The organism is Paraburkholderia sp. BR10936, assembly GCF_040965735.1.
Lineage (GTDB): Bacteria > Pseudomonadota > Gammaproteobacteria > Burkholderiales > Burkholderiaceae > Paraburkholderia > Paraburkholderia nodosa_A.
The window spans coordinates 171142-622342 of record NZ_JBFRCM010000001.1; the positions used below are offsets into that span (position 1 = coordinate 171142).

Genomic DNA, 451201 nt, shown 5'->3' on the forward strand with positions numbered 1-451201 from the left:
GCCGGCAGATTCGCGGCCTGGATCTTCACCACGGCGACGTCCGTGCGGTCGTCCACGCCGATCAGCTTCGCCTTGAATTCGCGCTTGTCGGTGAGCGTCACGTAGATGCTGTCCGCGTCGTCGACCACGTGCGCGTTGGTCATCACGTAGCCGTCGCCCGAGAGGATGAAACCCGAGCCGACGCCGCTGTTCTGTTCGGTGTCGTTGCCGCTGTCCGGGCCGGAGTCCGAACCGCCGCCCGGGCTTCCGCCCTGACTGCCCCCCTGGCCGCCGCCCTGCCCACCCTGCGGCCCTTGCGGGAGCGGGATGCCAAAAAAGCGGCGGAAGAATTCCGACATGTCGCCCTGATCCATGCCCGGCGGCAGGCCGCGCTGAGCTGAGGAGACGCGTGTGGTGGTGCGGATATTGACGACCGACGGCCCCACTTTGTCCACGAGGTCGGCGAAGTCGGGCAGGTTGGCAGCCGGCGCCGCCGATGCCACGTGCGGCGCGAACGGCAGGCACGCCGCCACGACCGCGGCCGCGAAGAATTTGCGCAGCGGGAGAATCGTCATATCGAAGTCAGCCGAAGGAAGGAGTTACCTGGGAGCCTTGTATTCTATGGCAGACGCGAACTGCTGCAACGTGGTCTGGGGCACTTCGCCAAGCAACGTGATGAAGTAATCGCCGTTGCGCTTCACGAGCACGTGGGTCGCGCCACTGCTGCCCGAGCCTTCCTTGCGACTGTTGTTCTTCACCGGCTCGATAAAGACGGAAAGCGTGGACAGTCCGTCAGAGAATACAGCCTGATCGACCGGGATGGGCGGATCGCTCGCATCGCGCGCCGCCATCGGCCGGCGCACTTCGCGAATCTTCTGGAATCCCGGCGCAGCCTGGCCGAACGACCAGCCCTGCGCTTCGATGTCGACCGGCTGGAGCGGCGGGCGCACCACGTTCCAACCCTCGATATTGCGCATGCCATTGACGATAGGCGTCTTGTCGACGGGTCCGCCGATGCGCACCTGCGTGAACGCGAGCTGCTGGAGCACCTGGCCGTTCGACGGGTCGAGCATCTGCGAGCGCAGCAGCAGACCGGTTTTCGCGTCCGCCCACAGCTTGTAGGCGAAGCGGAAATTGTCCTTCGGGTCGAGCTGGATCACCTGGCTGTCGAGGCCGGCCACGCGGTCGTTGGCGAGCATCTTCGGCTCGTAGACGCCCAGCACCTGGTCCCCGCTCGTGGAAAGCAGCGCCGGGAAAGCGTCCTTGTTCTGGCGCTTTTCGACGACGAGCAGCTTGCGCTCGGGCACGAAGGTATAGAGATCGTCGTTGTGGCGCAGCATTGTGCGCGGCTTGCCGTCGAGGCTTTCGAGCTTTTCGAACTCGCCGTCCTGCTTCGAGGCGTAGTGCGTGATGCGCGAAGATTGCACGAACTCGCCGCGCTGATAGACGAAGGTGCCTTCGTAACTTTGCTGCTGGGCGGCCTGCTGGATGCGGTCGAGCAGCTGTGCCGCGCTCTGGCGCGTGGCGGCATCGGCCGCGGACGCGCCTTGCGCGTGGGCACGCGGGGCGACAGACAGAGCGGTGAACATCACGGCTGCGCAGCAAAGGAATGCCGGCAACCGCCCCCAGATTGTCTTTTTATTCAACCGCAATGTCTGCATCAAACTTATTGGCCTTGCGTGGTAAGAGCGGCTGAACGGATGTACGGCATGGAATCCGAAATGACCGGCTGCTGCGCGAACTGCTGGTGCGCCTGGAGATATTCGTCGAGGCGAGCGTCGCGGATGATATTGCCGTCCTGACCGCCTGCAACCGGCGCCGGCGTGGTGTTCATCGCCACGCGCTGCACGCCGTCGCCCTGCGACTGCACAGCAGCGATTTGCGGCGCGCCAGCCATGCCCACGCCGCGCATCTGCGGCATGACGATCCACGTGAGCGTGGCGGCCGCAGCCGCCACGGCCAGCGACGGCATCACGCGGCGGCGCAGCGCCAGAATGCGGCCAACGCGCTCATTGCGGCCGGCCTGCACCTGCGGCAGCGCAGCCGGTGCGAGCAGATGCGGCTGTGCTTCGAAGCGCGCCGCGAAACCCGTCATGAAGGCGCGGCTTGCCGCCTGGCTGAGGGCCAGATCGTCGGAACGCAGCACGTCGCCGATCAGGTGGTACTCCGACCAGGCTGCGCGCCCCTCGCCGTCGAGTTCCAGAAAATTTCCGTTCAGATGCTCCTGCGCCGACGCTTCACCGTCGACGAAGGCGGACAGACGCTCGCTGCGCGAGCTTGATACCGATTGCATCGAGACCGAACCCATGATGCTCCCCATTCCCTAACAGACGTCCCTGTGACACCAACTCATTCTGGTGAATCGCGTCGCCGCCCGGGGCGAAGCTGGTTCTTCTTACCAGCGCTTACCTTCCGGAGTGTCCAGCAGCGGACGCAATTTTGCCGCAATGGCTTCCCGAGCGCGGAAAATTCTCGATCTGACGGTGCCGATCGGGCACCCCATCATCTCGGCGATTTCTTCGTAGCTTAGGCCTTCTATTTCCCGAAGCGTAATGGCGGTGCGCAGCTCTTCCGGTAAAACCGCCATCGCAGCATTGACCGTCTGTGCGATCTGCTTGCTCATCAACATCGACTCGGGCGTATTGATATCCCTTAGTTGATCGGCGTCCGAGAAAGTTTCCGCTTCTTCAGCATCTGCCTCGGTAGAAGTCGGCGCGCGTCTTCCCTGGGTCGCAAGGTAGTTCTTTGCCGTATTGACAGCAATTCGGTACAACCACGTATAGAAAGCCGATTCGCCACGAAATTGCGGTAGTGCACGGTAAGCCTTGATAAAGGCGTCCTGGGCCACGTCCTCGACCTCGGCGGGGTCCCGCACGAGGCGCGAGATCAGCCGGATGATCTTGCGGTGGTATTTCGAGACCAGGAGCTCGAACGCGGCCTTGTCGCCTTTTTGCACGCGCTCGACCAGAACCTGATCAATTTCTTTTTCGCTCACCTGAAAAATCCGTTAGCACATGAAGTAGACGTGGGGGCACCATTGTAGCGTCCTCGCCACGGTCTCACGTTACGCGAGTAACAGCGGTTACAAGCTTTACAGCGAAAGGAGGCTCAGCGACCGGCCGCGCTGCGCGCGCGCACGGCGAGTGTGCGGAAGGTTTCTGCGGGAACGGCGTCGGCGGCGACGAGAATCGTCGTGCGGCGTGCGCCCTGCTCCACGACGAGCGCGAGCAGCCACGCGCCCCATTGCGACGCGCCGGCAAGCCGCCCGGCCGCGAGGCAGGCGCCATCGCACGACCAGGCCGCGAGAAAATCCGACCCGATTTCGAGGAAGGCCGGTTGCTTGCGGCGCCACGCCGCAGCCGCGAGGCCACCGGTCGCGAGGAACGCCAGCGCGAGCGGCAAGGCTTGCCAGACGCCGAGCCAGGGTACGAGCGCCGTGTAGACGGCGGCCGCGGCGACGCCCAGACCCGCGGCAACGAGCAATTGCAGCGCAAGCGATGGACGCAGGGAAAGAAGCGGCGCGCCCGCGCGCCGCGAGGGGAAAGCAGGAGGGACGCGGCCGGCCGAAGCATTCGGCACGGCCGCTGTCTCGTCGTGCGGGATCAAGCGTGGCGCTTGAAGACGAGCGTGCCGTTCGTGCCGCCGAACCCGAACGAGTTCTTCAGCGCGACGTCGATCTTCATGTCCCGCGCGGTGTTCGCGCAGTAGTCCAGGTCGCATGCCGGATCCTGGTTGAAGATGTTGATCGTCGGCGGCGACACCTGGTTATGCACCGCGAGCACCGTAAACACCGATTCCAGGCCGCCCGAGCCACCCAGCAGGTGGCCCGTCATCGACTTGGTAGAGTTCACGACGATGTCCTTCGCGTGGTCACCGAACGCGCGCTTGATCGCGAGGGTTTCCGCGAGGTCGCCGAGCGGCGTCGACGTGCCGTGTGCGCTGAGCCAGTTCACTTCGTTGGCGTTGACGCCCGCGTTCTTCAGCGCGGCGATCATGCAGCGGCGTGCGCCGTCGCCATCTTCCGGCGGAGCGGTCATGTGATACGCATCACCGCTCATGCCGTAGCCGCCGATTTCCGCGTAGATCTTCGCGCCGCGCGCCTTCGCGTGTTCGTACTCTTCGAGTACCATCACGCCCGCGCCTTCGCCGAGCACGAAGCCGTCACGGTCCTTGTCCCACGGACGGCTGGCCGTCGCCGGATCGTCGTTGCGCTGCGAGAGCGCGCGCGCCGCCGCGAAGCCGCCGATGCCGAGCGGCGACACGGTCGCTTCCGCACCGCCCGCGATCATCACGTCGCAGTCGCCGTATTCGATCAGACGCGACGCTTCGCCGATGCAGTGCAGGCCGGTCGTACAGGCCGTGACCATCGCCAGATTCGGACCCTTGAGGCCGTACTTGATCGACAGATGGCCCGAGATCATGTTGATGATCGAGGCGGGCACGAAGAACGGCGAGATGCGGCGCGGGCCGCGGTTGAGCAGTTCGGTTTGCGTGACTTCGATCATCGGCAGACCGCCGATGCCCGAGCCGACGTTCACGCCGATCCGCTCCGCGTTCGCTTCGGTGACTTCGAGACCGCTGTCCTGGATCGCCTGCATGCCCGCCGCGATGCCGTAATGGATGAACGTGTCCATATGGCGCGCTTCTTTCGCCGGCATGTAGTCTTCGACGTTGAAGCCCTTCACTTCGCCGGCAAAGCGGGTCGAGAAGTTCGTAGCGTCGAACTTCGTGATGTTGGCGATGCCGGACTTCCCGGCGACCAGATTGGCCCAGCCGTCGGCAACATTATTGCCAACAGGCGAAATCAGCCCCAGGCCTGTAACAACAACTCGACGACGGCTCACGGTAACCCCTTATCCATAGATGACAAAAACAAAAGCCACAGAGGCCACAGGAAATGCTCCTGTGAGCCCTGTGGCTAGTTGACCGGCAGATGCCCCGCAGCGAGTGCGGCAGGCGTATGCGGTTTCACGGGCGAGCGTCCTCGCGGGCCGCCAGCGCACTGCGTTGCGCGGCCCAGGCGGGAATCTGGCGCTTAAGCCTTGACGTTCGCGCGAGCGTAGTCGATCGCTTGCTGAACCGTCGTGATCTTCTCGGCTTCCTCGTCCGGGATTTCCATGCCGAACTCGTCTTCGAGAGCCATGACCAGTTCGACGGTGTCGAGCGAGTCGGCGCCCAGATCGTTCACGAACGAAGCTTCGTTCTTGATTTCAGCTTCGGCGACGCCCAGTTGCTCGGCGACGATCTTCTTGACGCGCTGTTCGATGTTGTCCATTACCCCTCCAAGGGAAAAAAGTTAGCTCATGAATGCGAGTGCGCGCATTTTATCAGGTTTGACCTGGCTGAAAAGCGGCGCTCAAGGTTCCGGAAGGCTATCCGCGACGGCGCTTGCGCAATGTTTTGCATCAAGCGCATCAAGGCGCGGATAGTACCTGAATCCGGTTAAGACATATACATGCCGCCGTTCACGTGCAACGTCGTGCCCGTGATGTAGGCTGCCTGCGGCGACGCGAGGAACGCGACCGCATGCGCGATGTCGTCCGGGCTGCCGAGACGGCCCAACGGAATCTGCTGCTTGAGCGCGGCTTGCTGCTCCGCCGGCAAGTCCTTCGTCATGTCGGTGTCGATGAAACCGGGCGCGACGCAGTTCACGGTGATGCCGCGGCTGCCGATCTCGCGTGCGAGCGCGCGCGTCATGCCCGCCACGCCGGCCTTGGCGGCGGCGTAGTTAGCCTGGCCAGGGTTGCCCGACGAGCCCACCACCGAGGTGATATTGATGATGCGGCCGCCCTTCGCCTTCATCATCGGGCGCAGCACAGCGCGCGAGAGGCGGAACACCGACTTCAGGTTGGTGTCGATGACCGAGTCCCACTCGTCGTCCTTCATGCGCATCGCCAGGTTGTCCTGCGTGATGCCCGCATTATTGACGAGGATCGCAAGACCGCCGAATTCCTTGACCGTTGCGTCGATCAGCGCCTCCGCCGCAGCGGCGTCGTTCACGTCGAGCACCGCGCCGCGGCCCTTCAGGCCCGCTGCTTCGAAAGCGGCCGAGATGGCCTGCGCGCCGGCTTCGCTCGTTGCCGTACCGATCACCGTCGCGCCCTGGCGCGCCAGTTCCAGCGCGATCGCGCGGCCGATGCCGCGGGTGGCGCCGGTCACGATCGCGGCTTGATTGTCGAGAGTCTTTTCCATCGTTTGAATCCGTTAGCGGTGGTGGCGTAGGCGCTCAGGCCTTCAGAAGCGCAAGCGCTTCGTCGAGCGACTTCGGATCGAGCACCGAGGCGCCGACCAGGTTGCCGTCGATACGCCTGGTGAGGCCCGCAAGCACCTTGCCCGGACCGCATTCGACCACGTGCGTCGCGCCTTGCGCCGCAATGGCCTGCACACATTCGACCCAGCGCACGGCGCCCGCGGCCTGGCGCACGAGCGCGTCGCGAATTTTCGCGGGGTCGGTTTCGAATGCCACGTCGACGTTGTTCACCACGGGGATCTGCGGCGCGTTCAGCGTCACGTTCGCGAGATAGTCGCGCAGCTGATCCGAGGCAGGCTTGAGCAGCGACGAGTGGAACGGCGCCGAAACCGGCAGCGGCAGCGCGCGCTTGGCGCCCTTCGCCTTGGCGATCTCGCAGGCCTTCTCGACCGCGCCCTTGTGGCCCGCGATCACGACTTGCGCCGGCGCGTTGAAGTTCACGGCTTCGACCACGCCGCCGCTCGCAGCAGCGGCTTCCGTGCAGACTGCGCGCACGGTGTCGTCGTCGAGACCGAGCACGGCGGCCATGCCGCCCTCGCCCACCGGCACCGCGCTTTGCATCGCCTGCGCGCGAAAGCGCACGAGCGGCACGGCGTCGCGGAACGCGAGGACGCCGGCGGCGACGAGCGCCGTGTATTCGCCGAGGCTGTGGCCCGCGACGATGGCAGGCAGAGGGCCGCCCGCCTGCTGCCACGCGCGATAGACGGCGTAGGCGGCGGTGAGCATGACCGGCTGCGTGTTGGTGGTGAGATTGAGTTCTTCGGCGGGGCCTTCGGCGATCAGCTTGCCGAGGTCCTGGCCCAGCGCGTCGGACGCTTCTTGCAGCGTCTCGCGCACGATGGCGTTATCGGCGAAGGCGTCGAGCATGCCGACGGCCTGCGAGCCTTGTCCGGGAAAAACGAACGCGAATTTCATAACGTCCCCAAATTCGATCAATACGGGTGGGCAATGTGCTCGGATGAACCGCCGCCGGCTGCGCGCGACATGCACGTCGTGCGCCAGGACCGCTGCGGGAGCGCGAAAGCCCGCTCAGGATGCTTAGAAGCGGATGACGGAGGCGCCCCAGGTGAAGCCGCCGCCGACGCCTTCGATCAGCACGTTGTGGCCGCGCTTGATGCGGCCGTCGCGCACCGCGACGTCGAAAGCGAGCGGAATCGAGGCCGCCGAGGTGTTGCCATGTTCGCCCACCGTCACCACCATGCGCTCCGCGGGCAGGCCGAGCTTGCGGCAAGTGCCCTGCATGATGCGGATGTTGGCCTGGTGCGGAATCAGCCAGTCGACCTGGTCGGCGGTGAGCTGCGCCTTGTCGAGCGCCTCGATCGCGACCTTTTCGAGCACGTTCACGGCCAGCTTGAACACGGCCTGGCCGTCCATGTGCAGGAACGCGTTGCCCGCGATCACGCCGCCGTGCACGTTGCCCGGCGTACACAGGATGTGCGCGTAGCTGCCGTCGGCGTGCAGCGCGCTCGAAAGGACGCCCGGTTCGCTCGACGCCTGCAGGATGATCGCGCCTGCGCCGTCGCCGAACAGCACACAGGTGGTGCGATCGTTGAAATCGAGAATTCGCGAGAAGGTCTCCGCGCCGACCACGAGCGCCGTGCGATGCTGGCCGCTGCGGATCAGGCTGTCGGCTACCGAAACGGCGTACGCGAAGCCCGAGCACACGGCCTGCACGTCGAACGCCGCGCCGTGATTGCGGATGCCGAGCTTGTTCTGCAAGAGGCAGGCCGTGCTCGGAAAGACGAAATCGGGCGTGGAAGTGGCGACGATGATGAGGTCGATCGACTGCGGATCGACGTCGGCTGCCGCGATCGCGCGCTGCGATGCCGCAAGCGCGAGATCGCTCGTCGTGACGTCGGGCGCGGCGAAGTGGCGCGCGTGAATGCCCGTGCGGGCCACGATCCACTCGTCGCTCGTTTCGACGCCTTTTGCGGCGAGCCGTTCGGCCAGTTCCTGGTTGGTGACGCGATCAGGCGGAAGGTAGCTGCCCGTGCCGATCACGCGGGAATAGAGAGTCGATTGAGCCATTATGCCTTCGAGGATGATGCGGCGCCGGGCGGTACCTCGCCCGCTGCCTGGCTGGGCGCACTGGTAGCCTGCCCCGCCTGCGCGGCTTGCACGTTCTGGGCGCCGCCGGGCTCGTCTGCCGCCTGTTCGAGCGAACCGGCGTTTTCTTCCATGGCGTGCGCGAGGCGCTCCAGCACGCCATTTTTGACGGCATCATACCCGCGATTGATCGCACACTCAAACGCGTAGGCATCGGCCGAGCCGTGGCTCTTGATGACGAGGCTCTTCAGGCCGAGCAGCGCAGCGCCGTTGTACTGGCGATGGTCGACACGCTTCTTGAAGCGCATGAGCACGGGCAGTGCGGCAATCGCCATGAGCTTCGTGAGCCACGAGCGGCCGAACTCTTCCTTGATCATGTCGTTGAGCATCTGCGCGAGGCCCTCCGACGTCTTGAGCGCGACATTCCCAACGAAACCGTCACAGACGATGACGTCGACGGTGCCCTTGTAAATGTCGTTGCCTTCGACGTTGCCGCGGAAGTTCAGCGTGCTCGCGCGCAGGAGCTCGCCCGCGCGCTTGATGGTGTCGTTGCCCTTGATGACTTCTTCGCCGATATTCAGGAGCCCGATGGTTGGGCGATCCTTGCCCTCGAGCGCCGCGACGAGCGCGTGGCCCATCTCCGCGAACTGCAGCAGGTGCTGCGGTTCGCAGTCGACGTTCGCGCCGAGGTCTAGCATCGTCGTATAGCCGCGCGGGTTCGGCAGCGCGAAGGCGATGGCCGGGCGTTCGATGCCGGGCAACGTCTTGAGCACGTAGCGCGAGACGGCCATTAGCGCACCGGTATTGCCGGCCGAGATGCAGGCTTGCGCCTCGCCCTCTTTCACGCGATTGAGCGCGACGCGCATCGACGAATCTTTTTTCTTGCGCAGGGCGACTTCAACCGGATCGTCCATTTCGACGACCTCGGTGGCGGGCACGACGGTAAGCGCGGGATGGTCCGACGCCTTCAGCTTCTTCAACTGGGCGCGAACCGCCGACTCGACGCCCACGAGCATGAGATGCGCGTCGGGGTGCGAGCGGACGAAATGGACTGCGGCAGGCACCGTCACAGACGGGCCGTGGTCGCCTCCCATGCAATCTATCGTGAGCGTAACAGTCATGGAATGCGACGGATTTCAGGCATAAAAAAGCGGCAGTTGAATGCCGCCTTTTTGCCGAGCCGAAATATGGTCAAGCGAACGGAATCGTCAGATGCGGCGCCAGGTGTCAAACACCGCGCCGCACGCTGAAACGATTAGTCGTTCTTGGTCTTGACGACTTTCTTGCCGCGGTAGTAGCCGTTCGGGCTGATGTGGTGACGCAGATGCACTTCACCCGTGCTCGGCTCGACGGCCAGCGGCGCGCCCGTGAGGAAATCGTGCGAGCGGTGCATACCGCGCTTCGACGGCGACTTCTTGTTTTGTTGAACTGCCATGATAACTCCTGAAAATTTTCCGAATTCTAACACAGCCCGATCCGGCCGCCGCCACCCTTGGGGGATGGCCGGACTCCGGGCTCAGGCCCACGCGTCTGGTACTGCCTGCCCCGCACAGCCGCCCAAGGCTTCCCTTAGTGCTTGCTGCCAGGACCGTCCTTCTTGAGCGATTCGAGCGCCGCAAACGGGTTGACGCGCTCTTCCGGCTCGATTTCCTGCTCCGGCACGTCGTCTACGGAATCCACGCCTTCCGCGCCGTCGGGACCCGAGGCGAGGCTTTCGTGAATTTCCGGACAGACTTCGTGCTTCGGCACCAGCGGCAGCGCGAGCAACAGCTCCTCTTCGATCAAGTCGACGAGATCGAAATGGCGCGAGCCCACGATCACTTCGACTTCATCGTCGTCGAGCGGAAACTCGTCCGCCTCTTCTTCCGTCTGGACGATACGGAAGGTCGCATCCGCATTGAATGCCTGCTCGTAGGGAGCGAGGCACCGCTGGCACGTGAGCCACGCGCCACCGTGAACAGCCAGCCGCAGGTATGGCTGCGGCCCTTCGGTGCCGTCGTCCTGCAATTCCTGCTGGGTAAAGCCCGCAGCCTGCCAGGTGAACGCGGTGTCGCGATCTGGCGCCTCGGCCGGGACTTCGTTTAACATGCGCGGCAGTTGCGAGACGCGCACGACGCCTGCCGCTTCGCGCTCGCTGCGCGCGAATTCGAAGATATCGAAGTCGCGCGGATTCAATTCGGCGCCAGCAGGCTTGCCAGTGTGTTCGGTCATGTGCGCTCTCCTGCTTCAAGGCTTAGGGCGCGGCGAGCGATGCGCGAAAGCCGCCAGCGGCCCGCAGCAATCCAGCCTGGCCGGCCCGCACGGGTCGCTATCGACCTGCGCTTGCCAACATTCGCCATCGACACGCTACTGCCGGCAAGGTCATTCGAGCCGTGACGCCGCGAAATTCAGGCGCCCGCACAAGACGTGCGACGAGAGCGTACCGATGAAAAGCCCAAAATCATATCGCCTTTATCTTTGTGAGTCAAACACTTAAGCTCGCGTACGCAAGTGTCTGTGCAAGCGCGGTTTTCGGGAGCCTCTGACGACGTTTTGGGGGATATCCGCCCCCGTTTTCACGGCGAAATCCGCCCGAAAATCGCCAAACCACAGCCGCCTTTTTTCCAGTCGCAAACGCAGCCACATTCGCAGCCGCTCTTCCATACTCCGATACTCAGATCGAACATGCAGGATTCTCCCTCGCAGGCCCCGCGCACGGGCCGCCCCGCCCTCATCCTCGCCTCCAGCTCGCGCTACCGGCGCGAGTTGCTCGAGCGCCTGCGCATTCCCTTCGACACGGCCGTGCCCGCCGTCGACGAAACGCCGCAGCCCGGCGAAACGCCCGAAGCGACGGCGCTGCGCCTGGCTACCGCGAAGGCCCGCGCCGTGGCCGCCGCGCTGCCCGCCGGCGCGGCGCGAACGCTGGTGATCGGCTCCGACCAGGTCGCCACCTTCGATGGCCGCCAGATCGGCAAGCCCGGCACGCACGAGCGCGCGCTCGAGCAGTTGGCGGCCATGCGCGGCCGCGAAGTGTTGTTCCATAGTGCCCTGAGCGTGCTCGACACCGCGACTGGCCAAACGGATACCGTCGATGTCGTCACGAAGGTGCGCTTTCGCGACCTGCCCGACGCCGCGCTCGACGCCTACCTGCGCGCCGAAACGCCTTACGACTGCGCGGGCAGCGCGAAAGCGGAGGGACTCGGCATCGCACTGCTCGAAGCGATCGAATCGGAGGACCCCACCGCCCTGATCGGCCTGCCGCTCATCGCGCTCACGCGCATGCTGCTTGCCGCGGGATACCCGTTGCTGGAGACGCAAGCATGAGCCTCGGCACCCTCTATCTGATCCCCAACACGCTCGGCGAAGGCGACGACGACGCGCTCAATGCCGTCCTGCCGACGCCCGTGCGCGAACGCGCGGGTGCACTCGCCAGCTACATCGGCGAAAACGCGAAGACCACGCGCGCCTTCCTCAAGCGCGTGGGCACGACGCGGCCGATCCAGGAAATCGAGATCCGCGAACTCAATGTCAACACGCCCGCCGGCGAGGTCGAGAAGCTGCTCGCCCCGCTGCTCGCGGGCGTCGACACGGGGCTCGTTTCCGAGGCCGGCGTGCCCGCAGTCGCCGATCCGGGCGCGCTGCTCGTGCGGCGCGCGCACGAGCGCGGCATCAAGGTCGTGCCGCTCGTGGGTCCGAGTTCGATTCTGCTCGCGTTGATGGCGTCGGGCCTGAACGGCCAGAGCTTCGCGTTTCACGGATACCTCCCCGTCGACGCGAACGAGCGCGTGAAAAAGCTGCGCGATCTCGAGCAGATCTCGCGCAAGGGCAAGCAGACGCAGATCTTCATCGAGACGCCCTACCGCAACCGCACGCTGCTCGACGCGCTGCTCGCGACCTGTGCGCCCTCCACGCTTGTCTGCGTCGCCGCCGATCTCACGCTGCCCACGGAGACGATCGTGAGCCGCGCCGTGTCCGACTGGAAAAAGAAGCCCGCGCCCGAATTGCACAAGCGGCCGGCGATCTTCCTGCTGCTCGCGCACTGAACCCTTCGGCGCGCAAAAACGAATCGGCCGCTGCGCAACCCTCGCGCAGCGGCCGATTTTTCTCGAGGACGACCGGTGGCTAACGCGCCGCCAGTGCTCAGTGCACCGACAGCTTGCCGCCCATCAGCAGCGAATGCACAGCCGCCGAGCCGATGTTCGCACCCACGCGCTTCGCCACCCGATCGGTGAGGCTCTGCTTGACCGTGTAATCGACGACGTCCGGCGCCTTGATGACCTCGCGCGCCACGTAATCGGTGTCGCCGTAGCCGTCAGCCAGACCGAGATCCACGCTCTTCTGCCCGGTCCAGAACAAGCCCGAGAAGACATCCGGCGAGTCCTTCAGGCGCTTGCCGCGGCCGGCCTTCACGGCGTCGATGAATTGCTGGTGGATCTGGTCGAGCATCTCCTGGGCGTGCGCGTCCATTTTCGGCGTGTCGGGCGAGAACGGATCGAAGAAGCCCTTGTTTTCTCCCGAGGTACGCAGGCGCCGCTGGACGCCGAGCTTGTCCATGAGGCCGGTAAAGCCGAATCCGTCCATCAGCACGCCGATCGAGCCCACGATGCTCGCCTTGTTGACGTAAATCTTGTCGGCGGCGGCCGCGACGTAATATCCGCCCGAAGCGCACATGTCGCCCACCACCACATACAGCGGGATGGCCGGATATTTGATCCGCAGACGGTGGATCTCGTCGTTGATGATGCCGGCCTGCACCGGGCTGCCGCCGGGGCTGTCGATATGCAGGATGACGCCTGCGGTGCCGTCGTCGTCGAAGGCGCTGTCGAGCGCGCTGATGATGTCCTCCGCATTCGCCGGGGTGTCGGAGCCGATTTCGCCGTCGAGCGAAACGAGCGCCGTGTGGCGCCCTTCACTCTCCACGCGCGCGCCCGACAGATCGAGGATCGCCCACGCGATCACCACGAACACGGCGAGAAACGCGAAGCGAAAGAAAATACGCCAGCGCCGCGCCGCACGCTGCTCGGTGATGGCCGCGAGCGCGATACGTTCGAGCGCCTCGCGCTCCCAGCCAGGCGCGGGCGCGCCGCGGTCTGACGAAGCCGCGCGTGGCGCTTCGTTCGAATCAGGGGTCGGATTGTCGGACATGCGAGCGGGTTACGGTCGAAAGGGTCGAAAGTCGGGAATCAGGTTGGGGTCGGACGCAAAGCGTCGTCCGGCAGCCAGAATACCGCACGCCCCTCCGGCGTGTCGCGTTCCTCGACTTGCACGGGGCGCAAACGCCCGCCGCGGCATGGGCCGCCCACGCACTTGCCCGTGTCGGGCTGGTAGATCGCGCCGTGCGTGGCGCACATCAGATAGAGCCCCGAGGACTCGAAGAACTGGCCCTCGACCCAGTCGAGTTCCATCGGCACGTGCGCGCAGCGGTTCAGGTAGCCGTACGCCTCTCCGCCATAGCGCACGAAGAACACCACCGCGTCGCCGCCCGCGTAGGTTGCATTCATGCGCCGACCCTCGCCGCCCTCGGTGAGTTCGTCGGACGCGCAGACGCGCACCGGCTCGAGCGCCGCTGTCTCGGGCGCCGCGCTCATGCGTTCTCCCGCAGCCAGCCCGCGAGCGCAGCTACGTCGGGCGCGACAAAGCGCGGCTCGAGCTTTTCGAGTGCGCCGGATGCGTGCGCGCCATACGCCACGCCAATGGCAGCCGCGCCCGCGTTGATCGCCATCTGCAGATCGTGGGTCGTGTCGCCGATCATCACCGTACGGCCCAGATCCTGCCCCAGTTCGCGCGTGAGCTCCTGAAGCATGGCCGGATGCGGCTTCGAGAAGGTTTCGTCGGCGCAGCGGGTGCCGTCGAAGAGGCTCGTGAGCCGCGAATCCGCCAGCGCGCGGTTCAGCCCCACGCGGCTCTTGCCCGTCGCCACGGCGAGCAGGTAGCCGGTGTCGCGCAGTTCCGCGAGCATCTCGCGCACGCCTGCGAACAGCTCGGTCTGCTGATCCTTCAGCAAATAATGGATGCGATAGCGCTCGACGAGCCGCGGGTAGTCGGCCGGATCGAGCGTGGGCGCGGCGATCTGCAGCGCCTCTCGCAGGCCGAGGCCGATCACGTAGCTCGCCGCCTCGTCGCCGGGCACGGGCAAGCCGAGGTCGCGGCACGCCGCCTGGATGCTGCGCGTGATATGGGCGGTCGAGTCCATCAGGGTGCCGTCCCAGTCGAACACAATCAGGTCAAATAACTCTCGAGCCATGCAGGACTTCTCCAAACGCTGTCAGATTCGGTGTCATTCGGGACGCGCCGCGTCAGGTTGGGCCGCGTCAGGTCGGGCCGCGTCGGTTGCCGCGCCTTGCTCGCGCTGCGCGCGCAGCGCGTCGACGAAGCCGCGGCAATCCGCCGGCAGCGGCGCCTCGAACTGCAACGGGACGCCCGTGATCGGGTGAGCGAGCTTCAACCGGTGCGCATGCAGGAACATCCGCTTGATGCCCGGCCGCGCGCCCGTGCGCGCGAGATCCTTGTTGAGCGCGAAGTCGCCGTACTTGGCGTCGCCGACGATCGGCAGGCCGAGGTGAGCGAGGTGCACGCGGATCTGGTGCGTGCGGCCCGTCTTCAGTTCGGCTTCGAGCAGCGCGTAGCCCGGCCAGCGCTCGACGAGATTGAACACCGTATGCGAGGGCAAGCCGTCCGGCTGCACGCGCACACGACGCTCGCCTTCCGGGGTCAGATACTTGTGAAGCGGCTCCTTCACAGCGCGCCGACGACCCCAGTCGCTCGCCCATTCGCCGTGAACGCAGGCGTAATAGCGCTTGTCGGTCTGGTTATCGCGCATCTGCGCATGCAGGCCCACGAGTGCGGCGCGCTTCTTGGCGAGCATCAGCACGCCCGACGTTTCGCGGTCGAGGCGGTGGACCAGTTCGAGGAACTTGCCCTGCGCTCGCGCCTCGCGCAGCTGCTCGATCACGCCGAACGCCACCCCGCTGCCGCCGTGCACGGCCACGCCGGCAGGCTTGTCGATGACGAGCAGCGCGTCGTCCTCGTAGATGATGGGAAACTGGGCCGCCGGCACGGGCGTGGCGCCGGCCGGCGCATTCGACTGCGACGTGCGGATGGGCGGCACGCGCACGATGTCGCCTTCTGCGAGCCGATATTGCGCGTCGACCCGGCCCTTATTTACGCGCACTTCCCCGCTGCGCAAAATGCGATAGATGTGGCTTTTCGGCACGCCTTTGCAGACGCGCACGAGAAAATTGTCGATGCGCTGACCGGCCGCGCCCTCGTCGATTTCGACGAACGAAACCTGGTCGCTTGCGACCTGATTCTGGGATGTTTTGCCTAACCCTTTCATTCTGAATATAATTTGCCCAGCGCCGACGCAACGGTAGGCCAAATGGCCCAGGCCAAATGGCCAAATGTTCTGCGAACCACCCAATGGACACCCCAAGGGGGTTATCCTGGACTTGGACCACGCGGCGAGCGCAGGCTGCAAGCGATAAACGGTTATTTTACTTGCGCCCGGGGCTGGTTGCTCACCCCGTTTGATGAGAAGCAACGAGTTGCACGCACGGATCACCACTCCGGCAGGGACGGCGCCCACAGGCACGTTCGGTCAGGAGCGGCTCCGACGGTAACGGAACATTGGTATAAAGAATTTATCCGGCGCGTCCCGCCGCGCGGTCGAAGTGACCGCTGCAGGAGGCGCTGGTGGCGAAAATACGGCGAGCGCCCGAAGCGTCCCGGCAATGTGCGGGACACGGCGACGTCAAAAGTGGCGAGACACCCCGAGGGGGAAGACGGGCGTTCCTGAATAGCTTCCCGTGCGCGGCCCTGATTGAATCTTGAGGCCGCGAACCTGATCCAGTCGCAAGCGCGCGCGGTTCGCCGCTGCGGCCGGCGTCTGTCACGGCCAGTGCGATGGGCACACCCATCGGCACGTTCATGGTCACGGCAGCCAGGTGGATTGGAAGCGCAGGAAAACGTTGCCGTCGCGAACCCGCGGCATGTCTCTTCTCTTCTTGAAGACGTATTTCGCATGTGCCCACGCGGCCCCGTCCACGGCAACGCAACGCCGGACCGGCGCCCAGGAAAGGCAATTCTCCCCGCCATCGTTCCCGCTCCAGCGTGCTTGTGACAACACAATAAGGCGCGGCTCGCCGCTGCCCGCACCGTGCTGCCTGGCGTCACCGCCGCGCACCGTGCGGCTCGCGCGCGAACGCACTGGAGTCGTTCAATGAAACGAATGCTGTTCAACGCGACACAGCAGGAAGAACTGCGTGTCGCCATCGTCGATGGACAGAAGCTCATCGACATCGACATCGAAACCGCCGGGCGCGAACAGCGCAAAGGCAACATCTACAAGGGGATCGTCACCCGGATCGAGCCTTCGCTCGAGGCGTGTTTCGTCAACTACGGCGAAGACCGCCACGGCTTCCTGCCGTTCAAGGAAGTCGCCCGCCAGTACTTCCGCGAAGGCATCGACATGCGCGGCGCGCGCATTCAGGACGCCCTCAAGGAAGGCCAGGAGCTGATCGTCCAGGTCGAGAAGGAAGAGCGCGGCAACAAGGGCGCCGCCCTCACCACGTTCATCTCGCTCGCCGGCCGCTACCTCGTGCTCATGCCGAACAACCCGCGCGGCGGCGGCGTCTCGCGCCGCATCGAGGGCGACGACCGTCAGGAACTGCGCGAAACCATGGCGCAGCTGCAACTGCCGGACGGCATGAGCATCATCGCGCGTACGGCCGGCATCGGCCGCTCCGCCGAAGAGCTCCAGTGGGACCTGAACTACCTGCTGCAACTGTGGCGCGCCATCGAAGCCGCGTCGCAGGCCGGCCAGTCCGGTCAGCCCATGTTGATCTACCTGGAATCGAGTCTCGTCATTCGCGCGATCCGCGACTACTTCCAGCCCGACATCGGCGAAATCCTCATCGACACCACCGAGATCCATGACCAGGCGCGCGCCTTCATGGATATCGTGATGCCGGACAATGTCAATAAGGTGAAGCGGTATCACGACGACGTGCCGCTTTTCTCGCGTTTCCAGATCGAGCACCAGATCGAGACGGCGTATTCGCGCACGGTGCCGCTGCCCTCGGGCGGCGCGATCGTGATCGACCACACCGAAGCCCTGGTCGCCATCGACGTGAACTCGGCGCGCGCCACCAAGGGCGCCGACATCGAGGAAACCGCCGCGCGCACCAACCTCGAAGCCGCCGACGAAGTGGCGCGCCAGCTGCGTCTGCGCGACCTGGGCGGCCTGATCGTGATCGACTTCATCGACATGGAGTCGGCCAAGAGCCAGCGCGAAGTCGAGCAGCGCCTGAAAGACGCGCTGCGCCACGACCGCGCCCGCGTGCAGATGGGCAAGATCTCACGCTTCGGCCTGATGGAGCTGTCGCGCCAGCGCCTGCGCCCCGCCCTCTCGGAAGGCAGCCACGTGACCTGCCCGCGCTGTAACGGCACGGGTCATATCCGCGATACGGAATCGTCGGCGCTCCAGGTGCTGCGCATCATCCAGGAAGAGGCGATGAAGGAAAACACCGCGGCAATTCATTGCCAGGTGCCGGTCGAAGTGACCGCCTTCCTGCTCAACGAAAAGCGCTCGGAGATCAACAAGATCGAGTCGCGCTTCAAGGTTGCGGTCGTTCTGATCCCGAACAAGCACCTCGAAACGCCGCACTACAAGCTCGAGCGCCTGCGTCACGACGATGCGCGCCTCGACGACCCGCGCGCCTCGTGGAAGATGGCCGAGGAAGCGGCTCGCGAACTCGAGTCGGAAACCGGCTACAGCAAGCGTACCGCCGAAGCCAAGCCGAAACAGGAAGCGGCGGTGAAGGGCATCACGCCGGAGCGCCCGGCGCCGAGCGCGCCGGTCAAGCCGGCCGAAACCGCGCCCGTCGCGGCACAACTGGCTGTCACGCCCGCGGGCGGCGGCTTCTTTGGCTGGGTCAAGCGTCTCTTTGGCGGTGCACCGGCTGCGGCGCCCGCGCCGGCACCGGTCGCTCAACCCGAAAAGACTGCCCGTCCGACCCGCGAAGCGCGTACCGAGCGCGGTGAGAAGACCGGCGGCGATCGCAACCGCAATCGCCGCTCCGGCGGCCGCGACGCGGCAGCCCGCGGCGAAAGCGCAGGCGGCGCACGTGCCGGCCAGCCGGCTGGCCGCCGTGAGGAACGCGAGCCGCGCGAACAGCGTGAGCCGCGTGAAGCACGCGAAGGCCGTGGTGTCCGTGAGCCGCGCGAGCCGCGTGAACAACGCGAACCGCGCGAGCAACGTGAACCGCGTGAAACCCGCGAAGCGCGCACCGAGCGCGAACAGCGCATCGAACGCGTCGAGCGCGGTCAGGAACGTAGCGATGTAACGGCGGAAGCCGGCGCCGCACGTGGCGAGCGCCGCGAGCGTGGTGAACGTGGCGAGCGCGGTGAGTCGCGTCGCCGTCAGCAAGCCGAGGCCGCTGAAGCCCAGGAAGCGCGTCTTGACGCCGCATCGGCAGGCGCCGAAGGCGTCGAAGCGCCGCAGACGGAAGACCTGCTCGAAGGCGTGAGCGCCGGTGCCGACGAAGATGGCGCACCGCGTGAAGGCGAAGAACGCCGCCGCCGCCGCCGCGGCCGCCGTGGTGGTCGCCGCGAGCGCGAGACGGATGCAGCCGGCCTGACGCCGGGCGCAGATGCACCGGAAGGCGAAGAGCAAGCCGCCCCCGCCCAACCGGCGCTCGAGCAGCCTGCCATCGCCGCACAAGTGCATGAAGCACCGGCCGTAGAGGCGCGCACCGAGGCGGCTGCCGAGCCTGTCGTGACCGCACTGCCGGCCGCAGCCGCTGTCGCTGAAGCCGGGCACGTGCCTGCCGCTGCAGTGACGACGGCGCCCGTCGAAACCGTCGCGCCCGCTGCAGAGCAAGCTCCGGCTCCTGCCGAGCCGGCTCCGGCACCCGCCGAAGCCGCACCGGTGAGCGTCGAAACCGCACAGGCGGTCGAGCCGAAGGCCGAAGAAGCTGTGGCACCTGTCGCTCCTGTGGCCCCTGCCGCAGCGGACGAACCGGTCGCGCCGGCAGCCCCGGTGGAGCCGGTTCAGGCCGAAACGCCGCCTGTCGTGCGCGAAGATCGCGTCGAAGCACCGCGGACCGAAGAGCCCGTGGCAGCGTCAGCAGCGCCCGTCGCTCAACCGGAGCCGGCACAAGAAGCGGTAGCCGCCGCTCCGGCGGTCGTCGCGATCACCGAGCCGGTTGCCTCGCATCCGGCCCCGGTGGCAACGGCGGCGCCCGCGGCTGCCCCCACCGCAGACACGCTGCGCCCGATGCTGGAATCGGCGGGTCTCGTCTGGGTCAATACTGACGCCGACAAGCTGCGCGCTGCGCAGCAAGCCGCCGCGCAGCTGGTCAAGCCCGCACGCACGCCGCGCGAGCGCAAGCCGCTGCCGCCGGTCGACAGCACGCCGATGCAGCAGGTCGAGACCACCCGCCTGCCGTAAGCGCTGCAAGGCAACTGGCCGCCGGGCCCCAATTCCGGCGCACCCCGAAAAGCCCGCCCCTCCCGGCGGGCTTTTTTTGATATATCAGCGTTCTCCCTTGTCTGAAGGCAGGTCCTGGTTCGGCTAAAATCGAACTAACGCGAGAACGAAGAGACCATGACACGACGCATCATCCCTGTTGCCGACGTTCGATCGCTGCCGCCCGAATTGCCCCGGACGGCCGCAGAAGCCGTGCGCGCGCCTTCTGGCGCGGTCTTCGACGCGCTCGCCAGACCCCTGCGCGACCTTCGCATCTCGGTCACGGACCGCTGTAATTTCCGCTGCGTGTACTGCATGCCGCGAGCCGTGTTCGACAAGGATTACCCGTTTTTGCCCCATTCCGCGCTGCTTTCGCTCGAAGAAATCGAGCGGCTCGCGCGGCTTTTCGTCGCGCATGGCGTCACCAAGATCCGCCTCACGGGTGGTGAGCCGCTGCTGCGCAAGAACATCGAATTCCTGATCGAGCGGCTCGCCGCGCTGCGTACGCCCGCAGGCGAACCGCTCGATATCACGCTCACCACCAATGGCTCGCTGCTTGCCCGCAAGGCGCGCGCGCTGCGCGACGCGGGCCTCACACGCGTGACGGTGAGCCTGGACGCCCTCGACGACGCCCTCTTTCGCCGCATGAACGACGCCGACTTCGCGGTGGCCGACGTGCTCGACGGCATTGCGGCGGCACAAGCCGTGGGTCTCGCGCCGATCAAGGTCAACATGGTCGTCAAGCGCGGCACGAACGACGGCGAGATCGTGCCGCTTGCACGGCATTTCCGCGGCACGGATGTGACGCTGCGCTTCATCGAGTACATGGACGTGGGCACCTCGAACGGCTGGAACATGGCCGAAGTGCTGCCGTCGGCGGAAGTCGTCGCGCGCATTTCCGAGCACTGGCCGCTCGTGCCGCTGGAGCCCCACAACGCCGCCGAAACGGCGCAGCGCTGGGGCTACGCAGATGGCGCGGGCGAAATCGGCGCGATCTCCAGCGTGACGCGCGCGTTCTGCGGCGACTGCACGCGCGCGCGCCTTTCGACCGAGGGCAAGCTGTACCTGTGCCTCTTCGCCTCGATGGGTTACGACCTGCGCGCGCTGTTGCGCAACGGCGCCACCGACACGGCAATCTCCGGCGCCATCGCGCAGGTATGGGAAGGCCGCGCCGACCGCTATTCGCAGCTGCGGGGCAGCGCGCAGGCGCCGGCGGCCTCCGACGAGCGCCGCATCGAAATGTCCTATATCGGCGGCTGAGCAGCCCATGACGCCGACGAGCGCCAACCCCATTTCCACTGCATCGGTCACGGGCCTCGTGCTCGCGGGCGGCCGCGGCCAGCGTATGGGCGGCGCGGACAAGGGCTTGCAGATGCTGCACGGCAAACCGCTTGCCGCGCACGTGCTCACGCGCCTCGCGCCGCAGGTCGGCGCCCTCTCGATCAGCGCGAACCGCAACGGCGATGCTTATGCGGCGCTCGGCGCACCATGGCGAGCGAGCGTGCTCGCCGATACGCTGCCCGACTTCCCCGGCCCGCTCGCGGGGCTCCTCGCGGGACTGCGCGCCGCGCAAACCGAATGGCTCCTCACGGCGCCCTGCGACTCGCCCTGGCTGCCGGCCGATCTCGCCGAGCGCCTGGGCCACGCCGCGCTCTCGGCGCGCGCCGACATCGTGACCGCGACCACGACGAATGCCGAAGGCGTGGTCTCGCTGCACCCGGTATTCGCGCTCGTACGCACCTCGCTCGCCGACGACCTCGCCGCCTTCCTCGCCGCCGGCGAGCGCAAGGTGCGTGCGTGGTACGCGCGCCACACGGCCACCGAAGTCGCCTTTGCCGACGAACGTGCGTTTTACAATATCAATTCCTTACAGGAACTGGCCGAACTCGAACGCGCCTGAATTGCAATCGGGCGCCGCCCGGTCGGCCGCCGTCCCCGGCACACGGCCGGCACGCCCGCCTGGACGATCGCCGCACACGCCGTGCGGATGCGACGCTTCCTCACTCGATGACCACGCTTAACCATCCCTCCGGCAGCGCCGGCTGCATCAGCCAGTACGATCCGCAAGCTTTGCCCGTCAGCGCCGCGCAGGCCATCGTGCTGCAGTGGGCGACGCCGCTTGCGGCGAGCGAACGCGTGCCGCTGCGTGAAGCGCTCGCGCGTGTGCTGGCCGAAGACGTGATTTCGCCCATCGACGTTCCCGCGCACGACAACGCCGCGATGGACGGCTACGCGTTCGATGGCGCGGCCCTGGCCGACATCTCCGGCGCCCTCTCGCTCGCCGTATGCGGCAAGGCCTTCGCCGGTCACGCTTACCCGGGCGACGTTGCCGCGGGTGCGTGCGTGCGCATCATGACCGGCGCGCCGATGCCCGCGAACTGCGACACCGTCGTGCCGCAAGAGCATGTGTTTGTGCAGGGCGACGTCGTCACTTTCGAAGCAAACGCCGTCAAACGCGGCGCGAACGCGCGCCGTAAGGGCGAGGACCTCGCGCGCGGCGGCGCGGCGCTCGCGGCCGGCCGCGTGCTGCGCGCGTCCGACATTGGCTTGCTGGCGTCGCTTGGCCTCATCGAGGCGCACGTGAAGCAGCGCCTGCGCGTGGCCTACTTCTCGACCGGCGACGAACTGCGCTCGCCAGGCGAGCCGCTCGAAGCGGGCTGCATCTACGACAGCAACCGCTACGCGCTCGGCGCGATGCTGCAGCGCCTGAACGTCGAGGCGATCGATCTGGGCGTCGTGCGCGACGACCCCGCGGCGCTGGCCGCCACGCTGAAACTCGCTGCCGAATCCGCCGATGTCGTGCTAACCTCCGGCGGCGTCTCGGTCGGCGAAGCCGATTTCACGCGCACCCAGTTGCAAACGCTCGGCGACGTCTCGTTCTGGGGCCTCGCCATGCGTCCCGGCCGCCCGCTTGCGTTCGGCCGCATCTGGTCGGGCGGACGCCCGGGCGCGGGCCGCGCGGCGCTCCTGTTCGGGCTGCCCGGCAACCCGGTCGCGACGATGGTCTCGTTCTACCAGATCGTGCGCCCCGCTCTCTTGGCGATGGCGGGCGCGCAAGCGCAGCCCGTCCCGCTCGTGCCGGCATTGAGCGATCAGCCGATCAAAAAGCGCGCGGGCCGCACCGAATTCCAGCGCGGCCTCGCGCGCCGCGACGCCAGCGGCCAGTGGCACGTTGCGCCTACCGGCTCGCAAAGCTCGGGCGCGCTCAGCACGATGAGCGAGGCGAACTGCTTCATCGTGCTCGCCCATGAAGCCGGCGATCTCGATGCCGGCGACGCGGTCGACATCATGCTGTTCGATGGACTCGTCTAGCGCGGCGGCGCCCGAGAGGTCATCAAAACCAACCACACGTCCACACCTGCATAACGGACCGACTACTATGAAAAAACAGATCTCGTTCATCGCTGCGGGCCAGACCGCCAAGGCGCTCATCCTCGTGTACCTGACCTTCAGCGTGCCGATCGTGCTGCTCGGCGTGCTCGTGGCGTTCGTGCGCTATGGCGCGGTCGAACTCTCGACCATCTTCAGCGCGCTGCTGCTCAACGCGATCGTCGGCTTCATCCTGCTGTGGATCGCCTGCCACGCCTACAACTGGGTGGCCTCGCGCTTCGGCGGCATCGAGATCCATCTTTCCGACGTGCCCGAGGAAGCGTGATGACCGCGACGATCCGCGCCGCCACGCCCGCAGACGTCGGCGCGATGCACGCGCTGATGTACGAGCTCGCGGAGTTCGAAAAGCTCACGCATCTGTTCACGGGCACGGCCGATGGCCTCGCCGACGCCCTGTTCGGCACGCGCCCGGCCGCTGAAGCGCTGGTGGCGGAAGACGCCGGCCGCATCGTCGGCTACGCGCTCTTCTTCCACAACTACTCGACGTTCCTGAGCCGCCGCGGCCTTTATCTCGAAGACCTCTACGTGCAGCCGTCGCAGCGCGGCACCGGCCTCGGCACCGCGATGTTGCGCGCGCTCGCGGCGATCGCCGTCGAACGCGGCTGCGCCCGCTTCGAGTGGACCGTGCTCGACTGGAACACGCCGGCCATCGGCTTCTATGAAAAGCTCGGCGCGACCGTGCTGCCCGACTGGCGCGTCGTGCGCATGACCGGCGATGCGCTCGAAAAGCTCGCCGCAGCTGGTGAAACGATGATCGGTTAAGCCAACGCACCGCACACGCTCGAATGCAAACGGGCCGCCTGAATCGGGCGGCCCGTTGTCTTTTGGCGCGCAGATTGCGGTCACTCGTCGCCGAAGCCCGTTTCGCTTTCTGCGTCGCCGTTGCCGTTGCCATTACGGAGCGCGTCGCCGAGAAGATTCGCGGCGGCCTCGCCCGGCAGCGCCTCGACGTCGCGCAGCTTGCGGTTCATCGCCCGCGTGCGCACCTCCGCCGCCTCGATGGAACGCGTGACCGTTTCGAGCTGCGTCTTGGTGCGTGCGAGCACGTCGCCGAACTTGCCGAACTCCGTCTTCACCGCGCCCAGCACCTGCCACACCTCGCTCGAGCGGCGCTCGATCGCGAGCGTGCGAAAGCCCATCTGCAGGCTGTTGAGAAGTGCCGTGAGCGTGGTCGGACCCGCCACGCTCACGCGGTAGTCGCGCTGCAGGACATCGGTCAAGCCCGGGCGGCGCAGGATTTCGGCGTAAAGGCCTTCGGTCGGCAGGAACAGCAGCGCGAAATCGGTCGTGTGCGGGGGCGCGACGTACTTCTCGGCGATGGTGCGCGCCTCCGCGCGGATGCGCAGTTCGAGCGCGCGCCCGGCCTCCTCGATCGCGAGCACGTCCGCGCGCTCCTGCGCATCGATGAGACGCTCGTAGTCTTCGCGCGGGAACTTGGCGTCGATCGGCAGCCAGACCGGCTCGCCTTGTTCCGCGCCGCCCGCGCCGCGTCCGGGCAGCCGAATCGCGAATTCCACGCGCTCCGTGCTCTTCGGCACCGTCGCGACGTTCTTCGCGTACTGGTCGGGCGTGAGCATCTGTTCGAGCAGCGCTTCGAGCTGCACTTCGCCCCAGGTGCCGCGCGTCTTCACATTGGTGAGCACCTTCTTCAGGTCGCCCACGCCCGCGGCCAGCGTCTGCATCTCGCCAAGCCCGCGATGCACCTGCTCCAGCCGATCGGAAACGAGCTTGAACGATTCGCCAAGGCGCTGTTCGAGCGTGGCGTGCAGCTTCTCGTCGACCGTGCGGCGCATTTCCTCGAGCTTCGCCGCGTTGTTCGCTTCGATGTCCTTGAGGCGCTGTTCGAGCGTCGCGCGCACTTCGGCGAAGCGGCGGTCGTTGACTTCGGTGAGTTGCCCGAGCTGCTGCGTGAGCAGCGCGCCGAAGTGGCGCAGCGCGGCGCCCTGCTCGTCTCGCGCCTGCTGGGCTTGCTGATGCAGACTCTGGCGCACGGCATCGAGCTGCTGCGTATTGGCGGCGGTGAGTTTGGCGAGCTGCTGGGCGAAACCGTCGATCTGGCTGTTCTGCACGGTCGCGATGCTGCCGAGCTGCGCCGCCAGCGCCTGCTGCACCTGCGCGAAGCCGCCGCCGAACTCGCTGCGCGAGCTCTGCGCCGTGCGCGCGATCTCATTGCGCAGCTCGCGCTCGATGCGCTCGGCCGCGCGCGCCTGCGTGTCGGTCGACGCGGCGAGGCGGTCGCTCAGTTGATCGAGTGCGTCGAGCGTGACCTCGGCGTCGCCATCGCCATGGCCTTGACGCGCGCGCAGCAACGCCACGAGCGTCACGACGAATGCGATCGCCAGCGCGACGATCGCCAGCGACATGACTGCGAACGGACTCATTTACGGGCTTGCCCCAGCACAGCGGGGTTGACCGGATTGGGCGGCTGGCCGGCGCGCGGTCCCTCGCCGAGCGCCGCGATAAGGTTGTCGGCGGCGAGGTTCGCCATCGCGCGGCGCGTGGCTTCGCTCGCACTCGCGATGTGCGGCGTGAGCACGACGTTCTCCACTTCGAGCAACGCCGGATGCACGCGCGGCTCGCCCTCGAACACGTCGAGGCCCGCCGCCGCGATCTGGCGCGTGCGCAGCGCGTGTGCGAGCGCCGCGTCGTCGACGATGCCGCCGCGCGCGATGTTGGTGAGCGTCGCCGTGGGTTTCATCAGCGCGAGTTCGGCTGCGCCGATCGTGTGATGGTTTTGCGCCGTATAGGGCAGCACGAGCACGACGTGGTCGGCCTGCCTGAGCAGGTCTTCCTTCGACAGATATTCGGCATTCAGCTCGCGCTCGATCTCAGCCGCGACGCGCGAACGGTTGTGATACACCACGCGCATGTCGAAGCCGCGCGCACGACGCGCGAGCGCCTGGCCGATACGGCCCATGCCGATCACGCCGAGCGTGGCGCCGAAAATGTCCGAACCGAGGAACGCGTCGAACGACCACTTGTCCCACTTGCCCGCGCGCAGGAAGTGCTCCGATTCCGTCACGCGGCGCGCGGCCGCCATCATCAGCGCCCAGCCGAAGTCGGCCGTGGTTTCGTTGAGCACGTCCGGCGTGTTGGTGCCGAGCACGTTGGCCGCGTTGAAGGCGGCCATGTCGAAGTTGTTGTAGCCCACGGCCATGTTCGACACCACGCGCAGGCGCGGCGCCGCGGCGAGCGTTGCGGCGCCGATCGGGTCGCCCGCGGTGAGCGCGCCGTCCTTGTCGGCGAGACGCTGGTGCAACGCCTCGGGCGAAAGCGCTTCGCCGTTGTTCCAGTCCACGTCGAAATACTGCTTGAGCCGATCGATCACGTCGGGAAAGATCGGGCGCGCCACGAGAATCTTTTGCATCGTTGCTCTCCACACTTCAGTCGATGTCCGTCATTGTTGCGCGTGACGGGGCGCTCAGGGAAGTCTCGCGCGCTTTTCGCAGTCCGGCTCGCTAGCGCCTTGCCGCTAGACGAAAAAGAGCCAGGTGGCCGCGAGAAACACCGGCGCGAGCAGCACGCCCGACCAGCCAAGATAGCCGAAGAAGCCCGGCATGCGCACGCCGCGCGACTGCGCGATCGCCTTCACCATGAAGTTCGGCGCGTTGCCGATATAGGTGAGTGCGCCCATCCACACTGCGCCTGCCGAGATCGCGGCGAGCGTTTTCGCGCCGCCGGACATGAGCGCGTTGGCGTCGCCGCCCGCGAGATTGAAGAACACGAGGTAGGTGGGCGCGTTGTCGAGAAACGACGAGAGGAGCCCCGTCGCCCAGAAGTACATCGCTTCGTTGGGGCGGCCCGGCGCGTCGTTCACGAACCGGATCAGCGCCGCGAACGCGCCCGCCTCGCCCGCGCGCAGCATCGCGATGACCGGCGTGATCGTCACGAAAATGCCCGCGAAGAGTTTGGCCACCTCGACGATCGGCGCCCATTCGAAACCGTTGTCGGCGCGCGCTGCTTTCGACGTGAACACGAGCGAAATGAGTGCGAGCGCAACGAGTCCCGCATCGCGCACGAGATTCTGCAACTGCAGGTGCGCGCCCGCGACCTCGAAAACGATACCGGGACGCCACACGCCGCTCATCAGCACGAGCACGACGAGTAGCGCGAGCAACACGAAATTCGCCTTGCCGCCGATGGAGAGCGCGTCTGTGTCCGGCGTCGGGTCGAGCGCAGCGGCGTGCACTTCCCCGGCGCGGCGAAAGTACCAGCTATCGAGCGCGTAGAACACCACAAGCAGCACGCCGCACACGAACAGCATCGGCAGCGCGAGATGCTGCGCAGTCCAGAAGAATCCCACGCCGTTGAGAAAACCGAGGAACAGCGGCGGATCGCCGAGCGGCGTGAGCAGGCCGCCCGCATTCGCGACGAGAAAGATGAAGAACACGACCACGTGCACGTTGTGCCGGCGGTTGTCGTTCGCGCGCAGGAGCGGGCGGATCAGCAGCATCGCGGCGCCGGTCGTGCCCATCACGCTCGCGAGCACGGTGCCGAGCGCGAGGATCGCCGTGTTCATGCGCGGCGATCCGCGCAGATTCCCGTACACGCAGATGCCGCCCGCGATCGTATAGAGCGCGCCGAGCAGCACGATGAAGGGCAGATATTCGTCGACGACGGCGTGCACGAACAGCGGATACGTCACGCCGACACCATGCGTGGCCGCGAACGGCAGCAGGAACGCGAGCGCCCAGGCCGCCGAAACCTTGCCGAAGTGGTGATGCCAGAACGTGGCCGCGAACATCGGGAAGAACGCGATCGACAGCAGCATGCCGGCGAACGGCAGCGCCCACGCGGCGCCGAGCGATGCGCCGTCGAAGGCCGCCGCGTGTGCGCTCGTGCTGTAGAGCGTCAGCGCCGCGCAGAGCGTCCCCGCGCAAGCGCTTGCCGTGTTGCGCTTACGCGCCATGCACGACGATCACATGCACGCGATACGGCCCGTGTGCCCCAAGAATGATGGTCTGCTCGATGTCGCCGGTGCGCGAAGGCCCCGAAACGAAGTTGACCGCGCGCGGCAGCTCACCGCGTTCGGCGCGCATGAGCGCGAAGGCGTCCTCGTGGCCCGCGACGATGCGCGAAGCGGGCACGACGGCGATGTGCGTTTCGGGCAGCAGCGCGCCCGAGGCCCACGTCTGGGGGCTGGAGAGCAGGACCAGCGTGCCGGTTTCTGCGGTGGCGCAAAAGCAGCCCGTGAGGCCGACGAGATCGCGATCTTCGGGCTTGCGGAATTGCACGACGAGACCCGCGCCGGCCCAGTCGAACGTGTCGAGCGTCTGCCACGCGACGGCCTGCATCGGCAGGCTGCGTTCAGCGAGATAGCGTTGCGCGGCGGCGGGCACGTCGGCGAGTTGCTGGATTTCGTCGACGGTGCTCGACATCTTGCGCGCCTCGCCGACGAAGCGCGCAACGAGATCGCCTTCCAGCGGCGGGCGCGGACCCTCGGGATGTAGCGCGAGGTAGTCGGCCACGGCTTCCCGCTCATCCGCCGCGGGCGTGGCCTCGCGTCCCTGCGCCGCGCGAATGCGCGCGAGTATGCTGCGGCGGGCGGCCGTCGTGTCCATGAACGTCCTCGTCAGATGAAGAAAGGCGACGCGCCGATTATACCGGGGCGTCGCCTGCGATCTGCGGGTCAAGCGTGCGGCGTTTTTCACACGCCTGGTTGCCCCCCGCACTCTTCCTCTACGGGCTGCTCGATGCCGAACACCTGGCGCAGATAGGCGAGATATGCCTTGTCGTCGCACATGTTCTTGCCCGGCGAATCGGAAAGCTTGGCGACGGGCTGGCCGTTGCAGCGGACCATCTTGATGACGATCTGCAGCGGCTGGTAACCCAGGTCGTTGGTGAGGTTCGTGCCCACGCCGAACGCGAGGCGGCAGCGGTCGCCGAAACGCTCGTACAGGCGCAGCACCTTCGGAATGTCGAGCGCGTCCGAGAAGATCATCGTCTTCGTGCGCGGATCGCAGCGATTGTCCTCGTAGTGCTTGAGCAGGCGCTCGCCCCACTCGAACGGATCCCCCGAGTCGTGCCGCGCGCCGTCGAAGAGCTTGCAGAAGTACATGTCGAAGTCGCGCAGAAACGCCTGCATGCCGTAGACGTCCGAGAGCGCAATGCCCAGGTCGCCGCGGTATTCCTTCGCCCACATCTCGAAGCCGAAGATCTGCGAGTCGCGCAGACGCGGCCCGAGCGCCTGGCACGCCTGCAGGTACTCATGCGCCATCGTGCCGAGCGGCGTGAGGTTGTGCTTCATCGCGTAGTAGACGTTGCTCGTGCCCGTGAACTGCTCGCCGAGATCGGCCTTGAGCGTGAGGATCACCTCCTCGTGCCAGCGCTTCGAGAAGCGGCGGCGCGTACCGTAGTCGGCGATCTTGCAGTCGGCGAATTCGGGCTTCGCGCCAAGTAGCTCGATCTTGTGGCGCAGGCGCTCGCGCCCCTCCTCGTACTGCGGATGATGCTGCGTGTTGCGGAAGTACACCTCGTTGACGATGGCGAGCACCGGGATCTCGAAGAGGATCGTGTGCAGCCACGGCCCCTGGATCGCGATGTCGATCTCGCCATTGGCCTTGGGCGACGGCGTGACCGAGATGTACTTTTCGTTGAGGTGAAAGAGCGCGAGAAAGTCGATGAAGTCGCTCTTGATGAAGCGCATCTTGCGCAGGTAGTCGAGCTCGGTCTCGGCGAAGCGCAGCCTGCACAGCTTCTGAATTTCGCTGCGGATCTCGTCGACGTAGGGCACGAGATCGACGTTCGGCGTGCGGCAGCGGAAGCGGTATTCCACATTGGCCGCGGGGAAATGATGCAGCACCACCTGCATCATGGTGAATTTGTAAAGATCGGTATCGAGCAGCGAAGTAATGATCATGATGGGCCGGCCGGACTGCAATCGGATAGCGCCCGCGAAGCGGGAACCGGACATGCTGCCGGGCAGATGTCCCGCAGCGGTTCCGGGCGGCAGACGCCAGCGGTGCGTCCATGTTACCCGAATGCCCGCGCGCGCCGCGTGCCCGCCGGCACGGCCCCTCGCGCGCAAGGGATAAAACGCTGCGGATCGCCCGGCCTTATAAACTAATCACGAAACGATCTAAGGACGGTCGCGGGCCTGTGGTTGGGGTAATTCCTCATCAGTTACAATAGCGCTTTTGGCGAACCGCCATCCCCCGATACAAAAAGCTTGCAGGAGCTGCCTGAATGACTCACGTTGTGACCGAGAGCTGCATCAAGTGCCGCTATACCGACTGCGTCGATGTGTGCCCGGTGGACTGCTTTCGCGAAGGTCCCAACTTCCTCGCGATCGACCCGGACGAGTGCATCGACTGCGCCGTGTGCGTTGCCGAGTGCCCGGTGAACGCCATCTACGCCGAGGAAGACGTGCCTGGCGACCAGCAATCGTTCATCGAGCTGAACGCCGACCTCGCGAAGGGCTGGCCGAGCATCACGAAGACCAAGGCCCCGCTGCCGGAAGCCGACGAATTCAAGGACGTGAAGGACAAGCTCGCGCTGCTCGCACGCTGATCGCTTGTTCGGGGTGTCCTCCCGCCGCCGTCGCTTACACGGACAGTCCCTCGCGCAGCGGATTGCCCTAAACAGATCGCGACAGGGTATTGACAGGCCCAGCCAGACCCCATAGAATCTCGTTCTCTGCTTTTGTTGATCCCCGATAGCTCAGTCGGTAGAGCGCCGGACTGTTAATCCGTAGGTCCCTGGTTCGAGCCCAGGTCGGGGAGCCAAGATTCGCAAAAGCCCGTTGGCGTTCACAACGCAAAACGGGCTTTTTTATGACGTAAAGTGTTGTCGCTGTACTGCTGGTCCCCGATAGCTCAGTCGGTAGAGCGCCGGACTGTTAATCCGTAGGTCCCTGGTTCGAGCCCAGGTCGGGGAGCCAAAATATCGAGGGGTTGCGTGGTTGCACGCAACCCCTTTTTCTTTTGCTGCGCGCGTGGCGCACGCTACCCTCCCCGATAATGTCGCTTCGTCATCTTCGGGAATCCGCATGAAATCCACCCGCCTTGCCGCTCGCCTCGCGCGCCCGCTGCTCGCCTGCGCGAGCCTCGTCGCCTGCGCCACCGCCCACGCCGAGCAGATCGGCAGCGTGAACACCAACTTCCGCGTGACCGGCTCGGACAAAGTCGTCGTCGAGGCCTACGACGATCCGCAGGTGCCAGGCGTGACCTGCTACGTCTCCCGCGCACGCACGGGCGGCGTGAAGGGCACGCTCGGCATTGCGGAAGATCCGACCGAGGCATCGATCGCGTGCCGGCAGGTCGGGCCGATCTCCTTCGCAGGTCCGCTCAAACAGCAAGACGACGTCTTCAACGAGCGCATGTCGTTCCTCTTCAAGACGCTGCACGTCGTGCGCGTGGTCGACGCGAAGCGCAACGCGCTCGTGTATCTGACCTACAGCGACCGCGTGGTGAGCGGCAGCGCCAAGAACAGCGTCACGGCCGTGCCGGTGCCCGCGGGCACGACGATTCCGCTGCGCTAAACTGGCGATCCGTGCAGGATCCTTCACCATGACCGGTTCCCGTTTTCGAGACTCCGCCCGCTACTGGCGCACGCCGCTTCTGCCCGGCGCGGATCTCGTCACGGCCGAATACAACCAACATACGTTCGCGCCGCACTGGCACGAGGCCTACACGATCCCCGTGATCGAGGGCGGCGCGGAATGCTTTCGCTATCGCGGCACGCAGCATGTCGCCGCAACGGGCAGCGTGCCGGTGATCAATCCGGGGGAGCTGCATACGGGTTCACGCGCCGTCGAAGAAGGCTGGAGCTATCGGGTGATGTATGTGCCGATCGACTTCCTGCACGAGCTCGCCGGCGAAATCGCCGGGCGCACGCAGCCGCTGCCGTGGTTCGACGCCGAGGTGATCCACGATCTCGATCTCGCGCACCGGCTCTCGCGCGCCCACCGGCTGCTGGAAGCCGACGCGGACTGGCGGCGCGGCGCAGCCGTGCCCGAACCCGGCGCGAGCGCCAGTCCGGCATCGCCTTCGGCGCCTTGTGCCGATCTGCTCGCCGTGGAAGGCTCGCTGCTCGACGCACTCTCGACGCTGCTCACGCGCTACGGCCGCACGCGCGAGGCGGCGCTCAAACACGGCCCGAACGATCCCCGCGTGGAAACGATGAAGGCGCTCCTTGCCGCCGATCTCGCCACGCCGCTGCGCGTGGCCGATCTCGCCCAGGCGGTCGGCCTCTCGCCGTTTCACGCCACGCGGCTCTTCACGCAGGCAACCGGGCTGCCGCCGCACGCCTGGCGCACCCAGTTGCGCCTGCAGCGCGCCCTCGCCCCGCTGCGCGAAGGCGCTACGGTTGCCGAGGTCGCCGCCGCGAGCGGTTTCACCGACCAGAGCCATTTCACGCGACACTTTCGGCGCATGTTCGGCGTGCCGCCGGGGCGCTGGCAGTCGTCCTGAACGCGCCAACCCGCATCCGGCCGCAAGAACGTACAAGCCACGCGTAAGGCGGCCCGCTATGCTGTCCCCTTGTATCAGGAGGACAGTTTGACCACGCATCCCAACCGCCTTGCCGAATTCATCGCTGGCGCGCGCGACACGATCCCCATGATGATCGGCGCCGCACCCTTCGGCGTGATCTTCGGCACGCTCGTCACCTCGGGCCCGCTTTCGCTCTGGCACGGCCAGTTCATGTCGCTCGCCGTGTTCGCCGGCTCCGCGCAGTTCATCGCGCTCGGGCTGATCGCTTCGCACGCGAGCTTCGCGGTGATTTGGGCCACCACGTTCATCGTGAACCTGCGCCACGTGCTCTATAGCGCGACGCTCGCGCCCTATATCTCGCACCTGCCGCTACGCTGGCGGCTCGTGCTCGGCAGCCTGCTCACCGATGAGGTCTTCGCCGTCGCGTGGGCGCATTTGCGCCGCCATCCGCCCGGCGACGACGTCTCGCCGTGGCATTTCCTCGGCTCGGGCCTCTCGATGTACCTGAACTGGCAACTCTGGACCGCGGCCGGCCTGCTGTTTGGCGCGGCGTTCCCGGGTCTGCAGTCGCTCGGCCTCGATTTCGCGATGGTCGCGACCTTCATCGCCATCGTCGTGCCACAGCTGGTTGCCTTGCGCTACCTCGCCGCCGCCGCGACTGCGGGCGCGCTCGCCTTTTTCTGGCAGGGCTGGCCGTACAAGCTCGGGCTGCTCGGCGCCGTGCTCGCGGGCGTGGTCGTGGGTGTCGTGCTCTCACGGCCAGGTTCGTCGCGCAGCGCCCGCGCCGGCAGCGAGTCCTCCCGCAAGTCCCCCAACGTCCAACGCACCGCAGGAGCCGGGCAATGAACTACGTCGTCCTGATTCTCGGCATGGCCCTGATCACCCTGGTCATTCGCACTGCGGTGTTCGTGCTCGGCGACCGGCTGGTATTCCCGCCGCTCGTGCGCACCGCGCTCGGCTTCGTGCCCGTCACCGTGCTCACGGCCATCATCGTGCCGATGGCGGTCTCGCCCCACGGTCAGGGCGCCGAGCTGACCTGGCGCAACCCGCAGCTCGTCGGCGCGCTCGCGGCGATCGTCGTCAGCGCGCTCACGAAGCGCCCGCTCCTCACCATCGCGATCGGGCTCGGCGTGTTCTTCCTCTGGCAAGGCGTTGTCCTGCGCTAGAGGCAAGCGTCGCCCCTTACGCTCAAGTTTCACCCCGGAGCGCCGTTAAACCCGTCAGGGCCTGCTCTGGCAGGCCACTGCTCGAACGGCGAGAGCACGCGAGAAGCGACAAGGATTACACCGGGGCAACCACAATGGGGCATATCACCCTTAACCTGAAGGACGAAACGCTTGCGTCGCTGCGCAAGGATTTCGACGCGTTCCTGCGCGTCTCGCTCAAACTCGACCCGCAATTCGCCACGCCGGAATTCGAGGACTACCTGCGCGCGAAGCTGCTCGACAACATGACGCCGCTCACGGAGCACGCCGTCCAGCGGCTCCTGCAAGGCGGCCAGTACGCGTGGGCCAAGCGCACGCTCGACAAGGAATTCCCCGAGGTCGTCTCGATCCTGATGCGTCAGGCAGGCGAATTCGGATTCGGCTTCGCGTCGCGGCCCGAGTGGACGCCCGACGAACTCTCGAAGCAGTGCCGCGACTGGGCGGCGGCCATCGTGAGCGAAGCCCAGGGCGACGACACGCTGGTCGACCCGCTGGCGGCACAGATCAAGTCGGGCGTGCAGGACATCCAGGCCCTCGAAGAGTCGATGCAGACGCCCGCGTGGCGCCTCACCGAGTCGTTGCGTCAGCGTGTGTACGAAGCGAAGATCGGCTGTGAACAGGCGAGCGGCAGCGCGGCGCGCGAGCGTCTGGGCGAGCTGCGCGGGCTGCTGAGGCTCGGCGTGACGCATGGCGTGTTCCAGAAGCAGGAAGCGCAACAAATCATGGAATATCTGCGCCTGCTCAAGCCCGAGATTTTCGTCGAGGAGCCCGACGATGTGTTCACGCGCCTCGCCGCGTGGATGCGCAACTTCTTCATGCCGCCGCAGCGCAGTACGGCACGCGAGCAGCGGCGCTAAGCGCTGGCGCGCCGCCTGAAAACGGCGCGCGCCCCGCTTTCCCCCTCAATCCCACATCTTCCTGAGCTTCGCGGCGATCTCGACCTTCGCCTGCGCCGCGGCGGCGAGTCCGGCCGCGCTCGGCGCGCTCGCCACGGGCGCGGGCGGCCATGCGCGGGATTCGAACAGCGGCAGCATGGGCGTCGCGATGAAGCGCGTGCGCGAGGCCCACACGTGCCGGTCGCCCGACGCCACCTGGTTGTGCACATAAAAGCGCTGCGGCACGACGATGTGCAGATCCTCCTTCGCGCGCGTCATCGCCACATAGAGCAGCCGCCGCTCCTCTTCCAGCTCCTCGTCGCTGCCCGCGCCGAGATCGGACGGAATGCAGCCGTCCACGCCGTTGAGCACGAACACGTTGCGCCACTCCTGACCTTTCGCCGAATGGATCGTCGAAAGGATCAGGTAGTCTTCGTCGAGCAGCGGATCGGCGGATTCGGCGCTCGTCGCGTCGGGCGGATCGAGCGTGAGTTCGGTGAGAAAGCGCTCGCGCGAGGCGTAGGTGCTCGCAATGCTCTCCATCTGCAGCAAGTCGGCGAGACGCACCTGGGCGTCTTCGTGATTGCGCTCGAGATGCGGCTCGTACCAGCGCCGCACGCGCTCGAACTCGGCCGGCCACGGCGTCGAGCGCATCGAGAGGCTGTCGATGAGCGACGCAAACGCCGGCCAGTCCTCGGCCGCGCGCGGCGGCGGCGCGAAAGCCGCGAGCGCCTCGGCGGCGCGATACGCGCCCGTGCACGCTGACACCTGGTCGAGCAGGCGCGCGGCGTTGGCGGGCCCGACGCCCGGCAGCAACTGCGTCACGCGAAACCCCGCCACACGGTCGAGCGGATTCTCGGCCCAGCGCAGCACCGCCAGCACGTCTTTCACGTGCGCGGCGTCGAGAAAACGCAGTCCGCCGAACTTCACGAACGGGATATTGCGTCGCGCCAGTTCGATTTCGAGCGTCGCGCTGTGGTGCGCCGCGCGAAACAGCACGGCCTGTTGCTTGAGCTTCATGCCCGCTTCACGCGCCTCGAGAATCTGCTCGACGACATAGCGCGCCTGGGTGGCCTCGTCGGCCACCGTGACGAGGCGCGGGCGCTGCTGCGAGGGGCGTTCGGTCCACAGGTTCTTGGTGAAGCGCTCGGCGGCGGCGTCGATCACGGCGTTCGAGGCGGCGAGGATCGGCGCCGTCGAACGGTAATTGCGTTCGAGCGTCACCTGACGCGCGGGCGGGTCGAACTGCGCCGGGAAGTCGAGAATGTTGCGCACGGTCGCGCCGCGAAACGAATAGATCGCCTGGGCGTCGTCGCCGACCACGGTGAGGCCGCGGCCATCGGGCTTGAGCGCGAGCAGGATCGAGGCCTGCAGGCGGTTGGTGTCCTGGTATTCGTCGACGAGGATGTGATCGAAGCGGCCCGCGAGATCGGCGGCGATGGCCGGCTCCGCGGCCATGTGGGCCCAGTAGAGCAGCAGGTCGTCGTAGTCGAGCACGTTCTGCTTCTGCTTGGCGTCCACGTACGAGGCGAACAGCGCACGTAGCTGCGGCTCCCACTCGAGGCACCACGAGAACGAACGGTTGAGTACATTGGCGAGCGAGTCGCCCGTATTGACCGCGCGCGAATAGATCGCGAGGCAAGTCGATTTCGAGGGGAAGCGCTTTTCTTTGGCCGAGAAACCCAGCTCGTGGCGCACCAGATTCATAAGATCCGCGGAATCCTCGCGGTCGTTGATCGTGAACGCCGGCGACAGGCCGATGTGATCCGCGTACTCGCGCAACAACCGCGCGCCCACGCCGTGAAAGGTGCCCGCCCAACTGAGCCCTTGCGCGAGCACGGCGGCCGCGCCTGGGGCGCTGGCAGCGATACGCGCCACGCGCCGCGTCATTTCCTGCGCGGCGCGCCGCGAGAACGTGAGCAGCAGGATGCGGTGCGGGTCGGCGCCACCCGCGACCAGATGCGCGACGCGGTGCGCGAGCGTATTCGTCTTGCCCGACCCGGCGCCCGCGATCACGAGCAGCGGGCCCGGCAGCGCGGAACCGGGCGCGTAGCCCGCTTCGCCGCCGTGTTCGACGGCCTCGCGCTGCGCATCGTTGAGTTTCGCGAGCCACGCGCCAACGGCATTGGCTGCTTCGGCGCGCGCCTGGCTGGCATCGGAGACGGAGGAATCGGCAACGGAAACGGTGGACACGGCGGGCGCTGGGACGATGAACGTGGCGAATCGGGAAGGAGCGATGCATACTGTATATCCATACACCATGCGTCCGCAAGCGCCTGATTCCACGGCGATCTGGCGGGATTTAACGACAACGCCACGGCGCGTTTCGCTGCCGCCGACACCCGGGAGCCGCCAGACAAAACGGCGGCGCCCGTTGCCGGACGCCGCCGCTCACAAGACCAGGCACAAGGTCGGCGCCCCAAAGGCGCGGGCGCCTTCGGCATCAGCCGATCGTTACTGCGACTGGCCGCCCTGCTGCTGGGCCGACATGCCGTTCATCTGGTCCTTCATTTCCGAGTCGTTGGCCTGACGGTCGGCCTTGTGGTTGATCTTCGCGTCCTTCACCTGCGCCTTGTACTGCGACTTCGCCTGCTTCTTCGCGTCGCCGTACTCGGCGTTCGCCGACTTCTTCGCGCTGCGGTATTCAGCGTTCGCCGCCGCGTTCGCGTTGCGCTTTTGCACCAGCGGGTCGGCGGACTGCGGTGCGGTCAGGGCCTGCGGCGCGGGCGCGGGCTGCGCGATCCCTGCGGCCGCCGGCGCCTGGCTCGGCGCCTGCCCGGTCATCTGGCCAGGGGCAGCGCCCGGCGCCATGGCCGGCGCGCCGGAAGGCGCCATCGTTGGGGCTTCGCCGGCCTGTGTCGCGCCCTGGGTCGCGTTTTGGGCATACGCGCCCTGCGCAAATACGGCGGCAGTGGTCACGGTGGCAAAAGCGGCGGTAGCAGTGAGCAGCTTGGCGATCTGGGTCATGGCGTATCCTCTTTGCAGTGGTTCCGAAGGCGCTTATGCGGTGGGCAAGCCCGCCACAATCGCGCCCCGGCTCGACGGAACCGCACCAGAAAAACTCGAGCGGCGCTGTCGATCCGGGTGAAACCATTTTGGTATGAAGATCGCCGCGGGGTCCCGCGACGTTACTCAACGTTTCATTTACTGACGAATTCATAACATCTGGCCCCTGGATGTAACGATGCGCTGGCAGGCGCTGCCGCGAGCCCGCCATCGCTTATGATGCTCACCCGTCGCGCGCTAGCCGCACGCCTTTCGAATTTGAATCCGCCATGCCCAACCTCGATTTCACGCTGACCGGCGACTACGTCGAACTGCACAACCTCCTGAAGATCACCGGACTCGCCGACAGCGGCGGCTCGGCCAAGCAGATGGTCGCCTCGGGCGCGGTGAAGGTGGACGGCGAAGTCGAGCTGCGCAAGACGTGCAAGATCCGCGCGGGCCAGGCCGTGCTGCTCGGCGACACCCGCATTGCCATCAAGGCGAGCGAGTGAACCCCGCCGGAACTTGCCCGCAGGCGCCGGCTATGCACCAGATTTGAGCATCTGGATCGACAAGGTCGCTGTCTCGCAATAAGCTTTCAGTTTTGACAGACGAACCCTGCCGCGCGGCGCGCTTATCTCGCGCCGCTTGTTTTTCATGACTCGAACTACGCTTTCCCGCCGCGCCGTTGCCGCGCCGCCCACGCTGCGCCGCCATGCCGCCGACACCGCCCGCCTCGCCGGGCCGCTCGCGATCGCCCAACTCTCGCAGATGGCGATGAGCGTGACCGACACGGTGCTGCTCGGCTCGCTCGGCGCCGACGCGCTCGCCGCGGGCGGCCTCGGCGCCAACCTGTTCTTCGTGGTGGTCACCGTGCTGCAGGGCGTGCTGACCTCGGTGAGCGTGAGCGTCGCGCAGGCGCGCGGCGCCGACAACGAAAGCCACGTACCGCACATCTACTGGACCGGTTTCGCGCTGTCCCTGCTGCTTTCCGTGCCGGCGTTCGCGTTGCTCTCGTTCGCCGAGCCGATCCTGCGCGCCCTCGGAGAGCCGACGCTGCTCGCGCATCACATCGGCGAATACACGGCCGTGCTGCGCTGGGGCGCGCCCGCCAGCCTCATCGGCGTGGGGCTCATGCGCTCGTTCCTGCCCGCCATCGGCGCGGCGCGGCGCCTCCTGTGGGTGTCGGTGGCGTGCGTCTTCATCAACGGCTTTCTCAACTTCGGCCTGATCCACGGTGCCTGGGGCCTGCCGCGCCTCGGCTTTCTCGGCTCGGCGGTAGCGACGACCATCACCGTGTGGCTCACCGCGTTCGTGCTGATGGCGCTGCTGCACCTGCGGCCTTCGCACCAGCGTTTCGTCGTCGCGCGCCGACCGACGGCGCCGCTGATGGGCGAACTCTTCACGATCGGCTGGCCGGTTGCGATCACCTATGCGGTCGAAGCGACGCTCTTTCTCGCCACCGGCCTGCTCGCCGGCCTGCTCGGCGAGACGCCGCTCGCGGCGCACCAGATCGCCCTGAACGTGGCCTCTGTCACGTTCATGGTGCCGCTCGCGATCGGCCAGGCGGCCAACGTGCGCGTGGGTTACTGGTCCGGCGCGGGTGTGCCGAGCGCGGCACGCCATGCGGGCTTCGTCGCGCTCGGGCTCGGCGTCGGCTTCATGTCGCTCTCGGCGCTCGTGATGGTGCTGGCGCCGCACTGGATCGTCGGGCTCTACCTGCATCTCGACGACCCGGCCAACGCGCACACGGTCTCGCTCGCCGCCACGCTTCTCGGCGTCGCGGCCATCTTCCAGATCGTCGACGGCGCGCAGACCGTGGGTTCGGGCTGCCTGCGCGGCCTGAAGGACACGCGCGTGCCGATGCTCGCGGCCACGCTCGGCTACTGGGGCATCGGCTTTCCGCTGGGCTACGTGCTGGCGTTTTACTTCGGCCTCGGCGCGCTCGGGCTCTGGTGGGGGCTCGCAGCCGGGCTCACCACCGTCGCCGTGCTCATGACATGGCGCTTTCACCGGATGAGCCTGCGCTCGCAGGCTCACGCCGCCGCGGCGGGCCGCGCGGGTTGAAGCGCGGGTTGAAGCGTTCACTTAACCGACCGGGCCGCACCGGCTCGACCGGTTAAAATACGCGCCAGGCGCCGCAAGCGGCGTCCGTCCCACGAGGGCAAGAACAGTACGCTGCATGGGACTGGACCGGGCGCTAAAGCGCCAACGCCAGTCGACACAGGAGACAGCCGCGCCCCGCGAGCGCCGCCGGCCACCCCGGCACCGCTTGCCGTGCGCCAACGCACAACGAACCCATTCACGGACCGCCCCTTCATGCTCGCCCCGATTACCCGACTCTTCCCGCTCTGGGCCGTCCTCGTTTCCCTGCTGGCCTACTTCGATCCGGGCCTCGTCGCGCCGATCGCGCCGCACGTCACGACGCTCCTGATGATCATCATGCTGGCGATGGGCGTCACGCTCTCGTTCGCCGACTTCCAGCGCGTCTTCACGCGGCCCGCGCCGGTCGCCGCGGGCATCTTCCTGCACTACCTCGTCATGCCGCTCGCCGCATGGGCGATCGCCAAAGTGCTGCACATGCCGCCCGACCTCACGGCGGGCATGGTGCTCGTGGGCAGCGTGGCGAGCGGCACGGCGTCGAACGTGATGATCTATCTCGCGCGCGGCGACGTCGCGCTTTCGGTGACGATCAGCGCGCTCTCCACCCTGGTCGGCGTATTCGCGACGCCGCTGCTGACCCGTCTTTACGTCGATGCCTCGATCGTCGTCGACGTGCACGGCATGCTCATGAGCATCCTGCAGATCGTCGGCCTGCCGATCGCCATCGGCCTCATAGTGAACCGCCTCGCGGGCGCGCTCGTGCGCCGCGTCGAGCCGGTGCTGCCGCTCGTCTCCATGGTGTCGATCCTCGCGATCATCGCCGCCGTGGTAAGCGGCACGCATGCGAGCATCGCCACGGTCGGTCCGCTCGTCGCGCTCGGTGTGGTGCTGCATAACGGCATCGGCCTGCTCGGCGGCTACTGGGGCGGCCGCCTGCTCGGCTTCGACGAATCGGTGTGCCGCACGCTGGCCATCGAAGTGGGCATGCAGAACTCGGGTCTCGCCGCGACGCTCGGCAAGCTCTACTTCTCGCCGCTCGCCGCCCTGCCCGGCGCGCTTTTCTCGGTATGGCACAACCTCTCGGGCTCGGTGCTCGCTGGCTACTGGGCCGGGAAGCCGGCGCGCGGCAGCACGCGCGATGCGCAAGGCGCTGAGAACGCGTCGACCGCGCGCGTCTGATCAACCGCAGACCTTTCCGGCCGCGCGCAATCGTCAGTTGCTTGCGGCCCGGAAATTGCATACGCAGCGTGTCCGCCGCCGCAAGACAGGCAGGCCGCTTCCCGTAGAATCTTCGCGAAGCCGTGCAATGAAAACGAACCATCATGCGGCGCGCCGCCATGGAGAATCCGTTTGCCCGTGCATCCCGCCCGATCCGAAACCGTTTCGCAACGCATGACCTTGCGGCGCGTCCCGCCGCAAGCCCTGCCTGGAGCCCCACGGCGAGCCTGCTTCGCGCTCGTTTGCCTCGCGCTGATCGCCGGTTGCGCGACGCGCCCGCCCGCCACCGACTACCCGCGCGAGACGAGCGCGGCGCTGCCGGCACAGCAAGCCAGCGCCACGCCGCTCGGCGCCGCGCTCGCCGCCCCCCTTGCCGCTCACCCCGACGAATCGGGATTCCGCCTGCTCGCCACCGGCACCGACTCGCTGCAGATGCGCGTCGCGCTTGCGCGCGCGGCGACGAAAACGCTCGACATGCAGTACTACATCGCCAACGAGGACACCACCGGCAAGCTGCTGCTCGGCTCGGCGCTCTATGCGGCCGATCGCGGCGTACGCGTGCGCATGCTGGTCGACGACCTGAATTTTCACGACATCGACCGCCTGATGGCCGCGCTCAACAGCCATCCGAACATCCAGATCCGCGTGTTCAATCCGTACGGCAGCACGAGCGAATCGATGTACCTGCGCACGCGCAACTTCTTCACGAACGTCGACCAGTTCACGCGCCGCATGCACAACAAGGCGACGATCGTCGACAACGAAATGGCGATCGTCGGCGGCCGCAATCTCGGTGACGAGTACTTCAACGCGAGCCCGACGATCGACTTCCGCGACCTCGACGTGCTCACGGCGGGCCCGGTCGCGCAAAGCGTCTCGGCAAGCTTCGACGAGTACTGGAACAGCTCGATCTCCTACCCCCTGCGCGTGCTCAATCATCAGAAGTTCGACGCACACGATCTCGACGCTGCACGCGACGACCTGCGCCGCCACTGGCACGAGAGCGCCGAACCCTACAACGCCAAGCCGCTCAACGCCACGCCGCTCGCGCAGCAGATCGCGGGCAACACGCTCGGGCTCGTCTGGGCGAAATGGGCGTTCGTGGCCGACTCGCCCGGCAAGATCGCGGGTGCCGACAAAGGCGAGCTGGGCGACGCCATGCGCGCGCTGCTCGATCGTATCCATCAGGCGCACAGCAGCGTGCTGGTGTTCTCGCCGTACTTCGTGCCGCACGACACGGGCGTGCAAACTATCCGCGCGCTCACCTCGCATGGTGTGCGTGTGGCGATCCTCACCAATTCGCTCGCCGCCACCGACGCCGTGGCGGTGCAGGCCGGCTACAGCCCCTACCGCGTGCCGCTGCTCGAGGCCGGCGTCGAGCTCTACGAGTTCAAGCCGCAGCAGGAGGAGCACGACGACGAGCAGCGCTTCGGCGTGGTCGGTTCGCGCTCGCGAGCGAGCCTGCACGCCAAGGCTTACGTGATTGACGACAGCACGCTCGTGATCGGCTCGCTCAATCTCGATCCGCGCTCGGCACGCCTGAACACCGAGCTTGCGCTCACCATCGAGAGTCCGCCGATCGCGCATGAAGTCGCCGACCTGTTCAAGCGTGCGACCTCGCCGCAGGTGAGCTACCGCGTGACGCTCGCGACGCCCGAACAACTGGCGCTGCTCAAAGGCACGACGGTCAACTCGGCGCTCGTCTGGACCGACGAGGAGAACGGCATGATCCGCACCTACAACCTCGACCCTGGTGCGGGTTTCTACAGAAATGTCCTAACCGGGCTATTCTTGCTGTTGCCGGTCGATAGCCAGCTTTGAAGCGGCTTTGAGCGCACGTCGCTATCGGGCGAGCAAAACGTAGAACGCTTGACTCGCAAGCCGCGCGAGCCGAAGGCGCCGCCTCAATCACCGGAGGAACAAATGACCGCAAGCAACGAAAGCGTCCGCATGGAGCGCGACACGTTCGGCGAGATCGCCGTGCCCGCCCAGCAGCTTTGGGGCGCGCAGACGCAGCGATCGCTGCAGAACTTCCGCATCTCCACCGAAAAGCAGTCGCCGGAACTCATCACCGCGCTAGCGACGATCAAGCGCGCTGCAGCCGAAGTGAATCTCTCGCTAGGCGTGCTCGACGAGACCAGGGCGCACGCGATCGTGCAGGCCGCCGACGAGATCATCGCGGGAAAGCATCCGGGCGAATTCCCGCTTGCGGTCTGGCAAACGGGCTCCGGCACGCAAACCAACATGAATCTCAACGAGGTGATCGCGAACCGCGCGAGCGAGATTCTGGGCGGGGAGCGCGGCGAGGCGCGCAAGGTGCATCCGAACGACGACGTCAACCGCGGCCAGTCGTCCAACGACGTGTTCCCGACCGCGATGCACGTGGCCGCCGCCTACGGCATCGTCAAGCATCTGCTGCCGGCGCTCAAGACGCTGCGCAATACGCTCGATGCGAAGGCGAAGGCCTTTGCCGACATCGTGAAGATCGGCCGCACGCACCTGCAGGACGCCACGCCGCTCACGCTCGGCCAGGAGTTCTCGGGCTATGTTGCGCAGCTCGATCACGGCATCAAGCACGTGGAATCTTCGTTGCCCCATCTGTATGAACTCGCGCAGGGCGGCACGGCCGTGGGCACGGGCCTGAACGCGCATCCGCAGTTCGCGCACAAGGTGGCGGAAAGCATTGCGAAGCTGACGGGCGTGCCCTTCGTCACCGCGCCCAACAAGTTCGAGGTGATGGCCGCCGCAGACGCGCTCGTGTTCGCGCACGGCGCGCTCAAGACCGTAGCGGCGAGCCTCATGAAGATCGCCAACGACATTCGCTGGCTCGCGAGCGGTCCGCGCTGCGGCCTGGGCGAGCTGTCGATTCCCGAGAACGAGCCGGGCAGCTCGATCATGCCGGGCAAGGTGAACCCTACGCAGTCGGAAGCCGTGACAATGCTCTGCTGCCAGGTGTTCGGCAACGACGTTGCCGTGAACATGGGAGGCGCGAGCGGCAACTTCGAGCTGAACGTGTTCCGCCCGATGATCGCGCACAACGTGCTGCAGTCCATCCGCATGCTCGCCGACGGTGCGCTCAGCTTCAACGATCACTGCGCGGTGGGGATCGAGCCGAACCGCTCGCGCATCGACACGCTGCTCAACGAATCGCTCATGCTCGTGACGGCGCTCAATCCGCACATCGGCTACGACAAGGCCGCGCAGATCGCCAAGAAGGCGCACAAGGAAGGCACCACGCTCAAGGCCGCCGCGCTCGCGCTGGGACACGTGACCGAGCAGCAGTTCGACGAATGGGTGAAGCCCGGCGAGATGGTCGGCAACGCGAAGAAATAAGGTCTATTTGCAGGGCTGAAATGCAAAACGGGCGGCGTGGTTCAAACCCTCGCCGCCCGTTTTTTCATGCTGGCGCAACAGCGTGCCTGCGTGTCGACCCTGCTTAAACCTGCCCTTTCGCCACTTCCTCGGGCTTGAGTTCGACGATCGCGTCGAGCGCTTCCTTCACGTCGAGCGCGTACTTCGCGAGGCGCTTCTGCTCGTCCGTTTCTGGCACGTAAGTCGGCACGGGAATCGGATTGCCGTTTTCGTCGACGGCCACGAACACGATCAGGCAGTCCGTGGTGAGCCGTAGCTGGCCGCTCTTCGGATCGCCGGCATGCACGGTGATGTGAATATGCATCGACGTGCGGCCCGTGGCGACCACGCGCGCGCGCAGCTCGACCATGTTGCCGACGAGAATCGGCCGTCGAAAGCGGATATTGCCCACGCTCACCGTGACGCAATAGCGGCCGGACCAGACCGCGGCGCACGCATAAGCCGTCTCGTCGATCCACTTCATCAGCGCACCGCCGTGCACTTTGCCGCCGAAGTTCACCGAAGTCGGCTCGGCGAGGAACCGGAACGTCGTTTCCGAACGGTCCAGCGGCTGGGTAGGCGTCTTCATCTCGGCTTGGCTCATGGCGAAAAGCCGCGTACGGCGGCTCGTATGGTGGGGTAAGGAGGCGTTGATTATACGAGCGCAATAAGACAGAGAGTCGCAGCCGCCTGCCAAACGCCATCGGCGGTGTTTCTAGCTCGCCGCGAATCGCGCCCGATAGTCGAGGGGCAGCACGCCGTAGGACCTTTCGAACGCGCGCCGCAGATTCTGCTCGGTGCCGAAACCGCAGTCGGCCGCAATGCGCTTGAGCGGGCGGCGCGACTGCACGAGCGCGTGGGCGGCGGCCTCCACGCGCATCGCCGCGACCGTGCGCGCAGGCGTGCGCCCCACTGCGTCGACATATCGGCGCGCGAACGTACGCGGGCTCATGCGCGCTTCTTCGGCCAGACGCTCGACGCTCAGCTCGCCGTGCAGGTTGGCGGCCATCCAGCCGTGCAGCGCGTCGAACTCCGCGCCCGCGCTGGCCTGGGCCGCGAGTGCCTCGCTGAACTGCGACTGGCCGCCGGGCCGCTTCATGAACACGACGAGGCGGCGCGCCGCCTGCATCGCGACCGCATGGCCGCAGTCCTCCTCGATCAGCGCGAGCGCGAGATCGATGCCCGCCGTCACACCCGCCGACGTCCACACCACGCAGCCGTCGCGCTCGTCGCGGATAAAGATCGGCTCGGGATCGACTTCGATACGGGGAAAACGGCGCGCGAGCTGCGCCGCGTTGCGCCAGTGCGTGGCCGCGCGGCGACCGTCGAGCAGCCCCGCTGCCGCGAGATAGAACGCCCCCGTGCAGACCGACGCGACGCGGCGCGCGTGCGGCGCGGCCGCTGCGATCCAGGCGACGAGTTCGGGTTGCAGCGCGGTGGTGTCGTCGATGGGGACGCCGGGGACGATCAGCGTGTCGATCGTGGCAGGGTCGAGCGTGTCGAGCCGTTCGGTGACGATGGGCATGCCCGCGAAGGTGGGCAGCACGCCGCCGGCGACCGAGGCAAGCGTCGTGCGGTAGGCGCAGGGATCGCCGCCGCGGATACCGCTCGCGACACGCATCGTCAGCTCGGCGCGCCAGAACGCCTCGACGGGACCGCAGGCGTCGAGCAGCACGAGCTCCGGCGCGACGGCGAACACGACATGGCGTGCGGGCGTTTGGGACGGCGGTTGAGACGGCATGGCGGCGGACTCGATGCTGACGATCTGTCTGCATCATCGCACGCGCGCCTTTGGCAGTCAGGCCAAAGCAACATCAAAAACTGCCAGATGATGCCAGGCCGCTCACTTGTGGAACGTGATGCCCTCGTCGATCGTGCCGTACATCGTGATGCCGCTGGCACCGCTCGACGACGGCGCGGAACCGCCTGCGCAGGCGGTGCACAAGGCGGCGAGCGCGGCGACGGCAAAAAGAGCGAGGAAGCGTTTCATGAAAGGCCGGGCCGATTGCGTGAATGAACGATTTTAGCGCGGGGCTCTGGCGCACCGCAGTATGTACCGCCGCAGGCAATGCCTCGACCTCACCGCGGGGATCTCGAGTGGTTGCAATCGACACTTCACCATAGACTGAAACGTCGAATGCGACAATTCGCTAAAGTCACGGTGTGGGCGGCGTCAGCCGCCATCGCAACCATGAAGGAGCCGCCATGAGCCTTCCCGCCACCGACGAGTCGAGCCACTTCCCGGGCCTCGCACGCGTTGCCGCACTCCTCGCCGATCCGGGCCGCGCCGCCATGCTGTGGGCGTTGATGGACGGCAGCGCGCGGCCCGCGGGCGAACTCACGATGATCGCGGGGCTGTCGCCTTCGGCGGCGAGCGGCCACCTCGCGCGCCTGACCGACGGCGGGCTCCTCGCGCTCGACGTGCGCGGCCGCCACCGCTACTACCGCATCGCCAACCCCGAGATCGCTGCGGCGATCGAGGCGCTCATGAACGTCGCGCAGGTGTCCAACACCGTCGCCTCGCAACGCCCGGCGCCGCGCCCCGCGCGTACGGTGCCCCTCGAGATGCGCCATGCGCGCACCTGCTATGACCACATGGCCGGCGAAGTGGCCGTGCGGGTGTTCGAACGTCTCGTGGACGGCGGCCTGCTGGTGCGCGACGGCGACACCCTCGAAGCCACCCCCGAGGGCGCAACGCGTCTCGCGGCCTGGGGCGTGGACGTGGCGGCGCTGCGCGCGCGGCGGCGGCGCTTCGCCTGCACCTGCCTCGACTGGAGCGAGCGCAGGCCGCACCTGGGCGGCGCACTCGGCGCGGCGCTGCTCGATTCGTGGACGCAGGGCGGCTGGATCGAGCGCACGAGCCGCCCGCGCGTGTTGCGCATCACACCCAAGGGACAGCGCGAGTTCGACGCAATCGCCGGTGCCTGAGACACCAGCTGCACGCGCGGAATTAGCTGACAATTACCGTACAACATCGCCGATTTCGCGCGCAAAAATGCGCGTTTCGCGCGCAAAAATGCGCGTTTCGCGCGCGGTCACACGTTCTGTTACATCTGGTGCATAAGCCTTAACAAATCCGTGAGCATGGAAACAAGCCCGCCGGATACAGTGCCCTGCATGGGATAGCGCTAAACGCTGCGGCAGCAAAGCGCCAAATCCCATCGACAGGAGAACAATGATGACGCGCACACCTACGATCACCCAGTTTCGGCGCACTTCGCGCCGCACGCTGTTTGCGCTCGCCGCGCTCGCGGCGCTGAACCTCGCAGCCGCGCCCGCGGTCTTCGCGCAGGCAGCGCCGCCCGATGCCGCGACCGCCCCCGCTGCCACGGGCGGCGATCCGCCGAGCCGCGTCGCGCGTCTGGACTACATGGCCGGCGCCGTGACCACCGAGCCGGCCGGCGCGAGCGACTGGTCGTACGCGCAGCTCAACCGCCCGCTCACGACCGGCGACCAGCTCTGGAACGACGCCAATGGGCGCTCGGAAATGCACATCGGCTCGACGGCGGTGCGCCTCGGCGCGCAAACGAGCCTCGACGTCCTCAATCTCGACGATCAAACCGCGCAGCTCAAGATCGCGCAGGGCACGCTCTCGACGCGTGTGCGCGAAGTGCCGCCCGGCAGCTCGTATGAAATCGACACGCCGAACCTCGCACTCGGCGTGACGAGCCCCGGCGACTATCGCGTGGATGTGGCACCCGACGGCAGCAGCACGACCGTCACCGTGCGCAGCGGGAGCGTGACCGTGTACGGCGAAAACGGTCAGACGCCGATGACGGCCGGCCAGCAGATCCGCTTCGCCGGCACCGACCTGCAGCAGGTGGCGAGCGACCAGACGCCGCCGCCGGACGCCTTCGACCAGTGGGGGCTCGCGCGCGACGCCGCCGAGGACCGCTCGGTCTCGGCGCGCTATGTCTCGCGCGACGTCCCGGGCTACCAGGACCTCGACAACAACGGCACGTGGCGCAACGATCCGCAATACGGCGAAGTCTGGACGCCGAACTCGGTGCCCACCGGCTGGGCGCCGTATCACGACGGCCACTGGGTGTGGCAGGCGCCGTGGGGCTGGACGTGGGTCGATGACGCGCCCTGGGGCTTCGCGCCATATCACTACGGACGCTGGGCTTACGTCGACGATTCGTGGGCGTGGGTGCCCGGGCCGGTCGTCGAAAGCGCGCCGCCCGTCTATGCGCCGGCGCTGGTCGCGTTCGTGGGCGGCGGCGACGGCGGCACGGACTGGGGCGTCAACCTCGCGGTAGGCGGCGTCGCGGCCGCGGGCGTCGCGTGGTTCGCGCTCGGGCCGGGTGAGCCATGGCATCCGCACTGGGGCGGCTGGAGCCCGCACTACTACGAGCGCGTGAACCAGACCGTCGTCGTCAACAACTACCGGCGCGACGTCAACATCACGAATATCAACGTTCACAACACCTACGTGAACTATCGCGCGCCGGGTGCGGTGACGGCGGTACCGGCCACGGCGTTCGTCCACGGTCAGCCGGTCTCGCGGTTCGCGCAGCGTGTCGATCCGCAGCAATGGCGCAATGCGCGCATCGACCCGGGCACGCCTGGCATCGCGCCTGTGAAGGGCAGCTTCGGGCCCAACATGCGCCGCGCCGACTACCGGCCGCCCGCGGCGCTCAATCAGCGTCAGGTCGTCGCCACGCGCGCGCCCGTCGCACCGCCCGCATTCCACGACAACCTCGCGCAGCGCTTCGCCCACGCCGGCGGCACGGTGCCGGGGGCAGGCGCGCCCGTGGTGCGCGTCTCGGCGCCGGCGCATGCGCCGTCCTCGCCGTTCTCTGCCGCAGCTCACGGCGCGTGGCCCGCACAGAACGTGCGTGTCGTGCCGCCGCACTCACCGGTGCTTGGTGCGACGGGCAGGCCGGCGGCCCCGCAGGCGCAAGCCGGCCGTCCGGACATGCCTGGCGGCGCCCCCCAACCGGGCGCCGCAGCCGCCAACGCCATGCCGCGTGGCCCCGAACATGGCCAGGCGGGCATGCCGCCTGCTGCCGCGCAGGAACATGGCGTGCCGCGTCCGCCGCAGTTTGCGGGCCGGCCCGGAGGCGGCGCGCCTGCAGCCGGTCAGCCCGGCCCGGGCGCGATGAACGCGGCCAACGCGGCGCGCGGCGAAGTGCATCAACCGGCCTGGACACAGCCGCACGCGCCGATGGCCACACGAGGCCAGCCGGGCAGCAACGAGGCAGGCCGCCCGCCCGCCGTCGCGATGCAGGAGCAGCGTGACGCGGCGCGTGGCCAGCCGCAGCCGCAAGCGCAGCAACGGATGCCCGAGCCAGCCGCGGCGCAGCACGGCCAGCAGATGCCGCAGCAAGCCGAGGCGCGGCCGGCGCAGCAGCCCGCGGCGCGCCCCGAGTTTCATCCGCAAGCGCAAGCGCAGCCGCAACCGCAGCCGCAACAGCGTGCCGAGGTCCGTCCGCAAGCCCAGCCGCAACCGCAGCAGCGCGCCGAGGTCCGTCCGCAGCCCCAGCCCCAGCCGCGTCAGGAATTCCATCCGCAGCCTCAACCGCAGCAGCGCGCCGAAGCCCGTCCGCAGCCGCAACCGCAGCCGCGCCCGGAATTCCATCCGCAGCCCCAGCCCCAGCCGCAGCAGCACGCGGAGGCCCGCCCGCAGCCGCAGCCCCAACCGCGTCCGCAGCCGCAGCCCGCGCCTCATCCGCAAGAGCGTGCAAGCGGTGGCAATCACGACGATCGCCACCACGGCTGATCGACGCGCCGCCAACGAAAAAGCCCGCGAACGTCGCCGTTCGCGGGCTTTATTCATGGCGCGGTCATACCGGCCACTCACGCAAATGCAAGCGCCTCACACTGCCATCGGCGCGGTCAGCGGCTCGTGATGCCGGTAGTCGACGAGCGAGAAGTCCGACGGCTCGACCTTTTCGAGCCACTGAGGCTCGTAGACGCCCGTCTTCGCGTACTCGGGCACGCGCTCGGAGATGGCCAGACGCGGGCTCGCGTACGGCTCCCGGCGCAGCTGCTCGTTGAGCATATCGAGCTGGTTCTCGTAGATATGCGCGTCGCCGATGAAGTACGTGAACCAGCGCGGCGTATAGCCCGTGAGCCGGCCCACCAGGTGCAGCAGCACCGCGCCTTCGGTGAGGTTGAACGGCGTGCCGAGGCCCACATCGTTGCTGCGGATGTAGAGGCACAGCGAGATTTCGCGCTTTGTCGGGTTCGGCAGGAACTGGTACAGCAGATGGCAAGCCGGCAGCGCGATCTCTTCGAGCACGGCCGGATTCCAGCCATGAAACAAAATTCGCCGGTCGGTGGGGTTGCTCATGATCGTATCGAGGCACTGACGCAGCTGGTCCACCGCCTTGTAGAGCAGCACCTTGGAGCGGCCATCCTCGGTAAATTCTGCCACGCGCGCATAGCCGCGCGACTGCGCGTCGACGAGCTGTGCGGCGGCGTCGCCGTCGAGCACCTTGTAAGCAGGCCAGCGCCGCCATTGCACGCCGTACACGTCGCCCAGGTCGTCCGTGCCCTGGCGGTACGGGTTGGCGAGCCACTGGGCGTTCTCGTTCGCGTTGGCGTCCCAGACCTTGCAGCCCAGCGCCCGGAAGTCGGCTGCGCTGCGCGAGGCGCGCAAAAATCCGATCAGCTCACCCACGGCCGACTTGAATGCCAGCTTCTTCGTCGTCACCGCGGGGAAGCCTTCCTGCAGGTCGAAGCGCAGCATGGCGCCCGGCTGGCTGATCGTGCGGATGCCGGTGCGGTTTTCCTGCCAGGTGCCGGTGTCGAGAATCGAGCGGACGAGCTCGAGATACTGTTTCATGCGCGGTTCCCTCGTCGGGCACGTGGCGCCCGGTTCGGATTCAGGATGGAAAAGGAGGATTTTACCCGGCGCGCGCGTCCCGGGTCGGCCGCGCCGAAAGCGCAAGTGCATCACGCAACGGTGACAAGGGCGGAACGCCCACAGGACGGACTACGACGAGCCCGGAGAAAGTCTCGCGACGCTATAAGACGCAGCGAAACGAAACGCATGGCAAAGGCTGCGCAAAGCGACGGCGCGCGATCCACGCGTAGAGCACGAAAGTGCCGGTCGCCTCAATCGACGTCAAGCGCCCTCAGGCAACCCCACTCCGCCTCAACCGCCCGAAGCCAGGCCGCCCGGATGCGGCGCGAGCGGCTCGCTTTCCATATGGCGCATGCCATGCGCGCACAAGAGCCGGTACAGCGTCACGCGGGAGATGCCGAGTTCCTGGGCGGCGTCACCGAGGCGGCCGCGGTGGCGTAGCAGCGCAAGTTCGATGGCCTGGCGCTCGGCGGCTTCACGCGCCTGGGCGAGCGAGACCGGCACCACCTCGACGTAGTCGCCGAGTTCGAGATCGCGCGCCGTGATCGCACGGCCCTCCGACATCACGATGGCGCGCCGCACGCGGTTGATCAACTCGCGCACGTTGCCGGGCCAGCTGTAGTTGTGCAGGGCGGCGATGGCGTCGGGCGAAAAGCCGCGCAGGCGCCGGCTGCCGTCCTTCTTGAAGCGCTCGAGCATGTGTCGCGCGAGCAGCTCGATGTCCTTGCCGCGCGCGCGCAGCGGCGGCTCGTCGATCTGCAGCACGCACAGACGGTGATACAAATCCTGGCGGAAGCGCCCTTCCACCATCGCCGCGCGCATATCGACGTGCGTGGCCGAGATGATGCGCACGTCCACGGGAATCGACTGATGACCGCCCAGGCGCTCGATCTTGCCTTCCTGCAGGAAACGCAGCAGGCTCGCCTGGCTTTCCATCGGCAGGTCGCCGATTTCGTCGAGAAAAAGCGTGCCGCCGTTGGCCGATTCGACCCGGCCGATCTTGCGCTGGCTCGCGCCCGTGAACGCGCCGCGCTCGTAGCCGAACAGCTCGGACTGCAGCAGGTGCGGGGGAATGGCGCCGCAGTTGATCGGCACGAACGGCGCGCTGCGGCGCGCCGAGCGCTCGTGGATCGCCACCGCCGTGAGTTCCTTGCCCGTGCCCGACTCGCCGGAGATGAACACCGGCGCATCGGTCAGCGCGACCTTGCGGATCGAGCGGAACAGCGCCAGCATCGCCTCGCACGAGCCGACCATTTCGCCTTCGGTGCCGCCCGTGGTGTCGTTCGAGGCGACTTCGCAGAGCGAGACCATGCCATACGCGTGGCCGACGGAATCGACGATCCGATCGCCGTTCCAGGGGACCGTTACGTAATCGAAACAGTAATCGCGCACCAGACGGCGCAGCGTTGCGTCCTGCAGCTGGCCCGTCGTGGTCGCAGCCACCCAGCCGACATTGGGCAGCGTGAGGCACGGCTCGAACGAGCCGATTTCATGTAGATGGAATTCGCTGGAAAGATCGAGCAGCCCGCCCGCAGGCATCCCTGCGCGCAGAGCGCGCCGCGCGTCCCGTGCGTTGCCGACGATCTCCACCTGCCAGCCACGCTCGTGGAACCGCTCGTTCAACGCTTCGACCGGTTTTCGCGTCACGTACACCAATTGCCGCGTTGCAGGTTCCATTATTCAGATCCTCTTGCCAACACCATCGTTTGGGAATGACGGCACGCACCTGAATGTACAGACACGCAGCAAAAAGCGGCTTTCGCGTACCTGAAAAACAGTGAACGCGCATGCTTTTGCTGACAGTGAATCCCCGAGTTGTGGCGTGTGTGTCAACTTGCCCAGTTGCGGGCGTTTTCTTTTAGGCATTACGGCTTTTTCTGAAGCTTACTATAGCCTCGTGGCACTTGGATAGAATTTATGCAATGGGAATGGATAAGGGACCGATGGAAATGTTTCCACTAGTTTTCCGGCATTTTGTCAGTGCAGAAAGAATTACGGATGTTTCCTTTCTCTCAATAGTTAAGTGTCTGGCGCGCAAACGTTCTCCTTTGAAACCCGTATCGCATTCCAAACGGGTTTAAACAGCCCCACGTTTCAGCGCTGAAACATTTTGGCGAATATCCGCCATTCAAAATTTGCAGAGAATAGTGCGGTTCGAAGCGTATCAATGGATTGCGGGCGATGGCACACGTTTCGCTAAATGTCTCGCATCAGGAGATACGCCATGCGACTCAACATCCAGCAGGTCCGGCGCAGTGTCATTGGCTACGGCAGTGCATGTGCCGCCATGCTCGTTCCCGCCGCCCTCCTCCTCCTCTCGCCCGGTGCTCGCGCACAGGCAGTGGACGATGCACCTACCGCGCCAACTGCGGTTGCCAGCGTCGCCAGCGCCACCCCGGATGTCGTTCCTGCAACACCTGCGGCACTCGTTCCCGCCACGCTAGCAGTGGGCACGCCGGCCAGCGACGCGACTTCGACCGCCGCGGCCCCGGCCAGCAACACGGCCGCCAGCGCCCCCGCCCCGGCCGACCCCGTCGCCTTTGGCAATGACAGCGTCTTCGCGGGCATCGGCTCTCTCGACGACCAGACGCTTTCGCGCCAGCGCGGCGGCGCCGTCGGCATGGTGATGATGGCTGCCACCCCGCAACTGATGCGCGGCAACAACAACGTGACGCTCTGGGACGAAATCGCGCCGCCCGCACCGCTGCCGATCCCTGTCGACGCGACCCAGAACACGCAGGGCAACCTCGCGAGCTACACGAGAAAGTAACGATGAGATAGCACCCGCGCCGCTTGCGGCGCGGTGTCCTGGTTCGCTGCGAACACGCGCGACCAGGACGAAATGACCGGACGAGGCGCCGATGTGCCGACTCCGGCCAGGAGGAGACCAGCATGAGAGCACGCAATTCGACGCGCGGCGCCCGCCGCCGGTCGGTCCAGTTCGCCGCCGCCCTGTGCGGCTTACTGGCCGCGAGCGTCACGGCGGGCGTGGCCGCCCAGCAGGTCACGAACCCTGGCGACGTCATCGTCGAACGAGACATCACGCCGCGCAGCGCTTTCGACAACGTGCCGAAGAATCAGGACCCGGTGCTCGTGCGCGCCACGACCTTCCCCAAGAACAGCTTCGACCCGGCGATGGCGACGCTCGTCACCGACACCGATCTCACCAACGCGCACGGCTCGAGCGGCGTCAACGCGAACGGCGCATTGAGCGCGCAGACCGCCGGCGTCCAGGCGCTCACGCGCATTCTCACGGGCAGCGCAACCGGCTCGAATGTGGCGGCCGGTGCCGGCGCGACCGGCGGCGTCGGCGCCGGTCTCGGGGGCACGATTTCCTCGACGATCACAGGCGCGCTCGCCCCACTTTCGGGCGCCATGGGAGGCATGAAATGAGCCGTTCTGTCCAGACGTCACGCGCGTGGCGCACGGCGCTTTCCGGCGCGCTTGCCGGCGTCGCCGCGCTCGCCTTCGCGAGCGCCGCGCAGGCCCAGGTGAGCGTCGGCGCGACGGCGAGCATCGCCCCGGGCGCCGCCACCTCGACGACCGGCGCGCTCACGGTGAACGAGACCGCGGGTGTCGACAACGCGCAGGCCAACCAGCTGACGATCACGACCGGCAACGTGTCGATCAACGTCAACGGCGACGAGCAGCTCGCCAGCGTCACGGCGCGACTCAAGGGCGCGAGCGCGACGATAGGTGCAGGAGCTTTTGCAAACGCGAACGGCGCAATGATGGTGAATCAGTCGGCGGGCGTGGGCAATGTCCAGCGCAACACTGCTCTCATCAGCAGTGGTGCGATTGGTGTAGTGGCGGTCTCGGACGGCGAACTGTCCGCGGCGGCTGCTCAAAACGGCGGTCAGGGGCAAATGGCCCAGGCAGGGGGTATTCGTGAGGTACGCATCGACAATGCGGCATTCAGGAATGCGACGGGCCTCGTGCAGGTGAACCAGACGGCCGGCGCCGGTAACGCTACGGCAAACAGTTTTGTGCTCCGTCCCCCGGCGGGCACTCTTTTTTAACTGACCACTCAGTATCGGAGCGAAATCATGAAGCGCACCCTCATAGCAGCGGCAGTTCTTGCGTCGGCGGTAGGCTCCGCTCACGCGGCAAATTCGGCGTATCTCTTCAACGCCACAGGCGTCACGCAATACGTGGGCATCGAAGGCTTTGTCGCGCTGTTCGGCTGCGTCTCGGTTTCGAGCACCGCCGGCGCCGTCATCAACAACAACCAGACCACCGGTGGCGGCACGCTGCTTCCGCAAGCGCAAAGCTACAACAGCGGCAAGATCACCACGGCAGTGAACAACACCACGTGGAGCGTGACGGGCACGGGCAGCAATTCCTTCTCGAAGTCCTCGAGCTCGAGCGAGTCGAGCAGCTCGTCGTCGTCGAGCAGTTCGTCGCATTCGCATCAAGTGAATGCGTCGAACTCGAAGAGCTCGTCGAGCAACTCGAGCTTCAGCAAGACCTTCAACGCAAGCGCGAGCGCCGACTATCACGTCGCGACCGACAATGGCAGCACACATGACCACACGACTGCCAGCACCTATAGCGACACAGGCAGCGCGGCCCTTGGCACGAGCTACAGCAGCGTAGGCAACAACACGTCGACGAAGTCGCAGAGCGGCAATGGCAGCCTCCAGGCCAACGCATCGTGGTCGCACACCGGCAACCACCGGAACGGCTCGGCGGGCATCGACCTCACTGGCTCGGAAAGCACGTCGCACACCACGACCAACTCGCACAACAACAGCGACACGACGAACGTCGGCGCGGCCTGGTCCGTGAACAACAACAAGAATACGAGCAACAGCTCGACGACCGCCAATACGGCTCATGCTGACGGCACGGCCAGCGCCGCGCTTTCGACGAGCGTGAACGGCACGAGCGAAAAGTCGAAGAACTCGTCGAGCACGTACGCATCCATGTACAGCTCGTCGAGCTCCAGCTCGGATTCGCATAGCCACTCGTCGTCGCGCAGCTCGAGCTCGAGCAAGAGCTGGGGCTACAACGTGAGCGACTCGCTCAACACCGTCGACGAGCACACCACCGGCTCCGTTACGCAGCATATCAACACACAACAGGCGGGCACGCTCGACGCCAATACCGGCAACGGCGCAGCAACCGGCGTGACGGGCAACCTCGGCGTGAACATCGCTGAAGGCATCAACAACGCGCAAAGCAACGACGTCGCGCTCGCTTCCGTCGACATGGGCAACGTGTTCGGCAACGCGCAGATCTTCAACACGCAGGCGTCCAGCGGTAGCGCCCACGTGAAGAACTTCAACCTGAACGCGTCTGTCGGCGACGGCTCTCTCGCCAACGTATCGGGCAACGTCGGCGTGAACGTCGCATCCGGCATCGGCAACGCGCAGAACAACAGTCTTGCGGGCTCGGTGACGACGGCAACCCCGGGTGCCTACTCGACGGTTGCGATGGTCGCGACGGATAACAGCTCGCAGAACGCCAACATGTCGGCAGTCGGCCAGTTCCAGGGTACGGCCAGCCTCGGCGCCAATACGCTCACCGGCGCGCAAGGCAACATCGGCGTGAACATTGCCGGCGGCATCGGCAACCTGCAGCACAACGGCATGGCAATCGCCGCGATGAACAACGGCCACTAAGCACGATTGGCAGCACTGCAGGAACTGGGCTCGCCCCAGGCAGAAAACGCAGCAAGCAACGCGCGCCGGCTGTCCCACCGCAGCCGGCGCGCATACCAGAAGGCAGGAGACCACCATGTCCGGGCCCGTATCGACCCCGGCATCAAGGATGTTTGTCGTCGCGCTGACGCTCTCGGCCAGCGCAGCCCTTGTGCCTGTGCATGCGCAGCAGTCGACGCTCGACGCGACCCACCTCGTCGGCGTGCCGGTGAAGCTGCCGCTCCACTCGATGCGGGACCTGCGCTATCGCAGCATCGTCAGCCAGCAGTACGACTACAGCTGCGGCGCCGCCGCACTCGCCACACTGCTCAAGTATGGCTACGGCATCGACATCCCCGAACCTGAGCTGATCCGCCAGATGATGGTGTTCTCCACGCCCGAGGTGGTCGTCAAGAACGGCTTCTCCATGCTCGACATGAAGAAGTTCGTCGAGACGATCGGCTTGCGCGGCCGCGGTTTTCGCGTCAATACCGACGCGCTCTACCACCTGCAGATTCCCGTGCTGGTGCTCATGAACATCGATGGCTATGAGCACTTCGTGATCGTCAAGCACGCCGAGAACGGCCGCATCTTCATTGCGGACCCCGCGCTCGGCAACCGGATCGTCGCCGAAGACGACTTCGCCAAAACATGGAACGGCCTCGTCTTCGCGGTGCTCGGCAAACCGTTCCTGGAGGACTCTCCGCTGTTGCAGAACAACGAGTCGCTCGCGCTCAAGCTGCGTGAACAAGCCTTGCTCAATGGCACCGCGGCGACTCCCTTCTTCGAGTACGGCCTCGATAAGGCCGTCATGTTCTGAAGTCCGAAGAATCATGAAACGCAACCTCTCACAGTGTGGCATCGCGGCAGCCGTCTGCGCGCTCGCCTGCGCTTTTTCGAGCGGTGCGCTAGCGGCTGAAGGCATCGGCTTGCCGCAACCGGTGCCGGCGTTTCTCGCGAACGCCGACGGACAGGCGCAAGGCATCCGCTGCGAAGCCGTCGGCGACGACGTGCTCGCGCATCAGACCGGCAAATATGCCGGCAGCGACATGATTTCCGGGTTCGTTCTGAACCTGCTTTCTCAATGGCAATTGCCAAACGGCGCGACCGCAGTCGCGCAAGGCGCGCTCACGGTCGCCCAGAACGCGGCCAACCAGGTGAGCGCGCAGGTGAAGACCTACGCAACCGTGATCGACCCGACGCAGAGCGGGGCCACGGGCGCAAACAGCGGCGCCAACCCGAACGCGACGGCCACCGGCGGCCAGAACGTCTCGATCAACGGCGTCTCGCAGATCACCCAGGTGGCCGGCAACGGCAATACGGGCGCCAATGCCGCCACCATCTCCTATGACAACAACGCGCCGCACCTCGCGAATCTGCCAGGCGCCGCCAACCAGTCGAGCGCGTCGGCATCGAACGCGACCGGCAGCATAAGAGCGGGCATCTCGTTCGGCAGTAACGGCGTCAACGTGACGCTGCAGACGCCGGCGGGCATCGCCACGCAGAACATCGTGCCGGGCAACATGCAGCAAGCCGGCGCGATCGCCCAGTTACTCCAGGTCGCAGGCAACAACCAGCAGGTCGCCAACCAGTTGCAACTGAGTCTGCAGACGCAGCAGATGACGTCGCAAATGATCCGGCAGACCGGCGTATTACAGGCTCTGCGAAATCTCCACTAACCGAGGGCCTACACGAGACGTGCCAGTCAAGGAGACCACCACGCGGGCAAGGACCCGCGCGAGAAGCAGCACTTTGAATGAGGAGCATCGACGTGCGCGGGCTTGGAACCAGGGGGTTCCGCCGGGCGCCCGCATTCGATCCCGGGGGAAGAACAATGAAGATGATGTCCAGGGCGGCCGCGCCACACGTGTCGCTGGCCGCCATTCCAGCAGCCGTCTTACTATTCGCGCTCTCGCAATCCGCCCACGCGCAGGCGCTACAAAGCCAGTCGATCGAAGACCGCCTGAATACACTCATGCGCGTCGTCGACGAGCAGCAGAGGCAAATCCAGTCGCTGGAGCGCCAGGTGACGAACCTCGAAATGGCGCAACGCGGCCGCGGCATGCCGGGCGCGGGCGCGCCTGACGCCGCGTCCTACTCGACGGTCGCGGAACAGCCGGGCGCAGACGGTCTGCCTGTGCCCCTGCCGCCGCTCGCCCAGGCGCTGCCGGGCGCGACGGCGCCGGGTTCGCTCACCGGCACGGCCACGGGCGTGCCGGTGAACCCGCCCTCGCCCGACGCGGGCGCGACCAATGGTGCGACCGGCACTTCGGCCGCGAGCGGGCCGCAGCAGGGCGCGCCCGTTGGTATCAACCCGGGCGTCATCCCCAACACCGGCAGCCCGACCGTGGGTGAGACGCAAAAGAGCGCCGAGCCGTCGCGCACGCAAGCCGAAGAGGCGGTCGTGCAGCGCGAGCACGCGCCGCTCTTCGACCACAAGCTGACGTTGGACTGGGGCATCAGCGACAGTTACTACGATCGGCGCCAGCTCCAGCTTTCAGGCTTTCTTGCACTCGACGCGATCTTCCTCGGCAACATCAATCTGGGGCAGACCAAGTCGCACACGATCACGGCCGACCTCGACACGCGCTACGGCCTCACGGACCGCATGAGCATCGATGTGGACGTGCCTTACGTCTACCGGCACAGCACCTTCATCGTGGGTGGCGCGGGCGGCTCGGCCAGCACGCTCACGGATGCATCGGTCAATTCGAACGCCATCGGCGACGTGAACTTCGGGATCTACTACCAGTTCCTGAAGGAAACCAACAGCATTCCCGACGTGGTCGGCAGCCTGCGCGTGAAAACGGCGACCGGCACCTCGCCGTTCGGCATCAAGGTTCAGCAGATCACGCCCGACAACACCAATCTCGTCGCTCCCAGCAAGCTGCCTACAGGCACGGGCTTCTGGAACGTCACGGCCGGCATCTCGGTGCTGAAGACCTACGACCCCGTGGTGCTGTTCGGCAGCTTCTCATACACGTACAACATCTCACGCTCGTTCGCCGACATCTCCTCGGTGATCGGGCAGACCGAGCCTGCCGAAGTGAAGCTCGGCGACATCATCCAGTTCGGCGGCGGCGTAGCGCTCGCCTTCTCGGACAAGGACTCGGCAAGCATTTCGTACACCATGGCCATCGAGCCGCAGTCGAAGACCAAGTCGCCGGGCGGCACCTGGACCGGCGTGCCGGGCAGCCAGACGACCGCCTCGGTGCTCAACTTCGGCCTGAATCACGTGGTGAACAAGCACCTGACGATCAACGGCGCGGTGTCCGTCGGGCTCACGCCCGATGCACCGAACTTCGTCGTCGGCGTGCGATTCCCTTACACCTTCTGATCACATGAGGCCGATCGTGCGCGAATCCTCACATCTGGGCGCCACTGTGACACCACTCGCCGGAGCCGGGCAGCGTCTCGCCGTGGGCGGGCCGCCGCTTGCCGAAGATGTCCCCGACGTGGGCCGCGCGCGCGATGCGAAGCCCGAGGCGGGCATCGAGCGCACCCTGCTGTATGTCGCGCGTACGCCCGACCCGCTGCTGTGTGCCTACCTCAAGAGCCGTGGCTGGGAAATCTCGACCGCGCGCACGGTGCACGAGGCCTCGCGCCTCGTGAAGCCGGAGGCGGCCTACGCCGGCATCATCGATCTCACGGGTTTCGCGCCGCGCGAGTTCGCGGGCCTCGAGACGATTCTGCGGCTGCAGCAGGTGGGATGGATCGCGCTCACCGACGATACGCGCCTCACCGACGCCGAAGTGCGGCGCTTGATCCGCCACTATTGCTTCGACTACGTGCACGTGCCGGTCGCGCATGCGACGCTCGACTACCTCGTGGGCCACGCGTTCGGCATGGTGTCGCTGTGCGATCTCGACACGCCGGCCGCCGCCGCGAGCCAGGACGATGACGAGATGGTCGGCACCTGCGAAGCGATGCAGCAGCTCTTTCGCACGATCCGCAAGGTGGCCAACACCGATGCCACCGTATTCATCTCGGGCGAATCGGGCACCGGCAAGGAACTCACGGCGCTCGCGATCCACGAGCGCTCCGCGCGGCGCAAGGCGACCTTCGTGCCGATCAACTGCGGCGCGATTCCGCACCATCTTCTGCAATCCGAATTGTTCGGCTACGAGCGCGGTGCGTTCACGGGCGCGAACCAACGCAAGATCGGGCGCGTCGAATCGGCCAACGGCGGGACGCTCTTTCTCGACGAAATCGGCGACCTGCCGCTGGAAAGCCAGGCAAGCCTGCTGCGCTTTTTGCAGGAAGGCAAGATCGAGCGGCTGGGCGGCCGCGAGCAGATTCCCGTGGACGTGCGCATCATTTCGGCCACGCACGTCGATCTCGAGGCGGCGATGCGCGACGGACGCTTTCGCGCCGACCTCTTTCACCGCCTGTGCGTGCTGCGCGTGGACGAGCCGCCGCTGCGCGCGCGCGGCAAGGACATCGAAATTCTCGCGCATCACGTGCTGCACAAGTTCAAGCAGGACAGCGCGCGCCGCATCCGCGGCTTCACGCCAGACGCCATCGAGGCCCTGTACAACTACAACTGGCCTGGCAATGTGCGCGAGCTCATCAACCGCGTGCGCCGCGCGATCGTGATGGCCGAAAGCAAGCTGATCTCGGCGGAGGATCTCGATCTCGCGCACTTCACCGCGCAGCAGACGGTCACGCTCGCGCAGGCGCGCGAGGCCGCGGAGCGGCGCGCGATCGAGGCGGCGCTGCTGCGGCACCGGCACCGGCTCACGGAAGCCGCTGCCGATCTCGGCATCTCGCGCGTGACGCTTTACCGGCTGATGGGCACGCACGGCCTGCGCGACGAAAAAACGTTCTTTGGCGGCGAAGCGGAGAACCAGGCGGAATTGCCGACCGACGGGCAGGACTGAAACAGCCGATGCCGCGAGGAAGCGCGTCGGGGCGCCCGGCGCGCTCGGGTAGAATGACTGCGAACAGCTTACAACCTCGCACCTCTACCCTTTCGATGACGACGCTCACTCTCATTGTCGCGCGCGCCCGCAACGGCGTGATCGGCCGCGACAACGCGCTGCCCTGGCGGCTCCCCGAAGACCTCGCGTTCTTCAAGCGCACCACGATGGGCGCGCCCATCATCATGGGCCGTAAAACGCACGAATCGATCGGCCGCGCCTTGCCGGGCCGCCGCAACATCGTCGTGACGCGCGACGCGGGCAAGCGCTTTCCCGGCTGCGACACCGCCACGAGCCTCGACGAGGCGCTCGCGCTCGCGGCCCAGGACCAGGCGCCCACGGCGTTCCTGATCGGCGGCGCGCAGCTCTACGGCGAAGGACTCGGGCTTGCGCGCGAACTCGTCGTGACGGAAATCTCCGCGGACTTCGAGGGCGACGCCACCTTCCCCGCGCCCGACCCCGACGTGTGGCAGGAAACGTCGCGCGAGTCGCTGCATGCGAATGCACCGAACGACTTCGATTTCGCTTTCGTGCGGTACGTGCGGCGGGATTGATCGACGGGGGCGCGCAGCGCGGCACCCAAAAGCAAAACGGCACGCCAGGGCGTGCCGTTTTTCATCGAGCCTGTGCAGAAGGCGCTAAAGGGCGCTTACTGCCCCGCCACCGTCATCCGCTCGATCAGCACCGAGCCGGTCTGACGCGTGCCGCGCGCGAGCGTATCCGCGCCCACGGCGACGATGTGGTGGAACATCTCCTGCAGCGTGGAAGCCACCGTGATTTCTTCCACAGGGTACTGGATCTTGCCGTTCTCCACCCAGAAGCCCGACGCGCCGCGCGAATAGTCGCCCGTCACGAAGTTCACGCCCTGACCCATCAGTTCGGTCAGCAACAGGCCCGTGCCGAGCTTTTTCAGCATCTCCTCGAAGTCGTCCTCGGGCTTCGTGAGCGAGCTCTGGAACTGCAGGTTGTGCGACCCGCCGGCGTTGCCCGTGGTCTGCATGCCGAGCTTGCGCGCCGAATACGACGACAGGAAATAGCCCTGCACGATGCCGTCCTTCACGACTTCGCGGCGCTGCGTGCGCACGCCCTCTTCGTCGAACGGCGCGCTGCCGGCCGCGCGCGGCACATGCGGGTCCTCGACGATCTGGATGTGCGGCGCGAACACCGGCTTGCCGAGGCTGTCGACGAGGAACGACGTCTTGCGATACAGCGCGCCGCCGCTCACAGCCTGCACGAACGCGCCGAGCAGGCCCGCCGCGAGCGGCGCCTCGAACAGCACCGGCACCTTGCGCGTGTCGAGGCTGCGCGCGTTCAGGCGTGAAAGCGCACGCTCGGCCGCATAGCGCCCGACGGCTTCGGGGGAGGCCAGTTCGGCCGCGCTGCGCCGCGAGCTGTACCAGTCGTCGCGCTGCATGTTGCGGCCGACGCCTGCGATAGGCGCACACGAAACGTAGTGGCGCGAGTACGGATAGCCGTGCATGAAGCCGCCCGAGGTGGCGAGCACGAACTGCGAATGCTGCGCCGACACGCTCGCGCCTTCGGAATTCTTCACGCGCGGGTCGACGGCGAACGCGGCGTCTTCGGCGCGGCGCGCGATTTCCACGGCCTCGTCGGCGGAGAGATTCCACGGGTGATAGAGGTCGAGGTCGCGCGGCGCTGTTTCGAGCAGATCGCGCTCGGCGAGGCCCGCGCAGTCGTCGTCGGCGGTGAAGCGCGCGATGTTGTACGCGGCAGCCACCGTGTCCTTGAGCGCCTGCGGCGAAAAGTCCGAGGTGCTCGCGTTGCCGCGCTTGTTGCCGATATAGACGGTCACGCCGACCATCTTGTCGCGGTTGTGCTCGATCGTCTCGACCTCGCCGCGCCGCACCGAGACGGACAAACCGTCGCCTTCGGAAATCTCGGTCGCGGCGTCGCTCGCGCCGAGCGCGCTGGCATGCCGCAGGATGTCTGACGCGATCTCCTTCAGCTCGTCCTGGGTGTGGGGGAAAAAGCGTTGCCGGGCTTCGATGTCTGCTGCCATTGTCGTTACGGTCCGGTATTGGGCCGGTGCGGCCCGCTGATGTCGTGTTTCGCTGGTGTCGATTCAGGTGCCTCGGAACGCGCAGCGTTCGCAAAGCGCATCCCGCGATCATAGCAAGGTATGTGAACACGCATCACAGGCGCTTTCGCCGCCTGGCCCCCGCACCAACCGCCGTACCAATGCCCGCACCCGCATCGGGCCGCCGGCGCCGCTTTCCGCCGACTTCCAGCCCGAGCCGCACGCGCGCGCACGCTACAATACGCCCCATGAAACGCAAAACCCGCATTCAACCGATGAACGACGCTGTCGCCGAACAAGACGACAACGGCTACGATCGCCCGAGCAAATCGCAGCTGAAGCGCGACATGGAAGCGCTCCAGGAACTCGGCCAGGCCCTCGTGGAACTGCCCAAGGACGCGCTCAAGCGCATGCCGATGACCGAAGACCTCGCGGACGCCGTCCACGAGTGCCGCCGCATCACCGACCACGAAGGCCGTCGCCGCCAGCTCCAGTACGTGGGCCGCATGATGCGCGGGCTCACGGAGGCCGAAGTCGCCGCGCTGCGCACGAAGCTCGACGAGCACCGCGGCGTGAACAGGGCCGCCACGGCCCGCCTGCACTGGATCGAGCGCACGCGCGACAAGCTGCTCGCGGACGACGCCGCGCTCACCGAATTCATCCGCCAGCACCCCGCCGCCGACCCGCAGGAAGGCCGCACGCTGATCCGCAACGCGCGCCGCGAGCAGGAGCAAGGCAAGCCGCCCAGGTCCTTCCGCGAGCTGTTCCAGTGGATCAAGGACGCGAGCGCCCAGGGCGCCGGCGAGAGCGAAGACCAGGACGACGAGCGTGCCGACGAGGACCGCGAAGATGACGAAGCCTGAGCGCAGCCATCCTGACGAACTCGTGATCGGCCTCGTGTCGGTCAGCGACCGCGCGACGAGCGGCGTCTACGAGGACAAGGGCATTCCCTCGCTGATGGAGTGGCTCGGCAACGCGCTGAAAACGCCGTGGCGCGCCGAAACGCGCCTGATCCACGACGACGCGGGAACGATCTCCGCGACGCTCACGGCGCTCGTGGACGGCCTCGGCTGCGACCTCGTGTTGACGACGGGCGGCACCGGCCCCGCGCGCCGCGACGTGACGCCCGAGGCGACGCTCGCGGTCGCGACAAAGGAAATGCCGGGCTTTGGCGAGCAGATGCGCCAGATCAGCCTGAATTTCGTGCCGACGGCCATTCTGTCGCGCCAGGTTGCCGTGATCCGCGAGAACGACGACCACGCGGCGCTCATCATCAATCTGCCGGGGCAGCCGAAGTCGATCAAGGAAACGCTGGAAGGCTTGCGCGACGATCAGGGCGCGGTGAAGGTGCCCGGTATTTTTGCTGCGGTGCCGTACTGCATCGACCTGATCGGCGGACCGTATATCGAAACCGATCCGAACGTCGTGGCGGCGTTCCGGCCCAGGAACGCGCAGCGGGCGCCGCGCGCTTGACACTCGAACTTCAACGATCGCGCAGCAGCGGCAGCGCCGCTGCTGCTGCGTGTCTCAACGGCGCTCAGAGTGCCGGGCCGGCCTCGCCTGCCGCCACGTCGGGCACGATGCCCGGCGCCGGAACGAGGAAGTGCTCGCGGTAGTACTTGAGTTCGTCGATCGACTCGTGGATGTCGGCGAGCGCCGTGTGCATCGCGCGCTTCTGGAAACCCTTGTAGAGGGTGGGCTGCCAACGGCGGCACAGCTCCTTGAGCGTGCTCACGTCGAGGTTGCGGTAGTGAAAGAAGCGCTCGAGCGTGGGCATCCAGCGCGCCATGAAGCGGCGGTCCTGGCAGATCGAGTTGCCGCACATCGGCGACTTGCCCGGCGGCACGTATTGCGAAAGGAACGCCATGATCTGCTCGGTCGCGGTTTCTTCCGTGACGGTCGAAGCGCGCACGCGCTCGGTGAGACCCGAGCGGCCGTGTGTGTTGCGGTTCCATTCGTCCATGCGGTCGAGCACCGTCTCCGGCTGATGGATGGCCAGCACGGGGCCTTCCACGAGTTTCTCGAGCGTCGAGTTCGTCACCACCACGGCGATCTCGATGATGCGGTCGTTGTCGGGATCGAGGCCCGTCATCTCCATATCGAGCCAGATCAGGTTCATGTCGGTGCGCTCGATGAGCGGCGCGCCGGCAGCGGTAATGTCAGTCATGAAAGGCAACCCGAAGAGCGTTGGTGGCGCGGCGCGTGCGCGGCATCGACAGGATGCGATGCCCGGCCGGCGAGAACATATAATTGTCGCATAGATACCACGGACTTCCTGGATGCCTAATCTGTCCCCCTCCCCTGCGCTGTACTTCAGCGTGCTATTCGTCGTCGGCGTGCTCGCCATGGTCGCGACCAAGCTCTGGCTCGCGTCGCGCCAGATCCGCTTCGTGGCCGCCCACCGCGGCGCGGTGCCGGCGCAGTTCACCGCCACCATCCCGCTCGCCGCGCACCAGCGCGCCGCCGACTACACGGTCGCGCGCACGCGCCTCGGCATGATCGAAATCGTGCTCGGCGCCGTGGTGCTGATCGCGCTCACGCTGCTCGGCGGCGTGCAGGCGCTCGATCTCGGCATCTCGGATGCGATGGGGCGCGAATATGTGGGCCAGATCGCGCTGGTCGGGGCCGTGCTCGCCATCTCCGGCCTGGTCGAGCTGCCGCTCGACTACTACCGCCAGTTCGTGGTCGAGGAGCGCTTCGGCTTCAATCGCATGACGAAGCGCATCTTCATCATGGACCGCATCAAGGGGCTCCTGATCGGCGCCGCGTTCGGCATTCCACTGCTCTTCGTCGTGCTCTGGCTCATGAAGCAGGCGGGCAGCTTCTGGTGGCTCTGGACGTGGGCCGTATGGGTCGCCTTCCAGATGCTCGTGCTGGTGCTCTACCCCACCTTCATCGCGCCGCTCTTCAACAAGTTCGAACCGCTGCGCGACGAAGCGCTGCGCTCACGCATCGAAGCGCTCATGCAGCGCTGCGGCTTTGCGGCCAAGGGCCTGTTCGTGATGGACGGCAGCCGCCGTTCCGCGCACGGCAACGCCTATTTCACGGGCTTTGGCGCATCCAAGCGCATCGTGTTCTTCGACACGCTGCTCGCGCGCCTGTCCGGCAGCGAGATCGAGGCCGTGCTTGCGCACGAACTCGGTCACTTCAAGCGTCGTCACGTGATCAAGCGCATGGTCGTCACGTTTGCGATCAGCCTCGCGCTGCTCGCCCTGCTCGGCTGGCTCTCGCAGCGCGTCTGGTTCTACGAGGGGCTCGGCGTGCGGCCGTCGCTGCTCGGCGGCAATGAAGGGCTCGCGCTCGTGCTGTTCTTCCTCGCCGTGCCCGTGTTCCTGTTCTTCGTTACGCCGCTTGGCAGCCTCTCCTCGCGCAAGCACGAGTTCGAGGCCGACGCCTTCGCCGCCACGCAAACGGACGCGCAGCATCTCGTCAACGCGCTCGTGAAACTCTACGAGGACAACGCGTCGACGCTCACGCCCGACCCGCTCTATACCGCGTTCTACTACTCGCATCCGCCGGCTTCGCAGCGGATCGACCGACTGCTCGCGCACGCATGAACCGGCGCGCATCCAAAGCCGCCGGCAACGCAAAAGCTGCAGGCGCCACGCTGCACGGCGTGGTGATCGCCGCCCATGGGCGCCATTATCTCGTCGCGCCCGACGGCGGCGGCGCGCACCTGCAATGCTTCCCGCGCGGCAAGAAGAGCGAGGTTGCGGTGGGCGACCGCGTCGAGTATCAGTCGACTTCCGCCGACCAGGGCGTGATCGTCGCGATCGGCGAGCGGCGCAACCTGCTCTATCGCTCCGACCAGTTCAAGTCGAAGCTCTTCGCGGCGAACCTCGACCAGTTGCTGATCGTGCTCGCCACCGAGCCGCACTTCAGCGAGGACCTGCTCGGGCGCGCGCTCGTGGCCGCCGAGGCCAACGACCTCAAGCCGCTCATCGTGCTCAACAAGATCGACGTAGAGGCCGCGCTGCCGCTCGCGCGCCAGCGCCTCGAACGCTATCGCGCGCTGGGCTATACGGTGCTGGAGGTTTCGGTGAAGGGCCGCCCCGAGCAAGCACACGCGGTGCTGGCCGAGCATCTCCACGGCCATCAGACGATCCTGCTCGGCCAGTCGGGCATGGGCAAGTCGACGCTCGTGAACCTGCTGATCCCCGACGCCGAAGCGGCCACGCGCGAGATCTCGACGGCGCTCAACAGCGGTCGCCACACCACGACGTTCACACGGCTCTACACGCTGCCCGAGGGCGGCGCGTTGATCGACTCGCCGGGCTTCCAGGAGTTCGGCCTCTATCACCTCACCGAAGGCAAGCTGGAGCGTGCGTTCCCCGAGTTCCGGCCGCTGCTCGCGCATTGCCGCTTCTATAACTGCCATCACCTGCACGAACCGGGCTGCGCGATTCTGGAAGCCGTGGACGACGGCCGCATCGCGCCCGAGCGCCAGGCGCTCTACGCGCAACTCATCCACGAGATCAGCCAGGTCGTGCGCTGACGCGCGCCTGCCCCCAAGGCCCTATGCTCAAGCTCGTGCGCGCGCCGAATCTGCTGATCGCCCAGCACTGGATGAACATCCTGGCGACGGCGGGCGTGCCCTGCGAGCTGCACAACCGCTACCTGAGCGGCGCGATGGGCGAGATTCCGGCCGAGCAGTGCGCGCCCGAACTGTGGCTCGTCGACGAGCGCGACGAGAAGCTCGCCCGGCGTCTGATTGACGAAGCCGTGAACGGGCCGCCGCCGGGCTCGCCCACGTGGCGCTGTGCGCGCTGCGGCGAGGTGCTCGAGGCGCAGTTCACCGTGTGCTGGAATTGCGGACGCGATCGCGACGTGCGCGACGAGTGACGGCGTGAGTTGCTGATCCAGACGAAAATGGGCCGCTGGAAGCGGCCCATTTGCATTTCTGCGATTCAGCGTCGGGCGCTCAGAGCCAGACGGCAATCGTCAGCATGAGCAGCAGGATCATCCACAGGATCACGGCGCGCCACACGAGGCCCACGGCCGATTGCAGCGTACGCGGCGTGCAGTCGTCGCCCACCGTGTACGGACCGCCCTCGCCCGGCTGCGCGAGCACATCGACGCTGGACTGCTCGGCGAGCGGGCCCGACAGGCGCGCGCCCAGCGCGCCGCTGCCGGTGGCGAGCAGCACGCCTTCGTTGGTGTCGGGCCACTGGTTCGTGTGGTTGCGCCAGGCGTAGATCGCGTCCTCGAAGTTGCCGACGATCGCGAAGCCCAGCGACGTGAGCCGCGCAGGCACCCAGTCGATCACGAAGAACACATGCTGCGCGAAGTTCGAGAACGCCTCGGTGCGGTCCTCGGCCGGACGTGCCCACTCGCGCGCGAGGTATTCGGCGATGCGGTACAGCACGGCGCCCGCGGGCCCGATCGGCACGAGAAACCAGAAGAACACGCCGAACACGTGCCGATGCGAGGCGATCACCGCATGAATCAGCGTGTGGCGCACGATCTCGCTCACGGGCATGTCCACGGCGTCGATGCCGGTCCATTCGCGGAGGATTTCGCGCGCGCGCGGCACGTCGTCGTTGTTCAGCGCGAGATGGATGTCGGTGAAGTAGTGGCTGAACTGGCGAAAACCGAGCGTGAAGTACACAACCGCCACGTTCCACAGGAACGCCAGCACGAAGCTGATGTGGTACAGCACGTAGTAGACGAGCGCCGTGGCGAGCGTCCACGGCAGCACGACCACGAGCCACGCGAGGAGGCCATGCTTCTGCTTGCCGGCGTCGAAGCCGTGAGCGGCCCACTCCGCATTGAGGCGCACGAGCGCCATGACCGGATTATTGGGCGACAGCGCCCGCACCTGTTCGATGACGAGAGCCAGCAATACGGAAAAGAAGGTCATGCGACGCGCCGTGCAGATCGGGTTGCGAAAGGGGTTTTATGAAAGTGTTGCAACGATATCACAGGGCCAGATGTGCCTGACCATCGCCGGCAATTCGGGCGGCAAACTCGCAACAGTGCGCAGCGACGCTTGCACGCGCCGCCAGACGTGTTACGCGAGCAGGAAACGGTAGAAGTTGCGCAGCATACCGGCCGTCGCCCCCCAGATGAAGTGCGAGGAGCCGACACCGGAAGCGACGACGGGTTCGGGCACGTCGAGGTCCGGCGAATTGCGGTCCGGATACGGCATCGCATAAAAGCGCCGCTCGCCGCCTTCCCAGCGGAGCACGCGCACCTGGTGATGCACCGGGTTCATGAGAAAGCTGAGCGGCACTTCGAAGATGCTTGCCACTTCGAGCGAGTCCGCCGCGAGACTGAACGGCTCGTGCACGAGACCGACCACGGGCGTGACCCTGAAGCCGGTGCCGGTGAGGTAGTCGGGCAATGCGCCGAGCACCTCGACGCGCGCGGGGTCGAGGTTCACCTCCTCGTGCGCCTCGCGCAGCGCGGCGGCGATGGGGGTGGGGTCGGAAGGTTCGCGGCTGCCGCCGGGAAAGCTCACCTGGCCCGCGTGATTGCTGAGGTTGTCGGCGCGCTGGGTGAGCAGCACGGTCAGGCCGCCCGGGCGCATGGCAATGGGCATGAGCACGGCGGCCTCGCGCGGATCGCGCATCTCGAACAGACGGGCTTCCTGGGGTTCGGGGTCCCACGGCAGGCGCTGCTCGAAGCGCGTGCGCAAGCCGGCGGCGGTCAGGCGTTCCGCGGCGACCTGCGGAAGGCTCGCGCCCGTCGATTCGATCGGCAGGCTTTCGGGTTCAAATACTGGGCGGATCAACGGGCGTCCCGGATTACACGTACACGAGATTATTTTGCGGCCAAAAAGAAAAAAGCACCCCGGAGGGTGCTTCTTTCTTACAGCTTTTACGCCTGTTCGGCCGGAGCAGCTGCGCGGTCTTTCGACACCAGCTTTTCCTTGATACGTGCCTTCTTGCCCGACAGGTTGCGCAGGTAGTACAGCTTCGCGCGACGCACGTCGCCGCGACGCTTCACCACGATGCTGGCCAGCAGCGGCGAGTACGTCTGGAACGTACGCTCGACGCCTTCGCCCGACGAGATCTTGCGCACGATGAACGACGAGTTCAGGCCGCGGTTACGCTTCGCGATCACGACGCCTTCGTATGCCTGAACGCGCTTGCGGTTACCTTCAACCACGTTCACGTTGACGATCACCGTATCGCCGGGGGCGAATTCGGGGATGGTCTTCTCGCCCAGCACGCGCTGGATTTCTTCCTGCTCGAGTTTTTCAATCAGATTCATGGATTGACTCCGTATGCCATCTTGTCGGCGTTCGTACCTGTGCAGGGTTGCTGCACTACGGCCCCGATAGAGGATGGATTCACAACTGGCGCCGTTCACGCATGAAGCGGCACCGCCTTTTGCGCCCCTTGTCGCGCACGCCCGAAGCCTTACGCTTCGTTCGAGCCCTTCGCGAGACTAGCGAGCCACGCCTCGTCGGCCCGGCTCAACATCTTGTTCTTTCTGGCCCGCGCGATCAGATCGGGCCGCTTGTTCCACGTGTTGCGCAACGCCTCGCGGCGACGCCATTGCTCGATTTCCGCATGATGGCCGCCAAGCAGCACATCGGGCACGCGCACACCGTCGTATTCCTCGGGGCGCGTGTAATGCGGACAGTCGAGCAAACCGTCGACGAAGCTGTCCTGCACCGCCGAAAGCGCATCGCCCAGCACGCCCGGCAGGTTGCGCACCACGGCGTCCATCAAGGCCATCGCGGGCAATTCACCCCCCGAGAGCACGAAGTCGCCGAGGCTCACTTCTTCGTCCACGCAGCGGTCGACGAGACGCTGGTCGATCGCTTCATAGCGGCCGCACAACATCACGAGACCCGGCTCCTGCGCGAACTGCATGACGCGTTCGTGCGTGAGCGGTTTGCCTTGCGGCGACATCAGCAGCACACGCGGGGCGCTCACGCCGGCTTGCGCCTGCGCGGCCTTTGCCGCGTCGATCGCCGCTTCGAGCGGCCTGGCCAGCATGACCATGCCGGGCCCGCCGCCGTAGGGGCGATCGTCGATCGTACGGTAGTTGTCGGTCGTGAAATCACGCGGATTCCACGTGCGCAACGTGTAACGCTGCTGCTTCGCCGCCCGGCTGGTAATGCCCCAGTCGGTCAGCGCGCGGAACATCTCGGGAAAGAGCGTGACGACATCGAACTGCATCGCTCTCTCCGTTCAGCGAAATTGAATCAAGGCGCGCGGCGGGGTTGCCACAGCGTTGCCGCTGCTTAGTAGTCGGCTTCCCAGTCGACGACGATACGCTTCGCCGCCAGGTCCACCGTCTTCACGAACACGCCTACAAACGGGATCAGGCGCTCGCCGGTGGCCGGCTTGCCATCCTTGTCCGTGGACGCATACGTGACACGCAACACCGATTGCGCGCCATTGTCGATCAGGTCGGCAACCTTGCCGAGCTCGACGCCCGCCTCATTGGCGACATCGAGGCCGATCAGGTCGACCCAGTAATATTCATCGGCTGCGGGCGCCGGGAATTCGGCCCGGCTCACGTACACGCGCGCGCCGCGCAACAGCAGCGCGGCATCGCGGTCGGCCACGCCCGAAAGCTGGCCAACGACGCTGTCACCATGAACCTTGGCGCTCACGCGCACCGCGCAATGACGCTCGCGATGCGCCTGACCCTCGCGGCCCTTGAGGAGCCACCAGCGTTTAGCGGAAAGCAGCGCCTGGCTATCCTGCGCGTGCGGCGCGATCTTCAGCCAGCCCTTGAGGCCATAGGCGTCGATCACGGCGCCGACTTCAACGGCGTCGGCAGGCCAGCTCGCCTCGGTTTCGGCGCGCAGGCCCCCGGCTGTCCCGGTTGCGGGCGCAGCTTTCGCGGCGCTCTCGCGCGCAGGCTTGCGCACGAACGCACCAAAGGACGGCGCGCCGCGGGCGGCAGCCTTGCCGGCGCCGCTGGCTGCAACTTCGGGCGCCCCGCTTTCCGACGCGTCGTTCGCCTCTACGGCAGATTTGGCGTCATGCGCGGACATCGGCACCCCTTGCGACCAGCTTGATATTGCATACGCGGATCATGCACCGCGTACACGGGTGAAACACGGACAACAGACTGAAAAGACGCTTAAAGACTTAAGCAGCCGGCGCAGCGGCGGCGGTCTTTTGCGCTTCCTTCACGAGGCGCTCGACGGCCGGCGACATTTGCGCGCCGTTTTCCTTCCAGTACGTCACGCGATCTTGAGCGATACGCAGCGTTTCACCCTTGGTAGCGACCGGGTTGTAGAAGCCCACGCGCTCGATGAAACGGCCGTCGCGACGGTTGCGCGAGTCGGTTGCGACGATGTTGTAGAACGGGCGCTTCTTCGAGCCGCCGCGTGCCAGACGGATGATGACCATACGAAAATCCTTGAAAACCGGGGGTTCGGGACTACTGAAACATGCGATTATAGCCCGAAACCGGAGGCATAACAAACACTTAACGGGAAATTGCACGCCGGCGCGCGGAAAGCGGCGAGACAAAGCGATCAACAAAGCGGTCAAACTGCGGCTCATGCCCACGATGGGCGGGCCCTGGAGCGAATTGTGGCGACTTTCAGACGACTCGTGCAATGGCCGCGTCGCGTTTGTGGCGGCGGCGTGGGTGGCAGCTCCTTTTTTCCGGTGTCTCGCGAGTCGGCCCGACGCTTTGCAGCGGCGTGTCTCGCCTTTGCCGCCGCCCTGCTCGCGGCGCCGTTCGCTCAAGCGGCGCTTCCCATCGAGCGCATCAAGCTGCCGCCGGGCTTCCACATCGAGGTGCTGTCCGCCGACTTGCCCGGTGCGCGCGAAATGACGCTGTCAGGCAACGGCACCCTCCTGTATGTGGGGAGTACGGACGGCGACGTCTACGCGCTCGAACTCAAGGACGGCAAAGCCATCAAGCGCCATATCGTGGCCTCGGGACTGACGATGCCGGTGGGCGTGGCCTGGCGCAACGGCGCATTGTACGTTTCAGCGGTTTCGTCGATCGTGCGGCTCGACGACATCGACCGTCATCTCGACGATCCGCCCAGAGCCGTCGTCGTCACGGATTCGCTGCCCGCCGAGCGCCACCACGGCTGGAAGTTCATCGCCTTCGGCTCCGACGGCAAGCTCTACGTGCCGCAAGGCGCGCCGTGCAACGTCTGTCTGCCGGCCAGCGACCCGCAGCGCATGCATTTCGCGATGATCGGGCGCATGGAGCCCGACGGCTCGCACTACGAGACCATCGCCCGCGGTGTGCGCAACACGGTCGGCTTCGCGTGGCATCCGCAGACGCATGAGCTCTGGTTCACCGACAACGGCCGGGACATGCTCGGCGACGACATCCCCGACGACAAGCTCAACCGCCTCGCGCACGTGGGCGAGGACTTCGGCTTTCCCTATTGCCACGGCGGCAATGTCGCCGACCCCGAGTTCGGCGCAGGCCATCCGTGCAGCGGCTTCACGCCCCCCGTCCTCAAGCTCGGCGCGCACGTGGCGTCGCTTGGCATGCGCTTCTACACCGGTTCGATGTTCCCGGCTGACTATAAGAACAGCATTTTCATCGCCGAGCACGGCTCGTGGAACCGCAGCAAGAAGGTCGGCTATCGCGTGGTGCGCGTGATCGCCAACCCGGACGGCACGAACGCACGCCAAGAAGTGTTCGCGCAGGGCTGGCTCAATTCAGACGAGACCCAATGGGGCCGCCCCGCCGACGTGCTGCCGCTGCCCGACGGATCGCTCCTCGTCAGCGACGACTATGCGGGCGCGATTTATCGCGTGACCTACACGAAACCGTGACGCGGGCAGACCATGGTGCCGGGCATAAGCGTGCGCTTGTGCTGCAAGCGCGTCGTGCGGCATACAATGCCCGGCGGCCCGTGCGCGTTCGACGTAATGCGCTCATGGCGGCCGACGCCCACGTTTCGCCCGAGCCCATGCCCAACGACAAGAACCTCGCACGCTTTCGCTCCAAGACGCTCACCGCCGCCCTCGCCTTCCTGTTTGGCAGTCTCGGCGCCCACCGCTTCTACCTGTATGGCCCGCGCGACGTGTGGGGCTGGGCGCATTTGTTCGGCACGCTCCTCGGCATTCCGGGCGTGATGCTGCTCGTCGCCACCGAGCGCGCCTCGATTCCCGGCTGGGTGCTCGCCGTGATCGGCGCGGTGTCGGTCCTCTCGGCGTTTCTGGCGGCAATCGTCTACGGACTTCGCCCCGACGCCAAATGGGACGCGCAGTTCAACGCCGCGTTCGTGGAGAAAGGCCGCACGAGCCGCTCGGGCTGGACGGTGATTTTCGTCGTGATCTTCTCGCTGCTGATTGGCGCGTTCCTGCTGATGACGGGACTCGCACTCTCGTTTCAAACGTACTTCGAGTCGCAGGTCGAGGCCGCGAAGGCGCTCTCGCAGTAAATCGCGCAGTAACGGCTCAGAACAGGTCGAGCTGAGGCTTCTCGCGCACGGTCTTCGACTGCACGAACGCCGACATGTCCAGAATGCCGTGGCGCCGCTCGTTGAGCCCGAGGCGCCGCACGGCATGGTGAAAGCGCTGCTTGAGCAGGTCGGCCCACAGCCCCGTTCCCTTCATGCGCTGCGAAAACGCCGATTCGTAGTCTTTGCCGCCGCGCATGTCGCGCACGCGGCTCATCACGCGCTCGGCGCGCTGCGGGAAGTGCGCCGCCAGCCAGTCCTGGAACAGCGGCGCGACCTCCCACGGCAAACGCAGCACGATGTAACTCGCGCTTGTCGCACCGGCCTCGGCGCAGGCTTCGAGCACGCGCTCCATGTCGGGCTCGGTCACGAACGGAATCACGGGTGCGATGCTCACGCCGACCGGCACACCGGCCTCGGCGAGCGTGCGGATGGTACGCAGCCGCCGCGCGGGTGTCGCCGCACGCGGTTCGAGCGAGCGGGCGATATCGGCGTCGAGTGTGGTGATCGTGATTGCCGCCATGAACTGCTGGCGCGCGGCCATCGGCGCGAGCAGGTCGAGATCGCGCTCGATCAGCGAGGATTTCGTGATGGCCGCGAACGGATGCTGCCGTTCCGCCAGCACTTCGACCACGCGGCGTGTGATGCGCAGGTCGCGCTCCACCGGTTGCCAGGCGTCGGTATTCACGCCCAGCGCAATCGGCTCGGGCTCGTACGACGGCTTGGCGATTTCCCGCGCGAGCAACTCCGCCGCATTGACCTTGGCGTAGATTCGGCTCTCGAAATCGAGCCCCGGCGAAAGGCCGAGATAACTGTGCGTAGGCCGCGCAAAGCAATAGATACAGCCGTGCTCGCAGCCGCGATACGGATTGAGCGAGACGTTGAATGGAATGTCCGGCGACTGGTTGCGTGTGAGGATGCTCTTCGCGCGCTCTTCGAAGACTTCGGTGCGCAGCCTGGGCTCGCCGGTTTCATCGCCATCACCATCGCGCTCCCCGCCGACACCCGTGGGCTGCCAGCCGTCGTCGAACGCTTCGCGCTGGTCGACTTCGTAGCGCCCTTGCAGGTTCGTGACCGCCCCGCGCCCCTTGCGCGCCGTGGGCGGCGCAACGGGATACCAGGCGTCGGGATCGGGGTGATGGGAATCAGTCACGGGTAGAGAAAATGGACATGAAAGCGCGGATCGATACTGTATAAATATACAGTATCGATCCGCGTTGTCGAGTCCTAAAAAAGGGGCCGCCTTCAGCCCGCTGTTACCCGTTCATTCCCCCACGGCGATGGTCAGCGTCTCCTTGATCTCTTCCATCACCACGTAGCTCTTCGACTGCACGGCGCCCGGCAGTTGCAGCAGGATGTCGCCGAGCAGCTTGCGGTAGTCGGCCATCTCGCCGATGCGCGCCTTGATGAGATAGTCGAAGTCGCCCGAGACGAGATGGCATTCGAGCACTTCGGGAATCTTCTGCACCTCGCGGCGGAACTGGTCGAACATGTTGCCGCTCTTGTGATCGAGCGTGATCTCCACGAACACGAGCAGCGCCGCACCCAGCACCGAGGGATTCACACGCGCGAAGTAACCCGTGATCACGCCGTCGCGCTCCATGCGCTTGACGCGCTCGATGCACGGTGTGACCGAGAGCCCGACCTGCTCCGCGAGGTCCTTCATCGCCATGCGGCCGTCCTCCTGGAGCAGCTTCAGGATGCGGTGATCGAGCCGGTCGAGCGCGCGGACCGGTTGGCGCTGCGTTCTCATGATTTCTTCCCGAAAATCTAAAAAATACGATAACAAAACCTGGACATACAACAATAGCATAGCTACAAATACTGGCTACACCCGGATTTTCATGCCTTCTTCCCTATCGGTGCCAAAAGACGGCTTCCAAGGGCCCGGCAACGCGGCGTAGCTCAACGAAACTATATGGAGCAGCTATGCGAGTCGTCGTGTTGGGCAGTGGTGTGGTCGGTGTGGCCAGCGCCTGGTATCTCGCCCGCGCGGGCCACGAAGTCACGGTGATCGACCGCGAGGCCGGTCCCGCGCTCGAAACCAGTTTTGCCAATGCCGGACAGATCTCGCCGGGCTACGCCGCACCGTGGGCCGCGCCGGGCGTGCCGCTCAAGGCGATCAAGTGGATGTTCGAGAAGCACGCGCCGCTCGCCATTCGTCTGGACGGCACGAAGTTCCAGCTGCAGTGGATGTGGCAGATGCTGCAGAACTGCACGGCCGAACGCTACGCGCTCAACAAAGGCCGCATGGTGCGTCTCGCGGAATACAGCCGCGACTGCCTGCAGGCGTTGCGCGCCGACACGGGCATTGAGTATGAAGGCCGCACGGGCGGCACGCTTCAGGTGTTCCGCACGCAGCAGCAGTTCGAAGGCGCAGCGAAGGACATCGCCGTGCTCAAGGACGCGAACGTTCCGTACGAACTGCTCACCGCAGCCGAACTCGGCCGCGCAGAACCGGCGCTCGCCGCGGTGTCGGGCAAGCTCACCGGCGGCCTGCGTCTGCCCGGCGACGAAACCGGCGACTGCCAGATGTTCACCACGCGCCTCGCCGCCATGGCCGAACAACTGGGTGTGAAATTCCGCTACAACACGCCGATCGACGGCCTCGCCATGCAGGGCGACCGTATCGCGGGCGTGCAATGCGGCAGCGAGCTGGTGCGCGCCGATTCGTTCGTGGTCGCGCTCGGCTCCTTCTCGACGAAGATGCTCGCGGGCCTCGTGAAGATTCCGGTTTATCCGCTCAAGGGCTATTCGATCACGGCGCCGATCGTGAATGCGAGTGCCGCGCCGGTTTCGACCGTGCTCGACGAAACCTACAAGATCGCGATCACGCGTTTTGACGACCGCATCCGTGTGGGCGGCATGGCCGAGATCGTCGGCTTCGACAAGACGCTCAAGCAAGCGCGCCGTGAGACGCTCGAAATGTGCGTCAACGACTTGTTCCCGGGCGGCGGCGACACGACGAAGGCCACCTTCTGGACCGGCCTGCGCCCGATGACGCCGGACGGCACGCCGGTCGTCGGCCGCACGCCGATCTCGAACCTGTTCCTGAACACGGGTCACGGCACCCTCGGCTGGACGATGTCGTGCGGTTCGGGCCAATTGCTCGCCGACTTGATCTCGGGCAAACAGCCCGCCATCCGCGCGGACGATCTTTCGGTGCACCGCTATCTCGGCGACACGCAAGGCTCGCATCGTCCGGCGTATGCCTGAAGCCAGCCACGCTGCGTGAACGAACACGGCGCCGCCAGGGCGCCGTGTTTCATTTCTCGCTGTGAGTAGCGCGCGGCTGCGTCAGAACTGATCCTCCGCTAGCGCCAGCACGCCCTCGCTGCCGTTGGCGCTGACGATCGCCGCTTCGAGCGCCACCGCCTGCGGCAAGACGTGTTGCGCGTAGAACTGCGCCGTGGCGATCTTCGCGCCATGAAACTTCGGGTCCTCCCGCATGAGACGCTGCGAGGCGAGCATGGCGCGCGCCATCTGCCAGCCGCCCAGCACGATGCCCGCCAGCTTCAGATACGGCACGCTGCCCGCGAATACCGCGTTCGGATCGCTTTTCGACTTCGCGAGCACGAAGTCCACGGCCGATGCCAGCGCATCCTTACCCGCCGCGAGATGCTTGCGCATCGACTCGAACGCCGCGCCTCGTTGTGCGGCCAGCGCGTCGACGGTCTGCGCGATATCGGCAAGCAGCGCCTTTGCCGCCGCGCCGCCGTCGCGCAGCGTCTTGCGTCCGATGAGATCGTTCGCCTGGATCGCCGTCGTGCCCTCGTAGATCGGCAGAATGCGTGCGTCACGGTAGAACTGCGCCGCGCCCGTTTCCTCGATGAAGCCCATGCCGCCATGCACCTGCACGCCGAGGCTCGTCACTTCGAGCGCGAGTTCGGTGCTCCAGCCCTTCACGATCGGCACGAGGTACTCGTAGCGCGCCTGATGCCGCGCACGGGCCGCCTCGTCGGGGTCGCCATGCGCGCGGTCGCTCTCGCCGGCCGCCACGTAAGCGAGCGCACGCGCGGCTTCGGTGAGCGCACGCATCGTGGCGAGCATGCGGCGCACGTCGGGGTGATGGATGATGCTCACCGCGGCTTTCGCGGAACCGTCCACCGGGCGGCTCTGCACGCGCTCCTTCGCATAGGCGAGCGCCTTCTGGTACGCGCGATCGGAGACGGCCACGCCCTGTATGCCCACCGCAAAACGCGCGGCGTTCATCATGATGAACATGTATTCTAGGCCGCGATTCTCTTCGCCGATCAACTGGCCGATCGCGCCGCCATGGTCGCCGAACTGCAGCACGGCGGTCGGGCTCGCCTTGATGCCGAGCTTGTGTTCGATCGATACGCAGTGCACATCGTTGCGCGCGCCGAGCGTGCCATCTTCGTTGACGAGGAACTTCGGCACGATGAAGAGCGAAATGCCCTTCACGCCTTCGGGCGCCGTGGGCGTGCGCGCGAGCACGAGATGGACGATGTTCTCCGCCATGTCGTGCTCGCCCCACGTGATGAAGATCTTCGTGCCGAACACCTTGTACGTGCCGTCGCCTTGCGGCTCGGCGCGCGTGCGCACGGCGGCGAGATCGGAGCCCGCCTGCGGCTCAGTGAGGTTCATCGTGCCGGTCCAGTCGCCGGAGATGAGCTTCGGCACGAAGCGCTGCTTTTGCGCTTCGCTGCCGGCGGTGAGGAGCGCTTCGATGGCGCCGTCGGTGAGCAGCGGACACAACGCGAACGAAAGGTTCGCCGCGTTGAGCATTTCCACACACGGCGTGCCGACGAGCTTCGGTAAACCTTGTCCTTCGTATTCCTGAGGATGCTGCACGCCTTGCCAGCCGCCTTCCACGTATTGGCGGAATGCCGCCTTGAAACCGGGCGTGGCGTGCACGTTGCCGTTTTCCCAGCGGCTCGGATTGCGGTCGCCTTCGGCGTTCAGCGGCTCGAGCACTTCGCCGCACAGCTTCGCGGCTTCGTGCAGCACCGCTTCGACCGTTTCGGGCGTGGCGTCTTCGCCGCCCGGTAAGTTGGCGATTTCTTCGAGGCCGGCCAGTTCCTTCATGACGAACAGCATGTCGCTCGTGGGCGCCTGGTACATTTCAGTCTCCTCCTGTCGGTATGCGGTTCCTCAAATGACAAAGGGGCGCCGCAGCGCCCCTTTGTTGCTTCGTCTCACGCCACGCGTTCAATCATGATACGCGGCGCTCGTCGTTCGATACACCGGCCGGATTCAGCCGAGTTCCTTCACGAGTTCCGGCACGACCGTGAACAGGTCGCCCACGAGGCCGTAATCGGCCACGCTGAAGATCGGTGCTTCTTCGTCCTTGTTGATCGCGACGATGACCTTCGAGTCCTTCATGCCGGCCAGATGCTGGATCGCACCCGAGATGCCGACCGCCACATACAGTTGCGGCGCGACGATCTTGCCGGTTTGGCCGACCTGATAGTCGTTCGGCACGTAGCCAGCATCCACCGCTGCGCGCGATGCGCCAAGTGCGGCGTTCAGCTTGTCCGCGAGCGGCTCCAGCACCTTCGTGTAGTTCTCGCCGCTGCCCAGACCCCGCCCGCCCGAGACGATGATCTTTGCGCTCGTGAGTTCCGGACGGTCGAGCTTCGTCACTTCACGGCCGACGAACTGGGTGAGGCCGCTGTCCGCTGCCGCGTCGAGCTTCTCGACTGCTGCGCTGCCGCCAACGGCTGCAACTGCATCGAATGCCGTCGTACGCACGGTGATGACCTTGATCGGGTCGACCGATTGCACCGTCGCGATGGCATTGCCCGCGTAGATCGGGCGCTCGAACGTGTCCGGCGCATCCACGGCGGTGATGTCGCTGATCTGCGCGACGTCGAGCTTCGCGGCGATGCGCGGCGTGACGTTCTTGCCCGCTGCCGTTGCCGGAGCCAGGATGTGCGTGTAGTTCTTCGCCGCATTTTGCACAAGCGCGAGGACCGTCGCTTCGACGTTCTCGGCGAGACCCTGCTCGAGTTGCGGCGCGTCGGCAAGCAGCACCTTTGCGACGCCTGCGATCTTCGCGGCGGCATCCGCTGCGGCTTGCGCATTGTGGCCCGCGACCAGCACGTGCACGTCGCCGCCAATTTTCTGTGCTGCGGCGACCGTGTTCAGCGTCGCGGCCTTGATCGAGTGATTGTCGTGTTCAGCAATAACCAGATTCGTCATTTTCGTCTCGCTCCTTACAGCACCTTGGCTTCCGTCTTCAGCTTCTCGACCAGCGTCTTCACGTCCGGCACCTTCACGCCTGCGCTGCGCTTGGGCGGCTCGGCAACCTTCAGCGTCTTCAGACGCGGCGCGACGTCGACGCCGAGGTCTTCGGGCTTGACGGTTTCCAGCGGCTTCTTCTTCGCCTTCATGATGTTCGGCAGCGTGACGTAGCGCGGCTCGTTCAGGCGCAGATCCGTCGTAACGACTGCGGGCAGCTTGAGCGACAGCGTTTCCGCGCCACCGTCCACTTCGCGCGACACCGTCGCCTTGCCGTCGGCCACGATCACCTTCGAGGCGAAGGTGGCTTGCGGCAGGTTCGCCAGCGCGGCGAGCATCTGGCCGGTCTGGTTCGAATCGTCGTCGATGGCCTGCTTGCCGAGGATGACGAGTTGCGGCTGTTCCTTGTCGACCAGCGCCTTCAGCAGCTTGGCCACAGCCAGCGGCTGGAGGTCTTGGTTCGACTCGATGAGGATCGCGCGATCCGCGCCGATGGCCAGCGCCGTACGCAACGTTTCCTGCGCTTGCGTCACGCCCGCCGAAACGGCGATGACTTCGGTCGCCACGCCCGCTTCCTTCAGACGCACCGCTTCTTCCACGGCGATTTCGTCGAACGGGTTCATCGACATCTTCACGTTCGCGATGTCGACGCCCGTGCCATCCGACTTCACACGAACCTTCACGTTGTAATCGACTACGCGTTTGACTGGCACAAGGACTTTCATTCACATGCTCCGAAGTTACGAATACGTCAACCTGGCGGACATTATAGCGATAGCCCTGTCGGGCCGATCTGCCACCAGCAATTTTCCCGAACCACCGCTGCCGCACCCCGGTCATCAGTAGCGAACGATCGTGCGATTTTACGGTGGAAAAAACCCGGGCATCAAGCCCGGGCGCCGAAAAATATCTCTAATTTCACGGCCCAGGGGGTCCTACCAGGAGGTGATGACCGCCCCGCCGAACGTCGTTTCGACGTAGCGCTTCACTTCCGGCGAGTGGTACGCGGCGACCAGCTTCGCCACCCAGGGCTTGTTGCGGTCGGCCTCGCGGATCGCGAGGATATTCACGTACGGCCCCTTCGGGTCTTCGATTGCGATCGCGTCCTGTTTCGGCTTCAGGCCCGCTTGCATGGCGAAGTTCGTGTTGATCGCGGCGGCGTCCACGTCGTCGAGCGAACGCGGAATCTGTGCGGCGTCGAGCTCGACGATTTTCAGCTTCCTGGGGTTTTCCACGATGTCGAGCGGCGTCGCCTTCAAACCTGCGTCGGCGCGCAACTTGACGAGACCCTGGCTCTGCAGCAGCAGCAACGCACGGCCGCCATTCGTCGGATCATTCGGCACCGCGATGCGCGCGCCCGGCTTCAGTTCGGAGAGCGATTTGATCTTCTTCGAGTAGATGCCCATCGGGAACGTAACGGTGTCGGCGATCTTGATCAGCTTGTAGCCGCGATCCTTCACCTGCGCGTCGAGATACGGCGCGTGCTGGTAGCTGTTGGCGTCGAGATCGCCGCCCGCGAGCGCCGCGTTCGGCTGCACGTAGTCGGAGAACTCGATGATCTTGATGTTCAGGCCGCTCTTCGCGGCCACGCTCTTCACGACTTCCATCACCTGCTCGTGCGGGCCGCCCGTCACGCCCACCTTGATGGTTTCGTCCGCGTGCGCAGCAAGCGGTGCGATGAGCGAAGCCGCGCCAAGCGCCGCCGCGAGCCGGATCATGAAACGACGTTGCATACCCAACCTTTGTCTTGTGTAGTTATGTTGATCGAAAAACCGCTTGTTTTAAGGCCTATTTGTGGCTCAGGCGCCGCACGAGCCAGTCGCCGAACGACTGCACGAGCTGCACGAACACGATCAGGATCACGACCACGATCAACATGACTTCGGGTTCGAAGCGCTGATAGCCGTAGCGGATGCCGAGGTCGCCAAGACCACCGCCGCCGATCGCGCCGGCCATCGCCGAATAGCCGACGAGCGAGATGAACGTGATGGTGAGCCCCGCGACGACGCCTGGCAGCGACTCGGGCAGCAGCACCTTGAAGACGATCTGGCTCGTGCTCGCGCCCATGGCCTGGGCCGCTTCGATCAGGCCGCGATCGACTTCGCGCAGCGCCGTTTCGACGAGTCGCGCGATGAACGGCGCAGCGGCGATGGTGAGCGGCACGACGGCGGCCGCCGTGCCGATCGACGAGCCGACCACGAGGCGCGTGAACGGAATCACGGCAACGAGCAGAATGATGAACGGCGTGGAGCGCACGGCATTGACGATCACCCCCATCACGCGATTCGCGGCGATATTCTGCAGCACGCCGTTGCGGTCGGTGAGATAGAGCAGCACGCCGAGCGGCAGGCCGATGGCCGCGCCCACGAGTCCCGAGATGCCCACCATGACGAGCGTCTCCCAGAACGACTGGACGAACATGTCGAACATTTCACTCCACATGGGACAGTTCCTCCACCACGACGCCTTGTTCGCGCAGCCACGCCATGGCCTGCGCCACCTTCACCGGATCGCCGCCCGCGAGCACCGCGAGCGAGCCGAACGCCTGCCCCTGTATCTCGTCGATCTGGCCGTGCAGGATGTTGAAATCGAGTTCGAAGCGCCGAATCGTCTCCGAGAGAACCGGCTGATCGACGCCCGTGCCCTTGAACGCGAGGCGCAGCAAGTGGCCGCTGCCCTTGGCGAGATGCTCGGCCACGCGCGCCTTGAGCGCGGGCGGCAATTCCTGGGCGATCACGTCGCCGAGCAGCGCGCGCGTGACTTCGTGGCGCGGCTGCAGGAACACGTCGATCACGGGACCGCTTTCCACCACGCGGCCCGCGTCGAGCACGGCCACGCGGTCGCAGACCTGTTTGATCACTTCCATCTGGTGCGTGATCATCACGATGGTCAGGTTCAGTTCGCGATTGATCTTGCGCAGCAGGTCGAGAATCGCGCGCGTGGTTTCGGGGTCGAGCGCCGAGGTCGCCTCGTCCGAAAGCAGCACCTTCGGCTTGCTCGCGAGCGCGCGCGCAATGCCCACACGCTGCTTCTGGCCGCCGCTGATCTGCGAGGGATAGCGGTCTTTCTGCGCGGTCAGGCCGACGAGTTCGAGCAGCGGCAGCACCGTCGCTTCGATCTCGGCGCGCTTCACGCCGGCCAGTTCGAGCGGCAGCGCGACGTTGTCGAACACGGTGCGCGACGACAGCAGGTTGAAGTGCTGGAAAATCATGCCGATCTCGCGGCGCGCTTCGCGCAGCTGGGCCGAAGAGAGCGACGTGAGCGTGCGAGCGTTGACGACGATGTCGCCTTCGGTGGGCCGCGTGAGCAGGTTGATGGTGCGCACCAGCGTGCTCTTGCCTGCGCCGCTGCGCCCGATGATGCCGAACACTTCGCCCGGCGGAATCGTCAGATTGACGTTGTGCAGCGCCTCGATCCAGCCTTGTGGGCCGGCGAAGCGCTGGGACACGTTTCGAATTTCGATCATGGAAAAAAAGCAAAACGGCGGGTGTGCCGCGCGCCGCTCGCGCAGGCCGCTCCTTTTCAGTAGCGGAAAACGCGTCGCGCCGGCAGACAGCCGCCGTTTGATGGACTGGATTTAGCCCCGCATTTTACCCTGGCACGCAAAATTCCTTTTAATAATCAATTTCGATAATTTCATAACTCATTTGCATTAGAGGCTTCTGGCAGCGCGTGGCCGCCCGCGCGGCCGCTACACTGCTGCCGACAGATTGATGCCGAAAACGAACTACCGTGAACCGCCACGCATTGCCCAAACAGGGAGCGAGATGGAGACCAGTCAGAACATCGCCATGGCGCAAGCCGCCGAACCCGCCGCGCAAGCGACGCTGCGTACGCGTGACCGCGTCGAGTTGCCGCTCTACGTCTGGCGCGCGAGCGCGCCGCCGCGCGCGGCCATCGCGCTGATTCATGGTCTCGCGGAACACGCGGGCCGCTATGCGGCGCTCGCCACGCGGCTGACCGCCGCGGGCATCGATGTCTACGCAATCGATCTGCGCGGCCACGGGCATGCCCCTGGCCGCCGCACCTGGATCTCGCACTTCGACGACTATCTCAACGACGCCGAGGCGCTCCTCGCCCACGCGAGCGCGCAATGCGCTGCACAGGGCACACCGCTCTTCCTGATGGGACACAGCATGGGCGGCGCGATTGCCGCGCTCTACGCCATCGAGCGCCTGCCGCAAACTCGCGTGCCGCTCGCGGGCCTGCTGCTCTCGAGCGCGGCGCTCGCGCCGGGCCGCGACGTGCCCGCATGGAAAATCGCCGCGAGCCGTGTGATCAGCGCAGTCTGGCCGACCTTTCCGGCCATGAAAATCGACGCGGCGCTGCTCGCGCGCGTGCGCGACGTGGTCGAAGCCAATCGCGCCGATCCGCTCGTGCATCACGGCGCGATTCCCGCCCGCACGGGGGCGCAATTGCTGGAAGCGATGAAGCGCATCGAGACGGGACGCGCGCAACTGCGGCTACCCGTGCTGATCTGGCATGGCACCGAGGACAAGCTCACCGAGCCCGAGGGCAGCCGCGCGTTCGGCGCGAACGTGGGATCGCCCGATCGCACGCTCACGCTATATGAAGGCAGCTACCATGAAACGCTCAACGACCTCGATCGAGAGCGCGTGATCGGCGCGCTGATCGACTGGATCGACCAGCACTCCTGAGCGGTCAGGCGCGTTACTTCGCGCTGCGTTTCTCGATGAACGCCTGCACGCCGTCGAGCGCTGGGTCGGTCATCATGTTGCAGGCCATGGTCTGCCCGGCCAGCTGATACGCGGCGTCGATGCCCATTTCGAGCTGCCGGTAGAAGAGCCCCTTGCCTGCCGCGACGGCCTCGCGCGGCTTCGCGCAGATGCTCGCGGCCAGTGCGGTCACGGCGGCGTCGAGTTGGTCGGCGGGCACCACGCGATTCACGAGGCCTTCGCGCAACGCCTTCTCCGCATCGATGAATTCGCCCGTCATCAGCATCTCGAAGGCCGCCTTGCGCGAGACATTGCGCGAGAGCGGCACAGCGGGCGTCGAGCAAAAGAGCCCGAGATTGATGCCCGACACCGCAAAGCGCGCCGAGTCCGCCGCCACCGCCAGATCGCACATCGCGACGAGCTGGCAGCCCGCCGCCGTCGCCACGCCCTGGACGCGCGCGATGACGGGCTGCGGCATCTTTTGAATGGCGAGCATCATCTTCGAGCAGCGCTCGAACAGCTTCGTGTAGTACTCGTGCGAGGGCGCCGCGCGCATTTCCCTGAGATCGTGGCCCGCGCAGAACGCGCGCCCTGCCGCTGCGATCACGACCACGCGCGCGTCGGATTGCGCCAGCGCGGCGAGTTCGCCCTGCAACGCATCGATGAGCGCCTCGGAAAGCGCGTTGAACGCATCCGGACGGTTCAGCGTGAGGCGCACGACGCCCGACACGCCATACGCATCGCGTGTAATTTCGACTAGCGCTTGCGATGAAGAGGGAATGGCACTCACGATGCGTGTCTCCTTCGTTCGAATGTGTGCGATGCGGGTCCGCGCTCGGGGCCGCGCCGGCCGCCTAGATATCCGCCAGCGCGCGCAGATGCGCCACCACGCTGCGGCCGAGCGCCGAGAGGTTATAGCCGCCTTCGAGGCTGCTCACGATGCGCCCCTTCGCATAGCGGCCCGCGATGTCGCGAATCTGGTCCGTGATCCAGGCGAAGTCGTCCTCCACGAGGCCCATGTTGCCGAGATCGTCTTCGCGATGCGCGTCGAAGCCCGCCGAGACGAACACCATCTCCGGTTTGAACTCGTGCAGCCGCGGCAGCCACATGATGTCGATGGCCTCGCGCACTTCCATGCCTTTCGTGCGCGCCGCGATCGGCAGGTTGACCATGTTCGGCGCCGGATTCTGGGCCCCCGAGTACGGATAGAACGGATGCTGAAAGAAGCTGCACATCAGCACGCGCGAGTCGCCCGCGAACGCGGCCTCGGTGCCGTTGCCGTGATGCACGTCGAAATCGACGATCGCCACGCGCTGGAGGCCGTGGACTTCGAGTGCATGGCGCGCCGCGATCGCGATGTTGTTGAAGAAGCAAAAGCCCATCGCGCGCGCGGGCTCCGCGTGATGGCCGGGCGGGCGCACGCTGCAGAATGCGTTCTCGTAGCGCCCGGCGAGGACCGCGTCGGTGGCCGCGATCGCCGCGCCCGCCGCACGCAGCGCCGCCTGCCACGTGTGCGGATTCATCAGCGTGTCCGGGTCGATGCTCGCGTAGCCTTCGCTGGGCGCCGTGTTGCGGATGAAGTCGATATGCGCGTGGGTATGCACGCGCAGGAGGTCCGCCTCGGTCGCGAGCGGCGCCGATTCGTCGCGCTCGATCAGCGCGTCGATGCGGCTCGCGATCAGCTGGTCTTCGATGGCCTGCAGACGCGCGGGGCATTCAGGATGCCATTCGCCCATCTCGTGCAGCAGAAAATCGGGGTGAGAGAAGAAACCGGTCGTCATGAGTCGCACTCGCCGCGGGCTTCGCGCATGCGCGCGGCCGCGGGTCTCCTTCTGTCTTTAGTCTGGCGGCACGCCGGCTGGCGCGCGAACAGACACCACGTTACCACAGCGACCTGGTGCTCACGCGCCACGCCGGCGCGCAACGGCCCGATTCCCCGAAGGCGCTCGGTTATACTGCCCGGGTTCTTCCTGGACCGCTCTCCCTCCGCTCTCTCATGACCCTCAAGACCGCTCTGTCCGCCTCCAGCCGCCCACGTCGCACGACCTTCGCACTCGCGCTTTGCGTCGCGGCGTCGTTGTGCACCGGCGCGGCGCGCGCGCAAACTGCCGCGCCGAAATCGCGACAGACGCCGCTCACGCTCGCGCAGGCGCAACCGCAAACGCCGACGCAGGGCCAGACGTTCGAAGAGGAAATCGTCCCGCAGCGCTACGCGAACAATCCGGACGTCGACGGCTTCATCAACGACATGGTGGCGCGCTACGACTTCGATCCCACCGCACTGCATGCGCTGTTCGCGAGCGCGAACTATTCGGCGACGGCGGTGAAGCTCGTGACGCCCTCGCCCGTTCCGGGCGTGAAGAACTGGCGCGCATATCAGGCGCGCTTCCTCGACCCGGTACGCATCAATGCGGGGGTGCGCTTCTGGCGCGCGAACCAGGCCACGCTGCAGCGCGCGTCGGAGGAGTTTGGCGTGCCGCCCGAGGTGATCGTCGGCATCATCGGCGTGGAGACGATCTACGGCCGCTACATGGGCAACTTCCGCGTGCTCGATGCGCTCACCACGCTCGCCTTCGATTATCCGGACACGCCGAACCGCGCCGAGCGCATGGCGACGTTCCGCAAGAATCTCGAGGACTACCTCGTGTGGACGCGCGACGCGCAGATCGATCCGTCGTCGGTACTCGGCTCGTACACGGGCGCGATCGGCATTCCGCAGTTCCTGCCGAGCAGCATCGTGCAGTACGCGGTGGACTACGAGGGCAACAATCACATCGACCTGCGCGGGAGCACGGCCGACGCGATCGGCAGCGTGGCGAACTATCTACGGCAGAACGGCTGGGAATCGGGGCGGCCCGTGGTATGGAATATCGCCACCGATGCGGGCAGCCTCGGCATCGCACAGGCCGCCGCCGACGGCAAGCCCGAACCGCGCTGGCCGCTGAGCCAGTTGCTGCGCTCGGGCCTCGTGCTCGACCAGCCGGACGTGGATATCGCCGCCGAGGCGGGCACGCCTGTCACGGTGATCGACCTGCCGTCGCCTGGCCGCGGCACCGAGTACAAGCTCGGGCTCAAGAACTTTTATGTGCTGACGCGCTATAACCGCAGCTTCTTCTATGCGCTCGCGGTGTATCAACTGGGCATGCGCGTGAAAGCGCAGATGCTGGCGACGCAGCCAGGCGTGGGGGTGGGCCCGGCGAACGGAAACGGTGGAAATGGCGGCAACGGCGGCAACAACGGTGGCAATGGCAACGGGATGAACAGCGCCCCGAACGGCACGGGCGCGACGCCACCCGAACAGCAAGAGTAACTTCAGCGATACAAAGCAAAACGGCCTTCGGAAACATCGAAGGCCGTTTTTTTTGCGTCCACGCTTCAATCAGGCGGGAAACACACCCGTCGAGAGATAGCGGTCGCCACGATCGCAGACGATGAACACGATCGTCGCGTTCTCGAGCTGGCGCGCAAGACGCATCGCCACCTCACATGCGCCGCCCGACGAGATCCCCGCGAAGATACCTTCGACCGAGGCCAGACGGCGCGCCATGTTCTCGGCGGCGGCCTGGCTCACGCTCTCCACGCGATCCACGCGGCTGCGGTCGAAAATCTTCGGCATATACGCTTCGGGCCACTTGCGAATGCCCGGAATGCGCGAGCCCTCTTCCGGCTGCGCGCCGACGATCTCGATCGCCTGATTCTTTTCTTTCAGGAACTGGGACGTGCCCATGATCGTGCCGGTCGTGCCCATCGACGAAACGAAGTGCGTAATGCGCCCTTCGGTATCGCGCCAGATTTCCGGGCCAGTGGCCTCGTAGTGCGCAAGCGGATTGTCGGGATTGCCGAACTGGTCGAGGATAATCCCCTTGCCGTCGCGCTGCATTTGCTCGGCGAGATCGCGCGCATATTCCATGCCGCCCTTGACCGGCGTAAGCATGATTTCGGCGCCGTAAGCCGCCATGCTCTGACGGCGCTCGACCGAGAGGTCCTCCGGCATGATGAGCACCATCTTGTAGCCGCGGATCGCCGCCGCCATGGCGAGCGCGATGCCCGTGTTGCCGCTCGTCGCTTCGATGAGTGTGTCGCCGGGCTTGATGCGGCCGCGCTCTTCGGCTTTACGGATCATCGAGAGCGCCGGGCGGTCCTTCACGGACCCAGCCGGGTTGTTGCCTTCGAGCTTGGCCAGCAAGACGTTGTTGCGGGCGCGGATTTCGTCGTCCGGCAGGCGGACGAGTTGCACGAGCGGGGTATTGCCGATCGTGTCTTCAATGGTCTTGTAGGGCATGGGGATGGCAGTGAGGCGCGATGACGTGACCCGTCGATTCTAAACCACGCGGGCAGCGACCGCAGGGGACCCATGACGCCGGTATGGACGCCGGCTGGCGACTCGACCATCATGGGCTGCAAAAAGCCCGCGGCCCGGGCCGCGGGTCAACGTCGCGGGTCGACTTCACCTGAGCGACACCTGAAGGAAACTGCGCCCCGCGACGGCGCAGCACGACGCGCGGGGTAACACACGAGCGCGAGCGGCCTGCTACTTCTTGACCGCCACGGCAGCCTGAGGTGCGCCCGCCTTCGCGGGCGTTGCCTGCGCAACCTTCGCCTGTGCTGCATGGGCATTCGCGGGACCGATCGCCAATCCTTCGGCCTGCAAACGTTCGACGGTATGGCCGCCCATGCCCTTCACGCGCTTGCCGAGGTCACTGGCATCCTTGTACGGGCCGTGCGCGCTGCGCTCGTCGAGAATGGCCTTGGCGCGCGCGGGCCCCACCCCCTTGATGCCGCGAAGCACGTCTTCGTTGGCGGTGTTGACGTCCACGGCCGCAAAGGCGTGGCTGAATACGGCCAGAAGCGCGGCCGCCGCAAGGACTTTTCGGAACATGCTGGATCTCCCTCAAAACGCCGGCGACCATCGCCGGCGAGGAGAGTCCAGTTTATGAAGTCAGGGCTTTGCGTTACACCTGGCCAGAAAGCCAACGTACGTAACGATCCACGCCTTCCTGCACCGTCAGGAACGGCGCGTCGTAGCCCGCCGCGCGCAGCTTCGACTGGTCCGCCTGCGTGAAGCACTGATACTTGCCGCGCAACGCGTCCGGGAACGGGATGTACTCGATCAGCCCTTCCTGGACCTGCTCCGCGAGCGAGAGCGCGGGCTTGCCTTCCATCGTACGCAGCGTGTTCACCACGGTCGTGGCGATGTCGTTGAACGGCTGGGCACGGCCGCTGCCCAGATTGAAGATGCCCGTCTTCTCCGGATGATCGAAGAAGAACAGGTTCACCTTCACCACGTCCTCGACCGAGACGAAGTCGCGCGTCTGCTCGCCCGGCGCATAGCCGTTGTATTCGCCGAACAGCTTCACGCGGCCTTCGGCGCGGAACTGGTTGAAGTTGTGGAACGCCACCGACGCCATGCGCGCCTTGTGCGTTTCGCGCGCACCGTACACGTTGAAGTAGCGAAAGCCCGCAATCTGGCTTTGCGCCGTGGGCAGCACGCGGCGGATCACCTGGTCGAACAGGAACTTCGAATAGCCGTACACGTTCAGCGGCGCTTCCACTTCGCGCTCTTCGACGAAGCGCGTCGAGCCGCCGTAAATCGCCGCCGACGACGCATACAGAAACTGCACGCGCTGCGCGAGGCACGTGTCGAGCACGGCGCGGCTATAGCGGAAGTTGTTGTCCATCATGTAGCGGCCGTCGGTTTCCATCGTGTCCGAACAGGCGCCTTCGTGGAACACCGCGCGCACGCCGCCGAAATCGCCGCGCGCAAAGCGCTCGACGAACTCGGTCTTGTCGATGTAGTCGTCGATCTCGCAATCGACGAGATTCCTGAACTTGTCCGCGCGGGTGAGATTGTCGACGGCGATGATGCGGTCTTCGCCGCGTTCGTTCAGCGCCTTGACGATGTTGCTGCCGATGAAGCCGGCCGCGCCGGTGACGATGAGGGTCATGATAGGTCTGCGGTGACGAGGTTCACGCGAGGTTGATGCCCCGCCGGAAAAACGCTGCGGAAATTCCGGCCGGGGTGCGAGCGCTGCACGCTCGCATGCGCAACATTATTTAAAGAGTTCGTCGTAGTCGACGGTGGCCGTGCCGAGCTTGCCGACCACGATGCCGGCCGCGCGATTCGCGAGCGCGACGCCTTCGACGAGCGGCAATCCCGCGCCCAGCATGACCGCGACGGTCGCGATCACCGTGTCGCCGGCGCCCGAGACATCATACACTTCGCGCGCATCGGCCGCCGCGTGCAGCGCGCCGTCATCGGAAAAGAGCGTCATACCCTCTTCTGAGCGCGTGAGCAGGAGCGCATCGAACTGCAGTTCGTGGCGCAGCTTCGTCACGCGCGCGTGCAGGTCCTCCTCGGACTTCCACGTGCCCACCACTTCGCGCAGCTCCGCGCGGTTCGGCGTGATGAGGCTCGCGCCGCGATAGCGCTCCCAGTCGTCGCCCTTCGGATCGACGAGCACCGCCTTGCCCGCGGCGCGCGCCTTCGCGATCATCTGCGTGACATGCGTGAGCCCACCCTTCGCGTAGTCGGAGAGCAGAATCACGTCGTGCGTGGGCAGCAGCGCGTCGAAACGCGCGAGGCCGGCGAGCAGGATCTCGTGCGCGGGCGTGTTTTCGAAGTCCACGCGCAACAACTGTTGCTGGCGCGACAGCACGCGCAGCTTGATGGTGGTCGGCAACGCGGGATCGCGCTCGAGATACGCGTTCACGTTGCTTTCGTCGAGCAGCTCGACGATACGCTCGCCGGGTTCGTCATGGCCCACCACGCACAGGAGGCCCGCGTGAGCGCCGAGCGCCGCCGCGTTGCGCGCGACGTTCGCGGCGCCACCCAAACGGTCTTCCTTGCGCTGCACATGCACGACCGGCACCGGCGCTTCCGGCGAGATGCGGTTGACGTCGCCGAACCAGTAGCGGTCGAGCATGACGTCGCCCACCACCAGCACGCGCGAGGTCGCGAGCTTCTCGCGCGGCACGACGCGCACTTCCGGCGCGATGGCAGCAGCAAGCGCGGCGACGGGCGCGGCTTCAGGCTGCGGAGTTTGCGAGATTGACATGGGGCCGCCCAATCGAATGATAGTCAATGCCGAGCTCGGCCATGGCGTCGGGCTCGTAGAGGTTGCGTCCGTCGAAGATACGCGGTGCCTTGAGCACCTTCTTCAAATGCGCGAAATCGGGCGCCTTGAAGGCGGTCCATTCGGTGACGATCACGAGCGCGTCGGCACCCGTGAGCGCGTCGTCCTGGCTCGATGCGAACGTCAGGCGCGCGTGCTGCTCAGGCGCGTGTGCGAGATCGAGCGCGAACACGCGCTGCGCCTCTTCGGCTGCGACCGGGTCCCACGCCGCCACCGTGGCCCCGCGCGAGAGCAGGTCGGCGATCAGACGGCGGCTCGGCGCTTCGCGCATGTCGTCGGTGTTCGGCTTGAACGCGAGGCCCCACACGGCGAAGTGCTTGCCGGTGAGGTCGTCGCCGCACACGCTGGCGATCTTCTTCACGAGCACTTCCTTCTGGCCGTGATTGACCTCCTCGACGGCTTCGAGCACGCGCAGGTTCTGGCCCGACTCGGCGGCCGTGCGGATCAGCGCCTGCACGTCCTTCGGGAAGCACGAGCCGCCATAGCCGCAGCCGGCATAGAGGAAGTGATAGCCGATGCGCGGATCGGAGCCGATGCCGCGGCGCACCGACTCGATGTCGGCGCCCACGCGGTCGGCGAGATTCGCCATCTCGTTCATGAACGAGATGCGCGTCGCGAGCATGGCGTTGGCCGCGTACTTCGTGAATTCGGCGGAGCGCACGTCCATGTAGATCGTGCGTTCGTGATTGCGGTTGAACGGCGCGTAGAGGCGCTTCATCTTCTCGCGCGCCACGGTGCCGTTCTCGTCCTCGTCGAGACCGATGATGATGCGGTCCGGACGCATGAAGTCGTCCACCGCCGCGCCCTCTTTCAGAAACTCGGGGTTCGAGACGACCGAGAAGCGGTGATCCACGCTATGCGAGAGGCCGCGCTTCGCCAGTTCTTCGGCCAGCACGCCGTGCACGCGCTGCGCCGTGCCGACCGGCACCGTCGACTTGTCGACGACCACCTTGAAGCCGTTCATGTGGCGGCCGATGCTGCGCGCCGCTTCGAGCACGTACTGGAGATCGGCCGAGCCGTCTTCGTCGGGCGGCGTGCCGACGGCGATGAACTGCACCTCGCCGTGCTCGACGCTCGCCGCGATGTCGGTGGAAAAGGTAATGCGCCCGGCCGCGCGGTTGCGCGCGATGAGTTCGAGCAGGCCCGGCTCGTGAATCGGGACGCCGCCGCCATTCAGGATATCGATCTTGCGCGGATCGACATCGAGGCAAAACACGTCGTGGCCGATTTCGGCAAGACACGCACCGGTGACGAGGCCGACGTAGCCGGTACCGACAATGGTGATCTTCATAGGCGCTCCGGTGACAGATGCGGATGTTGGAATGATTGTGGGCGCGGCCGGCTGGTGCCGGGCTGGGCACGCGCGCCCCTAAGGCTCAGCTCGACGCGGGAACCGGCTCGACACGGCGCGGCGCATAGGTTTCCCAGCCGCTGCAGCCCGGACACTGCCAGTAGAACAGGCGCGCCCGGAATCCGCAGTTCTGGCAGGTGTAGCGAGGCAGGTTCTTGGTGCGCTGCTGGAGCAGCTTGCGCATCAGCTCGAGTTCGCTGCGGCGCGGCTCTTCGGCCGTGGCCTGCTGCGCTTCGAGCAGGCGCGCCATGCCGGCGAGGTTCGGTGACTTCTGCATCTGCGTGCGGGCCAGCGCATGCGCCGCATCGGGGCCGCGCAGCGCGGCGACATACTTGTAGGCGACGTCGAGCAGATCGTTCGACGGATACGCGTCGACCCACGTCGTGAGCAATTGTGCGCCCTCTTCGGCGCGGCCGAGCGTCTCGTAGGCCTTCATGACCTTTTCGGCGACGAGCGGCAGATAAGCGGGGTTTTGCGCTTCGACATCGCGCCAGTGGCCAAGCGCAGTCTCGCAATCGCCGCTTGCCGCATCGACGTCGCCTGCGAGGATCGTCGCGCGCACGTTCTGCGAATTGGCCTTGAGCGCGAGCGCCAGTTGACGACGCGCTTCGTCGGGCTTTTTCTGCTGGAGCGCTTCCTGCGCGAGTTCGCAGTGGAACTGGGCGATCTCGAGGTCGAGCGACGCCGCGCCCATCGTTTCGAGGTGACGTGCCGTGTCGATGCAGCGGTTCCAGTCCTTCTCGATCTCGTAGATCGCGAGCAGTGCACGCTGAGCGCCGAGCGCGAAGTCGCCCGACTTGAGCTTGCCGAAGGTCTCTTCTGCGCGGTCGAGCATGCCGGCCTTCAGAAAATCCTGGCCGAGTTCATAGAGCGCGTGGTCGCGCTCGTTCACGGGCAGGTCGGAACGCGAAAGCAGATTCTGATGCACGCGGATCGCGCGGTCGGTCTCGCCGCGGCGGCGAAACAGATTGCCGAGCGCGAAGTGCAGCTCGACGGTTTCGGGGTCGAGCTTGGCGACCTCGATGAACGCGTCGATGGCCTTGTCCGGCTGCTCGTTGAGCAGAAAATTCAGGCCGCGAAAATACGAGCGCGGCAGGTTGGCGCTTTCGGAAAGCAGTGCCTTCAGGTCGTAGCGCGACGCCATCCAGCCGAGCGCGAAAGCCACGGGAATGACGAGGAGCCACCAAAAATCGAGATCCATGCGAGCGATGGTATGAGCGGAAAATCAGCCGCACGCGTTCAGGCGCGCGGCACGGCAATACAAATCAGATGAGCGGCGGCAGCGGCGGCTCGACGCTCGGCGTGGGCGTTTCACGCGCCACCCGCAAGTCGCGCTTGAGGCGGCCGTTTTCCATGCGCAGCCGGAACACGCCGGGCAGCGCAGAAAGCAGCCCCGCCAGCAGCCCCACGACAAAAAACGCGAGGCCGATCAGGATTAGCGGGGCCTGCCACGAATATCCGGCCAGAAAGTTCAGCGTCGCGGTTTGCGTGTTGGCGAGCGCAAGTACGAGCAGCAGTACGAACACCAGCACACGGAGCACCCAGGCGATCAATCTCATTGAAGGATTCTCTTGGCAGTTGAGAAAGGCGCCGGCACGGCGGACATGCTGCGTCGCAGCACAAGCCGCGCCGAAGTGTCCCGTATTGTAATTGAACGGCTCGCGGGCCGACACGTGTGAGCGAGCACTGAGCCAGGCAACCTGGCTTGCCGGAACTAACCGCGTCGAAAAGGCGCAGACGAAAAAAAAGCGCCGGGGTTGTTCACCCCAGCGCTTTTTACCGGTCCATGCATTCTGGCCATCTGGCATTGACCGCCGACGACCGCAATCGCCCGATCGAAAACGATCCAACGCTTACAGGTCGTCGTCCGGCTCGTCCGCCTTCAGCGGCTCGCCCGAATTACGGTCGACGCGCTCGCGCAGTTCCTTGCCCGGCTTGAAGTGCGGCACGAACTTCTCAGGCACCAGCACCTTTTCACCCGACTTCGGATTGCGACCGACGCGCGACGGCCGACGATTCAGGCCGAAGCTGCCAAAGCCACGAATTTCGATGCGATGGCCCTTGGCAAGCGCCTCGGACATCGCATCGAGCATCGTCTTGACCGCGAAATCCGCGTCCTTGAGAACAAGTTGCGGAAATCGCGTAGCCAGCTGCGCGACCAATTCAGATTTGGTCATACTTCAGCTTGCCCCCGTTTGAGGCTTACTGGTTCTGGCCGTCGAGCTTGGCCTTCAGCAGCGCGCCGAGGTTGGTCGTGCCGGTGGCAGCCTGACCCGAATCAGCCGACATGGTGCGCAGGGCTTCCTGCGTTTCAGCCGAGTCCTTCGCCTTGATAGACAGGTTGATGCCACGCGACTTGCGATCGATGTTGATGATCATCGCGTTGACCTTGTCGCCTTCCTTCAGCACGTTGCGAGCATCTTCCACGCGGTCTTGCGCGATTTCCGAAGCACGCAGGTAGCCTTCGACGTCAGCGTTCAGCGTCACGACTGCGCCCTTGGCGTCAACCGACTTGACCACGCCGTCGACGATCGAACCCTTGTCGTTGACAGCAACGAAGTTGCTGAACGGGTCGCCTTCGAGCTGCTTGATGCCGAGCGAAATGCGTTCCTTCTCGACGTCGATGCCCAGAACCACGGCTTCGACTTCGTCGCCCTTCTTGTACTTGCGAACGGCTTCTTCGCCAGCTTCCGACCACGACAGGTCCGAAAGGTGAACCAGACCGTCGATGCCGCCAGGCAGACCGATGAACACGCCGAAGTCGGTGATCGACTTGATCGCGCCCTGGAGCTTGTCGCCCTTCTTGAAGTTGCGGCTGAAGTCATCCCACGGATTCGGCTTGCACTGCTTCATGCCGAGCGAGATGCGGCGGCGGTCTTCGTCGATCTCGAGGACCATGACTTCGACTTCGTCGCCCAGCTGGACAACCTTCGACGGAGCAACGTTCTTGTTGGTCCAGTCCATTTCCGACACGTGAACCAGGCCTTCGATGCCCGATTCGACTTCGACGAACGCGCCGTAGTCGGTGATGTTCGTGACCTTGCCGAACAGACGCGTGCCCGACGGGTAACGGCGCGAGATGCCTTCCCACGGATCGTCGCCCAGTTGCTTGATACCGAGCGAAACGCGGTTCTTTTCCTGGTCGAACTTGAGGATCTTCGCGGTGACTTCCTGGCCAACCGAGAGAACTTCGCTCGGGTGACGCACGCGACGCCATGCGATGTCGGTGATGTGCAGCAGGCCGTCGATGCCGCCGAGGTCCACGAACGCGCCGTAGTCGGTGATGTTCTTGACCACGCCGTTGACGATCGCGCCTTCCTTGAGCGTTTCGAGCAGCTTTGCGCGCTCTTCGCCTTGCGTGGCTTCGATCACTGCGCGGCGCGACAGCACGACGTTGTTACGCTTGCGGTCGAGCTTGATGACGCGGAATTCGAGGGTCTTGCCTTCGTACGGCGTCGTGTCCTTGACCGGACGCGTGTCGACGAGCGAACCCGGCAGGAACGCGCGGATGCCGTTGACCATGACGGTCATGCCGCCCTTGACCTTGCCCGTGATCGTGCCGGTCACGAGTTCGTTGTTGTCGAGAGCCTTTTCCAGCGACAGCCACGAAGCGAGACGCTTCGCCTTGTCGCGCGACAGGATAGTGTCGCCGTAGCCGTTTTCCAGCGCGTCGATCGCGACGGAAACGAAATCACCCGCCTGCACTTCCACTTCACCCGCGTCGTTCAGGAATTCTTCGAGCGGAATATAGGCTTCGGACTTGAGACCAGCATTGACGACCACGAAGTTGTGGTCGACGCGCACGACTTCGGCGGAAATCACTTCGCCGGCGCGCATGTCCTGGCGGGTCAGCGACTCTTCGAACAGAGCCGCGAAAGATTCGGTATTCGGGGTGGAGGTTTGCAGGTCGGACATAAAAATCTGGATTTGCATGGTTTTCGCTACCTCGCCAGTCGGTCTTGACTGCCGGGCGTTGAGGCCGGAACACGATGCTCGCGGCGCAGATGCAAAAGCCATACGGGGTTAAAGGATTTAACACACGCCCTGTTGCTTTCCAGGGCACCTACTCGTACTGCTTACTGCTTTCTTTACTGCGCTTTGCCCCGTTCGCGGATTACCGTACGGGCCGCAGTTGGCTAGACTCCTGATACCACTGCACCACCTGTTCGACCGCCTGGTCGACGGAGAGCGCCGAAGTATCGAGAAGCTGCGCATCTGCTGCAGGCTTGAGCGGTGCGGCCGCGCGGTTACTGTCGCGCGCGTCGCGTCCACGCAAATCCCGAAGCAAGTCATCCATATTAGCAGAAAAACCTTTTTGGATCAATTGCTTATGCCGGCGGGCCGCACGGGCCTCCACGCTGGCCGTTAAAAACACCTTCAGAACGGCGTCCGGGAAGATCACGGTGCCCATGTCGCGGCCATCCGCAACGAGCCCGGGAAGCTTGCGAAACGCCCGCTGGCGCGCCACGAGCGCGGTGCGCACGGCCGGATGCGCAGCGATCATCGAGGCGCGGTTGCCCACTTCCTCGGCACGGATTTCGTTCGAAACGTCAACGCCATCGAGCTGCGCAAGCCCCTCGCGGAACGTGATATGGAGATCGTCGATCAGCTTCGCAAGGTTCTCGGCGTCGTCGGCCGCAATCGCGTAGCGCATGCTCGCGAGCGCCGCCAGGCGGTACAGCGCGCCACTGTCGAGCAGGTGAAAGCCGAGCTGCGCGGCGACCAGCGCGGCCACCGTGCCCTTGCCGGAAGCAGTCGGGCCGTCGATCGTGATGACGGGCGTCGGATAAAAGGGACGGGTCGATTTCATGCGGCAAAGGTACTCGGCTTCATTTGAATCAAGGTTGCGCGAGCGCCAGGAAGCGCTCGAAGTAATCGGGGAACGTCTTGCCGACGCACTTCGGGTCGTTGATGCGCACCCGCACGCCGCCGAGGCTCACGAGCGAGAAGCACATCGCCATGCGGTGATCGTCGTAGGTGTCGATCGCTGCGTTCGGCGTGAGTTGCTCGGGCGGACGCACGATCAGGTAATCAGGGCCCTCTTCCACGTTCGCGCCCACCTTGCGCAGTTCCGTGGCCATCGCGGCGATGCGGTCGGTTTCCTTCACGCGCCAGCTCGCGATGTTGCGTAGCGTAGTTGCGCCGTCGGCGAAGAGCGCCGCCACGGCGATAGTCATCGCTGCGTCGGGAATCAGGTTGAAGTCCATGTCGATGGGGTCGAGCTTGCCGTGATCGTTGCCGATCCCGCGCACCTCGATCCAGTCATCGGCGACCGTGACGTTCGCGCCCATGCGCATGAGCGCCGCGGCGAACGCAACGTCGCCCTGGATACTCGATCGTCCCACGCCTTCCACACGCAGCGGGCCGCCGCCGATCGCGCCCGCGGCGAGAAAGTACGACGCGCTCGATGCATCGCCCTCGACCATGATCTTGCCCGGCGACTGGTAGCGCACGCCCGCCGGGATCTCGAAGCGGTGCCAGCCGTGGCGCTCGACCTTCACGCCGAAGCGCTCCATCAGCTTGATCGTGATTTCGATGTAGGGCTTGGAGATCAGCTCGCCGTCCACTTCGACGATCGTCACGCCGTCCTTGGCGCGCACGAGCGGCAGCGTCATCAGAAGCGCCGTGAGGAACTGGCTCGACACATCGCCGCGCACGCGGATGGGCGCCTCGACCGAAACCGGCGCGGGGCGGATGCGCAGCGGCGGATAGCCTTCGTTTTCTTCGTAATCGATCTTCGCGCCGATCTGGCGCAGGCCGTCCACGAGGTCGCCGATGGGTCGCTCGTGCATGCGCGGTACGCCGTGAATGCGGTAGTCGCCGCCGTTCACCGCGAGCGCGGCCGTGAGCGGACGCACCGCCGTGCCTGCGTTGCCGAGGAAGAGATCCGCGCGCACCGCCTGGAACGCGCCGCGCGTGCCCTGCACGACGCAGGTGTCGTCCTCTCGTTTGAGCTTCACGCCGAGCTTTTCCAGTGCGTCGAGCATCACGCGCGTGTCGTCGGAGTCGAGCAGGTTCGTGATGGTCGTTTCGCCCTCGGCCAGCGCGGCGAGCAGCAGCACGCGGTTCGAGATGCTCTTCGAGCCGGGCAGACGGATCGTGCCGGACGCACGGGTGAACGGTCCGAGATCGAGGTGTTCCATGAGCGTGTCCTGAGAATGCCTGGTGTTACCTGAGGTTGCCTGGGTTGCGGCGCTCGCGCCGTCGGGCTGGGTCCTGCTTGCTTATTTGCCTGGTGCTGTATCGATGGCCGCCGCCGCGCCCTTGCCGCCGCGCTCCTGCCACGCCTCGCGCGCGGCGCGCGAACGCGCGAACACGGTTTCGAGCGCTGCGCCGTCGCCGGCGTCGATGGCCGCGCGCAGCTTCGCCAGCACTTCAGTGTAGCCGTCGAGTTCGGCGAGCAGCGCGGCGCGGTTCGCGAGGCACACGTCGCGCCACATTTCGGGGCTCGACGCGGCAATGCGCGTGAAGTCGCGGAAACCGCCTGCCGCGAACGAAAATTTCAGTTGGGCGTCGGGCGAAGCGAGAATCTGGTCGACGAGCGCAAACGACAACACATGCGGCAGATGGCTCACCGAAGCGAACACGCGATCGTGCTGCGCGGCCGGCATCTCGCCGATCAATGCGCCCGTGGCGCGCCACATCGCGGCGATGCGCTCGACCGATGCCGGCGCGTTTTCCGCGAGCGGGCACAGCACGACGTTGCGGCCGACGTAGAGATCGGGCAACGCGGCGTCGACGCCGCTCGATTCGCGCCCGGCGATGGGATGCCCCGGCACGAACTGGGCGATGCGCGCGCCGAGCGCGGCACGGGCCGCGGCGATCACGTCGCTCTTGGTGCTGCCGGCGTCGGTGACGATGGTTGCTTGCCCCAGGTGCGGCGCGATGCGCTCGAGCAGGGCCTGGGTTTGCGCAACGGGAGCGGCGATCAGCACGATGTCGGCGCCGTCGAGCGCGGCGGCGAGCGCCGCTTCGTCGTCGAGCGTCGCGGCGGCATCGATCACGCCCAGTTCGAGCGCGCGCGATACCGACTTTGCACTGCGGCCCACACCGATCACCTGCGCGCCTTCGCCGCCGTGCGAGCCTCGCTCGCGCAACGCGCGCGCGAGCGACCCGCCGATCAGGCCCACGCCGAAAATCACCAGTTTGTTAAACGAAAACGCACTCACGACGTCACCGAAAAAAGTAAGGGTTGCGCGCTCATTGCGCGCCAAGCGCTCGCTCGAGGGCCGCCACGAATGCCGCGTTCTCCTCGGGCAAGCCGATCGTCACACGCAGCCATTGCGGCAGGCCATAGTTGCCCACCGGACGCACGATCACGGCTTGTTTGAGCAGCGCGAGATTCACGCGCTCGCCGGCGCCGTCGTCCGTTGCGTCCTTCGCCACGCGCACCAGCACGAAATTGCCGTCCGAAGGCACGTATTCGAGGCCGAGGCGCTCGAACGCCGTGGTAAGCGTGCGATAGCCCTCGGCATTGAGCGCCGCGCTGCGCTCGAGGAACGGCGTGTCGCCGAGCGCGGCAATCGCAGCGGCCTGCGCGAGCGTGTTGACGTTGAACGGCTGGCGCAGACGGTTGAGCAGATCGGTCAGTTGCGGCTGGGCGATCGCGAAGCCGATACGCAGGCCGGCGAGTCCGTAGGCTTTCGAGAACGTGCGCGAAACGAGCAGGTTCGGATAGCGGCGCACCCACGCGATCGAGTCATAGCGCTTCTCAGCCGCGAGGTACTCCGTGTACGCCTCGTCGAGCACGACCGCGACATGCGCGGGCACCTTCGCGATGAACGCCTCGAGCGTCGCGCCGTCGACGACCGTGCCGGTCGGGTTGTTCGGGTTCGCCACGAACACGAGACGCGTGTCTTCGTCGATCGCCGCCAGCATCGCGTCGAGATCGTGGCCGTAGTGCACGGCCGGCGTCACGATATGGCGCGCGCCGAGGCCCTGGGTCGCGAGTGCGTAGACCGCGAACGAGTACTGCGAATAAACGATCGCCTGACCGCGCTCGACGAACGCATGCGCGGCCATTTCGAGAATGTCGTTGCTGCCGTTGCCGAGCGTGATCCACTCGGGCGGCACGTCGTAGCGCGCGGCCAGCGCAGCCTTCAGCTCGAACGCGTTTGAATCGGGATAGCGGCCCAGTTCGCTCGCGGCCTGCACGATCGCGCGCTGCGCCGATTCGGGCATACCGAGCGGATTCTCGTTCGACGCGAGCTTCACGATGCGCGCTTCGTCAAGTCCAAACTCGCGCGCGACTTCGGAAATCGGTTTGCCGGCGATGTAAGGCGCGATGGCGCGCACATACGAGGGGCCGAATTGCGTGGTCATGCGTCTCTCCAGGGCTCAAGGCGCCGGGCGTACAACGGTCTCTACCGGACGGATCGGAAAGGCGCGCCGCCCGGCATTCTCATGCGGCGGGCGGCGATTGGCGGCGGGCCGCCCGCACCTTCCACGCCTTAGCGTGCGCGCGGATACGAACCAAGGATCTTCAGATACGCGGCTTTCTTGCTGAGTTCGTCGAGCGCGGCGGCCACGGCGGGTTCGTCACGATGACCTTCGAAGTCGATGTAGAAGTAGTACTCCCACGTGCTGCCAAGGCGCGCCGGCCGCGACTCGAATCGCGTCATCGACACGCTGTGGCGCGCGAGCGGCTCGAGCAGCTTGTACACCGCGCCCGGCTCGTTCTTCACCGACACGATCATCGAGGTCTGGTCGCGCCCCGTCGCGCCCGCCGGCTGCTTGCCGATCATGACGAAGCGCGTGCGGTTGTGCGGGTCGTCCTGGATCAGCGCGTTTGCGATCAGGAGACCGTAGTGCGTGGCGGCGCGATCGCCCGCAATCGCGGCGACCGTCGGGTCGGCGGCGGCGAGGCGCGCGGCTTCCGCGTTGCTCGACACGCTCTGACGCTCGAGCTGCGGCGCGTTCGCCGTCAGCCAGTGCTGACACTGTGCAAGCGCCTGCGGATGCGCGCACACGCGCGTAACGCCTTGCAGGTTGCCGCTTTGCGTCATCAGATTGTGCTGAATCGGCAACGCGATTTCGCCGCCGATGACGAGCTGCGTTTCGAGGAACAGGTCGAGCGTGCGCGAAACGGCGCCCTCGGTCGAGTTCTCGACCGGCACGACGCCGAACTCGGCGGCGCCCGCCTCGACCGAGCGGAACACCTCATCGATCGACGGGCACGGCAGGCCTTCGATCGACTGACCGAAGTACTGGTACATCGCCTGTTCGCTATAGGTGCCGACCGGGCCGAGGAACGCGGCCGAAATCGTCTTTTCGAGCGAACGGCTCGCGGCCATGATCTCGCGCCAGATCGCGCTGATGTGATCGTTGCCGAGCGGGCCGTCGCTCATGTTCTGCAGGCGCTCGATCACCTGTTGCTCGCGCTCCGGGCGAAACACCGGCGCGTTGAAGTGCTTCTTGACCTCGCCTACTTCGAGCGCGACCGAGGCGCGCTGGTTCAGGAGCGCGATGAGCTGCGCGTCGATCGCATCGATGCGTTCGCGCAGCGGCTTGAGTTGGGAGTTGAGTTCGTCGTCCATGCGTGAAACCGGCAATCTGAAAGGATGCGCGCGGCGCCGCTTCGCCCGTGAGCGAGGAGCGCTTACGCGTGCTTCGCCTCGAATTCCTTCATGTACTCGACCAGCGCATTCACTGCTTCGAGCGGCACCGCGTTGTAAATCGATGCCCGCATGCCGCCGACGGACTTGTGGCCCTTCAGCTGCAACAGCCCGCGCTCTTTGGCGCCGGCGAGGAAATCTGCGTTACGTGTTTCGTCGGCGAGGAAGAACGGCACGTTCATCCGCGAGCGCGCGCGGCGCTCCACCTTGTTGATATAGAAGCTGCTCGCGTCGATCGTGTCGTAGAGCAGCTTCGCTTTTTCCACATTGCGCGCCTCGATGACTTCGAGACCGCCCTGACGCTTCAACCACTTGAACACGAGCCCGGCGATATAGATCGCGTAGGTCGGCGGCGTGTTGAACATCGAGTTGTTCGCGGCCACGGTCTTCCATTCGAACGCCGAAGGACAGATCGGCATCGAGCGGTCGAGCAGGTCCTCGCGCACGATCACGACCGTCACGCCCGCCATGCCGATGTTCTTCTGCGCGCCGCCGTAGAGTACGCCGTATTTGGCGATGTCCATCGGGCGCGAGAGGATGTGCGACGAGGCGTCGGCCACGAGCGGAATGTCGCCCAGGTCGGGAATCTCGAAGGTCTCGACGCCGTCGATCGTCTCGTTCGTGCACAGGTGCACGTAGGCGGGGTCGCTGGAGAGCTTCCACTCGCTCTTCGGCGGTGAATGCGTAAAGCCGGCCTCGGTGCGGCCCGTGGCGGCGATATGCGCTTCGCCGTACTTGAGCGCTTCCTTCTGCGACTTCTGCGACCAGGAGCCGGTCACGACGAAATCGGCGCGCGGCTTCGAGCCAAATAGGTTGAGCGGCACGATCGCGTTTTCGCCGATGCCGCCGCCCTGCAGGAACAGAATCTGGTGACTTGCGGGGACCTGCATCAACTCACGCAGATCGAGCAGCGCCTCGGCGTGGATCTGCATGAATTCCGGGCCGCGATGGCTCATTTCCATCACACCCATGCCGCTGCCGTGCCAGTCGAGCATTTCGTCAGCGGCCTGACGCAGGACTTCCTCTGGCAACGCTGCCGGCCCGGCTGAGAAGTTGTAGACGCGCATCGTAAAGAGATCCCCGAGGCAGGCGCTGTGGCAAAAACCGCCGGAAAACACGCCAGAAAAAAGAAAATGGCCGCTTGCGCTCATCGCGCAAACGACCATTATCGCATTGTCGCCGGGAACCCGCCACGCACGGCGCGGCAGTGGGCTTCCCCGTCTATGCGGCCGATCCGGCCCCGCGACCGTGCATCATGGCTGCGGACCTGAAGGGCTTAAGTGCCGGGCTCATTTGCCAGGCTTACTTGCCGACCTTGACCGAAGCGACTTCCTTGTCGGCCTGGTCGCGCGTTGCCTTGATCGACTGCGGCATGTACTTCTGCATCAGGCTGTTCACGACGTCGCGGCCAACCTGGTCTTGAACCTGAATGAACTTGCGGCCGGTCGGGCTGCGGTAGAACGTCGTCAGGTCCTTGATTTCCTGCGTGCTGTAGTACTTCGCGTAGGCGTCGTACTGAGCTTGCATGGCGTCCGTCTTGAACGAGTCGGTCGCGAAGACCTGGCCTGCCGAGTCAACCAGCTTCGGCACGGCGTTCTTTTGCAGCGACGGCACGGCAGCTTGCTTCTGCTTGTCCGTCATCGTCTTGTTTTCCGAGAGCGCGTCCGACAGGATGGCCGGGACGAGCTGCTTGGCTTGCATCTGGGCGCTGTTGCCGATTGCGCCGACGAGCTTCTGTGCGTCGATCGCGTCGAGCAGGTCCTTGATCGCGGCTTGCTTGGCCGGATCGACGGGTGCTGCAGCCGCTGCCGGTGCCTGGGGGGCGGGCGCCTGGTTCTGGAGCGCCTGAGCCATGGCAAACGTCGGCACGAGAGCGGCCAGCAACATCACCTGCTTGAATCGTTTTTGCATCATTACTCCCTTTGAGAAATTAATCGATTTGCGCTGCCGCGCGGACTGCGGGGCGCCGCATTGCGTTCTGCGCCCGCTCACCGGTCCGCCCGGCACACCATTCATTTCGCTGACACTAACAAGGTTCGCTGAAACCCACCTTAAAGTCCGCGTAAGCGCATCGATTGAACACGCTTGTGCGGGCCAGGATGACGCATCACTCTTCGCCTTCGCCCGGTTCGCCCTCACCTTCGGCGTCCACTTCTGCGTCCGCTTCGGCGACCTGCTGCAGTCCGGAAAGCTTCGTACCTTCGTCAAGGCTGATGAGTGTAACACCTTGCGTTGCACGGCCCATTTCGCGAATTTCCGACACGCGGGTGCGAATCAAAACGCCCGTGGTGGTGATCAGCATGATCTGCGCTTCGGAGTCGACGAGTGTGGCCGCAACCACCTTGCCGTTGCGCTCCGACGTCTGGATCGCGATCATGCCCTTCGTGCCGCGGCCGTGGCGCGTGTACTCCGTGATCGGGGTGCGCTTGCCATAACCGTTCTCGGTCGCGGTGAGCACCGACTGCTGCTCGTCGCCCGCCACGAGGAGCGCGATGACCTGCTGATTGTCTTCGAGCTGCATGCCGCGCACGCCGCGCGCTTCGCGGCCCATCGGGCGCACGTCGTTCTCGTCGAAGCGCACCGCCTTGCCGGCGTCGGAGAACAGCATGACGTCGTGCTCGCCGTCGGTGATCGCGGCGCCGATCAGGTAGTCGCCGTCGTCGAGACCGACCGCAATAATACCCTTGCGCAACGGGCGGCTAAAGGCTTCGAGCGGCGTCTTCTTTACCGTGCCGAGCGCGGTGGCCATGAAAACGAACTTGTCGGCCGAGAATTCCTTGACCGGCAACACGACCGTGATCTTCTCGCCGTCCTGCAGCGGGAACATGTTGACGATCGGACGGCCGCGCGAGTTGCGCGAACCCTGCGGCACCTCATACACCTTCACCCAGTACACGCGGCCGCGATTCGAGAAGCACAGGATGTGGTCGTGCGTGTTGGCAATGAAGAGCGTGTCGATCCAGTCGTCGTCCTTCATCGAAGTCGCCTGCTTGCCGCGACCTCCGCGCTTCTGGGCACGATATTCCGACAACGGCTGCGATTTCACATAGCCGGCGTGCGACATGGTCACGACCATGTCCTGCGGCGTGATCAGGTCTTCGGTGTTGAGCTCAGTGGCGTTCATCTCGATCTTCGAGCGGCGGGCGTCGCCGAATTCGCTCTTGATCGAGGTGAGTTCGTCGGAGATCATGACAGTTACGCGCTCGGGGCGCGCAAGGATGTCGAGCAGGTCGGCGATCTGCGCCATCACTTCACGGTACTCGCCGATGATCTTGTCCTGCTCCAGGCCGGTCAGGCGCTGGAGGCGCATTTGCAGGATTTCCTGCGCCTGCGTGTCGGACAGACGGTAGAGGCCGTCGGCCTGCATACCATATTGCGGGTTCAGCCCTTCCGGACGGTAGGCTTCGCGCCCGCCTGCCGCCGCATTGTCCTGCTCCGCGCGCGTGAGCATCTCGCGCACGAGCGACGAATCCCACGAGCGATTCATCAACTCCTGCTTCGCGATGGGCGGCGTGGGCGCGGCCTTGATGAGCTCGATGAAATCATCGATGTTCGCGAGCGCAACGGCGAGACCTTCGAGCACGTGGCCGCGTTCGCGCGCCTTGCGCAGCTCGTACACCGTGCGACGCGTGAGCACTTCGCGGCGATGCGAGAGGAAATGCTCGAGCATTTCCTTCAGGTTCAGCAGCTTCGGCTGGTTGTCCACCAGCGCGACCATGTTCATGCCGAACGTGTCCTGCAGCTGCGTCGCCTTGTACAGATTGTTGAGGATGACCTCGGGCACTTCGCCGCGCTTGAGCTCGATCACGACACGCATGCCGCTCTTGTCCGATTCGTCGCGAATATCGGAGATGCCTTCGAGCTTCTTCTCGTTGACGAGCTCGGCAATGCGTTCGAGCAGCGAACGCTTGTTCACCTGATACGGCAGTTCGTCGACGATGATCGCCATGCGTTGACCGCGATCAATTTCCTCGAAGTGCGTAGCCGCGCGCATCACGACGCGGCCGCGGCCGGTGCGATAGCCGTCGCGCACGCCGGCGACGCCATAAATAATGCCGGCGGTCGGGAAATCGGGTGCGGGAATGATCTCGATCAGCTCGTCAATCGTTGCCTGCGGGGTTTTCAGCAGATGCTGGCAAGCGTCGACGACTTCGTTGAGATTGTGCGGCGGAATGTTCGTGGCCATGCCGACCGCGATACCCGACGAACCGTTGATGAGCAGGTTCGGGATGCGCGCGGGCAGGATCTGCGGCTCGCTCTCGCTGCCGTCGTAGTTCGGCCCGAAGTCGACCGTTTCCTTGTCGATGTCGGCCAGCAGCTCGTGGCCGATCTTCGCCATGCGGATTTCGGTGTATCGCATGGCGGCGGCGTTGTCGCCGTCGATGGAGCCGAAGTTACCCTGGCCGTCGACCAGCATGTAGCGCAGGGAGAAGTTCTGCGCCATCCGCACGATCGTGTCGTAGACAGCCGTGTCGCCGTGGGGGTGGTACTTACCGATTACGTCGCCGACGATACGCGCCGACTTCTTGTAAGCGCGGTTCCAGTCGTTATTCAGCTCGTGCATTGCGTAGAGCACGCGCCGGTGGACAGGCTTCAGGCCGTCACGAACATCCGGAAGTGCTCGCCCGACGATCACGCTCATCGCGTAATCGAGATACGAGCGGCGCATTTCCTCCTCGAGGGAGATTGGCAGAGTCTCTTTGGCGAATTGATCCATTATCGATGTCTTATTTGGGCACGCGGTGTGCTAGCGCCTCGCCCCAACTTGTAGAGCGGAGGTCGCCGCAGTCACCGCGGGACGCCCAGCTGTCGCATGGACGCCGCGGACGCAGCGCATCACGCGATTCTACCATGCACGACACCCTCGCCCGCCGCCTGCGTATACCTATTAGAGGAGTGAAGCCGAAGGGCTCAAAAGCGCCTTGAGCGTGGCGCAAACGCCGCAGTGCGAACCGGAATCAGATGCATCGCCACTGATTTGGATGACAATGTGTGACGCTGCCGCTACCCAGGCGCAATACCAGGTAAAATTAAGGGAACTTTTTTGTTGCGGGCGTACCACGTTCGACCAGCAGCAGTGAAAGGGGCGGATTTTTTTTATCGTCGGAGGGGAACGATATGGCAAAATGCCAACGCACAAAGTTAGACACTGCTCGAAGTCTACACAACGCAAAGCGTTCCCCACAACTTGCCAATGTTATACTTCGAGCAATGTATGACTTGTCTTCGTCATATGGCTCGCAGTAAACCTGCGGTAATCTCAATTTCGAGAGGAGAAATATGAATAAACTTTCAAAGCTCGCGTTCATTGCAGCTACCGCAGTTGTGGCTGCATCCGCTCAGGCACAATCGGTGCCGGCGTCGCGACAAGCCGTCAATGACAACTGGGTGAATGGTACCGGCGAATACGTGTGGATGAACGGCACGAACGAGCTTTGCTGGCGCGATGCATTCTGGACGCCGGCCACCGCCAACGCCAAGTGCGATGGCGCCCTGGTCGCCCAGGCACCGCAGCCGCCGGTCGCTCCGCCGCCGCCGGCCATCACCAGCCAGAAGATCACGTACCAGGCTGACGCCCTGTTCGACTTCGACAAGGCCATCCTGAAGCCGGCTGGTAAGGAAAAGCTGGACGACCTGGCAAGCAAGATCCAGGCTCTGAACCTCGAAGTCGTCGTCGCGACGGGCTACACCGACCGTATCGGCTCGGTCGCCTACAACGACCGTCTGTCGCTGCGCCGTGCGCAAGCCGTCAAGTCGTACCTCGTCAGCAAGGGCGTTCCGGCAGAGCGTATCTACACGGAAGGCAAGGGCAAGCGCAACCCGGTTACGACGGGCTGCAACCAGAAGAACCGCAAGGCTCTCATCGCCTGCCTCGCACCGGACCGTCGCGTGGAAGTCGAAGTCGTCGGCACGCAAAAGCAGTAATCGCGAGCGCTCGACCGCAAGTCTCAAAAGCCCCGCTTCGGCGGGGCTTTTTTTATCCCGCGCTTTATCCCTTCTTTCATTTCGCCTGTCTGCGCGCGGCGTCATCGTTCCGGAAAGCCTGACGGCACGGCGCGGCATTTTGCTGCCCTGTGCACCCGCCTGTATACTCTGGGCTTATTCTTTCCGACCCGTACCGCGCTTCAGGCTGCCACGACATGACGAATGCCGATCCCCACGAGCTGCAGAAATTCAGCGATCTCGCTCATCGCTGGTGGGACCCGAACGCCGAATTCAAGCCGCTGCACGAACTCAACCCCATTCGCCTCGCCTGGATAGACAGCCATGCGCATCTGCCTTCCAGGCGCGTGCTCGACATCGGCTGCGGCGGCGGCATCCTTTCCGAATCGATGGCGGGACTCGGCGCAACCGTAAAAGGCATCGACCTGTCGCGCGAGGCGCTCGGCGTGGCCGACCTGCATAGCCTCGAGAGCGGCGTGACGGTGGACTACGAACTGATCGCAGCCGAAGCGATCGCCGCGCGCGAACCGGCGTCGTTCGACGTCGTGACCTGCATGGAAATGCTCGAACACGTGCCGCAGCCCGCCGAAGTCGTGAAGGCCTGCGCGACGCTAGTGAAGCCTGGCGGCTGGGTGTTCTTTTCGACGCTCAATCGCAACGTGAAGTCGTATCTTCTCGCTGTGATCGGCGCGGAATACATCGCGCAGATGCTGCCCAAGGGCACGCACGACTACGCGCGCTTCATCCGCCCCTCGGAGCTTGCCGCGTTCGTGCGTGACGCCGGCATGCACGTCGCCGAGATCAAGGGCATCACGTATAACCCGCTCACGCGGCACTTCGCGCTATCGAACGACTCCAGCGTGAATTACATGATCGCTTGCCGGCGCGGCGCCTGACGGCTCTTGCGCGAGCGGCGCCGCCGGATCACCCTGCTCCGGCGGCATTCCCTGCACACCGGCGCGCCGCGCCATCGCTTCCAGACATGAATTCACCCACGAACGCCCAACCTGCCGCGGAGAGCGCCGCAGCGCTTGCCGCCTGCGACGCCGTGCTGTTCGACTTCGACGGCACGCTCGCCGATACGGCCCCGGACCTCGCCGCCGCCGTCAACCAGATGCGCCACGCGCGCGGTCTCGTGCCCACGCCGCTCGAGAAGCTGCGTCCGCTCGCTTCGGCGGGCGCACGCGGCCTGATTGGCGGCGCGTTCGGGATCGGCCCCGACGATCGCGAGTTCGCCGCGATGCGCGAGGAGTTTCTCGCCAACTACGAGGCGAATCTGCGCATCGAGACGGCGCTCTTCGCCGGTATCGATGCGGTGCTCGACGACCTCGACGCACGCGGCGTGCGCTGGGGCATCGTGACCAACAAGGTCGCCCGTCTCACCGAGCCGCTCGTGAAACTGATGCATCTGGACACGCGCGCTAGCTGCGTGGTGAGCGGCGATACGACGCCCTATTCCAAGCCGCATCCGGCGCCATTGCTGCACGCGGCCGAGGCGCTCGGCATCGCGCCGCAGCGCGTGGTCTATGTCGGCGACGATCTGCGCGACGTGCAGGCGGGCGCCGCGGCGGGCATGGCGACGATCGCCGCCGCCTACGGCTACTGCGGCAACGACGTACCGCCCTCGCAGTGGGACGCGCAATATGTCGCGGACACCACGGCGGCACTGTTCGCCCTGCTTCAGCACATCGGCAAGGCGGCCTGAGGCGGTGCTACAGCGGCTTTTGATCGCGAAGAGCCCCGCGCGCCCTTGAACCGGGCACGGTTCGCCTCATATGGCGAACTATGGGATAATTGTTCCATCCTCTGGGGCCGACCTGGTTTCGACAGGGGTTATGAAGTAATCAGGGCATGCCGAGGACCCGTCACCTCGTTAATCAATGGGAAAAACGTAACTGCAAACGACGATACGTTCGCACTGGCAGCCTAAGGGCCGCCGTCCTCTGCCTGGCTCACTGACGGGCTAGCGTCGCAAGACCGGTAGCAATACCGCCAGAGGTCATTTACGTCAGTTAAGCCTTGGTGGCGTCACGACGCCAAGGTCGAAAATCCAGTGAATCGCCGTAGCGCAGCGTGTTCGTCCGCGTCGCTCCGGTTAAATCAAACGACAGAACTACGCATGTAGAACTGGTTATGGACTGCTTCTGGACGCGGGTTCGATTCCCGCCGGCTCCACCAGATTTTTCCTTTCGTCCACGACGAACGGACTCGAGCCCCGGCGCCGCAAGGCTGTCGGGGCTTTTTGCTTGCTGCAGTCCTCACTCTAGCCAGTCGCAAACAAAAAAACTCGCGACGGCCCGTTCAGGCCTCGCGAGTTTTTCTTTGCTCCACAAGCGGCGCAACTTTCGCGTGCGCCCCGTGATCATCAATTGTCCTGCGGGCACTGCAGATTACAGCCGTTCTGATCACCCAGATCGCCACGCTTGCGTGCGGCAGTCGGCTTGCCATGCTGATACTTGGCCGACGGCGCCGAAGCGGCGAACTGCATCTGCGGATGCTCGTTAAACTTGAACTGATCGCTCAGAATACCGCCAGGCACGCCCGGCGAATTCTGCGCAAAGGCAACGTTGAACGTAGCAAACAACACTGCCGCCGTTGCGGCCGCGGCACCAACTTTGAGGACAAATTTCATGGTCGATCGGCGCGACGGGCGCGCATCTGAAACGTGAGAGCGAATACAAACTGAAAGTATCACAAAAAGCGCCTCAGTCTGCAGCATAGTCCGACCATTCCATTGCCTTCTGTTACAACGGCCGCGCCTCGCCCTCGAGCGGCCCGCCCCATGCGGCTTCGAGTTCCAACACGTCGCCGCACGACGCCGGATCGTATCCCTCCAGTTGCGCAACGGACGCGCGGAACCCCGCACCGCGCAGCAAACCGAGCACGGTCGCCAGCGGCTCGTGCGCGAGGTGGCCGCGATCACACGCGAAATAGTAGTCTTCGTCGGCGATTTCAATGAAATCGAGCCCGAAATGGTGCGCCGCCGGCGCAACGCCGAAGCCCACGTCGGCCATTCCGCTCGCCACAAATGCGGCGATCGCCGAATGCGTGAGTTCCGACGACGCATAACCGTTCACGCGCTCAGGATCGACGCCGATACGCGTGAGCAGCAGATCGATCAGCATGCGCGTGCCCGAGCCCGGTGGCCGGTTCACGAAACGGATATCGCCGCGCGCGAGGTCGGCGAGACCTGTGATCTGCTTTGGGTTGCCGCGCCCGACGAAGAGTCCCTGCTTGCGCTGCGTGAGATGGATGAGCACGTGCCGCTGCGGGTCGAGCCAGCTCCGGTAGGCGTTGGCGCAGGCGGCCCGAAAATCGCCGCGCGGTAGATGAAAGCCGGCAAGATCGCATTCGCCGCGCGCGAGCGCCGTGATCGCATCGACGCTGTCGCGGTACTTGATTTCCACGGGCACCTGGTCGGCGACGAGCGCCGTCACGAGCGCCGCCACCGCGTAGCCGTGCGAAGCATGGATGCGCAGATCCTGAGCGTCGGGCGCGAGCCAGCGGTTCAGGTCGCTCGCCACTTCACTGGCCAGCGCCTCGAGGTTGCCCTGCAGCCGCTCCCCGCACAGGCGCTGGGAGCGCAGCACAGCCTCGCCCAATTCGGAGAGAACGGACCCGCGGCCACGCGCTTTCGCGATCAACGCGCCCCCCAGGCGCTCCTCGACTTCACGCAAAACGCCCCACGCATGGCGATAGGACAAACCCTTACGCTGCGCGGCCTGCGCAATGCTTCCTTCCTCGGCGACGAGCGCAAGCAACGGTACAACGTCCGTCAGGCTTGCCTCGCGGCCTTCCGCGTCGCGCACGACTAGCTGCGCATGGCACTCGACCTTGATCATTATGAAATTTTCCTTCCTATTGCGTCTGCCTTTCCACGGGCCTATTGTTCGGTCAGACAACAAGACAACCGCAGCATAGATGCACACTTTATGAATAACAAGTGCATATATGCCCAGGAGAAGCCCCATGATGGAAGAGACAGCTGTTAGCGCGCCGGACGATCTCGTCCTGCGTTACGCACAACCAGGCCGCACGCTGCTTGCGATCCTGCATGCGATTCAGGACGAAGTCGGCTTCGTGCCGCCGTCCACGGTCGTGCCGCTCTCGAAGGCGCTGAATCTCTCGCGCGCCGAGGTCCACGGCGTGATCACCTACTATCACCACTTCCGCACTGCGCCGCCCGCGCCGGTCACGGTTCAGCTGTGCCGCGCCGAGGCCTGCCGCAGCATGGGCAGCGAGGCGCTCGCGCAGCACGTCGAGTCGCATACCGGCTGCCGGTTCCGACAGCACGGCCACGACGCCGAACACGCGCACGCGCACGAAGGCCCGGTCGCGCTCGAATCCGTCTATTGCCTCGGGCAATGCGCGCTCTCGCCCACCATGATGATTAACGGCACGCTGCACGCAAAAGTGACCCCGCAGAAGTTCGACAAGCTCTACGCAGCCGCGCTCGCGACCGTGCGCACCGAGGAGGCCGCATGACTCGCGTCTACGTTCCCCGTGACTCCTCGGCGCTTGCGCTCGGCGCGGATGCCATCGCCGAGGCCATCGAACGCGAAGCCGCCGCGCGCGGCGCGAGCATCGAACTCGTGCGCAACGGCTCGCGCGGCCTGCTTTATCTCGAACCGCTCGTCGAAATCGAAACGCCCGATGGCCGCGTAGGCTATGCGAACGTCGAACCCGATGAAGTCGGCGCACTCTTCGACGCCGGCTTCCTGCAAGGCGGCCAGCACGCACGCAGCGTCGGCCTCGTCGAGCAAATTCCGTATCTGCGCAAGCAGCAGCGCCTCACGTTCGTGCGCATCGGCATCACCGACCCGCTTTCCACCGACGACTACGTCGCCCACGGCGGCCTCGAAGGATTGCGCAATGCGTTGAAGATGACCGGCGCCGATATCTGCGAAGCGCTGCTCGAGTCGGGCCTGCGCGGCCGCGGCGGCGCGGCGTTCCCGGCCGGCATCAAGTGGCGCACGGTTGCGAACGCGCATGCCGAGCAGAAGTACATCGTCTGCAATGCCGACGAAGGCGATTCGGGCACGTTCTCGGACCGCCTCGTCATGGAAAGCGATCCGTACGTGCTGATCGAGGGCATGACGATCGCGGGCATCGCGGTGGGCGCGACCGTGGGCCATATCTACGTGCGCAGCGAGTATCCGCATTCGATCGAAGCGCTCGAAGAAGCCATTCGCCGCGCACGTGCTGCCGGCTGGCTCGGCGACGACGTGCTCGGCAGCGGCAAGCGCTTCGAACTGTTCGTGGCCAAGGGTGCGGGCGCCTACGTATGCGGCGAGGAAACGGCGCTGCTCGAGTCGCTCGAGGGCAAGCGCGGCATCGTGCGCGCCAAGCCGCCGCTGCCGGCGCTCGCCGGCCTGTACGGCAAGCCCACGGTCATCAACAACGTCATCACGCTCGCCACGGTGCCGATCATCTTCGCGAAGGGCGCGGCGTTCTACAAGGACTTCGGCATGGGCCGCTCGCGCGGCACGCTGCCGTTTCAGCTCGCGGGCAATATCGCGCGCGGCGGGCTCGTGGAGCTTGCGTTCGGCGTGACGCTGCGCGAACTGATGGTCGACTACGGCGGGGGCACCGCCAGCGGCCGTCCGGCACGCGCGGTGCAGGTGGGCGGCCCGCTCGGCACCTATCTGCCCGAAAGCCAGTGGGACATTCCCATGGACTACGAAGCGTATGCGGCCGTTGGCGCGGTCGTGGGTCACGGCGGCCTGGTCGTGCACGACGACACGTCGAATCTCGCCGAACTCGCCCAGTACGCGATGGAGTTCTGCACGCTCGAATCGTGCGGCAAGTGCACGCCGTGCCGCATCGGCTCGACGCGCGGCGTCGAGGTGATCGCGAAGATCCGCAAGGGCGACACGTCCGAAAAGCAGGTTACGCTGCTGCGCGACCTGTGCGACACGATGGTGTCCGGCTCGCTGTGCGCGATGGGCGGCATGACGCCCTACCCCGTGATCTCCGCACTCAACCATTTCCCTGAAGATTTCGGTCTCGAACCCGTCGCCCAACAAGCAGGCCAGCAACCGGCGGCCGCCTGAACGAGGAGCCACCATGTCCGACACGCTCATGTCCCAAGCCGGTGGTTGCGGTTCCGGCAATTGCGCCTGCAAGTCCCAGGCAAAGAAGCAACGCTCGCCCTTCGACGATACCGATTTCGGCACGCCGCTCGTTCACGCCGACGTGGACGTCACGCTCGAGATCGACGGCCAGTCCGTCACCGTGCCGGCCGGCACGTCGGTGATGCGCGCCTCGATCGAGGCCGGCATCAACGTGCCGAAGCTCTGCGCCACCGACTCGCTCGAACCGTTCGGTTCGTGCCGTCTGTGTCTCGTGGAAATCGAAGGCCGTCGCGGCTATCCCGCTTCGTGCACGACGCCGGTCGAAGCGGGCATGAAGGTGCGCACGCAAAGCAACCAGCTGCAGAAGCTGCGCCGCAACGTGATGGAGCTCTACATCTCCGATCACCCGCTCGACTGCCTCACCTGCCCCGCCAATGGCGACTGCGAACTGCAGGACATGGCCGGCGTGACGGGCCTGCGCGAAGTGCGCTACGGCTTTGACGGCGCGAATCACCTGAAGGACAAGAAGGACGAATCGAATCCGTACTTCACGTATGACCCGTCGAAGTGCATCGTCTGCAATCGTTGCGTGCGCGCCTGTGAAGAGACGCAAGGCACGTTCGCGCTGACCATCGCCGGGCGCGGCTTCGAATCGCGCGTCGCCGCCGGCGCGAGCGAATCGTTCATGGACTCGGAATGCGTGTCGTGCGGCGCCTGCGTCGCCGCGTGCCCGACCGCGACGCTGCAGGAAAAGACCGTCGTGATGCTGGGCCAGGCCGAGCACTCGGTCGTGACGACCTGCGCCTATTGCGGCGTGGGCTGCTCGTTCAAGGCCGAGATGAAGGGCAATGAAGTCGTGCGCATGGTCCCGCACAAGAACGGCCAGGCGAACGAAGGCCATGCCTGCGTGAAGGGCCGCTTCGCATGGGGCTACGCGACGCACAAGGATCGCATCAAGAAGCCGATGATCCGCGCGAAGATCACCGATCCGTGGCGCGAAGTGAGCTGGGACGAAGCGATCAACTACGCCGCGAGCGAGTTCCGCCGCATCCAGGCGAAGCACGGGCGCGATTCGATCGGCGGCATCACGTCGTCGCGCTGCACGAACGAGGAAACCTACCTCGTCCAGAAGCTCGTGCGCGCCGCGTTCGGCAACAACAACGTCGATACCTGCGCACGCGTGTGTCACTCGCCAACGGGCTACGGTCTCAAGACCACGCTCGGCGAATCGGCGGGTACGCAGACCTTCGCTTCGGTCGATCACTCCGACGTGATTATCGTGATCGGCGCGAACCCCACCGACGGCCATCCGGTGTTCGGCTCGCGCCTGAAGCGCCGCGTGCGTCAGGGCGCGAAGCTCATCGTCGTCGATCCGCGCCGCATCGACATCGTCGATACCGCGCACGTGAAGGCCGAGCATCACCTGCAACTGCGCCCGGGCACCAACGTCGCGATGATCAACTCGATCGCGCACGTGATCGTGACCGAAGGGCTCGTGAATGAGTCGTTCGTGGCGGAGCGCTGCGAGACGCGCGCGTTCGAGCAATGGCGCGATTTCGTCTCGCTGCCGGAAAACTCGCCCGAAACGATGGCCGAAGTGACCGGCGTGCCCGCCGAGCAGGTGCGCGCCGCCGCGCGCCTCTATGCGCAGCAAGGCAATTCGGCGATCTACTACGGCCTCGGCGTCACGGAACATGCACAAGGCTCGACGATGGTGATGGGCATCGCCAACCTCGCGATGGCCACGGGCAACATCGGCCGCGAAGGCGTGGGCGTGAATCCGCTGCGCGGCCAGAACAACGTGCAGGGTTCGTGCGATATGGGTTCGTTCCCGCACGAGCTGCCGGGCTACCGCCACGTGGGCGATTCGATCGTGCGCGGCGAGTTCGAGGCGGCCTGGAACGTCGCGCTGCAAAGCGAGCCGGGCCTGCGCATTCCGAACATGTTCGAAGCGGCGCTCGACGGCACCTTCATGGGCCTCTACTGCCAGGGCGAGGACATCGTTCAGTCCGACCCGAACACGCAGCACGTGGCGGCGGCGCTTGCGTCGATGGAATGCATCGTCGTGCAGGACATCTTCCTGAACGAGACGGCGAAGTACGCGCACGTGCTGCTGCCGGGCTCGTCGTTCCTCGAAAAGGACGGGACGTTCACCAACGCCGAGCGCCGCATCTCGCGCGTGCGCAAGGTCATGCCGCCGATCGCCGGCTACTCGGACTGGGAAGTGACGATCCTGCTCTCGCGTGCGCTCGGCTACGAGATGGACTACACGCATCCGTCGCAGATCATGGACGAGATCGCGCGCCTCACGCCTACGTTCCACGGCGTCTCGTACAAGAAGATCGACGAGATGGGCAGCATCCAGTGGCCGTGCAACGAAGATGCGCCCGAAGGCACCCCGATCATGCACATCGACGAGTTCGTGCGCGGCAAGGGCAAATTCGTCATCACGAAGTTCATCGCCTCGCCGGAGAAGGTCACGCGCCGCTTCCCGCTCCTGCTCACGACGGGCCGCATCCTCTCGCAGTACAACGTGGGCGCGCAAACCCGCCGCACCGAGAACTCGCGCTGGCACGAGGAGGACCGCCTCGAGATCCATCCGGTGGACGCCGAAGACCGCGGCATCCGCGACGGCGACTGGGTGGGGATCGAATCGCGCGCGGGCCATACGGTGCTGCGCGCGCAAGTCAGCACGCGCATGCAGCCGGGCGTGGTCTATACGACGTTCCACTTCCCCGAGTCGGGCGCGAACGTCATCACCACGGATGCCTCGGACTGGGCCACGAACTGCCCCGAGTACAAGGTGACGGCCGTGCAGGTCAGCCACGTGCAGCAGCCTTCGGAGTGGCAGCGCGAATACTCGCGCTTCAACACCACCCAGCTCGAGCTGCTCAGCAAGCGCGAACCGCTTACAACCTCAGGGAAATAAAGCGATGAAAGCGGATCACTTGATCGAAATGGCGAACCAGATAGGCATGTTCTTCGACTCGCTGCCCGATCGCGAGGAAGCGCTCACGGGCATCGCGGAGCACATCCGCAAGTTCTGGGAGCCGCGTATGCGCCGCACGCTGCTCGCGGCGCTCGATGGCGAAGGCGAACAAGCGGGCTTCACGGAGATCGTGCTCGCCTCGCTCACGAAGCATCGCGAGGCGCTGACGCCCGCGGCGGCTTGAGCGGGGCCAGCCGGCCCGTCACATGAGACGCACGGCGCCGCGCGGTTCAGACCGCCGGCGCCTGGGCAAAGCCCGCAGCCGCGTACCACGTCTCGCAGTGGCGCAGCAGGGCATTGAGGTCCGACGCGGGACGCCCCCGCGCGCCGATATAGCCGTCGGGCCGCATCAGATAAAACGCGGGCCGCGTGCGCCCGTACGATTCGGTGAGCGTTGCCGCACCCTCGCCCGCCAGCGGCGTCTCGCCATTGGCGAGATCGGCGATCCACCACACTCGCAGCGCCTGCGGAAACAGCCGCTCGACGGCTTCGGCAAGACGCTTGAGCATTGCGCTCACCTCTGCACCGTTTTTCGCCGCTGCCGCGTCGGCGTCGCCCTCCACCAGCAGGAACAACGAAAAGCACGCTGGGTCGTGCAGATCGAAGATGCGCCCCTTGCCCGGCGCCTTGCCAAGCGGACCGTTCACCACGCGCACGAATGCATCCGGGGCGCGCTCGCCCGCGCGAGGGCCGCCGTCCAGCACGCGCTCGAGCGTGAGCGGGCTGCGGCGGTACTGGATCGACAGCTCGCTCACCGCCTGGCGCGCCGCGTCGCGCAGCGGCCCGAGCGCGACGAGCGCCGGCATCACGCGCTCGCGCAGCAGCTTGAGCGGGCCGTGATCGGCTTCCACCAGTTGCGTCATGAAGCTCGTCTGTTGCAGCACGAGCCGCTCGATCGGATAACGCTCCGCATGATAGGTGTCGAGCAGGCGCTCGGGCGCGCCGCGCGCGTGCACGCGCGCGATCTTCCAGCCCAGATTGAAGGCTTCCTGGATGCCGGTGTTCAAGCCCTGCGCGCCCGCGGGGCTGTGCACGTGCGCGGCGTCGCCGGCAAAGAAGGTGCGCTCGACGCGCAGCTGCCGCACCATGCGGCTGTTCACGCTGAAGTACGAAGCCCAGCTCATGTCCGAGACCGACACCGGATGGTGCACGCGCTGCAGGATGATGTCGCGGCATTCTTCCAGCGTGGGCACGGGGATCGTGCCTTCGGGCGCGGCGGGCAGCATGGCCTTGTGATCGGCGATCAGGCGGTAACGGCCGTGGCCGAACGGAAAGAGCGCGGCGAGACCGTCGCCCGAGGCGAAGATGTGGAACTCGTCGTCGGACCAGGGCGTGCTCGCGCTCAGGTCGGCGAGCAGGAACGACTGCGCCATCGTCTCGCCGTCGAACTTCATGTCGAGGCGATGGCGCACGGTGCTATGCGCGCCGTCGGCAGCGATCACGTAAGCGCAGCGCACCGACTCGACGCGCCCGTCCGGGCGGCGCACTTCCGCGCTCGCGCCGGCCGAGCCCTGGGTGTACTCCAGCAGTTCGCAGCCGCGCTCGATCTCCACGCCGAGCGTCGCGAGATGCCCGCCGAGGATGCGTTCGGTAACCGTCTGTTCAATGAAGAGCAGATAGGGATAGCGCGTGAAGAGCGGATCGAAGTCGAGCCGCGCGCGGCGCTGACCGTTCGAATAGAGATTCGCAATATGGGCGCGGTGGCCGAGTTCGAGAAACGGCTCGACGATGCGATGCTGCTCGAACAGCTCGAGCGTGCGCGCCTGAATGCCGATCGCCCGCGAGTGGCGTCCGGGCTGCGGCGCGCGATCGATCAGCCGCACGGGGATATGCGCGCGCGCAAGACTCATCGCGGCGGCGAGCCCGGTGGGTCCCGCGCCCACGATGAGCACGGGCGCGAGAGAAGAAGCCACGGCCATGCAGACCTCCATGCGCTCGACACGATACAAGGGCCTGCTCACATGAACAACAGGCTTGCGAACGCGCCTTGCCGGCTGCAGTGCAAGGAGGGCGGCGCGCCGTTTGGCCGAGCCAATCAAGCGACGCGCGACGCTGCAATGCGGCCGGCAAGGCACGTTCCCCAAACCAACTAATTGCATTACAGGGGCTGGCCACCAGAAGGGCCGATCGCTGCGTCATGCTCCTCACGAATACGTTGAGTATTCGCTTCGTCGCAATCCTTGCGCTCGGCCCTTCTGGTGGCCAGCGCAAGCCTGTTATTCATGTGAGCAGGCCCTTAGTGTATCGCCCGCGCCGGGACCGGTCGCGCGGCAGCGCATCAAATGCGCTTTGAATCGAGCGGGAAGTCGCTGCGCGAATGGCCGCGCTTCAGTGCGCGTGCGGATGCCCGCGCGTTGGCGTGTGCCTGTGCGCGACGTCCGGCATCTCCAGTGCGCAGCGATGCTCGCTCGTGCCGAGATCCACCTGCAACGTCACGTGCCGCATGCCGAAGCGCACCTGGAGCGACTCGACCATATGATCGAGCGCGGCGTCGCCGGGGTGCCCAGCCGGCATCACGAGGTGCGCGCTCAACGCACAGCCCGTGGTCGAAAGCGCCCAGACGTGCAGGTCATGCACGTCGACGACCCCCTCCTGCTGCACAAGGAAGCCGCGCACGCGCACGATGTCGACGTTCTCGGGCACGGCCGCGAGGGCAAGCCGCACCGACTCGCGCAACAGCCCCCAGGTGCCGTACACGATCACGAGCACCACGGCGATCGACATGAGCGGATCGATCCAGCTCCAGCCGGTCGCAAGAATCAGCAGACCGCTCACGGCCACGGCGGCGGAAACACCGGCGTCGGCGGCCATGTGCAGGAAGGCGCCGCGAATGTTCAGGTCGTCCTTTTGCCCGCGCATGAAAAGCCATGCCGAAAAACCGTTGACCACCATGCCGATGGTCGCCACGACGAACACATCGAAGCCCGCGACCGGTGCCGGATGGAACAGCCGGCCAAGCGCCTGCGCGAGGATCGCGCCGCACGCGAGCAGGAGCAGCGCGGCGTTGGCGAGCGAGGCGAGGATCGACGAGCTGCCGAACCCGAATGTGAAGCGCGCCGACGGACGGCGCATGGCGAGCCACCCGGCGCCCCAGGCGAGCAGCAGGCCGAGCACGTCGGAGAGATTGTGGCCGGCGTCGGCGAGCAGCGCGGTGGAATGCGCGAGCACGCCGTACACCGCCTGTACGACGACGATGAAGACGTTTAGCGCGACGGCGATGGCGAACGCGCGGCCGTGGCCCGCGACGCTCGCGTGATGATGGTGATGGTGGCCGTGCGCGTGAGCCTGTCCGTGCGGCGCGTGGGCGTCGTGCGCAGGGTCGTGCTCGCCCTCGTGCTTCCCGGCGCCCTCGCCGTCATGCGCGTGTTCGTGATCCGCTGCGCTCATGCGCCCTCCTGCCATTGCGCCGAGGGCTCGGCCACGTGTTCCAGCATGCCGGCGATCATCGCGCTGATATGCGCGTCCGCGGCCGTGTAGAACATCTGTTTGCCCTCGCGTTCGGCGCGCACGACGCGCGCGGCGCGCAAAAGCCGCAGATGGTGACTCACGAGCGACGGCGAAAGACCGAGCGTGTCGGCGATCGCCCCCACCGCGATCCGGTCCTCAACACAGGCGAGCACGATACGCAGACGGGTTGCGTCGCCGAGCAAACGAAAGAGGTCGGCGAGCGGTACGATGCGCTCGTCATCGGAAACTGGGGTCATGACTACACACGATACATATGAACAGATGTTCATATGTTAGTTCGGCAACAGCGGCAGGTCAACTTTCATTCAACATTCGGCCAACTTCGGGAACGGGTCCGCGAGTGTGGGAAAATGCCGCCTTTGTGTCTCGATCGTTTTGCTTCTTCAGTCATGGAACAGCTTTTTGTCCGCGCGTACGCCGCACATCGCGACGGCCGGCTGGACGACGCCGAGCGCGACTACCGCGCGACGCTCGCCGCCGATCCCGTGCACGTCGATGCGCTGCATCTGCTCGGCGTGCTGCGGCATCAGCGAGGCCAGCACGCCGAAGCCGCGGACCTCGTGCGTCGCGCGGTCGCCTTGCGCCCTGACGACGCCGCGCTCCAGCTGAACCTGGGCAACGCGCTCAAGGCACTCGGCGAACTGGAAGGCGCGATCGAGCGCTTTCGCAACGCGCTCACGCTCGCACCCGCCTTTGCCCTCGCGCATTACAACCTCGGCAACGCCTATGCGGCGATCGGCCGGCACGAGGACGCGATGTACGCGTTCGGCCAGGCCGTGCGCCTGCAGCCCGGCGACGCCTCCTCGCACAACAATCTCGGCAACGCGCTGCACGCGCTCGGCCGCCATGCCGAAGCCGCCGACTCGTTTCGCCGCGCGCTCAAGATCCGCCCGGGCCATGCAGGGGCGCACAACAATCTCGGCATGTCGCTCAACGCGCTTGGCGACAGCGCGAGCGCGATCGAACAGTTCCAGAAGGCGCTGCGCGTGCAGCCGCGCTTCGTCGCCGCGCATTTCAATCTTGCGAATACGCTCGATGCGACCGGCCATCACAGCGAGGCCGTGGCCGCCTTCGAAACGGCGCTTTCGCTGCAGCCGCATTTCGGGCCTGCCCTGTTCGGGCTCGGTAATGCGCTCGCCGCGCTCGGCCGCCACGACGCTGCCATCGGACCCTACGAGCGTGCGATCGGCTTCGATCCGAAATTTGCCCTCGCCTGGCTTGCGCTCGGCGTGGCGCATCACGCGCTCGGCCGCCATGCGGCCGCGCTGCGCGCCTTCGACGAAGCGCTGCGCGTGCGGCCCGATCTGGCCGCCGCGCATTTGAATCGCGCGCTCACGTGGCTCACGCTCGGCGACTTCCGGCGTGGACTGCCCGGGTACGAATGGCGGCTCGATCCGGCCGCACGCGACGAGGCGCACGCCAACGCACCGCGCGGCGCGGGCTACACCCCGCCCCCGCAGGTGAGTGCACCGATTGCGCCGCGCACGCCGCAAAGTGCGCTGCCACGCTGGCACGGCGAGCCCCTGAACGGCCGCACGCTGCTGATCGAGGCCGAGCAGGGTTACGGCGACACGCTCCAGTTCGTGCGCTTCGTGCCGCAAGTCGTGGCCGTGGCACAGAAAGCCAGTGCGCGCGTCGTGCTCGAAGTGCAGCGCGCGCTCGTGCCGCTCATCGCGCCCGCGGCCGAGGCCTGGCGTGTCACGCTCGTCGAGCAGGGCGCGCCGCGGCCGGCCGCCGACCTGCACTGCCCGCTCCTCTCGCTGCCGCTCGCGCTCGGCACGAGCATCGACACACTGCCGGCGCGCACGCCCTACCTCAACGCGAGCACTGCCTACAGGCGCAAGTGGCGCGGCTCGCTGGGCGGCCAGGCGCGGCGCAAGATCGGCCTCGCGTGGTCCGGACGCATCCAGAAGCACGAAAATCGCGCGATTGCGCTCGCCGCGCTCGAACCGCTTTTCGCGCTCGACGGCATCGACTGGATCGTCCTGCAGCCCGAACTCAGCGCAGCGGAACACGCGGCGCTCGACGCGCATCCGCGGGCGCGCTCGATCCACCGTCTCGGCGGCAAGCTGCAGGACTTCGCGGATACCGCGGCCGTGATCGAACGTCTGGACGCCGTCGTGTCGATCGATACGTCGATCGCCCACCTCGCGGGCGCGCTGGGCGCAAAACTTTGGGTCATGCTGCCGTTCGCCGCGGACTGGCGCTGGTTTGCGGGCACCGACGAAAGCCCCTGGTACCCGCGCGCGCGACTCGTGCGTCAGCCGCGCCCGCATGCGTGGGCGGAAGTCGTGGAGACGGTCGCGCGCGAGTTGCGCGACGCGTAAGCGACACAATAAAAAACGGGGCGCCTGAGCGCCCCGTTTTTTATTGCTTTTGCCGCGAAATCGCAGATCAACCGATCCGCAAATCAAGCCGCCTTGTACTGATTGCGCGCTTCCGGCGTGCGATAGAGCACGAGCGTCGCGATCAGGCCGCACACGCCCGCGACGCCCATCCACGCACCCGGCGCAGCCTTGTTGCCGCTCACGTGAATGAGGTAGGTCGAGATCGCCGGCGTGAAACCGCCGATCGTCGTCGCGAGGCTGTAGGCAAGCGAGAAGCCGGCGGTGCGCACGTCGGCGGGCATGACTTCGGTGAGCGCCACGACCATCGCGCCGTTGTAGCAGGCGTAGAGGAACGACAGCCACAGCTCGACCGTGAGCAGGCGGCCGAACGACGGTTCCGCCACGAGCCACTGCACCGTGGGATAGGCGGTGAGGATCGTGAGCACAGTGAAGGTGATCAACATCGGGCGGCGGCCCACACGGTCCGAAACCGCGCCGGAAACCGGCAGCCAGAAGAGATTCGACAAGCCGATGCAAACCGTCACGATCAGCGTGTCGATCTCGTTCAACCTGAGCACTTCCTTGCCGAAGGTCGGCGTATAGGCGGTAATGAGGTAGAACGACACGGTGGTCATGATGACCATGCCCATACCGGCAATCACGACGCCCCAGTTCTGCACCATCGACGCCATGATTTCGCCCATCGAGGGACGATGCTTCCTCTTCGCGAACTCCTCCGTTTCCTGGAGCGAGCGGCGAATGATGAAGAGGAACGGCACGATCAGGCAGCCGATGAGGAACGGCACACGCCAGCCCCAATTCGTCATGTGCTCGACCGGCAGCAGGCGATGCAGCAGCACGCCCAGCAGCGCGGCAAACACCACGGCGACCTGCTGGCTGCCCGACTGCCACGAGACGTAGAAGCCCTTGTTGCCCTTGGTCGCGATCTCGGAGAGATAGACCGAGACGCCGCCCAGTTCCACGCCCGCCGAGAAGCCCTGCAGCAGGCGACCCACCAGCACGAGCGCCGGCGCGAGTATGCCGATGGTCGCGTAACCCGGCACGACGGCAACCGCGAGCGTGCCGAACGCCATCAGGCCGAGCGTAAGCATGAGGCCCTTGCGGCGGCCGTGATGGTCGATGTACGCGCCGAGGATGATGGCGCCGAGCGGACGCACGAGGAAGCCTGCGCCGAACACGGACAGCGTGAGCATCAGCGAAGCGAACGCATTGTCACTCGGGAAGTAGGTCCGGGCGATCGCCGAAGCGTAGTAGCCGTAGACCATGAAATCGTACATTTCCAGGAAGTTGCCGCTGACGACGCGGAAAACGGTCCGGAACTTTGATTCGCCTGGGGATGCGTGGGACGCGGTAGACATGACACTCTCTGAAGAGACTGTCCGGGAAACCTGAGCGGCTCGCGGGACAGTGAGAAACAATCACTCGCGGTAAAGCGAGGGTCGCGCGGGCGCGCGCGCGGGCATTTTATTGTGCGGTACGCGCCGGGACTCAGATATTCGGGCATTTCCTTAAAAGAGGCTAGCAAAAAGCATCAACGGAAGTCATTTCTTCCATTTTTATTACGATTACACTTCGTCATGCTTTCACGCGTGGCAAGCCCGCCGCGAATATCCTCGAATGGGGCAAAATATCTTGCAGCAGGGCTCGGCGCGCGGCCCCCGACGCGCGCCCTGATCCAGACGCCCACACGTCCGCCATCCGCATGCCCGAAATCCCCGCCCTCACGCTGCGTCCGGCCACCGTCGCCGATGCTCCCTTGCTCGCCGCCATGCACGCCGCAAGCTGGCAGGCCACGTATCGTGCGCTGCTGCCCGCTGCGTTTCTCGAGCGCGAAGTCGACGCCGAGCGCGCGGCTTACTGGCGCGCGCGCATGGAGGCGCCAGGCGGCGAACGGCGGCTCGTTCTGATCGCCGAGCTTGCATCGGGTGCGGCCGTGGGCTTCGTGTGCGTCGAACGCCAGCCAGGCTCTCCCTGGGGCGTGTTGCTCGACAATCTTCATGCGCTGCCGGCGCATCAGGGCACCGGCGTCGGCAAGCGGCTCATGCGCGCAGCGCAGGACTGGGCGCGCGCCCAGGGCGAGACGCAGCTCTATCTGTACGTGCTCGACGGCAACACGCCCGCGATTGCGTTCTATGAGCGCCAGGGTTGGACCTATTCCGGCTCGGAGCCCGACCGCATGGGCGGCATCGACATTACCGCACTGCGTTACGTATACCGGCTCGACGAGCTCGGAATCGGGTAGGACTCCGAGGAAGGCGACCGAAATAAAAAAGCCGCACGCAGGTTGCGCGCGGCCGGGATGGGGTTGCAGCGTGGTTGGCAATCAGAAGCGGGTTTCGCGCGCGGTTCGCAAGAAGGTGTCGAGCAGCGGCGTGCAGTCGAGCAGTTCGGGACCGCCTGCGCGATGGAACTCCGGGTGCCACTGCACGCCCACGACGAACGGCGAGCGCCGGTAACGCACCGCCTCGATGAGCCCGTCGCCCGCCGAAACGGCCTCGACGGTCAGGTCGCGTCCGAGATTCCTCACGGCCTGATGGTGAATCGAGTTGACGATCGCCTCGCGCCGCCCCGGGAACATGGTCGCGAACGTCGAGCCCTCCGGGAACGTGACCGCGTGTCGATGCTGGTCGTAATGCTCGCTCACGTGCACGCCGGCCGTCGGCACGTCGCTCGCGATGTCCTGGTAAAGCGTGCCGCCGAACGCCACGTTGATGAGCTGGCAGCCGCGGCACACGCCCAGCACCGGCTTGCCCGATTCGACGAACTCATGCAGCAGTTCGAGTTCGTACATGTCGCGCACACGGTCGCCCGGCCATTCGGGGCGTGGCGAGATTTCCGCATACGTCTGCGGCGAGACGTCGGCGCCGCCCTGGAGCAGCAGGCCATCGAGGTGCTTCGCGTAATCGCGCAGGCGGATATTGCTCGGGTGCAGCATCCCCTGGTGCCCGACCGTCGGAATCATGAACACGATGACGTCCCGGGACATCACCCAGTGTGCGATCGATTCCTCCAGGTACTGCAACGTCTTGCCGCGCAGCCCTTGCGCGCCCGGCTCCGGGTGGAAGATCCGCGCCGAGACGCCGATGCGCAGCGTGCGCTGCGTGATGCGCTGTCCGGCGCGGTCGAACAGTTGCCGCGCTCGCGCCACGACGATGCGGCCGAACACCGCCCAGGCCGAATCGCTCGCGCGCAGATAGCGCGGCGGTTCCGGCGGAATGGCACCGGGCGGCGGAGGATGATGTGCCGTAAAGTCGGGTGCCTGGCCGAAGCCGGCCGGCGCGGCACCAGGACGTTGCGGCGCAGCAGACGCTGCCGCCTCGCCCGTGCTCGCCGGTTCGGTATGCGGGGCCGGCGCGGGCGCGGCCTTGCCGGCCTCGGCGGTTTCGCTGATCGGAATACTCGGCGTCGTACCCGCCGGCGTCTGCTTCGGCAACTCGCCGGGCGTGGAAGCCGCTGCTGCCCCCCCAGCGCTGGGCGTAACGGTCGAAGCGCTTTCGGGCGCGTCGGTCGAGGCACGTTGCGCGGCCTCCCCAGAGGGTGAACCGGAGGGCGATGCGGAGGGAGAACCAGCAGAAGTGCCGGGAGAACCGGCGGGAGGAGAGGACGGGGCCGCGGGAGCGCCGGCGGGACCGGCATCGGCAGGACGGCTTGCGCCGTCAGGGACCTCGGGTTGGTCTGATTTGTTATCGCTCATGACGTGGGGTCAGGCGCGCGGCGCGCGAACGAATGAACAGGCTTTGATTATCCGTCGCACGGCACGCCGCCGCCACCCCCGCACACAATTGCTCACATCCCGTCACACCAGCGGCGTCTCGACCGTGCTCAGGTCAGGCATCCGGACGCTCGTCGAAGGTCTCGCGCAACGCAATCTGCATCGACGCGTGGATCCTCACGCACCAGCGCCACAGCAGCATGGTCAGCGCCGCCGCGCACACCAGCACGCCGACGAGGAACCCCGTGGGCGGCAGGATCGTCCCCGAGAGCGCCGCCACGAGCAGGAACACGCCGAACATCGAGACCACGGGCACCAGTTCCGCAATCACATGACGAATCGCACGTGTGAAGCGCCCTGCCTTCTCCGGTTGCACACTCACTTCGGCGAGCAACAGCGCGAGCGACTGCGTCTTGCGCCACACCGCCACGAGAAACGGCATCGCGAGCACGAGCGCGGCGCTCCAGAGCACGACGCGCTGAATGCGCTCGTCGCCGATCCAGTGTGCAAGCAACGGCGACGCGTAGCGCGCGCCATACGACACGCCGATGAAGATCGCCGAGACGAGCGCGAGATTCACGGCAATCTGCACGACGATGCGCTTCGTGAGCGAAAAGATCGTCGGCCCGTCCGAGCGCGGCACGAGGCAGCGCAGCCATTGGCTGTACATGCCGAACACGTTCGAGACGGCGGGCGGCATGGCGCGCGCGAGGCGCTGCGAGAGCGGATCGGCAATGCGGATGAGGTAAGGCGTGGTGAGCGTCGTGATGGCCGAGACGGTCACGGCGATCGGATAGAGAAACCCGCTCGTCACCTTCAGCGTGAGTCCGAGCGAGGCGATGATGAACGAGAACTCGCCGATCTGCGAGACGGTCATGCCCACGCGCATGGCGGTGCGCCCGTCGCGGCCCGCGAGAAAGGTGCCGAGGCCGCACGACACGAGCTTGCCGAGCACCACGGCAATCGAGATCACGGCGATCGGCCAGGCGTAATCGACCAGCACGAGCGGGTTGAGCATGAGCCCGATCGTCACGAAGAAGATGGCGGAGAACGCATCGCGCAGCGGCGCGACGAGATGCTCGATGCGGTGCAGATGGCGCGACTCGGCCATGACCGCGCCGATCAGGAATGCGCCGAGCGCGATCGAATAGTCGAGCTTCACGACCAGCAGGCAAAAGCCGAAGCAAAAGCCCAGCACCGAGACGAGCAGCATCTCGTCGTTGCCCACGCGCGCGATGTAGCCGAGCACGCGCGGCACGATCAGGATGCCCGCGAGCAGCGAGACCAGCATGAAGAGCAGCAGCTTGCCGAGCGTGATGAGTGCGATGCCCGGCGAAAGCTCGCCCGTCTGCGCGATGCCGCCCAGCAGCACGAGCATGGCAATGCCGAGAATGTCCTCGACGATCAGGATGCCGAACACGAGTTGCGCAAACGGCTCGCGCTTCACGCCGAGATCGGAGAGCGCCTTGACGATGATCGTGGTCGAAGAGATGGCGAGAATCGCACCGAGGAACAGGGAATCCATCGTGGCCCAGCCGAACGCGCGACCGATCTCGTAGCCGATCCACAGCATCAGCACGATTTCCGAGAGCGCCGCGACGATGGCGGTCGCGCCCACCTGGAAGAGCTTGCGCAGGCTGAATTCGAGCCCGAGCGAGAACATCAGGAACACCACGCCGAGCTCGCCGAGCGTCTGGATGGTCTGCTCGTCGTGAATGAGCTGGAACGGCGGCGTGTACGGCCCGATGATCACGCCCGCCGCGATATAGCCGAGCACGACCGGCTGCTTCAGGCGATGAAACAGCACGGTGACGACGCCTGCGAGCGCCATCACGACTGCCAGGTCCTGAATGAAGCCGATTCCGTGGTGCATGAAGGTCTTTCCTTACAAATAGCTATCGAGTCTGAGCATGTTACCCGATGCACGGCGTGAGCCAAATCGCACGCGAGGAAAAAAGCCGACCTACAATGATGCGACCCTTGCAGGCGCCGACCGCCCTCGGCGCCCTTCGCCGGCGGGCCGCCCGCCTGCTTTGCTGAACTTCGCGCAGCGCGCCGCCGCGCATTGACCGAGTCTTCCGCCGCCATGACCACCGCTTTTACCCCGTTCCCTCCCCTCGCCCAGCTCGCGGCCGATCTCGCCGCGGGCCGCACGACGAGCCGCGCGCTCGCCGAAGCCGCGCTCGAGCGCATCGCCGACCCGGCCGGCCAGGGCGCGACCGTCTTCACGGAGGTCGACGCCGAGCGCGTGCGCGCCGCCGCCGACGCGCACGACCGCCTGCGCGCGTCCGGCACGGTGCTTTCGCCGCTCGCGGGCATCCCCGTCTCGGTGAAGGATCTTTTCGACGTGGCGGGCGAAGTCACGCGCGCGGGCTCCACGGCGCTCGCGAACGCGGCGCCCGCCAAAGAGGACGCCACCGTCGTCGCGCGGCTGCGCCATGCGGGCGCAGTGCTGGTCGGCCGCACCAACATGAGTGAATTCGCGTTCTCGGGGCTCGGCCTGAATCCGCACTACGGCACGCCGCTCTCGCCCTGGCGCCGCGGCGTGGCAGGCGACGCGCGCGTGGCGGGCGGCTCGTCCTCGGGCGCGGCGGCCTCGGTCGCGGACGGCATGGCCGCCGTCGCGCTCGGCACCGACACCGGCGGCTCCATTCGCATTCCCGCCGCGTTCTGCGGTCTCACGGGCTTCAAGCCCACCGCCGGGCGCATTCCGAAAACGGGCGGCGTGCCGCTCTCCCCCACGCTCGACTCGTTCGGCCCGATCGGCAACACGGTGGCGTGCTGCGCGCTCACGGACCGCGTGCTCGCCGGGCTGGCGCCGCACGTGCCGGCCACGCGCCACCTCGAAGGCGTACGCCTCGGCGTGCTCACCCACTACGTGACCGACGACGTAGACCCCGAAGTCGCGGAAACGATCGATACGGCGCTCAAGCATCTGGATGCGGCCGGCGCGATCGTGAGCGAAGTCCGCTTCGCCGCGTTCGAGCGCTTCGCCGAGATCAACCGCATCGGCTTCTCGCCGATGGAAGCGTATGCATGGCACCGCGAGCTGATTGCGAAGCATCGGGACCAGTACGACCCGCGCGTGCTGGTGCGCATCCTGAAGGGCGAGCACGCGACGGCCGTCGACTATCTGGATCTGATCGCCGCGCGCGCGTCGGTCATGGCCGAGGCGCAGGCTACGCTCTGGTCGCGCTTCGACGCCGTGATCGCGCCGACCGTCCCCATCGCGCCGCCGCCCGTCGCCCCGCTTGCCGCCGACGACGATGTCTTCGCGCGCACTAATGCACTCGTGCTGCGCAACCCGAGCGCGTTCAACTTCCTCGATGCCTGCGCGCTCTCGCTGCCATGCCACCACTACGGCGCAGCGCCAGTCGGGTTGATGCTCGCCGCCGCGCCCGACAACGATGACGCGCTGCTCGCCATTGGCCGCGGCGTCGAGGCCGTGCTCGCGCCGCTGCGCTGATTTGAGCGGAAATCGCTTGAGCCCCCCTGCGCGCGGGCAAGGACACGTCCGCGCCGCGCGCAACCTTCGCGCTAGAATCCCGTCACGCCGTCGCAGCCGCCCGTGCGCTGCGCCAGATAACCCGAACGAACGAGCCTCATGAACGACGATAACGCGCTGTTGCGCCGCGAGCGCGGCCTGCTGGTCCTCCTTGGCCTGATCTGCCTCGCGCTCCTGGGCGGCGCCCTGTACTTCCAGTATGTCGAGCATCAGGACCCGTGCCCGCTGTGTATCCTGGGGCGCTATTTCCTGATCCTGATTGCGGTCTTCGCCTTTCTCGGCGCGCGTATGACGAGCTGGCGCGGCGTGCGCGTGCTCGAAGCGCTCGTGGTGCTTTCGGCGGCAGGCGGCGCGGTCGCGTCCGCGAAGCTCGTCTGGGTGCAGGCGTTCCCCAACTACAGCTGCGGTTTCGACACGCTGCAGCCCGTTGTCGATAGCCTGCCTTTCGCGCACTGGCTGCCAGGCGTGTTCAAGGTCCAGGGTCTTTGCGAAACCACCTATCCGCCGACGCTCGGCCTGACCATGCCGGTGTGGTCGCTGCTCGCCTTCATCATCGTGTTCCTGGCCGTGATCCTGAGCCTGTGGCGCAACCGGCGCCGCCAGGTGTCGTGGCCCGGCATCCGCCGCTGACCGGTCAAAGGGCGCACCGCGCCATTTCAGGCTCCGCCGGCTCTTCAAACGCTTGCGCCGCCCAGCCATCGGGCGGCCCGCCCGCCAGCGCGAGGCGAGCGTGAGCCTTGCACCGTAGCATCGAATCGCGCACGACTTGCGCACCTTCCCCGGCCATCCGGGCGCGATTGCCGCAAGCAACGGCGTTGCGCCGCCGTGCGCGCTGTGACGGTGTCATGACCCAAGTCACATAACCCCCATCTTGCGGGGGAAATACTTTCCTGCGGCAAGCGGTGCTATCTTCGGAACTGGATGGCGATCTACGTGCGCGAGGCCGGTGTTGGCGCGCCCCTCTCGTAACGCGCGCCTGATCCGCAATGTCCCCGGGTTCACCATGACAACGCAAACCATCCGCTTCCTCCACCGAGGCGCCGTGCACGAAGTGCGCGACCTGCCTCCCACGCGCACGGTGCTTCAGCATCTGCGCGAGGATCTGCATGCCTGCGGCACCAAGGAAGGCTGCGCGGAGGGCGACTGCGGCGCGTGCACGGTCGTCGTGGGTGAACTCGACAGCGAAGGTCATCTCGCGCTCAAGGCCGTCAACGCCTGCATCCAGTTCCTGCCGACCCTCGACGGCCGCGCGCTCTATACCGTCGAAGACCTGCGCCAGCCGGACGGCGCACTGCACCCGGTCCAGCAGGCGATGGTCGATTGCCACGGCTCGCAGTGCGGCTTCTGCACGCCGGGCTTCGTCATGTCCATGTGGGCGCTTTACGAGAACCAGCCCATCGGTGCGGGCCTGCCGACCCGCGAGGAGATCAACGAGGCGCTCTCGGGCAACCTCTGCCGCTGCACCGGCTACCGGCCGATCATCGAAGCGTCGCTGCGCATGTTCGACGAAACCTGCCATGCACGCGTGGCGCTCGATCGCGCTCGCGTCGAAGCGCAGCTGCGCGCGCTGCAGCGCACCGGCACCTTCGAATATCGCGGCCCCGACGTGCGAGGCGCCGCGCACGGTGAAAGCACGTTCTACGCGCCGCGCACGCTCGCCGCGTTCGCGGCGCTGCGTGCGGCGCATCCTGACGCGCGGGTGCTCGCGGGCAGCACCGATATCGGCCTGTGGGTCACGAAGCAGTTCCGCGACCTGGGCGACCTCATCTACACCGGCAACGTCGCGGAACTGACGAGCGTTTCGCGCGACGCGCAGACGCTCACGATCGGCGCGGCCGTCTCGCTCGAAGCTGCCTACGCCGCGCTCGCCATCGACTACCCCGAACTCGCGGAACTGTGGGCGCGCTTCGCCTCGCTGCCGATTCGCAATGCGGGGACGCTCGGCGGCAACGTCGCGAACGGCTCGCCGATCGGCGACTCCATGCCCGCGCTGCTCGCGCTCGATGCCACGCTCGTGCTGCGCCGCGCGGCGCACGTGCGCACGCTGCCGCTCACGGCCTTCTACACGGGCTACCAGCAGAACGCGCTCGAAGCGGGCGAATTCGTCGAAGCGGTCCGCGTGCCGCGCCCCGCGCCGACACTGCGCTTTCGCACCTACAAGGTCTCGAAGCGCTACGACCAGGATATCTCGGCGGTGTGCGCCGCGTTCGCACTCGACGTGCGCGAGGACGGCACACTCGCGAGCGCACGTATCGCTTACGGCGGCATGGCCGCGATCCCGCAGCGCGCCGCGCTTGCCGAAGCCGCGCTCACCGGCGCACGCTGGGACGAGGCCAGTGCGCAGCGCGCGATGGATGCGCTCGCCACCGACTATCAGCCCCTCACTGACATGCGCGCGAGCAGTACCTATCGCCTGAAGGTCGCGCGCAATCTGCTGTGGCGCTGCTGGCTCGAAACGCGCGACGAGGCCCCGCTCGCGCTGTGCGACGTCAACGCGTTCGCTTTCGCCGAAGGCGACGACGATGACCAGGGCACTGCAGCCGCGGGAGTCACGCCATGAACGATCAGGCCGAAGCGCTCGTCATGCGCCCGCAGCAAGGCGATGAGCACGCCCACGAGCGCGCGCTCGGCGCGCCGCTGCCGCATGAATCCGCCGATGCGCACGTGAGCGGCGAGGCGCGCTACACTGACGACATCCCCGAACTGCACGGCACCGTGCACGCGGCGCTCGGCCTTGCGCGCCATGCGCACGCGCGCATCGTCGCGCTGGATCTCGACCGTGTGCGCTCGTCGCCGGGCGTGCTTGCGGTGCTCACTGCCGCCGACATCCCCGGCGAGAACGACTGCGGCCCGGTCGTGCACGACGATCCAGTGCTCGCGAGCGACGTCGTGCAATATCTCGGGCAACCCGTGTTCGCGGTGATCGCCACGAGCCACGAGCTCGCACGCCGCGCTGCAGCGCTCACCGCCAGCGAAGACGTCGTGCGCTACGCGCCGCTCGAACCCGTTCTCAGCATCGAAGAGGCGCGCACGCGCCAGCATTACGTGCTGCCGCCTCTGCGTCTCGTGCGCGGCGCACCCGATGCCGCGCTCGCCGCGGCGCCGCATCGCCTCGCGGGCACGTTTGCCGTGGGCGGCCAGGAGCAGTTCTATCTCGAAGGCCAGGTGGCCTATGCGCTCCCGCAGGAGCAGACAGGCATGCTCGTCTACAGCTCGACACAGCACCCGAGCGAAATGCAGCAGGTCGTCGCGCATCTGCTCGGCTGGCCCGCGCATCGCGTGAGTTGCGAATGCCGGCGCATGGGCGGCGGCTTCGGCGGCAAGGAATCGCAGTCGGCGCTGTTCGCGTGCGTCGCCGCGCTCGCGGCGCACAAGCTGCAGCGGCCCGTGAAACTGCGCGCGGATCGCGACGACGACTTCATGATCACGGGCAAGCGCCACGACGCGCTCTACACGTACGAGGCGGGCTACGACGACGAAGGACGGCTGCTCGGCGCGCGCGTCGAGATCGCGCTGCGCGCGGGCTATTCGGCCGATCTTTCGGGCGCGGTCGCCACGCGCGCGGTATGTCACTTCGACAACGCCTACTTTCTTTCGGATGTCGAAATCGTCGCGCTCTGCTGCAAGACGAACACGCAGTCGAACACCGCGTTTCGCGGCTTCGGCGGCCCGCAAGGCGCGCTCGTGATGGAGGTGATGCTCGACGAGATCGCGCGCGCACTGGGCCGCGATCCGCTCGATGTGCGGCGCGCGAACTATTACGGCATCGGCCAGCGTGATGTCACGCCATACGGCCAGCGCGTGGAGGACAACGTGCTCGCACCGCTGACCGACGAACTGCTCGCGTCGAGCCGCTATCACGAGCGCCGCGCGGCCATCGCCGCGTCCAACCGCACGAGCCCCGTGCTCAAGCGCGGCCTGGCGCTCACGCCGGTCAAGTTCGGCATCTCGTTCAACGTGCCGCATCTGAACCAGGCGGGCGCGCTCGTGCATGTGTACCGCGACGGCTCGGTGCTCGTGAACCACGGCGGCACCGAAATGGGCCAGGGGCTCAACACCAAGGTCGCGCAGGTCGTGGCGGGCACGCTCGGCTTGCCGCTCGCACGCGTGCGCGTGAGCGCCGCCGATACCTCGAAGGTCGCCAATACGTCGGCGACGGCCGCCTCCACGGGCAGCGATCTCAACGGCAAGGCCGCCGAAGACGCCGCGCTCACGATCCGCGCGCGCCTCGCGGCCTTCGCGGCGGCGCAATACGGCGGCTCGCCCGAAGACGTCGCGTTCGAAGATAGCCAGGTGCGAGCGAACGGCACGGCAATCGCCTTTGGCGAATTCGTCGAACTCGCGTACATGAAGCGGGTGCAACTGTGGTCCGATGGCTTCTACGCCACGCCCAAAGTGCATTGGGACGCACGTACGCTGACCGGCCATCCGTTCTATTACTTCGCCTATGGCGCAGCGGTGTCCGAAGTGGTCGTCGATACGCTCACAGGCGAATGGAAGCTCGTACGCGCCGACGTGCTGCACGACGCGGGCCAGTCGATCAATCCGGCCATCGACCTCGGCCAGGTGGAAGGCGGCTTCATCCAGGGCATGGGCTGGCTCACAACAGAGGAGCTTTGGTGGAACCGCGACGGGCGGCTCATGACGCATGCCCCGTCCACCTACAAGATTCCGGCGGTGAGCGACACGCCAGAGGCGTTCGACGTGAGGCTCTATCGCAGCGGCGGCAACGACAACGTGGAACCGACGGTGTTCCGCTCGAAGGCCGTAGGCGAACCGCCCCTGCTGTTGCCGTTCTCGGTATTTCTCGCGATTCGCGAGGCCGTGGGCGCGGCGGTGCCCGAGGCGCGCGAGGCCGCGCCGCTGCGTGCGCCCGCGACGCCTGAAGCGATTCTCGATGCGTTGGACGCGCTGCGGGAAAACCACCGCAAAATGAACTGACCGCGCGAACCGGCCGGCGCCTCGCACACTCCAACCGCGAAGCGCAGCCCGCGCGAAGCCACGAAGACTAACCGGCGGCACAGGCAAGAACGTGCCGCCCCGTAGGGAGAAGCGCCAGATGCAAGCCTGGCTTTCCGATCTGCAGCAACTGCTCGCGCACGGCGACGCCGCCGTGCTGGTCACCGTTGCGCGCGTCGAGGGATCGGCGCCGCGCGAGGCCGGCACGAAGATGATCGTCACGCGCGAAGCGGCCCGCCACACCATCGGCGGCGGCCACCTCGAATGGAAGGCCATCGAAATCGCGCGCCAGGTGCTGCGCGACGGCATGCGCACGCCGCACGCGCGGCGCCTCGAGCGTCTCGCGCTCGGGCCGAGCCTCGGCCAGTGCTGCGGCGGCGCCGTGGTGCTCGCGTTCGAGCGCCTCGACGTGGCCGACCTCGGCTGGCTCGCCACGCTCGCGCGCCGCCTCGCGGCAGGCGCTTCGACCGTGCGTAGCGTATCATTTCGCTCCTCGCGGAACGGGAGCCCGGAGGGCGAAGGCACCGCGGCCGATCCGGCCATGCTGTCCGAGCCGGAACCGGGCGTGGAAGCGCCCGACTGCCTGCTTTGGGAAACGGGCGGCGCGCTGCTCCTGACCGAAACCATCGCGCCGAACGACTTTCCCGTCGTGCTGTTCGGCGCGGGCCACGTGGGCGCGGCCCTCGTGCGTGTGCTCGGCACGCTGCCCTGCCGTGTGCTGTGGGTCGATGAGCGCGACGCGGCGTTTCCGACGCCCGAGGCGTTCGCGCTGCTGAACGCGCCCAACGTGGCGATCGACGCCAACGACGCGCCCGACGAAGCCGTCGACACGGCCCCGCCCGGCACGAGCTTCATCGTGATGACGCACGATCATTCGCGCGACCTCGATCTCGCCGAGCGCATCCTTCGCCGCGGCGACTTCGTGTTCTTCGGCATGATCGGCTCGCACACGAAGCGCAAGCAGTTCGAGCACCGGCTCGCCGCGCGCGGCATCGATCCCATGCAGATCGCGCGCATGCACTGCCCGCTCGGCGTGGACGGTATCGTCGACAAGTCGCCCGAAGTCATCGCCGTGTCGGCCGCCGCGCAACTGCTGCAGGCGATCGAAGCGGCGAAGCGGGCGAGCGCGGCGCATGCCCCCGCCACCCATTCCGCGTGATGTCAAACACTGAAGAACCCATAAGCGAATCGAACCTAACATGACGATCACGACCACCGCGAACACCGCCGCCAACGCAAAGGCGCTCGTCGAAAAGGCCGCCAATGCGCCGAAGGCCGAGCTGCACATCCATATCGAAGGCTCGCTCGAACCCGAGCTGATCTTCGCGCTCGCGCAGCGCAACAACGTGAAGCTCGCCTACGACTCGATCGACGCGCTGCGCGCCGCCTACGCGTTCACCGACCTCCAGTCGTTCCTCGACATCTACTACGCGGGCGCGAGCGTGCTGCTCTCGGAGCAGGACTTCTACGACATGACGATGGCGTACTGCGAGCGCGCGCGCGCCGACAACGTCGTGCACACCGAAATTTTCTTCGATCCGCAAACGCACACCGAACGCGGCGTGCCTATCGAAACCGTGGTCGCGGGCATCGACCGTGCGCTTGGCGACGCCGAAAAGCGCGGCCTCACGAGCAAGCTGATCCTGTGCTTCCTGCGCCACCTGAGCGAAGCCGATGCGCTCGCCACCTTTGAAGCCGCGCGCCCGCTGTTCGAGCGCTATGCGCGCCTGATCGGCGTGGGCCTCGACTCGTCGGAGCGCGGTCATCCGCCTTCGAAATTCGAGCGCGTGTTCGAGAAGGCGCGGGCGTTGGGGCTGAAGCTCGTCGCGCACGCAGGCGAGGAAGGCCCGCCCTCCTATATTTACGAAGCGCTCGACCTGCTCAAGGTCGACCGCGTCGATCACGGCGTGCGCAGCATCGAAGACGCGGCGCTCGTCACGCGTCTGGCCGACACGCGCGTGGCGCTCACGGTATGCCCGCTCTCGAACACCAAGCTGTGCGTGTTCGACGACATGACGCAGCACACGCTCAAGGCCCTGCTCGACAAGGGCGTCGCAGTGACCGTCAATTCCGACGATCCCGCCTACTTCGGCGGCTACGTCAACGAGAACTACCGCGCCATCATCGAAGCGCTCGAGCTCGACGACGACGAGGTATACACGATCCTGCGCAACGGCTTCGAGGCGTCGTTCGTCACGCCCGAAGAGCGCGCCGCGCTGATCGCGAAGCTCGACGCGAACTGGCGTCGCGCAACGGCTTAAGCGTCGACTCAGGCGCAAACTGAAAAGCGGACTCGTCCGCACAGCAAGCCCCAGCCCGGGCTGTCACACGAATCCGGTCCAGCGCGCGAGCGCCGGACCGTGGGCCCTCGCGCGTGCCCTTCTGGCATGGGACCAGAGTAAGCGCTGAAGCGCCAACTCTGGTCGACACGTTTTCAGGAGCGGCACGCGTCATGCGGGGCATGCATTGGACGAATACCTGAATTTTTCGGAGACGAAGTTCCCATGACTCAATCGGCTTACCGCGCGAAACTGTTGACGTTCACAGGCGACCCTGCGCAATCGTCCGACGCCGCTGTCTTTGACGAGGACGGCGTCGTGATCGTCGAAGACGGCCACGTGGTCGCCTCGGGCGCGTGGTCCGCGCTCAAGTCGCGCGTCGATGAAAACGCGACGGTCCACAATCTGCGCGACAAGCTGATCGTGCCGGGCTTCATCGACACGCACATCCACTACCCGCAGACGGACATGATCGCCTCGCCCGCGCCGGGTCTGCTGCCGTGGCTGAACACATACACGTTCCCGACCGAGCGCGGCTTCGAAAACGAAGCGGTGGCGCAGGACACGGCGCGCTTTTTCGTCGACGAGCTGCTCGCCTGCGGCACGACTACGGCGCTCGTGTACTGCACCGTCCACAAGCAGTCCGCCGACGCGCTCTTTACCGCGAGCGAAGCGAAGAACCTGCGCATGGTCGCGGGCAAGGTGCTGATGGACCGCCATTGCCCCGAGTTCCTGCGCGACACGCCGCAAACGGGCTACGACGACAGCGCCGAGCTAATCGGGCGCTGGCACAACCGCGGGCGCCAGATGTATGCGCTCACGCCGCGCTTCGCGCCCACTTCGACCGAAGCGCAGCTCGAGGCGTGCGGCGCGCTCGCGAAGGCGCATGGCGATATCTTCATCCAGAGCCACGTGGCCGAAAACCCGGACGAGGTGAAGTGGGTCAAGGAACTGTTCCCGGGCCATCGCAGCTACCTCGACGTGTACGATCACTACGGACTCCTGCGCAAGCGGGCCGTGTATGGCCACTGCATCTGGCTCGACGACGAAGACCGCCGCCGCATGGCGCATACGGGTACCGTCGCCGCGCACTGCCCGACCTCGAACCTGTTCCTCGGCAGCGGTCTGTTCGACTTCGACAAGGCGGGCGAATCGTCGATGCCCGTCACGCTCGCCACCGACGTGGGCGGCGGCACCTCGTTCTCCATGCTGCAAACCATGAACGAGGCGCACAAGGTCGCGCGCATGGGCGGCCACCACCTCACGGCCACGCGCATGTTCTGGCTCGCGACCGCGGGCGCGGCGCAGGCGCTCGATCTCGCCGACAAGATCGGCACGCTCGCGCCCGGCAGCGAAGCGGACTTCGTCGTGCTCGATGCGCAGGCCACGCCGCTGCTCGCGCGGCGCACGGCGCGCGCCGAATCGCTCGAGGAGTTGCTGTTCGCGCTCGCCCTGCTCGGCGACGACCGCGCCGTGTTCGAGACCTACGCGGCAGGCAAGCGCGTGCACAGCCGCGACGGCGCGCGGCGCTGAAGGCCCCGCCCGGCGCGGGTTACAGGAAAAAGCGTCAGACTGCAATCCGCGCCTCGGCGCCGGACGCGAGGCCCGGCGCGTCGCTTACTGGGCGGGCACGACGATACGCGCCTATTTCGCCGGCGCGTTCCCCGTCGCGGCCGCCCCGCCCTGTCCCGCACCCGCCGGGGCCGCGGCTGTCTCGTTCGGAGCGCCGCCGTTCTTGCCGACCGGGATCTTGACCTCCGTGACCGTGCCATTGGCCAGCGGGAAATTCCCCAGCGCGCTCTGCACGAGAAAAGGCATCACGCGCACGAGCGAGGGATCGTCGCCCGAGGTGCGCGCCTGCACGTTATAGACCTCCTTGCCGCTCGCCTTTTCCGTGATGCGAATGCCTAGCGCATGCGAATACACGGGATAGCTCTGGTTGACGTAGGCGGGCTGATACGGTCCCCACGCGCCCCACGGGTTCCACGGCCCCCAGTACGGGCCCGGCCAGGGGTTGTAGAACACGGGCTGCGCGACCGTCACCGTGTCGGTGCGGCTGCCGTAGGCGAGGCCCACCAGATAGCGCGCCTGCGGCTCGGGCACGAGGCGGAACGCGTGCATGGCGAGCCCGTTGGCCACGAACTGCTCGTAGGTGCTCTGCTCGATGCTCTGGTTCTGCTCGGGGCTGCGTTTGAACGCGAAGGTGCGCGTGGCGTCGCTGCCGCCGTCCCATGCGGAGAAGGCGGTCACCTGGCTCGTCACGTACGTCGTGCAGCCGGAGAGCGTGAGAGCGAGCGCCGCCAGCATCAGGAGGGCGCGGCGGGTCCATCTGTCGTGCATCATGGTCTTCTCATAGCAGTGTTGCTTCAGTTGGAAAAGTGCAGTCGTGGGGGCCGCTCTCTCCGATACGATCGTTGCGCCGCGCTTATTCCGTATCCGCTCCGTGCGCATTGCGCGCCGGTCGTGTCTTGTTTTGCGCTCCGCCAGCCGCGCGGCAGGGCCTGATCATACTGACTCGCGGCCCGGCGCGAAAGTTCGGCGGCCGTGCCCCGACGGACAAAGCGGCCCGAGCCTTTGTACAATGGGGCGATCCGCCGCGCTCCCGCGACGGCAGGCAGCGCCCGCGGGCGCACACGCCGCCGCGGCCGGCCCATTCGATCAACACCGAGCGATCCCCCCCGATCCGACCCGCCCCTATCCAGACCATGTCCGATACCGCCACGCCCACCGTGATCCGCCGCGAAGACTACGCGCCGCCCGCGTTTCTGATCGATACCGTCGACCTCGAATTCGACCTCGTGCCCGAGCGCACGATCGTCAAGAGCACGTTGCGCGTGCGTCGCAATCCCGATGCGCAGCCCACCGCGCATCTCGAACTCATGGGCGAGCAACTCGAATTCATCGGCGCGGCGATCGACGGCAAGCCGTACGCGAATGTGCGCGCACACGAACACGGGCTCACGATCGAGAACGTGCCCGAAACTTTCGAGCTCACGCTCACCGGCGCGTGCGCGCCCGCCGCCAACACCACGCTCTCGGGCCTGTACGTGTCGAGCGGCAACTTCTTCACGCAATGCGAAGCCGAAGGCTTTCGCCGCATCACCTGGTTCCTCGACCGGCCCGACGTGATGGCGACCTACACGGTGACGCTGCGCGCAGACAAGACCGCCTACCCGGTGCTGCTCTCGAACGGCAACCTGATCGCCGAAGGCGAGCTGCCCGACGGCCGTCACTATGCGAAATGGGAAGACCCGTTCCGCAAGCCGAGCTATCTGTTCGCGCTCGTGGCGGGCAAGCTCGTGGCGCTGGAAGAGCGCATCCAGAGCGGCTCGGGCAAGGAAAAGCTGCTGCAGGTCTGGGTCGAGCCGCACGATCTCGACAAGACGCGCCACGCGATGGACTCGCTCGTCCACTCGATCCACTGGGACGAGCAGCGCTTTGGCCTCGAGCTCGATCTCGACCGCTTCATGATCGTCGCCGTGAGCGACTTCAACATGGGCGCGATGGAGAACAAGGGGCTCAACATCTTCAACACGAAGTACGTGCTCGCGAATCCGGAAACGGCCACCGATGTCGACTTCGCCAACATCGAGGCCGTGGTCGGCCACGAGTACTTTCACAACTGGACCGGCAACCGCGTGACCTGCCGCGACTGGTTCCAGCTGAGCCTGAAGGAAGGCCTCACGGTGTTCCGCGACCAGGAGTTCTCGGCGGCGATGTCGGGCGGCGACGAGAACGAAGCGGCGCGCGCGACTAAACGCATCGAAGACGTGCGCGTGCTGCGCCAGATGCAGTTCGCCGAAGACGCAGGCCCGATGGCGCATCCAGTGCGCCCCGAGAGCTACGTCGAGATCAACAACTTCTACACGATGACCGTCTACGAAAAGGGCGCGGAAGTCGTGCGGATGTATCAAACGCTGCTCGGCCGCGATGGCTTCCGCAAAGGCATGGACCTGTACTTCCAGCGCCACGACGGCCAGGCCGTGACCTGCGACGACTTCCGCCACGCCATGGCCGACGCCAATGGCCGCGACCTCGCGCAGTTCGAGCGCTGGTACAGCCAGGCGGGCACGCCGCGCGTGAGCGTGAGCACGAGCTATGACGAGGGCACGCGCTGCTACAGCGTGACGCTCACGCAGGGCTACGCCAACGGTTCGCCCGCCGCGCGCGAAACGCAGAAGGGCCCGCTGCACATTCCGTTTGCGATCGGCCTGATCGGCCCGGACGGCGCGGACCTGCCGCTGCGCCTCGAAGGCGAAGCCGCCGCGCACGGCACGACGCGCGTGCTGGAGTTGACCGACACACAGCAGACCTTCACGTTCGCCGATGTGATGGCCAAGCCCCTGCCCTCGCTGCTGCGCAACTTCTCGGCGCCGGTCATCGTCGACTACGACTACGGCAACGACGAACTCGCGTTCCTGCTCGCGCACGACAGCGATGCGTTCAACCGTTGGGAAGCGGGCCAGCGCCTCGCCACACGCGAACTGCTCGCGCTCGCCGGGCGCGCCGCCGCGGGCCAGCCGCTCGACATCAACGACGCGCTCGTCGATGCCTTCCGCCGCGTGCTGACCGACGAATCGCTCTCGCCGTCGTTCCGCGAGCTTGCGCTCATGCTGCCTTCGGAAACGTATCTCGCCGAGCAGATGACCGAATCCGATCCGGCCGCCGTGCATGCCGCGCGCCAGTTCGTGCGCAAGCAACTGGCAACGGCGCTGCAAGGCGAATGGCTCGCGGCCTATGAGCGCAATGTCACGCCTGGCGCGTACGAGCCGACGCCCGAGGCGGCCGGGCACCGCGGGTTGAAGAACCTCGCGCTCTCGTATCTCCCGGAACTCGACGACTCCGCGCAAGCGGTACGGCTCGCCACGGCGCAGTACGACGCCGCGAACAACATGACCGACCGTTCGGCGGCGCTTTCCGCGCTGTTGAACGTGCAGGCGGCCACGGGCGGCGACGTCGCGCGCCGCGCGCTCGAAGACTTCTACGTGCGCTTCGAGAAGGAACCGCTCGTGATCGACAAGTGGTTCGCGCTGCAAGCCACGCAACGGGGCACTGCGCAACGCCCGACCATCGAAACGGTGCGCGCGCTGATGGGCCACCCGGCGTTCAACATCAAGAACCCGAACCGCGCACGCTCGCTGATCTTCAGCTTCTGCGCGGCGAACCCCGCGCAGTTCCATGCCGCCGACGGATCGGGCTACGCGTTCTGGGCCGACCAGGTGATCGCGCTCGACGCGCTCAATCCGCAGGTCGCGGCGCGCCTCGCCCGCAATCTCGAACTGTGGCGCCGCTTCACGCCCGCACTGCGTGACGCGATGCGAGCGGCGCTGGAGCGCGTCGCCGCCGAAGCCAAATCGCGCGATGTACGCGAGATCGTCGAAAAAGCGCTGGCTTGATCAGACGAAACATAGCGATTCGGCGAACAACGCGCGGCGGCCGGGCAGCGCCGCGCGGCGATACACGAACCGGCCTTCGCGCCGGTTTTTTTGCGCATTTTTTCACGATTATTTTTGGCGGGGTGAAGCGACCCGTCGCCGCGCGAAAAGCCGCTCCAGCAAGCCCAGCGGCGCCCCGGCGCTTTATTTTGCGTGGCTGTGCGGCGGGCGGTCACAGTCGAGCGGGTAGAATTGCGACATCCCTAAGCGTATCCGGAGTACTGCAATGGCTTTGCAACGTCGCACCACCCTCACCAAGTACCTGATCGAGCAGCAGCGCCAGCACAGTAACCTGCCCGCCGACCTGCGTCTTCTGATCGAAGTCGTCGCGCGCGCGTGCAAGGCGATCAGCTTCAACGTCAGCAAGGGCGCGCTCGGTGACGCCCTCGGCACGGCCGGCAGCGAGAACGTCCAGGGCGAAGTGCAGAAGAACCTCGACATCCTCTCGAACGAAATCCTGCTCGACGCCAACGAATGGGGCGGCAACCTCGCCGCGATGGCCTCGGAGGAAATGGAAACGTTCTTCCCGATTCCGGCCAACTATCCGAAGGGCGAATACCTGCTCGTGTTCGATCCGCTCGACGGCTCGTCGAACATCGACGTGAACGTGTCGATCGGCACGATCTTCTCGGTGCTGCGCTGCCCGGACGGCCAGCAGGCAACCGAGGAATCGTTCCTGCAGCCCGGCACGAAGCAGGTCGCCGCAGGCTACGCCGTGTACGGCCCGCAAACGGTGCTCGTGCTCACGACCGGCCACGGCGTGAACTGCTTCACGCTCGACCGTGAACTGGGCTCGTGGGTGCTCACGCAAAGCGACATGCGCATCCCGGAAGAGACGCGCGAATACGCGATCAATGCGTCGAACGCACGCCACTGGTATGAGCCGGTGCAGAAGTACATCGGCGAGCTGAACGCCGGCAAGGACGGCGCGCGCGGCGAGAACTTCAACATGCGCTGGATTGCCTCGATGGTCGCGGACGTGCACCGCATTCTGAACCGCGGCGGCATCTTCATGTACCCGGCCGACAAGCGCGATCCGTCCAAGCCCGGCAAGCTGCGCCTGATGTACGAAGCGAACCCGATGTCGTTCATCGTCGAACAGGCAGGCGGCATGGCGACCAACGGCGAAGAGCGCATTCTCGACATCCAGCCGAAGAGCCTGCATGAGCGCGTTGCCGTGTTCCTCGGCTCGAAGAGCGAGGTCGAGCGCGTCACGCGCTACCACCACGAAGCGAAAAAATGAAAAAAGAGGATGGAAGGGCTTGCATAGTTCGCGGAGACTTCCTATAATCTTTCTTCTCTGATGCGCGCCGGAATAGCTCAGACGGTAGAGCAGCGCATTCGTAATGCGAAGGTCGGGGGTTCGATTCCTCTTTCCGGCACCAATGATTTCAAGCACTTAGCCCAGCCCTAACCGGTTGGGCTTTTTGCTTTCTGGAGTCGTGTAGGCACTGTGTAGGAATTTCCCGTCAACGCGAAGCGGTCAACCGGGTCTACGACGCATCCAGACCCGCATGCGATGTGCTGCGGAACCAGACATCAGCTAACGTCCTGCGCCCAGGACTTACCCCTACTCCGATGCGACCCGAATGCTTTTGGGACTCAACGGGACGCGAGCCCGAGAAAGTTGGGTCTCCCCCACCTTTCCCCCCAAAACAAAACATTCCAGCTCTCACAAATTGAGAGTGAGGCGCTGCGCTATAGTGGCTGCTCCGACCTCTACTGGAACTGCTCGGGAGCACGGCTAAATGAAGACTGTCGAGTTCTATACGCCTGAGGAAATCGCCGAGAAACTTCGTGTCAATCGTCGTACCTTTATGCGTACGATCTCGACACGGCCGGATTTCCCGGCGCCGTTCAAGCTCAGTAAACGGATCTTCCGGTGGGAGCGAGACGTGATCGACCAGTGGATTTTGCGGAACATCACCAGCCGATTCTGACGAGCGAGCGTCGTGCTGGAGAAAGAGGCGCGCTCAGTTCGGCAGGTGAAAAAGCGCCGACCTGTTCAACTGGGATGGATTCGTCGCCTGCCGCGCCGGTGGTTCGGTGCCCAGGTATTCGTAGCCGCGCTGCTCCATGCAGACCCGGTACGCCGCGCGCTGGTTGTCGATGTTGTGCTGTCGCGCGGCCGGATATCCGACGAGCGTCGCGCCAAGCAGGAACTCAGTAGCCTGATTCCCGCCCGACTCGGATTCGGTTTTCGCCTGGTCCTTGCAGAACAGCATGTCGCTGTTCATGAGCTCGCGGCTCTGGCCTTGTGAAGGCTTCACATAGCCGAGCTGGAAGCTTCCGCACGCCGTGCACAAAAGAGCCGCCGCGACCGGCGCGACCCATCCCAGTTTTGTCTTCATAGTTGCCCCTCCTACGCCTGGCATACCCCGGATATCGACATTTACTGCGAGCCACTTGATACATAACGGCCCGTAGTGGCTTCACGTGTAGCGAAACCATTATGGACCACCGTGGTTCACTATTCAACACCACCGTGGTCCATTATGATTTACGCATGACTCGAGAAGATCCCCAGATGAAAGTGCGCCTCCCGGTCGACCTCAAAGACCGGTTGGCGGAGCTTGCGGCAGAAAACGGCCGGTCTATCAACGCTGAAGTCGTGAGACGGCTTGAAGAAAGCCTGGCCTCGGAAGGCAAGGCGGTGCGGACCGTGAAGGTGGATAACCAGACGCTCGACCTGTTCGCCGAAAAGGTCGGCGAAGTGCTCGGCGGCGTGCTCGATGAACGCGACAAGCGGCGCAAGAGCCGGCTGTGAGTGGCCCCACAGCCGCGCGCCGGACGCTTTGTTCGCTACTTCCCTTGGTTCACCAGCGGCGCGCCCGTGCCAAGCAAGGTGGAGAGTGCTGCGGGCGAAACGCCGTTTGCTGCGAGGTTCTGGCCGGCATTGGAAAGCGCAAAGCCGCGTAGCGCTGGCCTGACGCCAAGCGCAGTCAGCGCGGCGCCGGGGATGCCGTGTGACAACTCGAGCATGGATGCCCACAGATCGAGCGGACTGACGCCTGGCTGAGAACCGATCCGCTGCGCGCTGCGCGTTGCCTGCGGGAAGGCATTGCCGACGCGGCCGATCGTGCGGAGCTCGTCGGTCAGAGGCCGGTCCTTCGCGATTTCCTTGCCCAGCGCTTGCGCCGACACGTTGCCGGACGCATCGTCCAGCGCCCGGCGCACCGTGTAGGCACGGGCAATACGCGTGCGCGCCGCAACGTAATCGCGATAGAGCTGCGCGTTGCCCGAGCTGCGCAGATTGCGCTCCACAATGCCGTCCAGTGCATCTGCCGCCTGCGATTGCGCGCGCGCAAGGCTCAACCGGGCCGGGTCGGCCGCGTTCTTGAAGTTGGCGTTGGCCTCGAACCGCAATTCCTTGATTTTGTCGATCGCCGCATCCGGCCTGAACGAGAACTGCGATAGATCGTCGATGAGGTTTTCGACCTCCCGCGAGCCGCTTGTGCGGGGAAACTGCTGCGCGAGCGCCCGCGACTGCCTGCCGAGATTGCTGATTTCGTTCAGATACTGCAGATCCGCACGAATCGGCTGGGTAAGGGCTTTCACGCTGTTGTACGCCTGCCCCTGCTGGCGGATAACCTCATCGATTGCAGCCGTTGTTAGCTGCCGGTTTTCCGGCAACCCGATCGCACGTGCCGCCAGCTGGTTCGTCACAGCCTGATTGCGGACCGAGGCGGCGCGCGCCATCTGGTCGCGTCCGGACAGTCCCTCGATGTATCGATTGGCCGTGGTATCCCGCAACTGCGTCGGGGGCACGCGATAGCCTGCGGCGCGAGCTTCCTGTGCGGCGGGCGAAATCTGCGCCGACGGTGCCGCACCGCCCATTAGCGTCTCTATTGGCCGCGTTGCACTCTCCGCAGCCCCGCCCGACAGCATCTGCATGCCGACGTTTGCGGCCCTCTCGCTCGTGGAGTTGGGCTGCGGCAGGCCCAGGCGCGTCATGGCATCCTCGAGCGCGGCAGTCGAACTGCGCATCGGCGGAATGTTCGTGCCCGCCAGCTTGTTGATACCCTGCGCGCCGAGGTTGTACGCTCCGATGCCTGCGTTGGTGATGATTTGCGGGATCGCTGTCACGCCCTCAATGCCGGCGCGCGCACCCAGCCCCGCCTGACGGGCAAGCTGCTGCCCGATCGAAGGCGCGGCAGGCGCCTGCGCCGCGGGTTGCACGACAGGTTGGGCAGAAGCAAGGTCAAAGCCGCCCGTGCCGGCCGATCCCTGATCGGCTGGTTGCGCGCTTGAAAGATCGAACGGCATCACTTCACCTCTTCAAGTTGTTTCCGGTCAGGCGACACGTACGCCATATTGCCGTGCGCGTCCTTCATGAGTTTCCAGCCCTTTGCGTTCGTGGCGGGCGGCAACGGCGCCTTAGCTACAGCGGGCGCCGGCCCCTGACCGGGCAGTGGCGCTGAACCGTCTGCAGGGCCTGCCGTGCCGCCGCCCTTGCGCATGTAGTCGATCGCCTCGCGGTACGTATCCACGCGCTTGCGCCCTTCCTCGAGCATCGCAGGCGCCACGCCCTCAACAAAGGACTGCGGTGTCATGTTGACGTCCGCCCACTGTTTGGCCTCAGCACGCGCCCCCTCGTGCAACTGCGCAACGGATGCCTGCCCGCCCTGCAGGATGCGGGCGCTTTCCTGCGCCGTCGCCGTCATGTAGTAGAACAGGCGGTTGTAACGCGGGTCACCCGTCCACTTCTCTTCGCCGCGCGCGATCGCGTTGACAACAGGCGATATATCCGACGATGGGATGTCCTGCAGCGCTTCTTTCGTCTTCTGGATGTTGAATTCGAGCTGGGAAACCGCCTGCACCGTCGCGCCCTGCATCTTCTGCAGTTGCTGCACGCTGCCCGTCGCGCCCTTGAGGTTCACCTGTTCGAAGGCGAATTCGCGCGCCGCGTCCTGCCGCGACATGCCCGGCTTTTCCTTCATGATCTGGTCGATTGCGTCGCTTTCCACCTGACGCCACAGCTCGGTTGCCTGCCGTCCGTAGCCGCCTACCACCTGCGTGCGCGGTTGACCTGCTCGCGCCAGCGCAACGAGGTTCGCGCGATCATCAGGCGTTCCCGTCGACGGCTGGCCGTTGCGCGACATGCCGTGAACCATCATGGCGATCGTCATGCGCTCGGACATCGCCTCGTGCTGCAGCTGCAAGCGTTCGTTAGCCATCTGCATCTGTTCGGCCGTACGGAGCATACCGTCAACACTGCGGCGCTGCGCGGCGTCCTGCATGGCAACGTGCCCCCACTTCTGGGCGATCATCTGCACGTTGCGCGACATCTGGTTGATCGACTGGCTCCGGTTCGTCAAAGCGTCCTGATACTCCCGGTCCGCCTGCTGCTGGACCGTCATTGCTTCCTTGAACTGACGATCGTAGGCGTCCGTCGCCTGCTTGGCCTTCGCCTGGTTGCCCTGCAGAAAGCCCGACATGGCGCCGTTCAGGGAATTGAGCGTCGTGACCCATCGATCCTGATTGCCGCGGATCGTCGAAAGCATGGCGATGGCCATCAGGCCCGTTGCGAACTGGTTTAGCTCCTTCGTGTCAACAGGCGATTGCGTCGGCCGTGTCGGCAACGGCACATCGCGCCGCTGGGGCAACGGCTGGTTTTCTGCGGACTGCAGCGCACCGAGGGCGGCGTTCTCTTCGGTTGCCTGGGCCTGCGCGTGCTGGGATTCAACCTGGTCCTGTTGCTGCTGACGCGCCGCGATCTGTGCGGGAGAAAGCATGCCCGCAATGCTGGCGGGTTGCGCCGGTTGCGATATCAATGGCGGTTGCGCGGCAGGCTGCTGCTGTTGCACCGGCTGCTGCACGGGCTGTTGCGGTTGTTGCAAGACATCAGCCATTTCAGCCTCCCAGCGCGTTCAGTTGCGAAATGAGCTGGCCGGTCTGATTAAGCGTCGCCTGCGCACCCGTGTTTTGCGCATACTGCTGACCCGCAACCTGGCCCGCAGCCTGATTCGAGACGCCCAGCGCCGCCAGCGCCTGGCTCACGTTCGACTGCTGGATTTGCAACTGCGCCTGCTCGAGCTGCGTCGTCAACTGCTGCTGCAGGGCCTGCACGCGCTGCTGCACGATGCTCGAATTCGGGTCCTGCCCGGCATTGACGGCGTTCTGCAGAATCGAGGCTGTGCCCTGTTGGAGCTGCTGCGTGTACTGATCCTGCAGCGCCTGCATCTGCGCGGCCGACAGCGCGCCACCGTTCGAAAGCCCGGTGTTGCCGAAGTTCGCGCCTGCATTCGCGTTGCCTTGCAGCGTGCCCGCCGCGGTATTCGCGCGCGAAAGCGCTTCTGGAAGCGTAAGCGCGTTCTTCGCGAGCAACCCGTATTGCAATGCCTTGCCGGGATTGTTGACGACGAAATCGAGCGCCTTGTCCAAAAAGGATGCCTGCGGCGCATTTCCCACGCCAGCCGCCTGCGCTGCCTCTCCCGCGGCCTGTGGCACGCCCGAAGTCGTAGAGCCCGCAAGGCCACCGCCCTGCGCGGCGGAAATACCGCCCGTGCCCGACGTTGCGCCGCTCGTATCCGCGACGAACCCGTATGGATTGCTCGAGATGCCCATCGACGACGCTGCATCGCTGGACAGAGGCCCGATAGTGTTTGCCGGCGCTATGCTGCTGCTTACTGCGCCCGTCGCCGAAGGCGTAACGCTGCCTGTCGCCGCGCCGCCCGTCGCGCTTGCTCCCGCGCCCTGCGTGCCGAGCTGCGAAGCATTGGCAACAGCATTGATGCCTCCCCCGCTGCCCGCCGCGCCGGTCCCGCCTCCACCCGCCGCGCCCCCAGCAGTACCGGAAACATTGGCGCCCGCAGTCCCCAGGCTTGCCGTGTCCGCGCCCAAGCTACTTGATATCGCTGACTCTGTTCCCAAAGCGCCTGCACCGCTGGCAATACCCTCGCCGAGGCCCGCGCCAATCGAATCGAGCGTTGCCGATCCCAAAGCGCCGGCGCCGACAGCAGCACCACCGCCCAGCCCTGCGGAGGCACCTACGCCGCCCAACGTTGCGCCCGCATCCGCCAGCACAGAGCCTGCAGCAACATCGCCCAATCCGGCTGCTGCTGAACCTCCTGCCGCCGCCGCTTCACCCGCGCTCTTGGCTGCTTCCGCGCCTGCTGCCTCGCCTATGCCCGCATCCGCCACAATATTCTCCTTACGGGCATGTCCGGCCAATTCCGGTTGCCCTTAGACACAACTACTTCCCCTGCACCTTGCACGTATTGCAGCCCGTGTTGCTGTACCTACGTGCTTTGCGTCCTCCGTGCGAACTCCGGCACGACGCGCCATGAGCCGCCCACCTTTTCGGCAAGGCCGCGTGCCACCAGCCGTTTCAGAACCCTGTAATACGTGCTTGTCGCAAGCCGGGCCGGCACGCCGCACACGCGCCCCTCGCGGTCCATCTGCATCGCCATCGTCACGAGCACGTAGGTTTCCGCGGCAGTCATGCCCGCGAACGCTGGATGGTCGAGATCGATCTCAAGCATCGACGTGGCGGATTCAGCGGCTTTCATTGCATCGCTCACCCAGTAATCACAGGTCATCGTCCGGCAAAGCGCCGTTGCCGTACATCATTGCTGCCTGACGCGCGCCGTCTATGGGCGTCGCGCTCCTTCCCGCTCCCTTGCCCTGACCGCGCGGCTGGCGGATGAGTGGCGGACGGCTTGCGCGAACGCTCCCGCTCGCAGCCCCGGCACCGCTACGCTCAGAGTCCCCGCTCTCGGCCTGCATGCCGGCGCGCTTGCGTCTCACGTGGTAAGCCGTCAGCACTGCATGCGCTACGAGGTCCATAGACGGCTTCGCCTCGCCCTGACGGTCTATCCATGCCTTCGGCGTCAGCGAGCCCGCCAGCGCCACGGAATCGCCGTCGGCGAGGGCAAGTAACGCCTCACCAACCGTCGTGCTGAACGTAATCACGTTCATGAACATCGCTTCGCCATCACCAGCGGGCACGCGCACTTTTGCCGTCACAAACGACTTGCCGCTTTGACCCGTCCTGCTTGTCGCCGTGCCGTACATCCGGCCGCTTATGAGTGCGTCAATCATTAAGACTCCCAGGAAATGGGACTGGACAGGGCCATAAAACCCGTCTTTTCCCGCTTTTTATGCCGACCTGTGACGATGGCACGAAGCCCTAAACGACCACCGCTTAACCGCGAAAAGCCGGGTTTTCCCCGAGTTTCGGCACCTGTCACGGCACGCGCAAAACGGGTGAACACCGTTCGTCTGTGCCCGACCACCGTTGCATGGCGTTTTGGCGAGACGGATGGGAGACACATTGCGGATGCCTTTGCGGGTATCTCAAGGGCACAGGGCAAGGCGTTGCCGTCCGCTCGCGCGCGAAATTGAGTAAGGCTGCTCATCACTTCGGCCCCCGATCTTCGAAGCCCTGCAACCGCTGTTTGTCCTGGTCGACAGCAGCACGCGCGGCGACTTCGGCATGTACCTCGCGGAATGCGGCGAGGTTCGGCAGCAGGTCGGGTAGCGGGCAACGGCGCGCCATTGCAAGCGTGTAGTCCCGAAGCTCGCTCTGCCAACGCTCCATGCTGGCCAAGTCCTCGATGATCGAGATCAGCTCCGCCCGTCGCCGATCGACATCTTCGGCTGTCAGGACCGGGCCCCAAGCTGTGCGGAATCCGTCACTCACGGCCGTCTCCTGTCGTGCTGGCGGACTTCCCCGCCCTGATGCAACGCCAAAGCGAACGGCGCTGGGCAGATGCAGCGGCATCGCCGAAGCGCTCACGAACCCGCGCGACGATCGCACGGACCGGCTCGAAATTGCCGCCATTCGCTGCGTCGACTGCGCCCAGGAAGAGGCGCCACGACTCGAGCTGCTCAGTTGCCGTTGCCATCACGCATTCCCCTCGCGCAATTCGCGCAATTTCTTCCAGATCCGCTCCTTGAGCGAGTCGTAGCTCTCGTTTCCGCGGCCGGCCATGCCGAGTTCGCGTGCCTTTCGGTCGATGCCGGCATGCGATCTGTCCCAGTCGTCCGTGGGCTGCCGCCCAGCCGCCGCATTGCTACTTCCGTCTTGCAGCCAATCCGCCTTGAAGCTTCGCCAACCTCGTTCGCAACACAGTCTCAAGGCGTCCTCAAGCGTGAGGGACGCTTTTGCGGCCTCCCGTTGCAGACCTTCGAGCATCGTCAGCGATATCGCTATGCGCCTGCTCTTGCACATCGCGATCCAGTCTTTCGAAACTTGTTCTGCAACGCCCAACGAGAGAAGACGCTCTCGAGCGTCGAAGCGCGGAGCGCGCTCTTTGATGGTTGGTTGACGATTAATGATGGTTTGGCTAGCACCGGCGCTAGGCGTAGCGCGCATCGGCGCTAGGCGTGCACTAGCATCGGCGCTAGGGGTAGCATCGGCGCTAGGGGTAGCATCGGCGCTAGGGGTAGCATCGGCGCTAGGGGTGTGGATAACTTTATCGCCGCCATCGACCATCAGACGATCAAGCCGCAAGCGATACCGACAGGTAGCTTTATGCGAGCCGCCGTGTTCGTTACCGACAACCTCGATCAGACGATGCTTGCGGGTCAGCTCATGCATGATGCGACGCGCCTGCGATTCGGACAGGCAGCATTTGCGGGCTATAGCGCGCATCGACGGAAAGAGATAGCCGTCGTCATTTGCGTAATCCGCGAGTGCGAGCATGATGAGCTTGAACGATCCGCCCCTGGTGAAACGGTCCCATACCGCGGTCATGAGCTTGATAGACATCACGACCTCCAGCCCACGTTGCACCGCGACACAGCCTCGACTACACTCAACGCGCTCAGTCTTTTAGCCGCGTTCATCGCGGCTTTTTTGTCGCCTCCCATGGCGCACCTCTCAGGCCGCAGCCGTGCGGGTTTCGGTATCGCCGGTCAACAGCTTTTTCAGGTCAGCTACGCGCCATGCCAACCGGCCATTGATTCGCAATGGGAGGATCGGGCCGTTTTCAAGGGCGGCCCACTTTCTGAGAGTCTGCGGGCGGCGACCGAGCGCCGCGGCAGCTTCATTGGTCGACAGGATCTCCAACGCAGCGAGGCTGTCGGTTTTGATGTAGGGGGATTGCATCGTCGTTCCATTCCGCGCAGAGCGGTTGTGTTGATGACGACACAACCTTCGTACCGCAAGCCCCCCTTGCGTCAAGCGCAAGCCCCCCTTGCGATCCGAAGACGGGGCGAAAACCCCTGTCCAGAAAGGCTCCTAGCGATTTGCACCAAGGGGGACCGCAAGGGGGGCGCAAGGGCTTGCGCTCAAACCGCAAGGGCTTGCGGTGCTGCCTAGTGGCGCTTCGAACCCGCCTTAGAGCTCAAATTGAACGGGTCGCTAGGCGGCGGCGCTACCGGATTGGACGCGAGAATTTGATCAACGCGTTGACGGGAAATGCCGAGTTCGCGCCCGGCAGCAGTTTTGTTTCCGCTGCACTTTGCTACTACGGCCGCTACGCGCGCTCGGCGCTGCTCGGGCGTTTCATCGACTGTGGGCGACGGCACGGGTGGCACAGTCGCTGCAATGGTCTTGGGCGGCGGATCTTGGCTCGGAGTGGGCGTTTCGGCGAGCACGTCGAGGATTTCCGGTTTGAATCCGTACGCGTCATAAGCTGGACGTGGCGCACCATTTTCGGTTCGTTCGAAGTCGCCCAGGTTGGCGACATCGATGACGAGCTTCCAAGCCCGGCGGGCTGAATCAATGTCACATGCTTTTGCGCCGAACGCTCCATCGACGAGCCACAGGCGGTTTCTCGGCCTGGCGATACCTTGGGGGTGCATTTCGTCAAAGAAAGGCTGCAGCAATTCGCACAGTGCTTTCGCGGCGGCTTTCAATGTGCCGTGTTGATGGGCGATGCGTTCGAGCACGGCCCGTAGGGAAATGAACTCAGTCATTTGCGCTTCCTGCAACGCAAAGTTCCTGAAGTAGAAGACCGCACCAACGGGCTCAGGATTGCCCGCTTTCGCCCCGTCGGGCTAGGCGCGGTCCAACCGACTATACAGCGCCGAAGTAATCCGCGAAATTGCCGCTCGAGCCCGTTTTGCCGTGCGTGAGCAGCTCGTGGCACGTTTCCATGTCGCGCGCCGCAGACCGAAGCAGCTCTTTGAACATCGAAATTGTGTTTGCGGCGTCGCCTTGCCCCTCCAGCCTGTCGCACATCTCCCACATACCGACGAACGCGAAGTAAAGCTCACCGCAGCGGTTTGCGACTGCCCTGACTTGCTCCGCAGATACCGGCGAAACGGCGTTAGACTCTTCGTTAGCCATGATACGAACCTCCTGTACAGGTCGCATTGTGGTCAGGCGGCGCATGGTGTTCGAGCACCTGCGTCGCCGCTCTGCCCGAAGACCGTCAGGCGGCGGTTACATCCCTCAAACCTTCCTTCTGCTGTTCCGGTACGAACTTGATACCTGCCTGTTCGAGCAACCACGCCTCGATTTTGTCGTGCCACATACGCAGCAGATCGAGCGGCCGACGGCGATAGTGTTTCTCCGCCAATGCGGAGGGCTTATGGCCTTGAATCTGTGCCACCACGCCCACCGGCACTTCGCACCACTCTGACAACGTGCCGAACGAGCGGCGCAAGCCATGCAATGTCACATGCGGCAACCCAGCAGCGGCAAGCGCTCGATTGTGCGCAAACCGAGGCTCGGCAATCTTTCCATCGGCGGCGGTTTTGCTTGAAAACACCCACGGCGACGGTTTCCACGTCTCGCCGCGGGCGGCAAGCGTGCGCATCTGGCGGACATTGGGCGGCGTCTCGTTGATGCGCTTCAACTCCGCCAGCAAGGATGCGAGATAAGGCGTCAGCGGAATGACGCGGCCCGTCTCCTGCTCCACCTTGTCGGCAATAGCAAGGCTACGCCATTTGAAGTCAACGTCATCCCAAGTGAGCGCGGCCAGTTCCTCACGGCGAGCGCCGGTGATCAGAAGCCCTTGGAGGTAGACGGAGATAAAGGGGTTGTCGACCTTGCGCACTGCCTCGAACCACGTACGCAGTTGTTCGCGCTGCAGGCTGTCCCCGTCCTTTGCCTTGCTTTGCGGTAGCGCCGCCGTCACTTTTGGCGAATCGTAGGCATCCGGCGGAATGGCCCCCACGTATTCGTCGTGACCGGCACACCACCGGATGAAAGCTTTCAACAGACGATAAGCGTGTGCGGCGTTGGTCGGGCGCTCACGCGCTTCATTTGCAAGCCATGTCGCCACCGTCTTTGCGGTCAACTCCGACAGCTTAAGCGACATGAGCGGCGCGAGCGGACCGCGTACGGTCTTTCCCTTGCCGCGCTTCAACGGCTCGCCACCGGGAGCGGCCAGAGCGATATGGTCGGCCAAATAGCGAGCGGAACGAGGTTGCTTCGTCTTGGGGGAAATAGCCGTTTTCAGGTACTCGAGGTAATCGGACCACGCATCACCCACGGACGCCGCTTGGCGGCGTGCTTCAAGCCGGCGGGCCTCATGTGCGGCTCGCTCCCCGGCTGCCTGCTCGCGGGGGTCTTTGCCGTCATCGATCGTTGTTTTCAGCCGTGAGGCTTCAGTGCGAGCCTTGCCGAGCGTATACGCACGAGCATCGCCGATCGTGATGCGTACCGTCTTGCCGAACAGACGGGATTCAAAGATGTAGGAGCGCGCGCCGGCAGGCGTTACACGCAAGCCCAACCCTGGCGCCTTGGCATCCCAGTAGATCGTCTGTGTCTTGCCCGGTACCGCCTCGAACGAGGCGACCCGATCCGCCGTGAAGTTGACCTTTGCCATTGCCTGTCCTTTGGCGCCGTATCCATGTAGGCACCGTGTAGGCAGATTATAGGTCAAACTAGGAATACCAATCAACGAAAAGGAATGTAACCCACGGTTGTAAGTTACTGTAAATGCTGGACTTCTTGGATTTCATGACAAACAATCAACACTGAGGAATTGAAACTTTCTCGCATTCGTAATGCGAAGGTCGGGGGTTCGATTCCTCTTTCCGGCACCAGGATTCAAGCAAAAAGCCCAGTCTTCGACTGGGCTTTTTGCTTTGTGGCGTCGGCGTGCGCGCAGCGGCCTCGCCCGCCTCTGCCATCCCATCCTCCCATCGCCCCAAGTCGCGCTACCTGAGCTTAAGCGCCCTCACGCTTCTCGCGCAGAAAGTCGATGAACGCACGCAGCTTGGGCGGCAACTGCGCACGTCCGACCGTATACAAATAGAACCCCGGAAACGATGCGCCCCACGGCTCGAGCACCGGCACGAGCCGGCCTTCCTCCAGCGGCGCGCGCACGTAATCCTCGATCACGTGCAGAAGACCCACGCCCTGCTCCGAGGCGCGCACCATCGTACGCAGATCGTTCGTCACGAAGCGGCCCTCGGTGACCACTTCGAACACGCGCCCAGGGTCGCCCGGCTGCGCGAACTCCCATCGGTAGACCCCGCCCGTCGCGAAGCGATAGTGCAGGCAATCATGCGCGGCCAGGTCGTCGGGGGTGACCGGCCGGCCGTGGCGTTCGAAGTATGCGGGCGAGCCCACCACGACGATGCGAATCGGCCCGCCGATCGGCACCGCCACCATGCCCGGCGCAACCGATTCGCCCAGGCGAATGCCTGCATCGAAGCCGTCGCCGACCAGATCGGCAAAACCATCGTCGAGCGCGAGTTCGAGCTTGATCTGCGGATAACGCGTCATGAATTCCGCGAGATGCGGCATGACGAGCAATTCGCTCGCCACGCGCGGCAGGTTGATGCGCAGCGTGCCGGCCGGCGCGTCGCGCGAGGCGTCGAGCGCCTCGAACGCCGCCTCGATCTGTGAGAGCGCGGGCTGGACGCGCGCGAGAAACTGCGCGCCGGCCTCGGTCAGCGCGACCCGGCGCGTCGTGCGATTGAAGAGCCTCACGCCGAGTTGCGCTTCGAGCGCACGCACGGTTTGCGATAGCGCCGACGTCGAGAAGCCCGCGGCGGACGCCGCACGCGTGAAGCTGCCGTGGCGCGCGACAGCAGCCACCGCCAGCAGTGCAGGCAGGCGTCCCGCCAGTCCCGAGGTGACGGGCGGCGCTAACGCCGGAGTGGAAACCGGGCTCATCTCGTCTCCATTGTGAAGCCTGACTTCACAGTGCTTTCAGGTGAACCCGATTTTTCCACAAAAAGGAATAGCGCAAGATGAGTTCGCGTTCGCCAATCACTCTTTGAGGAAACCGCCATGAAACTCGACAGCTATACCCTGCTCGGCCGCTCGGGCCTACGCGTCAGCCCCATCGCCCTCGGCACGATGACGTTCGGCACCGAATGGGGCTGGGGCGCCGACGAAGCCGCCGCACAGCGACTCTTCGACCTCTATGTCGACGCAGGCGGCAATTTCATCGATACCGCCGATCTCTATACAGAAGGCACGAGCGAAACCTGGGTCGGGCGCTTCGCGGCGGCACGCGGTCTGCGTGAGCGACTCGTCATCGCCACCAAGTATTCATACAACGCGCAAGCGGGCAATCCGAACGCCGGCGGCAACCATCGCAAGAACCTGCTGCGTGCGCTCGACGGCTCGCTCAAACGCCTCGGCACCGACTACATCGATCTCTATTACCTGCATACGTGGGACCGTATGACGCCCGTCGACGAAGTGATGCGCGCCATGGACGACGCCGTGCGCGCCGGCAAGATCCGCTACGTGGGCCTCTCCGACGTGCCCGCCTGGTACGCGGGCCGCGCGCAGACGCTGGCCGACTGGCGCGGCTTCGAGCCGGTAGCCGCCATGCAGCTCGAATACTCCCTGATCGAGCGCAACGCGGAACACGAATTCGCCGATCTCGCGACGCAACTCGGCATGGGGCTCGTGCCCTGGAGTCCGCTCGGCATGGGCGTGCTGTCGGGAAAATATCGGCCGTCGCAGGCAAGCGAAGGCGTGAGCGGTGCGGGCCGCTTGCAGACGATGGGCGCCAAGCCGCCGCCCGGCTTCGACAAGCTCTCGGCGCGCAACTTCGCGATCGTCGCCGAGCTCGAGCGGGTCGCGCACGAGGCCAACCGGCCCATGGCGCAGGTCGCGTTGAACTGGCTGTATCAGAAGCGCGGCGTGGCGAGCATCATCGTGGGCGCGACCAGGTCGGAGCAACTCGAAGAGTCGCTTGGCGCGCTCGACTTCACGCTCGCGCCCGAACTGGTCGCGCGTCTCGATGCGGCCTCCGAGCCCGCGCACCCGTTCCCGTACTACATGTTCGCGGACGTCCACCAGTCACGTATTCACGGTCAGGTGGACGTGCGCGCGACGCCCGCGAACCATGCTCACGTGCAGCGCGTGCCGGCGCCGCCGGAGGCCCAAACGTAACGAATTATCTGAGTGCATCAAGAGGGCGCGCCCCAATGCGCGGCCATTTACGCACGTTCGGTCATTAATCGCGGCCAAATGACGCGCAACAAAGTATTAATCGCCCAATTGGATAGAAACGGTCGCTTACATAGTTTTAATTCTTATTAACGTTTCGACGTCAACGGCTAAGCATAATCGACCGTTGTACATAAACGGTATGTGCAAGCCAAGGCCGAAGGACCGGCCCGCCCTTGCGGCGTCGCGCAATACGAACGCGGCAAGGCGGCAGAACCCGCGCCGTGCTCAGAGCCGGGGGAAGTGCGCTCGAGGCGTTGTGCAAGTGCAGCAGATGCTGCGCGGGAGTGTTGGGAGAAACGTGGGACGTGCGGTGGGACGTGCGCGATTCACGCAGCATGCGACAGTACGAAGGACATCTCAACAATTATATTCCCGCGCCGTTAATCATTTGTATCGCTGTGCGAAGAAGCAACACGCGTGCGAGAAAAGCACTGTTACCGTAAGCGGGACTAGCGCAGCAGAAGTAGCGAGCCGGATAATCGGCTTACATAGGAGAAAGATCATGGACGCCAAACCGCCAAGGGTTCCGACCCCGGACCAAGTCTTCAGCCCGGATCCGGAACCGGTGGCCGTTGAGTTTCTCGGCGATGAATTGCCCGCTCACGTGCGCGCATTTCTCGACGAGCAACGCAAGGCACACGAACAGAAGTGACGGGGAAACGCACACGTACGCGCTCGCGAGCTTACGCACTCGGTAGACGTTCGTGTGCCTAAAGACACGCGTAGCTCGGGGACGCGCGTGTCGTGCTGCGCGCAGTTTTGCGCACTGGCAGCTTGCACCCGGCGCGCTGGATCGCGGGCGCGCCTCGATGCGACCATCTCGAAGGTTCGACCTCAGCGCCGTTAGACCAAGCGCGCCATAACCGGCTATGCTTCGGTTTTTATTGCCGGCGTCTCTCTTCCACTCGATGACATTGCTGACCCGTGTGAGCGCGCGTTGCGCTGCAGCGCTGCTCTTCGCCCTGCCGATCGCATCCGTCCACGCCGACGGTGACGACACCGCCCTGACCAACCTCGTCGCGCTCGTTTCCCAGCGGCTGGCGCTCGCCGAACCGGTCGCGCACTGGAAATGGCAGCATCACAAGCCGATCACCGATACGCCCCGCGAAGACGCCCTGCTCGCCGACGTGCAGAAGCGCGCCACGGCAGCCGGCGTCGATCCCGCGTTTGCGCGTGCATTCTTCCGCGATCAGATCGATGCCAGCACGCAAATGCAGAAGTCGCTATTCGACACGTGGCGTGCCTCCCAGGCGCCCAGCGACCCGGCACCCGATCTCGCTACGGCGACACGGCCGCAACTCGACAGACTCACCGGACAATTGATCGGCGCGCTCGCACGCGTGCAGCCGCTGCGCAGCGCACCGGATTGCCCGGCGCGCGTCGAAAGGACGGTGGCGAACTGGAAGGAGCTCACACGATACGACTCCGCGCGCACGAATGCGATGAATCAGGCGCTGGAACACGTGTGCGAAGCGGGCGGCGTGGGCGGAACCGCCTAAGCGCTGCTATGCCGCGCTCGTGAGGCCGTCGGCCTCGGAGGGCTGCAGCACCTGCACGCGAAGGCCGCGTTCGAAGTGCGTCTGCAGGATGCGCCAGGTCGAGAGCTCGAATACCCGCTCGGCGCTGTGGTCCACCAGCGCCTCAGCCTCGGTAGTGGTGGGAAAGGCGCCCATATAGCACCAGCGATCGATCAGGTGATAAACGTCGGCGCCATTCGTCGAGTCCTGCTCGAGCACGACCACTGCGCCGCCGAATGGCCAGGGCGCCGCCCCAAGGTCGGCAGGGTCGCGCTTCGACACACGCGGCATGCGATTGAACGAGGGCTTGAGCGTGGCGATCCATTGCGCCTCGACAAGGAGCGCGCCAAGCTCGCCGCCTGTCGCTCGCCACTCCACGCGACGGACCTGCTGCGCCATCCGTTGTTCGCGCGACGAGCGCCGCTCACCCGAAAGATGCGCACGCACACGCTGGCGCACCCGCACGCTGCGCCCCACATAGAGCGGGACGTCGTTCTCGCCGTAGAACGCATACACGCCGTGGCCTGCCGGCGCCGTGTCGATGAGTTCGTCGGTGATGTCGCCGGCGAGTACGTGGCGGCGCGTCGTACGCTCGATCTGCGACGCCAGCGCTTCCCCGGGCACTAGCACGGGTAGCCGCTGCCAGAATTGCCAGAGGAGATCGGCGTCGGCGAGCGCGCGATGTCGATCGGACGGCACGAGCGCGTGGCGTTCGACCAGCGCGTCGAGCCCGTGGCGCTTCTCACCCGGAAAAAGCGCCCGCGACAGGCGCACGGTGCACAGCACATCGGGGTTGAAGGAATAACCGGCACGCTCGAACTCTGCGCGCAGAAAGCCGCGATCGAAGGCCGCGTTGTGCGCCACAAAGAGCTTGCCGGCGAGTCGCTCGTGGAGTTCCGCGGCAATCTCGTCGAAGCGCGGCGCGCCGCGCACCATCTGGTCCGTAATACCGGTGAGCTGCTGGATAAAGGGCGGGATAGGCTGACCGGGATCGACGAGGGTGCTCCATCGTGTCACCTGTCCTTGGGCCACCTCTACAACGCCAACTTCGGTAATGCGGTGCTCGCCTGGCGAACCGCCGGTCGTCTCGAGGTCCACGAAGACGATGGGAAGATCGCCGGCGGGCTGTGCGGCGCTCGAGGAGGATTCAAACATGGGAAAACGACAGGGGAAATGGAAAACGGCCCAAGTATGCACCGTTTGGACGCCATGCGCCGACGGTTCCGGCAGTGCAACTACGACTTTTGCCTTTTAGTGAAAACCCGAATCAGAAAAATCCCGGATTCCAGGGTTTTCCCGATTAATTCCGCGACTAAAAGCATGACAAGTAGATTTGACTAAATATCAATATGTCAAAATAAAAAAACCCCGGGGTTTGCCCGGGGTCTGGTGTCGCATGAGCGTTCGCGTAGCGAGCGCTCGCACGCTGTACTTACAGCGGCTGAATGTTCGCGGCCTGCTTGCCCTTCGGACCGACCTTGACGTCGAACGACACACGCTGGTTCTCCTTCAACGACTTGAAGCCGTCGGCGCGGATTTCCGAGAAGTGCGCGAACAGATCGTCGCCGCCCGCGTCAGACGTGATGAAGCCAAAGCCCTTCGCATCATTGAACCATTTGACGATACCGGTTTCCATGTTTCAGTTTCCCTCGAGATTTTAATGACGCGGGTAATAACCCTCACGCCGTATCCAGCCAATTCCCGCCGTCCCGCTTCGCGAATTCCAGGTTTTGAAATGCAGCAGAACGAAAATCAGCCTTGCCGTTATACGGGGAACGACAATCGCCAGTCAAGAGAATTTTTTATAACAGCATTCCCGATTCAGCGATAAAAGCGGTACGCATCAAAAAGCGGCGAGAAAATCGTATGCCATCCGAATGAATATATAAAAGTACGTCGTTTTTACCCGATTATCTCGCTCACGTCATTTCTACCGGGAAGTTTTCCCGAAGTGTAACAATTCGTGTCAAACGTAAGTGTTTCTCCCGGTTGTTCGAGTAATACATTCAATTCATGATTCATATTGTTAGCGGCATCGGAGGTCATCATGCTGACAGCTCTGCAGCGATGGATTCACTGGCTCGTACAAACGGACGGGATTGCGCCAACGGCTGAAGAAGCCGAAACCTACGGCGCATGGCACGGGGACCACTGGCACAACCTGCTGTGTTCCCCTATGGACGCCAGGCACTACGTAATGGAAGACTGGAGCCTGCAGCCGGAACCGCCGCATGCGGGCACCCGATAAGGTACGCGTAGCGCGCGTGGCTGAAGACAGGCAAAAAAAAGCGCGGCTGAAAAGGCCGCGCCGACAAAGGTTTGGAGATCTTTTTCGTCAACGAAAAAGTCTGCTTCGGAAAGCAGCGATTGAAGTATAGCCGGAGCCAGGTCTCACGATTAAGTATACGGCGCGCAATCATCTGTTACGCTGCGCGCAATAATCAGTTGAAATCGTTTTAGGCCGTTTTCCGCAACCGATTGTTGTAGCGATCGCACAACGCTCGATCGGTTGACAGTTTCATCCCTCTCCCGAGAAATCCGCTCAAAGCCTTTACCAGCAGGGCTTAAGACGAGCGAGATAATCATTTCCGATATCGCAATACTTTATTGCGGAATTCGGAATACCCCCTCTTCGAGCACCCTCTCTACACTCTGCCTGTCTGGAAACCGTCTCGGACTGATTGTCTCGGACTGATTAATTCGTACCACGCGAACTTTGCCTCTCGCTGCGCTTCGCATGGTCGGTTTCCCAAACAGGGTTCAACGAAACCCACCTCTGTTCTCGGAGTTACAAAGATGAAAAAGACTCTCATGGTCGCCGCCCTGACGGGCGTTTTTGCAACGGCTGCACACGCGCAAAGCAGCGTTACGCTGTACGGCCTGATCGACGCAGGCATCACCTACGCAAACAACTCCGGCGGCCACAGCCTCTGGAAGGCATCGAGCGGCACCGTCAACGGCAGCCGTTGGGGCCTGCGTGGCGCTGAAGACCTCGGTGGCGGTCTGAAGGCCATCTTCACGTTGGAAAACGGCTTCAACATCCAGAACGGTACGCTTGGCCAGTCGAGCCGCATGTTCGGCCGCCAGGCGTTCGTCGGTCTGGCAAGCGACCAGTTCGGCGCGGTCACCCTCGGTCGCCAGTACGACTCCGTGGTCGACTACCTTGCACCGCTGTCGAACACCGGCACGCAATACGGTGGCACGATCGCTGCCCACCCGTATGACAACGACAATCTGAACAACTCGGTCCGTTTCAACAACACGATCAAGTACTCGAGCGTCAACTACGCTGGCTTCAAGTTCGGCGGCACGTACTCGTTCTCGAACAGCACCGAATTCGCGAACAACCGTGCGTACAGCTTCGGCGCGACGTATAACTACGCCGGCCTGAACGTTGCAGCTGCTTACCTGCACGCAAACAACAACATCAACAACCAGCAGTTCAACTCGTCTTCGTTCTCGGGCGCGCAAGCGGGCGACTACACGTTCGGCGCAGGCCGCCAAAGCACGTTCGGCGGCGGCGTGAACTACACGTTCGGCCCGGCAACGGCTGGCTTCGTCTACACGCAAACCCAACTGGGCAACGCGATCAACATTTCGCCGGCGCAGTCGGGTACGAGCAAGGGCATCTCGCTGGGCGGTAACAGCGCACGCTTCCAGAACTTTGAAGGCAACATCCGTTACGCTCTGACCCCGGCCCTGAGCCTGGCTGGCGCGTACACGTACACCCGTGCGAACTTCGGCGGCGGCGTGAACCCGAACTACAACACGGTCGCACTGCAGTCGGACTACGCACTGTCGAAGCGCACCGACGTCTACCTGCAAGGCGACTGGCAGCACGTGTCGTCGAACCAGGACGGTATCGGCGCGTACCTGAACGGTCTGGGTTCGGCTTCGACCCGTCAAGACCAGGTTGCTGTGACGGTCGGTATGCGTCACCGCTTCTAAGCAGCACGCTGCTGGCCGTCTCGGCCAGCACTGCAGCTGAAAAAGGCACCCGCGGGTGCCTTTTCTTATTTCTGCGGCAACCGATACGCTCAGGCGCGCGGCGGCGGATAGCGCACGTCCAGGACGTCGATCGGCTCCGGCCCCGCCGGCGTGTGCAGCGTGACCTGATCGCCGATCTTCGCCTTCAGAAGCGCCCGCGCGATGGGTGACACCCAGCTCACGTGGCCGAGGTCGAGATCGACCTCGTCGATGCCGACGATCGTGATCGAATGCGCCTCGCCGTCCCCGGTGCCGTACTCGACGGTCGCGCCGAAGAACACCTGGTCCACACTCTCCTGCCGGCTGCTGTCCACGACTTCGGCCAGATCCAGCCGTTTCGTGAGGAAGCGGATGCGGCGGTCGATTTCGCGCAGCCGGCGCTTGCCGTAGATGTAGTCGCCGTTTTCGGAACGGTCGCCGTTCGAGGCCGCCCATGAGACGAGTTTGACCACTTCGGGCCGCTCCTCGTCGATCAGGTGCAGCAGTTCGCTGCGCATGCGCTCATAGCCGGCGGGCGTGATGTAGTTCTTCGTGCCGGCGGGAACTTCCGGGAGACCGGCTTCGAGATCGTCGTCGTCGTCGGTCGATTCTTTGACAAATGCCTTGTTCATGATGGGATCACTGCGGTACGTGTACTGATTCAGTCATGACTACCAGCGTACACGAACCTCGCCGCAACACAAATCACGACAGGGCCTTCCCTTTTTTTAAAGCCCTGCTATAATCTCTTTTCTGCGTGCGGCTGTAGCTCAGTTGGATAGAGTACTTGGCTACGAACCAAGGGGTCGTGGGTTCGAATCCTGCCAGCCGCGCCACTTATTCGAAACGTTTCTCGTCTGTTCGATCCGGGAAGGGTTTCAAGCAGTATACTGTAGTAAGTAGTATCGTTTTAGCGTGCGGCTGTAGCTCAGTTGGATAGAGTACTTGGCTACGAACCAAGGGGTCGTGGGTTCGAATCCTGCCAGCCGCGCCACCAAATAAAGGGCCTTTCCGAATGGAAAGGCCCTTTGTCTTTTCAGCTGCTGAATTGGCTGCGCAGGGTTCGCGCGAGAAGCGGAGCCTAACGCGGTGGCGCGCCGATATCGCCAATCTGGGCGTCGGGACGCGGCAGGTCCTCCACGTCGCCAATCGCACTGGGCTCCGCCACCGGCTCCATACCCATCCCTAGCAATGCCTGGGGCTGACGCAGCATCTCCCCTACCGTCTCACCAAAGCGGCTCGCGACAAACGCCCGCAGCAGCGCCTCGCGCGTGGTTTCTCCGTAGGCTTGCACTGCACGCGATTCACCCTCGAACTCGGCCACACAGGAAGCCGGCTCGCCTTCGCGCAGTTCCACGCGCCTCGCGCGGTCGAGCACCACGCCGGCCGCCTCCCACGAATCGGTGGGCATGAAGCGGCCATCCCACGGACGCCCGCGGTCGTTGCCGCGCACGGCGACGGTCTCGCCGCTGTCGGTGAAATAGATTTCACGCACGAAGTCCGGCAGGCTGCGTGCCACCCAGTAATCGAGTGCGAGGCCGGTGAGTTCAGCTACGTTCATTGCGAGTCCCTCGTTTCGGTTCGAAGGAAGAGGGCGCACGCGCCCCGATCAATAGTCCGCGCGCTCGCGCTCGATGCGCATGCCGCCGTCGTGGCGATGATGCCCGTCGTCGCTCGAGCGCTCGCGCGCGATGCGCATCACGTCCGGATTCGTGCGCACGCGGCGCATGACGTTCGCGAGGTGCACGCGATCACTCACCTGGATCACGAAGCGCAACATGTTCGATTCCTGCGCCAGATCGTCGTCCATCGCGATGTGCACGATATTGGCGTCTGCCGACGTAATGTCGGCCGCCACGCGCGCGAACACGCCCTTGGTATTCTTGACCAGCACCTTGACGGCGACGTCGAACAGACGCCCCGGTTGCGGCGCCCACGCCACGTCGATCCAGCGGCCCGGGTCGCGCCGGTGGATGCGCTGTGCCACGCGGCAGTCGGTCGTATGGATCGCCATGCCGAGGCCGATGCCTATGTAGCCCATGATGTCGTCGCCGGGAATCGGGCGGCAGCAAGCCGAAAGCTGCACCGACATGCCCTCGGTGCCCGTAATGACGACAGGCGGCGCCGGCGGCGCATTCGGGTCGCGCGGCGGATGGTGATGCTCGGCGTCGTCGGCGTCCTGGCCGCTCATCAGCACTTCGATGCGCTTGGCCATAACCGCCGCCACGCGCCGGCCAAGACCGATGTCGGCGAAAATTTCCTGGCGGTTCTTGTTGCCGGTCCACAGGACCAGCTTCTCCCACACTTCCGGCGTGACCTCCGAAAGCTGGTAGCCATAGCCCTTGAGCGCCTGATCGACGAGCCGCTCGCCCAGCTGCACCGACTCCGTGAGACGCATCGTCTTCAGGTAGTGCCGGATCGCCGAACGCGCCTTGCCGGTCCGCACGAAGCCGAGCCACGCCGGATTCGGCTTGGAGTACGGCGCCGTGATCACCTCGACGATGTCGCCGCTCTTCAGTTCCGTACGCAGCGGCAGCAACTCGTTATTGATCTTCACGGCCACGCACTGGTTGCCGAGGTCGCTGTGGATCGAATAAGCAAAGTCGAGCGCTGTGGCGCCGCGCGGCAGCGCCATGATCCTGGACTTCGGCGTGAAGACATAGACGGCGTCCGGGAACAGGTCGATCTTGACGTGTTCGAGGAATTCGCTCGAGTCGCCCACCTCGCTCTGGATGTCGAGCAGCGACTTGAGCCACTGGTGCGCGCGCTTTTGCACGTCGTTGAGATCGGCGCCGCCGTTCTTGTAGAGCCAGTGCGCCGCCACGCCGGCTTCGGCGATCTCGTGCATCTTGCGCGTACGCACCTGGAACTCGATCGGCGCGCCGAACGGGCCCACGAGCGTGGTGTGCAGGGACTGATAGCCGTTCACCTTGGGAATGGCGATGTAGTCCTTGAACTTGCCCGGAACCGGTTTGTAGAGCGCATGGAGCGCGCCGATGCAGGTGTAGCACTCGAGCGCCGATTCGACCACGACGCGAAAACCGTACACGTCGAGCACCTGCGAGAACGACAACTGCTTGTCGCGCATCTTCTTGTAAATGCTGAAGATGGTCTTCTCGCGGCCGGTGACTTCGGCGTCGAGCTTAGCGTCGGCAATTGCGCGCTGCACCGCTTCCAGAATCTTGCTGACCACTTCGCGGCGATTGCCGCGCGCGGCCTTCACCGCCTTTTCGAGCGTGGCGTAGCGATTCGGATTGAAGTTCGCGAAGCTCAGGTCCTGCAGTTCGCGATAGGTGTTGTTCAGGCCTAGACGGTGCGCGATGGGCGCGTAGATGTCGATGGTCTCGCGCGCCACGCGGCGGCGCTTTTCGGGCGGCACCGCACCGAGGGTGCGCATGTTGTGCAGCCGGTCGGCGAGCTTCACCAGAATCACGCGCACGTCGCGCGCCATCGCGAGGAGCATCTTGCGGAAGTTCTCCGCCTGCGCTTCCTCGCGGTTGCGGAACTCCATCTTGTCGAGTTTCGACAGGCCATCGACCAGTTCCGCGACCTTCGCGCCGAAGCGCTCGGCGAGTTCCGCCTTGGTCACGCCCTGGTCTTCCATCACGTCGTGCAGGAGCGCGGCCATGATGGACTGCGCGTCGAGCTTCCAGCCGGCGCAGATTTCCGCGACGGCGACGGGATGGGTGATATAGGGTTCGCCGCTCTGGCGATATTGCCCGAGGTGGGCCTCATCGCTGAAGTGGAACGCCGCCTTGACCTCCTTGATTTCCTCGGGAGTGAGGTAACCGGAGAGCGCGGCGGTCAGATTGGCGATGGAGACGACCCCGTGCTTGCGGGGCTGCTCCGGCGTCGCGGTCGGACCGAACAGATGTCGAAACGACTGTTCGAGGACCGCGTCGATGTAATTGCGCGCAGGGCTCGCAGTCTCGGCTTCCTGGTCCACGTCGGTGGCCGGCGAGGGCGTGATGCTCATGTTCCCCTCCGTATCAGGTTTGGCGTTGACGGTTAAGCGGCTGCGGCGGTACGAACTACATGGCGATCGACAATGCCTCGGAACGCGCCCTTAGACGGGCACCTTCTTCAGCATTTCGAGGCCGACCTGGCCAGCCGCGATCTCGCGCAGCGCGACAACGGTTGGCTTGTCGCGGCTTTCGATCTTGGGCGTGTGACCTTGTGCGAGCTGGCGGGCGCGATACGTCGCGGCGAGCGCCAGTTCGAAGCGGTTCGGAATCTGTTTCAGACAATCTTCGACGGTGATGCGGGCCATGTCGGGTTCCTTCTCATTCTCAGCAGGTTCTTATTCTACCTTATGTGCCCGACGCGCCGGGCTGCGGGTGGTGGATACCGAGCTGCACGAAGAGCTCGGTATGCCGCGCGTATTGCGAAGCGAAGCGCAGGCGCGTAGCACTCACGATATTGCGCAGCTCCTGCAACGCGCGATCGAAGTTCTCGTTGATCACGACATACTCCGATTCGCTCGCGTGCGCGATCTCGCTGCCCGCTGCGAGCAGGCGCCGCGTGATGACGTTCGGCTCGTCTTCGCCGCGCTTTTTCAGGCGGTCGGCGAGCGCTTCGAGCGAGGGCGGCAGGATGAAGATTTCCACCGCATTGCGGAACTGCTTCTTCACTTGCTGCGCGCCTTGCCAGTCGATTTCGAGCAGGACGTCATGGCCGATTTTCATCTGGTCTTCGATCCACACGCGCGACGTGGCGTAGTAGTTGCCATGCACTTCTGCGCTCTCGAGAAACTCGCCCGCGGCGTGGCGCGTGAGGAAGTCGTCGACGGTCGTGAAGTGATAGTGCTCGCCGTCGCGCTCCTTCGAACGCGGCGCGCGCGTCGTGTACGAAACCGACAGGCGGATCGCGCTGTCTTCAGCGAGCAGCGCGTTCACGAGCGTCGACTTGCCCGCCCCCGAAGGCGCCACCACCATGAAGAGGTTGCCGGGGTACATGCCCGCATACGGATTGCGCTTTTTGTCGTGCTTCGCGTCCGTTTTGGGGGCGCTGCTTTGGTCGGTCATGTTCGTTGCTTCCTTCATTCGAGATTCTGAACCTGCTCGCGCATCTGCTCGATGAGCAGCTTGAGCGTCATCGAGGCGTCCGCGAGTTCCTTCGCCGCCGCCTTCGAGCCGAGCGTGTTCGCTTCGCGGTTGAGCTCCTGCATCATGAAGTCGAGACGCTTGCCGACCCGGCCGCCCTTCTCGATCACGTGACGCGTTTCGTTCAGGTGCGCCGTGAGGCGCGAGAGCTCTTCGGCGATGTCGATGCGAATGCCATACATCGTCACTTCCTGGCGAATGCGCTCGGCGATTTCTTCGCGCGAGATGTTACCGATGCTGCCGCCGTTGCCGTTGCTGTCCGGCGCGGCGATGCCGAGCGCTTCCTGCAGGCGCTCGACGATCTTCTGCTGGTGCTTCGCGATCAGCTCCGGCACGAGCGGCGTGATGCGTGCGACGATCGCCTCCATTTCGGTCACGTTCGCGAGCAGCATGTTGGCGAGCTGCGCGCCTTCGCGCGCGCGCACTTCGATCAGGTCGGCGATGGCCTGCTTGCCACAGCCGAGCACGGCGTCGCGCAGCACCTCGGGCGCCACGCCGCTTTCCGCTAGCACGCCGGGCCAACGCAGGATCTCGCCCGTGCGCAGACGACCCGATTCGGGAAACGCTTCGAGCACCGCACGCTCGAGCCCGGCGAGCTGGTCGAGCGCATCGCGGTTGAGCGCGCCCGCATTGGCGCCCTGCTCGCTCTTCTGGATGTTGATGCGGATGTCGACCTTGCCGCGCGAGAGCTTCGTCATCAGCATTTCGCGCAGCGTGGGCTCGCACACGCGCACGTCTTCGGGCATGCGGAAATTCAGATCGAGAAAGCGCGAATTCACCGTGCGCAATTCGACGGAGACACTCGCGCCGCCCGTGCCCGAAGCCGCAGCAAGCTCGCGCGTGGCGCTGGCATAGCCGGTCATGCTGTAAATCATGGTTCGTCTCGCGAAGAAAGCCGTGGCGTCGTGCGCTGGGCGCGCGGGTCACGGCGAGGAAATCGAGGCGCCCGGCGTGTTGTCGCGAATGGACGAAAAGCGCGGGGCGGAGAAATCGCATTATCCCATTTTTGAGGGCGCGCCTTCGCAAGCGCGGGCTGCGCGGTCCGCCTGGCCGGGGCGACCCCGTTTTCGCGCTCCCGCCGCCTTCCGGCCGTGCCCGTCGCGAGGCGCGCGGAGGCGGTAAAATCACGGTTTCCCCTTCCCTCTCGTGCCCTCGCGCACCTTCACGATGACCCAATCCATCCAGCGCCCCTCCGGCCGCGCCGCCGACCAGCTTCGCGAAGTCCGTATCACCCGCAACTACACGAAGTACGCCGAAGGATCGGTCCTCGTCGAGTTCGGCGACACCAAGGTGCTGTGCACCGCGAGCGTGTCCGAAAGCGTGCCGCCGTTCCTGCGCGACAAGGGCCAGGGCTGGCTCACCGCCGAATACGGCATGCTGCCGCGCGCCACGCACACGCGCAGCGACCGCGAAGCCGCGCGCGGCAAGCAAACGGGCCGCACACAGGAAATCCAGCGCCTGATCGGCCGCGCGATGCGCGCCGTGTTCGACCTCGAAGCGCTGGGTGCGCGCACCATCAACATCGATTGCGACGTGCTGCAGGCCGATGGCGGCACGCGCACGGCGAGCATCACGGGCGCGTTCGTGGCGGCCCACGACGCCGTCTCGAAGCTGCTGGCCACGGGCCGCATCGAACGCTCGCCGATCTCCGACTACGTCGCCGCGATTTCGGTGGGCGTATACGACGGCGTGCCCGTGCTCGACCTCGACTACGACGAAGACTCGCAGTGTGACACCGACATGAACATCGTCATGACGGGCTCGGGCGGCATGGTCGAAGTCCAGGGCACAGCGGAAGGTGCGCCGTTCTCGCGAGAAGAACTGAATGCACTGCTCGATCTGGCGCAAAGCGGCATCCGCTCGCTGATCGAGAAGCAAAAGGCGGCGCTGGAGATTTCGCATGGCTGATCTACAGCCGGATTCAGCGGCTAAAACCGCGGCGGACGCGCTCTCGCGCGTCGTGCTCGCTTCGAACAACGCAGGCAAGCTGCGCGAGTTCGCGGCGCTGCTCGGCGCGGCCGGTATCGAGCTCGTGCCGCAAGGCACACTCAACGTGCCCGAGGCCGAGGAACCGCACCCCACCTTCGTGGAAAACGCGCTCGCCAAGGCACGCCACGCGGCGAAGCTCACGGGGCTGCCCGCGCTCGCCGACGACTCGGGCCTGTGCGTGCGCGCACTGCACGGCGCGCCGGGTGTGTATTCGGCGCGTTACGCGCAGCTTGCGGGGGGCGAGAAGAGCGACGCGGCGAACAACGCGCTGCTCGTCGCGAACCTGAGAGATCACGCGGATCGCCGCGGTTACTACTATTGCGTGCTCGCGCTCGTGCGCCATGCCGACGACCCCGAGCCGCTCATCGCCGAAGGCCGCTGGCACGGCGTAATACTCGACGTGCCGCGCGGCGACAACGGCTTCGGCTACGACCCTTACTTCTACATTCCGGAACTCGAGGCCACGGCCGCCGAGCTCGATCCGGCGCTCAAGAACGCGTCGAGCCATCGCGCCATCGCGCTGCGCCAACTGCTCGCGCGCCTCCAGGAGGAAGCGTGAGCCAGCAGCATCGAATCGGCATCGAAGTGGTCCAGTCGTTCACGATGCCTGGCAGCATTCGCCTCACGTCGCTGCCACCGCTCGCGCTCTACGTGCATTTTCCGTGGTGCGTGCGCAAGTGCCCGTATTGCGATTTCAACTCGCATGAATGGAAGGGCGAACGCTTCCCCGAAGACGATTACCTCGACGCGCTGCGCGCCGATCTCGAACAGGCGCTGCCGCTCGTTTGGGGGCGCCAGGTGCATACGGTGTTCATCGGCGGGGGCACGCCCAGCCTGCTTTCCGCGGCGGGTCTCGATCGACTGCTTTCGGACGTGCGCGCCCTGCTGCCGCTCGACGCTGACGCCGAGATCACGCTCGAAGCGAATCCAGGCACCTTCGAAGCCGCGAAGTTCGCGCAGTTTCGCGCGAGCGGCGTGAACCGGCTTTCGGTGGGCATCCAGAGCTTCAACGAGGCGCATCTGAAGGCGCTCGGACGCATTCACGACGCGGCGCAGGCGCGCCATGCGGTCGAGGTCGCGGCGAATACTTTCGACAACTTCAACCTCGACCTGATGTTCGCTCTGCCGCAGCAGACGCTCGCTGAATGCGAGGCCGACATCGAGACGGCGCTCTCGTTCAAGCCGCCGCATCTGTCGCTGTATCACCTGACGCTCGAGCCGAACACGCTGTTCGCCAAGTTTCCGCCCGCCCTGCCCGACGACGACCAGTCCGCCGACATGCAGGACTGGATTCACGAGCGCACGTCGGGCGCGGGATACGGACGCTATGAGGTTTCGGCTTACGCACAGCCGGATCGCCAATGCCGGCATAACCTTAACTACTGGCGCTTCGGCGACTATCTCGGGATCGGCGCCGGCGCGCATACGAAGCTCTCGTTTCCGAACCGTATCGTGCGCCAGGCGCGCTACAAGCATCCGGCGACCTTTATCGAGCAGGCGCGCGCGGGCACGCCGGTCCAGGAAGAGCACGAAGTGAGCGCGCGCGATTTGCCGTTCGAGTTCATGCTCAACGCGCTGCGGCTCGTGGAAGGGTTTCCGGTACATCGTTTCATCGAGCGCACGGGCCTGCCGATCACGACGATCGAGCCGGCGCTGCAGGAAGCGGAGCGGCGCGGCCTCATCACGCGCGATTACGAGAAGATCGCGCCGACCGAGTTGGGGCAGCGCTTCCTCAACGACTTGCAGGCGCTGTTCCTGAAAGACCCGCACTGAGGTCGACGCCGGTCGCCTGTGCGACTGCCGTCGCGCGTGCGTTTCGGGTTACAATGCGCGGCTTCGGAGGTGTGGCAGAGTGGTTGAATGCACCGGTCTTGAAAACCGGCGAAGGGGTAACCCTTCCGTGAGTTCGAATCTCACCGCCTCCGCCAATTCGTGAAACCTGGCGCGACTGAACGCCAGCGTGTCGTCAAGATGCCGGCCCTCAGGCCGAAACGCCATCGATCAACGAGATACCGCCCCTGCGCCACGCGAATATGCGTGGTCAGCATTGCACCCTCACTAATCAGGACTGCGAGTTATTTTGCGCTGGCAACTCATCTCGCGCCGAGCGTATGACACGCCAATCAACAATTAAAGGGTCAAACCCAAAAATCGCCCGGAAAATCGCGCTCAATTCACTAGGTGAAAACCCTAACCATGAGGTAAAATCCTACCCATTGATGGGAAAGATCGCCATGCCGCACCAATACCAACTGCTCGAGAAATTCGCGTTTTCGCTCGTCGTCCTGTTCGCCGTGATGTGCTCGAGCTACATCGCGTGGGAAAGCTCGCCCAATCTGCGTGACAACTTCCAGGTCGGCAAGGAGCTGTTCCTGAAGAGCGGCGAATACTCGTACGCCTGCGCAACCACCGCGGCCGATCCCTGCGCGCAGTTCCCGGTCGAATAAGCACCTCGAATACCCTCGCCGTTTCGCCAGTCCCGTGACTACGCGGGACAGTTCTGATTGCTTCCCGCTGCGTATCGTCTAAGCTCGATTCAGGTTCCGCTTCCGAGCTTGTTCGACATGCTCATCCGCGTCCAGTGGTCTTGCGGTTCGTCCGCACACAGCGCCTCCCTCGCACGGCGCCTCGGTCTGGTTTTGCTGCTCGCGATGCTCGGGTGCCTCGGCGCCTGCACGATCACGCCGCCGCCCAGGCCGCTTCTCGTCATTCCCCCCGCGGCGATCAATAGCGCCACACTCGACGACTACCGCACCACGGTGGCGAAACACATCGTCGAGCACAACCCGTCCTACGTTCTGCACGGCGCGCCCCAGGCCATGCTGCGCTCCCTCGTGGTCGTGTCGTTCACGGTCAATCGCAACGGCCAGATCGTGAAGTCGTCGGTTTACCGGACCAACGGCGACGACGAAGCCGAAGCCACTGCCCTCGCAACGTTGCGCCGCGCCGCGCCTCTGCCGCCGCCGCCGGGCGGCCTGCTCAATTCCGCGGGCCAGCTCGAGATGTTCGAGGACTGGCTCTTCAACGACAACGGCAAGTTCCAGTTGCGCACGCTCGCCTCGCCGCAGGCGCAGAACTACCAGTGACCAACGCGCTTCGCGCGATACCTGACGCGCGCGAGCCTGCTTACGCCCGCCTTGCTGCACGGCGCGCACGGTCGTTATAATTTTTCGCTATCCCCAGCCGGCGCCCGCCGGCCATACCTCTTGCCATGCGCCATCCGCGCGGCCGCGTGAGGCTCGACCGCGCTTTCGCCTTCTTGCGCCTATCGGCGCGCGCTTCGGCCGGTCGGGAATCAACGCGCACGGCCCGCGCTGTGCGTTGCATACTGGCGAAGCGTCGCCGCCTGACGGACGCTGCCGGAGCGTCGAGCATCAGGCACGCGCCCCGCTACGCTTCGAGCCTGAACAAAGACGCCCGCGCAAAGCCACGCAAGACTCAGGCGCAAGCGCGTCACAACGACTGGAGACCCTTGAATGTCCACCTCACCCATTTCGCCCGCGCGCGCCGATCAGGCAAACGCAGCGAAGCAGCAAAGCACCGCGCGCGTGATCTTTGCGAGCTTTATCGGCACCGCGATCGAGTTCTACGACTTCTATGTGTACGCAACGGCCGCCGCGCTCGTGATCGGCCCCGTGTTCTTCCCGCACGGTTCGGCTACGGCGCAGGCGCTCTCGGCGTTCGTCACTTTCGGCATTGCGTTCGTCGCGCGGCCGATCGGCTCGTTCATCTTCGGCCACTTCGGCGACCGCATCGGCCGTAAATCGACGCTGGTGGCGTCGCTGCTCGTCATGGGCCTCTCCACCACGCTGATCGGCTTCCTGCCCGGCTATGACGCGATTGGCAGCCTCGCGCCGATCCTGCTGTGCATCCTGCGCTTCGGCCAGGGCATTGGCCTCGGCGGCGAATGGGGCGGCGCCGCGCTCCTCGCGACGGAATACGCGCCGCAAGGCAAGCGCGGCTGGTTCGGCATGTTCCCGCAGCTCGGGCCGTCGGTGGGCTTTCTCGCCTCGAACGGCCTTTTCTTCGGCCTCGCTTCGACGCTCTCCGACCAGCAGTTCCGCGACTGGGGCTGGCGCGTGCCGTTCATCGTCTCGGCGGTGCTCGTCGCGCTCGGTCTGTACGTGCGCATGAAGATCGCCGAAACGCCCGCCTTCAAGGCCGCTGTCGAGCGCGAGGAACGTGTCAAGGTGCCGGTCGCGACGCTGCTCTCGCAGTACTGGTGGCCGACGCTGCTCGGCGCGCTCGCCATGGTCGTGTGCTACACGCTCTTCTACAACGCCACGGTGTTCTCGCTCTCGCACGGCGTGACGGCGCTCCACATTCCGCGCCCGACCTTCCTAGGGATGCTGTGCATCGCGGTGGTGTTCATGGGTATCGCGACGCCGATCTCGGCCTGGCTTTCCGACCGCTTCGGCCGCAAGCCCGTGCTGATCGTCGGCTGCATTCTGGCGATTCTCTCGGGCTTCACGATGGAGCCGCTGCTCGGCAGCGGTGCCACGCCGCTCGTGCTGCTCTTCCTCGTGATCCAGCTGTTCCTGATGGGCGCCACGTTCGCGCCGATGGGCGCGCTGTTGCCGGAGCTGTTCCCGACCAGCGTGCGCTACACGGGCGCGGGCGTGGCGTACAACCTGGGCGGCATTCTTGGCGCATCGGTTGCGCCGTATATCGCGCAGGTGCTGGCCGCGCGCGGCGGACTCTCGTGGGTCGGCGCGTATGTGTCGATCGCCGCCTGCGTGAGCCTGTTCGGTGTCCTGTGCATGCGCGAGACGCGCCATACGTCGCTCTCGTAACGCAACGCCGCAACAATGAAAAAGCGGAGGCCGCCAGGCGGTCTCCGCTTTTTTTATGCCTTTTTTGATCGCTTTGGGTACGCGCGAGGCGTGTCTATACTCGAATCAGCTAGCGGGGAGCGATCTCCCGGGGGAGCCGACGATGAACCTGCATCTGAGCAACGCCGACATTGTCCTGATCATCGCCCTCGCCCTGGGCATCTCGCTCCTGCTGGCGTTTCGCCTGCGCACCGCGAGCTGGCGTGCGGTCCTGCTCGAAGCGCTGGCCGCGAACGCCGCGGCAATTGCCGCGGTTATCGCGATTGAAATGCTGCTTGCCTGAAGGCTGCTGTGCCGCTGGTACCGTTGGTGCGGCACCGTCCGGCGGCGATCAGCGATAGTAATAGCCGTGATGGTAGCCGCCGCCGTAGTAGCCGCCGGCCGGCACCACGACGCAGCCGCCCAGCGAAGCCGCGAGCAATGCGCCGGCGATGAGGGTAAGCGTCAATCGTTTCACAGTGGTCTCTCCCTTCAAGTCAGTGTCTGTGTCCGGCCATGCGATGTCGGGCTGGACGGTTACGATTGAACACGACGGCGAAGGCGTGAGGCGTTGCAATTTGTAAGCAGCGGTATGGCCCGTGTAACAGCATCGGAGCGCAAAGCCTTTTGCACGCGCTGTCAGGCGCGCCCCTGCAATACAGGCACGACACTTTTAACAAGCTCGTAATGGGAAACGGCGGGGGAATGCCCGCCGCAACGCGCGTGGCGACCCGCCAAAATCAAGCGGCGTGAACGCGCGATGACGGCACGGACACGCCGCCGTCGCGCACCGGGTAGATGCGATCGACGGCATCGATCGCCACCTGCACGGGCGGCACGTGACGGCCATCGCCGATCGAGATCGAGCGATTGGGCGCACGCACGCCGCTGTGTTCGGCGTCGGTCGAAACGAAGACCATCACCGTCGGCTTGATGAGCGCGTGCGAGAGATGCACGAACCCCGTGTCGGTGCCGACCACGAGCGCGCAATCCTCGATGCGCTGTGCGACCTGAGAAACCGTGAGGCGCGGCAGCACCGTCGCGCCCGGGATGAGCGCCGCGATCTCGCGCGCCGTGGCGTGCTCGTTATCGGATCCCCACGGCAACTCGATACGCAGGCCACGCGCGATCAACGCATTGCCCAGTTCCCCCCAATGCGCGACCGGCCACTTCTTCTCGTCTTTCGAAGTCGCGTGAAAGAGCAGCGCCGTGGGCGCGTCAGGCGCGGGCAGCGCGGTGCCGTCGCGCGGAACGCGCATCTGGAATTCGGGCGGCGTGTCGACCGTATAGCCGAGCGCCTCGCCGGCGCTGATGCGCATGCCGTGCCACGCATCGCACTTCGGACGCGGCCCGAAACGGCCGTTGTACGCGAAGGCTGCGCCACGCTCGCCGAGGTCCTGCGTGAGATAGCCAAAGCGGCGCCGCCCGCGCGCGAGAAACGCGATGATCGCGCTCTTGTACACGCCGTGAATGTCGACGATGGCGTCGTAGCGGTAGGCGCGCAACTCCGAAATCGATGCCCAGATCGACTTGAAGTCGCTCCAGCGGCGCGCCTTCTTGAAACGGCGCAGCGGCGCGCAGAGCACGCGGTCGATGCCGGCATTCCAGCGCACGATATCGGCAAAGGCCTCATCGGCGGCCCAATCGACCTTCACGCCGGGGAAGGCGCGCTGCACGTCGGCCACGACCGGAAGCGCCTCGACGATATCGCCGAGCGAAGTCACTTTGACAATCAAAACTCGTTTCATTGTGCTGCGGGCCTCAGGGCCCGATATTCCAGTCTTCAAGGGATTGGCGGAGATTTTAGCGGACGAACCTTGCGCCAACCTGCGAATGAGCGATTCGGCACGAGCGAAATCTGTCCCTTTCTTACAGGTTCCCTGTGCGGCGTCGATAAAGTACGCCGCAAAACGCACCGGGCCCGACACGCCAATGCGTGTCGGGCCCGGTCGGGACGATCCGTCGAGGATCGATAGAAACGGTCGACGGCTAGTAGACGACGACCGGTGCGGGTCTCACGTACATGGGCCGCGCCGGCACGACGATGCAGCCCGCCAGCATAAGCGCGAGCACGGCCGCCGCGAGCAATTTTTTACTCATGATAGGGCTCCCCTCAGGCTTGAAGGATCAGGCGGCCCAGTGGCCTTCGACCCAGCGCCAGTTCGGGCCGTGCGCGATCCAGTGGCCCGGCACCCAGTGGTAGCCGACACGCTCGGCCTGCCAGTGGCCCCTCACCCACACGTACTGGCCGTGGTCCCAGCGCCAGTGGCCCTTGTCCCACACGTAGCCCACGCGCGGCGCCGGCGCGACTTCCACACGTTCGCCAGGCGGCGGCGCGCTCGGCTCGACCACGACGATTTCGGCAAGCGCCGGAGCCGCGACCGCGCAGGTGCCAGCGGCAACGATTGCGGCCTTGGCGATGAAGAGGCGAATGGAGTTGTTCATGTTGGCCACCCTTGATTGTTTGACGCCTGGATTGGCGTTACCCGATCAATGCGCGAGCACGGCGTTGCGCTGACAGCGGCGGTGTTACGGCGCGGGGTGATGTGAAACGGAATATTTCGGTAAGGCAGGCGACCGGGCCAAAGCACGGCGCACGAGAAGGGAAGGCGCGAAGGAACAGCGGGGCGATACGACGAACGACGCGCGCAGCGCAGTGGCTGCGCGCGTTGAAACTCAAGCCTGCGGAATCTCGATCTTGACCTCGAGCACTTCGAGATCGTCCTGACGTTCGAGGCTCACGCGAATGTCTTCATCGGAGATCTTCACGTACTTCGAGATCACCGCGACCAGTTCGCGTTGCAGGGCCGGCAGATAGTCGGCGGGCGGATGGCCGCCTGCGCGCTCGTGAGCAATGATGAGCTGCAGGCGTTCCTTCGCTACCGAGGCGGACTTCTTCTTCTCGCCGAGAAAAAACGAAAGAAACGACATGACGTTCGCCTCCCTTACTTGCTACCGAAGAGGCGCTGCAAGAGGCCCGGCTTCTGGTAATCGGTGAAGCGAAGCGACTTGTCCTCGCCGAGAAAGCGCGACACGACGTCCTTGTACGACTCGGCGACGTCGGTGCCGTCCAGATGCACTGCCGGCAGACCCTGGTTCGATGCGTGCAGCACCGCTTCCGATTCGGGAATCACGCCGATCAGTTCAATGCGCAGGATTTCCTGAATGTCGTTCAGCGAGAGCATTTCGCCTTCGCTCACGCGCTTCGGGTTGTAGCGGGTGATGAGCAGGTGCTCCTTGATCGGGTCCTTGCCTTCGATCGCACGCTTCGTCTTCGACGACAGCATGCCGAGGATACGGTCCGAGTCGCGCACGGAAGACACTTCCGGGTTCGTCACGATGAGCGCTTCGTCGGCGAAGTGCATCGCGAGCAGCGCGCCCGACTCGATGCCCGCGGGCGAATCGCACACGATGTACTCGAAGTCCATCTTGCGCAGGTCCTCGATCACCTTCTCCACGCCTTCTTTCGTGAGCGCGTCTTTATCGCGCGTTTGCGAGGCCGGGAGAATGAAGAGGTTTTCGCACTTCTTGTCCTTGATGAGCGCCTGATTGAGGTTCGCCTCACCCTGGATCACGTTGATCAGGTCGTACACGACGCGGCGCTCGCAACCCATGATGAGGTCGAGATTGCGCAGGCCCACGTCGAAGTCGATGACCGCGGTCTTGTGGCCGCGCAACGCGAGGCCCGATGCGAAACTCGCGCTCGTGGTCGTCTTGCCGACACCACCTTTGCCCGAAGTCACCACAATGATTTTTGCCATTCCCTTACCTTGCGTTCGTCAGTTTCTCAGTTTGGTCTCATCGCGTGCCGCTCATGCCCCTGATCGCCTGCGCACGACGCTCGAGCTGCGACTCAGGTGAGCCTCAACGGTTCGATCAACAGCTTTTCTTCCTCGAGCCGGATTTGCGCCGGCTTGCCCCGCACGTCGTCGGCGAGTGGAACTTCAGTCGTACGGTAGATGCCCGCAATCGAAATCAGTTCCGCCTCGAGGCTCGTGCAGAAAATGCGTGCGTCGTGGTTGCCGTGCACACCCGCGAGCGCGCGGCCGCGCAGCGGCGCGTAAATGTGGATGTTGCCCTCGGCGATCACTTCCGCGCCGTTGGATACGAGGCCGAGCACGACCACGTCGCCCTTCGCGTAGATGCGCTGGCCCGAGCGCAGCGGCCGGTCGATCACGAGCGTGGGTTCCGCGCGCGTGCCCGACGCGCCGGCGTCGAGGGCCGCCGCGGCACTCACCGTTGCCGCTGCGCTCGCTTCGGCGGCGGCCGGGTCCGTTTCGGCCGTAAAGAGTTCGGGCTGTGCAGCGGTGGCGTGCGGCGCGGCCGAACCGGTAGCGGATGCGCTCGCCGAAGCATTCGCTGCCTCGCCTTCGCTTGCGCCTTCTTCGGCGGCCGGCTTCGCGCCCGCGCCGCGGCGGTCGCGGGCCTCGAGGAACGGCAGGCCTGCCGCAGCGGCCCAGCTGTGTTGTTCAGGTTGCGCAACCACGCCTACCGGACGCATGCGCACGCTTTCGAGCAGGCGCGCGATGTCGCCGAGCGCGACCTGCTCGCCGTCGGCGAGACGCCGCACGTCGATCGCGACAGTGTCGTTCGCGAAGAATTCGGGCGTCGCCTCGAAGCGCCGCGTGAGCTCGGCGCGCATGGCGTCGAGCTCGGTCGTCTTGACCACGAACAGAAGCGTATCGACTGAACCGCTCTTCAGTTCAAAATATGGCGATTTCTTGGGCGACATGGCGTTCGGCTAAAAATTTTGCGTATTTTACAGGCGCGGACGCACACGGCCATTATTTTTAATGGTGTTTCGGTGTGACGTGCGGAGGGAAGCGAAACGCGCGCGACGCCGCACGCAGCGGCGCGAACGCGGGGCGTTACGGCGAGGAAGCGGACTTCGTATGCTCGCCGAGCGTGCGCATGAGCAGCGTTTCCCACTGCTCGGGCTGCTGCTGGCTGCGCGCGTGGTCGCCGGTGGCGACAAAGCCGAGGCGCTCGTAGAAGCGCATGGCCGTGGCGTTCGTATCGGTGATCCAGGCGTAGACCTGCGTGGCGCCTTCGCTCACGAGCCAGTCGATGGCGCTGTTCAGCAGCAGTTCGCCGCCGCTCAGATGACGCACCGCAGGCGCGACCCACAGCGCCGAGACGAACGCGCGGCGCGCCGGCGCGCTTTCGAAGCTCGCGCCGATCAGACCGGCCGGATGGCCCTCGGTATAGAGAATGAACGACGTGCCCGTGTGCGAGACCGCATGCCGGGCCGCCGCGGCGTCGAAAACGGCGACATCGGCGGATAGCGCGTCTTCGAGCGTGTCGCCGAATGCATAAGGCGCGTCGCGCAGCGAAGCTGTTCGAAGCTCGCGGAGCACGGCACCCTGATCGGCGGCGATACGGCGAACGGTCAGTGACGGACTCATGCAGTCGTAAACCCCAATAAAGCGCTAACGCGTAGCTTTAACCGAACTGGCTTGAGAGTCAAATCCTTATTTGACAATTGCCGGCACGCGACGCCCCGCGCGCGAGCCTTGACAGACGGCCCCAGAGGCCGCACAGCCACGCTCACGGGGCCTCGTAGGCGCCTGTGCCGTCCGGCCAGGGCGTGAGGAGTTCGTAGCCGTCGTCGGTAACCGCGACCATGTGTTCCCACTGCGCCGAAAGCGAGCGGTCCTTCGTGACGACCGTCCAGCCGTCGCGCTGCACCGATGTGCCGGCGCGGCCCGCGTTGACCATCGGCTCGATCGTGAAGACCATGCCCGGCTTCAGGCGCACGCCCTGCCCCGGCTGGCCGTAGTGCAGCACCTGCGGTTCCTCGTGGTAGACCTTGCCGATGCCGTGGCCGCAGTACTCGCGCACGATCGAGAAGCCGTCCGCCTGGGCGCGCTTCTGGATGGCGTTGCCGACGTCGCCGAGCGTCGCCCCCGGCTTCACCTGGCGGATGCCCGCGAGCATCGCCTCGTAGGTCGTGTCGATCAGCTGGCGACCCACCGAACTCGGCGTGCCGACGCAGTACATGCGGCTCGTGTCCCCGAAATAGCCGTCCTTGATCACGGCCACGTCGATGTTGATGATGTCGCCGTCCTTGAGCACCTCGCCGCGATTCGGAATGCCGTGGCAGACCACGGAATTGACGGACGTGCAGATCGTCTTCGGAAAGCCGAGGTAGCCGACATTGGCCGGCACGGCCTTGAGCGTGTTGACGATGTAGTCGTTGCAGATCGCGTCGAGGTCGTCGGTGGAGACGCCCGGCTTCACGTGCTCGCCGATCATCGCGAGCACGTCGGCGGCGAGCCGGCCCGAAATGCGCAGGCGGGCGAGATCATCGGCAGACTTGTAGGTGATAGGCATCGATGGACCGGAGTGGGCGCGGCGGTGACAGAGAAGCCTGCGCCGCAATTCAAAGGAGCGATTGTACCGGCGCTGCGGCGTCGCCAGCGCAGCAACCCGCAGCAATCTGTGTCATCCCGATGACGCCGGACGCCGAATTTTCAGAGATCTCCGATCGTTCGAGCAAAAGCCGCCGTCAAGAATGAGAAATATCTTACATCGCGCGCTGGCAGTCCGATCATGACCCCAAGCGCAAGTGAATGCGCGCGCCGGCCTGCATGCCGGAACTCGAGCAGAAAAGCAAAAACCCCTGCAGCGGGTAAGCATGCAGGGGTTTTCTGAATCTGGCGGAGAGGGTGGGATTCGAACCCACGGTACGGGGAAACCGTACGCCTGATTTCGAGTCAGGTACATTCGACCACTCTGCCACCTCTCCGGTGTACGGCTCTTTACTGCTTCCCCGGTGTTGGTCGGCAACCGGAGAAGCGAAGATTATAGAACATTTTTTGACTTCTGCAAGCCCTCATCGGAAAAAAGTTTCGAGGGCAAGGAATCACATGTCCTGCGCGCGAGACAGCGCCTCAGGCGCCGGCTTCGAGACGCGCCACGCCGCCCATATACGGCCGCAGCACCTCCGGCACGGCGACCGAGCCATCGGCTTCCTGATAGTTCTCCAGCACGGCAACCAGCGTGCGGCCGACGGCGAGGCCCGAGCCGTTGAGCGTGTGCACGAGTTCCGGCTTGCCCTGCGCGTTGCGATAGCGCGCCTGCATGCGGCGCGCCTGGAACGCTTCCGTGTTCGAGCAGCTCGAAATTTCGCGATACGTGTTCTGCGCAGGCAGCCACACTTCGAGGTCATACGTCTTGGTGGCCGAGAAACCCATGTCGCCCGTGCACAGCGTGATGACGCGATACGGCAGGCCGAGCTTCTGCAGGATGGTTTCCGCGTGGACGACCATCTGCTCGAGCGCGTCGTACGACGTTTCGGGCGCAACGATCTGCACCATCTCGACCTTATCGAACTGGTGCTGACGGATCATGCCGCGCGTGTCGCGGCCATACGAACCGGCTTCCGAGCGGAAGCACGGCGAATGCGCCGTGAGCTTGATCGGCAGCGCGCTGCCTTCCACGATGCTCTCGCGCACGGTGTTCGTGAGCGAGATTTCCGAGGTCGAAATGAGGTACTGGGTGACCGTGTTTTCGCCGCCGCCCTTTTCCACGCGGAACATGTCGTCGGCGAACTTGGGCAGCTGGCCCGTGCCGTACAGAATTTCCGGGTTGACGATGTAGGGCGTGTACGTTTCCGTGTAGCCGTGGTGGAGCGTGTGGGTGTCGATCATGAACTGCGCGAGCGCGCGGTGCAGACGCGCGATCTGGCCGCGCAGCATCGTGAAGCGGGCGCCCGAGAGCTTCGCGCCCGTTTCGAAGTCCAGACCCAGCGGCGTACCGACGTCCACGTGATCCTTCACCTCGAAGTCGAACGCGCGCGGCGTGCCCCAGCGGCGCACTTCCACGTTGTCGGCCTCGTCCTTGCCCGCGGGCACGCTTTCGTGCGGCAGGTTCGGCACGCCGAGCAGCAGGTCCGAGAGCTTCGACTGGATCTCGTCGAGCTTGGCCGCCGACGTCTTCATCTCGTCGCCGATGCCGCCCACTTCGGCCATGACCGCCGAGGTGTCCTCGCCACGGCCTTTCATCGCGCCGATCTGCTTCGACAGGCTGTTGCGGCGCGCCTGGAGCTCTTCGGTGCGGGTCTGGATGGCGCGGCGTTCCGCTTCGAGCGCGGAGAAGGCCGCGACGTCGAGGGTGTAGCCGCGGTCGGCGAGGCGCTTCGCGACGCCGTCGAGGTCTTTGCGCAGCAGCTGGATGTCGAGCATGGGATTGTGAGACGCAGTGTCGTTGTGTGAAGGGACGATTTTAGCGCACCGGCCGCGCCATCCCGGCGCGGCGGGCATCGCCGTTGTTCGGGGCGATTCAGCCCTTGCGCTTCCTCTCGCGGATGTCCTCGCGGTGCTCCTCGCGCCAGTGCGCGTCGAGGTCGGCCAGGCGCGCGAGCTTTTCGCCGATCTTGCCCTCGAGCCCGCGCGGCGTGGGCTGATACCAGCGCGGCTCGCGCATGCCGTCGGGCAGATAGGTCTCGCCGGCTGCGTAGGCGTCGGGTTCGTCGTGCGCGTAGCGATATTCGTGACCGTAGCCCAGCTCCTTCATCAGCTTCGTCGGCGCATTGCGCAGATGGATGGGCACCGCGCGCGACTGGTCCTTGCTCACGAAGCGCCGCGCCTCGTTATAGGCGTTGTAGCCCGCGTTCGACTTCGGCGCGACGGCCAGATAGATCACGGCCTGCGCGAGCGCGAGTTCGCCTTCGGGCGAACCGAGGCGCTCGTAGGTTTCAGCGGCATCGAGCGTGATGCGCCCGGCGCGCGGGTCGGCCAGGCCGATGTCCTCCCACGCCATGCGCACGATGCGCCGCGCGAGATAGCGCGGGTCCGCGCCGCCGTCGAGCATGCGGCAGAACCAGTAGAGCGCGCCGTCCGGATTGCTGCCGCGCACCGACTTGTGCAGCGCGCTGATCTGGTCGTAGAAGGCGTCGCCGCCCTTGTCGAAGCGGCGCAGGTTCTCCGCCAGCGCGCTGCCGAGCAGTTCGCCGTCGATCTCGGTCTTCTTCTGCTGGGCGGCCGCGCGCGCGACGATTTCGAGGTTGTTCAGGAGCTTGCGCCCGTCGCCGTCGGCGGAACCGATCAACGCCTTCTTCGCTTCATCCGTGAAAGTCAGGCCGCCCAGTTCCTCGCTCGCGCGCGCGAGCAGTTCGCCCTGCTCTTCCTCGTCGAGGCTCTTGAGCACGTACACGGCGGCGCGGGACAGCAGTGCGCTGTTCACCTCGAACGACGGGTTTTCCGTCGTCGCGCCGACGAACACGAAGAGGCCCGACTCCACGTGCGGCAGGAAGGCGTCTTGCTGGCTCTTGTTGAAGCGATGGACTTCGTCGACGAACACGAGCGTCTGGTGGCCATGTGCGCGATGCAGTTGCGCCTGCTCCACGGCCTCGCGGATGTCCTTCACGCCCGAAAGCACCGCCGAGAGCGCAATGAATTCGGCGTGGAAGGCATCGGCCATGAGGCGCGCGAGCGTGGTCTTGCCCACGCCCGGCGGCCCCCAGAGAATCATCGAATGCGCTTCGCCGGACTCGAACGCGACGCGCAGCGGCTTGTTGGGCCCGAGCAGATGCTTCTGGCCGATGACCTCGTCGATGGAGCGCGGGCGCAGCCGTTCGGCGAGCGGGACGTTGGCACGGGTTTCTTCAAACATGACGTTTTCGCGATAATGACGGCTTTCCGGCTGGCCGCACATGTGCGGCAAATTCGGTGGCAGATTCGGGGACACAGCGCCCCGCTCCACAAAACGGCGCGCCGCACCGGATGCAGTCGTGCATTATGACAGCGTGCGCCGCGGCGCGAAGCGCGGGCCGAGCTGCTGAAGCCAACGCACCCGGACAAAACAGACAAAACAGACGATACAGAGGAAAGCGTTCCACATGACTCAAGATTCGCACGCCGGCGAGACCGGCTCCACCTACGCGCCGAATGTGCCCGTGCCCGACGCGCGCCGCCAGTTCCGCACCGGCGACGCCTTCGCGCTATGGTTTTCGCTCGGCATCGGCCTGCTCGTCGCGCAGGCAGGCGCGCTGCTCGTGCCGGGCCTCTCGCTGCCCCACGCGCTTATGGCCATCGTCATCGGCAGCGTGATCGGCGTCGTGCTGCTCGCGCTCGCGGGCGTGATCGGCACGGACACGGGCCTCGCCGCCATGTCGTCGCTGCGCCCGACGCTTGGCGTTCGTGGCGTGTCGGTGCCGGCCGTCATCAACATGGTGCAGCTCGTGGGCTGGGGCTCGTTCGAGATCATCGTGATGCGCGATTCCGCCGATGCGCTCGCCAAACAAGCCTTCGGCCTGTCGATGCCGCTCGTCTGGACCGTGATCTTCGGCGTGCTCGCCACGCTGCTCGCCGTGAGCGGGCCGCTCTCGTTCGTGCGGCGCTTCCTGCGCACGTGGGGCATCTGGCTGCTGCTCGCGGGCGCCGCCTGGCTCACGTGGAGCCTGCTCGTGAAGCAGGACCTGGGCGCGCTGATGCGCCGCCCCGGCACGGGCGAAATGCCGTTTGGCAGCGCCATCGACCTCGTGGTGGCGATGCCGCTCTCGTGGCTGCCGCTCATCGCCGACTACACGCGGTTCGGCCGCAAGGCGGGCGAAACCTTCCGCGGCACGCTGTTCGGCTATGGCATCGCGAACCTGTGGTTCTATGCGCTCGGCGCGATCTACGGCCTCGCCGCGGGCGGCGGCGACGCCCTCCTCACCACGGCGCTCGCGCAGGCCGGCGGCGGCTTCGCGCTGCTGCTCGTGCTGATCGACGAAATCGACAACGCCTTCGCCGATATCCACTCGGCCGCGGTCTCGACCGGCACGTTCTGGACGCGCGCCAGTGTGCCCTGGCTCTCGGCGGCGTTCGGCGCGCTGTGCACGCTGATCGGCCTCGTCGTGCCGATGGCGAAGTACGAGAACTTCCTGCTCTTTATCGGCTCGGTGTTCGCGCCGCTCTTCGGGGTAGTGCTCGCCGATCACTTCATCGTGCGCCGCCGCCGCATCGACACCCAGGCCCTCGCCGATCTGAACGGCGCCTATGGCTATTCGGGCGGCTGGCACGTGAGCGCGTTCGTCGCGTGGGTGGTCGGTTTCGGCGCGTATCAGGCGCTCAACCAGTGGCTGCCGAACCTCGGCGCGACGCTGCCTTCGCTCGTGATCGGCGCCCTGTGCTATCTCGTGCTCGCGGGGCGCCGGCGCGCGGCTTACGCGTAACGCGCCGTACTTTCGCTGGACAATAAAAAACGCCAGGCTTCGCAGCCTGGCGTTTTTGCTTTTGGCGACATGCGCAGCGTCACTCGCAATGGCCGCAGCCGCCGTGCGCATGACCGTGATGGTCGTGATGAGCGTGGTCGTCGGCGGGCAGATGCTGCGCGGCCTGCGCCGTGATGCCCAGGCGCTGCAGCAGCTTGCGGTCGGCTTGCGCCTGCGGGTTGCTCGTGGTGAGCAGCTGGTCGCCGTAGAAAATCGAGTTCGCGCCCGCCATGAAGCACAGTGCCTGGAGCGCGTCGTCCATCTGCTCGCGGCCCGCCGAGAGGCGCACCATCGCCTTCGGCATCGTGATGCGCGCCACCGCGATCGTGCGCACGAATTCGAACGGGTCGATCGGTTCCGTGCCTTCGAGCGGCGTGCCCGCGACTTGCACGAGGTTGTTGATGGGCACCGACTCCGGATACGGCTCCATGTTCGCGAGCTGGGCGATCAGGCCCGCGCGCTCGCGGCGCGACTCGCCCATGCCGACGATGCCGCCGCAGCACACGTTGATGCCCGCGTCACGCACGCGTTCGAGCGTCTCGAGGCGGTCCTCGTAGGTGCGCGTCGAAATGATCTTGCCGTAGAACTCCGGCGACGTATCGAGGTTATGGTTGTAGTAGTCGAGGCCCGCATCGGCCAACGCCTTCGCCTGGTGATCTTCGAGCATGCCGAGCGTCACGCAGGTTTCGAGACCCATCGCCTTCACGCCGCGGATCATGTCCTTGATCGGTTCGAGGTGGCGATCCTTCGGATTGCGCCACGCCGCGCCCATGCAAAAGCGCGTCGCGCCGTTTGCCTTGGCCGCGCGCGCCGCGTCCAGCACGGCGTCGACTTCCATCAGCTTGCCGGCTTCCAGTTCCGTGTCGTGATGCGCCGATTGCGGGCAGTACGCGCAGTCTTCCTCGCAGCCGCCGGTCTTGATCGAGAGAAGCGTGGAAAGCTGCACGGCGTTCGCATCGAAATGCTCGCGATGCACCTGCTGCGCGCGGAACATCAGGTCGTTGAACGGCAGCTCGTACAGTGCGGCGACGTCGGCGACTTTCCAGCGCGCGGCGGCTTCGGCTGCGGCCTGGGCGCTCGGTGCGGTGGCCTTGAGCGTTGTGATGTCGATGTGGGTTTGCGTCATGGTGTCGGGTCCTTCTTTACGTGACTGTGCTTGTCTTGCATTACGCGTTGGCGCGCAGGCGTGCGAGCAACGCATCGATGTTCAGATGTCCGGCTGCGTCGTCGGCGCTCGCACCGCGCATGTGCGGCACGACGCCGACGAGCGGCGCGCCGTACTGGGCGGCGAGGCGCTCGCGCAGCGTGCCGATGTTTTCCTCGGGGAACGTCATGGCCGGGTCGATACGGTTCGCGACCCAGCCCGCGAGCGTCAATCCGCGCGCGGCAATCGCTTCGGCAGTGAGCAGCGCGTGGCTGATGCAGCCGAGGCGCATGCCCACCACGAGCACGACGGGCAGACCGAGCGCGACGGCGAGATCGGCGGTGTCTTCGGTCGGCGTAAGAGGCACGCGAAAACCGCCCACGCCTTCCACGACGACGGCATCCGCGCGCTCGCAGGCCGCCTCGTAGCAATCGACGATGCGCGCCATATCGAGCGTCACGCCTTCGAGCGCGGCGGCGATGTGCGGCGCGGCGGGCTCCTTGAGCAGGAACGGCGTGCGGATCTCGGGCGGCAGCAGCACGCTCGCGGCGGCGTCGAGCTGATCGGCGTCCTCGTTGTGCCACACGCCGTCGCGCTCGTAAGCGCCCGCGGCGATCGGCTTGAGCGCCGTGGCGCGCAGCCCCGCGCGGGCGAAGCCGCGCAGCAGCGCCGCGCTCACGAAGGTCTTGCCGATCTCAGTATCGGTGCCGGTGACGAAAAGCGAAACCGTCATTGCACAAGCTCCCGTGCTTCGAGGCTCGCGCGTTGCAGCGATGCGTTCAGCCGGTCGAGGTCGGCATCCGAATGCGCAGCGGAGAGCGAAATGCGCAGACGCGAGGTGCCCTCGGGCACGGTCGGTGGACGAATGGCGGGCACCCACAGGCCGTCGCGCTCGAGCGTGGCCTGCAGCGCGAGCGTCGCCTCGTTCGCGCCGATGACGAGCGGCTGCACGGCGGTATGCGAATCGACGGGTTGCCAGCAGGTATCGCTGAGCAGCGCACGCGTGCGCGCGATCAGATGTTCGAGATGCGCGCGGCGCGCATTGCCCTCCTCGCCTTCGATCAAACGCAGGCTCGCGGACACCGCATGCGCAACCGCCGGCGACGAAGCCGTGGTGAAGATGTACGGACGCGCACGCTGCACAAGCCACTCGATCACGGTGCCATGCGCGCAAATAAACGCGCCCGACACGCCCGCCGCCTTCCCGAGTGTGCCGACCATCACGAGATGCTCCGAGCGCAGCGCGGCTTGCGCGAGCGAGCCGCGGCCCTGCGGGCCCAGTACGCCGAAACCATGTGCGTCGTCGACCACGAGCCACGCGCCATGCTGTCGCGCGAGTTCGACGAGACGCGCGAGCGGCGCGACATCGCCGTCCATGCTGAACACCGTGTCGCTCACGATCAGCTTCGCGCTCGCGTCGGAGGCTTCGAGCATCGCGGCGAGCGCCGCCATGTCGGCATGCGGATAGATCTGGATGTCGGCGCGCGAGAGCCGCGCGCCGTCGATCAGCGAGGCGTGGTTGAGCGCATCGGAAAAGATCGTCGTGCCGCGCCCCGCGAGCGCCGTGAGCACGGCCAGGTTGGCCATGTAGCCGGTGCTGAAGTACAGCGCGCGCGGCGCAGCGACGAAGGTGCCCGCGAATGCCGCGAGATCGTCTTCGAGCTGGGCGTGAGCGCGCGAGTGTCCACCGAGCAGATGCGAGCCGCCGCTGCCCGCGCCGTAACGCTGCGCGCCTTCAGCGATGGCCGCGACCAATTGCGGGTGCGCGGCGAGGCCGAGATAGTCGTTGCTGGCAAAACCGATAGTCGCGCGGCCGTCCACCTGCATATGGGCGCTGCAAGGCGTCTCGGCGGTGCGGCGGCGCCGGCGCAGGCCGTGCGCGTCGATATCGCGCAAGCCCTGTTCGAGGGTATCGAGCAATGCCATGTCAGAGGTCCTCCGCGACGGTGGCGTCGAAAGTCTCGCGCGTGCGTGCAGCGAGGAACGCCTGCATTTCGTTGTCCAGAATATACGGCGGCATGACGTAGACCGTCGTACCGATCGGGCGCAGCAGCAGTTCGCGCTGCAGTGCGTTTTCGAAGAAGCGGCGCGAAAACGTCGCCGCGCGCTGCGCGTCTTCGAGCGCCACGTCGAACGCGAGAATCGTGCCGCACTGGCGCAGGTTGCGCACGAGCGGATGCTCGGCGAGAGGATCGAACAATTCGCGCAGATGCGCCGATTTGCGCGCGTTCGCAACCAGCACGTCATCGCGCTCGAACAAATCGAGCGTGGCGAGCGCGGCGCGGCACGCGAGCGGATTGCCCGTGTACGAATGCGAATGGAGGAAGCCGCGCGTCGTGTCGTCGTCGTAGAACGACTCGTAGATCGCGTCGCGCGACAGCACGATCGAAAGCGGCAGATAGCCGCCGCTGATGCCCTTCGAGAGCGTGAGCAGATCGGGCCAGATGTCGGCCTGCTCGCACGCGAAGAACGTGCCGGTGCGCCCGCAGCCGACGGCGATTTCATCGGCGATCAGGTGAACGCGATGGCGGTCGCACAGCGCGCGCAGGCCCTCGAGATACGCGGGATCGTGCATCGCCATGCCGGCGGCGCACTGCACGAGCGGCTCGACGATCAACGCAGCGATGCGCCCCTCGCGCTCGATGAAAAGACGCTCGACATCGGCCAGCGCGCGCACGGCGACATCCGCCGCCGTTTGGCCGGGTTGCGCCGCGCGGGCGTCGGGCGAAGCGACCACATGCGCGTGATGCAGCAACGGATCGTACGCATCCCTGAAGAGCTTCACATCGGTCACGCCGAGCGCGCCGATGGTCTCGCCGTGATAGCTGTTGGCAAGGCAGACGAATTCACGCTTGCCGCTCTCGCCGCGGTTGCGCCACGAATGAAAGCTCATCTTGAGCGCGATTTCGACGGCCGACGCGCCGTCGGAAGCGAAGAACGCGTGGCCGAGCACGCCGCCCGTGCGCGCCGACAGCCGCTCGGCGAGCTCCACGGCGGGCTCGTGCGTGCAGCCCGCGAGCATGACGTGCTCGAGCGTGTCGAGTTGCGCCTTGAGCGCGGCATTGATCGAGGCGTTGGCGTGGCCGAAGAGGTTCACCCACCACGAACTGATCGCGTCCAGGTAACGGCGGCCCTCGCGGTCGTGCAGCCACGGGCCTTCGCCGCGTGCGACGGCCACGAGCGGCAGGCGCTCGTGATGTTTCATCTGGGTGCAAGGGTGCCACACGGCGCGCAGGCTGCGAGCGACCCAATCGGTCGCGGCGCGATCTTCGCGGGCAAGGTGAGATTGCGAATTCAAATACGACTCCCGATACGACAGCGGGACCGAGATTAACGTGTTAGCTGCCGCAATGCACTACCCCGGAAATCGCCCTCCAACGCACGGCGGCGCGGCGTTTCGCGCCGTTCGGGACAACTCCGGACCGATGGAAAAGAAAGACCAGAAATGCGCGGAGATGACGACGGCAAAGTGAAGCCGCCTTATGCAAAAAAATCTGCGCGGCGGTGCGAAATTGCAGAACGCGGGACGGCGCGGCGGATATTTTTGGCGACGCGTCCGCCGGCGCAGGCGCGCGAAAGTCAGCCGATAGTGGGCGGCACAACGGGTTGCGTGCGAGGCAATGGGCCGCGCAAAAGCAAAGCGGCCCGCTCTGGGGCCGCAAGCTTCAAACGCGATGGAGAGTGTGAGCCCGGCGCTCGCCGGGCAGCGGTCCTTACCGGCTCGCCAGCGGGTGGTCGCTGTCGTTGGCGGTGTTGTCCGCCGTGGCGCGCGTGGTGTCGCTCTCGTCGGTCTGGGCGGTCTGCGTGCCGCCGTTGTTCCAGACCACCGTGTTGTTGACGGCATAGAGGCGGCAAGGATCGGCGCTGTGCTTTTCACAGTTCGAGATCGCCACGGCCATCGGATTGTCGCCGCCTTCGGCCCACGACCACGCGCCGGAGTCGGACACCGCGAAGGCGCGGCTCGGATACTGCTTGAGGAAGTTGCGATAACCGTCGCGGCCCGCCTGATCGACGAACGGCACCGCGCCGACCGAGTCGATTTGCGCGAAGCCGGTGCCGCGCGGCGCGACCGGCGAGGCCACGCGATACTGCACCGCCGTCGGCAGGCCGCGGTTGGCGAGGAACGCCTCGACCGTCGGCCACCAGATCCTCACGCCGTCGCGATCGCCCACGAGGCGATGCGCGTCGTTCTTGTAGGCGCCGAAGTCCACGAGCTTTGCCGTCGCGGCCGGGTGATCCTCACCCGTCTGCGCGTCGCGGTAAGCGGCGAACATCTTCGCGACGAGATCGGGCGACCAGACCGAGTCGTTGTCGCCGTAGAGCCAGAGCGAGGCCACGCGGGCCTTGCCGCCATAGTCGCCGAATGCCTGCGTCAGGTTGTTCTGCCAACCCGTGCAGGCGTCCTGGCGCAGGCCGCCCGAGAAGTTGATGAGTGCGCGCACGCCGTTGGCCGCCTCGGTGCCATAGGCCATGGTGGCAAGGCCGCCGTGCGAGGTGCCCGCGACGATGATCTGGCTCGCGTCGACATAAGGCTGCTTCGACATGTACGCGATGGTCGAAGCAACATCGGCCGCCTGGCCGAGGCCGTTGTTCGCGACATCGCAGCCGTCCTGCTGATACGAGCCGCCCGACTCCGCGAAGCCCTGGCGGTTCGGCGCGACGACGACGTAGCCGCGGCGCACGAATTCGCGCGCGAACGAGAGCGGGTCGCTGCGTGACTGGAGGTGCGGGTCGCCGGGAATCTTGCCGTGGTTGAAGATCACCATCGGGAACGGGCCGGGGCCGTTCGGGCGGTAAATCGTGGTTTCGAGCGTGACGTCACCCGATGCATCGACGGGAACGCGGATCACCTGCTCGTTCATGCTGGCGGGCACGACGGGCAGATACGCGTCGTCGAGCGCGATGCGCGGCACGTTGGCGCTGCCGAGGGGACCGCCTGCGAGGCTGGATTGGGGGCCGTTGGCGGAATGCGTGGCCGGGGTGTTGGCGGCGAGTTGCGCGTTCGCGCTCGCACTTGCCGGATCGGAAAGCGACGCTGCGTGAGCCACCGAAAGCACACACGCGGTGCCGGCTACGACCCATCCGGTAAGGAGCTTCCTGAACGCCATGCGCTACACCACCTGCAAAAGACCTGCTGCTGTGAATCCGACAACCGTCCGACCATTACCCACGCTTCAGCCCTTTCAGGGCACAACGAGACACCGTTGCGCCTGGCCGCGACGCCAGGAGCGGGCGTGTACCCGTAACGTGGAATTGCATCGATCGGAACACCTGCGCGGCGCAGTTCTATCGTCGATCAGACCCGCCGCCAGCACCCGTTGCAGTCGATACACGCATCACGTGAAGAAACTTCTTCACTATGCACTTACGTATCGTGCGGGGCACCGTGATTAGATACTCGCACGACAAATATTTGTTGTGCAATTCAGGGCTAACCCGGCATAACGCATGCCAACCTCGCGCGGCCCTACGAGGCAAGGCGGACACAGCACTTTCGGCACGCGCCGGACGTGCGCGTTTTAAAAAAGGTCCGGGTGGTGAGCGTCGCGCGCGGACAACAGCCGCGGGATTCTGCAGTAAGCGCCTGTTTGCAAAGGCATTAATTTTGGCGTCGTTAGAGAGAACCGGCGAGGGAATTCGCTGCGGAAAATATTGCCGGCAGTCAGTTATTCGTTAGCCCGACGAAACGTCGCCGTCAACATAACGCCAGCGGCCGTCGTCGCCGCGCGTAAAGCGGCTCGTCTCGTGCAGCCGGAACGCGCGGCCGCCCGTTTTGTAGCGCGCGACGAATTCGACGATCGCGTGCGCGTCGTCGCGTTGTTCGTGGCGCTTCACCGCGAGACCCAGCCAGCGCGGGGCGCCTTCGGCTGCGGGATCGACGTCGAGATCGGCGGGACAGGTTTCGGGCGCCCACGTCGAGCGCAGATACGCCTCCTCACCCAGCACGTAGGCCGTGTAGCGCGAGCGCATCAGCTCGAGCGCCGTGGCGGGGATCGCCGCTGCGTCGATGAAGCGGCCACAGCACTGCGCGTAACGCGGCGGCTTGCTGACCGCCTTCTGGTTGGGCGCAGCGCCGCCGCAAGGACAATCGGTGGGCCGGGTGGCGGGCGAGACAACGCGCGCGGTTTCAGCGTCCATGGGTCGAGGCTCCGTTGCGAGAGGCCGCAAGCGTAGCGCAGACGGGCGGCGCTTTACCAGTCGAGTTCGGTGCCGTCGTACTGGAAGAAGCGGCCATTGAAGACGTCGCGCGCGGCGGCCGCCTCGGCCACCACCTCGCGCATGCCGGCGACGCTCACCGCCGGGTCGATCGCCGCGCGCGCGCCGCCCATGTCGGTGCGCACCCAGCCCGGATGCAGCGCGACGCAGGTGGCGCGGCGAGTTTGCAGCGAGGTGATCTTCAGCACGTCGTTGAGCGCGGCCTTGCTCGCGCGATAGAGCCAGCCCGTCGTGCCCGTGGTCTCCGCAATGCTGCCCATGCGGCTCGACAGCACGCCGAGCACGCCGTGGGCGTCGTCGACGAGCGGCAACAGAACGGGGATCAGTTGCATCGGACCGCGCACGTTGGTGTTCATCACGTATTCGAAGTCTTCGGCCGTGATGGTCTCCACGCCCTCGGTGCGCGGGCCGTAGACGCCGCAGACGACGAGCGCCACGTCGAGCCGTTCGCCGTCGAGCTTCCAGCCGAGCGCAGCAATTTCCTCGGGCCGCGCGATGTCGAGCTGGAAGGTCTGCGCGCCGATTGCGCGCAGGGCTTCGAGCGCTTCGGGCCCGCGCGCCGTGGCCAGCACGCGCCAGCCGGCTTTCGCATACTGCCGCGCGAACTCGAAACCCAGGCCCCGCGACGCGCCCACGATCAACGCTGTTTTCATCTCGTCACCTTGCTTGTCCGTGCATGGAAACCGCTGCAGCGCGCCGCCTTGCAATGCGGCGCGCTTCGTCTGGCGCCAGCCTACAGCAGTTCGACGCCCATCGCCGTGGCCTCTCCGCCGCCGATGCACAACGTCGCCACGCCGCGTTTGCCGCCGCGTGCGCGCAATGCGCCGATCAGCGTCACGAGAATGCGTGCGCCCGAAGCGCCGATCGGGTGACCGAGCGCACACGCGCCGCCGTTCACGTTGACCTTCTCGTGCGGCAGATCGTGCTCCTTCATCGCGGCCATCGTGACCACGGCAAAGGCCTCGTTGATCTCGTAGAGATCGACGTCGCCCGCCGCCCAGCCGGTCTTCTCGAACAGCTTCCTGATCGCACCCACCGGCGCCGTCGTGAACTTCGCGGGCTGCTGTGCAAAGGTCGAATGGCCCGTCACGCGTGCGAGCGGCTTGAGGCCGAGTTGCTTCGCCGTCGATTCGCGCATCATCACGAGCGCCGCCGCGCCGTCCGAAATCGACGACGAATTCGCCGCCGTCACCGTGCCGGTTTTGCTGAACGCGGGCTTGAGCGTCGGGATCTTGTCGAGATTGGCCTTGAACGGCTGCTCGTCGCGTTCGATGGTCGTTTCGCCTGCGCGCGAGGCCACCTTCACCGGCGCGATCTCCCATGCGAACGAGCCGTCCTCGTTGGCGCGTTTCGCGCGCTTGAGCGACTCGATCGCGAACGCGTCCTGGCGCTCGCGCGAGAAGTCGTACTCGCCCGCGCATTCTTCCGCGAACGTGCCCATCAGGCGGCCCTTGTCATAGGCGTCTTCGAGGCCGTCGAGGAACATGTGGTCGAGCACCTGGCCGTGGCCCATGCGCATGCCGGAGCGCGCCTTCGGCAGCAGATAAGGCGCGTTCGACATGCTCTCCATGCCGCCCGCGACGATCACATCGGCCGAGCCCGCCAGCAGCATGTCGTGCGCGAACATCGCCGCGCGCATGCCCGAGCCGCACATCTTGTTGACGGTCGTGGCACCCGCTGCGAGCGGCAGCCCCGCGCCGAGCGCCGCCTGGCGCGCGGGCGCCTGGCCCTGCCCCGCGGGCAGCACGCAGCCCATCACGACCTCGTCGACCTGTTCGGGCTTCAACCCGGCGCGCTCGACGGCCGCCGCGATCGCCGCCGCGCCGAGCTGCGGCGCGGTGAGCGTCGCGAAATCACCCTGAAAACCCGCCATCGGCGTGCGCACCGCCGAAACGATCACGATGGCGTCCTGCTTTTGCGTCTCACTCATGTTTGTGCTCCTTGATGAATCCGTTTGCATTCGCTGTTGGCCGCACGCGCGTTCAGGCAACCCGCACGACCGGCGCGTCTTCACGCGCGAAACGTTCCGGGTAACACACGCTGAAACGAATCGATGCGTCGTAGGGAAAGCAGTCCGGCACTTCGCCCGCGATGAGCCTCGCGCGGCTTTCCTGCCAGAGCCCGGGCTCGAAGAAGTCCGCGTGATGGGCGAGAAATGCGCGCTTCACGCGCGGATCGCCGAGCAAAAATGTGCCGTACGTCTCCGGAAAGATGTCGCGCGGGCCGACCGGGTACCATGGCTCGCCCGATAGTTCGTCTTCCTCATTACGCGGCGGCGGCACGGCGCGCACGTTGCAGTCGGTGAGGTATTCGATCTCGTCGTAGTCGTAAAACACCACGCGGCCGTTGCGCGTCACGCCAAAGTTCTTGTAGAGCATGTCGCCCGGAAAGATGTTCGCGCGCAGCAGGTCCTTGATCGCGTTGCCGTATTCGCGAATGCCATGCTCGACTTCCGCGTCGCTGCCGTTCTGCAGATAGAGATTGAGCGGCACCATGCGCCGCTCGATGTAGACGTGACGGATCACGAGGTTATCGCCCTCGTACTCGAGCATCGAGGGCGCCAGCGTCTGCAGCTCGCGCACGAGCGCGTGGTCGAGCCGCGCGATGGGCAGCGCCACGCTCGAATATTCCAGCGTGTCGGCAAGGCGCCCAAGCCGGTCGTGGCGCTTCACGAGCTGATACTTCGCTTCGACCTGCTCGCGCGTAGTCTCTTTCGGCGCGGGAAAGCTGTCCTTGATGACCTTGAACACATACGGATACGAAGGCAGCGTGAACACGATCATCACCATGCCGCGGATGCCGGGCGCGACGATGAACTGGTCGCTCGAATGCGAGAGGTGGTGCAGCAAGTCGCGATAGAACAGGTTCTTGCCCTGCTTCTGCAACCCGAGCGACGTGTAGATTTCGCCTTTGGCCTTGCGCGGCATGATGGTGCGCAGAAACTCGACATAGGCAGACGGCACTTCCATGTCCACCAGAAAGTACGAGTGCGAGAAGCTGAAGAGGATGAGCAGCTGCTCCGTGCGCAGCAGCACCGTGTCCAGTGCAAGCTTGCCCGACTCCACATGACGGATCGGCACGACGAACGGCGCGAGCAGATCGCCGTTGATGATGCGCCCGACGATATACGCGCCTTTGTGCCGGAAAAACAGCGACGACAGCACGTGAATCTGGAAGTTCGGCTTGGGCTCGACCACACCAAAGGTGTCGAGCATCGTCTGCATGATGCAGTCGACGTCGCGCCCGAGATCCTCGAACGGCGTCTGCAGCTGGAAGTTCGTGACGATGCGCTCGAGCGTCGCCGCGACGCCGTCCTTGCCCGGATAGTACGCGCGGTAAGTGGGCTTCGCGGCGGGCTCGTCGTTCTCGATGTATTCGGTCGAGATGGCGGGCCGCACGAAGATGAAATCGTTGTTGAAGTACGAGCGATGCAGGATCTTGCAGCACACGGAGTTGAAGAACGTCTCCGCGCATTCGGGCTGCCGGTGCGTCGTGAGCAGGCCGATGTAGTGCAGCTTGATCTGCTGCCACACCTCGTCGTCGATGCTCTCGGCACCGTATTCGTCTTCGAGCGCGACCACGCATTCCTTCACGCGATCGTCGTAAGAGGCGATGCGCTCGCGCGCAAGCTGCTGCAGGGCGCGCCAGTCGGCGGCCTCGAAGAACGTCCGCGCCCTCGCCGCCGCGTCGCAGAAGTTGTGGTAGTGACGGTTGAAGCCGTCGAGCATGGTCTGCGCGACATCGAAGCCGATCTGCGAAGAAAGCAGTTTCGGGAAGTGTTTCATGGCGGCCATGCCCGTTGCGCGGGCGTCAGGGTTTCGCGCGAGCGGCGGCGGGAGCGTCGCTTTCGTGCGCCACATTCCTGTCGAGCAGCGCGCGCGCCTGGGACTCGTACTGCGCGAGGTCTTCGAGCGTCGCGTCGAGGTCCGCGCGCTGGCGCTCGAGTATCTCGCGGTGATGCACCACGGTGTCGAGGAACGCCTGGAGTTGCGGGAGCGTGTCGGTCGGCGACTCGTATAGGTCGAGCAGCGTGCGGATCTCCGAGAGCGTGAAGCCGAGGCGCTTGCCGCGCAGCGTCAGCTTCAGCCGCGTGCGATCGCGCCCCGAAAAGACGCGCTTCAGGCCACCCGCGCCTTCCCGGCTGGGTGCCAGAAGGCCCTGGTCCTCGTAGAAACGGATCGCGCGCGGCGTTACGTCGAATTCCCGGGCGAGTTCGGTAATCGTGTACTGGGTCGTCATGGTGTGCGAAAGGCGGCTGGCCCGGCTGTTGTCTGCACGACAGCGCGAGGGACGATAGAATCGACGTTTACGTTATCGTCAAGTACGCGGTTACGCAACCGGCAGGAGCGACGCGCAAGACGCGCTTTGCATGGGGCCGGAGTCGGTGCTCAAGCGCTAACTCTGGTCGACCGTTTTACATGGGACCAGAGTAAGCGCTAACTCTGGTCGACAAGAGAAGACACCCCCAATGAACGCCCTCGAACACCAGCTCGACTATCCCTACGCCGACACCCTGCCGGAGCCCGGCCTCGCCTTCGACGTCGCGCCCGGCGTGAAATGGCTGCGCATGCCGCTGCCATTCGCGCTCGACCACATCAACCTCTGGCTGCTGCGCGACGAGATCGACGGCCAGCAAGGCTGGACTGTGGTGGACTGCGGCATCACCAACGACACCATCAAGGCCCGCTGGGAAGCCGTGTTCGAGAACCAGCTGGAAGGCCTGCCGGTGCTGCGCGTGCTCGTCACGCATTGCCACCCCGACCATATCGGCCTTGCACACTGGATTTGCGCGGGCGGAGACAAAGCACGCTGGGACGTGCGCCTGTGGACCACGCTCGGCGAATACATGCAGGCCCGCGTGATGGCGGCCGGCGACGGCTCGAACGCGGGCGGCGAAGGCGCCGCGCGTCATTTCGCGCGTCACGGGCTTAAGGACGAAGCCTCGCTCGACAAGCTGCGCAACCGCCGCGGCTACTACGGCAGCCTCGTGCCAGCGCTCCCCACGCAGTACCGCCGCCTGCGCGAAGCCGATACGGTGGCGATCGGCGGCCGCGACTGGCGCGTCATCACAGGCTACGGCCACTCGCCCGAGCATTGCGCGCTGTTCTGCGAAGCAACCGGCGTGCTGATCTCCGGCGACATGGTGCTGCCGCGCATCTCGACCAACGTCTCCGTGTTCGACATGGAGCCGGAAGGCAATCCGCTCGGCCTCTACCTCGAATCGCTCGGCCGCTACGAAACGCTGCCCGAGAACACGCTCGTGCTGCCCTCGCACGGCAAGCCGTTTCGCGGCGTGCGCACGCGCATCGCGCAGTTGCGCGCGCACCATGACGCGCGTCTTGCCGAAGTGATCGAAGCGTGCGGGCGAGCGCCGCAAAGCGCCGCCGACATCGTGCCGATGATGTTCAAGCGCGAGCTCGACATCCACCAGATGACTTTCGCGATGGGCGAGGCGCTCGCGCACCTGAACCTGCTGTGGCTCGAAGGCAAGGTCACGCGCACGACCGGCGCGGACGGCGTGATCCGCTTCACGGCCTGACAAACCGCTGCGCACAAAGAAAAACGGGCGGCCTGCAAAGAGCCGCCCGTTTTTACGTGGTGCGTGAGGTGAACGGCTTTAGTTCGAGCCGCCCGTGATCAGATCGGCGCCTGGCGGCCGCACGAACTTGAAGGTCGAAGCCGGCAGCGTCGGGTTCTTCTCGATGTTGGAGAACGTGAGCAGCGTCACGTTGCCGAACACGTCGTGCAGCTCCATGGCTTCGAGGTTGCCGTCGCGAAAGCCGATGCCCACGCTCTTGAACTGCGTGTCCTTCGACTTCGGAATCAGCTCCAGCCAGTCGATGCCGTTCTTCACGCCCGCGTCGGAGAGCGTGAAGTTCTTGTCGAGATCGTTGCTGCCGAACAGGATCGCCGCCGGGCTCGCGCCGAGCGCGCCGCCGAGCTTGCGCTCGGTCACCTGGTTCAGGTCCTTGTCATAGACGTAGAGGTTGTCGCCGTCCGACTGCAGCACCTGCTGATACGGCTTCTCATACGACCAGATGAACTTGCCGGGCCGCGCGAACACGAATGTGCCGCTCGAAGTCTTGGCGTTCATCGTGGCCGTGGCAATGGCGTCGCTGGCGTTCTTCGCGCCCGAGGGCGCCTTGAGTTCCCGCTGCACGAAACTGCCGCGCGCGGAATGGACCTGTGAGACGAACTGCTTCAGTTGATCGGTGCCGCTCGCATAAGCCTGCGAGACTATCAGGACCGACGCGCCAAGCGCAGCGAAGAGCGCGCGGCGCGCGGCGCGCGCAAAGCGGGTCGGAAGTCCAGCCGGATACTGCATCTATCGTTCTCCAAGAGGTGTGTCTTTGGCCGTCGGGTTGCCGCAGCCGCTGCCGGGCCGTTGCCAAGGCGCGCGGCGGCCTGGCATGGCTTATTCGGCGTCGCCGCGGTTGGGCACGAGGATCTCGCGGTTGCCGCTCGACGACATCGCCGAAACGAGCCCCGACTGCTCCATCTGTTCGAGCAGCCGCGCCGCGCGGTTGTAGCCGATGCGCAAGTGCCGCTGCACGAGCGAAATCGACGCGCGGCGATTCTTGATGACCACTTCGACGGCCTGGTCATACAGTGGATCGGACTCGTCGCCAGTGCCGCTGGTTCCCGCAGCGGTGCCCTCGTCGCCTTCGCCGCCCACCCCGCCTTCGAGAATGCCCTCGATATAGTTCGGCTCGCCCTGCTCCTTGAGCTTCTCGACGACGCGGTGCACCTCGTCGTCGGCGACGAACGCGCCGTGCACGCGCACGGGCAGACCCGTGCCCGGCGGCAGGTAGAGCATGTCGCCCATGCCCAGCAGCGACTCGGCGCCCATCTGGTCGAGAATCGTGCGCGAGTCGATCTTCGAGGAGACCTGGAACGCAATGCGCGTCGGCACGTTGGCCTTGATGAGGCCGGTGATGACGTCCACCGAAGGCCGCTGCGTCGCGAGAATCAGGTGGATGCCGGCGGCGCGCGCCTTCTGCGCGATACGTGCGATCAGCTCCTCGACCTTCTTGCCGACCACCATCATGAGGTCGGCGAGTTCGTCGATCACGACCACGATATGCGGCAGCTTCTGGCACGGTTCCGGATCGTCCGGCGTGAGGCTGAACGGGTTCGGGATCTTCTCCTCGCGCTTGTTCGCCTCTTCGATCTTGTTGTTGTAGCCCGCGAGATTGCGCACGCCCAGCTTGCTCATGAGCTTGTAGCGGCGCTCCATCTCGGCCACGGTCCAGTTCAGCGCGTTGCCGGCCTGACGCATGTCGGTCACGACCGGGCAGAGCAGATGCGGAATGCCCTCGTAGACGCTCATTTCGAGCATCTTCGGATCGATCAGGATCATGCGGACCTGCTCGGCGCTCGCCTTGTAGAGCAGCGAGAGGATCATCGCGTTGATCCCCACCGACTTGCCCGAGCCGGTCGTGCCGGCCACGAGCAGGTGAGGCATCTTCGCGAGATCGGCGCATACCGGCTTGCCGCCGATGTCCTTGCCAAGGCCCATGGTGAGCGCCGAAGGCGCGTCGGAATAGACCGCCGAGCCGAGGATTTCCGAAAGCCGCACAGTCTGGCGGCGCTGGTTCGGCAGTTCCAGCGCCATGAAATTCTTGCCCGGAATCGTTTCCACCACACGGATCGAGACGAGCGAGAGCGAACGCGCGAGATCCTTCGCGAGGCCCACGATCTGGCTGCCCTTCACGCCCGTGGCCGGCTCGATCTCGTAGCGCGTGACGACCGGGCCCGGATACGCGGCCACCACGGCGACGTCCACGCCGAAGTCCTTGAGCTTCTTCTCGATCAGGCGCGAGGTGAATTCGAGCGTGTCGTCGGAGATGGTTTCCTGGGTGGCCGAAGCCGGGTCGAGCAGCGAGATCGCCGGTAGCGTGGAGTCTCCCGGCAGATCCTTGAAGAGCGGCACCTGACGCTCTTTCTCGACGCGCTCGGAGCGCTGCGGCGTGACCACCGGCGGCACGATCGTAACCGGCTCGTGTTCCTCGATCTTCACGCGGCCACGCTCGACCTTGCCTTCGCGCTTGACGGCCGCCGCTTCGCCGAGCTTGCGGTCGCGGCCCGCCTCGCGGCGCAGCCTCGCCATGGTCACGGCGTTGATGATGTATTCGCCGACCTTTTCGGCGACCGAAAGCCACGAAAAGCGGAAGTAGAGCGAAAGACCGATCGCGAGCCCGAGCAACAGCGCGAGCGTACCGCCCGTGAAGCCGAGCGCGTGTGAAACGCCGCGCGCCACCGCGCCGCCCACCACGCCGCCGGGCGTCTGGGGCAGTTGCACCTTGAGCGACCACATGCGCAGCGCTTCGATGCCGCAGCTCGACAGCATGACGAGCACGAACGACAAGGCTTCGGCGACCCAGCTGATGTCGCGCGGCTTGTCCTCGTCATCGTCGGCAATCGCTTCGTGGCGCGTGATGCGCTGGTAGTTTGCCGAGATGAGGCGCCCGAGCAGCACGATCCACCAGTAGGCGGACAGGCCGAACAGCAGCAGCAGGATGTCCGAGACGCGCGCGCCGACGCGCCCCGCCCAGTTCGAGATGTGATCGACCTGGGCCGCGTGCGTCCAGCTCGGGTCGTGGCGGCTGTAACTGATGAGCGCCATCAGCAGGAATACGCCTAGCGCGACCTGCAGAATCCAGCGAATTTCGGTGAAAAGGCGCGACATGCGGTGAGGCAATGCCTGCGCCTGCGCGGAAAAGGGAGCTTTGGCCATTGAATCCTGGGCTGATTCTTGATGCGTTTGCGGTCCGCCAGTCCTTCCGTATGCCCGAAACCCCGGGCAGACGGGCGCGGCCGCCGTCGTCCGATCGGGCCTATTGTAAACGCGTTGTTTCGGCCCCGGCGGCCCCTCGCTGTAAATGACGGTAACTGACAACGCTGCGGGCGCGCCACAAAGCGACATCCGGCCGCGCCGCACCCGCCGATCCGCACTGCGCGCCCCGCCCGCGACGCCCAGGCTATCGCGCCGATGAGGAAGCTTCATCGAGCGGCGAACGTCCCCCGCCTTTATAATTGCCGGCTGATGCCCAATTACATGCGTGAGCCCCGCCGCAATGCCGGGCGGCCCTCGCCGGGCGCCCGACCTTACGCGCCACGCAGCGTCTTTCTACGGAATTCGATCATGTCTGCAACCAAACACGCCAAAGTCCTGATTCTCGGTTCCGGCCCCGCCGGCTACACGGCCGCCGTCTATGCGGCGCGCGCGAACCTGTCGCCGCTGCTCGTCACCGGCCTGGCCCAAGGCGGCCAGCTCATGACGACGACCGACGTCGAAAACTGGCCCGCAGACCCGAACGGCGTGCAAGGCCCCGAACTGATGCAGCGTTTCCTCGAGCATGCCGAACGCTTCAATACGGAAATCGTGTTCGATCACATCCATACGGCCAGGCTCGACGAAAAGCCCATCCGCCTGATCGGCGATTCGGCCGAGTACACCTGTGACTCGCTCATCATCGCGACCGGCGCGTCGGCGCAATACCTCGGCCTGCCGAGCGAAGAGCTGTACATGGGCCGCGGCGTCTCGGCGTGCGCGACCTGCGACGGCTTCTTCTACCGCAACCAGCACGTCGCCGTGATCGGCGGCGGCAACACGGCCGTCGAAGAAGCGCTCTACCTCTCGGGCATCGCCAAGAAGGTCACGGTCATTCACCGCCGCGACAAGTTCCGCGCCGAGCCGATCCTGATCGACCGCCTGCTGGAAAAGGAAAAGGAAGGCGTGGTCGACATCAAGTGGGACCACGTGCTCGACGAAGTCAAGGGCAACGAAGGCGGCGTAAACGGCCTGCGCATCAAGAACGTGAAGACGGGCGAGACCACCGAGCTCGACCTGCAGGGTCTGTTCGTTGCGATCGGCCACAAGCCGAACACGGACATCTTCGAAGGCCAGCTCGAGATGAAGAACGGCTACATCATCACGAACGGCGGCCTGAACGGCAATGCTACCGGTACGAGCGTGCCGGGCGTGTTCGCGGCCGGCGACGTGCAGGATCACGTCTATCGGCAGGCGATTACGAGCGCGGGTACGGGCTGTATGGCCGCACTCGACGCGCAGCGCTACCTCGAGACCGTCAACGAACTGGGCCAGGCGCACGTGATGAGCGCCGAAGCCGACCGCTGAGCCGGACGAGCGGGCTTCACCCAGCGTTTTTCGTCATGCCCAAGAACGTGCCCCACCCGGGCGAGCCCAGGCGCCCCGCCCCGGCTCGCCAGGCTCCAGCGCCCACGCCGGCTCCCGCAACGGAAGAAGCCACGCCAGGCAAGACGGCTTCTGGCTTCGCCGGCCTCGGCAGCCTGCGCGACGCGCTCAAGGTGCAAACCCGCCAGCGCGAGCGCGAACGCGTGGCCGCGCAGGCGGCGCGTGTCGAAGCCGCCGCCGACAGTGATCTCTTTCGCCGCGAGATCGGCCAGATCGCGCCGCTCAAGCAGCCCGCGCGCGCGCAGCCGCGCCGGGCAGCACCCGTGCCGTTGCCGCTGCAAACGCGGCTCGACGAGCAGGCCGTGCTGCACGAAGCGATCTCCGACGAATTCGACCCGGAAGCGTTTCTCGACACCGACGACTCGCTCTACTATCACCGCCCCGGCGTGAGCGAGGAAGTCGTCAAGAAGCTGCGGCGCGGCACGTGGATCGTGCAGGCGCAACTCGACCTGCACGGCATGCGCCGCGAGCAAGCGCGCGAGGCGCTACAGGACTTCATCCGTGAAGCGGGCAAGCGCGGGCTGCGCTGCGTGCGCGTGATCCACGGCAAGGGCCTCGGTTCCGTCGGCAAGGAGCCCGTGCTCAAGGGCAAGGTGCGCGCGTGGCTCGTGCAGAAGGAAGAAGTCATCGCGTTCTGCCAGGCGCGGCCGCACGACGGCGGCGCGGGCGCCGTGCTCGTGCTGTTGCAGCCGCACCCGGTCGGACACGGGCAGCATCATACGCACGCGCCCTGACCGAACCCGTCATCGTCGCGCCGATACGAAAAAACCCCGTTGCTGCTTGCGCAGCGAACGGGGTTTTTTTATCGCGCCGGACAAACCGGTGAACGAAGATCAGGCGATACGTGCTTCCGTCTTCGGGTCGAACAGCACGGCCTTCGAAACGTCGAACAGCAGATCCATGTTGTTGAGCGGCTGCGGATTCGCGCCCGGGTGCACGCGGCTCACGATGCGCTTGCCGTTGACCTGCGCGAACACGAGCGTGTCCGGACCGGTCGGCTCGATCACATCGACCTGCACCGCGTGGCGCTGCAGTTCGTGGCCGTGGCCGTCGTGCGAGCTGCGCGCGTCGGTGATGCGCTCGGGGCGCAGGCCCAGCACCACATTCTGGCCGATATGGCCGCGCACCTTGTTCGCGTCGAACGGCAGGTTCAGCACGTTGCGCGCCACGCCCGTGTCGAGCTCGATGCCGATGCCCGAACCCTGCTCCACCAGCTTGCCTTCGATGAAGTTCATCGGCGGCGCGCCGATGAAGCCCGCGACGAACAGGTTCGACGGCGAGTCGTAGATGTCCTGCGGCGCGCCGAACTGCTGCACGATGCCGTCCTTCATGACCGCGATGCGGTCGCCGAGCGTCATTGCCTCGATCTGGTCGTGCGTCACGTAGACGATGGTCTTGCCCACGCGCTGATGCAGCAGCTTGATTTCCGAACGCATCTCGATACGCAGCTTGGCGTCGAGGTTCGAGAGCGGTTCGTCGAACAGGAACATGATCGGATCGCGCGCCAGTGCGCGGCCCATGGCGACGCGCTGACGTTGGCCGCCCGAAAGCTGGCCCGGCTTGCGGTCGAGCAGATGCTGGATCTGCAGCATGCTCGACACGCGGTCGACGATCTGGGTCTGCTCGGCCTTCGGCACCTTGCGGATGTTCAGGCCGAACGAGATGTTCTCGCGCACCGTCATCGACGGATAGAGCGCGTACGACTGGAACACCATCGCGATATCGCGATCCTTCGGCGAGAGGTTGTTCACCACCTTGCCGTCCATCATGATCTCGCCCTTGGTCACGGTTTCGAGACCCGCGATCATGTTGAGCAGCGTCGACTTCCCGCAGCCCGAGCCGCCGACCAGAATCAGGAACTGGCCGTCTTCGATGTCGATGTTGACGCCCTTGAGGACGGGCACCCCGTTCGGGTAGGTCTTGTAGACGTCGCGAATGGAAAGGCTTGCCATGCTATGAATCCTTTAATCGAATGCGCGTTCTGTCGCGCAGTTAGCCCTTCACCGCGCCCGCCGTGAGGCCACGCACGAAGTAGCGGCCGGCGATTACGTAGACGAGCAGCGTGGGCAGCGCGGCGATGATCGCGCCGGCCATGTCGACGTTGTATTCCTTCACGCCCGTGGACGTGTTCACGAGATTGTTCAGCGCCACCGTGATCGGCATCGAATCGACGCCCGAGAACACGATACCGAACAGGAAGTCATTCCAGATCTGCGTGAATTGCCAGATCAGGCACACCATGAAGATGGGCAGCGAGATCGGCAGCATGATGCGCGTGAAGATCATGAAGAAACCGGCGCCGTCGATGCGCGCGGCCTTCACGAGTTCAGCGGGCACGCTCACGTAGAAGTTGCGGAAGAACATCGTGGTGAACGCAATGCCGTACACGACGTGCACCAGCACCAGACCGCCGATCGTGTTCGACAGGCCGAGGAAGCCTTCGAGACGCGCCATCGGCAACAGGATGGCCTGGAACGGGATGAAGCAGCCCACCAGCAGCATCGTGAAGAGCGCGTCCGCGCCGCGAAAGCGCCAGTGCGTGAGCACGTAGCCGTTGAACGCGCCGATGATCGACGAGATCAGCACGGCCGGAATCACCATCTTCACCGAGTTCATGAAGAACGGCTGCATGCCGTCACAGCGCACGCCGGTACATGCTTCGCTCCACGCCTTGATCCACGGCGCGAAGGTCGGGCTCGTGGGCAGCGAGAGCATGGTGCCCGTGTGAATCTGGTCGAGCGACTTGAACGACGTCGACAGCATCACGTAGAGCGGGAACAGGAAGTACAACGCGAACAGGATCAGCGCCGCATAGATGACCACGCGGCTCACGTTCATCTTAGGCTGCATTGCGCGTGCTCCTCGATTCCAGATACATGAGCGGCACGAGCACGGCCACGACCGTGGCGAGCATCATCATCGACGAAGCTGCGCCGACGCCGAGCTGCCCGCGGTTGAACGAAAACGTGTACATGAAGATGGCCGGCAGCGACGACGACGTGCCCGGACCACCGGCCGTCAAGGCGACGACGAGGTCGAACGTCTTGATCGTGATGTGGCACAGGATCAGCAGCACGGAGAAAAACACCGGACGCATGCTCGGAATCACGATCTTGCGGTAGATCGTGGGCAGCGTCGCGCCGTCCACCTGGGCCGCCTTGAAGATCTCGCTATCGACACCGCGCAGACCGGCGAGGAACAGCGCCATGCAAAAGCCCGTGGATTGCCACACGGCGGCGACCACGATACAGAAAATGGCCTTGTCCGGGTCGTTGAGCCAGTCGATGTGGAAGCTCGTCCAGCCGATGCTGTGCATCACCTGCTGAATGCCGAGGTCCGGATTGAAGATCCACTGCCATGCCGTGCCCGTCACGATGTACGAAAGCGCCATCGGATAGAGGAACACCGCGCGCAGCGCGCCTTCCTGACGAATCTGCTGGTCGAGCAGGATCGCGAGGAACAGCCCGAGCCCTACGCAGATCGCGATGAACGGGATGCCGAACCATCCGAGGTTCTGCGCCGACGTCCACCAGACGTCGTTCGCGAACAGCTCGCGATAGCGGTCGAGACCCGCGAATTCATAGCGCGGCATCAGTCGCGAGGTCGAGAGCGACAGATACCCGGTAATGAGAATGAAGCCGTAGACGAATACGAGGCTGATCAGAATGCTGGGCGAAAGCACCAGCTTCGGGATCCAGCGGTCTGCGAGCGCCGCCATGGGCGACGCGCGGCGGGTAGCAGGCGTGGCCGCCTTGCCGTTGCCGCTAAGAGAAGCAGTCACTGCGCAACTCCTGGTACGGTGCGAAAACCGCTTTCGCACGATGATGGGGTTCAGAGAGTGAACCGTCATGCCCGGGGCGCGCCACGTATGGCGCCCCCCGTCTTACAGCACTAACCTGCTACGCTCACTTCGTCTTCGCAGCCTTCGCGAGCGCTTCGACCGCGCTCTTCGAATCCTGGTTCGAGTTCATGAACTTCGTCACGACGTCGGTGATCGCACCGGCCGTTGCGTCCGGCTGAGCCATGCCGTGAGCGAGCGACGGCACATAGCCGCCGGCCTTGATCGCGACCTGCTCATCCGCGTACGACTTCTTCGCGCATGCGTCGAACTTGCTCATGTCCACGCCGAGACGAACCGGAATCGAACCCTTGTACAGGCTGAACTGCTCCTGGAAGCCCGGGCTCATGATCGTCTTCGCGAGGGCGAGCTGGCCAGGCGTTGCCTCCTTCTGGCCCTTCTGCTGGAAGAACACGAACGAGTCGACGTTAAAAGTGTAGGCCTTTGCCGTGCCCGGCACGGCTGCGCAAACGTAGTCCGTATCCGGCTGCTTGTTCGCGTTCGCGAACTCGCCCTTGGCCCAGTCGCCCATGAACTGCATGCCGGCCTTGCCGTTGATGACCATGGCCGTGGCGAGGTTCCAGTCGCGGCCCGTGCGGCCGTTATCCATGTACGACTCGATCTTGCGGACCGTGTCGAACACGCCGACCATCTGCTGCGACGTGAGGGTCTTCTGGTCGAGGTCGACGAGTGCCTTCTTGTAGAAGTCCGCGCCCTGCGAGAGGACCACGTCTTCCCACAGCGTCAGGTCCTGCCACGGCTGGCCACCGGCGGCGACCGCCTGGATGCCTGCTGCCTTCATCTTGTCGGCCAGCGCGAAGAATTCCGGCCACGTGGTCGGCGCCTTGCCGCCCACCTTGTCGAGCGCTGCCTTGTTGATCCACACCCAGTTCACGCGGTGCACCGAGAACGGCGCTGCCACGTAGTGGCCGTCGGCGTGCATGATCTTGTCGATCTGCGGCGGCAGATTGGCCTTCCAGTCGCCGGCGACGGAGTCGACGTTCACCAGCACGCCCTGCTCAGCCCATTCCTGGATCAGCGGACCCTTGATCTGGGCGGCCGTCGGTGCGTTGCCCGAGATCACCTGGGTCTTCAGTGCGGTCATGGCCGCCGCGCCCGCGCCACCGGCGACCGCGAAGTCCTTCCACACATAGCCCTGCTTCGTCATGTCGTCCTTGAGCACGCCGACGGCCTTCGACTCGCCGCCCGAAGTCCACCAGTGCAGCACTTCGAGGGACTCGGCCGCTTGCGCCGTGGCGACGCCACCCAACAGACCTGCTGCGCACAGGGCGCCCATGATCGCGCGGAATTTCATTGCTTATCTCCTCCAGACACCTGAACAAAAAACGATTGGCCCCTGATCACCAGGGTGCGGTGGTTGGTCAAACAGGCAAAACAGGCAAAACACTGGACGGACGGGCGCCGGAGTGCCGCGCGCGCGTGCTTTTCATTAGATGCGCGCGGGCCGCGTGCCGGTTACCGGCCGCAGGACGCTCAAGAGATGAGTGGTTCGGAATGCAACTTGACTGTCTCCTCTTTTGATTTTCACCGGTCACCCGACCGGCCGAGGCGCCGCTTGCGTCACGCGGCCTTGAAGCCTCCGCACGGCGGGGAACCGGGCGCACGGCTCACTGGCAAGCCGGGCTGAGTCCCGCGTGGTTCTCCGTTAACATGAGGGGGCATTCCGTCCGCTCGCGAAACCGCGCAAACCGCCTTGCTGGCTGCGTTCCACGCTTTTTTCATCGAATGAACGTTACCTCTTGATTTGGATTGTAGTTAAACTACAATTCAGTGTCAAAAAAAATTTTATCGGACTACGGCCGCCCGATCGCCCACACAGACGGGCACCCGTTGTACCCTGCAGCGGCCCCCAGGACTCTGACCGAGACTCATGCAAACCCCGATCGATTCAGGTTTCACGTTCGTGCTCTTCGGCGCCACCGGCGACCTGTCGATGCGCAAGATCCTCCCCGCCCTGTATGAAGCGCACCGTTCAGGCATGCTCGCCCAGGCCGGCAAGATCGTGGGCGTCGCGCGCCACGAAGAGGATCGTGCAGCGTACATCCAGTGGGTCGACGAGCACGTCAAGCCGCATGTGAAGAAGAACGGCGGCTTCGACGACAATGCGTGGGCCAGCTTCCTCGAGCGCATCGTCTACGTGAAGCTCGACCTCTCGCGCGCCGAGGACTTTACTCACTTGCGCGACGGCATCGCGTCGCTGCCCGGCATTCGTGTGTTCTATCTGGCGACGGGCCCGTCGCTGTTCGTGCCGATCTGCCGCGCGCTTGCCGCCGTGGGGCTGAACGAGAATTCGCGCATCGTGCTGGAAAAGCCGCTCGGCTACGACCTCAAGTCGTCCAACGCGATCAACGACGCCGTGGGCGAGATCTTCGCCGAAGGCCAGATCTACCGGATCGACCACTACCTCGGCAAGGAGCCGGTGCAGAACCTGCTCGCGCTGCGTTTCGGCAACGCGCTCTTCGAGCCGCTGTGGCGCCGCGAATGGGTCGAGAGCATCCAGATCACGATTGCCGAAGAACTGGGCGTCGAAGCGCGCGGCGACTTTTATGACAACACGGGCGCGCTGCGCGACATGGTGCAAAATCACCTGTTGCAGTTGCTTTCGATCGTCGCCATGGAGCCGCCGCATTCGATGGATTCGGATTCGGTGCGTGACGAAAAGCTTCGCGTGCTACGCGCGCTCAAGCCGATCAACCCGCTCGACATCAGCAAGGTCGCCGTGCGCGGGCAGTACCATGCGGGCGTGATCCGCGGCCAGGCGGTGCCGGGCTATGCGACCGAGCATGGCGTGAAACCCGAAAGCCACACGGAAACCTTCGTCGCGCTCAAGGTGGAGATCGAAAACTGGCGCTGGGCGGGCGTGCCCTTCTTCCTGCGCACCGGCAAGCGTCTTGCCGACCGCGTGGCCGAGATCGTCGTGAACTTCCGTCCGGTGCCGCATTCGGCGCTCGGCGCACCGGCGCTGCGCCCCGGCGCGAACCGCCTCGTGATTCGCCTGCAACCGAACGAGAACATCCGCCTCTACTGCCTCGCGAAGCAGCCCGGCGAAGGCATGAATCTCGCGAGCGTGCATCTGGATCTGGCATTCGACCAGTTCTTCCGCGAAGGCCAGATGGAGGCCTACCAGCGCCTGCTGCTCGACGTGATCAACGGTCGCCTCGCGTTGTTCGTGCGGCGCGACGAGCAGGAAGCGGCGTGGACGTGGGTCGAGCCGATCCTCAACGAGTGGGCGGCAACGCCCCGCGCGCCCAAGCCGTATGCGGCCGGCACATGGGGACCGGCGGCCGCGAGCGCGATGCTTGCGCAGCACGGCACCTGCTGGCTCGAAGAAGAGAATTGATGGGATTGCATGGCGGCGCGCACAGCAAGCGCGACGCCGGACCGAACAGATGAACTACCCCGTAGACCTACAAAAAAGCAGCATGGAGGAGAAGTGATCGAGCTTCACGTATTCGACGACCCGCGCGTCCAATCCGACGCGCTGGCGCGAGCCGTGGGCGACGCGCTACATGCGTCGCTCGCCGCTCAGCAGGCGGCGCCCGGCACTGCCGCGCGCCGTGCAACGCTTGCCGTCTCCGGCGGCACGAGCCCGCGCCCCTTCCTCGAGGCCCTTTCGACGCACCGTTTCGACTGGGCGCACATCGACGTCACGCTCGTCGACGACCGCTGGGTGCCGGACACCGACTCCGCGAGCAACGCGCGCCTCGCGCGCGAGACGCTGCTCACGCACGAAGCGGCGCACGCGCACTTCCTGCCGCTCGTCGACGTGGCGCAAGACCTCGACGCGCATGTCGCCGCGCTCAACGCCGACCCTGCCCGCAAGCTGCCGAACGTCGCCGTACTCGGCATGGGCGAGGACGGCCACACGGCCTCGATCTTCGCCGACGCCCCCGAATGGCACCAAGCGATCACCACGGCGCGCCCGTTCGTGGCCGTGCATCCGCAGGCAGCGCCCCATGCGCGCGTCTCGTGGTCGATGCAGGCGCTGCGCCAGGTCGATCGGCTGTTCCTGCTGATCGCGGGACAGCGCAAGCTCGAAGTGCTGCAACAGGCCGCCGCGGCCGAACAAAACAACGCCATCTCGAAGCTGGCGAACGACAAGGGAGTGAGACTCGATGTCTACTGGTGCGCCTAATAAAAACGCCCCTGGCGCAGGCCAGCACGCCGACGGTCCGAGGCTGCTCGCCGACATCGGCGGAACCAACGCGCGCTTCGCGCTGGAAACGGGTCCGGGCGAAATCGGCCAGGTGCGCGTGTATCCGTGCGCACAGTATCCCGGCGTCGCGGAAGTAATCCAGCAATACCTGAAGGACAACAAGATCGGCCGCGTGAATCATGCGGCCATCGCGATTGCGAATCCGGTCGACGGCGACCAGGTGCGCATGACCAATCACGACTGGACGTTCTCGATCGAAGCGACGCGTCGCTCGCTCGGCTTCGACACGCTGCTGGTCGTCAACGACTTCACCGCGCTCGCCATGGCGCTGCCCGGCCTGACCGACTCGCAGCGCGTGCAGGTAGGCGGCGGCCAGCGCCGCCAGAACAGCGTGATCGGCCTGCTCGGTCCGGGCACGGGTCTCGGCGTCTCGGGCCTGATTCCCGCCGACGACCGCTGGATCGCGCTCGGCAGCGAAGGCGGCCACGCAAGCTTCTCGCCGCAGGACGAGCGCGAAGACATCGTGCTGCAGTTCGCGCGCAAGAAGTGGCCGCATGTGTCGTTCGAGCGCGTGTGCGCGGGGCCCGGCCTCGAGCTCATCTACCGTGCGCTCGCCGCACGCGACAAGAAGAAACTGCCTGCCGATCTCGGCACGGCTGAAGTCGTGCAGCGCGCGCACGACGGCGACGCGCTCGCGCTCGAGACCGTCGAATGCTTCTGCGGCATTCTCGGCAGCTTCGCGGGCAACATCGCGATGACGCTCGGCTCGCTCGGCGGCATCTATATCGGCGGCGGCGTGGTGCCGCGCCTGGGCGACCTCTTCACGCGCTCGTCGTTCCGCCAGCGCTTCGAAGCGAAGGGCCGTTTCGACACCTATCTCTCGAACGTCCCCACCTACGTGATCACGGCGGAGTATCCGGCGTTCCTCGGCGTGTCGGCGATTCTCGCGGAGCAGCTGTCGAATCGCGCGGGCGGCGGCTCGTCGGCCGTGTTCGAACGCATTCGCCAGATGCGCGACGCGCTCACGCCCGCCGAGCGCCGCGTGGCCGACCTCGCGCTCAACCATCCGCGCTCGATCATCAACGATCCGATCGTCGATATCGCGCGCAAGGCCGACGTGAGCCAGCCCACGGTCATCCGCTTCTGCCGCTCGCTGGGCTGCCAGGGCCTCTCGGACTTCAAGCTCAAGCTCGCCACGGGCCTCACGGGCACGATTCCGGTGAGCCACAGCCAGGTGCATCTGGGCGACACCGCCACCGACTTCGGCGCGAAAGTGCTCGACAATACCGTCTCGGCCATCCTGCAACTGCGCGAGCACCTGAACTTCGAGCAGGTCGAGAATGCGATCACGCTGCTCAACGGCGCGCGCCGCATCGAGTTCTACGGCCTCGGCAACTCGCACATCGTCGCGCAGGACGCGCACTACAAGTTCTTCCGCTTCGGCATCCCGACCATCGCCTATGGCGACCTGTACATGCAGGCCGCTTCCGCCGCGCTGCTCGGCAAGGGCGACGTGATCGTGGCCGTGTCGAAGTCGGGCCGCGCGCCGGAACTGCTGCGCGTGCTCGACGTCGCCATGCAGGCGGGCGCGAAGGTGATCGCGATCACGTCGAGCAACACGCCGCTCGCCAAGCGCGCGACCGTGGCGCTCGAAACCGATCACATCGAGATGCGCGAATCGCAGCTTTCGATGATCTCGCGCATCCTGCATCTGCTGATGATCGACATCCTCGCGGTGGGCGTCGCGATTCGCCGTGCTTCACCCGATGCGGACCTCGGCAACGCCGTCGAAAAGGTGCGCGAGCATGCCGACGACGATGCATCGGCCGTGCTCGACTGGCTGAGCCACGGTGCTTCGCCCACGGCGCGCGACTGAGGTCGGCTCATTCATCGACTCATTCGAGCGATGAAAAAATGGGACGCCTCAGCGTCCCATTTTTGATTTTGCACGTCGTATCGACGTACGGCTCACGGCGTTGCCGTTCGCACCGCGTCCGGCGCCGGCGTGCCGTGCCACTTCACGACGAGCGCGCGCCCCACCCACGTGAGCAGGCCGCATACGCCGATCGTCACGCCCATGCCGAACGGCGAGATGCCCGGGAACCAGCCGACGACGGCGCTCGCGAACGCGCCGAGCGCGAGTTGCGTCGCGCCGAACACGGCCGCCGCCGCGCCCGCGTTCTTCGGATAGCGGTACATGAGATCGGTCGCGCAGTTCGCGCCGAGCAGCCCCACCACGCTCACCACGAAGAACAGTCCAAACACGATCGACCACAGGCCGCCCCAGCCCGTCACGCACATGAGCGCGACGAAGAGCGACGCGACGATGCTCACGCCCGAAGCGATCGATACCATGCGCAGGGTGCCGAGCCGCCCGATGAAGCGCGTGTTGAGGAAGTTGCCGAGCATGATGCCGAACACGTTCGCGCCGAAGAAGAAGCCGTAGTGCTGCGGCGAAACGTGGAAGTACTCGATATAGACGAACGGCGTGGCCGAGATATAGGTGAACATCGCGGCGAACGCCATGCCGCCGCAGAGCATGTGCCCCCACACGAGCGGATCGCGCAGCAAGCGCCCATACGCCGCGAACGAGCGCAGCACGGCCGCGCTTTCGCGCTTTTCCGGCGGCCAGGTTTCCGGTACGCGCAGGTAGGCCGCCACGGCGCATGCGAGGCCGAACAGCGTGAGCGCAACGAACACCACGCGCCAGCCGCCGATCAGCAGCAACTGTCCGCCGATCAGCGGTGCGAGCAGCGGCCCGATCGCCGTGACGATCGCGACCATCGAGAGGACTTTGGCAGCGTCCGATGGCTCGTGGGCGTCGCGCGCGATGGCCCGCGAGAGCACCGAGGCCGCGCCCGCGCCGAGCGCCTGCAGAAAGCGCACGATCACGAGCTCGCCCACCGAGAACGAGAGCCAGCAGGCAATGCTGGCCACCGTGAAGAGCGCGATGCCGCCGAGCAGCACGGGGCGGCGGCCGTAAGCGTCGGAAACCGGGCCGTAGAGCAGCATGCCGATCGAAAAGCCGGCCATGAAGCTCGTGAGCGTCGAGGCCGCAGCGGCAGCGCTCACGCCGAACGACTGCGCGATGGCGGGCAGGCTCGGCAGATACATGTCGGTGGCGAGCGGGCCGCAGGCGGCGAGTGCGCCGAGCAACAGGATCAGCCGGCCATCGGGCCGGCGGCGCGGGGAATGGGACATGGTGTGTGTGGCGGCGAAACTCGCGCGGCTCGCGCGGTCTCGATGTCAAGGGCCGATTCATCCGTCGCTGCAGGAGCGGACGAAAGCGGACAAAAACAGCAACGGAGTGCCGCCGAATTGTACCTGACACCCCTTGCCCGCCATCTGCCGCCCTACATGCGGCGGCGGCGCGGCTTTGCGCTAAGCTGCCCGCTTTCGCTCAACTTGCCGCGTTGCCGACATGACCGCCTTCCTGCTCATCTGGAGCCCCAAGAAGTGGCCCTGGCCCGAACTGCCCGACTTCGCGCTCCGTGTGCGCGCCGGGGAAGCCGTCGCCGACACCTGGGGATGCGGCTTCGCACGCGGCATCCTGCCGGGAGACCGGGTGTTCCTGCATCGTGTGGCTGCCGAGCCGCGCGGGCTCTTCGGTTCCGGCTACGTCACGCGTGCACCCTACGAAGTGCCGGACGCCGCGTACAAGCGCGGCTACCGGCTGTGTATCGACTTCGTCTACGACTGGCTCGTCGACGCGGGCGAGGATGTCGTCATCGCGCGCGACGACTTGCGCGTGCACCCGTTTTCGATCCAGACCTGGGACGCACAGAGTTCGGGCACCGTCATCAAGCCGGCGGCCGAAGGCGCGCTGGAAAAACGCTGGGCCGAACTGACCGGGCGGCGGCCCATGCCGGCGCCGGCCGTCACGGCCATGCAGGCATGGCACGACAATCTGCGCGACACGGCGCCGCAGCTCGCGCCGCCAGCCCGCAAAGGCAGAAAGTAGCAGGCAAAAAGGGGCCGTCAGCGCGCTGACCCGGGGCGCGCCGGGGACCGCCCAGACCGACCGGACGGGCCGGCCCGATCCGCGCGACTCCGGTACAATTTCAAGAGAACAGCCCGGTCGCCCGCGCCCCTGCGGCGCCGCATGGGTCCGTACGCCGGCCCGTTTCGTCAGCGCCGCGCGCCACACCACTTTCGCAGGTCCAGCACTCATGTCCAACATCCAGTCCAGCACGCATAACCGCAACGAAGCCCTCTTCGAACGCGCCCAGCGCACCATCCCGGGCGGCGTGAATTCGCCCGTGCGCGCGTTCCGCTCGGTCGGCGGCACGCCGCGCTTCATCGAGCGCGCGCAAGGGCCGTACTTCTGGGACGCCGAAGGCAAGCGCTATATCGACTACATCGGCTCGTGGGGCCCGATGATCGTCGGCCACGTGCATCCGCAAGTGCTCGAAGCCGTGCACCGCGTGCTCGCGAATGGCTTCTCGTTTGGCGCGCCCACCGAGGCCGAGATCGAGATCGCCGAAGAAATCTGCAAGATCGTCCCGTCGATGGAGCAGGTGCGCATGGTGTCGAGCGGCACCGAGGCGACCATGAGCGCGCTGCGTCTCGCGCGCGGCTTCACGAAGCGCGACCGCATCGTGAAGTTCGAAGGCTGCTACCACGGCCACGCCGACAGCCTGCTCGTGAAGGCCGGCTCGGGGCTGCTCACGTTCGGCAACCCGACGTCGGCGGGCGTGCCGGTGGACATCGCGAAGCACACTACGGTGCTCGAATACAACAACGTCGCGGCGCTCGAAGAAGCGTTCAAGGCGTTCGGCGACGAGATCGCCGCCGTGATCGTCGAACCGGTCGCGGGCAACATGAACCTCGTGAAGGCCACGCCCGAGTTCATCGGCGCACTGCGCAGCCTCACGGCGAAGCACGGCAGCGTGCTGATCTTCGACGAAGTGATGTGCGGTTTCCGCGTCGGCCTGCGCGGCGCGCAGGCGCTCTACGGCGTCGAGGCCGACATGGTGTGCCTCGGCAAGGTGATCGGCGGCGGCATGCCGGCGGCGGCCTTCGGCGGCCGTCGCGAAATCATGGATCACCTCGCGCCCAACGGCTCGGTCTATCAGGCAGGCACGCTCTCGGGCAATCCGATCGCGGTCGCGGCGGGCCTGAAAACGCTGCAGCTCATCCAGGCGCCCGGCTTCTACGAGCAGCTCACCGCGAAGACCGAACGTCTCGCGAAGGGGCTGTCCGCCGCGGCGCGCGAAACGAAGGTGCCGTTCGTGGCGGATTCGGTGGGCGGCATGTTCGGCCTCTATTTCGCCGACAACGTCCCAGGCAGCTTCGCCGAGGTCACGAAGAGCGACATCGCGCGCTTCAACCGCTTCTTCCACCGCATGCTGGACGCGGGCGTCTACTTCGCGCCGTCGGCCTACGAGGCGGGTTTTGTCTCGAGCGCCCACGACGACGCGATCCTCGACGCGACCATCGCCGCGGCGCGCAGCGCGTTTGCAGCGGAAGCCGCGGCGGAAAACGTCACGCAATAAGGCATCACGCCAACGACCGCCGGCGCGGCGCGCGCCTCGCCGGCCCCATCTGACCGCCGCCCGGGAGAAAGCCCGACGATGTTTTCGCAATCCGATTTCGTCCACATGGAGCGTGCGCTCGCGCTCGCCCACCGCGGCCTGTACACGACCGACCCGAACCCGCGCGTCGGCTGCGTGCTGGTGAAGGACGGCGTGGTGATCGGCGAAGGCTTTACGCAGCCGGCCGGCCAGGATCACGCCGAAATCCAGGCGATGAAGGACGCCCGCGCGCGCGGGCACGACCTGCGCGGCGCGACCGCGTATGTGACGCTCGAGCCGTGCAGCCACTTCGGCCGCACGCCGCCCTGCGCGAACGCGCTGATCGAAGCGAAGGTCGCGCGCGTGATTGCGGCGATGGAAGACCCGAACCCGCTCGTGTCGGGGCGCGGGCTTTCTATCCTGCGCGACGCGGGTATCGACGTGCGTTGCGGGCTGCTGGCCAACGAGGCGCGCGAGCTGAACATCGGCTTCGTTTCGCGCATGACGCGCAAGCGTCCGTGGGTGCGCATGAAGGTGGCTGCATCGCTCGACGGCCGCACCGGCCTGCCCTCGGGCGAAAGCCAGTGGATCACGGGCGAAGCCGCGCGCGCCGACGGCCACGCCTGGCGCGCGCGCGCCTCGGCCATCCTCACGGGCATCGGCACGGTGAAGGAAGACGACCCGCGCATGACCGTGCGCGCCGTCGACACCCCGCGCCAGCCCAAACGCGTGCTGATCGACAGCCGGCTCGACGCCTCGCCGCTCGCGCAGATTTTCGTGGGCGCGCCCACGCTCGTGTTCTGCGCGGCGCTCGACGCGAGCAACGAAGAACGCGCCGAAGCGTTGCGCGTGCGCGGCGCCGAGATCGTCGCGCTCGGCAACGAGCAGGGCAAGGTCGATCTGCCGGCCATGCTCACGGAGCTCGCTGCGCGCGGCGTGAATGAACTGCACGTGGAAGCGGGCTACAAGCTCAACGGTTCGCTGCTGCGCGAAGGCTGCGTGGACGAACTGCTCGTGTACGTGGCGCCGTCGCTGCTCGGCACGAATGCGCTCGGCATGATCGACATCGCTGCGCCCGCAACGCTCGACGAGCGCACGCGCCTCGCCTTTCATTCCGTCGATCGTCTCGGCAGCGATCTGCGCATTCTTGCGCGTGTCGTCACGACGCAAGACGCCTGACCCTCACTGAAGCACTGAACACAAGGAACAGCACGATGTTTACCGGAATCGTCGCGGCAGTGGGCCGCATCGAATCGATCAAGCCGCTCGGCACGGGTGCCGACGCAGGCGTGCGCCTCGCCGTCAATGCAGGGAGCCTCGGCCTCGACGACGTGCAGCTCGGCGACAGCATCGCGATCCAGGGCGCCTGCATGACCGTCATCGAGAAGTCGGCAACGGGCTTCGACGTCGATGTTTCGCGCGAAAGCCTGAACCGCACCGTGGGCCTCGCGGCGACGGGCGAAGTGAACCTCGAAAAGGCGCTGCGCGCGAACGACCGCCTGGGCGGCCACATCGTCTCGGGTCACGTGGACGGCCTTGGCACCGTCACGCGCTTCGCGCCCGTGGGCGAGTCGCACGAGCTGCGCATTCTCGCGCCGGCGGATATCGGCCGCTATCTCGCCTACAAGGGCTCGATCACCGTGAACGGCGTGAGCCTCACGGTCAACTCGGTCGACGATCGCGCGGACGGCTGCGAATTCTCGATCAACCTGATTCCCCATACCGTGGAAGTCACCACGCTCAAGCATCTTCAGACCGGTACGAAGGTGAATCTCGAAATCGATCTGATTGCGCGCTATGTGGAGCGGATGCTCTCGGCTGAGAAGGCCGCCAGTTCGGCCGCGCAGGACTAAGCGCCGCCTGGCCGGCGCCATGCCGGCCCCGGACGCGCGCAAGCACGCGGGCCGGGGCGCTGATAGAATCTAGCCTTTCCCTACGCGCTCGCCGCACGGCGTGCCGCGTTCCCATCACCCGAATCGAACCAGGAGGCACAGTTGGCAACGATTGACACGAGCGCCGCCATGCCGATGGTCCGGGTGATGTTGCACGTTGCGTCGCGTCACGCAACCGTCCCGCTTCCAGCGCAGCCGTAGCGCGTCCCGCGCGGCATGTTTTCAGACGCCGCGCCGTATTCAGCGAATTCGAGGTCAGGCCGTCCGGCAACCGATGCCCGGGCGTGCGAAGCCCGTTTTCCGTCTTAACGCTTCACGCTTGCTTCAGGAGAGTCTTCGGGCATCACGTCCGGAGCATGCTGTCCATGACAGAGCTAAACAACAAACCCGAATCGGGCGGACAAACCTTCCGCAAGGTCCTCGGCTTCACCTTCCGGCACTGGGCGCGCCAACCGGTGCGCGTCACGGCCGTCGCACTCGCCTCGCTCCTCGGCGCGCTCGCCGACGTGCTCACGCCGCACTACGCCGGCCAGCTCGTCGACGCCCTCACGCACGGCGGCGCAGCCAGCAGCGCCGCCGCCTGGCATGCGGCGGTCGTCGCGTTCTGGGCGCTCACGGCGCTCGGGCTCGGCGGCACGATCATGCGCCAGGCCGCGTACCGCAACATCATCACGCTGACGCTGCGCATGATGAGCGAGATCGCCACGCAGGCCTTCCATCGCGTGCAGCGCTTCTCGACGGACTGGCACGCGAACAGCTTTGCCGGCTCAACGGTGCGCAAGGTCACGCGTGGCATGTGGGCGCTCGATCTGCTCAACGACACGCTGCTCGTCGCCCTCTTCCCGTCGCTCGTCATGCTGGTCGGCTCGACCATCCTGCTCGCGGTGCAGTGGCACGTGATGGGCCTCGTTGTCGGCCTCGGCTCGGCCGTGTATCTGGCGATCACGGTCTCGCTCTCGCTCTTTTACGTCGCGCCCTCGGCCCGGCTCGCGAACCAGTGGGACACGAAGATGGGCGGCGCGCTTGCCGACGCCATTTCGTGCAACGCCGTCGTCAAGGCGTTCGGCGCGGAAACGCGCGAAGAAGCGCGGCTCGCGCGCGTCGTCACGAAGTGGAGCAGCCGCACGCGGCGCACCTGGCAGCGCGGCACGCTCAACGGCGGCGTGCAGGGCGCGCTGCTCGTGGGCATGCAGGCGGCCATCCTCGGCGCGGCGCTGCTGCTCTGGGCGCGCGGTCTCGCGAGCGTCGGCGACATCACGTTCGCGCTCACGCTGTTCTTCCTGCTCAAGGGCTACCTGCGCGATGTGGGCATGCACGTGCGCAACCTGCAGCGCTCGGTCAACGACATGGAAGAGCTCGTCGCGCTCGACGCGGCGCCGCTCGGCATCGAGGACCAGCGCGATGCGCCGCCCATCGTGATCGATCAGGGCGACATCCGCTTCGAGAACATGACGTTCCGCTACGGCGATCACGCGGACGCGAGGCCGCTCTACGAGAACCTCACGCTGCGTATCGCGCCGGGCGAGCGCGTGGGCCTCGTCGGCCATTCGGGCTCCGGCAAGACGACGCTGATCAGGCTGATCCAGCGCCTTTACGACGTGTCCGAGGGGCGCATCACGATCGACGGCCAGGATATCGCGCGCGTGCAGCAGGCGTCGCTGCGCTCGCAGATCGCCATCGTGCAGCAGGAGCCGGTGCTGTTCCACCGCTCGCTCGCCGAGAACATCGCTTACGCCCGGCCCGGCGCCACGCACGCCGAAATCGAGCGCGCGGCGAAGCTCGCGAGCGCCCACGACTTCATCACGGCGCTGCCGCACGGCTACGACACGCTCGTGGGCGAGCGCGGCGTGAAGCTCTCGGGCGGCGAGCGCCAGCGCGTGGCGATCGCGCGCGCGTTCCTCGCGAATGCGCCGATCCTGATCTTCGACGAAGCGACCTCGAGCCTCGACAGTGAAAGCGAGGTGCTGATCCAGCAGGCCATGGAGCGGCTCATGGAAGGCCGCACGACCGTGGTCGTCGCACACCGGCTCTCGACCGTGCGCGCGCTCGACCGGTTGCTGGTGCTCGAACGCGGACGCGTGGCGGAGGAAGGCACGCACGACGCGCTCGTGCGCCGCGAAAACGGCCTGTACCGGCGCCTGTTCGAGCGCCAGGCGCTGGAACTGACGAAGGGACTCGCCGACGATGTGGTCCTGCGCTGACGCCTCGCCCGTTCGTGCCCCCTCGCGGGCGCGCCCTCCCGCCGCAAGCCGGCTCAGGCGGGAGCCGCGCCCGCGTGCGGCGCAATGCGCGCGAGCACGCGAAATGAACCACGAATAGGAACGTTTCACCCGAATGACGCATGGCGTTACTAGCGTGAAACAGACGCGATTCGCGCCTTCCCGCGTTCTGGGCGACGCGCCCGCCCGCGTGGCGTAAAATGTGGCCTTTCCAGCCAGAATCCCAACATGACGCTCGCCTCCACCCCTGAGATCATCGCCGAGCTCAAAGCCGGCAAGATGGTCATCCTCGTCGACGAAGAAGACCGGGAAAACGAGGGCGACCTCGTCATCGCTGCGGAGTTCGTCACGCCTGAAGCCATCAACTTCATGGCGAAGTACGGCCGCGGGCTGATCTGCCTCACGCTCACCCAGGAACGCTGCAAGCTGCTCAACCTGCCGCTCATGACCTACCGCAACGGCACGCAGTACGGCACGGCGTTCACGGTCAGCATCGAGGCCGCCGAAGGCGTTACGACCGGCATTTCCGCCGCCGACCGCGCCCGCACGATCAAGGCGGCCGTCGCGCACGACGCGCGCGCCGAGCACATCGTGCAGCCCGGCCACGTGTTCCCGATCATGGCGCAGCCAGGCGGCGTGCTCGTGCGCGCGGGCCACACCGAAGCGGGCTGCGACTTCACGGCGCTTGCCGGCCTCACGCCGGCCTCGGTGATCTGCGAGGTCATCAAGGACGACGGCACGATGGCGCGCCTGCCCGACCTCATGGAGTTCGCCCAGGAGCACGGCCTGAAGGTCGGCACCATCGCGGACCTGATCCACTACCGCAGCCGCACCGAATCGATCGTCGAGCGCGTGGCGGAACGCACCATGCAAACCGCGCACGGCCAGTTCCGCGCAATCATGTACGTCGATCACCCCACGCGCACGCCGCACATCGCCCTCGTGCGCGGCACGCCGAAGCCCGACGTCGATACGCCCGTGCGCGTGCACGAGCCGCTTTCGGTGCTGGATCTGCTCGAAACGGGTTCGTCCACGCACTCGTGGACGCTCGACGCCGCCATGCGCGAAATCGCCTCGCGCGACGTGGGCGTGATCGTCATGCTCAATTGCGGCGAACCCAAGGAACATCTGATCGACGTCTTCAAGGCGTTCGACCAGAAAGAGCGCGCGGAGGCGCTCGCACGCCGGCCCGTGGACTTCAAGACCTACGGCATCGGCGCGCAGATCCTGCGCGAACTCGGCGTGGGCCGCATGCAGGTGCTCTCGAAGCCGCGCCGCCTCGGCAGCATGTCGGGCTACGGTCTAGAGGTCACCGGCTTCGTGCCGATGCCTGGCGGGGACGCGCAAGCCCCCTGCCCGCCTGAAGCCGCTGACCCAGCCTCGTCGCGCGCCTGAAGTCGCATCGCGCTCTTTTCACGCGTCACCACGCTCAACCGAACTTACGGACACCACATGGAAATCGGACAATACCAACCGAACCTCGACGGCGACGGACTGCGCATCGGCATCGTCCAGTCGCGTTTTAACGAACCCGTCTGCAACGGCCTCGCCGACGCCTGCATCGAAGAACTCGAACGCCTTGGCGTGACGGGCGAAGACGTGCTGCTCGTCACCGTGCCGGGCGCACTCGAAATCCCGCTGGCGCTGCAAAAGCTCGCCGAAAGCGGCCAGTTCGACGCCCTGATCGCGCTCGGCGCGGTCGTGCGCGGCGAGACGTACCACTTCGAGCTCGTCTCGAACGAGAGCGGCGCGGGCATCTCGCGCGTCTCGCTCGACTTCAACGTGCCCATCGCGAACGCCGTGCTCACCACCGAGAACGACGAGCAGGCCGTGGCCCGCATGACCGAGAAGGGTCGTGACGCCGCTCGCGTCGCCGTGGAAATGGCGAACCTGACGGTGGCGTTGGAGCAGCTCGACGGCGGCGACGACGACGAAGAAGACGAGGAAGACGAAGAGGAACAGCAATGAAGAGCGCGCGCCGCCGCTCCCGCGAACTGGCCACGCAGGGGTTGTATCAGTGGCTGCTGTCGGGTGTGCCCGCCGGCGAGATCGACGCGCAGCTGCGCGGTTCGCAGGGCTACGACAAGGCCGATCACGAGCATCTGGACGCGATCCTGCACGGCGTCATCCGCGAGTCGGACGAACTGTCCGCCGCCATCACGCCGTGCCTCGACCGTCCGATCGAGCAGCTTTCGCCCGTCGAACGCGCAGTGCTGCTCGTCGCGACCTACGAGTTCAAGCATCACGTCGACATTCCGTACCGCGTCGTGATCAACGAGGCGGTCGAGCTCACGAAGACCTTCGGCGGCTCGGACGGCTACAAGTACGTGAACGGCGTGCTCGACAAGCTCGCGGCGCAACTGCGCGCCACCGAAGCACAAAACGCCCGCAAGTCGTAAGAACGCGAGCAGCCGGGGCGAGCGGGTGCGCCTGAGCGCCCGGCCCCGCGCGCCGCGTGATCTGTCAGTATTGGAAAGACCCGCATGAACACCGTTGCCGAACCGCTGCTGCGGCTAGCCGCGCGCGTCGACGAGATCCAGCCTTTCTACGTCATGGAACTGGCGAAGGAAGCCGCGAAGCTCGAACGCGCTGGACGCGACATCATCCACATGGGGATCGGCGAGCCGGACTTCACGGCGCCCGAGCCCGTCGTCGAGGCGGCCGCCGCCGCGCTGCGCCGCGGCGTCACCCAATACACGAGCGCGCTCGGCATCCACGCGCTGCGCGAGGCGATCGCCGCGCACTACCAGCACGCGTACGGCCTCACGGTCGACCCCGCGCGCATCGTCGTGACGGCCGGCGCCTCGGCGGCGCTCCTGCTCGCCTGCACCGCGCTCGTCGACCGCGACGACGAAGTGCTGATGCCCGACCCCTGCTATCCGTGCAACCGCCACTTCGTGGCCGCCGCGGAAGGCAAGCCGGTGCTCGTGCCGAGCGGCCCGGAGGCGCGCTTCCAGCTCACCGCCGCCGATGTCGAGCGCCTGTGGTCGCCGCGCACGCGCGGCGTGCTGCTCGCCTCGCCGTCGAACCCCACCGGCACCTCGATCGAGCCCGACGAACTCAAGCGCATCGTGCAAAGCGTGCGTGCGCGCGGCGGCTTCACGATCGTCGACGAAATCTATCAAGGCCTGTCGTACGACACGCCGCCCGTCTCCGCGCTGTCGTACGGCGACGACGTAGTGACCGTCAACAGTTTCTCGAAGTACTTCAACATGACCGGCTGGCGTCTGGGCTGGCTCGTGGTGCCGCCTTCGCTGGTCGGCGCATTCGAAAAGCTCGCGCAGAACCTGTTCATCTGCGCGTCCGCGCTCGCGCAGCATGCCGCGCTCGCCTGCTTCGACCCGGACACGCTGAAGCTCTACGAGGGCCGCCGGCTCGAATTCAAGCGCCGCCGCGACTTCATCGCGCCGGCGCTCGAATCGCTCGGCTTCACGGTGCCCGTGATGCCCGACGGCGCGTTCTACGTCTACGCCGACTGCTCGAACGTCGCGCACCCTGCCGCCGGCGACAGCGACGCGCTCACCCGCGCAATGCTGCACGACGCGGGCACGGTGATGGTGCCCGGCATGGACTTCGGCGTCGCCGCGCCGCATCAGTACGTGCGGCTCTCGTATGCCACGGCGTACGAGCGCCTCGAGGAAGCGGTCGAGCGGCTGCATACGTTCTTCGGACGCTAATGCGCTAGTGGTCGAGAAATGGAAAAAGGCACCCGCGGGTGCCTTTTTGTTTGGTCCGGTCTTTCAGCTCTAGCTGCTCAGGCACCCAGTTCGGACGAAGCGTGCTTCTGGGCCGTCGTGCTGGTGCTGGCGTCGTCCTGAGCGGAACCGCTGTTCGCGGACGACGACTTCTCGACGATCGCGTGGGCGTTGTCGAGCGTCACGTGCACGCGCTTCTCGCCGTTGATGCTCGCCACCTTCTGCGCAGACGTGCTGGCCGTGGTGGTGACGGGCGCCTGCGGCGCGTTGATCGGCACGTTGCGGCCGCGTGCGACGTCACGCAGACGCCCGCGCTCGGCCATCACCTTGGCGCCGTAGCCGCCGTCGTCCGGCGACGTCGAACCGACGTAGAGACGCAGGCCGCCCGGCAGCGAACCGCCGCGTGCGATGCAATCCTTGAGCACCAGCGCGCCGACCTTGATGTTGGCGAGCGGATCGAGCGCCGCGCGCTGACCGCCGAAGTACTGGAACTTGTCCGAGTGCACCTTCGACATGACCTGCATGAGGCCCTGCGCGCCCACGCCACTCTCGGCGTACGGGTTGAAGCCCGATTCGATCGCCATCACGGCGAGCAGCAGCAGCGGATCGAGCCCCACTTCACGGCCGGTGTCGAACGCCGCCTTCACGAGTTCGCCGACCGGCTCCTGTGCGACCCGGTAGCGGCGCGCCAGATAGGTGGCGACGAGCGCCTGTTCACGCGCCGAAACGAGCACGCGGTCATCGCGCGCGTCGGGCGTGACGCGCTGGGGCGGAATCATGCGCGCGAGCGAGCCGACGCTGGTCGGCAGCGCACGCGGATCGAGGCCGTTGAGCGTGACGGCATCGAGCGTGGCGATGCCGCCGTTCGACACCGAGCTCGCGACCTTCGCGACCGTGCCGTTGGAGCCTGCGGGCGAAATGCCCGTGGCGCCGGCTGCGGCAGTGACGCCGGCAGCACCGGCATCGGGCGCGAGCGCAGTGGGCAGCATCGCGCCGTCGGCGTTGTCCTCGTTGTTCGTCACGCCGGGGGGCGCGAACGAGGGCAGCGGGTTGCCTTGCAGCAAACGTGCCGGGCCGGCCTGCACCGCCGCCGAGACGAACGGCATCACGCGGGCGGCGAGCGTGCCACGCAGCGTGGGCATGAGCCAGACGGCAACAGCGAACAGAACGGCACAGCCGCCAACAATGCTGAACAGGTGATGGCTAAGACGCGTGCCACGACGCAGCAGCGCACGCAGGCCAAGCGCTACACGCTCGTCGGCGCGCCACCACGATAACCAGGTATTCATCTACAGATCTCCCATGTTGCATGATCCAGCGGGAGGGTCGGCGCGAAGCAGACGACCAACCGCAGGATCAAGACACCGCGCGCCCTGGCTGGTGCGGCAGCGGCGTCGGGAAAACGGCAAGTCGCCGTGGGTGGAACTCCTTTTGTACGACCAGGCACGCAGTGTGCGCGCGCGGAGTTCTCACGCGAAAAGCCAGCGCGAAGAGGCGCTGACGAGAACAGCCAATCTAAACCGTGGACAGCCGTGCAGGGATGCGGCTAAACGGCGACGCGTTGCGTCTGAAGGACCGGGAAGGTGGCTAAAAATTTCAAAACCTGCAACCAATGTGGACGGATTCTAGCAGCGTTTTATAGATCGTCAATACTATAGAATCCCGAAAACATAACCAATAGTAATAATAAACACTGTTCAATCGGGCGGAATCCGCGTCGCACGCGCGTCTGCGGGCGCTTATGCAGATTGGCACCCAGCGTGCGCTAGCCAACGCAGGTAAAATCGACAATCGTTACGCCGCGTCTGCCCGGCCAGATGTCTGATACGTCTTGATACGTCTGATACATCTGATACGGCGCCCGCGGAACCCGTGCCGCCGCCCCATGCGGCCCCCAAGCCGGCCATCCCCGTTGGCCACGATTGGTTCCCAATGAAATACAAAGACCTGCGCGACTTCGTTGGTCGCCTGGAGACGCTCGGCGAATTGCGCCGCGTCCCCCAAGCTGTCTCTCCGGTGCTGGAAATGACCGAGCTGTGCGACCGCGTCCTGCGCGCCGGCGGCCCGGCCCTACTCTTTGAGAACCGTTCGACGCACGCGTTCCCGGTGCTCGGCAATCTGTTCGGCACGCCCCGGCGCGTCGCGCTCGGCATGGGCATCGACGCGCCGGACAGCGGCGGCGACGGCGCCGCGCTCGAGTCGCTGCGCGACGTGGGTCGGCTGCTCTCGGCGCTGAAAGAGCCCGAGCCGCCGCGCGGCCTGAAGGATGCGGGCAAGCTCCTCACGCTCGCCAAGGCCGTCTGGGACATGGCACCGAAGACCGTGAACGCGCCGCCCTGCCAGGAGATCGTCTGGGAAGGCAGCGATGTCGATCTCGCGAAGCTGCCGATTCAGACCTGCTGGCCCGGCGACGCCGGCCCGCTCGTCACCTGGGGCCTCACCGTCACGCGCGGTCCCAACAAGACGCGCCAGAATCTCGGCATCTACCGCCAGCAGCTGATTGGCCGCAACCAGCTCATCATGCGCTGGCTCGCGCATCGCGGCGGCGCGCTCGACTTCCGCGAGTTCGCGCTGAAGAACCCCGGCAAGCCTTACCCGGTGGCGGTCGTGCTCGGCGCCGACCCGGCGACGATTCTCGGCGCCGTCACGCCAGTGCCCGACACGCTCTCCGAATACCAGTTTGCGGGCCTGTTGCGCGGCGCCCGCACCGAGCTCGCGAAGTGCCTGACACCCGGCGTCGACACGCTGCAGGTGCCCGCGCGCGCCGAGATCGTGCTCGAGGGCTTCATCTACCCGCAGGCGGGCGAGCCCGGCCCGGCCCCCGCTGGCGCGCCGCCCCGCCCCGCCAAGGGCGCGAGCGCCGCGTACGAACACGCGCTCGAAGGCCCCTACGGCGACCACACGGGCTACTACAACGAACAGGAGTGGTTCCCCGTCTTCACGGTCGAGCGCATCACCATGCGCCGCGATGCGATCTACCATTCGACATACACGGGCAAGCCGCCCGACGAGCCTGCGGTGCTCGGCGTGGCGCTCAACGAAGTGTTCGTGCCGCTCTTGCAGAAGCAGTTTGCCGAGATCACCGACTTCTATCTGCCGCCAGAGGGGTGCAGCTATCGCATGGCGATCGTGCAGATGAAGAAGAGCTACCCCGGGCACGCAAAACGCGTGATGTTCGGGGTATGGAGCTTCCTGCGCCAGTTCATGTATACAAAGTTCATTGTCGTGGTCGACGATGACGTGGACATCCGCGACTGGAAGGAGGTGATCTGGGCGATCACCACGCGTATCGATCCGGCGCGCGACACCGTGCTCGTCGAGAACACGCCGATCGACTATCTTGACTTCGCTTCGCCGGTGGCCGGCCTCGGCTCGAAAATGGGGCTCGACGCCACCAACAAGTGGCCCGGCGAGACGGACCGCGAATGGGGCCGCGCAATCGAGATGGACGCGGCCGTGAAGACGCGCGTCGACCGTCTCTACGACGAGCTAGGCTTTAGCCGCAGCTAGCGCAACCCGGCGCAGTGCCCTCGGCGCCACGCCGGCCGATCCATCCGCGACGCCTTTTCGCGACGCCGCGCTTACCGCGTCACGCCTCGTGCATGGCATGAGCCGCGGCGCCAGTGAACCTGAAGGAGACTCGAGGATGATGCCCGCATCGGAGCGCCTGACGCAACTGAACGACCCCGCCCTCTTCAAGACCCGCGCGTACATCGACGGCGAATGGAGCGGCGGTGCGGCCACGTTCGCCGTGCTCGACCCCGCCGACAACGCCGAGATCGCGAGCGTGCCCGACTTTGGCGCCGACGAGGCGCATCGCGCGATTGCCGCCGCGAACGCCGCGTTGCCGGCGTGGCGCGCGAAGACGGGCAAGGAGCGCGCAGCCATTCTGCGGCGATGGTTCGATCTCGTGATCGAGCACGCCGACGACCTCGCCGCGATCATGACCGCCGAGCAAGGCAAGCCGCTCGCCGAGGCGCGCGGCGAAGTGATCTATGGCGCGTCCTTCCTGGAATGGTTTGCCGAAGAGGCCAAGCGAGTGAACGGCGACGTCCTCGCGAGCCCCGCCAGCGACCGCAAGCTCGTCGTGCTCAAGCAGCCGATCGGCGTGTGCGCCTCGATCACCCCCTGGAATTTCCCGATCGCGATGATCACACGCAAGGTCGCGCCGGCCATCGCCGCGGGCTGCACGATCGTCGTGAAGCCCGCCGAGCAAACGCCGCTTTGCGCGCTCGCGCTCGCCGAACTGGCGCAGCGCGCAGGCGTACCCAAGGGCGTGTTCAACGTGCTCACCGCCGACTCCGCGAACTCCATCGCAATCGGCAAGGCGCTGTGCGAGAGCGACATCGTGCGCCATCTCTCGTTTACGGGATCGACGCCGGTGGGCCGCATCCTCATGCAGCAGTGCGCGCCGACGGTCAAGAAAATCGCCCTCGAACTGGGTGGGCACGCCCCCTTCATCGTGTTCGACGACGCCGACATCGACGCCGCCGTGGAAGGCGCGATGATCTCGAAGTACCGCAACGCAGGCCAAACCTGCGTCTGCACGAACCGCTTCTACGTGCACGACAAGGTGTACGACGTTTTCGTCGAGAAGCTCGCCGCCGCCTCACGCAAGATCAAGGTGGGCAACGGCTTCGAGGATGGCGTGAACCAGGGGCCGTTGATCGACGACGCGGCCGTCGCCAAGGTCGCGCAGCACATCAGCGATGCGACCGCCCAGGGCGCCAGAGTCGTCGCGGGCGGCAAGGCCAGCTCGGGACGCTATGTCGAGCCCACCGTGCTCGCAGACGTCACGCGCGACATGCTGATCGCGCGCGAGGAAACCTTCGGCCCGGTCGCGGCGGTGTTCCGCTTCAACGACGAAGCCGAAGTCGTCGGCCTCGCCAACGACACCGAATTCGGCCTCGCCTCGTACTTCTACAGCCGCGACATCGGCCGCGTCTGGCGTGTGGCCGAAGCGCTCGAGTACGGCATGGTCGGGGTCAACACCGGACTCATCTCGAACGAAGTCGCGCCGTTTGGCGGCGTGAAGCAGTCGGGTCTCGGGCGCGAAGGTTCGAAGTACGGCATCGACGAATATGTCGAACTGAAGTACCTGTGCATCGGCGTTTGAAGCACGCCTGAAGCTGATTTGAGCCGCGACGCCCGCTTGCTCACAGGCGGGCGTGTGCGGTGCGCAGTCCATACCAACAAGAAATCGTTTTCATGTCTCACGTTTCCCTGCTTTCCGACGGCTTTTTTCTGTCGCTTTCGCTTTGCCTCGACATCGGTCTCGTCAACGTCGCCATCATCTCGCTCACACTCACGCACGGCTTCCGCCCGGGCTTCTGGCTGGGGCTCGGCTCGTGTTTCGGCGACCTCATCTACGCCGCGCTCGCGCTTGCGGGCATGGCCGCGCTGCTGCAGTTCTCGGCCGTACGCTGGGTCGTGTGGATCGGCGGCTCGGCCCTGCTGCTCATGCTCACGTGGAAGATGGCGCGCGAAGCGCTCGATCCAGCATTGGCGCCGCCCGTGGAAGGCGAAGCCGATAACGCCGCGCCGCTGCCCAACCCGTGGCGCAGCTTCATGCGCGGCGTGCTGCTTGCCCTCTCTTCGCCGAGTGCGATTCTCTGGTTCGCGGCTGTCGGTGGCGCGCTCATCGCCAAGTCGGGGGCGACGAGCGCCGGCGCGGCCTCGCTCTTCCTGCTGGGCTTTTTTGCGGGCGGTCTCAGCTGGACCTTTTTCCTTTGCGGACTGGCCAGCCATGGCCGCAAACGCGCCGGCACCGGTCTGCTGCGCGCCTGCCATGTGCTTTCGGCGCTGCTATTCGCGTATTTTTCGTACAGCGTGATCGTGCACGGCTATCGCGAACTGCTCCTGCAGGGCGCGGGCGCGTCGTAATCCATGTCGGGCGCAGGTGCGCCTATGGACCGCTCGGCGCGCATCGATCTAGCGTGCCATGCACGCGGCGAAAGCGAGCGCCAAAAACAAACAGCGCAACGCGGCGTGAGCCGGCGTTGCGCCGTTCGTGAAAACGCAGCCGGGCGGCGTGCGCCGCCCGTCACACTCAATGACGGTAGTAGCCGCGGCCGTAGTAGCCGTGGCCGTAGTAGCCGTGATGCCAGTACGGACGGCCGTAGTAGCCGTAGCCACCGTAGCCGCCTACGACGACGGCGGGCGGCGGCGCGTACACCACCGGCGGCGGCGCATAGACCACGGGCGGGGGCGGCGGTGCGTAGACCGGCGCAGCATAGACGGGATAAGCCGGGGCCACCGGAATGCCAATGCCGATACCCACCGAGACGTGCGCCTGGGCCGCGCTGACGAACCCCACACCCAGTGCCGCGGCAACGATGAACGATACGGTCTTTTTCACTTCTCTTCTCCTGGCGGCCGCCAGCGGCGACGCGCATATGACGGGCAGTGCCCACGCATTCAATGTATCGAAAACGGCGGCCGCCATTGGTAGCCATTTGTTTCGAATTGCAATCCTGTTTTGGGGGCGCTTAATAGCGCGTCAAGCCCGGTGGGCGCGGCAGCCGCGAAAAATCGCCGCACGCGCGCCCGAATACGCCGACATTGGTTACAAAAACCAGGGCACTGTCATTGTTACCTGCGCGAGGGCATCGGGGGGCCAATCTCCCGGTAATGTTTGATTACAAATTGGTTCACCGGACTATGTTCGGCCTGCGGTCGCCACGCGCGACGAGGCTGTAAACGACGATGCCCGGTCATGGAACCGGGCGTCTCATCCGACCCAGCCGGCGGCACACGAATCGCCGGCCAGACAAGGCAAACTCTCCGCTATCCGACCTTCACGTAGGTGAACTCGCGCGTGACGTTCGGTGGGACATAAGCGCCACTGATGCGCACACGTGGCGTCAGGCGCTTCTTCTGATCCCACCAGCGGCGACGCTGAAAGGGCGTGAGAAACCGCAGATGCTTTCGGTAAGCGAAGATGCTCATGGTGAACTCCCCGAATCGGACTACCGACAGGAACAAACCCAATTGCACGACTGCAACGACGAAACCGAAACGATGAAAAGTATTGTGCTCAGATTTCTAGACAAAAATGGCAGTGTTGCGAGATAGCCTCACAGGCGCCGTATATGCATTGCGCACTGTTCGTTACGGCTTCCGCGTGCTGGGTTTGAGTTGCGGCGCATAAATGCGCCGCGAGCCAACAGCAGAAATCGTGCCGCGTCAGGCTATTGGCGCGGCGCCGCGGCCACCCCCCTCATTTGTAGTCGCACCATCGGCGCGTGATCGGTACGAAGGCGAACACTTCGTGCGCCGCGCGGCTGTGGCGCAACACTCGCGCCGTCCGGCGCCTTCCCTGCGCTGCCTGTCAGAATCACTGTAGCCGTTCGCCGAAAAGCCTGCCGTGAGCGCAGCCATTTTGCGCGGCGCGCGCGCCGCGAGCACCGGCCGCCGCCTCGCGCGAGGCCCTCGCGGCGGCATCGCTCGCGGATACTGGCGAGGCGTAAGCCGTGTTAATGTGGCGACGGCGCGCATCGCAGCGGCAGGCAACGCGCGCCCATGGGACTCACCGACGAGCACGCACAATGATCAAGGTCAGCATCCTCTATCCCTATCGCGAGAACGGTCGTTTCGACAGCGGGTACTACTGCACGCACCACATGCCGCTCGCGGCGAAGCTCTTCGGCGAATCGCTCAAGGGCTGGTCGGTCGACATCGGCATCAACGCCGGGCCGCCGGGCACGCCGCCGCCGTACGTCGCGGCCGGACACTTCCTGTTCGAGACGGTCGATGCGTTCTACGCGGTGTTTCAGCCGCATGCCGACACCCTCCTCGACGACATTCCCAACTACACCGACGGCGGAAATGGCACCATTCTGATCAGCGAGGTCAAGGTGTCCGTCTGACGTGCTCCGCGTGGTTGAACGGGGCAAACGGAACCCCGACTGACCTTTTATCGGCCGCCACACGCCAAGCGCGCCGCCACCCACACAAGAAGGAAACAACACCGATGTTCGGCGATATCGCCCGCTTTCTGCTCAATACGGTCTTCACGCTGTTCGGCGCCGCCCTGCTGCTGCGCGCCTGGCTCCAGTACGTGCGTGTGCCGCCGTACAACCCCGTGACCCATGCGATCCAGCAGGTGACCAACTGGCTGGTGCTGCCGCTGCGGCACGTGATTCCCGGCGTGCGAGGCATCGACTGGGCGAGCGTGGTCGGCGCGCTGATCGCGGCCATTGCCTACGTGCTGCTGATGGTATGGATCGCAGGCGTGGACCCATTGGGTCTTTTGCCGACACTGCTGATCGTCGCGTTGCTCACGCTCGTGAAATGGGCGCTCAACCTGCTGATCTGGCTGACGATCCTGATGGCGCTGCTCTCGTGGCTCAATCCGCGCTCGGCGGCAATGCCCGTGCTGTTCCAGCTGACGGCGCCGTTCCTCAACCCGCTGCGCCGAATCCTGCCGAACTTGGGCGGCCTCGACCTCTCGCCGATTCTGCTCTTCGTGATCGTGCAGGTGCTGCTGATGATCGTCACCCGCGCGGCGGTTTCGCTCACGCTGTTCGGGATTTGAGGGCATCGGCAAACGGTCTGATGCATCTGGCGGCGCGCCTGGCGCGCCGCGTCGCTTGAGCGCGTCATTGCGCAAGAAGGCCAAAAACGCGTAAAATAGCGCGCTCTGCGGGCGTCGTATAATGGCCATTACCTCAGCTTCCCAAGCTGATGACGTGGGTTCGATTCCCATCGCCCGCTCCACGTCGGCTTACCGACCTCTCTTCGAGGCCTGGGCTTCCAGACAGCGCTCCTGCCGGGACACCCTCGGGACGCCAAGCCCGCCCGACCGGCACACGCCGGGCACGATCTGAATTCCTCCGTTGCACAATGCACTCCGGCGCTCCTCGGGCCTCCCCGCACGCGCCGCGAGCTGGTCCGCCGACACGTAGTTCGCACGACTTCGTCGTTTCAGCCGATTGAGGCACGGACCGTAGCCTCGCGAGGTACTGCCGCCCTCCTCAGCCGCCAGAGCCGTGCAAGCGCGCTGATATAATGCGCGACGGCTTCGGAGCCGCTGGGCTTCGAGCGCGCCGCGCCCGCCTGCCGGGCCCAAGGCCGTTGCCGATTCCGCCGAACGCGAAAGCGGCCAACGAGGCGTCCGGCCACGCCGGCCCGCGTAGCCTCCGGCACCGCGTCGCCGCGTATGGCCCGACATGCCTCGCACCGAGCCGAAGGCGCAGCCCGCCCCCATTATCGACAGCCGCGACATCCGCCGCTCTCATACCACCTGCGAAGATGAATCACGATCCCAACGACGACGCCCGTCCCGACGCCACGCAGTCCGACGCACAAGACGCCGCCTCCGACACGAACGCGCACGGCGACGCGCTGCACCACCGCCGCATCCGCAGCTTCGTGACGCGCGCCGGCCGCGTCTCGACGGGCCAGCGCCGCGCGCTCGACGAACTGGGCCCGCGCTTCGTCGTGCCCTACGCGCCCGAAGCCGCCGACTGGGACGCCGTGTTTGAACGGCACGCACCGCGCATTCTGGAGATCGGTTTCGGGATGGGCGCAAGCACAGCGGAAATCGCCGCCTTGCGCCGAGAGGACGACTTCCTCGGCGTCGAGGTCCACGAGCCTGGCGTTGGCGCGCTGCTCAAACTGATCGGCGAGCAGAATCTGGAGAACATCCGCATCATCCAGCACGACGCCGTGGAAGTGCTCGAGCACATGATCGCGCCGGCGAGCCTCGACGGCGTGCACATCTTTTTCCCCGATCCGTGGCACAAGGCGCGCCATCACAAGCGCCGCCTGATTCAGCCGAAGTTCGTCGCGCATCTCGTCTCGCGCATGAAGCCGGGCGCGTACCTGCACTGCGCGACGGACTGGCAGAACTACGCCGAGCAGATGCTCGAAGTGCTCAGCGCGGAGCCCGCGCTCGAGAACACGGCCGCCGACTACGCGCCGCGCCCCGACTACCGCCCGGTGACGAAGTTCGAGCGCCGCGGCCTGCGGCTCGGTCACGGCGTGTGGGATCTCGTGTTCCGCCGCCGCGCGGACTAAAACCGCAACCGTGAAGAAGAACGGGCGCCGTGATGTCACGCGGCGCCCGTTGCGTTTTCAGTCGTCCCAGCCTAGCCCGCCGCCATAACCGAACAGCAGGACCACGAGACCGAAAGCGATCCGGTACCAGGCGAAGGCGGTGAAATCGTGCGAAGCCACGAAGCGCAGGAGCCAGCGCACACACGCGAACGCGCTGACGAACGCTGCGACGAAGCCGATGCCGAAGAGCCCGAGCCAGTCCATGGAAAGCTCGTGCCAGCTCTTGTACAGCTCATAAACGGTCGCGCCGAAGATCACGGGAATCGCAAGGAAAAACGAGAACTCGGTCGCGACGCGCCGCTCGAGGCCGAACAGCATCGCCCCGATGATGGTCGAGCCCGAACGCGACATGCCCGGAATCAGCGCGAAGCACTGCGCGCAGCCCACCTTGAAGGCGTCGAGCGGTGTGATCGCGTCAATCGAGTTCACGCGCGCGCCGCGCTGCTCGGCGACCGGCAGCCCCTTCGGGCCACGCAGGCGATTCTCGACCCACAGGATGACGAGGCCACCGCCAACAAGGGCGAACGCCACCGGCACCGGCGCGAAGAGCACCGACTTGATCGTCTTTTCGAACATCAGACCGAGCACGACTGCCGGAATGGTGGCGACGATCACGTTGAGCGTGAAGCGCCGCGCATCGGGCCGCGAGGGCAACCCTGTGACCACTTCGCCGATCTTGCGGCGGAACTCCCAGCACACGGCGAGAATCGCGCCAAACTGGATCACCACGTAGAAGGTCTTGGCATAGGCGCCGTCGAAATTGAGCAAGCTGCCGGCGACGATCAGATGCCCCGTGCTCGACACGGGCAGAAACTCCGTCAGCCCTTCGACGATGCCGAGAATCAAGGCCTTGCAGGTCAACATCCAGTCCATCCCTTTTATCCCTCTTCTTTGAGCGTGGGGGACGGCGCACGCCGCGCCACGCGACCGACAACGGCCGCGTGCGCCGGACGGCGTCTCGTCGGCTTACTTCTCGACGATCTGCACGCGTATGCCGTTTGTAAGGATGGTGATTGTACCGGGTTCGTAGTTGACGCCGGCAAATCGGAGCTGGTCGGGCTTGAACGTATAGACGGGGTAATTGTTGAGCAGCTGGGTGGCGACGAGCGCGGCGACCGCGCTCACCTGCGGCGCGTAGGCGGCGGCGTTGCCCGCCATGTCGACGCCATCCACCGAGGGCGAGCGCAGCACCACGGCGCGGCTCGTGCTGTCGTACGCGAGTTCGCTCGACACCGTGAACGCACCGCTCACGGGCTGCTGCATCAACGGGCTTTCGAGGTGTGCGTCGAGGCGCACGGCCACGCGATTGCGATCGGGCTGCAGCGTGACCACCGGGTTCGTGAGCGAGACGTCGAAGATCTGCTGCATCGAGCGGTGATAGGGAAACTTGCGCTGCACCGCATCCTGCACCTGCTGCTGTGAAAACGTGTAGTGATCGGGAATGAACGGGAAGATCCCCGTCGCACACGCGCCGAGCGACATCGCCGTACCCGCCGCAGCGCAGGCTGAGAACAGGAAGGCGCGCCGGGAAACGCGCGTTGCGGTGTGGGCCATGCGAAATCTCCTTGTTGGGCCGGGACTGGCGCGCCGTCATTCTGGCGCATGGCTGCCGACCGACGCAGTTTGCGCCGGGTTCAGCGCGCGGCTGGCGCTTGTGGCTCGGTTTGCGGCTGGGTTTGCGCCTCGAGACGCGTGAGCCAGAACATGGCCTCCTCGCGCGACTCGCCGCACATCTCGAGCTGCGGCTGCAGCCCCGAGCAGCACGCCGGCCGCAACGGCGAGCCGAAGATCATGCAGCGCAGGTCCTCGCCGAGTTGAACACAGCGCACGCCGGCCGGCTTGCCTTCAGGCATGCCCGGAATCGGGCTCGTAATGGACGGCGCGATGCAGCACGCGCCGCAACCGGGACGGCAGGCGTGCACTGAGGCATCGGCGGGAAAATCGGTACTCACTTCGGTTTCCTGGAACGCTGACAAATCGTGTCCGCGCGGCAGCGGACCAGACGGCATTGTGCCATCGCTCGCGTGCGACCTTTTTACACAATCGCTTCTTCCTACGCGCTCGTACACTTTGTCCATCTGGCGCTGTAGGACAAGGGACAGGCCACCTGTGCGCGGCGTTCCGCGGCACCGAACGCTGCCCACCCGTGCGCCGCCCTTCCCAGTGAGCTTTGCATGAGCGACGCCGACCTGCTCTTTCGCCCCGACCTGCTTGCCAAATACGGCGCCAACGGCCCGCGCTACACGTCCTACCCCACCGCCCTGCAGTTCCGCGACGACTTCGATCCCGCCGACTACCGGCGCGCGGCAGCCGATCCGGGCGCGAGCGAAACCGATCTCTCGCTGTACTTCCACATCCCGTTCTGCGACACCGTCTGTTTCTATTGCGGCTGCAACAAGGTCATTACGAAGAACCGCGGCCGCGCGAAACCGTATCTCGCGCAGATGATCCGCGAAGTGCAGTTGCAGGCCGCGCTCTTCGACACGAAGCGCCCCGTTTCGCAGCTGCATTGGGGCGGCGGCACGCCCACTTTTCTCTCGCTGGACGAAATGAGCACGCTCATGGCCGCCACGCGCGAACACTTCGCGCTGCAGCCCGACGACGCCGGCGAATACTCGATCGAGATCGACCCGCGCGAAGCCACGGCGCAGACCATTGCGCATCTGCGTTCGCTCGGCTTCAACCGGCTGAGCCTGGGCGTTCAGGACTTCGATCCGGTCGTGCAGAAGGCGGTCAACCGCATGCAGCCGCTCGAACTGACCGTCGACGTCATGAACGCCGCGCGCGCGAACGGCTTCGAGTCGATCAGCGTCGATCTGATCTACGGCTTGCCGTACCAGAACGTCAAAGCATTCGGCCGCACGCTCGAGACGATGCTGCTGCTCGCGCCCGATCGGATCTCGGTGTTCGGCTACGCGCACATGCCGCATCTCTTCAAGATGCAGCGCCAGATGGACGAAGCCACCTTGCCCACGCCTGCGGAGCGCATGGCGCTGCTCAGGCTCGTGATCGAGCAGCTCACCGAGGCGGGCTACGTCTACATCGGCATGGACCATTTCGCACTGCCCACCGACGAACTCGCGCGCGCCCAGGCGCAGCGCACGCTGCACCGCAATTTCCAGGGCTACAGCACGCGCGCCGACTGCGATCTGATCGGCTTCGGCGCCTCGGCCATCGGCAAGGTCGGCGACGTCTACGCGCAGAACGCGAAGGATCTGATCGGCTACGGTGCGGCCATCGGCGCGGGCAAGCTCGCGACTGCGAAAGGCGTGCGCCTCACCGCCGACGACCGTCTGCGCCGCGACATCATCACGGAACTCATGTGCAATCTCGAACTGCGCTACGACGAGTTCGAGGCCGCCTACGGCATTCGTTTTCCGGCGACTTTTGCGACCGAACTCGAACGCCTGCGCGAGTTCGAACACGACGGGCTCGTTGCACGCAGCGCCGACCGCCTCGAGGTGCTGTCCGCTGGACGCATGCTGGTGCGCAATATTGCGATGGTGTTTGACCGCTACCTTGGCGCACAGCAGCCCGAGCGGTTCTCGCGGACGATCTGACGGCTTTCCGGCGCCGCACAGTTGCCTGGACGGGCGATTTGCGTCATAATCACCGGCTACTTCGAGCGCTTGCATGTTTGCTCGAGTGCGAGAAACTCGCAATAACACACGCCTCGGTGGTGAAATTGGTAGACGCGCCGGACTCAAAATCCGGTTCCGAAAGGAGTGCCGGTTCGATTCCGGCCCGAGGCACCAGAATGCTTTCCGGCAATGGCCGCCGGAGTCCTGAAACCCGCGAAAGCTCGACGCTTCGCGGGTTTTTTGTTGCCGGTCCGCATCCAGCACACCCTTCTTTGGACGAAGATCAAGCGTCCTGCGGATGCCGCGCGGCGTGCCGCGCCCCGCTGCTATCGTTGTCGATGTTATTGAGATAGCAAACCGGGAGCGCACAATGGACCGCATTTTCATGACGCGAGAGGAAGCCATTCGCATCCTCATCGAGGCCCACGAGTCCGTCTCGGGACGCACCGCCGCCACGTTGATACGCTCGAGCGCAGACAGATCCGCAAGGCTCGAAGCGCTGGACCGGCTGCTGCTCGACGTGCGCGCGGGCCGCGTCGATGAATTTCGCACCTGGCCAGAGGACAGCACCTGCGTCTCGATCACTGACTGACGCAGGTCTGCCGCACGAAACTCAGCGCAAATTCGTCTGCGCCAGCTCCACCACTTCGTCTCCGCGCCCGCTCAGAACCGCACGCAACATGTAGAGGCTGAACCCTTTCGCCTGCGCCCACTGCAGCTTCGGCGGCATGGCCAGTTCGTGCTTCGTCGTCACCACGTCGACGAGCGCCGGCCCCGCGTGAGAGAACGCCGCGCGCAACGCCTCATCGAGCGCTTCGGACGTCTCCACGCGCACGCTGAAAAGGCCCGCGCCTTGCGCGATATCCGCGAAGTTGGTGGCCGCCAGATCGGTGCCAGTCTCCACGTAGCCGCCGGCCTTCATCTCCATGGCGACGAAACCGAGCGAACTGTTATTCAGGACAACGATCTTGATCGGCAGATCGAGCTGACGCGCCGTGAGAATGTCGCCGAGCAGCATCGAAAGACCGCCGTCGCCGGAGAGCGAGACGACCTGGCGCCCGGCGTGGGCTGCCTGCGCGCCGAGCGCCTGCGGCATGGCGTTCGCCATCGAGCCATGGTTGAACGAGCCGTGCAGGCGGCGCCGGCCATTCATCGTCAGATAGCGCGCGGCCCAGAGCGTGGGCGTGCCAACGTCGACCGCGAAGATTGCATCGTCCTCTGCGAGCGCGTCGAGACGCGCCACCACATACTGCGGATGCAGCGGCTTGCCCGCGGCCGCCGGGCGCGCAAGTTCGTCGAGTCCCTTGCGCGCGTTCGCGTAGTGCTCGCGCGCATGCTCGATGAAGCGCCGGTCGGTCTTGCGCGTGAGCTTCGGCGTGAGCGCGCGCAATGTTTCGCGTACGTCGCCGATGAGTCCGAGCGTGAGCGGCGCGCGTTTGCCGAGCGCGGCCGCGTCGCGGTCGATCTGCACGATATTCGCATGCTGCGGATAGAAGTTGCGATACGGGAAGTCGGTGCCGAGCATGACGAGCGTGTCGCACGACATCATCGCGTGGTAGCCCGAGCTGAAGCCGATCAGCCCGGTCATGCCCACGTCGAATGGGTTGTCCCATTCGACGTACTGCTTGCCGCGCAGCGCATGCACCGTCGGCGCGCCGAGCGCGTCCGCGAAAGCCACCACTTCGTCGTGCGAGCCCTTGCAGCCGCTGCCGCACAGCAGCGTCACCGCTTCGGAGCGATTGAGCAGTTCGGCGAGCCGGTCGATATCCGCCGACGAAGGCAAGGTCGCCGGACGCGCCGCCTGAGCCCATGCGGGCTCCTCGTCGGACGCGTCCAGAAGCGCCACGTCGCCGGGCAGCACGATCACGGCGACGCCCTTCTGGTCGATCGCGGTGCGCAGCGCGGTGTCGAGCACGCGCGGAAACTGCGAGGCGTTCGTCACCAGCTCCACGTAGTGGCTGCACTCGCGGAACAGTTCGGTCGGGTGCGTCTCCTGAAAATAGCCGAGGCCGATTTCCGTCGAGGGAATATGAGCCGCGATCGCGAGCACCGGCGAGCGGTTGCGATGGCAGTCGTAGAGACCGTTGATGAGATGCAGATTGCCAGGCCCGCAACTGCCCGCGCACACCGCGAGCCGGCCGGTTGCCGCCGCTTCGGCGCCCGCCGCGAAGGCGGCGACTTCCTCGTGCCGCGTGTGCATCCAGCGGATCGTGCCGAGCTTGCGCAGGCTCGCCGACAGCCCGTTCAGGCTGTCGCCGGTCACGCCCCAGATACGCTCGATGCCGACTGCCTCGAGCGTTTTCGCCAGATGATCCGCTATTGTCTTCGCCATGGTGTTCTCCACGTGAGCCGAATGGCGCAGCGCGCGCTCCGAGACCGGGCGCTGCGCGAGAAGAAAATTGGGGGGCAATTTCGTACGTGTCCAGGCGGTGCGAGCCGGCCGGACCTGCCGATACCTTGCGCTACGTTACGCCATCCGCCCGAAAAGCGCGGTCAAGCCGTGCGAAGCGGACAGGCGGCGGGCACGGCGGCGTTGACCACGTCGCCGCGGATAAAATAGCCGGCTCTACGCTGTCAGCCGTCCGTCATGAATCTCGAAAGCATCCTCTTCACTCAGGGTTTCGGCTCACGCCGCCAATGCCGCGCGCTCATCGCCGACGCGCGGGTCGCCGTCGCGGGCGAGCCCTGCAACGACCCCCTCGCAACGTTCGACACGGCAGGCCTCGTCTTCAGCGTGGACGGCACGCCGTGGCCGTTTCACGAGCGCGCCTACCTTGCGCTCAACAAGCCCGCGGGCTATGAGTGCTCGCGCGATCCGCAGCATCACCTGAGCGTGTTTCATTTGCTGCCGCCGCAGTTCGGAGAGCGCAACGTGCAGTGCGTGGGCCGCCTCGATCAGGATACGACCGGCCTCCTGCTGCTTTCCGACGATGGCCAGTTCGTCCACGCCTTCACGTCGCCCAAGCGCAAGGTGCCGAAGGTCTACGTGGCGAGCACGCGCCATCCGCTCGACGAGGTCCAGCTCAATGCCCTGCGTGCAGGCGTGCTGCTGCACGGCGAGCGCGAGCCGATTGCCGCCGTCGCTGCCTGCGCACGTTCAGATCACGAGCTGGAGTTGACCGTGCTCGAAGGCAAATATCATCAGGTCAAACGGATGGTGGCCGCGGCCGGCAACCGCGTCGAGGCGCTCCACCGCGAGCGCATTGGCGGCTTTTCCCTGCCCGCCGGTCTGGCGCCGGGCGCCTGGCAATGGCTCGACGCCGCGGCGCTCGACGCGTTGCGCAACAACGGGTAAACCACCACCGGGCGGCGCGGGCGCCCGCCGCTCAGTGGGTTGACGCACCGATGCTTGCAAACAGGCATCGTTTTCGCCGCGCCGCAGCATGTCCTTGCCGGGCTTCCGCCCTATACTCGTCTCAAGAACGATTACAAGTTGCAAGGAGGGGCATCATGATCATCAACGGCTCATTCGAAATCTCATTCGTGTTGATGGCCTTCATGGCGCTAGGGGCGGTTCTGATTGGTGGCCTGCTCGCGTCGATGCATATGCGACATCAGTATCATCCGAACCTCATCGGGGCGCTCATCGGAGCGCTATTGTGCTTCCTCCTGCTCGAAGCGCTGCCGGCCATCACGTGAACGGCACGCTTTGCGCCGCGCCGCCCGCCCGGAGTCACGGGTGCGGCGGCAGCGTGCGCAAGAACGCATCTACGTCGGGATAACGCAAACGCACGCGCAGTTCGCGCTTGAGGCGCGTATTGGCGAGCCGTCTCGACTCCCGCATGAACGACAGCAAGACCGGCTCGAGTTCGCGCTCGGCCTCGGCGCGGCTCACGCGCGGGGCGCGCGCGAGGCCGAAGGCATCGGCCACGCGGTCGAAGTACTCGCCCATCTTCAGTTCGCTGTCGTCCGTCGCGTGGATCGTGCGCCCCGGGCGGCCGTGTGTCGCGAGGCGCAGGAGAATCGCCGCGAGGTCGTCTGCGTGGATGTGGCTCGTGTAGACGTCGTCGCTCGCTACGAGCGCTGGCGTGCGCTTTTCCAGCCGGGCGAGCGGGAGACGGTTCGCGGCATAAATGCCGGGAATGCGCGCGATCGTGGCGCTGAGCGCGCCGCGCGCCGTCGCGCGGCGCAGTTGCCGTTCGGCCGACACCCGGCGAATGGCGCGGGCGTTGGCGGGCTGCACCGTGCGTGTTTCGTCGATGCGCGCGCCGCCGCAATCCCCGTACACCCCCGTCGTGCTCGCGTAGACGAGCCTCGGGCGTTCGAGCCGCTTGCGCCGGGCGCCGGAAAACCGCCGGATGCGCTCGGGTACAATGACGGATGCTCCAAAGGCTGCGGCTTGGCCGACAGCGCTGCGGCGCATGTGGTCCACGAGGCAATGCAGTGGGGGCCGCAAGGCGCGCGGCGCGGCGCCCGCCAGCGCAGGCCGCGACACCGCGCGACGCCGCGCCGCCAGCGCCGCGATCAGGCGGCGCGTGCGCAGGTCGTCGTCGCCGGATTGTTGCGGTGGCGCGAGGTGCAGGACGGTGCGAGCCAGGCCCGCGATCCGCGCGAGACTCCTGCGGGAATCGAGGTCGCCGCGCACCGGCGTGGCTCCCGCGGCCCGTACGACGTCTGCGCGCTCGGCACGGCGCGCGAGCGCGAATACGCGCGCGCGGTCTGGCCGCTCGCGCAACTGGGTGACGCCGCGCAGGCCGACGTCGCCGCAACCGACAATCAGGATGCGCGCACGGCGCAAGGTTCGTGTGGCGATCATGGTGGAACCATTTTAGCGGCCCGGGCCTCGCGGCGAAGGCCGGCAAGAAAGCGCGGCAACTTACCCAAAGCGACCCGCGCCCGGAATCAACCCTCGGATACAGACTTACGCTTCCCTGAATATGGCTTTCAACGTAACGCTCAAGCAAAGCGGCCGGCAATTCCAGGTCGAGCCCGACGAACCCATTCTCAACGCGGCCCTGCGTCAGGGCATCGGCCTGCCGTATGGCTGCAAGAACGGCGCGTGCGGCTCGTGCAAGGGCACGGTCTGCCACGGCGAAGTCGAGCAGCGCGCCCACGCGGCTTCGGCGCTTTCCAATGACGAAAGAACGCGCGGCATGGCCCTCTTCTGCTGTGCGACGGCGCAAACCGACCTCGAAATCGACATCCGCGAAGTGGCGGGCGTGGGCGACGTGCAGGTGCGCAAGCTGCCTACCCGCATCGCCGCCATCGAGCGCCGCGCCGACGACGTCGTCGTCCTCAAGCTGCAACTGCCCGCCAACGAGCGCCTGCAGTATCTCGCCGGCCAGTACCTCGAATTCATCCTCAAGGACGGCACGCGCCGCAGCTACTCCATGGCGAGCGCGCCGCACGAGCAAGGCCCGATCGAGCTGCACATCCGCCACATGCCGGGCGGCAAGTTCACCGACCACGTCTTCTCGCAGATGAAGGAGCGCGACATCCTGCGCTTCGAAGCGCCACTCGGCACCTTCTTCCTGCGCGAGGAATCCGATAAGCCCATCGTGCTGCTGGCCTCCGGCACCGGCTTCGCGCCGCTCAAGGCGATCGTCGAGCACGCGGTCCACAAGAACCTGAACCGCCCGATGACGCTCTACTGGGGCGCGCGCCAGAAGAAGGACCTGTACCTGATGGAACTCGCCGAACAATGGGCGAAGGAGATTCCGAACTTCCGCTTCGTGCCGGTGCTCTCCGAGCCCGCCGCCGGCGACGACTGGACCGGCCGCACGGGCTTCGTGCACCGCGCCGTGATCGAGGATCTGCCCGATCTTTCGGGCCACCAGGTCTATGCGTGCGGCGCGCCGGTGATGGTGGAGTCCGCGCAGCGCGACTTCACGCAGCACCACGGTCTGCCCGAAGCGGAGTTCTACGCGGACTCGTTCACGAGCGCCGCCGACCTCGCGAACGCCGTCTGAAGCTCGCCCGAGCGGGTCGTTGCGTGTGCAATGCATCGACCCGCCGGGCTGTCGTCACGAAAAATTCTTCGGCCGCCTGGAAAAATTCGGCACATTGATGGTTTACATCGCCATTCGGCTTGTCGTATTCTTGCGCCCATGAACTGCATCCTGTCCGCCCTCCGACGTCGCCGCTCGCCCCATCTTTAGGGCCTGGCTACTCGCGGACGCGCGTTGCACATCTCAACGCACAGCAAGTTCGAATCACGAAAGCCACGGCCAGTCCGTGGCTTTTTGTTTTTCCGCCGTATCTTCTTCAACCCTTGTGCAGCCCCAACGCGGAGCCCGTTGCCATGAATTATTCCGAATACCCGATCGAGTCGCTGATGTACATCACCAACCGGCCCGAAATCGTTTTCACGCATGGCAAGGGGTCGTGGCTCTACGACAACGAGGGCAAGCGATACCTGGACTTCATCCAGGGGTGGGCCGTCAACAGCCTCGGGCATTGCAACGACGGCATGATCGAGGCGCTGGAGCAGCAGTCGCGCCTGCTCATCAACCCGTCGCCGGCCTTCTACAACGAGCCGATGGCGAAGCTCGCGGGCCTGCTCACCGAGCACAGCTGCTTCGACAAGGTGTTCTTCGCCAACAGCGGCGCCGAAGCCAACGAAGGCGCGATCAAGCTCGCGCGCAAGTGGGGCAAGAAGCATCGTGACGGCGCCTACGAGATCATCACGTTCGACCACAGCTTCCACGGCCGCACGATCGCGACGATGTCGGCAAGCGGCAAGCCGGGCTGGGACACGATCTACGCACCGCAAGTGCCGGGCTTCCCGAAGGCCGATCTGAACGACATCGCCTCGGTCGAGAAGCTCATCACCGCGAAGACCGTCGCCGTGATGCTCGAGCCGATCCAGGGCGAAGGCGGCGTGATTCCCGCCACGCGCGAATTCATGCAGCAACTGCGCGCGCTCACGAAGAAGCACGGCATCCTGCTGATCGTCGACGAAGTGCAGAGCGGCTGCGGCCGTGCGGGCACCCTCTTCGCCTACGAACTCTCGGACATCGAGCCGGACATCATGACGCTCGGCAAGGGCATCGGCGGCGGCGTGCCGCTCGCGGCACTGCTCGCGAAGAAGGAAATCTCCGTGTTCGAAGCGGGCGACCAGGGCGGCACGTACAACGGCAACCCGCTGATGACCGCCGTGGGCTATTCGGTGATCTCGCAACTGGTTGCGCCCGGCTTCCTCGAAGGCGTGCGTGAGCGCAGCGAGTATCTGCGCGAAAAGCTGCTCGAGCTTTCGGCCGAACGCGGCTTCCAGGGCGAGCGTGGCGAAGGCTTGCTGCGCGCGCTGCTGCTCGGCAAGGACATCGGGCCGGAGATCGTCGAGAAGGCGCGTCTCATGCAGCCGGACGGCCTGCTGCTCAACGCCGCGCGCCCGAACCTGCTGCGCTTCATGCCGGCGCTGAACGTGACGACGCAGGAAATCGACCAGATGATGGCGATGCTGCGCACGATCCTCGACTCGCTGTAATTCGAGGGGAGCACGAGCGATGTCCGTCACGATCCGCGTGTTCAGCGAAGCCGACACCGAAGCGGTGATCGCGCTCTGGCTGCAGGCGTTTCCCGAGTACAACGATGCGAGCCGGCCGCATCGCAATCCGCGTCTGTCGATCGCGAACAAGCTCGGCACCCAGCCGGAGCTGTTCTTCGTTGCGGTTCGCGACGGTGGCGACGTCGACGGCGCGCTCGTCGGCACGGCCATGGCCGGTTACGACGGGCATCGCGGCTGGCTCTATTCGGTCGCCGTCGCGCCCGATGCGCGGCGCCACGGCCTCGGCACGCGGCTCGTGCGCCATGCGGAAAACGCGCTCGCCGTGCTGGGTTGCCTCAAGCTCAACCTTCAGGTGCTCACCGACAAAGCCGAGGTGCTCGCGTTCTACGAGCAGCTTGGCTATCGCACCGATGCCGTGGTGAGTCTCGGCAAGCGCCTCGCCGTGCAGGAGTCCGAAGCGCTCGTCTGAGCATCATTGGTCGACGCCATGAAAAAAGCCGCATGGGGTCGCACCCATGCGGCTTTTGTTTTGATGCGGCCGCGCGGACCGCAATGCCATGCAGCTTACTCGCCCAGGTACGCTGCGCGCACCTTCGGATCGTCGAGCATCTGCTTGGCCTCGCCTTCCATCGTCACGAGGCCCGAGTCCATCACGTAGCCGCGATTGGCCGCCTGCAGCGCGAGGCGCGCGTTCTGCTCCACGAGCAGCACCGTGATGCCTTCCGACGAGATCGTGCGCACCACTTCGAAGATCTTCTCCACCATGATCGGCGAGAGACCCATCGACGGTTCGTCGAGCAGCAGAAGCTTCGGCTTGCTGATGATCGCGCGCGCCATGGCGAGCATCTGCTGCTCGCCGCCCGAGAGCGTGCCTGCGAGCTGCGTGGCACGTTCCTTCAGGCGCGGGAAGAAGCCGAACATACGCTCGACGTCCTTCTGGATGCCGTCGTTGTCGCTGCGCAGGTACGCGCCCATCTGCATGTTTTCGAGAATCGACATGCGCGCGAAGATGCCGCGGCCTTCCGGCACCATCGCGAGGCCACGCTTGAGCAGTTCATACGCGGGCACGCCCTTGATCGACTGGCCCATGTACTCGATGTCGCCAGCCGAGTACGGCTTCAGACCCGTGATGGCCTTCATCGTCGTGGTCTTGCCCGCGCCGTTCGCGCCGATCAGCGTGACGAGTTCGCCCTGGCGAACTTCCATGTCCACGCCCTTGACTGCCTGGATCCCGCCGTAGTTGACCTGCAGACCCTTGATTTTCAGAACCGATGTCGACATCAGTGAACCCCCGCACCCAGATATGCCTCGATCACCTTCGGGTCCTTCTGCACGTCTTGCGGCAGCCCTTCGGAGATCACCTTGCCATAGTCGAGCACTGTCATCCGGTTGCACAGGCCCATCACCAGTTTCACGTCGTGCTCGATCAGCAGGATGGTCTTGCCATCGGCGCGGATCTTGTCGAGCAGGCGCGTGAGTTCGACCTTCTCGGTCGCGTTCATGCCGGCTGCCGGCTCGTCGAGCGCGAGCAGCTTCGGATCGGTCGCGAGCGCACGCGCGATTTCCAGACGGCGCTGGTGGCCGTACGAGAGGTTGCGCGAGGTGTAGTCCGCGTATTGCGCGATGCCCACGTATTCGAGCAGCTCGATCGCACGTTCCTTGATCTCGCGCTCTTCCTGACGCTCCGAGGGAGTCTGGAACACGGCGCCGAGCAGGCCGTGCTTCGTGCGCACGTGGCGGCCGACCATCACGTTCTCGAGCGCGGTCATACCGCCGAACAGACGGATGTTCTGGAACGTACGCGCAATGCCGGCCTGCGCCACCTGATAAACGGCGGTCGGCGTGTAGGCCGTGCCGTCGAGCTTGAATTCGCCCGAATCGGGCGTGTAGAGGCCGGTAATCACGTTGAAGAACGTCGTCTTGCCGGCGCCGTTCGGGCCGATCAGGCCGTAGATCGTGCCTTCCTCGATCTGCAGGCCGACGTCGGACAGCGCCTGCAGGCCGCCGAAGCGCTTGTTCACGCCCTTCACGGACAGGCGGATAGCTTTGTTGCTCATATTCTGTTCTCCCCGTTATGCGCGAACCGGCTTCTTGCTGGCACGCTTGGCGATCTTCGCGATCTTGTCTTCGTGCTTCGCCGCCGGCCACAGGCCTTCGGAGCGATACAGCATGATGACGACCATGGCGAGGCCGTAGAGCAGCTGACGAATGACTTCCGTATCGACGACTTCGTGGCCGAACAGCATGTGCTGGAGCGGGCCCATCGTCGAGCGCAGGAACTCGGGGAAAATGGCGAGCAGCACGGCGCCGAGAATCACGCCGGGGATGTGGCCCATGCCGCCGAGCACCACGCAGGCGAGCACGACGACCGACTCCCAGAAGGTGAACGATTCCGGCGACACGAAGCCCTGGAACGCACCGAACATCGCGCCCGACAGGCCGCCGAACGACGCGCCCATCGCGAACGCGAGCAGCTTGACGTTACGGGTATTGATGCCCATGGCCTTGGCGGCGATTTCGTCTTCGCGGATCGCGGCCCATGCGCGGCCGATACGCGAGTGCTGCAGACGCGTACACACCCAGATCACGAGCAGCGCGCAGATCACGAACACGTAGTAGTACATGTAGACCGACGTGAACGTGAAGCCGAGGATCTCGTGCGGCTGCGCGAGATTGAAGCCGAACACCTGCAGCGGCGCGACGCCGGTAATGCCCTGCGGCCCGTTGGTGATGTTCACCGGACGGTCGAGGTTGTTCATGAAGATACGAACGATTTCCCCGAAGCCCAGCGTCACGATGGCGAGGTAGTCGCCACGCAGGCGCAGCGTCGGCGCGCCGAGCAGCACGCCGAACAGCGCGGCGAGCGCCATGGCGCACGGAATCACGATCCAGTACGGCGTATGCATGCCGCCCGGGAACATGTTGGCGATCCATGTGAACTGCGTGGTCAGGTGCGGCGAAGTCAGCAGCGCAGCGACGTAGGCGCCCACCGCGTAGAACGCGATGTAGCCCAGGTCCAGCAGGCCGGCGAAGCCCACCACCACGTTCAGGCCCAGCGCGAGCATCACGTACAGCATCGCGAAGTCGAGCACGCGCACCCAGTAGTTGCCGCCCGCGGCGCCCACCACGAAGGGAAGCGCTGCCACGACGATGGCCGTCACGATGCCGACCGTGAGGGTCTTCGTCATGTTCTTTTCGGGGATGAGCGTCGTCGACGGCTCGATCGGTTGAATTGAAGTCATGTTGCGTTACTCCCTCTTATGCGCGGTCCGCGACACGTTCGCCCAGCAGCCCCGACGGACGGAACACGAGCACGACGATCAGCACGATGAATGCGAAGACGTCCTGATAGTTACTGCCGAACACCCCGCCGGTCAGGTTGCCGATGTAGCCCGCGCCGAGCTGCTCGATCAGACCGAGCACCACGCCGCCGACCATCGCGCCGCCGAGGTTGCCGATACCGCCCAGCACCGCGGCCGTGAAGGCCTTCATGCCGGGGATGAAGCCCATGTAGAAGTGAGCGTTGCCGTATTCCGAGGCGATCATCACGCCGGCCAGCGCGGCGAGCGCCGAGCCGATCATGAACGTGGCCGAGATCACGAAGTTCGGGTTCACGCCCATCAGCGAAGCATTGTTCGGGTTCTCGGCGATGGCGCGCATGGCGCGGCCGAGCTTGGTCTTGTGCACGAGGAGCAGGAGCCCCGCCATCACGACGAACGCGACGACGATGATGACGATTTCCGTCATCGAGATCACGGCGCCGACACCGGTTTCAGTCGGCTTGATGACGTTGATCGGGTCGGTCGAGATGAGCTGGGGAAACGCGAGCGGATTGCGGCCCCAGATGATCATGGCGAGGGTCTGCAGCAGGATCGACACACCGATCGCGGTGATCAGCGGCGCGAGGCGCGGCGCGCGGCGCAGCGGCCGGTACGCGACCTTTTCGATCGTGTACCCGACGACCGCACACACGAGCGCGGCAACCGCGAGCGCAATGCACAGCGTGGGGATGTTCCCGAGGCCCGGGAAATGGTTATGGAGCACGTTGATCGCGGAGAGCGCGACCATGGCGCCCACCATGAGCACGTCGCCATGCGCGAAATTGATGATGCCCAGAATCCCGTACACCATGGTGTAGCCCAGTGCGATGATGGCATAGATGCTGCCAAGCACCAGCCCATTCAGGATCTGCTGGATGAAAATATCCATTTAATGCTCCTTAGCCCGTGCAACCGGATTCGCGCTCGTCATCGGCCGGTGGGCGATGTTTTACGGAACCGCAACGACACTTTCGGGTATTGAAGTAAAAACCGGTAACGGTTGGCCGCCCCGGTTCGCGTTGCCGCTGTGTTGCAGCGGCAGGCTCGCCAAAAGCGGATGCAAAAACGGCACCGTCGGATGGTTCGGTGCCGTCGGGTTCAATCAACTACGCGTCATATTCACGTTGGCGTATTCGCGGCGAGCCTTGCGGCCGGCAAACGCGAATGCGTCAAACGCCATGACTCCCACTCCCCGGCCGCCCGCGCACTGCGGGATCTCGGCTGCGAGACCCGTCGCACCCAGGCGGCGAACCGGCATGACAACGCCGGTGCATGCAAAAGCAATCTGCATGCCAGAAATGATCGATGTTGTGCTCGTGCCCGTCTCGACATTGCGGCTAAGCCACGCATTGCGCGGCGCAACCGCATTTGCCGATGACGCGGCAAAAGCCGACTTGAATTGCATTAATCAGGTCTCCTGCGCCTTCCGAAATGCTTGTCTGATGGCCTTCGCATGGAATGTCCAGCCTTCAGAACGCGCGCATTGTAACGCCAATTATGCGACGGGCAATATTGTTGAACCGGCAGGGTTTTCCTGCATTGCAACCATATTTTTAGATAACCGCATGGGGTGGGTTGCACCACAGGTTGCGCCGCATTTTCGTGCACCAGTTGCACCAAAAATCGACGCGCTTCGCATCATGTGTTGCAGATAATGGCCGCAATGCCTTGTCGCGCGGGCATTGGATCAAATGAAGGGTATTTAAGGGAGAGCATAATAATGCCGCCCCGGCGCGGTGCATTCGTATCGAAAGCATGTCAATTGCCCCATATATTATGGGGTCACACCACGTAATTCGGTCCCGTACTCTAGAGAAAAAAGAACACCCGCCGAACGTGAGGTTAACCTGCCTTTCCCCATCATACGACCCTTATTGTTCGCGCGCAGTATGTGTCGCGGGCATAAAAAAGCGCGCCACATGGGCGCGTTCGTGCGGAGTGCGGCAGGCGTCAGACGGGTTGACCGAGTCCGCGCGGCAACGGGAATGCAATGTTCTCCTCGATGCCTTCGAGCGCACGCACGTTGCGCGCACCAAGTTCGTGCAGGCGGCGAATGATTTCCTGCGCGAGCGCCTCGGGAGCCGACGCTCCAGCCGTCAGGCCGATCCGGCGCTTGCCGGCGAGCCACTGGGGGTCGATCTGCTCGGGCGCATCCACCATATAGGCAGGAATGCCGCGTTTCTCGGCCACTTCGCGCAACCGGTTCGAATTGGAGCTGTTCGGGCTGCCCACCACGATCACGACATCGCACTGCGGCGCCATGAACTTGACGGCGTCCTGGCGATTCTGCGTGGCGTAGCAGATGTCCTGCTTCTTAGGCTCGCGAATGGCGGGAAAGCGCGCCTTGAGCGCCGCGATGATTTCCGCGGCGTCGTCCACCGAGAGCGTGGTTTGCGTGACGAATGCCACACGCTGCGGGTCGCGCAGCTTGAGCGCCTCGACATCGGCAATGTCTTCGACGAGATACATGCCCTCGGCCACCTGCCCCATGGTGCCTTCCACTTCCGGATGGCCCTTGTGCCCGATCATGACGATGTCGAGCCCTTCGTCGCGCATCTTCGCGACTTCCACGTGCACCTTCGTGACGAGCGGGCAGGTCGCGTCGTAGACGCGCAGGCCGCGCGCCTCGGCGTCGGCGCGCACCGACTTGGAGACGCCGTGCGCGCTAAAGATCACCGTGTTGCCGGACGGGACCTCTTCGAGCTGCTCGATGAAGATCGCCCCCTTCTTGCGCAGGTCTTCGACGACATAGGCGTTGTGAACGATCTCGTGACGCACGTAGATCGGTGCGCCGTGGAGCTGGATGGCGCGCTCGACGATCTCGATGGCCCGATCGACGCCGGCGCAGAAGCCGCGCGGCTGGGCGAGCAGGATTTCCGCGTCGGCCAGTTCTGCGATGAGGGACGTGTCCGTGTTGGTCATGGGCTTTAAAGGATTCCGATGATTTGCACTTCGAACGCAACCGCCTGGCCTGCGAGCGGGTGGTTGAAATCGAACAGGGCGGAGGTCTCGTTCACTTCCTTGAGCACACCCGCGTAGCGCCCGCCGTTCGGGGCATTGAATTCGATCAGGTCGCCCGGGCTGAATTCCTCGCCGATCATGCCGTTCTCGCGCAGGGTCTTGAGCGAAACGCGCTGGATCAGGTCGGGGTTGCGCTGGCCGAATGCGACGCCGGGTTCTAGCTGAAAGGTCGAGTGGTGACCCACCTTCAGGCCCTGCAAAATCTCTTCCAGCGGCGGCGCAAGCTGGCCGGCGCCCATCAGCAGAGTGGCGGGACGGTCGACAAAGGTATTGACGATTTCGGTGCCATCGGCGAGTGAAAGCCGGTAATTCAGCGTCACGTGGGAACCGGATTTCACTTCGGAGATGTCGATGATGCTCATGCGTAACTCATTTCGTCGTAACGCGCGCTTCGCGCGTGCGCGCCGCAAGGCGCCGGTCCGGCCTGCCTCGGGCGGCAGGAAAGCATCTATTGTAAGCCACTTGGCCGAGGCGGTCGCGGCACGATTGTGCACTGCCAACGCTCGCGCTCGCGCGCGCCGGGCATGCCTTATTTGTCTGTGGAGAATGCCATGACGGAACGCGCCTGCATCCTGGACACGGCGCCCGATGCCGTCGGCGGCGCCCTCCCCGCGCCGGCAGCGCCTGCGGTTTCGAGCCCCGAGAGCGCGGCGCCTGCGGCGCCACGCCGCGACATGCCTCGCGAGCGACTGCGCACGGCCGGCGCCAGCGCGCTTTCGGACGTAGAGCTGCTCGCGATCCTGCTCGGCTTCGGCTTGCCGGGCCACGATGTCTTCGAAGTCGCCCGCACGCTGCTGGCCCAATTCGGCTCGCTGCGCGCCATGCTCGATGCGCCGCCAGAAGAATTCGAGGCCCTGCGCGGCATCGGGCCCGCAAAAGCCGCGATGCTGCAAGCGGTGACGGAACTCGCTCGCCGGGCGCTTGCGCAAGCGCTCGACGACAAACCGCTCGTCGACTCACCCGGTGCGGTCGAAGACTACTTGCGCCTGCTGATCGGCGGGCGGCCGCACGAGGTGTTCGTTTGCCTCTTCCTGGATGCGCGCCATCGGCTGATCCGCCTGGAGGAAAGTTCGCGCGGATCACTCACTCGCATGGCGGTGTACCCGCGTGAAATCGTGCGGCGCGCGCTGACGCTCAATGCCGCGAGCCTGATCGTCGCCCATAATCACCCTTCGGGCGCGGTACAGCCGAGCGCGAGCGACCGGCGCCTCACAAGGGTGTTGCGCGAGACGCTGGCACTCGTGGAGGTTCAACTCATCGATCACCTGGTCATCGGCACCCGGGACACGTTTTCCTTCGCGCGCCATGGCTGGAGCTGAGGCGACACAGCGCCAGACGCGGCGGCACAGAACAATTGTGCAAATCGGGTTTGATTTCCCAGGCTTTTTTCTGCTAGAATTGTGGTTTGCCTATTTCCAACCCTGTTCCGAAGCCCATCGAGGCGTTCCAGGGGAAATATGGCCTGGGTTCGAGGTTGTCTCTCATCCATACGTGAGCGCGCTCTTATTCCGGCCATTTCTCGCCTGGGAAACCTAAGCGGCTCTCGAACTCAGAATTTCCGTAGGAGTGTCTCATGGCACGTGTATGCCAAGTCACTGGGAAAGCGCCGATGAGCGGCAATAACGTTTCCCACGCTAACAACAAAACCAAGCGCCGTTTCCTCCCGAATCTGCAAAACCGCCGTTTCTGGGTTGAAAGCGAAAACCGTTGGGTGCGTCTGCGCATCTCGAACGCAGGCCTGCGCCTGATCGACAAGAACGGCATCGATTCCGTGCTCGCAGACCTGCGTGCACGCGGCGAACTGTAAGGGAGTAAATCATGGCCAAGGGCGTCCGCGACAAGATCAAGCTGGAATCGACCGCAGGTACGGGTCACTTCTACACGACTACGAAGAACAAGCGCAACATGCCGGAAAAAATGTCGATCAAGAAGTTCGACCCGGTTGTTCGCAAGCACGTCGAGTACAAGGAAACCAAGATCAAGTAATTGATCGGGTTTCGAGCCTGACGAAGACGGAAAAACCCCGCTTTTTAGCGGGGTTTTTCTTTTGGCTCGCCCGCCCCGCCTCGGTTCGCGCCCGGCAACGGTGTTTTAACGGCAGCGCCCAAACTGGCGCTATCCGTTCGCTCCTCTCTCGGAGTATGCTTCCCGCTTTATACCGGCTGCCACACGCGTGTCATATGGCATCACAGCGGGCATCACAGCGGGCATCACAGCGGCCATGACAGCGCAGCCCCGCGGCAAATGCGGCGGCCGGAAAGCGCAGAACAAGAGAGACGGAGAAGCAGGATCATGAATTTCGATGTAGCGATCGTCGGCAGCGGCCTCGCAGGACTGAGCGTCGCGCTGAATCTCGCCGGTTCGCGCCGCGTCGTGATCATCGCCAAGCGCGCGATGACCGAAGGCGCGAGCGACCGCGCGCAAGGCGGCATTGCCGCCGTGCTCGATTCGGCCGACAGCGTGGAGAACCACGTGGACGATACGCTCGTCGCCGGCGGCGGCCTGTGCGACGAGGCAGCCACGCGCTACATCGTCGAGCATGGCCGCGAGGCCATCGAATGGCTGATCGCCCAGGACGTCCCGTTCACGAAGGACGCCGCCGCCGAACTCGGCTTTCACCTCACGCGCGAAGGCGGCCACAGCCATCGCCGCATCATCCACGCCGCCGACGCCACCGGCCACGCAGTCGTGCAAACGCTGCTCGAGCGTGCGCGCTCGCACCCGAACATCACGATCCTCGAGGACCATCAGGCGATCGACGTCATCACGTCCGACCGGCTGGGCCTGCCTGGCCGTCGTTGTCACGGCCTCTATGCGCTCGATCTGAAGAATGACCGCACGGTGACGATCCAGGCGCCGCACACGGTGCTCGCCACGGGCGGCGCCGGCAAGGTCTACCTGTACACGACGAACCCCGACACGGCCACCGGCGACGGTATCGCCATGGCGTGGCGCGCCGGCTGCCGGGTGGCGAACATGGAGTTCATCCAGTTCCACCCCACCTGCCTGTTCCACCCGCACGCCAAGTCGTTCCTGATTTCGGAAGCCGTGCGCGGCGAAGGCGGCGTGCTGCGCCTGCCCGACGGCACCCGCTTCATGCCCTCGCACGACGCGCGCGCCGAACTGGCCCCGCGTGACATCGTCGCCCGCGCGATCGACTTCGAGATCAAGAAACACGGCATCGACTGCGTGCATCTCGACATCAGCCATCAGCCGCCGGCGTTTCTCGAAGAGCATTTCCCGACCATCCTCGCGCGCTGCCGCGAGTTCGGCATCGACATCACGAAGGCGCCGATTCCCGTGGTGCCCGCCGCGCACTACACCTGCGGCGGCGTCGTCACCGACCTGGCTGGGCGCACCGACCTCGCGGGCCTCTACGCCGTGGGCGAGACCTCGTACACGGGCCTGCACGGCGCGAACCGCCTCGCAAGCAACTCGCTGCTCGAGTGCCTCGTGATCGGCCGCTCGGCAGCCGAGGCGATCGAGGCGGAAGGCTTCAGCGCGGGGGCGCATGCGCCGCTGCCCGATTGGGACGAAAGCCGCGTCTCCGATTCCGACGAGGAAGTCGTCGTGGCCCACAACTGGGACGAGCTGCGCCGGCTGATGTGGAATTACGTCGGCATCGTGCGCACCGACAAACGGCTCGAGCGCGCGCAACATCGCCTCGCCCTGCTGCGCGACGAAATTCTCGAGTACTACGCGAATTTCCGCGTCACGCGCGACCTGCTGGAATTGCGCAACCTCGTCGAAGTCGCTTCGCTGATCGTGGAAAGTGCGCGCTCGCGCCGCGAGAGCCGTGGCCTGCACTACAGCCGCGACTGGCCGAACTCGCTGCCCAAGGCGCTGCCGACCGTGCTCGCGCCGGAGCGCGTACGTAATCGCACGGTTTCATGAGTCGAGCGAACTGAAAGCGCCGCAAAAAACAAAGGCCGCCTCATCGCGAGGCGGCCTTTTTCCTTCTGGTTCCGCTCAGCGAACTCGCGGCTTCAGACAATACGCATCGAAAAGTCCGTCGCGCGCACGTCCTTCGTGAGCGCGCCAATCGATACGCGGTCCACGCCCGTTTCCGCGATCGCGCGCACCGTGTCAAAACTCACGCCGCCCGAGACTTCGAGCACCGCACGCCCCGCTGTGAGCTTCACCGCGTCGCGCATCATGTCGAACGAGAAGTTGTCGAGCAGCACCGACTTCGCGCCGTGCGCGAGCGCCGTGTCGAGCTGTTCGAGCGTCTCCACTTCGATCTGGATCGGCACGCCCGCATCGAGCGCCAGCGCGGCGTCCATCGCCGCGCCAACGCCACCCGCCGCAGCAATGTGGTTTTCCTTGATCAGGATGCCGTCGTAAAGCGCGAGACGCTGGTTGACGCCACCGCCCACGCGCACTGCGTACTTCTGCGCGAGGCGCAGGCCGGGCATCGTCTTGCGCGTGTCCAGAATGCGCGTGCGGGTGTGCGCGATCATCTCGACGTAGCGGCGCGTCACGCTAGCCACGCCCGAAAGCAGCTGCAGGAAGTTCATTGCGTTGCGCTCGGCCGTGAGCAGCGAGCGCGCCGGACCGCGCAGCGAGCAGACGGTCGTATCGGCGGCCATGCGCTCGCCTTCGCGATAGTGCCAACGGACTTCGATGCGCGGATCGACCTGCTTCACCACGCCGTCGAACCAGAGCACGCCGCATAGCACCGCTTCTTCGCGCACGATGATGCGCGCGTCGCGCATTTCGTCGGCGGGCACGAGGCGGCCGGTCTGGTCGCCGGGGCCCACGTCTTCTGCGAGCGCGTCGGCCACGTTGCGTGCGATCGCGGCGTCGAACGCCGCGCCGTACTGCGAGCGCACTTCATCGAGCACGGGCGAAACGGCATCGACTGCGAGCAATTCGAGTGCGCCCATTTACGCCGCCCCCACTTGCGAGAACAGCGCGGTGTCGCGCGCGAGGTCGCCGCTTGCCTGCACGCGGCGCTTGTGCTCGGCCGCGAACGCCAGCATGCGATCGATCGGCAGACGCGCGCGCTCACCGATCGCGCTGTCGACGTGGATCTCGTTGTGACCGCGCTCCAGCACGTCCACGAGATTCGTCAGACCGTTCATGGCCATCCACGGGCAATGCGCGCAGCTCTTGCAGGTGGCGCTGTTGCCGGCCGTGGGCGCTTCGATGAAGGTCTTGCCCGGCGCCGCGAGGCGCATCTTGTGCAGAATGCCGAGATCGGTCGCGACGATGAAGCGTTGCGCGTCGAGCTTCACGGCCGCGTCGATCAGCTGCGTGGTCGAGCCGACCACGTCCGCGAGCGCAACCACGCTCTCGGGCGATTCGGGGTGGACCAGAATCCTGGCGTCCGGATATTCGGCGCGCAGCAGATCGAGCTCGATGCCCTTGAACTCGTCGTGCACGAGGCAGGAGCCTTGCCACAGCAGCATGTCGGCGCCGGTCTTCTTCTGGATGTAGCTGCCCAGGTGCCGGTCCGGCGCCCACAGAATCTTTTCGCCCTTCGCGTGCAGGTCGGCGACGATCTCGAGACCGATGGACGACGTGACCATCCAGTCCGCGCGCGCCTTCACGGCCGCGCTCGTATTCGCATAGACGACCACGGTGCGGTCCGGATGCTCGTCGCAGAACGCCGAGAATTCGTCGATGGGGCAGCCGAGGTCGAGCGAGCAGGTCGCGTCGAGGTCGGGCATGAGAATCCGCTTGTTCGGACTCAGAATCTTCGCGGTCTCGCCCATGAAGCGCACGCCGGCCACGACGAGCGTCTGCGCCTCGTGGTCGCGGCCGAAACGCGCCATCTCGAGCGAATCGGCCACACAGCCACCGGTTTCGTCGGCGAGCTCCTGCAACTCAGGATCCACATAATAGTGCGCGACAAGCACTGCCTTCTCGCGCTTGAGCAATGCGCGAATCCGCTCCTTCAACGCAACGCGCTCTGCCGCGGACGGCGCATCGGGCACACGCGCCCAAGCCTGTCCAACGCTGCAGACGGCACCCTGCGGCCGGTCATATTCGACCTTCCTGATCGCCTGACTCATCATCTCCTGCCCCTACCGATCGCCGCGCCATGAAGCCATTGTGGGGACTCCGGCTTTTTTTGCGGCCCAAAAAGAAAAACCCCGCCAGCGCGGGGTTTTGTGACGTCTCGTCATTCTAAAGGATTTTCCTGCGCCCCACTGAGGGGCCGAAATCCGCTCGGGACGATCGAGCCGATGATCAGGCGTAACGGCGCAGGCGCGAAGCGAATTCCTGCAGCGCCTTGATACCGCTTTGTTCAGCGCGATGGCACCAATCCTGAAGCTGCGTGAGCAGTTGTTCGCGCGAGGCGCTCGAACGCTCCCAGATTGCCGCGAGTTCGTTGCGCAGTTCGATGAACGTGCGCAGCTTCTGGCTGTTCGCGAAGATTTGCGGCAGCTGGCGCTTTTGCGGTTCGTTCAGGCTGGCTTCTTCCTTGTCGAACCACTTGCGCGCGCCGCGCATGACCTTGTACTTCTCGCGTTCGCCCACTTCCTTCAGGTGCGCCAGTTCCTGGCGATAGGCCTGCTTCACGGCCTTCGCGTAGCTCGCCATGACTTCATAGCGGTTCGAGAGCACGGCCTGCAGCGTTTCGTGATCGGCCACGAGCTTGCCCTTGGCGAGACGCGGGGTAGGCGCGACCTTCTTCACCTTGGCGAGACCAACGGCCTGCATCATGCGGATGTACATCCAGCCGATGTCGAACTCGTACCACTTGTTCGACAGCTTCGCGGAAGTCGCGAACGTGTGGTGGTTGTTGTGCAGCTCCTCGCCGCCGATGATGATGCCGAACGGCAGAAGGTTCGTGCTCGCGTCGGACGAATTGAAGTTGCGGTAGCCCCAGAAGTGGCCGAGGCCATTCACGACACCCGCGGCCCAGAACGGAATCCACGCCATCTGCACGGCCCACACGGTGAGGCCGACCGCGCCGAACAGCGCGACGTCGATCACCATCATGATGCTCACGCCGAGAATGGGGTAGCGCGTGTAGACGTTGCGCTCCATCCAGTCGTTGGGCGTACCGTGGCTGAAGCGGCGCAGCGTTTCTTCGTTTTTCGCTTCGGCGCGATACAGTTCGGCGCCTTCGAGCAGTACCTTCCAGATGCCGCGCGTTTGCGGGCTGTGCGGATCTTCTTCCGTTTCGCACTTGGCGTGGTGCTTGCGATGGATTGCGGCCCACTGGCCCGTGAGCATGCCCGTGGTCATCCACAGCCAGAAGCGGAAGAAGTGGCTCGCGATGGGGTGCAGATCCAGCGCGCGGTGCGCCTGGCAGCGGTGCAGGTACACCGTCACGCCGATGATCGTGATGTGGGTGACCACCGCCGCGAACAGCACGATCTGCCACCACGAGAAATGGAGCACCCCGTGGGCGAGGAAATCAAGCAGGGAGTTCAACAAGGCATTTACCTGTGAAGCGAAGCGCGTCGGCCTTTCGGCCAGGCGCCGGTGTCAAGAAAGTGAAAGCGACTAGATGCGGTTGGACGGCATTCTACTAGAACCGTTCCAAGTGTTTGTAACAAAGGGAGATTTTTTTCTTTATTGGTTACGGCGTCAACGTCTGAAGTGCGTTTCGAGGCGCTTTGCCGCACCTCAACTGGCACTTTCCATGATATCTGACCCCATCTAATCTTTCACCGCGATCCCATGTGTCGCGCGCTCTACTGAGAATGCTAGTTCGAGCTGCACGGCATCGCCTGCTTATTCGATGCAGCAGGCCAGCGCGACTGTCTCGGACCATCCGGCTTCTCCCGCCGGACGGTCCCGCAAACGTCGTACCTGCGCCGCTTACTCCAGCGCGGCGTCCGGCTCGGCCGCTTCGCTTTCCTGCGCCTTCGCGATCGCGTCGGACGCCTCTTGTTCCGCGGCGGCTTCTTCAGGCGTGGTCTGCGCGCCGGCGGCCCTGGTCTTCGGCTTCGCTTCGCCGCGACGCTCCAGCACGGCGGCAAAGAAGCCGTCGGTGGCGTGGCGGTGCGGCCACAGCGAGAGGTAGTCGCCGGTATCGAGGCCCACACGCTGCTCGGCCAACACGTCGCGCGCACTCACCAGCACGAACTCGGGGTGCGCCTCGAGGAACTGCTTCACGACCGCTTCGTTCTCGGCTTCGAGAATGCTGCAGGTCGCGTAGACGAGACGGCCGCCACGCTTGAGCAGGCGCGCCGCGCTCGTGAGAATCGAAAGCTGCTTGGGCGCGAGTTCGGCCACCGACTCCGGCGACTGGCGCCACTTGAGGTCGGGGTTGCGGCGCAGCGTCCCGAGGCCCGAGCACGGGGCATCCACGAGCACGCGGTCGATCTTGCCGATCAGCCGCTTGATCTTGGCGTCGTGCTCGCTGTCGATCAGCACGGGATTGACGTTCGACAGGCCGCTGCGCGCGAGGCGCGGCTTGAGCTTGGCGAGGCGCCGGTCGGACACGTCGAAGGCGTAGAGACGGCCGGTCGAGCGCATCATCGCGCCGAGCGCCAGCGTCTTGCCGCCCGCGCCCGCGCAGAAGTCCACGACCATCTCGCCGCGGCGTGGCGCCAGCAGCGTGCACAGCAGCTGGCTGCCCTCGTCCTGCACCTCGAACCAGCCGTTCTTGAACGAGTCGAGTTTCGCGAGCGCGGGCTTGCCCGTCACGCGCACGCCGAACGGCGCGAACGGCGTTTCCCCGCCTTCGATGCCCGACTCGGACAGCGCGCGGATCAGCTCCTCGCGACTCGCCTTGATGGGATTGGCCCGCAGATCGAGCGGCGCCGGATAGTTGAGCGCGGCGGCCAGTTGCGCGAGTTCGGTGGGCTCAAAGCGCGTTTCCAGCGCCTTCATGATCCACTCCGGCAGATTCAGCTGCACGCGCAGCGGCAAGCTCGCCGGGTCGATCTTCGCGACGTGCTCGAGCCAGGTCGCCTCGGCGTCCGATACGAAGGGCCGGATCGCCGAGCGGCCCGCCGTCGCCATGAGGCCGAGCAGCGTGAGGCGGCGCGTCGGGCTGCCCGTGCCGCTTTCGGCCAGGTGCGCGAACTCCATGCGCCGGCGCAGCACCGCGAACACGGCTTCGGCGATCACACCGCGCTCGGCGTGGCCGAGCTTCGGATGCTCGCGGAAGAAGCGGCTCGTCACGGCGTCGGCCGGGCCCGTAAATTTGAGGACGTCGGCGAGCAACGTTTCGGTCTGTCCAATCAGAAATCCATGCAGTCTCATGCGCCCTCCCCGGCGGCTTGCGAGTCGTCAAAGAAGAGCCACTGTGGCTCGGCCGGCGTGAGCGTCACGCGTTCGCCGTCGAGCGCGAGGCGCCCTTCGACGAACCAGCGCACCGCGCGCGGATACATCAGATGTTCGGTCTTGAGCACGCGCGCGGCGAGTGCCGCGGCGTCGTCTCCCGCGCGCACCGGAATTACCGACTGTGCGACGATCGGACCATGATCGAGCGTAGGCGTGACGAAATGCACCGTCGCGCCGTGCACGCGGCAGCCGGCGTCGAGCGCCTGCTGGTGCGTCTTGAGGCCCGGAAACATCGGCAGCAGCGAGGGATGGATATTGAGCATCCGACCCGCATAATGGCCGACGAACGATTCGGTCAGCACGCGCATGAAGCCCGCCAGCACGACGAGGTCCGGCGCGTAGCCGTCGATGACTTGAGCGAGCGCCGTGTCGAAGCTGGCGCGATCGGGAAACTGGCGGTGATCGACGACCGCCGTGGCAATGCCGTTCGAAGCCGCGAACGCGAGGCCCGCAGCGTCAGGACGGTTGGCAATCACGGCGGCGATGCGCGCGCCCCAAGCTTCCTGCGCGCAAGCGCGCACGATGGCTTCCATGTTGCTGCCCCGCCCCGAAATCAGGATGACGAGATTTTTCATCCGCGGATTTTATCATCGGGGGGCCGGCTCAACGCTCGTGCGGCGGCGATCGTCGCCTCGTGCGTTTATAATCTTCTGTTTCGTCGCGGTCCTTGGGCCGCGAGTGGCCAGTCACCCGGTCAGCAGTCGATCATTAGCACGCGTGCTGCGCCAGCGCGCTTTTCGAGGTTCCACCAGGTTCCGCTATCGTGAGAGTCTTCCGCGGTCTTCCCAATGCCGAAAGCCGCGCGCCCTGCGCGCTGACCATCGGCAATTTCGACGGTGTCCACCGCGGGCATCAGGCATTGCTCGCGCGCGTGCGCGCGGCAGCCGACGCGCGCGGTCTGCCCGTCTGCGTGATGACCTTCGAGCCGCATCCGCGCGAATTCTTCAACCCGGCCAGCGCCCCGCCGCGCATCGCCATGTTGCGCGACAAGCTCGAAGCGCTGCGCGAGAACGGCGTGGACCGCGTCGTGGTCGAGCATTTCAACCACACGTTCGCGAGCCAGTCGCCCGAGGCGTTCGTCGAGCGCATCATCGTGGGCGGGCTGCACGCGCGCTGGATGATGATCGGCGACGACTTCCGCTACGGCGCGAAGCGCGCGGGCGACTTCGCTTCGCTGCGGGCCGCGGGCGCGCATCACGGCTTCGAAGTCGAGCAGATGGCGACCGTGGCCGACCCTTCGGGCGTGCGCATTTCCAGCTCTGCGGTGCGCGCGCAACTGAACGCGGGCGACCTCGACGCCGCGCGCGCTTCGCTTGGCCGCGGCTATCACATCAGCGCACACGTCACGCACGGCCTGAAGCTCGGGCGCGACCTGGGCTTCCCCACGATGAACCTGCTGATCGGCCACAAGCGGCCGGCGCTCAAGGGCATTTTCGTCGTGATGGTGCATGGCATTGCCGATCATCCGCTGCCGGGCGTCGCGAGCCTCGGCCTGCGCCCGACCGTGGACGACTCGGGCCGCGTGCTGCTCGAAGTGCATCTGCTCGACTGGCACGGCGACGCCTACGGCAAGCTCGTGCGCGTGGAGTTTCTCAAGAAGCTGCGTGACGAGGAGAAGTTTCCCGACCTCGAAACGCTCACCGCTGCGATCGCTCGCGACGTGGCGAACACCCGCGCGTGGTTCGCCGCCGTGGGCGCAGACGTGGCCGGCGGCGCCTCCACCGGCTTCGCCACCTCGGCCACCGACCGAATTAGGTGACCTGCGGCCCGCATGCGCGGGCTGCCCCGCCCCCAGGCGCCGCGTGCCCACAGCACGGCATGCAGCGCCCGAGGCGACGGTTGCGCGGCATCGGCCGCAACGCTGACGCCATGCATCCCCCGAATTCCACGTGATCTCACCATGAGCGACAAGAAAGCATCCTCCGGCAAGCCGCAGAAGTCCGAATCGAAGTACCCCGTCAACCTGCTCGACACCCCGTTCCCGATGCGCGGCGACCTGCCCAGGCGCGAGCCGCAATGGGTCAAGGAATGGGAAGAGAACCAGGTCTACGAGAAGATCCGCGCGGCTTCGAAGGGCCGCAAGAAGTTCATCCTGCACGACGGGCCGCCGTATGCGAACGGCGACATCCACCTCGGCCACGCGGTGAACAAGATCCTCAAGGACATGATCGTCAAGGCGCGCAATCTCGCGGGCTTCGACGCGGTCTACGTGCCGGGCTGGGACTGCCACGGCATGCCGATCGAAATCCAGATCGAAAAGCAGTTCGGCAAGTCGCTGCCCGCCCAGGAAGTGATGCAGAAGGCGCGCGAGTACGCGGCCGGCCAGATCGAGACGCAAAAGAAGGGCTTCAAGCGCCTGGGCGTGCTCGGCGACTGGAACAACCCGTACAAGACGATGAACTTCGCGAACGAGGCCGGCGAGATCCGCGCACTCGCGAAGATCATCGAGAAGGGCTATGTGTTCCGGGGCCTGAAGCCCGTGAACTGGTGCTTCGACTGCGGCTCGGCGCTCGCCGAGGCCGAAGTCGAGTACAAGGACAAGACCGATCCGACCATCGACGTGCTGTTCACGTTCGCGCAACCTGCCGAAACGGCGGCCGCGTTCGGCCTGCCCGCGCTGCCGCGCGAGGAAGGCGGCATCGTGATCTGGACCACCACGCCCTGGACGATTCCGTCGAACCAGGCGCTGAACGTGCATCCGGAAATCGACTACGCGCTCGTGGACACGCAACGCGGCCTGCTGATCCTCGCCGTCGAGCGCGTGGAGGCGTGCATGAAGGAGTTCGGGCTCGAGGGCAAGATCGTCGCCACGACGAAGGGCGAAAAGCTCTCGCTGTTGCGCTTCAATCACCCGCTCGCCTCGGCGCACCCGGGCTACAAGCGCACCGCGCCGATCTACCTCGGTGACTACGTCACGACCGACACCGGCACGGGCATCGTGCACTCTGCGCCCGCCTACGGCGTGGAAGACTTCGTGTCGTGCAAGGCGCACGGCATGGCGGATTCCGACATCATCAGCCCGGTGATGGGCGACGGCCGCTACATCGAATCGCTGCCGCTGTTCGGCGGCCTCTCGATCTGGGCCGCGAACCCGAAGATCGTCGACGCACTCGACGCCGCCAGCACGCTCCTGCGCAGCGAGAAGTACCTGCACAGCTACATGCACTGCTGGCGCCACAAGACGCCGATCATCTACCGCGCGACCTCGCAATGGTTCGCCGGCATGGACGTGACGCCCAAGGACGGCGGCAAGACGCTGCGCGAAACGGCGCTCGAAGGCATCGAGGCGACGGCGTTCTACCCCTCGTGGGGCAAGCAGCGCCTGTATTCGATGATCGCCAACCGCCCGGACTGGACGCTCTCGCGCCAGCGCCAATGGGGCGTGCCGATGGCGTTCTTCGTGCACAAGGAAACCGGCGAGCTGCATCCGCGCACGCTGGAGCTGCTCGAGCAGGTGGCGCAGCGCGTGGAAAAGGAAGGCATCGAAGCGTGGCAGACGCTCGACCCGCGCGAACTGCTCGGCGACGACGCCAACCTGTACGAAAAGAACCGCGACACGCTCGACGTGTGGTTCGACTCGGGCACGACGCACTGGCACGTGCTGCGCGGCTCGCACAAAGATGAACTCCAGTTCCCGGCCGACCTGTACCTGGAAGGCTCGGACCAGCACCGCGGCTGGTTCCACTCGTCGCTGCTCACGGCATCGATGCTCGACGGACGCCCGCCCTACAACGCGCTGCTCACGCACGGCTTCACCGTCGACGGCGAAGGCCGCAAGATGTCGAAGTCGCTCGGCAACGGCGTCGATCCGCATGAAGTGGCGAACCGTCTGGGCGCGGAAATCATTCGTCTGTGGATCGCCTCGACCGACTACTCGGGCGAGCTGGCCATCTCCGAAGAGATTCTCAAGCGCGTGACGGAAGGCTATCGCCGTATTCGCAACACGCTGCGCTTCCTGCTCTCGAACCTCTCGGACTTCGACTTCGAGAAGCACGCGCTTCCCGCAAGCGAATGGCTCGAGATCGACCGCTATGCCGTCGCGCTCACGCATACGTTGCAAAACGACGTGCTCGCCCACTACGACCGCTACGAGTTCCACCCGGTCGTGGCCAAGCTCCAGACGTTCTGCTCGGAAGACCTGGGCGGCTTCTACCTCGACGTCCTGAAGGACCGCCTCTACACGAGCGCGGCGGATTCGAAGGCCCGCCGCGGCGCGCAAACGGCGCTGCATCACATCACGCATAGCCTGCTGCGCATCCTCGCGCCGTTCCTTTCGTTCACGGCAGAAGAAGCGTGGAAGGTGTTCCAACCGCAAAGCGAAACCATCTTCACCGAAACCTTCCACGCCTTCCCGGACGTCGAAGGCGCGCCGGAGCTGATCGCCAAATGGACGCTGCTGCGCGAAGTGCGCGGCAACGTGACGAAGGCGCTCGAAGAGGCGCGCGTGGCGAACCAGATCGGCTCGTCGCTGCAGGCCGAAGTGCGCATTCTCGCGAGCGGCGCGCGCTACGATGCCCTCGCCTCGCTCGGCGACGACCTCAAATTCGTGCTGATCACCTCGGCGGCGGAAATCGTGAAGGTCGATAGCGAAGCCGAGGAAGGCGTCGAAGTGGTCACCTCGAAGTACCTCAAGTGCGAGCGCTGCTGGCACTACCGCGAGGACGTGGGCGCGAACGCGGAGCATCCGGGCCTGTGCGGCCGCTGCGTCGCGAATCTGTTCGGCGACGGTGAAAAACGGAGCGCGGCATAATGGCAAAAACCCTGCCGAAGCAGTCCAGGTCGAATGGCGCGGGCGGCACGCTCGCGCCGTGGCTCGGAGTCGCGGTGATCGTGATCCTCGCCGACCAGCTCACGAAAATCGCCATCAACAAGGTGTTCAGCTACGGGGAAGGCCGCGTGATCACGCCGTTCTTCAACCTCGTGCTGGTCTACAACAAGGGCGCGGCATTCAGCTTCCTGTCGGCTGCGGGTGGCTGGCAGCGCTGGGCGTTCACGCTGCTCGGCGTCGTGGCGGCGCTCGTGATCTGCTATCTGCTCAAGCGCCACGCTACGCAGAAGCTCTTTTGCACGGCGCTCGCGCTCATCATGGGCGGCGCGCTCGGCAATGTGATCGACCGCCTGCTGTACGGCCACGTGATCGACTTTCTCGATTTCCACGTGGGCGGCTGGCACTGGCCGGCGTTCAACCTCGCCGATAGCGCGATCTGCATCGGCGCGGCGCTGCTGGTGTTCGACGAATTGCGGCGCGTGCGCGGCGCGCGCTGAGCGTGCGGGCTGCAGTCGGGCGCTAAGGCGCCAACTCTAGTCGACATAGGAGCTGTGACTTGAACACGTCCGCTGCAAACCCAGGCGAACTGGCCGGCCGCCACCTCGTGCTCGGCATGACGGGCGGCATCGCCTGCTACAAGATCGCCGAGCTCACGCGCCTGCTGACCAAGGCCGGCGCGACCGTGCAGATCGTGATGACCGAGGCCGCCACGCAGTTCATCACGCCGGTCACCATGCAGGCGCTCTCGGGCCGCCCCGTCTACACGAGCCAGTGGGACGGCCGCGTGCCCAACAACATGGCGCACATCGACCTCTCGCGCGAAGCGGACGCCATCGTCATCGCGCCGGCCTCGACCGACTTCCTCGCCAAACTCGCCCACGGTTTCGCCGACGACCTGCTCTCCACGCTGTGCGTGGCGCGCGACTGTCCATTGCTGGTCGTGCCCGCGATGAACCGGCAGATGTGGCAAAACCCGGCCACGCAGCGCAACGTCGCGCAACTGCGCGCGGACGGCATCGAAACGCTCGGCCCCGATTCCGGTCCGCAGGCGTGCGGCGAGATCGGCGACGGGCGCATGCTCGAACCCGAGGCCGTGTACGAGGCGATCGTCTCGTTCTTCGCGCCGAAGGTGCTCGCGGGCCGCAAGCTCCTGATCACCGCCGGCCCGACCTTCGAGCCGCTCGATCCCGTGCGCGGCATCACCAACCGCTCGAGCGGCAAGATGGGCTTCGCGCTCGCGCGCGCCGCACAGCAGGCGGGCGCCGAGGTGCATCTCGTCGCCGGCCCGGTCGCGCTGGAAACGCCGTGGGGCGTGTATCGCGAAGACGTGCAGACCGCCCAGCAGATGTACGACGCGGTCATGCGCGCCGCGACCGACGCCGATGTCTTCATCGGCGTGGCGGCCGTGGCCGACTGGCGCGTCGATCACGTCGCCGAACACAAGATCAAGAAGACGGCCGAGCACCGCATGCCGACGTTCACCTTCGTCGAGAACCCGGACATCCTCGCCTCGGTCGCGGCCTTGCCGAATCCGCCGTACTGCGTGGGCTTCGCCGCCGAAAGCGGCGACCTCGACGTGCATGGCGAAGAAAAGCGCGCGCGCAAGAAGGTGCCGCTGTTGATCGGCAATCTCGGCCCGCTCACCTTCGGTCGGGACGACAATGAAGTCGTGCTGTTCGAGGCGGGTGGCCGCAAGCCGCTGCCGCGCGCGGCCAAGCAGGCGCTCGCGCAGACGCTCGTCGCCGAAATCGCGCGGCGTCTGCCGGACCCGAGCATCATCTCGTGACGCGCGCGCCGACGCACCCGCGTGCCGGCGTGCGGCGCCGCGAACCCAGGCAAGGAGCAGTACTGCCATGACACTGCTTTCCGTACTCGACCAGTCGCCCGTCATCGCCGGGCACAGTGCGGCGGACGCCATCGCCGCCACCATCGAGCTTGCACAGCTCGCCGACGACCTCGGCTACACGCGCTACTGGTGCGCCGAGCATCATGGCCTGCTGGGCGTGTGCAACCCCTGCCCAGAAGTCATGCTCGCGCGCCTCGGCAGCGTCACGAAGCGCATCCGGATCGGCTCGGGCGGCATCATGCTGCCCTATTACAGCCCCTTCAAGGTCGCCGAGCAGTTCATGATGCTCGAAGCGCTCTTTCCCGGACGCGTCGATCTCGGTGTTGGACGCGCGCCGGGCGGCGACATGCGCACGGCGCAGGCCGTGGCCGCGGGCACGTACAACCGCGGCGACCAGTTCGCGCAGCAAGTGCAGGATCTCGTCGGCCTGATGGACGGCACGCTCCCCGCCGATCATCTCGCGAACGGCGTCGTGCTGCAGCCGCAGATCCAGACGCGCCCGCAGCTCTGGGTGCTCGGCTCGAGCGATTTCGGCGGCAACCTCGCCGCGCAGCTCGGGCTGCGCTTCTCGTTCGCGCACTTCATCAACGCGCACTTCGGGCATCTCGTGGCCGAGGCCTATCTCGACCGCTTCAAGCCGGGCCACGAAGCGAAGCCGTATCTCGCGTGCGCCGTGTTCGCGATCTGCGCCGACACCGAAGCGGAAGCCGCCGACCTCGAAAAGGCCGTCGATCTGCGGCGCGTGCAGATGGCCTACGGACTGAACGCGCCGATCCCGAGCCTCGAGCAGGGGCGCGCGCAGGAGTACGGCGAGCGCGAGCAGATCGTGATCGACCGCGAGAAGCCGCGCAGCGTCATCGGCACGCCCGAAAGCGTCACCGAGCGGCTTCTCGCCATCAAGGACAACTTTCGCGCCGACGAACTGATCGTGCTGACCGTTGCGGGCAGCTACAAGGCTCGTCTGCGCTCTTATGAACTGCTCGCCGAGGCCTTCCAGCTACCTCGCGCCTGAGCGATCCACCACCGCCCCCTCATCCTGACTTCATGAAAATCGACATCAAGATCCTGAACGAGCGCATGCGCGACCAGCTGCCCCACTACGCCACGCCGGGCAGCGCCGGCCTCGACCTGCGCGCGTGCCTCGACGCGCCGATCACGCTCGAACCGGGCGAAACGAAGCTCGTGCCGACGGGCCTCGCCATCCACGTGGCCGATCCCGGCTACGCGGCGCTGATCCTCCCGCGCTCGGGCCTCGGCCACAAGCACGGTATCGTGCTCGGCAATCTGGTCGGCCTGATCGACTCGGACTACCAGGGCGAACTGATGATTTCGACCTGGAACCGCGGCCACACCACCTTCACGCTCAACCCGCTCGAGCGCCTTGCGCAGCTCGTGATCGTGCCGGTCGTGCAGGCGCAGTTCAACATCGTCGACGACTTCGAGGCGAGCGAGCGCGGCGCGGGCGGTTTCGGCAGCACGGGCAAGCACTGATCCAGGCGGCTGCGCCGACAACAAAAAAGCACGCCTTGGCGTGCTTTTTTGCGTTTAGACGGAGGCTTCGGTTCGCTGCGCCGCGCCGGGACGCCGACGATACCAGAGCGCATACACCACGACGAGCACCGCGAGAAACGCGAGGCCATAGGCGAGCGTCATGCGGAATTCGCGCGTGAAGGCCGTGCCGGCGAGAATGCCGAGCATCAACAGCGCACCCAGCACGCTCGTGAACGGAAAGCCCCACATGCGAAACGCGAGCGGCGCGCCGCCTTCGCGCGCCTGGCGCACGCGGAAAAAGATCTGCGTGACGAAGATCATGAACCACGTGAACATCGCGCCGAACATCGCGATCGACATCATCAGCGTGAACGCTGCCTGCGGCCAGAGCGCGTTGAGCACGGCCGCCACCGCAATGCCGATGGTGGACAGCGAAAGCGCTGCCGTCGGCACGCCGTGACGCGTGAGGCGCCCGAACGCCGCCGGCGCGTAACCCGCGCGCGAGAGACTGAACATCATGCGCGTGGTGATGTAGAGCTGGCTGTTCATGGCCGAGAGCGCCGCTACGAGCACGACGAAGTTGATCGCACCCGCCGCGTAAGGCACGCCGGTTGCGGCCATGACCTTCACGAACGGGCTCTCGTTGCCGCCCGCCTGGGTCCACGGCACGATGGCGAGCATGAGCGCGAGCGTGAGCAGGTAGAACAGCACGAGGCGCAGCACGGTCGCGCGAAACGCGCGCGTGACGGCGCGCTGCGGGTCCTGCGCCTCGGCAGCCGCCACGGCGATTGTCTCTACGCCCAGGTAGCTGAAGAGCGAGACGATCGTCCCCACCCACACGCCCCACCAGCCTCGCGGCAGCAGGCCGCCGTGCGACGTGTAGTTCGCGAAGCCCACGCCGGAGCCGGCCGGCGCGCGCCATACGAACCATGCGCCCAGCACGATGAACGCAACGATGGCCGCGATCTTGAGGCTCGAAAACAGATATTCGATGGCGCCGTACGCGCGCACGCTCATTGCGTTCACAACGATCAGCGCTGCTGAAAATCCGACGATCCAGTAGAGCCCCGGCACGTGGGGAAACCAGAATTTCATGTAGACGGCGATTGCCGCGACCTCGGTGCCCACCGCCAGCACGTACGCCGACCAGTACGCATAGCGCACGACGAACCCGGCGAGCGGCCCGATGTAGTGCTCGGCATATGCGCCGAACGAGCCCGATACGGGATGCGCAACCGTCATCTCCGCGAGCGCGCCCATCAACAGCAAGGCGATCAGCGCGCCGATCGCGTAGGAGATCAGCACGCCCGGACCGGCAAAAGAGATCGCGAAACCGCTGCCGAGAAAAAGCCCGGTGCCGACTGCGCCACCGATGGCGATCATCGTCATCTGACCGGCGGACAAGCCCTGACGCAGCCCTTGTTCGCGCTCGACGATGGCTTCGAACCCGCCCGATTTACGTGGTACCACTGCAACTCCCCTGCTATGCGCGTGACGCTACTCGGCGCCGCGCATCAAAAAACGCCGACGGCGGACAAACGTGCATTTTACCGGCTGATTGCCGGCAAACGGCGGGCGCGCCTGTGCGTCACGGCGCAACGCCTCTACCCGCGAGCGCCAAAGAAAAACGGCGCAGTCCTTTCGGACTGCGCCGTCTTGCCTGAAGGCTGTTTGCGCCGTAGCGCTGCCGCTTACTCCACTTCCACCGCTTCCGGATTGCGCGGCGCCGGCTGCTCGTCGAACGTGAGCTGGACCTTGTCTTCCGCATCGACGTCCACGGTCACGCGGCCGCCGTTCATGAGCTTGCCGAACAGCAGTTCGTCGGCGAGCGCACGGCGGATCGTGTCCTGGATCAGGCGCTGCATCGGCCGCGCGCCCATGAGCGGGTCGAAGCCGTGCTTGGCCAGATGCTTGCGCAGCGCGTCGGTGAAGACCGCGTCGACCTTCTTCTCGTGCAGCTGGTCTTCCAGTTGCATGAGGAACTTGTCGACCACGCGCATGATGATTTCCTCATCGAGCGCACGGAAGCTGATCGTCTGATCGAGCCGGTTGCGGAACTCGGGCGTGAACAGGCGCTTGATATCGGCCAGTTCGTCGCCCTGCTCGCGCCGGGTCGTGAAGCCGATCGTCGACTTGTTCATTGCCTCGGCGCCCGCATTCGTCGTCATGATGATGATGACGTTGCGGAAATCCGCCTTGCGGCCGTTGTTGTCGGTCAGCGTGCCGTGGTCCATCACCTGCAGCAGCACGTTGAAGATGTCCGGGTGCGCCTTCTCGATTTCGTCGAGCAGCAGCACGCAGTGCGGCTTCTTCGTGACGGCTTCGGTGAGCAGACCGCCCTGGTCGAACCCGACATAGCCCGGCGGCGCGCCGATCAGACGGCTCACCGCATGGCGTTCCATGTACTCCGACATGTCGAAGCGGATCAGCTCGATGCCGAGCGTGAACGCGAGCTGGCGCGCCACTTCGGTCTTGCCGACACCGGTCGGGCCCGAGAACAGGAACGAGCCGATCGGCTTGTCCGTCTTGCCGAGACCCGCGCGCGCCATCTTGATCGAAGCCGAGAGCGCGTCGATGGCCGGGTCCTGGCCGAACACCACGGCCTTGAGATCGCGGTCGAGCGTTTGCAGCTTGCTGCGATCGTCCTGCGACACGCTTTGCGCCGGCACGCGCGCGATCTTCGAGATGATTTCCTCGATCTCGCTCTTGCCGATGGTCTTCTTCTGCTTCGACTTCGGCAGGATGCGCTGGGCCGCGCCCGCTTCGTCGATCACGTCGATCGCCTTGTCGGGCAAATGACGGTCGGTGATGAAGCGCGCCGACAGTTCAGCGGCCGCGTTCAGCGCGCCCGACGAATACTTCACGCCGTGGTGCTCTTCGAAACGCGACTTCAGGCCGCGCAGGATCGCCACGGTTTGCTCGACGGTCGGCTCGACCACGTCGACCTTCTGGAAGCGCCGCGACAGCGCCGCGTCCTTCTCGAAGATGCCGCGGTATTCCGTGAACGTCGTCGCGCCGATGCACTTGAGCGTGCCCGACGAGAGCGCCGGCTTGAGCAGGTTCGACGCATCCAGCGTGCCGCCCGACGCGGCGCCCGCGCCGATCAGCGTATGAATTTCGTCGATGAACAGAATGGCGTGCGGACGCTCTTTCAGTTCTTTCAGCACCGTTTTGAGGCGTTGCTCAAAGTCGCCGCGATATTTCGTGCCCGCCAGCAGCGCGCCCATGTCGAGCGAGTAGACCTGGGCATCCGCGAGAATGTCCGGCACTTCGCCGCGCGTAATGCGCCAGGCGAGCCCTTCCGCGATCGCGGTCTTGCCGACACCGGCCTCGCCCACGAGCAGCGGATTGTTCTTGCGGCGGCGGCACAGCACCTGCACCACGCGCTCCACTTCCAGTTCGCGACCGATGAGCGGATCGATCCGGCCGTCCTTCGCCATCTGGTTCAGGTTCTGCGTGAACTGGGCGAGCGGGGTTTCCTTCTGGCCGGCGGCGTCTTCGGCTTCGGCATTCGCGTCGCTGGCCTTGGCGGCTTCGCCGCTGCCCGTCTTCGCGATACCGTGCGAAATGAAATTCACGACATCCAGACGCGTGACGCCCTGCTGCTGCAGGTAGTACACCGCGTGCGAGTCCTTCTCGCCGAAGATGGCGACCAGCACGTTCGCGCCCGTCACTTCCTTCTTGCCGTTGGAAGTGGACTGAACGTGCATGATCGCGCGCTGGATCACGCGCTGGAACCCGAGCGTCGGCTGCGTATCGACGTCATCCGTGCCGGGCACCGTAGGGGTGTTGTCGTGAATGAAGTTGCGCAGGTTCTGTCGCAGGTCTTCGATATTGGCGGCACACGCGCGCAGCACTTCCGCCGCTGTTGGATTGTCCAACAGCGCCAGCAGCAAATGCTCGACCGTTATGAACTCGTGCCGTGCCTGACGTGCTTCCATGAACGCCATGTGCAGGCTGACTTCCAGTTCCTGGGCAATCATGCTTCCTCCATCACACACTGCAGCGGATGCCCGGCCTGCCGTGCGTGGGTAACGACTTGCTCAACCTTGGTCGACGCGATGTCCCGCGTATAGACCCCACAAACACCCCTGCCCTCGCGATGGACCTTCAACATGATCTGCGTTGCGGTCTCGCGGTCCTTATTGAAATATTCCTGCACGACCATCACGACGAATTCCATCGGCGTGTAGTCGTCATTCATTAGCACGACCTTGTACATGGAGGGCGGTTTGACCTTTTGCTCCTGCCGCTCCAGTACGGTTGAATCCTGCTTGTCCGGGATAATCGCCATACACCCATTCTAAACAACTCGGACAGGCCCGCAATCCTGCCGTAACCTGACCGGCCGGCCGGTGAACCCGGCGCTCCCGACCTGCGACCCGCTGCAAGCAATTCATGCGCCCTGGCCCGGCTCCGATCCCTTGGACCGGCTGCGGGGCCGGTACACAATCCTGCTCTCAGCAGCTTTCACGCCACCGTTGAATCGAGTATCGCACAACCTTGCCGTTGCCGTGGGAAGCGACTGTAGGCGCCCGCACGCTCAGTGTCAGATTACATGGTGCGGTGCGTCGCATATGCGTCACCTGCGCGATTTTTCAAGACGCTGTCCTGCACCTGCTTTATGCACCGGTGCTCAGCGTCGGCGAAAAGCAGGAAAAACCCTGGAAATGCGCTCTTTACAACGTGTCAAGGACCGTCTCAAAATATTCTTGACAGCAGATTAAAGACCCTCAACAATCAAGCTGGCACTTTTTTCAACCGCCTTAAATTCGAAAAAATGCCGTTGGTGAGCTTGTGAGGAGGGGGCGATCGCACCGCGATCGTTTAGCTTTTCGAACTGCTCGTGGTAGTGACATGAGTTACAGGGGAAGTTGGTATGGCAACCGGTACGGTCAAGTGGTTCAACGACGCGAAGGGTTTCGGGTTCATTACGCCGGATGAAGGCGGTGAGGACCTGTTCGCTCACTTTTCGGCTATTCAAATGAATGGCTTCAAGACCCTCAAAGAAGGGCAGAAAGTGAGCTTCGAGGTCGTGCAAGGCCCGAAGGGTAAACAGGCATCGAACATTCAGGCAGCAGCCTGATCTGTTCGGTACCCGTACCTTGGAAACCCGGCTTCGGCCGGGTTTCTTTTTGGTGTCATGGTTTTTTAACGTTCGCGTGCTAGCTCACCCGCAACGTACCCATCATGCCGAGATCCTCGTGCTCGAGGATGTGGCAATGAAACATGCGATCGCCCGCCTCGTGCTGGACGGTCGCGATGTGCACCGTTTCGCCGCGCCGCACGTTCACGGTGTCGCGCCATGCCAGCAGTTCCTCCTCATTGCGCACACCGCCACGCTCGCGCGCCAGCACCTGAAATTGCGTACCGTGCAGATGAAACGGATGATCCATGTCCGTGCCGTTTGCTATCGTCCAGTGCTCGACTTCCCCGCGCCGGCTCGCCAGCGTCACGCGCGCCGGATCGAATACCGCCCCGTTCACCATGAATCGCATGCCGCGCGGCATGGGCTGCGCTGAGGCACCCGGTGCGTGCATCGCTTTCATGTCCATCGCTTCGCTGAACACCACGCTCTTTTTCGGGACCGTTAGAAGACCTGACGATACGAGCGGCGCAATCTCGCGCAGGCGCAACGGCAGTGCCGATTGCGTCGCGCTCGCCGGTGCGAAGCCAACGCTCGCGAGGATCAGCGATGGCCCCGCGGGCAAGCTGCCGTGCGTCATCGCCATCTTGTGGCGGTCGTACTGCGCGGCAATCAGCGACGCACGCGAGGCGCCCTGCCCCGCGCGCACGATCAGCTCCGCGCGCTCGCCCGGCGCGAGCAACAGCGAGGTGACGCCCTCGCGCGGCGCGCCCAGCAGCCCGCCGTCGGTGCCCACCTGCGTGAAGGCGCGACCGTCGTCGAAGGCGAGTTGCAGATAGCGCGCGTTGCAGCCATTCCAGACGCGCCAGCGCTCGTCGCGCACGACCTCGATATGCGGCTGACGAGCGCCGTTGACGAGCACGTACTGACCTTCGCGGCCGTTCATCCAGTCCATCATGCCGTTCGCGGCAATCGCGCCGTCTGCCGCGAGCTTCAGGTCGGACACGAACAGATGCCGCTCCGGCCACGACGCGAGTGGATCATCGGCGGCGCGCACGACGAAGGGGCCCGCCAGTCCCCGGAACACCTGCTCCGAACTCAGCATGTGCGGATGCGGGTGATACCAGTAGGTGCCCGCGCTCCCCTGCGGCAGCGTGAAGCGATAAACGTGCTGCTCACCCGGCGCGACCGGTTTCGAGGGATTGCCGTCCTGATCGGGCGGCACGGGCAAGCCATGCCAATGAATCGTCGAAGGCTGCGGCAGCCGGTTCACGAACGTGATTTCGACAGTGTCGCCTTCGCGTACGTCGATCATCGGGCCGATGACCGGGCCGTCGTTTTCGGCCGCTGCGAGCGCGTCGTATTGCCAGAAGACCGTTTGCGGCTGTCCGGGCAGGAGCGCACGCGCCGCGGGCTGCGCAACGAGCGTCGCGCGAAACAGGCCCGGCTCCCGGCTCTGATTGGCGAGCGTGCGCAGCGCGGCAAGCGGCGCGCCGGCGGGCAACGCATCGGCAGGCGCAAGCGGGACTTGCGCGTGCATCATGCCGCCCGACATCGACGGCATGTCCGTCATGCCGTGCATGGCGTGCATCGCATCGCCCGCATCTTGTGCGAATGCGCGGCGCGCGAACAGGGTCGCGGTGGCGGCGCTCAATGCGCCGGATAGAAATGCTCTTCGTTTCATCGATGAAATCCTCATACCTCGTTCATGCCTGGCACGCGACGCGCGATAACACGCACGCCTGGCGCGCGGGAGTCGTTTTGCTCGCGAAAAAGCGCGAGCGCAGTACGCCGCCCGTAGCGAGCGGCCCGGCTCAGGCGATGGGAGGAGGCAAAGGAGGCGCGTGCGTAATGCCGGCACGCAAGGCCGCGGGAAGCACGACAAGCGTGGAACGGGCGCCGGTTTGCGCGTCGAATGCAGTCACGGCAGAAGGCACGCTGCAATGCGCGCAGCAGCCCGCGACACAGCAACTCGCGCCACAACTGGAATGCGAGCCGTGACGACGGTTGCTCGTCGCGGCGCAACGATCCGCGACGACGTGCGGCGTGAGTGCGACGTGCGCCGCCATTGCATCGTGCTGCGTGTGCTCGCACGCCATCGCGCCGCGCATGGAAAGCAGCGCGAGCAGGCAGACGAGAAGGAAGCGATAGACGACTGGCACGATGAACGAAACCGCGGAGTGACTCGATTGACCAATGCCATGATAGCGCACGGACTGATCGAAGTCGGCTAGCCCGTCCATCCGTGACGAATTTGCGGCGAGCCGGATAAAAACCGGCAGAACTTTCGGTCTGCCGGTTTTTTCTGCTGGGACAGCGATGAACCGTCTTGCGCCTACATATTCTCGATCATCACCTGCCCGAAGCCAGAGCACGACACCTGCGTCGCCCCTTCCATCAAACGCGCAAAGTCATAGGTCACGCGCTTTTGCAGAATCGACTTCTCCATCGAAGCAATGATGAGGTTGGCCGCTTCGAACCAGCCGAGATGACGCAGCATCATTTCCGCCGAGAGAATTTCGGAACCCGGATTCACATAGTCCTTGCCCGCATACTTGGGGGCCGTGCCGTGCGTCGCCTCGAACATCGCCACGGAGTCCGAAAGATTCGCACCCGGGGCGATACCGATGCCGCCCACCTGGGCCGCCAGTGCGTCGGAAATGTAGTCGCCGTTCAGGTTCAGCGTGGCGATCACGTCGTATTCGGCCGGGCGCAGCAGGATCTGCTGCAGGAAAGCATCGGCGATCACGTCCTTGACCACGATGTCGCCGCCCGTCTTCGGATTCTTGATCTTCATCCACGGGCCGCCGTCTATCAGTTCCGCTGCGAACTCCTTCTGCGCGAGCGCATAGCCGTAGTCGCGGAACGCGCCTTCGGTGTACTTCATGATGTTGCCCTTGTGCACGAGCGTGACCGAGCGGCGCTCGTTGTCGATCGCATACTGGATCGCCTTGCGCACGAGACGCTCCGTGCCCTCGCGCGACACCGGCTTGACGCCGACGCCGGAACTGTCCGGGAAGCGGATCTTCGCCACGCCCATCTCTTCGCGCAGGAACTTGATGAGCTTCTTCGCGCCTTCGGACTCCGCGGGCCATTCGATGCCCGCATAGATGTCCTCCGAGTTCTCGCGGAAGATGACCATGTTGACCTTCTCCGGCGCGCGCACCGGCGAGGGCACGCCCTTGAAGTACTGCACGGGTCGCAGGCACACGTACAGATCGAGCTGCTGGCGCAGCGCGACGTTGAGCGAGCGGATGCCACCCCCCACCGGCGTCGTGAGCGGCCCCTTGATCGACACCACGTATTCCTTCACGACGTCGAGCGTTTCTTCGGGCAGCCACACGTCGGGACCGTAGACGCGGGTCGCCTTCTCGCCCGCGTAGATTTCCATCCAGTGAATCTTGCGCTTGCCGCCGTAGGCCTTTTCGACTGCCGCATCGACCACCTTCAGCATGACCGGCGTAATGTCCACGCCCGTGCCATCGCCTTCGATGTACGGGATGATCGGCTGGTCCGAGACGTTGAGCGAGAAGTCCGGATTGACGGTGATCTTTTCACCGCCGGTCGGAACCACGATGTGCTGATACGGCATGATCGACTCCAGTAAGGGCAAGGCTGTTGTAGCGGGTGTGACGCGCGCTCGGCGGCTCGCGGCGGCGGCGAAGCCTGTTCGCCCGGCGAGAGCGGGCGGCTTGCCTTGGTGGCGCGAACAGCCCGTCGGCGTGAGGATCTGGCGGCTATTCTAGCCCACGCCTCGCGCATGCGTGGCGCGCCCTTCACACGAACGCCGGCGCAAGGCAAGCCGCTTGCGCCCCGATGGGTGATCGGTTCCGCTCGTGTCTTATATCTTATATAAGACATAGCAAACCGCTTAACGTAATATGCATTAAGATCTCGGCGCCAGCCCGTCATCTATTCGTCCCCGTCGCCCTGTCATGCGTTTAATCGCCCTCAATAAACCGTTCGGCACCATCTGTCAGTTTTCGCCGCACGAAACACGTCAGTCTCTCGCAGACTGGGTGAAGGTACCGGGCGTCTATCCCGCTGGCCGGCTCGACTCCGATAGCGAAGGTCTCCTGCTGCTCACCGACGACGGCGCCTTGCAAGCGCGCATTGCCGAACCGAAACGCAAGCTCGTGAAGCGCTATTGGGCACAAGTGGAAGGCGAACCCGATGCGGGTGCGCTTGCCGCACTCGAACGCGGCGTCGATCTCGGTGACTTCGTGACACAGCCGTGTCGAACAAGAATCATTGTTGAGCCCGACAATCTCTGGTCGCGTAATCCGCCGATTCGCTATCGCGCGTCGATACCCACCACGTGGGTCGAGATTGCGATCAGCGAAGGCAAGAACCGGCAGGTGCGACGCATGACCGCGGCAGTGGGCTATCCAACGTTGCGGCTAGTACGCGTCGCGATCGGCGCGCTCGATATTTTTTCGCTTGGCCTCGCTCCCGGCGAAAGCATCGACGTGCCCACCAATGCACCCTGGCAAAACACCCCTCACAAACACAAGTGATTGTTGTGCAAGCACTTTTCGCGTGCTGCTCATTTTTTTTCGAATGACGCGGCACGTCCCGCGCCTTTCTGTTGCGTCTCGTTACGAAGCAAATGAAAAGTTTGCGTCAACCGTCTCGCGAGACCATGCGTTATTCGACGCAGATGCCGCCAGAAGCTATCCGGCATTCAGCCTTCAGGGTCCTCGCAGCAATGTGCGGTCCCGACCGCTGGCAGACGCAAAAATCAAATTCACGCGAATTTGTCGAAAGCGACTGTCAACCGAAAGGTGGATGGCACGTTTACCGACCTGACTCCAAAAACCGGGTCACTTGGTTAATTAACTCAAGCTTGAGGATTCACAACATGAACAAACTGATCGCTGCTCTGGTCGCTGGTCTCTTCGCATCGGCTGCATTCGCACAAGCTTCGGCTCCGGAAGCTGCTTCGGCTGCTCCGGCTGCTGCTGCTTCGGCTGCTCACAAGTCGTCGCACAAGAAGGCCCACAAGAAGTCGTCGCACAAGAAGGCAGCGAAGGCTGAAGCCGCTTCGGCAGCTTCGGAGTAAGCTTGTTGTAAGACGCATGAAGAAGCGGCACGCGTTGCCGTTCTTCAGCGCGACGAAAGGCAGAGCGCTGCAAGGCGTTCTGCCTTTTTGTTTGGCTGCCTGTTTTTTTAGCCAGTTTTTCGTCACGCACGCTCGCCGTATCACGTCGATGACGTGAACCGCGCCGCGCATTTTGACCCGCTCTGACCTGGTCGCGTAACATGCGCGGATTAACCTACAGCAAGGAGTCTCTCGTGCGATTTTCCCTGCGCTCGTTCTTCGTGCGCTGCGCGCTTGTCGTCGCATTGCCATTGGCCGCTTTCGCGGCGCTCATGTTCACCGCGACAGCCACGTCGAGCATCGCGCAGGCGCAGCAGATGCCGCCGGGCGCCAGGCAGCCGGGCGAATTTCCGCGCGTGAAGCTCACGGCAGGCATGTTCGTGATCGACGCAGCGGTCGCCGCCAACGACGCGGACCGTGAACAAGGCCTCATGTACCGTTCGCAGCTCGGGCCCAATGAAGGCATGCTGTTCGTGTTCGGCGAAAACGCCGTGCACTGCTTCTGGATGAAGAACACGCTGATCCCGCTGTCGATCGCGTTCATTCGCGCCGACGGTACGATCACCGACATCGACGAGATGCAGGCCGAAACGACCAACAACCACTGCCCGCGCAACAACGGCGTCTTCGCGCTCGAAATGCCGAAGGGCTGGTTCACGGCGAAGGGCATCAAGCCCGGCATGAAGATTCAGGGACTGCCGCCGCTGCAGTAAGCGCGCGTTGTCCCAGCGCGCGCCATTCGCGCGCTGCGCGAAAAGCGCAAGCCGGCCCCGCACGTACGCGGCGCCGGCTTTTTTTGCGCCCGCCTGCCCGCCGGCGCACCGACTGGCGCCGCTGCGCAGCGCTGTCGCCGCTTCCCGCGCCGCGGCATACGCCCTGCAAAACCGGCGCGCAAGCGCTATCCTATAAATCCCCCGCATGACGCGTGCCACCAGGGCGCGCTCATGCGGCGCATCGGGCCGCGCGCTGGCCGCGCCGCGTGCCGCCCGGCAGCTTCCATGGCGCGTCATTCCAAGGAGATCACCGTGCCTCGCAAGACCCCCATCGAGCGCTATCGCAACATCGGGATCAGCGCTCACATCGACGCCGGCAAAACCACGACGACCGAGCGCATCCTTTTCTACACCGGCGTGAATCACAAGCTCGGCGAGGTTCACGACGGCGCGGCGACCATGGACTGGATGGAGCAGGAACAGGAACGCGGCATCACGATCACCTCGGCCGCGACCACTGCGTTCTGGAAGGGCATGGCCGGCAATTACCCCGAACACCGCATCAACATCATCGACACCCCGGGGCACGTGGACTTCACGATCGAGGTCGAGCGCTCCATGCGCGTGCTCGACGGCGCGTGCATGGTGTACGACTCCGTGGGCGGCGTGCAGCCGCAGTCGGAAACCGTGTGGCGTCAGGCGAACAAGTACAAGGTGCCGCGCATCGCGTTCGTCAACAAGATGGACCGCGTGGGTGCGGACTTCTTCCGCGTGCAGCGGCAGATCGGCGAGCGCCTGAAGGGCGTGGCCGTGCCTATCCAGATTCCGGTGGGCGCGGAAGATCACTTCCAGGGCGTGGTCGATCTCGTGAAGATGAAGGCGATCGTCTGGGACGACGAGAGCCAGGGTGTGAAGTTCGAGTACGAGGACATTCCCGCGAATCTCGTCGAGCTCGCGCACGAGTGGCGCGAGAAGATGGTCGAAGCCGCCGCCGAAGCCGACGAAACGCTGCTCGAAAAGTACCTTCACGATCACGAAAGCCTGACCGAAGAGGAAATCAAGGGCGGCCTGCGCAAGCGCACGATCGCCAACGAGATCGTGCCGATGCTCTGTGGCAGCGCGTTCAAGAACAAGGGCGTGCAGGCCATGCTCGACGCCGTGATCGACTACCTGCCCTCGCCGGTGGACGTGCCCGCGATTCTCGGCCACGACCTCCACGACAAGGAGATCGAGCGCCACCCGAGCGATGACGAGCCGTTCTCCGCACTCGCCTTCAAGATCATGACCGACCCGTTCGTCGGCCAGCTGATCTTCTTCCGCGTCTATTCGGGCGTGGTGAATTCGGGCGATACGGTGCTCAACGCGACCAAGGACAAGAAGGAGCGCCTGGGCCGCATCCTGCAGATGCACGCGAACGAACGCAAGGAAATCAAGGAGGTGCGGGCGGGCGATATCGCCGCGGCCGTGGGCCTGAAGGAAGCGACGACGGGCGACACGCTCTGCGATCCGGCGCATGCCATCGTGCTCGAACGGATGATCTTCCCCGAGCCGGTGATCTCGCAGGCCGTCGAGCCGAAGACCAAGGCCGACCAGGAAAAGATGGGCATCGCGCTCAATCGCCTCGCGCAGGAAGACCCGTCGTTCCGCGTGCAGACCGACGAAGAGTCCGGCCAGACCATCATCTCGGGCATGGGCGAGCTGCACCTCGAAATTCTCGTCGACCGCATGAAACGCGAGTTCGGCGTGGAGGCGACCGTCGGCAAGCCGCAGGTCGCGTATCGCGAGACCGTGAAGAACAAGGTCGAAGATGTGGAAGGCAAGTTCGTCAAGCAGTCGGGCGGGCGCGGCCAGTATGGTCATGCCGTCATCACGCTCGAACCGCAGACGCCCGGCAAGGGCTACGAGTTCGTCGACGCGATCAAGGGCGGCGTGATTCCGCGCGAGTTCATCCCGGCGGTCGACAAGGGCATTCAGGAAACGCTCAAGGCAGGCGTGCTCGCGGGCTACCCGGTGGTCGACACGAAGGTCACGCTCACGTTCGGCTCGTACCACGACGTGGACTCGAACGAAAACGCCTTCCGCATGGCCGGCTCGATGGCCTTCAAGGAAGCGATGCGCAAGGCGAAGCCGATCCTGCTCGAACCGATGATGGCTGTGGAAGTGGAGACGCCCGAGGACTTCATGGGCAACGTGATGGGCGACCTGTCGAGCCGTCGCGGCATCGTGCAGGGCATGGAGGACATCGCGGGCGGCGGCGGCAAGATCGTGCGCGCCGAAGTGCCGCTCTCGGAGATGTTCGGCTACTCCACGTCGCTGCGCTCGCTCACGCAAGGCCGCGCCACCTACACGATGGAGTTCAAGCACTACGCAGAAACCCCGCAGAACGTGGCCGAAGCGGTCATCAACGCGAAGAAGACGTAAAGCCGGCGACGTGCAGGCGTTGCTGTGCACACGAAAGCCCGTCCCCTGCGGACGGGCTTTTTTGCTTGCGCGCGGCGCAATTTTGACCATGCCACAATGCGGCGATGACGCTGCGCCGCCACAGTCAAGGAGACACGACGATGAGTCACGAACACGACCATGAACACCCCCACGACGACGCGCCGATCGACTGGCGCGAAAACGGCGTCAAAGTGATACGCGGCGACCAGCTCGACACGAACACGGCGCAAACGCCCGGCATGAACCGCGCGGCCGCGATCAATGCGGCGCGCGTGGGCGCGCAGAAGATCTGGGCGGGCACGGTGACGATCCATCCGAACGCGAAGACCGGCGCGCATCATCACGGCGCGCTGGAAAGCGTGATCTACGTCGTGCGCGGTCACGCGCGCATGCGCTGGGGCGAACATCTGGAGTTCACGGCCGAGGCGGGCCCGGGCGACTTCATCTTCGTGCCGCCCTACGTCCCGCACCAGGAGATCAACGCCAGCACCGACGATCCGCTCGAATGCGTGCTCGTGCGCAGCGACAACGAGGCCGTGGTGGTGAACCTGAACATCGACGCCGTCGAAGCGCCGGAAACCGTGTACTGGGTCGATCCCATCCACCGTCATCCGCACGACCATTGAGCGCGCGGCAGCCCGTTCCGCCTACCACGACGCAATGATCCACTGACGATGCCCGCCGCCTCGCTCCGCGCCCGCCTGATTCCGCTCTATGCCGCGCTCATCGCCGCCAACCTCGGCGCGTGGGCGTGGGCGCTGATCGCGTTTCGCCACTATCCGCTGCTGCTCGGCACGGCGCTGCTCGCCTACGGCTTCGGCCTGCGTCACGCGGTGGACGCCGACCACATCGCCGCCATCGACGCCGTCACGCGCAAGCTCATGCAGCAGGGCCAGCGCCCGCTCGGCGTGGGACTCGCGTTCTCGCTCGGCCATTCGACGGTCGTGATCGTCGCCACGCTCGGCATCGCGCTCACGGCGCTCTCGCTGCATGGCCGCTTCGAGCAGTTCCACGAGATCGGCTCGATCATCGGCACGCTCGTTTCGTCGACGTTCCTGCTCGTACTCGCGGGTGTGAACCTCGTGATCCTGCGCGACGTGTGGATGCGTTACCGCCGCGCGCAGCAAGGCGACGACGCAGCGCTCGCCGCCGCCTCGAATACACCCGCGCCAGCCGGCCTCTTCTCGCGCGCGCTCAGGCCGCTCTTTGCGCTCGTCACGAAAAGCTGGCATCTGTACCCCGTGGGCGTGCTGTTCGGCCTCGGCTTCGACACGGCCACCGAAATCGGCCTGCTCGCCATCGCCGCCGCCGAAGCGGGCAAGGGCCTGCCGATCTATTCGATTCTCGTGTTCCCCGCGCTCTTCACGGCGGGCATGACGCTCGTCGATTCCACCGACAACGTGCTGATGGTCCACGCCTACGGCTGGGCGATGGACGATCCCAGGCGCAAGCTCTACTACAACGCGAGCATCACGTTCGTCTCGGCGCTCGTGGCGATCGTGATCGGCGGCGTGGAAGCCCTCGGGCTCATCGCCGACAAGCTCGGCGCGAGCGGCGGCGCGTGGACGCTCATCGCAGGTCTGAACGAGCGCTTCGGCGAACTGGGCTACGGCATCGTCGCGGCATTCATCGCCTGCTGGATCGGCTCGGTGCTGTTCCATCGCTGGCGCCGGCCCGCCGTGGCCCGCTAGGACACTCGCGCCCCTCTGACGACTGCACGGCGCGCCACGCGCGCGCAACCCCGCGAAACCCTACCCTTCGCCTCGTTTGCCGAAAGCGCGTAAACTAGGCCCTGCTATTGACGCCGATAGCCCCGTCAATCGTTTCACCTTGCTGCACCCATTCGTCGTCTGCCGTACCGCATCCCGCCGTCGCGCACGCCCCCGGGCCTCGCGCGCCCCCTGAACGGAAAACGCACGGAAACCCGCACCGATGAAACGACCGCAGTCCCGCCGTCCGCTCCTCCCCAGCCTCGAAGCGCTGCGCCCCCAGGCCGGCGATCACGGCAACCACGCACTCGACGAATTCGCTGCCGGCCGCCTCACGCGCCGCGAGCTGCTGCGCTATGCCAGCGCAGTAGGCCTCACGGCACTGCCCGGGTTTGCGGGACTCGCCGTGCCGCGCGGCGCGCATGCCCAGGGCGCGGCAAAGCCCGGCGAGCAGACGATCCGCGTGGCGCACCTGATGCCCGCGGGCGCGGTCGATCCGCTCACCGTGACCGATGCGGGCGCGCTGTGTCTCCTGAACCAGACCGGCGAATTCCTCGCCAACGACGACGCGCAAGGCCATTTGCAACCCGCCCTCGCGCTCTCCTGGCAAGCCAACGCCAAAGCAGACGTCTGGACGTTCAAGCTGCGCCCCAACGTGAAATTCCACGACGGCCAGCCGTTCGGCGCGAAGGACGTGGTGGCGACCTTCGATCGCCTCGCCGACCCCGCAAGCGGCTCGGCGGCGCTCTCGGTGCTCAAGGGCGTGCTCTCGAAAGGCGGCACGAAGGCCGTCGACGATCACACGGTCGAGTTCCACCTCGACGCGCCCAACGGCAACTTCGCCTACTACGTTTCTTCGGACAACTACAACGCCGTGATGCTGCCCGCCAACTATGCGGGCAATTACGAAAAGAGCTTTATCGGCACCGGGCCGTTCAAGCTCGACAAATTCGAAGCGCGGCGCGGCGTGAGCTTCGTGCGCAATCCCGACTATTGGGGCGACAAGGCGCTGCCCGCGCGCGTGGAGTTCGCCTTCTACGCCGACGAGCAGGCGCAGTTGCTCGCGCTGCAAGGCCACCAGGCCGACGTGATGGGCACCTTCACCGTGCAGGGCGGCATCGGCATCCTGAACAATCCCGACTTCAAGGTGATCGGCGTGCGCTCGAGCGCGCATCGCCAGATCCACATGCGCAACGACTCGCCCACGTTCAAGGACAAGCGCGTACGCCAGGCGCTCGCGCTTGCGCTCGATCGCGACGTGCTCGTGCGCGGGCTGTTCAAGGGCCGCGCCGTGGTGGGCAACGACAGCCCGTTCGCGCCCATCTTCCCGTCCACGGCGACCGACGTGCCCCAGCGCAAGATCGACGTCGCGAAGGCACGCCAGTTGCTCGCGCAGGCGGGCGTGCCCAACGGCTTCGACGTGACGCTCACCACCGAGAAGTACATGGAGATATCGGACCTCGCCGTGGTCGTGCAGAACGCGGCGAAGGCGGTCGGCATCCGCATCGCGCTCAAGGTGGAAAGCCAGTCGCAGTACTACGGCGCGGGCACGTTCGGCAAATCGGACTGGGTCGACTCGCCGCTCGGCATTACCGACTATGGGCACCGCGGCGTGCCGAACGTGTTTCTCAACGCGCCACTCACCTCGGGCGGCACGTGGAATGCTGCGCACTTTCGCAATGCGCAGTACGACAAGCTGGTCGCGCAGTTCGCGGCGACGCTCGACGTAGCGTCCCAGAAGCAGGTGGCGAGGCAGATTCAGACGCTGCTGCTCGACGAGACGCCCGTGATCATCCCGTACTTCTACGACCAGTTGATCGCACAGCGCGCCGTGCTTTCGGGTGTGCGCTTCACGGCGCTCGCCCAGCTCTATTTCGACCGCGCGACGCTCGCCGCCTGAACCGGCCCAAGCGCACCCGAAACGGAGGTCCGATGGCTACTCCGCTCCCGCCCATATCGAATCCGGCCGGCACCGCGCGCGCATTCGCCCCACGCGCGGGCGTCGCACGCTTTCTCGGCCGGCGCGCCGCCTGGGCGATCTTCACGCTCTGGCTGCTCTCGGTACTCGTGTTCGCGGGCGGCCAGCTGCTGCCCGGCGATATCGGCCGCGCCGTGCTGGGCCCGCTCGCCGACGCGCGCGCCGTGGCCGCCCTCAATCACGAACTGGGCGCGGACCGGCCGGTGCTCGACCAGTACGTTTCGTGGATAACGCATGCGCTGCGCGGCGACTTCGGCATGTCGTGGAGCTACAAGCAGCCCGTCGCGCCGTTCGTGGGCGACGCGCTCCTGCAGTCGGCCAGGCTCGGCCTGCTCGCATTCGTGGTGGTGGTGCCGCTCGGCATTGCGGGCGGCGTATGGGCGGCGCTCCACGAAGGCCGCCTGATCGACCGCGCGATCAGCACGGGCGGCCTGTGCGCGAGCGCGGTGCCGGAATTCGTCTCGTCGATCGTGCTGATCCTCATCTTCGGCGTGTGGCTGCGCTGGCTGCCTATCGAGGCCACCGCGCCCAGCGGCGCGGGCGCGCTCGAACAATTGCGGCACCTCGTGCTGCCCGTGCTGCCGCTCGTGCTCGTGTTCTTCGGCTATCTCGCACGCATCGCGCGTGCGGGCACGATCACGGCGCTCGATGCCGACTACACGCGCACCGCGATTCTCAAGGGGCTGCCGAGCCACGTCGTGATCGTGCGGCACGTGCTGCGCAATGCGCTGCTGCCCAGCGTGACGGTGGCGGCCACGCAGCTCGGCTATCTGATTGGCGGGCTCGTTGTGGTCGAATCGCTGTTCCGCTATCCTGGCGTAGGCTCCCTCATCTTCAACGCCGCGAAGGCCAAGGACTTCCCGTTGCTCGAAGCGGGCGTGCTTGCGGTGGGCGCGGTCTATACACTCGCCAATCTCGCCGCCGACGCCCTGCACGCATTGCTCGACCCGCGCCTGCGCGCGCCGGGAGGCACATGAACGATACGGCATCCGAAGCAATTCTCCCGGGCGGCGAACCGGGCGAAGAAGCGCTCGCCGACACGCGTCTGCGCGACACGCTGCATCTGCTGCTGCGCTCGCCCTCGTTCGTCGCGGGTGCGCTGATCCTCTTATGGTGGATCGTCTGCGCACTCGCGGGCCAGTGGTTCGCGCCGCACGACGCCTACGCGTCCGATCCGCTCAGCTCGCTCCTGCCGCCGGACCATACGCACTGGTGCGGCACCGACCAGCTCGGCCGCGAGATCTGCTCGCGCGTGATCGTGGGCGCGCGCGACATCCTCACGATCGCGCCGCTCGCCACGCTCGTCGGCACGCTCGCGGGCGCGGCGCTCGGGCTGATCACGGGCTATTTCGAAGGCGCAGTCGGCACGCTCGTCGCGCGCACGCTCGACGCCGTGCTCGCGCTGCCGCTCGTGATCGTCGCGCTGCTCGTGCTCGCGGCCGTGGGCGCCTCGAATCTCGCCGTGGTGCTCGTGATCGGCATCACGTTTGCGCCGCTCATCGCGCGCACGGTGCGCGCGGCGGTGCTCGCCGAGCGCCATCTCGACTACGTGGCGGCGGCTCGCCTGCGCGGCGCGAGCGCGTTCGCCGTGATGTTCACGGAGATTCTGCCCAACGTCTGGCCGCCCATCGTCGTCGAGGCGACGGTACGCCTCGGCTATGCGATCTTCGCGGTGGCGACGCTCTCGTTCCTCGGCTTCGGCATCCAGCCGCCGTCCGCCGACTGGGGGCTCGCGCTCGCCGAGTCGTACACGCTGCTCGCGGGCGGCGCATGGTGGACCGTGGCGTTCGACGCGCTCGCCATCGCCTCGCTCGTGGTGGCCGTGAACCTGATCGCCGACAGCCTGCGCGAGGTACTCCAATCGTGAACCGCCCCGCTTCTTCACGCCCCGCTCTCGCCACCTTCAGCGCGCCGCGCGACGACGACGCGCTCGCGCTCGTCGGCCTCACCGTCGCTTACCGCGTGCGCGGGCGCGACCGCGACGTGCTCACCGACGTCTCGCTGCGCATCCGGCGCGGCGAAGCGTATGGGCTCGTCGGCGAATCGGGCTGCGGCAAGTCGACGGTCGCGCTCGCCGCGCTGCGCTATCTCCCGCGCAACGGCCGCGTGAAGGCCGGGCGCATCGCGATCGCGGGCGACGACGTGCTCGCGCTCGACGCCGACGGCCTGCGCGCGCTGCGCGCCAACGCCGTTTCGATGGTCTATCAGGACCCCGCCAGCGCACTCAATCCCACGCTCACGATTGCCCGCCAGCTGAACGAAGCGTTCGAAGCCGCGGGCGCCGACGCGAGCGTGGCCCGCTCGCGCTCGCACGCGATGCTCGAACGTGTGCGCATTGCCGATCCGGGCCGCGTGCTGGCGAGCTATCCGCATCAGCTCTCGGGCGGCATGCAGCAGCGCGTGGTGATCGCGATGGCGCTCGCGTCGAACCCGGCGCTCCTGATCCTCGACGAACCGACCACGGGCCTCGACGCCACCGTCGAGGCCGAGGTGCTCGACCTCATCGCGAAGCTGCGTGCGGAACTGGGCATGGCGGTGCTGCTCATCAGCCACGACCTCGCGGTGATCGGGCGCATGTGCGAACGCGTGGGCGTGCTCTACGCGGGGCGGCTCGTCGAGGAAGGCGCGACGCGCGACGTGTTCGAGCGCGCGCGGCATCCGTACACGGTCGGCCTGCTGCGCTGCCTGCCGGCGCAGGGCCGCAACAAGCATGCGGGCGCGCTCGACACGATACCGGGCGAGTTGCCGGCGCCTGGCGTGAACTCGCCCGGCTGCATCTACGCACCGCGCTGTCGCCTCGCCGACGCGCGTTGCCGCGTGGAAGCGCCGCCGCCGCATCGCATGGCCTCGCCGCACGGCGAACAGATGTCGCGCTGCCACTATCACGAACGCGCGATCGACTTGCCGTTCGGGAATCTGATCGGAGGCGGCGACGGTTCGCAGACTTCGAGCGGTGGTCCGTCGAATGGCGAAGACGAACCGCGCGTCGTATTGCGCGCGCTCGACGTCTCGCGCACCTTCGGACACGGCGCGCAAGCCGTGCGCGCACTCGACGGCGTATCGATCGAGCTGCATGCGGGCGAGACGCTCGGCGTCGTGGGCGAATCGGGCAGCGGCAAGACGACGCTCGCGCGCATGCTGCTCGGCCTGCATGCGCCCGACGCGGGCGGCGCCGTCGAACTCGACGGCAAGCGCCTGCACGCCCACGTCGCGCGGCGTCGCGCCGACGAGCGCGCGGCGCTGCGCGTCGTGTTCCAGCATCCGGACGCCTCGCTCAATCGCGCGCTGCCCGTGAAACGGCTGATCGAGCGCGCGCTGTCCCGGCCGCGCGACGACACGCCGGCAGTTCACCAGGCCTCAGACGAATCGCGCATCGCGGGACTGCTCGAGGCCGTACGCGTACCGGCACGCTATCTCGTGGCACGCGCGCGGCAACTCTCGGGCGGGCTCAAGCAGCGTGTAGCGATCGCCCAAGCGTTCGCGGGCGAGCCGCGCATCGTGATCTGCGACGAGCCCACCTCGGCGCTCGACGTCTCCGTGCAGGCCGCGATTCTCAACCTGCTCGCACGCCTGCAGCGCGAACGCGGCGTGAGCTACCTGTTCATTTCGCACGACCTGGATGTCGTGCGCTATCTCGCCGATCGCATCGTCGTGCTCTATGCGGGCCGCGTCGTGGAAAGCGGTCCGGCCGGCGCGGTGTTCGACGGCCCGTGGCATCCGTATACAGAAACGCTGCTGGCCGCGCGTGCGCTCGGTGCAGCAACGGCCAACGGCGCGGACGCCGCGGGGCGCGGCTGCATTTTCAGCGCGCACTGCCCGCGCAAGCTCGGCGCCATTTGCGACGAAGCGCCTCCACCGCTCGCCGACGCGGGTGGCGGCCATCGCATTCTCTGCCACATTCCCGTAGACGAATTGCGCGCGCAACAGAGCGCCACCGCGGCCACACAAGCGGCGACCTGACGGCGCGATAGTGCGCATATCGCATCCGGCTTCGTTGCGCTGTCCGCTTTCGCAACGCGATTCGCGCCATGCAGCGAGCGCGTTTCATCGTCGTAACGTTTTCCGCGTTTTTTCTGCCACGCGGGCGACACATCAATTGTCAAGTCCACCCCACACGCCTCTCCCCGGCCGATGGCACAAAACTGGCTATATCGGCACCAGGCATCCGGCCGCTGCAATCCAGTGCAATCCGCCCCGACACGCGCGGGGCGTCGCACCGGGCGGACGGATGACCGGCTGCTCGACGCGCTTGTAATCTGCCGTCCCACGCCAATGGGTCCCGACAATCCACAAGCAGTCCTGTGCAAACCGGTCATCCTGCGCACGGCCTGACCGGGTGCCTTTTGGTTGGCGAGTACCGCTCCAGCCGGATGAACCCAATACGCCGGCGCGAAGTGGGTTGCGAGCCTGACGGAGTCGGCGCACGCGCACGAGGCGTGCGGCCTGCGCGGGGGCATGGGAGACGACAGCGCATCACGCTGCCGCCTTGCGGGGAGAACAAGATGAAAAAGATCAACATTCATCAGTACTGCGATTGGATAAGCCGGGGAGCTGGCATGTGCGCGGTGGGCGCGGGGGTTTTATTTGCCGTGATCTCTGCGCACGCTGCAGGCGATGCCATCAATCCCGTGATCCTGCTCGCCGACGCACCTTTGCCGGCGAGCGGGGCCGAGGGCTTCGGGGCTTTCGGCGCACCGGTTGCTGCCGATTCGCCTGCTGCCAGCATCTCGTCGAAAACTGATTCGGAGTCCGATTCGGCTGCGCTGGCGAGCGACGTCTCCACGGTATTCGCGCCGAACGATTGCATTAGCCGGACGGGCAGCGCATGTTTCCGGGGCAACGGCGGCGGCCGTGGCGGCCCGGGTTCATCGAGCGGCAGCAACGGCGGCAGCGGCGGCGGTGCGGGCGCCGCGACGGCCAGCACGGGAGGGCTTGGCCGCAGCGGCAGCTCTAGCGTCGGAGGGACGGGACCGAGCGGTTCGGGAGGCGGTTCCAGCAACTCCGGCGGCGGGAAAGGCGGCAGTGGGAAAGGCGGCGGGGGAAGCAACGGCGGTAGCAACAGCGGTAGCAGTAACAGCGGCGGCGGTAATAACGGCGGTGGCAACAACGGTGGCGGAAGCAGCGGCGGTAGTAACAGCAGCGGCAGTTCAGGCGGCTGTGGCTGCGGCAGCCACGGCGGATCGGCTAGCGGCCCTTCGGGCGGCCCAGCAGGCGGATTCGGCGGCGGCTTTGGCGGGGGTTTCGGCGGATTCGGCGGTGGCTTCGGAGGTGGATTCGGCAAAGGTGGACCGTCGGGCGGCCCGGGCGGCGGGTACGGCGGCGGACACGGTGGCGGCCATGGCAGCGGTCATTGAACCTGTACGGCGGTGCAGGCAGACCGCCGCAGCCACTCCGATCTGGCGCGACGGCCAGGCGCGCCAGTCCTGGCGTCGGCGGCGGCGTCCCGGTCCCCCGGCCGGGCACCGCCGCCGTGGGCCGGTAGCCGGATGCGCGATGCGCGTGGCGTTCCCGGGCGGCCACACCGGCTGTCTGCTCGCCATACGCCGATGCCTGGTATGACCGCGCATGCAAACGCCTACCCCATTCGCGCCCTACAGCATCTCGAGCGGACGCTTGCTGCGCGGCGGCTTGAAATACGCGTCGAGCGCCGCGTGCTCTTGCTCGCCGAGTACGAGATCGAGCGCCGCGCGGTTGTCGCGCACGTGCTCGACGCGCCCCGCCTTCGGAATCGCACAGACCCCGCTTTGACCCAGCACCCACGCCATCGCCACGCGATAGACCGACACCCCGTGTGCGTGAGCGATATCGTCGAGCGGCGAGCGCCTCGGCAAGCGCGCGTGATCGACGGGGCTATACGCCATCACCGGCATGCGATGCGCGGCGCTCCACGGCAGCAGGTCGAATTCCGCGCCGCGCCGCGCGATGTTGTAGAGAATCTGGTTGGTCGCGCACGCGTCGCCGCCGGGCTTAGCGAACAGCTCATCCATGTCGTCGGTGTCGAAGTTGCTCACGCCCCAGTGACGGATCTTGCCCGCGCGCACGAGCGCTTCGAACCCTTCGACCGTCTCTTCGAGCGGCACCCCGCCGCGCCAGTGCAGCAGATAGAGATCGAGCCGGTCGGTGCCGAGACGTTTCAGGCTCGCCTCGCACGCGCGCGCGACGCCGCTGCGGCTCGCGTTGTGCGGATACACCTTGCTCACGAGAAACACCTCGTCGCGCAGGCCCTGCAAAGCCTCGCCGACGAGGCGCTCGGTCGCGCCGTCGCCGTACATCTCGGCGGTGTCGATGAGCGTCATGCCGAGCGCCACGCCTTCGCGCAGCGCGGCGATTTCCGCCGCGCGCTGCGCGCTGCGCTCGCCCATTTCCCACGTGCCCTGCCCCAGCTTCGGAATGCGTTCGCCGTCCGGCAATGCGACGCTTGCGATATCGGTCGTCATGATCTCCCTTTGCGCGCTGCAACGGCGCCCACTGGCAAAGAACGGCCAGTGTATCGCCTCGCGCGCAATGCGGTCATACGCACTCTCGCAAGCCGTTCATTTCCGCGATTGCGCATCGATGACATAAAATTGCCGTTCGCCTTTCATGCCTGCCTCCCATGAACGCACCCACGGAAGACCGCTGGCGCGACCTGCGCCCGGACCCGGACAACGACACGCCGCTCTATCTGCAGCTCGCGCGCAAGCTGAGCCTCGCGATCCACGACAATCGCTGGAACGCGGGCGAAGCCCTGCCTTCGGAGCGCGTACTCGCGGAGTCGCTCGGCGTTTCGCGCATCACGGCGCGCAAGGCGATCGCGCTGCTCGTCGAGCAGGGCCTGATTCGCCGCACGCAAGGCGCGGGCAGCTTCATCACGCCGCGCATCGAAGACCCGCTCTCGCGCCTCACGAGCTTCAGCGAGATGCTGCGCCAGCGCGGCTTCACGCCGAGTTCGCGCTGGCTCTCGCGCGAAATCCAGCCCGCAAGCCGCGATGAAGTGATCCAGCTCGGGCTCTCGCCGGCGGCGGCCGTCACGCGCCTGAAGCGCCTGCGTCTGGCCGACGGCATCGTCATGGCCGTCGAAAACTCCACCTTTCCCGCCGCGCTGATTCCCGACCCGAACGCGATCGGCGATTCGCTCTATAGCTTTCTCGAACAGCGCGGGCTTTCGATCGTGCGCGCGCTGCAACACTTTCGCGCCGTGAACGCGAGCGACGAGATCGCGCGGCAGATGAGCATCGCGCCCAACGAGGCGCTGCTGCTCATCACGCGCGTGGGCTATACGGCCGATCAGCGCGCCATCGAACTCACCGATACCTACTGCCGCAACGATTATTACGATTTCGTCGCGGAACTGCGCAAGTAGCGCGCGAAAACGCGACAGCACCTAGTCGTTCCAGACCGGCGCATCGCTGCCGATCGGCACCGGCGGCCGCGCATGAAACGCAGGCGTGAGTTCGAGCCGCTCGACGGGCGCCACCGCGCGCACGCGCCCGAACGGCGAGTCCATTTCCTCCAGGCAATCGGCGAGATCGGGGGCGCCCACCTCGGGTGCCTGCTGGCCGTCTTCGAGCGTGCCCATCGTCTGCAGCCAGCGGCCCGTTTGCGCGAGCGAAAGACGAACGTGCCAGCTGCCGCCTTCGCGCACGCGCCGCGCGAGCGCCACCATCGCGCCGAACGCGGCGAGATAGCCCGTGGCGTGATCGAGCGCCTGGCACGGCAACGGGCGGGCCGTGGTGAATGGCTGCGCGCCGGCTGCGCCGTTGCCGTGTTTTGCCGCGGCGACGCTCTCGGCCCACACGATGCCGCTCGCCGACTGCACGAGGCTGTCGAAGCCGCGCCGCTTGCGCCACGGCCCGCGATGCCCATACGCGCCGATCGACACGCACACGATGCCGGGCCGCACCTGCGCGAGCGCTTCGGGCGCGAAGCCGCGCGCGGCGAGCGAGCCCGGCCGGTACCCTTGCACGAACACATCGGCGTCGCGCGCGAGTGCGCGTAACTGCTCGCACGCGGCTGCGTCACGCAGGTCGAGCAAGGCGGAGCGCTTGCTGCGGCCGTTGTCGATCACGAGCGGCGCGATGTTCGGCAGATGAGGGCCGTTGATGAGCAGCACGTCCGCGCCATGCTGTCCGAGCGTGCGCCCCGCCACCGGCCCCGCGATGATGCGCGTGAGGTCGAGCACGCGCACGCCTTCCAATGGACGCGCCCCGGCGCCCGCTCGCGGCGCCTCGGGAGGCGCGTCGCCGATGCGCTCGATCTCGAAGAGCGGCAGGCTCGCCACCGCCTTCGCCTGCTCGTGCGCGGCCCATTCGCGCGGTGCGCGCACGAGCGCGGCGCACAGGCCCGCTTGCGCGAGCGCGTCGTCGAGCGCCGCGCCCTCCCAGCCAAGAATTGCGCGCGCGACGGCGTCGCGGTGGTCCGCGCATTGGAGCACGCGCAGGATGCCCGCGAGGTGATGCGGGAAGTTCGCGTGCAGCTGGATCCAGCGGCCGTCACCGGTCGGGAAATGGCCCGTCACCGGATGGCGCAGCTCCGCGGGCGGCTTCCCGTCCACGCTCAAATAGCGCTCGCTGCGAAACGCGGCGAGCGCGCGGCGCACGTCGATCGCGACGCGCTGCATCCGGCCCGTGCGCAGCGCGTGCAGTTGCGCGGCCGCGAGCCCCGCCGCGCCGATGCTCGCCGCCGCGAGCGTGCCCACGCGAAAAATCGACGGCAAGCCGGGATCGACGCCTTCCATGTCGAGCCAGTCGAGCGCGGACGGGTCGCAGGCTGCCAGCATCCAGAGGTGTTCGAGCGCGTCGCGTGGCGTCATGGCGTGCAGTCCTTTTGTGAGGGAAGCGAGGAGAAAATGAGCCAAAGTGATGTCACGCATCGTCGCGCCGCTCGAATCCCGGATCAATCTTGATTATGATGATCAACATAGATTGATTTCTCCGGTTCCAGGAGGCGAGCCACCATGTCCAGCTATATGACCGCGGAACAAGCCGCTATCGAACTCGGCATCAGCCGGGCCACGCTCTACGCCTATGTGAGCCGCGGACTCATCGCCTCGGCACCCTCGCCCCATGGCCGCCACAACCGCTACGACGCCGCCGAGGTGCGCCGCCTCGCGCGCCGCAAGGCCGATGGCAAGCGCGCGGGCAAGGTCGCGCAGAAGGTGCTCGACTGGGGCGTGCCCGTGCTCGAATCGTCGATCACGTTGATCGCCGACGGCAAGCTCTTTTATCGCGGCGAGGACGCCATCGCGCTCGCGCGTCAGGCCTCGCTCGAAGAGGTCGCGGCGCTGCTGTGGCAATGCGCGCCGCGCCGCGTGCTGCAGGCGCCCGAGGCGCCCATCGCGGCCGCGCAATGGTCCGCATGGCTGAAGATCTGGAGCGGGCACACACCGCTCGAACGCGCGCTCGTGCTGTTGCCCGCCGCCGCCGCGCAGATGCCGCGCATCTGGGCGCAAGGCCGCGACGCGCAAATCGACACCGCTGCGATGCTCATGCGCCTGCTCGCGGCGGCGCTCGTTTCCACCGCACCGTCGAACGAACCGCTGCACCGCCAGCTAGGCGAGGCGTGGGGCGTGCGCTCGCGCGCGCAAACCGACTTGCTGCGCGCAGCGCTCGTGCTGTGCGCGGACCACGAACTGAACGCCTCGACGTTCACGGTGCGCTGCATCACCTCCACCGGCACGCATCTGTTCGGCGCGGCAACGGGCGGCCTGGCCGCGCTGGCCGGGCCGCGCCACGGCGGCGAAACCACGCGCGTGGCTGCGCTGTTCGACGAAGCCGCGCGCGCCGACGACCTGCATCGCTATCTTGCCGACCGTCTCGCGCCCGACGAACTCGGCGCAGCCGTGCCGCTGTCCGGCTTCGGCCATCCGCTCTATCCCGATGGCGACCCGCGCGCGCGCCTCCTGCTGGACCTGCTCGCCCAACGCGCGCCGGCGCGCTCGCCGATGGACGAAGTCGACGCGCTCGCCCAGGCCGTGGCCGAGACGAGCGGCGCGCGGCCGACGCTCGACTACGCGCTCGCGGCCATCGAGCGCGTGCTGGGGCTGCCGCGCGGCGCGGCGTTCACGCTGTTCGCCGCGGGCCGCGTGACGGGCTGGATCGCGCATGCGCTCGAACAGACCGCCGACGGCAGGCTGATCCGTCCGCGCGCGCGCTACGTGGGGGAAATGGCAGGCGATACGACGCCTGCCGCCCGGCACATCGCGTAGGACGAGCAACGACGCCAACCCGGCTCAACCCGCCGCCCGGACGCCCCACTGCCCGCGCTGCACCCAGCCGCGCAACGCCTCGCCGATGCGCGCCGCGACACCGCTCGCACCCGCCGCGCGCACGCGTTCCATGTCGACCGGCGCCACCGTCCACGCCGGCGCAGCGGCGCTTGCGCCGCCCAGCGCCAGCACGAAACGCGCCCCTTCGCGGCCCGCGCTCACGTGCACGCGCACGCCCGCGGCCAGTCCGATCGACTCGCCGGCGCGCAGCCAGTAGTCGCCGGCGTCCCCCGCGATCGTGAGCCACAGTTCGCCCTCGCTCACATGCAATTGAATTGCCTCGCCGAGCCGCCAGGTTTCGACGGGCTCGCCATGTTCCAGTTCGAAGATTCGGATTTCGCGCATTGCCGTGCTCCTTGCAGACTGGCCGCCGAGTCACCCTCGGATGGCCGTGGGAAGGCTGGCTGACAAGGACTTGAAGCGCCTTCCCGGTAGGAGCATTATTGCGATCAGCGACGCACGATCCCATGTACAGTTCCGAACAGTTCATCTGGAACTGTGCAGCCAAAAAACCGAACAGTCACTGCCGTTTCAAACCGCAGCCTCAAGCGGCCTACCCAGCGAGACCCAGATGAAACTCGAACTCGACCGCGCGAGCGATGTGCCGCTCACCGACCAGATCGTCACCGGCGTGCAGACGTGGATCCGCTCGCGCGCGGCGCACCCGGGCTCGCGCCTCCCGTCGATCCGCCAGTTCGCCGCCGATTACGCCATCAGCCGCTTTCCCGTGATCGAGGCCTATGACCGGCTCGTCTCGCTCGGCTATCTGGACTCGCGCCACGGCTCGGGCTTTTACGTGAGCGAGCACGCGCGCGCGGGACTCTCCGGCATGGGCACCTGCGACCTCTCGAACGCCGCCGACGAATCGGGTCACCTGCTCAGCCAGCTCGAACGCGAGGGCGAGCTGCTGCAGCTCGACAGCGGCTCGATCCCGCAGGCGTGGCGCGACATCGACGCGCTCGGCCAGGCGATCCGCCATGTGTCGCGCAGCGACCCCGCGAGCCTCGTCGACTACGGCACGCCAACGGGCGACGCCACGCTGCGCGAGCATCTGCGCAACCGGCTCGCGCCGCTTGGCATCGTCGCCGAGACGCAGCAGATCCTCATTACCGAAGGCGCGAGCGAAGGCCTCGACCTGCTCATGCGCTACATGCTCAAGCCCGGCGACACGGTATTCGTCGAGGACCCAGGCTACTACAACCTGTACGGTCTGCTCAAGCTGCACGGGGTGCGCCTCGTGGGCATCCGCCGCACGGCGAGCGGACCCGACCTCGACCATTTGCACGCGATGCTCGCCGAGCACCATCCGCGCGCGTTCTTCGTCAACACGGTGTTCCACAACCCGACCGGCTCGACGATCTCGCCGCCTGTCGCGTTCCGCCTGCTGCAGCTCGCGCGCGAGCACCGCTTCACGATCGTCGAGGACGACATCTACGCCGACTTCCAGGCCGATCCCACCGACCGGCTCGCGGCGCTGGACCAGTTCGAGCACGTCGTGTACGTGGGCGGACTTTCGAAGACGCTCTCCTCGGCGCTGCGCGTGGGCTACGTGGTCGCGAACCCGGCGATCGTGCGCGATCTCGCGGCCATCAAGGCGCTCACCAGCATCAGCGGCTCGCGCTTCTCGCAGGCCGTGGCCGCCACGCTGCTCGAGCGCGGCGCGTATCGCAAATACCTCGAACGACTGCGCCGGCGCATCGCCGACGCGCAAGGATCGGCCACGCGCACGCTCGAAGCGCATGGGTGGGAGCTGTTCGGCAGCGCGGCGGCGTCGACCGCCGCGGCGAGCGCGGCGCGCGGCTATGCGCAAACGGGCGGTAAGTTCGTCTGGGCGCGCGTGCCGCACGTGGAGGATTCCACCCGCCTCGCTGCCTGCGGCGAGCCGCTCGGCGTGGCGGTCTCGCCGGGCAGCCACTTCCGCCCGCAAGGCGAGGCGAGCCCGTGGATTCGCATCAACGTGGCGCTCACGCTCGACCCGCGCGCCCAGGCTTTCTTCGCGGCGGCGGCGCGCCTCGACGGATAAACGCGCGAGGCGCCGCACGCCCCGGCGCCTTGGCCGCTTACGCCACATTTGCGGCAGCCGGCCCGGCCGTCTGCGTGCGCGCGCCGTTTTCCCTACAATGGCGCTTGCCTGCGCGCCCCTCTCCTCGCCCATGTCCGAATCCACCGCTGCGTCCAGCACCACTGCGTCGCCCCGCTCGCTGTCCGTGATGCTGTGGCTCGTCGCCACCGGCTTCTTCATGCAGACCCTCGATTCGACCATCGTCAACACGGCGTTGCCGGCGATGGCGAGGAGCCTCGGCGAACTACCGTTGCGCATGCAATCAGTGGTGATCGCGTATTCGCTCACGATGGCGGTGATGATTCCCGTATCGGGCTGGCTCGCGGACAAGCTCGGCACGCGGCGCGTGTTCCTCGGCGCGATCTTCGTGTTCACGGTCGGCTCGCTCCTGTGCGCGAGCGCCCATACACTGAACCAGCTCGTGGCCTCGCGCGTCGCGCAAGGTGTGGGCGGCGCCATGCTGCTGCCGGTCGGCCGTCTTGCCGTGCTGCGCACGTTTCCCGCGGAACGCTATCTGCCCGCGCTCTCGTTCGTGGCGATTCCGGGGCTGATCGGCCCGCTCATCGGCCCGACGCTCGGCGGCTGGCTCGTGCAGATCGCCTCGTGGCACTGGATCTTTCTCATCAACGTGCCGGTGGGCGTGGTGGGCTGCATCGCCACCTTCATCTTCATGCCCGACAGCCGCAACCCCGACACGCCGCGCTTCGACCTGCCGGGCTACCTGCTGCTCGTGATCGGCATGCTCGCGATTTCGTTCGCGCTCGACGGGCGCAGCGAATTCGGCATCCAGCACGCCACCGTGCTCGTGCTCTTCATCCTTTCGCTCGCCGCGTTCGTGGCCTACGGTCTGCACGCGGTGCGCACGCCACAGCCGATCTTTTCGCTCGACCTTTTCAAGATCCACACCTTCAGCGTGGGGCTGCTCGGCAACCTGTTCGCGCGCATCGGCAGCGGCGCGATGCCGTATCTGATTCCGCTGCTGCTTCAGGTGGCGCTCGGCTACACGGCGTTCGAGGCCGGCCTCATGATGCTGCCCACGGCCGCCGCGGGCATGTTCTCCAAGCGCCTCGTGACGTATCTCATCATGCGCTACGGCTACCGCAGCGTGCTGGTGTCGAACACGGTGCTCGTGGGCCTCATGATGGCGAGCTTCGCGCTTTCCACGCCCCACGAGCCGCTGTGGATGCGCATCGCGCAACTGGCGATCTTCGGCGCCGTGAACTCGATGCAGTTCACGGCGATGAACACGCTCACGCTCAAGGACCTCGGCACGGGCGGCGCGAGTAGCGGCAACAGCCTTTTCTCGCTCGTGCAAATGCTCTCGATGAGCCTCGGCGTGACCGTCGCGGGCGCGCTGCTCACCACCTTCACGGGCATCATGGGCCACAAGACGGGCGAGAACGTGATTCCGGCGTTCCACGCGACCTTCATTTGCGTGGGCATCATTACGGCGGGCTCGTCGTGGATCTTCGCGCAGCTCTCGTCGGACCTGCGCCGCACCGCGAAGAAGACCGATCCGTCCGAGCGGACCTGACAGCGCGCCTGACAAGCCGGGCCCGGGGTCGTTGCGGTCGCATCCTCACCGCCGGCGCGCGCACCGCAAAGGTGCGGCGCGCCTCGTGGCTGTGCGTCGCCTGGTTTCGCGCCGGATTCACGCACCATCCCGCACACCATCCCGAAATAGCACGTGCGCCATTGCACGGGTGAACGGCCGCTGGACCCGGCACTCGCATACTTTTTGCTGTTCTATCCTGTAAACTTGACGCTCACGCGTCCCGCCCGTCACGTCCGTCCCGAGCGCCATCGAAACGAAATGACCAGCATGATCGACATCGATCCCCCCGGTTTCCAGTCTCGCCCCATCGCCGGCGAAGAAGGCGCCCGCCGCACCGTGCTATACGGCGGCTACACCGTCTTCAGCGTGTTCCAGCCCGTGTTTTCGGTCGCGCACCGGCGCGCGATCGGCTATCACGCGTCGCTGCGCGCGCACGACGAGCAAGGCCAGCAGGCGCCCTCGCAGGAGGTGTTCACGCAGGCGGCGCGCCGCGGCGACCTGCTCGAACTGGGGCGTCTCGCGGAATCGCTGCATCTGGGCAACTTCAACGCGTTCGATTCGCATGACGAATGGCTCTTTCTGAGCCTGCACCCGGCCGCGCTCATGGACACGAGCTACGGCGACGCCCTGCTCGCCGGCCTCAAGGCGCTCGGCCTGCAGCCGCAACGCGTGGTGCTGGAAGTGTCGGAACAGGCAGGGGGCGAGAATTCGCGCTTCGCGGAGATCATCGACGGATTGCGCAAGGCGGGCTTCGTGATCGCGCTGGATGGCTTCGGCGCGAAGCATTCGAACATCGACCGCGTGTGGCAGGTGCGGCCCGACATCGTCACGCTCGACCGCAGCCTGCTCGCCCAGGCGAGCCGCCACGCGCATATCGAGCGCGTGCTGCCGGGGCTCGTCTCGATGCTGCACGAGTCCGGTCAGCTCGTGCTCGTGGGCGGCCTTTCGACCGAGCGCGACGCGCTGATCGCGCTGGAAAGCAACGCCGACTTCGTGCAGGGCGCGTATTTCGCGCGGCCCGACGTCGAGCCGGTGCCGCCGGCCAAGGCCGCGCAGCTCATGGACGATCTTTCGGCGCGCCTGCGCGAGCGCGTGGCCGCGCGCGAGCGTTCGCAGTCGGCGCGCCTCGCGCCGTACGTGAGCGCCATCGAAGCGGCCGCGAAGCAGCTTGCCGAGGGCGCGACCATGAGCGACGCCACGCTGCCGCTGCTCGGCCTCGACGACACGGCGCGCTGCTTCCTGCTCGACGCGTCGGGCCGCCAGATCGGCGACAACGTGCTGCCCGACGGCCGCACGTCGCAGCGCGCCAAGCGCTTCCGGCCGCTGCTGCATTCTGAAGGCGCAAGCTGGGAACGGCGGCCTTACTTCATCGGCGCAAGGAAGGCGCCAGGCCGCGTGCAGTTCACGCCGCCCTATCTGTCGATCAACGAGGCGCACCTGTGCGTCACGGCCTCGGTCGCCTTGCAAACGGAGCACGGCGTGCAGGTACTGTGCGTCGATATCAACTGGGACGCCGCGTTGCGCGGCTAGCGCCCATTCAGGCCGAGGCCTGGCTTACGCGAGGACGAGCGGCTCGGTGAGCAGCGTCGCGCAGCCGTGTGTGGCGCACGCGCGAGCGGTGACGGTAAGCGTGGACACGCACGCCGCGCCGTCGCTCGAAGCGAGCCGGGCCAGCATCTTGCGCACCGCCTCCCCGCCGAAAGCCCGGTTGGCGGCCTGAAGCCGGTTGGCCGGCCCCGCGCTTCCCCCTTCCGTTGCCGCGACACAAACGACCGGCTCGGGCAGCCCGTCGCGGTCGTCGCGCACATGCAGCCAGGCGGCGAGCGCGCCGTCCTGCGCGACGAGCGCCACGCCCGGCTCGCCGTCCAGCGCAAGCGCTTCGGCGCGCAGAACGCGCGCAACGGGCGCTTCTTGCGGGACCTCGCTGCGAGACTCTTCGGCCGCGCTCGCCACGACCAGCGCGTTTGCCGTCACCCCCAGCAGATCCATCAATCCCACGCGATCCTGTGCTTGCAGTACGTCACGCAAGCGCTCGACCGTGCGCGCGTGCCGCACTTTGTCTGCTGGCGCCGCTTGCGGCACGGCCTCGCGAGCGAGCCGAACACGGGCGCGCCGCACGATCTGCCGGCAATGCTCGTTCGTGCAGCCGGTGAGTGCGCCGATCTGCGCGTAGTCGCAGTCGAAGGCCTCGCGCAGCACGAACACCGCCTGCTCGAGCGGTCCCAGCCTTTCGAGCAGCAGCAGCAGCGCGTCCGAGAAGCGCCACGCGCGCAAGCCCGCCTCTTCCGCAGAAGGCGCCGCGTCGTCGAGCCACGCGGCCTCGTGTTCGCCCGCTTGCTCGCGACGCAAACGCCGCAGCCGGTCGATCGCAAGGCGCACGGTGACCGTGGCGAGCCACGCCTGCGGGACGCGCAGGGCTTGTGCGTCGGCGTCGCGCCAGCGGAACCACGCGTCCTGCACGACGTCCTCGGCCTCCGCACGGCTGCCCAGCACGCGTGCGGCCAGCGCAATGAGCCGAGCGCGCGCCTCGCCGAAGGCGGCGGCGCGGCGCGCGTCGGTCCACGCTGCCGGCGCCGGCTCGGCTTCGTCGCTCACTGGGGTCGCAGCCTCATTACACCCGGTGCCTTCCAGACTCGTTCCTTCGATTGTGTCGATCGCCTGCGTCATTCGCTTCGCTCCTTCGCCATGCGTGCTCGCTGCCGCCCTTTCTCTCATGACGTCCGGCACGCGGCCGGCGTGACAGCCTCACGCAAAAATATTTTCGTCACGGGCGACCCGCGGCGGGCGTCATGGCAGCAGTGGCGCAATCGCGCCGCCTACGGAAAAAACACGAGGCCCGTCATGCCATCCTTTGCACTGAATCATGCAGCATTGCCGCCGAGCGCGCTCAATCTCGTCCCGACCGTGATCGAAACCTCGGGGCGCGGCGAGCGCGCCTACGACATCTACTCACGCCTCCTGCGCGAGCGCATCGTGTTCCTCGTCGGGCCGGTGACCGAACAAAGCGCGAGCCTCGTGGTCGCGCAATTGCTCTTTCTCGAAGCGGAAAACGCGGACAAGGACATCAGCTTCTATATCAACTCGCCGGGCGGTTCGGTCTACGACGGACTCGCCATTTACGACACGATGCAATTCATCAAGCCCGATGTCTCGACGCTGTGCACGGGTTTCGCCGCCAGCATGGGGTCGTTTTTGCTCGCCGCGGGTGCAAAGGGAAAACGCTTCGCACTACCGAACGCACGCATCATGATCCATCAACCTTCGGGAGGCGGCCAGGGCACCGCCGCCGATGTCGAGCTGCAGGCGCGCGAGATCCTGTACCTGCGCGAGCGCCTGAACGCGATACTCGCCGCGCGTACCGGACGCGGCATCGAGCAGATCGCGCACGACAGCGACCGCGACAACTTCATGTCGGCCCACGCGGCCGCCGAGTACGGCTTGATCGACCGCGTGCTCGAGTCGCGCGACGACCCGTTGCTGCGCTAAAGCGCTGTGTCTGCGGCTCGAGGGCTCACGCGAGCCGCACGGCGAGCCACGCCGCCAGCACGCCCTTGTACTCGGCGACCAGCAGCTTGCGCTCCTTCGGCTTCGCCGCGGCGTATAGTGGGTTGAGGCTCTTGATGACCTGCAGCATGACTTCGGCCACGCGATAGGCCTCGTCCGACGCAAGCGCCGGCTGATAACGCAGGAAGAGCGCCGTGAAACGCTGGCGCAGCAGATTGCGCACGGCCGCATCGCGCTTGAAGCCGAGCGGCACGGAAAGCAGCGGCAAATACGCGGGATAGTCGTGCATCAGATCGACCATCAAGTCGAACAGCCGCTCGACGAGTTGCGCGAGCGGCAGCTTGCCTGCATCGTCGTGCGCGGCGATGAGCGCGCTCCAGCGCGCGTCCATTTCGTCGCCATAGCGCTTGCGCAGCGCGAGGGCCAGTGCCTCCTTGTTCGGAAAGTACTGATACGCCGCGCCCACCGAAACGCCCGCCTGCTGCGCGATCTGCGTCATCGTCGCCGCTTCGAAGCCGCGCTCGGCGAAGGCTTCGCCTGCGGCTTCGAGCAGCGCCTCGACCGTGCGCGCCGCGCGTTCCTGACGCGGCACGCGCCGGGCGTTGTCGCGTGCCTCTTCCTTTTGCGCCTCTTTACGCGCAAGCGGGTCTGCCGCCATATCTGAAGCCTCCTTCACATTCGTGTATGATTATGTGAAGCCATCCTCACATATAGGTGAACCATGACGCAAGCACTTTCACTGAATGCGCGCACCACGGCGCTCGTGATGATCGACCTTCAGCACGGCATCGTAGGCCGCCAGATCGCGCCCTATAGCGGCGCGCAGGTCGTCGCCAACGCCAAACCGCTCGCCGACGCACTGCGCGCCAAGGGCGGCACCGTCGTCTGGGTGCACGTGCTCCTGAACGAACTGCTCGCGTTGCCCGCCGACGCGCCCGGCCGCACGCCCGACACGCCGCCCGCACCGGCAGAAGCCTCGGAACTCGTGCCCGAGATCGGCGCGCAACCCGAGGACGTGATCGTCGCCAAGCGCCAGTGGGGCGCGTTCTACGGCACGAACCTCGAGCAGCAACTGCGCCGCCGCGGCATCGACACCATCGTCATCGGCGGCATCGCCACGAACTTCGGCGTCGAATCCACCGCGCGCGCGGCGTTCGATCTCGGCTTCAAGCTCGTGTTCGTCGAAGATGCCACCTCGGGTCTGAACGAGGAGATGCATCACTTTTCGTTCGAGAAACTGTTCCGCCACATGGGCCACGTGCGCTCGACGCAGGAAACCATCGCCGCGTTTGCGTAAATTCGTTTGTATAAAACGCTTCGCACAAAACAAAAAAGCCCTCGACTCGCATCGAGGGCTTTTGCATGTGCCGCAGCCAGTGCGGCGCATTCAGCAGGGCTTCGTATTACGCGAAGTTCTGTGCTGCGAAGTTCCAGTTCACGATGTTCCAGAACGCTTCGACGAACTTCGGACGCGCGTTGCGGTAGTCGATGTAGTAAGCGTGTTCCCACACGTCGATCGTGAGGAGCGCCTTGGCGTCGGTCGTGAGCGGGGTGGCGGCGTTGCTGGTCGACACGATGTCGAGCGAGCCGTCAGCCTTCTTCACGAGCCACGTCCAGCCCGAACCGAAGTTGCCCACGGCAGCCTTCGTGAAGGCTTCCTTGAACGCGTCGTAAGAGCCCCACTTCGCGTTGATCGCGTCGCCGAGCGCGCCCGACGGTGCGCCGCCGCCTTGCGGCGAGAGGCTGTTCCAGAAGAACGTGTGATTCCAGATCTGCGCCGAGTTGTTGAACACGCCACCCGACGACTTCTTGACGATCTCTTCGAGCGAGAGCTTTTCGAACTCGGTGCCCGGAATCAGGTTGTTCAGATTCGTGACGTAAGCCTGGTGGTGCTTGCCGTAGTGGAACTCGAGCGTCTCTTCCGACATGTGCGGAGCGAGGGCGTTCTTCGCGAACGGCAGCGGCGGGAGCGTAAATGACATGATGCGGTTCCTTCGTCGTGTTATGGGGAGTTCTGCGTGATAACCGGCATGGAGCACTCGATTGTAGGCGAGTTGGAATAACCCCGCAAACAAGCGGCCTTTATGCCGGATATCGTTTGCGCAGGGCTTTTCCGAATGAACCGCTATGCGGTTTTGCGCCGATGCAACGACGCTCGAACAACGCTTTCCATGCCTGCTTGGCGCGCAGGCGAGACGGCTGCAATCGCGTTGCAATCTTCGCGCAACCGGTGTGCAAACTTCCTGCAACGAGACTGCAACAATCGCTTGCCGCGACGATATTTCGTCGAGGCGAAGCGATCCTCGCTGAGCAGCAAGCAACGGGCCCGGCAGGCCGGCTGCGAGCCCAGATCAGAAACCGTCGGCGAGACGCGGCTGGACATCGGCGAGCGCGACGTCGGCGCTGCCCTGCGCGAGATGCACGGTGAGCCGCTTGCCGGGCTTGAGCGTGGCGGGCGAGCGCACCGCTGCACCGGTTTGCGCATCGAGCAGCGCCGCGTAGCCGCGCTCGAACGTGCGTTGCGGGCTCAGCACTTCGAGGCGGGCCGTGAACTCCGAAACGCGCGCCGCTTCGCGCTCGCGCTGGCGCGCGAAGGCGCCGTCCAGACGCCGGCCGAGCGACTCCAGCTGGGCGCGCTGCGCGGCGGCGTCGGGCCGCGCGCGCTGCCAGCGCATCTGCATGACGTTCAGGCGCGCACGCGCCTCGGCGCTGGCACGCGAGCCGGCCGAAGCGAGCCGTATCGTCAGCTGGCGCAGGTGCGTGCGCTGCTGCGCGAGCCGCTCGACGGGCGAAACGAGCCGGCGCGCCAGCCAGTCGAGCTGCTGCGCGCGCCGCTCGAGCAGACGGCCGAAATCGCGTGCGAGCGTGGCATGGCGCTGGTCGAGGTCGCGCAGCAGCAGCGTGCGCTGCGGACTGACGAGTTCCGCCGCGCCAGTGGGCGTCGGCGCGCGCACGTCGGCGGCAAAATCGGCGATCGTGAAATCGGTTTCGTGCCCCACGCCGCTCACCACGGGAATGGCGCTGGCCGCGATCGCGCGGGCAAGCGCCTCGTCGTTGAACGACCACAGGTCCTCGATCGAGCCGCCGCCGCGGCACAGCACGAGCACGTCCACCTCGTTGCGCGCGTTCGCTGTCTCCAGCATCGCCGTGAGTTTTTCCGCCGAGCCCGCGCCCTGCACCGGCGCGGGGTAGACGATCACCGGCACGTGCGGCGCGCGGCGGCACAGCGTGGTCAGCACGTCGCGCAGCGCGGCGGCCTGCATCGACGTAATCACGCCGATGGCGCGCGGATGCGAGGGCAGCGCGCGTTTGCGCTCCGGGTCGAAGAGCCCTTCAGCTTCGAGTTGCGCCTTCAGCCGCAGGAAGGCTTCATAAAGGCGGCCCTGGCCGGTACGCCGCACGGCCTCGACATTCAGCTGGAGTTCGCCGCGCGGCTCGTACATCGTGACGAGCGCGCGCACTTCGATACGGTCGCCTTCGCGCGGCGTGAATTCGGCGTACTGCGCACGGCCACGGAACATCACGCAGCGAATCTGCGCCTGGGCGTCCTTGATCGAGAAGTACCAGTGGCCGCTCGCGGCGCGCGTAAAGTTGGAAACTTCGCCGGAAATCCATGCAAGCGGGAACGTGCGCTCGAGCATCGAGGCGATCGCCCGGTTGAGCGCCGAGACCGGCACGACGACGTCGCCCGAAGGCGCGGAGGAAGCGGAGAAGCGGTCGGATAGCATGCGTAAGGGTGTGGAGAAACCTTGGCCGGACAGACGATAGACCGTTCGGGGGGCGATAGTCCAGCACGAATGAGACCCGGCCCGCAAGCCCCGCGAAGTGTCCACATCGGCGCTGTCATGCGGCATGCTGACCGCAGCCGGCCCGCAAACGCTGAAAAAATCGCTCACGCCATTGATTTCTATACGTTTTTTATCGATATCACATCCTTACAGGCCGATGGAGAGGCCGAGGAATGGGCTTTTGCGCCTTCCCGGGATGTACTTCTCCACAAAGTTATCCACAGGCGTCGATTTTTCGGGCGTTTCGCGCGGCTTGCAGGCAACCGACAGTTGCGTGCGGCCCGGCAACTTGCCGCGTAACGCCTACCCGCGCTAGAGTGCCGGGTTCACGAACGCCTGTGCCGCATCACTCGCATGCGCAGGTCATTCGTCTGCCGTCCTGTTTGTCGCTCAGCTCACCTGGAACCGGAGAACCGACCCGATGCCCGCCCTGCCTGTCTGCTTCCCGCATACCGCGTGCGGCGCTTCGCGCGCAAATTACCGCGCATATTGCCGATGAGCGGCCCCGTCTCCAGTCTCAAGGAACGCCTCGAAGCGCAGTTTGCGCACGCCTGGCAACGCCGCGGCGCACTCGCCTGGGGGCTCACGCCGCTCGCCGCCGCGTTCGCCGCCGTGAGCGGTGCGCGCCGCGCCGCCTTCGCGGCGGGCTGGCTCAAGAGCGTTCGTGTGGGCGTGCCCGTGGTGGTGGTCGGCAACGTGACCGTGGGCGGCACAGGCAAGACGCCCACGGTGATCGCGCTCGTCGAGGCGCTGCGCGCCGCGGGCTTCTCGCCGGGCGTGGTCTCGCGCGGGTATGGCGCGAAAATCGCCCGCCCCACGCCCGTCACGGCCGATACGCCCGCGCGCCTTTGCGGCGACGAACCCCTGTTGATCGCCCGCCGCACGGGCGTGCCCGTCTGGGTCTCGCCCGACCGCGTGGCCGCGGCCACGGCGCTGTGCGGCGCTCACGGCGATGTCGACGTGATCGTGAGCGACGACGGCCTGCAGCACTACCGCCTGGTGCGCGACGTCGAGATCGTGGTGTTCGACCATCGCCTGGGCGGCAATGGCTTTCTGCTGCCGGCGGGCCCGCTGCGTGAGCCGCTCTCGCGCCGGCGCGACGCCACGCTGGTGAACAACCCGTTCGAGCGCACGCTGCCGGCCTGGCCCAATACGTTCGCGCTCAAGCTCGAACCCGCCGACGCCTGGCATCTCGCCAATCCGGCGCTGCGGCGTCCGCTCGCGCAGTTTGCCGCCGGCGCGGCCGCAGTGGGGCAAGACGCAGGCACACAGGGATCGCCGGGCGCGCTGCGCCTCGTGGCGGCGGCCGGCATCGGTTCGCCGGAGCGCTTTTTCGCGACGCTGCGCGCGGCCGGCCTCGCGCCGCAAACGCTGCCGCTGCCCGACCACTACGCCTACGCAACCAACCCGTTCGCCGACGTCACCGCCGACGCGATCCTGGTCACTGAAAAGGATGCAGTAAAATTGGGGGCCTGGAACGACGCGCGCATCTGGGTCGTCCCCGTTGAAGCCGCGCTCGATCATCGCCTCATTACCCTGGTTGTGGAGAAACTTCGTGGACGCTCGTCTGCTTGAAATCCTGGTCTGCCCGATCTGCAAGGGCCCGCTCAGCTATGACCGCGCCGCGCAGGAGCTGATCTGCAACGCCGACAAGCTCGCCTACCCGATCCGGGACGGCATTCCGGTCATGCTCGTCGACGAAGCGCGTCAAACCGTGGAAGGCACGCCGGTCGATCCGCACGGGCCGAGCGCCGCGTAAGGCGCGCGGGCGGCGCCACCCGCGCCGCTCACTCCGCTCATCTCGTCTTACTGGCTCGAAACCGGGTCACGCGCGCCGCCGCCCGGCGCGCTGTCGTCTCCCAAGGCGGTTTCCCGAACCGGTTTCCCCAATCCCCCTTTCCTGTCCTAGCTCGAACTGGCCATGACCGCACCCGTGCAACCCTTCATCGCCGTCGTCCCGGCGCGTCTCGCGTCCACGCGGCTGCCGAACAAACCGCTCGCCGACATCGGCGGCAAGCCCATGGTGGTGCGCGTGGCCGAGCGCGCGCGCGCTTCGGGCGCGCAGCAGGTGCTGATCGCCTCGGACGCCCAGAGCGTGCTCGACGCCGCCCGCGCCCACGGTTTCGAGGCCGTGCTCACGCGCGCCGACCACCCGTCGGGCACCGACCGCTTAGCCGAGGTCGCCGAGCACTACGGCTGGAGCGACGAGACGATCGTGGTCAACGTGCAGGGCGACGAGCCGCTGATCGACCCCGCGCTCGTGTGCGACGTTGCGTCGCACCTCGCCGCGCACCCCGAATGCGCGATCGCCACTGCCGCGCATCCCATCACGGCGCCCGACGAAATCTTCAGCCCGAACGTCGTGAAGGTCGTGCTGGACGTCCGCGGCGTTGCGCTCTACTTCTCGCGCGCGCCCATTCCCTGGGCCCGCGACGCCTGGCAGCCCCACTGGTCGCCGGCGCGCCTCGATCTCGGCGCAATGCCCGCCCCGCCGGCTCCCGCGACCGTCTACCGCCACATCGGCCTGTACGCGTACCGCGCGAAATTCCTGCGCAGCTACCCCTCGCTCGCGCATTCGCCGATCGAGCAGGTGGAGGCGCTGGAGCAGCTTCGCGCGATGTGGCACGGCGAGCGCATCGCGGTGCTCGTGACGACCGAGGCACCCGCGCCGGGCGTCGACACCCCCGCCGACCTCGCCCGTGTGCAGGCGTTATACCGGCCTTAATTCCGTCCGTGGGGCAAAAATCCCATGGCATAATCAATTGTTTGCGCGAGCCGTCTAAAGCCTTTGTGCGTCGGGGTTTCCCCGCTTTTCGGCACCGTCTTGCAGCGCCGCCCCGTGTCCAGTGCCACTCATGAACACCGGGCGAAAGCCGCGCGGGACATGCCGTCGCCCCCGCCAGCACTGCCTCGACGGCCGTGAGCGAACGGGCGAGGAGACGCACGACGCTGACGATGCCGCCCCACCGCGCGTGCGGGGCAGCCGCCGCGCCGCAAGAATTCACACAGATCGGAGATTGTTCACATGCGTTTGATCCTGTTGGGCGCCCCGGGCGCGGGCAAGGGAACCCAGGCAACCTTCATCAAGGAAAAGTTCGGCATTCCGCAAATCTCGACGGGCGACATGCTGCGCGCGGCCGTCAAGGCCGGTACGCCGCTTGGCCTCGAAGCGAAGCGATTCATGGACGCCGGCGAACTCGTGACCGACGAGCTCATCATCAATCTCGTGAAGGAGCGCCTTCAGGAGCCCGACTGCCAGAACGGCTACCTGTTCGACGGCTTCCCGCGCACGCTGCCGCAAGCCGAAGCGATGAAGCAGGCGGGCGTCGCGATCGACTACGTGCTCGAGATCGACGTGCCGTTCGACGAGATCATCACGCGCATGAGCGGCCGCCGCATGCACCCGGCTTCGGGCCGCACATATCACGTCAAGTTCAATCCGCCGAAAGTGGACATGACGGACGACGTGACGGGCGAACCGCTCGTCCAGCGCGACGACGACAAGGAAGAAACGGTGCGCAAGCGTCTTGACGTGTACGTCGCCCAGACCAAGCCGCTCATCGCCTACTACAGCGACTGGGCGAAGCGCGGTGAGGAAAACGGCCTGCAGGCGCCGCAGTATCGCGCCATCTCCGGCCTCGGCAGCGTCGACGAAATTCGCGAGCGCGCGTTCGAAGCGCTCAAGTAAGCGGGCCAAAGTCCGCGGGTCAAAGCCCGCGGGTCACAGTTCGACCCGAAGCCGGTTTCGGCATACTTGCTGGTTTGCCTGCGGGCCGGCTGGCGCCGCACTCCCGAGGTGATTCGGGACGCGACGCCAGCCGGCCCGTTTTGTTTTTGGTGAGTCTCGCGCGCATTGCCTCTCTGCGTGGGACAGCACGGCCATAACGACAGGAGACGAAAGATGCAAATCCGCGGCAACGTATTTCTCATCGCCGGCGGCGCGTCGGGGCTCGGCGCGGCCAGCGCGCGTCTGATTGCGGCCGAAGGCGGCAAGGTCGTCATCGCCGACCTCAACGAGGACGCCGGCAACGCGCTCGCGAAGGAACTGGACGGCGCGTTCGTGACGTGCAACGTCGCGAGCGAGGACGACGGCGCGCGCGCCGTGGCCGCGGCAACTGCGCGCGGCACGCTGCGCGGCCTCGTGAACTGCGCGGGCATCGCGCCCGCCGTGAAGACCGTGGGCAAGGACGGCCCCCATCCGCTCGACACGTTCTCGAAGACCATTTCGGTCAATCTGATCGGCACCTTCAACATGATCCGCCTCGGTGCGGCCGCCATCGCCCAGACCGCGCCCAGCGAGGGCGGCGAGCGCGGCGTGATCGTCAACACGGCTTCAGTGGCCGCTTACGACGGCCAGATCGGCCAGGCGGCCTACGCCGCGTCGAAGGGCGGCGTCGTCGCAATGACGCTGCCGATTGCGCGCGACCTTTCGCGCAGCGGCATCCGCGTGATGACGATCGCGCCCGGCATCTTCGAAACGCCGATGCTGCTCGGGATGCCCAAGGAGGTGCAGGATGCGCTCGGCGCGATGGTCCCGTTCCCGCCGCGCCTCGGCAAGCCGGATGAGTACGCGATGCTCGTCAAGCAGATCGTCGAGAATCCGATGCTCAACGGCGAGGTGATCCGTCTGGACGGCGCGATCCGCATGCAGCCGAAGTAACGGCGCGGCCTCTCCCCGCACGATAAAAGAAGCCCGCGACGACAATCGCGGGCTTTTTTCTGCGGCCAGGCCGCGGGTTTCAGTCGTTATCGAGCGTGCGCTGGCGCAACTCGTGCAGCTGCGACTCGACGACGGTCGCGTCTTCCGCGTCGGGGCGCTCGTCGAGATAGTGTTCGAGGTCTTCGAGCGCCGGGCGCAGATAGTCGAGCCGAGCATAAGCGAAGCCGCGGTCGCGCACTTCCTCGATGTTCTCCGGCAGCAGGATGACGAGCCGCTGCTGGATGGCCAGCAGGCGCTGCCAGCGCTCGGTCTGCAGATAGACCGACTTCAGGTTGCGCAGCATGCGCGCGACGATCTCGCGACGGGTGGCCGGCTCGAGCAGCATGCGCAGCGCGCGCGCCACGGAATCTCCGGCGTTGGCCACGAACGGCTCGAGCATCTCCACCATGTCGGATTCGGTGAGCGTGCGGCCCGTGGTGGGATCGAGCATCTCGTCGCCTTCGGGCAACGCCACGCGCAGCAGAAAATGTCCCGGAAACGACACGCCCTTCACCGGCAGGCCGAGCTGGGTCGCCATTTCCAGATACAGCACCGCGAGCGAAATGGGGATGCCGCGCCGGCGTTTGAGCACGGCGTTCAGATGGCTGTTTTCAGGGTCGAGAAAGTCGTTGAGGTTGGCCGCGAAACCCATCTCGCGAAAGAAGCAGCGGTTGAGCACGGCAACCTGCTGGCGCACGTCCGCCCCTTCGGGCATGCGGCGGCGCACACGCAGCGCGAGTTCGTCGATCTCGGCAAGCGTGCCTTGCAGATCGAGATCGGGATAAGCGTCCTGCGCGATCGCGAGTGCCGCCTCGGTGAGCGGCAGGCTCTCGTCGTCGGCAACGAGCGCGCTGAAATAATCCAGAACCCGCGTAGTCATCGTCGTCACTTCGCCCGCCTCTTGAAGTACGCGTATTTGAAGCCCATCAGCCAAAGCATACCGAAATATAGCGCCGCGAACAGGACGAGGCACGCACCGAGCAACGCGATGCGTTCGAGCGGCGCATGACGCAGTGCGATCCAGTCGTAGCTGATGGCGCACCAGTGCATCGCCCCGGCCAGCACGAGACATGCCCCGAGCAACTGCACGAAGAACGTCGCCCAGCCGGAGGACGGCATATAGATGCCGCGGCGGCGCAGCCCGATGAACAGCAGCAGCGCGTTCATGCAGGCGCCGAGGCCGACCGAGAGCGTCAAGCCCGCGTGCGAGAAGATCGGCACGAAGAGGTAGTTGCTGATCTGCGTGGCGATGAGCACGCCCACGCCGATCTTGACCGGCGTCTTGATGTCCTGACGCGCGTAGAAGCCGGGCGCGAGGATCTTGATGAGGATGAGGCCGACGAGCCCCACCCCGTACGCCGCCAGTGCGCGGCCCGTCATGATGACGGACGTGGCGTCGAACTTGCCGTAGTGAAACAGCGTGGCCGTGAGCGGCTCGGCGAAGAAAAAGAGCGCGACGGCCGAAGGCGCGGCAAGCAGGAACGTCACGCGCAGGCCCCAGTCGAGCAACGCCGAGTACTCGTGCGGATCGGCATCGACGTGCGCTTTCGAGAGGCTCGGCAGCAGGATGGTGCCGAGCGCCACGCCGAGCAGCGCGGTCGGGAACTCCATCAGGCGGTCGGCGTAGTTGATCCACGACACCGCGCCGGGCCCCAGACGCGAGGCGATATTGGTGTTGATGATGAGGCTGATCTGCGCGACCGAGACGGCGAACATGGCGGGCACCATCTTCGCGAGCACCCGCTTCACGCCTTTGTGCGCGAGCGCCTTGAGCGGGTTCAGGCCGATGCGCGGCATCATGTCGATGCGCTTCAAGCCCGGCAACTGCACGATGAACTGCAGCACGCCGCCGACGATCACGGCCCACGCGAGCGCGTAGACGGGCTGCTTCATGTGCGGCGCGAAGGCCACTGCCGCCGTGATGAACGAGACATTGAGCAGCACCGGCGCGAACGCGGGCAGCGAGAACTGCTTGTACGTGTTGAGCACGCCCGACGCGAGCGACGTCAGCGAGATGAACACGATATAGGGGAACATGATGCGCGTCATCGTGACGGCAAGCGGGAACGCTTGCCCGTCGCTCTTCAAGCCCGACGCGACCACGATCACGACGAACGATGCGCCGAAAATGCCGAGCAACGAGAGGACGGCGAGCACCCAGGCAAGCACGGTCGAGGTGGCGTCGACGAGCGCGCGTGTGGCGTCGTGGCCCTTCTGGTTCTTGAACTCCGCGAGAATCGGCACGAACGCCTGCGAAAAGGCGCCCTCCGCCGAGATGCGGCGCAGCAGGTTGGGAATACGAAACGCGACGTAGAAAGCGTCGGTGTACTGGCTCGCACCGAAGGCGCGCGCAATCAGCGTTTCTCGGGCCAGACCGGTCACGCGCGACAGCAGCGTGAAGCCGCTGACTGTCAGCAGGGCTCGGAATAGATTCATGGGGCGGTCATTATACGGGCGTCGTCCGCTCCATCGCGGATGCGCAGCGCAAAGGTCGGCGCAAAACCCCGCACGACGCCGCAGGCGAGCGGGAGGCAAAGACCAGGCGCGCTGATTGTGACCGTGTCGCGTGAAAGGCGTTCACGTCCGGCGGCGCTTGTCTTCGCTATCGCACTGTGATTGCCACCATCATGATTCTGTTGCTATAATCATCGATTCGAGTTCTCCCAGAGGGCTCGAAACGCGTCTTGGAAAGAGAGCAGGAAAGCGTCAGCAACCCGGCGTCAGCAACCCGCTCTGGCACAAAAGGCGCGGCTGGTTGAGCGAAACTCAGCTGGCAAATACCGTTTTGAACGTTTCAGGCATCGCTGCCGGTCGTTCAAATCCAGGCAAAGAGCGTCGGTCGCACCACGCTCCGCAATCACAAGGAATCGCAATGGCAAACTCCGCACAAGCACGCAAGCGCGCCCGTCAGGCCGCGAAAGCAAACTCGCACAACTCGGCACTGCGCTCGAAGTTCCGCACCGCCATCAAGGCTGTTCGCAAGGCAATCGACGCCGGCGACCAGGCTAAGGCTGCTGAAGTTCTGAAGGCATCGGGCAAGACGCTCGACATCATCGCCGACAAGAAGATCGTTCACAAGAACAAGGCCGCTCGCCATAAGAGCCGCCTGGCTGCTGCCGTCAAGGCAATGCAGGCCGCGCAGTAAAGAGATCCGGATTGCCGGCCACGGCTGGCATCCCTCTTTGAGCTGCACCACAAAAAACCCGCCTCGGCGGGTTTTTTTGTTTCTGCCGGGCGCAAAAAAACCACCGAGGCGGGTCCGTCCGTTGCCTGCGCCGCGCCGTCAGCGCACGTTGGCTTGCTGCGTGGCGTGGTCGTGAGGCAGTTCGCACGCCTCGGTCACGACGAGGTCGTTGTCCTTCGCGAAGTTCATCACGAAATTGAAGGCCATGGGCTCGATGTCCTTCAGGCGCGAGTCCAGCACGACGACCTTGAGGTCGCCGATCATCGTCGGGCGCACATAGAGCGAGTAGCGCAGATACGCATTCGGGCCGCGAGCATTGGCCGACGCTTTCGGACCAAAGCTCGACATCACCCCGGCGAGGCGCTCCGACCAGTCACTCGGACGAAACTTCTTCCCCGCGCTGGTGATGCCTTGAATGAAGTATTCGGTTGGAGCTTCGTCGGCCATGCAGGAGTACCTGTGTGTGTAGCTGCTGGGTGCGTTTGCAGCGTGTAACGGCGGCACGAGCGCTGCGCCCGCGCGGGTACCGCGGAACGCCGGCCGCGGGGGGCGCCCGCCGCCACACGCATGGACAGTCCGATGGATAGGAAACGGCTGCCGCGCATCCCGCCTGGCGTAAAGTCTCGATCATCGCCGCCGACGCGCGTCGCAAGCAGGTCTCGCAACGGGATCGACAGGACGATTTCGCGGCGCACTGCCAGTCGGCGCACAGGCCGCTCCAGCGGGCTTTCCTGGCGCGGCCGCGAGGTGTTGCCACCTTGCCGTCACACACGTTCAGGGCCCGTTTGTCGTGCCTAAGAAATCTCTGGGATTATAGCGCACTGACCGTTTTGACGCAGTGCACACAAGGCACTTGAAAGGCTGGATCCGGGCTCTCGCGATGCCCGCAAAACAGGCACGAAAGCCGTCGCAAAAGTGCCACCCACCGTACGCCGGGGCGCCCTGCCTATATTTTGGGCAACTCGTCAAAATGCGTAAAATCCTTTATGCTGCTTTGACTTACCACCAACCGCAGCGGCGTCGCCGGCCCAATCCTGTAGTTCGAGGCCGGATCGGGCGCCGTTTTTGTTTCATGACCTCCCGGACCATACGCCATTACCTGCAGTTCAAGGATTTCTCCCTTGACGAATATGAATATGTGCTGGAGCGTACGCGCATCCTGAAGCGCAAGTTCAAGAACTACGAGACCTATCACCCGCTGCACGACCGCACGCTGGCGATGATCTTCGAGAAGAGCTCCACGCGCACGCGCCTTTCGTTCGAAGCGGGTATCTTCCAGCTGGGCGGCCACGCGGTGTTCATGAACACGCGCGACACGCAGCTCGGCCGCGGTGAGCCGATCGAAGATTCGGCGCAGGTCATCTCGCGCATGGTCGACATCATCATGATCCGCACATTCGGCCAGGACATCCTGCAGCGCTTCGCCGAAAGCTCGCGCGTGCCGGTCATCAACGGTCTCACGAACGAGTACCATCCCTGCCAGGTGCTGGCCGACATCTTCACGTACTACGAGCACCGCGGTCCGATCCGCGGCAAGACTGTGGCGTGGGTCGGCGACGCCAACAACATGCTCTACACGTGGATCGAAGCTGCGCAAATCCTCGGCTTCAAGCTGCGCATCTCCACGCCGCCGGGTTATCCGCTCGATCCGGCGCTGGTCGCGCCGGAAAGCAAACCGTTCTACGAAGTGTTCGACGACCCGCACGACGCCTGCGACGGCGCCGACCTCGTCACGACCGACGTCTGGACCAGCATGGGCTTCGAGGCCGAAAACGAAGCGCGCAAGCAGGCCTTCGCCGACTGGTGCGTGGACGCGCCGATGATGGCCCGCGCCAACGCCGATGCGCTTTTCATGCACTGCCTGCCCGCGCACCGCGGCGAGGAAGTGAGCGCCGAGGTGATCGACGGCCCGCAGAGCGTGGTTTGGGACGAGGCGGAAAACCGCCTGCACGTGCAGAAGGCGCTCATGGAGTTCCTGCTGCTCGGCCGCCTGAACCACTGAGCCTCGCGCACATCACCAAGAAGAAAGCCGACCTGAAAGTCGGCTTTTTTGTGCGCGCTGCGGCGCGCGCCTCGTTCATCAGACCGTTTCACCAAGACGGCGCGCCAGCGACTTCAGAAGCGGCGCCACGCGCTCGCGAAACACCTCGGGGCCCATCGACGAAGCCGGCCCGCTGCAGCTGAGCACGAGCCAGCGACGCTCGCGCGGCTCGCGAAACGGCACCGCCACCGCGTTGACGTCTTCGTGCCAGTCGCGAAACGAATAGCAGCACCCCTCCTTGCCGAACACCTCGATCTCGTGTTTCGCGGCCGCAACCAACGCCGGCCCTTCGGCGCCCGCTGCCTTCTCCAGTTCCGCGAACAACGCCATCCGCACATCGATGGGCTGCACGGCCAGATACGCGCGGCCCATCGAACTCGTCAGCATCGAGAGCCGCGAGCCCGACGCGAGGCCGAGCGTGAGCGCCGTCTCGCTGCGGATCGTCTCCAGATAGATCACGTCGAGGCCGTCACGGCACCCCAGCGACACCGCGGCGCCCACCTCGCGCGCGAATGCGCGCATATGCGGGCGGGCGAGTTCGAGCGTGTCCGTGCCGGAAAGCAGCGCAAAGCCGAGCGACAGCACCCCGGCGTCGAGCGCATATTTGCCTAGCGATTCGTCAAAGCGCAGATAACCGAGCACGGTGAGCGTGTATGCGAGCCGGTTCACGGTCGCCTTGGGCAGGCCCGTGCGCTCCACGAAATCGCGGTTGCCGAGCAGCGTCTCGCCGGGACGGAATGCGCGCAGCAGGTCGAGCCCGCGGGCGAGCGCCACGACGAACTTGCGCTCATCGATCGGCCCCTCGGCCAGCGAAGCAGAAAAAGAGGAAGTCGTAGTCATTCCGGATGCAGACATGGGCGCCCTGGTGCTACACTAAAGTCAATTTGCAAAACATTGTTCCGCATAGCGGAACTCGCGTCAAGCGCAAATTTGCCCATTTCAAGGATTTGAGGAAAGGAGAGACACCATGGCCGCACACGCCCAGTTCCATTGGGAAGACCCGCTTCTGCTCGACCAGCAGCTCACCGAAGAGGAGCGCATGGTGCGCGACGCCGCCGCCGCGTACGCCCAGGACAAGCTCGCGCCGCGCGTGCTGGAAGCGTTCCGCCACGAGAAGACGGACGCCTCGATCTTCCGCGAGATGGGTGAAGTCGGCCTGCTCGGCCCGACGATTCCCGAGCAATACGGGGGCCCCGGCCTCAATTACGTAGCTTATGGTCTGATCGCGCGCGAAGTCGAGCGCATCGACTCGGGCTATCGCTCGATGATGTCGGTGCAGTCGTCGCTCGTGATGGTGCCGATCTTCGAATTCGGCTCGCAAGCGCAAAAGCAGAAGTACCTGCCCAAGCTCGCCAGCGGCGAATGGATCGGCTGCTTCGGTCTCACGGAGCCGAACCACGGCTCGGACCCGGGCAGCATGGTCACGCGCGCGAAGAAAGTGAACGGCGGCTACGCGCTCTCGGGCGCGAAGATGTGGATCACGAACTCGCCGATCGCCGATGTTTTCGTCGTCTGGGCGAAGCTCGAAGAAGACGGCAAGGACGACATCCGCGGCTTCATTCTGGAGAAGGGCTGGAAGGGTCTGTCGGCGCCGGCCATCCATGGCAAGGTGGGTCTGCGCGCTTCGATCACCGGCGAAATCGTGCTTGACGAAGTGTTCGTGCCGGAAGAAAACCTCATGCCGGGCGTGAAGGGCCTGCGCGGTCCGTTCACCTGCCTGAACTCGGCGCGCTACGGCATTGCCTGGGGCGCGCTCGGCGCCGCGGAATCGTGCTGGCACACCGCGCGCCAGTACGTGCTCGACCGCAAGCAGTTCGGCCGCCCGCTTGCCGCGAACCAGCTGATCCAGAAGAAGCTCGCCGACATGCAAACGGAAATCACGCTCGGGCTGCAGGGCTGCCTGCGTCTTGGCCGCATGAAGGACGAAGGCACGGCGGCCGTCGAGATCACGTCGATCATGAAGCGCAACTCGTGCGGCAAGTCGCTCGACATCGCGCGTCTCGCCCGCGACATGCTGGGCGGCAACGGCATTTCCGACGAGTTCGGCGTGGCGCGCCACCTCGTGAATCTCGAAGTGGTGAACACTTACGAAGGCACGCACGACATCCACGCGCTGATCCTCGGCCGCGCACAAACGGGCATTCAGGCGTTCTTCTGATCGCCGCCCTGCCCGGCTTCGCCGGCGCATGAAAAAACGCCGCACGATTCGTTTCGTGCGGCGTTTCTGTTTCGGCGCCCGTGACGCGGACGCTGGCCGAACGGCTTACTTGTTGGGCTGCGGTGTCATGCGCAGATACGGACGCAGGGCCTTGTAGCCCTTCGGGAACTTCTGCTTGAGGACTTCCTCGTCCTTCAGCGACGGCACGATCACGACGTCGTCGCCCTGCTTCCAGTTGCCGGGCGTCGCGACCTGATAGTTGTCGGTGAGCTGCAGCGAGTCGATCACGCGCAGCACCTCGTCGAAGTTGCGGCCCGTGCTCGCCGGATAGGTGATGATGAGGCGCACCTTCTTGTTCGGGTCGATCACGAAGAGCGAGCGCACAGTGAGCGTCTCATTCGCGTTCGGATGGATCATGTCGTACAGCGTGGACACCTTGCGGTCGCCGTCCGCGAGAATCGGGAAGCCGACGTTAGCGGCTTGCGTCTCGTTGATGTCCTTGATCCACTCGTTGTGCGACTGGGCGCTATCCACCGAAAGCGCAATCGTCTTCACGTTGCGCTTCTCGAATTCGTCCTTGAGCCTGGCGGTCAGGCCAAGCTCGGTCGTGCAGACCGGCGTGAAGTCGGCCGGGTGTGAAAACAGCACGCCCCAGCTATTGCCGAGCCACTCGTGAAACTTGATGCGGCCAATGCTCGAATCCTGCTCGAAGTCGGGTGCGATATCGCCAAGACGTAGACTCATGGTGCGGTTCCTCTGAACGAAGTGAACGGGTTTGATCGAACCGGCGCGCGCTGCCCGTTGATCCAGTAGACGTTTACAACACTCAAGCATACAGGCCCAGGTTGCGCCCCGCGAACGAACATCGGCTCACACCGGTATGAGTTTTTGTAATTTTGAGCCGATTGGAGGAAACTTTAGGTGCCGGATCAAATCAATGACTCACCTCGCGATTATTTGTGAGCGGGATCCAGAGCCCCGTCCATACACGCTCGCGGGAACGGATCGTGCGAACTCGCAGGTCGTGGCGGCGCGTCATGCTTGCCAGCGCCCGTATCTTTGTTACGATTCACGCGTGATGTGACACGATGGGAGCCAGTCAATGTCAGAAGTCAACAAGGAGAGGCTGATGTCCGATATCAAAACCGTCCTCGCGGACGCAGAGGACCTGCTCAAGCAGGCTGCGAGCGCTACGGGTGAGCGCGCTTCGGAATTGCGCGAAACGGCACTCTCGCGTCTGAAGCAGGCAAAAGAGAAGGCCGCCGACGTCCAGGTGGTCGTGGTCGAGAAAGGCAAGAAAGCGGCCCGCGCCACCGACGACTATGTCCACGAGCATCCGTGGGCGTCGATCGGGATCGCCGCCGGCGTGGGCGTGCTGGTCGGATTGCTGATCAACCGCAAATAAAGCAGCGCTCGCCGCGCTACGCGAGTGGGCTCCGGGCCCCTCGCGCGGCGCGCTCGACCAGGCGCTGGCAGCGCTTGCCTGACGGCTTTTCGTTGGCGCGGCCCACCGCACCGCTTGGTCTCGCCGGGCAATTCAGCCCGCTGTCTTTTGTTGCGTTTTTTCTTGCGCATTGCTCGGGCATCCGCCTGCGCCACCTGCCATCGCCATGACGACAGACACCCACTCGCAGCGACACGAACACGGGCCGTTGCGCCGACTGCTCGGCTCCGCGTCCGCGATGCTACAGACGCGGCTAGAACTGATCGGCATCGAACTCGCCGAGGAGAAGGACCGCCTCATCGGCGTGCTCTTTCTTGGCCTCGCGGGGATGATGTTCGCGATGCTTGCCCTGATCGCGCTCACGGCGCTCGTTGCCATCGCCTTCTGGGACACGTACCGCTGGGAGGCGCTCGCCGGTCTCACGGTCGTCTACGCGATCGCGGCCATTTTCTGCGGCCTGAAGGCGCGCCGCGGGCTGCACACCGCGCCACTCGTCTTCCAGGCGACGCTCGAGGAATTCGAGAAAGACCGAGACGCCCTGCGCAACCCCTAGCCGCGAGCCGACGCCATGAATCAACCTCGACCGGACACTGCTTTTCGCCCCCGCCGCGGCCGCGCGCACGATCTGTCGACGCCGCAGCTGCGCGCCCTGCGCAAGGAATTGCTGCTCGTGCGAGCGAGCGTCGAGCGTGCCGAAATGGCCGAAGCGCTCGTCGACATCCGCGCGACGGTTACGAACTTCAGCTGGCTGCGGTTCGTCGTGCCCGGATTCAGTCGCTCAGGCGGCGGCGTGGCTTCCGGCCTCGGCAGCCTGCTCAAGGAATATCCGCTGGTCAGTTCGCTCATCTCGCTCATCGTGGCAAAGCCGCTGCGTACGAGCATCGTCTCGGCTGCGCGCCCCGTCATCAAGTGGGGCGGCCTCGCTTTTACGGCGTGGGAAGCGTATCGCGTTTGGCAGCAGGTGCGGCGTCAGCGCGGCACCTCTGCGAACCGGCCTGCCCGCGACAAGTCCGACGAAGACGACCTCACCGGCTGATCACCGCCGCCCGCGGCAGCCCTCCAGGCCGTTCACCGGTCCCTCCAGCACATCTGCGTAGACGCCGGGACAACGCCGCTGCCTGCAGCACGATTGCTGCGCGCGCCGGTTGCGTCGAGTACGAAGGCGCCGCACGCATCGCCACGCATCGGCCCGGCTTCCACCGGATCGGCTACGAGGGCGTAGCCGCCGTTGGAATCGTCGGCGGGCATGAGACGCAGGCGGTAGACGGGCGTTCCCGTCGGCGGAGCCTGGTCGAACCCAGTGGGCAAAAGTGCCATCGACGCGCTCTGCGTATCGACGAGTTGCGCTGCGCGATAGAGCGCGGCCACGGCGTCGATGCGATGTCCCCGCGCGATCTGCGCGCTCCACCCCGGCATCGCGAAGGCGGCGACGATGGCGGCCACCGCCAGCGCGATGACCAGTTCGAGCAGTGTGAACGCGTTGTACCGGTTGCTCTTCACCTTACCTCCCGTTTGCCTCGTCAAAAGGGCCTCGCGACGACGTAGCGCCAGTGATGCTCGACGCGTGTCGCGTCGCCCTCGGTTTCGATGACCAACTGGTCCTGCAGCCAGCTTTGGGTGTCTTCCGATGCGCCGAACCCTCGCGCCGTGACGAGATACGCGCGAACCAGCGGACGGCTATCGATGCGCCAGGCCTCGACGAGGCATTGCGGCGTGCGCACAGACCCCGGCCACGCAGCAAGGGGCGCAACCGTCTGCCGCTCGAAGCTGTCCTGCCGCCGCCAGGCTTGCGGCTCGCCTGACTGCGTGGCCGCCGCTGGTGGGGCCAGCGAGCCATTCGACAGCGAACGCGAGCACAACACGAGCGCGGCGTCGGCGGCATGGAAGGCCTGCAGATGATCGGCGACGGCATCCGCGTTGCGCCGCGCCAGCAGCGCGGCCTCGAACCACGCCGCCGAGGTCGCGAGCATCATCGCGACGACAAGCAGCACGACTGGGAGCGCCATGCCGCGAGCCGTGGCCAGTGTGCGACGCTTCCCGCGCAGGCTCATTTTCATGACGCTGCCGGCGAAACGTTACGCAGCACGATGTGCCGCCAGAACGCTTGTCGCGCTCGCCCATCCGCGCCGAGCGCCTGCACGCCATCGCAATCGACGTATCGGATGCGCCGCGCAAAGGTCGCTCCGCGCACCAGCACGCACAGATCGACCGCGACGACCGACGCCCACTGATCGCGAGCGAGCGCCGAAGCGTCGACCGCCTGCGCCGCGCCCGCCGTCCAGTAGCGCAGGCGCAAACGCTCAACGCCCTCGACGAGCGGCTGTGGCTTGCCGACCTTGCCGGAGCCCGCGCAGTAGAGCTCGCTCTCGCCGGTCGACCCGCTCACCTTGGCGTGATAGCGGTTCACGATCTCCACGCCTGCCACGCCAACCGCCTGCCCAAGGCAGTCGGTAACCTGGCCGTTTGCGACGGGCCAGGTCGATACGCTGTCGCCTTGATAGCGCACGGCCAACCCGTCGGAGCGGCTCGGCAGCAGCGCGCAGGCAAGCGCCGCATCGGTACCGCTCGGGCTCCCCGCCGAGCAGCCGAAGATCGCGGCGCCGGCAAGCGGCGAGCGTGCGTCCGCCGAAACAAAACCGGCCATCTGAATCTGCTCGCCGATCAGCATCAACGCATTCATGCCGGCCTCGTGGATGCGCGCAGCGTCGCTCGCCTGCGCGTATGCCAGGCGCTGCATGCGATATGCCGAGAGCGCGCCAAGCGTCACCACCAGGCCCAGCGCCACGGCGATCGTCAGTTCGAGCAATGTGTGGCCAGCCTGCTGGACCCCGTGGGCGCAGCGCATGTTCATCGCAGAAACGCCAGGGCGACGCAGGCGCGCCCGGCGGAAGCCGTGGCATCGAGACACCGCGCAACCCGCGAAACCGCCGTCGATCCCGACGCTGCGCCGTGCGGTGTCGCCGCCCAACTCACGGACGCGATCGATGCGTCGCCGCCCGCGCTCGACATGGTCAGCCGCCCTTCGGGCACGACGCTCGCCGCCAGCGCCTGCCATCGATCGGTCGTGGCGGGCGTTGCCCGCGCCACGCGCGCCGCTTCGGCCACGGCGTCAGCGGCAAAGGCCGCGCGCTCGCGCGCCGCTGCCAGTTGCGCGTGCCGGGCCAGCCCGAGCTGGGTGCTCATCAGGCCGAGCCCGCACATCGCCATGATGCCGAGCGCAATGGCGACCTCCAGCAGCGTCGACCCGCGCTCGCCGCGCTCGCTCACCCGGCTCATGACGCCCCCGTGCATGCGCCGTCGCTGATGCGTGCCCGCCCCCCCTGTGCGATGCGTATGCAGCGACGCCAGCCCGCACCGCGTTGTGCCGCCGACGGGACCCGCGGGGCAATCTCGAAGTTGCGCAAGCTGCCGATGGTCTGCCCCGCCGGCGGCGAAAACGTGATGGCGGTGAGGCCCGACGCCACGGAGATCGCATCGAGCGCCGGCTGGATGCGCAACGGGATAGACGCTCCGGCGCGCTCGATCATGACGGCCCAGCCACAGGACCAGTCGGCAATTCCGGACGGACACGCTTTGGCCGCCTCGAGGCAATGGCGCGCGGCGTCGACGCGGCAAACGGTGACGCGCGCCTTGCGCCGTATGGCCTCGTTGCGTGCATAGGCGAGCGTGCCGAGCATGGCGTTGGCGCGTGCGTCGACCTGATCGCGCACGCGCCACGCGGTGAAAACGGGCGTGGAAACCGTTGCGCAGATCGCCAGCAGGACGATGACGACCATCGTCTCAATGAGCGTGAATCCTCCGGACTTCATGAGCAATCCTTAGTTCGAGCGGATTGCCATCAATCTACGGACGAAAACGAAACGAAACAATTAGCCGAACGGCTAGCTGGTGCGCGCAACGTCGGCTCGCGAGAATGCAAGCGTTACGACAGCGGCCTGGCAGGAGGGAAGAAAAATGGGAATGCGCTCAGCGCTTTTTCGCGGGGTTGTTGGCGCCCGCGCGGCGGAATTCCTCGATCACGTCTTCGAATTCGGAGACGTCCTCGAAGCGTCGGTACACCGAAGCAAACCGTACGAACGCGACCTTGTCGAGTTCGCGCAATTCGCCCATGACGAGCTCGCCAAGGCGCTCGCTGCGCACTTCGCGCTCGCCGCTGCCGAGCAGTTGGTCCTCGATACGGGCAACCGCCGCGTCGATCGCATCGGCCGCAACCGGGCGCTTGCGCAGCGCCAGTTGCATGCTCGCCATGATCTTGCGGCGGTCGAATTCCGTGCGGCTGCCATCCTTCTTGACGATCGAAGGCATCGCCAGCTCGACCCGCTCGTACGTCGTGAAACGCTTGTCGCAGGCCGGGCAGCGGCGGCGGCGCCGGATCGCGGCGCCGTCTTCGGACACGCGCGAGTCGACGACCTGCGTGTCTTCGTGCCGGCAGAAGGGGCAGCGCATGGGTTATCGCGTGGCTTAGCGGTAAACCGGGAAACGCTTCGTCAGCTCGGCGACCTGCGCCTTCACGCGCTCGATCGTGGCGGCGTCTTCCGGATTGTCGAGCACGTCGGCGATCAGGTTGCCGACCTGCTCGGCTTCCTTCACGCCAAAGCCGCGCGTCGTCATGGCCGGCGAACCGAGACGGATACCGCTCGTCACGAACGGCTTTTCCGGGTCGTTCGGGATCGCGTTCTTGTTGACCGTGATGTGCGCGGTGCCCAGCACGGCTTCCGCCGCCTTGCCGGTGATGTTCTTCGCGCGCAGGTCCACCAGCATCACGTGGCTTTCCGTGCGGCCGGAAACGATGCGCAGACCGCGCTTGACCAGCGTCTCCGCCAACACGCGGGCGTTGTCGACCACTTGCTGCTGGTAGGTCTTGAATTCCGGCGAGAGCGCTTCCTTGAACGCCACGGCCTTGCCGGCAATGACGTGCATGAGCGGACCGCCCTGAATGCCCGGGAAGATGGCCGAGTTGATCTGCTTCTCGAACTCCGCCTTCATCAGGATCACACCGCCGCGCGGGCCGCGCAGGCTCTTGTGCGTGGTCGTGGTGACGAAGTCGGCGTGCGGCACCGGGTTCGGGTAGACGCCCGCGGCGATCAGACCGGCGTAGTGCGCCATGTCGACCATGAAGTACGCGCCAACCGCCTTGGCAACCTTGGCGATGCGCTCGAAGTCGATACGCAGTGCGAAAGCCGACGCACCGGCGATGATCAGCTTCGGCCTGGTTTCGTGCGCGCGCTTTTCGAGCGCGTCGTAGTCGATGTCTTCCTTGGCGTCGAGGCCGTAGCTCACGACGTTGAACCACTTGCCGCTCATGTTCAGCGCCATGCCGTGCGTGAGGTGACCACCTTCGGCGAGGCTCATGCCCATGATGGTGTCGCCCGGCTTGAGCACGGCGAAGAACACGCCCTGGTTGGCCTGCGAGCCCGAGTTCGGCTGAACGTTCGCGGCTTCGGCGCCGAACAGCTGCTTCACGCGGTCTATCGCGAGCTGCTCGACGATATCCACGTTTTCGCAGCCGCCGTAATAGCGCTTACCGGGGTAGCCTTCGGCGTACTTGTTGGTGAGCTGCGAACCCTGCGCGGCCATGACCGCGGGCGAGGTGTAGTTTTCCGACGCGATGAGCTCGATGTGCTCTTCCTGGCGGCGGTTCTCGAGTTCGATCGCCTTGAAGAGTTCGGGATCGACGTTGGCGATGGTGCTTTCGGCTCTGTCAAACATACGGATTCCGTTAAGTGTGTTCAGGTTGACCGGGTCTCGCGCGGAACGCGTAGCGGGTACGCGGCGCTGCTGGCGAAGAGGCCAGCCTTGACGTGGCGGAAGGAGGTGCCGCACACGCGAGGCAGGACAGCCCCCGCAGCGCAAACGAAAGCGCGCGAAATCAGGCTGCCCAGGCGAACGGCAAAACGGCACCCTGCGCTTCACGGTGGGTCGTTCCACCTTGAGTCCCCAATAACGAGCGCATGGCTACCGCCAATGCCGCCATTTCGGAACCCTATCGCCAGTCACGCAGGGATTGAGCGCGTTAGTTTATTGGAACGGCAGGGAATAGGCAACCGCCCGCCCCCAGTGCGCTCGGGCGTCCCGCGGGCTGCGACGCGCCGTGCGGCGGCAACTGGCCATGCGGCCCGCGCGCGTACTGTCCCTTTCTTGCCGCCATGCGGCATTGCAAGTAGGCTCTCCCCTTTTCCCGCCTTCTACCGACCAGAGAGCCACCATGATCGTTTTCGTCACCGGCGCGTCCGCAGGATTCGGCGCCGCCATCGCTCGCGCCTTCGTGAAGGGCGGACATCGCGTCGTCGCCACGGCTCGCCGCAAGGACCGCCTCGACGCCCTCGCCGCCGAACTCGGCGACGCCCTCCTGCCCATCGAGCTCGACGTGCGCGACCGCGCGGCGGTCGAAGCCGCGCCCGGCGCGCTGCCGCCCGGGTTCGCCGGCATCGACGTGCTGGTCAACAACGCCGGCCTCGCGCTCGGCGTGGAGCCGGCACAGAAGGCCAACCTCAACGAGTGGGAAACCATGATCGACACCAACTGCACCGGTCTCGTGCAGGTCACTCACGCGTTCTTGCCCGGCATGGTCGAGCGCAACCGCGGCCACATTTTCAATATCGGTTCGGTGGCGGGCCGCTGGCCGTATGCGGGGGGCAACGTCTATGGCGCGACCAAGGCGTTCGTGCGTCAGTTCAGCCTGAACCTGCGCGCTGACCTCGCGGGCACGGCACTGCGCGTGACCGACATCGAGCCGGGCCTGTGCGGCGGCACCGAGTTCTCGAACGTGCGCTTTCGCGGCGACGACACCCGGGCAGCCAGCGTCTACAAGGACGTGCAGCCGCTCACGGCCGAGGACATCGCCGATTCGATCTACTGGATCGCCACGCGCCCCGCGCACGTCAACATCAACACGATCGAACTGATGCCCGTTGCCCAGACATTCGCCGGTACCAGTATCCACCGCGGCTAAAAATACCTTACAAATTTAATACTTACGTCAGTCGTACGAAAGACGTAGGGGCCTCGCGTTCCGGTAGAATGCGCGGCATGGAAAATTCCACCAGCAAGCCGGACGCGGCGTCGTCACCGGCCGGGCGCGGCTTTACGTGGCCGGTGCGCGTCTACTACGAGGACACCGACGCCGGTGGCATCGTGTTTTACGCGAATTACCTGAAGTTCTTCGAACGCGCGCGCACCGAATGGCTGCGCGCGTGCGGCGTCGATCAGCGTCGGCTCGCCGAGGAAACGGGCGTGCTCTTCGTCGTGCGCAGCACCGCGCTCGACTACCGTTCGCCGGCGCGCCTCGACGACGTCGTCACCACCGTCAGCCGCGTCGAGAAGCTGGGCCGCGCCTCGGTCGACTTCATGCAGGAAGCGTGGCGCGAAAACACGCTGCTCGCCACGGGCACCATTCGCGTTGCCTGCGTCGACAGCACGGCCATGCGGCCCGCACCCATTCCGGCCCCCGTTCATGAAGCCTTGCAACGTGGACCCCAGAAAGACCTGTACGCCGTGTCAACGGCAGTGCAGTAATTACCGTTGATACGACGCCAGTGAACTCGCGCCGGTCAATGCAGGACCAAGCAGGGTTCGGCCGCGACGGCACGAGAGCTTCCCAACCGCCTACGGGAAGCCTTGCGTTGTCTTGCAGCCGCTCGCCCCTTTCGGGACGTCACAACGAACCTATATGAACACTACACAAGATCTGTCGATCATTTCTCTCGTTCTTAATGCGAGCATACTGGCACAGGCGGTGATGGGGCTTCTTCTGCTCATGTCGCTGATTTCCTGGACTTTCATCTTCCGCAAGTGGTTTGCGATTCGCCGGGCGCGGTCCCAGACAGAGCGCTTCGAGCGCGACTTCTGGTCAGGCGGCGACCTGCAGGCGCTCTACCAGAGCGCAGCCAACAACCGTCACACGATCGGCGCGCTCGAGCGTATCTTCGAGTCGGGCATGCGCGAATTCCTGAAGGCGAAAGAGAAGCGCCTGAACGATCCGAGCCTCGTGCTCGACGGCGCCCGCCGCGCGATGCGCGCCGCCTTCCAGCGCGAAATGGATGCGCTCGAGGCGAACCTCTCGTTCCTCGCTTCGGTCGGCTCGGTGAGTCCGTACATCGGTCTTTTCGGCACGGTCTGGGGGATCATGAACGCGTTCCGCGGTCTCGCGAACGTGCAGCAGGCAACGCTCGCGAACGTCGCGCCCGGCATCGCCGAAGCGCTGACGGCGACCGCGATCGGTCTGTTCGCCGCCATTCCGGCGGTGGTCGCGTATAACAGCTACGCACACGACATCGACCGTCTGGCGATCCGCTTCGAAACCTTCATCGAAGAGTTTTCGAACATCCTGCAGCGTCAGGCCCACTAATCTTCACGAAGCAAGGAGTCGAAGATGGGAGGCTCAGTCCGTTCGAGCATGCGAGGCAGCCGCTCGCGCCGTGCGATGGCCGACATCAACGTCGTGCCGTACATCGACGTGATGCTGGTGTTGCTCGTGATCTTCATGGTGACCGCGCCGCTCGTGGCGCCGTCCATTGTCAACCTGCCGACCGTCGGCGGCGCGTCGCAGCAGCAGCAGGTGCCGCCCGTCGTGGTCAATATTCGCCCCGACGGCAATCTGAGCGTACGCTACAAGGATGACTCCGGCGCCACGCAGCAACAGACCATGACGCGCGCCGATCTCAACGGCTTCGTCGCCGATCGCGAGCAGAGCCATCCCGACCAGCCCGTCGTGATCGCCGCCGACAAGTCCGTCAAATACGAGACGGTGATGAACGTGATGTCCGACCTGAAGTCGCATGGCGTCAAACGTGTCGGACTGCTCGTCAAATCGCAATGATCCGCAAGAACGATTCGTATCCGCTGCAGCCTCCGCGAGAGCGTGGCACGGGACGTGCTATCGCCCTCGCGGTGCTCATGCACGTGCTGCTCGGTCTGTTCCTCTATCACGGCATCCGCTGGCAGAACAGCACGCCGGCGGGTGAAGAGGCGGAACTGTGGACCGAGGTGCCGGACCTGTCGACACCGAAGCCGCTGCCGCCGCCCGCGCCGGTCGCCCCTGCCCCGCCGCCGCCTCAAACCGAGGAAGCCGACATTGCGCTGCAACAGCAAAAGCGTAAGCAGCAGGAAGCGCAGCGCGAGGCGCAACTGGCCGAGCAGCAGCGTCTGAAAGCCCAGCAGGAAGCCGAAGCGAAGCGTCAGCAGCAGCTCGCGGCCCAGCAGGCCGCGCAGCAGAAGGCCGAAAAGCTCAAGCAGCAGCAGGAACAGCAGCAAGCCGCGGCGGAGAAGCAAAAGCAGCTGCAGCAGCAGGACGCGCTCAAGAAGCAGCAGCAGGAAGAAGAGCAGCAGAAGCAGGCGAAGCTCGACGCGCAGAAGAAGGCCGACGCCGAGAAGGCGGCCAAGGCGAAGGCGCAAGCCGACGCCCAGGCGAAGAAGCTCGACGCGGAACGCCGCGCTCGCATCGCGCAGATGCAAGGCTCGATGGGTGGCGGCGAAGGCACGAGCGGCAACGGTCTCGCGAAGAGCGGCACGGGCAGCGGCTCGGGCGGCAACGCGACGTCGCCGGGCTACGCCGACAAGGTGCGCCGCCGCGTGCGTCCGAACATCGTGTGGGCGGGCGAAACGTCGGGTCTCGAAACGGAGATCGCGGTGCGTTGCTCGCCGACCGGCACGCTGCTTTCGGCGACGATCTCGCGCAGCAGCGGCAACGCGTCGTGGGACGACGCCGCGTTGCGGGCAGTTCAGCGCTCGGATCCGATGCCGGTCGATACCGACGGCAAGGCGCCTTCTAGCTTCAAGATCACCTTGCGCCCGGCTGGTTGATGGCGAGCGCAAGGCGCAGAAAGGTTGAGGAAAGCCGCCGCGCAACAGTGGCTAATAAGGAACGATTCGAACGTTTTCGGGTCAGTCTGCTGTTGCGCGTTATGACAAAATTGCTTTTTTCAGGAAATATCACAGCATGACATTGATGACGAAGCTTGGCCTGCGAACCCTCGTCGCGTCCTGCCTGATCACGGCGGGCGGCGCGGCGAACGCACAACTCAACGTCCTCGTCACCGGCGTGGGCTCTACCCAGTTCCCCATCGCCACGGCTAACTTTGCCGGTGAAGCGAATTCGCCCGAGCAGGTCGCGGCCATCGTGCGCGCCGACCTGCAACGCAGCGGGAAATTTACGAATATCGATGCCGGCAGCGCACCGATCTCGGAAAACGACTCCGTCGACCTCGGCAGCTGGAAGGCCAAGGGCGCCAACGCGTTCGTTGCGGGCAGCGTGAACAAGCTCGCCAACGGCCAGTACGAAGTGCGCTTCAAGCTCTACGACACCGTGAAGGGCGAAAGCCTCGGCGGCCTCGTGCTCACGAGCCCGGCAAGCGGCCTGCGCATGAGCGCGCACAAGGTTGCGGACTACATCTATCAGAAGCTGCTCGGCGATCGCGGCGTGTTCGCCACGCGTCTTTCATACGTGATCAAGACGGGCGGCCGCTTCCAGCTGCAGGTTTCGGACTCCGATGGACAAGACGCGCATATCGCGCTGTCGAGCCCCGAGCCGATCATCTCGCCGGCCTGGTCGCCCGACGGCACCAAGGTCGCTTACGTATCTTTCGAAAAGAAGAAGCCGATCGTCTACGTGCACGACCTGCCGACGGGTCGCCGCGTGATCATTTCGGACCAGAAGGGCAACAATTCGGCGCCGGCCTGGTCTCCCGACGGCCGCACGCTCGCAGTAGCATTGTCGCGCACGGGCAACACGCAGATCTTCGCCGTCAATGCCGACGGCTCCGGCCTGCACCGCCTCACGCAAGGCACGACGATCGACACCGAACCCAACTACTCTCCTGACGGACGCTGGATTTATTTCACGAGCGACCGCGGCGGCCAGCCTCAGATTTACAAGATGCCGGCCCAGGGCGAAAGCGCCGCAGCGGCACAGCGTGTGACGTTTACCGGCAACTACAATACGAGCCCGAAGGCCAGCCCGGACGGCAAGCAACTGGCGTACATCTCACGCACGGGCGGCGGATTTAAGCTGTACATTCAAGATCTGCAGTCCGGTGTCGCCACGGCGCTCACTGACACGACACATGACGAGTCGCCCAGCTTCGCGGCGAACGGTCAGTACATTCTTTACGCCACACAGGTGAACGGCCGTGGCGTGCTGGCTGCTGTATCGACCGACGGTCGTACGCGGCAAATCCTGTCCGTTCAGGGCGGCAGCGTACGCGAGCCGTCCTGGGGTCCTTTTATGCAATAACACTTCAGGAGAGAAATAATGATGTCGAAGAAAGTACGCCTGGCCTTGGCCGTCTTGATGATCGGTGCACTGGCGGCGTGTAAGTCGGGTGTCAAGGAAACGAACCCGAACGCCGGTGCGATGAACACCCAGCCGAACCCGAACGCGGTCGCCCAGGTGAACGTCGATGAGCTGAACAATCCGAACAGCCCGCTCGCCAAGCGCAGCGTGTACTTCGATTTCGACAGCTACGCCGTCAAGGACGACTACCAGTCGCTGCTGCAAGCTCACGCACAGTACCTCAAGACGCACCCGGAACGTCACGTCCTGATCCAGGGCAACACCGACGAGCGCGGCACGAGCGAATACAACCTGGCGCTGGGTCAAAAGCGTGCTGAAGCGGTCCGTCGCGCCCTCTCGCTGATGGGCGTGCCCGATTCGCAAATGGAAGCCGTCAGCCTCGGTAAGGAAAAGCCGGTCGCAACGGGCCACGACGAAGCATCGTGGGCGCAGAACCGCCGTGCTGACCTCGTGTATCAACAGTAATTGAGCATTGGATGAAGGGGCGTATGTCGCACCGTTTCTCCCCGCTGCGCGTAGCCGCAGCCGCTTGCGTGGCTGGCGTCGCCTTTGCGGCGCTGCCGGCCCACGCGGGTATCTTCGATGACGATCAGGCGCGCCAGGCGATTCTCGACCTGCGCGCGAAAACGGACAGCCTGTCCAGCCAGCTGTCCGCCGCTCAACGCACGATCCTCGACCAGTCCAACCACCTCGACCAGCTCAACCAGCAGGTCGCGACGTTGCGCGGACAGAACGAGGATATGGCGAACCAGTTGGCGACCCTGCAGAAGCAACAGAAGGACTACTACACGGATCTCGACACGCGACTCAAGAAGTTCGAGCCGCAGCAGGAGACCGTGGACGGCATGCAAGGCACGGTTCAGCCGGGTGAGATGGACGCGTTCAACGCCGCTTCGCAGCAGTTCCGCAACGGCGACTTCAAGAACGCGGCGGCATCGTTCCGTAGCTTCATCGCGAAGTTCCCGCAGAGTCCTTACCAGCCGACCGCGCAGTACTGGCTCGGCAACGCGCTGTATGCGCTGAAGGACTACAAGGGGTCGACCGCGACGTGGCAGAACGTCGTCAACAAATACCCGCAACACCCGCGTGCCCCCGAGGCACTGCTGGCCATTGCAAACAATCAGATCGAGCAGGGGCAAAAGGCTGCGGCCAAACGCACGCTCGAGCAGGTCGTTTCGCAATACGGCAACTCGGATGTCGCCCAGACGGCGCAAAGCAAGCTTTCACAGCTCAAATAAGCGCTGCTGGATGGTTTTGGCGTGACGTGGCGCGCTGGCTAATGCCAATGCCGCGAAATGCGCCTCTCGCATACAGGGAAGGCCCGGGGCACGGCGTGCTCCGGGCGCTTCCATCGGTTTTATGACGGCAAAAGTTGACGCGTTGACCAGACGCCGCTATAATCCCGCTTCTCTTTTGGGTCGTTAGCTCAGCTGGTAGAGCAGCGGACTTTTAATCCGTTGGTCACAGGTTCGAATCCCGTACGGCCTACCAAAGCATCAAACAAAAAGCCCAGTCTCCGGACTGGGCTTTTTGCTTTGCAGCGTACGGCGCAGGCTCAAGCGTCTTGAGTGACTCGGCGCGCGAGCATGCGTCCAGCATGTATACTCCCTCCCCCGCCGTCCCATCCCCGCTGCACAGGCCACGTCATCATGAAGTTCACGACCCTTGCCTGCGCCCTGCTCGCGCTTTTCTGGCTCAGTCTGCGCGTTCAGGCGCAAATTCAACCGCAACCCGAAGACTACGCATACCTGCGCCGCATACGCGTGCCGGACGCCGTCGTCAATTGCGTTGCCGCGCTCGACCAGTGGGTGCATAAGGCGCAGCGTTACGATTCGCTGCTCGTGCCCGATCGGCGCGCGCTCTCGGCGAAAATCGAGCAGCCCGCGCCCGCGAATGCCACGCCCACGCCCGTCGCGAGCGACGCACTTTCGCCTGCCCCGTCCATCGACACACTGATCCATCTGCGCGCCTTCGCCAAGGTCCGCGGCAAGTACGCCTGGGTGCCCGTGAAGGCCACCTGCGGGATCTGGCATTCGCACGTCGTCGACGTCGCGCTGTCGCCGCGCGGCACGCACGCAACGTCGCCGATCCACTGACGACACTTCGTCATCCTTATCGCTTCCCGCAACAAAAAAGCCCGCGCGCCTGACAGCGCACGGGCTTTTTCGCATCGAGCGACGCGCGGCCCATGCCGCGCGCAAACTCAGTCCGCCTTGACGCCTTCGACCTGGATCTGCAGCGTCGTCGCCGTCTTGAAGCCATACGACTGGCCCCAGTTCACGCCGTAGTCCGCGCGGTCGAATTGTGCCGATGCGTCCGCGCCGCACACTTCACGCTTGAGCATCGGGTTCTGGAAGCACTTGAACGAGTCGATCTTCAGGTTCAGCGGCTTGGTCACGCCATGCAGCGTGAACGTGCCGATCACTTCCACGGGCTTGTCGCCTTCGAAGCGGATCGACGTTCCCTTGTAGGTGGCCGTCGGGAACTTCGCGGTGTCGAGGAATTCGGCCGAGCTCACGTGCTTGTCGAGCTTCGCGTTGCCGGTATCGATCGACGATGCGTCGATCGTTACGTCCACCGTGCCCGTCTTCGCCTCGCGATCGAGCGTGACCGTGCCCGAGCTCTTCGTGAACTTGCCGCGCCACACCGAGACGCCGCCGAAGTGATCGGCTTCGAAGCTCGGATAGGTGTGCATCGGGTCGAGGTTATAGGTCGTGGCGGCTGCGAGCGCCGGCGTGGCGACGAAGGCTGCGAGCGAGGCGGCAACGGCCGCGGCGAAAATCGTGGTCTTCATGAATCGATTCCTGGTGCGGGAGAAACGGGATGAAAAAGCGGTGCCGTACGCGCGTCAGTGCGCGGCGGACACGATGTGAAACTTGATCTGCACGTCGTCGGCGACGATCGAGGTGTCCTTCCACTCGCCCGAGCCGATGCCGTAAGCGAGACGCTTGATCGGCAGCGTGCCGTCGAACACCTGGGTGGCGCCGTCCTTGCGGTACTGCACCGGCACGACGACGTCGGTCGTCTTGCCCTTGATGGTCAGCTTGCCGGTCACCGTGAACGCGCCGTTCGCGGCGGGCTTGATCTGTGTGGAGACGAAGGTCGCGTGCGGGAAATGCGAAGCGTCGAACCATTCGTCGCCGGCGACTTCCGTGTTGTATTCCGGCGCGCCGAGGTCGAAGCTCGCCACCTCGACGTCGAGCTTCGCGCTCGATGCCGCGACGTTCGCCGGATCGAAGCGCACGTCGGCGGTGAAGTGGTTGAAGCGCCCTTCGACCGGCACATTCATTTGCTTGAACACGGCGCTCACGGAGTTCTTCGCGGCTTCGGCCGCGGCGTTGGCGTTCGTGGCGAAGGTCGTGGCAAGTGCCGCGCCGGCGGCGAGCGCCGCGCCGAGCGCGACGACGGAAGCAGTATGGGCAAGACGCTGGATCATGGGCAGTCGGTCCAAGGTGGAAGGTATCGGGAAATGGAGATGGCGCATGCGCGCCGCGAAGTCAGTCGCGCGGCGTGCCGAACGGCAGCATGCGAGAGAGGATGTTCTGGCGGTCGATCAACTGGTGCTTGATGACAGCGAGGACGTGCAGCACGACCACGGTGAGCAGGGTGTAGTTCAGCGAGATATGCACGACGCGCAGCACGCCCTTGAGCGCGGTGTCGGGGCCGATCAGCACGGGCATCGGCCAGATGCCGAGGTACACGACCTGAATGCCGGCCGCCGAGCTGTAGAGATATCCCGTGACCGGAATCGCGACCATCAGCACGTAAAGCGCGGTATGGCCCAAGTGCGCGGCGAGCCGTTCCCAGCCATGCATGGATCCGGGCAGCGCGGGCGCGGTGTGCGTCACGCGCCAGAGAATGCGCACGAGCACGAGCGCGAGCACGGTCACGCCAATCCACTTGTGCCACGAGAAGTAGCGCAGCTTCGTGGGCGTGATGCCCGGAATGTCGGTCATGACCCAGCCGAGCGCAAAGCCCCAGACGATCAGCGCGGCGATCAGCCAGTGCAGCAGCATGGCAACGCCGTTATAGCGGCCGGCGGGCTTGACGGTGGGGTTCATCGGCATACGACTCCATTATTCGAGGTGTGCACTTTACCCGGCCAAACCTATTCAAACAATCGTCTAAAATGGATGGTTATCATCCATTTTTTCGATAGATCGAAAAGGACCGTACCTCGTGGACCGCACCTCGGACCGCTCCCCTAGCCTCGAGCAGCTGCGCGCGCTGATCGCCGTCGCCGAAACCGGCAGCTTCTCGGCGGCGGCGCGCCAGCTCGACCGCGCGCAGTCGGTGGTCAGCTATACGATCGCCAATCTCGAGGCGCTGCTGGGCGTCGCGCTGTTCGAGCGCGGCAAGCGCAAGCCGGAACTCACGGCCGCGGGCCGCGCGATCCTCGCCGACGCGCGCCGCCTCGATCTGCTCATGGGCCAGCTTAACGCCAAGGCGGCCGGCCTGCAGAGGGGACTCGAGGGCGAGGTTTCGCTGGCCGTGGACGTGATGTTTCCGTCGCAGCGGCTCGTCGAGGCCCTGCAGGCGTTCGCGTTCACGTTTCCCACCGTCGCGCTGAATCTCACCATGGAAGCGCTTGGCGGCGTGCTCAAGCTCGTGCTCGACGGCGACTGCGCGGTGGGGATCAGCGGGCCGAACCACAACTGGCCGCACGTGATCGAAGCCCAGTCCATCGGCACCGTGGAACTCGTGCTCGTGGCCGCCCCCTGCCATCCGCTCGCCAAGGCGGAGCACCCCGTGCGCATTTCGGATGCGCGCGAGCATACGCAGCTGGTGCTCACCGACCGCAGCCGCCTTACCGAAGGCCAGAATTTCGGCGTGTACAGCAATCGCGCGTGGAAACTCGGCGACTTGGGCGCCAAGCACCGGCTGCTGCTCGCGGGCCTCGGCTGGGGGTCGATGCCGAAGCACCTCGTGGAAGCCGATCTCGAAGCCGGTCGGCTCGTGCGCGTCGCGCTCGCGGACCGGCGCTCGGTGAACTACAACATCTCGCTGATCCATCGCACCGACGCGGCGCGCGGCCCCGCCAGCGAGTGGCTCTGCCACTACCTCACGCAAGGTACGCCGCCGCAGGCGCCGTTGCCCGACGCGCGCTGAACGCTGAACTGGCGCGGGAGCGAAGCGCGTGCGGGTTGTACGAACGCAAGCCCGCGCACGCCTGAGTCTGCCCCTGGCGAGGTAGGGTGTGCCGCCCGCTTCAGCCCTTCTTGACCTTGGCTGGCTTGGCCGCCTTGGCCGCCTTGGCCGGCGCAGCCGCTGGCGCTGGCGCCGCCGCCGCGGGTGGCACCACGCCCGACCAGCCCGGCAAATAACGCGCGTCGGCAGCGTGCGCGTGCGATAGCGCCTCGGCGAGCGCAGCGTCGAAGTCCTTGCGCAGGCGCGTTTCGGATACCTTACGGCGCAGATAGTCGGCCCACAGGAATTCGCTGAACGGCGTCGTGTCCTTCGCGTAGCCGCCCGCCGTGCGCAACTCGCCCGCGAGGCTGCGATACGGATCGTCGGCAAGGCCGAGAAGCTGCTTCGGCAACTGGTCGAATTCGCAGCGCTCGCCCGCGGCATCGAACGGATGCACCCACTGGTCGTGCTCCATCATGCGCCAGAAGATGGTGGGCTCGAGCCATGAGAGATCCTTGAGCACCGTGACCCGCACGCTCTGCACCGACTCTTCGAGCCACGCGCGGCCAAGGTGGTGATGATCGACCACGTAGTAGCGCGACTTCGGCCCCAGCACAGCGGGAAACCAGTGCGAGTCGATGGCCGCCGCGCGCCCCTTCTTGTCGAGCGTCTGCCAGTGCGCGCGCTTGGCGTTCACCTCCCGAAAGCCCACTGTGATCTGCGTGGGACGCAACTCGTCGAGCTTCACGGTGATGAGATGGAGATCGGTGTTCGGCAGGTTCATGGCGGGCCTCCTGTTTTAGTGTCGGTTCGTGTCGGGGTCGATCGCGCAACGATACAGCCGAACGGCCATGCACGCCGGTTCAATCGAACGAGCGCCGCGCGCCCCGTGCGCAGGGTCAACCCTGAGACGGGCGGGCACGCTGGATGCACGCTTTCGCCGCTTCGCCTATAAATGCGCCAAGGGACAGACGGCGCGCACCACCGCGCCCGTCATGCTCCCGCCGCTGTCAGTTGCACGTCTTCCAGGCTCAACCAACGACACAAGCGAGGGCATTTTGGATCTCGAAACCATCCGCGTATTCATCATGACCCGGGGCATCGACTTCGGGACCAAGGTCGTGGCGGCGATCGTCCTGTGGATCATCGGACGCTGGGCCATCAACCTCGTCGCCGGTGTGCTGCGCAAGGTGCTCGCGCGCAACGAGCGCGTCGATCCCACGCTCGCGCATTACCTCAGTTCGATCCTCGCCGCCGTGTTGAACCTGCTGCTGGTCCTCGCGATCCTGCAGGTGTTCGGCGTGCAGACCACCTCGTTCGCGGCGCTCCTCGCCGGTCTCGGCCTCGCCATCGGTACGGCGTGGGGCGGGCTGCTCGCGCATTTCGCGGCGGGCGTGTTCATGCAGGTGCTGCGCCCGTTCAAGGTGGGCGACTTCGTGACGGCCGGGGGCGTGACGGGCACCGTGAAGGAACTCGGCATCTTCGGCACGACCATCATCTCGCCGGACAACGTGGTCAACATCGTCGGCAACAACAAGATCTTCTCGGACACCATCTCGAACTACAGCGCGACGCCCGTGCGCCGCGTAGAGCTGACCGCGAAGATCGCCAACGGCGTCGATCCCGTCGATGCCGCCAGCCGTCTGCGCACGGCCATCGCCAAAATTCCGAACGTTTCGCAGGAGCCGCCGCCCAACGTCGAGATTCTCTCGTTCACGCCCGAAGGCCCGCTGCTGGCTGTACGTCCCTACACCAGCAACGACTCCTACTGGCAGGTGTATTTCGACACCAACCGCACGATTGTCGAGACCTTCAAGGACGCGGGCTACCCGACGCCCGAAACGCCCTCGATCATTCGTCGCGTGGGCACCTAGCGCGCCGCGTTCGACGCGAGCGCCAAAACAAAACGGCATCGCCTTCGCAGGCGATGCCGTTTTTCCTTGCGTTGCGGCCCGAAGGCGCCGGACGCTCAACCGCCGTTGGGCTTGCGCACCGCGCCGCCGCGCGAGTCCTTGCGCAGCATCTTCCACACGCCGCCGATCAGGATCGGCACGATCGCCGCGCCGATGCCGACGAGCACGATCACGTTGAGGTACTGGCGAATGAACGGAATGTTGCCGAAGAAGTAGCCGAGCAGCACGAGCAGCAACACCCAGGACAGCGCGCCCGTGACCGTGAAAAACTGAAAGCGTCGCATAGGCATTTGCGAGACGCCCGCCACGAACGGCGCGAACGTCCGCACGACAGGAATGAAGCGCGCGAGCACGATGGTCTTGCCGCCGTGGCGTTCGTAGAATTCGTGGGTTTTCTGCAGCGCGGCGCGGTCGAGGAAGCGTTCGAGCACAGGAATGTGCGTATTGAACACTTTCGGCCCGATGGCGCGCCCAATCAGAAAGTTCACCGTATTGCCGAGGACCGCAGCCACGAGCAGCAGCACGATCAGCACGCCGAGATTCATCTCATGCGTCGCGGCAAACGCACCGCCGATGAAGAGCAGCGAGTCGCCGGGCAGGAACGGCAGCACCACGAGGCCGGTTTCGCAGAACACGATCAGGAACAGCACCGCGTAGACCCAGCCGCCGTATTGCTGGATGAAGACACCGAGAAACTTGTCGATGTGCAAGACAAGATTGACGAACTGCAGAAGCGTATCCAAAAGTGTCCCTTATTGATCGTGGGCCGCGCGCCTGAAAAAGCGCATTCGCCCTGCGTTGCGCGAGAAGCCAAATTGATCGCGCCATGATACCGAAAGTGCCCGTGCGCCACGAAAATTTCCCGCCAATTTCGGTGAATTTGCGCACAAAGCGCTGCTACATGAGGGTTTCGCGGCGCTGAAGCGCGTCGGGTCGGCTAGCGCCGACTCGCTATAATTGCGCGCATGTCTTCGAACTCCGAACCCACCGGCGCCGTGCCGGATTCCGCCAGCGCCGCCGACACTGGCGCCACGACCGGCGCCGCAGTCGCGTCGCGTGCCGCGCAGCCCGCGCGCGCGATCCAGGCGTTGCCCGACCAGCTCATCAGCCAGATCGCCGCGGGTGAAGTGGTCGAGCGGCCTGCCTCCGTCGTCAAGGAACTGCTCGAAAACGCGCTCGACGCGGGCGCGAGCACGCTGCGCATCCTGCTCGACGAGGGCGGCGTCAAGCGCATCTCCATCGCCGACGACGGCTGCGGCATTCCCGAATCCGAACTCCCGCTCGCGCTCATGCGGCACGCCACGAGCAAGATCCGCTCGCTCGCCGAACTGGAGAGCGTCGCGACGCTCGGGTTCCGGGGCGAAGCGCTGGCGTCGATTGCCTCGGTCGCCGAGATGTCGATCACGAGCCGCAGCGCCGACGCGCAGCACGCCGTGAAGATCGACGGGCACACCGGCGCGATCTCGCCGGCTGCGGGCGGCCAGGGAACGACCATCGAAGTGCGCGAGCTGTACTTCAACACGCCCGCGCGCCGCAAGTTCCTGAAGAGCGAGCAGACCGAACTGGGCCATTGCCTCGAGATGATCCGCCGCAGCGCGCTCGCGCGCCCGGACGTCGCGATCTCGGTGCTGCACAACGGCCGCGCGGTGGAGCACTGGAACGCGAGCGATCCGGCCACGCGCGTCTCGAAGATCCTCGGCGAAGTGTTCGCCACGGCGCATCTGCCGCTCGACGAGCGCGCCGGGCCGCTCGCCGTCTACGGTTGTGCAGGGCTGCCGACGGCGAGCCGCAACCGCGCCGACCAGCAGTACTTCTTCGTGAACGGCCGCTTCGTGCGCGACAAACTGCTCACGCACGCGGTGCGCTCGGCGTATGAGGACGTGCTGCACGGCGAGCGCTACCCGTCGTACGTGCTGTTCCTCGACCTGCCGCCCGAAGCCGTCGACGTGAACGTGCATCCCTCGAAGATCGAAGTGCGTTTCCGCGATTCGCGCTCGATTCACCAGTTCGTGTTCCATGCCGTGCAGCGCGCGCTAGCGCGCCACGCGGGCGCCTCGCCCGAGACGACCTCGGGCGGCCATGCCGCGGCGCTCATCGAGCCGCGGGCGTTGCCGGGGGCCGGGGTGCTGGGCGCCTCGGTCGGGCTGGCTTCGGGCGCGGCCGACTCCGCGCGCGCAGGCGCAGCGCCCGGCTTCGGCGCGGACGGCAAGTTCGGCACCGCGAGCGTGGCAAGCAGCTTCGGCGGCGGCGCGGGTGGCCTGCCTTCGCGCGCGTCGGGCTTCGGTCAGCCAGGCGGCGGCGGTGCAGGCGCGAGCAGCGGCAACACCTGGCTGCGCCAGTCGCGCATGACGCAAGGCAGCCTGCCTGTCGCGCAGCCGCTCGCGCTATATGACGCGTTGTTCGGCCGCAAAGATGTCGGCGCCGGCACGGCGCAAGGTTCGAGCGTCCCGCAGGCGCAAGACGGCGCAGCCGGTGCAGCCGATGCATTCGCCACCGGCGCGCCGCACGCCGCCTTCGAAGCCGGCGAGGACCACCCGCTCGGTTTCGCGCTCGGCCAGGTTCACGGCATCTACGTGCTCGCGCAGAACGCGCGCGGCCTCGTGATCGTCGACATGCACGCCGCGCACGAACGCATCCTGTACGAGCAGTTCAAGCAGGCCCTCGCCGAACGCTCGCTCGCCGTGCAGCCCTTGCTGATCCCGATCTCGATGACGGCCGATCCCGTCGAAACCGGCACCGTCGAGGAAGAAAAGGCCACGCTCGAAGCGCTGGGCTTCGATCTCGCCGTCCTCTCGCCCACCTCGATTGCGATCCGCGCGGTGCCCGCGCTCCTCAAGGACGCCGATCTCCAGGCGCTCGCGCGCGCCGTGCTCGCCGACCTGCACGAGTATGGCGGCTCGCGCGTGCTCACCGAGCGCCAGCACGAGATGCTCGGCACGCTCGCCTGCCATCACGCGGTGCGCGCGAACCGGCGTCTCACGCTCGACGAAATGAACGCGCTCCTGCGCCAGATGGAAGCCACCGAGCGCGCCGACCAGTGCAACCACGGCCGGCCGACCTGGTATCAGCTCACGCTCGCCGATCTCGATCGGCTCTTCATGCGCGGTCAATGACGCAGTCCACGAAACAGGAAGGCGCAGCGCTGCCCGTCGCGTGTCTGCTCGGCCCCACGGCCTCGGGCAAGACGGCGGCCGCGCTCGCGTATGCGGCGCAATCGGCGGCGCGCGGGCGCACGGTGGAAATCGTGAGCGTCGATTCGGCGCTCGTGTACCGCGAGATGGACGTCGGCACGGCGAAGCCGAACGCCGCGGAGCGTGCGGCCGCCGCGCATCATCTGATCGATATCGTCGATCCGCTGGATGCCTATTCCGCCGCCGACTTTCGTGCCGACGCGCTGCGCGTGACGGGCGAAATCGTTGCGCGCGGGAACGTGCCGCTGCTCGTGGGCGGGACGATGCTCTACTACAAGGCGCTCACCCAAGGCCTGAACGACCTGCCCTCGGCCGATCCGGCCGTGCGCGCGCAACTCGACGCCGAAGCCGCGCGCGACGGCTGGCCCGCCATGCATGCCCGCCTCGCGCGGGTCGATCCGGCCACGGCTGCACGCCTCGCCCCGAACGACTCGCAGCGCATCCAGCGCGCGCTCGAAATCTTCATGCTGAGCGGGCAGCCGATGTCGGTGCTGCTCGCCACGCCGTCCACGCGCGAAGATGAAGCCGCGCGCTACCGCTTCGTGCCCGTCGCGCTCGAGCCGTCCGATCGCAGCGTGCTGCACGCGCGTATCGAAGCGCGCTACGATGCGATGCTCGCCGGCGGTCTCATCGACGAGGTGAAGGCGCTGCGTGCGCGCGGGGACCTGAACCCCAACCTGCCATCCATGCGCTGCGTGGGCTATCGCCAGGTTTGGGAATACCTCGATGGCGAAGTCGACTACGACACCATGCGCGACAAGGGCGTCTTTGCCACCCGCCAGCTCTGCAAGCGTCAGCTCACGTGGCTGCGCGCCATGCCGGAGCGCATCGTCGTAGATTGCTGCGCGCAGGATGCGACCGATCAGGCCGTCGCGGCCGTAGCGCAGATCGGCGGCTGAAGCCGCGTCCCCCTTTCCCCGCTTCGGCTCCCGGGCGCTTTGTGCGCCACAACATCCCCGTTCCGTCCGCAGGCGGCGCACGTGCGTGCGTTGCCCGCGCGCCATCGCCCGCCGCAGCGCGCCACCGAAAACCGCCCTCGCCCGCTTGACTTTCGACCGACCGGATACGATCATTCGTTCATCACTAGAGCAATTGCTCAGGCTTGAGCCGATCGGCCGCTTTGAGTAAGGAGACACCGAATGAACACCGAACGCAGCAATGCGAACGTGATCCTGCACATCGGCGCCGGGTCGTTTCACCGGGCGCATCAGGCCTGGTACCTGCATCGCGTGAACCTCGCGCGCAAGCCCGACGAGGCCGCATGGTCGCTCACCGTCGGCAACATCCGCTCCGACATGAACGCCGTGATGGACGCGCTGGCCGCGCAAAACGGCGTCTACACGCTCGAAACAGTCACGCCGCGGGGCGAGCGCGCCTACGAGACGATCCGCTCGATCACGCGCGTGCTGCCGTGGTCGGCCGATCTCGCGAGCCTGATCGATGCAGGCGCCGACGCGAACTGCAGGATCATCGCGTTTACGGTGACCGAAGGCGGCTATTACCTCGACGAGCACGACCGCCTCGACACCGCGAACCCCGACCTCGCCGCCGACCTCAAGGGCGGCCGCACGACGATTTACGGCGCGCTCGCCGCGATCCTCGAAGCGCGCATGGCACGTGACGGCGGCCCCGTCACGCTGCAGACCTGCGACAACCTGCGCAGCAACGGCAAGCGCTTTCACGCGGGCATGCGCGAATTCCTCGCGCTGCGTGGCGCAACGGATCTGCGCGACTGGTTCGACGCGAACACGGCGTGCCCCGACTCCATGGTCGACCGCATCACGCCGCGCCCCACGCCCGACGTGCGCGAGCGCGTGAAAGCGGCGACCGGCGTGGACGACGCCTGTCCGGTGATGGGCGAAGCGTTCATCCAGTGGGTGATCGAGGATCACTTCTGCGCGGGGCGGCCCGCCTGGGAGCGCGCCGGCGCGGAAATGGTCGAATCGGTGATGCCCTACGAGGAAGCGAAGATCCGCATCCTCAATGCCACGCACAGCTGCATTGCGTGGGCGGGCACGCTCATCGCACTCGATTTCATCCACGAAGGCACCCACGACGCCGACATCCGTACCTTCGCGCGCGAGTACGTGAGCGAAGACGTGATTCCCTGCCTCACGCCGAGCCCGCTCGATCTCGCGAAGTATCGCGACGTCGTGCTCGAACGCTTCAGCAATCCGTACATCCAGGACACGAACCAGCGCGTGGCCGCCGACGGCTACTCGAAGATCCCGGGCTTCATCGCGCCCACGCTCGCGCAACGCATCGCCGCGGGCGCGACGCCCGCCGCCACGGCCATGCTGCCCGCGCTCTTCCTGCGCTTTCTGGAACGCTGGCACAAGGGCACGCTGCCCTACCGCTACCAGGACGGCGTGATGGACGAAGCGGCCGTGCACCGCATGTTCGAAACCGGCGACCCCGTCTCGACGTTTCTCGGCGACAAGCTGCTGTGGGGCGGCCTCGCCGGCAACCCGACTCTGGGCGGCGCGGTGCGCGGCGCGCTCGCGCGCGTGGACCAGTGGCTCGCCTCTCGCGGCTGCAGCGTTTGAAAAAAGATCGCAGCGCAATCCGCAACACCCGCGCCACGCGCGCCCTCCGGGTCGGCGCGCATGGCGTCGCGCCCGGCGCGCGGCTAAAGTAGCGCAACTCTCCTCACGACTTCAGCGCGCCTATGTATCTCGGCATCGACCTCGGCACCTCCGAAGTGAAAGTCCTGCTGCTCGCGCCCGACGGGCGCGTGATCGGCACTGCCGGCACGCCCTTCGTCGTCTCGCGCCCCCACCCGCGCTGGTCCGAGCAGAATCCCGCCGACTGGTGGGACGGCACGCGCCGCGCGCTCGCCGCGCTGCGCGAGGCGCATCCTCACGAATTCGCGCAGGTGCGCAGCATTGGCCTCTCCGGCCAGATGCACGGCGCGGTGCTGCTCGACGCGCACGACGACGTCTTGCGCCCCGCGATCCTCTGGAACGATATGCGCGCGGTGGACGAATGCGCCGAACTCACCGCACGTGCGCCGCAGCTGCATCGCATTGCGGGCAATCTCGCCATGCCGGGCTTCACCGCGCCCAAGCTGCTGTGGGTCGCGCGCCACGAGCCGCAGATCTTTCGCGAGACGGCCTGTGTGCTGCTGCCGAAGGACTATCTGCGCTTGCAGCTCACCGGCGGCAAGGTCTCCGATCCTTCGGATGCCGCGGGCACGCTCTGGCTCGACGTGGCCAAACGCGACTGGTCCGATGCGCTGCTCGACGCCTGCAACATGACGCGCGCGCAAATGCCCGCGCTCGCCGAAGGCAGCGCGCCGTCCGGCACGCTGCTGCCTGCGCTCGCACGCGAGTTCGGTCTGCGCGAGGACGTGGTCGTGGCAGCGGGCGGCGGCGACAACGCGACGAGCGCCATCGGCATCGGCGCCACGCAGCCCGGCGACGGCTTCGTCTCGCTCGGCACCTCGGGCGTGCTTTGCGTGGTGGGCGACCGCTTCCGGCCAAATCCCGCTTCTGCCGTGCACGCGTTCTGCCACGCGATTCCGGACCGCTGGCACCAGATGAGCGTCGTGCTTTCGGCGGCGAGTTGCCTGCGCTGGGTCTGCAAGCTCACGGGCACGAACGAGCCCACACTGCTCGCTGAAGTGGAGCAGCTCAACGCGCCAACCCTCGCCGAAGCCCCGCTCTTCCTGCCGTATCTCTCGGGCGAGCGCACGCCGCACAACGACCCGTATGCGCAGGGCGTGTTCTTCGGCATGACGCACGCGACCGACCGCGCACTGCTCGGCTACGCCGTGCTCGAAGGCGTGACGCTCGCGCTCACCGACGGCCTCGACGCGCTCGCGGCCGCGGGCACCGAAGTGGGCGCGCTGTCGATGCTGGGCGGCGGCGCGCGCAGCGGCTACTGGGCGCAACTGGTTGCAGACGCATTCGACACGCCCACGCGCCAGCACGGCGGCGGCGAGACGGGCGCGGCGCTCGGAGCGGCCCGCCTTGGCTGGCTCGCGGCAGGCGGCAACGCGCGTGAAGTGCTGACCAAGCCGCCCGTGGTGGCCGAGTACGCGCCGAATGCGGCGCGCCACGCGGCGCTGCGCGAGCGGCTCACTGCCTACCGCGCGCTGTACCGCCACGTGCGCCCGCTCTTCGAGCCCTCGCGCGAACGCCTCGCGTAACGCGTGCAGTACACTTCGGCCCCGCATCCCCCCGACCCCCATCGTGCCCAAGTCCACCGAAAAACTCGATCTCGCGACCCGCGCCGCCTGGCTCTACTACGTGGCCGGCAACACCCAGAACGAAATCGCCGAGAAGCTGCAGGTGTCGCGCCCGGTCGCGCAGCGCCTCGTCGCGTTCGCGGTCGAGAAGAACCTCATTCGCGTGCGCGTCGATCATCGTCTCGCCGACTGCCTCGCGCTCGCCGACGCGCTTTCGAAGCGCTACGGCCTTTCGGTTTGCGAAGTGGTGCCCGTGGACAACGACACGCCCGAGGAAATCGACCGCAAGCTCGCCGTGGCAGGGGCGCAGGTGATGGAGCGCTATCTGGGCGAAGAGCGGCCGATGGTGGTGGCCGTGAGCAGCGGTCGAACGCTCAAGGCCGCCGTCGATCAGATCGCGCAGCTGGAGCGGCCGCAGCATCGGCTGGTTTCGATGGTGGGCGCGATCGCCCAGGACGGTTCGTCGAACCGCTACGACGTCGCGCTGCATATCTCCGAGAAGACGGGCGGCAAGCACTTTCTGCTGCCCGCGCCGCTCATCGCGGATAACGAGGCCGAGCGCGCGCAATGGTGCAATCACCGGCTCTATCGCATCGTCGAGTCGCTGTCGGGCGAGGCCGATGTCGCGTTCGTCGGCATCGGCAACATCGGCGAGCATTGCCCGCTGCATGAGGACGGCTTCATCACCTCCGACGAAGTGCGCGAACTGATGGACCAGGGCGCCATCGCCGAAATGCTCGGCCTGCCGATCGACGCCGCCGGCAAGCGCGTCGATTCGCCCACGGGCCGCCGCGTCACGAGCGTGTACCTCGATTCGCCGCCGCGCCGCCCGACCATCGGCTTCGCCGGCGGCGCGCGCAAGCGCGAAGCGGTGATCGCGGCGCTCAACGGCGGCTGGCTCTCCGGCCTCGTCACCGACGAGCTGTGCGCGCGCGCCGCGATCGAACGCTAAGCCCCAAAAAAGCGCCCGCACGAAGCGGGCTAACAAAGGCAACCTCAGGTACCTCGCCACACAAGGCACCGTCTCACCCTCCTCCGAGGCGGTGCGTCCGGCAAGCCAGTGAATTCACGCAGCCAGTTGCTGCGCGAAGCGACGCTCGAACGCCTGGCCGTTCGCGTCGAAGAGGTGGCAATGGTCGGGCGTCGAGCCCACCTTGAACGCCTCGCCGCGATCGTGACGCTCCAGCGGCGGAATACGCGCGATCAGGCCATCGGGCGCGACCGGGCATTCGGCGTACAGATAGGCGGCGTCGCCGAGCGACTCGACCGTCATCGCCTTCGCGCTCACGCCCTCCGCGCCCGTCATGATGTGCAGATGCTCGGGGCGGATGCCCACCGTCACCTTGTCGCCCTCGCGCGCCTTGCCCGGCTCGACGCCCACCTTCTGCGTATCGCCCGTTTCGTAGCGCACGACGATGCCGTCGCTGCCGATCTGCTGCACCGTGCCGTCGAGGAAATTCATCTTCGGCGAGCCGATGAAGCCCGCCACGAAGCGATTCGCCGGCGCGTGATATAGACGGTTCGGACTTCCGACCTGTTCGACATTGCCTGCCGAGAGCACGACGATCTTGTCGGCGAGCGTCATCGCTTCGACCTGATCGTGCGTCACGTAGATCATCGTCGTCTTGAGTTCGTCGTGCAGGCGCGCGAATTCGAGGCGCATTTTCACGCGCAGCGCGGCGTCGAGGTTCGATAGCGGTTCGTCGAACAGGAACACCTTCGGCTTACGCGTGATCGCGCGCCCGATCGCCACGCGCTGGCGCTGGCCGCCCGAGAGCTGCTTGGGCTTGCGGTCGAGCAGATGGTCGATGTGGAGGATCTTCGCGGCGTTCTTCACGGCCGCGTCGATTTCGGGCTTCTTCGCGCCCGCGAGCTTCAGGCCGAACGCCATGTTGTCGTACAGCGTCATGTGCGGATACAGCGCGTACGACTGGAACACCATCGCAATGCCGCGCTTGGCCGGCGGCACGTCGTTCATGCGCGTGCCGTCGATCATCAGGTCGCCGCCGCTGATGTCCTCCAGCCCCGCGATCATGCGCATGAGCGTGGTCTTGCCGCAGCCGCTCGGGCCCACGAACACGACGAACTCGCCGTCGCCGATGTCGAGGTTCACGTCGCGCAGCACTTCGTTGTCGTCGTAGCGCTTCAGTACGTCTCTGAGGATCACGCTTGCCATGATGTGTCTCCGTTTCTGCTTGAGTCTGCCTAAGCCTGCCTAAGCCGGTTCAGTTCGAACGCGTTTGCGCCTTGTTCATCCAGTACGCCACCCGCGCGGGCAGCGTCGTCATGTCGTCGAAGATTTCGCTTGCACCCGCTTCGCGCAACTCGTGCGCGTGCGCGTCGCCGCCCACGTGCGTGCCGCCCACGAAGCCGAGCACCGTCATGCCGGCCGCGCGCGCCGCGCTCACGCCCGTCACGCTGTCCTCGACCACGAGGCACGCGGCGGGCGCGACATCCATGCCCTGCGCCGCCGCGAGATAGACGTCGGGCGCGGGCTTCGGCCGGGCGACGATATCGGCGCAGTACACGCGGGGGCCAAAGAAGCGATCGAGCCCGTTGCGCGCCAGCACCTCGCGCACCACCGCCGTGTAGCTGTTGCTCGCACAGGCCTTGGTGAGCGCCACGGCTTCCAGTGCCGCCACGACGCCCGGAAATAGCGGCGCTTCGCGCGCTTCGGCTTCGGCCACGGTGCGGATCGCATCGACGTCGGCGGCGGTGAGGCTGCGCCCGAGCGCTTCGCCCGCGCCGCCCAGCACGCGCTCGATGCGCTGGCCGAGCAGCGGCATGACGACGGGCGCCGCGTCCACGCCGGGCCAGCGCGCTTCGAGTTCGCGCACCAGCACGCGGGCCGCAACGGCTTCGCTGTCGATCAGAACGCCGTCGCAATCGCAGATCAGGGCTTGACTGGACATCGCATTGGCCATTACTTGACCGCCCCGAAGGTAAGGCCGCGCACCAGTTGCTTCTGCGACAGCCAGCCGACGATCAGCACCGGCGCGACCGCGAGCAGCGACGCCGCGGAGAGCTTCGCCCAGAACAGCCCCTCAGGGCTCGAGTACGACGCGATGAACACCGTCAGGGGCGCGGCGTTCGAGCTCGAGAGGTTGATGCTCCAGAACGCTTCGTTCCACGAAAGAATGATCAACAGCAGCGCGGTAGATGCGAGCCCCGGCACCGCCATCGGCATGAGCAGATAGACGATTTCCTGCCAGGTGGCCGCGCCGTCCATGCGTCCGGCTTCGAGAATGTCTTTGGGAATCTCGTTGAAGTACGTGTACGCCATCCACACTGCGATCGGCAGATTGATGAGCGTGTAGACGATCACCAGCCCGCTCACGGTGTCGAGGAGCCCCGAGTTCTTCCACAGCAGGTAGATCGGCACGAGCACACCCACCGAAGGCATCATCTTGGTGGAGAGCATCCACAGCAGAATTCCCTGCGTGCGCTTGTTCGGGAAGAACGCCATCGCGTAGGCCGCGGGCACGGCAAGAATCAGGCAGACGATCGTCACGCCGGCCGAAATCATCACCGAATTCCACGCGAACGCGAAGTAGTTGCTGCGCGCGAACACCTCTCTGAAGCTGTCGAGCGTGGGCAGGAAGAAGATCGTCGGGATATAGGCTTGCTGCTCGGTCTTGAACGCCGTGATCGTCATCCAGAAGATCGGGAAGAACAGCGCGATCGCGATCAGCCAGGCAAGCAGCCCCGGCAGCACGCGCCCGATGAACTGCATCGGCGACGAATGCTTGACCGCGTCGGGCGATTGCGCGGGCGTAGCGGTAATCTGGCTCATTTTTCGTACTCCCCTTTGAGGTTGCGCGCGAGCATGCGCACGAGGAAGAACGACACGATGTTCGCCAGCACGACGGCGAGAATGCCGCCAGCCGAAGCGATGCCCACGTCGAACTGCTGCAGGCCCATCGAGTAGATCAGGTAAGTGAGGTTGGTGGTCGCGTTGCCGGGACCGCCGCCCGTGGTCGTGTAGATCTCGGCGAAGATCGACAGCAGGAAGATGGTTTCCATCATCACGACAACGGCAATCGCGCGCCGCAGGTGCGGCAGCGTGATGTAGAAGAACAAGGCGATCGGGCCCGCGCCGTCGATCTTCGCGGCTTCCTTCTGCTCCTGGTCGAGCGACTGGATCGCCGTGAAGAGAATGAGGAACGCGAACGGCAGCCACTGCCACGCCACGATCATGATGACCGCGGTGAGCGGATAGACGGCGAACCAGTCGATCGGCGTCATGCCTATCGAGCGCATCGCGATGGCCACGAGGCCGTACACCGGATGCAGGATCATGTTCTTCCAGATCAGCGCGCTCACCGTGGGCATCACGAAGAACGGCGCGATCGCGAACAGGCGCGCCACGCCCTGACCGATGAACTTGCGGTCGAACAGCACCGCCATCAGCACGCCGCCGACCACGGTGATCACGAGCACCGCCACGATCAGCTCGATGGTGTGCACGATCGACGGCACGAACGAGGGATCGGTAGCGAGGAACCTGTAGTTGTCGAAGCCCGCGAATCCCTTGAGATCGGGGTTCAGCAGGTTGTATCGCGTGAACGAATACCAGATCGTCATCGCGAGCGGGATCGTCATCCACAGCAGCAGCACCGCCACGGACGGCGTCACGAGCCAGCGTGAGGCCGAGCGGCGCGATTCGACCTGCTGCGGTTTCTGTGGCGTGCGCGCTCGATTGAATATAGGCATGGGGAGATGGAGATGACGCATGAGGACCACCCTTCTCGGTTGCGCGCCTCTATGGAACCCGGCGCGGCATCGGCTGTCGCGAGTGCGCGCGCCGCGCCGGGTCGCCCGGCGCGCGCACTCGTGCTACTACGCTGGCTGCCTGAACGGCGCAGCCCGACTTCCCGCAGTTACTTCTGATACCCGGCTTGCGCCACGGCACGGTTGGCAGCGGCGTTACCGGCGGTCAGCGCCTGATCGACGCTCATCTGCCCTGCCACGGCGCCCGCAATGCTCTGGCCCACGACCGTACCGAACGACTGGAACTCAGGAATCCCGACGAACTGGATACCCGTGTACGGCACCGGCTTCGCGGTCGGATGCGTCGGATCGGCGGTCTGGATCGCCTTGAGCACGAACTCGGAGAACGGCGCGGCCTTCTTGTACTCGGGATTCTGATAGGTCGAAATGCGCGTACCCGAGGGCACCGAAGCCCAGCCCTCGTCCTGCGCGACCATCTGGACGTACTCTTTCGAGGTGGCCCATTCGATGAACTTCTTCGCGGCGTCCTGCGACTTCGACGACTTCGGCACCGCGAGCGCCCACGACCACAGCCAGTGCGCGCCGTTGGGCGTGGCTTCGGTCGGCGCGGCCGCGAAGCCGATCTTGTCGGCCACCTGCGACTGCTGCTTGTTGTAGAGGATGCCGGCTGCCACCGTCGCGTCGATCCACATCGCGCACTTGCCCGACGACATCAGCGTGAGGTTTTCGTTGAAGCCGTTCGAGCTGGCTCCCGGCGGGCCATCCTTCTTCAGCATGTCGACGTAGAAGTTCACCGCCTTCTTCCACTCTGGCGAAGTGAGCTGCGCCTGCCACTTTTCGTCGAACCAGCGGCCGCCGAAGGTGTTCGCGACCGTCGTCACATACGCCATGTTCTCGCCCCAGCCGGCCTTGCCGCGCAGGCAGATGCCGTAGGTGCCGGCGGACTTGTCGGTGAGCTTGTCGGCGAAGTCCTTGATCTGGTCATAGGTCGGCTGCTCGGGCATCTTGAGGCCCTTCTTGTCGAACAGGTCCTTGCGGTAATACGTCATCGAGCTTTCGACGTAGAACGGCAGCGCGTAGAGCGTGCCGTTGTACGAGAGGCCATCGCGCGCGGTCTTCACCACGTCGTCGAGGTCGTAGCTCGCGGGCAGGTTCGTCATCGGCACGATCCAGCCGCGCTTGCCCCATTGCGGCGCCTCGTAGGTGCCGATCATCATCACGTCGAACTGGCCGCTGTTGGTCGTGATGTCGGTGGTGGCACGCTGGCGCAGCACGTTTTCTTCGAGAATCACCCAGTTCAGCTTGATGCCCGGATTGGCCTTTTCGAAGGCCGGCGAGAGCTTCTTCAGCTCGATCATGTCCGGGTTGTTCAACATCGCGATTGTGACGGTCTGCGCGTGCGCGGCGCTCGCCGCCGCGACGAGTGCACCCACGCTCGCCGCTCGACTTATGCACTTTGCGGCGGTCTTCATTGCTGGCTTCATGACGTTGTCTCCTTGTTCGTTGCGTTATGTCTTGCTGCAGCCGGGCTGCTGTCGTGATGCGTTGGGCAAGGGTTGCGGGAAATTCAGCTCATCCAGTTTCCGCCGTCGACGTTGAGGGTCTGCGCGGTGATGTAATCGGCGTCGGCGGAAGCGAGAAAGAGCGCGGCGCCCGTGAGGTCCTCGGGCAGGCCCATGCGCCCGAGCGGCACGGCCTCGCCCACGAGGCGCTTCTTTTCGCCGGGCGGACGATGCTCGTAGCGTGCGAAGAGCGCGTCGACCTGCTCCCACATGGGCGTGTCGACCACGCCCGGCGCGATGCCGTTGACGTTGATGCGATGGGGCGCCAGCGCCAGCGCCGCCGACTGCGTGTAGCTCAGCACGGCGGCCTTGGTTGCGCAGTAGTGGGAGACGAGCGCTTCGCCGCGGCGGCCCGCCTGCGACGACATGTTGATGATCTTGCCGCCCTGGCCCTGCTCGACCATGCGGCGCGCCACGGCCTGCATGAGGAAGAACATGCCCTTCACGTTCACCGCGAAAAGACGGTCGTACACGTCCCAGGATTCGTCGAGGAGCGGGCGCATGTCGAAGAGCGCCGCGTTGTTGAAGAGGATGTCGATGCGGCCGAAGCGTTCGAGCGCGCCCTCCACGATGCGATCGATGTCCTCACGGCGGGTGACGTCGGCGGAGATCGCGAGCACGCGCTCGGGGTACGCGGCGGCCAGCGTTGGCGCGACGGACCCGGCGGGCTTCACGTCCACTAGCACGCAGCGCGCGCCTTCGTCCAGATAACGCTGCGCGACCGCCTCGCCAATCCCGCTCGCCGCGCCAGTCAGCACGGCTACCTTGTCCTGCAAACGTCCGGCCGCCGGGGTCGCGGTGTGTGCCACAGGTGTCTCCAATTTCGTTCGTGCGGGGCGCGCCCGGCAGACGCTCCAGAGGAGCAGCTGAGCGATCGCCCGACATGTGAGCATTTGCTCTGTCGTTGATCGAATGATCGGATACGAGTCGGAGACTGTCAAGGCGAACAAACGCGATTGGCCGAGATTTCGATGGTGCGACGCGCAAGCCTCCACTGGCTGCGGCCTGCAGAACCGGCCCCTGACCGAAGACGAGCTGACTCGCCAATCGAAGTGATACGTTATATCATCTCGCCTTCGCGACGCCGACGCGACCGCGTCCGCTTTCAGGCTCCCTATAGACAAGGATAGAACCATGATCACGTTCAGCCGCGCCAACTGCACGCCCCGGGCTGCCACCACAGACGCGCGCCGTCGCGTCACGCTCGCGCGCCTCGCGGGCGGGCTCGCGCTCGCGCTCGCGCTGGTCGGCGCGTTCGGCGGCGCGAGCGCGGCCCTGGCGGCGCAGGCTGTCAGCGCCACGATTCCGGTTGTCGCGGCGGAGAACTTCTACGGCGATGTCGTCAAGCAGATCGGCGGTAATTACGTGGATGTCACGAGCATCCTGAGCAACCCCGACCAGGATCCACACCTCTTCGAGGCCAGCCCGAAGACCGCGCGCGCGCTCCAGAATGCGCGCGTAGTGGTGTACAACGGCGCCGACTACGACCCGTGGATGACCAAGCTGCTCGGCGCCACCGGCGCCGGCAAGAACGGCGCCAACCGCACGACGATCGTCGCGGCGGACCTCGTCGGCAAGAAAGCGGGCGACAATCCGCACCTCTGGTACGACCCGAAGACCATGCCCGCCGTGGCGCGCGCCGTGAGCGCCGCGCTCGGCGCAGCGGACCCCGCGCACAAGAGCGTGTACGATGCCAACCTGGCAACGTTCCTCGCCTCGCTGCAGCCGGTCGACGCCAAGGTCGCGGCGCTGCGCGCGCACTACCAGGGGCAGCCCGTCACGGCGACGGAGCCGGTGTTCGGCTATATGTCGGATGCGATCGGCCTCGACATGCGCAACCTGCGCTTCCAGCTCGCGGCGATGAACGACACCGAGGCAAGCGCCTCGGACATCGCCGCGTTCGAGCGCGACCTGCGCGAGCACCGCGTGCACGTGCTGATCTATAACAGCCAGGCGACCGAGGCGCTCACGCGGCGCATGCTGGCGCTGGCGAAGCAGTCGAAGGTGCCGTCCGTGAGCGTGACCGAGACGCAGCCGGCCGGCGTGACCTTCCAGCAATGGATGCTCGCGCAGCTCGACGCGCTCGACAAGGCGCTGGCAGCGGGAACAGCAGGGCAACACTAACCGTATTCAGCAAGGACAGATGTCATGACCGGGGCCGGCTCTTCGCCCACCGATATCGCTTCATCGCGCAACGCACAGCACAACGGCGCGCACCGCGCGCCCACGCCTGTGCTCACGCTAGCGGGCGTGACGCTGACGCTCGGCGAGCGCACGATCCTGCGCGACGCGAACTTCGCGGTGAACCAGGGCGAATTCATCGGCGTGCTCGGCCCGAATGGCGCGGGCAAGACCACGCTCATGCGGGCGATTCTCGGCCTCGTGCCGGCCTCGCACGGCGCGATCCGCGTGCTGGGCGAGCCGGTCGCGCGCGGCAACGCCAAAATCGGCTATATGCCGCAAACGCGCACGGCGCTCGCGAGCCGCCGCGTGCGTGGCCGCGACTTCGTGGCGATGGCCGCCGACGGCCACCGCTGGGGCCTGCCGCGCGCCGACGCCGCCACGCGCGCCGACGTCGCGCGCGTGCTCGATCTCGTGGGGGCGACCGCACTGGCGGACCGCCCGCTTTCGGAGCTTTCGGGCGGCGAACGCCAGCGCCTGCTGCTCGCGCAATGCCTGCTCGGCGACCCGAAGCTGCTGCTGCTCGACGAGCCGCTCATCAGCCTCGACCCCAACCACCAGCGCGGCGTGGTCGAACTCGTGCGCCGCGTGCAGCGCGAGCTCGGCATCGCGGTGCTGTTCTCCGCGCACGAGCTGAACCCGCTCCTCAACGCGCTCGATCGCGTGCTCTATCTCGGCAACGGCGTGGCCGCGCTCGGCAGCGTCGATGAAGTCATCACCGCGCCCGTGCTCTCGCGCCTCTACGGCTCGCCGATCGAAGTGATGCGCATGAAGGGCCGCATCTTCGTGATGTCGGGCGACGTGGAAGTCGAAAAGCACGACCACGAGCATGAGCACGACCATGGCCACGACCACGGCGGCCATGGCCACGCGCACGGACATGCCCACGGCGACAACAACGACAACACACACGGCCACACGCACGATGCTTGAATACGATTTCATGGTGAACGCCTTCGCGGCGTCGGGCATCGTCGCGGTGCTCGCGGGCGTGGTGGGCTATTTCCTCGTGATGCGCGGTCAGACCTTCGCGGGCCACGCGCTCTCGCACGTCGGTTTCACGGGCGCGACAGGCGCCGTGCTGCTCGGCGTTTCGCCGCTGTGGGGCATGGTGGGCTTCACGCTCGCCGCCGGCGTTTCGATGGGCGCGCTCGGCGAAAAGCTCGCGGGTCGCGATGTCGCGATCGGCGTGATTCTTTCGCTCGCGCTCGGCTTCGGCCTGCTGTTTCTGCACTTCTTCACGTCGTATGCCACGCAGGTCACGGCACTGCTGTTCGGCAACGTGCTGGGCGTGAACCGCGAGACGCTCGGCGTGCTGGCCGCCCTCGCCGCGGCGAGCCTGGCGGCGCTGGCCGCCATCATGCGGCCGCTGCTGTTCGCCTCGCTGCAGCCCGAACTCGCCGAAGCGAAGGGCGTGTCGCTGCGCGCGGTCTCGATGCTGTTCCTCGCCATCGCCGCGCTCGCGGTGGCCGCGTGCACGCAGATCGTCGGCGTGCTGCTCGTCTTTACGCTGATGGTCGGTCCGGCCGCCGCCGCGCAGAATCTCACCACGCGTCTGTCCACCGGCCTCGTGCTCGCCGCGCTGCTCGCGCTCGTGCAGGCGTGGCTCGGCGTGACGCTCGCGTTCTACACCGACTGGCCCACCAGCTTCTGGATCACCGCGCTCGCCGCGCTCGTCTACGGCGCGAGTCTGATCGGGCGTCGCTAGACGCTTCGTGCGCCCAATGAGAAAGGCGTTGCCCCTCGCGGTGGCAACGCCTTTTTTGCTTCTACGGCTTCACCTCGATGAGCACCTCGCCGGCGCGCGGACCGATGCCGGTGCGAACCAGGTTCGAACGCGGCCGTATAGATCGATGAAGCGCGCATAGCGCTGCGCGAGCGCGGCGTCTTCGCGCGGCGACGCCACTTGCGTCGCGGCCGGCGCAAGCACCGCGAGGTCGCTCATGCGCCAGTGTCCACAGGCGAGGCCGCCCAGCATCGCGGCGCCGCGCGCCGCTGCGTTCGGGCAGTCGATCGCGTAGAGGTCCGCGTCGAGCGTGTCGGCGAGCAACTGCCGCCAGCGCGCATCCACCGAGCCGCCGCCCGCGAGCTTGAGCGTCGGCACACTGCGCGCACCCCGCGTGCCTTCATCGGCGGCTTCACGGGTGCTGCGCACGGCATCGAGGCCTGCACGCAACGCAAACGCGACGCCCTCGAACGCCGCGCGCATGAGCGTGCCGCGCGAGTCGCCGAGCGCAGCGCCCAGCCAGCCGCCGCGCGCCGCGGGGTCGAGCCACGGCGAGCGCTCGCCGCTCAGGTAAGGCAGGAACGCGAGCGTCGCCGACGGCGGCACGGCGAACGCATCCGCGTAAGCCGAAGCCCAGTCGTAGGCCAGCCAGCCGCGTGCCGCTTCCAGCGCCACGCCCACGTTCTGCATGGCGGCCATGGTGTACCAGCCGCCCGTCGCCGAGCGGTAGCGATGCAGCCCGCGCCGTGCGCGCGGCTCGCTGCGCGCGGTCACGACGATCTGGCCGCCTGTGCCCGTCGTGAGGAGCGCGTCGCCTTCGTCGGCCAGGCCGCTGCCGAACGCGGCGCAAGGCGTGTCGCCCGCGCCCGTCGCGAGCACGATGCCGGCGGGCAGCCCGAGCGCCTGCGCGGCTTGCGCGCTCAGCGCGCCGCTCGCTTCATGCGACGCAGCCAGCGGCGCGAACCACCGCGCCGGCAGTCCGAGGCGCTCGATCAGCGCGAAGTCCCACGTGCCGTCGGGTGCGGCGAGCGCCGTCGCGCACGCATCCGACGGATCGGCTTTGACTGCGCCACCGAGCGCCACGCGCAGCCAGTCTTTCGGCTGCAGCGCCCAGCGCGCGGCTTGTGCGACTTGCGGCTCGTGCTGCAGAACCCAGCGCAGCAGCGGCCCCGCCATGCCAGGGGCCACGGGGTTGGGCTGCGGATGTTCGGGGTCGTCGGGCCACGCGTCGAGCAGCGCATGCGCGCGCGTGTCGGGCCAGAGCATCGCGGGGCGCAACGCGCGGCCCGCTTCGTCGGTGAGCACGACGCCGTGCATCTGTCCGGAAAAGCCGATGCCACGCACCGCGGCGCGCTCGCTCTCCGGCAGTCGCGCGCAGGCCGCGACGAGCGCGTCCCACCACCGATCCACGGCGATCTCGGCCCAGCCGGGCTGCGGTGTTTCGAGCGCATAGGCCACGCTCGCGGCGGCACGCTCGACGCCATCGCCATCGATGATGCCGAGCTTGAGTGAACCGGTGCCGAGGTCGATACCGAGAAAACGTGTCTGCGATGGGCTCATGGCGAACGATGTGCGAGGTGGGTGAGGACGGGAAGAACGATCATACCGGCGAGCACGCCGCCGAATGTGCGTTGAGCGGGGGATTCAAACCTGCCGCGAACCCGCGTGCAACGCAGCCGATTTCGACGCGAATCATGCCCATTTGCGGGTTAACCCGGTGGGTGTTCGCGGGATGCAAAATGGCTCACATTGCGCATGCGAAATAGAGATCATAACGACGCTGCCATAGATGACATGACCCGCTGGGCATCGCCGGCCTCACTTCGAGCCACCTGCACGCGCTCCGCCATGGCGCCGTACCGCCACGCCGCGCCGCGGCACCCACAGCGCGGAGCCGCCCAATCGCCGCAAACAGGGGGCTCCCCGCCTTGCGCCGCCGCACGCGCGGTCCGAACCGGCGCCTCGCGACGCCGCCATGATGCCGCCACGCGCGCCGATCCCACCCTTATGTCGCCGGCCGATCGCGACGGGCGCATATCGTCGCCGGAAAGCACGGAATAGTCTCCAGTGGTCTTGTTGCATATTTTCTTACCGCATACCTTGGAGGCCATACCCTTAAACCAAGAGACGGAGACAGACGACATGCAAGCCAAGGGCATTGAGGACCAGGCCGCCCAGCGGTCTGGCCAGAAGCAGGTCCACCCCTGCGACGAGCGCCTGCCGTTTAGCCAGCTGCTGACACTCGGCATCCAGCACGTGCTCGTGATGTACGCGGGCGCGGTGGCCGTGCCGCTCATCGTCGGCGGCGCAATCGGGCTGCCGAAGGACCAGGTCGCCTTCCTCATCAGCGCCGACCTGTTCGCCTGCGGCATCGCCACGCTGATCCAGACGCTCGGCCTGTGGATCTTCGGCATCCGCCTGCCCGTGATCATGGGCTGCACGTTCGCCTCGGTGGGTCCGATGATCGCCATCGGCACCAATCCGTCGCTCGGCCTGCTCGACATCTTCGGCTCGACCATCGCGGCGGGCGCGATCGGCATCGTGATCGCGCCGATGATCGGCAAGCTGCTGCGCTTCTTCCCGCCGGTCGTGGTGGGCACCGTGATCGCAGTGATCGGCCTCTCGCTCATGGAAGTGGGCATCAACTGGGCCGCGGGCGGCGTGGGCAACCCCGACTACGGCAACCCGATCTACCTCGGCCTCTCGCTGCTCGTGCTGATGCTGATCCTGCTCATCAACAAGTTCGGGCGCGGCTTCATCGCGAATATCTCGGTGCTGCTCGGCATCGTCGCGGGCTTCGCCATCGCGCTTGCGCTCGGTCGCGTGGACCTCGAAGGCATGGCCAGCGCGCCGTGGGTCGGCATCGTCATGCCGTTCCACTTCGGCATGCCGAAGTTCCACATCCTGCCGATCGCGACGATGGTGATCGTGATGTTCGTCACCTTCATCGAATCGACGGGCATGTTCCTCGCGGTGGGCGACATGGTCGAGCGCCCCGTCGATCAGGCCACGCTCGTGCGCGGCCTGCGCGTCGACGGTCTCGGCACGATGATCGGCGGCATCTTCAACTCGTTCCCGCATACGTCGTTCTCGCAGAACGTGGGCTTGATCGGCGTGACGGGCGTGAAGAGCCGCTATGTGTGCGCGATGGGCGGCGTGATTCTCGTGCTGCTCGGCCTCTTTCCGAAGATGGCGCAGATGGTCGCCTCCGTGCCCGCCTTCGTGCTGGGCGGCGCAGGCATCGTGATGTTCGGCATGGTGGCGGCGAACGGCATCAAGGTGCTCTCTCGCGTGGACTTCGTGAAGAACCAGCACAACCTCTTCATCGTGGCCGTGAGCGTGGGTTTCGGCCTCGTGCCGGTGGTGTCGCCGCACTTCTTCGCCAAGCTGCCGCCCGCGCTTTCGCCGCTGCTCCATAGCGGCATCCTGCTCGCTTCGGTTTCGGCGGTGGTGCTGAACCTGATCTTCAACGGTGCGAAGAGCGAGAAAGCCGCCGAGCGCGCCATCCGCCGCGCCGGGCACGATTTCGAAGGCCGCCCCGATGCCGCGCCGACGCCGGATACGGGCCACGAAATGCCGCGCTCGGCCGCGCACTGAGTCGATCTCACTGCACTGATCGAACCGGGTTTGAAAGTATTGAGTTGACGCGAGAGGTGCCCCGCTCGCAGGTGCCCATCCATACACAGGCGGGCGGGGTCTTTTGCTGGTTCGGCGCCATGGGAAACCATGGCGCTTTTTTTTGCTAAAGCATTGCCAGGCCGTTCTGCAAATGTGGACCTCACGGCGCCTTGGTCAAGGCGTGCGCAACGGGCAAGTACCTGGCCAGGATGCTCAGCATGGCAGCGGCCTCAGCCTTCGACACCGGCGGAAATGGTGAAACGTAGGAGGTCCCGTTGCGACGTTCGTGGGCTTTCGTGATGAAGGCAAATTCCTGCGTGGTCACGCCCAGCGATGTGGACACGCGCTGGATGGCCAGGTTACGGCCAGCGTCTTTGATGCGCACTTCGTAGCATTCCAGAATGGCGTGGACCAACTGGAAATAGCCTTCATAGGCCAAGGTGAAGACTTGCAGATGTCGGCTGGGATCCAGTCCATCCGCTGCGGCCTTATAGTCGGCCGCGTTACGCAAGAAACTGGTGATCGCCCCGGGCGTGGGGGTGACCGCCTCGAAGGCTTTTGTCTTGATGAGGTTCTCGTATTCAGCAGGGCGCGGCATCACAGTATTCTCAGAGTGGGACCTTGTGCGATCTGCGCAACGATAGCGTCAGAAGCTACCAACGCAGCCCATTCAGAAGGCTCATACAGCGAGAAATTGACGGGGCGCAACAAACGTTGCTCGGCCGCATGCAGGGCCTCGGATAGCTCGAGGAGCGGAACGCTCCCGATAACAATCAGGTCGAGATCGCTTCGACCTCCGTCGGTGCCTTTGGCCACGGAGCCGAAGACGAACGCCGACGTGATGTGTTCGGCAAAAGGCGCGAGGGCTTCTTTCAGCGGCTCCGCAACGGCGAATGACTTGCGCGCGATGCTAAGCAACTCGGGATAGAGAACAAATTCGGTATTCGCGCGGATGCTTCTCTGCCGACCTCGTCGAGCATCTTCCTGAAGTACACCGACCGCAACCAGTCGGTCCACCTGCTTTTGGGCGCTACCGCGCCCACTATCGGCAAGACGCAGCAGTTCCTGGAGCGTAAAACTGCGGTCGGGCTGCAGCAGCGTGGCACCGAGAACTCGTTGCAGGCCCGGTGTGAGGAGAAAGTCGGCAAGGCCCACAGCAGATCCTCTTATTAGGTACATATATCCCCATTATAGGGATTAGCAGGAAAATCCCCAATACAGGGACAAACATCCCTAAAATAAGGATTCACGAGGACTCCGCTCGGCACCCACAGCGTGGTATTCGACAACATGTGCGCGTAGCGCCTTGGCTTCTGGAGAAACCAAAGAAAACGCCCCAGTCATTGACTGAGGCGTCCGTTTGCTACTTCACGCGCTTACGCGTTCAACACGCGACGAAGGGCATCATCCCGCCGTAGCCGCCGAAGCCGCCGCCGGCGCGCTGGCCGCGCCGTAATCGGCTGGCGCATCGGGCTCGCGCGGCGTCTCGCCTGCATGCGCGATCCAGCCGCCGCCCAACGCGCGATACAGATCGACGAGGTTGGTCAGGCGCGCAAGGCGCGCCGTGACGAGCGACTGCTGCGCCGTGTAGAGGCTGGTCTGCGCGGCCAGCACCGGCAGATAGCTGTCCACGCCGTTCTTGTAGCGCAGTTCCGATAGCGTGAGCGAGCGCTGGTTCGCGAAGGTGCTGCGCTCGAGCGCGGCGATCTGCTCGTCGTAGGTGCCCCGTGCAGCCAGGCCGTCGGCCACTTCGCGGAACGCCGACTGGATCGACTTCTCGTAGTTGGCAATCTCGATGCGCTTCTCGACGTTCGCGAGTTGCAGGTTCGCGATGTTCGAGCCGCCTTCGAAGATCGGCAGCGTGATCTGCGGCACGAAACTCCATGCCGCCGTGCCCGCCTTGAAGAGCCCGCCGAGCGAGAGGCTTTCAGTGCCGAACGCCGCCGTGAGCGAGATCTTCGGGAAGAACGCCGCACGCGCCGCGCCGATATTGGCGTTTGCCGCAAGCAGCGTTTGCTCAGCCTGCATGATGTCCGGACGACGCGTGAGCAGATCCGAAGGCAGGCCTGCCGGAATGTCGTTGACCAGCGGCTGGCCGTCGAGCGGCAGGCCTTGCGGCAGATCCGCCGGCAGCGGCTCGCCAATCAGCAGCACGAGCGCGTTTTCGGCCTGCGCGCGTGCCCGCAGTTGCGCCTGCATGTTGGCCTGCGCGTTCTCGACCACCGTTTGCGCCTGGCGCAAATCGAGCTCGGTGCCGGTGCCCGTATCGAACTGCGCCTTCGCGATGTTGTACGAGTCCTGCGCCGTCTTGAGCGTTTCCTGCGTGACCTTGAGCAGGTCGTCGTCGGAGAGCATGGTCAGGTACTGGTCCGCGACTTCCGAAACCAGCGTGATTTCCGCTGCCTTGCGTGCATACGCCGTCGAGAGGTACTGCGCCAACGCCTGGTCCTTCAGGCTGCGGATGCGCCCCCAGAAGTCCAGCTCCCACGACGCCTGCACGCCCACGTTGTAGACGCTGTACGGGTTCGGACTGTTCGGTGTGGTCAGCAGATCCCTCGGTGTGCGCGTGCGCGTGTCCGTGGCCACGCCGTTGATTGCCGGGAACAGCTCGGCGCGCGTGATCTGATACTGCGCGCGCGCCGCCTCGACGTTGAGCACCGACACGCGCAGATCGCGGTTGTTCTTCAGCGCGATGTCGACGAGCTGCTGCAGACGCGGATCGACGAAGAACTCGCGCCAGCCGATGTCGGTCGCCGCGGCGCCATTGGCGCTCGGGGCGGCCTGGCCGTTCTGGCCATTCGCGCCCCCGGCAACCGGCTGCGTCGCGTACACGCCGCCTTGCGGGAAGCTCTGCGACACCGGCGCTTCGGGCCGGTGGTACCACGGCTCCATCGTGCAACCCGCGAGGAGCGCAGCGGCCGCTGCAATTACGGATAGTTTATGCATCTCAATGTCCTTCCTTGCCCGGGCCGTCGCCGTTGCTGCCGCCGTTGCCACCTTCGCCACCACGGTCATTGCCACCCTGAGCGCCACCACCATTCGCGCCATTGTCCTGGTCGTGGTCGTGCGCGTGGTGCTCTTCGTAGTGCTGGAGCGCGACGTCCGCGTCCTCCTTCTCGCCGGCGAACTTCGCGCGAATCACCACGAAGAACATCGGGATCATGAAGATCGCGAGGAACGTGGCCGTGATCATCCCGCCGATCACGCCCGTGCCGATCGCGTGCTGCGAAGCCGAACCCGCGCCGTTACTGATCGCGAGCGGCAGCACGCCGAGAATGAACGCCATCGACGTCATCAGAATCGGCCGCAGACGCAGTCGCGAAGCTTCGAGCGCTGCCTCGATCGGTCCCATCTTCCCTTCGGCCTGCAGGTCGCGCGCGAACTCCACGATCAGAATCGCGTTCTTCGCCGAGAGACCCACGGTGGTCAACAGACCCACCTGGAAGAACACGTCGTTCTCGAGGCCGCGCAAGGTCACCGCCAGCAGCGCGCCGAGCACGCCGAGCGGCACCACCATGATGACCGCGAACGGAATCGACCAGCTTTCATACAGCGCCGCGAGACACAGGAACACGACGAGGATCGAGATGCCGTACAGGATCGGCGCCTGCGAGCCCGACTGGCGCTCCTGATACGACAGGCCCGTCCATTCGTAGCCGATACCCGCGGGCAGCTTCGCCGCGATCTGCTCCATGGCCGTCATGGCCTGGCCGGTCGACTTGCCCTGCCCCGCCTGACCCTGGATTTCCAGAGCGGAAATGCCGTTGTAGCGTTCGAGCTTCGGCGAACCGAAGGTCCAGCGGCCTTTCGCCACCGAGCCGAACGGCGCCATTCCGCCCGCGCTGTTGCGCACGTACCAGAGGTTCATGTCCTCGGGCGTCATGCGGAACGGTGCATCGGCCATCACGTACACCTTCTTGATACGGCCGTCCGTGTCGAGGAAGTTGTTCACGTACGCCGACGCCCACGCGATCGAGAAGGTCTGGTCGACCGCGGCCGCCGTCACACCGAGCGCCTCGGCCTTTTCGCGGTCGATGTCCACGGTGAACTGCGGCGTGTCGTTCAGGCCGTTCGGGCGCACGAGTGCGAGCGTCGGATCCTTCGCAGCCATGCCGAGCAGCATGTTGCGCGCTTCCATCAGCTTCTCGTGACCGAGACCTCCGCGGTCCTGCAATTCGAAGTCGAAGCCCGACGCGGTGCCGAGTTCAGGAATCGAAGGCGGATTCACCGGGAACACCATCGCGTCCTTGTAGCCCGCATAGTGCATGAACATACGCCGCACCAGCGCCTGGACCTTCTGGTCCGCGTTCTGACGCTGCTTGTAGTCCTTCATCCGTACGAACACGAGACCCGAGTTCTGGCCACGGCCCGCGAAGCTGAAGCCGTTCACCGTGAACACCGACTCGACGATGCTGCCTTCGTCCTTGAGCAGCCAGTTCTGGATGTTGGCGAGCGTGCGTGCCGTCGTTTCCTGGGTCGAGCCCACGGGCGTCTGCACGATCACGAACATCGTGCCCTGGTCTTCATCGGGCAGGAACGACTTCGGCAGGCGCACGAACAGCAGGCCAACCGCGACGATCACCGCGAGATAGATGATGAGCCAGCGGCCCGAGCGCTTGATCACGTGGTGCACGCCGGAGTGATACTTGTCGCGGCTCGTCTCGAACGTACGGTTGAACCAGCCGAAGAAGCCCTTCTTCTCTTCGTGATGACCCTTCGGAATCGGCTTGAGGATGGTCGCGCACAACGCCGGCGTGAGAATCAGCGCGACGAGCACGGACAGCACCATCGCCGCCACGATCGTGAGCGAGAACTGCCGGTAGATGGCGCCGACCGAGCCGCCCGAGAACGCCACCGGCACGAACACCGCGGAAAGCACGAGCGCCACGCCAACGAGTGCGCCGGTAATCTGGCCCATCGCCTTGCGGGTGGCCTCCTTCGGCCCTAACCCCTCTTCCACCATCACCCGCTCGACGTTCTCCACGACCACGATCGCGTCGTCCACCAGCAGGCCGATGGCGAGCACGAGACCGAACATCGACAGCGTGTTGATCGAGAAGCCCACCGCCGCCATGATCGCGAACGTGCCCAGCAGCACCACCGGCACCGCGATCGTCGGAATCAACGTCGCGCGCAGATTCTGCAGGAACAGGTACATCACGAGGAACACCAGCACGATGCCTTCCAGCAGCGTCTTGATCACTTCCTCGATCGACAGGCGCACGAACGGCGTCGTGTCATACGGGTACTTCACGACGAGACCGTGCGGGAAGTACCTCGAGAGGTCGTCGATCTTCTGGCGCACGAGCTTCGCGGTCTGCAGCGCGTTGGCGCCCGTCGCGAGCTGAATGCCCAGACCGGCCGTCGGCGCACCGTTGTACTTCGTGTCGAAGTTGTAGTTTTCGCCACCCAGACCAATACGCGCCACGTCCTTCAAGCGCACCTGCGAGCCGTCCTGGTTCACCTTCAGCAGGATGTTGCCGAACTGTTCGGGCGTCTGCAGCAGCGTCGATTCGGTGATGGTCGCCTGGAACGCCTGCCCCGCCACTGCTGGCGTGCCGCCCAGCTGACCGCCCGCGATCTGCACGTTCTGCGCGGTGATTGCCGCTGTGACGTCGGTTGGCGTTAGCTGGAAGTTCGTGAGCTTGTTTGGATCGAGCCAGACACGCATCGCGTACTGCGAGCCGAACAGCGTGACCGTACCCACGCCGTCGATACGGCTGATCGGGTCTTTCACGTTCGACGCCACGTAGTTCGCGAGGTCGTACTTGGTCATGCTGCCGTCTTCGGACACGAACGCGAGCACGAGCAGGAAGCTGCTGCTCGATTTCGTGACGCTGATGCCGAGCTGCTGCACGACCTGCGGCAGAATCGGCGTGGCGAGCTGCAGCTTGTTCTGCACCTGCACCTGCGCGATGTCGGGGTTGGTGCCCGCCGCGAAAGTCAGCGTGATCGTAGCCGTGCCCGAGTCATCGGAAGTCGACGAGATGTACAGCAGGTGGTCGAGACCGCTCATCTGCTGCTCGATCACCTGCGTGACCGTGTTTTCCACCGTCTTGGCCGATGCGCCCGGATAGTTCGCGCTGATCTGGATGGAAGGCGGCGCGATGGTCGGATACTGCGCGACCGGCAGCGTGAACACCGACGCCACACCCGCCAGCATCAGGATGATGGCGATCACCCATGCAAAGATTGGGCGATCAATAAAGAACTTTGCCATGAAGCAGGCTCCCCGTTATTGCGCTGCGGAGGCGGCAGGTGCAGCCGAGGCAGCCTTCGGCCCCGATGCGGCGCTGGCGGCGTTCGCGTAGCCCGAAGCCGTTGCCATGTCGGCCGAAGGCGCGCCCTGCGGGGGCGGCGGCGGCAGCTGCGCGGGAACCGGCTTGACCTGCGCACCCGGCTTGACCTTGTCGGTGCCCTGAACGATCACGCGGTCGCCGGCGTTCAGACCGCTCTGAACGACCCAGTCCTGACCTTGCGTGCCCGCCGTGGTGATCGGCGTCGGCACGACCTTGTTGTCCTGGTTGACGACGTACACCGAGGCCTGCCCCTTCTGGTCATGCTGCACGCCGACCTGCGGCACGAGGAACGCGTTGTTGTTGATGCCTTCTTCGATGCGCGCGCGCACGAACATGCCCGGCAGCAGCACGCGGTCGGCGTTCGGGAAAATCGCGCGAACCGTGACCGAGCCCGTGGTCTGGTCGACGGTGACGTCGGAGAACTGGAGCTTGCCCTTTTCCGAATAGGTGCGGCCGTCTTCGAGGACGAGCGAGACCTTGGCGGCGTTCGGGCCGTTGGTCTTCAGGCGTCCTTCCTGGATCTCGCGGCGCAGCTTCAGGCCTTCGAGGCTGGACTGCGTGACGTCCACGTACATCGGATCGAGCTGCTGCACCGTCGACATCAACGTGGCCGCGCTCGCCTGCACGTAGGCGCCCGGCGTGACCTGCGAGATGCCGACCTGGCCCGAGACCGGCGAAGTGACGTCGGTGTAGCCGAGGTTGATCTGTGCCGTGTCGACGGCGGCCTTGCCGGCGGCGACGTCGGCTGCAGCCTGGCCCTGGGCGGAAATGGCGTTGTCGTAGTCCTGCTTGCTCACCGCGTTGGCCTGCACCAGCACCTTGTAGCGCGCGACCAGCGCGTTCTGCGTGACGAGGTTGGCCTGCGCCTTGGCGAGCGTGGCCTTGGCATTGTTCAGCGCAGCGATGTACGGCGCCGGATCGATCTTGTAGAGCCGCTGACCGGCCTTGACGAGCGCGCCTTCGGTGAATTCGCGGCGCAGCACGATGCCGTCCACCCGTGCGCGCACTTGCGCGACGAGATAGGCACTGGTGCGGCCGGGAAGCTCGGAGACGACCGGCACGGCGGACGGCTGGACGGTGACGATACCCACTTCGGGGGTTTGCGGCGGCGGCGCCGACTGCTTTTGCCCGCAGGCTGCGAGCACGATGGCAGCCGTCGCGACACTGATTAGGCGGAATGGAACCCGTTCGACGCGCATGGAGCGACCTCTGTCTATAACTGACAATAAAAGCGTGCGGCGTCCTGCAACGAGGAGGACGACCACGCACGCCAGCATCTGGCAAATACCTGACGGATAAACCCGGTACTTCTTCTAGAAGGCGCGTTCCGGTCTGCACATCCGTCCGGGCGATACTGCCGCGCGCCGCCGCGAGAGGCGTCGCGCATTGGGGTTTCTACGACCACTTGGCCAAGGACGGATATTAACCGGACATCACCATTTGAGGCACCCAGGTGGTGGGGTGCTATTATAGATACATTCGCGAACGAATGTAAAAGGACGTTACTTAACCGTTGAGGGGTGCTTCAGGAGCGATCCGCGCATCACCTCCATATTACAAATCAATACATTACGGTTCGCACCCCAAATACGTTCATTCACCCCCAACCTGCTGCAACGCACCGACTTTACAAAATGGCCCGCCGCACGAAAGAGGAAGCGCTGGAGACGCGCAACCGGATCCTCGACGCCGCCGAACACGTCTTTTACGAGAAGGGCGTGTCGCGCACTTCGCTGGCCGACATCGCCCAGACCGCGGGCGTGACGCGCGGCGCGATTTACTGGCATTTCGAGAACAAGGGCGACCTGTTCACGGCCATGTTCGACCGCGTGGTGCTGCCGCTCGACGAGCTGAAGGTGGCATCGACGGATCCCGGCGAGCCCGACCCGCTCGGGCGCATGCGCGATCTCTGCATTCTGTGTCTGCGCAATACGGCGACCGACGTGCGCCGCCGCCGCGTGTTCGAGATCCTGTTCCTGAAGTGTGAGTTCGTCGAGGAGATGGGCCCGGTGATGGCGCGCCATCAGACCGATATGCGCGAGGGCCTGGCGAGCATCGAACAGGGTTTGCGCAATGCGATGTCGAAGGGCCAGCTGCCCGCCGACCTCGACGCCAAGCGCGCTTCGCGCGTGCTCCATTCGTTCATCGGCGGCGCGCTGCGCGATATGGCGATCCTGCCGGACGCGTTCGACGTGGCGAGCAACGCCGAACTGCACGTCGACGCGATGCTCGACGCGCTGCGCTTCAGCCCGTCGCTGCGCATCGGCGCGAGCGCGTCGCAAGCCTGACGCCTACGCGCGCAGTTCCCAGATCGAAACCAGGCGGCCCACTGACGGGGCCGCCTTTTTCTTGAGCGCTCAGGCCGGCACGCGGGTCGCCCGGGCCCGTTGATTCGACGCGTAGATGTTGTCGCGCGCGAGCGGCACGCCTTGTTCGACGGCGGCAAGCCAGGCATCCGTGTTCACGACCGCAGCGAAACGCGTGTGCATCACCGCGCTGAATACGCGGTGGATCTCCTCGGCGCTCGCCGTTCCCGCCTCGTTTGCATACGGCACCGAACCGGTCGCATCGGCGAGAAACTCCACGGCAAGACCCGCGTGGGTCGCCTCGAACACCGTCGAGGCGTCGCAGTTATGCGTCATGTAGCCCACTACCGTGAGCGTGTCGATGCCGCGATCGGTCAGCCAGGCTTTGAGATCGGTGCCCGCGAAGGCGCTCGGCAGCGCCTTTTCGACGTAGTGATCGCGCTCGCGCGAGGCCACGACCGGATGCAGTTCGGCGCCCACGCTGCCGCGCGCAAAGAGCGGCGAGTCCGCCGGGGCGAAGTTCTGCACCACCACGACCGGCACGCCGGCCGCGCGCGCAGCGTCGATCGCGCGGCCGATATTGGCAAGCGACGTCTCGATGGGGGGATATTCGATCGGCAGATCGCCGCTGACATATTCGTTCTGCACGTCGATGACGACGAGCGCCCGGCGCGGATTCGCGGACATGGCCATGCCTCCAGGGGTTGAAAGGAACCGACCGGTCCGAAGACGCGAAGTCGATGGCGGGATTGTGGCGCCGCGAGCGCCCACGCGACAGTGGCCCGGACGACAACTTTCGCTAGAATCGGGCCATTCCTCTTCGGGACTCGTCATGGCCACCGCTATTCGTCAGGCTCCGTCACCGGCCCCCTTGCGCGTCGCCGTGATCGCCTTCGACCGCATCAGTCCGTTCCATCTCTCGGTGCCTTGCGTCGTGTTCGGCGAAGACCGCAGCGAAGGCGGCGTGCCGCCGTTCGAACTCGCCGTCTGCGCGGCGGAGCCCGGCACGCTCACCACCACGGCAGGCTTCACGATCGGCGCGCCGCAGGGCCTCGAGGGGCTGCGCGGCGCGGACGTGATCGTCGTGCCGAGCTGGCGCGACACCCACGAGGCGCCGCCCGCCGCGCTTTGCGACGCGCTGCGTGACGCGCACGCGAGCGGCGCGATCCTCGTCGGGCTCTGCCTCGGCGCCTACGTGCTCGCGCATGCGGGCCTGCTCGACGGCCGCCCGGGCACCACGCACTGGGCCGCGGCGGACGACTTCGCGCAGCGCTTTCCGGCCGTACGCTTCGATCCCGGCGTGCTCTACATCGACGACGGCGACCTGCTGACCTCGGCGGGCACCGCGGCGGGACTCGATTGCTGCCTGCATCTCATGCGGCGGCTGTGCGGCTCGGGCGCCGCGAACTACGTGGCGCGGCGGCTCGTCGTGCCGCCGCATCGCCAGGGCAACCAGGCCCAGTACGTACAACAGCCGCTTGCGGCGCCCGGGCGCGGCGAGCGGCTGCCGGGTCTGCTCGACTGGATTCGCGCCCACCTCGACGCGCCCCACACGCTCGACTCGCTCGCGCAGCGCGCCCTGATGAGCCGGCGCACCTTCACGCGCCAGTTTCGTTCGACGACGGGAACGACGGTGAGCGCGTGGCTGCTCGGCGAGCGCCTCGCCCGCGCGCAGCAGCTGCTCGAAAGCACCGATCAGCCGATCGACTCGATCGCCCAGCGCGCGGGCTTTGGCTCGGCCGCGTCGCTGCGTCAGCATTTCGTGGAGGCGTTCAGGATTTCGCCGTCGGCGTGGCGGCGGGAGTTTAGGGGGGTGTAAGCGGTTCGATGAGCGGTGCGACGCTCGGCGCACCTTGCGCGCGCCGGGCAGCGCCGAATTCAGGTCCCGGTGAACCAGCGCGCAGCATAAAGCAGCAACGCCACGAAAAAGATCATCGCAGCCCACGCCCAATAGGGCATGGCGTGCTGCGGCGGCTCGTGATTCAGCGTGCTTGCGGCGCGGCCCGAGAGCGTTCCGCCCGCGTGGTGCTGTGGCAGGATATGCGCACGCCGGGCGAGACCGGCGAGGTTGATGGGCCGCAGGAACACATGCTGCCGGCGCGGCTGCTCGCCCGCCACGCGGTTCGGCGCCTGGCCGTGCTTGACCGCAACCACGGCGCAGAACTCCGTGAAGAAGTCGTCGGCCAGTTCGTGCAGCGCGTTCTCGATCTGGCGCGGCGGCAGCTCGGAAAGCGGGCCCGTGAGCGTGGCCCACACCGAGTAGTCGATCCGCGTGCTCACATCCTTGCCCGTACCCGGCTCCCGCGCCGTGGCGCGCTCTTCGGGGCGCAGCGCGACGTCGATCTGGCCGCGCAGCGAGCCGATGCCGTCCGCGCGGGCGCGAAAGCTCAGCACGCGCCGGGGCGTGAGGGGCACCTGCGCCGTGTCATTGGCAATGTGGGCGCGCACTTCATAGCGTGCGCGCAGCGGCCCGAGCGGCACCGTGAGCGTGATCGCGTATTCGCCGGGGCCGAGCCGCCTGAACGACTCGCAATGCTCCATGCTCGCGCGCACGAGCGCGACGTCCTGCAGCGCCGCCCAGACGGCGGCCGGTTCGAGCGGAATTCTCAACGCGTCGTTCAGTTCCATGGCGGCTCCCCCTATGCAAGCTACCGGGCCATTTCAGGAGGTCTGGTCGATCCGGTCCACGCGAGTCGCGTAGAAAGCCAGATACCCCTTGATGCCGCTTGCGTCATCGAGCGGCGCTTCGTAGCTCCAGGCCGCGTCGTCGACGCGCCCGTCTTCGGTACGCAAATGGAAATACGTCGCCTCGCCCTTGAACGGGCAATGCGAGGTCTGTCCGGAGCGTTCGAGTCGTGCCATGTTCACGTCTGCGCGCGGGAAGTAGAAGACGTCGGGGTAGCCGGTTTCGCAAAGGGTGACGGCGTGCAGCGTATCGGCAATGGTGATGCCGCCATGAATCACGCGCACGCGGTGACGGTTCGCAACGAGTTCGATGCGATGGTCCGCATCCGGTTCGACCGCCATGTTCGGTTCCCCTGTTGGTTGGCGGCGCCTGCGGCGCCCTGCGCTCACCGGGCGGCAGGCCGCACCGGTTCGCGTGGCACGCCGCCAGGAAGGCGCGTGCCGTGCAATCCCACGGGATGGCCGCGCGCCAGTCGCCTGCCGCCGTACCGGTCACGCAATCGACGGCGACCGACGGCAACGCGCCAACCCGCTCGCGAAACGCCTGAGCGATCGCAGCCTCCCATCGGCTTCATTATCGGCCAAACTCGTCCTGGCTGCGTGAATCTTATGCGCGGCACGCGTGCGGGAGCGCCCCAACACGGCCGGCCCGGCCACGCGGCTTACCAGATGAACGCCGCCCGCGCGCTGCCGTTGCCCACCGTCACGGCGCTCGTCTTGTCGACGCCCGCATGGCTCACATGCACGCTGTAGCGGCCAGGACGCACCCTCACGAGCATATAGGGCCCGCGCGAAGTGGTATCGAGCACGCTCGCGCCGTGCGAGTCGGTGATCTGCACGTGCACGTCCGCGACGTACTCACCGCTGCGCTGGGTAAAGCGCAACGCAAGCGGCCACTGGTGTTCCGCGCCGAGCAGCGCCCTGGATTCGTCCAGACCCACGCCGCCAGAAACGAACGACACGTCGCCCTGCTGCTGGACTTGCGGCATGCCGCCGCCATTCGTGTTGCCGGCGCTCGTGTTGTCGGTGGTCGTGCCGCCGACGGTGCCCGAGGCATCGGCCTGCTGCGCCGCCGCGCCGCCCGCGTAGCCGAGAGCAAGCGTGGCCGCGAGAATCGTCGCGTAGGCGGTCGTATGGATGGGGCGCGAGTTGCGGAAACGCTTCATCGATCGCTCCTTTCAGTGTGTCCGATGTAATGCACGCGCAAGACGCGTGCCCGAATGGTTCGAGTAAAAGGTTTTGTGCGCCCCCAAAAAAAATCGCCGCCGCCGAGGCCAAAGGCCAACGGGGGCAGCGCAATTACAACGTAATGAAACCTGCTCTCGCCGCGAATCCGGCGCACGGAGCCGGATTCGCGACAGCAGGGATCAGCCGAGATCGACGGGCACGAAAATCTGTGCGTCGTCTCGCTGGATCAGGAGCGCAATGCTGTTGCCAGCCTTGGAAACCATTTGCTTGAGCTGATCGGCGCTCGTCACCGGGCGGCCATTCACGGCGAGAATCACGTCGCCGGGCTGGACACCCGCATTTTCGGCCGCGCCACCCGACTGCTCGACGAGCAGACCGTGATCGAGCGAGCCGTTGCTCTTCTCTTGCGGCGTGAGCGGGCGCACCGCGACGCCGAGGCGACCCTGCATCTGCGCCTGCGGAGCGTCGTTCGAAGCCACCTTGGCGTCGCCCAGCGCGCCGATGGTTGCGGTGAGGTCCTTCGTGCTCTTGTCACGCCACACCTGAACATCGGCCTTCGTGCCCGGCTTCATGCCCGCGATGAGCGACGGCAAAGCGGACGAATCATCCACGGCCTGGCCGTTCACGGACAGGATCACGTCGCCGGGCTTCAAACCCGCCTTCGCGGCCGGACCGCTCGCGTCCACCGAGCTCACCAGCGCGCCGCGCGGCTTGTCCATGCCGAACGAGTTGGCGAGCGTCTGGTTCATCGACTGCACCGCGACGCCGAGACGTCCGCGGCTCACGTGGCCGGTCTTGACGAGTTCGTCCTTGACCTTGATCGCCTCATTGATCGGGATTGCGAACGAAAGGCCCTGGAAGCCGCCCGTCTGCGAATAGATCATCGAGTTGATGCCGATGACTTCGCCCTGCAGATTAAACAGCGGGCCGCCCGAATTGCCGGGGTTGACCGGCACGTCGGTCTGGATGAACGGCGTGTAGTTTTCGTCCGGCAGCGAGCGCGACTTCGCGCTGATAATGCCCGAGGTCACCGTGTTGTCGAAACCGTACGGCGAGCCGATCGCCACCACCCACTGACCGACCTTGCTTTGACGCGGGTCGCCGATCTTCACGGTCGGCAGATCCTTCGCGTCGATCTTGAGCACAGCGACGTCCGACTGCTTGTCCGCGCCCACGACCTTCGCCTTGTATTCGCGCTTGTCGGTGAGCTTCACCGTCACGACGTTGGCGCCGTCCACGACGTGCGCGTTCGTGAGAATGTAGCCGTCCGGGCTGACGATGAAGCCCGAGCCGAGGCTCGCGCTCGGCTGGTCGGCCTGCGGACCATTGTCGCCGCCGCCCATGCCGGGCGCGCCGCCATAGAAGTGCTTGAAGAACTGGTAGAACGGATCGCTCGGATCGATCGGCAGTTGCTGCGAGCCGCTGCCGCCGCTGCGCAGCGCCGTCTGCTTCACGACGTGCTTGGCGCTGATGTTGACCACCGCGGGCCCGTAGGTTTCCACGAGACCCGAGAAGTCGGGAATGCCAGTCTTGGCTGCGGCTTCGGCGGGCATCATCGCCGCGGCCTGGGCCTGCGAAATGACCTGCGGAGCAGGCAGATCACGGTGCCCTGCTACATAGCCCGCCGACAATGCGACGACCACGGCGGCTGCCACGGCACTGCGGGAAAGCACTTTTGTATTCATTGCGGACTCCTTGCGCGGGGTACTCATCACGACGTACCGAAGAGTAAGCCGTGTCGCTTAAAGGAGTCTTAAGTACGCGGAAATCGCAATAATCGCGCAAACGCCCGCGCGGCGGGCATTTGCGGGCGATTCGGAGTCAGAACCGCACGTCCACGAGCAGGCCGCCTGCGGGCGAATCGCCGAGTGTGATGGTCGCGTCGTGCTGATCCGCGATTCGGCGCACGATAGCGAGCCCGAGTCCCGTGCCGGCGATATCGGTGCGCGCGCGATTCGCGCCTGCGCCCACGCGATAAAAGCGATCGAACACGCGCGCGCGCTCCTCTTCCGGGATGCCCGGCCCGCTGTCCGCGATGCGCACGTGCGCACGCCCGTCGACGACGGCGAGGCTCACGTCCACGCGGCCGCCCGCGGGCGTGTACTTGGTCGCGTTGTCGAGCAGGTTGTTGAGCATCACGCGCAATGCATCGGCGTCGCCATGCACGCTCGCCGCCGCGCTTTCCTCGATGCCGAGATCGACGCCGCGCTGCTGCGCGAGCGGCGCATGGTTGAGCACGCAATCATCGAGCAGCGCATGCAGATCGACGTTCTGCGCGCGCGCGTGACCGTCGGGTTCGGAGCGCGCGAGGGCGAGCAGCTGCTCGGCAAGACGCGTGGCGCGCGTCACGCCCGCCTGCAGATCGACGAGCGCTTCGCGACGCGTTTCGTCATCCTTTGCGCGCGCAACGAGTTGCGCCTGGATCTGCACGGCCGCCAGCGGCGTGCGCAACTCGTGTGCAGCGTCGGCGACGAAGGCCTTCTGTGTATCGATGGCCTGCGCGAGGCGTTCGAGCAGCGCGTTCAACGCATGCACGAGCGGCGTGACTTCGCGCGGCAGACGCTCTTCGGGCAGCGGATCGAGCGCTTCGGGATGACGCGTGTCGAGCGCACGCGCAACGCGCGAGAGCGGCCTGAGCCCACGCCCCACCATGATCCAGACCGCGATGCCGAGAAACGGCAGCACCACGATGAGCGGCCAGAGCGTGCGCAACGCGACGTTCGCGGCGAGACGGTTGCGCACCGAAACGGGCTGCGCGAGCTGCACGACGTTGTCGCCGACGATCGCGCCGTACACGCGCCAGTCGCCGCGGTCGGTGCGCTCCGTCGAAAAGCCGAGTTCCGCGCGCGGCGCGAGCGGCGCGCGCGGATGCGAGTAGTACATGAGCACGCCGTTGCGATTCCAGATCTGCAGCACGATGCCTTCGTCGCCCGTATCGCGCGAACTGAGGATCTCGTTGAATGGCTCGGAGGGCAGCGCCTCGGCGATTTCCTGCAGCTGGTAGTCGAACAGCTCGTTGGCTTCGGCGAGCGCCTGGCGATAGATCAGCCAGCCCGCGAGCCCAACGCCCGCGACGACGATCGCGAGCAGCCAGAACAGCAGTTGTCGTCGGATGGAACTCATCGGCTAACGAGGTCTCCCTGTCGATCCGGAGCTAGCGCTTTGGCGCTTACGCACTTGATTACCTGCTTCATGCGTCTTTGGAGATCATGTAGCCGAGGCCGCGCACGTTGCGGATCAGGTCGGCCCCGAGCTTCTTGCGCAGCGCGTGAATATAGACCTCGACGGTATTGCTGCCGATCTCCTCGCCCCAGCCGTACATCTTCTCTTCGAGCTGGGTTTTCGAGAGCACCGCGCCCGGTCGCGCGAGCAGCGCTTCGAGCAGCGCGAATTCGCGCGCCGAGAGCGCGACGGGCGAACCGTCCTGGGTGACCTGGTGCGAAGCCGGATCGAGCGTGATCGAGCCGTGGCGGATGGTCGAATCGCTGCGGCCCGCCTGGCGGCGGATCAGCGCTCGCATGCGTGCGCCCAGTTCATCGAGATCGAAGGGCTTGATGAGGTAGTCGTCCGCACCGGCGTCGAGACCCTTCACGCGATCGGCCACGGCGTCGCGCGCCGTGAGGATCAGCACGGGCAGTGCCGCGCCACGCGCGCGTAGCGTGCGCAGCACGTCGAGACCGTCGCGCCGCGGCAATCCGAGATCGAGCAGCATGAGATCGTAAGAATCCGCGCTCGCGGCCGAGAGGGCGGCGTCGCCGTCTTCGACCCAGTCGACCGCGAAGCCTTCGCCGCGCAGCGCCTTGCGCACGCCTTCGGCGATCATGCGGTCATCTTCGACTAGCAGTATGCGCATCGTAATATTGGCCGGGCGGCGCTGCTGCGCCACGCTGCGTGAGTGGATGAGGATGCGAGCATTCTAGCGCCTGAACAGGGGCGCCGCGCCGCTGCGGCACGCAGCCGGTCGCGAGGCAATGGCGCGCGGCATGGGCACATTATCGGCAGTGTTTGAATCACGCCACGCAATGTGCAACGTTTTCTTGCGGCAATGCGCGCACGCGGCGCGAGGTCTTTACAATGTGCGCTTTTGCGGCGCTCCACTCGTGATTCGGCCGCGATGCGCGCGTGCAGGCTTGTACAGTACGTTCAAGCGAGCGCATCGCGCGCGCACCAAGAATCACACGCCGCCCTGATTTTCGCGCCCGCGCGCAGCACCGGTGAGTCCCCTCTTTCCGTGCGCCGCGCCCGGCCCAAGCACCGCCCCTGCACTCGCCCGAACGCTTTTCATGCTGCCCGCTTCGCTGTCCCGCCTACGCTCTTTGTTCAGACTGCCTGCCTCGCGCTCCAACCGCACGCATCGCACCGCCGCCACTGCGCGCCTGCCTCGACCGCTCGCCCTCACGCTCGCCTGCGCCGCGCTCGCCGCGGGCTTCGCCGCCGCGCCGACCGCGTACGCGCAGCCCGAAGGCGCGCGCATTCCCACGGTCAACGTGACCACGGTGCTGCCGCCCACCGTGATGGCAGGCCTCGAGCGCGCACACGTGCCGCTCTCGTCGGTCAGCGTGGTGATCGAAAAGGTCGGCGACCGCCAGCCGAGCGTCGCCGTGAATGCCGGCCAGCCGATGATGCCCGCCTCGACGATGAAACTCGTCACGACGTGGAGCGGCCTCGCGATGCTCGGTCCCGACTATCGCTGGAAAACGAGCGCCTATACCGACGGCGAAGTCGATGCGAGCGGCACGCTGCACGGCAACCTCTATATCAAGGGCACCGGCGACCCGAAGCTCGTGCCCGAAGAGCTGATCGACCTCGTGCAGAAGATTCGCGCCGCGGGCGTCGCGCGCATCGACGGCGCACTCGTGCTCGACAAGAGCGAGTTCGATCCGTCCACGCGCGACCTGCCCTCGTTCGACGGCGACGACAGCGCGCCCTACAACGTCGGCCCCGATCCGCTGATGTACGCGTTCAAGTCGGTCTCGTTCACGTTCTCGCCCTCCCGCGAGGGGGTGTCAATCGATGTGGTGCCGCCCGTTGCGCAGTGGCAGATCGACAACCAGATCCGCGAGCGCGCCGGCGCGTGCGGCGGCATGCTGCCGAGCCCGCAGGTTTCGCCGGGCGGCAACGGCGTCGTCACCGCGAGCTTCGCGGGCAGCTACGCCATGCGCTGCGGCGAGCGCACGCTCAACATGGCCGCGCCCGTGGACCACAGCACGTTCTTCGCGGACGGCTTGCTCGCCCTCTGGCAGCAAACGGGCAGCAGCCTCTTCGCCACGCCGGCCGGCGCGGTGCGCGAAGGCGTCGTGCCGCCGCGCGCACGTCTGCTCGCCGTGCACCAGAGCCCGCCGCTCTCGGACGTCGTGCACGACATCAACAAGTTCAGCAACAACGTGATGGCGCGCAACCTGTTCCTCACGCTCGGCGCCGTCGAGGGCAAAGCGCCTGCGACTACGGCCAAGGCCGCCACGGCCGTCAATACGTACCTGCGGCGCAGCGGCCTGAACATGCCCGAACTCGTGCTCGACAACGGCTGCGGCCTCTCGCGCGAAGAGCACGTCAGCGCGCTCTCGCTCGCCAACCTGCTGCAGAACGCGAACGCGAGCCCGGTCGCGCAGGTGTTCATCGACTCGCTGCCGATCGTCGGCGTGGACGGCACGATGCGCAACCGCCTCACCAACGCAGGCGTGGAAGGCAACGCGCATATCAAGACGGGCACGCTGCGCGACGTGCGCGCGATCGCCGGTTACGTGGCGGCCGAGAATGGCGAGAGCTGGATCGTGGTGAGCCTCATCAACGATCCGCGCGCCGAGGCCGCACGCGCCGCGCACGACGCGCTGCTCGAGTGGGTCTACAAGGGCATGCCCGAAGAAAAACCCGTGTATGTCGAGCCGCATCCGAAGCGCGCGGCGAAAGCGTCGAAGGCCGAGAAGGCCACGCACAAAACTCTGGCCAGACGACGCGGCGCGCATTGACCACGCGCATTGACCACGCATTGACCACGCATTGACCACGTGCCGGGCGCACGCTGATTGCACCCGGCCAGCACGCTGTGTGCACGCCGGGCGGCCGCCGCGGACCTGTCCCCGTGCGCCTCACCCGAGCGCGCCGCCGCGCGCCGGGCTCGAATCTTTCCTCTAGCAAAGCGCCGCCCGTCCTGGGCGCGAGGCGTGTACCCTGACGGGCAAAGGCCGAAGGCGCGTCATAAAAATCTGTCATACGCGCCCGCCAATCGAGCCGCGCGCCCGTAAGAACGCGCACTAACGCGGCCGACAAGACATGAGACTACAACCGCCGCGCTGTCCACCAGCGCCGCCCACGGGACAAGGAGGACGACGTTCGTGCAGTTCGATGCGCAATGGCTGCTGCTCGCCCTCGCCCCCGTATTTCTCGCCTGCATCGGCTGGGAAGCGTGGCATCTCTCCCGCACGCGGCCGCGCACTGCATCGAACGCCACCCCCGACAGCGCCCGCTACGCCTGGCCCGATACGCTGTGCAACGCCGCGCTCGCGCTCATGCACCAGGGCGCCGACAAACTTGCGTGGCTCGTCGCGGTGCCCGTCTATGCCTACGTCTACCGGCACTTCCGGCTCGTTTCGTGGCAGCCGGGGCTCGTCGCATGGTTCGCACTCTTTATCGCGCAGGACCTGCTCTACTACGTGTTTCACCGCGCGAGCCATCGCGTGCGCTGGCTCTGGGCCGCGCACGTCGTCCACCATTCGTCGGTGCGCCTGAACCTTTCCACGGCGTTTCGCCAGAGCCTCATGTACCCCGTGGCGGGCATGTGGCTGTTCTGGGTTCCGCTCGCCATGCTCGGCTTCACGCCGGAGCAGATCGTCGCGATCGTGCTCGTCAATCTCGCGTTTCAGTTCTTCGTGCATACCCAGGCCGTAGGCAAACTCGGCTGGCTCGAATACGTGTTCAACACGCCGTCGATGCATCGCGTCCATCACGCGCGTAACGCACGCTATATCGACCGCAATTACGCCGGCGTGCTCGCGATCTGGGACCGCCTGTTCGGCAGCTATGTCGAGGAAGACGCGCACGACGCGCCCGATTACGGCATCGTCAAGCCGCTTGCGTCATGCAATCCGCTCAAGGCGACGTTTCACGAATGGCTCGCGATGGCGCGGGACTTCGCGCGCATGCCCGACTGGCGTTCGCGCCTCGCCGCGCTCTTCGCACCGCCCGATTGGTGCGAGCGCCACGACGCGCTCGGCCTCGCATCCGTGACGGTGCCGGCGACACCCGTGGGAACGCGCTACGGCGTGCCGGAAAACAACACCGAGGGTGAGTTCGGGTCGCGCAATAGCTGAGAGATTGCGTAGTCTGTCGGCCTTGGCCCTGACCCTGGGACAGCAGCACACAGGGGGTGCATGCAAGGCCGGCGATCGAGAAAAACATCGACAACGGGGCAGCTGCTCGTGCCACGAGCACCCGTTGCATGAGTAGGCAGGCATGGCATCAAAGGCCACACACAGAGGAGATGAAGTGAATATGAAGCATCAAGGACCGAGACACCGTAAGCTGTTGCGCGCCACCCAGATCGCTGCCGCGAGCGCCGCCTTTGCGCTGCTCGCCGCCTGCGGTGGTGGCAGCAGTGGGAACAACAACGCGAGCACGCCGCCGCCCTCGGGCGTCAACATGCAGGTGGTGGCGTTCGGCACGAGCCTGACCGACGCGGGCACGTATTCGGAGCAGATTCTGCCGGGCTTCGGCGGCGGCCGCTTCACGACCAACCCGGGCGAGGTCTGGGCGCAGCATGTGTCCGAGTACTTCGGCAACACGCTATCGCCCGCCTTCGAAGGCGGCTTCGGTCTGCCGCTCACGGCCGCGGGCGGGCTCGACTACGCGCAAGGCGGCGCGCTGGTGACGGGCGGCGGCGTGGCGAATACCAGCGCCGTGATCGCCGCCGCGAGCGAGCAGCCGGTCACGTGGCAGCTCCAGCAGTACCTGGCGCAGCACGGCAGCTTCAATGCGAATCAGCTCGTGCTCGTGGAAGGCGGCGCGAATGAAATCCTGAATCTGCTGAACGTGCCCACTAACGGCAGCCCCACGGGCCTGGCGTTGTTCGGCGCGGCGCTCGCGGCCACTCCGTTTTCGACGCTCGTCAACGATCCCGCGACGCAGCAGAGCACGGTTGCGAGCCTGATGCAGTCAGGCTTCACCCAAGCGCAGGCAACAGCCTTGGTGCCCGCCGCCATCGCGCTCGGTATCGTCACGAACCCGAACTACGCCTCCAGCTTCGCCTCGATCGCCCCGGTCCTCACAGCAGCGGGCACGCTGGGCGCGCTCGTCCATGCGGATATCGTCCCCGGCAGTCCGAAGATCGCGGTCGTCACGGTGCCCGACATCGGCAAGACGCCGGCGGCGCTGAAGGCCGATGCCGCCATCGGCGCAACGCCCGGCTCCGCGAGTTCGGCCGACCAGGCGCTCTCGCTCATTTCGGCGATGTATAACCTGACGCTGATCAAGGCGACCGCAGCCGACGTGCAGGCGAAGAAGGTCGTGCTGGTCGATACGTTCTCGTGGCTCGACCAGTCGATCACGAACGCGGCCAGCCTCGGCTTCACCGTGACGAACACGGATACGGCCTGTAACCTCACGGCCATGACGAACAGCGCGACCAACTACGCGCTCGCCAATCCGAAGGCTACGTTGGGGCTGGACCCGGCCACGACGCCGCAGGCAGTCATCAACCAGGCGGCGCAGACCTACGGCCAGAGCTTCGGCCAGTCGCTGTTCTGCTCGCCGCAAACGCTGACGACGGCCAACGCGCCGACGACCTACATGTTTGCGGATCTCGTGCACCCGACCACGGCGCTGCACTCGCAGTTCGCGACGTACGTCGAAAAGCAGCTGGCTGCTGCGGGCATCGGCAAGGCGCCCTGATAAGCGTCGCTTGCACCGGGCCTCCCGGTGCAAGAAAAAACGCCCCACGAACCGTCAGGCTCGTGGGGTGTTTTTCATTGAACGCGAAAGAAGATGATCAGCCCTGCTGCTGCGCCTCGAACGCCGCCGCCGCCCGCCCCAACCGGTCATTGACCGCGATCCACTCGATTGTCTCCGGCAGCTTCTCGATGAGAATGCGCGAGACATTCGCGCGATCGAGCGCGCGCAGCAAGCCATACAGCTCACGCGCATATTCCTGCGGCTCTTCCGGCGCGGTGACGAAATGCACGCCCTTGGCCTGCGCCCAATCGCCCGCGCGCGAGGCGCGCGCCACGAGCGCCACCGTTTCGCCCGCATCGCGCGCTGCCGCCAGCAGCGGCTCCAGCGCCTCGAACGGCAGCAGCGCGAGCGGCGTGCGCGGCGCATAGTGCGCCTTGAGCGTACCCGAGGCGCGCGGCGCCGTGGCGTCCGAGCCGTCGGGCAAGCGCGGCGCCTCGCCCAGCACGCGCGCGATGTCGTGCGGCGTCACGTGGCCCGGCCGCAGCAACGCGGGGAACCCGCGGGAGAGATCGAGAATCGTCGATTCGATGCCCACGTCGCATGCGCCGCCGTCGAGCACATGCACCGCCGCGCCGAATTCGTCACGCACGTGCTGCGCCGTGGTCGGGCTCACGTGGCCGAAGCGGTTCGCCGACGGCGCCGCCACGCCGCCATGACCGCCGCGACGCGCAGAAAACGCCGCCAGCAGCTGCTGCGCGACCGGATGCGAGGGGCAGCGCAGCCCCACCGAGTCCTGACCGCCGCTCACGGCATCGGGAATGCGTTCGTGGCGTTTGACGATCAGCGTGAGCGGGCCGGGCCAGAATGCATCGACGAGCTTTTGCGCCGCCTCGGGCCACTCCGCTGCCCAGTACTGCGGGTCGCCGCCCGGCGGCAAGTGCACGATCACCGGATGGTTCGCCGGCCGCCCTTTGGCCGCGTAAATGCGCGCGACTGCCTCGGGGCTCGCCGCATCGCCGCCCAGACCGTAGACGGTCTCGGTCGGGAACGCTACCAGCTCGCCCGCGTCGAGCAGCGCGGCGGCGTGCTCGATGTCGGCATCGGTCAGAGTCGGCGCGCCATCGTGCGGCGCGTTCTGCTGATCAGACATGATGCGGCTCAACCTCAGCTCGTGGCGATGTGCAGCAGGCGCGCGCAGTCGCGTGCGGCCGTGCGCGCTTCGTCGAGCGTCGGCGCAGTGAAGTTCACGTGGCCCATCTTACGGCCCGCACGCGCTTCTTCCTTGCCGTACAGATGCAGGCGCGCGGCCGGCATCGCGGCCACCTGGTCCCACGGCGGCGTGACGGGCGCGGCGCCCTTCTGGGGCTTCGCCTCGCCCACGGCGCAGGGGAACCACACGTCGCCGAGAATGTTCAGCATCACGGCCGGCGAGTGCTGGCGCGTGTCGCCGAGCGGCATGGCCGTCATGGCGCGCACCTGCTGCTCGAACTGGCTCGTGGCGCACGCATCGGTCGTGTAGTGGCCCGAGTTGTGCGGGCGCGGCGCCATTTCGTTGGCGACGAGCGAGCCGTCTTCGAGGATGAAGAACTCCACGCACAGCACGCCCACATAGCCGAGCTTCGCCGCGATCTGGATCGCCGCCTGCTGGGCCTGCTGCACGAGCGCCGGGCTTGCGTCCGGCGCGGGCACGATGGTGTGCGAGAGCACGCCGTTGCGGTGCGTGTTCTGCGCGAGCGGATAAACGACGGCCTTGCCGTTCGTGCCGCGAGCAATCAGCGCGCTCACCTCGAACTTCAGCGGCAGGCGCTTTTCCAGCACGCACGGCACGCCGCCGAGCGACGCATGCGCCTCGCGCACTTCTTCGGCGTTGGAGACACGAATCTGGCCTTTGCCGTCGTAGCCCATGCGCGCGGTCTTGAGAATGCCCGGCAGCACGGCGGCGAGAGTCTTGTCGTCGATGCCGGCGAGCGCCTGCGACGACTCGATCACCACGTGCGGCGCGACCGGCACGCCGGCCGCCGCTATAAAGCGCTTCTCGGCGATGCGGTCCTGCGCCACCGCCACGCAGCGTCCAGCCGGGCTCACGAAGGTCGACTTCGCGAGCGTGTCGAGGCTCGCCGCGGGCACGTTCTCGAACTCGGTCGAGATGGCCGCGCACAGACGCGCGAGTTCGGTGAGCGCCGCTTCGTCGTCGTACGCGGCGCAGATGTGGCGGTCGGCCACGGTGCCCGCGGGGCTCGTCGCGTCGGGATCGAGCACGGCGACGCGGTAGCCCATCGCCTGTGCGGCAAAGCAGAACATGCGGCCGAGCTGGCCGCCACCCACCATGCCCAGCCAGGCGCCGGGCAGGATCGGTGAAACCGGTGAATTGTCAGGAGTCATCTTCGTGGTCGGCCGCGGGGTGGCCGCGGCGCGTGGGGACGATCAAAGCGGGACGATCAAAGCGGGGGCAGCACCATGGCGTGCGCCGCTTCGTTCTGGCGCACACGGAAGGCCGCGAGCTTGTTCGCGTATTCGGTGTTGGTCACGCTCAGGATCGAGACGGCGAAGAGCGCCGCATTGGCCGCGCCCGCCTCGCCGATGGCGAAGGTCGCGACCGGGACGCCCTTGGGCATCTGCACGATCGAGTGCAGCGAATCCACGCCCTTCAGATACTTGCTGACCGCCGGCACGCCCAGCACGGGCACCGTGGTCTTGGCCGCCAGCATGCCCGGCAGGTGCGCCGCGCCGCCCGCGCCGGCGATGATCGCGCGCAGGCCGCGCTCGCGCGCCTTTTCCGCGTACTCGAACATCTCGTCGGGCATGCGGTGCGCCGAGACCACCTTGGCCTCGTACGCGACGCCGAACTCCTGCAGGATCGCGACCGCGTGCTTCATCGTGTCCCAGTCGGAGCTGGAGCCCATCAACACGCCGACGAGCGGCGCCGCATGCTGGTGAGCCGTCTGAACTTCGCTCATTGTGCTTCCTTTTTCCCTCTTCTCGCTCACGCGAGCTTTTGACCCGTGAGACGCTCGAGCGCCTCCTGATACTTTGCCGACGTTTTGGCGATCACTTCGTCGGGCAGCTTCGGTGCCGGCGGCTCCTTCTTCCAGTCCTGGGTTTCGAGCCAGTCGCGCACGAACTGCTTGTCGAACGACGGCGGGTTCGAGCCCACCTGATACTGGTCGGCCGGCCAGAAGCGCGACGAGTCGGCGGTGAGCGCCTCGTCCATCAGATACAGCTGGCCGTGGTTGTCGAGACCGAATTCGAACTTCGTGTCGGCGATGATGATGCCGCGCGTGGCCGCGTAGTCGGCGGCTTCCTTGTACAGCTTGATCGAAATTTCCTTGATGGTGCGCGAGAGCTCGGTGCCGATGCGGCGTTCCATCTCTTCGTACGTGATGTTCTCGTCGTGATGGCCCATTTCGGCCTTGGCTGCCGGCGTGAAGATCGGCTCGGGCAGCTTTTGTGCATTCTGCAGGCCCGGCGGCAGTTCGACACCGCACACGGCGCCCGTTGCCTGATAGTCCTTCCAGCCGCTGCCGGCCAGATAGCCGCGCACCACGGCTTCCACGAGGATCGGCTCGAGGCGCTTCACCACGACGGCGCGGCCCTTGACCTGCTCGACTTCGTCGGCGGCCACCACCGTTTCAGGCGCGACGCCCGTGAGGTGGTTCGGCACGACGTGCTTGAGCTTTTCGAACCAGAAGTCGGCCATCTGGTTGAGCACCTCGCCCTTGCGCGGAATCGGCTCGCCCATGATGACGTCGAACGCCGACAGACGGTCGGTGGTGACGATCAGCAGCTTGTCGTTGCCCACGGCATAGTTGTCGCGGACCTTGCCGCGGCCGAGAAGCGGCAGCGAGCGGAGCGTGGATTCGTAGAGGGTAGACATCGTCGTGATTCGCTAAAAGGACAATCGAAACGGAGGCGGGTTCGGTCCAGAATCGCAGTTGCAACCGCGCGCGGAAACCGTAAAACCGAAGGTATTGCGAGGGTAAACCAAAAACCGGCAAATTTCCCGGAAAAGCCCATCGCCGTTCCCCCAAAACAGGCGGAAACGGCGATGTTTTGCTACTCGAGGCGCACAGCGCCCGGCACAGAAGCTCGCTTAGCGAACGATCTGCGCGAGTTCGCCCGATTTGTACTTCTCGGCGATCTTGTCGAGCGAAACCGGCTTGATCTTGCCGGCCTGGCCTTCGCAGCCGAACGCGAGGAAGCGGTCCAGGCACACCTTCTTCGCGGCTTCGCGAGCCGGCTTCAGGTAGTCGCGCGGGTCGAACTTCGACGGGTTTTCATACATATAGCGACGGATCGCGCCCGTGATCGCCAGACGCAGGTCGGTGTCGATGTTGATCTTGCGCACACCGTGACGGATGCCTTCCTGGATCTCTTCCACCGGCACGCCGTACGTTTCCTTCATGTCGCCGCCGAATTCGCGGATCTCGGCCAGCAGTTCCTGCGGCACCGACGACGAACCGTGCATCACGAGGTGCGTGTTCGGAATGCGCGCGTGGATTTCCTTGATGCGTTGGATCGACAGAATGTCGCCCGTGGGCTTCTTGGAGAACTTGTACGCGCCGTGCGAGGTGCCGATGGCGATGGCCAGCGCGTCGCACTGCGTGAGCTTCACGAAGTCGGCGGCCTGCTCCGGATCCGTCAGGAGCTGCTCGCGCGTCATGGTGCCTTCGGCGCCGTGACCGTCTTCCTTGTCGCCCTTCATCGTTTCCAGCGAACCGAGCACGCCCAGTTCCGCTTCGACCGTCACGCCGATCGAGTGCGCCATTTCGACGACCTTGCGCGAAACTTCGACGTTGTACTCGTACGATGCGACTGTCTTGCCGTCGGCTTCGAGCGAGCCGTCCATCATCACACTGGTGAAACCGCTGCGGATCGCTGCCATGCAGACTGCCGGCGACTGGCCGTGGTCCTGGTGCATCACGACCGGAATATGCGGATACGACTCGACCGCGGCTTCGATCAGGTGGCGCAGGAAAGGCTCACCCGCGTACTTACGCGCGCCGGCCGATGCCTGCATGATCACCGGCGAACCGACCTGGTTCGCGGCTTCCATGATCGCCTGGACCTGTTCCAGGTTGTTCACGTTGAACGCGGGCAGGCCATAACCGTGTTCAGCCGCGTGGTCCAGCAGTTGACGCATTGATACGAGAGGCATTGTTGCTACTCCTTTGATTTGAAACGAAATGCTTCTGCCGCCGACTGTCTTGCGCAGCCGGTCGAGGGCGGCCTGGCAGCCGCCGCCCGCGTGACCTGCCGCGGGCTCGATGGCGTGATTTTATCGCGAAGCGCGTCCGATCCCGGCACCAGGCACGTAACTGGCATGAAATTGGCGTATCGGAGCGTCAGAACCGCGAGAAGATGCAAAAAGCGTTACAGCCCGTGCGCCGTTTCTATGGCGTACGGGCTTCAATTGCGGGGAAAAAGCGTCTAAACGGCACCGATTTGGCGTCGATCTGATACCAGTGTGGTACCAGTCGAAGCCGACCGCATTTATTTTCGGGAGTCGCGAAAATAAAGCGAAAAAAATCGCCGCGAGGTTACCGCACCGAAGTTAGAGCACGTCGCCGACGCGTACGATCTTCAGTGTGTTCGTGCCGCCCGGCTGCCCCATCGGCTCGCCCACGGTCAGCACGACCATGTCGCCGTGCGACGCGTAGCCCTTGCTGACCACCACTTCGATGGCTTGCTGGAGCGCCGTGTCGCGGTCGCTGCTCGTGTCGAGGTGCAGCGGCGTGACATTGCGATAGAGCGACATGGCGCGCTCGCTGCCTGCACGCGGCGTGAGCGCGAAGATCGGCACATGGGTCCAGTGACGCGACATCCAGAGCGCGGTCGAGCCCGACTCCGTAAGCGCGACGATCGCCTTCGCGCCCAGGTGATAGGCCGTGAACAAGGCGCCCATGGCGATCGACTGGTCGATGCGCGTGAAGGTGCGGTCGAGGAAGTCCTTGTCCAGTTCGGATTGCTCCGACTTCTCCGCTTCCAGACAGATCGCGGCCATGGCCTCGATGGTCTGCACCGGGTACTTGCCCGCGGCCGATTCGGCCGAGAGCATCACGGCGTCCGTGCCGTCGAGCACCGCGTTGGCGACGTCCGAGACTTCGGCGCGCGTAGGCACCGGCGCGTGGATCATCGACTCCATCATCTGCGTGGCCGTGATGACGAGTTTGTTCGAGTCGCGCGCCATGCGGATCATGCGCTTTTGCAGCGCCGGCACGGCGGCATTGCCCACTTCCACGGCCAGGTCGCCGCGCGCGACCATGATGCCGTCCGACGAATCGAGAATTTCCTGCAGCGCCGGAATCGCCTCGGCGCGCTCGATCTTCGCGATCATCTTCGGCTTGATGCCGTACGGCGCGCCCGCGATGTTCGCGAGCTGGCGCGCCATTTCCATGTCGGTGGCGTTCTTCGGGAACGACACGGCGACGAAGTCCGCGCCCAGCGACATGGCCGTGCGGATGTCTTCCATGTCCTTCGCGGTGAGCGCGGGCGCCGTCAGGCCGCCGCCCTGGCGGTTGATGCCCTTGTTGTTCGACAGGTCGCCGCCCACGCGCACGATCGTGTGGATCTCGCTGCCGATCACGCGCGCGACGTCGAGCACGATCAGGCCGTCGTTGAGCAACAGGATGTCGCCCGGCTTCAGGTCGCGCGGCAGATCCTTGTAGTCGAGACCGACGCGCTCGTCATTGCCGAGCTCGCATTCGGCGTCGAGGATGAACGGATGGCCCGGCTCGAGCGTCGTCTTGCCATTCTCGAATTTGCCGACGCGAATCTTCGGGCCTTGCAGGTCCGCCATGATCGCAACTTCGCGGCCAGCCTGGCGGGCGCAGTCCCGCACCATTTCAGCACGCTGACGATGGTCGTCGGCGGTGCCGTGCGAAAAGTTGAGGCGCACCACGTCCAGTCCTGCGCGGATCATTTTCAGCAGGATGTCCGGCGTGCTGGAAGCCGGACCGATGGTGGCGACAATCTTGGTGGCGCGATGCATGAGTCTCCTCGTCTGGATAGGATCGCTGGGAAAACCGTTGCTGCGAGAAGTGCTGGCCGGCTGCGCCGCGGGTGCGGATGCGCCGGAACGCGCACCGGGTGTACCCGGCGTCGCTTTCTTGGAGGACGCCGCAGGGCTCACATGAGCCGCTACGGCGCTGTCTACATGCGTAGTCGTATTCGATGCGGGCGTGGCTGTGCGCCCTGTCGGATTCTGTGCGGCTGTCGATTCAGCAGTCGACTGCGTCGCCGCAAGGTCCTTTTCGGCAGCGGCGGCGGGGGTCGCGTCGGCCCCCGCCTGGTCCGTCTCTGCCTGGGGCGCTGCGCGCCCCTTCTGTTTTGCTGCGGCCCCGGCTGCGCTGCGCGACTTCAGTGCGCCTGCACGAGGAAGTTTGCTCATGGCCTTCCCGGCCGGGGCGCGCGGCGCCACTTAACCAGCCGCCCGCGTTTCGAGCACTTCGACCGCCGGCAGCTTCTTGCCTTCGAGGAACTCGAGGAAGGCGCCGCCGCCGGTGGAGATATAGCTGACCTTGTCGGCGATGTTGTACTTCGCGATGGCTGCGAGCGTGTCGCCGCCGCCCGCGATCGAGAACGCGCCCGAACTGGCGATCGCATCCGCGAGCGTCTTCGTGCCGTTGCCGAACTGGTCGAACTCGAACACGCCGACCGGGCCGTTCCACACGATCGTGCCGGCCTGCGCGAGTTGCGCGGCGAGCGCGTTGGCGGTGACGGGACCGATGTCGAGGATCATGTCGTCGTCGGCCACGTCGGCCACGTTCTTCGTCTCGGCCCTGGCCGTCGGCGAGAATTCCTTGGCGGTCACGACGTCGGTCGGGATCGGCACGGAGGCGCCGCGCGCGCGCGCCGCGTCGATGATGGCCTTCGCATCGTCCACCAGATCGGCTTCGGCGAGCGACTTGCCGATCTTCAGGCCCGCGGCCAGCATGAACGTGTTGGCGATGCCGCCGCCGACGATCAGCTGATCGACTTTCTCGGCCAGCGACTTGAGGATGGTGAGCTTGGTCGAAACCTTCGAGCCCGCCACGATGGCCACCAGCGGACGCTTGGGCGCGCCGAGCGCCTTGCCGAGCGCGTCGAGTTCGGCCGCGAGCAGCGGACCCGCGCAGGCGACGCTCGCGTACTTCGCGATGCCGTAGGTCGTGGCTTCGGCGCGATGGGCGGTGCCGAACGCGTCGTTCACGTAGATATCGCAGAGCTTCGCCATCTTTTGCGAAAGCTCGTCCGAGTTCTTCTTTTCGCCCTTGTTGACGCGGCAGTTTTCGAGCAGCACCACGTTGCCCGGCTCGACGTTCACGCCGTTTTCAACCCAGTTCGCGACCAGCGGCACGTCGCGGCCGAGCAGTTCGGCCAGACGCTTCGCGACCGGCGCGAGGGAGTCTTCGGGCTTGAACTCGCCTTCGGTCGGGCGGCCCAGGTGCGAGGTGACCATGACGGCCGCGCCGGCGTCGAGTGCGGCCTTGATGGCCGGCACGGAGGCGCGCACGCGGGTGTCTTCGGTGATGTTGCCGTGGTCGTCCTGCGGCACGTTCAGGTCGGCGCGGATGAATACGCGCTTGCCCTTCAATTTGCCTTCGGAGATCAGATCGGAAAGACGCAGAACCTTGTTCATGGGCATGTCATCTTGATGGTGGGAAGGCGGTGGCAAGGCGATGCGGCGCCGCGGGCCTCATTCTGGCGCGGCAAGACGTGCGGGACGGCACGGCGCGGGATCCGGTTTGAACGCTGTTTCGGGTCGCGGCTCCATGTCGCTGCTCGTCGCTGGCACGAGCCGGCATCGATTGCGAGATCGGTATTTTAGCTGATAGCCAGGACGATCAGAGACGTGTCCAGGCGAATCTCCCGTATTTGGGCAGACGCTGCTCGCCGGGCGGGCGTTCGCGCGATTTGCTGCGATGCAGCATGGGCTAAATCCAAAAAATATTCGGGCGGAACGCGCGCGAAACGACCCTAAAATCGCCCGAAATCCCCGCCCCAAGCGCCCGCGGGCGCGCTGGCAGGCGTCAAATGACGCTAAAATAATCGTCTTTGCCAACCGCAGCCACGCGGCGCGCGGCGAAACCCCTATATAAGCCCGATATTTACTGCACTTGTCTGGAGATTCGTATGTCAATGGCCGACCGCGACGGCAAGATCTGGATGGACGGCAGGCTGATTGATTGGCGCGACGCCAACATTCACGTGCTGACCCACACGCTGCACTACGGCATGGGTGTCTTCGAAGGTGTACGCGCCTATCAGACCGCCGACGGCAGCACCGCGATCTTCCGCCTCGCCGAGCACACCAGGCGTCTGCTCAACTCGGCCAAGATTTTCCAGATGGACGTGCCGTTCGACGCGAAGACGCTCGCCGACGCGCAACTCGAAGTCGTGCGCGCGAACAGGCTCGAGTCGTGCTACATCCGCCCGATCATCTGGGTCGGCTCGGAAAAGCTCGGCGTTTCGGCCAAGGGCAACACCATTCACGTGGCCATCGCCGCATGGCCGTGGGGCGCCTATCTCGGCGAAGACGGCCTTGCCAGGGGCATCCGCGTGAAGACGTCGTCGTTCACGCGCCATCACGTGAACGTGTCGATGGTGCGCGCCAAGGCTTCGGGCTGGTATGTGAACTCGATCCTCGCCAACCAGGAAGCCACCGCCGACGGCTACGACGAAGCGCTCCTGCTCGACGTGGACGGCTATGTCTCGGAAGGCTCGGGCGAGAACTTCTTCCTTGTGAACAACGGCAAGCTGTACACGCCGGACCTCGCGTCGTGCCTCGACGGCATCACGCGCGACACGGTCATCACGCTCGCGCGCGACATGGGCATTCCCGTGATCGAAAAGCGCATCACGCGTGACGAGGTGTACACCTGCGACGAAGCGTTCTTCACGGGCACCGCCGCCGAAGTCACGCCGATCCGCGAGCTAGACAACCGCACCATCGGCAGCGGCTCGCGCGGCCCGGTCACGGAGAAGCTGCAATCGGCCTTCTTCGACGTCGTTTCGGGCAAGAACGACAAGTACGCGCGCTGGCTCGCGAAGGTCTAAGACAAAAGGTCCGGGCGAGCCAACGCCTGGCCCCCACAGCTACACAGAGAATCGTCCTCATGAGCGAAATCAAGGAAATGCCGCTGGTCGAACTTTCGGCCAAGGATCTGCCCGCTTACTGCCCGAATCCGTCGATGCCGCGCTGGAGCAACCACCCGCGCGTGTTCCTCGACGTGACGCACGGCGAAGCGAAGTGCCCGTACTGCAGCACGCGTTACAAGCTGCGCGCGGGCGAGGTCGTCCACGGCCACTGACGCGTTTCGCCTCACTCGCGGCGCGCCGTCGTTGCATGCGGCGGCGCGTTTTACGTGCCGCCGCCGCCCGTTCACCGGCGCGCGGCTTCTCGTCATTTTCCCAACCGTGTTTCGCGCGCGGCCCAATCCGCCCCCATGCCGGCCCGAGCCGGCGCGAGGCGGGCAAGCCGCACGTGCAACCTTTACCCTCTCCGGACCCTGACTCCCGATGCGCCGCGCGCTGGTAATCGCACCGAACTGGATCGGTGACGCACTGATGGCGCAGCCGCTTTTTTCGCGGCTCGTGAAACTGCACCCGCGCATTCAGATCGATGCGCTCGCGCCAACCTGGGTTGCGCCCGTGCTCGAGCGCATGCCCGAGATCCGCGACGTCTACGCCACCGACCTCGGCCACGGCAAGCTGCAGCTGCTGCGCCGCTGGCAACTGGCGGGCGATCTGCGCGCCGAGCGCTATGACGCCGCCTACGTGCTGCCCAATTCGCTCAAGTCCGCGCTGATCCCGTGGCTCGCCAATATCGGGCTGCGCATTGGCTACACGGGCGAGAACCGTTACGGCCTCTTGAATGTGCGCCATGCGAATCCGCCCAACGACGAGCGCCCGCCGATGGTCAGCCACTACGCCGCGCTCGCCTACGCGCCCGGCGCGAGCGTGCCCGACGACCTGCCGATGCCGCGCCTCGAGTCGGACCCGAACGAGGCGTCGCGCGTGTCGGCGCGCTTCAATCTCGATACGCGCGTGCCGCTGCTCGTGTTCTGCCCCGGCGCCGAGTACGGCCCGGCCAAGCGCTGGCCGCCCGAGCATTTCGCGGCGCTCGCGAAGATGGTGGGGCAGTCGTTCCCGTACACGCAGATCGTCGCGCTCGGCTCGCCGAAGGACGCCCCGCTCGCCCAGGCGATTGCCGATCGCGCGCCGAACGTGCGCAACCTGTGCGGGCAGACCGCGCTCGGCGAGGCGTGCGCACTGATCTCGCGCGCGAACGCCGTGGTGACCAACGATTCGGGCCTGATGCACGTGGCCGCCGCGCTGCGTCGGCCGCTCGTCGCGCTGTACGGTTCGACGGATCCGCGCCACACGCCGCCCTTGTCCGAGCTTGCAAAGGTACAATGGCTCCATCTCGAATGTAGTCCCTGCTTTGCGCGAGAGTGTCCGCTCGGGCATCTGAACTGCCTGCGCGAACTGAGCCCGGAGCAGGTTTTCGGCGATCTACGCGGCATGCTGCTCGGGCAGCGATAAGCAACAGGCATCGCCAGCAGCGTTGGGCGGCTATGTGCCGCCCGCCACGCTGAAAACATCGCGCACACAAATGGATGTGCGCCACGCAACGGACGCCATGCGCGTTGCGCGCGCCCAATAGAGGCAACGAGGCGCGGGAGGGACCCATGCGCCGCATCGGAGCACGTCACAGGCCTGCCTCGCGAAAGCGGCATGCTCGCGGCAAACGCGCGGCACGCAGCGACAGCCGCACAACGACGCAACCGATCAATCGCCAACCCGCGCCCAGGTAGACGCCGAATGCGACACCGAGCGCACAAGACCAACGAGCCATGCCACGTTTTGCCCACATCTTCGAAGCCGCCGCGGACACCCTCAACGCGTACTACCAGGCCGTCGCGGAAGTCAACATCGACAGCTTGATGGGTCTGTGGATCGATGAAGAGTTCGTGAGCTGCATCACGGCGGAAGGCGCGCACCTGCACGGCCTGCCGAGCATCCGCGCGGGCCTCGCCGCACAGCTCGAAGCGGCGCCGGTGTCGATCGAGCCGCTCGACATCCGTGTGTACGACAGCCTCGGCACCGTGGTCTACGCGATCGTGGAAGCGCACCGCCCGGTCGATCCCAGTGCGATTCCCACCATGGTCTTCACGACCTACGTGATGGTTCACGAACGCGGCGAGTGGCGCATTGCGCACATTCACGCGAGCCGCATGCCCGACGACGCAGCCACCCAGTTCTCGGCCAGATTGCGCCACGGCCAGGGCGCGCTGCACTGACATAAGGGCGCAAAGCAGGGGGCAGTGATGAGTACGACCGACGACACCAGCAGGCCCGGCGACGCAGCCCGCGTCGCGGCCGCGCTCGATGCCCAGACCGCCCTGCTCGGCCCCCACTACGACAACGACTACCGCGCGCCGTTCTGGCTGCCCGGTGCGCACATCCAGACCATCGTGCCGGCGCTGTTCTCGCGCCTGCCCGCGCCCGCCTACCGCCGCGAGCGCTGGGACACACCGGATGGCGACTTCATCGAAGTGGACTGGCTGGACGGCAAGCGTGCCGGTGCGGATTCACACAACGCCCCGCTTTTCGTCCTGTTCCACGGCCTGGAAGGCGGCTCGAGCTCCCACTACGCGCGCGCGCTCGCTGCCGCCGCGCAGGCGCGCGGCTGGCATGCGGCGATCCCCCACTTTCGCAGTTGCAGCGGACCGCTGAACCTGCTGCCGCGCTTCTACCATCTCGCCGATTCCGCCGAAGTCGACTGGGTGCTGCGCCGCTTCGCTGCCCGCCACGCGGGGCCGCTCGTGGTCGCGGGCGTGTCGCTCGGCGGCAACGTGCTGCTGCACTGGCTTGCCCAGCGTCGGGAAGACGCCGCGATCGTCGCGGCCGCCGCGGCGATCTCCACGCCGCTCGATGTGCATGCAGGCAGTGAGATGCTGACGCAGGGTTTCGGCATGATCTACACGCGCAGCTTCCTGAAAACGCTGAAAGTGAAGGCGCTCCAGAAACTCGAGCAGTACCCCGGCCTGTTCGACGCGCAAGCCGTGCTCGCCAGCCGGACGATGTACGAATTCGACAATGTCGTGACGGCGCCGCTGCACGGTTTTCGCGACACCCACGACTACTACACGCAAGCGACGATCCGTCCGAAGCTCGGCGAAATCGCCGTCCCCACGCTCATTCTGAACGCGCGCAACGATCCGTTCCTGCCGGGCCGCGCGCTGCCCGCGCGCCACGAAGTGAGCGCCGCCGTCGAACTCGATCAGCCCGCGCACGGCGGCCACGTCGGCTTCATGACGGGACCGTTCCCTGGCCGCAGCGACTGGCTTTCGCAGCGCGTGTTCGCTTATCTCTCGCCTTTCGTCTCTCATGGATGACATCGTCAAACAGGCGCTCGCGCGCTGGCCCAACGTCCCGCATTGCACGGGCTGGCTGCTGCTCGACGCACGCGGCAACTGGCGCATGCGCGACGAGGCCGCCCAGGCGCAGAACGCACCCGGCACCGCGATCCGCCACGAAGCGCTGCTCGGCTTCATCAACCGCAATTACGAGCGCGATGAACACGGCCAGTGGTACTTCCAGAACGGGCCGCAGCGCGTGTACGTCGAACTCGAATACACGCCGTGGATCGTGCGTCTCGCCGCGGGTCACGAGGGCGACGACGCGTTGACGCTCACCGATCAGGGCGGTCAAGCGTTCGAGCCCGTGGCCGCCTACCTCGACGAAGCGGGCAGCGTGATCTTCGCCGATGCGAGTTCGCCGCCGCGCGCGGCGCTGCTGCACGACCACGACCTCGACCTCTTCACCGACCACGCCACGCTCGCGGACGACGCGCACAGCGGCACCTTCCACTGGCGCGCCGGCGCCGCGCTGCCGCTGCAGCCGGTCAAGCGCGCCGACGTGAGCACGCGCTTCGCCTTCGTGGCGAGCCCGGCGCGCGCCGAGCGCGAAGCGCAGGCCGCGGGGCACGGCGCGAGCGGCACGCCGCCTGCATCCGCGGACTGAGCCCCGACTTAGCCGCGGCCCTCGTCCTTCTCGTCCTGGCGCTCCTGCTGGTAGCGCGCCTCGAAGTCGTGCAGGCGCGCTTCGATCGTCGACAGATCGTAGTAGCCCACCGATTTCATGTCGCGCGCCTCCTTGAGCTGACGGATAGCCGAGGGCCACGCGCCGTCGAGCGCCAGCTTCTCCGCCATCGCCCGATGCTGAGTGAGCGCGTCGCCGAGTCCGGCACTCGCCTGCGCCAGATAGAGCCACCAGGCGTCCTGCTGCGGTTCGGCCTCGGTTTCGCTGCGCGCGAGCGTCTGCGCCTCCTTGAAGCGCCGCGCCGCGATCAGCGCCTGCAGCAGCGCATCGGCGGCCGCGTGGGAGCCTGGCCACGCCATGTGCGCGGCCTCGGCCAGCCGCACGGCGTCGTCGGTGCGGCCTGAGCGGCGCGCGATATCCACGGCGAGCACGTCGAGACTCGGCGAGCGGCGCGTCTTGCTGCCATCCGCGGCCTCGAACTTCGCGAACGCCGCGCGCGCGTTCGCGAGCGACGCCGTGGCGTCGTCGTAGCGCTCCAGCAGCAACTGCGCGTAGGCAATGCCATACCAGTTCGCGGCGACGTTGAGCGCCGTGCGGTCCTCGAGCTCCGAGCGCAGTCGCGAAACCTCGTCGATGTACTCGTTGCGCGTGCGGTCCTGAAGCACACGCACGCGTGCGCGCACGAAACCGTACTCGGGCGCCTGGCGCGGCTGACGGTAAGCGGCGCGGCGCGCGCGGTCCTGCATGTCGGCGATGCGCTCGCCGGTGAGCGGGTGCGTGCGCGCGTAGGCCGGCACGCCCGTGTCTTCCATCGAATCGCGCTCGAGCCGCTCGAAAAACGCCACCATGCCCCACGGGTCGTAGCCCGCGCCCGTGAGCAGCTGGAAGCCCACGCGATCGGCCTCGTGCTCCGCGGCGCGCGAGAAACGCAACTGGCTGTCCACGGCATACGCCTGGCTGCCGAGCGCAATCCCGGCGCCGAGATCGCCGCTACGCGCGAGCACGCCCGCGAGAATGCCGAACAGCACGCCGGCCAGCGCGGCCAGGCCCGTGCGCTCGCTCTGCGAAAGCATACGTGCGATGTGCCGCTGCAAGACGTGGCCCATTTCGTGACCGAGCACGGAGGCGAGTTCGGACTCCGTTTGGGTGACGACGATGAGCCCCGAGTTCACGCCGATGAAGCCGCCCGGCAGCGAGAAGGCGTTGATCTGGCCGTCGCGGATCGCGAACAGATCGAAGTCGGGCCGATAGGCGCCGATGAACTGCGCGCTGGCGGCCGCCGCTAGGCGCGCGGCCACCGAATTGAGGTAGTCGCGCACGAGCCAGTCGCCGATATAGTCGGGGTCGCGGCGAATCTCGCGCATCACGCGCTCGCCGATACGGCGCTCGGCCTGCGGCGTGAGCGCGCCGCCGGAGCCGTCGCCGAGGTCGGGCAGTTGCGGCACCCAGGCGGGGGCGCGCACGCTGGTATTGCCGCTCGACGACGAGGAAGCTGCGCCTGCCTGGCCCTGGGCCGAAAAGCGGCTCTGCGCGCCGCCGTAAGTGCCGAACACGCCCTGCGCGATCGAGGCGGGGACGACGGGGTCAGCCGAGTCGTCGAACGGGCCGCTGACGAGTGCGGGCGCCGCATTGGCCGCGTTCGGTGCCGGGCTGGAGGGGGCCGGTGCCGGCTGCGCGGCCATCGGCGGGGCCGCGCCGGACTTGAGGACGGCGGCATTCGACGCCTGCGCGTACGCTTGCGGCGAAACCATAAGCGACGCGCACAACCATGCAGCAAGCAGCCGTTTCAGACGCATTGATGACAGGATCGGGGAATGCGGAACACCGGCGCGGCGGCGCGCCCGGTGAGGACCGCCCGCGCCCGTGCGCCAACCCATCGATTGTAGCCCGCCTTACAACACTTGCGACACGGCAAGACGCGTAGAAAGCGCGGCGTGCCGCACTGTTAAGATAGCTACCCCTCAAGGAAGAACCACCATGCCTGAACTCACGCATTTCGACGCAGCCGGCGACGCCCATATGGTCGATGTCGGCGGCAAGGCAGAGACGAAGCGCATCGCGCTCGCGAGCGGCACGATCCGCATGTTGCCGGAAACCTTCGCGCTGATCCGCGACGGCCACGCGAAAAAAGGTGACGTGATCGGCGTTGCGCGCATCGCCGCGATCCAGGGGGCGAAGCGCACCTCGGATCTGATTCCGCTGTGCCACCCGCTCGCCATTACGCGCGTGAAAGTGGACTTCGCGCTCGACGAAGCGCTGCCCGGCGTTCACTGCACGGCGCAGGTGGAAACGCTCGGCCGCACGGGCGTGGAAATGGAAGCGCTGACCGCCGTGCAGGTCGGACTGCTGACCGTCTATGACATGTGCAAGGCCGTGGACCGCGGCATGACGATCACCGATGTGCGCGTGCTGGAAAAGCACGGCGGCAAGTCGGGAGACTGGGTGGCGGAGCGCTGATGCCATGACGCTCGACGAACTGCTCGCGCAGGTTCTGGCCTTTCGCGACGAGCGCGACTGGAAGCAGTTTCACACCTTGCGCAACCTGATCGTCTCCACCAGCATCGAGGCAGGCGAGCTGCTGGAAACGGTCCAGTGGAAGACCGACGCGCAGATCGACTCACAGCTCGCCGATCCCGCGCAGCTCACGCATCTCAAGCACGAATGCGCGGATGTGTTCATCTACCTGTTGCTGGTCGCCCATACCGCCGGGATCGATCTGGTCGAAGCGGCGGCGGAAAAGCTCAAGCTGAACGCGCAGCGCTATCCCGTGGAGAAGGCAAAAGGCAGCGCCGCGAAGTACTCCGAGCTTTGATTGCCGGAGCGGCGGCGAGCTGACTCACCGCCCCTTCACGCGCGCGCTGTGAGACTCAATCGTCCGAATCGTCCTCGTCGTCCTGTTCGACCGATTTCGCCGGCGTCCCGTACTTCTTGACGAGTTGCGCCTTGAAGTCCGCGAGCGTGGGCTGCTCGTCGAGCAGGCCGTAGAGCGAAGCGAGTTGCGTCTGCCAGTCGTGCAGTTCCGTGGCGAAAATGCGCAGACGCTCCACCGTATCGAAAGCGCCCGCCGTATCGCCATCCAGCGCCTGCAAGACCGCGTAGCGGCGCAGCACCGTTTCGCCGGGCAGCAGCGCGATGGCGCGCTGGTGCGCGTAAAGCTTGCTCGGCAGGCTCGCGGCGTTCATCGGCAACAGCGTGGCCATACCGTAGTCGCCCCAAGCGCCGAACAGGCGCGAAGGATCGTCGCCGTAGTCGCGCGCCGGGTGCTGACCGTAATACAGCACCTCGGCGCGGTTGTAGTCGCGCAGCACCGGGTACAGCGCCGCGACGCCGCCGAACACGACCACCGCATACACGCCGAGCGAGACGCGCGGCGGCACGACACGCAGCGGCTTCGTCTCCAGCAGGCCGAACACGAACATCGCCGGCAGCAGGAAGAACATGTACTGCTGCGGATATTCGACGAGCGCATGCATGACGAGCACGCCGATCAGCATGAAGCCGAACACGCGCTCGGCGGTATGCGGCGCGCGCAGCCCGCGCACGAACCACGCGACGAGCCCGATCACGACGATGGCAAGACCGACGAGGCCGGTCTTCGCGAGCAGGTCGAGGAAGATGTCGTGCGCGTTGTTGGCGATCTCGACGCCGCCAAGCGAGCGCGCCAGCTCGAACTGGTGCACCGGGAAATCGCCCCAGCCGACGCCTAGCACCGGATGCGACTTGAACATCGTCCAGCCGTAGCGCCACAGTGCGAGGCGCGGCGCGATCTGGCTGGCGTCCTTCATGCGCTCGGCGGCGGACTGCGCAAGGTCCAGGCCGTAGTGGACGTTGGCCCAGCGCACGAATGCATTCATGCCGAAGAAGATCAGCACGAGCACGAACGGGATGGCCCAGGCGCGCACGCCGCCGGCCTTGCGGCCCGCACCCGCACCGCGTCCCTCGTCGCCTTCGCTGCGGCAGCCCGTGAGCGCGATCCACAGACCCGCGACGAAAATCACGCCCATCTGCAGCCACGGCCCGCGCGACACGGTGAGCGCGAGACCGCCCGAATAGATCACGGTCAGCACGCCCCACAGCAGGATGTTCAAACGCCGTGTGAGGACGAGGTACATCGCACCCGCCATCGCAAAGGCGATATAGGTGGCGAGGTGATTGGCCTGCGCCATGTTGCCGAACGGCCGGCGATCGACCGTGATGTTGTACGCCACCACGAGCGGCGTGACCTTCGTCTCCAGGTGAAAGAGCTGGATCACCTGGGTGAATACGGCGAAGAGGCCGCCGAACTGCAGCGCGAAAGCCGCCCACACGAGCGCCGATTGCATGAGGCGCGCGCGCGTGATGGTGTAGCCCGCGTGCGTCGCGAGGAACGCGGCGAGCAGATAACCGGCGCCGAGCCAGTTCATCGAAGGCTCGGCAAGCGGCAGTGCGAACGTCTGCACGATCAGCAACAGACCGAAGAAGAGCGGCACGAGCGCGACCGTGGGCGATGCGAAGCCCTCGCCTGCGCGCGCCGGACGAATGAGCAGCAACGTCGCGGCGCCCATCAGCACATAAAGTGTCAGTGCAACGAATTCCGCGTAGAAAGTCGGAATCGGATAGGTGTGGTTGACGACCGCATAGGGCAGCGTCAACGCGAGGGCCAGCAAGACGAACGTAAGGTAACGCGCAAAATTGGAAGGCATGGTTGGGCGGGGGCGTTCAGCAACGGGGCACTATACAAAACTTTTCCCCCGCTGTGCGGGTGCGGCCGGTCGGGTCGCATCCGCGTGCGCTGCGCGAGTGGGCTTGAAAGCGCTCACGGTTGCCCCCGCACCGATGCGCAAACCTTATGCGCGGCACTCCGGCGGTGCGAGGTTGCCCGCCAGCGTTGCGGCGTCCGTGGGCGATGGGCCCGTGCCGGGCGCGCCAAGGGACGAAGCCGTCTTGCCCGCTGCGAAGCACTCCCACGTGAGCGTGCCGCCCTGCACACTGCCCTGGGCGAGCACGACGCGCGCGGTGGGCGCATCGGCGTTGTCGGGCACCGAGGGTACGAGCACGATGGTGTTGCTGCCCTCGGGCGCCACGCGCGAGGTGAAAGCGACGGTGATCTGACCGGTCGTGTCATCGATATGCAGCGACTGCACGTTGCGCGTGGCGGGCGGCACCGTGTAGCCCGCGCCGAACGCGTTGCCGCTCGCGGCGTTCTCCGCCACGGCGAGGCGCGCGGAAGCCGCGAGCGAAAGGCCCTCGCCCACGCGGCTGCGGGCGAGGTAATCCTGGTACGCGGGAATGGCGTAGGCCGCGATCACACCGACGATCGCGAGCACGATCATCAGTTCGATCAGCGTGAAGCCGCGCGCGGTCCAGCGCCCGGCAATGCTCGCGAGGCGCGAGAGTCTGGCAAAACACGCGCAGCCGTTGGGCGGCTGCGGGTTCATGGGAAGTGCGGATACGATCATCGTCAGGGCTCCTGAAACAAGAAACGCCTGCTCACAGTCGTGAACAGGCGTCTTGATCGTATCGGCGGCCCGTGCTGCGCAGCAGTCGGCCAGATGGCCCAGGCACTATGGCACAGCCATGCGCGCTCAGTGCGACTGCGGCCCCTGCGTCGCGCTGCGCTGCGCGTTGCGGCGCCGAAGCCAGGTCCCGAGCGCGACGACGAACACGGCCCCCGCCACGCACATGCCGTATTCGGCCGCGGGCGTATCGAGCAGCGGCCAGCGGTCGCCGGCGGGATCGTTGACGATGAGCCCGCCCGCAATCCAGCCGAGCAGCGCGGCGCCGAGCGTCACGATCACCGGGTAGCGGTCGAGCAATTTGAGTACGAGTTGGCTGCCCCACACGATGAGCGGAATACTTACCATCAGCCCGAAGATCACGAGTGCGATGCGATGGCGCGGATCGGCCGCTTCGGCAGCGCCGGCAATCGCGACCACGTTGTCGAGGCTCATCACCGCGTCGGCAACGACGATCGTCTTGATCGCGCCCATCAGCTTTTCGGCAGGCTTCACGTTGGCGTGCTCGAGTTGACTGGGCGCGAGCAACCGAACGCCGATCCACAGCAGCAGCAGGCCGCCCGTGAACTTGAGGAACGGCACGTTGAGCAGCACCACGGCGAAGGCGATCAGCACCACGCGCAGCGCGATCGCGCCCGCGGTGCCCCACAGAATGCCGCGCATGCGCTGCTGCGAAGGCAGGTCGCGGCAGGCGAGCGCGATCACCACGGCGTTGTCGCCGCCGAGCAGGATGTCGATGACGATGATCTGGATGACAGCGCCCCAGTGGAGCGTCGCGAAAAACTCGAGCATGGAGACGAAGACTCAGCCGTGACTCAGGATAGGCGGCTCATACGGCGAGCCAAATAAAAAAGCGAGGAGGCCACGACTGGCTCCCTCGCTCTTTGTTCGGAAACCTCGTGAAAGGATTCCGCAAGCATATCAAAAAACGCCGGCCGCCCGCGCATACATGATGCACGAGTGGCGGCGCATTTCGAATTTACAGCATCGCCTTCAGCAGACGACCCATTTCCGACGGGTTGCGCGTCACCTTGATGCCGCACGCGTCCATGATTTCCAGCTTCGCGTCGGCCGTATCCGCACCGCCCGAGATCAGCGCGCCGGCGTGGCCCATGCGCTTGCCCGGAGGCGCCGTGACGCCCGCGATGAAGCCAACCACCGGCTTCTTCATGTTGTCCTTGATCCACTCGGCGGCGTTCGCTTCGTCCGGACCGCCGATTTCGCCGATCATGATCACGGCGTCCGTATCCGGATCGTCGTTGAACATCTTCATGACGTCGATGTGCTTCAGACCGTTGATCGGGTCGCCGCCGATACCGACTGCCGACGACTGGCCGAGGCCGATCGCGGTCAGCTGGGCAACCGCTTCATACGTCAGCGTGCCCGAACGCGACACGACGCCGATGCGGCCCTTGCGGTGAATGTGACCCGGCATGATGCCGATCTTCAGCTCGTCCGGCGTGATCGTGCCGGGGCAGTTCGGGCCGAGGAGCAGCGTCTTGCGGCCTTCGCGGCGCATACGGTCCTTGACTTCGATCATGTCGCGGACGGGAATGCCTTCCGTGATGCAGATCGCGAGATCGAGATCGGCCTCGACGGCTTCCCAGATCGCAGCAGCAGCGCCTGCCGGCGGCACGTAGATGACCGAAACGGTCGCGCCGGTGGCGTCCTTCGCTTCACGCACGTTCGCGTAGATAGGAATGCCTTCGAAATCTTCGCCGGCCTTTTTCGGGTTCACGCCAGCGACGAACGCTTCGCGGCCGTTTGCGTACTCACGGCACGCGCGGGTATGGAACTGACCGGTCTTGCCGGTGATGCCCTGCGTGATGACCTTGGTGTCTTTGTTGATCAGAATCGACATGTATTGACCTCTTTTCGTTTGGCGCCGCGCGTCGCGTCATCCGCGCCTTGCGTTGCGGATTTCGCGCCGGCACGCCGCCATTCGTGTCCGGTGAAAATTACTTGCCTTCGGCAGCCGCGACGACCTTCTGCGCGGCTTCTTCCATGCTGTCTGCCGAAATGATCGGCAGGCCCGATTCGGCCAGCATCTTCTTGCCGAGGTCCTCGTTCGTGCCCTTCATGCGCACGACGAGCGGCACGTTCAGGTTCACGGCCTTCGAACCAGCGATCACGCCTTCTGCGATCACGTCGCAGCGCATGATGCCGCCGAAGATGTTCACGAGGATCGCCTTCAGGCCCGGGTTCTTGAGCATGAGCTTGAACGCTTCCGTGACCTTCTCGGTCGTGGCGCCACCGCCCACGTCGAGGAAGTTCGCCGGCTCGCCGCCGAACAGCTTGATGGTGTCCATCGTCGCCATGGCGAGGCCTGCGCCGTTCACCAGACAGCCGATGTTGCCGTCGAGCGAGATGTACGCGAGGTCGAACTTCGAGGCTTCGATTTCAGCCGGATCTTCTTCGTCCAGGTCGCGGTAAGCGACGATTTCCGGATGACGGGACAGTGCGTTGGAGTCGAAGTTGAACTTCGCGTCGAGCGCGATGACCTTGCCGTCGCCGGAGACGTTCAGCGGGTTGATTTCAGCCAGCGATGCGTCGGTTTCCCAGAATGCCTTGTACAGGCCTTGCAGGATGGCGCGGGCTTGCGGAATCGAAGCAGCCGGCACGCCGATCTTCGCGGCGAGGTCGTCGGCCTGAGCGTCGAGCAGACCCGTCGACGGCTCGACGATGACCTTGTGGATCAGTTCCGGGTGCTTTTCGGCGACTTCTTCGATGTCCATGCCGCCTTCGCTCGAACCCATCAGAACGATCTTTTGCGACACGCGATCGACGACGAGGCTGACATACAGTTCCTGCTTGATGTCGGCGCCTTCTTCGATCAGCAGACGGTTGACCTTCTGGCCTTCCGGACCGGTCTGGTGCGTGACGAGCTGCATGCCGAGGATCTGGTTCGCGTATTCGCGGACTTGCTCGATCGTCTTGGCGACCTTCACGCCACCGCCCTTGCCGCGGCCGCCAGCGTGGATCTGCGCCTTGACGACCCAAACCGGACCGCCCAGCTCTTGAGCGGCCTTGACCGCGTCATCCACCGAAAACACCGGGATGCCGCGCGGGACCGCGACTCCGAATTTCCGCAGGATTTCCTTACCCTGGTACTCGTGAATCTTCATGCGTGATTCCTTCAGTCTGAGAGTTGGAGTGAACTTCGATTCCGCTGTTGTTATTCATGCGAGACGGCGTCGGCCCTGCCCTCTTGGCCCGGGCTCCGGCTGTCGCGCACGCCGGGGGTTTCCGCGCCACGCTCTATCGAACGCGGCACATGGCCATACCAGCGCGGATAAAACTGCTTCACCGCCTCCCCGTCGAACCGCAGCGCGTGGCAGCGGCCCAGCTGGAAGGGCGGCTTTTCACCGGCGGCCTCATTGCCTCCGGCGGTCTTGCCGAGTTCCGGTCCGGGCGCTTCACCCGGGGAGCCATTCGATGTGTCCCACACTGCCCCGACGAACGCCTGGATCGCAGCGGTCGGCAAAACGCCCAACATTTCTGTGAGGTGTGTGCAGCCGACCGTGCCGGCGAGGAGCCGGCCCGCTTCACGGCGGAAATTGTCGAGGAGATTGAGCCCGATAAGGGCCCGATAGGCGGGATTGGCGTTCTGGCACTGACCGTCGTAAGGCACCCAGTCGGACGACGCTTCGGCGTCGACGACATTGAGCTTGCGATCGATCGTAATACGCAGCCAGAGTTCATGGATCGGCAGACCATTGGGCCGGACACCGGCGGCGAGCGGCACGTCGCGTGGCTTGTGGTCGGTCAGGCACGCGTCGATGTCCCACAGGCCGTCTTCGCGCTCATAGGCGACCGCCCGGATGGCGCGCTGATGGCGCAACTGGCGGGGCACGGGCGGAGAAAGCGGCATGCTAAAGGTAAGACCGGATTGGAAAACCTCGTGATTTTAACATACCGAGTATTTGAGACAGCCGCGAACACACAGGCCGGGCGGGGACTTGCCTGAGCGGATTTTTCGAGACGGCCGGCTCAGTTATCGGACCAGTCTTCGTCGATTCCCTTGAGGATCTTGCCGATGATCGACATCGAGAAGCCGCGCGCCGCGAGAAAGCGCGCCTGGCGCGCGCGTTCGGCGGGCGTCTCGGGCAACTGGCCGTACTTCTTCTGCCAGACCGTGCGGGCGCGGACGAACTCGGTCTCCCGCAGTTGCGAGCTCACCTCTTCGATGAGCGCTTCGCCCACTGCGTGGCGCTTGAGTTCGCTGACGATACGCCCTGCCCCCACGCGCGACGCGCGCCGGTGCACGACGCTTTCGGCAAAGCGCGCGTCGGAGAGCCAGCCCTCGCGTTCGAGTGAATCGAGCAGCACTTCGAGTGCGTCGGCGTCCTCGGTGTACGGCATGAGCTTGCGCGAGAGTTCGGCGCGGCTGTATTCGCGGCGCGAAAGATAGCCGAGCGCGCGGCCCTTGAGGGAGCGCTCGGGGCGCTGCTTCGCCGTGGACGACTTTTCGCGCTCGCTGGCGCGTGCGGCGCGGCTGGCCGAGCTGCGCTCGTATTGGTCGGCTAGCGGCGCGCTGGATTCGCGCGCTGTTTCGAGAGGCGCGCGACGCGATCGCTTGAATGTTGGTTCGGACAGCGGTTCTGGCGGCACGTTTGCCGCCTCTTCATCCGCCCCGCTGAAGAACGCCTCGAACGGGACTTCGAAGACCGCGCCGCCATCGTCGCTGAGATCGGCGGGCGAAGAAAACGCGGCGCCAGAATGCGCAAAGCCGCGATCGCCCGCCTGGGCGTCGCGGCTCAAATGGCCAGAACGGCTCGTGCGCGAGTCGGCAGGCTTGACGGCGGAGCGCCGCTCGGCGCCCCTGTCCGCAGGCGAACCCGCGTGCGGGTTAGCCTGCTCGCCGGAAGGCGAGGACGTGGGTGACCCGCCCTTGCGCATCAGCTTGCCTTATCTACGAGAGCCTGGTGGACTTACTCTTCGTCGGCGACTTCGACTTCGCCGGAGTCCTTGACGCCGTCCGGCATCGTGCTCACGCCAAGCGACTCGCGGATGCGGTTTTCGATCTCGCGAGCAATGTCCGCGTTCTCACGCAGGAATTCACGTGCGTTGTCCTTGCCCTGGCCAATGCGCTCGCCGTTATAGCTGTACCACGCACCCGCCTTGTCGACGATCTTGGCCTGCACGCCGAGGTCGACGATTTCGCCCTGACGCGAGATGCCCTCGCCGTAGAGAATGTCGAAAACGGCTTCGCGGAACGGCGGCGAGACCTTGTTCTTCACGACCTTCACACGCGTTTCGCTACCGATCACTTCGTCGTTCTTCTTGATCGAACCGATGCGGCGAATGTCCAGACGCACCGACGAATAGAACTTGAGCGCGTTGCCGCCCGTGGTGGTTTCCGGGTTGCCGAACATCACGCCGATCTTCATGCGGATCTGGTTGATGAAGATCACCATGCAGTTCGTCTTCTTGATCGTGCCGGTGAGCTTGCGCAGCGCCTGCGACATCAGACGCGCCTGCAGACCCGGCAGCGAGTCGCCCATTTCGCCTTCGATTTCCGCCTTCGGCACGAGCGCCGCGACCGAGTCGATCACGATCATGTCGATCGAGCCCGAGCGCACCAGCGCGTCGGTGATTTCGAGCGCCTGCTCGCCCGTGTCCGGCTGCGAGATGAGCAGTTCGGGCACGTTCACGCCGAGCTTGGCGGCGTATTGCACGTCGAGCGCGTGTTCCGCGTCGATGAACGCCGCCGTGCCGCCGAGCTTTTGCATTTCGGCGATGACCTGCAGCGTGAGCGTGGTCTTACCCGACGATTCCGGACCGTAGATCTCGACCACCCGGCCGCGCGGCAAACCACCCACGCCAAGTGCGATGTCGAGGCCGAGCGACCCGGTGGAGACTACCTGGATGTCCTCGACCGCCTCGCCGTCGCCGAGTCGCATGATCGACCCCTTGCCGAACTGCTTTTCGATCTGCGCGAGCGCGGCGGCCAGCGCCTTGCTCTTTTCAGCAGTCAGCCCAGCCGAGCCTTTCTTGCTATCTTCCATGAATCGTCCTTTGCTATGATGAACGGCGTCTCGTGACCATGCGCACGCCTCATTCGGGCTAATGCACACGAACGCAGACACTGTATAAAAAAACAGTGGTTTTGGCAAGCCTTTCTGGCTATCCAGAACCGCGAATTTCGGGAGACCGCCGCGCGTCGCCTGGCCGCGCCTTCAAGGACGCGGCGCGGCGCGGGTGTTACGAGCCTGACTACGAGGTCTAAAAGCCTCGAAGGCGACGCTGGCGCAACATGCGAATCCTCATTGCCGAAGACGACAGCATACTCGCGGATGGACTCGTGAGATCACTCCGCCAATCGGGCTATGCCGTTGATCACGTGCGTAGCGGCGTGGATGCCGATACTGCGTTGTCGATGCAGTCGTTCGACCTCCTGATCCTCGATCTGGGCCTGCCGAAAATGCCGGGCCTCGAAGTGCTGCGCCGTTTGCGCGCGCGCAATTCCAACCTGCCCGTGCTGATCCTCACCGCCGCCGACAGCGTGGACGAGCGCGTCAAAGGCCTCGACCTCGGCGCCGACGACTACATGGCCAAGCCTTTCGCGCTCAACGAGCTCGAAGCGCGCGTGCGTGCGCTCACGCGGCGGGGTGCGGGCGGCGGCCCGACCGTCGTGCGGCACGGCGCGCTGGCGTTCGACCAGGTGGGGCGCATTGCGCGCATCAACGACCAGGTGCTCGATCTTTCCGCGCGCGAACTGGGCGTGCTCGAAGTGCTGCTGCAGCGGCTCGGGCGGCTCGTCTCGAAGGAGCAGCTCGTCGACCATCTGTGCGAATGGGGCGAAGAAGTCAGCAATAACGCCATCGAAGTCTACGTGCACCGGCTGCGCAAGAAAATCGAAGCGGGCGGCGTGCGCATCGTGACCGTGCGCGGGCTCGGCTACTGCCTCGAAAAGGAGGCGAAGGAAGCGCAGGCCGGCGCAGGCCAGACGCCCGCCCGGACCGAGGCCGGCACGCCCGACGCCGCGCCGGCGATGCCCGCCAGCCACCACTTCAAGTAGGCAGGATCGACGATGGCCGGGCGTCCTCCCATCGCGCGCGCCGTGCCGCCCAAGGGCGCCGCAGGCGTTGCCGGCCCGGCCGGCGACAGCGTTTCGGGCGCGACCGCATCCGCGGCCGACGCCCTCGACGACGACGCGCGCGACGCCCGCTACGCCAATCCGTTCGCCCCGCCCGACGAAGCCGAAGCCGCCGCCGAGGCCCGCCCGCGCTCGCTCTTCGGCGAGATTCTCGACTGGATGCTCGCGCCCCTGCTGCTGCTCTGGCCGATGAGCATCGCGGTCACGTATCTCGTGGCGAAATCGATCGCCAACGCCCCGTTCGACCGCGCGCTCGAAACCGACGCCTATGTGCTCGCGCGCCAGATCCAGCCCGTCAACGGCGTGGCCGAGCTGACACTGCCCGCCTCCACGCGCGACTTCCTGCGCGCCGATAACGTCGACAGCGTGTTCTATCAGGTGCTCGGCAGCCGTGGCGAGCTGATCGGCGGCGATCGCGACATGCCGCTGCCGCACGATGACGACCGCCCGCCGCCGGGCCTCGTCGAATTCCGCGACGACACGCTGCATGGCATCGACATCCGCGTCGCCTATACGACCGTGGAGCCGACGCATCCGAGCGTCGGCGATCGGCAAGGTCAACCCGTGCTCGTGCAGGTCGCGGAAACGCTCGACAAGCGCCGCCAGCTCGCCAACGACATCATCAAGGGCGTGATCCTGCCGCAGTTCGTGATCTTGCCGCTCGCGATCCTGCTCGTGTGGTTCGGGCTCTCGCGGGGCCTCGCTCCCCTGCACGCGCTGCAGTCGAACATCCGCATGCGTCGCCCCGACGATCTTTCGCCGCTCGAAGCGCGCCGCGCGCCGCCCGAAATCGAGCCGCTCGTCACCTCGTTCAACGACCTGCTCACGCGCCTCGAACAGAACATGGAACTGCAAAAGCGCTTCATCGCCGACGCCGCGCATCAGATGAAAACGCCGCTCGCGGGCTTGCGCACCCAGGCCGAGCTCGCGCTGCGCCAGGACGCGCCCGCCGAAGTGCACCGCTCGCTCGAGCAGATCGCGACGAGCTCCGAGCACGCCGCACGGCTCGTCACCCAGCTGCTCGCACTCGCGCGCGCGGAAAACCGCATGTCCGGACAGGTCTTTACCTCGGTGGACGTGGCCGACGTGGCGCGCCACGCCGTGCGCGACTGGGTGCAGCCGGCGCTCGCCAAGCAGATGGACCTCGGCTACGAAGGCCCCGAAACGGCCGGCGGCAGTGAGGAAGACGATGGCGAAGCGGGGGCGCGCATCGAAGTGGACGGCAACCCGGTGATGCTGCGCGAGATGCTCTCGAACCTCATCGACAACGCGATCCGCTACACGCCCGCGGGCGGGCGCATCACCGTGCGCGTGCGGCCCGAGCCCTCGGCGGGCATGGTCCATCTCGAGGTGGAAGATACGGGCATAGGCATTCCGAGCGCCGAGCGCGAACGCGTGCTCGAGCGCTTCTACCGCATTCTCGGGCGCGACGGCGAAGGCAGCGGGCTCGGGCTCGCGATCGTGCGCGAGATCGCCACGATGCACGGCGGCATGCTCGCCATCGACGATCACGTCTATCAGGACACGCCGCGCCTCGCCGGCACGCTCGTGCGCGTGACGCTGCGCTTGCGTACGCAGGCCTGAGCGGCATTGCCGGCGCTTTGGCGGCGAAACCACCGCGAAACTGACGGACCGCGTCCGAAAACCGGGATGGGATTTACCCTTACCCCGATACGCTTCGAGCGAGTCAAAATCTGCACGTTAGAATATATTTACCAATAAATGCAGGATTTTGATCGCGAATTCAGCGACGTTAGCCGACCCCACCCCACACCGACGCTACACTCGAAAACCCACACCCGCGTCAGAAGCCCGTAAGTTTCCATTCCAATAATGCTCCGCAGGACCGCGGGTCTACGAGTCGCCTGCCCGACGGACCACACGCATATCAATACTGGAGACATCTATGGCAACCGTTGGCGGACAAGTCTCGCACGCGCCGATGACCAGCGACGAAAAACGCGTGATCTTCGCGTCGTCGCTCGGCACCGTGTTCGAGTGGTATGACTTCTACCTGGCCGGATCGCTCGCGGCCTTCATCAGCAAGAGCTTCTTTTCCGGCGTCAATCCCACTGCCGGCTTCATCTTCACGCTGCTCGGCTTCGCTGCGGGCTTTGCCGTGCGTCCGTTCGGCGCGATCGTGTTCGGGCGCCTCGGCGACCTCGTGGGCCGCAAGCACACGTTCCTCGTCACGATCGTCATCATGGGTATCTCGACCTTCGTGGTCGGCTTCCTGCCCGGCTATGCGTCGATCGGCATTGCGTCGCCGGTGATCTTCATCGGCATGCGTCTGCTGCAGGGCCTCGCGCTCGGCGGCGAGTACGGCGGCGCCGCGACCTACGTCGCGGAACACGCGCCGGCCGGACGACGTGGCTTCTACACCTCGTGGATCCAGACGACCGCCACGCTTGGCCTGTTTCTCTCGCTGCTCGTGATCCTCGGCGTGCGCACCTTCACCGGCGAAGAGCAGTTCGCCGCATGGGCATGGCGCATTCCGTTCGTCGCCTCGATCCTGCTGCTCGCGGTTTCGGTGTGGATCCGTCTGCAACTCGACGAATCGCCGGCGTTCAAGCGCATCAAGGCCGAGGGCAAGGTCTCGAAGGCCCCGCTCACGGAAGCGTTCGGCCAGTGGAAGAATCTCAAGGTCGTGCTGCTCGCGCTCTTCGGCGTCACGGCCGGCCAGGCCGTGGTCTGGTACACGGGCCAGTTCTACGCGCTCTTCTTCCTTACGCAGACGCTCAAGGTGGACGGCGCCAGCGCCAACATCCTGATCGCGGTGGCGCTCTTGATCGGCACGCCGTTCTTCCTGTTCTTCGGCGCGCTCTCCGACAAGATAGGCCGCAAGCCGATCATCATGGCTGGCTGCCTGATCGCGGCGCTCACCTACTTCCCGATCTTCAAGGCGATCACGCACTACGCGAACCCGGCGCTCGAAGCCGCGACCGCACGCGCACCCATCGTCGTGATCGCGGATCCGGCCGAATGCTCGTTCCAGTTCAACCCGGTCGGCACCTCGAAATTCACGAGCTCGTGCGACATCGCCAAGAGCGCACTTTCAAAGGCCGGCCTGAACTACGAGAACGTGGCCGCCCCGGCAGGCACGCTCGCGCAAATCAAGGTGGGCGACACGACCATCGACACGTTTGACGGCCGGGCGCCCGGCGCCAAGGAAGCCGGCGCGCTGTTCGAGAAGACGCTCGCGGCTACGCTGAAAGCGGCGGGCTATCCGCTCAAGGCCGATCCCGCGCAGCTCAACTGGCCGATGACGGTGGTGATGCTCACGATCCTCGTGATCTTCGTGACCATGGTGTACGGGCCGATCGCGGCGATGCTGGTGGAGATGTTCCCGACGCGCATCCGCTACACCTCGATGTCGCTGCCGTATCACATCGGCAACGGCTGGTTCGGCGGCTTCCTGCCGGCGACGGCCTTCGCGATCGTGGCGGCGCGCGGCGATATCTACTCGGGCCTCTGGTATCCGATCATCATCGCGCTGGGCACCTTCGTGATCGGCATGCTGTTCGTGAAGGAAACCAAGGACTCGGATATTTACGCGCAGGATTGAGGCTGTGAGCGCTGCCGGGTGGGGCTTCTCGCCCGGCGGCCGCCTTCCCTGCAAAAAAGATGACGAAGGGGGGTTGACAGCCTCCGGCTGTACCGCGATAATTCTTTTCTTCGGCGAATTAGCTCAGCCGGTTAGAGCGACGGAATCATAATCCGCAGGTCCGGGGTTCGAATCCCTGATTCGCCACCAGTTGCAAAAAAAAGCCGCTGTCCCGCAAGGACAGCGGCTTTTTTCATTGCCGCGTGCCTGGCGAACCGGAGTCCGCCGGCCCGCACGGCATTCACCTGATCTGCTTGCGCTCCCGCTTCGTTTCGTACATCGAACGATCTGCGTATTCGATCAGCGCCGTCATCTCGGTGCCGTCGTCGGGCAGGATGGCAACGCCTACGCTCACGCCAAGATCGATGCGATGTCCTTCGAACTCGAACGGCTCGCCCACAGTGTCCACGAGCCGGCGGCTATACGCCTCGGCGTCCCCGCGCCCCGCGATGCCGGGCAGGATCACGGCGAACTCGTCGCCGCCCACGCGCGCGGCCGTGTCCACGCGGCGGCTGTGGCGCGCAATGCGCGTCGCGGTCTCGCGAATCGCCGCGTCGCCGGCGCGATGCCCGTAGCGGTCGTTGATCGGCTTGAGGCCGTCCATGTCGAGATTGAGCACGCCGAGTCCGCCCGACGAGCGCAGCGCGAGGTCCACCGACTGGCGCAGGCGATCGTAAAAGAGCGCGCGATTGGGCAAACCGGTGAGCGCGTCATGCGTCGCGCGCAGATAGAGCTCGCTCGTCTCGTGCCGCGCGGCGTGGAACATGGCTGCGGCGATGAGTTCGGACATCAGCGAGAGCGTGCGGATGTCCTCGTCCTTGAAGGCGTCGACTTCCGAATTCGTGACTTTCAGAACACCGACCGTCGTCTCGAGATGCTTGAGCGGCGTGACGATCATCGAACGCAGGCCGGCGCGCCGGCACGCTTCGCGGTCCACGCGCGGGTCGGTTTCGGAGTCGTCGCAGCGCAGGATCTCGCCCTCGCGCACGCACAGGCCCGACAGGCTCGTTTCACGCGCGAGGCGCAATCCGAGGAGGTTCGCGACGTTGCCCGAGGCCGCGCGGTAGACCATGTCCTCACCTTCGGCGAGTTCGACGACCGCACCCTGGGCTCGCGTGAGCTGCTCGGTGCGCTCCGCTACGTAGGCCATCACGCCGCCGAGATCGAGCCCGAGCTTCGCGATGTCCGACTGCGCCTTGATGATTTCCAGCAGGGTTGCGTTGTCCAGTTGCGTGTCTTTCGCTTCGCTCTTCTTCATCGCTTAACCGTTAGCCTTGCCTTTGACTTGCTGACGGCACTGAAAGCCACGGCGCCGTTCGATCGAGCTAAAGCATAGCAAACGTCATTGCATGCGCCAGCGCAATCGTTTTACATCTGCAATTCGCTGCGTTTTTCGCGATTCGTTGCGAAGACACCCATTCGGCATACGCGTTCATCGCTCGATGCGCTCGCGCGTGAGGCGCAGCAACGCCGCCATTGCGCGGCTCGCCGCATAGGCGTCGCGTTGCACGATCGCCTCGTACACGAGGGTGTGGTCGGGCAGCGCGGCGTTGAACACCTCGGCGCGCTTTGCGTTCACGCGCAACTGGCCTTCGAGCGTGCGCTCGATCAGCGTGCCGAGCGGCACCAGCAATTCGTTGCGGCAAGCGCCCAGCACCGCGAGATGAAAGCGCAGGTCGGCGCGCACCCATTCGTCCACATTGCGCGCTTGTGCCATGGCCTCGTGCGCGGCGGCGATCGACGCGAGCGCATCGGAATCATGCGCGTTCGCGGCCAACCCTGCCGCAAACGGCTCGATCATCTCGCGCATTTCCTGGAGCTTGAGCGCAAAAGCAAGCGGCGGCGCCACGCGCGCGTACCAGTCGAGCACGTCGGCATCGAGCAGATTCCACGCTTCGCGCGCACGCACCCGCGTGCCCACGCGCGGACGCGACTCCACGAGCCCTTTCGAGGTGAGCGTGCGCAGCGCCTCGCGCAGCACCGTTCGGCTCACATCGAACGTTGCCATGAGTTCGGCCTCGCGCGGCAGGACCGTCGCGGGCGGGTAGTCGCCACGCAGGATCGCGCTGCCGAGTTCGTAGGCCACCGTGCCGTGCAGATCGCGTTGAATCGCCGTTCTCCTGGATATTGGGAAGCGTTGCGAAATAATACTATTAATAGCACTTAAAGGCGAATTTTGCAGTAGCATGGGCGGATGAAGACGTTGCCGCTCGCGCGTGATGCGAGCGCCGCCCTACCGCTCAAGGTCATGGAGACACCGCATGAAAATCACCAGGCTCGAAACCTTCGTCGTCCCGCCGCGCTGGCTCTTTCTGAAGATCGAAACGGACGAGGGGATCGTCGGCTGGGGCGAGCCGATCGTCGAAGGGCGCGCGCATACGGTAGCCGCCGCCGTCGATGAACTCGCCGACTATCTGATCGGCAAGGACCCGCTCCTCATCGAAGACCACTGGCAGGTGATGTATCGCGCGGGCTTCTACCGCGGCGGCCCGATCTCGATGAGCGCCATTGCCGGCGTCGATCAGGCGCTCTGGGACATCAAGGGCAAGCATCATGGCGTGCCCGTTCACGCGCTGCTCGGCGGCCAGGTGCGCGACAAGATCAAGGTGTATTCGTGGATCGGCGGCGACCGTCCGAGCGACGTCGCCAACAACGCGCGCGCCGTAGTCGAGCGCGGCTTCAAGGCCGTGAAGATGAACGGCTCCGAAGAACTGCAGATCATCGACACCTTCGACAAGGTTCAGGGCGTCATCAACAACGTCGCGGCCGTGCGCGAGGCCGTGGGCCCGAACGTCGGCATCGGCGTGGACTTCCATGGCCGTGTGCACAAGCCGATGGCCAAGGTGCTCGCGAAGGAACTCGATCCGTTCAAGCTGATGTTCATCGAAGAGCCCGTGCTCTCGGAGAACGTCGAGGCGCTGCGCGACATCGTCAACCAGACCAGCACGCCGATCGCGCTGGGCGAGCGTCTGTATTCGCGCTGGGATTTCAAGCACATTCTCGCGGGCGGCTACGTGGACATCATCCAGCCCGACGCCTCGCACGCGGGCGGCATCACCGAGTGCCGCAAGATCGCCGCGATGGCCGAAGCCTATGACGTCGCGCTCGCGCTGCACTGCCCGCTCGGACCGATCGCGCTCGCCACCTGCCTGCAGATCGACGCCGTGAGCTACAACGCGTTCATCCAGGAGCAGAGCCTCGGCATCCACTACAACAAGGGCAACGACCTGCTCGACTACATCAGGAATCCCGAAGTCTTCAAGTACGAAGACGGCTTCGTCTCGATTCCGCAGGGCCCGGGTCTCGGCATCGACGTGAACGAGGAGAAGGTGCGCGAGATGGCGAAGACCGGTCACCGCTGGCGCAATCCGGTGTGGCGTCACGAAGATGGCAGCGTCGCCGAATGGTGATGCGCAGATGAACGCCGAACGCGCGGCGCGCAGCGTGAAGTGACGCGCTCGATGCTGCGCGTTTCGGCGACGTAACATTTCGCGTGGCTTTGCGGGCTTCGGCGCGCGCGCTCGCGAGACGCGCGCACGCCTTATGTCGTTTGCGCACACAGCCAGTTCATGGAATGCCGCGCCGCGCAAGGCGCGGCCATCATCGAAGACACGCGCCGAACGCGAACGCCACCCACTGGCCTGCTCCTTGCAGATTCCTTTGCAACCCAACCTCGGTGTTGCAAAGGACTCCATGGACGCGTCGCTTCCCGACTATCTGATCCGCGAACAAGCCGCCGTCGGCGCACTCGTCGCCTTCGGCTTCCTGCGCGTGCTCGCTGCCGCAATCGCCTTCACGCGCGGCTGGCGCATTCGTTGGATCGAGTACGCCGCGATCGGCGCCGCGGCGCTATGGTGTGCGCCGCAGTTGATCGCGCTGATCGCTAATCCAACCTCCGTGGCTGCGCTCGCGGAGCTCGAAGGCAACGCCACGGGCTGCGCCCTCGCCCTCTTCTTCTCACCGATCCTCAGTCACCGGCTCGGCTACGAATAAGTTGCGGCGACGACGTTTCAGCCCTGCAACACGTAGGCCGGCACGCTGTGCGCGAGCGCGGCTGCGGCCACCAGCACGCCGATCATCACGATGGCTTCGAGATGGATCACGTTGACGAACCGGCGCGCCGCCGCCGTCGACGCCGCGCGCCGCAACTCGGGCATCGCCACGAGCCGGTTGAAGCCGCCCATCGCGAGCGCGAGCAGCACGAGCACAGCCTTGAGCATCAACACGCGGCCCCAGGTGCTGCCGACGATGGCGTCGATCGAGCCGCCGCTGCCGCGCAGCGCATCGAACACGCCCGTCGCGATCACGAAGCCCACCGCGAAGAACGCCACATTCGAAATCTGGCCCGCCGTGCGGATCAGCACGCCGCGTGCCGTCGATGCGCTGAGCGCCGGCAGCACGGCAAGCCCTCCCGCCATGACGATGCCGCTCCACGCGCTCGCGCTGAGCAAGTGGAGGGTATGCAGCCCGAGCGCAGCCGAGGCGAAGCCCGCATCGGCGGCGTGTCCGAGCCCCGCGCGCCCCGCGGCGATGGCGACGAGCGCGAGCCACAGCACACCGTCGCGCGCCACGCTCGAAGCCGCGAACGCGCAGCCGAGCAGCACGAGCGCACCGACGAACGCGACGGTCCACGCGTGTCCGACGTGCGTTTGCGAGAGCACCGTGCCGACCACGCCGAACGCGCTGGGCAACGGTTCGCCGCTGACCGACGCGCTCTCGTAGAGCATCCACATGATGAGCGCCGCCACGAGCACGAACGCCGCGACGCGCAGCGAGCGTTGCGCACGCAGCCATGCGAGGCGTGCGGGCGCGACGTGCGTGCGGCCGTCCTTGTCGAGCCAGGCGCCATAGAACGCCGAGCCGAGCGCGAATGCGTAGGCGATGTTGACGATGGCCGCCATGGCGACCTGCCCGATCCAGAGCCAGTCAGCTTTCATCGGACCTCGCCCTCCCGCGTGTTGCGGGTCGCACGGACTTCGCGCGAAGGGGATCGGTCGGCTGGATGCAACGATAGGGAAAGTGCAATTGGAGTCATCGAGACAAGTGGCAAGGAAACAACATGAAAACGGCAACAGCAGCACGCGCAAGCATCACGTCGCGTGACCCGCAAGGGTGCCTGCTTCGATAGCCGCCGCGCCATTCGGTTCAATGCGGGCTCGATGCGGCTTCAACGCGCATTCCATGCGCGAGCATCGAGCCGAGGCACGAGACCGGAAGTGGCGGCGGCATGCGCCCGGCATGATGACATGCATGCACCGGGCAACGAGCGGCTCGCCGAATGGGGCGCGGGTGCGGGACAACCCCGTGTCACCGATTGGCGAACAGGTGCAGAATCATAACCGGCACCGACGCGACGATCGGCCGCAAGCACGTCGCGGTGGCGCCTCGAAGCCATCGGAGAGCGTTTGTGGTGCATGCGGCAAATGGTCACTATGAGTTCCCGATGCTAGAATCTGCTGCGTCGCCGCAGCGCGCACGGTCTGCTGCTTTCATCGCGCGCAGCCTGGAAGCCGGGCCGTTCGAAGCCTGGTCAGGTCCACGATAAAGATGGAGTTACGCGTGTCCCCAAGACGTATCTTCCGACCGCTCATTCCGCTCGTCGCGCCTCTGGCAGCAGCACTTTTGCTCGGGACGACAGGCGTTCTCAGCGCTGCACATGCCCAGACGGCGGCCTCCGCGCCGCAGGCCAAAGCCCCGGACACGATCGCCGCACGCGTGCAGGGCTGCACCGCGTGCCACGGCTCGCATGGACAGGGCACCGACAACGACTACTTCCCGCGTCTCGCCGGCAAACCGGCCGAGTACCTGTTCAACCAGCTAATGAACTTTCGCGAGGGGCGCCGCAAGTACCCTCCGATGAATTATCTGGTCACCTATCTCTCCGACGACTACCTGCACGAGATCGCAACGTTCTTCTCGCAGCAGCGGCCGCCCTACCCGCCGCCCGCAAAACCTTCGGTCGGCAGCGACACGCTCGCACGCGGTCAGCAGATCGTCCTGCACGGCGACCCGGCCAAGCAGGTGCCCGCCTGTGCGGCCTGCCACGGCGCGAAGCTCACCGGCATGGAGCCGGCCATTCCGGGTCTGGTCGGTCTGCACATGGATTACATCAGTGCGCAGATCGGCGCCTGGCGCTCGGGCTCGCGGCACGCGAAGGCGCCCGACTGCATGCATGAGATCGCCACGCGTCTCACCGACGAAGACGTGAACGCGGTCGCGGCCTGGCTCTCCACGCAGAGCGCGCCGCAGAACCCCGTGCCGGCGCCGGCTGGCTCACTCAAGACGCCGCTTGCCTGCGGCAGCGAACCGCAATAAGGCGCCGGGGGAGACAGCCAATATGAACCGCAAGTCCCTGTTCGCACTTTCCGCCGTGATCGTGGCCGCCACCGCGGCCCTCGTACCAGTGCTCTGGTCGGGCACCCACTATCTGCACAACGCTGCGGCGCAGGCCGCGACGCCCGTCGACCAGGCCGATCTCATCAAGAAGGGCGAGTACCTCGCGCGCGCCGGCGACTGTATCGCCTGCCATACCGTGCGCGGCGGCCAGATGTTCGCGGGCGGCCTGCCGATGGCCACGCCGTTCGGCACGCTCTACACCCCGAACATCACGCCCGACGACCAGTACGGCATTGGCAAGTGGAGCGCCGACGACTTCTATCGCGCCATGCACACGGGCCGCTCGAAGGACGGCAGCCTGCTCTATCCGGCGTTCCCGTTCGCGAGCTACACCAAGGTCACGCGCGCCGACGCCGACGCGATCTTCGCCTATCTGCGCTCGGTCCCGCCGGTCAACGTGCCTAGCCGCCCGCACGAACTCAAGTTCCCGTTCAACAACCGCAACCTGCTGATCGGCTGGCGCACGCTGTTCTTCCGCGAAGGCGAATACAAGCCCGATCCGACCAAGTCGGTCGAATGGAACCGCGGCGCGTATCTCGTGGAAGGCCTCGGCCACTGCGGCATGTGCCACACGTCGATCAACGCGGTGGGCGGCCCGGTCAACTCGGCGGCCTTCGCCGGCGGCCTGATCCCGCTGCAGAACTGGTACGCGCCGTCGCTCACGGGCAGTGAAGGCGGCCTCGGCGACTGGGACATCAGGGACATCGCAAGCCTCCTGAAGACCGGCGTTTCCGAGCGCGGCGCCGTGTTCGGCCCGATGGCGGACGTGATCCACAACAGCCTGCAATACCTCTCGGACGACGACATCCACGCGATGGCCTCGTATCTGAAGACCATCCCGCAGAAGAAGGAAGCGCCCGAAACGATGCAGATGGAGACGTCGGAAGCGTTCGGCGGCGAACTCTTGCAGCAAGGTCAGAAGATCTACCATGACCAGTGTGCAAAGTGCCACGCGGAGAACGGTCTCGGCATGCCGCCGAACTTCCCGCCGCTTGCGAACAACCAGTCGATCCAGATGCATTCGGCCGTGAACCCGATCCGCATGGTGCTCAACGGCGGCTATCCGCCAAGCACGGGGGGCAATCCGCGCCCGTACGGCATGCCGCCGTTTGGGCAGTCGCTCTCGAACCAGGAGGTCGCGGCGGTGGTGACGTTCATCCGCATGTCCTGGGGCAACAAGGGCACGCCGGTGTCCCCGCAACAGGTCGCGGACCTGCGCTCGTCTCCGCTCGACTGACGCAAAGCAGCCCACCGCCGTAAGGGCCTCCGCCCTTACGGCGGTCCCACGCAAGTGGTTACTGTTATAGTGACGGTTGCCTGATAAGGGCGCAGTCCGCGGTGCGCGGGCTGCGCCCTTCGCTATTTGGCGCCGGGGCCGTGCGGTGAAAGCGGCTCCGTGGCCCGTCAGGCCTGGTTTTGAACGCTGCGCTCGAGCACGGCGCCGCACGCGGTGGAACACTGTTCCGCCGGCGCGCGCTGCGCTCAGGAAGAACAAGGAGTGGTCGTCATGCACGCCGGTGAGCGTCTGAACAGCATTACTCACCTCGTGGGCGCGATGTTGTCGGTAGCGGGGCTCGTCTCGCTCGTGACGCTCGCGGCGCTGGATCACGACGCGTACAAGGTCGTGAGCTTTGCGGTATACGGGGCGATGTTGTGCGCGCTGTACACGATCTCGACGCTGTATCACGGCGTGCGCGGCATCCGCCTGAAGGCCGTGCTGCAAAAGTGCGACCATGCCGCGATCTATCTGCTCATCGCGGGCAGCTATACTCCGTTCACGCTGGTGACGCTGCGTGGACCCTGGGGCTGGTCGCTCTTCGGCGTGAGCTGGGGGCTCGCGGCCCTTGGCATCGTCCAGGAACTCACGCTCGGGCGGCGCACGAGAATGCTTTCGATGGCGCTCTACGTGGTGATGGGCTGGCTCGCGGTGGTGGCGGTTCGCCCGCTCGTCGAAGCCTTGCCGGCCGCGGGCACGGCGTGGCTGCTGGCCGGCGGCGTCATTTACAGCGTCGGCATTTATTTTTTCGTCAATGACGAGCGCATCCGGCACGGACATGGAATCTGGCATCTGTTCGTGCTCGCCGGGAGCGTCTGTCAATTCGTGAGCGTCGCGCGCTACGTCGCGTGACGCGTCAATGCGAAGACATCGTACGGCCGCCGCAGTGTCCGCGGCCGCACGATGCAACTTAACGCCAGACGACGGGTCTCGATAGACTTGTCCGTTCCATGAAGAAAAAACGCGGCGCGCGCACTGGCGCGCCGTCCGAACAACGCGAAAAGGCGGCTTCACCGGGCGCATTCGAACCCGGCAACACCGCTTTGGCTGCGCAGCGCGCCTTCGGGCCGCGAAGCGACGCCCGCGCTACTGCAATACAACAGGTGTTTATGTCTTTCGATTCTCTCGGCTTGTCCGAACCGCTGGTCCGCGCAGTCAACGAACTGGGGTACAGCACGCCCACGCCCATCCAGGCGCAAGCGATTCCCGCCGTGCTCGGCGGCGGCGACCTGCTCGCCGGCGCGCAAACCGGCACCGGCAAGACCGCCGGCTTCACGTTGCCGATCCTGCAACGCCTCACGGACATGCCGCCGGCAGCGAACGGCAAGCGCGTGGTGCGTGCACTGATCCTCACGCCCACGCGTGAGCTCGCCGCGCAGGTCGAAGAGAGCGTGCGCGCCTACGGCAAGTATCTGAAGCTCAGATCCACGGTGATGTTCGGCGGCGTGGGCATCAATCCGCAAATCGACGCGCTCAGGCGCGGCGTGGATATCGTGGTCGCGACGCCGGGTCGCCTGCTCGATCACATGCAGCAAAAGACGATCGATCTGTCGCAGCTCGAGATTCTCGTGCTCGACGAAGCCGACCGCATGCTCGACATGGGCTTCATCCACGACATCAAGCGCGTGCTCGCGAAGCTCCCGCCCAAGCGCCAGAACCTGCTCTTCTCGGCCACCTTCGCCGATGAGATCAAGGCGCTCGCCGACAGCCTGCTCGACTCGCCCGCACTCATCGAAGTCGCGCGCCGCAACACCACGGCCGAAACCGTTGCGCAGAAGATCTATCCCGTCGACCGCGACCGCAAGCGCGATCTGCTCACGCACCTGATCCGCCAGCACAACTGGTTTCAGGTGCTCGTGTTCACGCGCACCAAGCACGGCGCGAACCGCCTCGCCGAGCAGCTCACGAAGGACGGCATCAGCGCGCTCGCGATTCACGGCAACAAGAGCCAGTCGGCGCGCACGCGCGCTTTGAGCGAGTTCAAGGACGGCACGCTCCAGGTGCTCGTCGCGACCGACATCGCCGCGCGCGGGATCGATATCGACCAGCTTCCGCACGTCGTCAACTACGATCTGCCGAACGTGCCCGAGGACTACGTGCACCGCATCGGCCGCACCGGCCGCGCGGGCGCGACGGGTGAAGCCGTGTCGCTCGTCTGCGTGGACGAGCATCAGTTGCTCAAGGACATCGAGAAGCTCATCAAGCGCGCGGTGCCCCAGGAGGTCATTGCGGGCTTCGAGCCAGACCCGAACGCGAAGCCGGAGCCGATCCAGCGCCGCAGCCAGCCCCAAGGGCGCTCGCCGCGCCAGGGGCAAGGCCAGGGCCAGGGCCGCGGTGCGTCTGGCGCCAATGCTGCGAACGGCGGACGCCCCGCGCAGGCGCGTGAGTCGCGTGAATCGCGTGAATCGCGCGGCGGTACTCGCGAAGGTGGCCGCGAAGGTGGCCGCGAAGGCAAGCGCGAAGGCGGCCGCGACGGCACCCGCGCACAGGCAGCAACCAACGGTGGCGGCAACGGCGGTCAGCGCCCGGCCAAGCCGGCCTCGAACGGCGGCGTGCGCACCGCCAAGCCCGTGAAACAGCAAGGCGCGAATCACGGCGCACAAGGCGCGCGCGGCGAGCATACGCGTCGCGAAAACCAGCGCGGCGTTTCGCACGAGAGCGCACTGGGCCGCCCGCAACAACGCAAGCCGCAAGGCAACCCGGGCGCGCTGCTCGGCGGCCGCCCAGGCGGCAATTCGCGCCGCGACGGCAACGGCCAGCGCGATCGCTGATCTTCGCGTCCAGAAACGAAAAAGCCCGCTCCAGCAGCGGGCTTTTTGTTTTCGTGCGCCGATGTCCTAGCGGAAGAACACGTGTTGCGTGATCTTCGCGAGCGGATAGTGCACGCCGGGCCGGATCTTCGCGGGCAGGTTGAGCGGCTTGAGCAGCATCTTCACACACATGTCGGCGGACAGATTGTGGCGTACCAGCCTGTTCACGCGCGCGGTCAGTTCGCGGCTATAGGCCTCGTCGCGCACGCGCTCGGGGTAGCGGCCCGCGTAGACATGACGCAGCGCGATCTCGGAATCCTCGTTCTTGATCTCCATCACGCGGCGCATGAGCGCGCCGAGCACGGCGAGACGCCCGTGCCCTTCTATCTGGTTGTACTTCTTGAAATAGCGGAAAAAGTGCTTGTAGTGGCGCACTTCGTCGCTGCGGATGTTGTCGGTGATTTCCTTGAGCACGGGCTCATCCGAATACTCGCCGATCGCGCGATAGAGCGTGGCGGTGCCGGTTTCGACCACGCAGCGTGCGACCATTTCGAGCGCGCGCGTTTTCTCGAACTCCTCGAACGAACAGGTCTTCGAATACTCTTCGATGAAGGTCTGAAACGCCGCGTCCCAGTCGAACTCGGGCCACACGTACTGGATGTACGTCTTCAGCGCGCGTCCGTGCTGAAGCTCTTCGGGCTCCCATTCGCGAACGAGCCACTCGGAGACCTCGGGGTCGCCTTTGAAGAACACGTTCAGGTTGCTCGTGTAGAGGTCGGAGCCGCTTTCAATGAACGAAGAGGCGGCGAGGAGCAGCAGCAGATCTTCGTTGGCTGCGGCGCGTTGACGGTCGATACGTGTGAGATCGATGTCTTCGATGCGCCAGGGCATCACATGGCGAGGCTCATTGTCGTTACGCATTGTGTCCTACTCCCGAAGCGGCGTTTTACGCTCACGACGCGCGGCGTCCGGCCGGAGGCCCGGCGAACTGCGCCAGTCACGTGCAGTGAACGTTACCAGCCATCCCTATTTCCATCTTAGCTGTACTTTCGCGCAGCTGCAGTCACAAAGCACAGACCGGGCCCAGTTCCCGCAGTTCCGGAAATTGACGACCTCTTCGCGTTACGTCATGTGACGATCACTAACCGACGCGCAAACGCAATACCCACGGGCATACCGTGCGTTTGATGCGTAGCGTATCGAAGCGCATTCGCTCGCTGCGTGCCGCGCTGCGGCACGAACTTCAAGTGATTTCGCGAATCCAGGCGGCTCGCAGCACCGCTGCGTGCGGGCTCGAATGTCAAAGGGAAAATTTTCGGGGCGTGGTTTGTACAACGCAGCGGCGTTGACTACACTCCAGTTCCCCGAGGTAGATCCCGGGCTGGATGCCGTTTTGGCCGCGCACAGGCGGCCCCGGCTGCCGGTGTCCCTCCAGCCAGTCGATCTGCACGGTCGCAGGCTTTCGCTCATACCACCGCATTCCTGTCGCTGCGCCGCCCTGCGGGCCGCAACCGGCGACCTCTGATGCGGCAACACGGAGAGAACGATGCTGAGTCCGCATGAATTCGCCACCCTGCTGCTAGTGCAGGACGCCCCCAACCAGCTCGACATGGAGCGAGAAGAACTGGACGCCTTGCTCGAACGACAGCTCGTCCAACTGGAGCGCCTCGCATCCGGCCTTCAGCAATGGCGACTAACCGAAATCGGCGACTCTGCGTTGCGCGCCATCAAACGGTGTTCGTAGCCTGATCCCGCGGGCCGAGTACCCGCGCAGCCACAGGCTCCATTGCCCTTTATCGATTTGCGCGGACGCATGGGTCGTCCGCGAGCCCGGCTTGTCGGGCACGTCCCCGATGCAGGCGCACGGCAGTAGACGTACGCGCCTGCAGTGCATGGTCACGCGGACCCGCGCGCTTCATGCCCGCGTGACCATTTTTTTGCGCATGCCTGTTTGCACTGCTCGCACGCGCGAATGCGCGCACCCTGCCGCGGCACCCTTCGCCTATTCGCCTACCCGGCTCTCAACGTGGGGTCGACCGCCGAGCGCCAGCTCAGCGCCTGGGCGCGCTGTGCGTTGAGGAAGTTCACCCACTCACCCCGCGCCTCGCCGTTGCCGCTCTTGCCGAGCGTGGTGTATTGCTGCGCGAGCTGAGCCTGGAAACCGCAAAACTGGTCCTGGGGCAGCCTGCCGCGGCGATTGGCGACCCACGCGTCAAAAATGGCCGCGTAGACGCCCGCCGCATAGGCACCGAAATCGACCGCCTGGCCGCCGCACATCTGCTGCAAAGCGGCGAGCGACGGCGCGCGCCCCCCGCCTTCCGGGCCCGGCGGCGCGCCCACGCACCCCGTGAGCAGCACGGCTGCACCGATCATTGCAATTGCACGCATGATTGCCTCGTTATCGTTTTCGACTGGTTGGAACGACTGCATCCCGACTCGATTATTGTCGCACCGCGCCGTGCGAGCGACACCTTGACCGTTCCGTTGCGCCGAATCGAGCGCAAATCGCTTTCGGGCTATGCTGGGTCCGATGGCACGCGCCTCGTTGCGCGCCGGTCGACGCGCGTACCCCGCACACCCTCCAGGGAGACTGCACGATGCCTCAGTCGCACGCCGAGTCGTACATCCTCGCGCTGGACCAGGGCACGACGAGTTCGCGCGCCTTGCTGCTCGAGCGCAGCGGTGCAATCGTCGCGCTCGCCCAGAAGGAGTTCGCGCAACGCTACCCGCGACCCGGATGGGTCGAACATGACCCGCGCGACATCTGGTCGAGCCAGGCAGGCGTCGCGGCGCAAGCGCTCACGCGCGCGGGCGTCGGGGCCGCCGCGATTGCGGGCATCGGCATCACGAACCAGCGCGAAACGACCCTCGTATGGGACCGGGCAACAGGTCAGCCCGTGTACAACGCGATCGTCTGGCAGGACCGCCGCACGGCCGGCTATTGCGACGAGCTGAAAGCGCGCGGCCTCGAGCCGACGGTGCGCACGAAAACCGGCCTGCCGATCGACGCGTACTTTTCGGCCACGAAAATCCGCTGGATTCTCGATCATGTCGAGGGCGCGCGCGATAAAGCGCGCGCAGGTCGTCTCGCGTTCGGCACCGTGGACAGCTGGCTGCTGTGGCACTTCACGCGCGGCGCGCTGCACGCCACCGACGTCACCAATGCCGCGCGCACCATGCTCTTCGACATCCACACGCTGCGCTGGGACGACGACCTGCTCGCGCTCTTCGAGATTCCGCGCAGCATGCTGCCGGAGGTGCGTTCGTCGTCGGAGGTCTATGCGCGCACGGCGGCGTCGCTTTTCGCGGCCGAAATCCCGCTTGCCGGCGTGGCCGGCGACCAGCATGCGGCGCTCTTCGGGCAAATGTGCATGCGCCCCGGCATGGTGAAGAACACCTACGGCACCGGCTGTTTTCTCGTGATGAATACCGGCGCGCAGCCTGTCGAATCGAGCCACAACCTCGTCACGACCATCGCGTGGCAAGCGCTCGGGCAAACGCAATACGCGCTTGAGGGCAGCATCTTTATCGCGGGCGCGGTGGTGCAATGGCTGCGCGACGGACTCGGCATCATTCGCAGTGCAGCGGAAATCGAACCGCTCGCGGCCAGCGTGCCGCACAGCGACGGCGTGTACCTCGTGCCCGCGTTCGCCGGCCTCGGCGCGCCGCACTGGAACGCGCATGCGCGCGGCACGCTGTTCGGGCTCACGCGCGGCACGACCGCGGCGCATATCGCACGCGCGGCGCTCGATTCGATTGCCTATCAGTCGTTCGACGTGCTCGCCGCCATGGAGGCCGACTCCGGTATGCGCGTGAACGAGCTGCGCGTGGATGGCGGCGCCAGCGCGAACGATCTGCTCATGCAGTTCCAGGCCGATCTGCTGGGCGTGGATGTGTTGCGGCCGCGCTCCAGCGAAAGCACCGCGCTGGGCGCGGGATATCTGGCCGGGCTCGCGGTGGGGTTCTGGCGCGATATCGAGGAGCTCCAGCGGCACTGGAGCCTCGAGCGCCGCTTCACGCCCTCGTTGCAGCGCGACGAGGCGGCAAGGTGCCTCGCCGGCTGGCAGCGCGCGATTGGCGCAGCAAAAGCGTGGGCCGACACCCGCGAGGCAAACGCAGCAGACGCCGGCTGAGCATCCCAGGCCGCGTGTGCGCTGCTTTCAAAAAGCAAAAGCACGTATGATTGGGGTTTCCACCTTGTCCCCTGCCTGGCTCAGGCGCATGCACGGCCGCCGACCGCTGGCCGCGCGCTGCCCGGCCTCTCGTTTCACGCATGATCGACCATCTCATCTGCGACTGTGACGGCGTGCTCGTCGACAGCGAAGTCATCGCCGACCGCGTTCTGTTCGATACGCTCAGCAGCACCTTTCCCGGCATCGATTTTCACGCCGCCGTGAATGCGGCGTTCGGCCAGCAGACCTCGCGCTTTCTCGCCGACGTCGCCGCGCGCTTCGACCTCACGATGCCCGAGGACTTTCTCGAGACCATCGAACATCGTTGCGAAGCCGCCATTGCCGAATCGGTGAGCCCGATCAACGGCGTGCGCGACGCCTTGCGCCGGGTGACACTGCCTGCCGCCGTCGTCTCGAACAGCCGGCTCACGCGCGTGCACGCTTCGGTGCGGCGCGCCGGCCTCGACACGATCTTCGGCGAGCGCATCTTCAGCGCCGAGCAGGTTGCGCGGCCCAAGCCTTATCCGGACGTGTACCTGCATGCGGCGAAGCAGCTCGGCGTGGAGCCGGCGCGCTGCATCGTCGTCGAAGACAGCATTTCGGGTTTGAACGCCGCGCGCGCGGCAGGCATGAAGACGATTGCGTTCGTGGGCGCGAGCCACATTCCTTCGGGCTACGCCGACGTGCTGCGCGAGATGGGCATCACGCGCATCATGGCCCACATGGAAGAACTGCCGGCGCTCGTCGAGGCCGGCGTGCGCGGCGAATTCGGCGACGTGCAGTCGTAAGACTGCGCGCCTCAGGCCGGCTCGGCGCAGCGCTCGCGCGCCACGGCGAGCGACTCGCGAAACGCCACCAGCTCGGCAATCGAAAGCACCGGCAGATTGTGCAGCCTGGCGAAGTCGTCGACCTGCTTGCCGCGCGCCATCGTGCCATCCGGGTTCATCAGCTCGCACAGCACGCCGGCGGGCGCGAGGCCCGCGAGCACCGCCAGATCGACGGTACCTTCAGTATGGCCGCGGCGCGCCAGCACGCCGCCCCTCTGCGCGCGCAGCGGGAACACGTGGCCAGGGCGCACGATATCGGCAGGCTTGGCGTCCGGGGCGATCGCGGCGCGGATCGTCGTCACGCGGTCGGCGGCCGACACGCCCGTGCTCACCCCGTCACGCGCTTCGATCGAGACCGTGAACGCGGTGCGGTTGCGGCTCTCGTTGTGGGCCACCATCGGCGGCAGTTCGAGCGCGCGCACTTTTTCGTCTGAGAGACACAGGCATACGATGCCGCTGCATTCGCGGATGAAGAGCGCCATCGTTTCGGGCGTGAGGCGTTCGGCGGCGACGATCAGGTCGGCCTCATCCTCGCGGTCGTGGTCGTCCTGCAGCACGACCGGGCGGCCTTCGCGCATGGCTTGCAACGCGGCGGCAATGCGCGGCGGCACCGGCTCGGAATCGATGAACGGGAGATCGGCGGCGGCGTCGAGCGGCGCGCCCTGGGATGAAGCGAGAGGGGTACTGGCAGTAAGGGACATGTGAAACGCTCCTCGCGAGAGTTAGGCGAAAAACGTTTCAGGGCATTGCAAACAGGCAGGAATCCCCGGCACGCGTGATTCGGCAGTGACGTGGCGCGCCTCGAAAACGGAGACGCACACGCACCGGCCGAAACGCCGCGGCGGATGGGCAAACATGACCATCTGCACATCTTCTTTCATCCGGACTATGACCGTCGGCTCTGGCTTCGCACCAGATCTGCTGACCCTGCGCACGACACAATGAAGCTCGCGCAGGCGCTCGCGGGCTCGTCGGCCTTGCCTTGCGGCGCGGCCGGCATACCGCCGGTGGGGAATTTCACCCCGCCCTGAAGACGCACTGATTACCGGCTTGTTACCTGACTTAACCGGCGGGCAAAGGATACAACAGGCTGCGCAACTGTGCAGCGCGAAAACTTGCGACTAGACGATGTTCTCGAAGGCGCGACGCGGCTCATGCCGGCTGCGCCGTCCCGGCCGGCACGTCCCAGCGCGGCGGCGTCTCGGCGTTGAGCGTCACGCGAAACACGCGCGCCTCGGTGTCGCCCGGGTTGCGCAGGCTGTGCGGCTGGTCGGCGTCGAAGACGATCGCGTCGCCGGTGGCGAGCAGCTGGCGCCGATCGTGCACGCTCACTTCGAGCGTGCCCTCGCTCACCACGAGGTTCACCGTCGTGCCGGGCGGGCGGCGCACGCCGGACTCGGTATGCAGCGGCGCGATGCGCAGTTCGTGGAATTCGGCGGCGGCGGGCTCGCCTTCCGGATAGAGCGCGCGCGCCGAATAACGGCCGTCGGCGGAAACGAGGCGCGATGCCCGCTCGGCGGGCAAATGCTCGAAACCGTTCACGGCATGCCGCCGCAGGAACGCCGAAACCGAGACCTTGAGCGCCGCCGCCACCTTGCACAGCACCTTGATCGACGGCACGCTGCGCGCCGACTCGACTTGAGCGAGCATCGCGCGCGAGACACCGGAGGCGCGTGCGAGCGCATCGAGCGAAAGCTGGCGTTCGGCGCGCAGCCGGGCGAGGTTGACGCCCACGAGATGTTCAAGCGTCTCGTAAGATCCTTCGGTGTGCGCAATATCGGGTTGTGCATCGCGTACGAGCGCGAGGGGTGAATGCATGGCTGCCTCCAGGCAGCGCCGCGTCATTGCGGCGCAAGAGCATGAATGGAGGCAAGACTAGCATCGCGATTTGCCGCGCCCAACGAAGTTATCTTCACACTGTTATCAGCATTGCAGAGCGCAAATCGTGGATTGCTTTCGCGCCCTGCGCATAAGGCGCATTGCCATCTGCACGGCCTTGCGCCTTGCCCTCGTCAGGCGCTCACGTATTCTGCCGCGCCGCCACGTGCGCGTCGCGCAGCGTTACGGCACGCGTATCGAGCCGCGCCGCCGCCCATGTGAGCACGAGCGCCGCCACCGAGACGGCCGCAGCCACCCACGGCAGCGTGTCGAGCGCCACGCCGTGCGCAATGGCGAGCCCGCCCATCCACGCGCCCATTGCGTTACCCACGTTGAACGCGCCGATGTTCAACGTCGAGGCGAGATTCGGCGCCGCCGCGGCCTTCGCGACCACGCGCATCTGCAACGGCGGCACGGTCGCGAACGCGGCGATGCCCCACACGAAGACGGTGATCGCGGCCGGCCACATGGCGTGGCTCGTCTTCGTGAAGATGGCCATGACCACGGCGAGCACCACGAGAATGCCCATGAGCGAAGGCATCAGCGCGCGGTCCGCAAGCTTGCCGCCCAGTGTGTTGCCAAGCGTCAGGCCCACGCCGAACAGCACGAGCATCAGCGTCACGCCGCGCGGCGAGAAACCGCCCACCTGTTCGAGGATCGGCGCGATATACGTGAACACGACGAACACGCCGCCAAAGCCGAGTACCGTCATGCCGAGGGCGAGCCACACCTGCGGGTCGCGCAGCACGCGCACTTCGTGGCCGAGCCCGGCCGGGCCGCTGTCGTGATGGTTGGGCACCAGAGCCGTCACGCCGGCGAGCGAAATCACGCCAAAACCGCTCACGATCCAGAACGCCACGCGCCAGCCGAACTGCTGGCCAATGGCGGTGCCGAACGGCACGCCCAGCACGGTGGCGAGCGTGAGCCCCGTGAACATCAGCGCGATGGCGCTCGCGCGCTTTTCCTGCGGCACGAGCGAGGCGGCCACCACGGCGCCGATGCCGAAGAACGAGCCGTGCGCGAACGACGCGACGACGCGCGCGACCATCAAGAGCGAATAGTTCGACGCGACCGCGCACATCACGTTGCCGACGATGAACACGCCCATCAGCAGCTGCAGCGCGAGCTTGCGCGGCATGCGGCTCGTCAGCGCGGCGAGCAGCGGCGCGCCGGCCGCCACGCCGAGCGCATAGCCGGTCACGAGCAGACCCGCGGCGGGAATCGTCACGTGCAGATCGCGCGCCACATCGGGCAACAGGCCCATGATGAGGAACTCGGTGGTACCGATGGCAAAGGCGCTGATGGCCAGTGCGAGCAAGGGGATAGGCATCGAAATCTCCGAAAATCAGCCTGGATTCAAATGGGCTTCAGCGGCAACGCGCGGCCATCAAGCCGCCGCGCCAGCCGCCAGCGACGTCACGAACTCGACGACGACACCGGGCGCGAGCGCAACGAACAACTGCACTTCCTCGCTCGCGGGCACCTCCGCCAGCTGGTACGGCACGCGGCGCGCGGCCAGCCGTTCGACGAGTGCGCGCCATTCAACACCGGGGGCCACGCGAAACGCCACGTGGTCGATGCGCGGCGCCACGAGCGCAGACGATCCGCCTGGCAACCGGGCGGGCTCGGTCGCCTCGACCAGATGGATGACCGGGCGGCCGTTCGCGTAGAGCCAGTGGCCGCCCACGCGAAACGGCGGACGGGTGCCGTCTTCGAGGCCGACGATGTCGCGAAAGAAGCGGCATGTGCCTTCGAGGTCGGGCGTGACGAGGGTGACGTGATCGAGGTGCATCGCGTGCGAGCCGAGGCCGTTGTCCTGAAAACACGCGCATTGTCGCGGCTACACTCGAATTTGATAATTGGCGTAGCATTTGAATCATTTTCAATTCATTTCTAATAATCGCGATGGACAACCTCGGCGACGTGCGCCTGTTCGTGGAGGCGGCACGCCTCGGCAGCCTTTCCGCGGCGGGCCGCAAGCTCGGCCTCACGCCCGCGGCGGCCAGTGCCCGGCTCGCGCGGCTCGAAGCGGAGTTGCGTGCGCGTCTGTTCGACCGCACCACCCGCCAGCTGCGCCTCACCGACGAAGGCCGCGTCTATCTCACCTGCAGCGAGCACGCGCTGCGCTCGCTCGACGACGCCAAAGCGGCCTTGCAGGAGGGCCAGAACGCGGTGCGCGGCAAGGTGCGCATATCGGCGACCTCGGATTTTGGCCGCAATCTGCTGATGACCTGGCTCGACGAGTTCCGCGCTCTTTATCCCGACGTGCGTTTCGCGCTGATGCTGACCGACTCGCTCTCGAATCTCGTGCTCGAAGACATCGATCTCGCGATCCGCTTCGGCACGCCGCAGGACAGCTCGCTCGTGGCGCGCTGGCTCGCGCCGAACCGCCGTGTGCTGTGCGCCTCGCCCGAGTACCTCGCGCGCTGCGGCGAACCGCGGGAGCCGAACGATCTGGCCCGTTTCGACTGCATCGTGATCGGCTCGGCGGCGGGGCCGGTGAACGAATGGCGCTTCACGCGCGGCAGCGGATCGCAGACGGAAACGCAGACCTATACGGTGCCGCTCGACGCCGCGCTCGAATCGACGGATGGCGAAGTGGCGCGCCAGTGGGCGCTGTGCGGCTACGGCCTCGCGGTGAAGTCGATCTGGGACGTCGCGGACGATCTGCGCGCCGGGCGGCTCAAGACCGTGATGCCCGAGTGGCGCTACCCCGACGCGCCGCTGCACGCGCTCTATCACCGCAACCGCTTTCTCGCGCCGCGCGTGCGGGCGCTGCTCGATTTCCTCACCGAGCGTTTCGCGCAGACTTCGGGCGAACTGGAGGCGCTCGTCCCCTGCACGGATCCGGCCGAAGCGACGCAGAGCCGCAGACGCAAACGGATATAATGTTGGATTGCGCAGAAAGCGATCCGCAGCCGCATACGCGTTGACCCATATTGCAAATATTGGCCAATGCGGCGGTGCCGGCAAAAAAGCGAAAAAGAAGTGAAAAGCAACGCGGATCGTCCCCAACGCATTGCCAGAAGCAGGATGCCAACGCCGGCCTCATAGCCGGTCTCCCCGCATCCCGATTCGGCCCTCATAAAACACCGTAGTCCTGACGTGCAGACCGTGCATCACGCGCGTGCATCAAGCGGACGACGCCCCCAGGTCAACCACTGCGAACGGCGAAACCCGATGACCAAGAAAGTTTATGTAAAGACCTTTGGCTGCCAGATGAACGAGTACGACTCCGACAAGATGGTCGACGTACTCGGCGCCGCCGAAGGTCTCGTGAAGACCGACACCCCCGAAGACGCGGACGTCATCCTCTTCAACACCTGCTCGGTGCGTGAAAAGGCGCAGGAGAAGGTCTTCTCCGACCTGGGCCGCGTGCGCGAGTTGAAGGAAGCGAACCCGAACCTGCTGATCGGCGTAGGCGGCTGTGTGGCGAGCCAGGAAGGCGCGGCGATCGTCGCGCGCGCGCCGTATGTGGACCTCGTGTTCGGCCCGCAAACGCTGCACCGCCTGCCGCAGATGATCGACGCGCGCCGCGCCTCGGGCCGCGCGCAGGTGGACATCAGCTTCCCCGAAATCGAGAAGTTCGACCATCTGCCGCCCGCGCGCGTAGAAGGCCCGAGCGCGTTCGTCTCGATCATGGAAGGCTGCTCGAAATACTGCAGCTACTGCGTCGTGCCCTACACGCGCGGCGAGGAAGTCTCGCGCCCGCTCGACGACGTGCTCACCGAAATTGCGGGCCTCGCCGACCAGGGCGTGCGTGAAGTCACGCTGCTCGGCCAGAACGTCAACGCCTATCGTGGCGCGCTCACGAATGGCGCGCACGACGTGGCCGACTTCGCGACGCTCATCGAATACGTCGCCGAAATCCCCGGCATCGAGCGCATCCGCTACACGACTTCGCACCCGAAGGAATTCACGCAGCGCCTGATCGACACCTACGCGAAGGTGCCCAAGCTCGTGAGCCACCTGCATCTGCCGGTTCAGCACGGCTCGGACCGCGTGCTCATGGCGATGAAGCGCGGCTACACCGTGCTCGAGTACAAGTCGATCATCCGCAAGCTGCGCGCGATCCGCCCGGACCTGTCGCTCTCCACGGACTTCATCGTCGGCTTCCCCGGCGAGACCGAAGAGGACTTCCAGAAGATGATGGCGCTCGTCGAGGAGATGAGCTACGACACGAGCTTCTCGTTCATCTACAGCCCGCGCCCGGGCACGCCCGCCGCGAATCTCGAAGACGACACGCCGCGCGAGGTGAAGCTCAAGCGCCTGCAGCACCTGCAGGCCACGATCGAAGAGAACGTGGCGCGCATCAGCCAGTCGATGGTCGGCAATGTCGAACGCATTCTCGTGGAAGGCCCTTCGCGCAAGGACCCGAGCGAACTCTCGGGCCGCACGCAGAACAACCGCGTGGTGAACTTCCCGGCGCCGCTCGCTTCGCACGCGCGCCTGATCGGCCAGATGATCGACGTGAAGATCAACCACGCCTACCCCCACTCGCTGCGCGGCGAACTCGTGCTCGCGCACGAAGACGCATCGACGCTCGCGCACTAATCGGCTCGGCGCACCCAGCCAGGAATTCAGGAGTTCAGAGACACCTTGAAGCCCAATCAGCAGCATCTGGAATTCACCGCGCCGCGCGACGACAACGCGCGGCTCGCCAACCTCTGCGGCCCGCTCGACGAAAACCTGCGGCAGATCGAGCAAGCGCTCGATGTGACGCTCGCGCGGCGCGGCCATCGCATCACGATTCGCGGGCGTGGCGCCAAGCTGGCGCTCGCGGCGCTCGAAAACTTCTACAACCAGGCGCGCGATCCGCTCTCCGTCGACGACATTCAGCTCGCGCTCGTCGAAGCCCGGCACCCTGCGAACTTCGGCAGCAACTCGGCGAACGATCCGCGTGGCAACGGCAGCGGCGGCATGCGCGGCAATGTGAATGGCGGCAATAGCGGCGGCAACGACGCTTCCGAGATCGACCCGCGTTTTCGCGGCGACCCCGATCATCCGTTCGACGAGCCCGCGAGCGAAGGCGTCGACGTCGAGGAACTGGGCCCGAAGCTCTACACGCGCCGTGCCGACCTGCGCGGCCGCACGCCTGCGCAGCGCGAATATCTGAAGCAGATCATCTCGCACGACGTGACGTTCGGCATCGGGCCCGCGGGCACCGGCAAGACCTATCTCGCCGTGGCCTGCGCCGTGGACGCGCTCGAGCGCGACCAGGTCAAGCGCATCGTGCTCACGCGTCCGGCCGTGGAGGCGGGCGAGCGTCTCGGCTTCCTGCCCGGCGATCTGTCGCAGAAGGTCGATCCGTATCTGCGTCCGCTCTACGACGCGCTTTACGATCTGCTTGGCTTCGACAAGACCGCGAAGATGTTCGAGCGCCAGATGATCGAAATCGCGCCGCTCGCCTACATGCGCGGGCGCACGCTCAATCACGCGTTCATCATTCTCGACGAGGCGCAGAACACCACGCCCGAGCAGATGAAGATGTTCCTCACGCGTATCGGCTTCGGCTCGAAGGCGGTCGTGACCGGCGACACCACGCAGATCGACTTGCCGCGCGGCCACAAGAGCGGCCTGATCGAAGCGCAGCATGTGCTCAAGGACGTGCGCGGCATCGCCGTCACGCACTTCACGAGTGCGGACGTCGTGCGCCATCCGCTCGTCGCGCGTATCGTCGAGGCGTATGACGCGCATTCGAAAAAGGACGAAGGCGTTGGCGACGCGCGCTAACGCCGCCGCCTGCGTCGCTTCATAGCTCGAGCCCCATGCCCCGCGCACCAAAACTCAAACTGACCGTGCAGTTCCCCGCCGCGAAGGCGTTCCCCGAGCACAAGGCCGCGCTGCCGCGCGCCACCGTGGCGGCGTGGCTCAAGGCCGCGCTCTTCGCGGACGCGGAACTGGCCGTGCGCTTCGTCGACGCCGAGGAAGGCCGCACGCTCAACCGCACCTATCGCGGCAAGGACTACGCGACCAACGTGCTCACCTTCGCGTACGCGGAGAGCGAGGACGACCCGGTCACGGGCGATCTGGTCCTGTGCTGCCCCGTGGTGGAAAAGGAAGCCGCCGAGCAGGGCAAGCCGCTCGCCGCGCACTACGCGCATCTGCTCGTGCATGGCGCGCTGCACGCGCAGGGTTACGATCACGAAGACGAGACCGAAGCCGAAGAGATGGAAGGCATCGAGACCGAGGTGCTCAACTCGCTAGGCTTTCCTGATCCGTACAAGTAAGCCCCCGCCATGAACGACAAACGCACGCCCGATTTCGCCGAACCCTCAGCACTGCCCGAGGCGGGCGATGCGAGCGTGCCCTGCACCGGGTATCCGCCGGCGCTCGGCGAGTCGCGGCTCCTGAGCGAAGACGAGTTGAGCGCCTCGCTCGACTGCACGCTAAAGGCGCAAGGCTGGGACGGCGCGAGCGACATCTGGCTGTTCGGCTATGGCTCGCTGATCTGGAACCCAGGGCTGCCCACCGTCGAGAACGTGCGTTCGCGCGTGCACGGCTACCATCGCGGGCTGTACCTGTGGTCGCGCGTGAACCGCGGCACGCCCGAGCAGCCCGGCCTCGTCCTCGCGCTCGACCGCGGCGGCTCATGTGCGGGCGTCGCGTTCCGCCTCGCCGCCGAGGGCGTGATGCCGCACCTCGAAGCGCTCTGGCGCCGCGAGATGCCGATGGGCTCGTACCGCCCCGCCTGGCTGCCCTGTGTGCTCGCAGACGGCCGCCGCGTCGACGCGCTCGCCTTCGTCATGCGCCGTGATGTGGCGACTTACACCGGCAAGCTTTCCGAAGCCACGGTGCGCACCGTGTTCGGCTGCGCGTCGGGGCGCTATGGCACAACACTCGACTACGTGCGCCGCACCGTCGATGCGCTGCGCGAGAGCGGCATGCGCGACCGCGCCCTGGAGCGGCTGCTCGCGCGCTGCGCTTGAGGTCGGCGTCACGGGTGACGTCACGGCGCGCCGCTTTTTCGTCCACCGGGCGGCCACGCCGCATCTGCGTTAGGATGGATCTGCCGGTGTGTGTCCAATGTGTGGCATTACACGGTCGCGCCATAGGCATGTTGTATCCTTAACCCTCCGCAACAGCGCGCCCTGCCCCCCGCGGCAAAGGGCGCACCACCATGAACGACTCTTATCCCAGTCGACGCCAGACCGACAAACCGCAGGAAAAGCGCTCGCTACTCGAGCGGCTGACCGACTTCATCTCGCCCGAGCCCGACTCTCGCAGCGAGCTTCTCGAAATCCTCCAGGACGCGCACGCGCGCAACCTGATCGACGCCGATTCGCTTTCGATGATCGAAGGCGTGTTCCAGGTGTCCGAGCTTTGCGCGCGCGACATCATGATCCCGCGCGCCCAGATGGACGCGATCAACATCGCCGACAGTCCTGACGAATTCATTCCGTACGTGCTGGAGAAAGCGCACTCGCGCTACCCCGTGTACGACGGCAACCGCGACAACGTGATCGGCGTGCTGCTCGCCAAAGACCTGTTGCGCTATTACGCCGAAGATGAATTCGACGTGCGCGGCATGCTGCGCCCGGCCGTGTTCATCCCCGAGTCCAAGCGCCTGAACGTGCTGCTGCACGACTTTCGCCAGAACCGCAATCACATCGCCATCGTCGTGGACGAATACGGCGGCGTGGCCGGTCTCATCACGATCGAGGACGTGCTGGAGCAGATCGTGGGCGACATCGAGGACGAGTACGACTTCGACGAGGAAAGCGGCAACATCATCGCCTCGCCCGACGGGCGGTTCCGCGTGCGCGCGCTCACCGAAATCGGGCAGTTCAACGAGGCGTTCGGCACCCATTACCCGGACGAAGAAGTCGATACGATCGGCGGCTTCGTCACGAATCACTTCGGGCACGTGCCGCATCGCGGGGAGAAGGTGCGCATCGACGACCTGATCTTCGAGGTGCTGCGCGCCGACGCACGTCAGGTTCACATGCTGCTGGTGCGGCGCGACCCGATGGCAGGACAGCGCGAAGCCGCGCTGCAGCCGCCGGGCACCTGAGCAAGCGCGAGCGCGCGGCCTACGCTTAGACGACGCCAGCCTTGCGGCTGGCGTTTTTGCTTCAGCCGCGCCTACGCTCCGATCCGTCCCCTGGAGGCCATCCCGGTACCGTCGCACGAAAGTGCTATCGTTGCGCTCGTCGCGCAATCCGCGCTCGCGCTTTTCAGCGCGCTTTCCATCGCATTCCACGCACCGCATGGCCGAACCGATCGATACCCGCACGCACACCGAGACGCGCGCGAGCGAAACCACCAACGGCGCCGCGCGCCGCGCGCTGCCCTTCTGGCACTATCTCGCCGCCGCCGCGCTGGGCGCGCTCAACACGCTGTCGTTCGCGCCCACGCCGCACGGCGGCTGGCTCGCCATTGCGATCTTTGCGCTGTTCTACTTCTGGCTCACGCGCACCACCGGCTGGAAGAGCGCGCTCTTCACGGGCTGGGCGTTCGGCTTCGGCAACTTCGTGAGCGGCGTGTGGTGGCTCTACGTGAGCATGCACTTCTACGGCGGCATGCCCGCGGTGCTCGCGGGCGCCGCGCTCGTGCTGTTCTCGCTTTACCTCGGTCTGTATCCGGCGCTCGCCTCGCTCGTCTGGTCGTTTTGCGCGGGGCATGCGAAGAACGGCCGCAGCGGCGAGTTGCCGTTCTCGCCCACCTGGCACGGCGCCTTTGCATTCGCGAGTGCGTGGGCGCTCGGCGAATGGGCGCGCGGCTATGTGTTCACCGGTTTTCCCTGGCTTTCCAGCGGCTACGCGCAAGTGGACGGTCCACTCGCCGGTTTTGCGCCGATCGTGGGCGTATTTGGCGTGGGCTGGGTGCTCGCGCTCGTCGCGGCGCTCATCGCGCAGGCGGTTTTGCGTGCGAGCGACGTAAAAGGCCAAGGCGGCACGTCGCCCCGGCGCGGCGCGGTGGCGACGCCGGCGCTGCTTGCACTCGCCGTGATCGCCGCCGGCCTGCTGCTCTCGCTCGTTTCGTGGACGCAACCCTCCGGCACGCCGCTCAACGTGCGGCTGCTGCAAGGCAACGTCAAGCAGGACATGAAGTTCTCCGAGCAGGGCACGATCGACGCCCTCAACGAATTCCAGAAGTTGATTACCGAAAAGGCCGCCGATCTCGTCGTCACGCCCGAAACTGCGGTGCCGGTGCTCGTGCAGGAAATTCCCCAGAAGTTCGGCCGCGATGTTCGCGCCTTCGCCGACGGCACCAACACGGCCATCCTGTTCGGCGCCGTGGGCGGCACGATCACGTCCGACGGGCGCGTGATCGACTACACCAACAGCCTCTTCGGCATCACGCCGGGCCAAAACGGCCTCTATCGCTACGACAAACATCACCTCGTGCCCTTCGGCGAATTCGTGCCCTGGGGCTTCCGCTGGTTCGTCAATCTCATGAACATCCCGCTCGGCGACTTCGCGCGCGGGGCGCCCGTGCAGCCGCCCTTCCATGTGCACGGTGAGCTCGTGGCCGTGAACATCTGCTACGAGGACATCTTCGGCGAGGAGATCGCGCGCACCGTGCGCGAGAGCCCGACCTCGCCGGGCATCCTGATCAATTCGACGAACCTGGCGTGGTTCGGCGACACCATCGCGCTCGACCAGCACCTGCAGATCGCGCGCATGCGTTCGCTCGAAACCGGCCGCCCGATGCTGCGCGCGACCAACACGGGCGCCACCGCCGCCATCGACGCAAAAGGCCGCGTGATCGCACGCCTGCCGACGTTCACGGTCGGTTCGCTCGACGTGAAGGTTGAAGGCACGAGCGGCTTCACGCCTTACGTGACGAGCGGCAACAACACGGTGATCGCCATTTCGTTGCTGCTGCTGGCGCTCGGCTTTGCGTTCGGACCGGCTTTCAAGGGCGCGAAGGAACGCAAGCCGACCAACGGAAAATAAGCCGCGCAAAGCACACGAAACCTCGCGCTGAAGACGCAACCACACCGCTGCCGGCCGCCCGAACCCCGTCCAGGTCTCAAGGCTCCGGCAATCCGGTAAAATTCAACGTTTTAGCACCTGGCCGCCTCCCGGCCCGGGCCACGCAAGGGGAAGGGGCAAAGCGGAACATCGCCGCCCCGCCGGCGCGCTCGCCTGGCTCCGGCCGCCGCATTCCGCCCCCGAAAGCCCGAAAGACACTGCAGGCACACATGCTCACGTTTCAGCAAATCATCCTGACGCTCCAGTCTTACTGGGACAAGCAGGGCTGCGCACTGCTCCAGCCGATCGACATGGAAGTCGGCGCCGGCACCTCGCACGTCCACACCTTCCTGCGCGCAATCGGCCCCGAGCCGTGGCGCGCGGCCTATGTGCAGCCCTCGCGCCGCCCGAAGGACGGCCGCTACGGCGAGAACCCGAACCGTCTGCAGCATTACTACCAGTACCAGGTGGTGCTCAAGCCCGCGCCGGAGAACATTCTCGACCTGTACCTCGGCTCGCTCGAGGCGCTCGGCTTCGACCTGAAGCAGAACGACGTGCGCTTCGTCGAAGACGACTGGGAGAACCCCACGCTCGGCGCCTGGGGCCTCGGCTGGGAAGTGTGGCTCAACGGCATGGAAGTCACGCAGTTCACCTACTTCCAGCAGGTGGGCGGCATCGACTGCAAGCCGGTGCTCGGCGAAATCACCTACGGTCTCGAGCGTCTCGCGATGTATCTGCAGAAGGTCGAGAACGTCTACGACCTCGTCTGGACCGAGTGGGAAGAGCCGGGCCCGAACGGCCCGGAAATGCGCCGCCTCACGTATGGCGACGTCTACCACCAGAACGAAGTCGAGCAATCGACCTACAACTTCGAGCACGCGAACGTCGACCTGCTGTTCACGTTCTTCAACGCGTACGAAAGCGAAGCGAAGCGCATGATCGATCTGCAGCTCGCGCTGCCCGCGTACGAACTCGTGCTCAAGGCCGGCCACACGTTCAACCTGCTCGACGCGCGCGGCGCGATCTCCGTGACGGAGCGCGCAGCGTACATCGGCCGCATTCGCGCGCTGTCGCGCAGCGTGGCGCAGTCGTACTACGAGTCGCGCGAGAAGCTCGGCTTCCCGATGCTCGGCAACCCCGTGCACGGCGTGCCAGGCCTGACCACCGACGAACAGGACGCCGCGATGCCCGCCTGGGCGCCGCCGCTGAAGGTCGAACGCAAGTTCGACGAGGCATGACCGGATCTCAAGAACAATGACGCAAGCTCATCACGCCACTCTCCTCGTCGAACTGCTGACCGAGGAACTGCCGCCGAAGGCCCTCGCGCGCCTGGGCGACGCGTTCGCCGAAGGCATCGCGCAGCGCCTCGCCGCGCGCGACCTGATCGAAGGCGATCTCTCGTTCGAACGTTACGCGACGCCGCGCCGCCTCGCCGTCACGATCAGGAACGTGCGCAGCGTCGCGCCCGAAAAGCAGGTGCGCGAAAAAGTGCTGCCCGTTTCGGTCGCCCTCGACGCCAACGGCCAGCCCACCGCGCCGCTCGCGAAGAAGCTCGCGGCGCTCGGCTTCCCCGATTTCCCCGTGAGCGACCTCGAACGCGCGAGCGACGGCAAGAACGAAGCGTTCTTCCTGCGCTACTCGGCGCCGGGCGCCATGCTCGCCGACGGGCTTCAGGCCGTGCTCGACGAAGCGCTCGGCAAGCTGCCGATCCCGAAGGTCATGACCTACCAGCGCCCGGACGGCAGCAACGTGCAGTTCGTGCGTCCGGTACATCGCCTCACGGTGCTGCACGGCGACCAGATCGTGCCGGTCACGGCATTCGGCGTCGACGCCGACGACACCACGCGCGGCCACCGCTTCCTATCCGAAGGCCTGATCGCCATCCAGCACGCCGACGAGTACGCGCACACGCTCCAGCACAAGGGCTTCGTGATCGCGAGCTACGCCGACCGCCGCGAGTCGATCCGCGCGCAACTGATCGAACAGGCTGGCAGCGACAGGGTCGTCATGCCCGAGTCGCTGCTCGACGAAGTGAATTCGCTCGTCGAATGGCCGGTCGTCTACGCGTGCAAGTTCGAGGACGAATTCCTGCAAGTGCCGCAGGAATGCCTGATCCTCACGATGCAGACGAACCAGAAGTACTTCGCGCTCACCGACGACCAGGGCCGGCTGCGCTCGCGCTTCCTGATCGTCTCGAACATCGCGACACAAGCGCCCGACGAGATCGTCGAGGGCAACGAGCGCGTGGTGCGCCCGCGTCTGGCCGACGCGAAGTTCTTCTTCGAGCAGGACAAGAAGAAGCCGCTGGCCGACCGTGTGCCGCTGCTCGCGAACGTGGTGTATCACAACAAGCTCGGCTCGCAGCTGCAACGCGTGGAGCGCCTCGAAGCGCTCGCCGGTCGAATCGCCCTGATGTGCAGCGCCGATATCGCGCTCGCGGAACGCGGCGCGCGCCTCGCGAAGGCCGACCTGCTGACCGACATGGTGGGCGAGTTCCCCGAGCTGCAAGGCACGATGGGCACCTACTACGCGCGCCACGACGGCGAGCCCGAAGAAGTGGCGATCGCCTGCTCCGAGCACTACCAGCCGCGCTTCTCCGGCGACGCCCTGCCCGCCACCGTGACGGGCACGATCGTCGCGCTCGCGGACAAGCTGGAAACGCTCGTCGGGATCTGGGGCATCGGCCTCGCGCCCACGGGCGAAAAGGATCCGTTCGCGCTGCGCCGTCACGCGCTGGGCGTGCTGCGTATTCTCGTCGAAAAGCAGCTGCCGCTCGACCTCGTCGAGCTGCTGCGCGCTACCTCCGCGCAATTTGCCGGCATCGAGGCCGTGACGGAGTCGACCCAGGCCATCTACGAGTTCTGCATGGACCGCCTGCGCGGCATGCTGCGCGAACGCGGCTTCGCGGCCACCGAAGTGGACGCGGTACTCGCACTGAACCCCACGCGCTTCGACGACATCGTCTCGCGTCTGGACGCAGTGCGCGAATTCGCAGCGCTCGCGGAAGCGGCCTCGCTCGCGGCGGCCAACAAGCGCATCTCGAACATCCTCAAGAAGTCCGAGGGTGCGCAAGACGCCGACGTGCAGATCGCCCTTTTCGTCGAATCCGCCGAGAAGGCGCTCTTCGCGCAGCTCGAACAGGTCGCGCCGCGCGTGGAAACGCAACTCGCCGCACGCGAGTACACGGGCGCGCTCACCGCGCTCGCGGCGCTGCGCGAAACCGTGGACACGTTCTTCAACGACGTGATGGTCAACGCCGAAGACCCGGCGCTGCGTGCGAACCGTCTCGCGCTGCTCAAGGCGCTGCATCGCCAGATGAACAGCGTCGCGGACATCTCGCGACTCGCTGCATAAGCGCAAAGAAGCGGAAACAAGCGGAAACAAGGGGAACTGAGCGAAACGCCATGCCGACCAGCACCACCAGAAAACTCGTGATCCTCGACCGCGACGGCGTGATCAACGTCGACTCCGACGCGTTCATCAAGTCGCCGGACGAATGGGTCGCGATACCCGGCAGCCTCGAAGCGATCGCACGCCTGAACCAGGCGGGCTATCGCGTCGCGGTGGCGTCGAACCAGTCGGGCATCGGGCGCGGACTATTCGACATGGCCGCGCTCAACGCCATGCACGCGAAGATGCACCGCCAGGCGGCAGCCGTGGGCGGCCGCATCGACGCCGTGTTCTTCTGCCCGCACACGGCGCAGGACCACTGCGAGTGCCGCAAGCCGCAACCGGGCCTGCTCAAGATGATTGCGGAACGCTTCGAGATCGATCCGGCCGGTACCCCGGTGGTAGGCGACTCGCTGCGCGATCTGCAGGCAGGCGCGGCGCTCGGCTTTCGTACGCACCTCGTGCGTTCGGGCAAGGGCGAGAAAACGCTCGCCGCCGGCGGCTTGCCCGAAGGCACGCTGATCCACGACGACCTGCGCGCTTTCGCGCTCGACTTTCTCGCGAACGTCACTGCGTAGAGGCGCAGGCGGCTTACGCGAACTTTAAACCGGCTCGACCGATGCGCTTTCTCCGCTCCCTGCTGCTGTTCATCTATTTCATCGTCTACACGATGCCGTACGCCACGGCGTGCTTTATCGCGTTCCCATTCTTGAACGCGACGCGGCGCTACTGGATGGCCGTGGGCTGGTGCCGCTCCACGCTGTTCGTTGCGCGCCACCTCTGTGGCATTCGCTACCGCATCGAGGGCATGGAGAACCTGCCCGACGGGCCGGCTGTGCTGCTTTCGAAGCACCAGTCCGCATGGGAGACGCTGGCGTTCCCCGCGCTCATGCCGCGGCCCATGTGCTACGTGTTCAAGCGCGAGCTGCTGTTCGTGCCGTTCTTCGGCTGGGCGCTGGGCATGCTGAAGATGGTTCACATCAACCGCAAGGAAGGCAAGAACGCATTCACCTCGGTGATCCGCCAGGGCAAGCAGCGCATGGCCGAAGGCGCTTGGGTGATCATGTTCCCCGAAGGCACGCGCATCCCGGTGGGCAAGACAGGCAAGTACAAGACCGGCGGCCCGCGCTTCGCCATCGAAACGGGCGCGCCCGTGGTGCCGATCGCGCACAACGCGGGCCACGTCTGGCCCCGAAACTCGTTCATCAAATATCCGGGTATAGTCACGGTGTCGATCGGCAAGCCGATCGAGACGACCGGACTCACGCCCGACGAAGTGAACACGCGCGTGCAAACGTGGATCGAAACGGAAATGCGGCGGATCGATCCTGAGGCTTATCGCGGAACGGATGGCGCAGCGGCGAAGGCGGCACGGATTTGAGGCACAGAGCGGGCTCGCTCACGCCGCGCGAAGCGTGGTGGCGCGGATGTGGGCGCTGCTCGCTGCACGGCTGGGCGCGCCGCGCAACACTGCGCCAGAAGCTCCGCGCAAACGCCCCGCGAACGGCACACGTCCACGCCGCGCACGCCCATCCGCACCAGGCCTGACGATGCAGAAGTCCCCCGCGCCGCGCCCAACCGCGGCACTCGACAACCGGCAACTCGACTTGCCGCTCTTTGCTGAACCGGCGCCTGTCGTGGCGCCCGATGCATCCTCTCCCTCCCTCACACCGCAGCGCGGGACTCCGCCCTCGCCTGAAAAGCCCGGCAAGGCACCGCTTGCACCCGATGGCACGCGGCTGCGTTCTGTCGCGCTTGGCGCGCGTACGCTGCATTACCGGCTCAAGCGCTCGTCGCGCAAATCGATCGGGTTCGTGATCGACGGCACCGGGCTCAGCATCACGGCGCCCAGGTGGGTCGCGATCGCCGATATCGAGACCGCTATCGCCGAGAAGCAGCGGTGGATCTTCGCCAAGCTCGCCGAATGGCAGACGCGCACGGAGCAGCGCGCCTTGCCGCGCGTGGAATGGAGCGATGGGGCCGAGCTGCCTTATCTTGGCAAGCCGATAACGGTGAAGCTCGGGGCTTCCTTGCTCGCGTTCGATCAGGAGACGCGCGTGCTTGCGTTGCCGCTGCCGCCGCATGCCGACGCGCAGCAGATCAAGGACCGCGTGACGGGGTGGCTGCAGGGCGAAGCGACGCGGATTTTCGGTGAGCGGCTCGAGGTGTATGCCGAGAAGCTCGGCGTCTCGTTTCGGTCTTACGCGCTTTCTTCGGCAGCGACGCGATGGGGCAGCTGTTCAAGCGAAGGGAGAATTCGCCTGAACTGGCGGCTGATTCATTTTCCGCTCTCCGTCGTGGACTATGTGGTCGCGCATGAGCTCGCGCATTTGCGCGAGATGAACCATAGTCCAAGGTTCTGGCAGACGGTGGAGTCGATTTTTCCGGAGTTTCGCGAGGCGAGAAAGCAGCTTAAGCAGCATCCGCCGGAGATGGTGCCGGGGATGTGATATCCCCATTGCGAGTTCGCGAATTCCAGCTGAAATTCAATTCATTCGCAGTTCGAAACAATTCACCGAAGAAACAGGCTGGATTGCCAGCCTGTACTACCAACGCCCTTACTTCTTGCGCTGAATGAACTCGATCTTGTATCCGTCCGGATCGGTCACGAACGCGATCACCGTGCTCCCGTGCTTCATCGGGCCGGCTTCGCGCACCACCGTCCCGCCCTGTTCCTTGATCTTCGCGCAGGCGGCGTAGGCATCCTCCACCTCGACCGCCAGATGGCCGAAGCCCGTTCCAGGATCGTACGAAGCCGTATCCCAGTTATGCGTCAGTTCGATCACGGTGCCGTCGCGCTCGTCCGTGTACCCGACGAAGGCCAGCGTGAACTTGCCATCGGGGTAGTCTTCGCGGCGCAGCAGTTTCATGCCGAGCAGTTCGGTATAGAACTTGATCGAGCGATCGAGGTCGCCGACCCGGATCATCGTGTGCAGCAGGCGCATGGTGTACTCCGTTTTGCCGTCGTCAAAAAACGGACTGTACCAAAAACGGGCCAGCCCTGCCGGCGCCGGCAAGATACGCCGATTTGCTCTAGCATGGACGCCATCGCGAAATTGCCGCGGCAATTTCCCCAGCCAGGCGCAAGCACAGCGTGCGAGCAATGAACGTGAGAACCGAGGAGTAGACATGCGAATTCTGGTAGTCGGTGCGGGTGCGACGGGCGGCTATTTCGGCGGCCGGCTCGCCGCTGCGGGACGTGACGTGACGTTTCTGGTACGCGAGGCGCGCGCCGCGCAACTGCGCGAAGCGGGCCTCGTCATCCGCAGTCCGGCGGGCGATCTCACGCTGCGCGAGGTCAAGACCGTCACGCGCGAAGCGCTCGAATCACAAGGCGGCCAGCCGTTCGATCTCGTCCTGCTGAGCTGCAAGGCCTACGACCTCGACAATGCCATCGATTCGTTCGCCGCAGCCGTCGGTCCCAACACGTTGATCCTGCCGCTGCTCAACGGCATGCATCATCTCGAAGTCCTGCAGGCGCGCTTCGGTACGCAGGCGGTGCTGGGCGGTGTCTGCCTGATTGCGTCCACGCTCAACGACAAGCGCGAGATCGTCCATCTGAACGACGTGCAGGCCATCACGTTCGGCGAACTCGGCGGGGGCGTCTCGGCGCGCGTGCAAGCCGTGGCGGATCAGTTCGGCAATGCCGGCTTTCACGTGAAGGCGAGCGATCACATCCTTCAGGAGATGTGGGAGAAGTGGGTGTTCCTCGCGTCGCTCGCGGGCAGCACGTGCCTTTTCCGCGCGCCCATTGGCGTGATTCTCGCCACGCCCGACGGCGCCACGATCATCGAGCGACTCTTCGCCGAATGCCGCGCGATCGCAGCCGCACACGGCCATGCCGTGCGCGACAGCTTCCTCGAGCGCTCGCGCGCGATGCTGTTCGCCAAGGGATCGTCGCTCACCGCCTCGATGTTGCGCGACGTGCAGAACGGTTCGCGCATCGAGGCCGATCACGTGCTCGGCGACCTCATCCAGCGCGGCGGCGCGGCGCAGCACGCGTCGGCCGAGCTTTCGGTGCTGCGCGTCGTCTACAGCCAGCTCAAGGCCTACGAGGCGCAGCGCGCCGAGGCTGCCTGAGCGACGACGCTTGGTGCACCGGCAACGCGGCGGCGCGCCACGCGCATATCACGCGCCGCCAGCCGCTTCCAGCGCCTGCGCGAGGCTCACATACTCCTCGACGGGCACTTCCTCGGCGCGGCGCGCCAGATCGAAGCCCAGCGCGTCGAAGTCGAGGCGCTCGCGGTAATCGCCGAGCGTATTGCGCAGCATCTTGCGGCGCTGCGAGAAGGCGGCCGTCACGAGTTCGCCGAGCACGGCGTCGTTGACCTTCGGCAGTTCGTGCGGCGCGTAGGGAATCATGCGCACGATCGCCGAATCCACCTTGGGCGGCGGCTGGAACGATTCGGGCGGCACGTCGATCAGCTTGTCGATCACATAGCGGTACTGGAGCATCACCGTGAGACGGCCGAACGCCTTGCTGCCCGGCTCCGCCACCATGCGCTCGACGACTTCGTTCTGCAGCATGAAGTGCTGGTCGATCACGCGCTCGGCGAACGTGGTGAGGTGAAACAGCAGCGGGCTCGAAATGTTGTACGGCAGGTTGCCGACGATGCGCAGCGAGGGCTTCTCGCCCGGCGCCGCGAGCGAGCCGAAGTCGAACGCGAGCGCGTCGCCCGCGTGGAGTTCGAGCAGCGGGCCGAACTTCTTCGTGAGGCGCGCGATCAGGTCGCGGTCCAGCTCGACCGCGTGCAGCGGCGATTCGGGCGTGGCGAGCCGTTCGATGAGCGGCTCGGTGAGCGCGCCGAGACCCGGCCCGATCTCGACCATGCGCTCACCGCGCTGCGGGCGGATGACGTCGACGATCGAATCGATCACGCCCGTGTCGACGAGGAAGTTCTGGCCAAAGCGCTTGCGCGCGAAGTGGCCCTGGTGCTGTCTGCTGCTGTTGGACATCTTCTCTGGAATCAATCAGATGGCGCGCCGGTGGCGCGCCATCGAAACGGCGGTGTCGAGGGCGGCGATCAGGCTGCCCGCGTCCGCGCGGCCAGTGCCGGCGAGGTCGAGCGCGGTGCCATGATCGACCGAGGTGCGCACGATCGGCAAGCCGAGCGTGACGTTGATGCCTTCGCCGAACGTCGCGTATTTCAGGACCGGCAGGCCCTGGTCGTGGAACATCGCCAGCACACAGTCGGCGTCCTTGAGGTAGCGCGGCTGGAACAGCGTGTCGGCGGGGTACGGGCCGCGCGCGTCGATGCCTTGCGCGGCGGCGGCGGCCAGTGCCGGCGAAATCGTGTCGATTTCCTCGCGCCCCAGGTAGCCGTTCTCGCCCGCATGCGGGTTGAGGCCGGTCACGAGGATGCGCGGCAGGGGCACGCCGAAATGATGGCGCAGGTCATGGTCGATGATGCTCAGGGTTTCGACGAGCCCCTCGACCGTGAG

415 protein-coding genes, 11 tRNA genes, 1 other RNA gene, 3 pseudogenes and 2 riboswitches (2 of these 432 running past the window's edge) are annotated in these 451201 nt (G+C 65.8%); of the genes and pseudogenes, 211 read left to right on the top strand and 219 right to left on the bottom strand.

Annotated features, from left to right (window positions below; translation table 11 throughout):
- From AB4Y36_RS00795 to AB4Y36_RS00855, 13 genes are all read right to left on the bottom strand, one after another.
- Positions 1-554: the beginning of a DegQ family serine endoprotease gene (locus tag AB4Y36_RS00795; protein WP_368682106.1), read on the bottom strand. It extends 964 nt beyond the left edge of the window; the window shows 554 of its 1518 coding nt (coding positions 1-554); its start codon is at positions 552-554; its stop codon lies off the left edge, out of view.
- Positions 555-578: 24 nt separating this feature from the next.
- Entirely contained in the window at positions 579-1640 is a 1062-nt protein-coding gene (locus AB4Y36_RS00800; RefSeq protein ID WP_368682283.1) for a MucB/RseB C-terminal domain-containing protein, read from the bottom strand.
- 5 nt (positions 1641-1645) lie between these two features.
- Complete coding sequence (locus AB4Y36_RS00805) at positions 1646-2287, bottom strand: sigma-E factor negative regulatory protein (protein WP_069262933.1); 642 nt, start codon at positions 2285-2287, stop codon at positions 1646-1648.
- Positions 2288-2374: 87 nt separating this feature from the next.
- Entirely contained in the window at positions 2375-2974 is a 600-nt protein-coding gene (gene rpoE, locus AB4Y36_RS00810; protein WP_027795258.1) for an RNA polymerase sigma factor RpoE, read from the bottom strand.
- A 113-nt stretch (positions 2975-3087) separates the two neighbouring features.
- Positions 3088-3558: a protein YgfX gene (locus AB4Y36_RS00815; protein WP_368682107.1), complete on the bottom strand. Its 471-nt coding sequence runs from the start codon at positions 3556-3558 to the stop codon at positions 3088-3090.
- A gap of 23 nt (positions 3559-3581) precedes the next feature.
- Positions 3582-4823 carry a beta-ketoacyl-ACP synthase II gene (gene fabF / locus AB4Y36_RS00820; protein WP_342945448.1) on the bottom strand — a complete coding sequence of 414 codons (1242 nt, stop codon included), beginning with the start codon at positions 4821-4823 and terminating at the stop codon, positions 3582-3584.
- A 191-nt stretch (positions 4824-5014) separates the two neighbouring features.
- Positions 5015-5254: an acyl carrier protein gene (acpP, locus tag AB4Y36_RS00825; RefSeq protein WP_004197638.1), complete on the bottom strand. Its 240-nt coding sequence runs from the start codon at positions 5252-5254 to the stop codon at positions 5015-5017.
- A 167-nt stretch (positions 5255-5421) separates the two neighbouring features.
- Positions 5422-6171: a 3-oxoacyl-ACP reductase FabG gene (gene fabG / locus AB4Y36_RS00830; RefSeq protein ID WP_342945447.1), complete on the bottom strand. Its 750-nt coding sequence runs from the start codon at positions 6169-6171 to the stop codon at positions 5422-5424.
- A gap of 34 nt (positions 6172-6205) precedes the next feature.
- On the bottom strand, positions 6206-7144 hold the full coding sequence (gene fabD, locus AB4Y36_RS00835; RefSeq protein ID WP_069262572.1) for an ACP S-malonyltransferase: 939 nt from the start codon (positions 7142-7144) through the stop codon (positions 6206-6208).
- Positions 7145-7267: 123 nt separating this feature from the next.
- On the bottom strand, positions 7268-8257 hold the full coding sequence (locus tag AB4Y36_RS00840) for a beta-ketoacyl-ACP synthase III (RefSeq protein ID WP_069262573.1): 990 nt from the start codon (positions 8255-8257) through the stop codon (positions 7268-7270).
- Positions 8257-9396 (bottom strand): phosphate acyltransferase PlsX, encoded by a 1140-nt coding sequence (plsX, locus tag AB4Y36_RS00845; protein WP_069262574.1) that lies wholly within the window; start codon positions 9394-9396, stop codon positions 8257-8259. Before plsX ends, AB4Y36_RS00840 begins: the two co-directional genes overlap by 1 nt.
- A gap of 134 nt (positions 9397-9530) precedes the next feature.
- Positions 9531-9710, bottom strand: coding sequence for a 50S ribosomal protein L32 (gene rpmF / locus AB4Y36_RS00850; protein WP_018441573.1), 180 nt, complete (start codon positions 9708-9710; stop codon positions 9531-9533).
- Positions 9711-9844: 134 nt separating this feature from the next.
- Positions 9845-10486 (bottom strand): DUF177 domain-containing protein, encoded by a 642-nt coding sequence (locus AB4Y36_RS00855; RefSeq protein WP_069262575.1) that lies wholly within the window; start codon positions 10484-10486, stop codon positions 9845-9847.
- 453 nt (positions 10487-10939) lie between these two features.
- Between AB4Y36_RS00855 and AB4Y36_RS00860 the strand changes: the two genes are divergently transcribed.
- Both AB4Y36_RS00860 and AB4Y36_RS00865 read left to right on the top strand, forming a co-directional pair.
- A complete protein-coding gene (locus AB4Y36_RS00860; protein WP_368682108.1) occupies positions 10940-11578 on the top strand; it encodes a Maf-like protein in 639 nt (212 codons plus the stop codon).
- Positions 11575-12297 carry an SAM-dependent methyltransferase gene (locus tag AB4Y36_RS00865; protein WP_368682109.1) on the top strand — a complete coding sequence of 241 codons (723 nt, stop codon included), beginning with the start codon at positions 11575-11577 and terminating at the stop codon, positions 12295-12297. The genes AB4Y36_RS00860 and AB4Y36_RS00865 overlap by 4 nt, the downstream gene beginning before the upstream one ends.
- A gap of 97 nt (positions 12298-12394) precedes the next feature.
- Here the strand turns inward: AB4Y36_RS00865 and AB4Y36_RS00870 are convergent, their stop codons facing one another.
- From AB4Y36_RS00870 to AB4Y36_RS00885, 4 genes are read right to left on the bottom strand one after another with little or no spacing between them, the layout of a single operon-like run.
- Entirely contained in the window at positions 12395-13399 is a 1005-nt protein-coding gene (locus AB4Y36_RS00870; RefSeq protein WP_368616041.1) for a S49 family peptidase, read from the bottom strand.
- Positions 13400-13437: 38 nt separating this feature from the next.
- Positions 13438-13842, bottom strand: coding sequence for a Rieske 2Fe-2S domain-containing protein (locus AB4Y36_RS00875; protein WP_069262579.1), 405 nt, complete (start codon positions 13840-13842; stop codon positions 13438-13440).
- Positions 13839-14498, bottom strand: a complete 660-nt coding sequence (locus AB4Y36_RS00880; RefSeq protein WP_069262580.1) for an HAD-IIIA family hydrolase — start codon at positions 14496-14498, stop codon at positions 13839-13841. Before AB4Y36_RS00880 ends, AB4Y36_RS00875 begins: the two co-directional genes overlap by 4 nt.
- A 33-nt stretch (positions 14499-14531) precedes the next feature.
- Complete coding sequence (locus AB4Y36_RS00885; RefSeq protein ID WP_368682110.1) at positions 14532-15590, bottom strand: RluA family pseudouridine synthase; 1059 nt, start codon at positions 15588-15590, stop codon at positions 14532-14534.
- Between the two features lie 882 nt (positions 15591-16472).
- On the opposite strand from AB4Y36_RS00885, the gene AB4Y36_RS00890 reads away from it, so the two are divergent.
- From AB4Y36_RS00890 to AB4Y36_RS00915, 6 genes are all read left to right on the top strand, one after another.
- Positions 16473-19703 (top strand): Rne/Rng family ribonuclease, encoded by a 3231-nt coding sequence (locus AB4Y36_RS00890; RefSeq protein ID WP_368682111.1) that lies wholly within the window; start codon positions 16473-16475, stop codon positions 19701-19703.
- 156 nt (positions 19704-19859) lie between these two features.
- On the top strand, positions 19860-20981 hold the full coding sequence (gene moaA / locus AB4Y36_RS00895) for a GTP 3',8-cyclase MoaA (protein WP_368605498.1): 1122 nt from the start codon (positions 19860-19862) through the stop codon (positions 20979-20981).
- A 7-nt stretch (positions 20982-20988) separates the two neighbouring features.
- On the top strand, positions 20989-21621 hold the full coding sequence (gene mobA, locus AB4Y36_RS00900) for a molybdenum cofactor guanylyltransferase MobA (protein ID WP_368682112.1): 633 nt from the start codon (positions 20989-20991) through the stop codon (positions 21619-21621).
- 107 nt (positions 21622-21728) lie between these two features.
- On the top strand, positions 21729-23033 hold the full coding sequence (gene glp, locus AB4Y36_RS00905) for a gephyrin-like molybdotransferase Glp (protein WP_368682113.1): 1305 nt from the start codon (positions 21729-21731) through the stop codon (positions 23031-23033).
- A 67-nt stretch (positions 23034-23100) separates the two neighbouring features.
- Positions 23101-23376, top strand: coding sequence for a hypothetical protein (locus AB4Y36_RS00910; RefSeq protein WP_028206699.1), 276 nt, complete (start codon positions 23101-23103; stop codon positions 23374-23376).
- Positions 23376-23873 carry an N-acetyltransferase family protein gene (locus tag AB4Y36_RS00915; protein WP_368616036.1) on the top strand — a complete coding sequence of 166 codons (498 nt, stop codon included), beginning with the start codon at positions 23376-23378 and terminating at the stop codon, positions 23871-23873. Before AB4Y36_RS00910 ends, AB4Y36_RS00915 begins: the two co-directional genes overlap by 1 nt.
- 80 nt (positions 23874-23953) lie before the next feature.
- On the opposite strand, the gene AB4Y36_RS00920 is transcribed toward AB4Y36_RS00915, so the two are convergent.
- From AB4Y36_RS00920 to pncB, 5 genes are all read right to left on the bottom strand, one after another.
- Positions 23954-25474 (bottom strand): DNA recombination protein RmuC, encoded by a 1521-nt coding sequence (locus AB4Y36_RS00920; protein WP_368682284.1) that lies wholly within the window; start codon positions 25472-25474, stop codon positions 23954-23956.
- 14 nt (positions 25475-25488) lie between these two features.
- Positions 25489-26478, bottom strand: a complete 990-nt coding sequence (locus tag AB4Y36_RS00925) for a 2-hydroxyacid dehydrogenase (RefSeq protein ID WP_368616034.1) — start codon at positions 26476-26478, stop codon at positions 25489-25491.
- Between the two features lie 105 nt (positions 26479-26583).
- A complete protein-coding gene (locus AB4Y36_RS00930) occupies positions 26584-28020 on the bottom strand; it encodes a sodium:proton antiporter (protein WP_368682114.1) in 1437 nt (478 codons plus the stop codon).
- On the bottom strand, positions 28010-28672 hold the full coding sequence (locus AB4Y36_RS00935) for a lactate utilization protein C (RefSeq protein WP_368682115.1): 663 nt from the start codon (positions 28670-28672) through the stop codon (positions 28010-28012). The genes AB4Y36_RS00930 and AB4Y36_RS00935 overlap by 11 nt, the downstream gene beginning before the upstream one ends.
- 86 nt (positions 28673-28758) lie before the next feature.
- Positions 28759-29970 carry a nicotinate phosphoribosyltransferase gene (gene pncB, locus AB4Y36_RS00940; protein ID WP_342945432.1) on the bottom strand — a complete coding sequence of 404 codons (1212 nt, stop codon included), beginning with the start codon at positions 29968-29970 and terminating at the stop codon, positions 28759-28761.
- A gap of 326 nt (positions 29971-30296) precedes the next feature.
- Between pncB and fdxA the strand changes: the two genes are divergently transcribed.
- The 8 genes from fdxA (at position 30297) to AB4Y36_RS00980 (ending at position 34604) form a co-directional block, all read left to right on the top strand.
- Positions 30297-30620 (top strand): ferredoxin FdxA, encoded by a 324-nt coding sequence (gene fdxA / locus AB4Y36_RS00945; RefSeq protein WP_028206706.1) that lies wholly within the window; start codon positions 30297-30299, stop codon positions 30618-30620.
- Between the two features lie 139 nt (positions 30621-30759).
- Positions 30760-30835 (top strand) — tRNA-Asn (locus tag AB4Y36_RS00950).
- A 79-nt stretch (positions 30836-30914) separates the two neighbouring features.
- Positions 30915-30990 (top strand) — tRNA-Asn (locus AB4Y36_RS00955).
- Positions 30991-31098: 108 nt separating this feature from the next.
- Positions 31099-31590: a CreA family protein gene (locus AB4Y36_RS00960; protein WP_368682116.1), complete on the top strand. Its 492-nt coding sequence runs from the start codon at positions 31099-31101 to the stop codon at positions 31588-31590.
- A 28-nt stretch (positions 31591-31618) separates the two neighbouring features.
- The gene (locus AB4Y36_RS00965) at positions 31619-32521 is read left to right on the top strand and encodes an AraC family transcriptional regulator (protein WP_368605506.1); all 903 of its coding nucleotides are present in this window, start codon (positions 31619-31621) and stop codon (positions 32519-32521) included.
- A gap of 147 nt (positions 32522-32668) precedes the next feature.
- The gene (locus AB4Y36_RS00970; protein WP_368682285.1) at positions 32669-33388 is read left to right on the top strand and encodes an AzlC family ABC transporter permease; all 720 of its coding nucleotides are present in this window, start codon (positions 32669-32671) and stop codon (positions 33386-33388) included.
- Positions 33385-33708, top strand: coding sequence for an AzlD domain-containing protein (locus AB4Y36_RS00975; protein WP_069262594.1), 324 nt, complete (start codon positions 33385-33387; stop codon positions 33706-33708). The genes AB4Y36_RS00970 and AB4Y36_RS00975 overlap by 4 nt, the downstream gene beginning before the upstream one ends.
- Positions 33709-33842: 134 nt before the next feature.
- Positions 33843-34604, top strand: coding sequence for a DUF4088 family protein (locus AB4Y36_RS00980; RefSeq protein WP_254354957.1), 762 nt, complete (start codon positions 33843-33845; stop codon positions 34602-34604).
- 45 nt (positions 34605-34649) lie between these two features.
- Here AB4Y36_RS00980 and AB4Y36_RS00985 read toward each other — a convergent pair whose 3' ends face one another.
- Together AB4Y36_RS00985 and AB4Y36_RS00990 are read right to left on the bottom strand one after the other, a co-directional pair.
- Entirely contained in the window at positions 34650-36884 is a 2235-nt protein-coding gene (locus AB4Y36_RS00985) for an ATP-dependent helicase (protein ID WP_368682286.1), read from the bottom strand.
- A gap of 192 nt (positions 36885-37076) precedes the next feature.
- The gene (locus AB4Y36_RS00990; RefSeq protein ID WP_069262596.1) at positions 37077-37589 is read right to left on the bottom strand and encodes a hypothetical protein; all 513 of its coding nucleotides are present in this window, start codon (positions 37587-37589) and stop codon (positions 37077-37079) included.
- A 308-nt stretch (positions 37590-37897) separates the two neighbouring features.
- Between AB4Y36_RS00990 and AB4Y36_RS00995 the strand changes: the two genes are divergently transcribed.
- The 5 genes from AB4Y36_RS00995 (at position 37898) to fumC (ending at position 44261) form a co-directional block, all read left to right on the top strand.
- Positions 37898-38119 (top strand): RNA-binding S4 domain-containing protein, encoded by a 222-nt coding sequence (locus AB4Y36_RS00995; protein WP_368682117.1) that lies wholly within the window; start codon positions 37898-37900, stop codon positions 38117-38119.
- A gap of 145 nt (positions 38120-38264) precedes the next feature.
- Complete coding sequence (locus tag AB4Y36_RS01000; RefSeq protein ID WP_342945428.1) at positions 38265-39674, top strand: MATE family efflux transporter; 1410 nt, start codon at positions 38265-38267, stop codon at positions 39672-39674.
- Positions 39675-39926: 252 nt separating this feature from the next.
- Positions 39927-40889 (top strand): bile acid:sodium symporter family protein, encoded by a 963-nt coding sequence (locus AB4Y36_RS01005; RefSeq protein ID WP_368682118.1) that lies wholly within the window; start codon positions 39927-39929, stop codon positions 40887-40889.
- 213 nt (positions 40890-41102) lie between these two features.
- A complete protein-coding gene (locus tag AB4Y36_RS01010) occupies positions 41103-42749 on the top strand; it encodes a phospholipase D family protein (protein ID WP_368682287.1) in 1647 nt (548 codons plus the stop codon).
- A 102-nt stretch (positions 42750-42851) separates the two neighbouring features.
- Entirely contained in the window at positions 42852-44261 is a 1410-nt protein-coding gene (fumC, locus tag AB4Y36_RS01015) for a class II fumarate hydratase (RefSeq protein ID WP_368682119.1), read from the top strand.
- A 103-nt stretch (positions 44262-44364) separates the two neighbouring features.
- On the opposite strand, the gene AB4Y36_RS01020 is transcribed toward fumC, so the two are convergent.
- The 3 genes from AB4Y36_RS01020 to AB4Y36_RS01030 form a co-directional block, all read right to left on the bottom strand.
- Positions 44365-44868, bottom strand: a complete 504-nt coding sequence (locus AB4Y36_RS01020) for an acyl-CoA thioesterase (RefSeq protein ID WP_069262939.1) — start codon at positions 44866-44868, stop codon at positions 44365-44367.
- 126 nt (positions 44869-44994) lie between these two features.
- The gene (locus AB4Y36_RS01025) at positions 44995-46020 is read right to left on the bottom strand and encodes a GlxA family transcriptional regulator (protein ID WP_368616028.1); all 1026 of its coding nucleotides are present in this window, start codon (positions 46018-46020) and stop codon (positions 44995-44997) included.
- A gap of 102 nt (positions 46021-46122) precedes the next feature.
- Positions 46123-46269 carry a hypothetical protein gene (locus AB4Y36_RS01030; protein ID WP_176732839.1) on the bottom strand — a complete coding sequence of 49 codons (147 nt, stop codon included), beginning with the start codon at positions 46267-46269 and terminating at the stop codon, positions 46123-46125.
- Between the two features lie 215 nt (positions 46270-46484).
- Here AB4Y36_RS01030 and AB4Y36_RS01035 point away from each other — a divergent pair, with 215 nt between their 5' ends.
- Positions 46485-47207 carry an ArsR/SmtB family transcription factor gene (locus tag AB4Y36_RS01035; RefSeq protein WP_368682120.1) on the top strand — a complete coding sequence of 241 codons (723 nt, stop codon included), beginning with the start codon at positions 46485-46487 and terminating at the stop codon, positions 47205-47207.
- Between the two features lie 33 nt (positions 47208-47240).
- Here AB4Y36_RS01035 and AB4Y36_RS01040 read toward each other — a convergent pair whose 3' ends face one another.
- The gene (locus AB4Y36_RS01040) at positions 47241-47468 is read right to left on the bottom strand and encodes a hypothetical protein (protein ID WP_368682121.1); all 228 of its coding nucleotides are present in this window, start codon (positions 47466-47468) and stop codon (positions 47241-47243) included.
- Between AB4Y36_RS01040 and AB4Y36_RS01045 the strand changes: the two genes are divergently transcribed.
- A complete protein-coding gene (locus AB4Y36_RS01045) occupies positions 47458-50001 on the top strand; it encodes a DUF6600 domain-containing protein (protein WP_368682122.1) in 2544 nt (847 codons plus the stop codon). The genes AB4Y36_RS01040 and AB4Y36_RS01045 overlap by 11 nt on opposite strands.
- 96 nt (positions 50002-50097) lie before the next feature.
- Here the strand turns inward: AB4Y36_RS01045 and AB4Y36_RS01050 are convergent, their stop codons facing one another.
- Positions 50098-51069 (bottom strand): thymidylate synthase, encoded by a 972-nt coding sequence (locus AB4Y36_RS01050; RefSeq protein WP_342945423.1) that lies wholly within the window; start codon positions 51067-51069, stop codon positions 50098-50100.
- A gap of 312 nt (positions 51070-51381) precedes the next feature.
- Positions 51382-52767 (bottom strand): sigma-54 dependent transcriptional regulator, encoded by a 1386-nt coding sequence (locus AB4Y36_RS01055; RefSeq protein WP_069262603.1) that lies wholly within the window; start codon positions 52765-52767, stop codon positions 51382-51384.
- A gap of 547 nt (positions 52768-53314) precedes the next feature.
- Between AB4Y36_RS01055 and AB4Y36_RS01060 the strand changes: the two genes are divergently transcribed.
- The 9 genes from AB4Y36_RS01060 to AB4Y36_RS01100 all read left to right on the top strand — a co-directional run bounded on the left by AB4Y36_RS01060 (position 53315) and on the right by AB4Y36_RS01100 (position 62205).
- Complete coding sequence (locus tag AB4Y36_RS01060) at positions 53315-53860, top strand: hypothetical protein (protein ID WP_368682123.1); 546 nt, start codon at positions 53315-53317, stop codon at positions 53858-53860.
- A 122-nt stretch (positions 53861-53982) separates the two neighbouring features.
- The gene (locus AB4Y36_RS01065; RefSeq protein WP_368682124.1) at positions 53983-54483 is read left to right on the top strand and encodes a hypothetical protein; all 501 of its coding nucleotides are present in this window, start codon (positions 53983-53985) and stop codon (positions 54481-54483) included.
- Positions 54480-55109, top strand: coding sequence for a hypothetical protein (locus tag AB4Y36_RS01070; RefSeq protein ID WP_368682125.1), 630 nt, complete (start codon positions 54480-54482; stop codon positions 55107-55109). Before AB4Y36_RS01065 ends, AB4Y36_RS01070 begins: the two co-directional genes overlap by 4 nt.
- Positions 55110-55136: 27 nt before the next feature.
- Complete coding sequence (locus AB4Y36_RS01075) at positions 55137-56714, top strand: hypothetical protein (protein ID WP_069262606.1); 1578 nt, start codon at positions 55137-55139, stop codon at positions 56712-56714.
- Positions 56715-56862: 148 nt separating this feature from the next.
- Positions 56863-57552: a C39 family peptidase gene (locus AB4Y36_RS01080; RefSeq protein WP_141710611.1), complete on the top strand. Its 690-nt coding sequence runs from the start codon at positions 56863-56865 to the stop codon at positions 57550-57552.
- Between the two features lie 13 nt (positions 57553-57565).
- A complete protein-coding gene (locus AB4Y36_RS01085; RefSeq protein ID WP_368682126.1) occupies positions 57566-58411 on the top strand; it encodes a peptidase C39 in 846 nt (281 codons plus the stop codon).
- Between the two features lie 155 nt (positions 58412-58566).
- A complete protein-coding gene (locus AB4Y36_RS01090) occupies positions 58567-60069 on the top strand; it encodes a hypothetical protein (RefSeq protein ID WP_368682127.1) in 1503 nt (500 codons plus the stop codon).
- A 118-nt stretch (positions 60070-60187) separates the two neighbouring features.
- Positions 60188-61612 (top strand): sigma 54-interacting transcriptional regulator, encoded by a 1425-nt coding sequence (locus tag AB4Y36_RS01095; protein ID WP_368682288.1) that lies wholly within the window; start codon positions 60188-60190, stop codon positions 61610-61612.
- Between the two features lie 95 nt (positions 61613-61707).
- Entirely contained in the window at positions 61708-62205 is a 498-nt protein-coding gene (locus tag AB4Y36_RS01100; RefSeq protein ID WP_069262610.1) for a dihydrofolate reductase, read from the top strand.
- A gap of 95 nt (positions 62206-62300) precedes the next feature.
- Here AB4Y36_RS01100 and pmbA read toward each other — a convergent pair whose 3' ends face one another.
- Entirely contained in the window at positions 62301-63671 is a 1371-nt protein-coding gene (pmbA, locus tag AB4Y36_RS01105; protein ID WP_069262611.1) for a metalloprotease PmbA, read from the bottom strand.
- Between the two features lie 266 nt (positions 63672-63937).
- Between pmbA and yjgA the strand changes: the two genes are divergently transcribed.
- Together yjgA and mog are read left to right on the top strand one after the other, a co-directional pair.
- Positions 63938-64552, top strand: coding sequence for a ribosome biogenesis factor YjgA (gene yjgA / locus AB4Y36_RS01110; RefSeq protein WP_069262612.1), 615 nt, complete (start codon positions 63938-63940; stop codon positions 64550-64552).
- Complete coding sequence (gene mog, locus AB4Y36_RS01115; RefSeq protein WP_368605520.1) at positions 64539-65162, top strand: molybdopterin adenylyltransferase; 624 nt, start codon at positions 64539-64541, stop codon at positions 65160-65162. Before yjgA ends, mog begins: the two co-directional genes overlap by 14 nt.
- A gap of 64 nt (positions 65163-65226) precedes the next feature.
- Here mog and orn read toward each other — a convergent pair whose 3' ends face one another.
- The gene (gene orn / locus AB4Y36_RS01120) at positions 65227-65856 is read right to left on the bottom strand and encodes an oligoribonuclease (protein WP_368682128.1); all 630 of its coding nucleotides are present in this window, start codon (positions 65854-65856) and stop codon (positions 65227-65229) included.
- Positions 65857-65968: 112 nt separating this feature from the next.
- On the opposite strand from orn, the gene AB4Y36_RS01125 reads away from it, so the two are divergent.
- From AB4Y36_RS01125 to AB4Y36_RS01135, 3 genes are read left to right on the top strand one after another with little or no spacing between them, the layout of a single operon-like run.
- Positions 65969-67246 carry a M48 family metallopeptidase gene (locus AB4Y36_RS01125; protein WP_368682129.1) on the top strand — a complete coding sequence of 426 codons (1278 nt, stop codon included), beginning with the start codon at positions 65969-65971 and terminating at the stop codon, positions 67244-67246.
- Entirely contained in the window at positions 67243-68184 is a 942-nt protein-coding gene (gene rsgA, locus AB4Y36_RS01130) for a ribosome small subunit-dependent GTPase A (protein WP_368605521.1), read from the top strand. The genes AB4Y36_RS01125 and rsgA overlap by 4 nt, the downstream gene beginning before the upstream one ends.
- Positions 68185-68207: 23 nt before the next feature.
- Positions 68208-68531, top strand: a complete 324-nt coding sequence (locus tag AB4Y36_RS01135) for a DUF2007 domain-containing protein (protein WP_028206738.1) — start codon at positions 68208-68210, stop codon at positions 68529-68531.
- 79 nt (positions 68532-68610) lie between these two features.
- Here AB4Y36_RS01135 and AB4Y36_RS01140 read toward each other — a convergent pair whose 3' ends face one another.
- From AB4Y36_RS01140 to rpsP, 6 genes are all read right to left on the bottom strand, one after another.
- A complete protein-coding gene (locus AB4Y36_RS01140) occupies positions 68611-69549 on the bottom strand; it encodes a CobD/CbiB family protein (protein WP_368682130.1) in 939 nt (312 codons plus the stop codon).
- 150 nt (positions 69550-69699) lie between these two features.
- On the bottom strand, positions 69700-70422 hold the full coding sequence (locus AB4Y36_RS01145; RefSeq protein ID WP_069262618.1) for a CoA pyrophosphatase: 723 nt from the start codon (positions 70420-70422) through the stop codon (positions 69700-69702).
- An 86-nt stretch (positions 70423-70508) separates the two neighbouring features.
- The gene (rplS, locus tag AB4Y36_RS01150) at positions 70509-70904 is read right to left on the bottom strand and encodes a 50S ribosomal protein L19 (RefSeq protein WP_035522529.1); all 396 of its coding nucleotides are present in this window, start codon (positions 70902-70904) and stop codon (positions 70509-70511) included.
- A gap of 149 nt (positions 70905-71053) precedes the next feature.
- On the bottom strand, positions 71054-71821 hold the full coding sequence (trmD, locus tag AB4Y36_RS01155; RefSeq protein ID WP_069262619.1) for a tRNA (guanosine(37)-N1)-methyltransferase TrmD: 768 nt from the start codon (positions 71819-71821) through the stop codon (positions 71054-71056).
- Positions 71822-71886: 65 nt separating this feature from the next.
- Positions 71887-72648 carry a ribosome maturation factor RimM gene (gene rimM / locus AB4Y36_RS01160; protein ID WP_368605523.1) on the bottom strand — a complete coding sequence of 254 codons (762 nt, stop codon included), beginning with the start codon at positions 72646-72648 and terminating at the stop codon, positions 71887-71889.
- 97 nt (positions 72649-72745) lie between these two features.
- On the bottom strand, positions 72746-73009 hold the full coding sequence (gene rpsP, locus AB4Y36_RS01165; RefSeq protein WP_028206744.1) for a 30S ribosomal protein S16: 264 nt from the start codon (positions 73007-73009) through the stop codon (positions 72746-72748).
- 321 nt (positions 73010-73330) lie between these two features.
- On the opposite strand from rpsP, the gene AB4Y36_RS01170 reads away from it, so the two are divergent.
- On the top strand, positions 73331-74410 hold the full coding sequence (locus AB4Y36_RS01170; protein ID WP_368682289.1) for a sorbosone dehydrogenase family protein: 1080 nt from the start codon (positions 73331-73333) through the stop codon (positions 74408-74410).
- A gap of 104 nt (positions 74411-74514) precedes the next feature.
- Positions 74515-75021, top strand: coding sequence for an NINE protein (locus AB4Y36_RS01175; protein ID WP_368605524.1), 507 nt, complete (start codon positions 74515-74517; stop codon positions 75019-75021).
- A gap of 16 nt (positions 75022-75037) precedes the next feature.
- On the opposite strand, the gene AB4Y36_RS01180 is transcribed toward AB4Y36_RS01175, so the two are convergent.
- Complete coding sequence (locus AB4Y36_RS01180) at positions 75038-76192, bottom strand: PA0069 family radical SAM protein (RefSeq protein WP_069262622.1); 1155 nt, start codon at positions 76190-76192, stop codon at positions 75038-75040.
- Between the two features lie 111 nt (positions 76193-76303).
- Positions 76304-76792, bottom strand: a complete 489-nt coding sequence (locus tag AB4Y36_RS01185) for an Lrp/AsnC ligand binding domain-containing protein (protein WP_042261052.1) — start codon at positions 76790-76792, stop codon at positions 76304-76306.
- 176 nt (positions 76793-76968) lie between these two features.
- Between AB4Y36_RS01185 and AB4Y36_RS01190 the strand changes: the two genes are divergently transcribed.
- Positions 76969-78255, top strand: a complete 1287-nt coding sequence (locus AB4Y36_RS01190) for a D-amino acid dehydrogenase (protein WP_368682131.1) — start codon at positions 76969-76971, stop codon at positions 78253-78255.
- Between the two features lie 81 nt (positions 78256-78336).
- Here the strand turns inward: AB4Y36_RS01190 and AB4Y36_RS01195 are convergent, their stop codons facing one another.
- From AB4Y36_RS01195 to AB4Y36_RS01220, 6 genes are all read right to left on the bottom strand, one after another.
- Complete coding sequence (locus AB4Y36_RS01195; RefSeq protein WP_368682132.1) at positions 78337-80124, bottom strand: acyl-CoA dehydrogenase; 1788 nt, start codon at positions 80122-80124, stop codon at positions 78337-78339.
- 132 nt (positions 80125-80256) lie between these two features.
- Positions 80257-81204: an electron transfer flavoprotein subunit alpha/FixB family protein gene (locus tag AB4Y36_RS01200; protein WP_069262625.1), complete on the bottom strand. Its 948-nt coding sequence runs from the start codon at positions 81202-81204 to the stop codon at positions 80257-80259.
- Between the two features lie 14 nt (positions 81205-81218).
- A complete protein-coding gene (locus AB4Y36_RS01205) occupies positions 81219-81968 on the bottom strand; it encodes an electron transfer flavoprotein subunit beta/FixA family protein (RefSeq protein ID WP_368682133.1) in 750 nt (249 codons plus the stop codon).
- Positions 81969-82178: 210 nt separating this feature from the next.
- Positions 82179-82976, bottom strand: coding sequence for a MetQ/NlpA family ABC transporter substrate-binding protein (locus AB4Y36_RS01210; protein ID WP_368682134.1), 798 nt, complete (start codon positions 82974-82976; stop codon positions 82179-82181).
- A 55-nt stretch (positions 82977-83031) separates the two neighbouring features.
- On the bottom strand, positions 83032-83685 hold the full coding sequence (locus AB4Y36_RS01215) for a methionine ABC transporter permease (protein ID WP_069262628.1): 654 nt from the start codon (positions 83683-83685) through the stop codon (positions 83032-83034).
- On the bottom strand, positions 83675-84709 hold the full coding sequence (locus AB4Y36_RS01220; protein WP_069262629.1) for a methionine ABC transporter ATP-binding protein: 1035 nt from the start codon (positions 84707-84709) through the stop codon (positions 83675-83677). The genes AB4Y36_RS01215 and AB4Y36_RS01220 overlap by 11 nt, the downstream gene beginning before the upstream one ends.
- A gap of 301 nt (positions 84710-85010) precedes the next feature.
- Here AB4Y36_RS01220 and AB4Y36_RS01225 point away from each other — a divergent pair, with 301 nt between their 5' ends.
- A complete protein-coding gene (locus tag AB4Y36_RS01225) occupies positions 85011-85901 on the top strand; it encodes a lysophospholipase (protein ID WP_368682135.1) in 891 nt (296 codons plus the stop codon).
- Between the two features lie 13 nt (positions 85902-85914).
- Here the strand turns inward: AB4Y36_RS01225 and AB4Y36_RS01230 are convergent, their stop codons facing one another.
- Both AB4Y36_RS01230 and AB4Y36_RS01235 read right to left on the bottom strand, forming a co-directional pair.
- Positions 85915-86709, bottom strand: a complete 795-nt coding sequence (locus AB4Y36_RS01230) for an enoyl-CoA hydratase (protein ID WP_368605529.1) — start codon at positions 86707-86709, stop codon at positions 85915-85917.
- 64 nt (positions 86710-86773) lie between these two features.
- The gene (locus tag AB4Y36_RS01235; protein ID WP_368682136.1) at positions 86774-87700 is read right to left on the bottom strand and encodes a histone deacetylase family protein; all 927 of its coding nucleotides are present in this window, start codon (positions 87698-87700) and stop codon (positions 86774-86776) included.
- 215 nt (positions 87701-87915) lie between these two features.
- Between AB4Y36_RS01235 and mltB the strand changes: the two genes are divergently transcribed.
- Complete coding sequence (gene mltB, locus AB4Y36_RS01240; protein WP_083245118.1) at positions 87916-89229, top strand: lytic murein transglycosylase B; 1314 nt, start codon at positions 87916-87918, stop codon at positions 89227-89229.
- A gap of 69 nt (positions 89230-89298) precedes the next feature.
- On the opposite strand, the gene cysM is transcribed toward mltB, so the two are convergent.
- From cysM to gyrA, 17 genes are all read right to left on the bottom strand, one after another.
- Entirely contained in the window at positions 89299-90201 is a 903-nt protein-coding gene (cysM, locus tag AB4Y36_RS01245) for a cysteine synthase CysM (RefSeq protein ID WP_069262633.1), read from the bottom strand.
- 249 nt (positions 90202-90450) lie between these two features.
- The gene (locus tag AB4Y36_RS01250) at positions 90451-90798 is read right to left on the bottom strand and encodes a ComEA family DNA-binding protein (RefSeq protein WP_368682137.1); all 348 of its coding nucleotides are present in this window, start codon (positions 90796-90798) and stop codon (positions 90451-90453) included.
- Between the two features lie 73 nt (positions 90799-90871).
- A complete protein-coding gene (gene rfaD, locus AB4Y36_RS01255; protein ID WP_368682138.1) occupies positions 90872-91864 on the bottom strand; it encodes an ADP-glyceromanno-heptose 6-epimerase in 993 nt (330 codons plus the stop codon).
- A gap of 105 nt (positions 91865-91969) precedes the next feature.
- The gene (gene rfaE1 / locus AB4Y36_RS01260) at positions 91970-92974 is read right to left on the bottom strand and encodes a D-glycero-beta-D-manno-heptose-7-phosphate kinase (protein WP_368682139.1); all 1005 of its coding nucleotides are present in this window, start codon (positions 92972-92974) and stop codon (positions 91970-91972) included.
- Positions 92946-94343, bottom strand: a complete 1398-nt coding sequence (locus AB4Y36_RS01265) for a UDP-glucose/GDP-mannose dehydrogenase family protein (protein ID WP_069262637.1) — start codon at positions 94341-94343, stop codon at positions 92946-92948. Before AB4Y36_RS01265 ends, rfaE1 begins: the two co-directional genes overlap by 29 nt.
- Positions 94344-94428: 85 nt before the next feature.
- Positions 94429-95604, bottom strand: a complete 1176-nt coding sequence (lapB, locus tag AB4Y36_RS01270) for a lipopolysaccharide assembly protein LapB (protein WP_069262638.1) — start codon at positions 95602-95604, stop codon at positions 94429-94431.
- A gap of 64 nt (positions 95605-95668) precedes the next feature.
- A complete protein-coding gene (locus tag AB4Y36_RS01275; RefSeq protein WP_368616247.1) occupies positions 95669-95962 on the bottom strand; it encodes a lipopolysaccharide assembly protein LapA domain-containing protein in 294 nt (97 codons plus the stop codon).
- Positions 95963-96256: 294 nt separating this feature from the next.
- Positions 96257-96580, bottom strand: a complete 324-nt coding sequence (locus AB4Y36_RS01280) for an integration host factor subunit beta (RefSeq protein ID WP_027817382.1) — start codon at positions 96578-96580, stop codon at positions 96257-96259.
- A gap of 25 nt (positions 96581-96605) precedes the next feature.
- On the bottom strand, positions 96606-98336 hold the full coding sequence (gene rpsA / locus AB4Y36_RS01285) for a 30S ribosomal protein S1 (RefSeq protein WP_069262639.1): 1731 nt from the start codon (positions 98334-98336) through the stop codon (positions 96606-96608).
- A 181-nt stretch (positions 98337-98517) separates the two neighbouring features.
- Positions 98518-99213, bottom strand: coding sequence for a (d)CMP kinase (gene cmk / locus AB4Y36_RS01290; protein ID WP_028208177.1), 696 nt, complete (start codon positions 99211-99213; stop codon positions 98518-98520).
- A gap of 28 nt (positions 99214-99241) precedes the next feature.
- Positions 99242-100546: a 3-phosphoshikimate 1-carboxyvinyltransferase gene (aroA, locus tag AB4Y36_RS01295; RefSeq protein ID WP_368616011.1), complete on the bottom strand. Its 1305-nt coding sequence runs from the start codon at positions 100544-100546 to the stop codon at positions 99242-99244.
- A gap of 81 nt (positions 100547-100627) precedes the next feature.
- Complete coding sequence (locus AB4Y36_RS01300; RefSeq protein ID WP_368605531.1) at positions 100628-101617, bottom strand: prephenate dehydrogenase; 990 nt, start codon at positions 101615-101617, stop codon at positions 100628-100630.
- Positions 101604-102725: a histidinol-phosphate transaminase gene (gene hisC / locus AB4Y36_RS01305; RefSeq protein WP_368682140.1), complete on the bottom strand. Its 1122-nt coding sequence runs from the start codon at positions 102723-102725 to the stop codon at positions 101604-101606. Before hisC ends, AB4Y36_RS01300 begins: the two co-directional genes overlap by 14 nt.
- 128 nt (positions 102726-102853) lie before the next feature.
- Positions 102854-103939, bottom strand: a complete 1086-nt coding sequence (gene pheA, locus AB4Y36_RS01310; protein ID WP_069262643.1) for a prephenate dehydratase — start codon at positions 103937-103939, stop codon at positions 102854-102856.
- Positions 103940-104001: 62 nt separating this feature from the next.
- Entirely contained in the window at positions 104002-105084 is a 1083-nt protein-coding gene (gene serC / locus AB4Y36_RS01315) for a 3-phosphoserine/phosphohydroxythreonine transaminase (RefSeq protein ID WP_069262943.1), read from the bottom strand.
- Positions 105085-105319: 235 nt separating this feature from the next.
- Positions 105320-105928, bottom strand: coding sequence for a DUF2059 domain-containing protein (locus tag AB4Y36_RS01320; protein ID WP_069262944.1), 609 nt, complete (start codon positions 105926-105928; stop codon positions 105320-105322).
- 196 nt (positions 105929-106124) lie between these two features.
- Positions 106125-108734 (bottom strand): DNA gyrase subunit A, encoded by a 2610-nt coding sequence (gene gyrA / locus AB4Y36_RS01325; protein ID WP_083245119.1) that lies wholly within the window; start codon positions 108732-108734, stop codon positions 106125-106127.
- 563 nt (positions 108735-109297) lie between these two features.
- Between gyrA and ompA the strand changes: the two genes are divergently transcribed.
- From ompA to ssrA, 4 genes are all read left to right on the top strand, one after another.
- The gene (gene ompA, locus AB4Y36_RS01330; RefSeq protein WP_042260999.1) at positions 109298-109942 is read left to right on the top strand and encodes an outer membrane protein OmpA; all 645 of its coding nucleotides are present in this window, start codon (positions 109298-109300) and stop codon (positions 109940-109942) included.
- Positions 109943-110157: 215 nt separating this feature from the next.
- Positions 110158-110856, top strand: a complete 699-nt coding sequence (gene ubiG / locus AB4Y36_RS01335) for a bifunctional 2-polyprenyl-6-hydroxyphenol methylase/3-demethylubiquinol 3-O-methyltransferase UbiG (RefSeq protein WP_069262645.1) — start codon at positions 110158-110160, stop codon at positions 110854-110856.
- An 86-nt stretch (positions 110857-110942) separates the two neighbouring features.
- Positions 110943-111665: an HAD-IA family hydrolase gene (locus tag AB4Y36_RS01340; RefSeq protein ID WP_069262646.1), complete on the top strand. Its 723-nt coding sequence runs from the start codon at positions 110943-110945 to the stop codon at positions 111663-111665.
- A 103-nt stretch (positions 111666-111768) separates the two neighbouring features.
- Positions 111769-112138, top strand: a transfer-messenger RNA (tmRNA) gene (ssrA, locus tag AB4Y36_RS01345).
- A 187-nt stretch (positions 112139-112325) separates the two neighbouring features.
- On the opposite strand, the gene AB4Y36_RS01350 is transcribed toward ssrA, so the two are convergent.
- Together AB4Y36_RS01350 and AB4Y36_RS01355 are read right to left on the bottom strand one after the other, a co-directional pair.
- Entirely contained in the window at positions 112326-112592 is a 267-nt protein-coding gene (locus tag AB4Y36_RS01350; RefSeq protein WP_069262647.1) for a hypothetical protein, read from the bottom strand.
- Positions 112593-112704: 112 nt separating this feature from the next.
- Positions 112705-113802 carry a substrate-binding domain-containing protein gene (locus tag AB4Y36_RS01355; RefSeq protein WP_368682141.1) on the bottom strand — a complete coding sequence of 366 codons (1098 nt, stop codon included), beginning with the start codon at positions 113800-113802 and terminating at the stop codon, positions 112705-112707.
- Between the two features lie 130 nt (positions 113803-113932).
- On the opposite strand from AB4Y36_RS01355, the gene AB4Y36_RS01360 reads away from it, so the two are divergent.
- From AB4Y36_RS01360 to AB4Y36_RS01375, 4 genes are read left to right on the top strand one after another with little or no spacing between them, the layout of a single operon-like run.
- Positions 113933-114445: an NAD(P)H-dependent oxidoreductase subunit E gene (locus tag AB4Y36_RS01360; RefSeq protein WP_368682290.1), complete on the top strand. Its 513-nt coding sequence runs from the start codon at positions 113933-113935 to the stop codon at positions 114443-114445.
- The gene (locus tag AB4Y36_RS01365; protein WP_368682142.1) at positions 114442-116013 is read left to right on the top strand and encodes a formate dehydrogenase beta subunit; all 1572 of its coding nucleotides are present in this window, start codon (positions 114442-114444) and stop codon (positions 116011-116013) included. The genes AB4Y36_RS01360 and AB4Y36_RS01365 overlap by 4 nt, the downstream gene beginning before the upstream one ends.
- A 13-nt stretch (positions 116014-116026) precedes the next feature.
- Entirely contained in the window at positions 116027-118963 is a 2937-nt protein-coding gene (gene fdhF, locus AB4Y36_RS01370; RefSeq protein ID WP_368616002.1) for a formate dehydrogenase subunit alpha, read from the top strand.
- A gap of 4 nt (positions 118964-118967) precedes the next feature.
- Positions 118968-119207, top strand: a complete 240-nt coding sequence (locus AB4Y36_RS01375; RefSeq protein WP_042260984.1) for a formate dehydrogenase subunit delta — start codon at positions 118968-118970, stop codon at positions 119205-119207.
- A gap of 46 nt (positions 119208-119253) precedes the next feature.
- On the opposite strand, the gene AB4Y36_RS01380 is transcribed toward AB4Y36_RS01375, so the two are convergent.
- From AB4Y36_RS01380 to AB4Y36_RS01390, 3 genes are all read right to left on the bottom strand, one after another.
- Positions 119254-120942, bottom strand: a complete 1689-nt coding sequence (locus tag AB4Y36_RS01380; protein ID WP_342948567.1) for an FAD-dependent monooxygenase — start codon at positions 120940-120942, stop codon at positions 119254-119256.
- A gap of 409 nt (positions 120943-121351) precedes the next feature.
- Complete coding sequence (locus AB4Y36_RS01385) at positions 121352-122410, bottom strand: cation diffusion facilitator family transporter (protein ID WP_342948566.1); 1059 nt, start codon at positions 122408-122410, stop codon at positions 121352-121354.
- Complete coding sequence (locus tag AB4Y36_RS01390) at positions 122407-122727, bottom strand: ArsR/SmtB family transcription factor (protein WP_368610226.1); 321 nt, start codon at positions 122725-122727, stop codon at positions 122407-122409. The genes AB4Y36_RS01385 and AB4Y36_RS01390 overlap by 4 nt, the downstream gene beginning before the upstream one ends.
- A 153-nt stretch (positions 122728-122880) precedes the next feature.
- On the opposite strand from AB4Y36_RS01390, the gene AB4Y36_RS01395 reads away from it, so the two are divergent.
- Positions 122881-124818 (top strand): tetratricopeptide repeat protein, encoded by a 1938-nt coding sequence (locus AB4Y36_RS01395; RefSeq protein ID WP_368682143.1) that lies wholly within the window; start codon positions 122881-122883, stop codon positions 124816-124818.
- 83 nt (positions 124819-124901) lie between these two features.
- Here the strand turns inward: AB4Y36_RS01395 and AB4Y36_RS01400 are convergent, their stop codons facing one another.
- Positions 124902-126197, bottom strand: a complete 1296-nt coding sequence (locus tag AB4Y36_RS01400) for an MFS transporter (RefSeq protein ID WP_069262655.1) — start codon at positions 126195-126197, stop codon at positions 124902-124904.
- Positions 126198-126541: 344 nt separating this feature from the next.
- Here AB4Y36_RS01400 and AB4Y36_RS01405 point away from each other — a divergent pair, with 344 nt between their 5' ends.
- Positions 126542-127081 carry an N-acetyltransferase family protein gene (locus AB4Y36_RS01405; protein WP_368682144.1) on the top strand — a complete coding sequence of 180 codons (540 nt, stop codon included), beginning with the start codon at positions 126542-126544 and terminating at the stop codon, positions 127079-127081.
- 81 nt (positions 127082-127162) lie between these two features.
- On the opposite strand, the gene AB4Y36_RS01410 is transcribed toward AB4Y36_RS01405, so the two are convergent.
- Together AB4Y36_RS01410 and AB4Y36_RS01415 are read right to left on the bottom strand one after the other, a co-directional pair.
- Positions 127163-128533, bottom strand: coding sequence for a gamma-glutamyl-gamma-aminobutyrate hydrolase family protein (locus tag AB4Y36_RS01410; protein ID WP_069262657.1), 1371 nt, complete (start codon positions 128531-128533; stop codon positions 127163-127165).
- A gap of 133 nt (positions 128534-128666) precedes the next feature.
- Positions 128667-130424 carry a cation:proton antiporter gene (locus AB4Y36_RS01415; protein WP_069262658.1) on the bottom strand — a complete coding sequence of 586 codons (1758 nt, stop codon included), beginning with the start codon at positions 130422-130424 and terminating at the stop codon, positions 128667-128669.
- Between the two features lie 213 nt (positions 130425-130637).
- On the opposite strand from AB4Y36_RS01415, the gene AB4Y36_RS01420 reads away from it, so the two are divergent.
- From AB4Y36_RS01420 to guaD, 7 genes are all read left to right on the top strand, one after another.
- A complete protein-coding gene (locus AB4Y36_RS01420) occupies positions 130638-132017 on the top strand; it encodes an amidase (RefSeq protein WP_368603978.1) in 1380 nt (459 codons plus the stop codon).
- Between the two features lie 138 nt (positions 132018-132155).
- Positions 132156-132686 carry a disulfide bond formation protein B gene (locus tag AB4Y36_RS01425; RefSeq protein WP_368682145.1) on the top strand — a complete coding sequence of 177 codons (531 nt, stop codon included), beginning with the start codon at positions 132156-132158 and terminating at the stop codon, positions 132684-132686.
- Positions 132687-133059: 373 nt separating this feature from the next.
- Positions 133060-134616 (top strand): xanthine dehydrogenase small subunit, encoded by a 1557-nt coding sequence (gene xdhA / locus AB4Y36_RS01430; protein WP_368682146.1) that lies wholly within the window; start codon positions 133060-133062, stop codon positions 134614-134616.
- Positions 134613-136997, top strand: coding sequence for a xanthine dehydrogenase molybdopterin binding subunit (gene xdhB / locus AB4Y36_RS01435; protein ID WP_368682147.1), 2385 nt, complete (start codon positions 134613-134615; stop codon positions 136995-136997). Before xdhA ends, xdhB begins: the two co-directional genes overlap by 4 nt.
- 118 nt (positions 136998-137115) lie before the next feature.
- Entirely contained in the window at positions 137116-138174 is a 1059-nt protein-coding gene (xdhC, locus tag AB4Y36_RS01440; protein ID WP_368682148.1) for a xanthine dehydrogenase accessory protein XdhC, read from the top strand.
- Positions 138175-138214: 40 nt separating this feature from the next.
- The gene (locus AB4Y36_RS01445) at positions 138215-139276 is read left to right on the top strand and encodes an adenosine deaminase (protein ID WP_368682149.1); all 1062 of its coding nucleotides are present in this window, start codon (positions 138215-138217) and stop codon (positions 139274-139276) included.
- 243 nt (positions 139277-139519) lie between these two features.
- Positions 139520-140827 carry a guanine deaminase gene (gene guaD, locus AB4Y36_RS01450; protein WP_342948556.1) on the top strand — a complete coding sequence of 436 codons (1308 nt, stop codon included), beginning with the start codon at positions 139520-139522 and terminating at the stop codon, positions 140825-140827.
- Positions 140828-140938: 111 nt separating this feature from the next.
- Here guaD and AB4Y36_RS01455 read toward each other — a convergent pair whose 3' ends face one another.
- Positions 140939-141637, bottom strand: a complete 699-nt coding sequence (locus tag AB4Y36_RS01455) for a DUF4136 domain-containing protein (protein WP_321929933.1) — start codon at positions 141635-141637, stop codon at positions 140939-140941.
- Positions 141638-141999: 362 nt separating this feature from the next.
- Between AB4Y36_RS01455 and pepN the strand changes: the two genes are divergently transcribed.
- The 4 genes from pepN to AB4Y36_RS01475 all read left to right on the top strand — a co-directional run bounded on the left by pepN (position 142000) and on the right by AB4Y36_RS01475 (position 146669).
- Positions 142000-144690: an aminopeptidase N gene (pepN, locus tag AB4Y36_RS01460; protein ID WP_368682150.1), complete on the top strand. Its 2691-nt coding sequence runs from the start codon at positions 142000-142002 to the stop codon at positions 144688-144690.
- A gap of 265 nt (positions 144691-144955) precedes the next feature.
- Positions 144956-145972 (top strand): class 1 fructose-bisphosphatase, encoded by a 1017-nt coding sequence (locus AB4Y36_RS01465; protein ID WP_069262667.1) that lies wholly within the window; start codon positions 144956-144958, stop codon positions 145970-145972.
- A gap of 66 nt (positions 145973-146038) precedes the next feature.
- A tRNA-Thr gene (locus AB4Y36_RS01470) sits at positions 146039-146114 on the top strand.
- A 363-nt stretch (positions 146115-146477) separates the two neighbouring features.
- Complete coding sequence (locus tag AB4Y36_RS01475) at positions 146478-146669, top strand: helix-turn-helix transcriptional regulator (protein ID WP_368682151.1); 192 nt, start codon at positions 146478-146480, stop codon at positions 146667-146669.
- 33 nt (positions 146670-146702) lie between these two features.
- Here AB4Y36_RS01475 and AB4Y36_RS01480 read toward each other — a convergent pair whose 3' ends face one another.
- On the bottom strand, positions 146703-147080 hold the full coding sequence (locus AB4Y36_RS01480; protein ID WP_368682152.1) for a hypothetical protein: 378 nt from the start codon (positions 147078-147080) through the stop codon (positions 146703-146705).
- A 155-nt stretch (positions 147081-147235) separates the two neighbouring features.
- On the opposite strand from AB4Y36_RS01480, the gene AB4Y36_RS01485 reads away from it, so the two are divergent.
- Positions 147236-147496, top strand: coding sequence for an Arc family DNA-binding protein (locus AB4Y36_RS01485; protein ID WP_368682153.1), 261 nt, complete (start codon positions 147236-147238; stop codon positions 147494-147496).
- Between the two features lie 35 nt (positions 147497-147531).
- On the opposite strand, the gene AB4Y36_RS01490 is transcribed toward AB4Y36_RS01485, so the two are convergent.
- The 12 genes and pseudogenes from AB4Y36_RS01490 to AB4Y36_RS01545 form a co-directional block, all read right to left on the bottom strand.
- Positions 147532-148995, bottom strand: coding sequence for a hypothetical protein (locus AB4Y36_RS01490; protein ID WP_368682154.1), 1464 nt, complete (start codon positions 148993-148995; stop codon positions 147532-147534).
- On the bottom strand, positions 148995-150581 hold the full coding sequence (locus AB4Y36_RS01495) for a hypothetical protein (protein WP_368682155.1): 1587 nt from the start codon (positions 150579-150581) through the stop codon (positions 148995-148997). Before AB4Y36_RS01495 ends, AB4Y36_RS01490 begins: the two co-directional genes overlap by 1 nt.
- A gap of 1 nt (position 150582) precedes the next feature.
- Positions 150583-151296 carry a hypothetical protein gene (locus AB4Y36_RS01500; protein WP_368682156.1) on the bottom strand — a complete coding sequence of 238 codons (714 nt, stop codon included), beginning with the start codon at positions 151294-151296 and terminating at the stop codon, positions 150583-150585.
- Between the two features lie 674 nt (positions 151297-151970).
- A complete protein-coding gene (locus AB4Y36_RS01505) occupies positions 151971-152240 on the bottom strand; it encodes a hypothetical protein (protein ID WP_368682157.1) in 270 nt (89 codons plus the stop codon).
- A 211-nt stretch (positions 152241-152451) separates the two neighbouring features.
- Positions 152452-152772 (bottom strand): annotated as a pseudogene (locus tag AB4Y36_RS01510) (single-stranded DNA-binding protein); the annotation flags it as partial.
- 316 nt (positions 152773-153088) lie between these two features.
- Positions 153089-153373, bottom strand: a complete 285-nt coding sequence (locus AB4Y36_RS01515; RefSeq protein ID WP_368682158.1) for a hypothetical protein — start codon at positions 153371-153373, stop codon at positions 153089-153091.
- A gap of 204 nt (positions 153374-153577) precedes the next feature.
- Positions 153578-154444, bottom strand: a complete 867-nt coding sequence (locus AB4Y36_RS01520; RefSeq protein WP_368682159.1) for a helix-turn-helix domain-containing protein — start codon at positions 154442-154444, stop codon at positions 153578-153580.
- A 111-nt stretch (positions 154445-154555) separates the two neighbouring features.
- Positions 154556-154783 carry a DNA-binding protein gene (locus tag AB4Y36_RS01525; protein WP_368682160.1) on the bottom strand — a complete coding sequence of 76 codons (228 nt, stop codon included), beginning with the start codon at positions 154781-154783 and terminating at the stop codon, positions 154556-154558.
- Positions 154784-154992: 209 nt separating this feature from the next.
- Positions 154993-155595, bottom strand: coding sequence for a hypothetical protein (locus tag AB4Y36_RS01530; RefSeq protein ID WP_368682161.1), 603 nt, complete (start codon positions 155593-155595; stop codon positions 154993-154995).
- 100 nt (positions 155596-155695) lie between these two features.
- Complete coding sequence (locus tag AB4Y36_RS01535; RefSeq protein ID WP_368682162.1) at positions 155696-156013, bottom strand: hypothetical protein; 318 nt, start codon at positions 156011-156013, stop codon at positions 155696-155698.
- Between the two features lie 40 nt (positions 156014-156053).
- Positions 156054-157454: a tyrosine-type recombinase/integrase gene (locus AB4Y36_RS01540; protein WP_368682163.1), complete on the bottom strand. Its 1401-nt coding sequence runs from the start codon at positions 157452-157454 to the stop codon at positions 156054-156056.
- 344 nt (positions 157455-157798) lie between these two features.
- On the bottom strand, positions 157799-158752 hold the full coding sequence (locus tag AB4Y36_RS01545; protein WP_368682164.1) for a LysR family transcriptional regulator: 954 nt from the start codon (positions 158750-158752) through the stop codon (positions 157799-157801).
- Positions 158753-158869: 117 nt separating this feature from the next.
- Here AB4Y36_RS01545 and AB4Y36_RS01550 point away from each other — a divergent pair, with 117 nt between their 5' ends.
- From AB4Y36_RS01550 to AB4Y36_RS01560, 3 genes are all read left to right on the top strand, one after another.
- Complete coding sequence (locus AB4Y36_RS01550; protein WP_368603984.1) at positions 158870-159988, top strand: aldo/keto reductase; 1119 nt, start codon at positions 158870-158872, stop codon at positions 159986-159988.
- A gap of 562 nt (positions 159989-160550) precedes the next feature.
- Positions 160551-160700, top strand: coding sequence for a hypothetical protein (locus AB4Y36_RS01555; RefSeq protein ID WP_176732842.1), 150 nt, complete (start codon positions 160551-160553; stop codon positions 160698-160700).
- 256 nt (positions 160701-160956) lie between these two features.
- Entirely contained in the window at positions 160957-161547 is a 591-nt protein-coding gene (locus tag AB4Y36_RS01560) for a chorismate mutase (RefSeq protein WP_368682165.1), read from the top strand.
- Positions 161548-161553: 6 nt separating this feature from the next.
- Here the strand turns inward: AB4Y36_RS01560 and AB4Y36_RS01565 are convergent, their stop codons facing one another.
- Together AB4Y36_RS01565 and AB4Y36_RS01570 are read right to left on the bottom strand one after the other, a co-directional pair.
- On the bottom strand, positions 161554-162720 hold the full coding sequence (locus tag AB4Y36_RS01565; protein ID WP_368682166.1) for an exonuclease domain-containing protein: 1167 nt from the start codon (positions 162718-162720) through the stop codon (positions 161554-161556).
- Between the two features lie 277 nt (positions 162721-162997).
- Positions 162998-163201, bottom strand: coding sequence for a cold-shock protein (locus AB4Y36_RS01570; RefSeq protein ID WP_028205165.1), 204 nt, complete (start codon positions 163199-163201; stop codon positions 162998-163000).
- A 411-nt stretch (positions 163202-163612) separates the two neighbouring features.
- On the opposite strand from AB4Y36_RS01570, the gene AB4Y36_RS01575 reads away from it, so the two are divergent.
- Both AB4Y36_RS01575 and AB4Y36_RS01580 read left to right on the top strand, forming a co-directional pair.
- Positions 163613-163813, top strand: coding sequence for a hypothetical protein (locus AB4Y36_RS01575; protein ID WP_083245145.1), 201 nt, complete (start codon positions 163613-163615; stop codon positions 163811-163813).
- A gap of 548 nt (positions 163814-164361) precedes the next feature.
- Complete coding sequence (locus tag AB4Y36_RS01580) at positions 164362-165513, top strand: porin (RefSeq protein WP_069262673.1); 1152 nt, start codon at positions 164362-164364, stop codon at positions 165511-165513.
- A gap of 89 nt (positions 165514-165602) precedes the next feature.
- Here AB4Y36_RS01580 and greB read toward each other — a convergent pair whose 3' ends face one another.
- The gene (greB, locus tag AB4Y36_RS01585; RefSeq protein WP_368682167.1) at positions 165603-166163 is read right to left on the bottom strand and encodes a transcription elongation factor GreB; all 561 of its coding nucleotides are present in this window, start codon (positions 166161-166163) and stop codon (positions 165603-165605) included.
- Between the two features lie 127 nt (positions 166164-166290).
- Here greB and AB4Y36_RS01590 point away from each other — a divergent pair.
- A tRNA-Arg gene (locus AB4Y36_RS01590) sits at positions 166291-166367 on the top strand.
- Positions 166368-166448: 81 nt separating this feature from the next.
- Positions 166449-166525 (top strand) — tRNA-Arg (locus AB4Y36_RS01595).
- An 87-nt stretch (positions 166526-166612) separates the two neighbouring features.
- Here the strand turns inward: AB4Y36_RS01595 and AB4Y36_RS01600 are convergent.
- The 5 genes from AB4Y36_RS01600 to AB4Y36_RS01620 form a co-directional block, all read right to left on the bottom strand.
- Positions 166613-167092, bottom strand: a complete 480-nt coding sequence (locus AB4Y36_RS01600) for a phage protein NinX family protein (RefSeq protein WP_368682168.1) — start codon at positions 167090-167092, stop codon at positions 166613-166615.
- 48 nt (positions 167093-167140) lie between these two features.
- Positions 167141-169507: a bifunctional (p)ppGpp synthetase/guanosine-3',5'-bis(diphosphate) 3'-pyrophosphohydrolase gene (locus AB4Y36_RS01605; RefSeq protein ID WP_342948547.1), complete on the bottom strand. Its 2367-nt coding sequence runs from the start codon at positions 169505-169507 to the stop codon at positions 167141-167143.
- A 90-nt stretch (positions 169508-169597) separates the two neighbouring features.
- Complete coding sequence (rpoZ, locus tag AB4Y36_RS01610; RefSeq protein WP_006400783.1) at positions 169598-169801, bottom strand: DNA-directed RNA polymerase subunit omega; 204 nt, start codon at positions 169799-169801, stop codon at positions 169598-169600.
- A gap of 40 nt (positions 169802-169841) precedes the next feature.
- Positions 169842-170555 (bottom strand): guanylate kinase, encoded by a 714-nt coding sequence (gene gmk, locus AB4Y36_RS01615; RefSeq protein WP_069262947.1) that lies wholly within the window; start codon positions 170553-170555, stop codon positions 169842-169844.
- A gap of 14 nt (positions 170556-170569) precedes the next feature.
- The gene (locus AB4Y36_RS01620) at positions 170570-171508 is read right to left on the bottom strand and encodes a YicC family protein (protein ID WP_069262677.1); all 939 of its coding nucleotides are present in this window, start codon (positions 171506-171508) and stop codon (positions 170570-170572) included.
- Between the two features lie 292 nt (positions 171509-171800).
- Between AB4Y36_RS01620 and rph the strand changes: the two genes are divergently transcribed.
- The 8 genes from rph to AB4Y36_RS01660 all read left to right on the top strand — a co-directional run bounded on the left by rph (position 171801) and on the right by AB4Y36_RS01660 (position 177737).
- Positions 171801-172541 carry a ribonuclease PH gene (gene rph / locus AB4Y36_RS01625; RefSeq protein ID WP_069262678.1) on the top strand — a complete coding sequence of 247 codons (741 nt, stop codon included), beginning with the start codon at positions 171801-171803 and terminating at the stop codon, positions 172539-172541.
- Positions 172534-173181, top strand: a complete 648-nt coding sequence (rdgB, locus tag AB4Y36_RS01630) for an RdgB/HAM1 family non-canonical purine NTP pyrophosphatase (protein WP_069262679.1) — start codon at positions 172534-172536, stop codon at positions 173179-173181. The genes rph and rdgB overlap by 8 nt, the downstream gene beginning before the upstream one ends.
- Before the next feature lie 44 nt (positions 173182-173225).
- On the top strand, positions 173226-174395 hold the full coding sequence (gene hemW, locus AB4Y36_RS01635; protein WP_368682291.1) for a radical SAM family heme chaperone HemW: 1170 nt from the start codon (positions 173226-173228) through the stop codon (positions 174393-174395).
- Between the two features lie 65 nt (positions 174396-174460).
- Positions 174461-174550, top strand: a tRNA-Ser gene (locus tag AB4Y36_RS01640).
- A 306-nt stretch (positions 174551-174856) separates the two neighbouring features.
- Positions 174857-175069: a hypothetical protein gene (locus AB4Y36_RS01645; protein ID WP_028205175.1), complete on the top strand. Its 213-nt coding sequence runs from the start codon at positions 174857-174859 to the stop codon at positions 175067-175069.
- A 204-nt stretch (positions 175070-175273) separates the two neighbouring features.
- Positions 175274-175708, top strand: a complete 435-nt coding sequence (locus tag AB4Y36_RS01650) for a TonB family protein (RefSeq protein WP_256094568.1) — start codon at positions 175274-175276, stop codon at positions 175706-175708.
- A 390-nt stretch (positions 175709-176098) separates the two neighbouring features.
- Entirely contained in the window at positions 176099-177415 is a 1317-nt protein-coding gene (locus tag AB4Y36_RS01655) for an MFS transporter (RefSeq protein WP_069262692.1), read from the top strand.
- Positions 177416-177557: 142 nt separating this feature from the next.
- Complete coding sequence (locus AB4Y36_RS01660; RefSeq protein ID WP_069262693.1) at positions 177558-177737, top strand: hypothetical protein; 180 nt, start codon at positions 177558-177560, stop codon at positions 177735-177737.
- Between the two features lie 48 nt (positions 177738-177785).
- On the opposite strand, the gene AB4Y36_RS01665 is transcribed toward AB4Y36_RS01660, so the two are convergent.
- The 11 genes from AB4Y36_RS01665 to AB4Y36_RS01715 form a co-directional block, all read right to left on the bottom strand.
- Positions 177786-177911, bottom strand: coding sequence for a hypothetical protein (locus tag AB4Y36_RS01665; RefSeq protein WP_256094537.1), 126 nt, complete (start codon positions 177909-177911; stop codon positions 177786-177788).
- A gap of 262 nt (positions 177912-178173) precedes the next feature.
- Positions 178174-179181 (bottom strand): lipopolysaccharide heptosyltransferase I, encoded by a 1008-nt coding sequence (gene waaC, locus AB4Y36_RS01670; RefSeq protein ID WP_069262694.1) that lies wholly within the window; start codon positions 179179-179181, stop codon positions 178174-178176.
- 379 nt (positions 179182-179560) lie between these two features.
- Positions 179561-179878 carry a YXWGXW repeat-containing protein gene (locus AB4Y36_RS01675; protein ID WP_368682169.1) on the bottom strand — a complete coding sequence of 106 codons (318 nt, stop codon included), beginning with the start codon at positions 179876-179878 and terminating at the stop codon, positions 179561-179563.
- 231 nt (positions 179879-180109) lie between these two features.
- Positions 180110-180364 carry a cell division topological specificity factor MinE gene (gene minE / locus AB4Y36_RS01680; RefSeq protein WP_027795398.1) on the bottom strand — a complete coding sequence of 85 codons (255 nt, stop codon included), beginning with the start codon at positions 180362-180364 and terminating at the stop codon, positions 180110-180112.
- Positions 180365-180378: 14 nt separating this feature from the next.
- Entirely contained in the window at positions 180379-181194 is an 816-nt protein-coding gene (minD, locus tag AB4Y36_RS01685; RefSeq protein ID WP_042260914.1) for a septum site-determining protein MinD, read from the bottom strand.
- 92 nt (positions 181195-181286) lie between these two features.
- Positions 181287-182165 (bottom strand): septum site-determining protein MinC, encoded by an 879-nt coding sequence (minC, locus tag AB4Y36_RS01690; RefSeq protein WP_368603991.1) that lies wholly within the window; start codon positions 182163-182165, stop codon positions 181287-181289.
- A gap of 136 nt (positions 182166-182301) precedes the next feature.
- Positions 182302-182838 (bottom strand): GNAT family N-acetyltransferase, encoded by a 537-nt coding sequence (locus tag AB4Y36_RS01695; RefSeq protein ID WP_069262697.1) that lies wholly within the window; start codon positions 182836-182838, stop codon positions 182302-182304.
- Positions 182839-182980: 142 nt separating this feature from the next.
- Positions 182981-183766 (bottom strand): type I methionyl aminopeptidase, encoded by a 786-nt coding sequence (gene map / locus AB4Y36_RS01700; RefSeq protein ID WP_069262698.1) that lies wholly within the window; start codon positions 183764-183766, stop codon positions 182981-182983.
- 324 nt (positions 183767-184090) lie between these two features.
- Positions 184091-184181, bottom strand: a tRNA-Ser gene (locus AB4Y36_RS01705).
- A gap of 145 nt (positions 184182-184326) precedes the next feature.
- Complete coding sequence (serS, locus tag AB4Y36_RS01710) at positions 184327-185619, bottom strand: serine--tRNA ligase (protein ID WP_069262699.1); 1293 nt, start codon at positions 185617-185619, stop codon at positions 184327-184329.
- A 97-nt stretch (positions 185620-185716) separates the two neighbouring features.
- The gene (locus AB4Y36_RS01715) at positions 185717-187048 is read right to left on the bottom strand and encodes a replication-associated recombination protein A (protein WP_368682170.1); all 1332 of its coding nucleotides are present in this window, start codon (positions 187046-187048) and stop codon (positions 185717-185719) included.
- Between the two features lie 226 nt (positions 187049-187274).
- On the opposite strand from AB4Y36_RS01715, the gene cytX reads away from it, so the two are divergent.
- Positions 187275-188591, top strand: coding sequence for a putative hydroxymethylpyrimidine transporter CytX (cytX, locus tag AB4Y36_RS01720; protein WP_069262700.1), 1317 nt, complete (start codon positions 187275-187277; stop codon positions 188589-188591).
- A 79-nt stretch (positions 188592-188670) separates the two neighbouring features.
- On the opposite strand, the gene bioB is transcribed toward cytX, so the two are convergent.
- From bioB to AB4Y36_RS01770, 10 genes are all read right to left on the bottom strand, one after another.
- Positions 188671-189756, bottom strand: a complete 1086-nt coding sequence (gene bioB, locus AB4Y36_RS01725; protein WP_368682171.1) for a biotin synthase BioB — start codon at positions 189754-189756, stop codon at positions 188671-188673.
- A gap of 40 nt (positions 189757-189796) precedes the next feature.
- Positions 189797-190507, bottom strand: coding sequence for a dethiobiotin synthase (gene bioD / locus AB4Y36_RS01730; RefSeq protein ID WP_368603996.1), 711 nt, complete (start codon positions 190505-190507; stop codon positions 189797-189799).
- A complete protein-coding gene (bioF, locus tag AB4Y36_RS01735; protein ID WP_368682172.1) occupies positions 190504-191700 on the bottom strand; it encodes an 8-amino-7-oxononanoate synthase in 1197 nt (398 codons plus the stop codon). Before bioF ends, bioD begins: the two co-directional genes overlap by 4 nt.
- 1 nt (position 191701) lies before the next feature.
- Positions 191702-193072, bottom strand: coding sequence for an adenosylmethionine--8-amino-7-oxononanoate transaminase (gene bioA, locus AB4Y36_RS01740; protein ID WP_368682173.1), 1371 nt, complete (start codon positions 193070-193072; stop codon positions 191702-191704).
- Between the two features lie 415 nt (positions 193073-193487).
- Entirely contained in the window at positions 193488-194882 is a 1395-nt protein-coding gene (locus AB4Y36_RS01745) for a dienelactone hydrolase family protein (protein WP_368682174.1), read from the bottom strand.
- A gap of 565 nt (positions 194883-195447) precedes the next feature.
- On the bottom strand, positions 195448-195912 hold the full coding sequence (locus AB4Y36_RS01750; protein WP_368682175.1) for a YchJ family protein: 465 nt from the start codon (positions 195910-195912) through the stop codon (positions 195448-195450).
- Positions 195913-195965: 53 nt separating this feature from the next.
- Positions 195966-196643 (bottom strand): SDR family oxidoreductase, encoded by a 678-nt coding sequence (locus AB4Y36_RS01755; RefSeq protein ID WP_368682176.1) that lies wholly within the window; start codon positions 196641-196643, stop codon positions 195966-195968.
- Positions 196644-196723: 80 nt separating this feature from the next.
- A complete protein-coding gene (locus AB4Y36_RS01760) occupies positions 196724-197920 on the bottom strand; it encodes an acetyl-CoA C-acetyltransferase (protein ID WP_368682177.1) in 1197 nt (398 codons plus the stop codon).
- Between the two features lie 52 nt (positions 197921-197972).
- A complete protein-coding gene (gene aceK / locus AB4Y36_RS01765) occupies positions 197973-199775 on the bottom strand; it encodes a bifunctional isocitrate dehydrogenase kinase/phosphatase (protein WP_368682292.1) in 1803 nt (600 codons plus the stop codon).
- A 25-nt stretch (positions 199776-199800) separates the two neighbouring features.
- Positions 199801-200229 carry a MerR family DNA-binding transcriptional regulator gene (locus AB4Y36_RS01770; RefSeq protein WP_342948533.1) on the bottom strand — a complete coding sequence of 143 codons (429 nt, stop codon included), beginning with the start codon at positions 200227-200229 and terminating at the stop codon, positions 199801-199803.
- A 229-nt stretch (positions 200230-200458) separates the two neighbouring features.
- On the opposite strand from AB4Y36_RS01770, the gene AB4Y36_RS01775 reads away from it, so the two are divergent.
- Positions 200459-201529: an MBL fold metallo-hydrolase gene (locus AB4Y36_RS01775; protein WP_368682178.1), complete on the top strand. Its 1071-nt coding sequence runs from the start codon at positions 200459-200461 to the stop codon at positions 201527-201529.
- Positions 201530-201607: 78 nt separating this feature from the next.
- Here AB4Y36_RS01775 and lolA read toward each other — a convergent pair whose 3' ends face one another.
- Positions 201608-202315 carry an outer membrane lipoprotein chaperone LolA gene (lolA, locus tag AB4Y36_RS01780; protein ID WP_368682179.1) on the bottom strand — a complete coding sequence of 236 codons (708 nt, stop codon included), beginning with the start codon at positions 202313-202315 and terminating at the stop codon, positions 201608-201610.
- Between the two features lie 90 nt (positions 202316-202405).
- Positions 202406-204727 (bottom strand): DNA translocase FtsK, encoded by a 2322-nt coding sequence (locus tag AB4Y36_RS01785; RefSeq protein ID WP_069262711.1) that lies wholly within the window; start codon positions 204725-204727, stop codon positions 202406-202408.
- Positions 204728-205135: 408 nt separating this feature from the next.
- Here AB4Y36_RS01785 and trxB point away from each other — a divergent pair, with 408 nt between their 5' ends.
- Positions 205136-206131, top strand: a complete 996-nt coding sequence (gene trxB / locus AB4Y36_RS01790) for a thioredoxin-disulfide reductase (RefSeq protein WP_342948530.1) — start codon at positions 205136-205138, stop codon at positions 206129-206131.
- 35 nt (positions 206132-206166) lie between these two features.
- Positions 206167-206943, top strand: coding sequence for a Smr/MutS family protein (locus AB4Y36_RS01795; RefSeq protein ID WP_069262713.1), 777 nt, complete (start codon positions 206167-206169; stop codon positions 206941-206943).
- 99 nt (positions 206944-207042) lie between these two features.
- Here the strand turns inward: AB4Y36_RS01795 and AB4Y36_RS01800 are convergent, their stop codons facing one another.
- The 4 genes from AB4Y36_RS01800 to AB4Y36_RS01815 all read right to left on the bottom strand — a co-directional run bounded on the left by AB4Y36_RS01800 (position 207043) and on the right by AB4Y36_RS01815 (position 211362).
- A complete protein-coding gene (locus AB4Y36_RS01800; RefSeq protein WP_069262714.1) occupies positions 207043-208161 on the bottom strand; it encodes an ABC transporter ATP-binding protein in 1119 nt (372 codons plus the stop codon).
- Between the two features lie 40 nt (positions 208162-208201).
- Positions 208202-209059, bottom strand: a complete 858-nt coding sequence (locus AB4Y36_RS01805; protein WP_176732845.1) for a carbohydrate ABC transporter permease — start codon at positions 209057-209059, stop codon at positions 208202-208204.
- Positions 209049-209990 (bottom strand): carbohydrate ABC transporter permease, encoded by a 942-nt coding sequence (locus AB4Y36_RS01810; RefSeq protein ID WP_069262716.1) that lies wholly within the window; start codon positions 209988-209990, stop codon positions 209049-209051. Before AB4Y36_RS01810 ends, AB4Y36_RS01805 begins: the two co-directional genes overlap by 11 nt.
- Positions 209991-210114: 124 nt before the next feature.
- On the bottom strand, positions 210115-211362 hold the full coding sequence (locus tag AB4Y36_RS01815) for an ABC transporter substrate-binding protein (RefSeq protein ID WP_069262717.1): 1248 nt from the start codon (positions 211360-211362) through the stop codon (positions 210115-210117).
- A gap of 576 nt (positions 211363-211938) precedes the next feature.
- On the opposite strand from AB4Y36_RS01815, the gene zwf reads away from it, so the two are divergent.
- The 3 genes from zwf to AB4Y36_RS01830 all read left to right on the top strand — a co-directional run bounded on the left by zwf (position 211939) and on the right by AB4Y36_RS01830 (position 216100).
- Positions 211939-213408 (top strand): glucose-6-phosphate dehydrogenase, encoded by a 1470-nt coding sequence (zwf, locus tag AB4Y36_RS01820; protein WP_069262718.1) that lies wholly within the window; start codon positions 211939-211941, stop codon positions 213406-213408.
- 93 nt (positions 213409-213501) lie between these two features.
- Positions 213502-214203, top strand: a complete 702-nt coding sequence (gene pgl / locus AB4Y36_RS01825; RefSeq protein ID WP_368682180.1) for a 6-phosphogluconolactonase — start codon at positions 213502-213504, stop codon at positions 214201-214203.
- A complete protein-coding gene (locus AB4Y36_RS01830; RefSeq protein WP_342948527.1) occupies positions 214184-216100 on the top strand; it encodes a bifunctional transcriptional regulator/glucokinase in 1917 nt (638 codons plus the stop codon). Before pgl ends, AB4Y36_RS01830 begins: the two co-directional genes overlap by 20 nt.
- 92 nt (positions 216101-216192) lie before the next feature.
- Here the strand turns inward: AB4Y36_RS01830 and AB4Y36_RS01835 are convergent, their stop codons facing one another.
- Positions 216193-217425: a Bcr/CflA family multidrug efflux MFS transporter gene (locus AB4Y36_RS01835; RefSeq protein ID WP_069262721.1), complete on the bottom strand. Its 1233-nt coding sequence runs from the start codon at positions 217423-217425 to the stop codon at positions 216193-216195.
- A 220-nt stretch (positions 217426-217645) separates the two neighbouring features.
- Between AB4Y36_RS01835 and AB4Y36_RS01840 the strand changes: the two genes are divergently transcribed.
- From AB4Y36_RS01840 to AB4Y36_RS01880, 9 genes are all read left to right on the top strand, one after another.
- Complete coding sequence (locus AB4Y36_RS01840) at positions 217646-218185, top strand: hypothetical protein (protein WP_256094543.1); 540 nt, start codon at positions 217646-217648, stop codon at positions 218183-218185.
- 208 nt (positions 218186-218393) lie between these two features.
- Positions 218394-219719, top strand: coding sequence for a glutamate-1-semialdehyde 2,1-aminomutase (gene hemL, locus AB4Y36_RS01845; protein ID WP_069262722.1), 1326 nt, complete (start codon positions 218394-218396; stop codon positions 219717-219719).
- Positions 219720-219797: 78 nt separating this feature from the next.
- Positions 219798-220916, top strand: coding sequence for a bifunctional diaminohydroxyphosphoribosylaminopyrimidine deaminase/5-amino-6-(5-phosphoribosylamino)uracil reductase RibD (gene ribD, locus AB4Y36_RS01850; protein ID WP_254352049.1), 1119 nt, complete (start codon positions 219798-219800; stop codon positions 220914-220916).
- 35 nt (positions 220917-220951) lie between these two features.
- Positions 220952-221590, top strand: a complete 639-nt coding sequence (locus AB4Y36_RS01855) for a riboflavin synthase (protein WP_069262724.1) — start codon at positions 220952-220954, stop codon at positions 221588-221590.
- A gap of 404 nt (positions 221591-221994) precedes the next feature.
- Positions 221995-223830 carry an ABC transporter ATP-binding protein gene (locus tag AB4Y36_RS01860; RefSeq protein WP_368682181.1) on the top strand — a complete coding sequence of 612 codons (1836 nt, stop codon included), beginning with the start codon at positions 221995-221997 and terminating at the stop codon, positions 223828-223830.
- A gap of 246 nt (positions 223831-224076) precedes the next feature.
- On the top strand, positions 224077-225243 hold the full coding sequence (gene ribBA, locus AB4Y36_RS01865) for a bifunctional 3,4-dihydroxy-2-butanone-4-phosphate synthase/GTP cyclohydrolase II (protein WP_069262725.1): 1167 nt from the start codon (positions 224077-224079) through the stop codon (positions 225241-225243).
- Between the two features lie 57 nt (positions 225244-225300).
- The gene (gene ribH / locus AB4Y36_RS01870) at positions 225301-225816 is read left to right on the top strand and encodes a 6,7-dimethyl-8-ribityllumazine synthase (protein ID WP_028211567.1); all 516 of its coding nucleotides are present in this window, start codon (positions 225301-225303) and stop codon (positions 225814-225816) included.
- A complete protein-coding gene (gene nusB / locus AB4Y36_RS01875; protein ID WP_042260852.1) occupies positions 225813-226247 on the top strand; it encodes a transcription antitermination factor NusB in 435 nt (144 codons plus the stop codon). Before ribH ends, nusB begins: the two co-directional genes overlap by 4 nt.
- Before the next feature lie 84 nt (positions 226248-226331).
- Entirely contained in the window at positions 226332-227525 is a 1194-nt protein-coding gene (locus tag AB4Y36_RS01880; RefSeq protein WP_368682182.1) for a pyridoxal phosphate-dependent aminotransferase, read from the top strand.
- A 77-nt stretch (positions 227526-227602) separates the two neighbouring features.
- On the opposite strand, the gene AB4Y36_RS01885 is transcribed toward AB4Y36_RS01880, so the two are convergent.
- Positions 227603-228832, bottom strand: a complete 1230-nt coding sequence (locus AB4Y36_RS01885; RefSeq protein WP_368604008.1) for a transglycosylase SLT domain-containing protein — start codon at positions 228830-228832, stop codon at positions 227603-227605.
- Between the two features lie 643 nt (positions 228833-229475).
- Here AB4Y36_RS01885 and AB4Y36_RS01890 point away from each other — a divergent pair.
- The 3 genes from AB4Y36_RS01890 to AB4Y36_RS01900 all read left to right on the top strand — a co-directional run bounded on the left by AB4Y36_RS01890 (position 229476) and on the right by AB4Y36_RS01900 (position 233426).
- Entirely contained in the window at positions 229476-231053 is a 1578-nt protein-coding gene (locus AB4Y36_RS01890; RefSeq protein WP_368682183.1) for a UbiD family decarboxylase, read from the top strand.
- A gap of 136 nt (positions 231054-231189) precedes the next feature.
- Positions 231190-232659: an NAD-dependent succinate-semialdehyde dehydrogenase gene (locus AB4Y36_RS01895; protein ID WP_342948519.1), complete on the top strand. Its 1470-nt coding sequence runs from the start codon at positions 231190-231192 to the stop codon at positions 232657-232659.
- Between the two features lie 92 nt (positions 232660-232751).
- Positions 232752-233426, top strand: a complete 675-nt coding sequence (locus AB4Y36_RS01900) for a LysE family translocator (RefSeq protein ID WP_368682184.1) — start codon at positions 232752-232754, stop codon at positions 233424-233426.
- A gap of 166 nt (positions 233427-233592) precedes the next feature.
- Here the strand turns inward: AB4Y36_RS01900 and AB4Y36_RS01905 are convergent, their stop codons facing one another.
- Entirely contained in the window at positions 233593-233901 is a 309-nt protein-coding gene (locus tag AB4Y36_RS01905; RefSeq protein WP_069262732.1) for a hypothetical protein, read from the bottom strand.
- Positions 233902-234329: 428 nt separating this feature from the next.
- Positions 234330-234491, bottom strand: coding sequence for a hypothetical protein (locus AB4Y36_RS01910; protein WP_165822777.1), 162 nt, complete (start codon positions 234489-234491; stop codon positions 234330-234332).
- 599 nt (positions 234492-235090) lie between these two features.
- Here AB4Y36_RS01910 and AB4Y36_RS01915 point away from each other — a divergent pair.
- From AB4Y36_RS01915 to trmB, 4 genes are all read left to right on the top strand, one after another.
- Positions 235091-235411 (top strand): EthD family reductase, encoded by a 321-nt coding sequence (locus AB4Y36_RS01915; protein ID WP_069262733.1) that lies wholly within the window; start codon positions 235091-235093, stop codon positions 235409-235411.
- Positions 235412-235515: 104 nt separating this feature from the next.
- Positions 235516-236079 carry a YggT family protein gene (locus AB4Y36_RS01920; RefSeq protein WP_069262734.1) on the top strand — a complete coding sequence of 188 codons (564 nt, stop codon included), beginning with the start codon at positions 235516-235518 and terminating at the stop codon, positions 236077-236079.
- Positions 236080-236186: 107 nt separating this feature from the next.
- Positions 236187-236261, top strand: a tRNA-Gly gene (locus AB4Y36_RS01925).
- Between the two features lie 534 nt (positions 236262-236795).
- Entirely contained in the window at positions 236796-237563 is a 768-nt protein-coding gene (trmB, locus tag AB4Y36_RS01930) for a tRNA (guanosine(46)-N7)-methyltransferase TrmB (RefSeq protein WP_368682185.1), read from the top strand.
- Positions 237564-237620: 57 nt separating this feature from the next.
- Here the strand turns inward: trmB and AB4Y36_RS01935 are convergent, their stop codons facing one another.
- The 3 genes from AB4Y36_RS01935 to AB4Y36_RS01945 form a co-directional block, all read right to left on the bottom strand.
- On the bottom strand, positions 237621-238475 hold the full coding sequence (locus tag AB4Y36_RS01935; RefSeq protein WP_342948518.1) for an undecaprenyl-diphosphate phosphatase: 855 nt from the start codon (positions 238473-238475) through the stop codon (positions 237621-237623).
- A 93-nt stretch (positions 238476-238568) separates the two neighbouring features.
- Positions 238569-239156, bottom strand: coding sequence for a DUF1439 domain-containing protein (locus AB4Y36_RS01940; RefSeq protein WP_368682186.1), 588 nt, complete (start codon positions 239154-239156; stop codon positions 238569-238571).
- Positions 239157-239236: 80 nt separating this feature from the next.
- A complete protein-coding gene (locus AB4Y36_RS01945) occupies positions 239237-239554 on the bottom strand; it encodes a YkgJ family cysteine cluster protein (RefSeq protein WP_069262954.1) in 318 nt (105 codons plus the stop codon).
- A 222-nt stretch (positions 239555-239776) separates the two neighbouring features.
- Between AB4Y36_RS01945 and hemN the strand changes: the two genes are divergently transcribed.
- From hemN to AB4Y36_RS01960, 3 genes are all read left to right on the top strand, one after another.
- Positions 239777-241162 carry an oxygen-independent coproporphyrinogen III oxidase gene (hemN, locus tag AB4Y36_RS01950; RefSeq protein WP_368682187.1) on the top strand — a complete coding sequence of 462 codons (1386 nt, stop codon included), beginning with the start codon at positions 239777-239779 and terminating at the stop codon, positions 241160-241162.
- A 110-nt stretch (positions 241163-241272) separates the two neighbouring features.
- A tRNA-Leu gene (locus tag AB4Y36_RS01955) sits at positions 241273-241357 on the top strand.
- 196 nt (positions 241358-241553) lie between these two features.
- On the top strand, positions 241554-241775 hold the full coding sequence (locus AB4Y36_RS01960) for a hypothetical protein (RefSeq protein WP_133185797.1): 222 nt from the start codon (positions 241554-241556) through the stop codon (positions 241773-241775).
- Between the two features lie 21 nt (positions 241776-241796).
- Here the strand turns inward: AB4Y36_RS01960 and poxB are convergent, their stop codons facing one another.
- Positions 241797-243515 carry a ubiquinone-dependent pyruvate dehydrogenase gene (gene poxB / locus AB4Y36_RS01965; protein WP_069262740.1) on the bottom strand — a complete coding sequence of 573 codons (1719 nt, stop codon included), beginning with the start codon at positions 243513-243515 and terminating at the stop codon, positions 241797-241799.
- A gap of 255 nt (positions 243516-243770) precedes the next feature.
- On the opposite strand from poxB, the gene AB4Y36_RS01970 reads away from it, so the two are divergent.
- Together AB4Y36_RS01970 and AB4Y36_RS01975 are read left to right on the top strand one after the other, a co-directional pair.
- A complete protein-coding gene (locus AB4Y36_RS01970) occupies positions 243771-244478 on the top strand; it encodes a pseudouridine synthase (protein ID WP_069262741.1) in 708 nt (235 codons plus the stop codon).
- Between the two features lie 155 nt (positions 244479-244633).
- A complete protein-coding gene (locus AB4Y36_RS01975) occupies positions 244634-244822 on the top strand; it encodes a hypothetical protein (protein WP_042260822.1) in 189 nt (62 codons plus the stop codon).
- A 34-nt stretch (positions 244823-244856) separates the two neighbouring features.
- Here AB4Y36_RS01975 and AB4Y36_RS01980 read toward each other — a convergent pair whose 3' ends face one another.
- A complete protein-coding gene (locus tag AB4Y36_RS01980; RefSeq protein ID WP_368682188.1) occupies positions 244857-245939 on the bottom strand; it encodes an NAD-dependent epimerase/dehydratase family protein in 1083 nt (360 codons plus the stop codon).
- 121 nt (positions 245940-246060) lie between these two features.
- Here AB4Y36_RS01980 and AB4Y36_RS01985 point away from each other — a divergent pair, with 121 nt between their 5' ends.
- The 3 genes from AB4Y36_RS01985 to AB4Y36_RS01995 all read left to right on the top strand — a co-directional run bounded on the left by AB4Y36_RS01985 (position 246061) and on the right by AB4Y36_RS01995 (position 249099).
- Positions 246061-247092, top strand: coding sequence for a CDP-6-deoxy-delta-3,4-glucoseen reductase (locus AB4Y36_RS01985; protein ID WP_342948511.1), 1032 nt, complete (start codon positions 246061-246063; stop codon positions 247090-247092).
- A gap of 332 nt (positions 247093-247424) precedes the next feature.
- Positions 247425-248609 carry an acetylornithine transaminase gene (locus AB4Y36_RS01990; protein WP_368682189.1) on the top strand — a complete coding sequence of 395 codons (1185 nt, stop codon included), beginning with the start codon at positions 247425-247427 and terminating at the stop codon, positions 248607-248609.
- Positions 248610-248628: 19 nt separating this feature from the next.
- Positions 248629-249099, top strand: a complete 471-nt coding sequence (locus tag AB4Y36_RS01995; protein ID WP_368682190.1) for a GNAT family acetyltransferase — start codon at positions 248629-248631, stop codon at positions 249097-249099.
- Between the two features lie 95 nt (positions 249100-249194).
- Here AB4Y36_RS01995 and AB4Y36_RS02000 read toward each other — a convergent pair whose 3' ends face one another.
- From AB4Y36_RS02000 to AB4Y36_RS02015, 4 genes are read right to left on the bottom strand one after another with little or no spacing between them, the layout of a single operon-like run.
- Complete coding sequence (locus AB4Y36_RS02000; protein ID WP_112173207.1) at positions 249195-249911, bottom strand: ABC transporter ATP-binding protein; 717 nt, start codon at positions 249909-249911, stop codon at positions 249195-249197.
- On the bottom strand, positions 249911-250687 hold the full coding sequence (locus tag AB4Y36_RS02005) for an ABC transporter ATP-binding protein (RefSeq protein WP_069262747.1): 777 nt from the start codon (positions 250685-250687) through the stop codon (positions 249911-249913). Before AB4Y36_RS02005 ends, AB4Y36_RS02000 begins: the two co-directional genes overlap by 1 nt.
- Positions 250688-250702: 15 nt before the next feature.
- Positions 250703-251872: an ABC transporter ATP-binding protein gene (locus AB4Y36_RS02010; protein ID WP_069262748.1), complete on the bottom strand. Its 1170-nt coding sequence runs from the start codon at positions 251870-251872 to the stop codon at positions 250703-250705.
- 16 nt (positions 251873-251888) lie between these two features.
- Entirely contained in the window at positions 251889-252839 is a 951-nt protein-coding gene (locus tag AB4Y36_RS02015; protein WP_069262749.1) for a branched-chain amino acid ABC transporter permease, read from the bottom strand.
- A gap of 367 nt (positions 252840-253206) precedes the next feature.
- On the opposite strand from AB4Y36_RS02015, the gene AB4Y36_RS02020 reads away from it, so the two are divergent.
- Positions 253207-253605 (top strand): hypothetical protein, encoded by a 399-nt coding sequence (locus tag AB4Y36_RS02020; protein WP_368682191.1) that lies wholly within the window; start codon positions 253207-253209, stop codon positions 253603-253605.
- 295 nt (positions 253606-253900) lie between these two features.
- Here the strand turns inward: AB4Y36_RS02020 and ispH are convergent, their stop codons facing one another.
- On the bottom strand, positions 253901-254872 hold the full coding sequence (gene ispH / locus AB4Y36_RS02025) for a 4-hydroxy-3-methylbut-2-enyl diphosphate reductase (RefSeq protein WP_042271909.1): 972 nt from the start codon (positions 254870-254872) through the stop codon (positions 253901-253903).
- A 5-nt stretch (positions 254873-254877) separates the two neighbouring features.
- Positions 254878-255333: a peptidylprolyl isomerase gene (locus tag AB4Y36_RS02030; protein WP_028205261.1), complete on the bottom strand. Its 456-nt coding sequence runs from the start codon at positions 255331-255333 to the stop codon at positions 254878-254880.
- 189 nt (positions 255334-255522) lie between these two features.
- Between AB4Y36_RS02030 and radC the strand changes: the two genes are divergently transcribed.
- From radC to nadB, 4 genes are all read left to right on the top strand, one after another.
- Entirely contained in the window at positions 255523-256290 is a 768-nt protein-coding gene (gene radC, locus AB4Y36_RS02035; protein WP_069262751.1) for a DNA repair protein RadC, read from the top strand.
- Between the two features lie 254 nt (positions 256291-256544).
- A complete protein-coding gene (rpmB, locus tag AB4Y36_RS02040; RefSeq protein ID WP_027794135.1) occupies positions 256545-256778 on the top strand; it encodes a 50S ribosomal protein L28 in 234 nt (77 codons plus the stop codon).
- Between the two features lie 11 nt (positions 256779-256789).
- Positions 256790-256957, top strand: coding sequence for a 50S ribosomal protein L33 (rpmG, locus tag AB4Y36_RS02045; RefSeq protein WP_027794136.1), 168 nt, complete (start codon positions 256790-256792; stop codon positions 256955-256957).
- Positions 256958-257263: 306 nt separating this feature from the next.
- Positions 257264-258865, top strand: a complete 1602-nt coding sequence (gene nadB / locus AB4Y36_RS02050; protein WP_069262752.1) for an L-aspartate oxidase — start codon at positions 257264-257266, stop codon at positions 258863-258865.
- Between the two features lie 92 nt (positions 258866-258957).
- Here nadB and nadC read toward each other — a convergent pair whose 3' ends face one another.
- From nadC to purN, 5 genes are all read right to left on the bottom strand, one after another.
- A complete protein-coding gene (nadC, locus tag AB4Y36_RS02055; protein WP_342948508.1) occupies positions 258958-259857 on the bottom strand; it encodes a carboxylating nicotinate-nucleotide diphosphorylase in 900 nt (299 codons plus the stop codon).
- Positions 259858-260988 carry a quinolinate synthase NadA gene (nadA, locus tag AB4Y36_RS02060; protein ID WP_342948594.1) on the bottom strand — a complete coding sequence of 377 codons (1131 nt, stop codon included), beginning with the start codon at positions 260986-260988 and terminating at the stop codon, positions 259858-259860.
- Positions 260989-261166: 178 nt separating this feature from the next.
- On the bottom strand, positions 261167-262363 hold the full coding sequence (locus tag AB4Y36_RS02065; RefSeq protein WP_069262754.1) for an acyl-CoA desaturase: 1197 nt from the start codon (positions 262361-262363) through the stop codon (positions 261167-261169).
- A gap of 387 nt (positions 262364-262750) precedes the next feature.
- Positions 262751-264142 carry an RsmB/NOP family class I SAM-dependent RNA methyltransferase gene (locus AB4Y36_RS02070; protein ID WP_368682192.1) on the bottom strand — a complete coding sequence of 464 codons (1392 nt, stop codon included), beginning with the start codon at positions 264140-264142 and terminating at the stop codon, positions 262751-262753.
- The gene (purN, locus tag AB4Y36_RS02075) at positions 264139-264798 is read right to left on the bottom strand and encodes a phosphoribosylglycinamide formyltransferase (RefSeq protein WP_069262756.1); all 660 of its coding nucleotides are present in this window, start codon (positions 264796-264798) and stop codon (positions 264139-264141) included. Before purN ends, AB4Y36_RS02070 begins: the two co-directional genes overlap by 4 nt.
- A gap of 188 nt (positions 264799-264986) precedes the next feature.
- Between purN and AB4Y36_RS02080 the strand changes: the two genes are divergently transcribed.
- From AB4Y36_RS02080 to dut, 6 genes are all read left to right on the top strand, one after another.
- Positions 264987-265982 carry a bifunctional riboflavin kinase/FAD synthetase gene (locus tag AB4Y36_RS02080; RefSeq protein ID WP_069262757.1) on the top strand — a complete coding sequence of 332 codons (996 nt, stop codon included), beginning with the start codon at positions 264987-264989 and terminating at the stop codon, positions 265980-265982.
- Positions 265983-266123: 141 nt separating this feature from the next.
- Positions 266124-268973 (top strand): isoleucine--tRNA ligase, encoded by a 2850-nt coding sequence (gene ileS / locus AB4Y36_RS02085; RefSeq protein WP_368682193.1) that lies wholly within the window; start codon positions 266124-266126, stop codon positions 268971-268973.
- A complete protein-coding gene (gene lspA / locus AB4Y36_RS02090; RefSeq protein WP_069262759.1) occupies positions 268973-269488 on the top strand; it encodes a signal peptidase II in 516 nt (171 codons plus the stop codon). Before ileS ends, lspA begins: the two co-directional genes overlap by 1 nt.
- 59 nt (positions 269489-269547) lie before the next feature.
- A complete protein-coding gene (coaBC, locus tag AB4Y36_RS02095; protein WP_342948505.1) occupies positions 269548-270777 on the top strand; it encodes a bifunctional phosphopantothenoylcysteine decarboxylase/phosphopantothenate--cysteine ligase CoaBC in 1230 nt (409 codons plus the stop codon).
- 67 nt (positions 270778-270844) lie between these two features.
- Positions 270845-271849, top strand: a complete 1005-nt coding sequence (locus AB4Y36_RS02100; RefSeq protein WP_368682194.1) for an LLM class flavin-dependent oxidoreductase — start codon at positions 270845-270847, stop codon at positions 271847-271849.
- Positions 271850-271881: 32 nt separating this feature from the next.
- Entirely contained in the window at positions 271882-272328 is a 447-nt protein-coding gene (gene dut, locus AB4Y36_RS02105; RefSeq protein WP_028205273.1) for a dUTP diphosphatase, read from the top strand.
- Positions 272329-272382: 54 nt separating this feature from the next.
- On the opposite strand, the gene AB4Y36_RS02110 is transcribed toward dut, so the two are convergent.
- From AB4Y36_RS02110 to clpS, 3 genes are all read right to left on the bottom strand, one after another.
- Positions 272383-273798 carry an amino acid permease gene (locus AB4Y36_RS02110; protein ID WP_368682195.1) on the bottom strand — a complete coding sequence of 472 codons (1416 nt, stop codon included), beginning with the start codon at positions 273796-273798 and terminating at the stop codon, positions 272383-272385.
- Positions 273799-274019: 221 nt separating this feature from the next.
- Positions 274020-276311: an ATP-dependent Clp protease ATP-binding subunit ClpA gene (gene clpA / locus AB4Y36_RS02115; RefSeq protein WP_069262762.1), complete on the bottom strand. Its 2292-nt coding sequence runs from the start codon at positions 276309-276311 to the stop codon at positions 274020-274022.
- Positions 276308-276622: an ATP-dependent Clp protease adapter ClpS gene (gene clpS, locus AB4Y36_RS02120; RefSeq protein ID WP_028213389.1), complete on the bottom strand. Its 315-nt coding sequence runs from the start codon at positions 276620-276622 to the stop codon at positions 276308-276310. The genes clpA and clpS overlap by 4 nt, the downstream gene beginning before the upstream one ends.
- 585 nt (positions 276623-277207) lie before the next feature.
- Here clpS and cspD point away from each other — a divergent pair.
- On the top strand, positions 277208-277414 hold the full coding sequence (gene cspD / locus AB4Y36_RS02125; RefSeq protein ID WP_017776809.1) for a cold shock domain-containing protein CspD: 207 nt from the start codon (positions 277208-277210) through the stop codon (positions 277412-277414).
- A gap of 79 nt (positions 277415-277493) precedes the next feature.
- Here the strand turns inward: cspD and AB4Y36_RS02130 are convergent, their stop codons facing one another.
- From AB4Y36_RS02130 to icd, 3 genes are all read right to left on the bottom strand, one after another.
- Positions 277494-279098 (bottom strand): multicopper oxidase family protein, encoded by a 1605-nt coding sequence (locus AB4Y36_RS02130; protein WP_069262763.1) that lies wholly within the window; start codon positions 279096-279098, stop codon positions 277494-277496.
- 130 nt (positions 279099-279228) lie between these two features.
- Positions 279229-279657, bottom strand: coding sequence for a hypothetical protein (locus AB4Y36_RS02135; protein WP_368604044.1), 429 nt, complete (start codon positions 279655-279657; stop codon positions 279229-279231).
- Positions 279658-279749: 92 nt separating this feature from the next.
- On the bottom strand, positions 279750-281006 hold the full coding sequence (gene icd, locus AB4Y36_RS02140; RefSeq protein WP_069262766.1) for an NADP-dependent isocitrate dehydrogenase: 1257 nt from the start codon (positions 281004-281006) through the stop codon (positions 279750-279752).
- Positions 281007-281349: 343 nt separating this feature from the next.
- Between icd and AB4Y36_RS02145 the strand changes: the two genes are divergently transcribed.
- The 11 genes from AB4Y36_RS02145 (at position 281350) to AB4Y36_RS02195 (ending at position 294711) form a co-directional block, all read left to right on the top strand.
- Complete coding sequence (locus AB4Y36_RS02145; protein ID WP_342948499.1) at positions 281350-281931, top strand: pseudouridine synthase; 582 nt, start codon at positions 281350-281352, stop codon at positions 281929-281931.
- 344 nt (positions 281932-282275) lie between these two features.
- A complete protein-coding gene (locus AB4Y36_RS02150) occupies positions 282276-282476 on the top strand; it encodes a hypothetical protein (RefSeq protein ID WP_028213393.1) in 201 nt (66 codons plus the stop codon).
- Positions 282477-282709: 233 nt separating this feature from the next.
- Complete coding sequence (locus AB4Y36_RS02155) at positions 282710-283228, top strand: DUF192 domain-containing protein (protein ID WP_368604047.1); 519 nt, start codon at positions 282710-282712, stop codon at positions 283226-283228.
- 312 nt (positions 283229-283540) lie between these two features.
- Positions 283541-285649, top strand: a complete 2109-nt coding sequence (fusA, locus tag AB4Y36_RS02160) for an elongation factor G (RefSeq protein ID WP_342948498.1) — start codon at positions 283541-283543, stop codon at positions 285647-285649.
- 140 nt (positions 285650-285789) lie between these two features.
- On the top strand, positions 285790-286296 hold the full coding sequence (locus AB4Y36_RS02165) for a cupin domain-containing protein (RefSeq protein ID WP_368604048.1): 507 nt from the start codon (positions 285790-285792) through the stop codon (positions 286294-286296).
- A 48-nt stretch (positions 286297-286344) separates the two neighbouring features.
- On the top strand, positions 286345-287361 hold the full coding sequence (locus AB4Y36_RS02170) for a HoxN/HupN/NixA family nickel/cobalt transporter (protein ID WP_069262770.1): 1017 nt from the start codon (positions 286345-286347) through the stop codon (positions 287359-287361).
- Between the two features lie 241 nt (positions 287362-287602).
- Entirely contained in the window at positions 287603-289279 is a 1677-nt protein-coding gene (locus AB4Y36_RS02175) for an ABC transporter substrate-binding protein (protein WP_368682196.1), read from the top strand.
- Positions 289280-289311: 32 nt separating this feature from the next.
- The gene (locus AB4Y36_RS02180) at positions 289312-290334 is read left to right on the top strand and encodes an ABC transporter permease (RefSeq protein WP_069262772.1); all 1023 of its coding nucleotides are present in this window, start codon (positions 289312-289314) and stop codon (positions 290332-290334) included.
- A complete protein-coding gene (locus AB4Y36_RS02185; protein ID WP_368604051.1) occupies positions 290331-291224 on the top strand; it encodes an ABC transporter permease in 894 nt (297 codons plus the stop codon). The genes AB4Y36_RS02180 and AB4Y36_RS02185 overlap by 4 nt, the downstream gene beginning before the upstream one ends.
- Positions 291221-293317, top strand: a complete 2097-nt coding sequence (locus AB4Y36_RS02190) for a dipeptide ABC transporter ATP-binding protein (protein ID WP_368682197.1) — start codon at positions 291221-291223, stop codon at positions 293315-293317. Before AB4Y36_RS02185 ends, AB4Y36_RS02190 begins: the two co-directional genes overlap by 4 nt.
- Before the next feature lie 542 nt (positions 293318-293859).
- Positions 293860-294711 (top strand): hypothetical protein, encoded by an 852-nt coding sequence (locus AB4Y36_RS02195; RefSeq protein ID WP_368682198.1) that lies wholly within the window; start codon positions 293860-293862, stop codon positions 294709-294711.
- 237 nt (positions 294712-294948) lie between these two features.
- On the opposite strand, the gene AB4Y36_RS02200 is transcribed toward AB4Y36_RS02195, so the two are convergent.
- Positions 294949-295794: an aldo/keto reductase gene (locus AB4Y36_RS02200; RefSeq protein WP_368682199.1), complete on the bottom strand. Its 846-nt coding sequence runs from the start codon at positions 295792-295794 to the stop codon at positions 294949-294951.
- 158 nt (positions 295795-295952) lie between these two features.
- On the opposite strand from AB4Y36_RS02200, the gene AB4Y36_RS02205 reads away from it, so the two are divergent.
- On the top strand, positions 295953-296699 hold the full coding sequence (locus AB4Y36_RS02205) for a GntR family transcriptional regulator (RefSeq protein WP_368604054.1): 747 nt from the start codon (positions 295953-295955) through the stop codon (positions 296697-296699).
- Between the two features lie 21 nt (positions 296700-296720).
- Here AB4Y36_RS02205 and AB4Y36_RS02210 read toward each other — a convergent pair whose 3' ends face one another.
- Positions 296721-298148: a CoA transferase gene (locus AB4Y36_RS02210; protein ID WP_368682200.1), complete on the bottom strand. Its 1428-nt coding sequence runs from the start codon at positions 298146-298148 to the stop codon at positions 296721-296723.
- Between the two features lie 144 nt (positions 298149-298292).
- Here AB4Y36_RS02210 and AB4Y36_RS02215 point away from each other — a divergent pair, with 144 nt between their 5' ends.
- Positions 298293-299543, top strand: a complete 1251-nt coding sequence (locus AB4Y36_RS02215; RefSeq protein ID WP_069262779.1) for a citrate synthase family protein — start codon at positions 298293-298295, stop codon at positions 299541-299543.
- Between the two features lie 24 nt (positions 299544-299567).
- On the opposite strand, the gene AB4Y36_RS02220 is transcribed toward AB4Y36_RS02215, so the two are convergent.
- The gene (locus AB4Y36_RS02220; RefSeq protein ID WP_342948487.1) at positions 299568-299948 is read right to left on the bottom strand and encodes a DUF2917 domain-containing protein; all 381 of its coding nucleotides are present in this window, start codon (positions 299946-299948) and stop codon (positions 299568-299570) included.
- Between the two features lie 226 nt (positions 299949-300174).
- Between AB4Y36_RS02220 and AB4Y36_RS02225 the strand changes: the two genes are divergently transcribed.
- The 3 genes from AB4Y36_RS02225 to AB4Y36_RS02235 all read left to right on the top strand — a co-directional run bounded on the left by AB4Y36_RS02225 (position 300175) and on the right by AB4Y36_RS02235 (position 304750).
- On the top strand, positions 300175-301626 hold the full coding sequence (locus AB4Y36_RS02225) for a PLP-dependent aminotransferase family protein (protein ID WP_368682201.1): 1452 nt from the start codon (positions 300175-300177) through the stop codon (positions 301624-301626).
- A 130-nt stretch (positions 301627-301756) separates the two neighbouring features.
- Positions 301757-303199: a multidrug transporter subunit MdtD gene (gene mdtD, locus AB4Y36_RS02230; RefSeq protein WP_069262782.1), complete on the top strand. Its 1443-nt coding sequence runs from the start codon at positions 301757-301759 to the stop codon at positions 303197-303199.
- Between the two features lie 279 nt (positions 303200-303478).
- Complete coding sequence (locus AB4Y36_RS02235; protein ID WP_368604056.1) at positions 303479-304750, top strand: EAL domain-containing protein; 1272 nt, start codon at positions 303479-303481, stop codon at positions 304748-304750.
- A gap of 24 nt (positions 304751-304774) precedes the next feature.
- Here AB4Y36_RS02235 and AB4Y36_RS02240 read toward each other — a convergent pair whose 3' ends face one another.
- Complete coding sequence (locus AB4Y36_RS02240) at positions 304775-305887, bottom strand: sigma-70 family RNA polymerase sigma factor (RefSeq protein ID WP_368682202.1); 1113 nt, start codon at positions 305885-305887, stop codon at positions 304775-304777.
- A gap of 174 nt (positions 305888-306061) precedes the next feature.
- On the opposite strand from AB4Y36_RS02240, the gene clpP reads away from it, so the two are divergent.
- The gene (gene clpP / locus AB4Y36_RS02245) at positions 306062-306706 is read left to right on the top strand and encodes an ATP-dependent Clp endopeptidase proteolytic subunit ClpP (protein ID WP_321930894.1); all 645 of its coding nucleotides are present in this window, start codon (positions 306062-306064) and stop codon (positions 306704-306706) included.
- Between the two features lie 25 nt (positions 306707-306731).
- Here clpP and AB4Y36_RS02250 read toward each other — a convergent pair whose 3' ends face one another.
- Positions 306732-307382, bottom strand: coding sequence for a TetR family transcriptional regulator (locus AB4Y36_RS02250; protein WP_368682203.1), 651 nt, complete (start codon positions 307380-307382; stop codon positions 306732-306734).
- A gap of 63 nt (positions 307383-307445) precedes the next feature.
- Here AB4Y36_RS02250 and AB4Y36_RS02255 point away from each other — a divergent pair, with 63 nt between their 5' ends.
- On the top strand, positions 307446-308021 hold the full coding sequence (locus AB4Y36_RS02255; protein ID WP_069262787.1) for an isochorismatase family protein: 576 nt from the start codon (positions 307446-307448) through the stop codon (positions 308019-308021).
- A gap of 106 nt (positions 308022-308127) precedes the next feature.
- Here the strand turns inward: AB4Y36_RS02255 and sodB are convergent, their stop codons facing one another.
- Together sodB and xseA are read right to left on the bottom strand one after the other, a co-directional pair.
- Positions 308128-308706, bottom strand: a complete 579-nt coding sequence (sodB, locus tag AB4Y36_RS02260) for a superoxide dismutase [Fe] (RefSeq protein WP_042266176.1) — start codon at positions 308704-308706, stop codon at positions 308128-308130.
- Positions 308707-309075: 369 nt separating this feature from the next.
- A complete protein-coding gene (xseA, locus tag AB4Y36_RS02265; protein ID WP_368682204.1) occupies positions 309076-310452 on the bottom strand; it encodes an exodeoxyribonuclease VII large subunit in 1377 nt (458 codons plus the stop codon).
- A 555-nt stretch (positions 310453-311007) separates the two neighbouring features.
- Here xseA and lpxK point away from each other — a divergent pair.
- The 5 genes from lpxK (at position 311008) to AB4Y36_RS02290 (ending at position 315172) form a co-directional block, all read left to right on the top strand.
- On the top strand, positions 311008-312087 hold the full coding sequence (gene lpxK, locus AB4Y36_RS02270; RefSeq protein WP_069262789.1) for a tetraacyldisaccharide 4'-kinase: 1080 nt from the start codon (positions 311008-311010) through the stop codon (positions 312085-312087).
- On the top strand, positions 312068-312271 hold the full coding sequence (locus AB4Y36_RS02275; protein WP_042266182.1) for a Trm112 family protein: 204 nt from the start codon (positions 312068-312070) through the stop codon (positions 312269-312271). Before lpxK ends, AB4Y36_RS02275 begins: the two co-directional genes overlap by 20 nt.
- 162 nt (positions 312272-312433) lie before the next feature.
- Complete coding sequence (gene kdsB, locus AB4Y36_RS02280; protein ID WP_342948480.1) at positions 312434-313237, top strand: 3-deoxy-manno-octulosonate cytidylyltransferase; 804 nt, start codon at positions 312434-312436, stop codon at positions 313235-313237.
- Between the two features lie 300 nt (positions 313238-313537).
- Complete coding sequence (gene adk, locus AB4Y36_RS02285) at positions 313538-314200, top strand: adenylate kinase (protein WP_069262791.1); 663 nt, start codon at positions 313538-313540, stop codon at positions 314198-314200.
- Positions 314201-314413: 213 nt separating this feature from the next.
- Entirely contained in the window at positions 314414-315172 is a 759-nt protein-coding gene (locus tag AB4Y36_RS02290) for an SDR family NAD(P)-dependent oxidoreductase (protein WP_368682205.1), read from the top strand.
- Between the two features lie 79 nt (positions 315173-315251).
- On the opposite strand, the gene AB4Y36_RS02295 is transcribed toward AB4Y36_RS02290, so the two are convergent.
- Together AB4Y36_RS02295 and murJ are read right to left on the bottom strand one after the other, a co-directional pair.
- A complete protein-coding gene (locus AB4Y36_RS02295; RefSeq protein WP_035513442.1) occupies positions 315252-316091 on the bottom strand; it encodes a SirB1 family protein in 840 nt (279 codons plus the stop codon).
- A 5-nt stretch (positions 316092-316096) separates the two neighbouring features.
- A complete protein-coding gene (murJ, locus tag AB4Y36_RS02300; protein WP_069262793.1) occupies positions 316097-317647 on the bottom strand; it encodes a murein biosynthesis integral membrane protein MurJ in 1551 nt (516 codons plus the stop codon).
- Between the two features lie 436 nt (positions 317648-318083).
- Between murJ and rpsT the strand changes: the two genes are divergently transcribed.
- Positions 318084-318356 carry a 30S ribosomal protein S20 gene (gene rpsT, locus AB4Y36_RS02305; protein WP_069262794.1) on the top strand — a complete coding sequence of 91 codons (273 nt, stop codon included), beginning with the start codon at positions 318084-318086 and terminating at the stop codon, positions 318354-318356.
- A 138-nt stretch (positions 318357-318494) separates the two neighbouring features.
- Here the strand turns inward: rpsT and AB4Y36_RS02310 are convergent, their stop codons facing one another.
- Entirely contained in the window at positions 318495-318842 is a 348-nt protein-coding gene (locus tag AB4Y36_RS02310; protein WP_069262795.1) for a DUF3579 domain-containing protein, read from the bottom strand.
- A gap of 625 nt (positions 318843-319467) precedes the next feature.
- On the opposite strand from AB4Y36_RS02310, the gene argF reads away from it, so the two are divergent.
- Entirely contained in the window at positions 319468-320397 is a 930-nt protein-coding gene (gene argF / locus AB4Y36_RS02315) for an ornithine carbamoyltransferase (protein WP_368682206.1), read from the top strand.
- 78 nt (positions 320398-320475) lie between these two features.
- On the opposite strand, the gene AB4Y36_RS02320 is transcribed toward argF, so the two are convergent.
- A complete protein-coding gene (locus AB4Y36_RS02320; RefSeq protein WP_368682207.1) occupies positions 320476-321276 on the bottom strand; it encodes an IclR family transcriptional regulator in 801 nt (266 codons plus the stop codon).
- A 127-nt stretch (positions 321277-321403) separates the two neighbouring features.
- Here AB4Y36_RS02320 and AB4Y36_RS02325 point away from each other — a divergent pair, with 127 nt between their 5' ends.
- Complete coding sequence (locus tag AB4Y36_RS02325) at positions 321404-322594, top strand: acyl-CoA dehydrogenase (RefSeq protein WP_069262798.1); 1191 nt, start codon at positions 321404-321406, stop codon at positions 322592-322594.
- Positions 322595-322699: 105 nt separating this feature from the next.
- Here AB4Y36_RS02325 and AB4Y36_RS02330 read toward each other — a convergent pair whose 3' ends face one another.
- Positions 322700-323338: a peroxiredoxin gene (locus AB4Y36_RS02330; RefSeq protein ID WP_069262799.1), complete on the bottom strand. Its 639-nt coding sequence runs from the start codon at positions 323336-323338 to the stop codon at positions 322700-322702.
- A gap of 358 nt (positions 323339-323696) precedes the next feature.
- Here AB4Y36_RS02330 and AB4Y36_RS02335 point away from each other — a divergent pair, with 358 nt between their 5' ends.
- The 3 genes from AB4Y36_RS02335 to AB4Y36_RS02345 all read left to right on the top strand — a co-directional run bounded on the left by AB4Y36_RS02335 (position 323697) and on the right by AB4Y36_RS02345 (position 325074).
- Positions 323697-323999: a YqjD family protein gene (locus AB4Y36_RS02335; RefSeq protein ID WP_007584918.1), complete on the top strand. Its 303-nt coding sequence runs from the start codon at positions 323697-323699 to the stop codon at positions 323997-323999.
- Between the two features lie 205 nt (positions 324000-324204).
- Entirely contained in the window at positions 324205-324591 is a 387-nt protein-coding gene (locus AB4Y36_RS02340) for a phage holin family protein (RefSeq protein WP_069262800.1), read from the top strand.
- A gap of 15 nt (positions 324592-324606) precedes the next feature.
- Positions 324607-325074 (top strand): DUF3318 domain-containing protein, encoded by a 468-nt coding sequence (locus tag AB4Y36_RS02345; RefSeq protein ID WP_069262801.1) that lies wholly within the window; start codon positions 324607-324609, stop codon positions 325072-325074.
- Positions 325075-325106: 32 nt separating this feature from the next.
- Here AB4Y36_RS02345 and AB4Y36_RS02350 read toward each other — a convergent pair whose 3' ends face one another.
- From AB4Y36_RS02350 to glyA, 7 genes are all read right to left on the bottom strand, one after another.
- On the bottom strand, positions 325107-325538 hold the full coding sequence (locus tag AB4Y36_RS02350; RefSeq protein WP_069262802.1) for a type IV pilin protein: 432 nt from the start codon (positions 325536-325538) through the stop codon (positions 325107-325109).
- A gap of 20 nt (positions 325539-325558) precedes the next feature.
- On the bottom strand, positions 325559-326044 hold the full coding sequence (locus AB4Y36_RS02355; RefSeq protein ID WP_368682208.1) for a hypothetical protein: 486 nt from the start codon (positions 326042-326044) through the stop codon (positions 325559-325561).
- Between the two features lie 47 nt (positions 326045-326091).
- On the bottom strand, positions 326092-326883 hold the full coding sequence (locus AB4Y36_RS02360) for a PilW family protein (protein WP_368682293.1): 792 nt from the start codon (positions 326881-326883) through the stop codon (positions 326092-326094).
- Between the two features lie 2 nt (positions 326884-326885).
- Complete coding sequence (locus AB4Y36_RS02365) at positions 326886-327314, bottom strand: hypothetical protein (protein ID WP_368682209.1); 429 nt, start codon at positions 327312-327314, stop codon at positions 326886-326888.
- Positions 327311-327847, bottom strand: coding sequence for a GspH/FimT family pseudopilin (locus tag AB4Y36_RS02370; protein ID WP_069262805.1), 537 nt, complete (start codon positions 327845-327847; stop codon positions 327311-327313). The genes AB4Y36_RS02365 and AB4Y36_RS02370 overlap by 4 nt, the downstream gene beginning before the upstream one ends.
- A gap of 157 nt (positions 327848-328004) precedes the next feature.
- A complete protein-coding gene (gene nrdR, locus AB4Y36_RS02375; protein ID WP_342948473.1) occupies positions 328005-328484 on the bottom strand; it encodes a transcriptional regulator NrdR in 480 nt (159 codons plus the stop codon).
- 15 nt (positions 328485-328499) lie between these two features.
- Positions 328500-329747, bottom strand: a complete 1248-nt coding sequence (glyA, locus tag AB4Y36_RS02380) for a serine hydroxymethyltransferase (protein ID WP_069262807.1) — start codon at positions 329745-329747, stop codon at positions 328500-328502.
- A 160-nt stretch (positions 329748-329907) separates the two neighbouring features.
- A riboswitch (ZMP/ZTP riboswitch) is annotated at positions 329908-330045 on the bottom strand.
- A gap of 198 nt (positions 330046-330243) precedes the next feature.
- On the opposite strand from glyA, the gene ydfG reads away from it, so the two are divergent.
- From ydfG to AB4Y36_RS02430, 10 genes are all read left to right on the top strand, one after another.
- A complete protein-coding gene (gene ydfG, locus AB4Y36_RS02385; protein ID WP_368682210.1) occupies positions 330244-330990 on the top strand; it encodes a bifunctional NADP-dependent 3-hydroxy acid dehydrogenase/3-hydroxypropionate dehydrogenase YdfG in 747 nt (248 codons plus the stop codon).
- 68 nt (positions 330991-331058) lie between these two features.
- On the top strand, positions 331059-331553 hold the full coding sequence (gene ybgC, locus AB4Y36_RS02390; RefSeq protein WP_069262809.1) for a tol-pal system-associated acyl-CoA thioesterase: 495 nt from the start codon (positions 331059-331061) through the stop codon (positions 331551-331553).
- A 154-nt stretch (positions 331554-331707) separates the two neighbouring features.
- Positions 331708-332385, top strand: a complete 678-nt coding sequence (gene tolQ, locus AB4Y36_RS02395; protein ID WP_028205324.1) for a protein TolQ — start codon at positions 331708-331710, stop codon at positions 332383-332385.
- A 24-nt stretch (positions 332386-332409) separates the two neighbouring features.
- Entirely contained in the window at positions 332410-332856 is a 447-nt protein-coding gene (gene tolR, locus AB4Y36_RS02400) for a protein TolR (protein WP_035513412.1), read from the top strand.
- Positions 332853-333839 carry a cell envelope integrity protein TolA gene (tolA, locus tag AB4Y36_RS02405; RefSeq protein WP_368604071.1) on the top strand — a complete coding sequence of 329 codons (987 nt, stop codon included), beginning with the start codon at positions 332853-332855 and terminating at the stop codon, positions 333837-333839. The genes tolR and tolA overlap by 4 nt, the downstream gene beginning before the upstream one ends.
- A 136-nt stretch (positions 333840-333975) precedes the next feature.
- Positions 333976-335268 carry a Tol-Pal system beta propeller repeat protein TolB gene (tolB, locus tag AB4Y36_RS02410; protein WP_069262811.1) on the top strand — a complete coding sequence of 431 codons (1293 nt, stop codon included), beginning with the start codon at positions 333976-333978 and terminating at the stop codon, positions 335266-335268.
- Between the two features lie 18 nt (positions 335269-335286).
- Positions 335287-335793, top strand: coding sequence for a peptidoglycan-associated lipoprotein Pal (pal, locus tag AB4Y36_RS02415; protein ID WP_042266217.1), 507 nt, complete (start codon positions 335287-335289; stop codon positions 335791-335793).
- Between the two features lie 23 nt (positions 335794-335816).
- Complete coding sequence (gene ybgF, locus AB4Y36_RS02420) at positions 335817-336566, top strand: tol-pal system protein YbgF (protein WP_069262812.1); 750 nt, start codon at positions 335817-335819, stop codon at positions 336564-336566.
- A 177-nt stretch (positions 336567-336743) separates the two neighbouring features.
- Positions 336744-336819: transfer RNA gene (locus AB4Y36_RS02425), tRNA-Lys, on the top strand.
- A 158-nt stretch (positions 336820-336977) separates the two neighbouring features.
- Positions 336978-337424 carry a BspC domain-containing protein gene (locus tag AB4Y36_RS02430; RefSeq protein WP_069262813.1) on the top strand — a complete coding sequence of 149 codons (447 nt, stop codon included), beginning with the start codon at positions 336978-336980 and terminating at the stop codon, positions 337422-337424.
- A gap of 107 nt (positions 337425-337531) precedes the next feature.
- Here AB4Y36_RS02430 and AB4Y36_RS02435 read toward each other — a convergent pair whose 3' ends face one another.
- From AB4Y36_RS02435 to AB4Y36_RS02445, 3 genes are all read right to left on the bottom strand, one after another.
- Positions 337532-338122: a YceI family protein gene (locus AB4Y36_RS02435; RefSeq protein WP_069262814.1), complete on the bottom strand. Its 591-nt coding sequence runs from the start codon at positions 338120-338122 to the stop codon at positions 337532-337534.
- Between the two features lie 54 nt (positions 338123-338176).
- Entirely contained in the window at positions 338177-338764 is a 588-nt protein-coding gene (locus tag AB4Y36_RS02440; RefSeq protein ID WP_342948592.1) for a YceI family protein, read from the bottom strand.
- Between the two features lie 61 nt (positions 338765-338825).
- On the bottom strand, positions 338826-339389 hold the full coding sequence (locus AB4Y36_RS02445) for a cytochrome b (protein ID WP_069262959.1): 564 nt from the start codon (positions 339387-339389) through the stop codon (positions 338826-338828).
- A 118-nt stretch (positions 339390-339507) separates the two neighbouring features.
- Between AB4Y36_RS02445 and AB4Y36_RS02450 the strand changes: the two genes are divergently transcribed.
- Positions 339508-340437, top strand: coding sequence for a LysR family transcriptional regulator (locus AB4Y36_RS02450; RefSeq protein WP_069262816.1), 930 nt, complete (start codon positions 339508-339510; stop codon positions 340435-340437).
- Positions 340438-340624: 187 nt separating this feature from the next.
- On the opposite strand, the pseudogene AB4Y36_RS02455 reads toward AB4Y36_RS02450, so the two are convergent.
- Positions 340625-341239 (bottom strand): annotated as a pseudogene (locus AB4Y36_RS02455) (ParB-like protein); the annotation flags it as partial.
- A 274-nt stretch (positions 341240-341513) separates the two neighbouring features.
- On the opposite strand from AB4Y36_RS02455, the gene AB4Y36_RS02460 reads away from it, so the two are divergent.
- Positions 341514-342329 (top strand): mechanosensitive ion channel family protein, encoded by an 816-nt coding sequence (locus AB4Y36_RS02460; protein ID WP_069262818.1) that lies wholly within the window; start codon positions 341514-341516, stop codon positions 342327-342329.
- Between the two features lie 95 nt (positions 342330-342424).
- Here the strand turns inward: AB4Y36_RS02460 and AB4Y36_RS02465 are convergent, their stop codons facing one another.
- On the bottom strand, positions 342425-343111 hold the full coding sequence (locus AB4Y36_RS02465; RefSeq protein ID WP_069262819.1) for a DedA family protein: 687 nt from the start codon (positions 343109-343111) through the stop codon (positions 342425-342427).
- A 222-nt stretch (positions 343112-343333) separates the two neighbouring features.
- On the opposite strand from AB4Y36_RS02465, the gene mutL reads away from it, so the two are divergent.
- The 5 genes from mutL to AB4Y36_RS02490 all read left to right on the top strand — a co-directional run bounded on the left by mutL (position 343334) and on the right by AB4Y36_RS02490 (position 350700).
- On the top strand, positions 343334-345481 hold the full coding sequence (mutL, locus tag AB4Y36_RS02470) for a DNA mismatch repair endonuclease MutL (protein WP_368682211.1): 2148 nt from the start codon (positions 343334-343336) through the stop codon (positions 345479-345481).
- The gene (miaA, locus tag AB4Y36_RS02475) at positions 345478-346458 is read left to right on the top strand and encodes a tRNA (adenosine(37)-N6)-dimethylallyltransferase MiaA (protein WP_368682212.1); all 981 of its coding nucleotides are present in this window, start codon (positions 345478-345480) and stop codon (positions 346456-346458) included. The genes mutL and miaA overlap by 4 nt, the downstream gene beginning before the upstream one ends.
- 240 nt (positions 346459-346698) lie before the next feature.
- Complete coding sequence (gene dalD / locus AB4Y36_RS02480) at positions 346699-348105, top strand: D-arabinitol 4-dehydrogenase (protein ID WP_368682213.1); 1407 nt, start codon at positions 346699-346701, stop codon at positions 348103-348105.
- A 122-nt stretch (positions 348106-348227) separates the two neighbouring features.
- Positions 348228-349709, top strand: coding sequence for a xylulokinase (xylB, locus tag AB4Y36_RS02485; protein WP_368682214.1), 1482 nt, complete (start codon positions 348228-348230; stop codon positions 349707-349709).
- Positions 349710-349752: 43 nt separating this feature from the next.
- The gene (locus AB4Y36_RS02490; RefSeq protein ID WP_368682215.1) at positions 349753-350700 is read left to right on the top strand and encodes a sugar-binding transcriptional regulator; all 948 of its coding nucleotides are present in this window, start codon (positions 349753-349755) and stop codon (positions 350698-350700) included.
- A gap of 114 nt (positions 350701-350814) precedes the next feature.
- Here the strand turns inward: AB4Y36_RS02490 and AB4Y36_RS02495 are convergent, their stop codons facing one another.
- The 6 genes and pseudogenes from AB4Y36_RS02495 to AB4Y36_RS02520 all read right to left on the bottom strand — a co-directional run bounded on the left by AB4Y36_RS02495 (position 350815) and on the right by AB4Y36_RS02520 (position 356850).
- Positions 350815-351924 carry a sn-glycerol-3-phosphate ABC transporter ATP-binding protein UgpC gene (locus tag AB4Y36_RS02495; protein WP_342948463.1) on the bottom strand — a complete coding sequence of 370 codons (1110 nt, stop codon included), beginning with the start codon at positions 351922-351924 and terminating at the stop codon, positions 350815-350817.
- Between the two features lie 49 nt (positions 351925-351973).
- Complete coding sequence (locus AB4Y36_RS02500; protein WP_368682216.1) at positions 351974-352660, bottom strand: HAD family hydrolase; 687 nt, start codon at positions 352658-352660, stop codon at positions 351974-351976.
- Between the two features lie 11 nt (positions 352661-352671).
- On the bottom strand, positions 352672-353541 hold the full coding sequence (locus AB4Y36_RS02505; RefSeq protein WP_069262826.1) for a carbohydrate ABC transporter permease: 870 nt from the start codon (positions 353539-353541) through the stop codon (positions 352672-352674).
- Positions 353538-354395: pseudogene (locus AB4Y36_RS02510) on the bottom strand (carbohydrate ABC transporter permease); the annotation flags it as partial. The gene AB4Y36_RS02505 and the pseudogene AB4Y36_RS02510, both read right to left, overlap by 4 nt.
- Positions 354396-354628: 233 nt before the next feature.
- Positions 354629-355963, bottom strand: a complete 1335-nt coding sequence (locus AB4Y36_RS02515) for a sugar ABC transporter substrate-binding protein (protein WP_342948460.1) — start codon at positions 355961-355963, stop codon at positions 354629-354631.
- A gap of 83 nt (positions 355964-356046) precedes the next feature.
- Positions 356047-356850, bottom strand: coding sequence for an L-iditol 2-dehydrogenase (locus AB4Y36_RS02520; protein ID WP_069262829.1), 804 nt, complete (start codon positions 356848-356850; stop codon positions 356047-356049).
- Between the two features lie 325 nt (positions 356851-357175).
- Between AB4Y36_RS02520 and AB4Y36_RS02525 the strand changes: the two genes are divergently transcribed.
- The 3 genes from AB4Y36_RS02525 to AB4Y36_RS02535 are packed head-to-tail and all read left to right on the top strand — an operon-like array spanning position 357176 to position 359930.
- Positions 357176-358165 (top strand): metal ABC transporter solute-binding protein, encoded by a 990-nt coding sequence (locus AB4Y36_RS02525; protein ID WP_368682217.1) that lies wholly within the window; start codon positions 357176-357178, stop codon positions 358163-358165.
- A 24-nt stretch (positions 358166-358189) separates the two neighbouring features.
- Positions 358190-359155 (top strand): ABC transporter ATP-binding protein, encoded by a 966-nt coding sequence (locus tag AB4Y36_RS02530; protein ID WP_342948459.1) that lies wholly within the window; start codon positions 358190-358192, stop codon positions 359153-359155.
- On the top strand, positions 359148-359930 hold the full coding sequence (locus AB4Y36_RS02535; protein ID WP_069262831.1) for a metal ABC transporter permease: 783 nt from the start codon (positions 359148-359150) through the stop codon (positions 359928-359930). Before AB4Y36_RS02530 ends, AB4Y36_RS02535 begins: the two co-directional genes overlap by 8 nt.
- Positions 359931-359999: 69 nt before the next feature.
- On the opposite strand, the gene AB4Y36_RS02540 is transcribed toward AB4Y36_RS02535, so the two are convergent.
- Positions 360000-361508 carry a xylulokinase gene (locus AB4Y36_RS02540; protein WP_368682218.1) on the bottom strand — a complete coding sequence of 503 codons (1509 nt, stop codon included), beginning with the start codon at positions 361506-361508 and terminating at the stop codon, positions 360000-360002.
- Between the two features lie 582 nt (positions 361509-362090).
- Between AB4Y36_RS02540 and AB4Y36_RS02545 the strand changes: the two genes are divergently transcribed.
- Positions 362091-363545, top strand: coding sequence for a nucleobase:cation symporter-2 family protein (locus AB4Y36_RS02545; protein ID WP_368682219.1), 1455 nt, complete (start codon positions 362091-362093; stop codon positions 363543-363545).
- A gap of 181 nt (positions 363546-363726) precedes the next feature.
- Here AB4Y36_RS02545 and AB4Y36_RS02550 read toward each other — a convergent pair whose 3' ends face one another.
- From AB4Y36_RS02550 to AB4Y36_RS02570, 5 genes are all read right to left on the bottom strand, one after another.
- Positions 363727-364164: a hypothetical protein gene (locus AB4Y36_RS02550; RefSeq protein WP_368682220.1), complete on the bottom strand. Its 438-nt coding sequence runs from the start codon at positions 364162-364164 to the stop codon at positions 363727-363729.
- A complete protein-coding gene (locus tag AB4Y36_RS02555) occupies positions 364164-364721 on the bottom strand; it encodes a nucleotidyltransferase domain-containing protein (RefSeq protein WP_368607036.1) in 558 nt (185 codons plus the stop codon). Before AB4Y36_RS02555 ends, AB4Y36_RS02550 begins: the two co-directional genes overlap by 1 nt.
- 249 nt (positions 364722-364970) lie before the next feature.
- On the bottom strand, positions 364971-366512 hold the full coding sequence (locus AB4Y36_RS02560; protein ID WP_368607037.1) for an efflux transporter outer membrane subunit: 1542 nt from the start codon (positions 366510-366512) through the stop codon (positions 364971-364973).
- Position 366513: 1 nt separating this feature from the next.
- Positions 366514-369786 (bottom strand): efflux RND transporter permease subunit, encoded by a 3273-nt coding sequence (locus AB4Y36_RS02565; RefSeq protein ID WP_069262835.1) that lies wholly within the window; start codon positions 369784-369786, stop codon positions 366514-366516.
- 15 nt (positions 369787-369801) lie between these two features.
- A complete protein-coding gene (locus AB4Y36_RS02570) occupies positions 369802-371064 on the bottom strand; it encodes an efflux RND transporter periplasmic adaptor subunit (RefSeq protein ID WP_069262836.1) in 1263 nt (420 codons plus the stop codon).
- Positions 371065-371499: 435 nt separating this feature from the next.
- Here AB4Y36_RS02570 and AB4Y36_RS02575 point away from each other — a divergent pair, with 435 nt between their 5' ends.
- Positions 371500-372153 (top strand): TetR family transcriptional regulator, encoded by a 654-nt coding sequence (locus tag AB4Y36_RS02575; protein ID WP_069262837.1) that lies wholly within the window; start codon positions 371500-371502, stop codon positions 372151-372153.
- A 69-nt stretch (positions 372154-372222) separates the two neighbouring features.
- Here AB4Y36_RS02575 and AB4Y36_RS02580 read toward each other — a convergent pair whose 3' ends face one another.
- Entirely contained in the window at positions 372223-372858 is a 636-nt protein-coding gene (locus tag AB4Y36_RS02580) for a cysteine hydrolase family protein (RefSeq protein WP_069262838.1), read from the bottom strand.
- 145 nt (positions 372859-373003) lie between these two features.
- On the opposite strand from AB4Y36_RS02580, the gene AB4Y36_RS02585 reads away from it, so the two are divergent.
- On the top strand, positions 373004-373990 hold the full coding sequence (locus AB4Y36_RS02585) for a helix-turn-helix domain-containing protein (protein WP_368682221.1): 987 nt from the start codon (positions 373004-373006) through the stop codon (positions 373988-373990).
- Between the two features lie 59 nt (positions 373991-374049).
- Here AB4Y36_RS02585 and AB4Y36_RS02590 read toward each other — a convergent pair whose 3' ends face one another.
- The 6 genes from AB4Y36_RS02590 to AB4Y36_RS02615 form a co-directional block, all read right to left on the bottom strand.
- Complete coding sequence (locus tag AB4Y36_RS02590; protein ID WP_069262840.1) at positions 374050-374799, bottom strand: CoxG family protein; 750 nt, start codon at positions 374797-374799, stop codon at positions 374050-374052.
- Positions 374800-374832: 33 nt separating this feature from the next.
- Positions 374833-375198 carry a DUF427 domain-containing protein gene (locus tag AB4Y36_RS02595; RefSeq protein ID WP_069262841.1) on the bottom strand — a complete coding sequence of 122 codons (366 nt, stop codon included), beginning with the start codon at positions 375196-375198 and terminating at the stop codon, positions 374833-374835.
- A 320-nt stretch (positions 375199-375518) separates the two neighbouring features.
- Entirely contained in the window at positions 375519-376022 is a 504-nt protein-coding gene (locus tag AB4Y36_RS02600; protein WP_368682222.1) for a carboxypeptidase regulatory-like domain-containing protein, read from the bottom strand.
- 201 nt (positions 376023-376223) lie between these two features.
- Positions 376224-377729, bottom strand: a complete 1506-nt coding sequence (locus tag AB4Y36_RS02605; RefSeq protein ID WP_069262842.1) for a DegQ family serine endoprotease — start codon at positions 377727-377729, stop codon at positions 376224-376226.
- A 136-nt stretch (positions 377730-377865) separates the two neighbouring features.
- Positions 377866-379167, bottom strand: coding sequence for an ATP-binding protein (locus AB4Y36_RS02610; protein WP_069262843.1), 1302 nt, complete (start codon positions 379165-379167; stop codon positions 377866-377868).
- Between the two features lie 67 nt (positions 379168-379234).
- The gene (locus tag AB4Y36_RS02615; protein WP_321930291.1) at positions 379235-379897 is read right to left on the bottom strand and encodes a response regulator; all 663 of its coding nucleotides are present in this window, start codon (positions 379895-379897) and stop codon (positions 379235-379237) included.
- A 430-nt stretch (positions 379898-380327) separates the two neighbouring features.
- Between AB4Y36_RS02615 and dacB the strand changes: the two genes are divergently transcribed.
- The 3 genes from dacB to AB4Y36_RS02630 all read left to right on the top strand — a co-directional run bounded on the left by dacB (position 380328) and on the right by AB4Y36_RS02630 (position 384927).
- Positions 380328-382010, top strand: a complete 1683-nt coding sequence (dacB, locus tag AB4Y36_RS02620) for a D-alanyl-D-alanine carboxypeptidase/D-alanyl-D-alanine-endopeptidase (protein ID WP_368682223.1) — start codon at positions 380328-380330, stop codon at positions 382008-382010.
- A 366-nt stretch (positions 382011-382376) separates the two neighbouring features.
- A complete protein-coding gene (locus tag AB4Y36_RS02625; RefSeq protein WP_368682224.1) occupies positions 382377-383351 on the top strand; it encodes a sterol desaturase family protein in 975 nt (324 codons plus the stop codon).
- Between the two features lie 181 nt (positions 383352-383532).
- Positions 383533-384927: an acylhydrolase gene (locus AB4Y36_RS02630; RefSeq protein ID WP_368682225.1), complete on the top strand. Its 1395-nt coding sequence runs from the start codon at positions 383533-383535 to the stop codon at positions 384925-384927.
- A gap of 97 nt (positions 384928-385024) precedes the next feature.
- On the opposite strand, the gene AB4Y36_RS02635 is transcribed toward AB4Y36_RS02630, so the two are convergent.
- From AB4Y36_RS02635 to AB4Y36_RS02665, 7 genes are all read right to left on the bottom strand, one after another.
- A complete protein-coding gene (locus AB4Y36_RS02635) occupies positions 385025-386077 on the bottom strand; it encodes an L-threonylcarbamoyladenylate synthase (protein ID WP_368682226.1) in 1053 nt (350 codons plus the stop codon).
- Positions 386078-386091: 14 nt separating this feature from the next.
- Positions 386092-387309, bottom strand: a complete 1218-nt coding sequence (locus AB4Y36_RS02640) for a 5-(carboxyamino)imidazole ribonucleotide synthase (RefSeq protein WP_069262846.1) — start codon at positions 387307-387309, stop codon at positions 386092-386094.
- 56 nt (positions 387310-387365) lie between these two features.
- The gene (gene purE, locus AB4Y36_RS02645) at positions 387366-387884 is read right to left on the bottom strand and encodes a 5-(carboxyamino)imidazole ribonucleotide mutase (RefSeq protein ID WP_028205944.1); all 519 of its coding nucleotides are present in this window, start codon (positions 387882-387884) and stop codon (positions 387366-387368) included.
- Between the two features lie 26 nt (positions 387885-387910).
- Entirely contained in the window at positions 387911-388801 is an 891-nt protein-coding gene (locus tag AB4Y36_RS02650; protein ID WP_324160324.1) for a phosphoribosylaminoimidazolesuccinocarboxamide synthase, read from the bottom strand.
- A gap of 216 nt (positions 388802-389017) precedes the next feature.
- Positions 389018-390082 carry a class II fructose-bisphosphate aldolase gene (fba, locus tag AB4Y36_RS02655; protein WP_069262848.1) on the bottom strand — a complete coding sequence of 355 codons (1065 nt, stop codon included), beginning with the start codon at positions 390080-390082 and terminating at the stop codon, positions 389018-389020.
- A 396-nt stretch (positions 390083-390478) separates the two neighbouring features.
- The gene (gene pyk, locus AB4Y36_RS02660) at positions 390479-391915 is read right to left on the bottom strand and encodes a pyruvate kinase (RefSeq protein WP_069262849.1); all 1437 of its coding nucleotides are present in this window, start codon (positions 391913-391915) and stop codon (positions 390479-390481) included.
- A 429-nt stretch (positions 391916-392344) separates the two neighbouring features.
- On the bottom strand, positions 392345-393544 hold the full coding sequence (locus AB4Y36_RS02665) for a phosphoglycerate kinase (protein ID WP_069262850.1): 1200 nt from the start codon (positions 393542-393544) through the stop codon (positions 392345-392347).
- Between the two features lie 494 nt (positions 393545-394038).
- Between AB4Y36_RS02665 and AB4Y36_RS02670 the strand changes: the two genes are divergently transcribed.
- From AB4Y36_RS02670 to AB4Y36_RS02695, 6 genes are all read left to right on the top strand, one after another.
- Entirely contained in the window at positions 394039-394962 is a 924-nt protein-coding gene (locus AB4Y36_RS02670; RefSeq protein ID WP_083245133.1) for a branched-chain amino acid transaminase, read from the top strand.
- Between the two features lie 59 nt (positions 394963-395021).
- Complete coding sequence (locus tag AB4Y36_RS02675) at positions 395022-395216, top strand: zinc-finger domain-containing protein (protein ID WP_028205950.1); 195 nt, start codon at positions 395022-395024, stop codon at positions 395214-395216.
- Between the two features lie 208 nt (positions 395217-395424).
- Positions 395425-396450, top strand: a complete 1026-nt coding sequence (gene waaF / locus AB4Y36_RS02680) for a lipopolysaccharide heptosyltransferase II (RefSeq protein ID WP_368682227.1) — start codon at positions 395425-395427, stop codon at positions 396448-396450.
- A gap of 311 nt (positions 396451-396761) precedes the next feature.
- Positions 396762-397208 (top strand): nuclear transport factor 2 family protein, encoded by a 447-nt coding sequence (locus tag AB4Y36_RS02685; protein WP_069262853.1) that lies wholly within the window; start codon positions 396762-396764, stop codon positions 397206-397208.
- A 27-nt stretch (positions 397209-397235) separates the two neighbouring features.
- A complete protein-coding gene (locus AB4Y36_RS02690; protein WP_368605576.1) occupies positions 397236-398306 on the top strand; it encodes a YheT family hydrolase in 1071 nt (356 codons plus the stop codon).
- Positions 398299-398934 (top strand): DUF2946 family protein, encoded by a 636-nt coding sequence (locus AB4Y36_RS02695; protein ID WP_069262855.1) that lies wholly within the window; start codon positions 398299-398301, stop codon positions 398932-398934. The genes AB4Y36_RS02690 and AB4Y36_RS02695 overlap by 8 nt, the downstream gene beginning before the upstream one ends.
- 8 nt (positions 398935-398942) lie before the next feature.
- On the opposite strand, the gene AB4Y36_RS02700 is transcribed toward AB4Y36_RS02695, so the two are convergent.
- Positions 398943-400748: a M48 family metalloprotease gene (locus AB4Y36_RS02700; RefSeq protein ID WP_368682228.1), complete on the bottom strand. Its 1806-nt coding sequence runs from the start codon at positions 400746-400748 to the stop codon at positions 398943-398945.
- Positions 400749-400929: 181 nt separating this feature from the next.
- Between AB4Y36_RS02700 and moaC the strand changes: the two genes are divergently transcribed.
- Together moaC and AB4Y36_RS02710 are read left to right on the top strand one after the other, a co-directional pair.
- Positions 400930-401409, top strand: coding sequence for a cyclic pyranopterin monophosphate synthase MoaC (gene moaC, locus AB4Y36_RS02705; RefSeq protein ID WP_042266308.1), 480 nt, complete (start codon positions 400930-400932; stop codon positions 401407-401409).
- 4 nt (positions 401410-401413) lie between these two features.
- Positions 401414-401764 (top strand): nucleotide pyrophosphohydrolase, encoded by a 351-nt coding sequence (locus AB4Y36_RS02710; RefSeq protein WP_368682229.1) that lies wholly within the window; start codon positions 401414-401416, stop codon positions 401762-401764.
- Positions 401765-401819: 55 nt separating this feature from the next.
- Here AB4Y36_RS02710 and AB4Y36_RS02715 read toward each other — a convergent pair whose 3' ends face one another.
- The 8 genes from AB4Y36_RS02715 to recA form a co-directional block, all read right to left on the bottom strand.
- The gene (locus AB4Y36_RS02715) at positions 401820-403634 is read right to left on the bottom strand and encodes a PglL family O-oligosaccharyltransferase (protein WP_069262859.1); all 1815 of its coding nucleotides are present in this window, start codon (positions 403632-403634) and stop codon (positions 401820-401822) included.
- 144 nt (positions 403635-403778) lie between these two features.
- Positions 403779-404390 (bottom strand): pilin, encoded by a 612-nt coding sequence (locus AB4Y36_RS02720; RefSeq protein WP_342948440.1) that lies wholly within the window; start codon positions 404388-404390, stop codon positions 403779-403781.
- Between the two features lie 126 nt (positions 404391-404516).
- The gene (locus tag AB4Y36_RS02725; protein WP_069262861.1) at positions 404517-405239 is read right to left on the bottom strand and encodes a TerC family protein; all 723 of its coding nucleotides are present in this window, start codon (positions 405237-405239) and stop codon (positions 404517-404519) included.
- A 187-nt stretch (positions 405240-405426) separates the two neighbouring features.
- Complete coding sequence (gene sucD, locus AB4Y36_RS02730) at positions 405427-406308, bottom strand: succinate--CoA ligase subunit alpha (protein WP_069262862.1); 882 nt, start codon at positions 406306-406308, stop codon at positions 405427-405429.
- Positions 406309-406405: 97 nt separating this feature from the next.
- A complete protein-coding gene (gene sucC, locus AB4Y36_RS02735; RefSeq protein ID WP_321930262.1) occupies positions 406406-407572 on the bottom strand; it encodes an ADP-forming succinate--CoA ligase subunit beta in 1167 nt (388 codons plus the stop codon).
- Between the two features lie 50 nt (positions 407573-407622).
- A complete protein-coding gene (locus tag AB4Y36_RS02740; protein WP_368605571.1) occupies positions 407623-408318 on the bottom strand; it encodes a DUF2889 domain-containing protein in 696 nt (231 codons plus the stop codon).
- 119 nt (positions 408319-408437) lie between these two features.
- On the bottom strand, positions 408438-409346 hold the full coding sequence (recX, locus tag AB4Y36_RS02745; RefSeq protein ID WP_368682230.1) for a recombination regulator RecX: 909 nt from the start codon (positions 409344-409346) through the stop codon (positions 408438-408440).
- 32 nt (positions 409347-409378) lie between these two features.
- Positions 409379-410455 (bottom strand): recombinase RecA, encoded by a 1077-nt coding sequence (gene recA, locus AB4Y36_RS02750; RefSeq protein ID WP_069262865.1) that lies wholly within the window; start codon positions 410453-410455, stop codon positions 409379-409381.
- A 248-nt stretch (positions 410456-410703) separates the two neighbouring features.
- Between recA and AB4Y36_RS02755 the strand changes: the two genes are divergently transcribed.
- The 4 genes from AB4Y36_RS02755 to AB4Y36_RS02770 all read left to right on the top strand — a co-directional run bounded on the left by AB4Y36_RS02755 (position 410704) and on the right by AB4Y36_RS02770 (position 415300).
- Entirely contained in the window at positions 410704-411468 is a 765-nt protein-coding gene (locus tag AB4Y36_RS02755) for a response regulator transcription factor (RefSeq protein ID WP_069262866.1), read from the top strand.
- Positions 411469-411480: 12 nt separating this feature from the next.
- Positions 411481-413130, top strand: coding sequence for a sensor histidine kinase N-terminal domain-containing protein (locus tag AB4Y36_RS02760; protein ID WP_368682231.1), 1650 nt, complete (start codon positions 411481-411483; stop codon positions 413128-413130).
- A 322-nt stretch (positions 413131-413452) separates the two neighbouring features.
- Complete coding sequence (locus AB4Y36_RS02765; protein ID WP_342948437.1) at positions 413453-415111, top strand: MFS transporter; 1659 nt, start codon at positions 413453-413455, stop codon at positions 415109-415111.
- A gap of 112 nt (positions 415112-415223) precedes the next feature.
- A tRNA-Met gene (locus tag AB4Y36_RS02770) sits at positions 415224-415300 on the top strand.
- A 91-nt stretch (positions 415301-415391) separates the two neighbouring features.
- Here the strand turns inward: AB4Y36_RS02770 and AB4Y36_RS02775 are convergent.
- The gene (locus tag AB4Y36_RS02775) at positions 415392-416408 is read right to left on the bottom strand and encodes a sensor domain-containing diguanylate cyclase (RefSeq protein WP_069262868.1); all 1017 of its coding nucleotides are present in this window, start codon (positions 416406-416408) and stop codon (positions 415392-415394) included.
- A gap of 174 nt (positions 416409-416582) precedes the next feature.
- Positions 416583-417338, bottom strand: a complete 756-nt coding sequence (locus tag AB4Y36_RS02780; RefSeq protein ID WP_342948436.1) for an FCD domain-containing protein — start codon at positions 417336-417338, stop codon at positions 416583-416585.
- Positions 417339-417411: 73 nt separating this feature from the next.
- On the opposite strand from AB4Y36_RS02780, the gene dgoD reads away from it, so the two are divergent.
- Positions 417412-418560 carry a galactonate dehydratase gene (gene dgoD, locus AB4Y36_RS02785; RefSeq protein WP_069262869.1) on the top strand — a complete coding sequence of 383 codons (1149 nt, stop codon included), beginning with the start codon at positions 417412-417414 and terminating at the stop codon, positions 418558-418560.
- A 283-nt stretch (positions 418561-418843) separates the two neighbouring features.
- The gene (locus tag AB4Y36_RS02790; RefSeq protein WP_368615904.1) at positions 418844-419143 is read left to right on the top strand and encodes a hypothetical protein; all 300 of its coding nucleotides are present in this window, start codon (positions 418844-418846) and stop codon (positions 419141-419143) included.
- A gap of 17 nt (positions 419144-419160) precedes the next feature.
- On the opposite strand, the gene AB4Y36_RS02795 is transcribed toward AB4Y36_RS02790, so the two are convergent.
- Positions 419161-420087, bottom strand: a complete 927-nt coding sequence (locus tag AB4Y36_RS02795) for a CopD family protein (RefSeq protein ID WP_368682232.1) — start codon at positions 420085-420087, stop codon at positions 419161-419163.
- Between the two features lie 610 nt (positions 420088-420697).
- On the opposite strand from AB4Y36_RS02795, the gene AB4Y36_RS02800 reads away from it, so the two are divergent.
- The 4 genes from AB4Y36_RS02800 to AB4Y36_RS02815 all read left to right on the top strand — a co-directional run bounded on the left by AB4Y36_RS02800 (position 420698) and on the right by AB4Y36_RS02815 (position 425593).
- Complete coding sequence (locus tag AB4Y36_RS02800; protein ID WP_069262871.1) at positions 420698-421465, top strand: c-type cytochrome; 768 nt, start codon at positions 420698-420700, stop codon at positions 421463-421465.
- A gap of 22 nt (positions 421466-421487) precedes the next feature.
- Positions 421488-422783 (top strand): c-type cytochrome, encoded by a 1296-nt coding sequence (locus tag AB4Y36_RS02805; RefSeq protein ID WP_368682233.1) that lies wholly within the window; start codon positions 421488-421490, stop codon positions 422781-422783.
- Between the two features lie 270 nt (positions 422784-423053).
- Entirely contained in the window at positions 423054-423674 is a 621-nt protein-coding gene (locus tag AB4Y36_RS02810) for a hemolysin III family protein (RefSeq protein WP_368615901.1), read from the top strand.
- A gap of 257 nt (positions 423675-423931) precedes the next feature.
- Positions 423932-425593 (top strand): DEAD/DEAH box helicase, encoded by a 1662-nt coding sequence (locus AB4Y36_RS02815; RefSeq protein WP_368682234.1) that lies wholly within the window; start codon positions 423932-423934, stop codon positions 425591-425593.
- Between the two features lie 66 nt (positions 425594-425659).
- Here AB4Y36_RS02815 and AB4Y36_RS02820 read toward each other — a convergent pair whose 3' ends face one another.
- Positions 425660-426493, bottom strand: coding sequence for a ferritin-like domain-containing protein (locus tag AB4Y36_RS02820; protein ID WP_069262874.1), 834 nt, complete (start codon positions 426491-426493; stop codon positions 425660-425662).
- A 625-nt stretch (positions 426494-427118) separates the two neighbouring features.
- On the opposite strand from AB4Y36_RS02820, the gene AB4Y36_RS02825 reads away from it, so the two are divergent.
- The gene (locus AB4Y36_RS02825) at positions 427119-427316 is read left to right on the top strand and encodes a hypothetical protein (protein WP_028205977.1); all 198 of its coding nucleotides are present in this window, start codon (positions 427119-427121) and stop codon (positions 427314-427316) included.
- Between the two features lie 266 nt (positions 427317-427582).
- Here the strand turns inward: AB4Y36_RS02825 and AB4Y36_RS02830 are convergent, their stop codons facing one another.
- Positions 427583-427960, bottom strand: coding sequence for a hypothetical protein (locus tag AB4Y36_RS02830; RefSeq protein ID WP_368682235.1), 378 nt, complete (start codon positions 427958-427960; stop codon positions 427583-427585).
- 209 nt (positions 427961-428169) lie between these two features.
- Here AB4Y36_RS02830 and glpK point away from each other — a divergent pair, with 209 nt between their 5' ends.
- Both glpK and AB4Y36_RS02840 read left to right on the top strand, forming a co-directional pair.
- Positions 428170-429705 carry a glycerol kinase GlpK gene (glpK, locus tag AB4Y36_RS02835; protein WP_342948432.1) on the top strand — a complete coding sequence of 512 codons (1536 nt, stop codon included), beginning with the start codon at positions 428170-428172 and terminating at the stop codon, positions 429703-429705.
- Positions 429706-429845: 140 nt separating this feature from the next.
- Positions 429846-430532 carry an HAD family phosphatase gene (locus tag AB4Y36_RS02840; RefSeq protein WP_069262876.1) on the top strand — a complete coding sequence of 229 codons (687 nt, stop codon included), beginning with the start codon at positions 429846-429848 and terminating at the stop codon, positions 430530-430532.
- Between the two features lie 11 nt (positions 430533-430543).
- Here AB4Y36_RS02840 and ribB read toward each other — a convergent pair whose 3' ends face one another.
- From ribB to AB4Y36_RS02860, 4 genes are all read right to left on the bottom strand, one after another.
- Positions 430544-431272 carry a 3,4-dihydroxy-2-butanone-4-phosphate synthase gene (gene ribB, locus AB4Y36_RS02845; RefSeq protein ID WP_069262877.1) on the bottom strand — a complete coding sequence of 243 codons (729 nt, stop codon included), beginning with the start codon at positions 431270-431272 and terminating at the stop codon, positions 430544-430546.
- A 164-nt stretch (positions 431273-431436) separates the two neighbouring features.
- Positions 431437-431610, bottom strand: a riboswitch (FMN riboswitch).
- 113 nt (positions 431611-431723) lie between these two features.
- Positions 431724-432389 (bottom strand): helix-turn-helix domain-containing protein, encoded by a 666-nt coding sequence (locus AB4Y36_RS02850; protein ID WP_069262878.1) that lies wholly within the window; start codon positions 432387-432389, stop codon positions 431724-431726.
- A 202-nt stretch (positions 432390-432591) separates the two neighbouring features.
- Positions 432592-433779: an MFS transporter gene (locus AB4Y36_RS02855; protein WP_368682236.1), complete on the bottom strand. Its 1188-nt coding sequence runs from the start codon at positions 433777-433779 to the stop codon at positions 432592-432594.
- A gap of 57 nt (positions 433780-433836) precedes the next feature.
- On the bottom strand, positions 433837-434241 hold the full coding sequence (locus AB4Y36_RS02860) for a VOC family protein (RefSeq protein ID WP_342948431.1): 405 nt from the start codon (positions 434239-434241) through the stop codon (positions 433837-433839).
- A gap of 113 nt (positions 434242-434354) precedes the next feature.
- Here AB4Y36_RS02860 and AB4Y36_RS02865 point away from each other — a divergent pair, with 113 nt between their 5' ends.
- From AB4Y36_RS02865 to AB4Y36_RS02920, 12 genes are all read left to right on the top strand, one after another.
- A complete protein-coding gene (locus tag AB4Y36_RS02865; protein WP_368605561.1) occupies positions 434355-435338 on the top strand; it encodes a LysR family transcriptional regulator in 984 nt (327 codons plus the stop codon).
- Positions 435339-435629: 291 nt separating this feature from the next.
- On the top strand, positions 435630-437003 hold the full coding sequence (miaB, locus tag AB4Y36_RS02870; protein ID WP_342948429.1) for a tRNA (N6-isopentenyl adenosine(37)-C2)-methylthiotransferase MiaB: 1374 nt from the start codon (positions 435630-435632) through the stop codon (positions 437001-437003).
- 45 nt (positions 437004-437048) lie between these two features.
- Positions 437049-438182 (top strand): PhoH family protein, encoded by a 1134-nt coding sequence (locus tag AB4Y36_RS02875; protein ID WP_368615894.1) that lies wholly within the window; start codon positions 437049-437051, stop codon positions 438180-438182.
- Between the two features lie 35 nt (positions 438183-438217).
- Positions 438218-438679 (top strand): rRNA maturation RNase YbeY, encoded by a 462-nt coding sequence (gene ybeY / locus AB4Y36_RS02880; RefSeq protein WP_368682237.1) that lies wholly within the window; start codon positions 438218-438220, stop codon positions 438677-438679.
- A 9-nt stretch (positions 438680-438688) separates the two neighbouring features.
- Positions 438689-439378 (top strand): gamma-glutamylcyclotransferase, encoded by a 690-nt coding sequence (locus AB4Y36_RS02885; RefSeq protein ID WP_368682238.1) that lies wholly within the window; start codon positions 438689-438691, stop codon positions 439376-439378.
- Between the two features lie 191 nt (positions 439379-439569).
- Complete coding sequence (locus AB4Y36_RS02890; protein WP_368682239.1) at positions 439570-440463, top strand: HlyC/CorC family transporter; 894 nt, start codon at positions 439570-439572, stop codon at positions 440461-440463.
- A 196-nt stretch (positions 440464-440659) separates the two neighbouring features.
- Positions 440660-442351 carry an apolipoprotein N-acyltransferase gene (gene lnt, locus AB4Y36_RS02895; RefSeq protein WP_368682240.1) on the top strand — a complete coding sequence of 564 codons (1692 nt, stop codon included), beginning with the start codon at positions 440660-440662 and terminating at the stop codon, positions 442349-442351.
- A gap of 248 nt (positions 442352-442599) precedes the next feature.
- Positions 442600-443607, top strand: coding sequence for a glycine--tRNA ligase subunit alpha (gene glyQ, locus AB4Y36_RS02900; protein ID WP_083245137.1), 1008 nt, complete (start codon positions 442600-442602; stop codon positions 443605-443607).
- Between the two features lie 16 nt (positions 443608-443623).
- Positions 443624-445723: a glycine--tRNA ligase subunit beta gene (gene glyS, locus AB4Y36_RS02905; protein WP_368682241.1), complete on the top strand. Its 2100-nt coding sequence runs from the start codon at positions 443624-443626 to the stop codon at positions 445721-445723.
- Between the two features lie 50 nt (positions 445724-445773).
- Complete coding sequence (gmhB, locus tag AB4Y36_RS02910) at positions 445774-446337, top strand: D-glycero-beta-D-manno-heptose 1,7-bisphosphate 7-phosphatase (RefSeq protein ID WP_069262888.1); 564 nt, start codon at positions 445774-445776, stop codon at positions 446335-446337.
- Positions 446338-446378: 41 nt separating this feature from the next.
- Positions 446379-447140, top strand: a complete 762-nt coding sequence (locus AB4Y36_RS02915; protein WP_069262889.1) for a 1-acyl-sn-glycerol-3-phosphate acyltransferase — start codon at positions 446379-446381, stop codon at positions 447138-447140.
- 169 nt (positions 447141-447309) lie between these two features.
- Positions 447310-448209, top strand: a complete 900-nt coding sequence (locus tag AB4Y36_RS02920) for a M48 family metallopeptidase (protein WP_069262971.1) — start codon at positions 447310-447312, stop codon at positions 448207-448209.
- A 108-nt stretch (positions 448210-448317) separates the two neighbouring features.
- On the opposite strand, the gene gloA is transcribed toward AB4Y36_RS02920, so the two are convergent.
- Complete coding sequence (gloA, locus tag AB4Y36_RS02925) at positions 448318-448704, bottom strand: lactoylglutathione lyase (RefSeq protein ID WP_342948422.1); 387 nt, start codon at positions 448702-448704, stop codon at positions 448318-448320.
- Between the two features lie 184 nt (positions 448705-448888).
- Here gloA and panE point away from each other — a divergent pair, with 184 nt between their 5' ends.
- Positions 448889-449839, top strand: a complete 951-nt coding sequence (panE, locus tag AB4Y36_RS02930; protein ID WP_368682242.1) for a 2-dehydropantoate 2-reductase — start codon at positions 448889-448891, stop codon at positions 449837-449839.
- A gap of 48 nt (positions 449840-449887) precedes the next feature.
- On the opposite strand, the gene rsmA is transcribed toward panE, so the two are convergent.
- Positions 449888-450715, bottom strand: a complete 828-nt coding sequence (gene rsmA, locus AB4Y36_RS02935; protein ID WP_069262892.1) for a 16S rRNA (adenine(1518)-N(6)/adenine(1519)-N(6))-dimethyltransferase RsmA — start codon at positions 450713-450715, stop codon at positions 449888-449890.
- A gap of 15 nt (positions 450716-450730) precedes the next feature.
- A protein-coding gene (gene pdxA, locus AB4Y36_RS02940; protein ID WP_342948420.1) for a 4-hydroxythreonine-4-phosphate dehydrogenase PdxA crosses the window boundary here: on the bottom strand, positions 450731-451201 show its 3' end. It continues 552 nt past the right edge of the window; only the last 471 of its 1023 coding nucleotides appear in the window; its start codon lies beyond the right edge, outside the window; it ends in the stop codon at positions 450731-450733.

Excerpts from the sequence above, each read along its gene's own strand:
- ileS (WP_368682193.1), top strand. The coding sequence starts at position 266,124 with ATGAGCGACAAGAAAGCATCCTCCGGCAAGCCGCAGAAGTCCGAATCG.
- recX (WP_368682230.1), bottom strand. The coding sequence starts at position 409,346 with ATGCGCAAGGGCGGGTCACCCACGTCCTCGCCTTCCGGCGAGCAGGCT.
- AB4Y36_RS01205 (WP_368682133.1), bottom strand. The coding sequence starts at position 81,968 with ATGAAAGTCCTTGTGCCAGTCAAACGCGTAGTCGATTACAACGTGAAG.
- AB4Y36_RS01695 (WP_069262697.1), bottom strand. The coding sequence starts at position 182,838 with ATGAGTCCGTCACTGACCGTTCGCCGTATCGCCGCCGATCAGGGTGCC.
- gmhB (WP_069262888.1), top strand. The coding sequence starts at position 445,774 with ATGCCGACCAGCACCACCAGAAAACTCGTGATCCTCGACCGCGACGGC.
- AB4Y36_RS00980 (WP_254354957.1), top strand. The coding sequence starts at position 33,843 with ATGGGGCATATCACCCTTAACCTGAAGGACGAAACGCTTGCGTCGCTG.
- AB4Y36_RS01400 (WP_069262655.1), bottom strand. The coding sequence starts at position 126,197 with ATGTCTACCGCGTCCCACGCATCCCCAGGCGAATCAAAGTTCCGGACC.
- AB4Y36_RS02795 (WP_368682232.1), bottom strand. The coding sequence starts at position 420,087 with ATGAAAGCTGACTGGCTCTGGATCGGGCAGGTCGCCATGGCGGCCATC.
- AB4Y36_RS01080 (WP_141710611.1), top strand. The coding sequence starts at position 56,863 with ATGTTTGTCGTCGCGCTGACGCTCTCGGCCAGCGCAGCCCTTGTGCCT.
- AB4Y36_RS01490 (WP_368682154.1), bottom strand. The coding sequence starts at position 148,995 with ATGCCGTTCGATCTTTCAAGCGCGCAACCAGCCGATCAGGGATCGGCC.
- AB4Y36_RS02650 (WP_324160324.1), bottom strand. The coding sequence starts at position 388,801 with ATGTCTACCCTCTACGAATCCACGCTCCGCTCGCTGCCGCTTCTCGGC.
- icd (WP_069262766.1), bottom strand. The coding sequence starts at position 281,006 with ATGCCGTATCAGCACATCGTGGTTCCGACCGGCGGTGAAAAGATCACC.
- AB4Y36_RS01225 (WP_368682135.1), top strand. The coding sequence starts at position 85,011 with ATGGAGACCAGTCAGAACATCGCCATGGCGCAAGCCGCCGAACCCGCC.
- AB4Y36_RS00995 (WP_368682117.1), top strand. The coding sequence starts at position 37,898 with ATGCCCAACCTCGATTTCACGCTGACCGGCGACTACGTCGAACTGCAC.
- AB4Y36_RS01410 (WP_069262657.1), bottom strand. The coding sequence starts at position 128,533 with ATGAGCGATAACAAATCAGACCAACCCGAGGTCCCTGACGGCGCAAGC.
- AB4Y36_RS02000 (WP_112173207.1), bottom strand. The coding sequence starts at position 249,911 with ATGTCGACATCGGTTCTGAAAATCAAGGGTCTGCAGGTCAACTACGGC.
- AB4Y36_RS01425 (WP_368682145.1), top strand. The coding sequence starts at position 132,156 with ATGAACGACGATAACGCGCTGTTGCGCCGCGAGCGCGGCCTGCTGGTC.
- guaD (WP_342948556.1), top strand. The coding sequence starts at position 139,520 with ATGACTCAATCGGCTTACCGCGCGAAACTGTTGACGTTCACAGGCGAC.
- map (WP_069262698.1), bottom strand. The coding sequence starts at position 183,766 with ATGCCTATCACCTACAAGTCTGCCGATGATCTCGCCCGCCTGCGCATT.
- AB4Y36_RS02240 (WP_368682202.1), bottom strand. The coding sequence starts at position 305,887 with ATGACGCAGGCGATCGACACAATCGAAGGAACGAGTCTGGAAGGCACC.
- AB4Y36_RS01750 (WP_368682175.1), bottom strand. The coding sequence starts at position 195,912 with ATGGACGCTGAAACCGCGCGCGTTGTCTCGCCCGCCACCCGGCCCACC.
- rpsA (WP_069262639.1), bottom strand. The coding sequence starts at position 98,336 with ATGCAAATCCAGATTTTTATGTCCGACCTGCAAACCTCCACCCCGAAT.
- AB4Y36_RS01405 (WP_368682144.1), top strand. The coding sequence starts at position 126,542 with ATGCCCGAAATCCCCGCCCTCACGCTGCGTCCGGCCACCGTCGCCGAT.
- AB4Y36_RS00875 (WP_069262579.1), bottom strand. The coding sequence starts at position 13,842 with ATGAGCGCGGCGCCCGAGACAGCGGCGCTCGAGCCGGTGCGCGTCTGC.
- AB4Y36_RS01235 (WP_368682136.1), bottom strand. The coding sequence starts at position 87,700 with ATGACGACCGGTTTCTTCTCTCACCCCGATTTTCTGCTGCACGAGATG.
- AB4Y36_RS01055 (WP_069262603.1), bottom strand. The coding sequence starts at position 52,767 with ATGGAACCTGCAACGCGGCAATTGGTGTACGTGACGCGAAAACCGGTC.
- AB4Y36_RS02665 (WP_069262850.1), bottom strand. The coding sequence starts at position 393,544 with ATGAACAAGGTTCTGCGTCTTTCCGATCTGATCTCCGAAGGCAAATTG.
- rph (WP_069262678.1), top strand. The coding sequence starts at position 171,801 with ATGACCCAATCCATCCAGCGCCCCTCCGGCCGCGCCGCCGACCAGCTT.
- AB4Y36_RS02725 (WP_069262861.1), bottom strand. The coding sequence starts at position 405,239 with ATGCTCGAGTTTTTCGCGACGCTCCACTGGGGCGCTGTCATCCAGATC.
- AB4Y36_RS01770 (WP_342948533.1), bottom strand. The coding sequence starts at position 200,229 with ATGACGACCCAGTACACGATTACCGAACTCGCCCGGGAATTCGACGTA.
- AB4Y36_RS00885 (WP_368682110.1), bottom strand. The coding sequence starts at position 15,590 with ATGAAAGGGTTAGGCAAAACATCCCAGAATCAGGTCGCAAGCGACCAG.
- AB4Y36_RS02440 (WP_342948592.1), bottom strand. The coding sequence starts at position 338,764 with ATGATCCAGCGTCTTGCCCATACTGCTTCCGTCGTCGCGCTCGGCGCG.
- mltB (WP_083245118.1), top strand. The coding sequence starts at position 87,916 with ATGACCCTCAAGACCGCTCTGTCCGCCTCCAGCCGCCCACGTCGCACG.
- gyrA (WP_083245119.1), bottom strand. The coding sequence starts at position 108,734 with ATGGATCAATTCGCCAAAGAGACTCTGCCAATCTCCCTCGAGGAGGAA.
- adk (WP_069262791.1), top strand. The coding sequence starts at position 313,538 with ATGCGTTTGATCCTGTTGGGCGCCCCGGGCGCGGGCAAGGGAACCCAG.
- AB4Y36_RS01445 (WP_368682149.1), top strand. The coding sequence starts at position 138,215 with ATGACGATCACGACCACCGCGAACACCGCCGCCAACGCAAAGGCGCTC.
- bioF (WP_368682172.1), bottom strand. The coding sequence starts at position 191,700 with ATGGCATTGCTCGATACCCTCGAACAGGGCTTGCGCGATATCGACGCG.
- rpoZ (WP_006400783.1), bottom strand. The coding sequence starts at position 169,801 with ATGGCCCGCATCACCGTCGAAGATTGTCTGAAACAGATTCCGAACCGC.
- tolQ (WP_028205324.1), top strand. The coding sequence starts at position 331,708 with ATGAACACTACACAAGATCTGTCGATCATTTCTCTCGTTCTTAATGCG.
- cmk (WP_028208177.1), bottom strand. The coding sequence starts at position 99,213 with ATGAAATCGACCCGTCCCTTTTATCCGACGCCCGTCATCACGATCGAC.
- AB4Y36_RS01175 (WP_368605524.1), top strand. The coding sequence starts at position 74,515 with ATGGCGGCCGACGCCCACGTTTCGCCCGAGCCCATGCCCAACGACAAG.
- AB4Y36_RS02015 (WP_069262749.1), bottom strand. The coding sequence starts at position 252,839 with ATGGATATTTTCATCCAGCAGATCCTGAATGGGCTGGTGCTTGGCAGC.
- AB4Y36_RS01980 (WP_368682188.1), bottom strand. The coding sequence starts at position 245,939 with ATGATCGCCACACGAACCTTGCGCCGTGCGCGCATCCTGATTGTCGGT.
- AB4Y36_RS01385 (WP_342948566.1), bottom strand. The coding sequence starts at position 122,410 with ATGAGCGCAGCGGATCACGAACACGCGCATGACGGCGAGGGCGCCGGG.
- lolA (WP_368682179.1), bottom strand. The coding sequence starts at position 202,315 with ATGCAGTATCCGGCTGGACTTCCGACCCGCTTTGCGCGCGCCGCGCGC.
- fabG (WP_342945447.1), bottom strand. The coding sequence starts at position 6,171 with ATGGAAAAGACTCTCGACAATCAAGCCGCGATCGTGACCGGCGCCACC.
- AB4Y36_RS01900 (WP_368682184.1), top strand. The coding sequence starts at position 232,752 with ATGTCTCACGTTTCCCTGCTTTCCGACGGCTTTTTTCTGTCGCTTTCG.
- clpP (WP_321930894.1), top strand. The coding sequence starts at position 306,062 with ATGCCATCCTTTGCACTGAATCATGCAGCATTGCCGCCGAGCGCGCTC.
- trmD (WP_069262619.1), bottom strand. The coding sequence starts at position 71,821 with ATGCAGTTCGATGTCGTCACGCTCTTTCCCGAGATGTTCCGCGCGCTG.
- AB4Y36_RS00910 (WP_028206699.1), top strand. The coding sequence starts at position 23,101 with ATGAAAAAACAGATCTCGTTCATCGCTGCGGGCCAGACCGCCAAGGCG.
- fdhF (WP_368616002.1), top strand. The coding sequence starts at position 116,027 with ATGTCCGACACGCTCATGTCCCAAGCCGGTGGTTGCGGTTCCGGCAAT.
- hisC (WP_368682140.1), bottom strand. The coding sequence starts at position 102,725 with ATGACCACGCAATTCGGCCCCTCGTATGTGCGCGCCATCGCGCCTTAC.
- AB4Y36_RS01985 (WP_342948511.1), top strand. The coding sequence starts at position 246,061 with ATGGCTTTCAACGTAACGCTCAAGCAAAGCGGCCGGCAATTCCAGGTC.
- cspD (WP_017776809.1), top strand. The coding sequence starts at position 277,208 with ATGGCAACCGGTACGGTCAAGTGGTTCAACGACGCGAAGGGTTTCGGG.
- AB4Y36_RS02215 (WP_069262779.1), top strand. The coding sequence starts at position 298,293 with ATGTCCAGCTATATGACCGCGGAACAAGCCGCTATCGAACTCGGCATC.
- AB4Y36_RS02250 (WP_368682203.1), bottom strand. The coding sequence starts at position 307,382 with ATGGCGGCAGACCCGCTTGCGCGTAAAGAGGCGCAAAAGGAAGAGGCA.
- AB4Y36_RS01755 (WP_368682176.1), bottom strand. The coding sequence starts at position 196,643 with ATGAAAACAGCGTTGATCGTGGGCGCGTCGCGGGGCCTGGGTTTCGAG.
- dalD (WP_368682213.1), top strand. The coding sequence starts at position 346,699 with ATGAACACCGAACGCAGCAATGCGAACGTGATCCTGCACATCGGCGCC.
- ybgC (WP_069262809.1), top strand. The coding sequence starts at position 331,059 with ATGCGCGGCATGGAAAATTCCACCAGCAAGCCGGACGCGGCGTCGTCA.
- xseA (WP_368682204.1), bottom strand. The coding sequence starts at position 310,452 with ATGCTATCCGACCGCTTCTCCGCTTCCTCCGCGCCTTCGGGCGACGTC.
- xdhA (WP_368682146.1), top strand. The coding sequence starts at position 133,060 with ATGACAACGCAAACCATCCGCTTCCTCCACCGAGGCGCCGTGCACGAA.
- bioD (WP_368603996.1), bottom strand. The coding sequence starts at position 190,507 with ATGACGGTTTCGCTTTTCGTCACCGGCACCGATACTGAGATCGGCAAG.
- AB4Y36_RS02675 (WP_028205950.1), top strand. The coding sequence starts at position 395,022 with ATGAGCGAAATCAAGGAAATGCCGCTGGTCGAACTTTCGGCCAAGGAT.
- mobA (WP_368682112.1), top strand. The coding sequence starts at position 20,989 with ATGACGCCGACGAGCGCCAACCCCATTTCCACTGCATCGGTCACGGGC.
- AB4Y36_RS01275 (WP_368616247.1), bottom strand. The coding sequence starts at position 95,962 with ATGAGATTGATCGCCTGGGTGCTCCGTGTGCTGGTGTTCGTACTGCTG.
- AB4Y36_RS01360 (WP_368682290.1), top strand. The coding sequence starts at position 113,933 with ATGGAAGAGACAGCTGTTAGCGCGCCGGACGATCTCGTCCTGCGTTAC.
- minC (WP_368603991.1), bottom strand. The coding sequence starts at position 182,165 with ATGTCGCCCAAGAAATCGCCATATTTTGAACTGAAGAGCGGTTCAGTC.
- purN (WP_069262756.1), bottom strand. The coding sequence starts at position 264,798 with ATGAAAAATCTCGTCATCCTGATTTCGGGGCGGGGCAGCAACATGGAA.
- AB4Y36_RS01535 (WP_368682162.1), bottom strand. The coding sequence starts at position 156,013 with ATGCGCCGCCTGACCACAATGCGACCTGTACAGGAGGTTCGTATCATG.
- ydfG (WP_368682210.1), top strand. The coding sequence starts at position 330,244 with ATGATCGTTTTCGTCACCGGCGCGTCCGCAGGATTCGGCGCCGCCATC.
- AB4Y36_RS00925 (WP_368616034.1), bottom strand. The coding sequence starts at position 26,478 with ATGCAAAAGATTCTCGTGGCGCGCCCGATCTTTCCCGACGTGATCGAT.
- AB4Y36_RS02860 (WP_342948431.1), bottom strand. The coding sequence starts at position 434,241 with ATGCACCTCGATCACGTCACCCTCGTCACGCCCGACCTCGAAGGCACA.
- AB4Y36_RS02740 (WP_368605571.1), bottom strand. The coding sequence starts at position 408,318 with ATGCCGCTTTCTCCGCCCGTGCCCCGCCAGTTGCGCCATCAGCGCGCC.
- AB4Y36_RS00800 (WP_368682283.1), bottom strand. The coding sequence starts at position 1,640 with ATGCAGACATTGCGGTTGAATAAAAAGACAATCTGGGGGCGGTTGCCG.
- murJ (WP_069262793.1), bottom strand. The coding sequence starts at position 317,647 with ATGAATCTATTCCGAGCCCTGCTGACAGTCAGCGGCTTCACGCTGCTG.
- AB4Y36_RS01000 (WP_342945428.1), top strand. The coding sequence starts at position 38,265 with ATGACTCGAACTACGCTTTCCCGCCGCGCCGTTGCCGCGCCGCCCACG.
- AB4Y36_RS00930 (WP_368682114.1), bottom strand. The coding sequence starts at position 28,020 with ATGGCGCGTAAGCGCAACACGGCAAGCGCTTGCGCGGGGACGCTCTGC.
- xdhC (WP_368682148.1), top strand. The coding sequence starts at position 137,116 with ATGCAAGCCTGGCTTTCCGATCTGCAGCAACTGCTCGCGCACGGCGAC.
- AB4Y36_RS01970 (WP_069262741.1), top strand. The coding sequence starts at position 243,771 with ATGAATCTCGAAAGCATCCTCTTCACTCAGGGTTTCGGCTCACGCCGC.
- AB4Y36_RS01380 (WP_342948567.1), bottom strand. The coding sequence starts at position 120,942 with ATGGCCGTGGCTTCTTCTCTCGCGCCCGTGCTCATCGTGGGCGCGGGA.
- AB4Y36_RS02590 (WP_069262840.1), bottom strand. The coding sequence starts at position 374,799 with ATGGAACTGAACGACGCGTTGAGAATTCCGCTCGAACCGGCCGCCGTC.
- rsgA (WP_368605521.1), top strand. The coding sequence starts at position 67,243 with ATGAACCGGCGCGCATCCAAAGCCGCCGGCAACGCAAAAGCTGCAGGC.
- AB4Y36_RS00975 (WP_069262594.1), top strand. The coding sequence starts at position 33,385 with ATGAACTACGTCGTCCTGATTCTCGGCATGGCCCTGATCACCCTGGTC.
- AB4Y36_RS02640 (WP_069262846.1), bottom strand. The coding sequence starts at position 387,309 with ATGACTCCTGACAATTCACCGGTTTCACCGATCCTGCCCGGCGCCTGG.
- AB4Y36_RS01415 (WP_069262658.1), bottom strand. The coding sequence starts at position 130,424 with ATGCACCACGGAATCGGCTTCATTCAGGACCTGGCAGTCGTGATGGCG.
- AB4Y36_RS02220 (WP_342948487.1), bottom strand. The coding sequence starts at position 299,948 with ATGCGCGAAATCCGAATCTTCGAACTGGAACATGGCGAGCCCGTCGAA.
- sucD (WP_069262862.1), bottom strand. The coding sequence starts at position 406,308 with ATGTCGATTCTGATCAACAAAGACACCAAGGTCATCACGCAGGGCATC.
- trxB (WP_342948530.1), top strand. The coding sequence starts at position 205,136 with ATGTCTGCAACCAAACACGCCAAAGTCCTGATTCTCGGTTCCGGCCCC.
- AB4Y36_RS01495 (WP_368682155.1), bottom strand. The coding sequence starts at position 150,581 with ATGGCTGATGTCTTGCAACAACCGCAACAGCCCGTGCAGCAGCCGGTG.
- AB4Y36_RS02365 (WP_368682209.1), bottom strand. The coding sequence starts at position 327,314 with ATGAGCCGGGTGAGCGAGCGCGGCGAGCGCGGGTCGACGCTGCTGGAG.
- recA (WP_069262865.1), bottom strand. The coding sequence starts at position 410,455 with ATGGAAGATAGCAAGAAAGGCTCGGCTGGGCTGACTGCTGAAAAGAGC.
- AB4Y36_RS02805 (WP_368682233.1), top strand. The coding sequence starts at position 421,488 with ATGAACCGCAAGTCCCTGTTCGCACTTTCCGCCGTGATCGTGGCCGCC.
- AB4Y36_RS01520 (WP_368682159.1), bottom strand. The coding sequence starts at position 154,444 with ATGTCTATCAAGCTCATGACCGCGGTATGGGACCGTTTCACCAGGGGC.
- AB4Y36_RS02810 (WP_368615901.1), top strand. The coding sequence starts at position 423,054 with ATGCACGCCGGTGAGCGTCTGAACAGCATTACTCACCTCGTGGGCGCG.
- AB4Y36_RS01505 (WP_368682157.1), bottom strand. The coding sequence starts at position 152,240 with ATGAAAGCCGCTGAATCCGCCACGTCGATGCTTGAGATCGATCTCGAC.
- AB4Y36_RS02560 (WP_368607037.1), bottom strand. The coding sequence starts at position 366,512 with ATGCATAAACTATCCGTAATTGCAGCGGCCGCTGCGCTCCTCGCGGGT.
- AB4Y36_RS01320 (WP_069262944.1), bottom strand. The coding sequence starts at position 105,928 with ATGCAAAAACGATTCAAGCAGGTGATGTTGCTGGCCGCTCTCGTGCCG.
- AB4Y36_RS01580 (WP_069262673.1), top strand. The coding sequence starts at position 164,362 with ATGAAAAAGACTCTCATGGTCGCCGCCCTGACGGGCGTTTTTGCAACG.
- tolB (WP_069262811.1), top strand. The coding sequence starts at position 333,976 with ATGACATTGATGACGAAGCTTGGCCTGCGAACCCTCGTCGCGTCCTGC.
- AB4Y36_RS00935 (WP_368682115.1), bottom strand. The coding sequence starts at position 28,672 with ATGGACACGACGGCCGCCCGCCGCAGCATACTCGCGCGCATTCGCGCG.
- AB4Y36_RS02535 (WP_069262831.1), top strand. The coding sequence starts at position 359,148 with ATGCTTGAATACGATTTCATGGTGAACGCCTTCGCGGCGTCGGGCATC.
- AB4Y36_RS02255 (WP_069262787.1), top strand. The coding sequence starts at position 307,446 with ATGACGCAAGCACTTTCACTGAATGCGCGCACCACGGCGCTCGTGATG.
- AB4Y36_RS02165 (WP_368604048.1), top strand. The coding sequence starts at position 285,790 with ATGAGTCACGAACACGACCATGAACACCCCCACGACGACGCGCCGATC.
- glyS (WP_368682241.1), top strand. The coding sequence starts at position 443,624 with ATGACGCAAGCTCATCACGCCACTCTCCTCGTCGAACTGCTGACCGAG.
- AB4Y36_RS02175 (WP_368682196.1), top strand. The coding sequence starts at position 287,603 with ATGAAACGACCGCAGTCCCGCCGTCCGCTCCTCCCCAGCCTCGAAGCG.
- gmk (WP_069262947.1), bottom strand. The coding sequence starts at position 170,555 with ATGACCGACCAAAGCAGCGCCCCCAAAACGGACGCGAAGCACGACAAA.
- nusB (WP_042260852.1), top strand. The coding sequence starts at position 225,813 with ATGAAGAGCGCGCGCCGCCGCTCCCGCGAACTGGCCACGCAGGGGTTG.
- AB4Y36_RS01050 (WP_342945423.1), bottom strand. The coding sequence starts at position 51,069 with ATGAAACAGTATCTCGAGCTCGTCCGCTCGATTCTCGACACCGGCACC.
- AB4Y36_RS01920 (WP_069262734.1), top strand. The coding sequence starts at position 235,516 with ATGTTCGGCGATATCGCCCGCTTTCTGCTCAATACGGTCTTCACGCTG.
- AB4Y36_RS02630 (WP_368682225.1), top strand. The coding sequence starts at position 383,533 with ATGAAGCATCAAGGACCGAGACACCGTAAGCTGTTGCGCGCCACCCAG.
- AB4Y36_RS01465 (WP_069262667.1), top strand. The coding sequence starts at position 144,956 with ATGGCTTTGCAACGTCGCACCACCCTCACCAAGTACCTGATCGAGCAG.
- AB4Y36_RS01745 (WP_368682174.1), bottom strand. The coding sequence starts at position 194,882 with ATGGCGTTCAGGAAGCTCCTTACCGGATGGGTCGTAGCCGGCACCGCG.
- AB4Y36_RS01485 (WP_368682153.1), top strand. The coding sequence starts at position 147,236 with ATGACTCGAGAAGATCCCCAGATGAAAGTGCGCCTCCCGGTCGACCTC.
- AB4Y36_RS02605 (WP_069262842.1), bottom strand. The coding sequence starts at position 377,729 with ATGAATACAAAAGTGCTTTCCCGCAGTGCCGTGGCAGCCGCCGTGGTC.
- AB4Y36_RS02690 (WP_368605576.1), top strand. The coding sequence starts at position 397,236 with ATGAGTACGACCGACGACACCAGCAGGCCCGGCGACGCAGCCCGCGTC.
- AB4Y36_RS02180 (WP_069262772.1), top strand. The coding sequence starts at position 289,312 with ATGGCTACTCCGCTCCCGCCCATATCGAATCCGGCCGGCACCGCGCGC.
- AB4Y36_RS01480 (WP_368682152.1), bottom strand. The coding sequence starts at position 147,080 with ATGAAGACAAAACTGGGATGGGTCGCGCCGGTCGCGGCGGCTCTTTTG.
- AB4Y36_RS02495 (WP_342948463.1), bottom strand. The coding sequence starts at position 351,924 with ATGGCAAGCGTGATCCTCAGAGACGTACTGAAGCGCTACGACGACAAC.
- AB4Y36_RS02695 (WP_069262855.1), top strand. The coding sequence starts at position 398,299 with ATGGATGACATCGTCAAACAGGCGCTCGCGCGCTGGCCCAACGTCCCG.
- lapB (WP_069262638.1), bottom strand. The coding sequence starts at position 95,604 with ATGGATCTCGATTTTTGGTGGCTCCTCGTCATTCCCGTGGCTTTCGCG.
- ybeY (WP_368682237.1), top strand. The coding sequence starts at position 438,218 with ATGCCCCGCGCACCAAAACTCAAACTGACCGTGCAGTTCCCCGCCGCG.
- AB4Y36_RS01570 (WP_028205165.1), bottom strand. The coding sequence starts at position 163,201 with ATGGAAACCGGTATCGTCAAATGGTTCAATGATGCGAAGGGCTTTGGC.
- AB4Y36_RS02355 (WP_368682208.1), bottom strand. The coding sequence starts at position 326,044 with ATGGCGCTCCCAGTCGTGCTGCTTGTCGTCGCGATGATGCTCGCGACC.
- AB4Y36_RS02515 (WP_342948460.1), bottom strand. The coding sequence starts at position 355,963 with ATGAAGCCAGCAATGAAGACCGCCGCAAAGTGCATAAGTCGAGCGGCG.
- AB4Y36_RS01075 (WP_069262606.1), top strand. The coding sequence starts at position 55,137 with ATGAAGCGCACCCTCATAGCAGCGGCAGTTCTTGCGTCGGCGGTAGGC.
- AB4Y36_RS01620 (WP_069262677.1), bottom strand. The coding sequence starts at position 171,508 with ATGATTTACAGCATGACCGGCTATGCCAGCGCCACGCGCGAGCTTGCT.
- AB4Y36_RS02550 (WP_368682220.1), bottom strand. The coding sequence starts at position 364,164 with ATGCCGCGCCCTGCTGAATACGAGAACCTCATCAAGACAAAAGCCTTC.
- AB4Y36_RS01775 (WP_368682178.1), top strand. The coding sequence starts at position 200,459 with ATGAACGCCCTCGAACACCAGCTCGACTATCCCTACGCCGACACCCTG.
- rimM (WP_368605523.1), bottom strand. The coding sequence starts at position 72,648 with ATGTCCGCGCATGACGCCAAATCTGCCGTAGAGGCGAACGACGCGTCG.
- lspA (WP_069262759.1), top strand. The coding sequence starts at position 268,973 with ATGGCAAAAACCCTGCCGAAGCAGTCCAGGTCGAATGGCGCGGGCGGC.
- rplS (WP_035522529.1), bottom strand. The coding sequence starts at position 70,904 with ATGAATCTGATTGAAAAACTCGAGCAGGAAGAAATCCAGCGCGTGCTG.
- AB4Y36_RS01025 (WP_368616028.1), bottom strand. The coding sequence starts at position 46,020 with ATGCCGTCTCAACCGCCGTCCCAAACGCCCGCACGCCATGTCGTGTTC.
- serS (WP_069262699.1), bottom strand. The coding sequence starts at position 185,619 with ATGCTCGACATCCAGCTGCTGCGCAAAGACCTCGACGGCGTCGCGAAG.
- AB4Y36_RS01990 (WP_368682189.1), top strand. The coding sequence starts at position 247,425 with ATGAATTATTCCGAATACCCGATCGAGTCGCTGATGTACATCACCAAC.
- AB4Y36_RS02865 (WP_368605561.1), top strand. The coding sequence starts at position 434,355 with ATGGACAACCTCGGCGACGTGCGCCTGTTCGTGGAGGCGGCACGCCTC.
- lpxK (WP_069262789.1), top strand. The coding sequence starts at position 311,008 with ATGAGCGGCCCCGTCTCCAGTCTCAAGGAACGCCTCGAAGCGCAGTTT.
- AB4Y36_RS00865 (WP_368682109.1), top strand. The coding sequence starts at position 11,575 with ATGAGCCTCGGCACCCTCTATCTGATCCCCAACACGCTCGGCGAAGGC.
- AB4Y36_RS02790 (WP_368615904.1), top strand. The coding sequence starts at position 418,844 with ATGGACGCGTCGCTTCCCGACTATCTGATCCGCGAACAAGCCGCCGTC.
- lnt (WP_368682240.1), top strand. The coding sequence starts at position 440,660 with ATGGCCGAACCGATCGATACCCGCACGCACACCGAGACGCGCGCGAGC.
- AB4Y36_RS02585 (WP_368682221.1), top strand. The coding sequence starts at position 373,004 with ATGGCCACCGCTATTCGTCAGGCTCCGTCACCGGCCCCCTTGCGCGTC.
- rpsT (WP_069262794.1), top strand. The coding sequence starts at position 318,084 with ATGGCAAACTCCGCACAAGCACGCAAGCGCGCCCGTCAGGCCGCGAAA.
- clpS (WP_028213389.1), bottom strand. The coding sequence starts at position 276,622 with ATGGCGATTATCCCGGACAAGCAGGATTCAACCGTACTGGAGCGGCAG.
- AB4Y36_RS02765 (WP_342948437.1), top strand. The coding sequence starts at position 413,453 with ATGGCAACCGTTGGCGGACAAGTCTCGCACGCGCCGATGACCAGCGAC.
- AB4Y36_RS01005 (WP_368682118.1), top strand. The coding sequence starts at position 39,927 with ATGCTCGCCCCGATTACCCGACTCTTCCCGCTCTGGGCCGTCCTCGTT.
- AB4Y36_RS02170 (WP_069262770.1), top strand. The coding sequence starts at position 286,345 with ATGCCCGCCGCCTCGCTCCGCGCCCGCCTGATTCCGCTCTATGCCGCG.
- AB4Y36_RS02920 (WP_069262971.1), top strand. The coding sequence starts at position 447,310 with ATGCAGAAGTCCCCCGCGCCGCGCCCAACCGCGGCACTCGACAACCGG.
- glp (WP_368682113.1), top strand. The coding sequence starts at position 21,729 with ATGACCACGCTTAACCATCCCTCCGGCAGCGCCGGCTGCATCAGCCAG.
- AB4Y36_RS02100 (WP_368682194.1), top strand. The coding sequence starts at position 270,845 with ATGACACTGCTTTCCGTACTCGACCAGTCGCCCGTCATCGCCGGGCAC.
- AB4Y36_RS02070 (WP_368682192.1), bottom strand. The coding sequence starts at position 264,142 with ATGAGACTGCATGGATTTCTGATTGGACAGACCGAAACGTTGCTCGCC.
- AB4Y36_RS00990 (WP_069262596.1), bottom strand. The coding sequence starts at position 37,589 with ATGACCCAGATCGCCAAGCTGCTCACTGCTACCGCCGCTTTTGCCACC.
- AB4Y36_RS02820 (WP_069262874.1), bottom strand. The coding sequence starts at position 426,493 with ATGCGTAACGACAATGAGCCTCGCCATGTGATGCCCTGGCGCATCGAA.
- AB4Y36_RS02330 (WP_069262799.1), bottom strand. The coding sequence starts at position 323,338 with ATGAGTCTACGTCTTGGCGATATCGCACCCGACTTCGAGCAGGATTCG.
- AB4Y36_RS01550 (WP_368603984.1), top strand. The coding sequence starts at position 158,870 with ATGAAACTCGACAGCTATACCCTGCTCGGCCGCTCGGGCCTACGCGTC.
- AB4Y36_RS01060 (WP_368682123.1), top strand. The coding sequence starts at position 53,315 with ATGCGACTCAACATCCAGCAGGTCCGGCGCAGTGTCATTGGCTACGGC.
- AB4Y36_RS02850 (WP_069262878.1), bottom strand. The coding sequence starts at position 432,389 with ATGCATTCACCCCTCGCGCTCGTACGCGATGCACAACCCGATATTGCG.
- AB4Y36_RS02610 (WP_069262843.1), bottom strand. The coding sequence starts at position 379,167 with ATGAGTTCCATCCGACGACAACTGCTGTTCTGGCTGCTCGCGATCGTC.
- AB4Y36_RS01065 (WP_368682124.1), top strand. The coding sequence starts at position 53,983 with ATGAGAGCACGCAATTCGACGCGCGGCGCCCGCCGCCGGTCGGTCCAG.
- plsX (WP_069262574.1), bottom strand. The coding sequence starts at position 9,396 with ATGACTGTTACGCTCACGATAGATTGCATGGGAGGCGACCACGGCCCG.
- AB4Y36_RS01715 (WP_368682170.1), bottom strand. The coding sequence starts at position 187,048 with ATGTTTGAAGAAACCCGTGCCAACGTCCCGCTCGCCGAACGGCTGCGC.
- AB4Y36_RS01650 (WP_256094568.1), top strand. The coding sequence starts at position 175,274 with ATGCTCGGGTGCCTCGGCGCCTGCACGATCACGCCGCCGCCCAGGCCG.
- AB4Y36_RS02505 (WP_069262826.1), bottom strand. The coding sequence starts at position 353,541 with ATGAGCCAGATTACCGCTACGCCCGCGCAATCGCCCGACGCGGTCAAG.
- rfaE1 (WP_368682139.1), bottom strand. The coding sequence starts at position 92,974 with ATGTCAATCTCGCAAACTCCGCAGCCTGAAGCCGCGCCCGTCGCCGCG.
- waaC (WP_069262694.1), bottom strand. The coding sequence starts at position 179,181 with ATGAAACGAGTTTTGATTGTCAAAGTGACTTCGCTCGGCGATATCGTC.
- AB4Y36_RS01190 (WP_368682131.1), top strand. The coding sequence starts at position 76,969 with ATGCGAGTCGTCGTGTTGGGCAGTGGTGTGGTCGGTGTGGCCAGCGCC.
- AB4Y36_RS01200 (WP_069262625.1), bottom strand. The coding sequence starts at position 81,204 with ATGACGAATCTGGTTATTGCTGAACACGACAATCACTCGATCAAGGCC.
- hemN (WP_368682187.1), top strand. The coding sequence starts at position 239,777 with ATGAGCGACGCCGACCTGCTCTTTCGCCCCGACCTGCTTGCCAAATAC.
- AB4Y36_RS01375 (WP_042260984.1), top strand. The coding sequence starts at position 118,968 with ATGAAAGCGGATCACTTGATCGAAATGGCGAACCAGATAGGCATGTTC.
- AB4Y36_RS01390 (WP_368610226.1), bottom strand. The coding sequence starts at position 122,727 with ATGACCCCAGTTTCCGATGACGAGCGCATCGTACCGCTCGCCGACCTC.
- AB4Y36_RS02325 (WP_069262798.1), top strand. The coding sequence starts at position 321,404 with ATGGCCGCACACGCCCAGTTCCATTGGGAAGACCCGCTTCTGCTCGAC.
- AB4Y36_RS01800 (WP_069262714.1), bottom strand. The coding sequence starts at position 208,161 with ATGGCAAGCCTTTCCATTCGCGACGTCTACAAGACCTACCCGAACGGG.
- tolR (WP_035513412.1), top strand. The coding sequence starts at position 332,410 with ATGGGAGGCTCAGTCCGTTCGAGCATGCGAGGCAGCCGCTCGCGCCGT.
- AB4Y36_RS01100 (WP_069262610.1), top strand. The coding sequence starts at position 61,708 with ATGACGACGCTCACTCTCATTGTCGCGCGCGCCCGCAACGGCGTGATC.
- AB4Y36_RS02760 (WP_368682231.1), top strand. The coding sequence starts at position 411,481 with ATGGCCGGGCGTCCTCCCATCGCGCGCGCCGTGCCGCCCAAGGGCGCC.
- AB4Y36_RS01365 (WP_368682142.1), top strand. The coding sequence starts at position 114,442 with ATGACTCGCGTCTACGTTCCCCGTGACTCCTCGGCGCTTGCGCTCGGC.
- AB4Y36_RS01455 (WP_321929933.1), bottom strand. The coding sequence starts at position 141,637 with ATGATGCACGACAGATGGACCCGCCGCGCCCTCCTGATGCTGGCGGCG.
- AB4Y36_RS02885 (WP_368682238.1), top strand. The coding sequence starts at position 438,689 with ATGAACGACAAACGCACGCCCGATTTCGCCGAACCCTCAGCACTGCCC.
- sucC (WP_321930262.1), bottom strand. The coding sequence starts at position 407,572 with ATGAAGATTCACGAGTACCAGGGTAAGGAAATCCTGCGGAAATTCGGA.
- AB4Y36_RS01910 (WP_165822777.1), bottom strand. The coding sequence starts at position 234,491 with ATGAGCATCTTCGCTTACCGAAAGCATCTGCGGTTTCTCACGCCCTTT.
- rdgB (WP_069262679.1), top strand. The coding sequence starts at position 172,534 with ATGGCTGATCTACAGCCGGATTCAGCGGCTAAAACCGCGGCGGACGCG.
- AB4Y36_RS01675 (WP_368682169.1), bottom strand. The coding sequence starts at position 179,878 with ATGAACAACTCCATTCGCCTCTTCATCGCCAAGGCCGCAATCGTTGCC.
- rsmA (WP_069262892.1), bottom strand. The coding sequence starts at position 450,715 with ATGTCCAACAGCAGCAGACAGCACCAGGGCCACTTCGCGCGCAAGCGC.
- AB4Y36_RS01760 (WP_368682177.1), bottom strand. The coding sequence starts at position 197,920 with ATGAGTGAGACGCAAAAGCAGGACGCCATCGTGATCGTTTCGGCGGTG.
- AB4Y36_RS01660 (WP_069262693.1), top strand. The coding sequence starts at position 177,558 with ATGAACCTGCATCTGAGCAACGCCGACATTGTCCTGATCATCGCCCTC.
- AB4Y36_RS02580 (WP_069262838.1), bottom strand. The coding sequence starts at position 372,858 with ATGTCCGCGAATCCGCGCCGGGCGCTCGTCGTCATCGACGTGCAGAAC.
- fba (WP_069262848.1), bottom strand. The coding sequence starts at position 390,082 with ATGCCTCTCGTATCAATGCGTCAACTGCTGGACCACGCGGCTGAACAC.
- AB4Y36_RS00870 (WP_368616041.1), bottom strand. The coding sequence starts at position 13,399 with ATGTCCGACAATCCGACCCCTGATTCGAACGAAGCGCCACGCGCGGCT.
- rpmF (WP_018441573.1), bottom strand. The coding sequence starts at position 9,710 with ATGGCAGTTCAACAAAACAAGAAGTCGCCGTCGAAGCGCGGTATGCAC.
- AB4Y36_RS01090 (WP_368682127.1), top strand. The coding sequence starts at position 58,567 with ATGAAGATGATGTCCAGGGCGGCCGCGCCACACGTGTCGCTGGCCGCC.
- AB4Y36_RS01860 (WP_368682181.1), top strand. The coding sequence starts at position 221,995 with ATGACAGAGCTAAACAACAAACCCGAATCGGGCGGACAAACCTTCCGC.
- fdxA (WP_028206706.1), top strand. The coding sequence starts at position 30,297 with ATGACTCACGTTGTGACCGAGAGCTGCATCAAGTGCCGCTATACCGAC.
- orn (WP_368682128.1), bottom strand. The coding sequence starts at position 65,856 with ATGACTGACATTACCGCTGCCGGCGCGCCGCTCATCGAGCGCACCGAC.
- pal (WP_042266217.1), top strand. The coding sequence starts at position 335,287 with ATGATGTCGAAGAAAGTACGCCTGGCCTTGGCCGTCTTGATGATCGGT.
- AB4Y36_RS02150 (WP_028213393.1), top strand. The coding sequence starts at position 282,276 with ATGAACAAACTGATCGCTGCTCTGGTCGCTGGTCTCTTCGCATCGGCT.
- cytX (WP_069262700.1), top strand. The coding sequence starts at position 187,275 with ATGACTCAAGATTCGCACGCCGGCGAGACCGGCTCCACCTACGCGCCG.
- AB4Y36_RS02295 (WP_035513442.1), bottom strand. The coding sequence starts at position 316,091 with ATGACTACGCGGGTTCTGGATTATTTCAGCGCGCTCGTTGCCGACGAC.
- moaA (WP_368605498.1), top strand. The coding sequence starts at position 19,860 with ATGACACGACGCATCATCCCTGTTGCCGACGTTCGATCGCTGCCGCCC.
- AB4Y36_RS02700 (WP_368682228.1), bottom strand. The coding sequence starts at position 400,748 with ATGCGTCTGAAACGGCTGCTTGCTGCATGGTTGTGCGCGTCGCTTATG.
- ompA (WP_042260999.1), top strand. The coding sequence starts at position 109,298 with ATGAATAAACTTTCAAAGCTCGCGTTCATTGCAGCTACCGCAGTTGTG.
- tolA (WP_368604071.1), top strand. The coding sequence starts at position 332,853 with ATGATCCGCAAGAACGATTCGTATCCGCTGCAGCCTCCGCGAGAGCGT.
- AB4Y36_RS01475 (WP_368682151.1), top strand. The coding sequence starts at position 146,478 with ATGAAGACTGTCGAGTTCTATACGCCTGAGGAAATCGCCGAGAAACTT.
- panE (WP_368682242.1), top strand. The coding sequence starts at position 448,889 with ATGCGAATTCTGGTAGTCGGTGCGGGTGCGACGGGCGGCTATTTCGGC.
- zwf (WP_069262718.1), top strand. The coding sequence starts at position 211,939 with ATGCAAACCCCGATCGATTCAGGTTTCACGTTCGTGCTCTTCGGCGCC.
- AB4Y36_RS01195 (WP_368682132.1), bottom strand. The coding sequence starts at position 80,124 with ATGTACCAGGCGCCCACGAGCGACATGCTGTTCGTCATGAAGGAACTG.
- AB4Y36_RS02020 (WP_368682191.1), top strand. The coding sequence starts at position 253,207 with ATGACAACGCCGGTGCATGCAAAAGCAATCTGCATGCCAGAAATGATC.
- AB4Y36_RS01420 (WP_368603978.1), top strand. The coding sequence starts at position 130,638 with ATGACCACCGCTTTTACCCCGTTCCCTCCCCTCGCCCAGCTCGCGGCC.
- ribBA (WP_069262725.1), top strand. The coding sequence starts at position 224,077 with ATGACGCTCGCCTCCACCCCTGAGATCATCGCCGAGCTCAAAGCCGGC.
- AB4Y36_RS02145 (WP_342948499.1), top strand. The coding sequence starts at position 281,350 with ATGCGTTTAATCGCCCTCAATAAACCGTTCGGCACCATCTGTCAGTTT.
- AB4Y36_RS02545 (WP_368682219.1), top strand. The coding sequence starts at position 362,091 with ATGCAAGCCAAGGGCATTGAGGACCAGGCCGCCCAGCGGTCTGGCCAG.
- AB4Y36_RS01250 (WP_368682137.1), bottom strand. The coding sequence starts at position 90,798 with ATGTTCCGAAAAGTCCTTGCGGCGGCCGCGCTTCTGGCCGTATTCAGC.
- AB4Y36_RS02205 (WP_368604054.1), top strand. The coding sequence starts at position 295,953 with ATGAACGCACCCACGGAAGACCGCTGGCGCGACCTGCGCCCGGACCCG.
- AB4Y36_RS02030 (WP_028205261.1), bottom strand. The coding sequence starts at position 255,333 with ATGAGCATCATCGACATCTCCGAAGTGAAATCCGGTTCCCACGTGACG.
- rpmB (WP_027794135.1), top strand. The coding sequence starts at position 256,545 with ATGGCACGTGTATGCCAAGTCACTGGGAAAGCGCCGATGAGCGGCAAT.
- AB4Y36_RS01655 (WP_069262692.1), top strand. The coding sequence starts at position 176,099 with ATGTCCACCTCACCCATTTCGCCCGCGCGCGCCGATCAGGCAAACGCA.
- AB4Y36_RS01035 (WP_368682120.1), top strand. The coding sequence starts at position 46,485 with ATGAGCCTTCCCGCCACCGACGAGTCGAGCCACTTCCCGGGCCTCGCA.
- AB4Y36_RS01540 (WP_368682163.1), bottom strand. The coding sequence starts at position 157,454 with ATGGCAAAGGTCAACTTCACGGCGGATCGGGTCGCCTCGTTCGAGGCG.
- AB4Y36_RS02685 (WP_069262853.1), top strand. The coding sequence starts at position 396,762 with ATGCCACGTTTTGCCCACATCTTCGAAGCCGCCGCGGACACCCTCAAC.
- glpK (WP_342948432.1), top strand. The coding sequence starts at position 428,170 with ATGCCTCAGTCGCACGCCGAGTCGTACATCCTCGCGCTGGACCAGGGC.
- purE (WP_028205944.1), bottom strand. The coding sequence starts at position 387,884 with ATGAGCGAAGTTCAGACGGCTCACCAGCATGCGGCGCCGCTCGTCGGC.
- AB4Y36_RS02210 (WP_368682200.1), bottom strand. The coding sequence starts at position 298,148 with ATGACGCCACGCGACGCGCTCGAACACCTCTGGATGCTGGCAGCCTGC.
- dut (WP_028205273.1), top strand. The coding sequence starts at position 271,882 with ATGAAAATCGACATCAAGATCCTGAACGAGCGCATGCGCGACCAGCTG.
- AB4Y36_RS02500 (WP_368682216.1), bottom strand. The coding sequence starts at position 352,660 with ATGTCCAGTCAAGCCCTGATCTGCGATTGCGACGGCGTTCTGATCGAC.
- AB4Y36_RS01215 (WP_069262628.1), bottom strand. The coding sequence starts at position 83,685 with ATGTGGAGTGAAATGTTCGACATGTTCGTCCAGTCGTTCTGGGAGACG.
- AB4Y36_RS02435 (WP_069262814.1), bottom strand. The coding sequence starts at position 338,122 with ATGAAGACCACGATTTTCGCCGCGGCCGTTGCCGCCTCGCTCGCAGCC.
- AB4Y36_RS02195 (WP_368682198.1), top strand. The coding sequence starts at position 293,860 with ATGAAAAAGATCAACATTCATCAGTACTGCGATTGGATAAGCCGGGGA.
- AB4Y36_RS00840 (WP_069262573.1), bottom strand. The coding sequence starts at position 8,257 with ATGGCTCAATCGACTCTCTATTCCCGCGTGATCGGCACGGGCAGCTAC.
- AB4Y36_RS02200 (WP_368682199.1), bottom strand. The coding sequence starts at position 295,794 with ATGACGACCGATATCGCAAGCGTCGCATTGCCGGACGGCGAACGCATT.
- AB4Y36_RS01125 (WP_368682129.1), top strand. The coding sequence starts at position 65,969 with ATGCCTAATCTGTCCCCCTCCCCTGCGCTGTACTTCAGCGTGCTATTC.
- ribD (WP_254352049.1), top strand. The coding sequence starts at position 219,798 with ATGTTTTCGCAATCCGATTTCGTCCACATGGAGCGTGCGCTCGCGCTC.
- AB4Y36_RS01350 (WP_069262647.1), bottom strand. The coding sequence starts at position 112,592 with ATGAAATTTGTCCTCAAAGTTGGTGCCGCGGCCGCAACGGCGGCAGTG.
- cysM (WP_069262633.1), bottom strand. The coding sequence starts at position 90,201 with ATGCCCTACAAGACCATTGAAGACACGATCGGCAATACCCCGCTCGTG.
- AB4Y36_RS01960 (WP_133185797.1), top strand. The coding sequence starts at position 241,554 with ATGGACCGCATTTTCATGACGCGAGAGGAAGCCATTCGCATCCTCATC.
- nadC (WP_342948508.1), bottom strand. The coding sequence starts at position 259,857 with ATGGGCGCACTCGAATTGCTCGCAGTCGATGCCGTTTCGCCCGTGCTC.
- AB4Y36_RS02635 (WP_368682226.1), bottom strand. The coding sequence starts at position 386,077 with ATGTCTGATCAGCAGAACGCGCCGCACGATGGCGCGCCGACTCTGACC.
- AB4Y36_RS01975 (WP_042260822.1), top strand. The coding sequence starts at position 244,634 with ATGATCATCAACGGCTCATTCGAAATCTCATTCGTGTTGATGGCCTTC.
- aroA (WP_368616011.1), bottom strand. The coding sequence starts at position 100,546 with ATGGAACACCTCGATCTCGGACCGTTCACCCGTGCGTCCGGCACGATC.
- AB4Y36_RS02830 (WP_368682235.1), bottom strand. The coding sequence starts at position 427,960 with ATGCGTGCAATTGCAATGATCGGTGCAGCCGTGCTGCTCACGGGGTGC.
- AB4Y36_RS02370 (WP_069262805.1), bottom strand. The coding sequence starts at position 327,847 with ATGAAGTCCGGAGGATTCACGCTCATTGAGACGATGGTCGTCATCGTC.
- AB4Y36_RS01210 (WP_368682134.1), bottom strand. The coding sequence starts at position 82,976 with ATGCAACGTCGTTTCATGATCCGGCTCGCGGCGGCGCTTGGCGCGGCT.
- AB4Y36_RS00880 (WP_069262580.1), bottom strand. The coding sequence starts at position 14,498 with ATGGCTCGAGAGTTATTTGACCTGATTGTGTTCGACTGGGACGGCACC.
- AB4Y36_RS02780 (WP_342948436.1), bottom strand. The coding sequence starts at position 417,338 with ATGCTACTGCAAAATTCGCCTTTAAGTGCTATTAATAGTATTATTTCG.
- AB4Y36_RS01915 (WP_069262733.1), top strand. The coding sequence starts at position 235,091 with ATGATCAAGGTCAGCATCCTCTATCCCTATCGCGAGAACGGTCGTTTC.
- ubiG (WP_069262645.1), top strand. The coding sequence starts at position 110,158 with ATGACGAATGCCGATCCCCACGAGCTGCAGAAATTCAGCGATCTCGCT.
- AB4Y36_RS00915 (WP_368616036.1), top strand. The coding sequence starts at position 23,376 with ATGACCGCGACGATCCGCGCCGCCACGCCCGCAGACGTCGGCGCGATG.
- AB4Y36_RS01500 (WP_368682156.1), bottom strand. The coding sequence starts at position 151,296 with ATGGGCATCTCGAGCAATCCATACGGGTTCGTCGCGGATACGAGCGGC.
- AB4Y36_RS02540 (WP_368682218.1), bottom strand. The coding sequence starts at position 361,508 with ATGAGCCCATCGCAGACACGTTTTCTCGGTATCGACCTCGGCACCGGT.
- AB4Y36_RS01265 (WP_069262637.1), bottom strand. The coding sequence starts at position 94,343 with ATGAAGATCACCATTGTCGGTACCGGCTACGTCGGCCTCGTCACCGGT.
- AB4Y36_RS02800 (WP_069262871.1), top strand. The coding sequence starts at position 420,698 with ATGGAGTTACGCGTGTCCCCAAGACGTATCTTCCGACCGCTCATTCCG.
- AB4Y36_RS02710 (WP_368682229.1), top strand. The coding sequence starts at position 401,414 with ATGACGCTCGACGAACTGCTCGCGCAGGTTCTGGCCTTTCGCGACGAG.
- AB4Y36_RS01135 (WP_028206738.1), top strand. The coding sequence starts at position 68,208 with ATGCTCAAGCTCGTGCGCGCGCCGAATCTGCTGATCGCCCAGCACTGG.
- AB4Y36_RS01020 (WP_069262939.1), bottom strand. The coding sequence starts at position 44,868 with ATGAAGACGCCTACCCAGCCGCTGGACCGTTCGGAAACGACGTTCCGG.
- AB4Y36_RS02185 (WP_368604051.1), top strand. The coding sequence starts at position 290,331 with ATGAACGATACGGCATCCGAAGCAATTCTCCCGGGCGGCGAACCGGGC.
- AB4Y36_RS02290 (WP_368682205.1), top strand. The coding sequence starts at position 314,414 with ATGCAAATCCGCGGCAACGTATTTCTCATCGCCGGCGGCGCGTCGGGG.
- AB4Y36_RS01545 (WP_368682164.1), bottom strand. The coding sequence starts at position 158,752 with ATGAGCCCGGTTTCCACTCCGGCGTTAGCGCCGCCCGTCACCTCGGGA.
- AB4Y36_RS02340 (WP_069262800.1), top strand. The coding sequence starts at position 324,205 with ATGACGACAGACACCCACTCGCAGCGACACGAACACGGGCCGTTGCGC.
- AB4Y36_RS02715 (WP_069262859.1), bottom strand. The coding sequence starts at position 403,634 with ATGCCTTCCAATTTTGCGCGTTACCTTACGTTCGTCTTGCTGGCCCTC.
- AB4Y36_RS01355 (WP_368682141.1), bottom strand. The coding sequence starts at position 113,802 with ATGATCAAGGTCGAGTGCCATGCGCAGCTAGTCGTGCGCGACGCGGAA.
- fabD (WP_069262572.1), bottom strand. The coding sequence starts at position 7,144 with ATGAAATTCGCGTTCGTTTTTCCCGGACAAGGCTCGCAGGCCGTCGGC.
- AB4Y36_RS01560 (WP_368682165.1), top strand. The coding sequence starts at position 160,957 with ATGACATTGCTGACCCGTGTGAGCGCGCGTTGCGCTGCAGCGCTGCTC.
- AB4Y36_RS01185 (WP_042261052.1), bottom strand. The coding sequence starts at position 76,792 with ATGAGAACGCAGCGCCAACCGGTCCGCGCGCTCGACCGGCTCGATCAC.
- glyQ (WP_083245137.1), top strand. The coding sequence starts at position 442,600 with ATGCTCACGTTTCAGCAAATCATCCTGACGCTCCAGTCTTACTGGGAC.
- xylB (WP_368682214.1), top strand. The coding sequence starts at position 348,228 with ATGTATCTCGGCATCGACCTCGGCACCTCCGAAGTGAAAGTCCTGCTG.
- AB4Y36_RS00985 (WP_368682286.1), bottom strand. The coding sequence starts at position 36,884 with ATGGTGTATGGATATACAGTATGCATCGCTCCTTCCCGATTCGCCACG.
- AB4Y36_RS02345 (WP_069262801.1), top strand. The coding sequence starts at position 324,607 with ATGAATCAACCTCGACCGGACACTGCTTTTCGCCCCCGCCGCGGCCGC.
- ribB (WP_069262877.1), bottom strand. The coding sequence starts at position 431,272 with ATGTCCCTTACTGCCAGTACCCCTCTCGCTTCATCCCAGGGCGCGCCG.
- AB4Y36_RS01070 (WP_368682125.1), top strand. The coding sequence starts at position 54,480 with ATGAGCCGTTCTGTCCAGACGTCACGCGCGTGGCGCACGGCGCTTTCC.
- AB4Y36_RS01805 (WP_176732845.1), bottom strand. The coding sequence starts at position 209,059 with ATGCAGCCTAAGATGAACGTGAGCCGCGTGGTCATCTATGCGGCGCTG.
- bioB (WP_368682171.1), bottom strand. The coding sequence starts at position 189,756 with ATGACGCAAACCCACATCGACATCACAACGCTCAAGGCCACCGCACCG.
- AB4Y36_RS02525 (WP_368682217.1), top strand. The coding sequence starts at position 357,176 with ATGATCACGTTCAGCCGCGCCAACTGCACGCCCCGGGCTGCCACCACA.
- minE (WP_027795398.1), bottom strand. The coding sequence starts at position 180,364 with ATGTCGTTTCTTTCGTTTTTTCTCGGCGAGAAGAAGAAGTCCGCCTCG.
- rfaD (WP_368682138.1), bottom strand. The coding sequence starts at position 91,864 with ATGACCCTCATCGTCACCGGCGCGGCCGGCTTCATCGGCAGCAACATC.
- dacB (WP_368682223.1), top strand. The coding sequence starts at position 380,328 with ATGCTGCCCGCTTCGCTGTCCCGCCTACGCTCTTTGTTCAGACTGCCT.
- AB4Y36_RS01280 (WP_027817382.1), bottom strand. The coding sequence starts at position 96,580 with ATGACCAAATCTGAATTGGTCGCGCAGCTGGCTACGCGATTTCCGCAA.
- AB4Y36_RS02600 (WP_368682222.1), bottom strand. The coding sequence starts at position 376,022 with ATGAAGCGTTTCCGCAACTCGCGCCCCATCCATACGACCGCCTACGCG.
- ybgF (WP_069262812.1), top strand. The coding sequence starts at position 335,817 with ATGTCGCACCGTTTCTCCCCGCTGCGCGTAGCCGCAGCCGCTTGCGTG.
- AB4Y36_RS02825 (WP_028205977.1), top strand. The coding sequence starts at position 427,119 with ATGCTGAGTCCGCATGAATTCGCCACCCTGCTGCTAGTGCAGGACGCC.
- minD (WP_042260914.1), bottom strand. The coding sequence starts at position 181,194 with ATGGCAAAAATCATTGTGGTGACTTCGGGCAAAGGTGGTGTCGGCAAG.
- AB4Y36_RS01605 (WP_342948547.1), bottom strand. The coding sequence starts at position 169,507 with ATGAGCATCACGCCCTCGCCGGCCACCGACGTGGACCAGGAAGCCGAG.
- pepN (WP_368682150.1), top strand. The coding sequence starts at position 142,000 with ATGTCCGATACCGCCACGCCCACCGTGATCCGCCGCGAAGACTACGCG.
- AB4Y36_RS02815 (WP_368682234.1), top strand. The coding sequence starts at position 423,932 with ATGTCTTTCGATTCTCTCGGCTTGTCCGAACCGCTGGTCCGCGCAGTC.
- AB4Y36_RS02595 (WP_069262841.1), bottom strand. The coding sequence starts at position 375,198 with ATGGCGGTCGAACCGGATGCGGACCATCGCATCGAACTCGTTGCGAAC.
- AB4Y36_RS01935 (WP_342948518.1), bottom strand. The coding sequence starts at position 238,475 with ATGGACTGGATGTTGACCTGCAAGGCCTTGATTCTCGGCATCGTCGAA.
- AB4Y36_RS01785 (WP_069262711.1), bottom strand. The coding sequence starts at position 204,727 with ATGGCCAAAGCTCCCTTTTCCGCGCAGGCGCAGGCATTGCCTCACCGC.
- glyA (WP_069262807.1), bottom strand. The coding sequence starts at position 329,747 with ATGTTTGACAGAGCCGAAAGCACCATCGCCAACGTCGATCCCGAACTC.
- AB4Y36_RS01940 (WP_368682186.1), bottom strand. The coding sequence starts at position 239,156 with ATGGCCCACACCGCAACGCGCGTTTCCCGGCGCGCCTTCCTGTTCTCA.
- AB4Y36_RS02430 (WP_069262813.1), top strand. The coding sequence starts at position 336,978 with ATGAAGTTCACGACCCTTGCCTGCGCCCTGCTCGCGCTTTTCTGGCTC.
- ispH (WP_042271909.1), bottom strand. The coding sequence starts at position 254,872 with ATGACCAACACGGACACGTCCCTCATCGCAGAACTGGCCGACGCGGAA.
- AB4Y36_RS01340 (WP_069262646.1), top strand. The coding sequence starts at position 110,943 with ATGAATTCACCCACGAACGCCCAACCTGCCGCGGAGAGCGCCGCAGCG.
- AB4Y36_RS01885 (WP_368604008.1), bottom strand. The coding sequence starts at position 228,832 with ATGAATACCTGGTTATCGTGGTGGCGCGCCGACGAGCGTGTAGCGCTT.
- AB4Y36_RS02445 (WP_069262959.1), bottom strand. The coding sequence starts at position 339,389 with ATGAACCCCACCGTCAAGCCCGCCGGCCGCTATAACGGCGTTGCCATG.
- AB4Y36_RS00920 (WP_368682284.1), bottom strand. The coding sequence starts at position 25,474 with ATGTCGCTGGCGATCGTCGCGCTGGCGATCGCATTCGTCGTGACGCTC.
- AB4Y36_RS01555 (WP_176732842.1), top strand. The coding sequence starts at position 160,551 with ATGGACGCCAAACCGCCAAGGGTTCCGACCCCGGACCAAGTCTTCAGC.
- miaA (WP_368682212.1), top strand. The coding sequence starts at position 345,478 with ATGACGCAGTCCACGAAACAGGAAGGCGCAGCGCTGCCCGTCGCGTGT.
- AB4Y36_RS01525 (WP_368682160.1), bottom strand. The coding sequence starts at position 154,783 with ATGCAATCCCCCTACATCAAAACCGACAGCCTCGCTGCGTTGGAGATC.
- pheA (WP_069262643.1), bottom strand. The coding sequence starts at position 103,939 with ATGGACGACGAACTCAACTCCCAACTCAAGCCGCTGCGCGAACGCATC.
- moaC (WP_042266308.1), top strand. The coding sequence starts at position 400,930 with ATGCCTGAACTCACGCATTTCGACGCAGCCGGCGACGCCCATATGGTC.
- AB4Y36_RS02720 (WP_342948440.1), bottom strand. The coding sequence starts at position 404,390 with ATGATCGTATCCGCACTTCCCATGAACCCGCAGCCGCCCAACGGCTGC.
- AB4Y36_RS00965 (WP_368605506.1), top strand. The coding sequence starts at position 31,619 with ATGACCGGTTCCCGTTTTCGAGACTCCGCCCGCTACTGGCGCACGCCG.
- AB4Y36_RS02235 (WP_368604056.1), top strand. The coding sequence starts at position 303,479 with ATGACCAGCATGATCGACATCGATCCCCCCGGTTTCCAGTCTCGCCCC.
- kdsB (WP_342948480.1), top strand. The coding sequence starts at position 312,434 with ATGACCGCACCCGTGCAACCCTTCATCGCCGTCGTCCCGGCGCGTCTC.
- AB4Y36_RS02005 (WP_069262747.1), bottom strand. The coding sequence starts at position 250,687 with ATGAGCAACAAAGCTATCCGCCTGTCCGTGAAGGGCGTGAACAAGCGC.
- AB4Y36_RS02670 (WP_083245133.1), top strand. The coding sequence starts at position 394,039 with ATGTCAATGGCCGACCGCGACGGCAAGATCTGGATGGACGGCAGGCTG.
- AB4Y36_RS01010 (WP_368682287.1), top strand. The coding sequence starts at position 41,103 with ATGACCTTGCGGCGCGTCCCGCCGCAAGCCCTGCCTGGAGCCCCACGG.
- AB4Y36_RS02135 (WP_368604044.1), bottom strand. The coding sequence starts at position 279,657 with ATGGACGGGCTAGCCGACTTCGATCAGTCCGTGCGCTATCATGGCATT.
- waaF (WP_368682227.1), top strand. The coding sequence starts at position 395,425 with ATGCGCCGCGCGCTGGTAATCGCACCGAACTGGATCGGTGACGCACTG.
- hemL (WP_069262722.1), top strand. The coding sequence starts at position 218,394 with ATGTCCAACATCCAGTCCAGCACGCATAACCGCAACGAAGCCCTCTTC.
- argF (WP_368682206.1), top strand. The coding sequence starts at position 319,468 with ATGACCTCCCGGACCATACGCCATTACCTGCAGTTCAAGGATTTCTCC.
- nadA (WP_342948594.1), bottom strand. The coding sequence starts at position 260,988 with ATGAGTCAGGCGATCAGGAAGGTCGAATATGACCGGCCGCAGGGTGCC.
- AB4Y36_RS01030 (WP_176732839.1), bottom strand. The coding sequence starts at position 46,269 with ATGAAACGCTTCCTCGCTCTTTTTGCCGTCGCCGCGCTCGCCGCCTTG.
- AB4Y36_RS01530 (WP_368682161.1), bottom strand. The coding sequence starts at position 155,595 with ATGACTGAGTTCATTTCCCTACGGGCCGTGCTCGAACGCATCGCCCAT.
- AB4Y36_RS01575 (WP_083245145.1), top strand. The coding sequence starts at position 163,613 with ATGCTGACAGCTCTGCAGCGATGGATTCACTGGCTCGTACAAACGGAC.
- AB4Y36_RS01220 (WP_069262629.1), bottom strand. The coding sequence starts at position 84,709 with ATGATCGAAATTCGAAACGTGTCCCAGCGCTTCGCCGGCCCACAAGGC.
- rpsP (WP_028206744.1), bottom strand. The coding sequence starts at position 73,009 with ATGGTCATCATCCGTCTGGCACGCGGCGGCTCGAAGAAGCGCCCGTTC.
- AB4Y36_RS01835 (WP_069262721.1), bottom strand. The coding sequence starts at position 217,425 with ATGTCCCATTCCCCGCGCCGCCGGCCCGATGGCCGGCTGATCCTGTTG.
- nadB (WP_069262752.1), top strand. The coding sequence starts at position 257,264 with ATGAATTTCGATGTAGCGATCGTCGGCAGCGGCCTCGCAGGACTGAGC.
- pmbA (WP_069262611.1), bottom strand. The coding sequence starts at position 63,671 with ATGGCAGCAGACATCGAAGCCCGGCAACGCTTTTTCCCCCACACCCAG.
- acpP (WP_004197638.1), bottom strand. The coding sequence starts at position 5,254 with ATGGACAACATCGAACAGCGCGTCAAGAAGATCGTCGCCGAGCAACTG.
- AB4Y36_RS00890 (WP_368682111.1), top strand. The coding sequence starts at position 16,473 with ATGAAACGAATGCTGTTCAACGCGACACAGCAGGAAGAACTGCGTGTC.
- AB4Y36_RS02755 (WP_069262866.1), top strand. The coding sequence starts at position 410,704 with ATGCGAATCCTCATTGCCGAAGACGACAGCATACTCGCGGATGGACTC.
- dgoD (WP_069262869.1), top strand. The coding sequence starts at position 417,412 with ATGAAAATCACCAGGCTCGAAACCTTCGTCGTCCCGCCGCGCTGGCTC.
- AB4Y36_RS01140 (WP_368682130.1), bottom strand. The coding sequence starts at position 69,549 with ATGACCTTCTTTTCCGTATTGCTGGCTCTCGTCATCGAACAGGTGCGG.
- mog (WP_368605520.1), top strand. The coding sequence starts at position 64,539 with ATGACGAAGCCTGAGCGCAGCCATCCTGACGAACTCGTGATCGGCCTC.
- AB4Y36_RS00970 (WP_368682285.1), top strand. The coding sequence starts at position 32,669 with ATGATGATCGGCGCCGCACCCTTCGGCGTGATCTTCGGCACGCTCGTC.
- AB4Y36_RS02225 (WP_368682201.1), top strand. The coding sequence starts at position 300,175 with ATGAAACTCGAACTCGACCGCGCGAGCGATGTGCCGCTCACCGACCAG.
- AB4Y36_RS01815 (WP_069262717.1), bottom strand. The coding sequence starts at position 211,362 with ATGAAATTCCGCGCGATCATGGGCGCCCTGTGCGCAGCAGGTCTGTTG.
- AB4Y36_RS01600 (WP_368682168.1), bottom strand. The coding sequence starts at position 167,092 with ATGAACGTAGCTGAACTCACCGGCCTCGCACTCGATTACTGGGTGGCA.
- AB4Y36_RS01795 (WP_069262713.1), top strand. The coding sequence starts at position 206,167 with ATGCCCAAGAACGTGCCCCACCCGGGCGAGCCCAGGCGCCCCGCCCCG.
- AB4Y36_RS00960 (WP_368682116.1), top strand. The coding sequence starts at position 31,099 with ATGAAATCCACCCGCCTTGCCGCTCGCCTCGCGCGCCCGCTGCTCGCC.
- AB4Y36_RS01895 (WP_342948519.1), top strand. The coding sequence starts at position 231,190 with ATGATGCCCGCATCGGAGCGCCTGACGCAACTGAACGACCCCGCCCTC.
- AB4Y36_RS02570 (WP_069262836.1), bottom strand. The coding sequence starts at position 371,064 with ATGCGCGTCGAACGGGTTCCATTCCGCCTAATCAGTGTCGCGACGGCT.
- AB4Y36_RS02855 (WP_368682236.1), bottom strand. The coding sequence starts at position 433,779 with ATGCCTATCCCCTTGCTCGCACTGGCCATCAGCGCCTTTGCCATCGGT.
- sodB (WP_042266176.1), bottom strand. The coding sequence starts at position 308,706 with ATGTCATTTACGCTCCCGCCGCTGCCGTTCGCGAAGAACGCCCTCGCT.
- AB4Y36_RS02010 (WP_069262748.1), bottom strand. The coding sequence starts at position 251,872 with ATGACTTCAATTCAACCGATCGAGCCGTCGACGACGCTCATCCCCGAA.
- pncB (WP_342945432.1), bottom strand. The coding sequence starts at position 29,970 with ATGATCATTACTTCGCTGCTCGATACCGATCTTTACAAATTCACCATG.
- radC (WP_069262751.1), top strand. The coding sequence starts at position 255,523 with ATGACGGAACGCGCCTGCATCCTGGACACGGCGCCCGATGCCGTCGGC.
- ribH (WP_028211567.1), top strand. The coding sequence starts at position 225,301 with ATGGAAATCGGACAATACCAACCGAACCTCGACGGCGACGGACTGCGC.
- AB4Y36_RS01840 (WP_256094543.1), top strand. The coding sequence starts at position 217,646 with ATGACCGCCTTCCTGCTCATCTGGAGCCCCAAGAAGTGGCCCTGGCCC.
- AB4Y36_RS02840 (WP_069262876.1), top strand. The coding sequence starts at position 429,846 with ATGATCGACCATCTCATCTGCGACTGTGACGGCGTGCTCGTCGACAGC.
- AB4Y36_RS01880 (WP_368682182.1), top strand. The coding sequence starts at position 226,332 with ATGAACACCGTTGCCGAACCGCTGCTGCGGCTAGCCGCGCGCGTCGAC.
- miaB (WP_342948429.1), top strand. The coding sequence starts at position 435,630 with ATGACCAAGAAAGTTTATGTAAAGACCTTTGGCTGCCAGATGAACGAG.
- hemW (WP_368682291.1), top strand. The coding sequence starts at position 173,226 with ATGCCTGGCAGCATTCGCCTCACGTCGCTGCCACCGCTCGCGCTCTAC.
- mutL (WP_368682211.1), top strand. The coding sequence starts at position 343,334 with ATGTCTTCGAACTCCGAACCCACCGGCGCCGTGCCGGATTCCGCCAGC.
- greB (WP_368682167.1), bottom strand. The coding sequence starts at position 166,163 with ATGAACAAGGCATTTGTCAAAGAATCGACCGACGACGACGACGATCTC.
- rpmG (WP_027794136.1), top strand. The coding sequence starts at position 256,790 with ATGGCCAAGGGCGTCCGCGACAAGATCAAGCTGGAATCGACCGCAGGT.
- AB4Y36_RS00860 (WP_368682108.1), top strand. The coding sequence starts at position 10,940 with ATGCAGGATTCTCCCTCGCAGGCCCCGCGCACGGGCCGCCCCGCCCTC.
- poxB (WP_069262740.1), bottom strand. The coding sequence starts at position 243,515 with ATGGCGAAGACAATAGCGGATCATCTGGCGAAAACGCTCGAGGCAGTC.
- gloA (WP_342948422.1), bottom strand. The coding sequence starts at position 448,704 with ATGCGCCTGCTGCACACGATGATCCGGGTCGGCGACCTCGATCGCTCG.
- AB4Y36_RS01645 (WP_028205175.1), top strand. The coding sequence starts at position 174,857 with ATGCCGCACCAATACCAACTGCTCGAGAAATTCGCGTTTTCGCTCGTC.
- AB4Y36_RS01565 (WP_368682166.1), bottom strand. The coding sequence starts at position 162,720 with ATGTTTGAATCCTCCTCGAGCGCCGCACAGCCCGCCGGCGATCTTCCC.
- AB4Y36_RS01995 (WP_368682190.1), top strand. The coding sequence starts at position 248,629 with ATGTCCGTCACGATCCGCGTGTTCAGCGAAGCCGACACCGAAGCGGTG.
- AB4Y36_RS02890 (WP_368682239.1), top strand. The coding sequence starts at position 439,570 with ATGAACGACTCTTATCCCAGTCGACGCCAGACCGACAAACCGCAGGAA.
- AB4Y36_RS01085 (WP_368682126.1), top strand. The coding sequence starts at position 57,566 with ATGAAACGCAACCTCTCACAGTGTGGCATCGCGGCAGCCGTCTGCGCG.
- aceK (WP_368682292.1), bottom strand. The coding sequence starts at position 199,775 with ATGAAACACTTCCCGAAACTGCTTTCTTCGCAGATCGGCTTCGATGTC.
- AB4Y36_RS02565 (WP_069262835.1), bottom strand. The coding sequence starts at position 369,786 with ATGGCAAAGTTCTTTATTGATCGCCCAATCTTTGCATGGGTGATCGCC.
- AB4Y36_RS02320 (WP_368682207.1), bottom strand. The coding sequence starts at position 321,276 with ATGACTACGACTTCCTCTTTTTCTGCTTCGCTGGCCGAGGGGCCGATC.
- serC (WP_069262943.1), bottom strand. The coding sequence starts at position 105,084 with ATGCGCGTCTACAACTTCTCAGCCGGGCCGGCAGCGTTGCCAGAGGAA.
- AB4Y36_RS00805 (WP_069262933.1), bottom strand. The coding sequence starts at position 2,287 with ATGGGTTCGGTCTCGATGCAATCGGTATCAAGCTCGCGCAGCGAGCGT.
- AB4Y36_RS02360 (WP_368682293.1), bottom strand. The coding sequence starts at position 326,883 with ATGCGCTGCGCCCACGGGGTCCAGCAGGCTGGCCACACATTGCTCGAA.
- AB4Y36_RS02335 (WP_007584918.1), top strand. The coding sequence starts at position 323,697 with ATGTCAGAAGTCAACAAGGAGAGGCTGATGTCCGATATCAAAACCGTC.
- AB4Y36_RS02130 (WP_069262763.1), bottom strand. The coding sequence starts at position 279,098 with ATGAAACGAAGAGCATTTCTATCCGGCGCATTGAGCGCCGCCACCGCG.
- pyk (WP_069262849.1), bottom strand. The coding sequence starts at position 391,915 with ATGCATCGCGCCACCAAGATTGTCGCCACCATCGGTCCGGCTTCCAGC.
- AB4Y36_RS01395 (WP_368682143.1), top strand. The coding sequence starts at position 122,881 with ATGGAACAGCTTTTTGTCCGCGCGTACGCCGCACATCGCGACGGCCGG.
- AB4Y36_RS02915 (WP_069262889.1), top strand. The coding sequence starts at position 446,379 with ATGCGCTTTCTCCGCTCCCTGCTGCTGTTCATCTATTTCATCGTCTAC.
- AB4Y36_RS02575 (WP_069262837.1), top strand. The coding sequence starts at position 371,500 with ATGGCCCGCCGCACGAAAGAGGAAGCGCTGGAGACGCGCAACCGGATC.
- mdtD (WP_069262782.1), top strand. The coding sequence starts at position 301,757 with ATGTCCGAATCCACCGCTGCGTCCAGCACCACTGCGTCGCCCCGCTCG.
- AB4Y36_RS01045 (WP_368682122.1), top strand. The coding sequence starts at position 47,458 with ATGACGCGCACACCTACGATCACCCAGTTTCGGCGCACTTCGCGCCGC.
- AB4Y36_RS02310 (WP_069262795.1), bottom strand. The coding sequence starts at position 318,842 with ATGGCCGACGAAGCTCCAACCGAATACTTCATTCAAGGCATCACCAGC.
- AB4Y36_RS01855 (WP_069262724.1), top strand. The coding sequence starts at position 220,952 with ATGTTTACCGGAATCGTCGCGGCAGTGGGCCGCATCGAATCGATCAAG.
- trmB (WP_368682185.1), top strand. The coding sequence starts at position 236,796 with ATGAATCACGATCCCAACGACGACGCCCGTCCCGACGCCACGCAGTCC.
- AB4Y36_RS02530 (WP_342948459.1), top strand. The coding sequence starts at position 358,190 with ATGACCGGGGCCGGCTCTTCGCCCACCGATATCGCTTCATCGCGCAAC.
- xdhB (WP_368682147.1), top strand. The coding sequence starts at position 134,613 with ATGAACGATCAGGCCGAAGCGCTCGTCATGCGCCCGCAGCAAGGCGAT.
- yjgA (WP_069262612.1), top strand. The coding sequence starts at position 63,938 with ATGAAACGCAAAACCCGCATTCAACCGATGAACGACGCTGTCGCCGAA.
- nrdR (WP_342948473.1), bottom strand. The coding sequence starts at position 328,484 with ATGCGCTGCCCCTTCTGCCGGCACGAAGACACGCAGGTCGTCGACTCG.
- AB4Y36_RS02775 (WP_069262868.1), bottom strand. The coding sequence starts at position 416,408 with ATGAAGAAGAGCGAAGCGAAAGACACGCAACTGGACAACGCAACCCTG.
- AB4Y36_RS01830 (WP_342948527.1), top strand. The coding sequence starts at position 214,184 with ATGTCTACTGGTGCGCCTAATAAAAACGCCCCTGGCGCAGGCCAGCAC.
- fumC (WP_368682119.1), top strand. The coding sequence starts at position 42,852 with ATGACCGCAAGCAACGAAAGCGTCCGCATGGAGCGCGACACGTTCGGC.
- AB4Y36_RS00855 (WP_069262575.1), bottom strand. The coding sequence starts at position 10,486 with ATGACCGAACACACTGGCAAGCCTGCTGGCGCCGAATTGAATCCGCGC.
- clpA (WP_069262762.1), bottom strand. The coding sequence starts at position 276,311 with ATGATTGCCCAGGAACTGGAAGTCAGCCTGCACATGGCGTTCATGGAA.
- AB4Y36_RS02615 (WP_321930291.1), bottom strand. The coding sequence starts at position 379,897 with ATGCGCATACTGCTAGTCGAAGATGACCGCATGATCGCCGAAGGCGTG.
- AB4Y36_RS01890 (WP_368682183.1), top strand. The coding sequence starts at position 229,476 with ATGAAATACAAAGACCTGCGCGACTTCGTTGGTCGCCTGGAGACGCTC.